The sequence below is a fragment of the Phenylobacterium sp. genome, assembly GCF_041916435.1.
Taxonomy (GTDB): Bacteria; Pseudomonadota; Alphaproteobacteria; order Caulobacterales; family Caulobacteraceae; genus Phenylobacterium.
Window position 1 is genome coordinate 217,523 of record NZ_JAYRZM010000004.1, and the last position, 383,195, is coordinate 600,717.

A 383,195-nucleotide genomic window follows, 5' to 3' on the forward strand; every position below is an offset into this window, starting at 1 on the left:
GGCCCAGGAACTCGATGGTCAGGTCGCCGCGATCCTGGCGCATCTTCGAGCCGGCGTTCTTCAGGGCCGAGGAGGCGGCGCTCGGGCCATGGCCGGCGGCGGTCTCCCGCTCCACCCGCTCGGCGGTCAGGCGGAAGGCGTGAGCGTGCATCATCGCCTCGGTGACGCGGGCGCGCAGGTCGCCGTCGGCCAGCCGGCCGGTCTCGTCGACGCCCACGTACTGCTTGGCGAGCTCCGGCAGCGGCGGGCCGGGGATGAAGTAAGGGCCGGAGAAGCGGCCCTGGTCGGAGATGCCCTGCCGCTCGTGCTGCAACAGGCGCTTGGCGATCGCCCAGCCGCCGTTCAGGGGGCCGACGAGGTCGTCCTTCTCGGCGCGGGCGTCGGTGAAGAAGGTCTCGCAGAAGGGCGACAGGCCGTTGATCAGCCTGATCGGCCGCGCCTCCACGCCGGGCTGGCGCATGTCGATCAGGACGAAGCTGATCCCGTCGTGCTTCCTCGTCCTGTCCGTGCGCACCAGGCAGAAGCACCAGTCGGCGTGCTGCGCCCCGCTGGTCCATACCTTCTGGCCGTTGATCAGCCAGTGGTCGCCCCTGTCCTCGCACCGGGTGGAGAGCGAGGCGAGATCGGAGCCCGAGCCCGGCTCGGAGAAGCCCTGGCACCAGCGCAGCTCGCCACGGCAGATGGGCGGGATGTGGCGCAGCTTCTGGGCGTGCGTGCCGTATTCCAGGAGCGTCGGGCCGAACATGATCACGCCCAGGCCGACGATGGGGTTGTAGGCGCCGATGGCGGCCATCTCCTCGGCGAGGACGTCGGCCTCCTCCGCGCCCAGGCCGCCGCCGCCGTAAGCGGCCGGCCAGGTGGGAACGCCCCAGCCCTTGGCGCCCATGCGCCGCCGCCACAGGTCGCGCTCGCCTTCCCGCGGCTCGGGGTCGTCGCCTGGCGGCTGGGCGCCGGCCAGGCCGGGAGGGAAATTGTCCGCGAGCCAAGCACGCGCTTCGGCCCGGAAGGCGTCGAGCCTCGCCCCGCCGAAGTCCGCCATCGCCGATCTCCCGGTTGCGTCATGAAAAGTAAGTATTTCCGCGCGGGCGAGATGCGCCCATGACTTCGATCAATAGGGGATCGCCTCGACTTCGCCGGCGAACATCGCTTAATTGCCGGCGTTCCTTTCGAGACACGCCAGCTTACGCATGCCCACAGCTCCGGCCGACCGACCAGACGCGGGTGCGCGAGCGATCTGGAACTGCATCCTCGTCCTTCTGATCGTCCCGCTCGCCGTCAAGGCGCCGCTGATACTGGGGCTTCTGAAGGCCGATCCGGCGCTGCTCTACGCCGGCATGAGCGAAGGGCTCGCGTGGGGGCCGCTGGGCCCCGCCCCGACCATCGACCCGAACATCGGCTTCACCAGCCAGGCGCTGGGCCATCGCGCGGCGCTCGACGTGCTGTCCGGCCACATGCCCTACTGGAACCACTTCGAGGGCGTCGGCGCGCCCTTGCTTGGCGAGATGCAGGCCGCGGCGCTGTTCCCCCTGACCTGGCTGCTGGCGCTTCCGGGCGGACAGCTCTGGATGCATCTGATCCTTCAGATGATCGCCGGGGTGTCGGCCTTCGCGCTGCTGCGCAAGCTCGGCTGCACGCCGCTGGCCGCCCTGGCCGCGGCCGTCGCGTTCGAATTCAACGGCTCCTATGCGTGGCTAGCCAACGCGGTGGTCAATCCGATCGCCTTCCTGCCGCTGGCGCTCGTGGGCGTGGAGACGATCCGCGAGCGCGTGGCCGAGGGCCGCGGCGGCGGCGCGCTCTGGGTGGTCGTCGCCATCGCCGCCTCGCTCTACGCCGGCTTTCCGGAGGTGGCCTATCTCGACGGCCTCCTGATCGGCGCCTGGACCCTGGTTCGCGCCGGTTCTCTGCCCGGCGTGGCGCGGCTTTGGTTCCTCATCCGGACCGGCGCGGCCGGCCTCATCGGGATCGCCGTCGCGGCGCCGGTGCTGGTCGCCTTCATCGACTACCTGCCCCAGGCCAGCCTCGGCGGCCACGAGGGGCTGGGCTTTGCGATGACGCACCTGGATCCGCGCTTCCTGCTGGCGCTGTTCACCCCCTACGTCTTCGGCGCGATCTTCCAGTTCCACGCGCCCTTCTGGAGCGCGGTCGGCGGCTACGCCGGCTGCATGCTCGCGGCGCTGGCGGTCTGCGGCCTGTGGGGCCCGCGCCTGCGCGGCCTGCGCGTCCTGCTGGGCGTGTGGGTGGTGGCGACGATCGCCCTGTCCTACGGGGTTCCCGGCTTCAGCCTGGTGACCCGCACCGTGCCGGGCCTGGGCGCGGCGGCCTTCTTCCGCTACCTGCCGCCGTCCTGGGAGTTCAGCCTGTGCGTGCTGGCGGGCCTGGGGCTGAGCGACATGGTCCATGCGCGGGCCTCGCGGCGGCTGTGGGTCTCGGCCGGCCTCCTGGCCGCGGCGGGCGCGGTCACAGCCTGGATCGCGCACGCCGGCGGGGCGACCTTCGGGGGCCCGGCGGCGATCCTTTCGGCGGTGGTCGCCGTGGCGCTGACGGCGGCCCTCGCCGCGCTCGCCTGGTGGTCGCGGGGCGGCGCCTCGCCGACGCCGGCGCTCGCGCTGCTGCTGGCGGGCGAAGCCGCGCTCTACATGGCCGCGCCGGTGCTGGCCCATCCCCGCGCCGGCCGGCTGGACCTGGCGGCGGTGCGTTACCTGCAGGCCAACATCGGGCTTCAGCGCTTCGCCACCCTGGGGCCGCTGGCCCCGAACTACGGCTCGTACTACGGGCTGGCGTCGATCAACCACAACGACCTGCCGATCCCCAAGGCCTGGACCGCCTACGCGGCGCGGCGCCTGGACGGCAACCTCGAGCCGATCCTGTTCACCGGAACGGTGCGGGCCGATCCCTCCGGGTCCTCATCGGCCGACGAGCTGGCCGGTCGGCTCGACGCCTATCGCGACGTGGGCGTGCGCTACGTGCTGGCCTCGCCGGCGTCGATGGACACGCCGCCCTTCGCCGCCTTCAAGCGCGCCGTCGCCGAGGGAAGCAACGCCGGGATCCGGCAGGTGATGGCCTCGCCGACCACCCTGGTGTTCGAGGTCGCCGGGCCGGCGGCCTATTTCAGCGCGCCGGGCTGCTCGCTGGTCCCGCGGTCGCGCGACGAGGTGCTGGCGACCTGCGACGAGCCCTCGGCGCTGAAGCGGCTGGAGCTCCATATGGACGGCTGGAGCGCGCGGATCGACGGGCGTCCGGTCCCGGTCGTCCGGACCGGCGAGATCTTCCAGAGCGTCGCCCTGCCCAAGGGCGCCTCGACCGTGCGCTTCGCCTTCGCCCCGCCGCACATCGGCCTGGCTTGGCTGGCCGCCCTGGCGGGACTGGCCGCCCTGGCCGGCGATCTCGCCTGGGGGCGCAGGTCGATAAGGAGTTGACCCGGGCCACGGCGTCCCGTTAGGCGGGCGTCGAGCGCGATGGAAGGGCCGCAATGACGCAATCCTCGACCGAGGCTCGGAGCCGCGCCCGGCCCGCCGCCGCGCCGGCGCAGGACGCGGCGGCCGGACCGAGCGTCGCGGTCGTGATCCCCTGCTACAACGAGGCGGCGGCCATCGCCCAGGTGGTGGCGGCCTTCCGCGCCAGCCTGCCGCACGCGCAGATCTACGCCTTCGACAACAATTCGGTGGACGACACCGCCGCGATCGCCCGCGCCGCCGGCGCCGAGGTGATCGCCGTGGCGCTGCAGGGCAAGGGCAATGTGGTGCGGCGCATGTTCGCCGACGTGGACGCCGACATCTTCGTCATGGTGGATGGCGACGCCACCTACGACGCGGCCGCCGCGCCGGCCCTGGTGGACCTCTTGATCGAGAACCGCCTGGACATGGTGGTGGGCGCGCGCGTCAGCGACGAGGAGGCGGCCTACCGGCGCGGCCACCGCTTCGGCAACGTGCTGCTCACCCAGTGCGCCGCGGCCATCTTCGGACGCACGTTCAAGGACATGCTGTCCGGCTACCGCGTGTTCTCGCGCCGCTACGCCAAGACCTTCCCGGCTCATTCCAAGGGCTTCGAGATCGAGACCGAGCTGGCCGTGCACGCGCTCAGCCTGCGCATGCCGGTGGCCGAGGTGGATACGGTCTACGGCGCGCGGCCCGACGGCTCGGAGAGCAAGCTCAACACCTTCCGCGACGGCTTCAGGATTCTGATGACCATCCTGGCCCTGTTCAAGGCCGAGAAGCCCTTCGCCTTCTTCTCGGTAGGCTTCGCCGCCTGCGCGGCGGTCTCGCTCGTCTTGGCCGTTCCGATCGTGAACACCTACCTGAGCACGGGCCTGGTGCCGCGCCTGCCCACGGCGGTGCTGAGCAGCGCGATGATGCTGCTGGGGGCGATCCTCCTGATCTGCGGCATCGTGCTCGACACCGTCACGCGCGGGCGCAACGAGCACAAGCGCCTGGCCTACCTGGCCATTCCACCGGCCCGCAGCCGCCGGCACGCGCGGCGCACCGATGCAGGATCGAGCGGCGGCGACGTGGGCTGAGCAGGCCGCGGGCGATCGGCCAGGCTAGTCGGCCGCCGCCGGCGCCGTGCGCCAGTCAGCGCCGGAAGCGGCGATCAGGCGCACCACGTCGGCCAGGCGCTGGCCTTGGGCGCGCACGGCCTTGGCCCGCAGGTCGTGGGCGCGCCGCTGGGCGTCGAGCACGTCCAGCATGGCCACGCCGCCGATGCCGTAGCCCGCCTTGGCCAGACGCACCCGTTCGTCGGCGTGGGCCTGGGCGCGGTCGTGGGCGGCCAGGGATTCATCGTCGGCCGTCAGCGCCTGCAGGGCGTCGGCCACCTCCACGAAGGCCTTGAGCACGGTCTGCTGGTAGCGGGCGTTGGCCGCCTTGGCGGCGTCCACGGCGCCCTGGCGGCGGGCGCGCAGCTCGCCGCCGTGGAACAGGGGCGCGGTCAGGCCGCCGCCGAGGTCCCAGCCGCTGGCGTCGTAAGTGAACAGCTCGCCGGGCTTCAGCGCGCCCTGGGTGATCGAGGCGCTGAGCCTGATGTCCGGATAGAGGTCCGCCGTCGCCACGCCGATGTCGGCGGTGGCCGCGTGCAGGTCGGCCTCGGCGGCCAGGATGTCGGGGCGCCTGCGCACCAGCGAGGAGGGCAGGCTGACCGGCGCCGGCCCGGCCAGCTTGAACCCGTCCAGGGCGAAGTCCGGCGGCGTCCAGTCGGCCGGCGCGCGCCCGACCAGCTCGGCCAGGGCGTGGCGGGCGGCCGCCAGCTCGGCCTTCAGCGGCGGCAGCAGGGTGCGGTCGTCCTCGAGCTGGGCGGCGGCGGCGATCCGGTCGGTGGAGGCCGAACCGCCGAGCTCGGCGGCGCGCCGCACCATCGCCAGCGAATCCTCGTCGGCGGCGATCATCGCCTGGGTCTCGGCGATCTGGGCGTTCAGGGTGGCTATGGTCACCGCCTGCAAGGCGACGTTGGCGGTGAGCGTCAGATAGGCGGCGTCCGCCCGGCGCGCCTGGGCCTCGACCCGGGCGGCCGCGCCCTCGATCCGCCGCCGCTGGCCGCCGAACAGGTCCAGGTCGTAACCCACGCCGCCGCCCACCGAGTAGAGGCTGAAGGTGGGGTTGGAGAGGGTGACGTCGCCGAATCCGGTGAAGCCGAACGCCTGCAGGTTCACCCGCTCGCGCTCGACGCCGGCGTTGGCGTCCGCCTGGGGAAGCGCCGCGCCGCGGGCCTGGGCCAGGGCGGCGCGGGACTGGGCGAGCGTCGCGTCGGCCTCGGCCAGGGTGGGGCTGTCGGCCAGGGCCTGGCGGATCACCGCGTCGAGGGCGGGCGAGCCCAGGGCGTTCCACCACGGGCCGGGCCCCGCGTCGGCCAGCCGGATCTCGGCCGGGGCGGTCTCGCCGGCCATGGCGTAGGTCTGGGCCTTGGGCGCGTCGGGGCGGGCGTAGTCGGGGCCGACGGCGGCGCAGCCCGCGAGGAGGGCGGCCGCGGCCGCGCCGGCGAGCGCGCGGCGGATCAGTTTATTCGACGGCATGGGCGGAACTGTCTTTCTGGGTCGTCTTGGGCGACCTCATGAGCAGGACGAGGGGCGCGCAGGCGAAGCTGAGGAACAGCATCAGGCGGAACGCGTCGACATAGGAGGCCATCTCGGCCTGGCGCGTGATCAGGCCGTTGAAGGCGGCCATGGCGGAGGGGCTCGACAGGGCGCCGGGCGCATAGGCCTGGTAGAGCGGATTGTCCGGCCGGGCGTGCTCGACGAGGGTGGCGTGGTGCACCTCGATGCCGCTGATGTACCGCGCCTGCATGATCGAGATGCCGGCGGCCGAGCCCATGTTGCGGATCAGGGTGTAGAGCCCGGCGCCCTCGGCGCGGTGCTCCGGCTTCACGGTGGCGAAGGCCAGGGTGGAGAGCGGCACGAAGATCAGGCCGGTGCCGATCCCGGACAGGAAGCCGGACTCGATGATCAGGCCGGTGCCCATCTGCAGATTGAAGTGCGACATCTGCCACATGGAATAGGCGCTGATCGCCAGGCCGGTGAGGATGATCAGGCGCGTGTTCACCCGGGTGATGAGCTGGCCCACCGCGAACATGGCGGTGAACGAGCCCAGGCCGCGTGGCGCGGAGACCAGGCCCGCGAAGGCCACGGGATAGCCCAGCACGACCTGCATCATCGGCGGCAGCAGGGCGAGCGTGCTGAACAGCAGCACCCCGACGAAGAAGCCCAGGACGCTGGCGCTGACGAAGTTGCGGTCGGCCAGCAGGGCCCGGTGCACGAAGGGGTGCCTGGCCGTCGCCAACTGCACGGCGAACATCCAAAGGGCGATCATCGCCACGATCGCGTAGACCCAGATCTCGCGCGAGGAGAACCAGTCCTGGCCCGGGCCGCGGTCGAGCATCATCTGGAAGCCGCCGATGGCCAGGGCGAGGCTGGCGTACCCCAGCATGTCGAAGCGCCGCCGCTCGCTGGCCTTGCGCTCCGACAGGAAGAGGAAGACGCCGCTGAAGGCCACCAGCCCGACCGGCAGGTTGATGAAGAACACCCAGCGCCAATCGAGGTTGTCGGTGAGCCAGCCGCCCAGCACCGGGCCCAGGATCGGCCCCAGCACCGCCCCGGCGCCCCAGACGGCCATGGCCTGGCCATGGCGCTCGGGCGGATTCACGTCCAGCAGCACCGCCTGCGACAGCGGGATCAGGGCCGCGCCGAACAGGCCCTGCAGTAGGCGGAACAGCACGATCTCGGCCAGGCTGGTGGCGATGCCGCACAGCATGGAGGCGGCGGTGAAGCCGGCGATCGACACCAGGAAGACCACCTTGCGGCCCAGCTTGTCGGCCAGGAAGCCGGTCAGCGGGGTCATGATCGTGGCCGCCACGATGTAGGAGGTCAGCACCCAGGTGATCTGGTCCGCCGAGGCCGAGACGCTGCCCTGGATGTGCGGCAGGGCGACGTTGGCGATCGTCGTGTCCAGCGAGTTCATGATGGTCGCCAGCATCACCGCGACCGTGATCGGGATGCGGTTGCGGGCGTCCGCGGCGGCGCCTTCGGTCATGGCTTGCGGGCGCTCCTGACGTCGACCGTCACCTTGGCGCTCAGCCCCGCGCCGAGTTGCGGGACCTGGCCGTCCAGGGCGATGCGCACGGGCAGGCGCTGGACCACCTTGACCCAGTTGCCGGTGGCGTTCTCCGGCGGCAGCAGGGCGAAGCTGGACCCGGTGCCGGGCGCGAAGCTCGCCACGCGGCCGTTCAGGTCATGGTCGTAGGCGTCGATCTTGACCTTCGCCGGCTGGCCCACGCGCATGTGGGCGAGCTGGTCCTCCTTGAAGTTGGCTTCGATCCAGGGCCGCCCCGAGACCAGCCAGAAGAGGGTCTGCGAGGCCTCGACCCGCGAGCCGACCTGCAACTGCTCGACCTTGGCCACCACGCCGTCCTCGGGCGCGACCACGTCGGTGTAGCCCAGGTTGAGCTTGGCCTGGTCCAGGGCGGCCTTGGCCTGCATCACCTGCGGGTGCTCGTCGGTCGGCGCGTCGGGACGGCCGCCCAGGTCGGCCAGGGCGGAGGCGGCGGCCTGCTTGGCCACGGCGAGCTGGCGCTCGGCCTGCTGGGCGGCGTGGGCGGCCTCGTCGGCCTTCGCCTGGCTGCTGACGCCGGTCTGGGCCAGGTCGTGCTGGCGCTTGGCCTCGCGCGTGGCGTAGGCCAGCGTCTCCTGGGCGGCCGACACGTCGGCCAGCTTCTGGCGGTAGGCGGCCTTCAGCCCCTCCACGTCGTAGCGGGCGGAGGCCAGGGCGGCCTCGGCGCGGGCCTCGGCCACCGCCAGGTCGGCGGGGTCCAGCTTGAACAGCACCTCACCCTTCTTGACCGCCTGGTTCTCGTGCACCTCGATCTCGATGACCCGGCCGGGCACGCTGGCGCTGATCGCCGTGCGCGCCTGCTGGACATAGGCGTCGTCGGTGCCCTCGAAGCGGCCGGAGGTCAGGACGAAGTAGGCCGCGACCGCCAGGATCGCGACCGGCACGCCGATCATCAGGGGCCAGCGCAGCTTGCTGCCGCCGTTGCGGGGATGGGGCCGGGTGGCCGCTTCAACCTCGGCCTCGGCGAGGGCCTGATAACCTTCGGCGTCGCTCATGGGCGGCTCCACGTCTAAGCGCGCCCGCCCGCGAAGGGGGGCGCAAAGGGCGTCATGAAAGGGATAGGCGGCCGGCTTCTCGCGGTCGAGCCCGTCTGCTGCGCTGCAATAGCCCTGGTTGCATCATGAGCAAAATGATATCTCGTCAACATGCCCATGAACGAACTTCATATGCGCGGCCTCGACCTGAACCTGCTGCGCGTGTTCGACGCGCTGATGGTCGAGGGCGCGGCGACGCGCGCGGGCGAGCGGCTGGGCCTGACGCAATCGGCCGTGAGCCATGCGCTGGGACGCCTGCGCCGGTCGCTCAACGACGAACTGTTCACCCGCGGCCCCTCGGGGCTGCGGCCGACGCAGCGCGCGCTGGAGATCAGCGGCACGGTGCGCGAGGCCATGAAGCTGCTGGAGGGCGCGATCGCCGGCCCGCGCTTCGATCCCGCGCGCAGCGACCGTCGCTTCGAGGTGGTGGCCAGCACCTATCTGTGCGCCGTGCTGACGCCGGCGCTGGCCCCGATGGTTATGGCCGAGGCGCCGAACGTGCGGCTGCGGATGCGCGCGCCGGGCGGGTTGCCGGCCGAGGCCCTGGACCGCGGCGCGGTGGACATGGTGATCGGCAGCTTCGAGCACGTGCCGAGCCGCTTCCGCTACGAGCCGCTGTTCGAGGAGACGGCGGTGTGGGCGATCCGCGCCGACCATCCGCTGGACAGGCCGGGCGTGGACCCCGCCGAGTTCGCGCGCCTGCCGCACCTGCTCGTGTCACCGCCGGACGAGCCGGACGGCCTGCGCCACGATCCCGGGGGCCTTGGCCTGCGCCGCGCGATCGCGTGGAGCGAGGACTATTCCCTGGGCGGGCGCCTGGCGCGCGACATGGACGGGCCGATCTCGGTGCCCGACGCCTATTCGGCGCTGGTGGTGGTGAGCCAGAGCGACATGCCGGCCCTGCTGCCGCGGCGGCTGGCCGAGGTGGCCAGCCAGAAGGGCCGGCTACGGCTGGTCGAGCCGGACTTCACGCCCGAACCCGCGCAGTTCGGCGCCGTCACCCGCGCCGGCGACCACGAAGAGGGGCCGACCGGCTGGCTGCGGGCCATGGTGCGCGAGGCCGCCGCGCGGATATAGCCCGCCGCTCCGGGCCCGGATGACCGGGTCGCTTGTCGCCCGGCCCCATGACGCGCTAACCCTAGTCCCCCGGACGTTCGAGGGGGGCGTCACCATGTTCGCTGCGATCCCGCTCCTGGCCCTGCCAGTGATCATCTACAATGTCGCGGCGCTGACGCTCGTCGGCGGCTTTTCGGCGACCGACGCCACCGCCGCCATGGACGGCAAGCTGTTCTCGATCTCGATGACCTCGGGCTCGGCCTGGCCGGTCGGCCTGGGCGACCTGTTGATCGCCGTCTCGCTGGTGGTGCTGTTCATCGAGCTTCTGAAGTCCACCACCAGCCGGCGCGTGGCGATCATCAACCATTCGCTGTCGATGGTGCTGTTCATCGCCTGCCTGGTGGAGTTCCTGCTGTTCCCGGCCTTCGCCACCTCGACCTTCTTCCTGATCACCCTGATGGTGCTGCTGGACGTGCTGGCCGGATTCATCGTGACCATCGTCGCCTCGCGCCGCGACATCGACTTCGGCGGCGACTGACGGGCGGCGGGCCCCCCGGATCAGGTTAAAGCCGGATCAGGTGAAGATCGTGAAGATCAGGGTCACGACGGCGATGTCGAAGATGCGGGTGGCCAGGACGATCATGCTTAAGTCCGTCGGTTTGGATTCATCGCTGGTTAAGCAAGACCGGCGCCAAGCGGGGCGGGGCTGATGGCCCTGTTCTTCGACGCGGCGTGGTTCGACGCGGCCCTGGCCGAGCGCGGCCTGTCGCGCGCCGTGCTGGCGGCGGCGGCCGGCATGGGCGAGGCCGAACTCGCCCTGGCCTACAAGGACCAGCGGGAGCTGTCGGCGGCCGAGGTGGCCGCGTTCGCCGAGGTTCTGGGGGCCTCGCCCGCCGAGATCGCCCGCCACGCCGGCGTCTCCACGCCCACGCCCGGCCTGGACGCGGGCGCGCGCATCGCCCAGCTCGAGCGGCGGGTGGCGATGCTGGAGGCGGAGGTGGCGCGGCTGCGCGCGGAAAAGGGCTAGGTCAGACCTTGGTCCGGGCGATGGCGCCGTTGGGCAGGCGCCGGTCGGCCGCGCCGGAATATTCGGTCCGCACGTAGGCGGTTTTTGCCGCCTCGAGCACGCCTTGCCCGGCGCGAAGGCCGCGGCGGCGCTCCTGGCCCATGCGGTGGGCGTTGAAGGCGGCCTCGTCGACGGGATCGACCGTCAGCGGCCTGGCCGCCGCCTCGGGCGGGGCGGCGTCCTCGGGCGAGCCGCCGTTCGCGCCCCGCGCCTGCTGGGAGGCGCGGTCGGCCTTGCGGGCGCGGGCGATGCGGCGGACCGGATCGATGGGCGAGGTCATGCGGCGATCCTTGCTCCAGGTTCCTTAAGAAACGGCTCGACGCGTTCGCGCGTTGAACCGGTCTCAGCCTAGCAAGGTCGGCGCCTAACTCTTATTGGCGAGCTTCTCAATTTGGGCCTGCATCTCCTCGAGCCGCTGCTTCAGCTCGGCCAGCCCGTCGTCGCCCGCCGGCGCGGCTTCGGCCGACGGCGCGGCCGCGGCCGGCTTGGCCGCCGAGGTCTCCTGCGGCGTGGCGAAGGTGAACGGCGAGAACATCTTCATGGCCCGGTCGAACAGGGCCATGTTCTGGCGGATGGTCTCGTCATAGACGTTCGCGCCCGGCGTCAGGGCGGCGAACTGGCTGCGCAGCCGCTCCTGCTGTTCGGCGAAGCTGGCCAGCGACAGCTCCAGGTAGCTCGGCAGGAAGCCCTGCATCGAATTGCCGTAGAAGCCGATGAGCTGGCGCAGGAAGCGGATCGGCAACAGGTTTTCGCCGCGGGCCTCCTCCTCGAAGATGATCTGGGTGAGGACGGTTCGGGTGATGTCCTCGTTGGTCTTGGCGTCGTAGACAACGAAGTCGACGCCCTGCTTCACCATCTCGGACAGGTGCTCGAGCGTCACGTAGGAACTGGAGGCCGTGTTGTAGAGCCGCCGGTTCGCATACTTCTTGATGACGACGCGGTCGTCGCCGGGCTTAGCGCCGCTGTCCTGGGTGTCAGCCATCCCAATTCCTTTTGCAGACCCCGTTCCCCCGATTGGCGCAGGCCCTGTTCTGCGCCGCAGTATCGCGGAAGCGCGCCGAATGGCAAATGCGTCACGTGGACGAAGATAAGCGATTGTAGCCTTGCTCAAATTCCTTCCGATCGGGATAGATGAGCCCGACGGCCCCCACGCCTTCCCTTAGGAGCTTCCCATGACCGATGTCGTCATTGTCTCCGCCGCCCGTACGCCGGTCGGCTCGTTCAACGGGGCGTTGTCGTCCCTGCCGGCCCACGAACTGGGCAAGATGGCCATCGAGGCGGCCGTCGCCCGGGCGGGCGTGACCGTCGCCGATGTCGAAGAAGTGATCCTGGGCCAGGTGCTGCAGGCCGCCGCGGGCCAGGGGCCGGCCCGCCAGGCCGCCATCCACGCCGGCATTCCGGTCGAATCGCCGGCCTGGAGCCTGAACCAGCTCTGCGGCTCGGGCCTGCGCGCGGTGGCGCTGGGCGCCCAGCAGATCGCCGACGGCTCGGCCAAGATCGTGGTGGCCGGCGGCCAGGAGAGCATGAGCCAGTCGCCCCACGCGCAGAACCTGCGCAACGGCCACAAGATGGGCGACCTGGCCTTCGTCGACACCATGATCAAGGACGGCCTGTGGGACGCCTTCCACGGCTACCACATGGGCCAGACGGCCGAGAACATCGCCGCCCGCTGGCAGATCACCCGCGAAGACCAGGACAAGTTCGCCGTGGCCTCGCAGAACAAGGCCGAGGCCGCGCAGAAGGGCGGCAAGTTCAAGGACGAGATCGCGCCCGTGGTCATCAAGACGCGCAAGGGCGAGACCGTGGTCGACCAGGACGAGTACATCCGTCATGGCGTGACGCTGGAGAGCATCTCCGGCCTGAAGCCGGCCTTCGCCAAGGACGGCTCGGTCACGGCGGCCAACGCCTCTGGCATCAACGACGGCGCCGCGGCCCTGGTGCTGATGAGCGCCGACGAGGCCAAGGCCCGCGGCCTGACGCCCATGGCGCGGATCGCCTCCTGGGCCCATGCGGGCGTCGACCCGGCGATCATGGGCACCGGCCCGATCCCGGCCAGCCGCAAGGCGCTGGAGAAGGCCGGCTGGAGCGTGGCCGACCTGGACCTGATCGAGTCCAACGAGGCTTTCGCCGCCCAGTCGATCTGCGTGGTGCGCGACCTGGGCCTGGATCCGGACAAGGTGAACGTCAACGGCGGGGCCATCGCCATCGGCCACCCGATCGGCGCGTCCGGCGCGCGGATCCTGACGACCCTGGTGCACGAGATGAAGCGTTCGGGCGCCGCCAAGGGCCTGGCCACCCTGTGCGTGGGCGGCGGCATGGGCGTGGCGCTGTGCGTCGAGAAAATGTGATCCGCGGGGCCTAAGAGCCCAGGGCGGGATCCGGACGAACCGGGTCCCGCTTCAAGCGGGGTTGGTGGAGTTCCTTTTCGGGGAGGAGCGTATGGCGAGAGTGGCGCTTGTCACGGGCGGGACCCGTGGCATCGGACGGGCGATCTGCGAGCGGCTGAAGGCCGACGGCATGCTGGTGGCGGCCGGTTATTCGGGCAACGACGAGGCGGCCGCCGCCTGCGCCCGGGACCTCGGGATCATGGTGGTCAAGGGCAACGTCGGCAACTTCATGGACTGCAAGCACGCGGCCGAGAAGGTCGCCGCGGAGCTCGGGCCTATTGACGTTCTTGTGAACAACGCGGGCATCACCCGCGACGGCGTGTTCCACAAGATGACCAGCGAGCAGTGGAGCGAGGTCATCCGCGTGAACATGGACTCGCTGTTCAACATGACCCGCCAGGTGATCGAAGGCATGCGCGAGCGCGGCTGGGGCCGCATCGTCAACATCTCCTCGATCAACGGCCAGAAGGGCCAGATGGGCCAGACCAACTATTCGGCGGCCAAGGCCGGAATGATCGGATTCACCAAGGCCCTGGCGCTGGAGAACGCCAAGAAGGGCGTGACGGTGAACTGCATCGCCCCCGGCTACATCGACACCGAAATGGTGCAGGCCGTGCCGGAGAAGGTGCTCGAGGGCATCATCGCCCAGATCCCGGTGGGACGACTGGGCCACGGCGAGGAGATCGCCGACATGGTGGCCTTCCTCGCCGGCGAACGCGCCGGCTATGTCACCGGCGCCACCCTCGCCTTGAACGGCGGGCAATACATGGTCGGCTGAAGGGAGCTGACGCGTCCAAAAAGCGCCCCACTCCACCGTCATCACCTGATCGCCATGGCGAGCGGAAGAGCGGCGTTTCTGTCGAAAGGTGTCCTCATGGCGACCCTCGTCGCCATGAGCTGCGCCCTAGCAGGCGGCGCGTCGGCCCAGAGCCTTCGGGAGAGTCTGTTCGGACAGCGGCCGTCCGACGGCCGGCGGATGAACCCGCCGCCTGTGGGCCGGTATGTTTCCGAGGAAGGCGCCCACTTCACCCTGGACCGCAGCGGCGAGCCGCCGCTCCTGAAGTTCGACGACAGCCCCGAGATCTACGCCCTGCAGGCCCAGCCGGCGCCGCGCGGCGACGTGATCTACAAGAACGACCTGGGCGAGCCGATGCTGCGCGCCACGCGCCTGGGCGGGCTGACGGTGTTCACCGTGGACCGGCCCGGCGGGTCCGCCGCGGCGCTGGACGGCGATTCCCCGCCCATCCGCCTGCCGACGCTGGGGCCCCAGGCGCTGGTGGAGCGGATGGCCCAGGCCAGCGCCCGGGCGAGCCGCGCCGCGCGGCGGCTGATTCCCTTCGAGGCCGAGGCGACGCCGACCTCGGCGCCGCTGATCGCCGACGCCGCGACGGTGACCGCCGAAGCGGTGGTGCGCATGTCCCGCCGCGCGGACGGCCGCACCCTGCTGGCGCGGATCGTCAAGGTGCGCCTGGTCGAGGGCAAGAAGCCGGAGGCCGTGCTCAGCAAGGGCGTGATGCGCATCACCATCGTGCCGTCTGACGGCCTCGCCGGCCGGCCCTCGTCGGACCGGATCATCTGGGTCGCCGAGAAGCACTAGGGCGGCGTCCGGTGTCGGCGGTCCTCACCCCTTGAAGTTGTCCTTGGCCGCGCGGACCGCGGCGAAGGCTTCGTAGGCCGGCTTGCCGGCGGCGTTCACCTGGGCGGCCAGCATCGGCGCGCGCAGGAACGGGTTGGTGGCCTTCTCCAGGGCGATGGTGGTCGGCACCGTGGCCTCGCCCCGCTCGCGGGCGGCGAAGATCTCCTCGGCGCGGGCCTTCAGCGCCGGATCGCCGTCCACCGACAGGGCGAACCGGGCGTTGGAGGCGGTGTATTCGTGCGCGCAATAGACGGCGGTGTCGTCGGGCAGCGCCGCCAGCCGTTGCAGGCTGGTCCACATCTGTTCGGCGGTGCCCTCGAAGATCCGCCCGCAGCCGAGGGCGAACAGGGTGTCGCCGACGAAGGCGATGCGGTCGGCGGCGTCATAGTAGGCGATGTGGCCCAGGGTGTGCCCGCCGGCCTCGATCACCTCGAAGCGGGTCTGGCCCAGCTCCACCGCGTCGCCGCCCGCGAGCTCGCGGTCCAGCGGAGCGATGCGGCGCACCTCGGCGGGCCCGACGATCTTGGCCCCGGTGGCCTTCTGGATCTCGGCGTTGCCGCCGGCGTGGTCCGGATGCCAGTGGGTGTTCATGATCAGCGCCAGGTTCCAGCCCAGCGTCTTGAGCTCGGCCAGGATCGCCGCCGCGTCGGGCGTGTCGACGCACGCGGCCAGCCCGGTCGCCTCGTCGCGGATCAGGAATCCGTAGTTGTCGGACAGGCATGGGAACTGGTGGACGGTGAGCGGCATGGCGGCCTCCGGGGCGTGAGGGACGGGACAAGGCCCGCCGGACCGATTTAGGGTGCCCGTCCCCGAAGGTCGAGCACCGCTCCTAGAGTCTCCATGCGCCGCGACGTCCTGCAACTGCGCCAGTTCTACGCCTCCGCTCTCGGCCGGCCGGCGCGGGAGATGATCACGCGCAAGGTGGTGGAGGCCTGGGGCGAGGCGACCGGGCTGGACGTCCTGGGCCTGGGCTACGCCACGCCGTTCCTCGCCCACCTGCACGGGCCGACGCGGCGGGTGGTGGCGGCGATGCCGGCGCAGCAGGGGGTGGAGCTGTGGCCCGGGCGCGCGGGCAACCTGGCGGCGCTGACCGAGGAGGAGACGCTGCCGTTCCCCAACGCCCTGTTCGACCGGATCCTGGCGGTCCACGCCCTGGAGGAGAGCCCCGATCCCCTGGGCCTGCTGCGCGAGGTCTGGCGCGTGCTGGCGCCGTCGGGCCGCGTGATCGTGGCGGTGGCCGCGCGCAACGGCCTTTGGGCCAACGCCGAGGGCACGCCCTTCGGTCACGGCCGGCCCTACACCCGCAGCCAGCTCGCCGAGCTGCTGCGCGAGGCCGAGCTGGAGCCGTCGGGCTACACCCGCGCGCTCTACGTGCCGCCGGTCGCCTGGCTGGCCGGCTGGGCCGAGGGCTTCGAACAGGCCGGCTCGCGCCTGTGGCCGCAGTTCTCCGGCGTGGTGCTGATGGAGGCCGTCAAGCAGACCTTCGCGGTGAAGGCCAGGGCCGTGCGGGTGCGCGCCCGGGCCCCGCGTCCGGCGCTGGCGCCGCAGCCGGCCACCCGCAGCCGCCGCAGGCCGGCAAACGGCTGATTTGTCGGGCGCCTCAATGGCGGGCGCCGGCGGATATGCCCCTCGCACCCCCTTGGAGCGCGGTTCGGATCGCCCTAGCTTTGATCGAAGCGCCGCAATCCTGCGGCCCTATGGGAGACGCGCCATGAAGATGATCGTCGCGGTCATCAAGCCCAGCCGCCTCGACGCCGTGCTCGAGGCCGTCACCGAGGCCGGCGCGTCCGGCCTGACCGTCACCGAGGTGCGCGGCTACGGCCGCCAGCGCGGCAAGACCGAGGTCTATCGCGGCGCCGAGTACGAGGTGAAGCTGCTGCCCAAGGTGAAGCTGGAGATCGCCGTGCCGAACGACATCGCCGACGCGGTGGTCGAGGCGGTGGCGACCACCGCCAACACCGGCAAGATCGGCGACGGCAAGGTCTTCGTCATGGACCTGGAGTCGGCGCTGCGCATCCGCACCGGCGACCGCGACGCCGCCGCCATCGCCGGCTGAGCCGGACCTAGTCGAACAGGTCGGTCTTCGGCGCCGGCGGGGCGGGCGACTGGCGCCGGCTCAAGAGGTAGAGCGCCGATTCCGCGCGCCAGTTCTCGATCGGCCGCGCCGGATCGATCGGCCGCGCCGGCTGGCCCAGGCTGATCGCCGCGCAGGCGTCGATGCGCAGGTCCAGGTCGGCGCAAAGCGCGGTGAAGTCGCGCAGGGTGCACAGGTGGATGTTGGGCGTCGACCACCAGGGGTCGGGCAGGGTGCTGGTCTCGGGCATGCGGCCGTTCACCAGCAGCGCCAGGCGCACCCGCCAGTGGCCGAAGTTCGGCACCGAGACCACCGCGTGGTCAGCGATCCGCAGGAGCTCGTTCAGCACGTGCCGCGGCTCGCGCATCTGCTGCAGGGTCTTGGACAGGATCGCATAGTCGAAGGCCTTGGCCGGGAAATAGTCCAGGTCGCGGTCGCCGTCGCCCTGCACCACCGACAGGCCCTTGGCCAGGCACGCCGAGACGCCCTCGCCGCTGATCTCCAGGCCCTGGCCCTGGACGTCCTTCTCCTGGGTCAGCAGCTCCAGGAGCTCGCCCTCGCCGCAGCCCACGTCGAGCACGCGCGAGCCGGGGCGCACGAGCCGGAGGATCTCGCGGAAGTCCTCGCGCAGGACGCTCACGAAAGACCCCGCGCCTGGGCCGCCGAATTGATGAAGCCGCGCAGCGCCGAATCCAGCAGCGGCTCGTCGAGGAAGAAGGCGTCGTGGCCCTTGTCGGTCTCGATCTCCACGAAGCTGGTGCGGCAGCCGGCGGCGTTCAGCGCCCGCACGATGTCGCGGCTCTCGGCGGTGGGATAGAGCCAGTCCGAGGAGAAGGAGAGCACGCAGAAGCGCACGTGCCGGGCGTTGCGGAACGCCCCGGCCAGCACCCCGCCGTAGCTCGCCGCCAGGTCGAAGTAGTCCAGGGCGCGGGTGATGTAGAGGTAGGAGTTGGCGTCGAAGCGGTCGACGAAGGTCGAGCCCTGGTGGCGCAGATAGCTCTCCACCTGGAAGTCGGCGTCGAACCCCCAGGACAGGCCGTCCCGCTGCAGCTCGCGGCCGAACTTGCGCTGCAGCGCCGGCTCGGAGAGGTAGGTGATGTGCGCGGCCATGCGCGCCACGGCCAGGCCCTTGTCCGGGCGCACCCCGAGCGTCAGGTAGGCGCCGCCCCGCCAGTCGGGATCGGCCATGATCGCCTGGCGGCCCACCTCGTGGAAGGCGATGTTCTGGGCCGAGTGGCGCGGCGCGGCGGCGATGCACACGGCGTTGGCCATCCGCTCCGGATAGTCGGCCGCCCACTGCTGCACGTGCATGCCGCCCATCGAGCCGCCGACCACGGCGAACAGGGTCTCCACGCCCAGCGCCTCCACCAGCATGGCCTGGGCCCGCACCATGTCGGCGATGGTGATCATCGGGAAGGCCAGGCCGTAGGGCTGGTTCGTCTCGGGATTGATCGAGGCCGGCCCGGTCGAGCCCATGCAGCCGCCGATCACGTTGGAGGCGATGATGAAGAACCGGGACGGGTCGAGCGGCAGGCCCGGCCCGATCACCTTGTGCCACCAGCCGGGCTTGCCGGTGGTGGGGTGGGGCGAGGCCGCGTACTGGTCGCCGGTGAGCGCGTGGCACACCAGGATGGCGTTGGACTTGTCGGCGTTGAGTTCGCCGTAGGTCTCGTAGGCGATCTCCAGGGGGGCGAGCACGGCGCCGGAATCCAGGCGCAGCGGCCTGTCCGCCGGGAAGCGCATCACGCCCCCGCCGCTCGCCAGCCCAGCTTCAGCCTCAACCGCAATGGTCATGGCCGCCTTGGACCGTCTAGTCTGCCCCCTGTCAACCGCTTCGCGTAGGCCGCCGGCGCGGCTATGACAGGCCGAAGCGATGGAGAGAGAATGGACCGGCTGATCCTGTTCCGGCACGGCAAGGCCGAGCATCAATCCGCCAGCGGCGAGGATTTTGATCGTGGCCTCACCCCGCGCGGGGAGCGGGAATCGCGCGCCATGGCCGACATCCTGGCGGAGATGGGCTTCACGCCGGACGTGGCGCTGGTCTCGGCGGCGGCGCGCGCCCGCGCCACCTGGCAGGCCGCCGCTCCGGTGTTCCCCGACGCGCAGGTGTCCGTGGAGGAGGAACTCTACCACGCCCCCTCCGGCGTGGTGCGCGAGCTGGCCGAGCGGGCGGGACGCACCGCGCGCACGGTCATGGTGGTGGGCCACAATCCGGGCCTGCAGGAGCTGGCGGTGGAGCTGCTGATCGAGGGCGCCAGCGGCCAGGCCCTGATCTCCCGCGCCGCCAACCAGTTTCCCACCGCCGCGGCGGCGGTCTTCCTGATCGACGCGGCGGGCCGGCCTGCCTACGACGGCCTGTTCTTCCCGCCCAGGGACCGGGGATGAGCCGCATCTACAAGATCCTGTCGCGCGCCGAGTGGGACGCGGCGCGGGCGGCCGGCAGCTTCCAGGGCTCGGCCGTGGACCTGGCCGACGGCTACATCCATTTCTCCACCGCCGCCCAGGCCCAGGCCACGGCGGCCAAGTGGTTCAAGGGCCAGGACGGGCTGGTGGTGCTGGAGGTGGAGGCGGACGACCTGCCCGACCTGAAGTGGGAGCCCGCCCGCGGCGGCGATCTCTTCCCCCATCTCTACCGGCCGCTCGACACCAGCCTGGTGCGCGCCGTGCGCGTCGCGCCGCTGGGCGAGGACGGAGCGCCGCGGGTGGAGGTCGAGGCGTGAGCGGCCTGCACGACCTCGCCGCACGGCTGATGCACGCCTTCGATCCGGAGGACGCCCACGGCCTGACGATCCGTGCACTGAAGATGGGCCTAGGTCCGCGCGGCGGCGGCGACGATCCGATCCTGGCGACCGACCTCGCCGGACTGAAGCTGGCCAATCCGGTGGGCCTGGCCGCCGGGTTCGACAAGAACGCCGAGGTCTTCGCGCCCATGCTGGCGGCGGGCTTCGGCTTCGTGGAATGCGGCACGGTCACGCCGCTGCCGCAGGCGGGCAATCCCAGGCCCCGGCTCTTCCGCCTGACCGAGGACCGGGCGGTGATCAACCGCATGGGCTTCAACAACGGCGGCCTCGAAGCCTTCGCCGCGCGCCTGCGCCAGGCCCGCGCGGCGGGGATCGTCGGGGCCAACATCGGCGCCAACAAGGACGCGGCCGACCGCATCGGCGACTATGTGACCGGGCTGAAGCGCCTGTGGGGCCTGGCGAGCTACTTCACCATCAACATCTCCTCGCCCAACACGCCGGGCCTGCGCGCCCTGCAGACCAAGGCCGCGCTGGAGGAGTTGCTGGGCCGCCTGGCCGAGGCGCGCGACGGCCTGCCGGCCGAGGGCCGCGTTCCGATGTTCCTGAAGGTCGCGCCCGACCTGGAGGATGGCGAGGTCGAGGCCATCGTCGAGACGGTGCTGGCCCACGGCCTGGAGGGGATCATCGTCTCCAACACCACCATCTCGCGCCCGCCGCTGACGTCGCGCTTCGCCGGCGAGACGGGCGGGCTGTCGGGCGCGCCGCTGATGACGCTGTCGACGCAGATGCTGCGGCGGTTCCACACGGCCGCGGCCGGGCGGCTGGTGCTGATCGGCGCGGGCGGAATCGCCTCGGGGGCGGACGCCTACGCCAAGATCCGCGCCGGCGCGCACGCCGTGCAGCTCTATTCGGCGATGGTCTACGAGGGGCCCGGGCTCGTGGGCCGCATCAAGGCCGACCTCGCCGAGCGCCTCCGCGCCGACGGATTCTCATCCGTGGCCGAGGCCGTGGGCGCGGCCTAGGTTCTCAGGAAAACGCGGGGCGATGGGGGTGTGACACCGCCCCCATCGCCGCTCCGCCACGTATCCGAGCCGGTCGACCTTTCTGGCGACGAAAAGGTCTGCGGCGCGGCGACGTTCTTTCGGGCTATTCCGCGGCCTGGCGCGAAATGCCGATCTTGGGGGCCAGCTCGCCGGCGGCGTAGCGCTTGGCCATGGCCGACATCGGGATCGGCTTGATCTTCGAGGCGTTGCCGGCGGTGCCGAATTCCTGGAAGCGCTGCTCGCAGACCGCGCGCATGGCCTGCATGGCGGGCTTCAGATACTTGCGCGGGTCGAACTCTTCCGGGTGCTCGGCGAAGACCTTGCGGATGGCGCCGGTCATGGCCATGCGGTTGTCGGTGTCGATGTTGATCTTGCGCACGCCGTTCTTGATGCCGCGCTGGATCTCTTCGACCGGCACGCCCCAGGTCTGGGGCATCTGGCCGCCGTACTGATTGATGATGTCCTGCAGCTCCTGCGGCACGGACGACGAGCCGTGCATCACCAGGTGGGTGTTGGGCAGGCGGCGGTGGATCTCCTCGATCACGTTCATCGCCAGCACCGCGCCGTCCGGCTTGCGGGTGAACTTGTAGGCGCCGTGGCTGGTGCCCATGGCGATGGCCAGGGCGTCGACCTCGGTGGCCTTCACGAACTCGACGGCCTGCTCCGGGTCGGTCAGGAGCTGGTCATGCTCGAGCTTGCCCTCGAAGCCGTGGCCGTCCTCCTTCTCGCCCATGCCGGTCTCCAGCGAGCCCAGCACGCCCAGCTCGCCCTCGACGCTGGCGCCCACCCAGTGGGCCATGTCCACCACGTTGCGGGTCACGCGGACGTTGTAGTCGTAGTCGGCGGGGGTCTTGCCGTCGGCCTTCAGCGAGCCGTCCATCATCACCGAGGTGAAGCCGTACTGGATGGCCGTGGCGCAGGTGGCTTCGTTGTTGCCGTGGTCCTGGTGCATGCAGATTGGGATCTGCGGATACATCTCCGCCATGGCGTCGATCAGGTGCTTCAGGACGATGTCGTTGGCGTAGGAGCGGGCGCCGCGGCTGGCCTGCATGATCACCGGCGAGTCGGTGGCCTCGGCGGCCTCCATGATCGCCAGGGCCTGCTCCATGTTGTTGATGTTGAACGCCGGCACGCCGTAGCCGTGCTCGGCGGCGTGATCCAGAAGCTGTCTCAGAGTGATCCGGGCCATGTCGCCGCTTCGTCCTTCGTATCTTATTGGGCCAGGGCCGCCACGCCGGGCAGGCTCTTGCCTTCCATCCATTCAAGAAACGCGCCGCCCGCCGTCGAGACGAACGTGAAGTCGCCCGCGCAGCCGGCATGGTTCAACGCCGCCACCGTATCACCGCCGCCAGCCACCGCCACCAGCTTCCCGGCCTTGGCGAGCTCTCCGGCCTTGCGGGCGGCCTCGACCGTGCCCTTGTCGAAGGGCGGGATCTCGAACACGCCCAGCGGGCCGTTCCAGATCAGGGTCTTGGAATTCTCCATCGCCCGGCACAGGCGCTCCACGGTCTCGGGACCGGCGTCGAGGATGCGCTCGTCGTCGTCGACCTCGCCAAGGCCGCGAACCCGCGCCGGGGCGCCGGGGGCCATCTTCTCGGCCACGACGATGTCCAGCGGCAGGAAGAGCTTGCAGTTGTTCTGGCCGGCCAGGCGGATGATCTCACGGGCGGTCTCGGCCATCTCCTTCTCGCAGTAGGAGGCGCCGACATCATGGCCTTGGGCGTAGAGGAAGGTGTTGGCCATGCCGCCGCCGATGGCCAGCTTGTCCAGCTTGGTGACCAGGTTGCGCAGCAGGTCGAGCTTGCTGGAGACCTTCGAGCCGCCGACGATGCCCAGCACCGGGCGCTGAGGATTGCCGAGCGCCTTGTCGAGCGCGGTGAGTTCGCGCCGCATCTGTTCGCCCGCATAGGCCGGCAGCAGGTGCGCCAGGCCCTCGGTCGAGGCGTGCGCCCGGTGGGCCGCGGAGAAGGCGTCGTTGACGTAGAGATCGCCGTTGGCGGCGAGCGCCTTGGCGAACTCGGCGTCGTTCTCTTCCTCGCCGGGGTGGTAGCGGACGTTCTCCAGCAGGAGCACGTCGCCGGCCTTCAGCGCGTCGACCGCGGTCTTGGCGACGTCGCCGACGCAGTCATGGGCGAAGGCGACGGGCGCGCCGAGCACCTTGGCCAGGGCGGGCGCGATGGGCTCCAGGCTCATCGACGGCACGACCTTGCCCTTGGGCCGGTCGAAGTGCGCGAGCAGGATCACCTTGGCCCCTCCGGCGCGCAGCTTCTCGATGGTGGGCACGGCGGCCCGCAGCCGCGTGTCGTCGGTGACCTGGGCGTCGCCGCCCTCTTCCCGGTGCACCGGCACGTTCAGGTCGACGCGCACCAGGGCGCGCTTGCCGGCCAGATCGGCGTCGTCGAGGGTCTTGAAGGTCATTCCGTAGCTCCGCTCATCCCGGCGCAGGCCGGGACCCGGGGTCTGTCCGGGCGCTCGGTGGGTGTGGCCTCAGGTCCGTCCCGCGCCGCGGCGAGCGGCGGGGACGGGACAGGATGCGGCAGGGCTCAGATCAGCTTGGCGATGGCGAGCGCGGTGTCGCTCATGCGCGTGGAGAAGCCCCACTCGTTGTCGTACCAGGACAAGACGCGGCCGAGCTGGCCTTCGATCACCTGGGTCTGGGGCAGGGCCGCCGTGGACGAGGCGTCCACGTGGTTGAAGTCGATCGACACCAGCGGGTCGTTGGTGGTGGCCAGCACGCCCTTCAGCGGGCCGTTGGCGGCGGCCAGCAGGGCCTCGTTGATCTCTTCCTTGGTGACCGAGCGGCCGGGCACGAACTTCAGGTCCACCACCGAGACGTTGGGGGTCGGCACGCGGATCGACGAGCCGTCCAGCTTGCCCTTCAGCTCCGGCAGCACCAGGCCGACGGCCTTGGCCGCGCCGGTGGACGTGGGGATCATGGACATGGCCGCGGCGCGGCCGCGGTAGAGGTCCTTGTGCATGGTGTCCAGGGTCGGCTGGTCGCCGGTGTAGGCGTGGATCGTGGTCATGTAGCCGCGCTCGATGCCGCACAGGTCGTGGACGACCTTGGCGACCGGCGCCAGGCAGTTGGTGGTGCACGAGGCGTTGGAGACGACCAGGTCGTCCTTGGTCAGGGTGTCGTGGTTCACGCCGAACACGATGGTCTTGTCGGCGTTGTCGCAGGGCGCCGAGACCAGCACGCGCTTGGCGCCGGCCTCCAGGTGGGCGCTGGCCTTCTCCTTGGTGGTGAACAGGCCGGTGCATTCCAGGGCGATGTCGACGCCCAGCTCCTTGTGGGGCAGCTCGGCGGGGTTGCGGATCGCCGTGACCTTGATCTTGCCGAAGCCCACGTCGATCGTGTCGCCGTCGACCTTCACCTCGCCGGGGAAGCGGCCATGCACGCTGTCGTAGCGCAGCAGGTGCGCGTTGGTCTCCACCGGGCCCAGGTCGTTGATGGCGACGACCTCGATATCGCGCCGCCCGTGCTCGACGATCGAGCGAAGGACGAGCCGGCCGATGCGGCCGAATCCGTTGATCGCGACGCGAACGGTCATGGTGGAGTTCTCCTCGTAGCGGCCCGAAAGGGGCCTTTTGGCTTAATTTGGGGCGGGTTGTTGAGGCCGACAGGCCCTGAGTCAACCCCCGGGCGGTCCCCTAGCAAGATCAGGTCCAGTCTGGGGTCGAAAGGTGACAGCGCCCCGATCGCCCCGTCGGCTCAACGCGTGAAGCGGTGGATCACCTCGTCGGGACGCTCCAGGACGTCGTGATAGGCGGGCGCCTCGGCGCCGATCGCCTTTTCCCAGAACGCCAGCCCCGGCGCGTTGGCCCGGTGGACCTTCAGCTCCCACACGCCTTCATAGCGCCCGAACAGGGCGCGCGCCGCGGCCAGCCCGACGCCCGCGCGCCTATGTTCCGGCAGGACGCAGAATTCGGCCACGGCCCGGTCGCAGCCCAGGCCCGAGGGCGACACCCGGTTGACCAGCGCGAAGCCCGCCCGCTCGCCGTCGGCCAGGATCCATAGCGGAATGCGCTCCGGCTCGATCCAGTAGGCGTCGAACCAGGGATCGTCGCAGGGAGATCCCTTGGCGCGCGCCGGCTCGGTCAGGTCGGCGTAAGCGATCTGGTAGGCGTCGAACAGCGGCCGCAGCACGCCCTTGTCGGCGAAGGCGACAGGGGCGAGGGCGACTTTCACGGCGAAACTCCGGACGAGGGCGTCGGACAGCTTACGCCCGCCCCGCGAGCCGTCGAGACGCGCCCGAAGGGTCAGTCCCCGCGGACGGGCCGCACCTTGCCGGCGGCTTCCCGCGCGCGGGCGCGGGCGGTGTCGACATCGGTCGCGCGGGCCAGGGCCACGCCCATGCGCCGCCGCTCGAACGCCTCGGGCTTGCCGAACAGGCGCAGGTCCGCGCCGGGGACGCCCAGGGCCTCGTCGACGCCTTCGAAGGCGATCGCCTTGGCGTCCATGCCGCCATAGATCACCGCGCTCGCGCCCGGCTCGCGCAGGCTCACGTCCACCGGCAGGCCGAGGATCGCGCGGGCGTGCAGGGCGAACTCGCTCTGGTGCTGGGTGACCAGCGTCACCAGTCCGGTGTCGTGCGGCCTGGGACTGACCTCCGAGAACCACACCTCGTCGCCCTTCACGAAGAGCTCGACGCCGAAGATGCCGAGCCCGCCCAGGGCCTCGGTGACCTTGCCGGCGATGGCGCGGGCCAGCGCCAGGGCCGGGGCGCTCATCGGCTGGGGCTGCCAGCTTTCCACATAGTCGCCCTTCACCTGGCGGTGGCCGATCGGCGCGCAGAAGCTGGTCTGGATCGAGCCGTCGGCCGCCCGCGAGCGCACGGTGAGCTGGGTGATCTCGAAATCGAAGTCGATGCGGCCCTCGACGATGACGCGCGGCTGCTCCACCCGCCCGCCTTCCATGGCGTAGCGCCAGGCCTGGGCGATCTCGCCGGGCCCCTCGACATAGCTCTGGCCCTTGCCCGAAGACGACATCACCGGCTTCACGAAGCAGGGAAAGCCGGTGACATCGCGCGCCGCGGCGGCCAGTTCGGCCTCCGACGAGGCGAAGGCGTAGGTGGAGGTGGGCAGCCCCAGCTCCTCGGCCGCCAGCCGGCGGATGCCCTCGCGGTTCATGGTGAGCTGCACGGCGCGCGCCGTGGGGATCACGGTCGCCAGGCCCTCGGCCTCGATCGCGGCGAGCTCGTCGGTGGCGATCGCCTCGATCTCCGGCACGATCAGGTTCGGCCGCTCGGCCTCGACCAGGGCGCGCAGGGCCTTGGCGTTGGTCATGGCGATGACGTGCGCGCGGTGGGCCACCTGCTGGGCCGGGGCGTCGGCGTAGCGATCGACGGCGATCACCTCCACGCCCAGGCGCTGCAGCTCGATCACCACCTCCTTGCCGAGCTCGCCGGAGCCCAGCAGCATGACCTTGAAGGCGGAGGCGGAGAGCGGCGTGCCCAGGCGCATGGCGTCAGTCCCCCAGCTTCGCCTTGGCCGCCGCGACGACCGCCTCGGCGGTGATCCCGAACTCCTTGTACAGCCGATCGGCCGGGGCGCTGGCGCCGAAGCCGGTCATGCCCACGAAGGCGCCGTCCTCGCCGATGAAGCGCTCCCAGCCGAAGCCGACGCCGGCCTCGATGGCCACGCGCGCCGGCGCCTTGCCGATCACCTGGGCGCGGTAGCGCGCCGGCTGGGCGGCGAACAGCTCCCAGCAGGGAACCGAGACGACGCGGGTCGGCACGCCGTCGGCCTCCAGCGCCTTGCGGGCGTCGAGCGCGATCGACACCTCGGTGCCGGTGGCGAAGATCGTCACCTTGGCCGGGGCCGAAGCGGCCGCCAGCTCATAGGCGCCCTTGGCCGAGAGGTTCTCCTCGGCCGCCTCGACGCGCACGGCCGGAACCTTCTGGCGCGACAGGGCCATCACCGAGGGCGTCGCCTTATGGGTCAGGGCGACCTTCCAGCACTCGGCGGTCTCCACCGCGTCGGCCGGGCGGAAGACCATCAGGTTCGGCATGGCGCGCAGCGAGGCCACGTGCTCCACCGGCTGGTGAGTGGGCCCGTCCTCGCCGAGGCCGATGGAATCGTGGGTCATGACGTGAACCACGCGCACGCCCATCAGCGCGCCCAGGCGGATCGCCGGGCGGCTGTAGTCGGAGAACACCAGGAAGGTGCCGCCGTAGGGGATCACCCCGCCGTGCAGGGCCATGCCGTTCATCGCCGCGGCCATGCCGTGCTCGCGCACGCCGTAGTTCACATAGCGGCCGGCGTAGTCGGGGGCGTCGAAGGTCTGGGTGTTCTTGACGAAGGTGTTGTTCGAGCCGGTCAGGTCGGCCGAGCCGCCGACCATCTCCGGGATCGCCGGGAACAGGGCGTCCAGCGCCGAGCCGGAGTGCTGGCGGGTGGCCGCCGCGGGCTTGGAGGCCACGGCCTCGGCGATATGGGCGTCCAGCCGCTCGAAGGCGTCGGCGGGCAGCTCGCCCTTCATCGCCCGCTCGAAGACGGCCTTGTGCGGCGAGGCGGCCAGGCGCGCCTCCCAGGCGCGGCGGTGCTTGCGGCCCTTGCGGCCGGCGGCGCGCCAGGGCTTGAGGATCTCGTCGGGCACCACGAAGGGGTCCCAGGTCCAGCCCAGCTTCTGGCGGGTGGCGGCGATCTCGGCCGCGCCCAGGGCCGAGCCGTGGGTCTTGTGGCTGCCTTCCATGGTCGCCGCGCCGCGGCCGATGTGCGTGCGGCAGGCGATCAGGCTTGGCCTGTCCTGCTTGGTCGCCCAGGCGAGCGCGCGGCGGATCTGGCCGGCGTCGTGGCCGTCGATCGCCTTCACGGCCCAGCCGGCGGCCTTGAAGCGGGCCATCTGGTCGCCCGTCTCCGACAGGGTGATCGGCCCGTCGATGGTGATGTTGTTGTCGTCCCAGAGAACGGTGAGCTTGGAAAGCTTCAGCCGGCCGGCCAGGGCGATGGCCTCGTGGCTGACGCCCTCCATCAGGCAGCCGTCGCCGGCCACCACCCAGGTGCGGTGGTCGACCAGGTCGTCGCCGAAGCGTGCGGCCAAGTGACGCTCGGCCATCGCCATGCCGACGGAGGTGGCGATCCCCTGGCCGAGCGGCCCGGTGGTGGTCTCCACGCCCGGCGTGTGGCCGTACTCGGGGTGACCGGGGGTGATCGAGCCCCACTGACGGAAGTTCTTCACCTGATCCATGGTCATGGCCTTGAAGCCGGTCAGGTGCAGCAGCGAGTAGAGCAGCATCGAGCCGTGGCCGGCCGACAGCACGAAACGGTCGCGATCGGCCCAGTCAGGCTTGGCGGCGTCGTACTTCAGGAACCTGGTCCACAAGACCGTGGCCACGTCCGCCATGCCCATCGGCATGCCCGGGTGGCCTGAGGCGGCCTGTTCGACCGCGTCCATCGAAAGAACGCGGATGGCGTCGGCCATGGTTGGTTGCGGTGCGGACATGCGTGTGGGGCCCCAGGTGGTCGATGCGCGGCGAGCGGGGGGTGGCACGCGGCGCGGCGAGGGTCAAGAAAAGCAAGCGCTTTCGATCACGCCCTCACGCGGTCTATAGATTGGGAGCCACACCCTGGGAGTGCGGAATGATCCGTGAGCCGAGCGAAAGCGCCATCGACCAGGCCGCCAAGCGGCTTGAGCGCGCCGTCGCGCGCCTGGAACAGAAGCTGACGACGGGCGAGGGCTTCACGGCCGCCGCGCCGCTGGACGCCGATACGGCGAAGCTCGCCGCCGAGCTCGACAAGGTGCGATCGCGCGAACGCCAGCTCGAGGAGGCCGGCGCGGCGGCCTCCGAAGCGCTCGGCCGGGCCATCGCCGAGATCCGCTCCGTCCTCAGCGCGCCCGCGGCGGCGCCGGCGGGGGAATAGGCCATGGCCCAGCTCACCATCGACGTGAACGGCCGGCCCTACAGCGTCGGCTGCGAGGACGGCCAGGAGGGCCACCTGCTGGACCTGGCGCGGATGTTCGACCGGCTCGTGCGGCAGGTCTCCCAGGACATGGGCCAGCTCGGCGAGACGCGGCTGTTCCTGATGGCGGCCCTGCTCTTGGCCGACGAGATGAGCGACACCCGGGCGCGGATGACCGCGATCCAGGGCGAACTGGCCCGTCTGCAATCGGACAACGCCCGCATCGAGGCCCGCGCGGCCTCGGCCCTGGAGCGCGCCGCGCGGCGCATCGAGGAACTGGCCGGGGACTGACGCTTCGCCCCCGTTGTGGTTTGGCCGGCGAACCCCTACCTTCAGCGGCGGCGGGTCCTGCTGCGGCTCTCGTCGAAGGCAACATATCCCAGCGACCTTAATCATCTCGAAGGGAGCTGTCCCTGTCCGGAGCCGTGGCGCCGGGCACATGGCGCCCACCTGGTCTTCCAGGTCGAGGGGATTTAAACCGCCCTTCACGGCTCACGCGGCGCCGCCACCCTTTTCCCGCAAAGCTTCAGCCGCCTAAGGTCCGCGCGTGACCCTCGACGCCTCTTCCGCCAAGTCCGAGCTGCGCCGCCGCCTGCGCGCCCTGCGCCGCGAGCTGGCGGCCGCGAACCCCGGCGCGGCCGAGGCGGCGGCCGCCCACCTGCCGGCGGGCCTGGCCGGGGAGGCCCGTGTCGTCGCCGCCTACCATCCGGTCGGCGCGGAGATCGATCCGCGTCCGGCGCTGCTCGCCCTGCAGCGGCAGAGCGGGGCGGGCGCCAGCCTGGCCCTGCCGGTGACGGTGGACCGCGACAGTCCCCTGGAGTTTCGCCTGTGGGCGCCGGACGCGGTGCTCGCAAGGGACGCCATGGGCGCCCAGGCGCCCGGACCGGACGCGCCGCTCGTCACGCCCGACCTGGTGATGACGCCCCTCCTGGCCTTCGACCGGTTCGGCGGACGGCTGGGGCAGGGCGGAGGCCACTACGACCGCACGCTGGCGGAGTTGCGCGGCGCCGGATCGGTGTTCGTCCTCGGCCTCGCCTACGCCGGCCAGGAGGTCGATCGGCTGGAGCTGGACGCCCACGACCAGCGGCTGGACGCCATTTTGACCGAAACGGGGTATAGGGAGTTCCGATAGGACGACCTGATGAGATTTGCCTTCTTTGGAGACGTGGTGGGCCGCTCGGGCCGCGATGGCTTGACCGAGCACCTGCCGGGACTGCGCCGGCGCCTGGGCCTGGAGTTCGTGATCGTCAACGCCGAGAACGCCGCGGCGGGTTTCGGGATCACCGAGTCCACCGCCCGTGAGCTGTTCGACGCCGGCGCCGACTGCCTGACCCTGGGCAACCATTCCTGGGACCAGAAGGAGGCGCTGACCTACATCGTGCGCGAGCCGCGCCTGATCCGGCCGCTGAACTATCCGGTGCTGTCCGACGCGCCCGGCCGCGGCGCCCAGCTTTTCGAGACCGAGGCGGGGCGGCGGGTCCTGGTGATCAACCTGCTGGGCCGGGTCTACATGGATCCGCTGGACGATCCCTTCGGCGCGGTGGACCGAGAGCTGGAAGCCTGCCCGCTCGGGGCCGTGGCCGACGCCATCGTCGTGGACATGCACGCCGAGGTCAGTTCCGAGAAGATGGCCATGGGCCATTTCTGCGACGGCCGCGCGAGCCTGGTGGTGGGCACCCATACCCACGTGCCGACCGCCGACGCCCAGATCCTGCCGGGCGGCACCGCCTACCAGACCGACGCGGGCGCCTGCGCCGACTATGACAGCGTGATCGGCAACCAGAAGGAAGAGCCGCTGCGGCGCTTCACCACCCGCATCTCCGGCGGGCGGTTCAAGCCCGCGGAAGGGCCGGCCACCGTCTGCGGCGTCTTCGTCGAGACCGATCCGGCGACGGGCCTGGCGCGCAGGGTCGAGCCGATCCGCGTGGGCGGGCGGCTGTCCGCCCATGTCCCCGAGGTGGAGACGGCGCGCGCGCTCTAGGCCACGCGGGACCGGCGGCCGGCCTCGCGCGTTCCGCCGCCCACGCCCGCGGCGATGGCGGCGATCAGATCGGCCGGTGAAATCGGCTTGGCCTGAACCGCGTCGAAGCCCAGCCGCATGAGCCGCTTGTCCTCGCCGGCCATGGCGTCGGCGGTGAGCGCCACCACCGGCAGGTCGCGGGCCACGCCCGCCTCGCCCTCGCGGATGCGGCGCAGGGTCTCCACGCCGTCCATGCGCGGCATGTGCACGTCCATCAGCACCAGGTCGTAGTCGCGGTCGCGCAGCATCTCGAGGGCGTAGATCCCGTCGTCGGCGGTCTCCACCACCGCGCCGGCCGCCTCCAGCACGGCGCGGGCCACGGCCTGGTTGATCTTGTTGTCCTCGACCACGAGCAGGCGCAGGGCTTCCACGCCGCCCTGCGGCTGGGCGGGCGGCTCGGCCGGGGCGGGCGCGTCGACGGCCGCCAGGGGCAGGGTGACGCGGAACGTGGCGCCCTCGCCCGGAGCGCTCTCCACGAAGATGTCCCCGTCCATCAGGGCGACGAGCTCGCGGCAGATGGCCAGGCCCAGGCCCGTGCCGCCGAAGCGGCGGGCGATGCTGGCGTCGCCCTGGGTGAACGGCTGGAACAGGCGCGCCTGCTGCTCGGCCGACATGCCGATGCCGGTGTCGTCGACGCAGATCTCGACGCCTTCGCCCCGGGCCGGGCGCAGGGTCAGGCGCACGCAGCCCTCGGAGGTGAACTTCAGGGCGTTGGACACCAGGTTCAGCATGATCTGGCGGATGCGCGTGGGATCGCCCATCACCCACTGGGGCGTCGCCGGGTCGACCACGCAGAGCAGGCGCAGATTCTTGGCCGCGGCCGGCTCCAGCCACAGGTCGCAGACCCGCCGCGCCAGGTCCGGCAGGTCGAAGGCCTCTTCCTCCAGGTCGAGCTTGCCGGCCTCCACCTTCGACAGGTCCAGGATGTCGTTGAGGATGGCCATCAGGGTGTCGCCGGAGCGGATCAGCATGTCGGCCTGCTCGGCCTGGCGCGGCTCCAGCGGGCCGTCCTTCAGCGCCCTGGCCATCCCCAGGACGCCGTTCATGGGCGTGCGCAGTTCGTGGCTCATCATCGCCAGGAACGCCGACTTGGCCTGGCTGGCCATCACCGCGTCGGCCTTGGCCGCTTCCAGCTCCTCGGCGGCGCGGCGGTTGATGCCCGCCGCGGCCAGGAAATAACCGATCACCAGCAGCACCCCGGCCGTGACCGTGAGCAGCGGCGCGCCGGAAAAGCCCGACGTGACGATCAGCGTCACGGCGACGATCGCCGGAACGCCGCCGACCAGCAACAGCGCCGCGCGCGAGCGCGCGGTGAACGCCTGGGCGTGCATCAGTTGTCCGGTGAAGTAGCAGAGGGCGGCGATGCGCAGGGCCGGATCGCCCGTGCGCCAGTAGAGCACGCCCGCGCCCGACCAGACGCAGGTCATGAACAGGACGCCGATCAGGTAGTTGAGCCGGCCGAGCCGGGAGGCGTCTTCACCCCTCACCTGGCGGCGGCTCGCCGCGAAGGTCCAGCTTTCGGCCAGGGCCAGCAGGACCACCCAGCCGAGGCTGACCAACCAGCCGAAATTGACCACCATCAGGGCGGCGGCGAGGGCGGCGGTGACCAGGCGGGCGAGCGTGGTGCGCCGCGCGTCGCGCGCCATGTTGTCGAGGCGCTGATCAAGCACGCCTTGGGCGGTCGCCGTGCGCGACCCTGATTTCCCGAACATCGCCACCTTCGGTCCTGCGGCCCAACGCTTCGTCAGCCTCAGGCGAAATGGTGAACCGAGGGTTGCCGCGCCCAGGAGGCGCTATTGAGGCGGGGGCGGGCCGCGATCGCCGCGCTTGCGGCGCTTGCCGTCCTCGGGCGGCCCGGCGTTCGGGGCGTGGGGCAGGGTGTCCAGGGTCAGGCGGCCGTCGCCGTCCTTGTCCAGCAGGGCGAAGCGCCTGGACGCCGCCTTGGCCCATTCGTCGGCGGTGATGCGGAAGTCCAGGTTGAAGTCCGCGCCGCGCACGGGCTGCGGCTCGTTGAGCATGGAAAAGCGCGCCGCGCCCTCGCGGCCGATGCGCTCGCGCTTGGCGCCGCCGCCGCCGCCGCCCTCGCGTCCGCCGCCGGGAGGCCCGCCGCCTCCTCCACGCGGCCCGCCGCCGCCGCCCGGCCCGCCGAGCGACAGGCGGGTGATCTCCGGAGCGATCTTCGTTTCGTAGACCTGGTTCTCCTCGCCGCTGATCACGCCGTCATGGTCGGCGTCGAGCACCTTGAAGAAGCGCATGGCGTCGGCGCGGAACTCGTCCAGGGTCAGGACGCCGTCATGGTTGGCGTCGGCGCGGGCGAACCAGGCCGCGCGTCCGTCCTCCTGGCGGAACGGCTCGCCGTCCGGGGCGATGAACAGCCGCTCCCGATGCGGCCCGCCGGGGCCGCCGGGACCGCCCGGCCCGCCGCGGCCGTCCGGCGGGGGACCGGGCGGCTGGTCGTCGGAGGGCGCGGCGTGGGCCGCCGCGGCCAGGGTCGTCGCGGCGGCGGCGAGGAGCAGGAAATGGCGCATATAGGTCCGGATCTGCGGCTGTCTTCGCCGTGGACCCTGCCCGTCGGCTCGGGCGGAAATGGGCCGCGCCGGTAACGCGCGCGTAACAGCCTTGGCGGCCGGGTTCCCGACGCGAGAAATTCATCTTCGGAGCGAGGAACCCGCCGACGGCTGGCGGATTGTGGGGGCAGGGAGCGCAGGGCCGCGTTCCTCGCAACTCGATCAAGGGAGCTCCCACATGGCCGAGCCTCAGACCACATCCCAGGAAAGCGCCAAGATTCAGGTTCGCGAATCCGGCGACGGCGCGCGCCGCGCCGCGGCCGAGCCGCGCAGCTTCGCCGAGGGCCAGCCCGCCGCGGGCATGACGCCGCCGGCCGCCGTGGAAGCCGGGCGCGCCATGGCCGAAAGCGCCCGTCGCTCGGGCCTGGAGGCGCTCGATTCCTTCTTCGGCCTGCAGATGGACATGAACCGCTGGTTCGACGACATGTGGCGGCAGATGACCGGCTTCGGCGCCTTTCCGGGCCTTCGGGCCGCGCGCCCCTTCGCCGCGTTCAGCCCCGCCCCGCTGATCGGCCTGCCGCCGACCGACGTGCGCGAGACCGACAAGGCCTACACGCTCTCCGTCGAGCTGCCCGGCCTGCGCAAGGAGGACATCGACGTCCACGCCCGCAACGGCCTGATCAGCATCTGCGGCCACAAGGCCGAGCAGGGCGAGGAAGCCACCTCGGCCTACCGGCTGAGCGAGCGCCGTTTCGGCCGCTTCGAGCGCACCTTCCCGATCCCCGGGGACGCCGACGCCAAGGCCGTCGACGCCAGCTTCCGCGACGGACTGCTGACGATCACCCTGCCCAAGCGCGTGGAAGCCGCCGCCCAGGGCGAGCAGATCAAGATCAAGGGCTGACCGATCACCGCCGCGGGGCCGGCCGCCGGTCCCGCGGCGTGGTCAAGCGTTTGGTCAGGCGAAATCGCGGCTGAGCTCGGCGCGCGTGGCCGGGGTCAGACCGGCCAGGTGGCTGTAGCCCTCGTGGTCGCAGCCGATCATGATCGTCGTGCCCGGATCGCGGAACACGGCGATCTGCTCGGGCTTCAGCGCGAAGTGCAGGAAGTGCACCGAGCTGGTCTTGCCGTCCTCGCGAGTGCGTTCGACGTCGCCTTCGGGAACGCCCAGGATCTTGTCGGCGCCGACCTGCAGGAAGAAGTGCTCCTCGACGCCGCCCAGGCGCGCCAGGATCGCGTCGCGGCGCACCGGGTCGTCGATCTCGAACATCACCGTGGCCACCAGCTCCGAGCCCTGCGGCACCAGCGGGTTGTAGGCGGCCAGCTCGTCGGCCAGTTGCTCCTCGCCGCCCTGTTCGATCAGCAGCATCTCCTGGATCTGGAAGAGCATGGTCTCGAAGCACTCGAAATAGACCGTGCACACCGGGCCCAGCTCGACCCGGCGCAGGCGCTTCATGGGCAGCAGCGCCGCGCGCCGCTCCTTGCGCACCTTGGCGAACTCGGCGTCGGGGATGATGTCCTGCGGCGTGATCCGGCGAAGGTCCTGGGGCATGGCTGCGATCCTCCGGGCTAGAGCACGCCGTAGGCGCGTGCGAAGATCTCGATGGGATGGGCCTGCTTGGGCTGCACCGCGTCCGGCGTCTCGGCGCTGAGCAACTGGCCCAGGTGCTTGCAGGCCAGCGGGCAGTCCGAGCAGAGGGTCTCCGAGCCCTTCTGCGCCACCTGGCGGGCGGCGGGCTTGCCCACCTTCACCGCCATCGGCCGGGTCTCCTTCATCACCCCGAAGGTGCCGCCGTGGCCCGAGCAGCGCTCGACCAGCTCGACCTTGGTGTCGGGGATCAGGCGCAGCATCTCGGCCGACTTGGCGCCCATGTTCTGCGCGCGGGCGTGGCAGGCGTGGTGGACGGTGACGCCGCCGGGCACCGGCTGCAGGCCCTCGGCCAGCCCCTCGTTGCGGGCGATGTCGACCACGTACTCGCAGATGTCGCGGGTAGCGGCGGCGAGCTTCTTGACCGCTTCGTTCTCGGGCAGGATCAGCGGCCACTCGAACTTCATCATCAGGCCGCAGCTGGCGGTCAGCGCCACCACCTCGTAGCCGTCGTCGATGTAGGGGGCGAAGGCCCTGGCCACCCGCTCGGCCTTGCCGGCCACGTCGGCGAGGTCGCCGGCCTCGAGCTGGGGCATGCCGCAGCATTCGGGATAGACCAGCCTGGCCTCGACGCCCTGCCTGGCCAGCACCTTGGCGGCCGCCGTGGCGGTGTCGGGGGCGTTGTAGTCGACGAAGCAGGTCGCATAGAGCGCGACCTTGCGCTTGCCGGCGGCCGGACCGGCCGGGTCCGGCGCGATCGGAACCGCCAGGCGGTCCTCGGCGGTCTTGGAATAGTACTTGGGAAGCTCGGCCTCGGCGTCGATGCCGGCGATCGCCTCCATCAGCTTGCGCAGGGGCGTGTTCTCGCGCGCCGTCGCCCAGTTGGCCAGGCCCGCCAGCGGCTTGGCCAGCTTGCCGTTGCGGTCGGTCCTGCCGAGCTGCTCGCGCACGAAGTCGCCGCCCTCGGCGCGCCGCTTGGCGGCCCGGTAGCGCAGGATCAGGTGCGGGAAGTCCAGGTTGAACTCGTGCGGCGGCACGTAGGGGCACTTGGTCAGGAAGCACATGTCGCAGAGCGTGCAGGCCTCTGCGACCTTGGCGTAGTCCTCCTTCGGCACGCCATCCAGCTCGCCCGTCGGGCCCTCGTCGACCATGTCGAACAGCTTGGGGAAGCTGTCGCACAGATTGAAGCAGCGCCGGCACCCGTGACAGATGTCGAAGACGCGCTCCATCTCCTTCTCGATGGCTTCGAGGTCGTAATAGGCTTCGTCGCGCCATTCGATGGGGTGGCGGAAGGGCGCGTCGAGGCTGCCCTCGCGCGGCGGCTTGGTCGGACTGTCGGCCACGGCGGATTCCTTGGGCTGATCGCAGGGTCGGCGGCGGGGCTCGCCCGCCGCCGTTCAGGCGTCGCTGCGGATCAGTCGAGCGTGTCCAGGGCGCGCTGGAAGCGGCCGGCGTGCGACTTCTCGGCCTTGGCCAGGGTCTCGAACCAGTCGGCGATCTCGTCGAAGCCTTCTTCGCGGGCCGTGCGCGCCATGCCCGGGTACATGTCGGTGTACTCGTGGGTTTCGCCGGCGATGGCGGCCTTCAGGTTGTCGCTGGTGGAGCCGATCGGCAGGCCGGTGGCCGGGTCGCCGACGGATTCCATGAACTCCAGGTGGCCGTGGGCGTGGCCGGTTTCACCTTCGGCGGTGGAGCGGAACACCGCGGCCACGTCGTTGTAGCCTTCCACGTCAGCCTTTTGCGCGAAGTACAGGTAGCGGCGGTTGGCCTGGCTTTCGCCGGAGAAGGCGTCCTTCAGGTTCTGCAGGGTCTTGCTGGCGGCTAGGGTCATGTCTCTCTCCCGTGGATCGAATATGTCGGACAGCGTCGCGCCGGCGGAGCAGGCCCAAGCGCACTAACGCCCACTGGCCATTATGCTTGCCGTAGTGAATAGACCCAATCGATTTATTTTATCGTCTAAATAGAGATGCTCGATTTGCGAATTAATATCATTCGCACGAAGTCCAATCCGACATCTTCCTTTTGCGCAATCTGAACGACGACTTGATGACCGCCCATAATGGGCGTCTCCTGGGGCCCGTCGGCGCGCCGCACGCAGAGGCGCGAAGGGAAGTCGCCATGATCATTCCGTTTCCGTCCATCGATCCGAAGCAGCAGAGCCTGGGCCGCCGGCTGCGGGCGATCCGCGAGGCGCGGGGCCTCAGCGTGGAGGAGCTGGCGAGCGCGGCGTGCGTCACCGAGCGCGAGGTGACCCGCGCCGAACTGGGCCGCCAGACGCTGTCCTCCCGGCAGATGCGCGCGGTGATCGGCGCCCTGCGCGTGCCGGCCGGCCTGCTCTTCGCCAAGGGCGTCGACCTCTCGCAGATCCGCCCGTTCTGAGCCCGGCCCGCCGAAATCCTGGGCGCCCGCCCAGGCCCGGCGCCACCCCTGACAAGCTTGTGAGTTTCCCTTGAGGCGACTGACGCACTGCCCGGCTATGGGTCAGTCGGATGAAAAGGGGATCGCATGGCTGACGACACCAAGGCGGGCGCCAGGACGACGGCCCTGGTGCTGCAGGGCGGCGGCGCGCTGGGCGCGTACCAGGCCGGAGCCTTCGAGGCGCTGGCGCAGCACGCGCCCCGGATCGACTGGCTGGCCGGCATCTCCATCGGCGCGATCAATTCGGCGATCATCGCCGGCAATCCGCCGGACAAGCGCGTGGAGCGGCTGCGCGACTTCTGGACCACGGTGTCCGGGCGCGTGGCGTTCAATCCCATGTTCGGCGAGGCGTTCGACGGGATGTTCCTAGGCGCCAGCGCCATGACGACGGTGCTGACCGGCGCGCCCGGCTTCTTCACCCCGCGCGTGCCCTCGCCGCACCTGCACCTGGACGGCTCGCCCGGCGCGCTGAGCTACTACGACACCTCAGAGCTGCGCTCGACCCTGGAGCGGCTCGTGGACTTCGACCGGATCAACCACGGCGAGGTCCGGCTCAGCGTCGGCGCGGTCAATGTGCGCACCGGCAACTTCACCTATTTCGACAGCGCTGAGCGCAAGCTCGGCCCCGAGCACATCCTGGCCAGCGGCGCCCTGCCGCCCGGCTTCCCGCCCGTGGAGATCGACGGCGAGGCCTATTGGGACGGCGGCCTCGTCTCCAACACGCCGCTGCAATACGTGATGGACGTGTCGACGGCGCACGACCTGCTGGTGTTCCAGGTGGACCTGTTCGGCGCGCGCGGGCCGATGCCGGAAAACCTCGCCCAGGTGGCGCGCCGCGCCAAGGAGATCACCTATTCCAGCCGCACGCGCCTGAACACCGACGTGGCGCGCGAACGGCACGCCCTGGCCAGGGCCTTCTCGCGGGTGCTCGAGCGCCTGCCGCCGGAGGCCGCGCACGATCCGGACGTTCAACTCCTGCGCGCCCACGCCAAGACCAGCGGCCTGACCCTGGTGCATCTGATCTACCGCAACGCCCCCGGAGAGGGCTTCTCCAAGGACTACGAGTTCTCGCGCCTGTCGGTGGACCGCCACTGGCGGGCCGGGCTCGACGACGCCGGCGCCGCCCTCGCGCGGCCCGACTGGAGGCTTCCCGGAAACGGCGGCGTGCGCGTATTCGACGCCAACAACCCCGATCCCGCCCGCACGGTCGCGGCGGGTGAAAACCCCAAGGCCCACGCCAAGGCGCACTGACTCAAGGAGAGCCTCATGGAACTGACCGGAAAGACCGCCATCGTCACCGGAGCGGCCAGCGGCATCGGCCGCGCGATCGCCGAGACCTACGCCAAGGCCGGCGCGCGCGTGGCCATCGCGGACCTGAAGCTGGAGGCCGCCCAGGCCGCGGCCAAGGAGATCGGCGGCGGCGCCATCGGCGTGGCGATGGACGTGACGTCCGAGGACGAGGTGAACGCGGGCGTGGCCGAGATCGTCAAGGCGTTCGGCGGGATCGACATCCTGGTGTCCAACGCCGGCATCCAGATCGTCCATCCGATCCAGGAGTTCCCCTTCGCCGAATGGAAGAAGATGCTGGCGGTGCATCTGGACGGCGCGTTCCTGACCACCAAGGCCTGCGTGCCGCACATGTACGCCTCCGGCCGCGGCGGCTCGGTGATCTACATGGGCTCGGTCCACTCCAAGGAGGCTTCGGTCCTGAAGTCGGCCTACGTCACCGCCAAGCACGGGCTGGAGGGGCTGGCCAAGGTGGTCTCCAAGGAGGGCGCGGCCCACGGCGTGCGCGCCAACGTGATCTGCCCCGGCTTCGTGCGCACGCCCCTGGTGGACAAGCAGATCCCCGAGCAGGCCCAGGAGCTGGGCATCTCCGAGGACGACGTGGTCAAGAAGGTGATGCTGAAGGACACCGTGGACGGCGAATTCACCACCGTCGACGACGTGGCGCGCACCGCCCTGTTCTTCGCCTCCTTCCCCACCAACGCGCTCACCGGCCAATCGCTGGTGGTGAGCCACGGCTGGTACATGCAGTAGCCGCCGGCGCCGCGCGCGGTTGCGCCGCGCGGGCGCCCGCGGCATCGTCGCGGTCCTCGCCAACCGGTCCGGGGGCCGCCATGACCCGTTTCATCATACGCGCCGTCTTCGCCGCGCTCGGCCTCTGGCTGGCCGACCAGCTCCTGTCGGGCGTCTCGTTCGTCGACGCCAAGACGCTGATCATCGCCGCGGTGCTGCTGGGGCTCGTCAACGCGGTGATCCGGCCGATCGTGGTGATCCTCACCTTGCCCTTCACCATCATCACCCTGGGCCTGTTCCTGCTGGTGGTGAACGCGGCGATGATCGGCCTTGTGGCCTACCTGCTGAAGGGCTTCGTCGTCGACGGCCTGGGCTCCGGGATCCTGGCGGCGATCATCACCGGGCTAGTGAGCTGGGCGGGCTCGATCGTCGCGGCCGAGCCGAAGCGGGCCTGACGCCAAAGAAAAAGGGCGGAGCCTTGCGGCTCCGCCCTTCTCCAACTCAGTGCTGAGCGCTCGGACTTAGAAGTCCATGTCGCCCATGCCGCCGGGCATGCCGCCCGGCATGCCGCCAGCCGCGCCGCCCTTCTTGGGGGCTTCGACGATGGCCGCTTCGGTGGTGATCAAGAGGCCGGCCACGGAGGCGGCGTCCTGCAGCGCCGTGCGCACGACCTTGGCCGGGTCGATGACGCCGGCCTTCACCAGGTCCACGTACTCTTCGGTCTGGGCGTTGAAGCCGAAGGTGGCGGAGTTGTTCTCCAGCACCTTGCCGACCACGATCGAGCCTTCGACCCCGGCGTTTTCCGAGATCTGACGGATCGGCGCCTGCAGGGCGCGGCGGACGATGGCGATGCCGGCGTCCTGGTCGTCGTTGTCGCCCTTCAGGCCTTCAAGCGCCTTGGACGCCTTCAGCAGAGCCACGCCGCCGCCGGGAACGATGCCTTCTTCCACGGCCGCGCGGGTCGCGTTCAGGGCGTCGTCGACGCGGTCCTTCTTTTCCTTCACTTCGACTTCGGTGGCCCCGCCGACGCGGATCACCGCCACGCCGCCGGCCAGCTTGGCGAGACGCTCTTGCAGCTTCTCACGGTCGTAGTCGGAGGTGGTGTCTTCGATCTGGCGCTTGATCTGGGCGATGCGGGCTTCGATGCCGTCCTTCTCGCCCGAGCCGTCCACGATGGTGGTGTCGTCCTTGGTGATCGACACCTTCTTGGCGCGGCCGAGCATCTCCAGGGTGACGCTCTCGAGCTTGATGCCCAGGTCTTCGCTGATCAGCTGGCCGCCGGTCAGGATGGCGATGTCTTCCAGCATGGCCTTGCGGCGATCGCCGAAGCCCGGCGCCTTGACCGCCGCGACGCGCAGGCCGCCGCGCAGCTTGTTGACCACCAGGGTGGCCAGCGCTTCGCCTTCGACGTCTTCAGCGATGATCAGCAGCGGGCGGCCCGACTGGACCACCGCTTCCAGCACCGGCAGCAGCGGCTGCAGCGAGGAGAGCTTCTTTTCGAAGAGCAGGATCAGCGGCTCTTCGAGTTCGGCCTCCATCTTGTCGGCGTTGGTGATGAAGTAGGGCGACAGGTAGCCGCGGTCGAACTGCATGCCTTCGACGACGTCGAGTTCGGTCTCGGCGGTCTTGGCTTCCTCGACGGTGATCACGCCTTCGTTGCCGACCTTGTCCATGGCCTTGGCGATCATCTCGCCGACCTCGAGGTCGCCGTTGGCGGAGATGGTGCCGACCTGGGCGATTTCGGAGTTGGTGGTCACCTTCTTGGAGGTGCCCTTGATCTCCTCGACGACCTTGGCGACCGCCTTGTCGACGCCGCGCTTCAGGTCCATCGGGTTCATGCCCGCAGCCACGGACTTCAGGCCCTCGACCACGATGGCCTGGGCCAGGACGGTGGCGGTGGTGGTGCCGTCGCCGGCCTTGTCGTTGGTCTTGGAGGCGACTTCGCGGATCAGCTGGGCGCCCAGGTTCTCGAACTTGTCAGCCAGTTCGATTTCCTTGGCGACGGACACGCCGTCCTTCGTCGAGCGCGGGGCGCCGAACGACTTTTCGATGACGACGTTGCGGCCCTTCGGGCCCAGGGTCACCTTGACCGCGTTGGCCAGGGTGTTGACGCCGCGCAGCATGCGGTCGCGCGCGTCGGAAGAGAAATAGACGTCTTTAGCGGCCATTTTCCTGCTCTTTCAGATTGGGGTTTTCGCGGGACCGGGCGCTCACTCGACGACGCCCAGGATGTCGCTCTCCTTCATGATCAGGAGATCCTCGCCGTCGATCTTCACTTCGGTGCCGGACCACTTGCCGAAGAGGATGCGGTCGCCCTTCTTCACGTCGAGGGGCTGCACCTTGCCGTTGTCGTCACGCGCGCCGGGGCCGACGGAGAGGACTTCGCCTTCCTGCGGCTTTTCCTTCGCGGTGTCGGGGATGATGATCCCGCCCTTGGTTTTCTGTTCTTCCTCGACGCGCTTCACGAGGACGCGGTCTCCCAGAGGACGAAACGCCATTTGAGTATCTCTCCGTTCGAGACGGTTGGAATGGGTTGGGCTGCGCCCGAGACCGCAATGTTAGCAGTCGCGGCCCTCGAGTGCTAACGCCGCGCGGGACGTAGGCAAGCAGGCCGGCGGAGTCAAGCAAACGGCCCTGCGAAATTTCTGGGCGATCCGCCCCGCGGGACCCGCAGAGCGGGAACCGGACGGTCACGCTGGCGTTGGCCGAAGGGTGCGGGCGAGCGGGATTTAGCTGAAATGAGCCTTCAAGACCTGTTGAAAAACCATGTGCGGCATGGGGCGCTGAGCGTGCGCCTGCCGGGGGGCGCGAGACTGGAGCTCGGCGACGGGACCGGCCCCAGGATCGCCGCGTCCCTCACCGATCCGTTGTGGTGCGCGCGCGTGGCCGCGCGGCCGGCGCTGGCCGCCGGCGAAGCCTACATGGCCGGGGCCCTGACCGTGGAGGAGGGCGGGCTCTACGCGCTGATGGACCTCATGGCGCGCAGCTTTCCGGTGGCCAAGCCGGCCGGCGGGGCGCTCGGCCGCTGGTGGCTGGACCGGCGCATGCAGGCCAACAGCCGGCGCGCCTCGCGGCGCAACGTGGCCCACCACTACGACCTGTCGACCGACTTCTACCGGCGCTTCCTCGACGAGGACATGCAGTACTCCTGCGCCTATTTCGCCCGCCCGGAGATGACCCTGGAGGAGGCCCAGGCGGCGAAGAAGCGCCACATCGCCGCCAAGCTGCGCCTGGAGCCGGGCCAGAGGGTGCTGGACATCGGCTGCGGCTGGGGCGGACTGGCGCTCAGCCTGGCGAGCTACTGTCCGGTGGACGTCGACGGCGTGACCCTGTCGCAGGAACAGCTCGCCCTGGCCCGGGCGCGGGCCGCGGACGCGCGCATGGAGGAGCACGTCCGCTTCTTCCTGACCGACTATCGCGACGTGAGGGGCCGCTACGACCGGATCGTCTCGGTGGGCATGTTCGAACATGTGGGCCGGCCCAACTACCAGGCCTATTTCGACGCGGTGGCCGCGCACCTCGCCGACGACGGGGTCGCCGTGATCCACTCCATAGGCCGCAGCGACGGGCCGGACGTCACCCAGCCGTGGATCGCCAAATACATCTTCCCCGGCGGCTATATCCCCGCGCTCTCGGAGGTGCTGCCGGCGGTCGAGCGCGCCGGGCTGGTGGTCGCCGACATCGAGATCCTGCGCCTGCACTACGCCGAGACGCTCAAACGCTGGCGCGCCCGCTTCATGGCGCGGCGGGCGGAGATCGCCAGGCTCTACGACGAACGGTTCTGCCGGATGTGGGAGTTCTATCTGGTGGTCAGCGAGCTGGCCTTCCGCGTGCGCGGCCACATGGTCTTCCAGCTCCAGCTCGCCCGGCGGGGCGAGGCCGTGCCGCTGACGCGCGACTACATCGCCGAGGCCGAGCGGGCCCTGGAGGCGCCGCGCCGGATCGCCGCCTGAGCTGTGAGCCGTTTTCCCTTGGAACAGCCGGGGCGGGGCCTTTAGGGTCGCGCGGTCATCGAAAACAGAGGAAACGCCCCATGCGTAGAGCCATCGCCATCGCCGTCTTCGTGAGCCTCGGCGCCGCAGGGGCCGCCTCGGCCGAGAACTGGAAGCCCTTCGCCGGCGATCCGGCCGCCCTGCAGTGGTTCTACGACGCCGACTACGCCTACAAGGACCAGGAGAGCGGCAAGGTGGTGGTGATGCAGGCCGTCTCCAAGCCCTCGGCCAAGGTCGGTCCGTCCGGGCCCGGCAAGCCCGACGGCGTGGGCTCCATCGTCGCCCTGGACTGCGCCAAGAAGACCCTGACGCTGGTGGCGTCCTACAAGCCCGGCGTGGAGCCGGCCGAGGCCGACGGCTGGCGCCAGGACAAGGGCAAGAAGGTCTCCTCGGACGACGACAAGGCGCTGCTGGGCGCGGTGTGCGCCGGCGCCGACGGCCTGCCGACGAAATAGCCGCGCGGCCGGGACGGGCCGAAGCGCCGCTGCTGACAGACTTGAGACAGTCGAGGCCTAGGCTCGCGGGCCGCACAAGGAGGACCTCCATGCTCGACCACGTCGGACTGACCGTTTCGGCCTTCGGCCCCGCCAAGGCCTTCTATGACGCGGCCCTCGCGCCGCTCGGGATCTCGGTGATGATGCAGGTCAGCGCCGAGGAGACCGGCGGGGCGGCCTTCGCCGGCTACGGTTCGGAGGGCAAACCGTATTTCTGGGTCGGCGCGGGCGGCGGGCCGGCGACCGGTTCAGTGCATGTGGCCTTCACCGCTGCGGACCGGGCGGGCGTCGACGCCTTCTACGCCGCGGCCATGGCCGCCGGCGGCCGCGACAACGGCCCGCCGGGCGTTCGCGAGCACTACCATCCCAACTACTACGCCGCTTTCGTGCTCGATCCGGACGGGCACAACATCGAGGCGGTCTGTCACCAGCCGGCCTGACCGGCGCGGCACGAGACTGGAATGCGGCGTTTGCGTTCCTATCTTTCGGTAATGTTGCATTGGTGGAAACTCGCGCCGGCCCTGCTGGCGCTCGCCGTGGCCGTGGCCATCGCCCTGGCGGCCGGATCGCCGCAGCTGTCGACCTGACACGCGGGCCGCTGGCGCCTGCCCGGCCTTTCGGCGCCCGTCGCCCATGGCGGGGCGTGGCGGGGAAAGCGTTTGACCCGACGATCCGGCGGCGTTGCAAAGCGGTCGGACCAGGAGGTGAAGCGTGGCGTTCGTCCCGGCGGAGTTCATCGTACCCGAACGGCTCGAGACGGCGCAGTTCGTGCTGCGGCCGCTGATGATCGGCGACGTGGTCAAGGACTACGACGCGGTGATGACCAGCGTGGAGCGCCTGCGCGGCGTCTTCGGCCCGCGCACCAAATGGCCGGAGGGTCTGTCCTTCGAGGACGACCTGATCGACCTGGGCTGGCACCACAAGGAGTTCCGCCGCAGGACTTCGTTCGCCTACACCATGATGGCGCCCGACGAGAGCCTGTGCCTGGGCTGCGCCTACATCTACCCGTCGGACCTGACCGGCTACGACGCGGTGGCCTACTGCTGGGTGCGCGACAGCCACGCCGCGGCCCTCGACAGGCCCTTGTTCGAGGCGTTCAGGGGCTGGATCGAACGGGACTGGCCGTTCGGAAAGGTCGCCTACCCCGGCCGCAGCCTGAGCTGGGCCGAGGCGGCTGATCTGAAGACGACCTAGCGCGAGCCCACCGGCACGCGTTCGGCGTCGCGCTCGGCGCGGATCTTCTGGGCCAGGTCCCCGTACTTGGCGAACTCCATCCGCGCGATGGTGCGGTTGTGCACCTCGTCCGGCCCGTCGGCCAGGCGCAGGGTGCGCTGGTTGGCGTAGGCGCGGGCCAGGCCCGGATCGGAGGTCACGCCGGCGCCGCCGAACGCCTGGATGGCGTCGTCGATCACCTGCAGCGCCATGGTCGGGGCCTTCACCTTGATCATGGAGATCTCCAGGCGGGCCACCTTGTTGCCGGCCTTGTCCATCATGTCGGCGGCCTTCAGGCACAGCAGGCGCGTCACCTCGATGTCGATGCGGGCGCGGGCGACCCGCTCCTCCCACACCGAGTGCTCGGAGATGTACTTGCCGAAGGCCTTACGGCTCATCAGGCGCTTGCACATCTTCTCCAGCGCCACCTCGGCCGCGCCGATCGTGCGCATGCAGTGGTGGATGCGGCCGGGCCCCAGGCGCGCCTGACTGATCTCGAAACCGCGGCCCTCGCCCAGGAGCAGGCTGTCGGCGATCGGCACGCGCACGTTCTCCAGGAGCACCTCGGCGTGGCCGTGCGGGGCGTCGTCGTAGCCGAACACCGGCAGCATCCGCAGCACCTTCATGCCCGGCGCGTCCATCGGCACCAGCACCTGGCTCTGCTGCTGGTGCTTGGCGGCGTCCAGGTTGGTCTTGCCCATGACGATGGCGACCTTGCAGCGCGGGTCGCCCACGCCCGAGGACCACCACTTGCGCCCGTTGATCACATAGTCGTCGCCGTCACGGTCGATGCGCGTCTCGATGTTGGTGGCGTCCGATGAGGCCACCAGCGGCTCGGTCATCAGGAAGGCCGAGCGGATGTCGCCGTTCATCAGGGGGCGCAGCCAGCGCTCCTTCTGCTCGCGGGTGCCGAAGCGGTTGAGCACCTCCATGTTGCCGGTGTCCGGCGCCGAGCAGTTGAACACCTCCGAGGCGAAGCTCACCCGGCCCATGATCTCGGCGAGGGGGGCGTATTCCAGATTGGTGAGCTGCTCGCCCTCGAAGACGAAGGTGTCGTCCAGGTGCGGATGGCCCGAGGAGGGCGGCATGAACATGTTCCACAGGCCGGCGGCCTTGGCCTTGGCCTTCAGCTCCTCGAGCACCGGGATCACCTTCCAGCGCTCGCCTTCCTCGTGCTGCTGCTCGTAAGTCGGGACCGCCGGGTAGATGTGCTCGTCCATGAAGGCCGAGACGCGGGCGATCAGTTCCTTCTGACGCGGGGAATAGTCGAAATCCATGACGTCGGCCTCCATTCAAACGGTTGTTTGAACTCCTTGTGATCGTGATCGACGAACAGTTGTTTGATTTTCGTCAAATCTGCGCCCATGGTCGCTCCGCCGTCGGCGGCTGTCGATCCGCCGATCAACCGAATCCACCGAGGGCTCGCCGCGCGGGCCCGACAGCAAGCCGCTTCCAAGGGAAGGAAACCGAGATGACCATGACCGCCGACCGGGCCCAATCCAGCTTCGGCTTGAATCCGCAGGACGAGCTCAACGACCTGCGCATGTCGGAAAAGGCTCTGCCGCTTCTCAACAGGGTCAAGGACTTCATCCGCGACGTGGTGGAGCCGATGAGCGAGGAGTTCCATCGCCTGGGCGAGGGCCGTCCCGACATCTGGCAATACGCGCCGGGCCAGCTCGAAGTGCTCGAGGCCGCCAAGGACAAGGCCAAGGCCGCGGGCCTGTGGAACTTCTTCCTGCCCGACGCCCACACCGGCGAGGGCCTGTCGAACCTGGACTACGCCTACATCGCCGTGGAGCTGGGCAAGAACCGGCTGGCCTCGGAGACGATGAACTGCGCCGCGCCGGACACCGGCAACATGGAGGTGCTGGAGCGCGTCGGCACGCCGGAGCAGAAGGCGAAGTGGCTGACGCCGCTGCTGGAAGGCAAGATCCGCTCGGCCTACTGCATGACCGAGCTGAACACCGCCAGCTCGGACGCCAAGAACATCGACACCCGCGCCGTGCGCGTGGGCGACGAGTACATCATCAACGGCGAGAAGCACTACATCTCCGGCGCCGGCGATCCGCGCTGCAAGGTGATGATCACCATGGTCCGCACCGGCGAGGAAAACGCCCCGCCGCACCTGCAGCAGTCGCAGATCCTGGTGCCGCTGCCGACCGAGGGCGTGGAGATCGTCGGCGGCCAGCAGGTGTTCGGCGATCCCGACGCGCCGCACGGCCACATGCACATCCGCTTCACCAACGCCCGCGTGCCGGTGACGAACATGCTGCTGGGCGAAGGCCGCGGCTTCGAGATCAGCCAGCTTCGCCTGGGCCCGGGCCGCATCCACCACTGCATGCGCGCCATCGGCTCGGCTGAGAAGGCGCTGGACCTGATGGTGTCGCGCGGCCTGTCGCGCACCGCGTTCGGCAAGCCGATCATCCAGCTCGGCGGCAACATCGAGATCGCCAGCCGCGCGCGGATCGAGATCGAGGCCATGCGCCTGATGGTGCTCAAGGCCGCCAAGGCGATGGACGTGCTGGGCAACCAGGAAGCCCGCGTGTGGATCCACATGGTCAAGGCCATGGTGCCGGAACGGGTCTGCCAGATCATCGACCAGGCGATCCAGATGCACGGCGCGCTCGGCGTGTCGCAGCACACCCCGCTGGCCCGCATGTACGCCAACACCCGGACCCTGCGCATCGCCGACGGCCCGGACGAGGTGCACCACATGGTGGTCGGCCGCAACGAGCTGCGCCAGCATCGCGATATCCCGCGCGATCCGGGCGAGACCTCGATCTTCCGTCACTGATCGCGACGGTTTCGCCTTTCTAGGCGAGCGTTTCGGGCCGGGGCTGGTCGTGAAGACCGGCCCCGGCCTTTGTTTTGCGCGCCGCCTCGCGCACCTCCTCGCGGAAGCGCTGGACCAGGCTGGCGCGATCGCCGCGCCGGCTCGCCAGCAGGATCGGCGCGACGGGCCCTGCGCCCGCCAGGCGCACGAAGGCCACCGCCTGCATGTTCATCTGCCGCATGGACGCCGGCACGATCGACACGCCCAGCCCCGAGGCGACGAGCCCCAGGGTGGAGGACATGCGCGGCGCCTCCTGGCCCACCTCGGGGCTGAAGCCGGCGGCCAGGCAGGCGGCCATGATCGCGTCATGCAGGCCCGGCCCGGTCGGGCGCCGGTAGAAGACGAAGGTGTCGTCGGCCAGCGCCGAGAGCGGGATCGGTCCGGCGGACGGCGCCAGCCTGTGGTCCGCGGGCAGGGCGGCGACCATCTCCTCCTCCAGCAGGGGCTCGATCGACAGGCCCGAGAGGTCATGCGGCGTCGAGCGCACGAAGGCCACGTCCAGCCGCCCGTCGCGCAGCGCCTGGATCAGCTCGGTGGTGCCGTCCTCGGCGAGCGCGAGCTGCACCCCCGGCCGCGCCTGGCGGAAGGCGCGGATGCGTTCGGCGATGAAGGGATTGAAGGCGCCGGAACTGGTGTAGCCCACGGCCAGGCGTCCCTGCTCGCCGCGCGCGGCCCGGCGCGCCACGTCCTTCAGCCGCCCGGCGCGCTCGATCACGTCGCGGGCGGCCTCCACCACCACGCGCCCGGCCTCGGTGGGCTTCACCCCCCGCGGCAGGCGCTCGAACAGGGTGACGCCCAGCTCGGCCTCCAGCGCGCGGATCTGGCGGGTCAGCGGCGGCTGCTGGATGCCCAGCCGCTCGGCGGCGCGGGTGACGTGCCCCTCCTCGGCGACGGCGACCAGATAGCGAAGATGGCGCAGCTCGATCATATGGATACCTTTAAAGTATCAATTATGGCCGAACTATATATTGGACGACGGGCCGCCGACGGTCCATCTCTTCGCCCATCGCCGTGAAGGGGCCCCGTCCATGAGCCGATCGAACGCCGCGCCGCCGCGCGCGCCGGAGTTGACGGCGTGAGCCTGGCCGTCGCCGCCTTCCTGTGGCTCACCGCCTTCGTCACGGCCACCCTGTCCGGCGTCTTCGGCATGGCCGGCGGACTGGTGCTGATGGGCGCGCTGGCGCTGGTCCTGCCGGTCTCGGTCGCCTTCGTCACCCACGGCCTGCTGCAGGTGGTGGCCAACGGCTGGCGCGCGGTGCTGCACGCGCGCCACGTGCGCTGGTCGATCGTGGGGCTGTATGCGATCGCCTCGCTGGCCGCCGGCGTGGTCGTCGCCCTGATCGCCTACACACCCTCCAAGCCGGTGCTCTACCTGCTGATGGGGCTGGTGCCGGGCCTGTTGTGGCTGCCGCGCGAGACCTTGCGGCTGGACGCGGCCCGGCCGGCCCATGCCCTGGTCTCGGGCTTCCTGGTCACCTCGCTGAACCTCACGGCCGGGGTCGCCGGCCCGCTGCTCGACATCTTCTTCATCCGCACCGAGCTGACGCGCCATACGATCGTCGCCACCAAGGCCGCCACCCAGGTGTTCAGCCACCTGGCCAAGATCGTCGTCTACGGCGCGCCGCTGATCGCCGCGAAAGGCGCCGAGCTGCCGCCGTGGTGGATGTTCGCCCTTGCCGTTCCGCTGTCGATGGCCGGCACGGTGGTCGGCGGGCGGATCCTGGCGCGGATGAGCGACGTGAACTTCAAGCGCTGGACCCGCTGGATCGTCTCCGCGATCGGCCTGATCTATCTGGTGCAGGCCGCCCAGCTCTTCCTGGCCGGCTGAAGGCAAAAAAAGAGCCGCGGCCGGATCGGCGCGGCTCAAGGCCAAATTGGGAGGAAACGCCCACATGGGGCGCACGCACAAATAGGTGGCGCGGGAAGCTGTGCAAGAGGTGTATGCGTCGATTGCAGACGATTTTTCGCACGCCGATGAACCTGACCGCCAAGACCCTGGAAAACGCCTGGCTGCGGCTGGAGCCGCTGGAGGAGCGCCATCGCGAGGGCCTGCGGGCCGCCTGCGCGGCGGACCCGGACATCTGGGCCGAGCTCTATCCGTACTCGATGGTCGGACCGCACTTCGATCTCGTCTGGGACAAGCGCTTCAAGATCGACCGCGCGCGGGGCGCGGCCATCCAGTTCGCCGTGATGGCGGAGGACCGCTGCGTCGGCATCACCACTTTCGGCGCGATCAGCCCGGAGAACGCCTCGGCCAACCTGGGCGGCACCTACTACCACCCCGATTTTCGCGGCGGCGTCGTCAATCCGGCGGCCAAGCGGCTGATGCTCGGCCACGCCTTCGACTGCGGCGCGCGCCGGGTGGAGCTGACCGTGGACGCGCTGAACCAGCGCAGCCGCGCGGCCGTGCTGAAGCTGGGCGCGGTGCAGGAAGGGATCCTGCGCCAGGACCGCGTCGTCTGGACCGGCCGCGTGCGCGACACGGTGGTGTTCTCGGTGCTGAAGGACGAGTGGCCAGCCGTGCGCGATCGCCTCGACGCCCGGCTGGCCGCGTTCGCCGCCTAGGCGCTGGCCGCCGTGCGCTCGGGCGCGGCCGGGAAGAACACCTGGTCGGCGTGCTCGGCGACCTCCTGGGCCGTGTAGGGCCGGCCCGGCGAAAAGCCGTCGGTCTGCATCATCTTGATCTCGCGCACGCCGCGGGCGGAGACGCCCAGCACCTTGCCGGTGTGATCGGCGGCGAGGTCGGAGACCATGTAGAGCACGCCCGGCGCCACGTTCTCGGGCAGGCTCAGCGGATCGGGCTCGCGGCCCTGGCGGCCGGGCAGGTCCGAGGTCATGCGCGTATAGGCCCCCGGCGCCAGGGCCATGACGCGGATTCCGTACTTGCGCCCCTCGATCGAGAGCACGCGCATGAAGCCGTAGATGCCGGCCTTGGCCGCGCCATAGTTCGACTGGCCGAAGTTGCCGTAGAGGCCCGAGGTGGACGAGGTCATCACGATCACGCCGGGCCGGCCGTTGTCCTTCAGCCATTTCCACACCGGCATGGTGCAGCAGTAGGTGCCCTTCAGGTGCACCTTCACCACCAGGTCCCAATCCTGCTCGGAGGTGTTGGCGAAGGTCTTGTCGCGCAGGATGCCGGCGTTGCAGACGAGGATGTCCACCTGGCCGAAATTGTCCAAGGCGGTCTTCAGGATGTTCTCGCCGCCGGCCATGGTCGACACGTCGTCGCCGTTGGCCACGGCCCGGCCGCCGGCCGCGACGATCTCGTCCACCACCTTCTGCGCGGCGGAGGACGAGCCCGAGCCCGATCCGTCGCGCGCCCCGCCCAGGTCGTTGACCACCACGGCCGCGCCTTCCTTGGCGAACAGCCTGGCGTAGGCCTCGCCCAGCCCGCCGCCGGCGCCGGTGATGATGGCGACCTTTCCGTCCAGCAGTCCCATGTCACGTCTCCCTAATGTTCTAATCTATGGGAGCCATTGTTGGGCCGGGGGCGCCGCCAGGGCAAGGTCGTGGCGGCGCTAGCCGCCTAGGTTCCGCTTCCGGACGCGGCCGACGCCTTGCCGCGCCGCGCGCGGAAGAAGCCGCGCAGCAGCTCGCCGCTTTCCTCGGCCAGCACGCCGCCGGTCACCTCCGGCCGCCAGTGGCAGGTGGGCTGCTCGAAGAAGCGCGGGCCGTGGACCACCGCCCCGCCCTTGGGGTCCTCCGCGCCGAACACCAGCCGGCCGATCCGCGCGTGGCTGATGGCGCCGGCGCACATGGCGCAGGGTTCCAGCGTGACCGCCAGGGTCAGGCCCGTCAGGCGGTAGTTGCCCAGCTTCCTGGCCGCCTCGCGCAGGGCGACGATCTCGGCGTGGGCCGTGGGATCGTGTGCGCCGATCGGGCCGTTGGCGCCCACCGCGATCACCTCGCCGGTGGACGGATCGACCACGGCCGCGCCCACGGGCGTCTCGCCGCGCGCGGCGGCGTCTTGCGCCGCTTCGAGGGCGATGCGCATGGTGCGAAGATCATGGTCCACGATCCCCAACGAACCGACACCGACGCATCTGGTCAAGCCGAACGCGTGGCGAAGGCCCTCGCCCGCGCGGGCGTGGCCTCGCGCCGCGAGGTCGAGCGGCTGATCGAGGCCGGCCGCGTGGCGCTGAACGGCCAGGTGCTGACCACGCCCGCGGTCAAGGTCGAGCCCGGCGACATCCTGACCGTGGACGGCGAGGTGGTGAACGAGGCCGAGCCCGCGCGCCTGTTCCGCTTCCACAAGCCGGTGGGCCTGGTGACGACGCACAAGGACCCCCAGGGCCGGCCCACCGTGTTCGACGCCCTGCCCGAGGGCCTGCCCCGGCTGATCTCCATCGGCCGGCTGGACCTGAACACCGAGGGGCTCTTGCTGCTGACCAACGACGGGGGCCTGGCCCGCGCCCTGGAGATGCCCTCCAACGGCGTGATCCGCCGCTACCGCGCCCGCGCGCGAGGGAGAATCACCCAGGATCGCCTGGACCGGCTGAAGGACGGGATCACCGTCGAGGGCGTGCGCTACGGCGCCATCGACGCCAAGCTCGACAAGGCCAAGGAAGGCCCGCAGGGCGCGAACCTGTGGCTCACCCTGACCCTGGCAGAGGGCAAGAACCGCGAGGTGCGCCGGGTGCTGGAGGCGCTGGGGCTGAAGGTGAACCGGCTGATCCGCCTGTCCTACGGCCCCTTCGCCCTGGGAACCCTGGAGAGCGGACAGATCGAGGAGGTGGGCCCGCGGGTGATCCGCGAGCAGCTCGCCCAGCACATCGCCCCGGAGAACCTGCCCAGGGGCGACCGGCCCCAGTTCGTCATGAAGGCGCCGGCGGGCAAGTCGCGCCGCGCCCCCGCCGAGCCGGAGCGCCAGGCCGAAACCCAGGCGCGCGCGCCGCGCGAGGGCGAGGCGCGCAAGAAGGTCTACAAGGCCGGCTGGGCCAAGGCCAAGGCGCCGAACCCGGCCAAGCACGCCAAGACCGGCGCGCGCAAGAAGCCGTCGACCAAGGCGGTGATCGGCCCCGGCGCGGCTACAGGGACTGGATCTCGGCCGGCGTCCGCGCGGCCCGCAGGGCCTCGCGGGCCGAAGCCGTCCGCATCACCTCGAGGAAAGACCGGCGCTCGTCCGCAAGGCCCTCGGCCAGGGGGCGGTCGAGGGCCGCGCGGGTGAGGCGCTTGGCGTAGGCGATCCCCTCGGCCGGCCGCGACGCGAACTCGGCGGCGATCTGAAGCGCCCGCGCCAGCGGATCGGCGGCGGTCTCGTGCACCAGGCCGAGCTCGCCGGCCCGGGCCCCGTTCACCGTCAGTCCACGGAGGATCATCTCCAGCGCCTTGGCCTCGCCGATCACGCGGGCCAGCCGCTGGGTGCCGCCGCCGCCGGGGAAGATGCCGATGCGGGTCTCCGGCAGGCCGATCGCCTCGACGCTTGGGCTGGCGATGCGCAGGTCGCAGGCCAGCGTCAGCTCGAAGCCGCCGCCCATGCAAAGCCCATTGATCGCCGCGATCACCGGCTTGGGCGCAGCGGCGATCAGGTCGGTCAGGTCCAGGAAGCCCGGACCGCGCGCCGACGCCTCGCCGCCGGCCGCCGGGGCGGGCGCGCCCAGCCGGTCGCTCATGGCGGACAGCTCGGTCACGTCGTAGTGGCGGATGAAGATTCCCGGCAGGCCGCCGGTGACGACGATGCAGCGCACGGCCGGGTCCTCGGCCGCCGCCGCCATCGCCGCATGCATCTCGGCGGCGCCCGGCGCGGTCATGGTCCCGAACGGCGGATTGGCGTAGGTCAGGATCGCCGCCCCGCCTTCATGCGCCACGCTCACCAGGCTCATCGGTCGTCCTCCCGTCGTCTCGTTGCGGCGGACCTTGGAACGCCGGCTGCGGCGCGGCAAGGTCGGCGGCGATTCGAGGAGGCCAAGGTTGCGCATCGTTTCCGGCGACTTTCGCGGCAAGACGCTGATCACTCCGCCCGGCGCCGGCACGCGCCCCACCTCCGACCGCGCCCGCCAGGCGATCTTCAACATCCTGGAGCACGCCCCCTGGTCCGAAGGCGTGCGCGACAGGCGGGTGATCGACCTGTTCGCCGGGTCCGGCGCCCTGGGCTTCGAGGCCCTCTCGCGCGGGGCGGCCTTCTGCCTGTTCGTCGAGACCGACGAGGCCGCGCGCGGGGCGATCCGCGAGAACGTCGACGCCATGGGCCTGTTCGGCCGCACGCGAGTGCACCGGCGAGACGCGACCTCGCTGGGCGTGCGGCCAGGCGCGGACGGGCCGGCCTTCGACCTGGCGTTCCTGGATCCGCCCTACGCCAAGGGCCTGGGCGAGACGGCGCTGGAGCGGCTGGCGGCCGGCGGCTGGCTGGCGCCCGGCGCGGTGGTGGTCTTCGAGCGCGGCTCGAGCGAGCCCGAGTTCGAAGTCGCCGGCTATGAGATGCTGGACGCGCGCGACTACGGCGCCGCGCGCGTCCACTTCCTGCGCTTCTCACCAGCCGCGGCTTGAGACGCGGTTGTCGAGCTGGCTGCGCAGGTTGACCAGCCCCTCGCGGGTGATCTGGTAGGGGCCGCCGCCCCGGCTGGCGATCAGTCGCTTCTTCTTCAGGCTCTTGAAGACGGCGAGGTCGCAATCGCTCAGGCGCCAGCCCTCGCGGGTGACGCATTCGGCGGCGATGGCGGCGCCCTTCTCATTGCGTTCGATGACGATATGGCCGCCCTGGGCGAGGGCGTGCAGCGTGCGCTGCTGAGGCTTGGAGATGTTCAAAGGATGGTCCGGCTTCAGGCATGACACGACGCGCCCGCGAAGGCGCGCGGACGGGGCAGGGCCTAAAGCCGTGGGAAGCAGAGACTCCGGTTCGGCGGTTAGGCCCGGGTCTCGCGCGCAATCTCTGACATCGACGCCTCTCTGGTCGGACCTTCCGAACTTATGGCGAAGCTGCGCCGACGGGAAGGGGCGTCCATGTCGCGGCTAAACCTGCGGAATAAATGGCTAAATTCAAACATGACGATTATATGACAGTATATGCAGGTATTGATCGAGCATTTCGGCGCGCATCCGAAGTAAGCTTCACTATCCATTAGGAGCGGCTGGTCTACAGAGCGGGCAGCAGGGGATCCCATGACCGCCACGCTCTTCGATCTCGCCCAGTCGATCGCGCCGATCGCGCCCGACACGTTAGGCCAGACCGTTTACGACCGCTTCCAGGCCGAGCCGGACGCCCTGGCTCTGGCGGTCGTGGACCATGAGGGCCGGCCCCTGGCCCTGGTGGAGCGCAACGGGTTCTTCATCGCCATGGCCGGGCGCTACGGCCGCGCGCTCTACGCCGAGCGGCCCATCTCGCTGCTGATGAGCCGCGATCCGCTGGTGGTGGAGGGCCACTGCACGGTCGCCGAGTTCTGCGGCCAGGCCCTGGCCGAGCGGCCGTCGGAGCTGCTGCGCGGCTTCATCGTCACCGAGGGCGGACGCTACGCCGGCGTGGCCAGCGCGCTCAGCCTGCTGCAGGCGACCAACGAAGCCAACCGCGCCCACGCCGAGGAAATGACGCGCCTGGCCGAGACCCTCGACGCGGCGACGCGCGAGGCGCAGTCGGCGCTGGCGGCCAAGTCGCAGTTCCTGGCCGTGATGAGCCACGAGATCCGCACGCCGCTGAACGGGGTGCTGGCGGTAGCCGACATCCTGGAGCACAAGCTCGCCCAGCCGGAGTTGGCGCCCTACGTCCACACGATCCAGGATTCCGGCCAGACGCTGCTGCGCCTGCTCACCGACGCGCTGGACCTGTCCCGCGCCGAAGCCGGCCGCCTGGAGCTGAGCGAGGAGCCGTTCGGCCTGACGAGCCTGCTGCGCGACGTCGCCGCCCTGTGGGCCGCCCGCGCCGAGCAGAAGAGCCTGGCGCTGAACTTCACCTACGAGGGCGACCCGGACCAGTGGGTGCTGGGCGACGCCGTGCGCATCAAGCAGCTCTTCAACAACCTGATCGGCAACGCCCTGAAGTTCACCCGCGAGGGCGGGATCGAGGTGCGCCTGTCCGCCTGGCGCGAGGACATGCACGTCGCCATCGAGGGCGAAGTGGCCGACAGCGGCGTCGGCGTGCCCGAAGAGCTCCTCTCCACCATCTTCCAGCCGTTCAGCCAGACCGAGGCCGGCCAGCGCCAGGGCGGCGCCGGCCTGGGGCTTTCCATCTGCCGCCAGATCGCCGAGCTGATGGGCGGGACCGTAGCGGCGCGGGCCAATCCCGGCGGCGGGACGGTGTTCAGCTTCGCCTTCACCCTGTTCGACGTGCCCGCGCCCAAGACCGGCCCGCGGGAGATCGAGACCACGTCGCTTGAGGGCGCCGCCCAGGCCGACCTGCGGATCCTCATCGCCGACGACAACGCCACCAACCGGCTGGTGGCCGAAACCCTTTGCGGCATGTTCGGCTGCGCCTGCGAGAGCGTGGAGGACGGCGAGCAGGCCGTGGAGGCGGCGCGCACCGGCCGCTTCGACCTGATCCTGATGGACGTGAAGATGCCCAACCTCGACGGGGTCGAGGCCACCCGGCGCATCCGCGCCCTGCCGGGCGATCCCGCCTCCGTGCCGATCCTGGCGCTCACCGCCAACGCCGATCCCTGGGACGCGGCCAGCTACCTGGCCCAGGGCATGGACGGGGTCGTCGAAAAGCCGATCAAGGCCGAGCGCCTGCTGGAGGCGATGAACGCCGCCCTGGCCACGGGGCGCCGGGCGGCGGTGGCGGCCTAGGCGCTAGGGCTCGAACAGGTCCGGCTCGCCGCCCGTCGCGGGCTTGGGCGGCTCGGCCAGGCCCAGGTGCGCATAGGCCTTGGCGCAGGCGACGCGGCCGCGCGGCGTGCGCTGGATGAAGCCCTGCTGCATCAGATAGGGCTCGATCACGTCCTCCACCGCATCACGCGCCTCGGCGATGGCGTAGGCCAGGGTCTCCACCCCGGCCGGCCCGCCCGCGTAGTTTTCGATCAGGGCGCGCAGGTAGCGGCGGTCCAGGCTGTCCAGGCCCGCCTCGTCCACCTCCAGCCGCGCCAGCGCGCGGGCGGCGGCCTGGCGGTCGATCACGGCCGCCCCGTCGGCGGCGGCGAAGTCGCGCACGCGGCGCAGCAGGCGGCCGGCCACCCGCGGCGTGCCGCGCGAGCGGGCGGCGATCTCGGCCGCGCCCTCGACCGCCAGCTCCACGCCCATGCGCGAGGCGCCGTGCGCCAGCACCCGCTGCAACTCGGCCGGGGTGTAGAACTCCAGGCGGATGGGAATGCCGAAGCGGTCGCGCAGCGGCGTGGCCAGCAGCCCCGCCCGGGTGGTGGCCGCCACCAGGGTGAACGGCGCCAGGTCGATGCGGATGGAGCGGGCCGAAGGGCCCTCGCCGATCACCAGGTCGAGGACGTGGTCCTCCATCGCCGGATAGAGGATCTCCTCCACGTTCGACGCCAGCCGGTGGATCTCGTCGATGAAGAGGACGTCGTTGGGCTCCAGGTTGGTCAGGATCGCCGCCAGGTCGCCGGCCTTGGCCAGCACCGGCCCGGACGTCGCGCGGAAGTTCACGCCCAGCTCGCGGGCGACGATCTGGGCCAGGGTGGTCTTGCCCAGCCCCGGCGGGCCGAACAGCAGCACGTGGTCCAGCGCTTCGCCGCGGTTGCGGGCGGCCTCGATGAAGACGCGCAGATTGGCCTTGGACTGTTCCTGGCCGACGAACTCGGCCAGCGTTTGCGGCCGCATCGCCCGGTCGGAGCCCTCGAAGGGCGCGCTCTCGCCGGACACCAGCCGGGTCATCGGCCGAGCTCCTGCAGGCCGGCCTTGATCAGGGCCTGCACGTCAGCGTCCTCGCCCAGGCGCGTGGCGGCGTGCTCGACCACCCGGCGGGCGTTCACCTCGGCCACGCCCAGGCCCATCAGGGCGGCCACCGCGTCGCCGGAGGCCGAGGGCTTGGCGACTTCGGCGGGGACCGGCGTCGGATGGAAGGCGGTGACGGGCCCGTCGGTGATCGGCTTGCCCTTCAGTTCGGTGACGATGCGCAGGGCCAGCTTGGGCCCCACGCCCTGGGCGCGGGCCACGGCGGCCTTGTCCTCGCGAGCCACGGCGGCGGCGAGGTCGGCCGGGGAGAGCACGTCCAGCACGGCCAGGGCCGCCTTCGGCCCCACCCCCTGGATCGCCTGCAAGAGCACGAAGGCGCTCCGCTCGGCCCGGTCGAGGAAGCCGTAGAGCCTGGGGCCGGACGCCTCGGACCACTGGTGCTCGACATGGACGAGCGTCTCCTCGCCGACGGCCGGCAGGCGCGAGAGCGTGCGCGCGCCGCAGCGCACGACGTAGCCCACGCCCATCACGTCGATGAGGGCCTCCTCCTCGCCGACCTCGGCGACCGCGCCGCGCAGACGGCCGATCACGCCACGCGCCCCATGTGGCGGGCCTTGCGGGCGTGCGCGTGGGCGATGGCCACGGCGAGCGCGTCGGCGGCGTCGGCGGTGGTCTGGCCGGCGGTCGGCAGCAGGCGGCGGATCATGAAGCCCACCTGGTCCTTGTCGGCCCCGCCGGTGCCCACCACGGCCTTCTTGACCACGGTGGCGGCGTATTCGGCCACCGGCAGGCCGGCGCGGGCGGGGGCGATCAGGGCGGCGGCCCGCGCATGGCCCAGCTTCAGCGCCGAGGCGGCGTTGTTGTTCATGAAGGTCTCCTCCACGGCCGCCTCGTCAGGGCCGTGGGCCTCGATCACCTCGCCGATCGCCTCGAACAGCACGAGCAGGCGCTCAGCGAAGGGCGCGGCCGCGTCGGGCGCGATCACCCCGTGGGCCACGTGCGACAGCCGCGCGCCGTCCACGGCGATCACGCCCCAGCCGGTGCGGCGAAGGCCCGGGTCGAGACCGAGGATGCGTAGGGGAGCAGAGGGAATCACTGACCGTTCGTCATCTGTTCCAGGTAGGGGTACAGGAAGGCGGCGACGAGGTTAAGTCTTCGTTGAAGTCCCGCTTAGCCCCAGAAGTGGAAGGCCTGCCATCCGGCCTGCACCGCATGCAGCGGCACGCCCACGGCCTCGGCGATGCTCCCGGCCGCGGCGAAGAGCAGGCCGGCCGCGCCGGGCAGGAAGAAGAGGGCGGCCAGGAAGGCCAGGGCGGCGATCCCCACGAACCGCGCCAGGGCGCCGGCGATCGCCTCCGGCAGGAAGGGGCGGATCACGCCGTAGCCGTCGAGACCGGGGATCGGCATCAGGTTCAGCACCAGGGCGGTGGCCTGGAGAAAGGCCAGGAACGCCAGGGCCGCGTAGAGGTCGAGGCTCGTCGCGGCTGTCGCCGCCATGATCCGCGTGAGGATCAGCAGCGCCACGAAGGTGCCCAGCGGTCCGGCCAGCGACGAGGCCGAGCGCCACAGCCGTCCGCGCATCAGGTCCTCGCGCAGATAGACCGCCCCGCCGGGAAAGCCGAAGCCGCCGAGGGCCAGGGCGATCAGGGGGATGACGATAGAGACGCCCAGGTCGGTGTAGCGGCGCGGATCGAAGGTCAGATAGCCCTTGGCGAGCACCGTGTGGTCGCCGGCCAGATAGCCCACGGCCGCGTGGCCGAATTCATGGAGCGCCACGGCCAGCACCCAGCCGACCATCACGAAGGCGAAGGTCAGCACGCCGCCGAACTGGGGAACGCGCGCCAGGGCGACGCCGAGGGCGAGCCAGAGGATGAGCAGGGCGGGGCCGGCGAGATTGGGCGAAGCGGGCGCGGTCTGGCGTGACGGGTCCAAGAAACCTCTCGTCGTGGAAGCGGCCGGGCGCAGGTTGCGATGGCGCCGGGGCGGGAATTCACCCCCTATGTGCGCAGGCGCAAGCTTGAGAACAAGGATGGCGCAGATGCCCGCCACGACGAACCACACCACTGTCGAGAAACTGAATCACGCCAACCTCGGCAAGTTGCCCGAGCACATCGGCCTGACCATCACCGAGGTGGAGGACGGCCGCGTGGTGGGCCGCTTCCCCGTGCGGCCCGACCTGGTGGCCCACACCGGCTTCCTCTTGGCCGGCTCGGTGCTCTCCATCGCCGACATCCTGTGCGCCTACGGCGTCTCCACCGTCTGGCCGGAAGGCGCGAGCGGCTTCACCACGGCCGAGGTGAAGTGCAACTTCGTGGGCACCCTGCGCGAGGGCCTGGTGGAGGTGGAGGCCAAGCTGCTGCACGGCGGGCGCACGACCCAGGTGTGGGACGCCTGGGCGCGCAACGCCGAGTCCGGCAAGCTGATGGCCGCCTTCCGCTGCACCCAGGTGATCCTCTATCCGCGCTAGATGTTGCGGGGGGCGACGTCGAAGGACAGCACGCGCGGGTCGTCGGCCAGCTTTCGCGCCAGCATCTGGGTCGCGCCGCGAGCCGGGCCGCGCAGGGTCGTGCAGAGCTCGACCTCCTGGCCCCCTTCCAGGAGGCGGAAGCCCATCGCCTCGGGATGCAGGTGCAGGCCGCCGACCAGGGCGCGCACCTCCTCCTCGTCCATGGCCTCGGCCCGGCGGTAGCGGACGACGAGCTCGATGTGAATCTGCTGGGGCAGGAAGGCCGCGCCGATGCGCAGCAGCACCAGGATGACCAGGGCCGCCGCCACGCCGCTGACCGCCAGGCCGTAGAGCCCCACGCCGAACACCACGCCCAGCGCCGCCGTCACCCACAGGGATGCGGCCGTGGTCAGGCCGTGGATGGAGAGGCCCTGGCGGAAGATCACGCCGGCGCAGAGGAAGCCCACGCCGGTCAGGATGCCGTGCGCCATGCGGGTGGGATCGATCCGCATGGTCTCCGGCGCGAAGTGGCCGAGCCATTGCTCCTGGTGGGTGGCGGCCAGCATCAGCAGGGCCGCGCCCAGGCTGACCAGGATGTGAGTGCGGAAACCGGCGGCGTGGCCGCGGTATTCCCGCTCCAGCCCGATCAGCGCGCCGGCGACCACTGCGCCCAGGATCGGCAGGCCGTAGGTGGTCATCCAGTCGTGGAACATCGGCTCCGTCTCCCGCCCAGGGGGAGCCGAGGCTAGCGCGCGCCGCGGCCGCCGTCAGGCGTCGAGTTTCGCCAGGTCTTCGTCGGAGATGTCGTAGTTGCCGTAGACGTTCTGGACGTCGTCGTCGTCTTCCAGGGCGTCGATCAGCTTCATCAGCGTGGGGACATGGTCGCTGTCCACTGGCGTCAGGGTCTTCGGCCGCCAGGCGATGGTGGCCGACTTGGCCTCGCCGAGCGCCGTCTCCAGCGCCTGGGCCACTTCCGACAGGGCCTCGAAGGCGGTGTAGATGGTGTGGGCGTCCTCGTCGGACTCCACGTCCTCGGCGCCGGCCTCGATGGCCGCCTCCATCACCGCATCTTCCGAACCGGCCGAAGCCGGATAGGTGATCTGGCCCACCCGGTCGAACATGAACGAGACCGCGCCGGTCTCGCCCAGGTTGCCGCCGTTCTTGGCGAAGATCGAGCGTACGTTGGACGCCGCGCGGTTGCGGTTGTCGGTCAACACCTCGACGATCACGCCCACGCCGCCGGGGCCGAAGCCCTCGTAGCGGATCTCGTCATAGCTTTCGCCGTCGCCGCCCGCGGCCTTCTTGATGGCGCGGTCGATGTTGTCCTTGGGCATGGACTCGGCCTTGGCGTTGGCAACCGCCAGGCGCAGGCGCGCGTTCATCGCCGGGTCCGGCATGCCCGACTTGGCGGCGACCGTGATCTCGCGGGACAGCTTGGAGAAGAGCTTGGACCGCACGGCGTCGGCGCGGCCCTTGCGGTGCATGATGTTCTTGAATTTTGAGTGTCCAGCCATGTCGCTCGATCGGGCAGGTCTATAGGATTGGGCTGCGCTTCTAGCGTCAGGCCGCCAGAAAGGCCAGATGTGGGGCGCAAGGACAGGCAGAGTGAGCACGCGGCGATGTGGCCCGACCTGAAAGAAACGCCGATCGAGGACTATGAGTACGCCGTGGCCGGCGCCGACGGACCGTCGCGCGCCCCCCGCGTCTTCCATCTATCGCCCGCCGTCCTCGGATCGATGCTGGGGGCGGCCTTCGTGCTGGGCGTGGCGGCCGGCTGGTTCGTCGCGACGCTCGACGAGGATTGAGCTGACCGGCGGCCTCCGCCGGGCTCAGGCCGCGACGTCGACGATCGCGCCCTTCTGGTCCTTTTGGTCGCCCTCGACCTTCTCCTTGATCATCTCCTTGATCTTTTCCTCGACGAGGGCGCGCTTCTTGGGGTCCATGGCCTTCAGGTCGTCCTCGGTGAGGCCGAGGCTGTTCAGCATCGCGGCGCGCATCTTCTCGGCCGGGCTCATCCGGGCGTACTCGAGGAAAGCTTCCTTGGGAGATTTCTTGCCGACGGCCGATTCGACCCCGGCGTTCGCGCCATAGGCCGCGGACGCCCCTGTGCTCGATCCAACGCCGCCGAATGAAAACACCGCTTGCCCCCCTGGCCGATGAACGCCCGTCCCTTGCAGGGACCGTGCGCGCCGTGGCCGGCGGAAAAGCCGATAAATTTCAGACGACGGGCGCCGCCCAGGCGTGTGTCCCGGCAGAATTCGCCCGGCAGGAACTTCGGACCCGGCGCCGGGCGCTCAGGCGTCGATGCGCTCGATCCGGCCGCCGCAGAGGCGGAAGGCGGCGTCCTGCGGCACCGGCAGGGCGAGCGCCTCCTCGCGCGCGAGCCCCGCATAGACCCCGCGCAGCACCCGGCCGGTGACGCCGTGGCTGACGGCGATCACCCGCCGGGAGGACTCCGGCTCCAGGCCCGCCAGCCAGCCGCGCAGGCGGGCGCTCGCCGCCTCGAAGCTCTCGCAATGGGGCGCGGCGAACATGTAGCCGGTGGGGCCGAACGCCTCGGGCGCCAGGTCCTGCACCTCCTGGCGCAGCCGCCCGTCCCATTCGCCGAAGCTCACCTCGATCAGGGCCGGCTCGGTCTCGACGCCGCCGCCGACCGCCTCGGCGATCGCCTGCGCCGTGGCCTGGGCCCGCCCCAGCGGGCTGGCGAGGATGCGCCAGCCGCCGTCGCCGCCGGTCAGGCGCGCCAGCAGCGCGCCCAGCCGCCGGGCCTGGTCGCGACCCAGGTCGGTAAGGTCGGAGTCCACATGGCCCTGCAGACGGCCCTCGCGGTTGAAGACCGTCTGCCCGTGGCGGACCAGGTAGATCACCGCTTGCGCCGCACCACCGGGTGCGAGCTGGAAAGTCCGCCGTCCACCGCGATCGCCTGGCCGTTCACGTAGGAGGAATCGTCGCTGGCCAGGAATAGGCCGGCGTGGGCGATCTCGCTGGGTACGCCGTAGCGGGCCAGCGGATTGAGCTGGCCGATCTTGTCCTCGTTGCCGCGGGCGCGGGCGCCGTCGAAGATCGGCTTGGTCATGCCGGTCTCGATCAGGCCCGGGCAGATGCAGTTCACCCGCACGCCGGTGCCGTAGAACTCGTTGGCCGAGGTCTGGGCCAGGCTGATGACGCCGGCCTTCGACGCCGAATAGGGCGCGCCGCCCGCGCCGGAGCGGATGCCCGCCACCGAGGCGGTGCAGATGATCGAGCCCTTACCCTTGGGGATCATCACGCGCGAGGCGTGCTTCACGGCCAGGAACGCGCCGATCAGGTTCACGCGCAGGATCTCGGCCCAGAAGGCGGCGTCCTGTTCGTCGAAGGCGGTCCAGCCGCCGCTGATCCCGGCGTTGGCCCAGCAGGCGTCGAGCCCGCCGAACTCCGAAACGACCCTTGCGATCAGGCTCTCGACGAAAGCCTCCTCGCCAGCGTCGCCCACCAGCGCCACGGCCTTGCCGCCGGCCGCGCGGACCATGTCGGCGGTCTCGTTCACGCTGTCGGCCTTGTCAGCGATCACCAGGCTCGCGCCTTCCTGCGCGAACAGCAGCGAGCTGGCCCGGCCGATGCCGGAGCCCGCGCCGGTGATGACGGCCGTGCGGCCGGAAAGACGTCCCATATGCAGTTCCTCTCCAGTGGTTCGGGTCAGGCGCGCGCGGCGGCGGCCAGGATGGCGTCGGCGACGAGGTCGTACAGGGCGGGCGGCAGGTCGTGGCCCATGCCCTCGATCACCCGCAGCTCCGCGCCCGGAATGGCGGCGGCCGTGGCCTTGCCGCCGGCGAGCGGCACGAGGGGATCGTCGGCGCCGTGCACGACGACGGCCGGGACCTTCAGCGCGCCGAGGCGTCCGGTGCGGTCGCCGTCGCCGCGGATCGCCGCCATCTGCCGCTGCGAGCCGGTGGGATTGAAGGCGCGCGCGTACTCGGCGGCCGCCCGTTCGCGCAGCACGCCCTGCGGCCAGGGAAAGCCGGGGCTGCCGATCACCATGGCGTTCTTCACCGCCGCGTCGAGGAAGCCCTCGAAGTCGGCTCTCGGATCGGGCGGGACGGCGGTCAGCACCGCCGCGGCCTCCGGCGTGGAATCCAGGGTGCCCGGCGCGCCCGTGGCCGACATGATCGAGGTGACCGACAGGACCCGGCCGGGGTGCTCGATGGCCACGAGCTGGGTGAGCATCCCGCCCATGGAGACGCCCGCCACGTGCGCCTCGTCCACGCCCGCCGCGTCCAGCACGGCGATGGCGTCGGCGGCCATGTCCGACAGGGTGTAGGCCTCGCCCGGCTCGAACCAGGTGGACAGGCCGGTGTCGCGGTTGTCGAAGCGGATCGTCCGATAGCCCTTGTCGGTGAGCTTGGCGCAGAACGCCTCCGGCCATCGGGTCATCTGCGAGCCCAGGCCGTTGATCAGCAGGATGGTCGGCGCGCCGGGCGCGCCGAAGGTCTCGTACTCGATGGCGACCGCGCCGTTGCGGGCTTGGGGCATGGTTCGTCCTCCCTGTATTGTTCTCGTTCGCGCGGACCTAGGGGACCATCACCACCCGGCCGACGGCCGCGCGGCTTTCAATATAGGCGTGGGCCGCGGCGGCCTCCGACAGCGGGAAGACCCTGTCGATCACCACGTCCAGCTCGCCCTTGGCCGCGTCGTCGATCAGGGCCTGGATGTTGTCGTGCACCCGGTCGGTCATGATCTCCGCGCCCAGGAAGACGCCCGACAGCGAGCGGTTGCCGCCCATCATCGAGCCCACGTCCACCACCATCGGCTCGCGGCCGGCCGCGCCGACCATCGACACCCGGCCGCGATAGGCCAGGCTGTTGATCGAGCCCTGCAGGGTCGGCCCGCCCACCGAGTCCACCACCACGTTGACGCCCTTGTTGTCGGTCAGGCGCATGACCTCCTTGGGAACCTCGTGGGTCTTGTAGTTGATCCCCTGGTCCAGCCCGAGGGGCTTCAGCTTCTCCAGACGCTCGTCCGACGAGGCCGTGGCCAGCACCAGGCTCGCGCCGCCGCGCTTGGCGAGCTGGATGGCGGCGACCCCCACGCCGGAGGCCCCGGCCTGCACCAGCACGGTCTCGCCGGCCTTGAGGCGGCCGAACTCGAAGAGGCAGTCGTGCGCCGTGCCGAAGGTGACCGGGATCGCCGCGGCCTTCTTGATGTCGAAGCCGTCAGGCACCGGCCAGCAGTTGCGCGCCGGCACCGAGCGCAGGGCCGCGTGGCTGCCCCAGTTGTTCACCGTGGCGACGCGCTGGCCGACCTTCAGATGCTCGACTTCGGCGCCGACCTCGACGATCACGCCGGCGGCCTGGTAGCCGACCACGTGGGGATTGGTCATCAGCGGGCCGCGCCAGCGGTTCAGGGTGTCGCCGCCCTCGATGGCGATGGCCTGGACCTCGATGATCACGCCCTTGGGATGGAGCTGCGGATCCGGCACGTCCTCGTATTTCAGGACCTCGGGGCCGCCGTTCTCGTAATAGACCGCCGCCTTCATATGCGTCTCCTCCCAATTAAACAAATGTTTGACTTGAACGCCTCTCACGCCTGAGGTGTGGAGGCAACCCAGGAAAACTAAGCATGGGGGGAATGGGATGGAACTGGCCAAGCCGCAGGTGGACATCGGCCTGTCCACCAACGATCTGGAGCCGATGCTGGCCTTCTGGCAGGGCGAGGCGGGCGTTCCCTTCGACCATCTGCTGAAGATCCGCCGCGGCCAGGACCAGCACCGCCACCACCTGATGGGCTCGGTGCTGAAGATCAACCACCACGCCGAGCCGCTGCCCGACGCGCCGCCCAGCGGCTATCGCGAACTGATCATCGCCCGGCCCGGCCTCCAGGCGCCGCGGCCCCTGGCCGATCCCGACGGCAACCGCGTCGTGCTGGCCCCGCCCGGCTGGATGGGCGTGAACCAGATCGGCGTGCGCCTGGCGGTGCGCGACCTGGCCGCCCACCGCGCCTTCTACGCCGACGCCCTGGGGCTCGCCGAGGAGCCCGCCGACGCCGGCCGCGCCGCCTTTCGCGCCGGCGAGAGCCTGCTGATCCTGGAGGAGTCGCCCGATGCGGTCGCCGACGCCGGCTTCCAGGGCAAGGGCTGGCGCTACATCACCTTCCAGGTCTTCAAGGTCGACGCCGAACACGCCCGCATCCTGGAGCGCGGCGGACGCGAAGCCGTGGCGCCGGTGACGCTCGGAAAGACCGCACGCATCTCGATGGTTCGCGACCCGGACGGAAATTGGATTGAGATTTCGCAACGAGCATCGATCGTGGGCGTTCTTGACTGACGCTCTCGAGGGGCGGGGTCGGGGCGCGGGGGCCACGCGCTCGAACCCTTCGGCGGGCTGCGGACGACAATCGACCTGAGGGGGCGGTCGACAATATGAGTGACAAGGCGCGCGCCAACGTCGCGTTGGTGATCGAGACGCTCTACCAGATCGCGGCCGATCCCGAGGGTTGGGAGCAGCTCATCGACGTGCTGGACCTGGCGGAGGGCGAGGAAGTCCCGCCTCCGGGCGTGGCGCCGGACCTGGAGCGCATGGCCGACATCGCCCGCCTGGTGAGCCGCGCGGGCGACGGAAGCCCGCCGCGCGCGGACGTGGCCTGGGCGGTGCTGTCGGGCGCACAGCGGGTGCTGTCGTGCAACCCGGCGGCGCAGACCGTGATGGCCTCGGGGCTCGGCCGGCTCTCGGCGGGCGCCGACATCGCCTTCGACGATCCGGCCAACGCCGAGGTGCTGCAGCGGGCGCTGGACCAGGCGGCGCTCAAGGGCGCCCAGACCATTCTAAAATTCGAGCGCGACGGCGAGGAGGAAGGGCCGTGCTTCGCCTACCTGGTGCCGGCCGCCGCCGTGCCGACGACGGTGGGCAAGGTCGTCGCCGCGCCGGACGGCGGCGCCTTCGCCCTGGTGTTCCCCGCCACGGAGGCCACCAACCGGCTGTGGCACACGCTGCGCGAGAGCTTCGGCCTGACCGCAGCGGAGGCGCGGCTGGCGCGCAAGCTGCGCGACGGCCGCTCGCTGCAGGAGGCCGCCGACGAGCTGAAGGTCAGCGTCAACACCCTGCGCAACCAGCTTCGGGCGATCTTCGAGAAGATGGGGCTGAAGCGGCAGAGCGACCTGGTCCGCGCGCTGACGGAGCTCTCCTCGGTAGCCGGCGCCATCGAGGCCGAGGCGCAGGCGCCGCCCTCCAAGGTGGTCGGCAAGGCGCCGCCGCTGGCGCAGGTGCGCCTGGCGGACGGGCGGCGGCTGGCCTACCGCGACTACGGCGATCCCGCCGGGCGGGTGATGCTGGCGTTCCATGAGGGCATGGGCTCCAGCCTGCTGCCGCCGGGCACCGGCGCGCTGGCCGCGCGCCTCGGGCTGCGGGTCATCTGCGCCGAGCGGCCGGGGTTCGGCCAGTCCGATCCGCATCCGGACTACACCTTCGACAACGTGGCGGCCGACATGGTGGAGCTGTGCGACCAGCTCGGCCTGGACGACATACGCCTGGCCGCCATCCTCTCCGGCGCGCCCAGCGCGGTGCAGACGGCGATCCGCCTGGGCTCGCGGGCCAACCGGCTGATGATCTGCTCGGGCCGGCCGCCGCGCCCGTCGGAGAACGACGGGCGTCCGCGCAACCCGCTGGTGCTGTTCCGCGAGCGGATCCAGAAGACGCCCTGGGTGGTCGAGACCTTCTACGCGATCATCCGCCTGCAGCTTTCGGTGCCGCTGGTCGAGCGCGTGGTGCGGCGCACGGCGGTGTTCTCGCCAGGCGACCGCGCCTTCTTCGAGGATCACCCGGAGATCGCCGAGTTCATCGCCGCCTATGTGGGCGAGTGCCTGGCCCACGGCGGGCGCGGCCCGGCCGACGAACTGCGGGCCTTCCGCCGCGCGCGGAACATGACCGCCGCGGAGCTGCACGCCCCGCTCATCGTCTGGCACGGGGAGGAGGACCTGCTGGCGCCCCTGCCCGACCTCATGGACTACCTGGGCGACAAGGCCGACGAGGTCTGGCTGGCGCCCGGGATCGGCCATTTCCTGGTGCTCAAGCACTGGGAGGCGGTGCTGCGGCGCATGGCGCGGGACTGAGATAAACAGGCCGTGATCACAATTTAGCCGCGCATAGTCCGTTTTGATCATGCGCCCGCGCGGCGATGCGGCGAAAAGTCGCATCCAAGACATGTCGTGATTCGCCGGCGCCTGAGGGCCCGGGGAGCGCGGCCCACAGCTTCGGCGCCCTCTAACCAGAGCCCGAAAACGCCCGGCGGTTCGAACGGTTCGCCCCCTGCTATGAACCCTAGAATCGCCGGGCGCTCCTTACTCCCGCAGCGATCAGGCTCCAGGCCGGCCGGCGGTCAGGCCTTCCAGATCTTTTCGGCGAACACCCCGTTGAGCCGCGCGGTCGCGTTGCGCGTGTCGACGACCAGCGGCGCCGCCTCGGCCAGGGCGGCGTAGTCCACCGCGTCGTGGTCGGTGCAGATCACCGCGCAGTCGTAGGCGGCCAGCGCCTCGGGCGACCAGGCGATGCTGGCCATGCCGGCCACCTCGGGATGCTCGGCCATGTCCGGCGCGACGGGAATGTGCGGGTCGTAGTAGTCCACCGCCGCGCCGCGTTCGCGCAGCATCCGGATCACATGCAGCGAGGGGCTCTCGCGCATGTCGTCCACGTTCTTCTTGTAGGCCAGGCCCACCACCAGGATCCGCGCGCCGTTGATCGCCTTGGCGCGGGCGGTGGAGAGCGCCTCGGCCACGTGCTCGACCACCCGCTTGGGCATGGCGGTCACCACGTCGCCAGCCAGCTCGATGAAGCGGGTCTGCTCGCCGTGGGCGCGGGCCTTCCAGGTCAGATAGAAGGGGTCGATGGCGATGCAGTGCCCGCCCAGGCCCGGTCCCGGATAGAAGGGCATGTAGCCGAACGGCTTGGTCTTGGCCGCGTCGACCACCTCCCAGATGTCGATGCCCATGCTCTCGAAAACGACCTTCAGCTCGTTGACGAGGGCGATGTTCACCAGCCGGAAGATGTTCTCGGTGAGCTTCACCGCCTCGGCCGTCTTCAGGTCGGAGACCGGCACCACCTGGGTCAGCGGGGCGTAGACGGCCGTGGCCATCCGCCGCTCGGCCTCGGTGTCGGCGCCCACCACCTTGGGGATCGAGGTCGCGCCGAACTGAATGTTGCCGGGGTCCTCCCGCTCGGGGCTGTAGGCGATGGCGAAGTCCGCGCCGGCCTTCAGGCCGGAGGCTTGCTCCAGGATCGGCCGGATCAGCTCTTCGCTGGTGCCGGGATAGGTGGTGCTCTCCAGCACCACGAGCTGGCCCGGGCGGAGGCGCACGGAGATGGTGCGCGCGCAGGCCTCGACGAACGACAGGTCCGGCTCGCGATGCACGTTCAGCGGCGTGGGCACGCACATCAGAAGCGCGTCGGCCTCGGCCAGGCGGTCGGCGTCGGTGGTGGCGTCCAGCCGGCCCGAGGCGGCCATCGCCGCCACCCGCTCGTCGGAGATATGGCGGATGTAGGTGCGCCCGGCCCTGATGGCCTCCACCTTGGCCGTGTCCGGATCATAGGCCAGCACGCGGAAGCCCCGGCCGACGAAGCCCTCGGCCAGCGGCAGGCCCACATAGCCCAGGCCGATGACGCCGATGATCAGTTCGCGGTCGACCGCCTTGCGCTCGAAGGCCGCGGCCATGGCCTCCACGGCGGAGGCGCCGGTGTCTGCGCTCATGCGTTCTTGCCGACGTGGGCGCGGATGGCGGCGATGATCTGATCCTGCACGTCGGCCTCCAGATAGGGATGCATGGGCAGGCTCATCACCACCTCGGCCTTGGCGTCGGTCACGGGCAGGCCGCCTGGCCCCTGCGGATAACCAGAATAGACGCCCTGCCGGTGGATTGGGATGGGGTAGTAGACCGCGCTCGGGATCTCCTTGGCCCTCAGGGCGGCGATCAGGCCGTCGCGGTCGTCGGTCTCGATGGTGTACTGCGCCCAGACCGAAACCCCGCCGTCGATCACCTTGGGCGTCTTCACCGCGCCCTTCAGCCCTTCGGCGTAACGGTCGGCCACGCGGTTCCGGGCGGCGATCTCGTCGGCGAAGATGGTCAGCTTCTGCAGCAGCACCGCGGCCTGGATGGTGTCCATGCGGCTGTTCATGCCGATGCGCATGTTCAGGTACTTCGGATCGTGGTCGAAGGTGCGGCCTTCGATGTCCGACTTCACCGCCTGGCCGTGCACGCGCAGCGAGACCAAGAGGTCGTGCAGCCGCTCGTCCTTGCAGAGCACCGCCCCGCCGTCGCCGTAGCAGCCCAGCGGCTTGGCCGGGAAGAAGCTGGTGGTGGCCACATCCGCCCAGTGCAGGGGATGCTCGCCGTTCAGGGTGCAGCCGAAGCCCTGGGCGGAATCGGAGATCAGCTTCAGGCCGTGCTTCTTCGCCACCGCCGAGATCGCCGGATAGTCGGCCGGCTGGCCGAACAGGTCGACGGCGATCACCGCCTTGGGCGTCAGCTCGCCCTTGGCCTTCACCGCCTCGATGGCCGCGTCCAGGTGGGCGGGGTCCATGTTGTAGGTGTCGGGCAGCACGTCGACGAACACCGGCGAGGCGCCCACCAGGGGCATGACCTCGGCCGTCGCCGCGAAGGTGAAGGAGGGGCAGAACACCGCGTCGCCCGGTCCGATCCCCCAGGCCATCAGCGGCAGGATCAGCGCCTCCGTGCCCGAGCCGCAGGACAGCACGAACGGGGCGCGGCCGAATTCGCCGAGCGCCTTTTCGAAGGCGGCGATCTCCGGGCCCATGACGTAGGCGCCCGAGCGCACGACCTTGAGGATCGCGTCTTCCAGCGGCTGGCCCAGGCGGGCGCGCTGAGTCTGAAGGTCGATGAAGGCAATGGCCATGCGGTGCACACACAAAGCGAGTCTTGAGGGCGCGCTAGATGCCATGAGCCGCCCAGCCACGCCAAACACGCTTGTTTTCGCAAGATTGCGGCCGATTCCCGGCGGGCGTCAGATCGGGCGGCGCATCAGGGCGGCCCCGGCCATGGCCGGGTCGGAGATGGAATCCTTGCCTGTCTCCAGCCGGCCGGCGAGGCGGCGCAGATAGCCGGGCTCGCCGTCCAGCGTCACCGCCAGATCGTACCAGCCGCCGGTGGCCGCCAGCTTCCAGGCCTTGGAGGCCGTGCCGCGCGGATCGAGCGCGGCGGTCCAGCCGGCCAGGGCCTCGCCGTAGGCCATCGGCTTGACCGCCAGCTTGCGCGCGCTCGCCCCCGGATTGACGATCGTCAGCGTCAGGATCGAGCGCCGGCGGTCATAGGCGGCGGTCGCCTCCGGCGCGTCGGCCCCGGCCTGTCCCGTGAAGTGGCGGTGGAAGCCGTTGGGGCCCAGCACCCAAAGGTCATAGGCGCCGTCCGCGTGGTCCCAGGCGTCGCTCAGCGCCTTGCGCGGCTCAACCGTGTACCGCCGCGGCGCGGCGTCCAGGCGGTGGCGGTCGTAGACGTGGAACACCGCCGTGGCGGACCCCAGGTTGCGCATCGCCAGGCGCGTCGCGCCCGGCTCGACGGTCGCCGTCACGTCCAGCGCATAGGGCAGGGCGCGCGAGGGCCGCGTCCCGGCGGCCTGGACCGGCGCCGGCGGCGTCTGCGGCGTGGCCGGCGTGGTGCGTCCGGGCAGGGCCGCGGCGCGCTCGGCGGTCTGCGCCGTGGCCGGAAGACCCTCGCGGAAGGCCGCGTCGTTCGGCGTGGCGAAGTCGAAGCAGGTGGCGAGGTCGCCGCACACCGCCCGGCGCCAGGCGGTGATGTTCGGCTCGGCCACGCCGAAGCGCGCCTCAAGGAAGCGGATCACCGAGGTGTGGTCGGCCACCTGCGAATTGACGAAGCCGCCCCGGCTCCAAGGCGAGATCACGTACATCGGCACGCGCGGGCCAAGGCCGTAGGGCCGGCCCATCAGCTCGTCGCGGTCGTAGGGCGCGTCGCCCTCGCTCTTCACCAGGTGATACTCGCCGGTCAGGTCGACGGTGGAGGCCCCGGCCAGGCCGCCGGGGCGCGAGGCGTCGCGGCTGGGCGCTGCCGGCGGCGGCGCGTGGTCGAAGAAGCCGTCGTTCTCGTCGAACATCACGAACAGCACCGTGCGCGCCCACACCTTCGGATCGGCGGTCAGGGCGTCCAGCACCTGGGCGGTGTAGTCCGCGCCCTGGGCGGGGCTGGACGGGCCTGGATGCTCCGAGGCCGCGGCGGGCGCGACGATGTAGGAGACCTGCGGCAGCTTGCCGGCCAGCACGTCCGCCTTCAGCCCGTCGAGCTTGCGGGTGCTGAGGCCCAGCTCCTTCAGCGCCGGATCGGCGCCGGCGGCGCCGTCGAAGGATTCGCGGAAGCTCTTGAAGCCGGCCAGCGGGTTGTCCGTGAAGTTGTCGGCCATGTCCTGATAGACGCGCCAGGTCACGCCGGCCGCCTGCAGCCGCTCGGTATAGGTGGTCCAGGTGTAGGAGTGCGGGTGGCCGCCGAACTGGGGCAGGTTGTCGTGCGAGTTGCCGATGGCCGGGCCTGCATCCTTGCCGGACGGGTCGTTCGTGCCGGTCCACAGCATCAGCCGGTTGGTGTTGGTGCCGGTCTGGATCGAGCAGTGATAGGCGTCGCAGAGGGTGAAGGCGTTGGCCAGGGCGAACTGGAAGGGGATGTCCTCGGCCAGGTAGTAGCCCATGGCGTGGGGCGTCTTCAGCTCGGGCCAGCGGCGGATGCGGCCTTCGTCCCAGGCGCCTTGGGCGTCGGGCCAGCTATGGGGCGTGCCCTCCACCCGCATCAGCTCGAACTGCTGGGTGGTGTTCAGATGGAACGGCGAGAGCAGCGCCGGGCCGCCCTTGGCCTTGCTGTTCTCCTGGGTCCAGGCGGTGCGGCGCTCGATCCCCTCGACGTCGGCCACCGGGATCGGGAAGCGGTCGCCGAAGCCCCGCACCCCGTTCATCGAGCCGAAGTAGTGATCGAAGGAGCGGTTCTCCTGCATGAAGATCACGACGTGCTCGACGTCCTTGATCGTGCCGGCGCGCACGTCGGCGTCGATCTCGCGAGCCCGGGCGATCGCCGGAGGCAGCAGGAAACCCGCCGCCCCGGCCAGGACGCTTCGACGGTCGATACGCGGCATGGAACGCTCCCAAGAACTCGAACCGGGCGCCGCTTAGCCCCCTAACGTCGCAGGCGTGTGACGGCGGCCCGATCCTAGATCTGGCGCTTGCGGCCTTCCCAGTAGGGCGCGCGCACCTTGTTGCGCTGAATCTTGCCTGCCTCGGAACGGGGCAGGGCGGTTACGAAATCCAGGCTGCGCGGCACCTTGAAGCCGGGCAGGCTCTGGCGGCCGAAGTCGAGAATCTGCTGGGCCAGGGCGTCGGACGGCTCATAGCCCTCGCGCAGCAGGATCACCGCCTTGACCTGTTCGCCCCACTCGTCGTGCGGCACGCCCACGGTGGCGGAATCCTCCACGGCCGGGTGCTTGATCAGCTCGTTGTCGACTTCCTGGGGATAGATGTTCACCCCGCCGGAGATGATCGTCTCGGCGTTGCGGCCGGTGAGGAAGAGGTAGCCCTCCTCGTCGAAGTAGCCCACGTCGCCCATGGTGAAGTAGTCGTCGATGCGCGAGGCCTGGGTCTTGGCCGGGTCCTTGTAGTACTGGAAGCCGCCGCCGGGCGGGAGCTGGTGGTAGATCGTGCCCGGCACGCCCACGGGGCACTCCTCGCCGCTCTCGTCGACGACCTTCGAGCCGAGCAGGGCCGGGCGACGGCCGACGCTGCCGGGCTTCCTGATCCATTCTTCCGAGGTGATGAAGAAGCCCGCGCCGCCTTCGGAGCCGGCGTAGTACTCGCTGAGCACCGGGCCGAACCAGTCGATCATCGCCTGCTTCACCTCCGGCGGGCAGGGCGCCGCGCCGTGGATGATGAACTTCACGTGGCTCACGTCGTGGCGAGCCTTCACGTCTTCGGGCAGGGCCAGCAGGCGCTGGAACATGATCGGCACGAGGTGGAAGTGGGTGACCTTCTTCTCGGCGATGGTGCGCAGCACCAGCTCCGAGTCCCACTTGTCGATGAACACCAGCGGCACGCCGGCGATCATGGCGGCGTTGACGTCGAAGGCCAGCGGCGCGGCGTGGTAGGCGGGCCCGGCGCACATCTGCACGTGCTCGCGGTGGTCGTAGTCGCCGCGCACCGGGGTGGTCGTCGCCGGCGGCGGGACGGGGCGATAGACCCCCTTGGGCCGGCCGGTGGTGCCGGAGGTGTACATCATCTGGTTGCCCAGCACCGGATCGTCGATGTCCGACGGATCGAAGGGCGCCAGGGCGTCCTCGTAGGAGATGAAGCCGTCGATCTCGCCGCCGATGGCCACCTTCAGCACCACGTCCGGGCACATGTCCGCCGCGGGCCCGGCCGCGGCGATCCGGGCCTCGGCGAACACCGCCTTGGCCTCGCAATCTTGGATGATGTAGGCGATCTCCTCGGCCGTCAGGTGCCAGTTGACCGGGGTGATGCGGATTCCGGTGCGCTTGGTGGCGGCCAGCACCTCGATGAATTCGGCGCGGTTGGAGCAGACCAGGGCCAGCGAGTCGCCCGCCTTCAGGCCCGCGGCCCGCAGCAGCTTGGCGATGCGGTTGGCGTTGGCGTTGACCTCGCCGAAGGTGCGGGTGCGTCCCGACGGGTCGTGAACGGCCACGCGATCGGGCTGCACCCTGGCCCAGATGGACGGGATCATGCCCACCGGCGCGGCGGCGGCCAGCAGTTCGCCCAGGTCCACGCGCTCTTTCAAATCCTGCATCAGTATCCTCCCAAACGCTGCGTCCGGCCTCCCGCTTGCGGGGTGGTCCGATGGCGCGCACCTAAAATGCCAGGCGGTGGTCTCGCCGGTGAACGCGGACGAAATATGCCCGCGCGGACCCACCGATCCCGCCTCGGCGGGCACAATGACAGGCGATGACGCTGCGGTAAACGCCGCCGAAATCCGAACTTGGTCCGGATCATTGGCGCCGCTCGCGGTTGTCCATCGCCCCAGAGCGTGCGCGCGCGTCCGTCCGTCACATTCGGCGCCTAGCGCCAGACCATGGCGATGGATGGATTCTCAAAACAACGCTGGCGCGACCCGGACAGGCGCCCCAGAATTGCGGGCATACTGAAAGAAAGAACTCGTGATGAGTGATTCCCGCCCCATCCGTCGGGGCGAGGGGACCGGCGACTTCGGCTCGGTCGACGTGTCCCAGATGCCCAGGGTCCTGCGCAGGATCACGGAGCTCGCCTTGCACTACCCGGGCCGGCTGGCGCTGGCTGTCGCCTGCGCCCTGGGCGCCGCCGTCGCGAGCCTGACCCTGCCCCGGTTGTTCGGACACGCGGTGGACCAGGCCCAGCACCTGCTGCAGGCCGGGCCGGCCGAAGCGGGCGCGGCGCGCGGCGCGCTGTGGGTCACCGCCGGCCTCGTGATCTGCGCCACCCTGACCCGCGGCACGCTGACCATGGCCGCCGGCTTCCAGGCCGAATACGTCAGCCAGCGGGTGGGCTACGACCTGCGCCTGAGGTTCTTCCAGCAGCTCCAGCGGCTCTCCTTCGGCTTCCACGACCGCATCCATTCCGGCGACCTGATCACCCGGGGCATGCTCGACCTGGAAGGGGCCCGCGTGTTCATCCAGGGCGGGCTGATGCAGATCCTGAGCCTGACCCTGCTCTTGAGCTTCGCCAGCTACATGATGCTCTCCACAGACCTCGTCCTGGGGCTGGCGGGCCTGTCCTTCGTGCCGATCGCGGGCCTGGCCCTGGCGCGCATGGGCTATCTCCTTCGCGTCACCTGGCTGCGCGTGCAGGAACTGATGGCCGCCCTGACGCTGACCATGGAGGAGAACCTGCAGGGCATCCGCGTGGTGCGCGCCTTCGCCGGCGCGCCCTTCGAGATGGCCAAGTTCGACAAGGCCGCCGGCGAGGCCCTGAGCTTCGCCTTCAAGCGCATCACCCTGCGCTTCCGCGGCGTTTCGGCCATGCAGGTCAGCTACTATTCGGCCATGGGGCTGCTGCTGTGGCTCGGCGGCGGCAAGGTGCTGCGCGGCGAGATGAGCGTGGGCCGGCTCACCGAGTTCCTCACCTACATGAGCCTGCTGCAGGCGCCGATCCGGCAGATCGCCATGATCTTCAACTCGGCGGCGCGAGCCACCTCGTCGGGCGCGCGGCTGTTCGAGATTCTCGACCTGGAGCCCGAGATCGCCGACGCGCCGGACGCCAGGCCGCTGGCGCCGGCCAGGGGCGTCTTGCGCTTCGAGCACGTGGACTTCGCCTACGATCCCGGCCGCAAGAAAGTGCTGAGCGACATCGACTTCGAGGTGCGCCCCGGCCGCACCCTGGGGATCGTCGGACCGCCCGGTTCCGGCAAGTCGACCATCGCCAACCTGATCCCGCGCTTCTACGACGTGACCGCAGGGCGCATCACCATCGACGGCGTCGACATCCGCGACGTGACCCTGGCCTCCCTGCGCGAGTACGTCGGCCTGGTGCAGCAGGAGGCCTTCCTGTTCGACGCATCGGTGGGCCACAACGTCGCCTACGCCGACCCCTGGGCCGAGGACGAGCGCATCGAGGAGGCCGCCCGCACGGCCCAGATCCACGATCACATCTCCGGCCTGCCGCAGGCCTACGACACCCGCGTCGGCGAGCGCGGCGTGGCGCTGTCCGGCGGCCAGCGCCAGCGCATGTCCATCGCCCGCGGCGTGGTGCCCGGCCCCGGCGTGATGATCTTCGACGACTCCACGGCGGCGATCGACGCGGTGACCGAGCGGCGGGTGCGCGACGCCCTGGCCGAGGCCACCGAGACCAAGGCCACCATCATCATCGCCCACCGGCTGAGCTCGCTGATGCACGCCGACGAGATCATCGTGCTCGATGAGGGGCGCATCGTCGAACGCGGCGGCCACCGCGCGTTGATGGCCCTCGGCGGAACCTACGCCGACCTCTACACCCTGCAGACCCGCACCGAACAGGGCGGGGTGATCGACGATGAGCCGGCGGGCCAGACCGCCGCGGAGGCGCGCGCATGAGCCAGGCCGACCTCGCCGACGACGCTGCCCCCCGCCGCGCGCCGCGCGCCTCCCTCGGCTCGCCCGAGGCGGACGACGTCTTCGGCACCTTCGATCCGCGCATCGCGCGCCGCTTCCTGGCCTATCTGAAGCCGCACCGGCGCGCCTACGTCTTCAACATCGCCGCGGTGCTGCTCTCGGCCGCCGGCCAGGTCGCCGTGCCGATGGCCATCGGCCGCACGGTGGATGCGGCGGCGGCCGGCGACGGTCCCGGCCTGCGCCTTTGGCTGACGATCTTCCTGGTCTCCGCGGCGGTCTTCGCCGGCTTCATGTTCGTGGATCAGTGGATCTCCTCGCGCCTGGCGCAGCGGGTGATCTTCGACGTGCGGCGGGCGATGTTCGCCCACTTCCAGGAGATCTCCCTGTCCTTCATGGACAAGACCCACGTGGGCCGGATCATGGCCCGGCTGCAGGGCGACGTCGGCGCGCTGCAGGAGTTCCTGGAAAGCTCCACCGGCGCGGTGGGCGACTTCGTCATGCTGGTGGGGATCACCGTCATGCTGCTGGTCATGGACTGGCGGCTCGGCCTTCTGACCCTCACCGTCCTGCCGGCGCTGATCATCATCCGCGCGATCTGGCTGCCCTATTCCAAGCAGAGCTTCCGCGACGCCCGCGAGGCCTCGTCCACCGCCAACAGCGCCCTGGCCGAGAACATCAACGGCGTGCGCACCGTGCAGGAGACCCGCCGCGAGGCGGTCAACTACGAGCTCTACAAGGCCAAGGCCTTCGACAACTTCAAGGCCCAGGTCCACGCCGCCTGGCTCACCCAGATCATGACCCCCACGGTGGACATCCTGACGGGCCTGGCCATGGCCATCGTCATCGTCGTCGGCGGCGAGGCGGTGATCGGCGGGCGCCTCGAGGTGGGCGTGATGGTGGCCTACATCTTCTATGTGCAGCGCTTCTTCGAGCCGGTGCGCATGCTGTCGATGCAATACACGGTGATGCAGCGGGCCATGGCGGCCGGCCACCGCATCTTCGAGGTGCTGGACGTGCCGATCACGATCAAGGACAAGCCGGGCGCCGCGCCCCTGCCGGACGAGGCGGCGACGGTGGAGTTCAGGAACGTCACCTTCGGCTACGATCCGGCCCGGCCGGTGCTGCACGACGTGTCCTTCACCGTGCGCCCGCGCGAGGTGGTGGCCCTGGTCGGGCCCACAGGCTCGGGCAAGACCAGCATCATCGCGCTCGCCCACCGCTTCTACGAGGTCGACCAGGGCCAGGTGCTGGTGGGCGGCCAGGACGTGCGCGACGTGACGCTGGATTCGCTCGGCCGCACGATCGGCATGGTGCTGCAGGAGCCCTTCCTGTTCACCGGCACTATCGAGGACAACATCCGTTACAACACCGCCTCGGCCACGCGGGACGACGTGATCGCCGCGGCCAAGGCGGTGAGCGCCCACGACTTCATCATGCGCCTGCCGGAAGGCTACGACACCCCGCTCGGCCAGCGCGGGCGCAACCTCTCCGTCGGCCAGCGCCAGCTCATCAGCTTCGCCCGCGCCCTGGTGGCCGATCCGCAGATCCTGATCCTCGACGAGGCCACGGCGAACATCGACAGCTTCACCGAACAGGCGATCCAGAAGGCCCTGAAGGTGCTGTTCGCCGGACGCACCTCGATCGTCATCGCCCACCGCTTGGCGACGATCCGCGACGCCGATAGGATCATCGTGCTGCGCCAGGGCCACATCATCGAACAGGGGCCGCACGCCGAGCTGATGGCCAAGGACGGCCTCTACCGCCGCCTCTACACCTCGGCCCACGCCTCCTTCGATGACGCCCAGGTGGCCGAAACCGGCGATGCCGAGTTTGCTACGCGCACCTAGGCGCGGCGCTCTTCCCACCAAGCCCCCTCCACCGCTTCGCGGTCCCCCTCCCCCGCCGGGCGGGGGAGGGGATCGAGGCGGTGACCACCGCAAATTCTCCTCCCCCTTAGGGGGAGGAGGACCGCGAAGCGGTGGAGGGGGGACACCTTCTCAACGGAAATCCCATGAAACGCTTCATCCTCACCGGCGCCCCCGGCGCCGGAAAGACGACCCTGATCCGCGCCCTGGCCGGCCTCGGCCGCGCCGTGGTCGAGGAGGCGGCGACCGACGTGATCGCCGACATGCAGGCCGAGGGCCTGGCCGAGCCCTGGACGCACGAGACGTTCCTTGTGCGGATCGTAGAGCTCCAGCGTTCGCGCCGCCTGGCGCCATGCGGCGGCGGCGTGCAGCTCCACGACCGCTCGGCGATCTGCACCTACGCCCTGGCCCTGCACCTGGGCCGGCCGGTTCCGCCGGCGCTCAAGGCCGAGCTGGAGGCGATCGCGAGCGAGGGCGTCTTCGAGCGCCGGGTCCTGTTCGTGCGCAACATCGGCTTCGTCGAGCCCACGGCCGCGCGGCGCATCAGCTTCGAAGACTCGCTCGCCTTCGAGGCGCTGCATGAACAGGTTTATCGCGAGCTGGGCTACGAGCTGGTCGAGATCGCCGCCGCGCCGGTGGAGACGCGCGTACGTCAGGTGCTGGTGGCGGCGACCTAGTCCTTCGGCGGATAGGCGTGCACGCCGCCGCGGTAGTCGGCGACCTCGCCGTCCCCCAGATAGGCCGGGCCGATGGGGACCTTGCCGTGGCCGTCCGGGATGTCGAGCACATAGGTCGGCTGGCACAGGCCCGAGACGCGGCCGCGCAGGGCGCGCATCAGCGCCTGACCCTCGGCGACGCTGGGGCGCAGGTGGCCGGTGCCGGGCGCCAGGTCCGGATGGTGCAGGTAGTAGGGCTTGATGCGGGTCTCGACGAAGGCGCGCATCAGGGCGGCGAGCGTTTCCGCATCGTCGTTGACGCCCTTCAGCAGCACGCTCTGGCTGACCATCGGGATTCCGGCGTCGATCAGCCGGGCGCAGGCGGCGCGCGCGGCCGGCGTCAGCTCGCGCGGATGGTTGGCGTGCAGGGCGACGAACACGGCCTTGCCGCCGCGCTTCAGGGCGGCGACCAACTCGTCGTTCACCGCCTCCGGGTCGACCGCCGGCACGCGGGTGTGGAAGCGCACGACCTTCAGGTGCTCGATCCCGGCCAGCCGGTCCATCAGCGCGCCGATGCGGCGGGGCGAGAGCACGAACGGATCGCCGCCGGTGACGATCAGCTCCCAGATCGCCGGGGTCCGGGCGACGTAGGCGAGGGCCTCGTCCAGGACGGCGGGAGAGAGCGGCCGCACGCCCTCGGGGCCCACCATCTCACGGCGGAAGCAGAAGCGGCAGTAGACCGCGCAGGTGTGGGTGATCTTCAGCAGCGCCCGGTCCGGATAGCGGTGGACGATCCCCTCCACGGGGCTGAAGGCGTCGTCGCCGACCGGGTCGTCGCGCTCGCCCGGCCGCTGGACCAGCTCGGCCGCGTCGGGAACAAACTGGCGGGCGATCGGGTCGGCCGGATCGTCCGGGTCGATCAGCTCGGCCATCGCCGGGGTGAGCGCCACCGCATAGCGCGCGGCGACCTGTTCCAGCACCGCCAGCCGCTCGGGCGCCACCACGCTGGCGCAGGCCAGCTCACCGGCGGAACGCAGGGTCCTGGCGCTGGGAGCTGTCTTGGTGTCGGCCATGGCGCCGGCATATGGGCCAAGCGGCCGCCAAGGGCAATGACGCGGCGGGGCCCGCCCAAGGCTCGGCTCCCGGATGCTCCCCTTCTGGGGGAGCTGTCAGCCGTAGGCTGACTGAGGGGGACTTTGAGTGTTCAACGGCTGCGACCGCGCCGAGAGCGGTGTTGGGGCCCGTTGCGTCAACGAATGGGCGTGATGAGTCAGAGTCCCCCTCAGTCCCTTCGGGACAGCTCCCCCAAGGGGGGAGCATCTTGAGGGCCAGTCAGCCGCGACTACTCCGCCACGGGGGTCCAGAGGACGTCTTCGATGCGCTCGGCGCCGACGGCCAGCATGGCGAGGCGGTCGAAGCCGAGGGCCGCGCCGCAGGCCGGCGGCATGTGGGCGAGGGCGGCCAGGAAGTCTTCGTCCAGGGGATAGCGCTCGCCGTAGACCCGTTCCTTCTCGTCCATCTCGGCGATCAGCCGGCGGCGCTGCTCGGCCGGGTCGGTGAGTTCGGCGAAGGCGTTGGCCAGCTCCACCCCGCAGGCGTAGAGCTCGAAGCGCTCGGCGACCTTGGGCGCGTCGGGCTTCACCCGCGCCAGCGCCGCCTCCGGCGTCGGATATTCGCAAAGCACGGTCGCGCGGCCCTGGCCGAGATGCGGCTCGATCTTCTCCACCAGCACGCGGGAGAAGACGTCGGCCCAGACGTCGTCCTCGGCGACGCGGATCCCCGCGGCGCGGGCGGCGGCGGCCAGGGCCTCGCGGTCGGTCGAGCCGTCGTCGCTGACGGTGGAGATGAGGTCGATCCCGGCGAAGCGGTCGAAGGCTTCGGCCAGGGTGAGCCGTTCCGGCTCGGCGAAGGGATCGACGCTTTGGCCGCGGAAGGACAAGCGCCGCGCCCCGGCGGTCTCGGCGGCCAGGGCCATCAGGGCGGCGCAGTCGGCCATCAGCGCCTCGTAGGGCGCGCCCGTGCGATACCACTCCAGCATGGTGAACTCCGGGTGGTGCAGCGGCCCGCGCTCGCGGTTGCGCCACACCTTGCCCAGGCTGAAGATCTTCTGCTCCCCGGCGGCCAGCAGCTTCTTGGCCGCGAATTCCGGCGAGGTGTGCAGGTAGAGGACCGTGCGCTCGCCGCCATGGCCGAGCGCCTCGGTGGCGAAGGCGTGCAGGTGGGCCTCGTTGCCCGGCGAGACCTGCAGGGCCGCCGTCTCCACCTCCACGAAGCCCTCGTCCTCGAACCAGCGGCGCACGGCGCGGGTGATCGCGTTGCGCGCGATCAGGCGGGGGCGGCGGTCGTGGTGGACGTGGGCGCTCCACCAGGGAGAAGCGGTCGGGGTCTGCACGCGCGGGCCTTTCGGGAACCTGGCGCGACATCGCAGGGGCTGGCGATATCGGCCCGGATCGCTATAGGTGCCCGCAAATCCATTCGCCAGCCAACTCGCGCGCGCCCATCGAGCCCGCGCGCACAAGGAAGAAGATACGTGAAGGTCGCCGCCAGTTCGCTCCGCAAAGGTTCCGTCGTCGACATGGACGGCAAGCTCTACGTGGTCCTCAGCGCCCAGAACATCCACCCCGGCAAGGGCACGCCGGTCACCCAGCTCGACATGCGCCGCATCTCCGACGGGGTGAAGGTGTCCGAACGCTACCGCACCACCGAGCAGGTGGAGCGCGCCTTCGTGGACGACCGCGACTACAACTTCCTCTACCAGGACGGCGAGGGCTATCACTTCATGAACCCGGAGAACTACGATCAGGTCGTAGTTCCCGAGGACGTGGTCGGCGACATGGCCGTGTGGCTGCAGGACGGCATGACCGTGCAGCTCTCCACCCACGAAGGCGTGCCGATCGCCATGGAGCTGCCGGCCCGCGTGAGCTTCGAGATCACCGACACCGAGCCGGTGGTGAAGGGCCAGACCGCGTCTTCGTCCTATAAGCCGGCCACGCTGTCCAACGGCCAGCGGATCATGGTGCCGCCCTACATCACCGCCGGCACCAAGGTGGTGATCCTGACCGAGGACGGCTCCTACGTGGAACGCGCCAAGGACTGAGATCCCGCCTTCAGTCGCGCCAGGGCCTCGCGGAACCGGCGCGACACCGGCGCCTCGATCCCGCCCACGAGCACCCTGTAGTCGCCCGAGGCCTCGGGCCGCAGTTCGCTGACGCGGCCAGCGTTCACCAGCCATGAGCGGTGCGTGCGCACGAAGCCGTGCGGCGAAAGCTCGGCCTCCATGCGCGCCAGGGCCGTGCGCATCAGCGGCCGCCGGCCGTCGGCCAGGACGAACTCCACGTAGTTGCCCGCCGAGGTGACGGCGAGGATCTGGTCGATCTCCGCGCGGATCACCCGGCCGCCCTCGCGGATGTCGAAGCTGGCGGGCGAGGCGGCGGGCGCCGAGTGCGGCTGCGAGAGCCGGGTCAGCGTCCAGAAGATGCCGATGGCCACGACGTAGCCGATCAGGTCCTTGCGGAACTCGTAGGGGAAATTCGCGATCGGCCCGAAGCCGTAGCTGCGGCCCATCAGGGCGAAGGCCGCCTGCCGCAGCAGGGTGAAGAGGACCACGTGGAAGCCCGACATCGCCACGGCGCCGACCGCGTGCGTCGCCGCGGTGCGCCACAGGGGGCCGCGGCCGGGCGGCGCGATGCGAAAGGCCAGCCACACCAGCCAGGCGGCCGGCAGGATCGCGATCGCGCTGGTCGCCTGGTAGATCACGATCGCCAGCGGCTCGGCGCCGGGAGCGTCGTGCAGGTCGGAGAAGACGGCGATCGTGTCGTAGAAGACCGACGCCGCGCCGAACAGCGCCAGGCCCCGCCAGAAGACGGATCGATCGCCTTTCGCCAAGTTCCGGATGCGTTCGAGCACCAGCCGTCGTCCCCGCTGTTGCGAGGAGTTCTAGCCGTGTCGCCTTCGCTGCGGGAGGGGGCGGGCCGACTGCCGTCGCGCTAGTTCAGCTTCACGCCGTCCAGGGTGATGCGGTGCATCAGCCGGTAGTGGCCCTGGTAGTCGTTCATGGCGTGGTGCCAGGTGGAGCGGTTGTCCCAGATGGCCATCGAGCCCGGCTTCCACTGGAAGCGGTGCACGAACTGCGGCTTGATCGCGTGTTCGTAGAGGTAGCCGAGCAGCGCCATGCTCTCTTCCCGCGTCCAGCCGACGATGTGCGTCGTGAACGCCGGATTGACGTAGAGCACCTTCTTGCCGCTGTCCGGGTGGACGATGACCACCGGATGCACCGCCTCGGGCGTGTCCTTGTGGCCGGCCAGCACGGCCTGGTCGGTGGCCGCATAGACGCTGCCCTCGCCGAACACGTGGGCCGAGGCGTGATGCGCCTTCAGCGTCTCCAGCGTGGCCTTCAGCCCGTCGGACAGGGCGTCGTAGGCCGCGTACATGTCGGCGAACAGGGTGTCGCCGCCGGACGGCGGGGTCTCCACGGCCAGGAGCACCGAGCCCATGGCCGGCGCCTCGTCATAGGAGTGGTCGGTGTGCCAGCCGCCGCCGATGTTGGTGGTCTGGTCGGCGCGCTTCTCGACCTTGGCGATCTCCGGATAGCGCTCGGTCTTGGGGAAGTAGCGGTTGACCACGATCGGCCCGACCCGCCTGGCGAAGGCGATCTGCTCTTCCGGCGTCATTTTCTGGTCGCGCAGGAAGACGACGCCCCGTTGGGCGAGGGTGTCGCGGATCAGCTCGATATCGGCGTCGGACGCGCGGGCGCCGTCGAGGCCTTCGATCTCGGCGCCGCAGCCGTCCGTCGGACGCGCGGCCAGGGTGGCGAGGCTCATTGGGGGCTTCCTCCCGGAAGATCTGTTTGCCGGCATGGTAGCCGACGGCTGGCCAGAGAGTGTCACGTGCGTTACATTTTTTCATGGCCCGCAGCGACCGCGACCTCGCCGCCCTGGTGCTCGACCGCGCCGCCTGGCTCAAGGGCCAGGGAGAGGGGCTGGCCGAGGCCCTGCTCGCGCACGGCCGCCTGCAGCGGTTCGCCACCGGCGAATGGGCCCAGGCCGAGGGCGACGACGACACCGGCCTGCTCGTCGTGATCGAGGGCGCGATCCACGTCATGTGCCAGGCGCCGGGAGACCGCGAGGTGATGGTGGCCGTGGGCGGCCCCGGCCTGGCGCTGGGCCAGACCACGCGGTTCGGCGGCGGCCCGCGCCTGGCCACCGTGCTCTGCGCCGAACCGAGCCTCCTGCTCGTCCTGTCGGACTCGGCCCTCAGCCGCATCGCCGCCGAGCGGCCGGAGGTCTGGCGCATGGTCGCGGCCCTGGTCTTCATGCAACTGCGCAGCTCGCTCGCCACGGCGGCCGAGATGCTGGCCCTGCCGCCGCGCCAGCGGCTGGCCTCGCGCCTGCTGGTGTTCGCCCGGGCCTTCGACGTCGGCGGCTCGGCGGGCCGGCTGCCGCTGTCGCAACAGACCCTGGGCGAGATGGCCGGCCTCAGCCGCAAGACCGTGAACGGCTATCTCACGGAGTTCCAGCGGCGCGGCCTCGTGCGCCTGGGCTACGGCGAGATCGAGCTCCTGGACCAGGCCGGCCTCAGGCGGATCGCCGAAAGCTGAGGCCCGGCCATGACGGAGGCCGGTCGAGCCGCTAGGCTGGCCGGCTCTTCGTCCGGAGTATGCGCATGCGTCGCCTCGTCCCCCTCGCTCTCGCCGCCGCCCTCGCCGCGCCGGTTCTCGCCCGGGCGCAGGCGGTCGACGCCGGCCCGATCGATCCGGCGCGCCTGTCGCAGATCGTCGAAGTGCTGGCCTCGGACGATTTCGCCGGCCGGGCGCCCGGCGGTCCGGGCGAGCAGAAGACGGTCGACTACCTGACAGCCCGCTTCAAGGCGCTCGGCCTGGAGCCGGCCGGCGAGAACGGCGGCTGGACCCAGCCCACGCCCCTCCTGCGCGTCAGGCTGAAGCCCCCCGGCGCCTTCTCGGTCGACGTGAACGGCCAGACCCGGACGCTGGAGTACGCCAAGGACGTCAACGCCGTGACCCTGCGCCCGGTGGACCACGTCTCCATCAAGGACGCGCCGATGGTCTTCGTCGGATACGGCGTCACCGCCCCCGAGCGCGGCTGGGACGATTTCAAGGGCGTGGACCTGAAGGGCAAGATCGCCGTCTTCCTGGTGAATGATCCGGACTTCGAGGCCGGCCCCGACGAGCCGGTGGCCGGCAAGTTCGGCGGCCAGGCGATGACCTATTACGGGCGCTGGACCTACAAGTACGAGGAGGCCGTGCGCCGCGGCGCCCTGGGCGCGCTGATCGTCCACGAAACGCCAGGCGCCGGGTACGGATGGTCGACGGTGGTCGCTTCCAACGGCGAGAGCTTCGACATCGTCCGCGCCGATCCGGCCAAGGACAAGCTCTTGCTGCAGGGCTGGCTGCAGCGCGACGCCGCCGTCCAGCTCTTCAAGGACGCGGGACTGGACTTCGAGGCGCTGAAGCGCGCCGCCCGCCGCGCCGACTTCCAGCCGGTGATCCTGCCCGGAGCCACCTTCTCGGCCGACTACGACGTCGAGCACAACGAGGTCGTCAGCCGCAACGTGATAGCCAAGCTGCCGGGCGCCAAGCGGCCGGACGAGTCGATCCTCTACGCCGCGCACTGGGACGCCTTCGGCGTGGGCGCGCCGGACGACAAAGGCCAGACGGTGCGCCACGGGGCGGCGGACGACGCCATCGGCGTGGCCGGGGTGCTGGAGATCGCCCGCGCCTTCGCCGAGGGGCCGCGCCCCGACCGGACGGTGATGTTCGCCGCCTGGACCGCCGAGGAGCGGGGGCTGCTGGGCTCGGAGTGGTTCGGCGTGCATCCCACCGCGCCGCTCGACACCATGGTCGCCAACTTCACCATGGACGTGCTGCAGACCGCCGGCCCGTCGCACGACGTGGTGCTGGTCGGCTACGGCCAGAGCCAGCTTGACGACCTGCTCAAGGCCGCGGCCGCCAGGCAGGATCGCACGGTGATCGCCGACGCTCATCCCGAGCGCGGGCTGTTCTTCCGCGCCGACCACTTCTCGCTGGCCAAGCACGGCGTGCCGGTGATGCTGCTGATGGGCCTGGGCGGCGGGCCCGACCTGGTGGACGGCGGCCGGGCCGCCGGCGACAAGTGGGTCGGCGACTACACCGCCCACTGCTATCACCAGCCCTGCGACGCCTGGAGCCCGGACTGGGACCTGCGCGGCGCGGCCCAGGACGTGGACCTGATCTACCAGGCGGGCCTGAAGCTCGCCAATTCGCGGGCCTGGCCGCAATGGAGCGACGGCTCGGAGTTCAAGGCGATCCGCGAGACGTCGGCCGCCGCCCGCCGCTGACGCCGCGCGCGGGTTCGATTACGGCGACTTAATCCGCCGGCCGTTGCGTGCGATCAATGCGCGGGCCACATTTCGCGCGCCCAAGCTTCGACTTGGACCTGCAACCTGGGGAGACCCCACTTGAGCCTTCTTCGCCATCGCTTCACGCGCGCCGCCCTGATCGTGCTAGCGCCCCTGCTGATCGCCGGCTGCGGAATCAACACCATCCCCACCAAGGAGGAGAAGGCCAAGGCCGCCTGGTCCGAGGTGCAGAACCAGTACCAGCGCCGCGCCGACCTGGTGCCCAACCTGGTCGAGACGGTGAAGGGCTATGCGGCCCAGGAACGCGAGGTGCTGACCGCCGTCACCGAGGCCCGCGCCTCGGCGACCCAGGTGAAGGTCGACGCCTCGACGATCACCGATCCGGCCGCCTTCCAGAAATACGCCGCTGCCCAGGACCAGCTGAGCGGCGTGCTCGGCCGGCTGATGGTGATCCAGGAGCGCTATCCGGACCTGAAGTCCAACGAGAACTTCCTGGCCCTGCAAAGCCAGCTCGAGGGCACCGAGAACCGCATCGCCATCGCCCGGCGCGACTACAACGAGGCCGTGCGCGACTACAACACCGAGCTGCGCACCTTCCCGGGCGTGCTGTGGGCCAACTCCGTCTACCGCTCGTCCAAGCCGATGCAGACCTTCCAGGCCACTGCGGCGGCGCAGACCGCGCCCACGGTGAGCTTCCAGCCGCAGGCGAGCGCCCCGGCCCCGGCGGCTCCGGCCGCGCCTGCGCCGGCGCAGTGACGGGGCTGCGATGACCTTCGCCCCACGGATGCCGGCCTTCGGTTTCGCGGGCCGGCGCCGGGCTTGGCTCGTCCCGATCCTGGCGCTCGCCGTCGCGGCGGTGACGGCGGCCGGCGCCCTGGCCGCGCCGAAGTTCCCGCCGCTCACCGGCCGGGTGGTGGACGACGCCAAGATCCTCTCGCCGGCCACCGAGGAGCGGCTGACCGGCGAGCTGAAGGCGCTGGAGGACAAGACCGGCCACCAGATGGTGGTGGTCACCGTCCCGGACCTGCAGGGCTATCCGATCGAGGACTACGGCTACCAGCTCGGCCGCACCTGGGGCATCGGCGACAAGGATCGCGACGACGGCGTCCTCTTCCTGGTGGCGCCTAGCGAACGCAAGGTGCGCATCGAGGTGGGCTACGGCCTGGAGCCGGTGCTCACCGACGCCCTCTCCAGCCTGATCCTGCAGCGCCAGGTGATCCCGGCGTTCAAGGCCGGCGACATGGAGGGCGGCGTGGTGGCCGGGACCGAGGCGGTGATAGCCCAGCTCGGCCTGCCGGAAGACCAGGCCCGCGCCATCGCCGCCCAGGCGGCCGAGCAGCCGGCGACCAGCGACGGCGGCCACTTCCCGGTGATCCTGATCATCATCTTCGTCGTGCTCTTCCTGATGGGCCGCGGCTTCGGATGGTGGTGGCTGCCGTTCATCTTCATGGGCGGCGGCGGTGGCGGCGGCCGCCATCGCGGCGGCGGAGGCTGGGGCGGTGGTGGAGGCGGCGGCGGGTTCTCGGGCGGCGGCGGTTCGTTCGGGGGCGGCGGATCTTCAGGGAGCTGGTGAGGCCATGCTGAACGACGAGGAACGCCGCGCCATCGAGGCGGCCGTGCGCGAGGCGGAGACCCGCACCTCCGGCGAGATCTACTGCGTGGTCGCCGCCGAATCCTCGGACTACCGGGAGATTCCGTTGGCCTGGGGCGCGGCGGTGGCGCTGCTGGGCCCGGCCATCCTGCTCCTGGCCGGGGTGGAGGTGTCGGTGCCCGACGCCCTGGAGGGCGGCTGGAGCGCGGCCCAGGTGGGCGACATGGCCGCCACGGCCGCGCGCGGGGCCCTGGTGGGCGCGGTCATCCTGCAGGGCCTGCTGTTCATCGCCGTGGGCTTCCTGACCGCCTGGGCGCCGGTGAAGCGCCTGGTCACCCCGCGTCCCCTCAAGCGCGCCCGCGTGCGTCAGCGCGCCAGGGAGCTGTTCCTGACGCGCAACCTCAGCGCCACGCGCGCGCGCACGGGCGTGCTGATCTACGTCTCCATGGACGAGCGCATGGCCGAGCTGGTCGCCGACGAGGGCGTCGCCGACCGCGTCGAGGCCAAGGCCTGGGACGGGCCGATGGCCGCCCTTGTCGCCGGCATCAAGCGCGCCCGGCCCGGCGAGGGCTTCACCGAGGCGATCCGGCTCTGCGCCGACATCCTGGCCGAGCACGTGCCGGCCGACGCCGCCGACAACCCCAACGAACTGCCCGATTCGGTGGTCGAGCTGCCGAGGGTCTAGCTTTCCGCGCCGGCCAGGCGAGCCTCGGCCGCCTCCAGGTCCTCGTGGGTTTCGATAACCATGAAGGCTGAGGCGTCGTCGAAGAACACCTCGGCGGCGCCGGCTTCCTTCAGCACCTCGCCGATCGGCGGCGCCGGCTCCCGGCTGAGGGCGGCGAACACCGCGTCCAGCATCGACACCCGCCAGGCCGAGCACAGCGGCTGGATTCCGTCCTTCGTGCTGGCGACGGCGGCTTGGCTGTCCTCGCACGCGGCGATCAGGCGCGGGGTGATGTCGGCCGGTACGAACGGGGTCTCGCAGGGCAGGGCGACGAGCAGGTCCTCGTCCTCCCGCTGGGCCCAGACCAGGCCCGCGGCGATGCCGGCCAGCGGGATGTGCGGGGCGTTCGGCGGGTCGCGCACCAGCGGCGCGCCGAGGCCGATGGCCAACCGCCCCGCCTCGCTGATGCGCGGGGCGTTGACGCCGATGATCCGGCAATAGGCGGCCAGCCGCCGGTGCGCGTGAGCCAGCAGGGGCAGGCCGCCCAGGCGCGCGGCGGCCTTCTCGCCTCCAAACAGCGGTGATCGTCCACCCGCCAGGACCAAACCCAAAACCATGCCGACCCGCGCGTCCCCCTATTCGCATTGACCGTCCGATCGACGACACACCAATCCGGCCGGCGGCTCAATCGACGGAAGATGAAACCTCGCTTTCCAGGGCCGCTTTCCGCCCGTAAGTCGAAGACGGGGGGAATGGCATGCTGACGATCTACGCCTTCGCCATGGTGGCGACCTTCATGGCCCTGGTCATGAGCGGGAAGGTCTCGCCCTTCGCCGCGCTGGTGCTCGCGCCGATCGCCTTCGGCCTCCTGGCGGGCGGCGGCGCCGGCCTGGGGCCGATGATGCTCGAGGGGATCAGGAACCTCGCGCCCACCGGCGTGATGCTGGCCTTCGCCATCCTCTATTTCGGCGTGATGGTCGACGCCGGGCTGTTCGACCCGCTGGTCCGGCTGATCGTGCGGCTGGTGGGCGGCGATCCGGTGCGCATCGTCGTGGGCACGGCGATCCTGGCGCTGATGGTCTCGCTCGATGGCGACGGTTCGACCACCTACATCATCTGCTGCGCGGCCATGGTTCCGCTCTATCGGCGCGTGGGCCTGGACCCGCTGGTGCTGACCTGCCTTCTGATGCTCGCCTGCGGGGTGACCAACATCACGCCCTGGGGCGGGCCGACCGCGCGGGCGGCGAGCGCCCTCGGCCTCGACCCCGCCGAGATATTCGTGCCCCTGATCCCGGCGATGCTGGCCGGCGCGGCCTTCGTCGTGGGCCTCGCCTATTGGCTGGGCCGGCGCGAGCGCAAGCGGCTCGGGCGGCTGGACGGCGTGGTTTCCGAGAAGGCGCTCGAGGCCGAATTGGTCGCCGAGAACGATCCCACGGAACGGCCCGGGCTGATCTGGGTGAACCTCGCGCTCACCGCCGTTCTGCTGGCGAGCCTGGTCGCCGGCCTGCTGCCGCTGCCGGCCCTGTTCATGATCGCCTCGGCGCTGGCCCTGATCATCAACTACCCGCGGCCCGCCGACCAGAAGGCGCGCCTGGCGGCTCACGCGCCCAACATCCTGGCGGTGATCTCGGTGATCTTCGCCGCGGGGATCTTCACCGGCGTGCTCAACGGCATGGGCATGACCGACGCCATGGCCAAGAGCGTGACCGGGCTTATTCCTCCGGCGCTCGGCCCCTACATGGCGCCGATCACGGCCGTGCTCTCCATGCCCTTCACCTTCTTCGTCTCCAACGACGCCTTCTTCTTCGGCATCCTGCCGATCCTGGCCGAGGCCGCGCGGCCCTACGGGATCGAGCCGGCGGAGATGGCGCGAGCGGCCCTGACCAGCCAGGCGGTGCATCTGCTGAGCCCCCTGGTGCCGTCCACCTATCTGCTGGTGGGCCTGGCCGGCGTCGAGCTTGGCCGCCACCAGCGCTTCACCCTGCCCGCGGCGACCGTGCTTTCCCTCGTGATCCTGGCGGCCGGCCTCCTCACCACGGTGATCCCCTTCGCCGGCTAGGGGCGCGGCGAAAGCCTGTGCCGTTTCGGCGGCCGAATGCGCGGCAAGTTCCTCGAATCGCCTCCCGTGGCGCTTGCCGCTGCGGCGCACGCCACTCTAGATTCGCCCGGACAGCGAGCGAGAGGACGACGGATGACGGTGAAACTGAACGTCAACGGCGTGGAGCGGACGGCCGATGTCGACCCCGACACCCCGCTTCTCTGGGTGCTGCGGGACCAACTTGGCGTGCTGGGCCCGAAGTACGGCTGCGGGATCGCTCAGTGCGGCGCCTGCACTGTGTATGTGGACGGTGCGCCGATCCGCGCCTGCGTGACGCCCGTCGAGGTGATCGGCGACAGCGAGGTGGTCACCATCGAGGCGATCGGCGACGGCGAGGTCGGCGCGCGCGTGCAGCAGGCCTGGATGGACCTGGACGTCGCCCAGTGCGGCTACTGCCAGCCGGGGCAGATCATGGCCGCCACCGCGCTCCTGACCTCCAATCCCAAGCCCAGCGACGAGGACATCGACGCGGCGATGAGCGGAAACCTCTGCCGCTGCGCCACCTACATCCGCATCCGCGCGGCCATCAAGCGCGCCTCCGGCCAGCCGCAGGAGGCCTGACCATGACCGTCGAAGCGCTCACCGCCGCCTCGCGGCGCACCTTCCTGAAGACGGGCCTGGCCGCCGGCGGCCTGATGCTGGGCTTCAGCCTTGCCGGGCGCGGCGCCGAGGCGGCCGGTCCCGCCCCGCTCAACGCCTATGTGCGCGTCGCCCCGGACGGCCTGATCACCATCGTCTCGAAGAACCCCGAGATCGGCCAGGGCATCAAGACCATGCTGCCCATGCTCATCGCCGAAGAGCTGGACGTGGAATGGAAGGACGTGCGCATCGAGCAGGCGCTGAACGACCCGGCGGTCTACGGCCGCCAGTTCGCCGGCGGCAGCATGGCCACGCCCCTGCACTACGACCAGCTTCGCCAGGTCGGGGCTGCGGGCCGGGCGATGCTGATCGCCGCGGCGGCCAAGGACTGGGGCGTGCCGGCTTCGGCGTGCTCCACCGAGCCGGGCGTCGTCGTGCACAAGGCGTCGGGCCGCCGCGCGCCCTACGGCTCGCTCGCGGCCAAGGCGGCCGAGCTGCCCGCCCCCGACCTCAAGAGCGTGCCGCTGAAGGATCCCAAGGCCTATCGGATCATCGGCAAGCCCACCCCGCAGTACGACACCAAGGCCATCGTCACCGGCCAGCCGCTGTTCGGCATCGACGTGCGCCGGCCGGGCATGCTGTTCGCCACCTTCGAGAAGGCCCCGGTGTTCGGCGCCAAGGTCGCCTCCGCCGACCTGGCCGCGGCCAAGGCGGTCAAGGGCGTGAAGGACGCCTTCATCGTCGAGGGCGGCGAGGACCTGTCGGGCCTCCTGCCGGGCGTCGCGGTGGTGGCCGACAGCTGGTGGGCAGCGCGCAAGGGCCGCGACAAGCTGAATATTCAGTGGACGGATCACCCGACCTCCCGTCAGTCCAGCGAGAGCATCGCCGCCCGCGCGGCCGAGCTCGCCGCGGGCAAGCCGCAGCGCGCCCTCTACGCCGACGGCGACGTCGAGGCGGCCCTCAAGACCTCCGGCAGGACGGTCGAGGCCCAGTACTTCTACCCGTTCCTCCACCATGCGGGCCTGGAGCCGCAGAACTGCACGGCCGAGGCCAAGGACGGCAAGATCGAGATCTGGGCGCCGACCCAGAACCCGGAGCCGGGCCGCCAGCTCGTGGCCAAGACCCTGGGCGTGCCGGCCGAGGACATCACCGTGCACATGATCCGCTGCGGCGGCGGCTTCGGCCGGCGGCTGTCCAACGACTACATGGTCGAGGCCGCCTGGATCGCGAGGGCGGCTGGCGCGCCGGTGCAATTGCTCTGGACGCGCGAGGACGACACCCGCCACGGCTTCTACCGCCCGGCGGGCTTCCACACCTTGAAGGGCGCGATCGACGACGCCGGCGCGATCACGGCCTGGAACGACCACTTCGTGACCTTCGGCGAGGGCGAGGAGTTCGCGCGCAGCGCCGGCATCGGCCCCACCGAGTTCCCGGCCCGCTTCATCGACAACTACCGCCTGGACGTGTCGACCATGCCGCTGGGCGTGCCGACCGGGCCGCTGCGCGCGCCGGGCAGCAATGCGATCGCCTTCGTCATCCAGTCGTTCATCGACGAACTCGCCCACGCCGCCGGGGCCGATCCGGTCGACGTGCGCCTGAAGCTGCTGGGCGACCGCGGCCAGGTCGGCGAGCCCGGGCGCAGCGGCTACAACGCCTCGCGCATGGCCGGCGTGGTCAGGCGCGTCGCGGAGATGTCGGGCTGGGGCCGAACCAAGCCGCCCGAGCGATCGGGCATGGGCGTGGCCTTCCATTTCAGCCACCTGGGCTATTTCGCCGAGGTGGTGCGCGCGGCGGTGGCCGAGGACGGCGCGGTCAAGGTCGAGAAGGTCTGGGTGGCCGGCGACGTCGGCCGGCAGATCATCAACCCGTTCGGCGCGATGAACCAGGTGCAGGGCGCGGTGCTCGACGGCCTGTCCCAGGCGCTCCGCCAGCAGATCACGATCAAGGACGGCGCGGTGGTCCAGGGCAACTACGACGACTACCCGATCCTGCGCCTCGACGCCGCCCCGCCGGTCGAAGTGGAGTTCCTGACCACCGACTACCCGCCGACCGGCCTGGGCGAGCCGGCCCTGCCGCCGGTCGTGCCGGCCCTGTGCAACGCCATCTTCGCGGCCACCGGCGTGCGCCTGCGCAGCCTGCCGGTCGATCCGGCCGTCCTGCGCCGGGCCTGAGGGACGGGGCGCCTCAAGGCGATGCATGTCGCGACTGTGATCCGCGTTCGGCGCATGCCCTGCTTGCCGTTGCGGCAATCCGCGTCCTAGACTTTCCTCAACAAAATTGGGGAGGCGGCGCGCAAGACGCGGCCGGGATCAGCGTGAAACGGGCGGGCGCGGAGAGCGTGCGCCCGGCCGGACGTTGGCCTCGACGCGCGGCGGGCGCCGGGAAGGGGGCGGAGATAAACAGCGAACCGCGAGCGCCCACGCGCCGTTACGAGCAGCGTCAGGCCGCGATCGTCGCCGCTGCGGTGGATGTGCTGAACCGCAAGGGCGTGCGCGGCATGACCCTTGGCGAGGTCGCCGCGCAGCTCGATCTGGTGCCGACCGGGGTGATCTACTACTTCCGCAACAAGGAGGAGCTGGCCGCGGCCTGCCTCCTGCGCGGCATCGAAACCTTCCAGGGCTTCATCGCCGAGAGCTCCGGCCGGCCGACGGCGCGCCAGCGGCTGGGCGCCTTCATCTACAGCTACTTCGACTTCCAGCGCCGCGCCGCCCTGGGCGAGGGCGAGCCGCTGGCCGTGTTCAACGACGTGCGCGGCCTGCGCCGCGCGGCGGTCGATGCGGCCTATGTGGACATGTTCCGCAGCCTGCGCGCCGTGCTGGTCGATCCCGGCGCCGACGAGCCGTCGCGCCAGGCCCTCAACGCGCGCACGCACCTGGTGCTGGCCGAAATCCTCTGGTCCCGGGCCTGGCTGCTGCGGCGCGAGCCGGAGGACTACGGGCGCGCGGCCGGCCGGCTGTTCAGCGTGCTGGTCGACGGCATCGCCGCGCCGGGCGCGGCCTGGCCGGAGACGACGCTGTCGGCGGCGGCGCTCGACATCCATCCGACGGTGGACGATTCGGCCGAGCAGTTCCTGCGCGCGGCCACCGAGCTGATCAACGAGGAGGGCTATATCGGCGCCTCGGTGGAGAAGATCTCGGCCAAGCTCAACGTCACCAAGGGCGCGTTCTACCATCACAATCAGACCAAGGACGACCTGGTGCTGGCCTGCTTCGAGCGCACCTTCGAGGTCATGCGCCGGGCGATCCGCGCGGCGGAGGAGACCTCGTCCAGCGGGCTGCAGGCGCTGGTCTCGCTGTGCACCGTGCTGGTGGACTACCAGCTCTCCGGCCGCGCGCCGCTGCTGCGCACCTCGGCGCTGACCTCCGCGCCGGAGGCGCTGCAGCCGGAGCTCCTGTCCAAGTTCGACCGCATCTCCGAACGGTTCGCCTCGCTGATCAGCGACGGGATCGCCGACGGCTCGGTGCGCCCGGTGGACGCGAACATCGCCGCCCAGGCGGTGACGGCGATGATCAACGCCGGCTCCGAACTGCCCCACTGGGCGCCCGACGTCACCCGCGCCGAGGCGATCGACCTCTATGTGCGGCCGTTCTTCCTGGGGCTGCTGCCGCCGGAAGAGGGGTGAGCGCCGGCCTCAGTGCGGCAGGTAGGTGCGCAGCACGTCCTCGATGATGCGCTCGAGCTGGGCCAGCGAGTTGCAGGTCTTGGCCACGTGGCAGAACCGCTCGTAGCGGTGCATCACAGAATCGCCCTGGCTCCAGTAGCTCTCCGGCTCCGGGTTGAGCCAGATCACCGCGCGCGAGCGGTCGTGGATGGTCTTCATCAGGTCCAGCCTGGGATCGGCGTAGTTGGACCGGCCGTCGCCCAGGAAGATCACCGTGGTGTGGCGGTCCAGCGAGTCCAGATGGTCCTCGCAGAAGTCCTGCAGCGCGCGCCCGTAGTCGGTCTGCTGGAAGCCGATCTTGGAGAGCACGTTGAAGATCGCGGTCTCCACGCCGTGGTCGTCGAGCACGTCGTTCACCGAGATCAGCCGGCCCGAGAAGGCGAAGGCGTCCAGCCGGTCGACCACCTCGTTCAGCGAGTAGAGGAAGGTCAGCAGGAACTGCGCCGCGGCGGCCACCGACTTGGAGACGTCGCAGATCGCCACCAGCTTGGGCTTGTCGATCTTCTGGGTCTTCCAGGCGATCTCGAAGGGCACGCCGCCGTGGGCCATGCTCATGCGCAGGGTCTTGCGCACGTCCATGTGGCCCTTGAGCGCCCGGTGGCGGCGGCGGCTGTAGCGGTCGGCCAGGCGCTTGGCCATGCGCCGCACCAGGGCCTGCATGACGGCCAGGTCGACCGGGTCGATCCCGCTCTCCGAGTTCAGCGCCTTGCGCGCCAGGAGCTCCTCGCGCAACGCCTTGCCCGAGCCGGCCGCGTAGAGGTCGTGCTGGCGCTCGACGTAGCGCTGGGCCTCGGCCATCAGGGCGCGCCGGCCGGCCTCGAGCCGGTCGGCCAGGCCCTCGCCCTCGGGCAGCTTGCGGGCGTTGGCCAGGATCCGCTCGATCTCGGCCAGGCCCATTTCGTCCAGCAGGCGGCGGGTCATGCGGCTGCGCTGGGTGCTGAGCCGGATCTGCGCCACCCCCGCGCGCTGGGCGGCTTCTTCCATGGCCTGGGTCAGCCCCGCCGCGTCGCCCTCCAGCAGCATCTGCGCGAGGGGCGAGGTCTCCACCTCGGGCGACGAGGCCTCCTCGCCGCCGCCGGGTTCGCCCGCCTCCTCGCCGCCGGCCTCGCCCTGCGGCGGAGGCGGCAGCTCGAACGCCCGGCGCGCGAAGAAGGTGTCGAAGGTCGTCTCGAACCGCGCCACCTCGTCCGCCGACTTGGCCAGCGTCACGCACAGCGCGTCGCGCAGCAGCGTGCGGTCGCCGTAGCCCACGGCGGCCACCGCCTGGTGCGCGTCGATCGCCTCGGCCGGCGAGACGCGCACGTCGGCGGCCCGGAGCGCGCGCAGGAAGTCCTCCATCGTCCGCTGCATGGCGGCGGCCTCAGACCAGGGGCTTGCGCATCAGCTCAAGCACCTGCGGCTCCACCGCGGCGATGTCCTGCTCGAACTTCAGGATCACGTTGAGGGTGTCGCGCACCAGTTCCGGCTGAAGGGAATCGGCGTGCAGCAGGATGAGCGCGCGCGCCCAGTCCACGGTCTCGGAGATCGACGGCGACTTGCGCAGGTCCAGCGTGCGCAGGGTCTGCACGAAGGCCACCAGTTCGCGGGTCAGGCGCTCCTCGATGCCGGGTACGCGGGTGGCGACGATGCGCTCCTCCAGCGAGGCCTCGGGCAGGGGAATGTGCAGGTGCAGGCAGCGGCGCTTCAGCGCGTCGCCCAGGTCGCGCACGTTGTTGGAGGTCAGGAACACCAGCGGCGGGGTCTTGGCCTTCATCACCCCGATCTCGGGGATCGACACCTGGTAGGCCGACAGGACCTCCAGCAGGAAGGCCTCGAACGCCTCGTCGGACTTGTCGATCTCGTCGATCAAGAGGACGCAGCCGTCGTCCTCGCGCAGGGCCCGCATCAGCGGACGCGGCTCCAGGAACGGCTCGGAGAAGAACAGGTCGCCCATGCCGTGCAGGCGCTCCATGGCCTCGTCCATGGTGGCCGCGTCGGCCAGGCTCTCGCCCATCCGGTCCTTCAGGATCTGGGTGTAGAGGAGCTGCTTGCCGTACTTCCACTCGTACAGCGCCTTGGACTCGTCCAGGCCCTCGTAGCACTGCATGCGGATCAGCGGCAGGCCGAGGAGCGTGGCGGTGGAGAGCGCCAGCTCGGTCTTGCCGACGCCGGCCTCGCCTTCCACCAGGATCGGCTTTTGCAGGTTCACCGCCATGTAGAGGGCCGTGGCGATGCGGCGCGAGGCGATGTAGCCGACGCTGGCCAGGCCTCCGATCAGCGCCTCGATGGAGGAGAACGGGTCGGCGGGGGCGGAGCCGCGCGCCGCCGTGGTCGAAATCGTCAAAGTCTCAAACTTTCAATGGCGGGCGGAAAAACGCCCAGGATCGCTTCAAAGCCCGAACAGTGAAGGCCGCGCAAGCCCGGCGCAAGAGCGCGCGGCGCCGCGGCGGCTTGGCGCGGCTGCCGGCGTGGGGCAGGAAAGGGCCATGTGGACGATCCCCGCGCGCCGCGCCGCCCCTTTCGCCGCCGTCCTCGCCGTCGCGCTGGCTCCCGCCCTGGCGCCTGCGCCGGCTCAGGCCTCGCCGGTCGCGGATGACGACCGGCCCGCCCCGTTCCCCGGCGAGGAGATGTTCGCCGCCTTCCATGGGCGCGAGGGGGTGGACCGGATCGTCGATGACCTGGTCGCGCACAGCGCCGGCGATCCGCGCATGGCCCATGTCCTGCGGGGCGTGGACCTGGCGGCGCTGCGCCGGGCGCTGAAGGCCGAGCTCTGCTACGTGCTGGGCGGCGGCTGCCCCTTCGAGGACCGCGACGCGAAGCTGGCGCGCAAGGGCAGGGGCGCCACCTACGACGACTTCGCCGCCCTGGTGGAGCACCTGCAGGCGGCCATGACCCGCGAGGGCGTGGCGCCCCGCGCGCAGAACCGCCTGCTGGCCCGCCTGGCGCCCGTGCAGCAGCGCCTGGCCCGCTAGCCCAGCGCGTAGGGCCGGTAGGGCCCGGCGATGAGCTGTTCGAACACGCCCAAGCCCTTCATCGGCGCCTCGCCCGGCAGGGAGAGCGTCACGTGCGAGAGCGCCTGGATGTGCCAGTTCTCCGGCGAGGCGACGTTGACCTGGGAAAGGTCGATGTCCTGGCGCTCCACCACCAGCACGCCCTTCCAGCCGCCGTGGCGCCAGTTGGGGTCGCCATAGCCGATGCCGCGCATGAAGAAGGTCATGAACGGTTCGAACGTCACCGAGGCCTGGCCCTGCTTGAGCGGGATGTTCAGGGTGGCCGTGCTGGCGTGGCGCGTGCCGGCGATCAGCTTCACCTCGTCCATCGTGGCGGTCTCGGTCTCGTAGAAGCCGCCATGGCCCGCGCCGTCGGGGGCGATCACCGCGCGGGTGTTCCAGGGAACCCCGTCCGGGTCGGCGTTGACGTGGAAGTAGACGCTGCGGTCGGCGAAGTTCAGCGGGCACCACTGCCAGAAGAAGCCGGGCAGGGTTTCGGGCACGGTGGGCTGCGGGTCCGGCGCGCCCACCGGCCGCACGCCCCAGGAGCGGTCGCGCGTGCCCGTCGAGCCCTGGGCCACCTCGCGGCGCACGCCGTCCACCTCGATCCAGCCGGAGACGCGCACGTTCTGGGTCAGGCGCGTGTAGTCCATGAACGCGCGCGGGCCGATCCGGCGCATGAAGCGCGGCTCTTCGATGGGGAAGGTGCGGCCCTCGAACACCAGCTCGGCGGCCATGCCGTCGCTGGGCGCGACCACCACCTTCAGCTTCTGCAGGGGCTCCAGCACCTCGATGGAGATCGGCCCGCAGTTCAGGTCCATGCGCTCCATGTTGAGCAGGCGCGAGGCGTGAAGACAGTGCTGCACCCCGTCGCGCACCACCGAGAAATGGGCGTCGGCGACGTTCAGGTGGGGATAGACGCCGAAGGCGAGCGCGAAGAACTCAGAGCCGTCCGGCGCGTAGCCGTTGAAGAAGTAGCGGTCATAGAAATTCCGGTCCGTGCCGGAATAGGCGATCGGCTCCGGGGTCTGGTGAATTGGAAAATCGTCGGCCTTGGTCAGCATCTGCAGCGTCCTCCCTGATCGCGGCGATCTTATCGAGTATCCGATGTCGGTATTGCGACCGCCGGGCCGGCGGCTGTATGCAAGTGATCAACGATAAGAACTTGAGGGAGAGGGTTCTTCGCTGACGTCGGGTAAGGTCAATCCTTCCGTTGGGTGAGGTTTGACGTCCCGATCCGGTGGACGAAAAACGCCGCATGGTCCATTTCATTTCAATGATGCGGGGCGCCGCGTGAACTCAGAGCTTGAGGCGCGCCTGGCCGCCTATATCGCCGAGCAGATGAGCGAGGCCCAGGACGTGGCCGTCGAGGGGCTGACCCGCATTTCCGGCGGCGCCTCGCGCGAAACCTATCGCTTCCGCCTGACCTGGACCGACCCCGGCGGCGCGGCCAAGATGCGGCGGCTGATCCTGCGGCGCGACCCGCCCGCCAGCCTGATCGACACCGAGCGCCGGATCGAGTTCGAGGCCTATCGCGCCTTCCGCGGCACGGGGGTGCCGGTGCCGGAGATGCTGTGGCTGGAGGAGGAGTCCGAGGCGCTCGACCACCCCTTCTTCATCGCCGAGGAGATCGCCGGTTTCGAGGCCGGGCCCGGCCAACTGTTCACCGAGCCCTACATCGGCACGCTCAAGACCCTGGGCCAGCGCAAGTGGACGATTCTCGGCGAGATCGCCAAGGCCGATCCCCAGGCGTTGGGCCTGACCGAGGTGATGCCGGCGGTGGCGCCGCAGGACTGCTGGCGGCGCGAGCTGGACTATTGGGAAGGGGTGCTCGACAGCGACGAGGCCGCGCCCCTGCCGATCATCCGCGCGGCGATCCGCTGGCTGCGGGCCCATCCGCCGCGCCCGGCGCAGAAGATCTCGGTCGTGCACGGCGACTACCGCACCGGCAATTTCCTCTACGACGACAAGGGCGGTATCCACGGGATCCTGGACTGGGAGATGGCCCATCTGGGCGATCCCCTGGAGGACCTGGGCTGGAGCTTCAATCCGGTGTGGAGCTTCGGCGCCGGCATGGCCGGGGGGCTGTTGCCACGCGAGGAGGCGGTGGCGGTGTGGGAGAAGGCCAGCGGCCTGAAGGCCGATCCTGACGACCTGCACTGGTGGGAGCTCTTCAACTGCGTGAAGGGCCAGGCGATCTGGGTGTCCAGCGCGCGGGCCTTCCTCGACGGCGGCAATCGCGAGCCGATCATGGTCTACGCCTCGTGGGCGCTGGAGAACACCCAGGACCGTGCGGCGCTGCAAGTGATGGGGCGGCTATGAACCCGACAGTCTCAGACGTGCTGGCCGAGCTTTCCGGCCTGATGATGCGCAACGCCGCCCCGGACGTGGCGCCCGCCGACCGCGCCTCGGCGCTCGGCATGTCCTCCATGCTGCTGGCCATCGCCGCCCAGGAATGGGATCGGGCGGCCGCGCGGCTGGTGGAGGAGAACCGCGCCGTGCGCGCTCTCCTGGCCGAGGCGCCGGCCGCCCTGGGCGAGGGCGAGCTGGCCGAGCGGCTGTGGGCGCTGTCCGCCGGCCAGGACGAGGACTTCCGAGTCTCGGCGCTGCAGGCGTCCAATTCGGCCCTGCGCGCGGCGCTGATCGAACTGCAGGTCGCCGTGGAGGCCGCCGAGGGCGAGATCGCCGAGCGGCTGGAGGCCGCCGTCTGGGCCGAGCTCGTGGCCTCCACCGAGCGCCGCCGGCTGGAGGGCGCTCCGGTCTAGGCTCGACAATCGCGCCCATGTCGCTTCTGCTGTGCGCGCGCCGGCGCATTCACGCCGGATCGTGGTTTCGTTTCATTTCATTGAGGATTGCCGATGACGAGAATTCTTCCCGAGCCCACGCCGGAGACCCGGCACTTCTGGGAGGGCTGCAAGGCGGGCGAGCTTCGCCTCCAGCGCTGCACCGCCTGCAAGGAGAGCTACTTCCCGCCGCGGGCCTTCTGCCCCAAGTGCGGCGACCGGGAGGTCGAGGTCTACACCGCCAGCGGCAAGGCCACGCTCTACAGCTACGTGATCAACCATCGCCCGCGCCGGGACATGGGCGAGGCGCCCCACTCCATCGCCGTGGTGGAGCTGGCCGAGGGGCCGCGGATGATGACCAACATCGTCGGTTGCCCGCAGACGCCGGAAGCCCTGCAACTGGACATGGCCCTGGAGGTCACGTTCCAGAAGGAGAGCGACGACATCTCGCTCCCGCTGTTCCAGCCGGCGAAGGGGTGAGGCCATGAAGAAGAATTCCGTCGCCGTCGTCGGCGCCGCCGAGACCACCAAGATGGGCAAGATCCCGGACGTGTCGGTGATCGGCCTGCACGCGGACGCGGCCCTCAACGCCATGAAGGACGCCGGGCTGAAGCCCTCGGACATCGACGGCGTCGCCACCGCCGGGATCAGCCCGGTGGAGCTGGCCCACTACCTGGGGATCACGCCGACCTACGCCGACGGCACCAGCGTCGGCGGCTGCTCGTTCATGCTGCACGTGCGCCACGCGGCCGCGGCGATCAACGAGGGCCTGTGCAAGACCGTGCTGATCACCCACGGCGAATCCGGCCGCTCGCGCGTCGGCGCCGGGGCGTTCGCCCGCGCGCCGTCGAGCCTGATGGGCCAGTTCGAGATGCCGTTCGGCGTCACCTCGCCGCCCACCATGTTCACCATTCCGGTGCTTCGCTACATGAAGACCTACGGGGCGACCGAGGAGGACCTGGCGACGGTCTCGGTGATCCAGCGCGAGTGGGCGGCCCTGAACCCGCGCGCCTCGTTCAAGGACCCGATCACCGTCGACGACGTGCTGAACTCGCCGATGATCGCCTGGCCGTTCCGCATGCTGATGTGCTGCCTGGTCACCGACGGCGGCGGCGCCCTGATCCTGACCAGCGCCGACCGGGCCAAGGACTTCCCGCAGAAGCCGGTCTACATCCTGGGCACGGGCGAAAGCGTGGAGACCCCGATGGTCAGCCAGATGGAGGACTTCACCTCCTCCAAGGCGTTCCGCGTCTCCGGCAAGAAGGCCTTCGAGGAGTCCGGGATCAAGCACTCGGACGTCGATCACCTGATGATCTACGACGCCTTCGCGCACCTGCCGCTCTACGGCCTGGAGGACCTGGGCTTCTGCAAGCCCGGCGAGGCCAAGGATTTCATCCGTGAGCGGAACACTGCGCCGCCGAAGGATGGAAAGCCGGGCGGCAAGCTGCCGCTGAACACCAACGGCGGGGGCCTCAGCTACATGCACTCGGGCATGTACGGCATGTACGCCCTGCAGGAGAGCGTGCGGCAGATGCGCGGGATCGCCCCGGCCCAGGTCGAGGGCGCGAAGATCAGCATCGCGCACGGCGTCGGCGGCATGTTCGCCGCCTCCGGCACGATCGTCTTCACCAACGAAGAAAAGCTCTGAGACCGCGAAGGGCCGGAGGCGTCAGGCTTCCGGCTCTTCCTTCTCCGGCATCTTGATGTGCTCGACCAGGGCCCAGAGGCCCTCGAGCACCGACTTGATCTTGCCGCCCGTGGGGCCGGTCGTCGCCCAGATGCCCTTCATCGCTTCGACGCAGACATTGACCGAGGACCAGTCGACGCGGCCCTGGGTGCGCAGGCGGTCGGCCATTTCGCAAAGGGCGTAGGCCGCTTCCGACAGCGGCCGGTCGTCGTAGAGGCCGGCGACGTCCAGCACCTCGGTGGACAGGTCGTAGACATTGTCCATGGTGCCGGTGCGTTCGCGGCACAGGGTCTCGAGCTTGCCGATGGTCACGCGGACCGCCTGGCGGGCCTTCTCTTCCTCGGCCGACAGCTCGCGCGCGGCGCGCTCGGTGGCCAGGCCCGCGGTCATGCCGCCCTCGCGGGCGATCTGGTCGGTGAGCTTGTAGCGGACCTTGATGAACTGCGCTTCGCTCATAGGTTCACCCGGGTCGGCTTCATAAGCATGTCGATTTCGTCCTGCACCATGTTGGGCTCTTTGGCGATGCCGACCTTTCCGGAAAGGTCGTCCTTGCGCCGCCCCTTCTTGCCGAGCGGCGGGCCCATGTTCTTGAAGCGCCGGTCTGGGCCGACGTAGCTGTCGCAACTGACGATCTGCCGCTCGTCCTTGGCCACCCAGTAGATGCGCTGCAGCAGCACCTCGGGCGTGAAGGGCTTGGCCAGGATGAAGTTGGCGCCGCAGTCGCGGCTGGATTCCACCGTGCCGCGGGCGGCGTGGCCGGTCAGCATGATCACTGGCGTGTAGCGCGCGTCGGCCGGCGCCTCGCGCCGGAGCCAGCGCACGAAGTCGTAGCCGCTCATGCCGGGCATGGCGGTGTCCAGGATGATGAGGTCCAGCTCGCGGGTCTTCACCACGTGCTGGGCGTCGGCCGCCGACATCGACTTGACCTGCCGATGCACCCCGAAGCCGCGGAACATCGCGCTCAGGAGATCGAGCGCCTGGGCGTTGTCGTCCACCAGCAGGACGACCGACCGCTCCAGGTTCATGCGGATGTCAGGAGGGAGGCCGAACGTGCTCATGGTTCAGAACAGATCCAGCTCGCCAGCGACCTCGGCGGCGATCTTCTCGTCGATGGGCGCCTTGTAGACCTCCGTGGCGATCCGATTGGCCAGGGACGCCAGCGGTATTCGCTCCAGCCCGGCGCCGAGGTTGTAGGCGCCTTCGGTCATCAGCCCGTCCTCCAAGAGGCCGCGGATGAAGCTGGCCAGGGCCGACAGGTGCTGGGTGAGCGCGTCGACGGTCTGCGCCTCGCTCATGATCAGCTGCTTGTCGCCGCCGCTCTCGCCGATCAGGCGCGACACCAGCACTTCGAGTTGGGCGCACAGGTCGCCGGCGTTGTCCATTTCCCGCGCCAGCGCGGTCAGCAGGGCGGGTGAATGCACCATGTTCTCCGAAGCGGTGTCGGCGGCGGCGTTTCGCATCAAAACAGCTCCACGGCGCCGTCGTCGACGGCCGCAGGCACCGGCGCGGGCTTGTTGCGCTGGCGAAGGGCGGCGAGATCGGCGTTGTCGGTGACGGTTCTCTGTTGGGCGCGGCCCGTGGTGGGCCAGTACTGCACACGGCGGGCTTCGACGCCGCCCATGCTGGAGCCGACGACGGGGATGCCTTCGTCGCGCAGGAACTTCTCGGCGAAGGCGGCGTTGGACGCGCCCACGTCGGACAGCCCGTCGAACATGCGCGCGCCGCCGAACAGCTTGGCCTGCAGGCGCTCGCGCTTGGCGCCCAGGCGCAGGAGGTCGTTGATCAGGAGTTCCATGAGGTTGACGCCGTAGCGCCGGCCCTCGTCGGCCCCGTCGTTGCGGCCGCCGGGCAGCAGGAAATGGTTCATGCCGCCCACGCCGCGCACCGGGTCGGTCATGCAGACCGCCACGCAACTGCCCAGGATCGTGGTGAACACGGTGTTGGGATCGCCCGACACCTGGTGGTCGCCCTGGACGACGTGGATCCGCTGATGCGGTCGGTTGGAGATGTTGTCCAGCTTCATGTGAGCGGCCCGAAGACCGCTTCGATCTTCTCTTTCAGGGTTTGGGTCGTGAACGGCTTGACTAGGTAGTTGTTGACGCCGAACTGCACCGCCCGCTGCACCAGGTCGCGGTCGGCGCGGCCTGTCAGCATGATCACCGCGGTCTTGGCGATCGGCGGGTGCGCCCGGATCGCGCGCAGCAGGCCCAGGCCGTCGAGCTTTGGCATGTTGAAGTCGGTGATCACCAGCTGCGCCGGCTGCGCCAGCAGGGCGCGCAGGGCGTCCTCCCCGTCGGGCACCTCGCGGGTCTGGGTGATGCCGATGGCGTGCAGGCTGGTGCGGACGAGCGATCGCATGGTCTGCTGGTCGTCCACGATCAAGGTCTTGATGGCGGAAGGCGCGGGCATCAGACGCTCCTTTGCGGCTCTGTCGCCGCGCACAAGTTTAGCATTGCGGCGGCCAGACGAGGCAGGGGCGCCTGCGTCTCGACGGCGCCGATCTCGAGGGCGGCCTTGGGCATGCCGTAGACGACGCAACTGGCCTCGTCCTGGCCGAGCGTCCGCGCGCCGCCCTGGCGCATGGCCAGGAGGCCCTTGGCCCCGTCGCGCCCCATGCCGGTCAGGATCACCCCGACGGCGGGGCGGCCCAGGGCCGCCACGGATTCGAACAGCACGTCCACGGAAGGCCGGTGGCCGTTCACCGTGTCGCTGTGCTTGAGGCGGCACATGGGCGCGGTCTTGGAGGCGACCTCCAGGTGGGTCTCGCCGCCGGGCGCCAGATAGACCCGTCCGGGCGCCAGGCGCGCGCCGTCGCTGGCCTCTTCCACGTGGGCGTCGCTCACCCGGTCCAGGCGGGCGGCGAAGCTCTTGGTGAAGGCCGCCGGCATGTGCTGGGTGATCACCGTGGGCGGGCAGTTCCTGGGGAAGGCCGACAGGATGGTCATCAGCGCCTCGACCCCGCCGGTGGACGAGCCGATCGCCAGGATGCAGTCGTTGGCCTTGTAGTCGGCGTGGCCTTCATGCGGCTTCACCGGGCCGGCGAAGGGGCGCACGTTGGAACGCGCCGCGCTCTTCACCTTCTGCGCCAGGTCGGCGAAGGCCTCGGCGGCGGTGGCCCCGCCGGAGGGCTTGCCCACGCAGTCCACCGCGCCCAGCTCCAGGGCGGCCAGGGTGGTGTCCGCGCCAGCCTGGGTGAGGGTGGAGACCATCACCACCGGCGTCGGCCGCAGGCGCATGATCTTTTCCAGGAACTCCAGGCCGTTCATGCGCGGCATCTCGACGTCGAGGGTGATGACGTCGGGATTGAGCTTCTTGATGGCCTCGCGGGCCTCGAGCGGGTCGTTGGCGAAGCCCAGGACCTCGATCTCGGGGTCCTGCCGCAGGGTGGCGGCGATCAGGCTGCGCATGGTCGCGGAGTCGTCGACGATGAGGACGCGGACGGTCATCAGCGGGCCCTCATGCGATAGGTGGTCAGGCCGGAGGTCTCGAACAGGGCCGCGGCGGGGCCGGCGACGCGTTCGGAGTGGCCGATGTACAGCGTGGCGCCGGGCGTCATCACCGAGGCGAAGCGCTGCCAGACGTGCTCCTGCGTGGGTTCGTCAAAGTAGATCACGACATTCCGACAGAAGATGACGTCGAACCGGCCGCGCATGGGCCAGTCGCCGATCAGGTTGAGTTCGCGGAAGCTGACGAGCTGGCGCAGCGCCGGGGCGACCGACCAGCGGCCGTCGCCGCCCGGCGCCTTCTCCAGCCACCGGCGGCGCAGCTCCATGGGGATCGGCGCGACGGCGTCCTCGCGATAGATCCCGGCCTTGCCCTCGGCGACCATGTTCGGGTCGATGTCGGTGGCCAGGATGCGCACGTCCAGGTCGGCGGCTTCCGGCAGCGCCGACAGGATGGTGATGGCCATGGAGTAGGGCTCCTGGCCGTTGGAGCAGGCGGCCGACCACAGGCGCACCCGCCCGCCGGCCCGCGCGCGGGCGGCCAGCTCGGGCATCACCTTGTCGCGCAGGTGGTCGAAGTGGTGCGGCTCGCGGAAGAAGCGCGTCACGTTGGTGGTCAGCGCGGCCATCATGGCCTGGCGCTCGTCAATGCCCTCGGCGCCCTCGATCAGGGAGCAGTATTCGCGGAAGCTGCGCAGGCCGTTGGCCCGCAGACGCTTGGCCAGGCGCGAATAGACCAGCGCGGCCTTGCCCTCGCTCAGGGAGATGCCCGCATGGCTGTGCAGGATGTGCGCGATCTTCCGGAAGTCCTCTGTGGTTAGCAGGAACTCTCCGTCCACGAGGCCCTTTCCAGAGCCGTTGTGACGAGGATCGGCCGTAGACGTCGTCATGCAGCCTCGGCTTCGAGTTCGGGCAGGACGTTGTCCAGCGAGATCAGGCTGATCATGCGTCCGTCGATGGCGAACAGGCCTTTGACGAACTCACGCACCGTGTCGCAGGCCACGTCCGGCGTCGGCTGAACCGCATCGTCGGTCAGGTTGATGATGTCGCTCACCGCGTCCACCAGCAGGCCCATGGTCCGTTGGCCGACCATCACCACCATGATCACGTGGCGGGCGGTCGGTTCGGAGGTGGTCAGGCCCAGGCGGGCGCCCAGGTCGATGATCGGCAGCACCGCGCCGCGCAGGTTGATCACGCCCTTCACGAAGCTGGGCGTGCGCGGCAGCGGGGTGGCCGGCGTCCAGCCGCGGATTTCGCGCACCGACATGATGTCGACGCAGAATTCCTGGTCTCCGATGCGGAAGGCGATCAGCTCGCGCCGGGTTCCGGCGCCCGGATTGATGGGATCGTTCATGCTGCAGCCATTCGTTTTTCAGGACGGCCCGCCTTGCGGCGGTTGTTGGAGACCAGGGCGTCCACGTCCAGGATCAGGGCCACGCGCCCGTCGCCCAGGATGGTCGCCGCAGCGACGCCGGGCACTTGCTGGTAGTTGGCCTCCAGGCTCTTGATGACGACTTGGCGCTGGCCCTGGATCGCCTCGACCAGCAGGGCCGCCTTGCCGCCGCCTTCGCTCTCCACAAGGATCGCCACGCCCGTGGGCGGATCGATCGCCGCGTCGCGGTAGCCGAGCGAGACGCCGACGTCGATCAGCGGCACGAAGGTGTCGCGGATGCGGATCACCGCGTCCTTGCCGCCGATGTAGTGCACGTCCTCGCTGCGCGGGGTCAGGCTCTCGACGATGTTGCTCAGCGGCGCCACCAGCGTCTGCTCGGAGGCCGACAGCACCATGCCGTCGAGCACCGCCAGCGTCAGCGGCAGCGACATGGTGAACTTCGAGCCCTTGCCCGGCTCGGAACTGATGGAGATGCGTCCGCCCAGCGCCTGGATCGAGCGCTTGACCACGTCCATGCCCACGCCGCGGCCGGAGATGTCGGACACGGTCTCGGCCGTGGAGAAGCCGGGAAGGAAGATCAGGTTGTCGACTTCGTCGTCGGTGAGGATGGCGTCCTCGGCGATCAGCCCCTTGTCGATGGCGATGCCGCGGACGCGCTGGCGGTTGATGCCCTTGCCGTCGTCGCTCACCTCGATGACGATCCGCCCGCCGCGGTGCAGGGCGGCCAGCTTGACCGTGCCTTCGGGCGGCTTGCCGGCGGCTTCGCGCTCCTCGGGCGTCTCCAGCCCGTGGTCGATGGCGTTGCGCAGCATGTGGGTGATCGGGTCGCTCAGGCGCTCGATCACGGTCTTGTCGACCTCGGTGTTCTCGCCCTCCATCACCAGGCGGGCGCGCTTGTTGGTCATGTCGGCGACTTCGCGCACCAGGCGCGGCATGCGCTGGAAGACCGACTTCACCGGCTGGGCGCGGATGGCCATCACGCTGTCCTGGATTTCCCGGGTCAGCAGCTCCAGGTCCTCGAGGCCGAGGGAGATGGCCGAGGAGCGGGCCAGGCCGCTCTCGATGACGCGCTGGGACAGCATCGCCTGCTGGATCACCAGTTCGCCGACGGCGTTGATCAGGCGGTCCACGCGGTCCAGGTCCACGCGGATGGTGGTCTGGGGCGGCGGCGCGGAGGAGGCCCCGGCCGCGGCCGGGGCGGGCGCGGCGGCGGGCTTCTTCGGGGCGGGGGCGGGCGAGGAGGCCTGCGCCGGGGCGGCGGGCGGCGGCGCTTCGACGACCGGGCCGGCCGCCTGGGCGCGCGCGATCAGCGCGGCCACGTCCAGGCCGGCCGCCGCTTCGGCCGCCTCGGCGACCGCTTCGGCGGATTCGGCCTCCGGCTCCTGCGCCGCGTCGGCCGCGGGTTCGTCCGTGTCCTGCTGGGCCTTGGAAAGGATGGCGGCCAGGTCGAGGTCGGCGGCGGCCGGGCCGCCTTCGCGTTCGACGGAAAGGTCGCAGTCGTCCTCGACGAATTCGAAGACCTCGCGGATCGCCGTCTCGTCGGCCGCGGTCTCCAGACGGATCGTCCAGGACAGATAGGCGTGCTCGGCCGACAACTGGTCCAGCCGCGGGAGCTCGGACTGGTCGAGCTCGACCTGCATGGCGCCCAGCCGTCCCAGCTCGCGCAGCACCAGCCCGGCCTCGTTGGCCTTGGCGTACATCTCCGTGCGCGGCTTGAAGACGATCTTCCAGGCGTTGGTGGCGGGCGCTTCCTCCGCCGCCGGCGCGGCCGCCTCGGCCGCGGGCTCGTCCTCGATCGCCAGGGTCACGGGGGTGAAGTCGATCTCGCCGCCGTCGAGCCCGCCGTCGCCGTCGTCCAGCATGCCTTCGTCGCCGATCAGCGACTGGAGCTCGGCCAGGATCGGCGCGGAGCGCGATTCCTCCACCGAGCCGCCCGTGCGGGCGGCCTGGACGTGGTCGGCCAGCACGTCGGACGCGCGCAGCAGGATCTTCGCCACGTCGTCGGTGAACACCATGTTCCCCGAGCGCAGCTCGTCCATCACCGTCTCGAAGACGTGGGCGAAGCGGATCAGGTCTTCCAGGCCGAAGGCGCCGGCGCCGCCCTTCACCGAGTGCACCGCGCGGAACACCGCGTTGATGGTCTCGGAGTCGTAGTCGCCAGCCTCCATCGCGAGCAGGCCCTGCTCGGCGTCGGTCAGGAGCTCATCGCACTCCTGGAAGAAGGTGGCCTTGATACTCTCGAGCGGATCCACGGCGTGCTCCGATTACTTGCGGTCTTCGGACGGTCTTAGGCGGCGACGCGACGGACGGCGTCGATCAGCTTTTCCGGGTTGAACGGCTTGACGATCCAGCCCGTCGCGCCGGCCTTGCGGGCGCGATCCTTCTTGGTCGCGTCGCTTTCGGTGGTCAGCACCAGGATCGGGGTGGCGCGGTGCGTCGGGTCGGCGCGCACGCCTTCGATCACGCCGAAGCCGTCGAGCCGGGGCATGTTGATGTCGGTGATCACGACGTCCGCGCCCTCGGCGGCGAGGACTTCCAGCCCTTCGACGCCGTCGACGGCCTGGATGACGCGATAGCCGGCCTGGGCGAGCGCCAGGTTCAGCATTTCCCGCATCGTGCGGGAATCGTCGATGGTGAGAACGGTCTTGGTCACGGATGCCCCCTTTTAGGCCTGGACGTGAACGTCGGGGTTTCCGAACGCCGCCATCTGTTCAATGAAGGCGTCCGAAGGTTGGTCGATGCGAAGCGAGAGGCCGTCGGCCTCCCACGTCGCGCGTGCGGAAAGAAGCACCTGCAGGCAAAGCCCTCCCAGCCGGGAGACCTGAGATGCGTCGATGTCGAGCGGGCGGCCCCGCAGGGACAGGATCTCCGCGCGCAGCGGATCGGCGGCCTGGAGATCGAGGATGGCCGGCAGGCTGACGGTCGCGGCGGCTTGCACGTCGTCTGTCATCAGAACTCCTCCCATTCCTGGACCTGGGGACGCTTCGCGGCGGACAGGCCGCGGCCGCCCGCCGTCTTCAGGACGGTCGTCGTGCGCCGGCCGGCCGGCGCCGTGGCGGCGACGTTGTTCGACACGCGGAACCTGGCGACCCCCTGGACCAGCATCTCGGCCTCTTGCTCCAGCGAATGACTGGCTGCGGTCGATTGCTCGACCATGGCCGCATTCTGCTGAGTGACCTGATCCATTTCGTTAATGGCGGTGTTGACCTGGCCGAGGCCCTCGGCCTGCTCCTTGGCCGAGTTCGCGATCTCGGAGACGAGCTTGCTGATCTGGCCGACTTTCTCGACCATCCGGCCCAGCGCCTCGCCCGTGCGGCCCACCAGATCCACCCCGGATTCGACCTGCTCGCTGGACGCCGTGATCAGGGTCTTGATCTCCTTGGCGGCTTCGGCCGAGCGCTGCGCCAGCGCGCGGACTTCAGAAGCGACCACGGCGAAACCGCGGCCAGCCTCGCCCGCACGGGCCGCCTCGACGCCGGCGTTCAGCGCCAAGAGGTTGGTTTGGAAGGCGATTTCGTCGATCACGCCGATGATCTGGCTGATCTGGTCGGAGGAGTGCTCGATGGCGCTCATCGCCGCCACGGCGCTGTTGACGATCCTGCCGCTTTCCTCGGCCTCCGATTTGGCCGAGCGGGCCGCTTCGTCGGCCTCCTGGGCGCCGGCGCTGGCGCGTTTGACGGTGGCGGTGATCTGGTCGAGCGCGGCGGCGGTTTCTTCCAGGCTGGCGGCCTGTTGTTCGGTGCGCCGCGACAAATCGTCCGCCGCCGATCCGATCTCGCCGGCGCCGCCGCGGATCGCTTCGACGTTAGCGTAAATGGCGCCCATGAAGTCGTCGAGGTGGGCGACCGCCTCGTTGAAATCCTCGCCCACCTGGGCGTAGGCGTCCGGGATCTGCGACATCCGCACCGTCAGGTCGCCGCCGGCCAGCTGGGACAGGCCCGACTTCAGGCCGTCGACCACGATCGACTGTTCCTGCTGCAGGCGCTCGCGCTCGGCCTGGGCGGCGCGATAGCGGCGGTTCGAGGCCGTCTGGTAGACGGTCAGGACGAGGCTCATGTCGAGCAGGGCGGCCTTCACCAGGGCGCCGACCCCGTCGAGCACCTTGTCGCGCTCGCGGGCGTTGACGCCGAAGCCCTTCGGCCAGGCCTGCTGCAGCACTGAGCGGAGCAGATGCTCCATGATCAGGCCGTAGCCTTCCACGTACCACTGCGGCTCCAGCCCGATGCGGGCGTGGGTCTCGCCGATCAGCGTGGCGTTGCGCGCATAGGTCTCGTCCAGGCGGCCGCTGGCGATGGCCCCCCAATGCTCCACCTGCCGCCGCCCGGCGGCCTTCATGTGGTCCGGGTCCTTGAAGAACGTACGCGTTTCTTCGAACTGGGACAGATGCGCGTAGAACGCGTCGATCGCGGCGGGCAACGCGGCGTCGACTTTCGGCTTCAACTCAGCCAGACGGCTCCTCGCCTGGCCGTCAAGCCGCAGAAAATCCAGATGACGCTCCAGTCGAAGATCATCGACTGGCGCCTCTTGCACACTCATCGCCCGCCCCCAACGCAATCAGGCCCCGAAAACTGCGGCCCAATTGCTCTGCGATTTGGTTTCAAAATTCTTCCCAACCGTCGGCCTCAGGCTCCATTTTTGGCGCCGCCGATCCGGTCGCCGCGGTGGTGCGCAATTGCGGCGTCGGCCGGGGTTGGGACGGAGTCGCCGGACGGGGGCCGGCGCGCGACGCGGCGGGCGGCTCTCCGAGCCGGAAGCGGCCCACGGAATTGGCCAGGCTGTCGGCCTCGCTGTTGAGGCCGTGGGCGGCGGCGGTCGACTCCTCGACCATGGCCGCGTTCTGCTGGGTCACCTGGTCCATCTGGTTGACGGCGGTGTTGACCTGCTGAAGCCCGGTGGCCTGCTCCTGGGCGCTGGCGGCGATCTCGGCAACCAGGGAGTCGATCTCCGCCACCTGGGAGACGATGCGCTCCAGCGCTTCGCCGGTCTTGCCGACCAGGTCCACGCCGGCCTCCACCTGCTCGCTCGACGCCGAGATCAGGGTCTTGATCTCCTTGGCCGCTTCCGCTGAGCGCTGGGCGAGCGCCCGCACTTCGGAGGCGACCACGGCGAAGCCGCGGCCGGCCTCGCCCGCGCGAGCGGCCTCGACCCCCGCGTTCAGGGCCAGGAGGTTGGTCTGGAACGCGATCTCGTCGATCACCCCGATGATCTGGCTGATCTGGCGCGAGGACTGCTCGATGCCGCTCATGGCGTCCACGGCGCTCGACACCACTTCGCCGGAGGCGTGGGCGTCGGTGCGGGTGGCCACCACCACGCCGGAGGCCTGCTTGGCGCCCTCGGCGGTCTTCCTCACCGTGGCGGTGATCTCGTCGAGCGCGGCGGCGGTCTCCTCCAGGCTGGCGGCCTGCTGCTCGGTGCGCCGCGCCAGGTTGTCGGAGGCCTGGGTGATCTCGCCGATGCCCGAACGGATGCCGGCGACGTTGGACGCGACCACGCGCATGGCGTCCTGAAGCTGGTTCATCGCCGCGTTGAAGTCGTTCTTGAGCTTCAGATATTCCTCGGGAATCTCGTCGCCCAGGCGGGTGGTCAGGTCGCCCTGGCTCACGCGCTCCAGGCCGTCGGCCAGGCTGTGCACGACCTTGGCCTGGGCCTCGGCGGCGGCGGCCTTGGCCGCCTCGTTGCGGGCGCGCTCGGCCTCGGCGGCGCGGCGCTGCTCGACCGTCTGGCCTTCCAGCCGCAGCTTGGCGATCGCGGCGTCCTTGAAGACGGTGACGGCGGCGGCCATCTCGCCCACCTCGTCGCTGCGGCCCGCGGCCGGCACTTCCACGTCGTGGTCGCCGTCGGCCAGGCGGCGCATGGCGCGGGTCATCACCGACACCGGCCGGGCGATGGCGCGGGTCAGCATCCAGCCGAAGACGATGGCGATCAGCATCACCACGGCGATGCCGGAGAGCATGACCGTGTAGGCCGTGCGGGCGGTCGCCTTCTGCTCGGCGTTGATCGCCGCCATGTGCTTGGTCTCGATCTCGAGGATCGCCTCCATGGCGTCCTCGGCCGGCGCGATCAGGCCGTCGGCGACGCCGTCGGGGCCGACCAGGTCCACGGCCTGTTGGTGGGTGGCCGGGTCGGTGGCCAGCTTCGCGCCCGCCACCACGATCTGGTCGAACCACTTGTCGGCCGCCGCCTCGGCTTCGACCGCCTTGGCCTCCACCTCGGAATTGTTGTCGGCCAGCTCGCGCAGGCGCTTCATCTGCGCCTTGAAGTTGGCCCGGTGCTTGTCGGCGCGCTCGGTGTAGTAGGGATTGAGGCTGAGCAGAAAGCCGCGGAAGCTGTTCTCCTGACGCGACAGGTAGAACTTGGCGTTGATCAGGGCGATCATGGTGTCGCGGCTGTTGGCCGTGGCCTGCCGCGCCTGATCGAGCGCATGAAGATTGACCAGGGTGACGGCGCCCATGCCGCAGATGGTCAGGATGATCGCGGCGAAACTGATCGCCAGTTTTCGCGAGATCTTCAGATTGTTGAACAGCATTGCTCTGCTCCGTTCGCGGCAGCGCTGCAGCGCGCCGCATTGGATTTCGCACTCGGTCCCAGAACGCCCCGTCGCGCGCGCCCTGCCGCGCCGCCGAATCCCTCCGCCTGGAGGGTGCGCCGACGCGGGTCCAGCCCGTCAGCGACCTTCAGAGAGCTAGGTCCGACGCGTTGAAGAAATGGTTACCTGAACCCTCGTCCCGGGGCGTTCGGGCCGAGTTTTTCGTGTTCTTCTTCAAGGCGTTGTGCGGGCCGTGCGTCGATATGGCGCAGGTTTTGGGCGCCTAGGATCAACCCGGCGGCGACCGCTCAATCAACGGTCGAGCTTGGTCGAAAGCACGATGGAGGAATTCGTGCGCTCCACCCCGCCGATGGCGCCGATTTCGTCGATCAGCGCATCCATCCGCTCCACGGACGGAGCCTCCACCGCGGCGATCAGATCGAACGGGCCGCTCACCGACTGCAGGCGGCGCACGCCGGCGATGCGCCGCATGGCCGCGATCACCGCCGCGGCCTGCTTGGGCTCAACCGTCAGCGTCACATAGGCGTGGATCAGGCCGCGCTCCACGGCCTCGGACAGGCGCACGGCGTAGCCGGCGATCACGCCGGTGCGTTCCAGCCTCGCCAGGCGGCTCTGCACCGTCGTGCGCGACAGGCCGAGCGCGCGGGCGAGTTCGGCCACCGGCGCGCGGGCGTTCTCGCGAAGGCGCGCCAGCAGGTGTTGGTCGATGTCGTCCATCCGGCGTATCGCTGATATGGGCCTACGAAACGACGAAATTGTGCCGGCATATCGCCGAAACGACAATTGAAATCGACATCTCCGGCGCGGAGACTTGGGGCGAACGCTCATCGGCCAGGGAGGATGTCTCGATGCGCAAGGTCGCCGTCGTCGGCGCGGGCAAGATCGGATCGACGATCGTCGATCTGCTGGCCGGGTCCGGCGCCTACGAGGTCACGGTCGTCGATCAGTCGAACGACCAGCTCGCCGCTCTCAATCCGCGCACCCGTGCGCGCAGGCTGGCCCTGGCGATCGACGACGTCGACGCGCTGGCCGCCAAGCTCAAGGGCCACTTCGCCGTGGTCAACGCCGCGCCCTTCCACCTGACCACGCGGGTGGCCCAGGCGGCCAGGGCCGCCGGCGCGCACTACCTGGACCTGACCGAGGACGTGGCCTCCAGCCGCGTGGTCAAGGAGCTGTCGGAGACCTCCGACACCGTCTTCATCCCGCAGTGCGGCCTGGCCCCTGGCTTCATCACCATCGTGGCCGCCGACCTGGCCCGCAAGTTCGACGAGCTGCACGATGTGCGCCTGCGCGTGGGCGCCCTGCCGCGCTATCCGTCCAACGCGCTGAACTACAATCTGACCTGGAGCACGGACGGGGTCATCAACGAGTACTGCGAGCCGTGCGAGGCGATCGTCAACGGCCGCCTGCGCGAGGTTCCGGCGCTGGAGGAATGCGAGGAGTTCGCCCTGGACGGGGTGACCTACGAGGCCTTCAACACCTCCGGCGGCCTGGGCACGCTTTGCCAGACCCTGGAGGGCCGGGTGCGCAACCTCAACTACCGCACCATCCGCTACCCGGGCCACGCGGCGATCATGAAGGCGCTGCTCAACGACCTGAACCTGAGGAACCGCCGCGAGCTCCTGAAGGACATCCTGGAAAACGCCGTGCCGGCCACCATGCAGGACGTGGTCATCGTCTTTGTCACCGTCAGCGGCCTGCGCGAGGGCCGGCTGATGCAGGAGACCTACGTCAACCGCATCTACGGCCAGGTGATCGGCGGGGTGCTGCGCTGCGCGATCCAGGTGACCACGGCCGGCGCCATCTGCGCGGTGCTGGACATGCTGGCCGAGGGCGAACTGCCGGCGCGCGGCTTCGTGCGCCAGGAGGACATCGCCCTCGACAAGTTCCTGAACAACCGCTTCGGGCGATACTATGCGGCGCAGGACGCCGTGCTGCGCTCCGCCTGACCTCGCCTTCGAGCCCGATTTCACATTCGAGACCGCCCATGACGATCCAGACCCCGATCGCTTCCGCCGCGGCGGAAGCCGCCGCCGTTCTCGAGCGCCTCGGCGTCGCCCCCGCCCTGCGCGTGGGCGGCTCGCGGCCCGTGCGCTCGCCGATCACCGGCGAGACGATCGCCGCCGTGCATGATGCGACGCCCGACGGGGCGGCCCGGATCGTCGAGGCCGCCCACGAGGCGTTCCTGGCCTGGCGCAAGGTTCCGGCTCCCCGGCGCGGCGAGCTGGTGCGCCTGCTCGGCGAGGAGCTGCGCGCGGCCAAGGCGGACCTGGCGCGGCTGGTCACCCTGGAGGCGGGCAAGATCGTCTCCGAGGGCCTGGGCGAGGTCCAGGAGATGATCGACATCTGCGACTACGCCGTGGGCCTGTCGCGCCAACTGTTCGGCCTGACCATCGCCACCGAGCGCCCCGAGCACCGCATGATGGAGACTTGGCACCCGCTCGGCGTGGTCGGGGTGATCTCGGCCTTCAACTTTCCGGTGGCGGTCTGGTCGTGGAACGCCGCGCTCGCGCTGGTCTGCGGCGACGCCGTGGTCTGGAAGCCGTCGGAGAAGACCCCGCTGACGGCGCTCGCCGTGCAGGCCGCTTTTGAGCGGGCGGCGGCGAAGTTCGGCCCCGAGGCGCCGGCGCGGCTGTCCAGCGTGATCATCGGCGGCCGCGAGGTCGGCGAGGCGCTGGTCGGCCATCCGAAGGTCCCGTTGGTCTCGGCCACCGGCTCGACGGCCATGGGCCGCGCGGTCGGGCCGCGCCTGGCCCAGCGCTTCGCCCGCGCGCTCCTGGAGCTGGGCGGCAACAACGCGGCCATCATCGCCCCCTCGGCCGACCTGGACCTGACCTTGCGGGCGGTGGCCTTCGCCGCCATGGGAACGGCGGGCCAGCGCTGCACGACGCTGCGCCGCCTGTTCGTCCACGAAGACGTCTATGACGCGTTCCTGCCCAGGCTGAAGGCGGCCTACGCCTCGGTGCGCGTGGGCGATCCCCGCGCCACCGGCGTGCTGGTCGGCCCGCTGATCGACGAGGCCGCGCTCGGCGCGATGATGGGGGCGCTGGACGAGGCCCGCGCGGCGGGCGGCGTGGTGACAGGCGGCGGGCCGATCGCGGACGGGGGCGGGGCCTATGCGCGCCCGGCCCTGGTGGAGATGCCGGGCCAGGCCGACGTCGTCCTGCGCGAAACCTTCGCGCCCATCCTCTACGTCATGAAATACCGCGACCTCGCCCAGGCCGTCGAACTGCAGAACGCCGCGCCGCAGGGCCTGTCCTCGGCGATCTTCACCCTCGACATGCGCGAGGCCGAGCGGTTCGTCTCGGTGGAAGGGTCCGACTGCGGCATCGCCAACGTGAACCTCGGCCCCTCGGGCGCGGAGATCGGCGGCGCGTTCGGCGGCGAGAAGGAGACCGGCGGCGGGCGCGAGGCCGGCTCCGATTCCTGGAAGGCCTACATGCGCCGCGCCACCAACACCGTGAACTATGGAACCAGCTTGCCGCTGGCCCAGGGCGTGGTGTTCGACATCTGAGGGGCGCGCCGGCCAGCCTAGAAGCGGAAGTGCGCGGCCAGCCTGAGGTCGTAGATCGCCAGGTCGTTGCGCATCTCGGCCCCGCCCTCGACGGCGAAGGCCGCGCCGATGTCCTCACCCTTCACCGCGCCGCGGATCACCGCGCCCGAGCCCGTCACCTCGTCGGCCAGCAGCGTGAAGTCGTCGGTGCCGGAGACGAAGCGGCCGATGGTGTCGCCGTTCTTGCCGGTGATGGTGCGCCAGCCCACCTCCATCTGCGGGCCCCACCAGCCGTCCTCGCCGAAGCGGGCGCCGCCGGTCAGGCCGACGAACCCGTCCAGGCGGTGGGAGGTGCGGTCCTCGACGACGAGATCGACCGCATCGCCCCCGCCGCTCTCGGTGTAGCCGCCCTCCCTCAGCCACAGGTAGTCGACGCTGGCGGTCGGGCGCAGGTAGTAGCGGCCGAAGCGGGCCTCGTAGCCGGTGGAGAAGCGTCCCGTGAGCGCCGCGCCCGACCACTTGCCCTTGGTGTTGCGGAACAGGATGCGGTTGTCGTCGTCGTCGTAGACGGCGATGGCGCGCTGGTTGGTCACGCCCACCCAGGAGGCGCCGCCGCGCGCGTTCATCGCCCAGCCGCCGTTCACCTTGCGCCAGTAGCCGCCGGCCTCGAACATGTTGACGATCATGGAGTCGCCGTCCACGTGGTCGCCGTTCTCCACGCGCCCCGAGCTCCCGGCCAGGGTGACGCCGACCACGCCGATGGGGAAGCGGCCGGTCTCGGCCCCGGCCACCAGGCCCAGCGACCAGGCGTCGTAGCCCGGATCGTCGGCCTTGTCGTCGCGCTGCACGGCCTCCGCGGTCTGCTCGATCCAGAAGCCGCCGCCGTCCGGGCCCTGGCGGTCCTCGACGGCGCGGGTCACGGCCTTGTCGCCAGCCGAGACCAGCTCGGTCACCGCGCCCTGGTGGTCGGGCAGCATCTGGTTGTAGACGCTCGTGAAGCCCGAGCGCGTGGTCTGGGCGAGGAAGGCGTCGCGCACCTCGGTGTCCAGGTTCGCCGCCGTGATCATCGGCTCGTAGGCCGCGGAGGTGGCCGCCGGCAGGGCGATCTCCGTCTCGCTCTTCCGCGACAGGGTCAGGTCCACCGTCCCGGCCGTAGTGTCCGTGATCAGGGCCGCGTTGTAGAGATAGGGGATGTCGCCCAGCAGGCTCGAATCCAGCCCCCCCGAGGTCAGCGACTGGGCCTGGATCAGGGTGTAGGTGGCGCTGCCGTTCAGCAGGGAATCGAGCTGCACGCCGAGTTTGGCGCCGTCGGCGATGGTCGCGGCGCCCGCGACGTCGAGGAAGCTGTAGGTCCCGTTGTCCGGGTCGACCGCGAGCATCAGGGTCGAGCCCGACCCCAGGTTCAGGCTGGTCAGGTTCAGTTGGCCGGTGTTGGTGACCGTCAGGCCGCCGGAGCCGATCGACAGGGCCAGGGCGCCGCCCGTCGCGGTGATGGCGCCCTTCACCGACGCGCCGCCGTCGATCTCGAAGATGTTGGAGCCGGCGCCGAAGGCGATGTCGCCGGTCACCGTCCCGTTGAGGATCTGCACCAGGTCGTCGCCGGAGCCCAGGTAGATGTTCCCGACGATCGAAGGCTCGTCGACGTCGTCCACCCCGTCGCCGTCGGTGTCGGTTCCGTCGTCGTTGCTGAGCTGCCCGTACTGCACGAGGTTGACGCCGGTGGTGTTGGCCGACAGGTCCAGGGCGATGGCGCGGCCGGTGACCACCTCGTTGGAGGCGTCGGTGTCGGCGTCGTCGGTGTCGTTCTCGTCGTCGGTGGCGGTGACCGCCGCGGTGATGGAGCCCACGTTGACCACGCGGTTCAGCGTGCCGGACTTGTCCCATACGGCGATGGCGTCGCCGGTCTCGCCGGCCACGCTGGCGGTGATCGCGCCGGCGTTGATCAGCGAGCCCGCGGTCGCGCCGCTTTCGATGACGATCCCGGCGGCGGTGTAGTGGTCCTCGGCGGTGATCGACGAACTGATCGCCCCGTCCACCCGGATTTCCGGAACGATCGCGCCCGAGTTCAGGTGCAGGGCGATTGCGTCGGCGGCGTAGGCGTTCGACAGGATGCTGCCGCTCACCGTGACGCCGCCGCTCATGTCCACCGAGCCGCCGCCGTCCAGGCCGATGCGCACGGCCTCCGCCGGCACGCCGTCATAGACGCCGTAGGCGCCGACGCTGCCCTTGATCACCAGCCCGTAGGCTTCGGTTCCGTCGCCGACGTCGCCGATGGTGATGTCGCGGCTGGCCGAGCCGATCTGGATCGCCGGGGCCGCGCCGTAGGAATAGACGGCGGCGGTGCCTTCGTCGGCGTCGTCGACCCCGTCGTTGTCCTCGTCGTCGTTGCTGCTGTCGGTGTCGGTGGGCGGGATGTCCAGCAGGATTCCGCCTGCGACATTTCCGCTCACGCTCACCGCGGCTCCGCCTTGCAGCAGGTCGTCGGAATCCAGCGCCTCCAGCACCGAGGTGTCGCTGGAGCGGCTCGTCGAGCGGTAGCCGGTGGCGGTCACGCTGCTCTGGATGGTCAGGGCCCCGCCGATGTCGTCCTGCAGGTCGACGGCCTGGGCGTCCGCGCCCTTCGCCGCGATCGCGCCGGTGATCGCCACGTCGCCCGAGACGGTCCCGGTGGTGCGCAGGCCGACCGAGCGGTCGCCGGTCACGGTGATCGCCCCTGAATTGGCGATCGAGCCCACGAGATTGGTCTCCACCAGGAGGCCGGCGGAGTCCTGCCCTTCGATGGTGATCGAGCCGGAGTTGGTGATCGTGCCGGTGAACGGCTGGTCGCCGGTCACCCACACCCCGAAGCGGTTGAAGCCCGTGGCGAACAGGCCGTCGTAGTCGCCGTCGCCGTCGTCGTCGGTGATCGTGGTGGTCTCGTCGACCGTGATCGTGCCGGAGTTGATGAAGCTGCCGCTCAGGCCGCCCAGGATCTTCACCCCCACCGAGTCGTCGGCGTCCTCGATCTCGATCGTGCCGGCGTTGCTGACCGAATTGTTGCTGTCCAGGGTGACGGCTACGCCGCTGTCGAGCTTCACCGATCCGGCCGAGGAGATCACCACGTCGTCGGCCGCGCCGTCGTTGGCGGTGGATGTGGCCACCGCGGTCGTCCGCGCCGAGGTGATGTCCGTCTCGGCGTGGGCCTCCGCGGCGATGAGGAGGGAGGACAGGCCAACGAGGGCGGGTTTCAGGGGCGGACGCCGCATTCAGGGACCTCTTTTCTGCGAGGTTCCTTGGTCGGGGCGGCGTATTGCCCGTGTTTTGCCGGATGGTGGGGGTTCGTGCCCGCGGGCGCTATGTCGCGTTACGTGCTCGCATGTTGCGGCGGCGAAATGTAACAAGAGCTTGCGTCAAGCCTGCAATCTGGAAACTCGGGGGCCAATCCAGGCTGACATGGAGGCGTCCATGGATACACAACGGCAGCCTACCGGCGGCGCGGGCTCGGTGCTTGTCGTCGACGACGATCCCAGCATTCGCGACCTGCTCACCGAATTCCTCAAGACCCACGGCTTCCACGTGCGCACCGCCGTGGATGCGGCGGCGATGGACCGCGTCCTGGCCGAAGAGCCGGGAATCGAAGTGGTGATCCTCGACGTCATGATGCCGGGCGAGGACGGGCTCAGCGTCTGCCGCCGCCTGGCCGACCGCAACGGCCCGGCGATCATCATGCACAGCGCCATGGGCGAGGAGACCGACCGGGTCGTGGGCCTGGAGCTGGGCGCTGACGCCTACCTGGCCAAGCCGTGCAGCCCGCGCGAACTGCTCGCCCAGGTGCGCGCGGTCCTGCGCCGCCAGCGCGAACCGGCCCTGTCGCGCTCGCCCTCCCACGCGCCGTACACCTTCGAGGGCTGGCGTCTGGACCCGATCAGCCGCAGCCTGACTGCGCCGAATCAGGTGGTGATTCCACTGGCCAACCGCGAGTTCATGCTGCTGAAGACCTTCCTCGACCAGCCGCAGGTGGTGCTCTCGCGCGAGCAGCTCGCCGAGGCCATGCAGGGCACCGGCGAGGCCGACGGCCGTTCGATCGACGTGCAGATCAGCCGCGTCAGGCGCAAGCTGGGCGACGGCTCGGAAAGCCTGATCCGCACCTTCCGCAAGGCCGGCTACATGTTCATGCCGAAGGTCGCGCGGGGGTGAAGCTTCGCAACCCCTTTGGGCAGGGCGGCGCGGTAAGCCTCTTTGTCCAGGTGTTGGCGATGCTGCTCGCCCTGGTCTTCGTCGTCCAACTGACGAACGCGATCATGGTGCTGGCGGTGCCTCCGCCGCGGCCCGACGTCTACCGGCTCGAAGATGTCGTCAAGGTGCTCAAGGGCGACCGCTCGGCCAAGGCCCTGGAGGGGCTCAAGGTCAGCGTGCGCAGCCATCCGCCGGGGACGAGCGCAGGCCAGAGCCGGGCCCCCGGCCGCGGGCCCGACCTGGACCGCATGATCGTCGATTCGCTGGCCGATCAGCTCGGCGTGCCGAAGACCCAGATCCAACTGGAGACCACGCGGGGGCTGTTCATCCTGCGCCTGCGCCACGAGTTCTTCGAGCCGCGGATGCGCCAGCCTCCGTCCCAGCGCAACAACGCGGACGGACCGTTCGGCGGCGGCGGACAGTTCGACGCGCGTCCTCCGCCCGACGGCCAGGCCCCCGGCGCGCGCGGCGACCAGGGCGCGGGCCCGGGCGGGCCTGGAGCGCCGGCCGACGACGACGGCCGCTTCGGCCCGGGGCCGCGCTTCGGCGGTGGCGGCCCGCCGGTGATCGCGCCGTTCAAGATCGGCCTGATGCAGGGCGATGGGCGCTGGCTGATCGTGGAGAGCCGCGGAAGCTTTCCCTCGCCCTGGCAGCAGCGGGTGCTCCTGTGGCTGGTGATCACCGCCTCGCTTTGCGTGCCGCTGGCCTGGGCCTACGCCCGCTGGCTGGCCGCGCCGATCCGCCGCTTCGCCGAGGCCGCCGATCGTCTGGGCGGAGATCCCAGCGCTTCTGAGGTCGAGGTTTCCGGCCCGGCCGAGGTGCGCATGGCCGGCGAGGCGTTCAACCGCATGCAGGAACGCCTCCAGCGCTACGTGGAGAACCGCACCACCATCGTCGGCGCCGTCGCCCATGACCTGCGCACGCCCCTGGCGCGCATGCGCTTCCTCTTGGAGACGCCGACCGAGGACATGCGCGTGCGGCTGGCCCGCGAGATCGACGAGATGGACGCCATGGTCGGCGCCACCATGGCCTTCGTCCGCGATTCCACGACCAAGGCCGTCCGCGCCGACATGGACCTGTCCTCGCTCCTGGAAAGCCTGGCCGACGACGCGGCGGAGGAGGGCCACGCCGTCTGCGCCAGCGAGATGCCGCAGGCGGTGGTCCACGCCGATCCGGTGGGCCTGCGCCGGCTGTTCGACAACCTGATCCGCAACGGCGTGAAGTTCGCCAGCGACGTGACCGTCGATCTGCGGATCGAGGGGGGCGACGCCGTCGTCGAGGTCGCCGACAACGGTCCCGGCCTGCCGCCCCACGACCTGGAGCGGGTGTTCGAGCCGTTCTATCGCAGCGAGGCCTCGCGCAACCGCGAAACCGGCGGGATCGGGCTGGGCCTTGCGGTGGTGCGCTCCATCGCCCGCGCCCACGGCGGCGATGCGACCATGCACAACCGGCCGGGCGGAGGCCTGATCTGCCGTGTGCGCCTGCCGTTGAGGCGTCCGAGCGCCGGCCGGCCGGCCTAGAGCGCGGTCGCGAAGATCAGCTTCGCCTTGCGCTCGCCGATCTCGGCCAGGGCGTCGGCGCGGCTGGCCGGCTCCAGCAGGCGCACGCGCCTGAGCGCCGTGGCCATGCTGATCGACCAGATGAAGGCGTCGAGCGCGTCCGCGTCGTTCGCCCCTAGGCCGCGCAGGACCGACAGCGAGGTCGCGCCGCGGGTCGACAGCATCTCGCGCGCCAGCCGCCGCAGGGCCGGGTCGCGCACGGCGGCGCGGTGCAGCGCCTCCATCGCCCGCACCCGCCAGGCCAGGTCGCTGGCTTCGTCGACGAGCTCCGAGGGGCCGAGAGCCCCGTTCCTGTTGCGGGCCATGTGCTCCAGCACGTCGGCGCGCACGCGCCGATGCAGCTCGTCGAACGCGGCGTGCAGCAAATCGCTCTTTGTGCGGAAGAAATAGGTGGTCGCCGCCAGCGACAGCCCGGCCGCGGCGGCCACGTCGCGCTGGGTCATGCGGTCGACGCCCTTCTCGCCCACCACCCGCAGCGCGGCGTCCAGGATGCGCCGGGCGCCCTCCGCCGACGGCGGCTCGGTGATCCGCGCATTGGCGTCGAGTGTCGGCTCCACCGCCGAGCCGATGTCGGCGCGCCTCAGGCGCGCATGCAGCCGCATCACCGCATCGACGATCCACGACAGCCGCCCCGCCGCGCCCGGCTCGGCCAGCAGGCTGTTGGCTAGGCCGATGGCGAGGTCGGCCCAGGCTTCGGCCTCGTCGGCCGAGGCGCCGGTCCGGCGCGCGCCGTCCCGCCAGAAGGCGTACATCCGCTCGAACTCGTCCGCCGCCCCGTCCAGCAGGGCCGGCGCGGCCGCGGCGCCCTCGGCTTCCAGCTCCAACTGAAGGGCGAGGTGCCGGCGCCGGCGCTCCAGCAGGTCCTCGAGGGTGGAGATGGTCCAGGCCGGCGTGCTCAGCCACGCCGGACGCGGCGGCTCGTGCAGGGCCGCGCGCTGCTCGGCGCGCCAGGCTTCGAGTTGGAGGTGGGCCAGCGCCTGTACGTGCCCGACGAGCCCCGCGCGATCGCCGAAGTGATAGGTCATGGCCGAGGCGCTGAAGCCAGAGCGGCCGGCCAGGGTGCGTGCCGAAAGCGCCCCCAGGCCGTCCTCGAGACATATCTCCGTCGCCGCCGCCGCCAGCCGCTCGACGGGCTGCGCGCGAGACTCGTCCGACACCTTCACCATCGCCCCCTTTTCGGCCCGTGAGCCAAATCTGGCAAGGGTGTACAAACGTACTAATTTCAAGGGTGGATTTCGCGGAGTGGAGGGGAGTGTGGGCAATATAATAGGAAAAACAGCATGATAAAAATCCATTCATCGAAGTTTCTTGGAAGCTTCACGCTGTACAATCGTACTAGATGATAGGGACGCCCCACTTTCGCACGAGGGGGTGTGCTCATGTTCCGCAATGTCGTTCCGGCGGCCAAGGCCGTGCTGTTGGCCACCACGGCCTGTCTGTCGCTGGCCGCGCCGGCCGCGGCGCAATCGATCGAGACGGCCGCCGCGGCGAGCGTGCGCGGCCGGGTGGTCGACGCGTCCGGCGCCTATCTCGCGGCCGCGCGGGTGTCCGCGCCCGCCCTGGGCCTGCGCGTCGTCACCGATCGGGAGGGCCTGTTCTCGCTGAACCTGCCGGCCGGGCGCCACGAACTGGTGGTGAGCTATCCGGGCATGCAGGACCAGCGCCTGTCGGTCACCGCGCCGGCGAGCGAGCTGCAGACCATCACCCTGTCGGAAGCCGGCGGCGACAACGTCAGCGAGGTGGTGGTCACCGCCCGGCCGATCGTCGCCTCCCAGGCCGCGGCCATCGCCCAGCAGCGCGCAGCGGACAACATCGTCAGCGTGGTCGCCGCCGACGCCATCGGCCGCTTCCCCGACCAGTCGGCCGCCGCGGCCCTGTCCCGCGTGCCCGGCGTGGCCATCGAGCGCGACCAGGGCCAGGAGCGCTATGTCCAGCTACGCGGCGCGCCCGAGCGCTGGACCGTCGTGGCCGTGGACGGAATGAACGTCCTGGGCGCCGAGGAGCGGATCTTCCGCTTCGACTCCGTCCCGGCGGTGGTGATCCAGACGCTCGAGGTGAACAAGACCCTCACGCCCGAACAGCCGGCCGAGGCGCTGGCTGGACGCATCAACATCGTCACGGCCTCGCCCTTCGACCGCAAGGGCTTCCACGTCTCCGGCGACGCCGGCTACGGCGAGATGGCGCTGGGCGGCGGCCCGCAGCGGCAGTTCTCCGGCCGCGTCTCTTGGTCGGGCGAGCACTTCGGCGTCACCGCCGCCCTCGCGCACTACCGTCGTAATCAGACTACGGACAATCGCGAGGTCACCTGGAACCGCGACGGCGACATGAACACCGCCGACGATTTCAGCTTCCGCTCCTACAGCCTGGAGCGCGAGAACAACGCCGGCCAGTTGCGCGTGGAGTACCGCCCCGACCGCGGCGGCAGGATCTTCTTCGACAGCCTCTATTCGGAGTTCATCGACCGCGAGCAGCGCAACCAGTACGACTTCCAGCTCTCCCGCGCGCTCACCCAGTCGCCGGCCAACCGCGGCCCCGACTCCGGCTACGTCGACGGCGCCGGCTACACGGCCACCTGGGAGTACGGCCGCTACTACGACGACACCTTCACCAACACCCTGGGCGGCGACCATCCCGACGTGATGGGTTTCGACGTCTCCTGGCGGCTCAACTACACCCACACCGACGCGGGCATGAACCTGCCGCTGATCCAGCAGAACTTCCTGTCCGGAAGCGGCCGGCTGTCGCTGGTCTATTCGAACCTGTCCAGCGGCATTCCCAACCTGCAGCTCTACACCTCCGTGCCGAACGCGAGCGGCGTGTTCAGCCGCGGCGTCGCGCTGGACGCCCTGCCGCAGACCGGCTCGGTGGCGGACGTGTTCATCCCGATCGTGACCGAGACCAACACCGACTCCTGGACCGGCCAGGTCGACGTCGCCCGCAACTGGACCTCCTTCGGCGCCGAGGCCGAATTCAAGGCCGGCGTGAAGGTCGACCGGCGCAAGGCCGACGGCAACACCTTCTCGGGCCTGCCGGGCGCGACCCCGATCCTCAACGCGCTGGCGCCGCAACTCGGCCTGACCTGGAGCGTCACCCCGCGGATCACCTCGGGCCAGTGGCGCTCGGACTTCCAGCGCGGCTGGGCCGTCTACGAGGTCGACAACATCGGCCTGGCCGAAGACCTGAACGCCCTGATGAAGGCCGCCCAGGCGGCTGGCCTCTACGACCCGTCCAAGAACGTCCAGCCCCAGGACCTGTTCTCCGTGGATGAGGACATCTACGCCGGCTATGCGCAGAACAAGTGGCGCTCCGGGCGCTGGGAGGTTCTGGCCGGCCTGCGGGTCGAGAGCGTGAAGGTCAAGAGCACCGGCGTGCTGGCGGACGGCGTGAACCTGACGCCCCTGACCGTGGACAAGGACTACACCGACCTCTTCCCCAGCGTTCACGTGAACTACGACGTGACCGACGACATCAAGGCCCGGGTCGCCCTGATCCGCGGCGTGGCGCGCCCCTCGTTCGGCGAGATCCGCACCAGCGTGTCGATCAACGACGTCAGCGAGACCATCTCAGGCGGCAACCCCAACCTGGAGCCGGAACGCGCCTGGGGCCTGGACGCGGCGCTCGAATGGTATCTGCCCGGCGCGGGCCTGGCCTCGATCTCGGCCTTCTACCGCAAGGTCGACGACGTGATCTTCGACGCCACCACCAAGGTGCGCGACGACTCCTATGACGCCAACGGCTACGACCGCACCGGCTACAACTTCACCACCACGCTGAACGGCTCGGACGGCAAGATGGGCGGCGTCGAGATCGCCTATCTGCAGCAGTGGCGCTTCCTGCCGGCGCCGCTCGACGGCTTCGGCTTCCAGGGCAACGTCACCTTCCTGGACGGCGACTTCAAGACGCCCGACGGGACCAAGTCGAAGTACCCGGGCCTGTCGAACACCATCGTCAACGCCTCGATCTTCTACGAGAACTACGGCCTGTCGGCGCGGCTGTCCTACCAGTGGCGCGACGCCTGGCTGGACGAGCCCAGCGTGGACGCCACCGACGAGACCTACTGGGCCGCCAACGAGCAGCTCGACCTGTCCCTGCGCTATCAGGTGCGCGACGGACTGACGCTCTACTTCGACGCCAACAACCTGACCGACGAGCTTGGCCAGCGCTACCAGGGCCGCACGAGCCGCCCGATCGAAACCGAGGGCGTGGGCCGCCGCTACATGGCCGGCGTCCGCTTCAACTTCTAGGAGGAACGCCCGATGCTGCGCCGACTGCTCTTCCTGCTGCCCGCCGCGCTCGTCCTGGGCGCGGCGGGGGCGCCCGCCCCGGCCGTCGAGACCGCGCAGGCGACGCTGCACGACGGCGCCTACGAGGTCACCTGGACGTCGAGCCGGGCCGGCGCGCCGGTGGACGTGTTCGTGGCCGCCCGGCCGGACGCCCCGGCCCGCGAGCTCAAGCGCCTTGCCGACGACGACCGCGACGGCCGCGCCAGCTTCAAGAACCCGCTGGGCGCCGGCCGCCGGCCCTATTTCTTCGTCCGGCCGGACGCCTCCAGGGCCGGACTCTGGACCGCGGTGCGGGTGCTGCCCCTGGAGGGCGCGACCAACTTCCGCGACATCGGCGGCTACGCCACCGCTGACGGCCGTCACGTGCGCTGGGGCCTGCTCTATCGCTCCAACGCGCTCGATGGGCTGACGGCGGCCGACTACAAGATCGTCAGCGGGCTCGGCGTCCGGCTGGTCTGCGACCTGCGCACCGACCAGGAGCGCGAGGAGGCGCCCACCCGCTGGCAGGGCGCGCCGCCCGAGTTCCTGAACTCGCCCAAGGCCGCCCTGGACACCAACATGAGCGCCCTGTTCGCGGGCGGCCCGCCCACGGCGGCGACCGTTCGAGCGAACTTCATCAAGTTCTACGCGGACATGCCCGAGGCCTACGCCGGCGAGTACAAGGCGATGTTCCGCCGGCTGATCGACGGCGAGGCGCCGATGATCATGCACTGCACGGCGGGCAAGGACCGCACCGGCGTGGGCTCGGCCCTGCTGCTGACCGCGCTGGGCGTTCCGCGCGCGACGGTGGTGGAAGACTATTCGAAGAGCGCCGCGCTGCTGGCCCGCCAGCCGCCGAAGCAGTCGTCGCGCTACGACGCCATGTTCGCCAAGCTCCCGCCCGACGTGATCCAGGCGCTGATGGGCTCCGACCCGGCCTATGTCGAAAGCGCGCTGGACGCGGTCGACGCCCGCTACGGCTCGGTCGAGGGCTATCTCGCCAAGGAGCTCGGCGTCACCGCCCAGGATCTGGCCAAGCTGCGCGCCCGCTATCTCGAATAGGCGTCAGCGGCCGTCGTAGACGATCTGTCCGTCCACCACGGTCATCACCGCGTGGCCCTTGGGAATCTCGGCCTCGGGCGCGGTCATCAGGTCGACGGAGAAGACGCTGAAGTCGGCGCGCTTGCCCGGCTCGATGTCGCCCAGGTCGTCCTCCGCGAAGCGGGCGTAGGCCGAGGCCGAGGTGAAGAGCTTCAGCGCCTCGGCCCGGCTGAGCGTCTCCTCCGGATGCCAGTCGGCCGCCGAGAAGCCCTTCAGGTCCTTGCGCGCCACCGCCGCGTAGTACTCGATCAGCGGGTCGCCGCGCTCGACCGGAGAGTCCGAGCCGCCCACCACCACGGCGCCGGAATCGAGCAGGCTCTTCCAGGCGTAGGCGCCCTTCAGCCGGTCTTCGCCCAGGCGCGCAGGCGCGAAGTGGAAGTCGCCGATGGCGTGGCTCGGCTGCATGGAGGCGATCACGCCCATCTGGGCGAAGCGCGGAATGTCGACGGGCCGGACGATCTGCGAGTGTTCGATGCGCCAGCGCGGCTTGGCGATCTTGCGCTCGGACGGCGGGATGGCGTCGAGCGCGGTCTCGTAGAGATCCAGCGTCACGGCGTTGCCGCGGTCGCCGATGGCGTGCGTGCCCACCTGGATGCCAGCCTTCAGCGCCTGGTCCATGATCTTCAGCATCTCGGCCGGGTCGCTGACCAGCGCGCCCTCAGTGCCGTGGGCGTCGGCATAGGGCTCGAACAGGGCCGCGCCGCGCGAGCCGAGCGCCCCGTCGGCGAAGAGCTTGATCATCCGCGTCGTGATCCGGCCGTCGGCCGTGGCGCGGGGGCCGTCCTTCAGGAGCGGGCCGGCCTCGCCGCCGGAGATGGCGTTGTAGACCCGCAGCGGCGCCTCGCCCTTGGCGTCCAGCCCTTCCAGCAGGGCCACGTCGGCCCAGTCGACGGCCATGTTGTGCACGCCGGTCCAGCCGTAGTGCGTCTCCACCTGGAAGGCGGCGTGATAGTCGGCCAGCTTGTCGGCCTCGGTGGGCGCGGTCCTGAGCGAGCGGACCAGGCCCATGGCGTTGTCCACCAGCATGCCGGTGGGCTCGCCGGCGTCGTCCTTCAGGATCGCGCCGCCTTCGGGGGCGACGGTGTCGCGGGTGATCCCGGCGGCCTTCAGCGCGGCGCTGTTGGCGACCAGGGCGTGGCCGTCGGCGCGCACCAGCAGCACCGGCCGGTCGGGCGCCACGGCGTCCAGGTCCTGGCGGATCAGGAAGCGGCCCTCCGGCCAGCCGGTCTCGATCCAGCCGCGACCCACCAGGGTTCCGGTTCCCGGGTGCTGCGCCAGGTGGGCCTTCAGCCGCGCCATCGCTTCGGCCGCCGACTTGGAGCCTTCCAGATTGAGGGTCAGCTCGCGCTCGCCGATCCCGCGCAGGTGGGCGTGGCTGTCGGTGAAGCCGGGGAACATGGCCGCGCCCTTCAGGTCGACCACCTTGGTCTTGCGGCCGACCAGCGCCTTGGCCCCCTTCCGGTCGCCCGCGTAGACGATGCGGCCGGCCGCGACGGCGACCGCCTCCACCTTGGGCTGGTCGTCCCGGGCGGTGTAGATCGGCCCGCCCCAGAAGACGGCGTCGGCGGGCGCGGCCTGGGCGGCTGTGGCGAGGGCGAGGGTGGCCGAAAGGCCGGCGATGATCGGGCGCATGGCGCGAGCTTAGCCGTCGGCGAGCCGGCGTCCAAGCTGGCCGCATGGCCGGGGAATCGGCTCAAACACCTGTTCAAATCCGCCGCGCCGGGCGACAAGAAGCGCCAAGGAAAAGAGCAGGGAAGAGGGAAGACCGGGAATGCCGATCAAGAGCGTGCTGATCGCCAACCGTGGGGAGATCGCGATCCGCATCGCCCGCGCCTGCGCGGACCTGGGCCTGACGAGCGTCGCAGTTCATTCCGAGGACGACGCGGCCTCGCGCCATGTCGCCCTGGCCGATTCCGCGGTCGCGCTGAAGGGCGTCGGCCCGCGCGCCTATCTCGACATCGACCAGCTCGTCGCCGCCGCCCGCCAAGCCGGCTGCGACGCGGTGCATCCCGGCTACGGCTTCCTGGCCGAGAGCGCCGCCTTCGCCCGGACCTGCCAAACGGCCGGGCTCGTCTTCATCGGGCCCGATCCGGAGGCGCTGGACCTGTTCGGCGACAAGAGCCGCGCCCGCGCCCTGGCCGGCGAGCTGGGCGTGCCCCTGCTGACGGGGGTCGAGGGCGGGGCGACGCTCGCCGCCGTGCGCGCCTTCCACGAGAAGCTCGGCCCCGGTGGCGCGGTGATGATTAAGGCCGTGGCCGGCGGCGGCGGGCGCGGCATGCGCCGGGTGGAGCCGGGCGAGGACCTGACCTCAGCCTACGAGGCCTGCGCCCGCGAGGCCGAGGTCGCCTTCGGCGATCCCTCGCTCTACGCCGAGCGGCTGATCCGCAACGCCCGCCACATCGAGGTGCAGGTGATCGGCGACGGGACCGCCGTGATCAGCGCGCACGACCGGGAGTGCTCGATCCAGCGCCGCCACCAGAAGCTGGTGGAGATCGCGCCCGCGCCGAACCTGTCGGCCAAGACCCGCGCGGCCATGGCCGAGGCGGCGCTGAAGATGGCCAGGGCGGCCAAGTACAAGAGCCTGGCGACCGTCGAGTTCCTGCTGGACGCCGACGACGGCGAGACCTTCGCCTTCATCGAGGCCAACGCCCGTCTGCAGGTGGAGCACACGGTCACCGAGGCGGTGACGGGGCTGGACCTGGTGCAGATCCAGCTTCGCATCGCCGGCGGCGAGACCCTGGCCGATCTCGGGCTCGCCGACGGCGCGCCGCCGCCGGTCGGCTACGCGGTGCAGCTTCGCGTGAACCTGGAGACCCTGACCGCCGACGGCCAGGTGGCCAGCGGCGCCGGCGGCGTCATCGCCCGCTACGAGCCGCCGTCCGGTCCCGGCGTGCGCGTGGACGGCTACGGCTACGGCGGCTACCGCACCAGCGCGGCGTTCGATTCCCTGATCGCCAAGGTGATCGCCCGCAGCCCGTCGCCGGACCTGTCGGCGGCCGTGGCCAAGGCGGCCCGCGCGGCGGCGGAGTTCCGCCTCACCGGCGTGGCGACCAACCTGCCGCTGCTGCGCGCGGTGCTGGAGGCGCCGGAGGTGGCCGGCGGCAAGGCGACCACCACCTTCCTGGAGACCCACGCCAAGGCGCTGGTCGCCCGCGCCCAGGAGATCGCCGCCGCCGAGCCGGCGGAGGAGCCCGCTGTCGAGGCGGCCGCGCGCCATATGGCCCAGCCCGCGCCGGAAGGGACGGTGGCGGCCGAGGCGCCGCTGCGCGCCACCATCGTCGGCTTCGAGGTCGCCGAGGGCGAAGAGGTGCGCGTCGGCCAGGCCGTGGCCGTGCTGGAGGCCATGAAGATGCAGCACCTGGTGCTGGCGCCCGTGGCCGGCGCGGTCCGCCGCATCGAGGCCGCTCCTGGCGAAACGGTGGACGCGGGCGTTCCCCTGCTCTTCATCGAGCCCGGCGAGCACGCCCACGCGGCGGTCGAGGCCGAGACCCTGGATTTGGACCGCGTCCGCCCGGACCTCGCCGAGGTGATCGCCCGCCACGCGCTGACGCTCGACGCCAATCGTCCGGACGCGGTGGCGCGCCGGCGCAAGACCGGCCAGCGCACGGCGCGGGAGAACCTGGACGACCTGTTCGATCCCGGCAGCTTCAGCGAGGTGGGGGCCATGGCCGTGGCCGCCCAGCGCCGCCGCCGCTCCCTGGAGGATCTGCAGAAGAACACCCCGGCCGACGGCATCGTCACCGGCGTGGGCGAGGTGAACGGCGCCCTGTTCGGCCCGGACAAGGCCCGCTGCGTGGGCCTGGCCTACGACTTCACCGTGCTGGCCGGCACCCAGGGCCACTTCAATCACAAGAAGACCGACCGCGTGCTGGAGTTCGCCGAGCACTGGAAGGCGCCGGTGATCTGGTACACCGAGGGCGGCGGCGGCCGGCCCGGCGACGTGGACGGCGGCTCCATCGCCGCCTCGTCGCTCGACACCACCAGCTTCACCACCTTCGCGCGGCTGTCGGGCCTGGCGCCGCGCATCGCCATCAACTCCGGCCGCTGCTTCGCCGGCAACGCCGTGTTCTTCGGTTGCGCGGACGTCACCATCGCCACGCGCTATTCCAACATCGGCCTGGGCGGCCCGGCGATGATCGAGGGCGGGGGCCTCGGCGTCTTCACCCCTGACGAGATCGGTCCGTCCGACGTGCAGTGGAAGAACGGGGCGCTGGACCTGCTGGTCGAGGATGAAGCGGCCGCCACGGCGGCGGCCAAGCAGATCCTCGGCATGTTCCAGGGGGCGGTGAAGGAATGGAGCTGCGCCGACCAGCGCCTGCTGCGCCACCTGATCCCTGAGAACCGGGTGCGGGCCTATGACGTGCGCGAGGTGATCCGCACCCTGGCCGACGAAGGAACCTTCCTGGAGCTGCGCGGCGGCTACGGCGTGGGCATGATCACCGCCTTCGCCCGCATCGAGGGCCGGCCGCTAGGCCTGGTCGCCAACGATCCGCGCCGTCTGGGCGGGGCGATCGATTCCGAGGGGGCGGAGAAGGGCGCGCGGTTCATGCAGCTCTGCGACGCCTTCGACGTGCCGGTGCTGAGCCTGTGCGACACGCCCGGCTTCATGGTCGGCCCGCACAGCGAGGAGACCGCCGCGATCCGCCGCGGCTCGCGCCTGTTCGTCACCGCCGCCAGCCTGACCGTGCCGCTGATCGCCCTGGTGCTGCGCAAGGGCTACGGCCTGGGCGCCCAGGCCATGACCGGCGGCGACTTCTCGGCCGCGGCCATGACGCTGGCCTGGCCCACCGCCGAGTTCGGCCCCATGGGGCTGGAGGGCGCCGTGCGCCTGGGCTACCGCAAGGAGCTGGAGGCCGAAGCCGACCCGGCCGCGCGCCAGGCCCTGTTCGAGAAGCTGGTCGGCCGCATGTACGAGAACGGCAAGGCGCTCAACGTCGCCTCGGTGCTGGAGATCGACGCGGTGATCGACCCGGCCGAGACCCGCGCCTGGATCGTGCGTGCGCTGAAGGCCTGTCCCGTCCCGCCGCACGGTGCGGGCAAGAAGCGACCCTTCGTCGACGTCTGGTGAGCCGCGCGGGCGGCGTGTGACGGCCCTGGGTCCGTCTTCGCGGACCACGGGGCCGTCCAGGATCAGGCGGCTTCGGCCACCGTGGACGTAAGCGTCGTGTCCTGCGCCGACTTGTAGGCGTTGGCCGCCATCTGGGCGAAGGACTGCTCGAGCGCGGCCGCCAGTTCGTCCTGACTGAGATAGCCGTCGCCGTTGGTGTCGAGGCTGCTCACGGCCGAGGCCACGTCGCTCGAACTCGACGTCCCGCCCGCCTGCGAGATCGCGCTGGTGATCTCGTCGGCGGTCAGGAGACCGTCGCCGTTGGTGTCCGCCGAACTGATGAGGTTCGAGGCCACGTCGGTGGCGGACGGCGGGCCGTGATGGCCATGGTGCGAGCCGCGCTCGTCGATCCGTTGCTGGATCGCCGAGGTCAGCTCATCGGCGCTCAGCACCCCGTCGCCGCTGGTGTCGAGCTTGGACACGGCGGCCGACAGGGTGTCGGAACTCGCCGTGCCGCCGGCCGAGGAGATCGCCGAAGAGATCTCGTCGGCGCTGAGCGAGCCGTCGCCGTTGGTGTCGAAGTTGCTGATCAGGCTCGAGGCGATGTCCGACGCGGAGGGCGGCGCCTCCTGGCTGGACAGCAGCGAGGCCAGGGTGTCGGCCGAGAACTGATCCGACGCGCCGTCGGCCGGCCGGGGCGGCGGAGGCCCCTGCGGCGAGTCGGAACTATTTGCCCCGAAGGGCCCGCTAGGCAGGTTCTGCCCAGCAGACGTAGAATCGGAATTCGATTGCAGGCCGAGAAGGCGCTGCAGCTCCAATCCTGCGTAACTGGTTGATGTTGAACCGATTTGCATGGGATCTCCAATCGGTGGCGATCAGGGTTCGCCCTGCGCGCCGGTCGACGTAAAGGTCGATCGACAAACAAGGCTCGTGTATCCATGCAAGTATTATGCGGCGGCTGCGCCCATTATTGCCTCAGTTCGCGTGGATATGAATGTAATCGATGAGCCTGTTATTTGTATCGGCATCCTGAATCAATGTAACATGTAATTTACAAACATCCGTGGCGCACTGGGGCGGACTCGGCTCGTCGACGGGCGGATTCGCCCCCTCCGGACGGCCTGCGAACGTTCTAGGCGCCGCCGGGACGAGGCGCCCAAGCGAATGGCGCCTTGGCTGAAGCGGCGCGTTCGGCGTATTACGAATTTCACTCTTCGTAATACGCGAGCCAGGATCGCGCCCATGAGTTCCGACGTTCCACAGCTTGCGCGCCTTAGCGTCAGCCTCCCGGCCGAACTGCTCGCCCAGCTCGACGCCATGGTCGGCGAGCGCGGTCTGCCGAGCCGCTCGCAGATGATCGCCGAGTTGATCCGCCACGAGCTGGCCGAGCATCAGGAGGGCCGCAAGGGCGCGGTGCTGGCTGGCGCGCTCACCTTGATCTACCGCGCCGAAAGCGGCCGCGTGCGCGGCGCCCTGGCCCAGGCCCAGCAGGCGTTCCTGAAGGAGGTGATCTCCTCCCAGCATGTCTTCCTGGAGGATGACCAGTCGCTGGAGGTGCTCCTGGTGCAGGGGCCGTCGGAGCGGCTGCAGGCGCTTTGCGACGAGCTGCGCAAGATCCGCGGCGTCCAGCAGATCAAGCTTGTCACCACCACCGCGCTCCTGCCGCCGCTGCACGCCCACGGCGAGGCCGAGCCCAAGTCTGCGAGGAGCGCCTGATGAGCGGCACCGCCGATCCCTATGGCGCCCAGGCCCACGCCCGCGCCCAGGCCGGAACCAAGGTGGAGTCCATGCCCACCCTGCCGGCCAGCGCCGCCCCGGACGTTCCGGACGGCGTGGCCGCGGCCGACATGCTCTGGGCCGAGACCATCGCTCCGGGCGGCTACGCGGCCAAGCGGCTGAACCGCGGGGCGCGCCTGCGCCTGATCGACAAGGCGGGCGAGGCCTGTCTGTCGATGCTGGTGTTCAACGCCGAGCGCCCGGTGGAGCGGCTGAACGTCGCCGACACGGTGAAGGTGCAGTGGAACGCCTATCTCGGCGCCGGCCGCCTGCTCTTGTCCGACATGGGCAAGGTGCTCTTCAGCATCCTTGAGGACACCGCCGGCACGCACGACGCCTTCTGCGGCGCCTCCAACGCGGCCTCCAACGCCCGCCGCTACGGGACCGGCGACAACTGGGGCCCGCACCCCAACGGCCGTGACCGCTTCAAGCTGGGCGTGGCCAAGTTCGGTCTGGGCGCGCGGGACATCCATCCCTGCATCAACTGGTTCAAGGGCGTGCGCATCGAGCCCGACGGGGCCGCCACCCTGAACTACGGTCCCTTCGAGCCCGGCCGGCAGGTGACGCTGCGCGCCGAGATGGATGTGGTCTTGGTGTTGGCCAACTGCCCCCACGTGCTCGATCCGCGCGCGGACTACACGTCTGCGCCGGCCCGCGTGCTCGCCTGGCGCGGCGCGCCGACGGCCGAGGACGATCCGATCCGCAATGCGACGCCGGAGGGCCTGCGCGCCTTCCTGAACGTCGAAGACGACCTGCGACGCTGAGGGGACCATGACCGACACCGCGCTCAACGGGCTGACCGGGCCCATCGTGCTGGACGAGATCGTGCCGGCGCGCGCGCCCTGGGACCACGTGGTCAGGAAGGGCCAGACGCTGCGCATCGTCGACCTGGAGGGCAACCAGGCCGTCGATTTCCTGATGTACGCCCTGGCCGACGACGCCGAACGCTACAGCGCCCAGGACACCATCGCCGCCCAGGGCAATATCTTCCTGAAGACCGGCTCGGTCCTGATGTCCAACGAGGGCCGGCCGATGGCCACGGTGACCGGCACCTCCGTCGCCTACCACGACACCATCGGCGGGGCCTGCTCGTGCGAGAGCAACACCCTGCGCTACGGCCATCACACCAAGAGCCAACACGCCTGCGTGGAGAACTTCCTGCAGGCCAACGCCCGCCATGGCCGCGGCAAGCGCGACATGGTCTCCAACATCAACTGGTTCATGAACGTGCCGGTGGAGGCCGACGGGGCGCTCGGCATCGTCGACGGCATCTCCGCGCCCGGACTCTTCGTCGACATGCGCGCCGAAATGGACCTGGTGGCGGTGGTCTCCAACTGCCCGCAGATCAACAACCCCTGCAACGGCTTCAATCCGACGCCGGTGCGGATGATCATCACGGGGTGAGCGCGGAGTGTTCTCCAAGGTCCTGATCGCCAATCGGGGCGCCATCGCCTGCCGGATAATCCGTACCCTGAGAAAGATGGGTGTCGGTTCGGTGGCGGTGTTCTCCGACGCAGACGCCGGCTCGCTGCACGTGAGCCAGGCGGACGAGGCCGTGCGCGTGGGGCCGGCCCCGGCGGCCGAGAGCTATCTGAAGGTCGAGGCGATCCTGGCCGCCGCCAAGGCGACGGGCGCCGAGGCCATCCATCCGGGCTATGGGTTCCTGTCGGAGAACACCGCCTTCGCCGAAGCCTGCGAGGCCGAGGGGATCGCCTTCATCGGCCCGACCAGCGACAACATCCGCGCCTTCGGCCTCAAGCACACCGCCCGCGAGCTGGCCAAGGGCCACGGCGTTCCCCTGGCGCCCGGCACCGACCTTCTGACCGACGCGGCCGCGGCCCAGAGCGCGGCGGCCGAGATCGGCTTTCCGGTGATCCTGAAGGCTACCGCCGGCGGCGGCGGCATCGGCATGCGCGTGTGCGAGGACGCCGAGGCGGTGGCCGAGGCCTTCGCCCAGGTCGCGCGCCTGGGCGCCTCCAACTTCGCCGACGCCGGGGTGTTCCTGGAGCGCTATGTGCGCCAGGCGCGCCACATCGAGGTGCAGATCTTCGGCGACGGCCAGGGCCGGGTGATCGCGCTCGGCGAACGCGACTGCTCCCTGCAGCGGCGCAACCAGAAGGTCGTCGAGGAGACGCCGGCCCCGCACCTGCCGCCTGCGACCCGCCGGGCGCTGATGGACGCCGCCGTGCGGCTCGGCGAAGCCGCCCGCTACCGCTCCGCCGGCACCGTGGAGTTCCTCTACGACGCCGACCGCGACGACTTCTTCTTCCTGGAGGTGAACACCCGCCTGCAGGTGGAGCATGGCGTGACTGAGCAGGTCACCGGCGTCGACCTCGTCGATTGGATGATCCGCGGCGCGGCCGGCGACTTCGCCTTCATGGACGCGGGCGCGCCGGCGCCCAGGGGCGCCTCGATCCAGGCCCGCCTCTACGCCGAGGACCCGGGTCAGGACTATCGCCCGAGCTCTGGCCGCCTCACTGAGGCGAGCTTCCCGGCGGACGCGCGCGTCGACACCTGGGTCGCCGACGGCTCTGAAGTGTCGGCCTTCTACGATCCGCTGCTCGCCAAGCTGATCGTCACCGCGCCGGACCGGCCGGCGGCGGTGAAGGCGCTGCAGGACGCCCTGGACGCCACGCGTCTGTCGGGCCTGGAGACCAACCTCGCCTGGCTGCGCCAGGTGGCGCGCAGCGAGGTGTTCGAGACCGGCCACGTCTCCACCCGCGCGCTAGCGACGATCCCCTATGAGCCGAAGACCATCCGCGTTCTGAGCGGCGGGCCCTCGACCACGGTGCAGGACTATCCCGGCCGCCAGGGCTACTGGGACGTGGGCGTGCCGCCGTCCGGGCCGATGGACGCCCTGTCGTTCCGCCTGGGCAACCGGTTGCTCGGCAACGAGGCCGCGGCCGCGGGGCTGGAGATCACAGCGCTCGGCCCGACGCTGCTGTTCAACCACGAGGCCGTCGTCTGCCTGACCGGAGCCGAGCTGGACGCCAGCCTGGACGGCCAACCGGCGGAGCCCTACGCGCCGTTCCAGGTCCACGCCGGCCAGACCCTGAAGCTCGGCCGGGTGAAGGGCGCGGGGCTGCGCGCCTACCTGCTGGTGCAGGGCGGCCTCGACGTGCCGGCCTACCTGGGCAGCCGCGCCAGCTTCACCCTCGGCGGATTCGGCGGCCATGCGGGCCGCACCCTCGCCGCCGGCGACGTGCTGCACCTGGCTCATGGCGACGGGAGTGGCGCCGAGCCGCCGCTCGACGCGCGCGCGCGGCCGCAGCTCTCCAAGGCCTGGACGATCCGCGCCCTCTACGGCCCGCACGGCGCGCCGGACTTCTTCACGCCGGGCGACGTGGAGATGATCCGCGCCGCCGAATGGCGCGTGCACTACAACTCCAACCGCACCGGCGTGCGCCTGATCGGGCCCAAGCCGCACTGGGCGCGGCGCGACGGCGGCGAGGCCGGGCTGCACCCCTCCAACATCCACGACAACGCCTACGCCATCGGCGCCATCGACTTCACCGGCGACATGCCGATCATCCTGGGGCCGGACGGCCCCTCCCTGGGCGGCTTCGTCTGTCCGCTGGTGGTGATCCAGGCCGACCTCTGGAAGGTGGGCCAGCTCGCGCCGGGCGACACGGTGCGCTTCGAGGTGGTGGACGACGCCGCGGCCGTCGCCGCCGAGGTCGAGCAGGACCGCCTCGTGGAGACCTTGTCGGTCCCCCACAGCCCTCCTGGGACGGCGAAGCCGATGGAGGGGGACTTTTCTCCCGTCCTCGGGACCATCGCGGCCCAGGGCCACCGCCCGACAATCACCTACCGCCGCCAGGGCGACCGGCACCTCTTGGTCGAATACGGCCCCATCGTGCTCGACCTGGAGCTTCGCCTGCGCATCCACGCCCTGATGCTGGAGCTTCGGGCGATGGACCTGGCCGGGGTCATCGACATCACGCCGGGCATCCGCTCGCTGCAGGTGCACTACGACAGCCGCATCCTGCCGCAGGGCCGGCTCCTGCAGGCGCTCGCCGACGCCGAGGACCGGCTGGGCGGGCTCGACGACTTCGAGATCCCCTCGCGCGTCGTGCACCTTCCGCTCTCGTGGAAGGACCCGGCGATCTACGAGACGATCAACAAGTACATCGCCTCGGTGCGCGACGACGCGCCCTGGTGCCCGGACAACATCGAGTTCATCCGCCGCATCAACGGGCTTGAGAGCGAGGACGACGTCCACCGCATCGTCTTCGACGCCCGCTATCTCGTCATGGGCCTGGGCGACGTCTATCTCGGCGCGCCGGTGGCCACGCCCGTGGACCCGCGCCACCGGCTGGTGACCACCAAGTACAACCCGGCCCGCACCTGGACCCCGCCCAATGTGGTGGGCATCGGCGGCGCCTACATGTGCATCTACGGCATGGAGGGGCCGGGCGGGTACCAGCTCTTCGGGCGCACGATCCAGGTGTGGAACACCTGGCGCCAGACGGCCGCCTTCACCGACGGCAAGCCGTGGCTCCTGCGCTTCTTCGACCAGGTGAAGTTCTTCCCGGTCAGCCACGACGAGCTCGTCGAGTGGCGGCGCGACTTCCCGCTCGGCCGACGCGAGATCGAGATCGAGTCCGAGACCTTCCGCCTGTCGGACTACCGCCGGTTCCTGGCCGACAACGCCGAGGACATCGCCCGCTTCCAGACCACGCGCCAGGCGGCCTTCGACGCCGAGCGCGCCGACTGGGAGGCCAAGGGCGAGTTCGCCCGGGTCGAGGCGCTCTCCAGCGTCGACGACGGGGCGGCCGACGCCGTGGTCATCGAGGCGCCGGAGGGCTCGGACCTGATCGAGGCGCCGCTCGGCGGCAGCGTCTGGAAGATGCTCGTGCGCCCCGGCGACCGGGTGGAGAAGGGGGCCGTGATCGCCGTGATCGAAGCCATGAAGACCGAGTGCGACGTGCCGAGCCCGGCGGCCGGCGTGGTGCGCGAGGTCTACGCCCAGGAGCGCCAGGCCATCGCGCCCGGCGCGCCGATGATCGCCCTGGAACCGGCCTGAGGGACGCGCGCATGAATAGACCTTCCGCCGTCGCCATCGCCGCCGAGGTCGCTTCCGGCGTCCGCTCGGCCGAGGATGTGGCCCGCGAGGCCCTGGCCCGCATCGCCGCCTACGACGCGGTGCAGCCGCACGCCTGGATCGAGCGGCCGAGCCCCGAGGCCGTGCTGGAGAAGGCCCGCGCCGTCGACGCGCGGGTCGCCGCCGGCGAGACCCTGCCGCTGGCGGGCGTTCCCTATGCGGTGAAGGACAACATCGACGTGGCGGGCCTGCCCACCACGGCCGCCTGTCCCGCCTACGCCTACCGGCCCGAGCGCTCGGCGACCGTGATCGAGCGGCTGGAGGCGGCCGGCGCGGTGCTGATGGGCAAGACCAACCTCGACCAGTTCGCCACGGGCCTGGTGGGATCGCGCAGTCCGTATGGCGCGCCCGGCTGCGTCTTCAACCGCGCCTATGTCAGCGGCGGCTCCAGCTCAGGCTCGGCGGTGGCCGCGGGGGCTAGGCTGGTGGCCTTTTCGCTGGGCACCGACACCGCCGGCTCGGGCCGCGTGCCGGCGGCCTTCAACAACCTGATCGGCTTCAAGCCCAGCAAGGGCCGCTGGAGCACCCGCGGCCTGGTGCCCGCCTGCCGCTCGCTGGACTGCATCACCGCCTTCACCCCCGACGCGGCCGACGCGGCCTTGGTGGATTCAGTGATCGCCGGCTTCGATCCGGAGGATTCCTGGTCGCGGCGCGAGGCGGTCGGCCCAGCGCCCCTGGGCGAGACCTTCCGCTTCGCGGTTCCTCCGGCCCGTCAGCTCCAGTTCTTCGGCGACCTGGAGGCCGAGGCCCTCTACGCCGGCGCGGTCGAGCGGCTGAAGGCCATGGGCGGACAGGCCGTGGAGGTGGACATCGAGCCGCTCCTGGCGGCCGCGCGCCTGCTCTACTCCGGCCCCTGGGTGGCCGAGCGCACCGCCGCGATCGAGGACCTGCTCAGGACCAATCCGGCGGCCGTGCATCCGGTGGTGCGCGCCATCCTGCAGGGCGGCTTCGGCGTCTCGGGGGTGGAGACCTTCAAGGGCCTCTACGAACTGGCCGACCATGCCCGCGCGGCCGAGGCGGTGTGGGGCTGGGCCGACGTGCTGGTGCTGCCGACCGCGCCCACCATCTATCGCATCGCCGAAGTGCTGGCCGAGCCCTTCGCGCTCAACGCCAACCTCGGCTTCTACACCAACTTCGTGAACCTGCTCGACATGAGCGCCATCGCCGTGCCGGCGGGCTTCCGCGCCAACGGCACGGGCTTCGGCGTCACCCTGGTCGGGCCCGCCTTCGCCGACGCCCAGCTCCTGGCGCTGGCCGCCCGCTACGAGGAGATCGCCCCCATGCCGCAAGCCCCCGACCTGGACACGGACGGCAAGCCCCAGACCGTGAAACTCTGCGTCGTCGGCGCCCACCTGGCCGGCATGCCGCTGCACTGGCAGCTCACCTCGCGCGCCGCGCGCCTGGTGGCCCGCACCAAGACCGCGCCGGCCTACAAGCTCTACGCGATGACCGACACGACGCCCTTGAAGCCGGCCCTGATCCACGTGGGCGAGGGCGGGGCCTCCATCGAGGTGGAGGTCTATGAACTGGGCGTCGCCGAATTCGGCAGCTTCGTCGTCGAGGTCCCGCCGCCGCTCGCCATCGGCACCGTGGCCCTGGAGGACGGCTCCCAGGTGAAGGGCTTCGTCGCCGAACCCCGCGCCACCGCCACCGCCGACGACGTCACCAGCTTCGGCGGCTGGCGGGCGTACATCGCCTCGCGCTCCTGATCCCGCTCGTCCCAGCGCAGGCTGGGACCCAAGCCGGGTCGGGGAACGGCCGCATGGATCCCAGCCTGCGCTGGGATGAGCGGTTGCGCCTACTCCACCGCCTCCGGCATCGCCTCCAGCTCGGCCGGGACGGCGCGCTTCTTCTTGTCGTCCAGCGGGAAGTCGTAGACCACCGTCGCGCCATAGCGGTGCGGCGCCTGGGGATCGCGCCGGCGCTTGTCGAAGGCCATGACGCGGGTGCCCAGGACGAAGGCCTCCTTGATGTCGTGCGTGACCATCAGGATGGTCAGGCCGTGCTCGCGCCACAGGCCGGTGATCAGGGCGTGCATGTCCAGCCGCACGCCCGGGTCCAGGGCGCCGAAGGGCTCGTCGAGCAACAGGATGCGCGGGCGCTTGATCAGCGCCTGGGCGATGGCCAGCCGCTGCTGCATGCCGCCGCTCATCTCGCGCGGGAAGATGTCCAGGCTGTCGCCCAGGCCCACGTGGGCCAGCATGGCGGCGGCCTCGTCCCGGGCGGCCTTGCGGCGCGCGCCGAACAGGCGGCCGAGCAGCGGCGCGCGCGCGCACTCCAGGCCGAACACCACGTTGTCCAGGGCGCTCATGTGCGGGAACACCGAGTAGCGCTGGAAGACCACGCCGCGATCGGCGTCCGGTTCGGCGTGCAGCGGCTCGCCGTCCAGCAGCACGCGGCCGCGGCTGGGCGCCTCCTGGCCCAGGACCAGCCGCAGGAAGGTGCTCTTGCCCGCGCCCGACGGGCCGACGATGGAGACGAACGAGCCTTCGGCCACGTCGAGCGTGACCTTCTCGAGCACGATCTTCTCGCCGTACTCGACCCACACGTCGCGGAAGGACAGGACCGGACCGCTCACTTGGCCACCCTGGGATGGGCCCAGCCGAACACGCCGCGGTTCAGGGCGTTCAGGCCCACGTCCATGGCCACCGCCAGCAGCGAGATCCAAAGGACGTAGGGCAGGATCACGTCCATGGCGAGGTAGCGCCTGACCAGGAAAATCCGGTAGCCCAGGCCGACGTCGGCGGCGATGGCCTCGGCGCTGATCAGATAGACCCAGGCCGAACAGAGCGACAGGCGCAGCACCTCGATCAGGCGCGGCATGGCCTGCGGCAGCGCCACGCGCAGCAGCACCTGCCAGGTGGAGGCGCCCAGGGTCTGGGCCTTGATGATCTGTTCTTCCGGAATGGCGGCCACGTGGCCGGCCAGGTCGCGGACCATGATCGGCGTCACGCCGATGAAGACCAGGGCGATCTTCGCCGTCTCGCCCAGGCCGAACACGATGAACAAGATCGGCAGCACCGCCACCGGCGGCACCACGGCGACCGCCGCCACCAGGGGGCCCATGCCGGCGCGCCCCACGGGGATCAGGCCGATGCCGAGCCCGAGGATCAGGGTGGTGACGGTGGCCAGCGTCAGGGCCACGCCCAGTCGGCGCAGGCTGGCGGTGGTGTCGGCGGCCAGCGCCACCTCGCCGGTGCGAGGATCGGGGGTGGCCATGATCTTCACGGCCGCGGCCATCGCGGCCGGAGTAGGCAGGATCTTGTCCCTGGGATTGTCGGCGTGCCGGGCGGCCGAGGCCACGAGATAGATCAGCACCAGCGCCAGGATCGGGACAAGGCCGAGAAAGAGGCGACCACCCCCGCTGGGCCTGACGTTCAACAAGCGTCGCATAGGGTGGTCGCCTTCAAGGGGCGCGGGCGGCTTACAGCGCGCCGTCCGCGGCCAGGGTCACATAGGTCGGATCGAAGCGGAGCTTCACGTTGTCCTTGCTGCCCAGGATCTTGCCGTTCGGGAACTCGATGCCGATGTCGTCCACCGACTTGGCGCCTTGGCCGAACAGGCCGATCTGGAAGCTGAACTGGCGCACCTTGTCGTTGGCCGCCACCAGGTCGGGACTGGTCATGGCGGCCAGGGCGTCCTTGGGCGAATAGTAGAGGTAGGTGGTCTTGAGCTGGTTCTCGTAGCCGGCCAGGTCGGTGCCGGAGAGCTTGGCCATCGCCTCGCGGGCCGCCTTGCCTTCCTCGTCCTGCTTCTGCATCAGCGCCATGGTCTCGTACCAGATGCCGGTCAGCGCCTTGCCGAGGTTCGGATTGGCCTTCAGCTCGTCGGTGTCGACGATCAGCATGTCCAGGATCTCACCGGGGATCTTGGAGGAATCGAACACCTCGGTGGCGCCCGGCTGCTTCTTGATCTCCGAAAGCTGCGGGTTCCACGGCACCACCGCCGTGGTCTCGGGCGCGGCGAAGGCGGCGACGATGTCGGCGTCGGAGGTGTTGACCGTCTTCACGTCGGAGAGCTTCAGGCCGGCGCTCTCCAGCCCGCGGGCGAGCAGGTAGTGGGAGACCGAATTCTCCACCAGGTTCACCGAGCGGCCCTTGATGTCGGCTAGCTTGGAGCCGTTCTTCAGGACGATGCCGTCGTTGCCGTTGGAGTAGTCGCCGACCATGACGACCGTGGAATCCTTACCCGCGGCGGCGGGGATGGTCAGGGCGTCCATGTTGGTGGACAAGACGCCGTCCAGCTTGCCGGCGGTGTACTGGTTCAGGCTCTCGACGTAGTCGTTGACCTGCACGAGCTTGATGTTGACGCCGTACTTGTCGGCCCATTTCTTCACGATCCCGGCCTGCTCGGCGTAGGGCCAGGGCATCCAGCCCGCATAGATCGTCCAGCCGATCTGGTATTCCTTGCCCGCTGGCGCGGCCGCGCCGGACGCGTCCGCCTTCTCGGCGGGCTTCTGCCCGCAGGCCGCCAGGGTCAGGCCGCACACGGCCACCGTCATGGCGACGCGCAGGCCCTTAAGCCATCCCGTCATGTGGATCCCCTTGTGTTCGGCGGGGCTCGTCTGCGATCCGCCTCTCGGTATTACAAACCGGCGTTTTCGTAATAATCCAACCGGGTCGACGACATGGATCGGCCTTGGCGAACCGGGCGCCGAGAAAGCAGGCGCCGGCCTGCCCGATTGCGCGCAGGGAGGTCATCCGTCCCGTCCAGACCTCCGCCGGCCGCCTCGGAGGTATTACGAATGGCGTCATTCGTAATATCGCGCGCGCAGCAGCCCAGGCGCGCCGATGCATCGTGATTTCCAGGCCGTGCCCGTGATCGACATCTCGGGCCTCAGCTCCGCCGACCCGCAGGCGCGCCGCGCCGCCGCCGCGCGCATCGGCCAGGCCGCGCGCGAGGTGGGATTCCTGCAGGTGACCGGCCACGGTCTTCCCGAGGCGCTGTTCGACGGACTGCTGGCGGCGGCCAAGGCCGTCTTCGCCGAGCCGATGGAGCGCAAGATGGCCTGGTACATCGGCCGCTCGGCCAACCACACCGGCTATGTGCCCGAGGGCGAGGAGGTGTTCGCCTCGGGCAAGATCGACCGCAAGGAAGCCTACGACGTCAGCCTGGACCGTCCGGGCGGCGAGGCGTCCGCGCCGATGCTGGGCGCCAACCTGTGGCCCGACCTTCCCGGCTTCAAGCCGGCCGTGCAGGCCTACTACGCGGCGGTGGCGGCCCTGGCGCGGCGGATGTTCGCCGGCTTCGCCCTGGCGCTCGACCTGCCGGAGGATCATTTCGAGCCGCACCTGAGGCATCCGCCCAGCCAGCTTCGGCTGATCCACTACCCCTTCGACCCGGACGCCCAGCCGGACGAGGAAGGCATCGGCGCCCACACCGACTACGAGTTCTTCACGATTCTTCGGCCCACGGCGCCGGGGCTGGAGGTGATGAACGGCGAGGGCCGCTGGATCGACGCCCCGCCGGTCCCCGGCGCCCTGGTGATCAACATCGGCGACATGCTCGAGGCCTGGACCAACGGCGAGTTCGTGGCGACCTCGCACCGGGTGCGCAAGGTCGCCGAGGAGCGCTACAGCTTCCCCTTCTTCGCCACCTGCGACTACGAGACGGTGGTCGCGCCGCATCCCAGGTTCGTCGGCGCCGAACGGCCGGCCCGCTACCCCTCCATCGTCTCGGGCGAGCATCTGTTCGCCCAGACCGCCCGCACCTTCGCCTATCTGAAGGCCCGTCGCGCCCGCGGCGAACTCGTCGTCGCCGACGAGGCGCCGGCGTTCGGCCAGGCCGCTCGCCAGCCCGCCCGGCCTTGACCGGTCCGGCCCAGGGCGCCCGGCCTGTGGCGCCCGCCGCACTGCCTTCGATTTTGCGCCTTTCCCCCGCGACAAAACGCTTGTTCGGCAGGGGATTCCCGCTCATGAGGTTGAGCCTGTCACGTATTAGTGCTGCAAGCGCCGCATCGTCGCGAAACCCACCGAGCCCATGACCGAGCGTCCCCGTCGGCCCATCCTGCATCTCAAGCTGAATCCCGACCGGCCGCTTCCCACGCCGGCCGCGCCCGCGCCTAAGCCGGAGCCCGTCAAGGCCCCGCCGCCCATGCCCGTCGGCGAAGTTTGGAAGTGCAAACCCTGCGGGGCCTCCATCGCGCTGACCGACATGCCGATGGAGGGCGACGTGCGCTGCCCGAGCTGCAATGCGCGCCTGGGCAAGGCCGAGGATTTCCGCGCCGATCCGCCGCGCACCGAGCGGCTCCGGGCCCGCCTCTTCAAGCGCTGAGCCCGGGTTCAGCGCAGCAGCGTCTCCAGGGTGTCCAGGAGGCGCTCCAGCTCGATCGGCTTGGGCGCCAGCGCATCCATGCCCGCGTCCAGATACTCCGCCTCGTGGTGCGACATGGCGTTGGCCGTCAGCGCGACGATCGGCGTGCGCCGCCGGCCGGTCTCGTCCTCGCGCCGCCGGATCAGGCGCGTGGCCGTCGGCCCGTCCATGACCGGCATCTGCACGTCCATTAGGATCGCGCTCCAGTCCTCGGCCTCCCAGGCGTTCACCGCCTGGGCGCCGTCGGCGGCCACGTGAACCCGCGCCCCGACCTGCTCCAGCAGGGTGCGCAGCACCAGCTGGTTCATGGCGTTGTCGTCGACGGCCAGGATCTTCAGCGCGCCGCCGGCCAGGAGCAGGGGCGCGCGCTCGACGGCATCGGCCGCCGGCGCGGCGGCCTCCACGCGCTTCAGCGGCAGGCGGACGGTGAAGGTCGAGCCCTCGCCCTCGACGCTCCGCACGCCGATCGACCCGCCCATCAGGGCCGTGAGCTCGCGGCAGATCGCCAGGCCGAGGCCTGAGCCGCCGTAGCGCCGGGTGGTGGAGGCGTCGGCCTGGACGAACTTGTCGAACAGCGCGTCCTGCCGGTCGGCGGCGATGCCGGGGCCGGTGTCGCGGACCTCCAGGACCAGCTCGCCATCGTGGCGGGCTTCGATCTCCACGGAGCCCTCGGCCGTGAACTTCACCGCGTTGGAGGCCAGGTTGTAGAGGATCTGGCGCAGGCGCGTGGCGTCGCCGCGCCACACGCCCCGGGCCTGCGGAGCCGTGCGCACCGTGAGCGCCACGTCCTTCTCGGTCGCCAGCGTCTCGAACGTCGCGCGCACGCCGTCCATCAGCCGGGCCATGTCGATCAGCCCGTCCTCCAGCTCCAGCCGGCCGGCCTCGATGCGCGACAGGTCCAGGAGGTCGTTGAGCAGCGTCAGCAGCGTCTCGCCGGCATGGCGGATCACCGACAGCCGTTCGCGCTGGGTCGGCGGCAGCTCGTCGCGGGCCATGGCCTGGGCCATGCCGAGCACCCCGTTGAGCGGGGTGCGGATCTCGTGGCTCATGGTCGCCAGGAAGGCGGACTTGGCGGCGTTGGCCGCGTCGGCCTCGTCGCGCGCCTTCTTCAGGGTGGCGTTCAGTTCGCGCAGGCGGCGCTCGGAGCGCTTCAGGTCCTCGATCGACTGGGTGATCACCACGCAGCGCACCGGCCCGTCGCCGTCGAAGCGGGCCGCGCTCATGCGGTACCACTCGCCGCTACGCGCCTGATAGGCGCGGGTGAAGCTCGCCCGCCGTCCGGCCAGCACGTCGCGAACGCCCTTCTTCAGGGCGCGGCCATGCGCGCCGGGCAGCCGGCCCAGCACGCGGAACAGGTCGTCGCCCATCGGATACTCGGCCTGGCCGCGCAGGGCCGCGCCGAGCGCCTTGAACGCCTTGTTGGCGGCGATGATCCGTCCGGACTCGTCGATGACCGCCAGGAGCGCCGCCACCCCGTCCACGACCCCCTGGGCGAAGCGCTGCTGCTCGCGCAACTCCTCGGTCGCCTCGTGATGGGCGCTCACGTCCTGCGCCGCCCCGTGCACAGCCACGCATTGGCCGTCGACGATCTCCGGCTCGCCGATCACGCGCAGCCAGATCCGCTCGCCGTCGCCGGTCAGGGCGGGGGCTTCGAGGTCCATCTTCCCGTGCTTGCGCACCGCGTCGGCCAGATAGGCCCGCACCCGCTCGCGCTCCTCGGGGGGATAGATGTCGAGGGCGTTGGCGATGTCCTCCACCTGGCTGGGCCGGCCCAGGAGCTTTTGCAGCTCCCCGCCCCAGCGCACGGTGCGGGTCTTCAGGTCCACGTCCCAGCCGCCGACACGGGCGAGCCGGGCGGCCGAACGCACCGCCGTGGGCGTGGCCACGGCGCTCTGCTCGATCGCCGAGCCGTGGAAGTTCTCCACCAGCACCCCGAAGAAGCCCTCCGCGGCGCCGGTCTCGTCGAAGGTCGGCCGCACGTCGAGATCGAACCAGAAGCGCCGGCCGTCCTTGCCGCGGTTCAGCACCTCCACCCGAAAGCCCTGGTGCGCGGCCATGCGCGCGTTCATCAGGGCGATCGTCTCGGGATCGGTCTCCTGGTACTGCAGCAGTTCGCCGGCGCGCCGGCCTATGGCGTCCTCGGCGGTGAAGCCGGTGATGGCCGTGAAGCCGTCGTTGATCCACTGGATGGCGCCGTCGGGGCCGCAGAGCAGCACGCCGTGCTGAGTCGCCCGCGCGACCCGCGCCAAGCGGGCCGTGAGCTTCGCCGCCTCGCCGGGAGGCGAATCGCCACGCCAACCCCCGTCCATGGCCCCTCCTGACTCCGCACCATGCTGGATGGAAGTGAAGAAAGGAGAAAGTCGGGAGTCAGCCCAATTCGCGGGCGCCCGGCGTCAGTGCGCCGTGAGCGCCGCGCCGGCGTTCTCCTTGGTTCCGGCGCGCCGCCGGCTGGCCACCACCTGGGCGGTCAGGGGCGAAGCCTTGTTGCCCCACGCCGAGCGGACATAGCTCAGGATGGTGGCGATGTCGGCGTCGGACAGGTCGTTGCGGAACGAGGGCATGCCGCCGCGGCCGTTCAGCACCACGGAGGCCGCGTCGGCCGCCGGGCCGGTGGCCACCTTGCTGCCGGCCAGCGCCGGGAAGGCGCCGGGAATGCCCTTGCCCGTGGGCTGGTGGCAGGCCGAGCAGTTGTCGAGGAACATTTGCTTGCCGTCGGCCGCCTGGGCCGCCGCGCCGGTCAGGGCCATGCCGACGGCGACGAACGCGATCGTTCTCAACCGGATCATTCAGATAACTCCAGGGTGTCTTGCCGCCGCGGCCGTCAGGCGGCGTGGACGCGCTTGTCCAGCTTGGCGATCTGCTCCCAGGCGGACTCGATGCCGCCGGCCTGCCATCCGGTGAGGTAGCTCATGTGCTCGCCGGCCAGGTAGATGCGCCCGTCGGGTTCGCACAGGATGGGATAGGCGTCGCGCCGGCCGGTGTCGTCCCATTGGGCCCAGCCGCCAAGGTTGTGCTCGATGCGGTGCCAGGAGGCGGCGAACGAGGTCTCGAAGCTGTCCTTGTACTGCGGGAACACCTTCTGGCCCGCGGCCAGGGCCAGCGCCGTGCGCCCGGCCACGTCCAGGGCGCTCACCTTCGCCGCGTTGCCGCCGAACTGGTAGTAGCCCAGTAGCACGCCCTTCTGGCTCTGGTAGCCGGTGGAGGGCAGGGAGATCACGCCGATGTCCGGATTGTCCGTGTAGACGTGGCCGCCGTAGATGTGGTGGTCCTCTTCCCAGAAGCGCCGCTTCATCTGCAGGCCGATCTTGCCCACCAGCGAGTAGGAGACCGAGCCGATCGCCTCCTTGAACTTCGGCGAGACGCCCACGTCCATCTGGCGCAGCACCGACAGCGGGATCGCGCAGATGCAGTAGTCGGCCTTGATCACGCCGGCCTGGCCGTCGCCGTCCACGTAGGCGACCGTCACGCCCGAGTCGTCCTGGCGCACCTGCTTGACCAGGCAGGAGTACTTGATGGTCTGGCCGAGCGCGCCGGCGAAGCCCTTGGCGATCTGGTCCATGCCGCCGATCGGCTGGAACATGGTGCGCTGCTGCTCGAAATTGGTGACCGAGGAGAGCACGCCCCAGGCCTGGGAATGCAGCACGTCGGTGAGCGCGTAGGGCGTCGACGCCTTGCCGGGGCCGGGGTCCATCAGCGCGCCGGGATTGACGTCGTAGCCGCGCCCGTCCGTGCCCTTGTAGGCGAGGTCCTCGGTCAGGTAGCCCTCGCGCCGCAGGTAGGCGATGAACATCTCGCGGTCGTCGGCGGTCATCTGCTGGTCGAGCGCGCCTTGCTTGACCTGCTTGGCCAGGATCTCGGCGGCGTAGCCGCGGATGTCGGCGGCGACTTGCGTCTTGCGCACCGGCTTGCCGGCGAGGGGGCCGGAGCCCTTCTCAAAGTAGATGTAGGAGTGGTCGTTGTCGTTGACGACGATCTCCAGCGGAATGTTGAATTCCTTGGTGTAGTGCAGCGTCGACTGGTGGTGGTAGGGGATCCGCCACGGGCCGTGGTTGATGTAGAGCCCGTCGTCGAAGTCGCAGACCTGCTTCTCCCCGCCCAGCTCCTGCAGCACGAAGCCCTTGCGCGCGGTCTGGCAGCGGCCGCCGGCGAAGCTGCGCGCCTCCAGCACCGTCACCTCATAGCCGGCCTTGGACAGCTCGTAGGCCGACGTCATACCCGCCACGCCGGCGCCGAGGATCACCACCTTCTTGCCGGCCCCGCCGGTCAGCTTCGGCGGCTCGGCCAGGGCCGACTCGACGCCGAAGCCCAGGGCGCTCATGCCGGCCAGCAGCAGGGCTGTGCCGCCCACGCCGCTGAGGCGCTCCAGGAACATTCTGCGGGACAGGCCCGCGAAGTCGCCGGCGTCGCTTTGGTTGTTCATCATCGCATTCCAGAAATTGGGCCCAGGCTGCGGCAAGGAGCCGATGTTTTCACGCGCCAGGCAAGTGGTCGCCGATACGGGCCTCCGCCGCGGCGTGAAGCCCCCTCGCAGTGGACGCCTTTCCGCCTTGGCCCATCTCGCCTGCGTACCGGGTTGAGCGCATCCGGACCGAGCGCCTCAAGCCTGGTGAAGCTCCGTGCGGAGTCGGGGGCGAAACCGCCTCATCAAAGGGCAGTCGCTGCTCCAGCTGTGCAAGAATCGGCCTTCGGCGGCCGGGCGCGGCTCTACTGGCCGCCGAGGGCGCCTACCAGGCGGAAGATCGCAGGCAGCAGCAGCACGCCGAGCAGGCAGGGAAAGATGAACAGAATCAGAGGCACGGTCAGCTTGGCCGGCAGGGCCAGGGCCTTTTCCTCGGCCCGCAGCATCCGCTTGGTGCGCATGTCGGCCGAAAAAACCGACAGGGTCTCGCCCAGGCTGGTGCCCATTTCCTCGGCCTGGCGCAGCATGGTGGCGAGCGCGCGGGCGTCGTCGATCCCCAGCCGGTCGGCGAAGCCCAGCCAGGCCTCCTTGCGCGACTTGCCGGCCCGCAGCTCCAGGGTCAGGAAGCGCAGGTGCACCGTCAGGTTCGGGTAGCGGCGGGCCAGCTCGTCGCCCACCCGGCTCACCGCCGCGTCCAGGCTCAGGCCCGCCTCCACCGAGGCGACCAGGAGGTCCAGCAGGTCGGGAAAGCCCTCGGTGTACTCCAGCTCGCGCGCCTGGCGGCGCATGTTGAGGAACTGGTCAGGCCCCAGGATCGCGGCCGCCGAGAGCACGCCGGCCAGGAGCAGGGGCGCCATGCCGCCGCCGTTCATCACCACTGGCAGCAGCAGCACCGTGCCCGCCGTGGCGACCAGCAGCGCCGCCGCCCGCGCGCCGAGATAGACCGCCGTGGATTCGCGGCTGAAGAAGCCCGCGCGCATCAGCTTGGCGCGCACCACCGACAGCTTGGCCGGATCCTTCACCGCCGTCCGCTGGCCCAGGCGCAGGAAGCCGGCGGTCATGCGCCCGCCGAAGGTGTCGTCCGGCCTGAACCCGCCGACGGGGCGGCCGGCCACGGCGGCCGGCGCGTTCAGCCGCGCGCGCCGCTGGGCGCGCATGCGCACCTCGCTGGAGACCACCAGCAGCGCGCCGCCGCCGGCGAAGGCCAGGAGCACGCCCGCGGCCAGGGTGAGAATCTGCTGCAGACCGGCGCCGCCCATCTCAGATCCTCATGTTGACCATCTTGCGGATGACCATGTTGCCGATGATCATCCATACGACGAGCCCGCCCAGTCCCACCTGGATGAAGCGCTCATGGATCACGTCGCCGTAGAAGTGGGGCGAGGTGAGTTGGATGAAGACCGCCGCGAAGATCGGCGCGGCCGTCAGGATGATGGCCGAGACGCGGCCTTCCGACGACGCGGCCTTGATCTTCAGGCGCATCTTGTGCCGCTCGCGCACAGTCTGGGCGTTCAGCTTCAGAAGGCCCGTCAGGTTGCCGCCGGCCCGCTCCTGCAGCCGCACGGTGGCGGCGAACAGGTCGACGTCCGGATGCTGGCAGCGCTCGCTCATGCGCTCGACCGCCTGCTCCAGCGTGGCGCCATAGGCGATCTCGTCGCCCGCCAGGCCGAACTCCGAGCCGATCGGGTCGGGCATCTCGCGGCCCACCAGCGCCACGGCCGTGGGCACCGGGTGGCCGGCCTCCAGGCTGCGCACGATGATGTCCAGCGCCTGCGGCAACTGATGGCCGAGCAGCTTGGCGCGCCGACCGGCCATGAATTTCAGGAAGCCGAAGGGGCCGGCCAGGCCCATCACCAGCGCCCCGATCGGCGCGCCGATGAGCTTGTGCGACAAGAGCAGGCCCGCGACCGCGCCCGCGACCGCCGCCCCCGCCACGGCCACGCCCCACAGGCGCGGATCGTAGGGCACGCCCGAGCGCATGATCAGGTCGGAGAGCCAGCGCCAGCGCGCGCCGCGTTCGCCCGTGGCGGTCAGGCCGCGCTGCTTGCGCAGCTCGATCACCAGTTCGGAGATGCCGCCCACCCGTTCGGCGACGACCAGGCGGCGGTTGACCTTGCGCTTGACGCCGGCCATGCGCACCAGGCCGATCAGCGCCTGGGCCGCGGAGAACACTGCAGCGAAGACGAGGATCAGATAGACGGCGCGCAGGTCCATCGCCGGCCTCAGCCCAGGACCCGCGAGGGGTCGAAGTGGGCCGTGTCGTAGCCGACGCCGCGGCGCAGCATCTCGTCCAGGCAGCGCGGGCGCAGGCCCGAGGCGCGAAATTCGCCGTGCACCGTGCCGTCCGCCGAGGTGTGGGTGCGGTGGAAGGCGAAGATCTCCTGCATCTGCACCACCTGGCCTTCCATGCCGGTGATCTCCGAGACGCTGGTCAGCCGCCGCTTGCCGTCCGACAGGCGCATGACCTGCACGATCATGCCCACGGCCGAGGCGATCTGGCCGCGCACGGCCTCGGGCGGCAGCTTCATGCCCGACATGGCCACCATCTGCTCCAGGCGGGTGATGGCGTCGCGCGGGTTGTTGGCGTGGATGGTGGCCATGGAGCCTTCGTGGCCGGTGTTCATGGCCTGCAGCATGTCGAAGGCTTCCTCGCCGCGGACCTCGCCCAGGATCACCCGGTCCGGGCGCATCCGCAGGGCGTTCTTCACCAGCTCGCGCTGGCGGATCTCGCCCTTGCCCTCGATGTTCGGCGGGCGGGTCTCCATGCGCACCACGTGCGGCTGCTGCAGTTGCAACTCGGCGGCGTCCTCGATGGTGATCAGCCGCTCCTTGTGGCTGATGGCCGAGGACAGGGCGTTGAGCAGGGTGGTCTTGCCCGAGCCGGTGCCGCCGGAGATCACGGTGGAGATCCGCGACTTCACCGCCCCTTGCAGGAACTCGGAGACGCAGGCCGGCATCGCGCCGAACTCCACCAGCTTGTCGAAGGTCAGCGGCTTCTTGGAGAACTTCCGGATCGAGACGCAGGCGCCGTCGATGGTGATGGGGAAGATCGCCGCGTTCACCCGGCTGCCGTCGGCCAGGCGCGCGTCCACCATCGGCGAGGATTCGTCGATCCGCCGGCCCACCCCGGCGACGATGCGGTTGATGATGCGCAGCAGGTGGTCGTTGTCGCGGAAGCGGACCGGCGTGAGCTCCAGCTCGCCGCGGCGCTCGACGTAGACCTGGAACGGGCCGTTGATCAGGATGTCGTTGATGCTCTCATCCTTGAGCAGCGGCTCGATCGGCCCCAGGCCGACCATCTCGTCGAACACCGACGAGCCCAGGTCCTCCAGTTCGGCGGCGTTCAGCACCATGCGCTCGCCGCGGGCGAAGTCGGTCACCAGGCTCATCACCTGGCGGCGCAGCTCGCCGTCGTCCAGCTTCTCCAGCTTCGACAGGTCCAGCTCGTCGATCAGCCGGGCGTGAAGCTTCAGCTTCATCTCCAGCATCTGCTGGCCGGCGGCGGGCTTGGGCGGCGGCGCGGGCGCGGGCTGCGGGACGGGTTCGGTGAGGGCTTCCGGTTCGACGACGTCGACGACCGGGGCGGCCGCCGGCTGCCGGCTGAGGCTGAAGCGGGCCATCAGGCGGCCCTCGGGGCGCCGGCGCCGCGGCGCTCGTCGCCCCCGGCGATCCGGTCCACCAGGGCGTCGATGTCGCGCACGATCTTCGACTTGGGCCGATGCTGGCTGATCGGGCCGCCCAGGTTGACCGAGGCGGCCGCCGCGTCCCAGTCGGAGCTGACGCCGCCGTCGGCCTTGCGCTGCAGCGCGCGCTCGGCCTCGGCCAGGGAGGGGGCCGCGCCGAACAGGCGGCTGGCCAGCCGGTTGAGCACGATGCGCGGCCTGGCCGAGGTCGGCAGGGCCTGCTCGATCTCCTCGGACAGGGAGCGGGCGGCCAGCAGGGCCGGCACGGTGAGCTCGGAGATGATCAGCACCTCGTCGCAGCCGGCCAGCACCTCCAGGCTCCAGGCCCGCCGATGGCGGGGCATGTCGACCACCACGTGATCATAGGCCTCGCAGGCGATCTCCAGGATGCGCAGCACCGCCTCGCGGCTGATCTCGTCGAAGGCCAGGGGATCGCGGGGGCAGGCCAGCAGGTCCAGGCCCTTGCCGATCGGCGTGGCGAAGGCCGCCAGCAGCGCCGCATCCATGCGTTCGGCGGCCGGGCCGAACGAGATCAGGCCCATGGCCGGCGTGGCGCCGAGGTAGGCGGCCATGGCGCCGTCGGCCAGATTCAGGTCGACCAGGCAGACGCTGCGGTCCTTGCGGCTGCGCCGGGCGAGGGCGCAGGCGGTCTCGATGGCCACGGTGGTGGCGCCGGCGCCGCCGACGGCGCCCATGATCGTCCAGCAGCGCGAGCGCGCGCCCTGGTTGGCCGCGGCCTGGGCGCCGGCCGCGTCCAGCAGGGCGTAGACGGCGTTCTGCAGGTCCTCGTCGCTGAAGGGCGCCTCCAGCACGTCCGACACCGGCAGGCGCAGCAGGGCGCGCACCAGGCTGGCGGGCAGGCGCGAGCCGAGCAGCAGGGTGGGCGGCGGCGTCGGCTGGGCGGCGAACGCCGCCAGGCCGCTCGCCAGGGCCTCGGCGTCGACGGCGTCGGCGTCGATGAGCAACAGGTCGGCGGTTTCCGCCGTCACGTCGGCCAGGCGTTCGATCTGGCCCTGCTCCAGGGCCGCGCCGAACAGGGCGCCGCGCGACAGGGCCGTCAGGTCGGCGCCGATGGCCAGCACGCGCCGGCCGAGCAGGCTCCAGTGGGTCATAGGCGCGGCCTCGGATACGCGGAGAAGGAAGCGGACATCAGAGCTTCGGGTCCTCGTCGACGCTCTTCTCCATCAGCCGGTCGAGCGAATGGCCGCCCAGCATCAGGGCCGCGTTGGACGGCTCCTTGCTGTTGGCGAAGGGCTTGGGCGCCAGCTCCGTCGAGTCGGCCGCCGTGGCGAGGACCGGCGTGACGATGATCACCAGCTCGGTCTCCTGGCGCTGCCAGCGCGCCGAGCGGAACAGCAGGCCCAGGATCGGCAGGTTGCCGGCGCCCGGGATCTTGCGCACGGCGTTGTTGTAGTCCTGCTGGAAGAGGCCGGCGATGGCGAAGCTTTCGCCGCTGCGCAGCTCCAGCGTCGTCTCCGCGCGCCGAACGGTCAGGCTCGGCATGTCGTAGCCGTTGACCGTCAGCGTGGTGCGGCTGTCGATCTGGCTGACCTCGGGGCTCACCTGCAGGCGGATCAGGCCGTTGTCCTCGACCACCGGCTGGAAGCCCAGCTTGACGCCGAAGGGACGGAACTCGATGCCGATCTGGTTGTTGCCGGCCGGGATCGGATAGGGGAATTCGCCGCCGGCCAGGAAGCTGGCCTTCTCGCCCGACAGCGCCACCAGGTTCGGCCGCGCCAGGGTGCGCAGCACGCCCTTCTCCTCCAGCGCCTGCAAGGTCACGTCGATGCGCGCGGTGCCGGCGCGCGCGCCGATGGTCACCGCGCCCTGCGGATCGGAGTTGCCGAGCAGCCCCGTTCCCGAGGAGAACTTGAAGGTGGAGTTGTTGGCCGCGTCGATGTTGAAGCCCATGTCCTGCAGGGCCGAGCGGCCGGCCTCCAGGATGCGGACCTCGAGCATAACCTGCTGGGAGGCGCGCACCGTCAGCGCCGAGGTCACCGCGTCCGGCGCCATCTTCTCGGCCAGCGACTTGGCGCGGGCGGCCACCGAGGTGTTGGACACCTCGCCGGTGAGGATCACGCCATTGCCGAGATTGCGCACATGGATGTTCTCGCCGGGCAGGGCCGCGTTCAGATCGGCCGCCATGGCGTCGGTGTCGTAGCCGACCTCGACGTCGATCACCTCCTGCAACTGACCGCTGTCGCCGTAGACCAGGAGGTTGGTCGCGCCCAGCGCCTTGCCGCGCACATAGAAGCTGCGGTCGGTGGTGGCGACGATCTGGGCGGTGTCGGGCTGGGCCACCACGATACGCGAGGCCGGCCCGTCCAGGCGGAAGGACAGCGACTTGTCCTTGGGCACGTAGATCGTGCGGTTGGTCGCCGATTCCGCGGGGAAGGCGTCGCCGGCCGCCGGGCCGGCGCCCGCGCCGAACAGCAGGGTCGCGCCGAGCACGCCCGCGAGCATACGCTTGGACAGGCTCATGCGCCTTCGCCCTCCACGATGGTGATCAGGCGGCGCGGCGGCGCCGGCCGGTCCGCCGCCGCGGCGGAATAGCTGGAGCCGGCTCGGGCCGGGCCGGGAGCGCCGGCCGGGGCGCCGGAGACGACCTGTCCGCTGCGCAGGGGCGCGACCTTGTCGACCTCGGTCGAGCCGGTGCGCCGCAGCGCCAGGGACAGGGTGCCCAGGTCGCTGGCCACCGACAGCTTCTGGGCGTCGGCCATGTCGACTTCCAGGGTCGCAGTGTTGGGCATCACCGCCTTGGTCGAGGTCGGGTCGGCGTTCAGGTCGACCCCCAGCACCCGCACGTTCTGGATCACCACCTGGCTCACCAGGTTGCGATGCTCCTGATCCTTGGACAGGTCGCGGGTGAGGATCACGTCCACGTGGTCGCCGGGCAGGGCGTGGCCGCCGACGCCGGAGACGTCGGTGACGCGGATGGTGTAGGCGCGCATGCCCTCGGCGATCTCGGCGGCCACCGAGGCGCGCGCGCCCGGGCCTGAGAGCTTGGCCGGCAGCAGCGGTTCGCGTTCGGCCATGGGCGTGATCGCCACCGGCGCGCCGCCGCCGTCCTGCTTGAGCACAGCCTCGATGGTGCTGAACGCGCCTTCGGGAACCGCGCCCTGCGGATACTGGGCGACCTTCAGGTGACTCGCCTGCAGGCGCTCGCCATAGGCGATGGCCTTGGCCGCCACCACCACGGGCACGCCGCGCACCGGCTGCTGCGCCACGGCGGACGCCGCCGCGGCCATGGCGGTTTTCGATGGCAGGGTCGCCTTGGCGATGAACAGGGCCGCGAGGCCCAGGACCGCCGAAGCGCCCAAACTTACGATCGTGACTAGCCGCATCGCCCCCACGCTACGGTTCATGACTGAGCGGCGTTCACGATACGATTGGATAAATTTCACAACCGCCAACAAAGGCGGTGAATCGGGATCAACCTTGACGAGAGGTTGACGCCGCCAGCGGGCGGCGCGCCGGCGCCCTATTTCGGGGTCAGCTTCAGCAGGGTCTCGGTGGCGTCTTCCACCGCCTGGCGCGAATAGAGCAGCGGCACGTACTGGCCCGTGGCCCACAGCGGGAAGAGGTCGCGATAGTGGGGGCTTTCCGGATCGCCCGACTGCCCCGGCGTGTTGATCGCCTTGCTGTTGTCCCAGTCGCCCACGTCCAGGACCATGCGGAACGAGGCGCCGACGGTCACGCGGTAGTCGCTCAGCCGCCAGCTCGCCGCCAGCGGCGTGAAGAACGTGCCGGGCATCGGCGTGGGGCCCACGGTCATCTTGGCGCGGGTCGCCGGATCGGCCAGCGGAGCCAGGGCGTGGACGAACTCGGCCTGGTGCAGCTTGCCCCACGACCATTTGGAGGTGTCGGGCCCCAGGTGCTGGCGCACCTCGGCGTAGGCGTCCTTCAGGCTGTCGATCAGGATGGCGTTGCGCGCCGAGGGATTGGCCCCCAGCGCCTCGCCGGGGTCCTCCAGGAAGTCCAGCACCGCCGCCAGGTCGCCCTGGCCGATCAGGGCGCGGGCCGCGGCCGGCTCGGCGCGGGCGACGGTCACCCGGCCCAGGTGCTTGGCGGTCCACACCTCGAACAGGGCCGCCCCGGCGCTGTCGGCGTCCACATGCCGGTCCCAGCCGCGCAGCAGCTCCAGGGCGGCCGCGCCGTCCGGATCGCGGGTCAGCTTGATCCGCGACGTCATCGCCAGCAGGCGCCGGGCGGTGACGTCGACCGTGTCGGTCTGCAGGTCCATCGCGTCCTGCAGCGACAGATTGATCTTGGAGGTCAGCACCTCGCCGATCCGCGTCATCCGCGCGTTGTTCGACCACTCGAAGCCGACCTTGCGCTCGGCGTAGGGATAGTCGTCGGGCAGGTCCATCTGGTTGGCCGTGGCGATCCAGCCCTGGGCCGGATCGTAGAGGCTGGGAAGTTCGTCGGCCTTGAGGAAGCCCTGCCACTCGTAGCGGCCGTCGCCGGGCACGGGCAGCAGGCCGTCCCAGTTCGGCCGCCGCGGGACCATGCCGGCGGCCACCCAGCCGATGTGGCCGGAGGTGTCGGCGTAGACCTGGTTCTCCGAGGGCGTCGCCCAGCGCGAGAGGGCGGACTTGAAGCCCGTCCAGTCCTGGGCGGCCATGTATTCCGACGAGCCGAAATAGGCCGAGGTCCCCGGCTGGGCCCAGACGCTGCGCACGGCGAAGGCCCGATGCTTGGCCGCGTCCTCGTAGACCACCGGGCCGTGGCGCGTGAACTTCAGCTCCACCTGCCGCGGCGCCTCGCCCTTCACCTCGATGGTGTCGTGCACCACCGTCATCGGCTCCCAGCCGTCGCCATAGCGGTAGCGGTCCGGATCGGCGGGGTCGGTGTCGTAGACGTAGAGGTCTTCCTGGTCGGCGGCGAAGATGGTCAGGCCGAAGGCGATCTTGTCGTTGTGGCCGATGGAGACGCCCGGCAGCGCCGGCTCGCCCGCCCCGATCACCGAAAAGCCCGGCGCTTCCATCTGCACGATGTAGCGCAGCGAGGGCGCGCCGTGGGCGCGGTGCGGATCGTTGGCCAGGATCGGCCGGCCGGTGGCGGTGCGCGAGCCGGAGACCGTCCAGTTGTTGGAGCCGATCGCCTCGGTCGGCACCTCGCTCATCAGCTCGGCGGTCTTGCCGGGGCCGGCGTCGAACTTCACGCCGGCCGTGGCCAGCTCATAGACCTTCAGGACGTCGGCCGGCACGTCGCAGGGATCGAGCCCGTCCGGAATCTTGGTCGTCCAGGCCGGCTCGAGCTTCTTGTAGAGCTTGGCCGCGTCCAGGCCGGCGGCGCAGGCGATGCGCGCGCGCTTGACCTCCGATTCGACGTTGCGGGTCAGGCCGTGGCTGCGGATGCGCACCACGTCCTGCGGCGTCCACAGGTCCGGCGTCGTGCCGGCGATGCGGAACTCCTCGGGCAGCGGCCGGCGGCCGTCGCGGATCTCCTGGACGTAGGCGTTGATCCCGGCGGTGAAGGCCTCGGCGTAGGACTTGGCGTCCGGCCCGTAGGCGGCCCATTCCTTGTCCATGTCGCCACGATAGAGGAACAGCCGCGCGGCCTCGTCCTGGGCCACGTAGGCCGGGCCGAAGTCGCGGGCCAGCAGGCCCAGGCCCCGCTTGCGCCACAGGTCCACCTGCCACAGCCGGTCGCGGGCCACGTTGTAGCCCTGCAGGAAGAAGGCGTCGCGCACGCTCTTGGCGTAGATGTGGGGGATGCCCCAGGTGTCGATGCGGATCTCAGCCGGAGCGGCCAGGCCCGCCACCGCCCAGTCCTGTTCGGCCGGGCTCGCGGCCTGCGCGCCGACGGCGCCGGCGGCCAGGGCGCAGCCGATCAGGAGACGTTGAAGGATACGGGCGCTCGGCATGATCTCGGCTCCCCGCGGGTCTGACGCTGATTCGACCCAAGCTGATCAGGCGCGGCCGCCCATGGCAACGTCTGCGAGTGGCGCGAACCGCGCCCGGTCAGGCCGTCAGGCGGCCAATGACGGCGCGCAGCACGTCGCGCACCTCGTCCTGGCTCAGGTGCTGCTCCAGGCGCATGCGCGACCAGGCCTCGAAGCTCAGCAGCAGGTCCAGCGCCTCGAAGATCTTGGGATCGCCTATCTCCTGCGGCGGGGCGATGCCGCTCAGGATCTCCCGCAGCGTGATGGTGAGCCGCGTGGCGCCGCGCCCCAGGAAGCGCGAGCGGTGGCGATTGATGTCCGAGGCGCGCTTGAAGGGGGCGATCCGCTCGAACAGCTCCAGGCGCCGGTCGATCAGCTCGATCAGCTTGCCGCGCCAGTCGGTGGCGGTGAACGGCAGGTCCTTGATGAACAGCACTTCCTCTTCGATGACCTCGGACATCTCGCGGTAGAGGCTGTCCATGTCCTTGAAGTGCCGGAACACCGTGCGCAGGCCCACGTTCGCCCGGCCGGCCACCATTTCGGCGCTGGGCGAGGTCTCTCCTTCGCGGATCAGCGCCAGCATGGCCGCCACGATGCGCGCGCGGCTGTCCTGGGAGCGCAGGCGCCGGCCGTCTCGCTCCTCAGTCGGCGCGCGGCTGATCGTGGATGCGGCTTCGCCGGTCAAAGGCCTCGTCTCCTGGTGGACCTCCGTGCTTAGCGAGACCGCGCCTCCAGGGCCAGGGGTCAGGGCCGCATGGCCGAGCGTTTGGACGTTTCGATCGCATCGCTTCCGGCCGGCAGGCTGAAGAAGTCCCCGTCCTCGCCAAGCCGCAGGGTCCCGCTGAACTTGGAGCGCGCTCCGCCCAGGAACGGACCCTCCAAAGCCTTGACCGGCAAGGCGGGAACGATGTGGCTGAGCACCAGATATTTCACGCCGGCGCGCTGGGCGATCTCGGCCGCCTGCTCGGGACTGGTGTGGTATCCGACGATGTCGTGGAACACGTGCGCGAGATTGTCGCGCCCCGCCGCACGGGCGGTTTCCTCCTGCATCTTCACCAGCGTCGGCGACAGCGCTTCGTGCACCAGCAGGTCCGCGCCCTTGGCCGCGGCCTCGACCGAGGCGGCCGGCGCGGTGTCGCCGCTGATCACCACGCTGCGGCCCTTGTAGACGAACTTGTAGCCGACGGCCGGCCACACCGGCCCGTGATCCACCGGGAAGGCGGTGACCTTCAGGTCCGCATCGTCGATCAGCGTCACCGGCCCGCCGCCCTTGGTCACCTCGAAGGGGCGGGGCTCGCCGCCGAAGCCCTGGGGCGGCACGACCTTGGGCCCGTGGTGGGCGATGCGGTAGCCGCGATCCAGCTCGTAGGCGGTCATGAAGCCGTCCACCACCTGCGTCACGCCCGTGGGGCCGTAGATCGGCAGGGGCGCCTGAGCCGCTCCTCCCGCCCAATGCTGCAGCAGCACCGCGCCCAGCCCGTCGATGTGGTCGGAGTGGTAGTGGGTGATGAAGGCCGCGTTCAGCCGCGCGGGCATGAAGCCCATCAGGCTCATGCTCTTGGCCGCCCCCTCGCCGGTGTCGACCACGAACATGCGCTTGCCGGCAATCACCAGGGTGCAGGGCCCGGCGCGGTGCGGATCGGGCAGGGGCGAGCCCGTGCCGCACAGGCCCACGTGCAGGCCGTCGGGCAGGGCCGCCACCGGATCGCCCGTGAGGTTTCGCGCCAGAACGCGCCGCAGCAGGCCCGTGGCGATCTCGCCTCGCGCGGCCCAGACGCCGCCGCTGGCGATCAGGATCAGGCCCAACACAACCGCCAGGATGATCCCGGTCGCACGCTTGGCCGCCATGGCCGCCTCCCTGGTTGACCGCGCTCGAATAAAATGACACGGATATTGTCAATACATTCGCCGATCACCGGGCGAAGTCAAGCCGAGGGTGGAGACATGGACGTCCTGCGCACGCCGGATGAGCGCTTCGAGGGCCTGGCCGACTGGCCGTTCGCGCCCAACTATCTGGAGATCCGGGACGCCGACGGAACGGCGCTGCGCCTGCACTACGTGGACGAGGGCCCGCGCGAGGCCGCCCCGATCCTGCTGATGCACGGCGAGCCGTCCTGGGCCTATCTCTACCGCAAGATCATCGCCGCCCTGGTCGCCAAGGGCCATCGCGTGATCGCGCCCGACCTGATCGGCTTCGGCCGCTCCGACAAGCCGGCCGCGCGGACCGACTACACCTACGAGCGCCACGTGGCCTGGATGAGCGCCTGGCTCACGGCCCTGGACCTGAAGGACATCACCCTCTTCTGCCAGGACTGGGGCGGGCTGATCGGCCTTCGCCTGGTCGCCGCCTTCCCGGAGCGGTTCAAGGCCGTGGTGGCGGGCAACACCTTCCTGCCTGTGGGCGGCGGCTCCAGCGACGGCTTCACCGCCTGGCTCAACTTCAGCCAGAACGCGCCGGTCCTGCCGATCGGTTTCATCCTGCAGGGCGGGTCGGGCCGCGAACTCACCGAGGCCGAGGTCGCCGCCTACGAGGCGCCGTTCCCGGACGAAAGCTACAAGGCCGGCGCGCGCCAGTTCCCGGCGCTGGTGCCCGTCACGCCCGAGCATCCGTCGGTGGCCGAGAACAAGGCCGCCTGGGAGGTTCTCGAGCGCTTCGACAAGCCCTTCATCACCGCCTTCAGCGACAACGATCCGGTCACCCGCGGCATGGATGCGACGCTGCAGGCCCGCATCCCCGGCGCCAAGGGCCAGCCGCACGTGACGCTCTCGGGGGGCCATTTCCTGCAGGAGGACAGCCCGGCCGAGATCGCCGAGATCCTCGACAAGATCGCCAAGGCTTAAGGGAGGCCGCCGCCATGAACGTCGAAAACGCCGTCATGCCCACGCAGGACCAGATCGCCGCCATCTTCGGCTCGCCCGAGGACGGGCCGTTCGTGATGGTCAACCTGTTGAAGTTCAAGGACGTCGCCACCTATCCCGACGGCGAGCAGGTGTCCGGCCGCGAGGCCTACATGCGCTACGGCGACCGCGTGCGCGTGCTGGCCGAGTCCATGGGCTGCCGCATGCTCTTTTCCGGCGCGGTGAAGGGCCTGATGCTGGGCGAGGTGGAGGAGCTGTGGGACGCGGTGGCGCTGATGGAATATCCCTCGCGCGCCACCTTCCTGGCCATGACCCAGACCCCGGAATTCCACGAGATCGAGGCCCACCGCATGGCGGGCCTCGCCGGCCAGCTCAACATCGAGACCAAGTCGATGGCCGGCTGAACGCGGCCCGCTAGATCTCCACCATGTCGAAGTCGGATTTGGGCGTGCCGCACAGCGGGCAGACCCAGTCGGCGGGGATGTCGGCCCAGCGCGTGCCGGGCGCCAGGCCCTCGCCCGGGTCGCCCGCCTCCTCGTCGTAGAGATAGCCGCAGGTGCGGCACTGCCAGGTCTTGTAGGGCTCGTTCTCGGCCACCGGCGCCCCTCCGCCTCAGTGCATCTTGAAGCGGATGGGCACGGACTTGGGCCCGCAGACGAAGGCGGCCTGCATGTTCCGCGGCTGGCCGTCCAGCTCCACCGACTCCAGCCGCTTGAAGAGCTCTTCCCACAGCACCCGCATCTCCATGCGCGCCAGGTGCTGGCCGAGGCACACGTGGGCGCCGTAGCCGAAGGCCACGTGCTTGTTGGGCGTGCGCTCCACGTCGAACTTGAACGGGTCCTTGAACACCGCCTCGTCGCGGTTGCCGGAGGGATAGGACAGCATCATCCAGTCGCCCTTGGCGATCTTCTGGCCGGCCAGCTCGGCGTCGGCCGTGGCCGTGCGCATGAAGTGCTTCACCGGCGTCACCCAGCGGATGGATTCCTCGATCAGGCCGGGGATCAGCGCCGGGTTCGCCTTGATCTTGGCGAACTGCTCGGGGTTCTCGGCCAGCGCCCAGAGCGCGCCGGCGGTGGTCGAGGAGGTGGTGTCGTGGCCGGCCGTGGCGACGATGATGTAGTAGCCCATAGCCTCGATGTAGCCGAGCGGCTGGCCCTCGATCTGGCCGTTGGCGATCACGCTGGCGATGTCCTGGCGCGGCTTGGCGCGGCGGTCCTCGGTGATGCCGTTGAAGTAGGTCATGAAGTCCATGACCACCGACTGGATGGTGTCGACGCCCGTCCCGACGTCCATTTCGCTGAGGTCCGTGCCGGTGCGGTTCAGGTCCGGGTCGGCGCTGCCGAACAGCTCCTGGGTGAGCTTCAGCATCCGCGGCTCGTCGCTCTCGGGAACCCCCAGCACCTCCATGATCACGTGCAGCGGATAGAGGAAGGCGACGTCGCGGGCGAAGTCGCAGCGGTCGCCGTGCGCGGCCATGCGGTCGATGAAGCCGTTGGCGATCTCGCGGATGCGCGCCTCCAGCGCGCGCAGGTTCTGCGGGATGAACGAGCCCTGGGTCAGGCGCCGGTAGTTCATGTGGTCGGGGTTGTCCATCTGGACCAGGGAGCGGACCAGATGCGGACTGCCGCCCATCAGTTCGCGCACCTTCTGGTCGGCGTTGATGGTCGTCAGCACGGTGGAACGGTCGCCGTTGTGGAACAGCTCGTTCTGCCGCTCGACCTCCAGGATGTCGGCGTGGCGGGTGACCACCCAGAAGGGATCGAACCCTTCCGGCTGGGCCTGGGCGAGCGGCGCCTCGCGGCGCAGCCAGGCGAAGGCCTCGTCCACCGGCTTGCCGGCGCCATAGGCTTTCGGATCGACGATGGTCTCGGCCACGTCCTGGGGAATCATCGCGGTTCGCTCCCTTTGCGATCATGCGGCCGGCTTCTTCGGCGGCCGTCGTCGCTCTGACGATCTCACTAAGTTGCTAGTTGTTCAACAAGTAAGTAGTCTTCCGGCATGACTGCTTCGGCCCAAGCCCTTCGCCCGCGCCGCACCCAGGCCGAGCGCCGCGATCAGTCCGAGCGGCTGCTCTTGGCGGCCGCGGCCGAACTGGTGGGCGAGCGCGGGGTCGGCGCGGCCACCTTCGAGAACATCGGCCAGCGCGCGGGCTACAGCCGGGGCCTCGCCACCCAGAAGTTCGGCTCCAAGCAGGGCCTGATCGAGGCGCTGATCGCCCAGCTCCAGACCCGCCAGGGCGGCCAGCTCGACGACCGCGACGTCGACGAGGCGCCGGCGCTGGAGGCCATCCTGGCCTACGTCGACGTGTTCCTGCGCAGCTTGGCCGAGGACACGGAGCTGCGCGCCTATTTCATCCTGATGGCCGGCGCCATCGCCGATCTGTCGGACCAGCGCGGCCCCTTCGCCGACGCCCACGTCCAGGTCGAGCGGCGCCTGGAGGCGCTGGTCCAGCGCGGGCAGGCCGAGGGGACGATCCGCCCGGAGATCGACGCCGACGCCGCGGCCCTGATGATCGGCTCGCTGCTGCTGGGGCTGTCCATGCAGCTCCTGATCGATCCGAAGATGAACCTGGAGCCGATCCGCGAGATCAGCCTGGCGGCGCTTCGGCAGAGCTTCGCGGCGGCCTGAGCCGGCCGGCTACTGCGGATAGATCTTCACGCTGTCGGCCACCGAGTCGGCCACGTGTTCCTTGCTGATCACGCCGAGCACGTCCTCGGGCCCCGGCACGCCGGTTCCGCGCACCACCACGGCCATGGTGGCGTTCCTGCGCCACATGCGGCGGATCACGTCGAACACCACGTCGTCCTCGCGCACGATGGTGAAGTTGCGGCTGGCGATGTCGCCCAGGGTGACTTCGGTGCGCGACTGCTCCAGGCCCCGGCGCAGGCCGGTGTTCACCCGGATCACGCCCCAGATCCGGCCGTTGCGGGTCACCACCACGTGGCGCAGCCGGCCCTTGTGCTCGGGCTGGCTGACGTAGTCGTCGAAGCTGGTCTCCGCCGGCAGCACCTGGGTGTCGACGTCCATCACGTCGCGCGCCGAATGCACCAGGAACATGTTGGCGTGGCGCGCTTTGGGGATCGCCCGGCCGCGGTTCACCAGCTTGATGGTGTAGATGTTCTCGCGCGACAGGAAGCGGCGCACGCCGATCGCCATGGCCACGGCGACGATCATCGGCATGACGATGCTGTAGTCGAGCGTCATCTCGAAGATCATGGTCACGGCGGTCATCACCGCCCCGGTGGCCCCGCCGACCATGGCCCCCATGCCGACCATGGCGAAGGCCGGCACGCTCAGCGCCGGCAGCACGCCGGCCTGGTTCACCAGGGCCGCGAAGCCGCCGCCCAGGGTCGCGCCCATGAACAGCGAGGGCGAGAAGATGCCGCCCGACGAGCCGGAGCCCAGGCTCAGCGACGTCGCCAGAAGCTTGCAGGCGAACAGGAGCCCGAGCAGCCAGAAGACCGAGGTCTGGCCCAGCAGGATCGCCTGGATCGTCGCATAGCCGACGCCGTCGACGTAGTACTGCCCGAGCGTCCTGAAGAGCGTGTAGAACAGCACGCCCACCGCCAGCATCCCCAGGATGTGGCGCAGGTAGCGCGACTGGATCTTGTCGAAGAGCTCCTCGGCCATGTGCAGGCCGCGCACGAAGCCCGCGCCCGCCGCCCCGGTCAGGGCGCCGAGCACGGCGAAGAGGGCCAGGATGATCAGCGCCTGCGGGTCGGCCGCCAGCGCCTGGATCGGCGGCACCTCGAAGGCCGGCGCGTCGCCGAAGAACCAGCGCCCGACGAAGGTCGCCGCCCCCGTGGCGATGGCCACCGGCAGGAAGGTCTCGACGCTCACCTCCGGCAGCATCAGCTCGATGGCGAACATCACCCCGCCGATCGGGGTGTTGAAGGTCGAGGCGATCCCCGCGCCGGCGCCGGCCGCCACCAGGGCGATCCGCTGGCCCGCCGGCATGCGCACCACCTGGCCCAGGGTCGAGCCCAGGGCCGAGCCGATCTGGATGATCGGGCCCTCGCGGCCCACCGAGGCGCCGCTGCCGATGGCCAGGGCCGAGGCCAGCGACTTGACCACGGCCACCACCGGCCGGATCACCCCGCTCTTGTAGTAGATCGCCTCCATCACCTCGGGCACGCCGTGCCCCTTGGCCTCCGGGGCGAAGTTGGCCACCAGGAAGGTCACGCCGATCCCGCCGATCACCGGCGCCAGGATCACCCAGGGCCCCCAGCGCGAAGGGGCGGTGAACTGGTTGGCGTCGTAGGCCACCACCGCCTGGCCGGCGAACATCAGGTTGTGGATGAAGCCGATCAGGTCGCGGAACACCACCGCGCCGATCCCCGTCACCATGCCCAGCGCCAGGGCCAGGACGGACAACTGCACCAAGGTCAGCCGCCTCATCTCCTCGACCTCCATGGCGTTGGCGGGCTGAGGCGTCGGGGGACGCCGCCCCCGGTCGGGATCGGCGGCTGTGTCGGTCATCAGTTGCTGTCGCCTATGGCTTGTGCGCCGCTTGCGCGGCCTGGAACGCGATCGCCTGGGCGAGCGTGGCATCCAAAGCGGACGGCGGCATTAAATCCCTCGCTCCCGCCCATGGCAAATGCGCGGGGGCGAAGGCGCGGCGGCGTCAGCCGGTGTTGCGCAGGCCGGCGGCCACGCCGTTGATGGTCAGGTGGATGCCCGTGCGCACCAGCGTATCGTCGTCGCCGCCCCGCCGGCGGCGGATCAGCTCCACCTGCAGGTGGTTCAGCGGATCGATGTAGGGCGCGCGGCCGCGGATCGCCGCCTGCAGGGTGGGATTCGATTCGAGCAGCCTCGGCTGGTCGGTGATCTCCAGCAGCAGATCGTGCGTGGCCTGCCAGCGATCGCCGATGCGCCCGAAGATCGACTGGGCCAGCGCCCTGTCCGGCACGAGGTCGGCGTAGTGCTGGGCGATCGCCATGTCCGACTTGGCCAGCACCATCTCCATGTTGGCCAGCGCCGTGGCGAACACCGGCCAAGCCTTGGCCATCTCCTTGAGCTGGCTCATCGGCGCCTTGGTCGCCTCCACCGCCGCGGAGAAGCCGTACCAGCCGGGCAGCATCATCCGCGCCTGGGCCCAGGAGAACACCCAGGGAATCGCGCGCAGGTCCTCGATCCGCGCCGAGGTCGTGCGCGAGGCCGGGCGGCTGCCGATCTTCAGGTCGGCGATCTCCGAGATCGGCGTGGCCGCGCGGAAGAATTCCAGGAATCCCGGCGTCTCGTAGACCAGGTCGCGATAGGCGCGCATGGCCTCGGCGGAAAGCTCGCTCATGATCGGGGCGAAGGCGTCGCGCGGCGGCGGCCCCTTTCGCGGCGCGCGCAGCGAGGCAAGCAGCACCCCGGCGGTCAGGCTCTCCAGGTTCTGCCGGCCGATCTCCGGGTCGGCGTACTTGTTGGCCACCACCTCGCCCTGCTCGGTGACGCGGATGCGGCCGCGCACCGAGCCTTCCGGCTGGGCGAGGATGGCGTCGAAGCTGGAGCCGCCGCCGCGGCCCACCGCTCCGCCGCGGCCGTGGAAGAGCTGCAGCGCCAGCCCGGCCTCGGCCGCCACGGCCACCAGCCTCAGCGAGGCCTGGTGCAGCTCCCAGGTGGAGGTCAGGTAGCTGCCGTCCTTGTTGGAGTCGGAATAGCCGATCATCACTTCCTGCACGCCCTTGGGCTTCAGCATCCCGGCGATCAGCGGCAGGGAGAAATAGGCGCGCATGGTCTCGGGCGCGGCGCGCAGGTCGGCGATGGTCTCGAACAGCGGCGCGGACTGCACCTCGGTCGAGGCCGTCTCGCCCGGATGGAACAGGCCCACCTCCTTCAGGAGGACATAGACCTCCAGGAGGTCGGAGACCGAGTCGGTCTTGGAGATGATGTAGGTGACGATCGCCAGCGGGCCGTAGGCGGCGCGCATGTCCGCGGCGGCCTTCAGCACCTCGTATTCGCTGAGCGTCTCCGGCCGGTAGGCGTTGAACGGCGAATAGAGCAGCCGCCGGCCCTTCAGCTCGCCGATCAGGAGCTCGATGCGCGCCGCCTCGTCCAGGGCCGCGTAGTCGGCGCACACCCCGGCCTGGGCCAGCAGGTCGGCGACCACCCGCTCGTGCACGTCGGAGTTCTGGCGCATGTCCACGGTGGCCAGGTGGAAGCCGAAGGTCTCCACCGCCCGGATCAGCCGCGGCAGGCGGCCCTCGGCGAACACCGCTCCGTGCTCTGCGACCAGCGAATCCTGCATCGTCTTCAGATCGGCGGCCAACTCCTCGGCCGATCCGTAGGGGACCACGCCCTGCGGCGCGCGCGTGGTGGGCGCGTCGCCCGTCAGCAGGTAGCGCGTCGCCGTCAGCCGCCGGTGCATGCCGAACAGCGACCGCCGATAGGGCTCGTCCTCGCGCTGGGGCGAGTCGTCGCCCGATCGGTCCGCCAGCGCCTGCAGCGCCTCCGTCACATGGGTCAGCTTGTCGGAGAACGACAGCTCCCCGCCCAGCGCGTGCAGTTCGTCCAGGTAATAGGTCAGGGCCGCGCGCGACTGCTGGCGGAAGGCCTCGCGCAGGGTCTCGGCGGTGACGTTGGGATTGCCGTCGCGATCGCCGCCCACCCAGGAGCCGACCCGCAGGAAGCTGGCCAGGGGATGGTTCACCCCCAGGAGCTCGGACCACTCGGCGTAGAGCCCCGGCAGCTCGCGCAGGAAGCTGCGGTCCATGTAGGTGACCGCGTTCTCGATCTCGTCCTTCACCCCAAGGCCGGTCGCGCGCAGCAGCCGGGTCTGCCACAGGATGGTGATCTGGCGGGCGAGGTCGCGCTCCACCCGGGCGCGGTGCTCGGGGCCGCGCGCCTGGTCGTGGGCGTCCAGGTCCCGGGCGATGGCGCTGACCCGGTCGATCACCGCGTGGCGGCGCACCTCGGTGGGGTGGGCGGTCATCACCGGCGCGATCAGCGCCTTGTCCAAGAGCTCGGCCACCGCCTCGGGCGAGTAGCCGCGCTGGGCCAGCTCGGCCAGCGCGCCCTTCAGGTTGTCCGGCCCGCCGTCGGTGCGTCCCTGCCGCAGGGCGCGCCGCGCGCCGTGGTCCTCGGCGATGTTGGCGAGCTGCGAGAAGCAGGCGAAGCTCTGCACGAAGCGCACCGTGTCCGGCAGGCTGAGGCTGGCGAGCAGCCGGTCCAGCGCCTCGGCGCCTTGGCTTTCGCCCTCGCCCCAGTGGTGGGCCACTGAGGCCCTGCGGATCTGCTCGATCTGGTCGAACAGGGCCTGGCCGTTCTCCTTGCGGATCACGTCGCCGAGGATGCGGCCCAGCATGCGGATGTCGTCGCGCGATCGCATGGATGGTCTCCAGAGAGCGAAGGGGGAGGAAGGGGCCACCCTAGCCCACGGGGGCGCTGCTTCGTCCAGTGGCCAGGCGCTTGCGCCGATCAGCCCGCCCGAAAGGCGCACATCTTCGGCGTTGACGATCCCGTTCACAGGCGTAATGTTCTTGCGAGTCATTCGCAAATAGGATCGATCCATGAACATCCGCCCCGATCCGGCCGCGCCCGCGGATCTGCGCGAGCTCACCCGCGGCGAGCACCTGGTCGTCTGGGCCCTGAGGGCCTTCGTCGCCGACTGCTTCGACCACGCCATGGTGCGGCGCGGCTTCGAGGACGCTTGCGGCGCGCGGGCGCCGGAGGCCAGCATGGCCTTCCTGGTCTTCGCCCAGGCGCTCGTGCTGCGCGGGCGCCGGCGAATCTGCGTCGGCGCGCCCGGCCGGCTGGCGCTCACCCGCGACGAGCAGCAGATCGCGGCTCTGTTCGCCGACGCCCAGGCCGCCGACCGGGCCGGCTTCGACGCGCGCCTGGCCTTTCTCCTCGGCCGGCCGGCCGAGGCGCCGTTCTTCGCCGCGGCCGAGACGACGGCGCGGGCCCTGGCCGCCTGCGGGCGGCGGCTGCGCGCGTTCGGCGCCGGCCGCGCCGCCGGGCCGGCCGCTCCGCGCCCTTCGCGCGACCTTGGCTTGGCGGTGGTGGCGTGAGCGCGTCCGCCGCTCCCGGCCCGCCCGGGCTCTGGCAGGGCGAGCGCCTGCTGCTGGCCGCCGTGCGCGCCTGGGCGAGCTGCCGCGCCGGCCGCGGCGAGCCCGCCAGGACGATCCGCCGCGCGATCGCCTGCGTCGCCTCCGAGCAGACCGGCGCGCTGTTCGCCGCCTTCATGGAGGCGCTGGAGGGGGTGAGCCGCCGGCCGATGCGCCTGCATTGCGGCGCCTGCCCGGGCTACGCCGAGGACGAGCAGCGGCTGATCCTGGCCTGCGGGCTCAGCGCCGTCGCGCCGGATCTGGCCGCGCGCCTGCTGGAGCCCTTGGCGCGCGATCCCTCGGCGGCGGTCTGCTTCGCCCGGGCGCTGAACGTGGCCCTGGTCGCCGACGGTCTGGCCCTGCCGGCGCGCCTGACGGACGGCGCCGAGCCGGTGACCTGGCACTAGGCGCCTTGAACCCTCAGGGCAGGAGCATCGCCACCAGCGTGTCGATGTGCGCCTCGATGGTCTCCGGCTCGCTCGGGTCGACCCCCCACAGCAGGCGCGCCTGCGGCGCCACGGCGAAGAAGAGCTGGCTCGCGCCGACCAGCACATAGGCCATGTTCGCGGTCGGCAGGTTCGCCGGCGCCAGGCCGTGCGCCTTCAGATAGTCGGTGTAGGTCTGGCCCATGCGCACCCAATGCTGGGCCTGAGTCTCCACCACCCAGCGCAGCCGCTCGCTGTCGCGAAACGATTCCTGCAGCACCACGCGCGTGTGCTCGGGATGGTGGGCCCAGTAGCGCACGTGCCGCCGCAGCAGCTCGCGGGCGTAGGTCTTCGGGTCGGCGAACGCCGGGTCGGCCGGATCGGGCCGGTCCACCAGCTCGGCCTCGCGCTCGAACAGATAGGCCGTCGCCGCGCGCCAGAGCTGGTCCTTGCTCTTGAAGTGATACTTGATCAGGGCGTGGTGCACCCCCGCCCTGGCGGCGATCTCGCGGGTGGACGCGCCGTCGAATCCCTTGCCCGAAAACTCCTCGAGCGCAGCCAGCAAAATGCTGGCTTGCGTCGCTTCCCGCTGCCTGACGCGCGCGTTCACAATTAAGCCGCCCCTGAAATACTCCTATGGTTGCAATTTCACGGTCGGGGCGAGTCCTGGCAATTCGCAATCGGCACGCCAATACCAAGAAAGCGCCGCTGTGTTGCAGGGTTGGCGCGGTTTGGGGGCTTGCGGGGCGTAGTACTAGACCCCGAACAACGTCCTTAAGTAGGGATTGAGCATCCGCTCCTCCGGATCGAGCCGCCGGCGAACCTCCAGGAAGTCGTTCCAGTTGGGGTAGAGCGCGGCCAGGTCAGGCGCCTTCAGATCGTGCAGCTTGCCCCAGTGCGGCCGCCCGCCGTGCTTGCGCAGGATCGGCTCGATCAGGGTGAAGAGGAACTTGTAGTCGTCCTTGTAATAGGCGTGCACGGCCAGCGACCCGCGCGGTCCGCCGTTGAACGGCGACAGCCACGCCTCGTCGGCGGCGATGCGCCGAAGCTCGATGGGGAAGAAGACGTCCGGCCGGTGGGCCTCGATGGCCGCCATCACCTCGCCCAGCGCCGCGAGCTGCTGGTCCGGCGGCAGGTGGAACTCCATCTCGTTGAACCGCACCGGCCGGTCGGTGGAGAGCAGCTTCCAGCCCTCGTCGATCGCCTCCTCGGGCTTGACCGAGCCCAGCAGGGCCTTGGCCGCGGCCTTGCGCAGCGGGGTGGAGAAGCCCAGGAGGTTGCGAAGCTGCTTCAGCGCCTCGAGGAGCTGGGTGTCGGTGTCCGCCTCCGGCCCGCGCGGGATCGCCGGCGCATCGGTTTCGTCGTGGGTGATGTTGGCGCACAGCCCGGTGAAGGGCACGGCGTAGAATTCGAAGTTGCGGTGCTCGGCCCAGCGCTGCTCGGCCTTGGCCAGGGTTTCCTCGAAGGGCTCCACCCAGACCTTGCGGTGCAGGCGGCGGTTGGCCGAGGTGGCCAGCCGCACCTGGGTGATCACGCCGAGCGCGCCCAGCGAGACCTTGGCCGCCTGGAAGACGTCCGGCTCGCGCTCGGCGTCGCATTCGATGATCTCGCCGGAGGGCGTCGCCAGCCGCAACATGCGGATGTCGCTGTGGATCGCGCCCAGATGGATCCCGGTGCCGTGGGTCGCCGTGCCGATGGCGCCGCCCAGGGACTGCTTGTTGATGTCGGGCAGGTTGGCCATCGCCCGGCCCTTCTCGGCCAGGGCGGGCCCCAGCGCGCCCAGCCGCGTGCCGGTCCAGACGATCGCCTCCTCGCCCTCCCAGCCGGCGATCCCGGCCAGGCCGTCGAGCGTCATCAGCGCGCCGGAGGTGGGCACGAGGCCGGTGAAGGAGTGGCCGGCGCCCACCACGCGGACCGGCGCCGTGGCCGTCTTCAGGCTGTCGGCGACCTCGGATTCCGACTTGGGCGCGAGCCGCTCGGCCGGATAGCCGTACTGAACGCCCGACCAGTTGCGCCAAAGAAGGTGTCCCTGGCCGTCCACGCTCGCCGGCGACGGCGGTTCGGGCTTCTCCCGCGTGGCCAGATAGACGCCGCCGCCGGCCGCGGCGACCACGCCGGCGGCCCCGCCCAACAGGATCGCTCGCCTGGAGATCATCGCGTCTTCCCTTCGTGGCCGGCCAGGAACCGGATCAGGCCCTTGAAATCGTCCGGCGTGCATGCGGCGCATTGGCCGAGCGCGGGCATGCCCTTGTAGCCCTGCACCACGTGATCGAGCAGCACGTCCTCGCCCTGCTTCCAGCGCGGCGCCCAGGCGGCCTTGTCCTGCACCAGCGGCGCGCCCGAGCCGGCGGCGGCGTGGCAGGCCTTGCAGGCGCCGTCATAGAGTTCGGCCAGGTGCGCGTCCTTGGGGCTCAGGCTGGCCGGATCGGCGGGCGGGGCGGGGGCGGGCGAGCATGCCGCCAGGGCGAGCCCCGCGGCGGCGAACGGCAATAGGCGCTTCAAACGATCCCCCCTGCGCATCGGCCGCGTGCTCTGGCCGCGGCGTCGCCGGGGACGATAGACCGATCCTGACGCCGCCGTCAGCTTGCTCGTGGCCGCGGCGGCCTAGAGGCCGGCGGCCTGGGGAATCTCGCCCTGCGGCGGCGACAGCACCTGCTCGATGGTGGCGAAGAGCTGGGTCACGTCGATCGGCTTGCCCACGTGGGCGTCCATGCCTGCCGCGCGCAGCTCGGCCACCTGGTGCACCATGGCGTTGGCGGTGAGGGCGATCACCGGCGTGCGCCGCCGGCCGCTCGCCGCCTCCCGCGTCCGGATCTCCCGCAGCGCGGCCAGGCCGTCCATCACCGGCATGTGCACGTCCATCAGGATCACGTCCCAGTCGCCGCTCTCCCAGGCCGCGACCGCCTCGGCGCCGTTGTCCACGGTGACGGGCTCGATGCCGGCCTGCTTCATCAGCGTGCGCAGGACGAGCTGGTTGACGGCGTTGTCCTCGGCCGCCAGCACCCGCAGCTCGTCGCTGGCCAGCGTCGGCGCTTGGGCCGGATCGGCGCGCCTGTCGTCCCGCGCCGCGCCGACGCGGGCGAACGGCAGGCTGGCCGTGAAGGTGGAGCCCTCGCCCGGCGTGCTCTCCACCCGGATCGTCCCGCCCATCAGGGCGCACAGGTCGCGGCAGATCGCCAGGCCCAGGCCGGTTCCGCCATGGCGGCGGGTGGTCGAGGCGTCGAGCTGCACGAACTTGCCGAACAGCTTCTCCAGTTGGTCGGCGGGCACGCCGATGCCGGTGTCGCTCACCGACAGGTCCAGCCAGCCGTCGCGGCGGCGCGCGCGCACCACGATCGCGCCGGTCTCGGTGAACTTCACCGCGTTGGAGATCAGGTTGTGGATCACCTGGCGCAGGCGGGTGGGATCGCCGCGATAGGTCCCGGCCGCGTCCTCGTCGATGTCGAGCGTCAGGCTCAAGCCCTTGCGCGCGGCCACCGCGGCGAAGGCGGCGCGGCTGGCGCCCAGCACGTCGCCGAGCTCGAAGGCGATGGTCTCCAGCAGCAACTGGCCCGCCTCGATCTTGGCCAGGTCGAGCACGTCGTTGAGGATGGCGGTCAGGGTTTCGCCGGACTCGCGGATCACCGCCAGGCGCTCGCGCTGGGCGGGGGTCAGCGCGTCGGCGTTCATGGCCTGGGCCATGCCCAGCACGCCGTTCAGCGGCGTGCGGATCTCGTGGCTCATGGTCGCCAGGAAGGCGCTCTTGGCCTGGTTGGCGAGGGCGGCGGCCGTTTCGGCCTCCTTGGCCGCGGCCATGGCGTCCAGCATCTGCCGGTCGGTCTTTTCCCGCACCAGGCCCGTCTGCACCACGTAGAAGAAGAAGCCGGCCATCGCCGCCACGGCGAAGACCGTGGCCGCCCAGGGCGCGTCGCCCGCGCGCCAGAGCAGCGCGCCGACGCCGTTGAGGAACATGGCGAGCAGGGCCGCGCCGCCGACGAGCCGGGAGATCACGAACTCGCTGACGCTGCTGAGCGCGACCGCGCCGGCCATCGCCATGCCGGCCATGATCGAGGCCTGCGAGCCATGCAGCACCAGCGCCGTCGGCAGGGCGCAGTAGACCAGGGTCATGCCGAAGGTGAACAGCGCCAGCGCCATCTCGCCGCGCCCGTCGGGCCGGGCGCGCTCGGCGATCCAGGCGCAGAACGCCTTGCTCACCGACATGATGACGATGTTGGCGGCGAACCAGCCGATGCAGAAGCGCACGTCCAGCCAGATCGCGCCGGCCAGCGCCGCCATGAGAGTCATGGGCAGAATCACCAGACGATCGCGGCGCCGGAAGGCGGCGATCTGCGTCCAGGATCTAGCCGAATCAGAAGGTTGCACTCGTCCGCCCCTGCGCCGGACATGGTCGTCGATGCGGCTTAACGTGCAATAAACCTCCGAGCTGAGTCGCGGCACGCAAAATCAGCGCGACGCCTGTGAAGCGCGTAGCAGGAAGCCCAGGATTTCGGCCACCGCCACATAGAGCTGACGCGGAATTTCCTCGTCCAGCGGAATGGTCGACAGGGCTTCGGCCAGGGCCGGGTTCTTCTCCAGCGGCACGCCGTGCTGCTCGGCAGCGGCGATGATCTTCTCGCCGATCGGGCCGCGTCCGGTGGCCACCACCTTGGGCGCGTGGGGCGCGTCGTATTTCAGGGCGACCGCCAGGGTGCGCTTGCCGGGCTCGCTCATGCGCTCTGGTCCATGAAGCGGCCGGGCCCCGCGGCGGCCCGCGGCGGCGCTCCGGCGTAGACGTTGACCTCCGCGTCCAGCGCCGCGTCCGAAAGCGCCTGCGCGAGCAGGGGCCGGCCCAGCCGCAGCACCTCTACGCTGGCCGGCCGCTCCGCCCACAGGGTCACGCCCGCGTGCTCGCCGCTCAGGGCGACCTGGGCGTGCATCGGGCCCAGGGGCTCCAGGTCGATGGAGAAGCGCGCGCGGTAGACCGGCTCGCGTTCGCCCTCGCGGCCGACGTGGCCCTCGTCGTCGCGGCTGATCTCGAACTGGGCCACGCTCGCGCCCTGCGGCGTGGTGAAGGGAATCTCGAACATCCAGCGCGTGGTCTGGGCGTCCTCGGCGTGCGGGTCGGCGGGGGGCAGGGAGGCGGCCTGCAAGAGCTCGTGCCGGGCCAGCGCGCCCTCCACGTCCTCGGCCAGGCGATGGCCGGCCTGGGCAGGCGAGGCGTCGGCGGTCAGCGCCGCGCTGGCGGGCGCCTGGGCGGTGGTCGGGCCGCCGCGGTAGGGCGGCGGCGGGGCGGCGGCCGTGCGCGCGGCGGGCGCATGGTCCCCTCCGCCCAGCCAGTTGGAGAGCGCCTGCTTCAGGGTCAGCAGGTCGGCCTTCAGGTCGCGGCCCGCCGGCGAGGCGTTCGGCCGTTCGGCCAGGTTGCGCTCCAGGAACAGGCCCGACTGCAGGAAGGTCCGCGCGATGGTCGCGCCGTCGACGTCGGGACCAAGCGGCGCGGCCTGGGTCATGAGGCGCGTCGCGGCCGCCAGCACCTGGGGCGGCAGGCCGCGCACCTTCAGCGCCTGGCCAAGGTCGGCGAACAGGGGGCCGAGGGCGGTCTGCCTCGGGGCGGCGCTCTGCACGGCCTCGGCCACCGCCTTGGCGTGGATTTCGACGGGCGCCGGCTCGACCGCCTGCTGCGCTTCGGCGGCCTTGGCCTCCACATCGGTGCGCAGGGCCGGCGTCACCGCCCGCACGGGCGTGACCGGAAGGGTGAAGAGCGTCGTCGAGACGCCCTGGATCGGCGCGATCGCCACGGCTCCGCCTCGCCTGGTTGATCGCGCCCAGCCTAGGCGGGCGGTCCTAAGGCTGCGTTAAGGATTCGCCGGCAGGTCGCGCCAGGCCTTGGTCGAGCTGCCCGGCCAGGTCGTCGCCTCGTAGACGCCGCGGGCGATGGCGCGGGCCAGCACGTCGGCGGCGAGCGCGCCGATGCGCGCCACGGTGAAGGCCCGGGGCTCGGCCAGCTCGCGCTTGCCGGTGGACAGGGCGAACACCACGTCGCCGTCGAAGGGCGCGTGGATCGGCCGGATCGCCCGGGCCAGGCCGTCCTGGGCCATGATCGCCACGCGCTTGATCTCGCCGGGCTCCAGCTTCACGTCGGTGGCCACGGAGGCGATGGTGGTGTTCTGGCGCGCCTTCGGATCGGCCTTGGCCGGCCCCCATTCGTCCGGCAGCGCCGTCAACTGGTCCACGCCCAGGCCGCCGAATTCATTGTCGAGCTCGAACGGCGCGGCCCAGAACTGCCGCGTGCCCGGCGCCACCGGCGAGCCGGCGCTGTTCACCGCCACGATGGCGCCCACGGTGATCCCGTCGGCGGTCACCGCCGAGGCCGAGCCCAGCCCGCCCTTCAGCCCGCCCGAACGCGCGCCGTAGCCCGCGCCGGCGGTGCCCAGCTTGAACGTGTCCGAGGCGGCCTCCACCGCGGCGATGCCCAGCCGGCGGTAGGGCGGATCCAGCCCCCAGGCCTTGTCGCCGCCGTTGGGGATGTCGAACAGGATCGCGGCCGGCACGATGGGCGAGGGCGGCGCGCCCGGCGGCAGCGTGCCCATGCCGTAGCCCCGGCCCTGCGCGCCGAGCCAGGCGCACACCCCGTCGGCCGCGCCCAGGCCGTAGACCGAGCCGCCGGACAGGCAGATGGCGTGGGCCACGTGCACCAGGTTCTCCGGGGCCAGGGCGTCGGTCTCCCGCGTGCCCGGCCCGCCGCCGCGCACGTCCACGGCGGCGATGGCCGCCTCGTCCGGCAGGATCACCGTCACCCCGGTGCGCGCCTTGGCGTCGTCGGCCTGGCCCACCTTCAGGCCAGGCACGTCGGTGATCAGGTTGCGCGGCCCGGCCTTGCCCGGGGGCAGGGGAAAGCGCGGCGCCGGCTTGGGCTCGGCGGCGCTCGCCGCGCCGGCGGCCTGCGCGCCGGCGGCGGCTGTCATCAGGGAAGCAAGAAGGGCGCGGCGATTCATGGCGGGCTCCGGCGACGGTCAAATGAATGAAATTAAGGAAGGATCAGATCAGATCAGATCAGGGCTGGGCCGCGCCGCGCTTGTAGTCGCGCAGGGAATCGGGCGCGTCGCACCGGGCGATCACATCGTCGACGATGCGCTTGCGCTGCTCGATCAGGTCGGTGGCGGTCAGCGGCGCCTTGCGCAGCCGGCCGGCCTCGGCGGCGGTGTAGGGCTTGGCGTGGGGCGGCGCGCTCGACCCGCCCACGGTGAAGACGACGTAGTTCAGGATCTCGGCCAGCTCGGCGTCGGACACCTGCGAGAAGGCCACGTTCGGCAGCCGGCCCAGATAGGCGCGGCCGTCCGGCGTGCACATGAAATAGCCCACCTGGTCCTTCAGGTCGGGCACCAGGTTGGACACCGACTTGCCTTCCAGGCCGTGACAGCCGCCGCAGCGTTCCAGGAACTGCGACTTGGGCGATCGCGTCTGGGCGTGCGCCGAGCCCGCCGCCAGCGCGGCCAAGCCCAGGACGGCGGCGACGGCCAGGCCCCTCATTCGACGTTCACCGCCCGCGCCAGGGCGTTGGTCTGGGTGGGGCTCATCCGCCCGGCGGCGCGCACGGCGGCCACCTCGGCGGGGGCGAAGGGCTTGGCCGGCTTGCCGCCGAGAGAGGCCACGTAGCTCAGCACCTCGGCCAGGTCCTGGTCGGACAGCTGCGGGAAGCCCGGCATCACGCCCATCAGCGGCTTGCCGTCCACCTCCAGCCGGCCGGCCATGCCGTTCAGCACGGCGGCGGCCATCATGCGCCGGCCGGCGGGGGCCGCGGCGATCTTCGGCGCGCGGCCGGCCAGGCGCGGATAGACGCCGGCCAGGCCCGCGCCGCCCGCCTGGTGGCAGACCGAGCAGTGCTGGCGATAGAGGTCGCCGCCCTCGGCCCGGGCGTTGGGGACGGCCAGGAACGCGGCTCCGAACACAGCCGCCGCGGCGAACGCCGCCGCACGATACGCGCTCGTCACTAGGCCGGCCCCACGTAGGCGGCGGTCGAGCAGTGGTAGGCCATGGTGGACAGCCCGAAGCACCAGATGATCTCGTTGTCGCCCTGCGGCCGGTAGACCGGCATCTCCCGCTCGGTGCCGTCGCAGAAGGCTTCGGACTTGCAGGGGCTGCGTCCGCAGCAGTCGCGGTAGGCGATCAGGTAGGACTTGCCGTCGTCGGGGTTCATGCAGGTGCCGACCCACGAGGTCGGCGAGGCCTGGGTGCCGGGCGGACAGGTGTGCACGCCGCCGCCGCAGCCGGTGCAGAGCAGCCCGTCGATGGCGCAGTAGCGCCAGTAGTCGCACTTGCTGTCGTCCTTGGTCTGGGCCTGGCGGGCGAAGTCGCTGAGCGGGGCCGCGCCCGCGGGCTGGCTCGGCGCGGCCTCGGCCCGGGCCACCGGCAGCAGCGGAATGGCCGGCGCGCCCACCAGGATCGCGCCCAGCCGGGTGAGCAGGCTGCGGCGCGAGCTCATGCCAGCGATCTTGCGGGTCAGGGCCTCGCCCATGGCGTCGAAGCGGCTTTCGGTCATCGCGGTCTCCTAAGCTCCTTCGCCGGTCATTCCGCCGCCGCGGCGGGCGTGCGGGCGGCCAGATAGTCCTGAATCGAGGAAAAGCCGGTTTCGTGCGCCGTCACCAGGCTTTCCAGGTGTTCGCGGCTGTTCACCAGCCCCTTGGCCGCCACCTTGCCGGCCTGGTCCACCAGCACGGCGTAGGGCAGGCGCTCGACGCGGAAGGTCATGCCCACGTCGGGGCCGTTGACGAAGGGAAAGCCCTCCAGGCCCTGCTTGGCCACGAACTGGCGCTGCTCGGCCGGCTCGGCGTCGCCCACGAAGATCACGTCCACCCGCTCGCTCTTGGCGAAGGCCTTGGCCAGCGGGATCAGCTTCTTGCAGATCGGGCAGGCCGAGGAGACGAACAGCAGGAGCCGAAGGCGCGCCTCCGCGCCCAGCGGCTCGCCGATGTCCAGGGCGCCGCCCTCCAGCAGGCGCCCGGCGATCCTCGGCACGGGGTCGCCCACCTCCGGCCCGCGGCCGGTGGCCAGGGCGCCGACGGGGGCGATGCGCTCGTGCAGCACGCCGATCTGCCGGGCCAGGGCGGCCACCGTCACCGACAGGCCCAGCACCAGCACCCACAGCAGGATCTGCGAGATCATCGAAAGGGTCATGAACGCGCTCCTCCCGGGCGCGGCGTCAGCGCCGACAGATAGCCCAGGCCGTAGTCGATGAAGAACAGGCACGCGCCGGCGACGAGGCCCACCGCCCAGTCGCCGAAGCCGCCGCCGCCCCGGCCCGCCGCGGCGGCCAGCAGCAGGGCGGCGAGGACGAGGTTGCGCCCCACCCGGCCCCAGCCCAGCGGCTGGCGCAAGCCCCGGCGGCCGCAGCCGCAGTCGATCTCGGCGCGGCCCCGCGCGACGTTGATCCCCATGGCGCCGGCGAACACCGCCAGCAGCCCGGCCGCCGCCAGGGCCGGCCAGGGGGCCAGCAGGCCGGCCAGCAGCAGCGCGCCGATCGCGGCCTCCACGGGCGGCAGCAGGCGCGCGACCGGAAGCTCGGCCCAGTCGGGCAGCAGGCGGTAGTTGGCCACCACGCCCTCGAACGCGCGCCAGTCGGCGAACTTGCCGAACGCGCTCTCCAGGAAGAGCAGCGCCGCCGCCGTGCGGATCGCGATTTCCAGGGCCGCCAGGTCGTTCATGCCGCTCCCCTAGGCCGCCGGATCGAAGATCAGGCCGCCCACCAGGTTCGCCGTGCGCAGGCTCTCCCCGGTCTCCGGGTCGAGCACGTGCAGCACCTTGTCCTTGTCGACGCCGTAGAGCACGGGCTTGTCGTCCTGGGTGACCAGGATGTCGTCCAGCGGCGTGTCCAGCTTCATGCGCTTGATCAGCGTGTGCTTGGCCAGGTCCAGCACCCAGATCTCGGTTCCGGCCTCGCCGTGCGTCCAGTGGCCGCCGGCGTGCATCAGCACGAACATCCGCCCGGTCTTGCGGTGCACGGTCAGCGGCTCGTCGCCGCCCGGCCGCCAGGCCAGTTCGCGGTCGCTGGTCCCCGGCGCGTCGAAGCCGCCCGCCACCTGGATCGACCAGGGCTTGGCGATGGTCGGCTTGGCGCCCAGGGCCGTCTCGTACACCAGGCCCGTGTAGCTGACGAACCAGGTCTTGCCGGTCTTGCGGTCGGTCGGGCTGTTCTCGAAGACCGGGTCGGTCTCGGCGTTGAAGAAGGGCTTGGTGCGGGTCAGCGTCGGCCCGTCCGCGCCCAGCGTCACGGTCGCCAGCGAGCCGTCGCCGCACAGCGAGGAGAAGCCGTCGTCGCCGAACGGGAACACCAGGGCGCAGCCGGGCGTCTCGACGGTGCGGTCGGTCTTGCCGCCGGCCAGGTCCACCACGATCACCGACGAGGACGGGTCCATGTTGTAGAGGTAGCCGCGCGCGCCCGACGCGCTCAGCGCGAAGTTCTGCTTGCGCACGCCCATGTACACCCGCCCCGGGATCGCGATCTCCTGGGTCAGGTTCAGGGTGGTCCCGTCATAGACGCTGACCATGTCCTGGCGCGTGCCGCGGTTGCCCTTGGTCCAGATCGATTCGGCCACGTAGATCTTCGACTGGTCCGGCGCGAAGGCGATATTCGACAGGGGGGCGGCCGACACCCCGCCCAGAAGCTTGCCGGTGTCGCCGTCGACGATGCGCGCCTGGTCGCCGCCGAAGGAGTCGAGCAGATAGATGCGGTGGGGCGTGGTCGCCGGCATGGTCGCCACGTCGCTCACGTCGGCGTCGGCCGGCACGCTGGCGGGCCGCTCCTGGGCCGAGGCGCCGAGCGCCAGCGCCGCCAGCCCCGCCGCCGCCAGGACCCGCCCGGCCCAGACCGACTTCGTCACCGCTTGAGCCATGTTCGCCCCTCCTGACCGCCGCCTGAATGCCGGGCGCGCGCCACGGCTTTCAACCCCATGCGTCCCTCGCGGCCGCAGTCCGGCCGCCGCGCCTCGCCCTTGCCCGCGATTCGACCAGCCCATCCCGCAGCTTACGCACGCTTCAAGCATTCGGCGCCGGTATGCCTCTCGCTGCAAGCCTATTATTTGCGATGGCTAAGACGCTGATATCGGAACGATGATGTATGCAGCGCTCATATTTTTGAGCGCCCCGAACAGAGGTGGACATGGAGCAGGAAGTCGGAGCCCGCCTGAGGACGGTGCGCACGCGCCTGGGCATCACCCAGCGCGCCCTGGCGCGCCGCGCCGGCGTGCCCTCCAGCACCGTGTCGCTCATCGAGGGCGGCCGGACCAACCCCTCGATCGGCTCGCTCAAGCGCCTGCTCGACGCCGCCGGGTTGTCCCTGGCCGAGTTCTTCAGCTTCGACTTGCAGACCGAGGCGCAGGTGTTCTTCCGCGCCGACGAGTTGGCGGAAATCTCCAGTGGCGACGTATCTTACCGGCAGGTCGGCGTCGGCAGCGGCCTGTCGACCCTGCAGATTCTTTATGAGACCTACCAGCCCGGATCGGACAGCGGCCGCGTGATGCTGACCCACGAGGGCGAGGAGGGCGGCGTCATCATCCAGGGCCGTCTGGAGGTGACCGTCGGCGAGCAGACCCGCGTGCTCAAGGCCGGCGAGGCCTACCTGTTCAAGAGCACCACGCCCCACCGATTCCGCAATGTGGGCGACGCCGTCTGCATCGTGGTGAGCGCCTGCACCCCGCCGACCTTCTGACCGGACGCGCGCCCCGCGGCTATCGCGATGCTCAGAATATTGAGCGCCCTGAGCGATCATCTCTGAAAAATCAATAAGTTAGCCGGTTGAACAAATAGTCTGTTCGGCCGGCCCCGCTCGCGTGATCATGGTGTGACATAAATAGAACGCAAGGTCGCCGTCGCGTTAAGCGGACTCGGCGCGCGAAGTTGTCTACTACCGTGCGTGAACGTAAGACTGTGATTTCTTGGATACTGATGCCCAACAATTGGGATATTGCGCAAGATTATTGATCTGAAATCCCCGAAAGGGGGCAAACTTGTATTCGGGTGGTTGACCGACGTCGGTTCCCTGCTGCTAGCGTCGCCTACGCTTAGGTGAAAGCAAGTCTTCGTATTTCTTTCACAGAGCCTGTAGAAGGGAGTCGCGTTGCAACCGCCGTCAGAGCGGAAGGGCGCCGTCTTCCTGAGGGGGGCGGATCATTCGGGCGCGCCAAGGCGCGTCGAACAACGGGGATAGTCATGAAGCGTTTCCTTGTGGGCGCGGCGATCGGAATCATGGGCGCGGCCCATGCCGGCGTCTCGGCGGCCCAGACGAAGTCCGACACGCAAGAGGCCAATAAGGTCTCGGAAGTGGTGGTCACCGCCCAGCGGCGGGAGCAGGCGGCCCAGGACGTGGGCATCGCGCTCTCGGTCATCGGCGCCGACGATCTGGCCCAGCGCGGCGTCACCAACGTCAACCAGCTCCAGAACGCCACGCCCAGCCTCGACATCGAGCCGGCGTTCGGCTCGGGCCAGGCCCAGTTCCGCCTGCGCGGCGTGGGCTTCCAGGACTATGCGACCAACAACACGCCCACCGTCGGCGTCTATGTGAACGAAGTCGCCTATCCGGTCCCGATCATGACCCAGGGGCTGATCTTCGACGTCCAGCGCGTCGAGGTGCTGCGCGGTCCGCAGGGCACGCTCTACGGGCGCAACACCACCGGCGGGGCGATCAACTTCGTCACCAACAAGCCCACGGCCACGCCGTCCGGCGGCGCGTCGGTGGAGTTCGGCCGCTACAACGCCCTGAAGGCCGAGGGCTACATCTCCGGGCCGATCGCCGACAACATCCGCGGCCGCCTGGCCGTCGGCACCGAACAGGGCGGCGCCTGGCAGCACAACCGTGAGACCGGCGTGTCCCTGGGCGACGCCGACAAGTTCGCCGCCCGCGCGATGCTGGACATCGACGCCACCGAGAACTTCAACGTCCTGGTCGACGTGCACTCCGGCTACGACCGCTCGGAGAACACCGGCCTCTACCTGACGCAGGACTTCTCGACCCAGTTCGGGGCCGGCCCGACGATCCCGGCCGACAAGGACTATGACGCCACCGGCTGGAGCATCTCGCCCGACCTGGTGCGCGACACCCGGCTGACCTATTCGTCCAAGCCCGGCCGCGACAACCACACCTACGGGGCCTCGGCCAACGCCAACTGGACCCTGGGCGCGGTCAAGCTGACCAACATCGCCGCCTACGACTACCTGCACCGCGAGGAATACGGCGACTACGACGCCTCCTCCTCCATCGCCGCCGACGTCTACTTCGGCTCGAAGGTGAAGGTGTGGTCCGACGAACTGCGCCTGTCGTCGAACACCGACGGCCCGCTGCAGTGGGTGACCGGCGTCTACGTGTCCAAGCAGCAGCTTCGCGAGCGCTACTACTCCGACTTCCTGGACAACTACGGCCTCTCGGCCCGCGTCAGCTATTCGCAGGAAGTCACCTCGGCCAGCGTGTTCGGCCAGGCCGAATACGCCTTCACCGACCAGTGGAAGCTGATCGGCGGTCTCCGCTACGAGAAGGAGACCCGCAAGCTCGAGGACTTCACCTCCGCCTTCGCCGGGGCCACGGCCCTGCCGAAGACCTCGGTGGAGACCGACATGAAGCCGCTCACCGGCAAGCTCGCCCTGGAATACAAGCCGCTCGACCACGTGATGTTCTACGGCTCGATCAGCAAGGGCGTGAAGTCCGGCGGGTTCACCACCTACAACACGGCCAACTCCGCCGCGATCGCCGCCTTCCGGCCCGAAACGCTCTGGGCCTACGAAGTGGGCGTGAAGTCGAACCCGACGCCGAGCCTGCAGGTCAACGGCGCGATGTTCTTCTACGACTACAAGGACCAGCAGGTCCTGTCGGCGCGCCTGACCGCGAACGGCCTGGTCGGCAGCTTCGTCAACGCGCCGAAGTCGCAGATCTGGGGCGGCGAACTGGAGCTGACCTGGGCGCCGATCCGCGGCCTGATGATCAACCAGAGCGCCAGCTACAAGGACGGCGAGTTCAAGGAATACAACGCGCTCGACGTGGCCGCCACGCGTGCGGCGGGCGTCGAGGTCTACACCGACAAGTCTGGCGATCCGATCCCGTTCGGCAACTGGACCTACGGCGGCTCGGTCGTCTACAGCGCCGACGTGGGCGACTTCGTCGTCCGCAGCGAGCTGAACTACAACTGGCGCGACAAGCAGGTTTCCTGGCTCGGCGACTACTACGACATCCCGTCCTACTGGCTGGCCAACGCCAGCGTCGGGGTCTCGCCGGCCAACGGCCCGTGGAGCGCCACGGTCTGGGTGCGTAACCTCTTCGACAAGAAGTACGACCTGACCCGCAACTTCTTCACCGAGGCCGAGGTGGCCCAGCACGGCCTGCCGCGCACCTACGGCATCCGGCTGACCTACAACTACTAGGTCTTTCGGACGGCTTCCCAAGCCGGGCGCGAGGGGGCAGAAGCTCACGCATGCTTCCGCTTCCTCGTCCCGGTCGCCGTAATCTGATCACCGACGTGGCCGGCCTGCGGGTCGGCCACGCCGACGATTCCAACGCCGGCACCGGCGTCACCACCCTTCTTTGCGACGACTTCTTCAACGCCGGCGTCGACGTGCGCGGCGGCGGCCCCGGCGTGCGCGAGACCGAGACCCTGGCCGCGGAGAATCTCGTCGGCCGCGCCCATGCGATCGTGCTCTCCGGCGGCTCGGTGTTCGGCCTGGGCGCGGCCGACGGCGTCGTCGCCGGCCTCTCGGTCCGCGGCGTGGGCCTGCACCTGAAGCCGGGCTCCCCCGCCATCCCTATCGTCCCGGCCGCCGTGCTGCACGACCTGGCCAACCCCGGCGACAAGGACTGGGGCCTTGAGCCGCCCTACCGCCGCCTGGGCCTCGCCAGCCTGGACGCCGCGGAGCAGGACTTCGCCCTGGGTTCGGCCGGAGCGGGCCGGGGCGCCATGGCCGGCCTCATCAAGGGCGGCGTCGGCTCGGCCTCCATCGACCTGGGCGACGGCTTGATCGTGGCCGCCCTGGTGGTCGCCAATCCGGTCGGCTCGGTGCTGATGCCGGACGGCAAGACCTTCTGGGCCTGGCCCTTCGAGATCGACGGCGAGTTCGGCGGCGGCCGGCCCGACCCCTCCGTCAGCGCCATCGCCCCGGTGCCGGACGAGGCGCGGCTGGCCAGCCTCGGGCGCCTGCAGGCCGGCGCGGCCACTACCATCGGCGCGGTGGCGACCACCGCCGACCTGTCGACCGCCGAATGCAAGCGCGTGGCGATGATGGCCCACGACGGCCTGGCCCGCGCCGTGCGCCCGGCGCACATGCCCTTCGACGGGGACACCCTGTTCAGCCTGGCCACCGGCGCCTGCGCCCTGGGCCACGACGATGATCGCCCGACGCGCCTGGCCGCCATCGGCTCAGCCGCCGCCGACTGTGTCGCCCGCGCCATCGCCCGCGGAGTCTATGAGGCGCTCAAGCAGGCCTGAGCGGTTCCAGCACGGCGTCTCGCAGATGCTCCCCCTCTGGGGGAGCTGGCCCAGAGGAGTTGAGGGGGACTTCAACAAGCGGAGCGCGCCGCTCTTTCCTCACGGCGCAAACGCCAAAGCCCCCCCTTCACCGCTTCGCGGTCCCCCTCCCGCAGAGGGGGGAGATCGACGCGGCGGCTCTGCGAATTCTCCTCCCCCGCGAAGTGGTGGAGGGGGCCGCGCCGGAGCTAAGCCCGCGCCGCCAGGGCCCGTTCCAGGTCGGGCGTCGCCGCCATCAGCCGCCGCGTATAGTCGTGCGCCGGGGCGGAGAAGACGGCCTCGGTCGCGCCCTCCTCGACGATCTTGCCCGCCTGCATCACCAGGACCCGGTGGCAGACCGCCCGCACGACGGACAGGTCGTGGGTGACGAACAGGTAGGCGACGCCCAGCTCGCGGGAGAGCTCGGCCAGGAGGTCCAGGATCTGCGCGCGCACGGTCACGTCCAGCGCCGAGACGGCCTCGTCCAGCACTACCAGCTTCGGCTCCGTGATCAGCGCGCGGGCGATGGCGATCCGCTGGCGCTGGCCGCCGGAGAACTGGTGCGGGAAGCGGCTCGCGGCCGAGGCGTCCAGCCCCACGCGCTGCAGCATGGCGCCGATGCGGCGGGCCTTCTCCTCGCCTGTGGGCGGGTTGTCCATCAGGTGGAAGGGCTCGGCGATCAGCTCGGCCACCCGCCAGCGCGGGTCGAAGCTGCCGTAGGGGTCCTGGAACACCGCCTGGATGTCGCGCCGCGCGCCGCGGCTCGCCGCGTGGCCGGCCGGCGGAAAGGCCCGGCCCATCAGGCTCACCTGGCCGCCCTGCAGCGGATCGAGCCCCAGGACCGCGCGCAGCAGGGTCGACTTGCCCGAACCGCTTTCGCCGACCAGGCCCACCGTCTCGCCGGCGCCGACCGTCAGGCTCACCCCGCCGACGGCGGTGAAGGTCTCCGGCTTCTTCCAGGGCGCGCGTCGCGGGCCGGGATAGGTGCGCACCACGTCCTCGGCGCGCAGCACCTCGCCGGCCGCTTCCGGCGCGGCAGGGGCGGTCTTGGCCAGCGCCGCGTCGGCCGCCAGCCGCTTGGCGTAGGGATGGGTCAGGTTGCGGAACAGCGGCACGGTCGGCCCGGCCTCCACCACCTCGCCGGCCTGCAGGATCGCCACCTCGTCGGCGGTCTCGGCGACCACGGCCAGGTCGTGGGTGATCAGGATCAGGCCGGCCCCGTCCTCGCGCGCCAGGGACTTCAAGAGCTCCAGGATCTGCGCCTGAGTGGTCACGTCCAGCGCCGTGGTCGGCTCGTCGGCGATCAGCAGCTTCGGCTTCAGCGCCGTGGCGATGGCGATCGCCACCCGCTGGCGCTGGCCGCCGGAAAGCTCGTGCGGATAACGGGACGGCGGGAACTTCTCCCCCGGCAGGCCCGCCCGCTCCAGCGCCTTGACGGCGGTCGCCATCGCCTCTGCGCGGCCGCCGCCGCGATGCAGCCGCACGGCCTCGGCCACCTGGTCGCCGATGGTCATCAGCGGATTGAGCGCCGTCATCGGCTCCTGGAACACCACGCCGATGTCCGCCCCGCGCAGGGCGCACATCTGGCTCTCGGTCTTGGTCAGCAGCTCCTCGCCGGAAAGCCGGATCGACCCGCTCACCTGCGCGCCCGGCGGCAGCAGGCGCAGGATCGACATCGAGGTCATCGACTTGCCCGAGCCGCTTTCCCCCACCAGGCCCAGGATGCGGCCGGACTCCAGGGTCAGCGAGACGCCCTTCAGGATCTCCGTCCCGCCCAGACTCAGCCGCAGGTTCTCGATCTCGAGCAGGGCCATCTCAGCGCCTCCCCTCGAGCTTGGGATCGAGCACGTCGCGCAGGCCGTCGCCCAGCAGGTTGAGGCCGATCACCGTCAGCACCACCGCCAGGCCGGGGAAGATCGCCAGCCAGGGCGCGAAGCCGATCATGGTCTGCGCCTCGTTCAGCATCCGCCCCCAGCTCGGGATCGGCGGCTGCGCGCCCAGGCCCACGTAGGAGAGCGCCGCCTCGGCCAGGACCCCCATGGAGAACTGGATGGTGCCCTGCACGATCAGGAGGTTGGCGATGTTGGGCAGGATGTGCTGCCATGAGATCGCGCCCGCGCCCTTGCCGGCCACCCGCGCGGCCAGCACGTAGTCGCGCGTCCAAAGCGACAAGGCCGCGCCCCGGGCCACGCGGGCGAAGACCGGAATGTTGAAGATGCCGATGGCGATGATGGCGTTGATCGCGCCCGGCCCGGCCACGGCGGTGATCATGATCGCCAGCAGCAGCGAGGGGAAGGCGAAGATCAGGTCGTTGCCGCGCATCACCAGCTCGTCCAGCCAGCCCCTGCGGGCGGCGGCGATCAGGCCCAGCGGCACGCCGATCAGCATGCCGACGCCGGCCGCCACCAAGGCCACGGCCAGGGAGTTTCGCGCGCCGACCAGGATCATCGAGGCCACGTCGCGGCCGAAGTGGTCGGTGCCCAGCCAGTGGGCCGCCGAGGGCGCCTGCAGCCGGTGCGCCACGTCCAGGACGGCCACGTCATAGGGCGTCCAGACGAACGACAGCAGCGCCCCGCCGATGAAGAGGGCGGTCAGCACGACGCCCAGGATCAGGCCCGGGCTCGTCAGGGCGGGATTGCGGCGGGCGGCGCTCATCGGCGCCTCCGCAGCCTGGGATCGACCGCCGCATAGCCCAGGTCGACCATGAAGTTCACCACCACCACCGCGAACACCAGCAGCACCACCACGCTCTGCACGACGATCAGGTCGCGCTGGGTGATGGCCTGGAAGACCAGGCGTCCGAGCCCCGGCAGGAAGAAGACGTTCTCCACGATCACCGCCCCGGCCAGCAGGAAGGGAAGCTGCAGGCCAAGGATCGTCAGCATCGGGATCATCGCGTTGCGCAGGGCGTGGCGGCGGATCGCTTGGCCCTCGGTCAGGCCCTTGGCGCGGGCCGTGCGGATGTAGTCCTCGCCCAGGGTCTCGATCAGGGCCGAGCGCAGCACCCGGGCCAGGATCGCCGCCTGGGGCAGGGCGAGCGCCACGGCCGGCAGGACCAGCGCGGCCAGCGCCTTGCCGAAGCCGGCGTCCCAGCCGGGGAAGCCGCCGGCCGGCAGCCAGCGCAGGCCGATCGAAAAGACCAGCACCAGCAACATGGCGAACCAGAAGTTGGGCAGGGCCATGCCCACCTGGGTCACGCCCATCACCAGGGAATCGGCCGCCTTGCCCCGCCGGCTCGCGGCGAACAGGCCGATGGGCAGGGCGGTGGCCAGGCTGATCACCAGCGCCATCAGCGCCAGGGGCAGGGAGACCGCCAGCCGCTCGCCGATCAGTTGGCCCACCGGCACGCGGTAGGTGTAGCTGACGCCGAAGTCGCCGTGCGCCAGGCCCCAGAGCCAGGCCAGGTAGCGGTGCAGCGGCGGGGCGTCGAGGCCCATCTGCGCGCGCAGCGCCGCCACCGCCTCGGGGTTGGCGTTCAGCCCCATCATGTAGGCCGCCGGGTCGCCTGGCACGATCTGGATCAGGAGGAACACCACCACCGTCGCGGCCAGGAAGGTGGCGGCCAGCGAGACCATCCGTCCGGCCACATAGGCCGCGCCGAGACGGACGAAGCCGTAGATGGCGAAGGCGCCGCAGGCGGCCAGCACCAGCCATCCCACCAGCGGCCCCGCGCCGCCTGCGGGCTTGGCCGCCACTGGCGCGCCGGCCGAGCCCGGCTCGTCGAACCAGGCCTCGCCCACCTCGTTGGCCTGGACCGGGGCGTCCACCCACATGCCCTTCAGGTGCGCGTCCCAGACGTTGAGCTTGGGGAACTCGAACAGGAAGCCGTTGACCGCGTCCTCGGCGATCTTCTTCTGGATCGCCACCAAGAGCCTGTGCCGCTCGGCCGGATCCACCGCCGCGTCGAGCTGGGCCAGGAGGGCGTTGTAGGCCTCCGAGTGGTAGCCGAAATAGTAGTCGCGGCCGTAGATGTCGTAGTCCATCGGCTCGGTGTGCGAGACGATGGTCATGTCGAAGTCGTGCGCCCCGAACACCCGGTCCAGCCACTGCGACCATTCCAGGTTCTCGATCTTGGCGCGGACGCCCACCTGGGCGAGCTGGGCGGCGACGATCTCTCCGCCCCGGCGCGCATAGCTGGGCGGCGGCAGTTTCAGGGTCACGTCCAGGCCGTTGGGATAGCCGGCCTCGGCCAGCAGCGCGCGGGCCTTGGCCGGATCGTGCGGATACATGCCGGTCAGGTCGACGTAGTCGGGGCTCTGCGGCGGGAAGTGGCTGCCGATCGGCTTGCCGTAGCCGAACATGGCGCCTTCGATGATCGCCTTGCGGTCCAGGGCGTAGCTCACCGCGCGGCGCACGCGGATGTCGTTAAAGGGCGGGCGGGCGTTGTTTAGCGCCAGGATCGTCTCGCCCTCGGTCGAGCCCACCACGACGCGAAAGCGCGGATCGGCCTTCAGCTCGGCCAGGTTCTCAGGGGCCGGGAAGTTGGGAAAGGCGTCCAGGTCGCCGGCCTTCACCGCGGCGAAGGCGGCGGTCGGGTCGGCGATGAACTTGAAGACCACCTTGGCGATGCGCGGCGCCGGGCCCCAGTAGTCCGGATTGCGCTCCAGCGTGATCGAGTCGCCCCGCCGCCAGTCGACGAAGCGGAACGGTCCGGTGCCCACCGGATGGGTGGCGTTGTCCGCCGCCGTCTTCGGCGAGACCATCACCGCGTCGCCCCAGCCCAGCACGTAGAGCAGCCGCGTGTTGGGCGCCTTGAGCACCAGGCGCACGGTCTGCGGATCGACCACCTCGACGTGGTCGATCACCTCGAAGCTGGTCTTCTGGGCGTTGGCCGAATCCGCCGCGCGGGCCCGGTCCAGCGAGAACTTCACGTCCTCGGCGTCGAACGGCTCGCCGTCGGAGAAGCGCACCCCGCGCCGCAGGTGGAAGACGTAGATCCGCCCGTCCGGCGAGATCTCCCAGGATTCCGCCAGCTTCGGCTCCACCTGGCCGTTGCGGCCGATGTGGACCAGCCCCTCGAAGACGTTGCCGTAGACCACCTCGTCGATGGCCGCGGCCGCGCCGGCGGTGGGGTCCAGGTTCGGCGGCTCCAGTTGCAGGCCCACGCGCAGCACCTCCCGCGCCGCCGCCGGGCTCGCCAGCATCAGCAGCGTCAGGATCAGGGCGACGAGGCCGCCCCACCCGCGTCGATGTGAGGAATCGCGGCTCACGCCTGTCCGGTCAGGAGGGCGTAGGCGGACAGGGCCATCACCTTGGCCGAGTTCACCATGTCGTCGATCCCCACGTATTCGTCCGGCTGGTGCGCCAGGTCCAGGATGCCCGGGCCGTAGGCGATGCAATCGCGCAGCTTGCCGATCCGGTCCACGTGCTTCTGGTCGTAGGTGCCCGGCGAGCAGCAGATGTCGGCGCGCTTGCCCAGCACCTGCTCGATCGCCTCGCAGGTCATGCGCACCACCGGCCGCTCCGGCTCGGTCATCGACGGGCGCACCTCGAAGAGGTCGCGCATCTTGTAGCGGAAGTTGGGCCGGGTCTGGGTCAGGCCGTCCAGCAGGGTGCGCATCTGCGCCTTCACCTCGTCCAGGTCCTCCTCGATCAGGAGGCGCCGGTCGAGCACGATCCGGCAGCTATCCGGCACGATGGGCGCGGGCAGGCCCGAGCCGGTCACGTCCGGCTCGCCGCCGTGGATCGAGTTGATGTTCAGCGTGGGCGTGCGCGCGCCCTCGGGCACCACCGGCATCGAGGTCTGGTGGCCGGCGAGCGCGGGGAAGATCTTGCGCTCCATCTCGTCCAGCAGGGCGCCCATGTGACGCACGGCGCTGTCGCCCAGGAAGGGCATGGAGCCGTGGGCGATGTGGCCCAGGGTGGTGATCTCCGACCACCAGACGCCGCGGTGGCCGATGCACACTCGGTCCACGTTCAGCGGCTCGGGGATGATCACGTGGTCCACGCGCGGCTTGGAGAACCAGCCGCGCTCGGCCAGGTAGGCCACGCCGCCGTAGCCGCCGCTCTCCTCGTCGGCCGTGCCGGAAATCTCCAGGGCGCCGGGCAGCTCCACGCCGGAATCGATCAGCGCCTCGACGGCCACGACCGAGGCCGCCAGGCCCCCCTTCATGTCGCAGGCGCCGCGGCCGTAGACCTTGCCATCCTTCACCACGCCGGCGAAGGGATCCACCGTCCAGCCGTCGCCTACGGTGACCACGTCGATGTGGCTGTTGAAGTGCACGCAGGGGCCGGGCCGCGCGCCCTCCCAGCGGGCGATCACATTGGTGCGCGGATAGGCGTCGCTGTCGCCGGGCGAGCCCTCGGCCCGCACGTATTCCACCTGGAAGCCGCGCTTGCGCAGCCGCTCGCCGAGATACTCCGCACAGGGACGATAGGCGTCCCCCGGCGGGTTGATCGTCGGGAAACGGATCAGGTCCTGGGTCAGGGCCGTCACCTCGTCGCGGCGGGACTCGATGTCGGCGAGCAGGGCGTCTTCACGGGGATGGGGCGTCAATACGCATGCCTTTCTAGGGTACGCTTGGCCCGCGTCGCGGCGCGGGCGGCCAGGTCCGGCAGGCCGAGGGCGTCGTACACCCGGGCCAGGACTGAATTTAGGGGCGCGCCGTCCGGATCGAAGCGGCGCCGCAGTTCGAGGATCTGCTGGGCGTCGGCCAGGCGTCCGGCGCGCAGCACGGCCTCCAGGTAGATCTGCTCGAACAGGTCGCGCTGGGCATGGCTTCCGCCCACCTCGATCAGCCGGGGCAGGGCCGCGCCCATCCGCTCGATCGCCACGTCATGGGCGCCGCGTTGCAGGGCCATGATCCCCTGCGCCGCCGGCAGCGCCGCCTCGGCCCAGGCGCGGCGGCTGTGGGCCGGCGCCTCGGCGGCGCGGCGTTCGATCGCGGCCATCAGGACTTCGGCCTCGGGCCGGCCCGCCCGGTTCAGGCCGTGCAGGTACTGCAGCGACAGGAACGGCTGGACCACGTCTTCGGCGCGCGTCGCCAGATAGTCGCCCAGCTCGGTCCAGCGCCCGCCCACGTCGATCCCGGCGAACTCCAGGCGCGCCAGCAGCGAGACCGCGCCGATCTGGTCCTGCGAGTAGGTGCGGTCCTGGGTCCAGCAGCGCCGGTCGTAGATGTCCAGCACCGCCTCGCCGCGCCCCTGGCTCAGATGGAACAGCGCCAGGTGCCACCAGTTGTGGGTGTACATGAATGAATTCAGGCCGTCCCAGCCGCTCGAGCGGTCGGCCATCAGCAGCGCCCCCTCCTCGATCCGGCCCTGGGTCAGCATCACGTGGGCCAGGGCGTGTTGCGCCCACGGCTCTTTCGGCTCCAGGTGCAGCGCCTCCCAGGCGGTCGCCTCCGCATCGGCCAGCAGGTGGCACTGCTCGTAGGCGAAGGCGCGCATGCCGTGCAGTTGCGGCACCGCGCTGCTGGCCGGCAGCGCCTTGTCGGTGATGCGCAGCATGGCCGGGAAGTCGCCCCGGTTCAGGTTCAGGTACTGGCAGAGCTTCACCATCGCCAGGTCGGTCGGGCAGGCCTCCACCACCTCGTCGCCCACGGCCAGGGCCGCCTCGACGTCGTCGGCGATCCAGGCCCGCAGGAAGGCGACGACGCCCTGCTCGCGCGCGTTGGCCCGCGGCGCGGCCTCGGCCCGGGCCAGGTAGCCCGCGGCGCCCGCCGGCGAGCCCATGGTCTCGCCCAGCATGTGCAGGCAGCCGGCGTAGGCGTTGGCCAGCGCGCTGCCGGCGTCGGCGTCGGCCGCCGCCAGCACGTTCAGCGCCCGCGGCTCGTAGGTGATGAAGCCGCCGACGAAATCGTCGATGGCGGCCAGGGTCTGGGGATCGGCCGGGCTGATCGGCGAGCCGAGATAGTCCTTCGGACCGCTCTTCTGATGGACGGCCCGCGTGCTCACGCGATCGCGGCCAGGGTGTCGCGCAAGATCTGCATCATCTCGTCGATCTGGCTCTCCTCGACGATCAGCGACGGCGAAAGCGCGATGATGTCGGCGGTCACGCGGATCATCAGCCCGCGGTCGAAGGCGATGCGGAAGGCTTCCAGCCCGCGCTCGCCCGGCGCGCCGGGGCGCGGCTCCAGCTCGATGCCGGCCATCAGGCCCAGGTTGCGCAGGTCGATCACGTGGCGCGCGTCCCTCAGGCCGTGGACGGCGGCTTCCCACTTGGGCGCGAGTTCGGCGGCGCGCTCGAACAGGTCTTCCTCGGCGTAGGTGTCCAGCGTGGCCAGCCCCGCGGCGCAGGCCAGCGGGTGGCCGGAGTAGGTGTAGCCGTGGAACAGCTCGATCGCGCCGTCGGCGCTGTCGAGCATGGTCTCGTAGATCTCGGGCTTCACCGCCACCGCGCCCATCGGCACCGCGGCGTTGGTGATGCCCTTGGCCATGGTCATGATGTCGGGCGTGACGCCGAAGAACTCGGTGGCGAACGAGGCGCCCAGGCGCCCGAAGCCGGTGATCACCTCGTCGAAGATGAGCAGGATGTCGTGCTTGTCGCAGATCGCGCGCAGGCGCTGCAGATAGCCCTTGGGCGGGATCAGCACGCCGGTGGAGCCGGCCACCGGCTCGACGATCACCGCGGCGATGTTGGAGGCGTCGTGCAGGCCGACGATCCGCTCCAGCTCGTCGGCCAGGTCCGCGCCGTGCTCCGGCTGGCCCTTGCTGAAGGCGTTGCGCGCCAGGTCGTGGGTGTGGGGCAGGTGGTCCACGCCGGTGAGCAGCGAGCCGAAGAACATGCGGTTCTTGACGATGCCGCCCACCGAGATGCCGCCGAAGCCCACCCCGTGGTAGCCGCGCTCGCGGCCGATCAGCCGCGTCTTGGTGCCCTTGCCGCGCGCCCGCTGATAGGCCAGCGCGATCTTCAGGGCCGTGTCCACCGACTCCGATCCGGAGTTGGTGAAGAACACGTGGTCCAGCCCCTCGGGCAGGATCGAGACCAGCCGGTTGGCGAACTCGAAGGCCTTGGGATGGCCCATGTTGAAGGTGGTGGCGTAGCCCAGCTCGGCCGCCTGGCGCTGGATCGCCTCGACGATGCGCGGACGGTTGTGGCCGGCGTTCACGCACCACAGGCCCGAGGTGCCGTCCAGGATCTTGCGCCCCTCGGGGGTGAAGTAGTGCATGCCCTCGGCGCGCTGCAGGAAGCGCGGGTCGGCCTTGAAGCGCCGGTTCGGCGTGAACGGCATCCAGAAGGCTTCAAGGGAGTTGGGGGCGGGAGTGAACGGCTTGGTCATGCCTGATCCGATTGGCGGGGGCTATTGCGCGGCCGGAATGGCCGGGGCGGGAAGGGACTGGAGAAAGGCCGTCACGTCGGCGGCCGACTGGTCGGGAACTTCATACTGCGGCAGGTGGCCGGCGTTGGGATAGGTGATCAGCTTGGCGCCGGGGATCGCCGCGGCGAATTTCCGTCCGGACTCCGGTTCGATGATCACGTCCTGCTCGCCGTGCAGCACCAGGGTCGGGGCGGTGATCTTCGAGAGCACGGCCTCGGTGGCGACCGTGTGGGCGCCCGGATGAATGTTCATCAGGATCGCCCGGTGGCCGGGCGCGCGCTGCACCTCCACCCAGCGGTCGACGAAGGCCGGCGTGATCAGCGCGTCGTCGACCACGTCCATCTTCAGGCCCTCGGCCGTGAGCGGCCGGGTCTCGATGCGTTGCAGCAGGAAGCGGCCGATCTTGCTCTGCAGGATCTTGAAGGCCAGCGGCACGGGCTTGTTCGGGTCCGGCGGCCAGCCGGCGGCGTCCACCAGCACCAGGGCGCGGATGCGCTGCGGATAGCGGCTGGCCACCTGCCAGGCCACGCCCCCGCCCATGGAGTTGCCGACGATGGCGAAGGGCGGCAGGGCGAGCTTCGCGGCCAGGGCGTCCACCTGGTCGGCGAACTTGTCCATGTCCGGATCGTAGTTCGCCGGCGCGCGGGTCAGGCCGTGGCCGGCCAGGTCGATGGTGACCACCCGGAACTTCGGCGACAGCCGCTCGATCCACGGACCCCAGGTCAGGAAGCTGTCGCCGTAGCCGTGCACCAGCATCACCACCGGCGCGTCCTTCGGGCCGTCGTCGCGGTAGTGCATCCGGATTCCGCCGGGCAGGTCGACGAAATGCGAGGTCGGCGTCGCGTACTTCGCCTCGAGCTGCGCATAGGGAATGTCCGGCCGGCGCAGGGCCAGCCAGGCGATCGCCGCCAGCGCGACGACGAGGCCGATGGCGATCAGCAGCCCAAGACCGATTTTCGCCGCCAAGCCTGCCTCCTGCGGTCGCGCTCAAGACCGCCGAAGGTAGCGCCACGCGCGCCGCGGCCCAACCGGGTTAAGTGCTCAAACGATTGAGCACCTAGATCGCGTCTAGAGCATTTTCCGCTGAAGTGGATGCCGGTTCAGCGTAGAAAATGCTCCAAGTTCGAAGAGCCTTGAGCACGATCCGATTCCGTCAAATCGGATCGTGCTCTAGCGCACGCAGCACCGCGTCGGTCATGGCGCTCGTCGACACGTGGGGGCCGCCCGCGGCGATGTCGGCCGTGCGCACGCCGTCGGCCAGCACGCGGCGCACCGCCGCCTCCAGCCGGTCCGCGGCCTCGCCGGCGTCCATCGAGTAGCGCAGGCACATGCCGAAGGAGAGGATCGTCGCCAGCGGATTGGCCAGCCCCTTGCCGGCGATGTCCGGCGCCGAGCCGTGCACCGGCTCGTAGAGCGCCTTGCGCCGCCCGTCGGGGCCGATCGCGCCCAGCGAGGCCGAGGGCAACAGGCCGAGCGAGCCGGTGAGCATGGCGGCCGCGTCCGACAGGATGTCGCCGAACAGGTTGTCAGTGACGATCACGTCGAACTGCTTGGGCCGGCGCATGAGCTGCATGGCGCAGTTGTCGGCGTACATGTGCGTCAGCTCGACGTCGGGATAGTCGGCGCCCACCGCCGTGGCGATGCCGCGCCAGAACGCGCCGGTCTCCATCACGTTGGCCTTGTCCACCGAGCAGACCTTGCGCTGGCGCAGGCGGGCGATGTCGAAGGCCGCGCGCACCACCCGCTCCACCTCCTCGGAGGTGTAGGCCTGGGTGTCGTAGGCCCGGCGCCGGCCGTCGGGCAGCACCTCCACGCCGCGCGGCTCGCCGAAGTAGACGCCGGCCGTCAGCTCGCGAATGATCAATATATCGAGCCCTTCGACCAACTCAGGGCGCAGGGCCGAGGCGGACGCCAACTCGGGGTAGCAGATCGCCGGGCGCAGGTTGGCGAACAGGTCCAGCTCCTTGCGCAGGCGCAGGAGGCCGGCCTCGGGGCGCAGGTGGATGGGCTGGCTGTCCCACTTCTCCCCGCCCACCGCGCCGAACAGCACCGCGTCGGCCGACAGCGCCGTCGCCGTGACCGCGTCGGTCGCCGGCACGCCGTGGGCGTCGATCGAGGCGCCGCCGATGATGTCGCGGCTGATGGCGAAGGGCCGGTTCAGCCAGCCGGCGAACCAGTCGACCACGCGCAGGGTCTCGTCGATCACCTCCGGGCCGATGCCGTCGCCCGGCAGCACCAGCAGGCGGAAGGGCTCAGATGCAGCGGCCACCGTCCACCTCCATCGCCACGCCGGTCACCATCGAGGCGTCGTCCGAACAGAGGAACGCGGCCGCCGCGCCCATGTCGGCCGGGGTCGAGAAGCGGCCCAGCGGGATCGAGGCCAGGAACTTGGCGCGGATCTCCGGGGTGTCGCCGCCCATGAAGGTCTTCAAGAGCGGGGTGTCGCCGGCCACCGGATTGATGGCGTTCACCCGCACGCCGAACGCCGCCAGCTCGATGGCCATGGCCCGGGTGGCGGTGATCATCCAGCCCTTGGAGGCGTTGTACCAGGTCAGGTTCGGCCTGGGGCTCACCCCGCCGGTGGAGGCCACGTTGAGGATCGCCCCGCGTCCGGCGCGCTTCATGGCCGGCACGAGGTGGCGCGCGGTGAGGTAGACCGACTTCACGTTCACCGACCAGATGCGGTCGAAGTCGGCCTCGGAGAGCTCGTCCAGCGGCTGCGGCGTGTGGCCGACACCGGCGTTGTTCACAAGGATCTCCGCCGGGCCCAGGAGCTCGACGGTCTCGGCCGCCAGCCGCGCCACGTCCGCGTCCTTGGAGACGTCCGCCGTCACCGCGATCGCCCCGTCGCCCAGCTCGGCGGCCAGCGCCTCGGCGGCCGCACCGTTGAGATCGACGATCGCCACGCGCGCGCCCTCCTCGACGAAGCGGCGCACGATGCCCTCGCCGAAGCCCGAGGCGCCCCCCGTCACGATCGCCGTCCTGCCCGTCAGTCGCATGATCTTCGTCTCACCCATGATGCGCGGCCACCGTCTTCAGGGTGGTGAAGGCGTAGAGCGCCTCGAACCCCTTCTCCCGCCCGTGGCCCGAGCGGCCGACCCCGCCGAAGGGCAGTTCCACCCCGCCGGCCGCGCCGTAGTTGTTGATGAACACCTGACCCGCCCGCAGGCGCTTGGCGAGCCGCATCTGCCGGCCGCCGTCGGCGGTCCAGACCCCGGCCACCAGGCCGTAGGGCGTGCCGTTGGCGATGGCCACGCCCTGGTCGTCGTCGTCGAACGGGATCACCACCTGCACCGGGCCGAAGATCTCCTCCTGGGCCAGGGCGTGCTCGCCGCGCACGTCGGCGAACAGGGTGGGCGCGATGTAGTGGCCGCCGGCCGGCGCGTCGCCCACGATCCGGCCCTCGCCCGCCACCGCCAGCTCCTTGCGGCCGAGCGCCAGATAGCCTTCCACCATCGCCTTCTGCTTGGCGCTGATCAGCGGGCCGACCTCCAGGTTGGCCATCGCCGGGCCGGCGCGCAGCTCGGCGTAGCGCTTGGCCATGCGCCAGACCACCTCGTCGTAGACGCCCCGCTGCACCAGGATGCGCGAGCCGGCCGAGCAGGTCTGGCCGGCGTTCTGGATGCCGGCGTTGACCAGGAAGGGCAGGGCCTTGTCCAGGTCGGCGTCGTCGAACACGAGCTGGGGCGACTTGCCGCCGAGCTCCAGGGTCACCGGCACGGTGTTCTTCGCCGCCGCTTCCTGGATATGCCGGCCCACCGCCGTCGAGCCGGTGAAGGAGATGTGGTCGATCCCCGGATGGGCGGCCAGCGTCGCGCCGGCCACCGCGCCCAGGCCCGGAACCACGTTCAGCGCGCCGGCCGGCAGGCCCGCGTCGGCGGCGATGCGGGCGAAGGCCAGCGAGGTCAGCGAAGCCTGCTCGGCCGGCTTCAGCACCGCGGCGTTGCCGGTGGCGAGGGCGGCGATCACCGAGCGGCCGATGATCTGCATCGGATAGTTCCAGGGGATGATGTGGCCGGTCACGCCGTGCGGCTCGCGCAGGGTGTAGACCGTGTAGCCGGCCTGGAACGGGATGGTCTGGCCGTGCAGCTTGTCGGCCGCTCCGCCGTAGAACTCCAGATAGCGGGCCAGCGCGATCACGTCGTTGCGCGCCTGGGCCAGCGGCTTGCCCACGTCCATGGCCTCCAGCTCGGCCAGGCGGTCGGTCTCGTCCAGCACCGCGCGGCTGATGTTCGCCAGGATGCGGCCGCGCTCGAAGGCCGGTGTCGCGCCCCATTCGCCGTCGGCCGCCGCGCGGGCGGCGGCCACCGCCTCGTCCACGTCGGCCGCGCTGGCGCAGGAGAGTTCGCCCACCGTCTGGCCGGTCGAGGGATCCTCGATGGCGATCAGCTCGCCGCTTCCCGAGCCGCGCCAGCGTCCGGCTATGAACACGCCGTTGCGCGCGAAATCGAGCGTCATGCGAGGCCTCCATCCATTTCGGGTCCGCATCGCGCGGACCGGGAAGCGCTCCTTGCGCCGGTCGAAGGGCGGGTTTCAACCCCCATTCCGCCGAACATTGTCCACAAGGCGGCCATCGGGGCCTGCCGGGTCTCGCCGCACGCGGGTCCGGGTGCAGCCGCCGGTCGCTGGCGTTGCGCCGGTCTTTGAAGCAGGGTGTCGAACCTTCCGTCATCCCGCAGAAAGGGCGCCTCCTTGGCCAAGCCGCGTCGACCGCTCAGCGAAGTCCACGCCGTGCACGATCAGGTCTATGCGGCGATCCGGGACGCCTTGCTCACGGGACGGATCGAGCCCGGGCGCGGGGTGTCCCTGCGCACCCTCGCCGCCGAACTGGGCGTCAGCCCCATGCCCGTGCGCGACGCGGTGCGCCGGCTTGTGGCCGAGCACGCCCTGGTGATCAACCAGTCCAACAAGCGCCTGTCGGCGCCTTCGCTGACGCCGTCGCGGCTGGAGCAACTGGCCCGGGCGCGCGACTGGATCGAGCCGGAGCTCGCCGCCCGCGCCGCGCCGGCCGCGGACGAGGCGCTGATCGACACCCTGCGGCGTGCGGACGACGCCCTGAACCGGGCGATCGCCTACGGCGACGTGCACGCCTACATGGCCGCCAACCACGCCTTCCATTTCACGCTCTACCAGCGCGCCGACGCCGAGGTGCTGCTGGCCATGGCCAGCGGGCTGTGGCTGCAGATCGGCCCGTTCATGCGCATCGTCTTCAATCGCCTGGGCGCGGTGAACCTGACCCGCGACCACCACGTGGAGGTGATGCAGGCCCTGACGGCGCATGACGCCGAGGCCGCGCGCGCCGCCCTGGCGGCCGACATCGCCGTGGGAATGGACGCTCTTCGGGCAACCGCGCTTGAAGGCGCCGATCTCGGCGGCGCGGCTTGACTCCGCCTGCGCCGTGCGAAACCGTGATCACAGTTTCAAGAAGGCCGATCCGTGCCCGCTCTTTCTTCGGTAGCCGAGCCGAGACCTGACGCCGCCGCGCCCCGCGGCCCGGCGTTGCTGCGCGCGCTGCTGGCCGCCGAGCAGGCGCGCTTCGCGACCGACCATCCCCGATCCCTGGAGCTGGCGTCGCAGGCCCGCGCGGTCTGGCGCGGCGGCGTGCCCCTGCACTGGATGGGCGACTGGGCTTCGCCCAGCCCGATCTTCGCCGACCGGGGCGAGGGCGCGCGCCTGATCGACGCCGACGGGCGCGCCTATGACGACTTCTGCCTGGGCGACACCCCGGCCATGTTCGGCTACGGCGACGAGCGGGTGGCCGAGGCCCTGGGCCGCCAGGCGCGGCGCGGGACCGGCTTCATGCTGCCCACGGCCGACGCGGTCGTCGTCGGCCGCCTGCTCGCCGAGCGTTTCGGCCTGCCGCTCTGGCAGGCGGCGACCACCGCCACCGACGCCAACCGCGCGGCCATCCGCTGGGCCCGCGCCGTCACCGGCCGCGACAAGATCGCGGTGTTCGACGGCTGCTACCACGGGGCGGTGGACGACACCTTCGTCACCCTGGCCTCCGGCGCGCCGGCGATGAAGGCCGGGCTGGTGGGCCAGGTGCACGACGTGGCCGCCTTCGCCAAGGTGGTCCCCTTCAACGACGTCGACGCCCTGGCCGCCGCCCTGGCCGACGGCGACGTGGCCGCCGTGCTGGCCGAGCCGGTGATGACCAACTGCGGCATGATCCTGCCCGAGCCCGGCTTCCACGCGGCCCTGCGGCGGCTGACGCGCGAGGCCGGCGCGCTGCTGATCATCGACGAGACCCACACCCTCTCGGCCGGTCCCGGCGGCTATACGCGCGCCCACGGCCTGGAGCCGGACATGCTGACCCTGGGCAAGGCCGTCGGCGGCGGCGTTCCGGCCGCGGTCTGGGGCGTCACCGCCGACCTCGCCCGGCGCATGGACGAAGCTGAGGCCCGCATCGGCCCCGGCTATTCCGGCATCGGCACCACGCTCTCCGGCAATGCGCTGGCCATGGCCGCCATGCGGGTGATGCTGGAGGAGGTGATGAGCCCGGCCGCCTACGCCCGCATGCTCGACGGCGCCGAGCGCCTGGTGGCCGGCCTGCGCGCCGTGATCGGGCGGCGGGGCCTGGCCTGGTCGGCCGTTCACGCCGGGGCGCGGGTGGAGCTGGTGTTCGCCGCGCCGGCCCCGCGCGACGCTGAACAGATGCGCAAGGCGCTGGATCATGATCTTCTGGCCGCGTTCCACCTGTGGCTGATCAACCGGGGCGTCCTGATCGCGCCCTTCCACAACATGATGCTGATTTCGCCCATGACCGAGGACGCCCAGATCGACCGGCTGATCGCCGCCGTCGACGGCTTCGCCGGGGCGCTTGAGGGAGCCGCCGCATGAGCGCTTCGGCCATGACCGCCGACCCGGACGAATGCCGCCGTTTCCTGGAGGCGCACCCCGACATCGCCTTCTTCGAGGTGTTCTTCACCAGCATGACCGGCGTGCCGCGGGGCAAGCGCCTGCGCCGCCACGAGATCCAGGCGGTGTTCGACTACGGCCGCTTCCTGCCGGGCTCGATCCTGGTGGTCGACACCACCGGCGCCGACTGCGAGGACACCGGGCTCGTCTGGGAGGACGGCGACGCCGACCGCCTGGCCCGCCCCGTGCCGGGCACGCTGAAGCCGGCCCCCTGGCTCGGCCCCGACGTCGCCCAGGTGATGCTCTCGCTCTACGAGCTGGACGGAACGCCCAACGACCTGGACCCGCGCCATCTGCTGAGGCGCGTGCTGGACCGCTTCGCCGCCGACGGCCTCACCCCCGTCGCCGCCTGCGAGCTGGAGTACTACCTCGTCGACGCCGCGCGCGCGCCGGACGAGCCGCCCCAGCCGGCGAAGTCGGCGCTGACCGGCCGCCGGCCGAGCGGCATCCAGGTCTACGGCCTGCCGGAGCTGGAGGCCCACGCCCCCTTCCTGCGCGAGCTGTGGTCCACCGCCGACGTGCTCGGCGTGCCGCTGGAAGGGGCGATCTCAGAGTTCGCGCCGGGCCAGGTGGAGCTGACCCTCAAGCACAAGCCCGACGCGCTGGCCGCCGCCGACGACGCGGTGATCTACAAGCGCGCAGCCAAGGGCGTGGCCCTGCGCCACGGCTGCGAGGCCACCTTCATGGCCAAGCCCTGGGGCGACCGCGCCGGCAGCGGCTTCCACGTCCACGTCAGCTTCAACGACAAGGGCGGCGAGAACCTCTGCGCCAGCGAGGACCCGCAGGGCTCGGCGCTGTTGCGCCACGCCATCGGCGGCATGCGCGAGCTGCTGGGCGAGGCCATGGCGATCCTGGCGCCCAACGCCAATTCCTATCGCCGGTTCAGGGCCAATTCCTACGCCCCGGTGGCGCCCACCTGGGGGGTCAACAACCGCACGGTCTCCCTGCGCGTGCCGGCCGGCCCGGCCCACACCCGCCACGTGGAGCATCGCGTCGCCGGCGCCGACGCCAACCCCTACCTGGTGCTGGCCGTGCTGCTCGCCTCGGCGCACTATGGGATCACGAACAAGATCGATCCGGGCCCGGCGGTGGTCGGCGACGGCTACGCGGCGGCGGCGCAATCGAAGTCGAGCCTGCCGACCAACTGGTTCTCCGCGGTGGATCTGTTCGACCAGTCCGAGGTGCTGCGGGAATACCTGGGCGATCGCTTTGTCGACATGTTCGTCTCAGTCAAGCGTACCGAGCAGGCGCGGTTCTTTGAAGTCATAACGCCGCTCGACTATGACTGGTATTTGAGCAACGCGTGAATTCGGTGCGGGGGAGCGCGCTCCTCTATTGAAGTAGAGCTTTGGTTTAGCCGTCACTTCCGGCGGTTTCTCAAAATCGAGGAGGCTTCGAAGGTCATGATCAAGAACCTGCTGGGAGGCCGGGCGTCCCGCCGGTCGTTGTTGACAGGCCTCGGGGCCGCCGCCGTGGGACTGTCGTTCGGCGGCGCGCTGGAAGGCTGCAGTCCCAAGCCCGCGGCCACGCCCGCCGGCGGCGCGGAGGAGCCCAAGCTCAACTTCTACAACTGGGACACCTACATCGGCGAAACCACCCTGGGCGACTTCAAGAAGGCCTCGGGCATCGACGTGAACATGAGCCTGTTCGCGACGAACGACGAACTCTTCGCCAAGCTGAAGGCCGGCAACCCCGGCTTCGACGTGATCGTGCCGTCCAACGAGTTCGTCACGCGCATGGGCGAGGCCGGCATGCTGATGCCGCTCGACCACGCCAAGATTCCGAACATCAAGAACATCGACCCGGCGTTCCAGGACGCCGCCTACGATCCGGGCCGCAAGTACTCCATGCCCTACACCTGGCTGGTGCTGGGCATCGGCTACCGCAAGTCCAAGGTGAAGGGCGTGCCGGACAGCTGGAAGTACCTGTTCGATTCCGACGAGTACAAGGGCCGCATCGCCCTGCTGTCGGAATCGGCCGACCTGGTCCGCCTGGCCGCCAAGTACCTGGGCCACTCGGTCAACGGCATTCCGCCCGAGCTGGTCGATCAGATCGAGAAGATGCTGATCAAGCAGAAGCCCTACATCAAGGCGTTCCACGAGGACAACGGCCAGGACATGCTGCTGGCCGGCGATGTCGACCTGGTGCTCGAGTACAATGGCGACATCGCCCAGGTGATGAAGGAGGACCCCGACCTCGACTTCGTCGTGCCGAAGGAAGGCAGCCTGCTGAACTCCGACACCCTGTGCATTCCGGCCGGCGCTCCGCGTCCGGACAATGCGCACAAGTTCATCAACTACATCCTCGACGCCAACGCCGGCGCCGAGATCTCCAAGACCATCCTCTACCCCACGCCGAACGCCGCGGCGAAGGCGCTGATGCCGGACGACTACAAGAACAACCCGGTCATCTTCCCGCCGGCCGAGGCCCTGGCCAAGTGCGAGTACGGCGCGTTCGAGGGGGCCGAGAAGGCCCAGCTCTACGAAGAAGTCATGACGCGGATCCGCGCGGCCTGATCGATCGGCGAGGAGGAAGGGGTTCGTCATGGAACAGGGGTGGAAACAGGCCAAGGCGGTCTTCGCCGGCACGCTGGGCCCGCCGCTGTTCTGGCTGATCCTCTTCTTCCTCGTGCCCTTGGGGATCGTCTGGGCCTACAGCTTCGGCAAGAACGTCGGGCTGACCGAGATCTCGATCACCGGCACCTTCGCCAACTACGCCCGGGCGATCGAGCCGCTCTACCTGAAGATCTTCCTGAAGTCGGCGTGGGTGGCGGGCCTGACCACCTTCCTGTGCCTGGTGCTGGGCTTCCCGGTGGCGCTGGCCATCACCTTCGCCCCGCCCAAGGCCAAGGCCTGGCTGCTGCTGCTGATCATGCTGCCGTTCTGGACGAACCTGCTGATCCGCACCTACGCCCTGATCGCGGTGCTGCGCACCGAGGGCTACGTCAACGTCACCTTGGGCTGGCTGTGGGCCAAGGCGAGCTGGCTCATGACGCTCGCGGGCATGCATCCTCTGGGCGCCTTCACGCCCCTCGAGCTCCTGCACAACAATTTCGCGGTGGTCCTGGGCCTGGTCTACGTGCACCTGCCCTTCATGGTGCTGCCGCTCTATTCGGCGCTGGACAGGCTGGACCGCTCGCTGCTGGAGGCCAGCCTCGATCTGGGCGCCGGCCACCTGCGCACCATGGCCCTGATCGTCGTGCCGCTGGCCCTGCCGGGCATCCTGTCGGGCGTGCTGATCACCTTCATCCCGGCGCTCGGCGCCTATCTGACCCCCGACCTGCTGGGCGGTCCCGACAGCCAGATGATCGCCAACGTCATTGAGCGGCAGTTCAAGCGCGCCAACGACTGGCCGTTCGGCGCGGCGATGTCGTTCATGCTGATGTACCTCACCTTCATCGCCATCGCGGCCCAGGGTCTCCTGGCCCGCCGGCGGGGAGCGCGGGCATGAGCGCGCGCGAGAAGCAGGCGCCGCCCGGCCCCCTGGAATACCTGCGCCGCTGGCCGCTGCGGGCCTGGCTGGCGATGGTGGCGGTGTTCCTCTACGCCCCGCTGATCACCCTGATGGCGTTCAGCTTCAACAACTCGCGGCGGAACATCGTCTGGCAGGGCTTCACCCTGAAGTACTATGACAAGGCGCTGCACGACGACAGCCTGATCCAGGCCTTCATCAACTCGCTGACCATCGCGGCGATCTCCACCCTGCTCAGCGTGATCCTGGGCGCCATGGCCGCCTTCGCCCTCTGGCGTTTCCGCTTTCCCGGCAAGCCGGCCGTGGACGGCGCCATGGCCCTGCCGATCGTGGTCCCGGAGATCTGCATGGGCGTGGCCATGCTGGTGTTCTTCGCCAAGGTGCTGCCCTGGCCCCAGGGCCTGCCCTGGCCGCTCGACCTGGGCGCGATCATCATCAGCCACGTCTCCTTCTCCTTCCCCTTCGTGGCCGTGGTCGTGCGCGCACGCATGGCCAGCTTCAACCGCGAGCTGGAGGAGGCCGCCCGCGACCTGGGCGCCAGCGAATGGCGCACGATCATGGACGTGGTGGTGCCGCACATGAGCCCCTCGCTGGTGGCCGGCGCGCTGCTCGCCTTCACCCTCAGCCTGGACGACTTCGTCATCACCTTCTTCACCTCGGGGCCCGACACGGTGACCTTCCCGGTGAAGGTCTACGCCATGGTGCGCTTCTCGGTGACGCCGGAGGTCAACGCCGCCTCCACCCTGCTCATCGTGCTCACCGTGCTCCTCACCTTCGTGGCCCTGCGGCTGCAGGGCGATCCGGCCGCCGCGGCCGGCGGCCACGGCCACGGCGCCGACAAGACGTAAGAGCCCATCCATGTTCGACGCCGAAAACCCGATCATCAGCTTCGAGAACGTCACCAAACGCTTCGGCAAGATGGTGGCCGTCGACAACGTCTCCTTCTCGATCTCCGAGGGGGAGTTCTTCTGCCTCCTGGGCCCGTCCGGCTGCGGCAAGACTACGCTCCTGCGCATGCTCGCCGGTTTCGATACGCCCACGGAGGGCCGTATCCTGATCGACGGCAAGGACATCTCCGCGATCCCGCCGAACAAGCGGCCGGTGAACATGGTGTTCCAGTCCTATGCGGTGTTCCCGCACATGACCGTGGCCGACAACGTCGCCTACGGCCTGAAGATCGATCGGGTGTCGGCGTCCGAGCGCGCCCACCGGGTCGAGGAGGCGCTCGCCCTGGTCCAGCTCGACGGCCTGGGCGCGCGCAAGCCCGACCAGCTCTCCGGCGGCCAGCGCCAGCGCGTCGCCCTCGCCCGCGCCCTGGTCAAGCGGCCCCGCGTGCTGCTGCTCGACGAGCCGCTCTCGGCCCTGGACGCCAAGCTGCGCGACCAGATGCGCACCGAACTGTCCTCCCTGCAGGAGAAGGTCGGCATCACCTTCATCATGGTCACCCACGACCAGGACGAGGCCCTGGCCCTGGCCACGCGCTGCGCGGTGATGAACCGGGGCCTGCTGCAGCAGGTCGCCCCGCCCAACGACCTCTACGAATTCCCCAACTCCCGCTTCGTCGCCGACTTCATCGGCTCGGTGAACCTCTTCGAGGGCGAGCTGGCCGTCGACGAGGCGGACCACGCGGTGATCAAGTCGCCGGAGCTGGACGCCGACATCTTCCTCGATCACGGCGTCACGGGGGCCAAGGGGGCGACGGTCTGGGCGGCGCTGCGTCCGGAGAAGATCGAGCTGCACAAGCGGCCGGCCGGCGCGGCCGCGCCGTCGATCGACGATTCCCCGACCGGCTCCAACGCCGTGCCCGGCGTCATCCGCCAGGAAGTCTATCTGGGCAGCGAAAGCGTCTACGAAGTCGAGATAAGCGGGGGGCGGCGGATCAAGGTGGCCCGCTCCAACCTCACACGTTGGGACCAGGAGGACTTCGCCGTCGGCGAGGACGTCTGGCTCTTCTGGCACGCCTGTTCGCCGGCCGTGCTGTTGTCATAAGTTAGGGAGTTCCATGTCCGCCGCGCGGCCCGTCGCGGGCGTCATCTGCTGCACCCGCATCGTCGGGATCGAGCCGGCCCAGGCGGTGATGAACCGCTATGTCGCCGGGGTGATGGCGCATGCCGACGCCGCGGCGCTGCTGGTCCCCTCCATGCCCGAGCTGATGCGCGCGTCCGAGGTCGCCGGGCGGCTCGACGGCCTGTTCCTCACCGGCAGCCCCTCCAACATGGCGCCGGACCTCTACGGCCAGGCGGTCGACGACGCGCCCGGCCCGTTCGATCCCGGCCGCGACGCCATGACCTCCGACCTGATCAAGGCCATGGCCGACCTGGGCAAGCCCGTCTTCGGCGTCTGTCGCGGCTTCCAGGAGATCAACGTGGCTTTCGGCGGCACGCTGCGCCGCGACCTCGGCGAGGCCTCCCAGCCGCTCGCCCACCACGCCCCGGACGGCGTCGGCTTCAACGAGATGTTCGATCACCTGCATCCGGTCTCGCTCACGCCGGGCGGGGTGCTGGCCAAGGGCCTCGGCGCCGATCGGATCACCGTCAATTCGGTCCACTACCAGGGCGTCGACCGCCTGGGCCAGGGACTGAAGGTCGAGGCGACGGCCGACGACGGCGTGGTCGAGGGCGTCTCGGCCGACCTCTCCGGCGCCCCCCTCCTGGCCGTCCAGTGGCATCCGGAATGGAAGCCCGAGGCCAATCCCCAATCGCGCGCCTTCTTCGCGCTTTTCGGCCGCGCCCTGCGCGGCGATCCCCTGACGGCCTGACAAGGCCGCATTCCAAAGGTGACGACTGTGTCCGCCCCCATCCGCAACTACGACATCGCAGAACTGAAGCGCCTGGACGTGGCGCACCACCTGCCGGCCCAGGCCGATCACAAGGTGATCGCCGAGATGGGCGGCAGCCGCATCATCACCCGGGCCGAGGGCTCGACCATCTATGACGGTGAGGGCAATGCGATCCTCGACGGCATGGCCGGGCTCTGGTGCGTCAACGTCGGCTACGGGCGCACCGAGCTGGCCGAGGCGGCCTACGAGCAGATGCTGGAGCTGCCCTACTACAACACCTTCTTCAAGACCGCGACGCCGCCCACGGTGAAGCTGGCCGCCAAGATCGCCGAGAAGCTGGGCGGCCATCTCACCCACGTCTTCTTCAACTCCTCCGGCTCGGAGGCCAACGACACGGTCTTCCGCCTGGTGCGCCACTACTGGAAGCTCAAGGGCGAGCCGCAGCGCAAGGTCTTCATCAGCCGCTGGAACGCCTATCACGGCTCCACCGTCGCCGGCGTCAGCCTGGGCGGGATGAAGCACATGCATGTCCAGGGCGACCTGCCGGTTCCCGGGGTCGAGCACGTCATGCAGCCCTACTGGTTCGGCGAGGGTTTCGGCGAGGACAAGGCCGCCTTCGCCGCCCGCGCGGCCCAGGCGATCGAGGACAAGATCCTGGAGGTCGGCCCGGAGAACGTGGCCGCCTTCATCGGCGAGCCGGTGCAGGGCGCCGGCGGCGTCGTGATCCCGCCGCCGGGCTACTGGCCCAAGGTCCAGGAGATCTGCCGCAAATACGGGATCCTGCTGGTCTGCGACGAGGTCATCACCGGCTTCGGCCGCCTCGGCCAATGGTTCGGCCATCAGTACTACGGCGTCACCCCGGACCTCGTGCCCATGGCCAAGGGCCTGTCCAGCGGCTACCTGCCGATCTCGGCGGTGGGCGTGGCCGACCACATCGTCCGTGAGCTGAGGGAAAAGGGCGGCGACTTCGTCCACGGCTTCACCTACTCGGGCCACCCCACCTGCGCGGCCGTGGCGCTGAAGAACATCGAGATCATGGAGCGCGAGGGCCTGATCGAGCGCACCCGCGAGGACACCGGCCCCTATCTGGCCGAGGCCTTCGCCGAGCGCCTGGCCGATCATCCGCTGGTGGGCGAGGCCCGCTCCGTGGGCCTGCTCGGCGGGGTCGAGATCGTCGCCGAGAAGGGAAGCAACAAGCGCTTCAAGGGTGAGGAGGGGACCGCCGGGCCGATCGTGCGCGACCTGTGCATCAAGAACGGCCTGATGGTGCGCGGCATCCGCGACACCATCGTCTGCTGCCCGCCCCTGGTGATCACCCACGCCGAGATCGACCGCCTGGTGGACACGATCCGGCGCTCGCTCGACGAAGCCGAGCCGATCCTGAGAGCTCTATAGGGGCGGGAGCCCAGCCATGAAGTACAAGGAAAAGAAGGCCAAGCCCGGTCCCTCCGACAAGCGCGGCGTGGCCGACATCGCCGAGGCCGCCGAATGGTGCCGCCGCCAGGGGATCGAGGAGATCGAGTGCATGATCCCCGACTTGGCCGGCGTGGCCCGGGGCAAGATCATGCCGGTCCGGAAGTTCCTGGCCACGCCCTCGATGAACCTGCCGCTGGCGGTGTTCTACCAGACCATCACCGGCGATTTCCCGGACTTCGAGGGCTTGGTCGGGGCGGTTCAGTCGGACACCGACGTGTTCCTCCACCCGGACTTCGCCACCCTGGCGGTGGTGCCCTGGGCCAGCGATCCGACGGCCCAGGTGATCCACGACGCCTTCCATCCGGACGGCCGGCCGGTGGGCGAAAGCCCGCGCCAGGTGCTGCGCCGGGTGGTCACCGCCTATGAGGCCAAGGGCTGGCGGCCGGTGGTCGCCCCGGAGATGGAGTTCTACCTCGTCGAGAAGAACATCGACCCGGACTATCCCCTGAAGCCGCCGACCGGCCGCTCGGGCCGGCCCGAGACCGGCCGCCAAGGCTATTCGATCTCGGCGGTGAACGAGTTCGATGCGCTCTTCGAGGACATGTACGAATACTCCGAGCGCCAGGGCCTGGAGATCGACACCCTGATCCACGAGAGCGGCGTGGCGCAGATGGAGATCAACCTGCGCCACGGCGACGCCCTGGAGCTGGCCGACCAGGTGTTCATGTTCAAGCGCACCATCCGCGAGGCGGCGATGGAGCACGACATCTACGCCACCTTCATGGCCAAGCCGATGGCCGCCGAGCCCGGCTCGGCCATGCACATCCACCAGTCGATCGTCGACACGGAGACGGGCCGGAACCTGTTCTCCGACCCGGAGACCGGCGCGGCCTCGCCGATGTTCTTCTCCTTCATCGCCGGCCTGCAGAAGTACCTGCCGGTGATCATGGCGATCCTGGCGCCCTACGTGAATTCCTACCGCCGCATCGCCCGAGATTCCGGCGCGCCGGTGAACACCCAGTGGGGACACGACAACCGCACCTGCGGCCTGCGCGTGCCGCCGTCCGGGCCGGAGAACCGGCGGGTGGAGAACCGCATTCCGTCCTCGGACGCCAATCCCTACCTGGCCATCGCCGCCTCGCTGGCGGCGGGCTACCTGGGGATCGCCGAGTCGCTCACGCCCACCGAGCCCTATGACCACGACGCCAACCAGACCGGCATCTCCCTGCCGCGCAGCCTCCTGGAATCGGTGGTGATGTTCGAGGACTGCGAGCCGCTGGCCGAGCTCCTGGGCTCCAACTTCGTGGCCGCCTTCGGCCGCGTGAAGCAGACCGAGTACGAGACCTTCATGCGCACCATCAGCCCCTGGGAGCGCGAGTTCCTGCTGCTGAACGTGTAGGGCGCGGGCCGTGCGCAACACCGGCCATCCGGCGGGGTCGTGGTACGTCGACACGGCCCGGCCGTTCCCCGCCCTGCCGCCGCTCGAGGGCGAGGCCGACGCCGACGTCTGCGTGGTGGGCGCCGGCTACACCGGCCTGGGCGCGGCCCTGGCGCTCGCCGAGCGTGGCGCGCGGGTCATCGTGCTGGAGGCCGCCCAGGTCGGCTCCGGCGCCTCCGGGCGCAACGGCGGCCAGATCCACGTGGGCCAACGCCAGGACCAGCCCTGGCTGGAGAAGGCGGTGGGGCAGGAGGCCGCCCAGGCCCTCTGGCGCCTGGCCGAGAACGCGCGCCTGCATCTGCTGAAGACGATCGCCGAGCGGGCCATCGACTGCGACCTGACGATGGGCCTGATCCATGCGGATCATCGCCCGGGGATGGAGGCGGAAAACCTCGCCCACATCGCCCATCTGCGCGACCGCTACGGCTACGAGCACCTGGAGCCGATCGGCCGCGAGGCGCTCACGGCCGAACTGGGGACCGACGTCTATTTCGGCGGGGTGGTCGACCGGGGCGGCGGCCACGTCCACCCGCTGAACCTGGCGTTCGGCCTGGCCCGCGCCGCCATCGCCGAGGGCGCGGCGATCTGCGAAGGCTCGCCGGTGCTTTCCTGGCGGCGCGTCTCCGGCCGGGTCGTCGTCGAAACGGCGCAGGGCCGGGTGACCTGCGACCAGCTCATCCTGGCGGCCAACGGCTATGGCGACGGCCTGTCCCACCGCCTGGAGGCGCGGGTCATGCCGATCAACAACTTCATCCTGACCACCGAGCCCCTGGGCGCCGACGCCGACCTGATCATCCGCTCCAACGCCGCCGTCGCCGACACCCGCTTCGTGGTGAACTACTTCAGGAAGACGCCGGACGGCCGGCTCCTGTTCGGCGGCGGCGAGAACTACAGCCCCTGGTTCCCCAGGAACTTGGCCGACTTCGTCCGCAAGCGGATGCTTCGGGTCTATCCGCGCCTGCACGACGCCCGTATCACCCACGCCTGGGGCGGCACCCTGGGCATCACCATGAACCGCATGCCCTTCGCCGCCGAGCTGGCGCCCGGCGTGCGCGCCATCAGCGGCTTCTCGGGTCAGGGCGTGGTCATGGCGCCCTGGTGCGGCCGGCTCTTGGGGCTGGCCGCGCTCGGCCAGACCGAGGGCTTCGACCTGATGCGGCGCGTCGCCATCCCGCCGTTCCCGGGCGGGCGGCTTCTGCGCTGGCCGTCGCTGGTGGCGGGCATGAGCTGGTACGCCCTGCGCGATCGCCTGCCATAGGCGTTGCGCGAGTCGTCCCTGTCAGGCCACCTTGGGACTTGGCGCAGAGCGGAGCGTGAACATGGACCGGGGACGGGTCGAGGCTTTCAGCGATGGCGTCATCGCCATCATCATCACCATCATGGTGCTGGAGCTGCGGCCGCCGCACATGGCCGACCTCGCCGAGCTGCGTTCGGTCCTTCCGGCCTTCCTCGCCTACGTGCTCAGCTTCATCTACCTGGGCATATACTGGTCCAATCACCACCACATGCTGCACGTGGTCAACACGGTCACCGGGCCGATTCTCTGGGCCAACCTGCACCTGCTCTTCTGGCTGTCGCTGATCCCGTTCGCCACCGCCTGGATGGGCGAACATCCGCTCTCCACCGCGCCGGTGGCCCTGTACGGCGCGGTGCTGTTCCTCAGCGCCATGGCCTGGTCGATCCTGTCCTCGCTCCTGGTGCGCCACGAAGGCCCGGACTCGGCGCTGGCCAAGGCGTTCGGCAGCGACATCAAGGGCAAGGCGTCCCTGATCGCCTACGCGCTGGGCATCGCGGCGGCCTTCTTTCTTCCGCTGCTGTCCCTGGCGCTCTACATCGCCGTGGCGACGGTCTGGCTGGTCCCGGACCGGCGCATCGAGCGTGTGCTGAACATCTCCTGAGCCCGGCTCAGGCCAGCATCGCCTTGTAGGCTTCGCGGGTGGTCTTGAACCGCTCGAAGGGGAACTTGATCGGCACGCCTTCGAGCGCGGCGGCCAGCATCTCCAGGTGCGCCTCCCAGCCGGCGCAGCTTCGCGCGGCGTCCTCGCCCTCGGGAACGCGCAGGGTCAGCGTCAGGCGCGAGCCGTCGCCCTCCGGCTCCACCTCCCAGCGCAGCGGCCGCAGCGGCTCGCCCGGCCCGCTCCAGGAATATTCCAGAAGCCGCGGCGTCTCGTAGGCGGTGACCTGGCTGTCGATGACGATGCCGCTGTCGACGAAGTTCAGCTTGGCCGGCCCGCCCACGCGATCGGCGATCTCGCCGGGCGCCAGCCATTCGACGATCCGGGCCGGATCGGTCAGCGCGGTCCAGACCTTGGCCGGCGAATGGTCGAACACGCGGGTCAGCCGCCCCTCGGTGAAGCCGTCGCCCTTGGTCAGCACGCCCAGGTCCAGCTCTTCGCCCGTCTCGTCCATTTTCGCCTCCCGTCATGTACATGCGTTCGGCGCAAGTCAGTCACCGCAAGGCGCCGCCGGGCGTTGATCGAAGTCAATCCACGCCCCACGCCCGGGACGCAAGCTCGCCCGGCGCATTGACAGCGGGCGCCGGCGCGGGTTGCTGGCTCCAAACGAGAAGGGAGACCCGTCATGGACCGCTTGAAGGGCAAGGTGGCGATCATCACCGGCGCGGCGCTGGGCATCGGCCGGGCGACGGCGGTCCGCATGGCCGAGGAGGGCGCTTCGGTGGCCGTGCTCGACATGCTCGTGGCCGAGGGCGAGGCCCTGGCCGCCGATCTGACAGGGCGCGGGCTCAGCGCCCGCTTTTGGCGCTGCGACGTGACCTCCGAGGTCGAGGTCGAGCGCGTGATCGGCGAGGTCGCCGCCGCCTTCGGCCGCCTCGACGTCCTGGTGAACAACGCCGGCGTATCCGGCGCCAGCAAGCCGACCCACGAGGTGACCGAGGCCGAGTGGGATTTCGTCCAGGCGGTGAACGTCAAGGGCGTCTTCTTCTGCACCAAGCACGCGATCCCCCACCTGCGCGCGGCGGGCGGAGGCAGCATCATCCATCTGTCCTCGATCTACGGCCTGGTCGGCGCGGCGGACGCGCCGCCCTATCACGCCTCCAAGGGCGCGGTGCGGCTGATGGCCAAGACCGACGCCATGATCTACGCGCCCGACCGGATCCGCGTGAATTCGATCCATCCCGGCTTCATCCAGACGCCCATGGTGCTGAACGCCCTGAGCGCGCAGGAGGACGGCGGCGCCGAGGCCCGCGAGGGGCTCGTCGCCTTGCACCCCCTCGGCCACCTGGGCGATCCGGACGACATCGCCTGGGGCGCGGTCTACCTGGCGTCGGACGAGGCCCGCTTCGTCACCGGCGCGGAGCTGGTCATCGACGGCGGTTACACCGCCCGATAGCGCGCCGCCTCAGGACTTGGGCTTGTAGAGCCCGCCCTTGAAGATCTGGGCGTTGGCCTGGCGGGTCTTTCGGCCCTGGCCGTGCGCGACCTCGATCTTGCCTGGACGGCGCGTGTGGTCGCGGCCCTGCTGCAGGCCCGAATCGCCCAGGGCCTCGCCCTCGTCGGCGTAGTCGCCGAGTTCGCCGGCCGCCGGGCCGGTCACCGTGGCGTCGCCCACGTCCGGCGCGGCGTAGCTGCGCGGATCCGGACGGATGCTGCGGTGCTGCTCGCGCGCCTGGTCGTTGGGGACCGTCGGCTCGGTGGCGGCGTTCTGCGCGGTCGCCTTGCTGGACTGCGGGTTCTGGTGCGGCATGGAAGCTCTCCCTCGCGGCTCGACTCCCACAACACTCAAGCCTGCGACCCTGTTCCACCGGATCTTCACGCCGCCGCCAGGCGCCCGCCTCAGGGCGCCCGGAGCTCAAGCCGTGAGCGATCGCCCAAATCAGATTTCGTTCGGCGATAGCGTATTCAGTGTATTTGATCTCAAGATGGTCGTAGTCGTCGCGCTGATGTGGAAGAAGATGGGTTGTCGTTATTTATTCGATGATTAAAATTCACGCGACCGTTACATGTATTCTCAAAAATATTGTGAATGTGTATCACCAATGTTTGACATGCATTGATCGATCCGTTATGTCATCCGCGACCTTGCGGGGGACAACCCGGGGAGATCCCGAAATCAGCTAGCGGCCACAGCGTCGCTTACACCACAGCGGAGGCCAACCGTGCTCAAAGACGGAACAGCCACGCGGTCTTGTAACGACGTAGGACCGACGGCGTTCGAAACCCTCGCCATCATTGGCGCAGGCGCGTGGGGAACCGCGTTCGCTCTCACCGCCCATCGCGCGGGCCGGCGCGCGCGCATGCCCGTCGCCGAGGCCATGTCCAGCCTCATGACGTCCGACCTGCGCGCCGCGCCCCCTGGCCTCGAAGACGGCGCGCGCATTCCCAACCCAGCCCGGCCCCAGCCGGAAAAGGAGCGCATCTCCGCATGACGACCCCCAACCTCGTCCTCGCCACCGACCTCGACGGCACCTTCCTGGGCGGAACCGACGACCATCGCCGGACGCTCTACGGCCATCTGTCGGCGCGGGACGACGTGACGCTGATCTTCGTGACGGGGCGCGACATCGATTTCATCGCCGAGCTGATCAAGACGCCGGGCATGCCGCGCCCGCGCTACATCGTCGGCGACATCGGCACCTCGGTGTTCGACGGCGAGACGCTGCAGCCCGTGGCCGAGCTCGAGGCGCCGATCCGCATGGCCTGGAACGACGCCGGCGAGCGGGTGAAGGCCCTGCTGGCCGGCGAGCCGGGCCTGAAGCTGCAGGACACCCCGTTCCGCCATCGGCTCAGCTACGACTACGACCCGGCCCAGCTATCGCCCTGGAGCGTCGCCAAGGTGGAGGCCGCCGGCTTCGACTGCCTGCTCTCGGCCGACCGCTTCTTCGACGTGCTGCCCCGCGGCGTCTCCAAGGGCCCGACCCTGTCGCGCCTGGTGGAGTCCCTGGGCGTGGACCGCGACACCGTGCTGGTGGCCGGCGACACCATGAACGACCTGTCGCTGTTCCAGACCGGCTTCAAGGGCGTGGCCGTGGGCAACGCCGAGCCCCGGCTCGCGCGCTCCGTCGAGCGCATGCGCAACGTCTATTCGAGCCGCCTGCCGGGCGCGGCCGGCATCGCCGACGCCATCCGCCACTTCAAGTTCAAGGGAGGCCCGATCCATGAGCAAGTCGTCTCTGGTCATCGTCTATCATCGGCAGCCCAGTGAAGAGGTTCTGGAAGGCGGCAAGATCGTCTACCGCACCCACAAGAGCCCCAACGGAATCGTCCCGACGCTGAAGAGCTTCTTCAACCGGCTCGATCCCGGCGCCGGCGCCTGGGTGGCCTGGAAGATCTACGATCCGGAAAAGGGCGTGGACTTCGAGCGCGTCGTCCACGTCGAGGATCCGCGCGGCGGCTACACCGTCTCGCGCCTGCCGCTGACCAAGGAGGAGGTGGAGAGCTTCTACCACATCACCTCCAAGGAGGCGCTGTGGCCGATCCTGCACTCCTTCCCCCGGCTCTATCAGTACGAGAACGTCGACTGGGAGACCTTCCGGGAGGTGAACCGCAAGTTCGCCGAGGCCGCCGCCGAGCAGGTGGAGGACGACGGCCTGGTCTGGGTGCACGACTACAACCTTTGGCTCGTGCCGGCCTATCTGCGCGCGCTGAAGCCCGGCGTGCGCATCGCCTTCTTCCACCACACCCCGTTCCCGGCGGCCGACGTGTTCAACGTGCTGCCCTGGCGGCGCGAGATCATCGAGAGCCTGCTGAAGTGCGATCTCGTGGGCTTCCACATCCCGCGCTACGCCAAGAACTTCGCCGACGTGGCCCGATCGCTCTGCGGGGCGTCGATCGAAAGCACGGCGCCGGCCGAGGGGGGCTTCTCGACCTCGGGCATGGCGCTGTCGGAGCCGGACTTCCCCGACGTGCTGCGCGCGGAGGGCCGCGCCGTGCGCCTGGGCGTCGCGCCGGTGGGCGCCAATCCGGAGCTGATCGATTCCATTCTGGCCACGGACGAAAGTCACGAGCAGCAGCAACAGCTTCTGGCCGAGCTCGGCGGTCGCACCCTGCTGATGACCGTCGGGCGCACCGACTACACCAAGGGCATGATCGAGTGCCTGCTGGCCTTCGAGCGCCTGCTCGAGCGCCGGCCCGACCTGATCGACAAGGTCAAGATGCTGGTCACCTCGGTGCGCGCCGCTTCGGCCATGACCATCTACGAAGACACCCAGCGCGAGATCGAGGCCACGGTCGGGCGCATCAACGGCCGCTTCTCCAAGCTCGACTGGACGCCTGTGGTGCTGTTCGGCGCGGCGATCCCGTTCGAGCGGCTGGTGGCGCATTACCGCATCGCAGACGTCTGCCTGACCACGCCGCTGCGCGACGGGCTGAACCTGGTGGCCAAGGAGTTCGTCGCCGCCAAGCAGGGCCATGCGGGCGTCCTGGTGCTGTCGGAGTTCGCCGGCTGCGCGGTGGAGCTGGGCGATGCGGTGCTCACCAATCCCTACTCCAACCGTTCCATGGACGCGGCGATCGACGAGGCGCTGAAAATGCCGGCGGAGGAATCCGTCCGCAGGATGCAGGCCATGGACAAGGTGGTGCGCCATTTCGACCTGGGCCACTGGGCCGACGAAGTCGCCGAGCAGTTCGGCGACATCGCCTTCGCGCCCCGCCGCCACGCGGCCCCGGACGCGGCCTGATGCGCGGCTGGTTCGCCGCGGTCCTGGCCGTCGTCGCCCTTGCCGGGGGGGCGGCCGGCGCCCAGCCGGCCAGGGCGCCGGTGGAGATCTCCATCTCCTGCGGGGCGCTGGGCGTCGAGCTCCAGCTCTGCACCGACGCCGTCCACCGCTGGGAGAAGAAGACCGGAAACCGCGTCCGCATCGTCTCCACGCCCAACTCGTCCACCGACCGGCTGGCGCTCTACCTGCAGATGCTGGCCTCGCGCACCGACGAGTTCGACGTGCTGCAGATCGACGTGGTCTGGGCCGGCATCCTGGCCGACCACCTGATCGACCTTCGACCCTATCTCGGCGACGCGCCCAAGGCCCATTTCGCCTCGCTGATCCGCAACGACACGGTGAACGGCCGGCTGGTGGCCATGCCCTGGTGGACCGACGTGGGCGTGCTCTACTACCGCAAGGACCTGCTGGCCGAATACGGCTTCGCGCCGCCGCAGACCTGGCAGGAGATGACCAGGATCGCCCGCGCCATCCAGGCCGCCGAGCGGGCCAAGGGCCACACGCGCATGTGGGGCTACGTCTTCCAGGGTCGGGCCTACGAGGGCCTGACCTGCAACGCGCTGGAGTGGATCGACAGCTTCAACGGCGGCGCCATCGTCGACGCCAAGGGCGACATCACCGTCGACAATCCCCGGGCGATCGAGGCGCTGTCCCTGGCCGGCTCCTGGGTCGGAACCATTTCCCCGCGCGGCGTGCTGAACTACGACGAGGAGGCCGCCCGCGGCGTCTTCCAGACCGGCGATGCGGTGTTCATGCGCAACTGGCCCTACGCCTGGGCGCTCGCGCAGGGGCAGGACAGTCCCGTGCGCGGCAAGGTCGGCGTCGTGCCCCTGCCCAAGGGCGGGCCGGGCGGCAAGCACGCCGGAACCCTCGGCGGCTGGCACCTGGCGGTCTCGCGCTATTCGAAGCATCCGGCGGAGGCCGCCTCGCTGGTCGCCTTCCTCACCAGCGCGCCGGAGCAGAAGATCCGCGCGGTGAAGGCGGCCTACAACCCGACCATCCCGGCGCTCTACGGCGATCCGGACGTGCTGGCCGCCAATCCCTTCTTCGGCGCGCTCCTGCCTTCGCTGGAGAGCGCCACGGCGCGCCCCTCCCGCGTCGCCGGGCCCCACTACAATCGCCTGTCCAGCGACTTCTGGCGCGCCGTCCACGACGTGCTCACGGGCGATCCGGCCGGGCCGCGCGTCGCCGAGCTCAATTCCGACCTCGACCGACTGAAATACAGGGCGCGCTGGTGATGGCCGAAGAGACGAGCGAAGCCTCGCGCGAGCGCGTGCGCGCGGCCTGGACCTTCCTGGCGCCCATGCTGGTCGTCCTCGCCCTGGTGGCCGCCTGGCCGCTCGGGCGCACCATCTACTACTCGCTGACCAACGCCACCCTGGTGGACATGAGCCGCTACAGCTTCGTGGGGCTCTCCAACTACCTGGCCTACGACCATGGCCGCTGGTACGGCGTGCTCAGCGATCCGGAGTGGCTGGCGGCCCTGCGCAACACCATGGTGTTCGCGGCCATCTCGGTCACGCTGGAGACCATTCTCGGCCTGGCCATCGCCGTCCTGCTGAACCACAGCTTCCCCGGCCGCGGCCTGATGCGCGCGGCCATGCTGGTGCCCTGGGCGATCCCCACCGTGGTCTCGGCCAAGATGTGGAGCTGGATGCTCAACGACCAGTTCGGGGTGGTGAATGACGCCCTGATGAAGCTGGGGCTGATCTCAACGCCCGTGGCCTGGCTCGCCGAGCCGTCGCTCTCCATGGCCTCGGTGATCATGGTCGACGTCTGGAAGACCACGCCCTTCGTCGCCCTGCTGGCGCTGGCCGCCCTGCAGATGGTGCCCAAGGACTGCTACGAGGCCGCCAAGGTCGACGGCGTCAACCCGGTGAAGGTGTTCTTCCAGGTCACCCTGCCGCTGATCCGGCCAGCCCTGGCGGTGGCGGTGATCTTCCGCCTGCTGGACGCCATGCGCATGTTCGACCTGGTCTACATCATGACCGGGACCACCGACGCGACGATCACCCTGTCGGTCTTCGCCCGGCGCGAGCTGGTCGACTTCCAGGACGTGGGCTACGGCTCGGCCGCCTCGACCATGCTGTTCTTCGTCATCGCCCTGATGACGGTGATCTACATGATGGCCATGCGGCCCGGCGCGCAGGAGGCCCGCCGATGAGACGCTTCGCCTCCGCCGCGGGGCTGGCGCTCGCCTGCGTCGTCCTGCTGATCTTCCTCTTGTTCCCCTTCTATTACGCGATCCTGACCTCGCTGAAGTCGGGCTCGGACATCTTCCGCGTGGACTACTGGCCGGCTGATTTCGACCCGGTGAACTATGTCCGCATCTGGAAGGAGCAGCCCTTCGCGCGGAACATCCTGAACTCCGTGGTCGTGGCGATCTCGGTGGTGGCGATCTCGCTGCTCCTGGGCGTCACCGCCGCCTTCGCCCTGGGGCGCGTGCGCTTCGCCGGGCGCGGCCCCTTGCTCTACACGATCCTCGGCGTGTCGATGTTCCCGCAGGTGGCGGTGCTCTCGGGCCTCTTCGAGGTGATCCGCCTCTTCCGCCTCTACGACAACCTGGGCGGGCTGATCCTGTCGTACATGATCTTCACCCTGCCGTTCACGGTCTGGGTGCTGACGACCTTCATGCGCGACCTGCCGGTGGAGATCGAGGAGGCGGCGATCATGGACGGGGCCGGGCCCTGGACGCTGGTCACCCGCATCTTCCTGCCGCTGCTTGGCCCCGCCCTCGCGGCCACGGGCCTTCTGGCCTTCATCGCCGCGTGGAACGAGTTCCTCTTCGCGCTCACCTTCACGCTTTCCAACACCCAGCGCACCGTGCCGGTCGCCATCGCCCTGATCACAGGGGCCAGCGAGCACGAGCTGCCCTGGGGAAACATCATGGCGGCCTCGGTGATCGTCACCGTGCCGCTGATCGCCCTGGTGCTGGTCTTCCAGCGCCGCCTGGTGGCCGGGCTCACCGCCGGCGCAGTCAAGGGATAGTCATGGCCGCTCTCAGCCTCGAAAACCTCGTCAAGCGCTTCGGCGAGACGGAGGTGATCCGCGGGATCGACCTGCAAATCGAGGACGGCGAATTCGTCGTCTTCGTCGGGCCGTCCGGGTGCGGCAAGTCCACGCTCCTGCGCCTGATCGCGGGCCTGGAGGACGCCAGCTCCGGGACCATCCGCATCGGCGAGGCCGACGTCACCCGCCTGGCGCCGGCCAAGCGGGGCGTGTCCATGGTGTTCCAGTCCTACGCGCTCTATCCGCACATGGACGTCTACCGGAACATCGCCTTCGGCCTGACCCTGGCCAAGACCGCCAAGGAGACGGTGGACGAGCGCGTGCGCCGCGCCGCCGACATGCTGCAGATCGGCCAGCTCCTGAAGCGCCGCCCACGCGAGCTCTCCGGCGGCCAGCGCCAGCGGGTGGCCATCGCCCGGGCCATCGTGCGCGATCCCAAGGTGTTCCTGTTCGACGAGCCGCTGTCCAACCTCGACGCGGCCCTGCGCGCCCAGACCCGTCTGGAGATCGCCCGCATGCACGAGGATCTGGCCGCGACCATGATCTACGTGACCCACGACCAGCTCGAGGCCATGACCCTGGCCGACCGCATCGTTCTCCTGAACGCCGGGCGCATCGAGCAGGTCGGCGCGCCCACCGAGCTCTACCACCGCCCGGCCACCCGCTTCGCCGCCGAGTTCATGGGCTCGCCGACGATGAACATCATGCCGGTCACGGTGAAGGACGGCGCGGCGGAACTGGCCGGCGGCGAGCGCGTGGCGCTGCCGGGCGTCGCCTACGCGGGCCAGGCCGACCTGGGCGTGCGCCCCGAGAACCTGGCGCTGGCCGACGAGGGCCTTTCGGCCAAGGTCGTGCTGGTCGAGGAGCTGGGCGAGGCCCGCATCGTCCACGCCGCCCTGGCCGATGGAACCATGCTCTCGGTGCGCCACCCGGCCGACGGTCCCGAGCCGGCCCGCCACGCGGCCGTCAAGCTGCGCGTCGACCCCGAGCGGCTCCACCTCTTCGGCCCGGACGGCAAGCGGATCGGCTAGGCCGCGGTCGGCTCCGGCGGCCGCCCGCCCAGGCGGTCGGCCAGCATGAAGGTCAGCGGATTGAGCGTGATCGAGATCAGAGCCGCGGCCAGGATCAGGTCGTGCGTCTGGCGGCTCATCACGCCCAGCGACAGACACAGCCCGGCCAGGATGAACGAGAACTCGCCCACCTGGGCCAGGCTCGCCGCCACGGTCAGGCTGGCGGCGCGCTCCAGCTTGAAGATCGCCGTGATCGCCAGGGCCGCCAGCGACTTGCCGACGATCACGATCGCCAGCACCAGGGCCACGGTCAGCGGCTGCTCGATCAGCACGCGCGGGTCGAACAGCATCCCCACCGAGACGAAGAACAGCACCGCGAAGGCGTCCCGCAGCGGCAGCGACCGCTCAGCGGCGCTGTGGCCCAGCGGCGAGCCGTTGACGACCAGCCCGGCCACGAACGCGCCCAGGGCGAACGAGGCGCCGAACACCTTGTAGGCCACCCAGGCGATGCCCAGCGCGATCGCCAGCACCCCGAGCGTGAACAGCTCGCGCGAGCGGGTGTGGGCGATGCGGGTCAAGAGCCACGGCAGCACGCGTCCGCCCACCACCAGCATCGCGGCGACGAAGACCCCGATCTTCAGGAGGGTCAGGCCGATCCCGGCGGCGACCTCTTGCGGCGTGGCGCCGGTGCGGCCGAGCAGCAGCGGCAGCAGCACCAGGGCCACCACGATCACCAGGTCCTCGACGATCAGCCAGCCGACCGCGATGCGCCCGACGTCCGAGGCCAGCTGGCGCCGTTCCTCCAGCGCGCGGATCAGCACCACGGTCGAGGCGATCGACAGCGAAAAGCCCATCAGCCAGGCCTCGAGGTCGCCCAGGCCCACCAGCCGGCCCACGCCCCAGCCGAGCAGCGTGGCCAGGACGATCTGGGCCAGGGCGCCGGGCAGGGCCACGTGGCGCACCTTCATCAGGTCCTTCGGCGAGAAGTGCAGGCCGACGCCGAACATCAGCAGGATCACGCCGATCTCGGCGAGCTGGGGCGCCAGCTCGGTGTCGGCGACATAGCCGGGGGTGAAGGGGCCCACCGTCACCCCGGCCAGCAGGTAGCCCACCAGGGGCGACAGCTTGAACCGGTTGGCGATCATGCCGAAGACGAAGGCGAGGACGAGGCCGCTGACGAGCATAAGGATCAGGCTGTCGGCGTGCGGCATCAGGGCTCCGGCGTCGGGAAGGGGGCTTTCGCTACTTGGGGGCCGGTCCCGGTGCTGGCAAGGCCGCCAAGCCCCCGCGCGAGGCGCCCGCGGCCGATCTGCGCCCGTGTGTCGCCCAGCGGTCACGCTCGCCTTTGCGGCCGTCATCGTGGTAGGCGCTAGATCGCCTCGAGTTTAGTGTCCGCGCGCCGCCAGACCGGCCGCGCGGCTTGCATGTTGGAGCCTTCGCAGGGGCCGGATGCGTATACTGATCTTCACAGACCCGCGCGTCGGCCGCCGCATCCGCGAAGCCGCGTCCGCCGAGCCGGGCGTGACCTGCGCGTTCGCCGCGACCGGCGAGGAGGCGCGATCGCTGTTCGACGGCGACAAGCCGCAATTGCTGGTTCTCGACGCCGAGATCGACTTCCAGACCTCAGCGGAATTGGCGCGCGCGGCCGCTCAGAGCGCGGCGGTGATCTTCGTGCGCCCGGGCGACGCCATCGTGGCCGAGGCGCTGGGCGAGCTGCGTCCGTTCGGCTTCATCGATCGCGGCTTCGACGAGACCGAGCTTCTGCACCTGATCAGCAAGGCGAGGCGGGCCATGCCCGAACCCCCTGCCAAGAAGCCCTGGCGGTTCGCCGGCCGGCCGTTGACCGACGTCGTCGGCGTGGGCTGCGCCCTGGCCGCGGCGGCCGTCGGCTTCCGGGCCCCGGCGCTGTTCGCCGCCCTCGGCCGGCTTCCGGGCGAGTATCTCGCCGCCGGCGCGCTCAGCCTGCTTTCGCTCAGCCTGTTGCTGCGCACGCAGCGCACCATGGCCTTCGCCCAGCTCTGCGCCGTCACGGTGATCACCATCGCGCCGACCTGGCGCTAGCCGCCGCCCTCTGTCAGGCCTCTCCGGCCATGCTCAGGATCACCGCCCATTCCTCGGCCGTCACCGGCACGACCGACAGGCGGAACTGGCGGAACATCTTCATGCCGGCGAGCTTCGGTTCGGCCTTCATCTGGGCGAGCGTCACCGGCGCCTTCAGCGGCCGCACCGGTTCCACCTCCACCGCCACGAACCGGCCGGCCGGGTCGGTGGGATCGATGAAGGCCTCCTTGGACACGCGCATCAGCCCCACCGCCGCCAGGTCCTTCTGCGAGTGGTAGAACAGCGCCTGGTCGCCGACCTTCATGGCCTTCAGGTAGAGCGCGGCCTGGTTGTTGCGCACGCCGTCCCAGTTGGTGCGCCCGTCGCGCTGCAGGTCGGCGAACGCGTACTTTTCCGGCTCCGACTTCATCAGCCAGAACCCCGATGTCGTTTCCATGTGCTCCCCCCCTTCGTGCGATCTAGATAGCGGTCTCGAACAGCGGACGCCATGGCGGCGAGGAGGGCCGGGATGAAGCGCGCGACAGGCTTTGCAGCGGTCCTGGCGGCGGTCGCGATCGGCGGGGCGGCCCGGGCGGACGAGCTTCCCGCCTCGCCGCCGCCGGCCATCGCCGCGCTGGTCGGCGAGTTCGGCCCGGACGACGGTCTCCTCACCGTCTACGAGGACCACGGCGGCCTCTACCTGAACGGCCGCGGCTTCAAGCGCGCGCCGCTGCAGCCGCTGGGGCCGGGCCGCTACGCCCCGCCGGACGCGCCGCCCCGCGCGATCGTCCTGTCGCCCGACGCGGTGGAGGCGGGCGGCGAGCGCCTGCCTCGCCGCGACATCGGCGCCGAGACGGTGGCGACCATCCAGGCCGGCGTGAAAGCCGATCCCGACGCCCTGCGCGCCGAGGCCATGGCCGCCAAGCCGCCGCCGGAGCCCGAGCCGAAGCGGGCCTTCGACCTCGTCGACCTGACCACCGTCGATCCGCTGATCAAGCTCGACATCCGCTACGCCACCACCAACAACTTCATGGGTTTTCCGCTCTACGCCCATCCGGCCGCGTTCATGCAGCGGCCCGCCGCCGAGGCGCTCGGGCGCGCGGCCAAGGCGCTGGAGGCCGAGGGCTACGGCCTGCTGATCCACGACGCCTATCGGCCCTGGTTCGTCACCAAGATGTTCTGGGACGCCACCCCGCCGGCCAGCCGCGTGTTCGTCGCCGACCCGGCCAAGGGTTCGCGCCACAACCGCGGCTGCGCGGTGGACCTCACCCTCTACGACCTGAAGACCGGCAAGCCGGTGATCATGACCGGCCGCTACGACGAGATGTCCAACAGGTCGTATGCGGACTATCCCGGCGGCACCAGCCGCCAGCGCTGGCTGCGCGGCCTGCTCCGCCGCGAGATGGAGGCGCAGGGCTTCTCGGTCTACCCCGAGGAATGGTGGCACTTCGACTACAAGGACTGGGCCGACTACGGGATCGGCGACGTCTCGTTCGAGGCGCTCGAGGCCCGCTGAGGCCGGCCGCCTAGAAGCGGCTGCGTCCGGCCCGCACCCGCTCCGCCGGCGCCTGGAACACCGCCGTCAGCGTGGTCAGCTTGGCCCTGGCCACCACCAGCACCCCGTCGCCCGGCTCGAAGCGCACGTCGGCCGCCGGCCGGGTGAGCGCCTCGCCGCTCCTGCGGTCGATCTGCACCACGAAGAAGGCGCCCTTTCCGCGTTCCTCCACCTCGGCCACCGTGTGGCCCACCGCCGCGGCGTCCTGCGGCACGGTGATCATGTCCAGGTGCAGGCCCAGGTCGCGCAGGGTCTTGTCGAAGTCGCGCATCTGCTCGGACTCGCGCACGAACCGCGCGGTCTCCGGGTGCAGGATCATCTCGGCGATCCGTTCGGCGCCGATGTGGGTGGGCAGCACCACCTTGTCGGCCCCGGCGTAGATCAGCTTGCTCTCAGTCGAGGGCTGTTCGCCGCGGGCGATGATCGTCAGCTTGGGATTGAGGCTGCGGGCGCTGAGCGTGATGAACACGTTGGCCGCGTCGTCCGGCAGCACGGTGGCCAGCACGCGGGCGCGCTCCACGCCGCCGGCCTTCAGTCCCGCCTCGTCGGCCGCGTCCACCTGCAGCGCCAGGAAGCCCATGGCCTGGGCCTCGGCCACGCGGGCCTCGCTGCGGTCCAGCACGAGCAGGTCCGTCCCGCCGTCCTTCAGGTCCTTGGCCAGCATCACGCCGATGCGGCCGAAGCCGCAGATGATCACGTGGCCCTTCAGTTTTTCGATCTCCGAGTTCACCCGCGTCAGCCCCAAGAGTTCGGTGATCTGGCCGATGGTGAACACCTGCACCAGCGCCCCGGTCAAGACGATCATGCCCGTGCAGCCAAGGGCGATGGTGGCCACGGTCACCGCGTGCAGCGCCGCGGTGTTCACCGGATGGACCTCCTCGTAGCCTACCGAGAAGATCGTCAGGATCACCATGTAGGCGGCGTCGCCGAAGCCCCAGCCGGCGGCCATGTAGCCCACCGTCGAGGCCGCCATCACCAGCGCCACGAAGCCCACCGCCACCGCCAGGTTGCGCAGCGGCGAGGCCAGAAGCCCCCGTACCCTGTCGTTCATCGGCGCGACCGCCCCCGCCTGGCCCCTAGTTCGCGGCCTGGATCATGTTGCGGACAAGCGGATAGATTTGGCTAGACCATTTGCGCCCGCTGAAGACGCCATAATGCCCGACGCCCGGCTGCAGGTGGTGGCGCTTGCGGTTGCGGTAGATGCCGCGGCACAGGTCGTGCGCCGCCACCGTCTGGCCCACCGAGCAGATGTCGTCGCGCTCGCCCTCCACGGTGAACAGGGCCGTCTTGCGGATCGCCGCCGGGTCGACCTTGCGGTTGCGCCAGGTCAGCTCGCCCTTGGGCAGGAGGTGCTCCTGGAACACGCGGTTGACGGTCTCCAGGTAGAACTCGGCCGTCAGGTCCAGCACGGCGAAGTACTCGTCGTAGAAGGTCTTGGCGGTGGTCGCCTCGGGGGTCCGCCCCGCCGCCAGATGGCTGAACATGTCCACGTGGGCGTCCACGTGGCGGCCGAGGTTCATCATCATGAAGGCGGTGAGCTGCACGAAGCCGGGATAGACCTTGCGGCCCGCGCCGGGGTAGCGCGCCGGCACGGTGGCGATCAGCTCCTTCTCGAACCACTCGATCGAATTGTTCGTGGCCAGCTCATTGACCTTGGTGGGGTTGATGCGCGTGTCCACCGGCCCGGCCATCAGGGTCATGGTCAGCGGCGCCGCCGGGTGGTCGTCCTCGGCCATGATCGACACCGCCGCCAGGGCGTGGGCGCAGGGCTGGCACACGGCCATCAGGTGCGATCCCGGGCCCAGGGTGTCGAGGAAGTCGATCACGTGGGCGACGTACTCGTCGAAGCCGAAGGCCCCGGCGCTCAGCGGCGCCTCGCGGGCGTTGCGCCAGTCGGTGATGTAGACGTCGTTGTCCGGCAGCAGCACGTCCACCGTGCCGCGCAGCAGGGTGGCGAAGTGGCCCGAGAGCGGCGCCACCAGCAGCACGCGCGGCTGGTCCGGATCGCCTTCCTTGCGGAACCGCACCAGGTCGCAGAACGGGGTCGACTTGACGATCTGCTCTGTGACCGGCGTCTCCTCGCCGGCGACCTTCACGCTTCTGAAGCCGTAGTCGGGCCGGTGGTGGGTCAGCCCCGCGCGGCTCAGCATCTCCCAGCCGGCGCCCAGGTGGCCCAGCGGCGGCGCCTGCCGCAGCCAGGGCGGCCCCAGCGACAGCGCGCCGTTGGCCAGCCCGGCGGCCAGCCGCATGGGCGCTAACAGATCGGCCTGGGCCTGGAAGGCTCGATACTTCATGGACCCCGCATCCTGCCGGTCGGGCCGGCGTCCCGATCCATGGCGCAAAACCCCGGGTCGATGTCGCCGCCTGTCCGGCTTTGTCCTATGCAAGGACGGGGCGAGGGGCCGATGACCGCTTTTCGTGGCGCTCGCACCCGCCAGGCGCCCAAAAATTCGGCATTCGCCGGGCGGCGGCGCGACCCGGCGCGCGGGGTTGGACGCCGCTTCCTGATCGGCCCTAGGGCTTTGTGGACGGTCGTCTGGAGGAACGGATCGCGGCGATGGATCGGCCCCTGCTCACCATAAGCAGCCGAAATTACTCGTCTTGGTCCCTGCGCGGCTGGCTCCTGTGCCGTTTCGCGGGCCTGGCGTTTGACACCGAGATGGCGCCGGTGGACGACGCCTCGACGCGCGCCGAGCTTCTGCTGCTCTCGCCCTCGTTCCTCACGCCCTGCCTGACCTACGAGGGGATCCAGGTGTGGGACACCCTGGCGATCGGCGAATTCCTGCATGAGATTTTTCCGGAGGCGGGGCTGCTGCCGGCCGACCGCGCCGAGCGGGCGCGCTGCCGCTCGATCTGCGGGGAGATGCACTCCGGCTTCGCCAACCTGCGCGCGGCCCTGCCGATGAACCTGAAGGCGCGCCATCCGGGCTTCAAGGTCTGGGCCGGCGCCCAGTCCGACATCGACCGGATCACCGAGATCTGGCGCGAGGCGCTGGGCGCGTCGGCCGGCCCCTTCCTGTTCGGCGAGCTGACCATGGCCGACGCCATGTACGCGCCGGTCTGCACGCGCTTTTCCACCTACGACGTGGCGCTCGATCCGGTCTGCGCGGAATATCGCGACCGCATCCTGGCCTTGCCCTACATGCGCGAGTGGACCGAGGCCGCCCTCAAGGAGCCTGACGAGGTCGAGGAGCTGGACGTCGAATTCTGAGCCGCCTGCGCTCTTGTGAGCGGCCGCCGCGGCGCTAGGACTCTGCATCGCAACCCCATCGCTTCAGGAGCCCGCCCTGTCGGTCGTCGCCGCCCTCCACCATGTCACCCGCTACCGCTACGACCGGCTGGTCGAGCTGGGGCCTCAGGTCGTGCGCCTGCGGCCGGCGCCGCACTGCCGCACGCGCATCCCCAGCTATTCGCTGAAGATCACGCCCGAGAACCACTTCATCAACTGGCAGCAGGACCCGCACGGCAACTGGCTGGCCAGGCTCGTCTTCCCCGAGCGGACCACCGAGTTCAGCGTCACCGTCGACCTCACCGCCGAGATGGTGGTGGTCAATCCGTTCGACTTCTTCGTCGAGCCCTATGCGGAGTTCATGCCCTTCGCCTACGCCGACGACCTGAAGGCTGACCTGGCGGCCTACATGACCGTCGAGGACGAGGGCCCGCTGCTGGACGCGGCGGTCGCCGAGCTCAAGGCCGAGGGCGAGCGCACGACCGACTTCCTGGTCGGGCTGAACGCGGAGCTGCAGCGCAGGATCAAGTATCTGGTGCGCATGGAGGTCGGCGTGCAGGCGCCGGACGAGACCCTTCAGCTCGCCTCCGGCTCGTGCCGCGACAGCGCCTGGCTCCTGGTGCAGATGCTGCGCAAGCTGGGTCTGGCCGCCCGCTTCGTCTCCGGCTACCTGATCCAGCTCAAGGCGGACATCGATCCGGTCGACGGGCCGAAGGGAACCCAGCAGGACTTCACCGACCTGCACGCCTGGGCCGAGGTCTACCTCCCCGGCGCCGGCTGGATCGGGCTGGACGCCACCTCGGGCCTGCTCTGCGGCGAGGGCCATCTGCCGCTGGCCGCCACGCCGCACTACCGCTCGGCCGCGCCGATCGCCGGCTTCGCCTCCATCGCCAAGACCGACTTCGACTTCGAGATGACCCTCTCGCGCCTGGTGGAGCCGGTGCGCATCACCCGGCCCTTCGAGGATTCGGAGTGGGGCGCGCTGGAGGCCCTGGGCGACAAGGTGGAGCACGACCTGAAGGCCCAGGACGTGCGCCTGACCATGGGCGGCGAGCCCACCTTCGTCTCGATCGACGACTTCCAGTCCGAGGAGTGGAACACCGCCGCGTCCGGCCCCGCCAAGCCGGTGATCGCCGAGCAGTTGATCCATCGGCTCAGGGCGCGCTTCGGCGCCGGCGGCATGCTGCACCACGGCCAGGGCAAGTGGTATCCGGGCGAGCCGCTGCCGCGCTGGGCGCTCGGGCTCTACTGGCGGCGTGACGGCCTGCCCGTCTGGCGCGCCGCCGATCCCTCCGAGCGGCCGGGCCGCCGCGAGCCGGCGACCAGCGCCGACGCGCTGGGCCTCATCCAGCGGCTGGCGCGGCGCCTGGAGCTGGACGCCGCCTGCGTCCTGCCGGCCAGGGAGGACCCGCTGCACTGGATCAAGGCCGAGGGCGACCTGCCGCCCGACGTGGTCATCGACGACGAGGAGATCGACGATCCGCAGGCGCGCCACACCCTGCGCCGGGTGATGGCGGGCGGGCTCTCCAAACCCGTCGGCTTCGTCCTGCCGATCCGCAAGCCCCTGACCAAGGCCGAGGGGGAGGGCTGGCTCACCGAGCCCTGGCGCTTCGAGCGCGGCCAGCTCTACCTGCTGGCCGGGGACTCGCCGATCGGCCTGCGCCTGCCGCTCGGCGGCCTGCCGGCGGTCAAGCCCGAGGACTATCCCTACATCACGCCGGTCGACCCCTATGAGCCGCGCGGGCCTTTGCCGGACTTCGACGAGGCGTTCCGCGCGCCCACCCCGCCGCCGTCGCGCGCCTCCGGCCCCCGCGGCAGGGCGCCGATCGTGCGCACAGCCCTTTGCGTGGAGCCGCGCGGCGAGCACCTTTACGTCTTCATGCCGCCCGTGGCGCGGGTGGAGGACTATCTGGAGCTGGTCGCCCACATCGAGGCCGCCGCCGAAGGCGCCAGCGTGCGCATCGAGGGCTACACCCCGCCCGACGACGCTCGCGTGGCGGTGCTCAAGGTCACCCCCGACCCCGGCGTCATCGAGGTCAACGTCCAGCCCGCCGCCGACTGGCGCGAGGCGGTGGCCATCACCACCGGCCTCTACGAGGAGGCCCGCGTCTGCCGTCTGGGCGCGGACAAGTTCATGATCGACGGGCGCCACACCGGCACCGGCGGCGGCGCCCACGTGGTGGTCGGCGGCGCCAGCCCCGACGATTCCCCGTTCCTGCGCCGGCCGGACGTGCTGAAGAGCCTCTTGCTCTACTGGCAGCGCCACCCCTCGCTGAGCTACCTGTTCTCCGGCCTGTTCGTCGGGCCCACCAGCCAGGCGCCGCGGGTGGACGAGGCGCGCCACGACGTCCTCTACGAGCTGGACATCGCCCTTTCCATGGTGCCGCCGCCGGGGGAGGGCGAGCCGCCGGCGCCGTGGCTGGTGGACCGCCTGCTGCGCAACCTGCTCACCGACGTGGCGGGCAACACCCACCGCACCGAGATCTGCATCGACAAGCTCTATTCGCCGGACGGGCCGACAGGCCGCCTGGGCCTCCTGGAATTCCGCGGCTTCGAAATGCCGCCGGACGCCCGGATGAACCTCGCCCAGCAGCTTTTGATCCGTTCACTGATCGCCTGGTTCTGGCGCGCGCCGCAGACCGGCAAGCTGGTGCGCTGGGGCACGGCCCTGCACGACCGCTTCATGCTGCCCCACTTCGTTTGGAGCGACTTCCTCGGCGTGCTGGCCGACCTGGGGGCGGCGGGCTATCCGTTCAAGCCCTTGTGGTTCGAGGCCCAGCGCGAGTTCCGCTTCCCGCTGCACGGCAAGGTGCAGTACGCCGGCGTCGAGCTGGAGCTGCGCCACGCCCTGGAGCCCTGGCACGTGATGGGGGAGGAGGGCTTCGGCGGCGGCACGGTGCGCTTCGTCGATTCCTCGATGGAACGGCTGCAGGTGCTGGCCCGCGGCTTCAATCCCGAGCGTCACGTGATCACCTGCAACGGCCGTCCGCTGCCGATGACGTCCACGGGCGTGTCCATGGAGGCGGTCGCCGGCGTCCGCTACAAGGCCTGGAAACTGCCCAGCGGCCTGCATCCCACCCTGCCGGTGGATTCGCCGCTCACCTTCGACATCGTCGACCGCTGGAACAACCGCTCGCTGGGCGGCTGCGTCTACCATGTCGCGCATCCGGGCGGGCGCAACTATGATACGTTCCCGGTCAATTCCTACGAGGCGCAGGCCCGCAGAAAGGCGCGCTTCGAGGAGATCGGTCACAGCCCGGGGATCGTCACGCCGCCGCCTCCGGAACCGATGGGGGAATTTCCGATGACGCTCGATCTGAGAACACGCCTTGGCGCATGAGACGGTCAGCGCGCTCCACAAGAGCGAGGCCCTCGGCGTGGCCGCGGCCGCGCGCCTGTCCGGCTGGCTGCGCGGCTACAAGCCGTTCGTCGGCATTCCGGACGAGCTGCTCGACCGCACGGGCCGGCCGCGGCACTCCTGGCTGAGCTTCCTGGGCGAGATCGCCGAGTACCCCGACGACGAGTTCCAGAACCGCTTCAGCCTGGCCACCCGGCACATCCGCGACACCGGCGTCTCCTACCGCGTCTACGGCGAGGAGAACGAGCGTAGCTGGCCGCTCAATCCGCTGCCGCTGATCCTGGACGAGGCCGAGTGGGCCCAGATCGCCGAGGGCGTCGAACAGCGCGCGCGGCTCATGGAAGCCGTGCTGCAGGACATCTACGGCGACGGGACCCTGTTGTCCTGCGGCGCCCTGCCGGCCGCCGCCATCACTGGCAGCGCCGATTTCATCCGCCCGATCCAGGGGGTCCGCCCGCCGGGCGGACGCTACCTGCAGCTCTACGCCGCCGACCTGGGCCGTGGGCCCGACGGCCGCTGGTGGGTGCTGGACGACCGTTCCCAGGCGCCCTCGGGCGCGGGCTACGCCCTCGAGAACCGGCTGGTGCTCTCCAGGGCCTTCCCCAGCCTCTACAACGCCATGAACGTGCAGCGCCTGGCCGGCTTCTTCGACGGCCTGCGCAAGGGCCTGGCCGCCGCCGCCGACCGCAGCGACCCGCGCATCTGCCTGCTCACCCCGGGGCCGTTCAGCGAGACCTATTTCGAACAGGCGCACCTCGCCCGCTACCTGGGCTTCCTCCTGGTCGAGGGCGACGACCTCCTGGTGCGCGACGGGCGGGCCTATGTGCGCACCATCGCCGGGCTCAAGCGCGCCGACGTGATCTGGCGGCGCGTCGACGCCGACTTCATCGATCCCTTGGAGCTGAACAGCGCCTCGCGGCTGGGCACGCCCGGCCTGCTGGAGGCGATCCGCCAGGGCGGGGTGGCGGTGCTCAACATGCCGGGCTCCGGCGTCCTGCAGTCCAAGGCGCTCGAGGGCTTCCTGCCCCGGCTCAGCCGCCGGCTGCTGGGCGAGGAGCTGAAGATGCCCAACATCGCCACCTGGTGGTGCGGCCAGCCGGCCGAGCAGGCGATGGTGGAGTCCAACCTGGAGCACCTGGCCATCGCCCCGGCCTTCGGCGGTCCCGGCCCCGACGGCGTGACCGGCCAGGCGAGGCTGATGGCCGACCTGACGCCCGAGCAGCGCGAGGCCTTCCTCAAGCGCTTCAGGGACCGGCCCGGCGACTTCGTCGGCCAGGAGGTGGTCAAGCTCTCCACCACCCCGGTGCTGCGCGACGGGCGGCTGGAGCCGGCGCCGTTCGTCCTGCGGGTGTTCGTAGCGGCCACGCCAGACGGCCTGAAGATCATGCCCGGCGGCTTCTGCCGCACTTCCGAGCAGGCCGACGTGCGGGCCATCTCCATGGGCGACGAGGCCCGCACGGCCGACGTGTGGGTCATCGGCGACAAGCCGGTGGAGCGGATCACCCTGCTGGCCTCGCGCGACGAGGTGAAGATCCACCGCATCCTCGGCCACCTGCCGAGCCGGGCGGCCGACAACCTGTTCTGGCTGGGCCGCTACCTGGAGCGGGCCGAGGCCACCCTGCGCCTGGTGCGCAGCCTGTGCACCAGCCTGATGGACTCCGAGGCCGCCCTGCACACCTCCGGCGAGACGCTCAGCCGCCTGCAGCAGTTGCTCATCAACTGGGGCGCCCTGGGCGAGGACGCCCTGGGCCGGCCCGCGCTCGAGGTCGCCCGCGACACCCTGCACGACCGCGCCGCCTACGGCTCGGTGATCAACCTGGTGCGCAACGCCCGCCGCACCGCCGCCAGCATGCGCGAGCGCCTGTCGCCCGACTTCTGGACCCTGCTGATGAACCTGGAGACACGCCTGTTGGAGCACGCCCAGGAGGTCTGGTCCGAGGCCGCGGCCCTGGAGCAGGTGGAGACGGCGCTGCAGGCCCTGGCCGCGCTCTCCGGCCTCGCCCAGGAGAACATGAACCGTGTGGCCGGCTGGCGCTTCATGGACATGGGCCGGCGCATCGAGCGCGGGATCAACACCTGCCGCTATGTGCGCACCCTCGCCGACGACGCGGCCACCATCGACGACCTCGACCTGCTGCTCGACCTGGCCGACAGCCAGATCAGCTATCGCGCCCGCTATCTGGTCGGCCTGGCGCTCACGCCGGTGCGCGACATGATCGTGCTCGACCCCTTCAACACCCGTTCGCTGGCCTTCCAGATCTTCAAGCTGAAGGAGCATCTGGCCACCCTGCCGACCCTGCAGGAGGACGGCATGCTGGAAGAGCCGAGCAAGATCCTCCTGCCGCTCGCCACGGAGGTGCAGACCGCCGACGCGGCCTGTCTCGACATGGAATCGGTGCTGGCCTACGAGCAGAGCCTGCTCAGCCTGTCGATGGCTGTCGCCGACCGCTTCTTCCTCCAGGGGGCGCATGCCGCGCCCACCCCCAGAGCCAACGCCCTCGCGTGATCTACAGCGTCTTCCACCGCACGACCTACGCCTACGAAGACGCCGTGACCTTCGCCCGTTGCGTGCTGCGCCTGACGCCGCGCACCACCGCCTCGCAGACCGTGCTGCAAAGCGCCATCACCGTGATCCCCCGGCCGAGCCAGACCCTCGAGCGCGCCGGCCCCTTCGGCGAGCGCATGCTCACCGTCACGATCGAGGAGCCGCACACCACCCTGGTCATCGAGGCGATCGCGCGGGTGGACGTGCACGCCGCGCCGGTGACCGACCTGGCCGACAGCCCGCCCTGGGAAGCCGTGCGCACGGCGAGCTTCGCCACCATCGACATCAGTCCGGAAAGCCCGGCAGCCTATCTCTATTCCTCCACGCGCGCGCCGGTCGTGCCGGCCATCACCGACTATGCGCGACAGAGCTTCCCGCCCGGCCGGCCGATCCTTGAGGCGGCCTTCGAGCTGACCCGCCGGCTGACCGCCGATTTCATCTACGACGCCGAGGCGACCGACGTCGGCACCCCCGTCGACGCGGCGTTCGCAGCGCGCCGGGGCGTCTGCCAGGACTTCACCCACATCATGATCTCGGCCCTGCGCGGCCTTGGCCTGCCGGCGTCCTACGTCAGCGGCTACCTGCGCACCATTCCCCCGCCGGGCAAGCCGCGCCTCGAGGGCGCCGACGCCACCCACGCCTGGGTCGACCTGTGGTGCGGCGACGTGCGCGGCTGGATCGGCTTCGATCCGACCAACGCCCTGATCGTGCAGAACGACCACATCGTCCTGGCGATCGGCCGCGACTACGCCGATGTCGCGCCGATCGACGGGGTGCTGCTGGCTTCCGGCGACCAGGCGATCAAGGTGGAGGTGGACGTCGTTCCCGAGCCCGACGCGTTGGCGGCGACGCCGGCCTTCGAGGCGCGCGCCTCCCGCTCGGCCTGACGGGGAGGGGCGGCCTTGGCCTACCGCCGCGCGCTGGGCGACACGACCTGGACCTTCGCCGGCCTGGCCGAGGTGATGGCCAAGGCCTCGCCCCCGCGCTCGGGCGACATGCTGGCGGGCCTGGCCGCCGAAAGCGCCGAGGAGAACGTCGCCGCCAAGCTGGTGCTGGCCGACACGCCGCTGAAGGCCTTCCTGGGCGAGCCGCTGGTGCCCTACGAGGCCGACGAGGTCACTCGCCTGATCCTGGACACGCACGACCGGGCCGCCTTCGCCCCGGTGGCGTCCATGACGGTGGGCGCCTTCCGCGACTGGCTGCTTTCGCCCGCCGCTTCGTCGCAGGCGCTTGCGGCGCTCGCCCCCGGCCTGACGCCGGAGATGGCCGCCGCGGTCAGCAAGATCATGCGCAACCAGGACCTGATCCTGGCCGCCTCGAAATGCCGGGTCGTCACGCGCTTTCGCGACACCATCGGCCTGCCCGGAACCATGGCCGTGCGCCTGCAGCCCAACCATCCCACCGACGATGCGGCCGGGATCACCGCCTCGATCCTCGACGGCCTCCTCTACGGCTGCGGCGACGCGGTGATCGGGATCAATCCGGCCAGCGACAGCCTGGCGGTGCTGGGCGACCTTGTGCGGCTGATGGACGATCTCATTCAGCGCTTCGCCATCCCCACCCAGTCGTGCGTGCTCACCCACGTGACCAGCGCCGTCGAGCTGATCGAGCGCGGCGCGCCGGTGGACCTGGTCTTCCAGTCGATTGCGGGGACCGAGGCGGCCAACAAGAGCTTCGGCGTCACCCTGTCCTTGCTGGCCGAGGGCATGGACGCGGCCCGCTCGCTGAAGCGCGGCACGCTCGGCGACAACGTCATGTACTTCGAGACCGGCCAGGGCTCGGCCCTGTCGGCCGGCGCGCACCACGGGATCGACCAGCAGACCCTGGAGGCCAGGGCCTACGGCGTCGCCCGCGCCTTCCAGCCGCTCCTGGTGAACACCGTCGTCGGCTTCATCGGCCCGGAATACCTCTATGACGGCAAGCAGATCATTCGCGCGGGGCTGGAGGACCACTTCTGCGGCAAGCTGCTCGGCGCGCCGCTGGGCTGCGACGTCTGCTACACCAACCACGCCGAGGCCGATCAGGACGACATGGACAGCCTGCTCACCCTGCTGGCCGCCGCCGGGGTGACCTTCATCATGGGCGTGCCGGGCGCCGACGACGTGATGCTGAACTACCAGTCCACCTCGTTCCACGACGCGCTCTATGTCCGCGAGCTCCTCGGCCTGAAACGCGCGCCGGAGTTCGAGGCCTGGCTGGAAGCCATGAAGATCACCGACGCCCGGGGCCGGCTCGCCCCGCCGCAGGGCGGCCACCCGCTGCTGGCGGCGGCCGGGTGAGCCTGCCGCCCGATCCCTGGAGCCGCCTGCGCGCGCTGACCCCGGCGCGCATCGCCCTCGGCCGCGCGGGCGCCAGCCTGCCCACCACCGCCGTGCTCGACTTCGCCTTCTCGCACGCGCGGGCGCGAGACGCCGTGCACGCGCCCTTCGACGCCGAGGCCGTGGCCCGGCAGGTCGAGGCGCTGGGTCTTTCGACCCTGATCGTCGACAGCGCCGCCCCGGACCGCGCCGTCTACCTGCGCCGGCCGGATCTCGGCCGACGCCTGTCGGACGAGAGCGCCCGCCGCCTGGCGGGGCGGGGCAAGGGGGCGTTCGACATCGCCATCGTCGTCGCCGACGGGCTCTCCAGCACAGCGGTTCACGCCCACGCCGCGCCGCTGATCGCCGCCCTGAAGCCCGCCGCCGAGGCCGAGGGCCGGCGCCTCGCCCCGGTGGTTGTCGCCCGCCAGGCGCGCGTGGCCCTGGGCGACGAGGTCGGCGCGGCGCTCGGCGCGCGTCTGGTGCTGCTGTTGGTGGGCGAGCGGCCGGGCCTCTCCTCCCCCGACAGCCTGGGCGCCTATGTCACCTTCGCCCCGCGCGCGGGCCGCACAGACGCCGAGCGCAACTGCGTCTCCAACATCCGCGCCGAGGGGCTCTCCTACGAAGCCGCCGCGTTCAAGATCGCCTGGCTCGCCCGCCAGGCCCTGCGCCTGGGTCTCACTGGCGTCTCCCTGAAGGACGAGAGCGACCTGGAGGCCCTGGCCGCGCCGGGCTCGCGCGCGTTGGAGTGATCAGCGCGCGGTGAGGTGGAAGATGGCCGCCTCGCCGCCCAGCGCCCCGCCCACCAGGATGTCCCCGGGATCGCCCGCCTCGGCGCTGAAGACGAAGAGATCGCCGCCCGAATCCAGCATCTTCTCGGCCTTCACCCGTCCCGTCGCGTCCAGCGTCAGCAACATGCCGCTGTAGGTCGTGGAGGGCGCCGCGCCCTGCGCCTCGGCCTTGGCGCGCGCCTCCAGCGGCGCGTAGTCGAGGACGTTGGCCTTGCGCGCGGCGACGAAGGTGGAGCCGTCGCCCAGCGCGGCGAGCGCGCGGACCTCCGAGGTTCCCGGGCTCGCGTCCGTCCAGACCGGCGCCGGCGCAAGGTCCGCGTCCAGCCGCGCCACGGCGGCCTTCAGCTCGGCCGTGCAGCTTGGCTGCACGCCGCCGCCCAGCAGGATCGCGCCATCCTGAAGCGCCACGGACGCCGCCATCCAGCCATCTAGGCGCCGGGAGGCGATCAGCGTCCCGCTCGCCGCTTCGCGCAGCTCCACCCAGGTGATCGGCGGACGCCGGCACAGCGGCTGGTCGAAGTCGTCCTCTCCAAGGAGAACCGGCTGGTCCGGCGGCGGATAGCGCTCGGTGTAGGTGAGGATGAGGTTCGGCCCGACCGGCGTGATCGTCGCCTCGTCCAGGAAGGCGGCCGGCGGCGTCACGTCGAACATCGGCTGCGGCTTCAGCTTCGCGTCGAGGCTCATCACATGCAGGGCGACGTGGCCCGCCGGCGCCTCGACCGTGACGACGACGGCGTGGTCGGCGTCGAGGTTGGCTCCCGCCGCCATGAAGATGTTCCGGTCCGCCCGGCCCTCGCCGCGCCAGGCGCCGGCGGGCCGGCCGCTCTTCCCGTCGAACGCCAGCAACGCCGGGACCGCGCGCCCCTCCGGCCCGGCGGCCTGCGCGCCGATCACCACCTTGCCGCCGAGCTCCAGCAGCACGCGTCCGGCGCGCGCCTCGCCGTCCTGCCGCCGCCAGATTTCGCGTCCGTCGGCGCCCGCCATGCGCACCGCCGCGCCCTGGCGGCCCTTGGCGTCGGCGGGGCCGATGAAGCCGGCCAGCACCCGGCCGCCGTCGCGCCGCAGGGTCAGGACCTCGCTGTCGCCGCCGGCGTTCGTCAGCAGGTCGGCGGTCACGACCGGCTCTGCGGGATCCGGCGCCCGCGGGGCGATTCCGCCGTCGCCCAGCACGATGAACGGCGTCCAGAAGCGCGGGTGCAGATAGGCCCGTCCGGGCGGCGCGGCCAGGAACGCCCGCTGCGCCCGCGCCAGGGCGTCGGCCGGGCTGGAGCCTTGCCGCAGGTTGGCGAACAGCCCGGAGACCACCGCTTCGCCGGTGGTGGAATCCACCGCCCACAGCGTGCCCAGGGTCGCCGGCACGCCGGCCACCGCGAAGGCCGAGGCCAGCGCCGGCAGGTCCCGGCTCATCTGCGACAGGTCGAAGTTGGCGGTGTTGCAGGCCGACAGCGCCACGAAGCGGGCGGTCAGGTTCAGGTCGGCGATTTCCGAGGCGGTGAAGAGGCCGTCGTTGGTCGGATCGGCGGAGGAGACCGGCGTCAGGGCGAGCGCCGGTTCGGCGAGGCCCTGCAGGTCGTCGCGCAGCAGGCCATGGGTGGCGAAGGAGAGGTAGCGGTAGGCGCCGACGAGCTGTCCGCGCACGTCGTGTTCGGTGGCCGCCTGGCCCGTCAGGATCTTGGCCGCCGCGAAGCCCTTGGCCGACGCCTCCAGCTCAAGCCTGGTCTCCGGCAACGGCGCCAGCGCGGCCAGGGACGCGCCGCCGCGCACCCCGCGCCGCACGATCTTCGCCCGGTCCTCGCCGCCTTCAGTGGTTCCGCTCAGCACCGGATCGCCCACGCCGAGGAAGTCGAAGTCGGCCGGCGCGCGCGCCGCCGCCGAGCGCGCCGCGACGATCGCGCTGGCCGAGCCGGCGTAGCTGATCGAATGGTCGGCCACGAGCCAGGCCGCGCCCGCCAGGTCATAGCCCTGGCCGAGCTTGGGCGGTGCATGCTCCAGAAGGGCGGCCAGCGGCACGCCGGTGATCGAGGCGTTCGGCAGCCAAAGGATATGGTCGCCGGGCTTCAGGCAGCCGTCGAAAGGCCGGATCAGCACGTCATAGAGCCGCGTCGCCGCCGCGACGGGAAACTGGCTGTCCAGGGCCTCGTTCGGCGCGTAGTCGGCGGTGAGCGCCGATTGCAGCAGGCGGATGTCGAGGCCGGTCTGGCGCAGGTCGGCCGGCGCCGCCTTCCGCAGGATCCCGTCCCGGCGCACGCACATGTAGGCGAGGCCGCCGGCGACCGGCGCCGCCGTCAGCGCGGCCTCGTTCGGCCCGAGCACGGCCTGCAGCGCCTTCAGCGGCGTGATGTTCGCGCCGGAGGTGGAGACGTCCGCCCGGACCAGATCGGCGTCCGCCGCGGAGATCCGCGAGGCGAAGTCGCGGAAGGCGCCGCGCGTGGTCACGTCGTAGCGCAGGGCCCGGCCCGTGGGCGCGGTGTTCGCCGCCATCGCCACGACCTTCGTCAGCTCGTCGCGCTCCAGCTCGTCGCGCCGGGCGCGCAGGCGCAGCGCCTGGTGGATGGAGCGGCGCTGCATGGCGTCTCGCGCCTGGCCGAGCGCCGTCAGCGCATCGGCGTCCAAGGTGGCGCCTTGCCGTCCGGCGAGTTGCATGAGCGCGAAGATCGTCTCGTCGGCGTCCGAGCCGCCGGCTCCCGCCTGGGTGAGCACCAGGCCGATCAGCACCTGATCGAGCGCGCCGGGCCGATACCATCCGCCGAAGCCGGCCGTCGGAAAGCCCTTCACGGCGGCCTCAATCCGCTGGCCGGCTGCGAGCAGGCCGCGCGCCCGCGCCTCGCCTGGCGGCTGGGCCAGCGCCGCGCCCATGACGCGGTAGACTTCGAGCGCGCTGTTCGTCGTGTCGTTGAACTTCACGTCCAGCGGCTGGGCCAGGGCCGCGGCGGCCCCCGGATCGTCGCCCTGGCTGAAGGCGTTCACCAGCGCGCGGACGGCCAGATAGGTCGTCTCGCCATAGGTCGCCGGTCGCCGGCCGGATTTGGAGAAGCGGTCGGCCAGGGGGTGCTGGTCCAGCGCGGCGTGGGCGCAGTCCAGGTCCAGGCGGCCGGCGCAGACCGCCGCCTTCATGGTCAGGGCGTCGGAGAGCACGTCCTGCCGAACGTCGTCGTCCAGTTCGATCACGCGGGCGACGGCGGCGGCCAGGTCGATGGATCTGCCCGCGCCCTGGAAATCGCCTCGCTCTTCGAGCAGGCGCGCCTCGGTCAGCCGGAAGCGCGCGGCCTCGAGCGTCAGCGGCGGCAGCGTCTTGAAGATGAAGTCCCCGGCGGCCTTGTAGACGCCGAAGGCGCGCTCGCCTTGGCCGGCGTCGTCCAGCGCGGCCACCGCCTTGGCGAGGGCCTCGGCGACGGCGAGGCGGCTGTCCTGCGGGTTCTGCAGGGCGGCGACCAAGGAGAGCGTCTTGTCGACGGCCCGGCCCGCGCCGTCGTAGTCGTCGAGGGTGATGTCGGCGTCGGCGAGCAGGGCTTGCCGTTTCAGATAGAGCGCGCCGTTATAGGCGTTCTCGTGCTTCCAGAGCTCGTCATCGGCCACGAGGCGGGTCGCCTCGAGCGACCGCAAAGCCATGCGCGCCTGGTTCAGATAGTAGTCGTAGAGCCGCAAGCGCTCGCGGTCCTGCAACGAGGCGGCCTTCGCGGGCGGGTTCTCGGTCTCGACGTAGTCCTTGGCGTATTGCAGCACGCACGCGTCCGCCTCGCCCTCGACGCACATGTCCAGCAGCGCCCTCAACACCGCCAGCCGCGGCGCCGGATCCTTCGTCTCGGGACGGTCGAGCGCGGCGGCGAGCCGGCTGCGCGCGGTCAGCGCCTTGCCTTGGAAGTAGAGCCCCCAGGCCGAGGCGATCTCATCGCCGGGCGTTGGCGCCGCTATTGCAGGTTGCGTGCAGGCCAGAAGCACACTTGCGGCGCCCAACGCCGCCGCTAGGCTTGGCCATGAGACAACAGGTCGGGGAAGGCGTGCCATGAGGCGGTTCCGGATCGCGGCGGCTCTGCTGCTGCTAGCTTCACCATCATACGCGTGGTCTGCGCCGAAGGAGCAACCTCTGGGCGAGGCGATGCCCTCGTTCGCGTCGTCGAGCGCGCCGACGGCCCTGCCGCCGGGGTTGCCGTCCGGCGCCGGCGCCGCCCGGACCGCCCGCTTCGGCAAGGTCGTGGCCCAGCTTCAGTCCGGCGCCGGCGCGACCCGCGGCGCGAAGGAGGCGGAGGTCTACAAGGACGCCTCGCCGGCCGTGGTGCTGGTGATGACCGACACCGCGCTCGGCTCCGGCGCCCTGATCGACGCCGAGGGCCACATCCTGACCAACCTGCACGTGGTCGGCGACAGCGACACGGTGGGTGTGGTCTTCAAGCCGAAGGCGGAGGGCGCCGAGATCGGCAAGGCCGACGTGCGCCTCGCCGAGGTCGTGCGCCGCGACGAGGTGGCCGACCTGGCCCTGCTGAGGGTCGCCGAGCCGCCGGAGCGCATCACGCCGCTCAAGCTTGGCGACATGGCCGACGTCCAGGTGGGCGCCGACGTGCACGCCATCGGCCATCCCACCGGCGAGGCCTGGACCTACACGCGCGGCATCGTCAGCCAGGTCCGCAAGGACTACGAGTGGGCCGCCGAGGATCGGCTGCCGCACAAGGCCACGGTGATCCAGACCCAGACCCCGATCAATCCCGGCAATTCCGGCGGGCCGCTGCTCGACGACAAGACCGAACTCGTCGGCGTCAACAGCTTCAAGGGCGACGGCGAGGGGCTGAACTTCGCCGTCTCGATCGACGACGTGAAGGCGTTCCTGACCCGCACGGGCGACCGCATGATCGACCCCGAGGTGAAGGCCAAGGCCACCTGCGAGGAAAAGGTCGTCGGCCAGCGCCGGTCCCGCAAGCCTCGGGGCGTCGAGTACGACATCGACTCCGACTGCGACGGCCAGGGCGACTACGTCACGGTCGTGCCGGACGACAAGAAGCTGGGCATCATGTCGGTGTTCGACACCAATAGTGACGGGCTCATCGACATGATGCTGTTCGACGACGATCGCGACGGCCAGACCGATGCGGCCTACCTCGACACCGACGGCGACGGGAAGCCCGACCTGCGCGGCGATTTCCGGCCCGGCGAGTCCGAGCCCTATCGATATGAGAAGATCAGCCAGTAGACGCCATGGCCCGCGCCCGTCTAGGCAGGATTGAGCAGCCTGGAGCGCGCGAGTCGTCCATGAGCGTCTTTCTCGAGTACGCCCGTCGGGGGCGGAACGCCTGGTGGCGCTACCTGCTAACCCTGGTGCTGGCCTTCACCCTGGCGATCGCGGCGGGGCTGGCGGTGATCGCCCTCCTGGACGTGCTCAATCTCCTGCCGGCCGACTTCGCCGACCAGGTGCAGAACCCCGGCCGGCCGGTGGCCTTCTTCACCGCCAACGGCGTGATCTTCGCGGTGATCATCGCCGGCCTGGCGATCGCCGCCCGCCTCGTCCAGGCCAAGCGCTTCGCCGACCTTCTGGGCGCCTGGTCCTGGCGCGGCTTCGCCCGGGGCGCGGCGATCTGGACGGCGGTGCTGTGCCTGGCCGCGCTCATCGACTTCGCCATCGCGCCGCAGGGCTTTCGCCTGTCGGCCGACGCGCGCACGCCGTCGCTGATCGCCATCGCCCTGCCGATGCTGGCGGTGCAGACCTTCGCCGAGGAGTTCCTGTTCCGCGGCTACGTCACCCAGGGCCTTCTCCTCGCCACCAAGCGGGTCTGGGCGGCGGCGCTGATCAGCGGGCTCCTGTTCGGCGCCCTGCACATTCCCAACGGCGGGCCGCAGGCGGCCAGCGCCGCGGCTTTCGGCGTGGTCATGGCCTTCGTCGCCATCCGCACCGGCGGGATCGCCTTCACCTGGGGCCTGCATCTGGCCAACAACCTGTTCGGCGCGGTGGTGGTGGTGTCCGGCGGCGACGTCTTCCACAACACCCCCGGCCTGATCACCCAGACCACGCCGCACCTGATGTGGTGGGACGCCGGCGTCGGCGTCGCCGCCCTGGCCGCCGTCGCGGTGCTGGTGGCCCGCGGGATCGCCGCGCCGCGGGCCTGATCGACGCGAGACGCCGTCAAGCCCGTTGACGGGCCGGCCCAGAGACCAAATGTTTGCATCCGGCGACGCGACGAAGATCGCGCGCACTTTGACAATGGGAGGACGCATGGCCACGCGCTGGAATTTCGGAGACATCCTGGACGGCATCTCGGCGGTGCTGCCGCCCGACGCGCCGGCGTTCATCCACGGAGAGCGGCGGATCGACTGGGGCGAGGCCACGCGGACCTCCAACAACCTGGCCCGGGCGCTGATCGCCCGCGGCTCCCAGCCCGGCGACAAGGTGGCGATCTACATGCGCAACCGGCCGGAGTACATGCTGACGCTCGCCGCCTGCTTCAAGGCGCGGCTGACCCATGTGAACGTCAACTACCGCTACACGCCGGACGAGGTCTGGTACATCTTCGACAATTCCGACGCCCAGACGGTGGTCTACGCCTCTGAGTTCCGTGACGCGGTGGCCCAGATCCGGCCGCGCCTGCCCAAGGTGAAGACCTGGGTGGAGGTCAGCCCCGACGGTCAGGTCGCCCCCTTCGCCGAACGGTTCGAGGACCTGGCGGCCGAGGGCAACGGCGGGCCGCTCGACATCGAGCGCTCGGGCGACGATCAGCTCTTCATCTACACCGGCGGCACCACCGGCATGCCCAAGGGCGTGATGTGGGCCCATCACGACATGCGCGAGATCACCCTGCAGGCGGCGCGCAAGCTGGGGCCCGTGCCCGAGACCCTGGAGGCGCTGGTCGCGGCCACCAGGATGATCGGTCCCGGCCCGAGGGTGCTGCCGGCGCCGCCCCTGATGCACGGCACGGGCCTGCTCACCGCCATGGGCGCGATGCTGGCCGGCGGCTGCGTGATCACCCTGGAGGGCGCGGCCTTCGATCCCCTCGAGGCGCTGGTCGCCATCGACCGCCACAAGCCGCAGACCCTGGTGGTGGTGGGCGACAGCTTCGGCCGGCCGATCCTCAACGCCCTGAACGAGCACCGCGGCGAGTTCGACGTCTCCTCGATCGTCACCATCATCTCCTCGGGGGTGATGTGGAGCCTGGAGGTCAAGCGCGGCCTTCTCGAGCACATGCCCCAGGCCATGCTCAACGACGGTTTCTCCTCGTCCGAGGCCCTGGGCATGGGCGCCTCGGTGATGACCAAGGACGGCGAGGTGCAGACCGCCAAGTTCATGCTGGGCGAGCGCTGCCGGGTGTTCGACGAATACGACCAGCCGGTCGAGCCCGGCTCGGGCAAGCGCGGCATCGTCGCCCTCGGCCCGCCCAATCCGGTCGGCTACTACAAGGACCCGGAGAAGACCGCCCGCACCTTCCGCGTGATCGACGGGGTGCGCTACTCCATTCCCGGCGACTGGTGCCTGGTGGACGCTGACGGCACGCTCACCCTGCTGGGGCGCGGCAACGCCTGCATCAACACCGCCGGCGAGAAGGTCTTCCCCGAGGAGGTCGAGGAGGCGCTGAAGACCCATCCGAGCATCGAGGACGCCCTGGTCGTCGGCGTGGCCGATCCGAAGTGGGGCCAGGCGGTGACCGGCGTGGTCGAGCTGAAGCGCGGATTCGACCTCGACGAGGACGACCTGCGCGCCCACGTGCGCCGCACGCTGGCCGGCTACAAGACGCCCAAGCGGATCGTCATCACCGACCGTCCCTTGAGGGCCAGCAACGGCAAGGCCGACTATCCGGCCGCGCGCGCCGCGGCGGACGCCGTCTTGACGACGCTGCAGACCTGACGTCGCAGACTTCTAACGGTCGATCTCGCCTGTCTGGTGAATCGACCGATGTTCTTTCAAGGATAGTTTCAGGCGCCGCCTTGCGCGTTTCGCGTGTGAGGCGAGGTTAATATTTATGGTTAATGATGCCTAAATTTTGAAATCATGGTTAACGAAGTCTGAATTCAGTAGACGGAGCGCCAAGCCTGGGGTCATGGTGCGGGCCTCGGCGAGGAGCCCCGAATGAACCGTGTGAAGCGCCTGGCGCCCTACTTCGTGGTCGGCCCCATCAGCGGGCCGTTGCTGGCGGGCGTCGTGATCAACTTCAAGGAAGGCCGCCCGGTGCTGGCGACCCTCTACGCGGTGGCCCTGGCGCAATACGCCTTCCTCCTGCCGCTGGTCGTCGCCAAGGTTGGCCTGGGCGGCTAGGCCGCGTTGCGCGGCGTCCGCCGGGCGATTATAGGATCTTGCGGGGCGGCCTTTCGGGGCCGCTTTTTTGTTCCCCCACAACGCCTTGCGCGCGCGCCGGCCGGCGGCCGCAGGCGGCGTGCGGACCTTGGAAGCTGGAGATGGACGAGACGAGCCTGAGCCCGGATTGCGCCCGCTGCGCGGCCCTGTGCTGCGTGTCGCTGGCCTTCGACCGGTCCGCGTCCTTCGCCATCGACAAGCCCAACGGCGTGGTCTGCCCCAACCTGGCCGACGACAACCTCTGCCGCATCCACGCCGACCGCGAACGCCTGGGCTTTTCCGGCTGCATCAGCTTCGACTGCCTGGGCGCGGGCCAGCGGGTGATCCAGGAGGTGTTCGGCGGCCGGTCCTGGCGCGACGATCCGGCCCTGCTGCCCGACATCACCCGGGCGTTCACCATCATGCGCCAGGTGCACGAGGCGCTGCTGCTGCTGAGGGAGGCGGCCAAGCTCGCCCTGCCCGAGGCCGAGCGCGGGGCGCTGGAGCGGCTGCTGACCGACCTCGCGCCCTCAGGCGGCTGGACGCTCGAGGCGCTGGCCGCCGTCGAGCAGGACCAGACGCCCAAGCGCGTGCGCGCCTTCCTGGCCTCGCTGAAGACCTACGTCGCTGCTCAAAGGTAGGAACCGGGGTCAGGCCCGTCGGCCTGGTTGGGGTGGCGGTGAGAGAGGGATTCGAACCCTCGATAGGCTTTCACCTATACACGCGTTCCAGGCGTGCGCCTTCAACCACTCGGCCACCTCACCATCCGGGCCCGGAGGGCGGGCCCCCCGGCGGAAGGCGCGCAATATAGCGATGCGCCCTTGCGGGGCAAGCGCCTTGGATCGGCCTTCGCGCCCCGTGCAATCGGGCGTGCGAACGCCTATCTTTCGCGCCAAGCCACCTCGCCGGAGACCCGTCATGTTCTTCGCCAAGAAGTCCCTGGAAATGCCCACCGCCGACACCGCCCTGCCGGGGCGCGCCCAGGCGATCCCCACCGCCGCCACCCACTTCGTCAACGGCCGCCCGCTGAAGGGCCCCTATCCCGAGGGGCTCGAGACGGCGGTGTTCGCCATGGGCTGCTTCTGGGGCGTGGAGCGCAAGTTCTGGCAGGTCCCGGGGGTCTATGTGACCGCCGTCGGCTATGTGAACGGCCTCACGCCCAATCCCACCTACGAGGAGGTCTGCAGCGGCCGCACCGGCCACACCGAGGCGGTGCTGGTGGTGTTCGACCCCAAGGTCGTCACCTACGACCAGCTCCTGAAGGTGTTCTGGGAAGGCCACGATCCCACCCAGGGCATGCGCCAGGGCAATGACATCGGCACCCAGTACCGCTCGGGGATCTACGCCGCCGACGCGGCCCAGGCCGCCGCGGCGGAGGCGTCCAAGGCCGCCTACCAGGCCGAGCTGACCAAGCAGGGCTATGGCGCCGTCACCACCGAGATCGTCCCCGCCGGGCCGTTCTACTTCGCCGAGGACTACCACCAGCAGTATCTGGCCAAGAACCCGGCCGGCTATTGCGGCGTCGGCGGCACCGGCGTGACCTGCCCGATCGGAGTGGGCGTCAGCGCTTGACGCCCCAGGCCCTGCACGACCAGGCCATGGCGCTTCCCGCCGCCACGCACGTGGTGCAGTGGGGCGGCAGCGACGTCTACAAGGTGGGCGGGCGGATCTTCGCCATCCGCGGCCTGGGCGGCGGCGTCTCGTTCAAGGCCAGCGACATCGCCTATCAGGTGATGATCGAGAACGGCCTGGCCAGGCCCGCCCCCTATCTGGCCCGCGCCAAGTGGGTGGCCATGGACGACCTGGCCGCCGTCGACGAGGCGGACATGGCCGGCTGGCTGGCCAACGCCCACGCCCTGGTGGCGGCCAGGCTGACCCGCGCCCAGCGCAAGGCCCTGGGGCTCGCCTAGAAGTCGGGCTTGTCCCCGCCAGGGGCGTGCGGCTCGGGCGGCGGGGCCGATTCCAGAAGCTCGCGCAGGTCGGACACCGCATGGGCCGCCCCCGACCAGCGCTGGCGCCAGACCAGGAGGCTGACGGCCCCGGCCGTCGCCGCCAGGAACGCCCAGGCGCCGAACATCCACGCCGCCGCCGCCAGCGCGAAGTAGTAGCCGCGCACGCCGGCGTTGAATGACGAGAGCGCCGGATTGAGCAGCCGCGCGACGATCGCGGCGTAGGTCTTGGTGCGGGCCGGATCGTTCAGGTCGGGCGCCGCGCCGATCGCGGCCAGGCAGTAGTTCATCTGGCGGATCGCCCACATGAAGTCCAAGAGGCCCCGCGCCAGCGCCACCAGCACCAGGGCGAGCTGGGCCTCGAACAGCAGGCGCGAGGAGGTCTTCAGCACCAGGAGGCTAGAGGCGCTGCGGAAGGTGTTCTCGCCGCCGAACAGCGCGCCGGTGGTGGCCGCGATCAGGATCAGGTTGGACGAGGCGAAGAACGAGGCCGAGTTCAGCGCGTGGCCCAGGAGCTGGCCGTCCATGAACCGGCTCTCGTGGCCGGCCATGTTGCGCATCCACGCCGTGCGGATCACCAGCATGTTGGTGTTGATCACCCCGCGGCCGTGCGCGGCGGCCTTCAGCAGCGGCTCATAGCCGAACCAGACGACGACGAAGAGGCCGAGCGCCGCCACGTCCAGCGGCGAAAGGGCGGCGGCCAGGCGCGCCAGGGTCATGGGGTCAATCCTCGAGGATGCGGCTTTCCCGGCGCGAGTCGGGCAGGGCCAGCGAGATCGCCAGGGCGACCGCCATGATCGCCGAGACATAGATGTAGAAGCCGCTTTCATGGCCGACCTGCTTGAACTTCAGCGCCACGAACTCGGCCGTGCCGCCGAACACCGCGTTGGCCGCCGCGTAGGGCAGGGCCACGCCCAGCGCCCGCACGTGGGCCGGGAAGAGCTCGGCCTTGGTCGCCGCGCTGACCGCGCTGTAGCCGGTCAGGATGATCAGGAGCGAGACCACCAGCAGGAAGGCGACCATGGCGTCGCGCGTGCCGGCGATGGCCGAGAAGATCGGGAAGGTCGCGAGCGCGCCGACGCCGAAGGTGAAGGCCAGGGTCGCCTTGCGCCCCAGCCGGTCGGAGGCCCAGCCGAACAGGGGCAGGGCGCACATGTAGACCACCAGGGCGCCGGCGCTGATCGCGGCCGACACGTCCTTGCTGAACCCGGCGGTGTTGACCAGGAACTTCTGCATGTAGGTCGTGTAGGCGTAGAAGGCGAGCGAGCCCCCGGCCGTCAGGCCGAAGATCATCGCCGTCTCCTTGGGGTGGTCCAGGAACAGCATCATGGTCCTGGCGCGCTTGTCGCCGGCCGCCTTCGCCGCGGTGAACGAGGCGGTCTCCTCCAGCCCCGTGCGGATCCAGAAGACGACGATGGCCAGGACCCCGCCGATGGCGAAGGGAATGCGCCAGCCCCAGGCCTCCAGGTCGGCCTTGCTCATCAGGCTCTGCAGGCTGATCAGCACCACCAGGGCCAGGAGCTGGCCGAGGATCAGCGTCACGAACTGGAAGCTCGACCAGAAGCCGCGCGACTTTCGGCTGGCCATCTCGGTCATGTAGGTGGCGCTGGCGCCGTACTCGCCGCCGACGGACAGGCCCTGCACCAGGCGCGCGATCAGCAGGCCCGCCGGCGCCCAGGCGCCGATCATCGAATAGTCGGGCAGCACCGCGATGGCGAAGGCGCCCAGGCACATCATGGCCACCGCCGTGGTCAGGGCCGTGCGCCGGCCGGCCCGGTCGGCGTAGAGCCCCATCAGCCACGCGCCCACGGGCCGGGCGAGAAAGCCGATGGCGAACACGGCCGACGCCTTCAGGAGCTGGGCCGTGCGGTCGCCTTCAGGGAAGAAGTGCCTGGCGAAATAGAGGGCGAACGAGGAGTAGGCGAACCAGTCGTACCACTCCACCAGATTGCCGGCCGATCCGCCCAGGATCGCCTTCAGCCGCGCCAGCGGCGTCAGGCCGGGCGTGACCACCGCTTCGGGAACCTGGGCGTCCGCGCCTGTCTCTGTCGCCGTCATCCGCCGTCCCCCCGCGCTGAAAACCCGCCCCCGATGCTAGGGGCGTTGTCCGGCGGGTGAAAGGGGCGCGGGATCAGTCGGCCACGTCGGCCGTGTGCAGAGCCGCGTCGGAGTCCTTCACGCCCAGCGCGTACATCACCCCGATGAAGCCGCCCTTCACCCTGGGCAGCAGCGCCAGCGTCAGGCCCGCCAGGGGGATCAGCGTCGCCGGCAGCACCACCAGCGGCGAGGCCTGCCAGATGATCGGGAAGAGCAGCAGCGGCGCGATGATCAGGTGGCCCACGATCAGGATCGTGAAATAGGCCGGGCCGTCGTCGGCCGGATAGCGCGCCAGGTCGTGGTCGCACGCCGGGCAGTGCGGCGAGACCTTCAGATAGCGCCAGAACAGCGAACCGCGGCCGCAGGCCGGGCAGCGGCCACGAAGTCCGCGAGACAACGCGGGAAAAAACGGACGAGCAGACATGGCCGCCATATGCCTCCGAAAGTCGTCGTTACGGAAGAGGCCGCAACGTCGCAAGCCCGCGCCGCAGTCGCGGCGCGTCGTCCATGCCCGGGTTTAGTGCTTGGCGTCCTGGGCCGTGCCCGTCACCGCGCGGCCGGCGGCCTGCATGTCGCGGCCCACGCCCTCGACGGTGTTGCAGGCGGCGACGAGAAGGGCCGCGCCCGCGGCGGCCAGGATCAGGATTTTGCGCATGTTCGTCTCCGAAGCGTTCGGCCCGCATCTGCGGCCAAGCTGGTGGCGATATCTAGGCGAGCGGACCGGGGGCGTTCAATCGCTCTAACACGGCCAGCCGCTCGGCGATCCGCCGGGTGTGGCTTCCCGGCCAGTAGACCCGCCCGCAGGCCGGACACGCGCGGAACGGGCCCGGCCGGCCGCGCGCGCTCGGCGGCGCCTGCGCGGTCTCCCCGGCCGTGGCCTCGCGCAGCGCGGCGTTGTCCATCACGCAGCGGGTGAAGGGGGCGAGGCTCCAGTCCACCGGCGCGGCGCGCGCCAGGGCCTGCGCCTCCTCCAGCACGCCCCGGCCGCCCACGAGCACGCCGTGCGCGCCCGCGCGGGCGGCCAGCTCGCGGTCGCGGGTGACCAGGAGACGGTCCTCGTCGCGGGCGCGGGCCAGGAGCGCGGCGTCCGCCTCGCCCGCCCGCGCCAGGGCCGTGTCATGGCCGGCCGCCCTCAGCAGCCGCGCCAGGCGCGCCAGCATCTCGTCGCACAGGAAGCGGGTGGGGCCGCGCCGCATCGGCCGCAAGGATAGGTCACGCCGGCGGCCATGCGAACTCCAGGATCTGGCGCATCTCCGCGCGGGGGACGAACGGCGAGGTCGCCTTCCGACATCGCCCGCAACCGCCGCGGCGATCGGCGCTAGACTGTCGCCCGCGCCGCATCGGGCGCGTTCAGTCGCCGCGGGTGAGGCATGACCTACGAGCTGCACTACTGGCCGGGCATCCAGGGGCGGGGCGAGTTCGTCCGCCTGGCCCTGGAGGACGCCGGCGCCGCCTATGTGGACGTGGCCCGCCTTTCCGAGGCCGAGGGCGGCGGGGAAGCGGCGCTGATGGCGCGGATGCGCGCGTCCAGCGCCACGCCGCCCTTCGCCCCGCCGTTCCTGGCGGACGGCGACCTGGTGATCGCCCAGACCGCCAACATCCTGCTGCACCTTGGGCCCCGTCTGGGGCTCGCGCCCGTCGACGAGGCCGGCCGGCTATGGGTCAACCAGATGCAGCTCACCATCGCCGACCTGGTGGACGAGGCGCACGACACCCACCATCCCATCGACGTGGGCGCCTGGTATCACGAGCAGAAGGACGCCGCCCTGGCCCGCGCCGCGGCGTTCCGCCGCCATCGCATGGGCAAGTATCTGCGCTGGTTCGAGACCATCCTGCAGGGCCACGGCGGCCCCTGGCTGGTTCCGCAGGCGGCGAGCTACGCGGACCTGTCGCTGTTCCAGGTCGTCGAGGGCCTGCGCTACGCCTTTCCCCGCGCCATGGCGCGGACCGAGGAGAAGCTGCCGCGGGTGGCCGCGCTCGCCGCCCGCGTGGCCGAGCGCCCGCGCCTTGCGGCCTATCTCGCCTCGCCGCGACGGCTCGCCTTCAACGAGGACGGGATCTTCCGCCGCTATCCGGAACTGGACGGCTAGCTCCTGCGCAGGCCGCAGGTGTTGATCCCGATGATCGAATAGAGCGGGCAGAAGCCGATCGCCCCGGTGACCAGCGGGATCAGGCCCAGATAGGCCCACGGCGTCTTCGGGCCGATGAACGCCAGCGACAAGACGCCCAGACCCACGATCACCCGCAGAATGCGGTCGATGGTTCCCTCGTTGACCTTCATGGCGGTCCTCCTAGCAGGGCGCCGGCCTTCCAGGCCGGACGACCCGCGCATTTTCCATGGGAAGAACGCCTGGGAATTGATCTGGATGAATTTTCGCCCGCGCGGCGGAGGGGCCTAGTCGGCGTCCATCTTCAGGGCGGCGATGAAGGCTTCCTGCGGGATCTCCACCTTGCCGAACTGGCGCATGCGCTTCTTGCCCTCCTTCTGCTTGTCGAGGAGCTTGCGCTTGCGGGTGGCGTCGCCGCCGTAGCACTTGGCCGTCACGTCCTTGCGCAGGGCGCGCACGGTCTCGCGGGCGATGATCCGCCCGCCGATCGCCGCCTGGATCGGGATCTGGAACATGTGCGGCGGGATCAGGTCCTTCATCCGCTCCACCATCGCCCGGCCGCGCATCTCCGCGCGGGAGCGGTGGACCAGCATGGACAGCGCGTCCACCGGCTCGGCGTTCACCAGGATCGACATCTTCACCAGGTCGCCGATGCGGTAGTCCTCGATCTGGTAGTCGAACGAGGCGTAGCCCTTGGAGACGCTCTTCAGCCGGTCGTAGAAGTCGAACACCACCTCGTTCAGCGGCAGGTCGTAGACCACCATCGCCCGGCTGCCGACGTAGGACAGCTCGCGCTGCTCGCCGCGGCGATCCTGGCACAGCTTGATGATCGCGCCCAGGTACTCGTCCGGCGTGAAGATGGTGGCCTTGATCCAGGGCTCGGCGATGCTCTCGATCCGCACCGGATCGGGCATGTCGGCCGGATTGTGCAGGTCCAGCTCCTCGCCGTTGGTCATCCTGATCTTGTAGACCACGCTCGGCGCGGTCGTGATCAGGTCCAGGTCGAACTCGCGCGACAGCCGCTCCTGGATGATCTCCAGGTGCAACAGGCCCAGGAACCCGCAGCGGAAGCCGAAGCCGAGCGCGGCGCTCGTCTCCATCTCATAGGTGAAGGAGGCGTCGTTCAGGCGCAGCCGGCTGATCGCCGCGCGCAGGTCCTCGAAGTCGGCCGCGTCCACCGGGAAGAGGCCGCAGAACACCACCGGCTGCACCTCGCGGAAGCCCGGCAGGGGGGCGGGGGTCTGGCGCTTCTCGTCAGTGATGGTGTCGCCGACGGCGGCGTGGGCCACCTCCTTGATCGAGGCGGTGATGAAGCCCACCTCGCCGGGGCCGAGCTCGGCCACCTCGGTCTGCTTGGGGCGGAACACGCCCAGCCGGTCGATCTGGTAGGTGGCGCCGGTCTGCATCATGCGCACCCGCTGGCCGACCTTCAGCACCCCGTCGAACACGCGCACCAGCACCACCACGCCCAGGTACTGGTCGTACCAGGCGTCGACCAGGAGCGCCTTGAGCGGGGCCTCGCGGTCGCCCTTGGGCGGGGGCAGGCGCTTGACGACGGCCTCGAGCACGTCGTGGATGCCCAGTCCGGTCTTGGCCGAGCACTCCACCGCGTCGGAGGCGTCCAGGCCGATCACGTCCTCGATCTGCGCCCGCACCCGGTCCGGCTCGGCGGCCGGCAGGTCGATCTTGTTCAGGACCGGAACGATCTCGTGGTTGTTGTCGATCGCCTGGTAGACGTTGGCCAGGGTCTGGGCCTCCACGCCCTGGCTGGCGTCCACCACCAGGATCGAGCCCTCGCAGGCGGCGAGGCTGCGGCTGACCTCATAGGCGAAGTCCACGTGCCCGGGCGTGTCCATCAGGTTCAGGACATAGGTCTCGCCGTCGTCGGCCTTGTAGTGCAGCCGCACGGTCTGGGCCTTGATGGTGATCCCGCGCTCGCGCTCGATGTCCATGTTGTCGAGCACCTGCTCGGTCATCTCGCGCTGGGTCAGCGCGCCGGTCTCCTGGATCAGGCGGTCGGACAGGGTCGACTTGCCGTGGTCGATGTGGGCCACGATCGAGAAGTTGCGGATGTGCGAGAGCGGCGTCTGCGTCATGGGCGAGCCTCTATCACATTCGCCGGTTTGCGCGAGAGCGCCTGAGCGTCGCGGCGGGCCCGGCGCATCCACATGCTTAACCGTGCGTTAAAGCGTCTCGCCGCAATCAGGGCGCCAAGGGATGGGAGGCTGTTACAACCTCTCAAGGATCGGAAACGGAATGGATCGCCGCTCGCTCATCATTACGGGTCTCGCCACATTCGGCAGCGCCGCCTGCGCCTCGGCCGAGCCCAAGCTTCAGGGTCCCAATCCGCCCAGCCAGCAGCCGGACTATCCGGCCAACACCCAGGCCGAGACCTACAGCCGCGACGAGATCGTCAACAGCGTGTCCGACTTCCTGGGCGTGACCGCCGAGGCCGCCGGGGGCGTCGTCGAGAAGGTCTTCAAGGACAACGGCCGGCCCACCGCCTACATCGCCGGCGAGGAGGCCGCGGGCGCGATCACCGTCGGCCTGCGCTACGGCCGCGGCCTGCTCTACATGAAGGGCCGTCAGCCCATGGAGGTGTTCTGGCAGGGCCCGAGCATCGGCTGGGACCTGGGCGGCAACGCCAGCCGGGTCTTCACCCTCTGCTACAATCTTCAGTACCCGGACGTGATCTTCCAGCGCTTCCCGGGAGTCGAGGGCTCGGCCTACCTGATCGGCGGCCTGGGCGTGAACTACCAGCGCGCCAGCGACATCACGCTCGCCCCGATCCGCGCCGGCGTCGGCCTGCGCCTCGGCGCCAACGTCGGCTACCTGGCCTACAGCCGCAAACGCAACATCCTCCCGTTCTAGGGGGCCGCCGGCCCAAACCCTCCGCTCGTCCCGGCGAAGGCCGGTTGGGCGACGCCGCATGATCCTCCCCCTCTGGGGGAGGTGGCGGCGCAGCCGACGGAGGGGGACTTTGAGTCATGGTCCCCCTCAGGCCCTGCGGGCCAGCTCCCCCAGAGGGGGAGCATCTTCTGGGCGCCGCAACTCTGAATCCCATGGCGATGGGAGATCAGGGAACGCCGTCAATCCAGCGAGCCGTAGACCTTGCCTTCCCTGGTGTCGAACACGCCGCGGCCGGGCACGTGGTTGATCTCCAGGCGCACGCCGTCGGGGTCCTCGAACAGGATCGAGTAGTAGCCCGGCGCATAGGCGTCGTCCTGCGGGCCGTGGACGATCTTGGCGCCGATGGACACCAGGAAGGCGTACGCCTCGTCGATGTCGCCGCGCTCGCGGGCGCGGAAGCAGATGTGGTGCAGGCCCACCCGGTTCTGCACGAACCGCTGGCCGGCGTGCTCGGGCCCGGGCCTGCGGACGCCCACGCCCGTGCGTCCGCCCACGCAGTAGTAGGTGTCCGGCGAGCGGGCGACCTCTCTCAACCCGAGGAACGGCAGCACCTTCTCGTAGAAGGCCACCGCCCGCTCGAAGTCGCCCGCGGTGATGAAGGTGTGCGCGACGCCGTTGATTTCCATCGACCGGCCTTTCTCGTTGAACAGCCCTTTGTCCGATCGGGCCGGGGCCGCGCCAGGGAAGTCAAGCCGCCTAGTGCTTGTCGGTCAGGCCCGACAGCCAGTCCATCAGCGCCAGGAACACCCCCGAGACGACGAAGGTGACGTGGATGATCACCAGCCACATCAGGGTGCGGTCCGAGATGTCCGCCCCTTCGGCCAGCTTCATGAACGCCTTCAGGAGCGCGATGGCCGAGATCGCCACGATCGAGGCGATCAGCTTCATCTTCAGGCCGGAGAAGTCGACCGTGCCCATCCAGCCGGGGCGGTCCTCGTCGTCGCCGGTGTCGATCTTGGAGACGAAGTTCTCATAGCCGGAGAAGATCACGATCAAGAGCAGGTTGCCGGCCAGCGACAGGTCGATCAGCGACAGCACCATCAGGATCGCCTCTTCCGGCGACATCGAGGTCAGGTGGACGAACTCGTGCCAGGCCTCGTTGGCGAACACCACGACCAGCCCCGCCAGGGCGATCACCAGGCCGACGTAGAACGGCGCCATCAGCCAGCGCGAGCGGAACAGGCCGTCCTCCAGCCACCGCTCCAGGGCGGGCTTGGGCGGCGCGGGCTTGCGGGCGGCGGGGTCGGACATGGAGCCTCCTGACGGGACGATCCTGCCTAGGTAGCGGCGCCGGCGGCCGGCGCAAGTGCGCGGCGCCTGTCGTCCTCACCCGCCGGTGGCCGCGATCACCTCGCCGACCAGCCGGTCGACCGCGCCCATGTCCTCGCGCGGCGTGTAGGCCTCGCCCATGCGCACGACGACCAGCCGCCTGGATGGAACGATCACCACATATTGCCCGCGCGAGCCGCGGGCCATGAAGGCGTCGGCCGGCAGGTGCGGGCGAAAGGTGTGGGCGCGCGGCGCGCCGCGTTCGGTCCAGAAGCCCGCGCCGTAGCCATAGGCCTCGCTGCCGGGCGTCAGCCTGGCCGAATAGTCCACCCAGCCCTCGGGCAGGATGCGCTCGCCGTTCACCACCCCGTCGTTCGCGAACAGCAGGCCCAGCCTCGCCCAGTCGCGGGCGCTCGCCCACACGTGGGTCGAGCCGAACGGCGCGCCCGTGGCGTCGGTCTCCAGCACGACCGGGCCCATCCCCAGCTTGTCGAACAGCTCGCGCCGCGCGAACGCCTGGACGGCGGCCGGGCCGCCGGCCTTGTCGGTGACGATGCGGGCCAGGATCGCGGTGCTCCCGTCGGCGTAGCGCCATCGGGTTCCGGGCGCCGCCTGCAGCCGCGCCGCCTCGGCGCGGGCCGCCTGGTCCGGCGTGGCGAACAGCGACTGGGCGGCCTCGTCGAAGGCGCTCGTCCAGCTCGCCGTCAGGGACTGGCCGAGCGCCAGGCCGCTCCTCATGCGCAGGAGGTCGTCGGGCGTGATCTTCCCGCGTGGGTCGCCCGGCGCCGACCAGGCGGCGACCGGGGCGGGGGCGTCCATCTCGAGCCTGCCCTCGCGCACCAGGATCCCCAGCAGGGCGTTGGTCGCCGACTTGGTCATCGACCAGCCGTGCAGCCGGGTCATCACTCCGTAGCCGGGGGCGTAGCGCTCGGCGATCACGCGGCCGTCCTTGACCACCACCACGGCGTGGGTGTTGCGGCGCGGCCCCTTCGGCGGCTCGGCGAAGGCCTGGTCCAGGGCGGCCTTCAGCGCCGGGTCGGCGGGCTCGGCGACGGCCGCGCCGGCTTCCAGCAGCGGCGGGCCCGCCGGCGGCTCGGGGGCGAGCGCGGGAACCGGCGGCGGCGTAACGCCCTGGTCGACGATGCAGCCCAGGCCGTCGTGGTAGATCGCCCGGCTCTCCGCGCGCCCGGCCAGGCTGGCGCTCGCCGTCCTGGCGTCATAGTCGACGTGGTGGCGCAGCAGGGCCGCGATGGGCGCCACCTGCGGGGCCAGCTCCTCGTCGTAGAAGCGCTCCGGGTCGACCTCGGAGATGAAGGCGGTGGAGCACAGCTCGTGGCTGATCAGGTTCACCGGCACGTGGACGGCGCGGCCGAGGCCGGCGCATCCGGCGAGCGGCGCGAGCATCAGGAGGAACAGCGGCGACGGGCGCCGGATCGGCGGCGGCATGGGGACTCTCTTGCATGGCCTGCGGGCTGATCCCGCCGGGCCTGGCTAGTCCGCCGCCGGCGCCGCCTTCGCGCCGATTTCGAAATTCGGCGAGCCGTGTCCGCGCCGATAGGCGCTCGGCGTCGTCCCGGTCTCGGCCTTGAAGGCGCGGTTGAACGGCCCCAGCGAGTTGAAGCCGGCGTCGAGGGCGATGGTCAGGATCGGCACGTCGTCCTGCGCCGGATCGGCCAGGGCGGCCTTGGCCTCGGCGATGCGATAGCCGTTCAGGAAGGCGTTGAAGTTGCGATAGCCCAGGCCCTGGTTGATCACCCGCCGCAGCCGATGTTCGGGAACGCCGAGGTCGTGGGCCAGGGCGCCGATGGAGAGAGCCTCGCGGCGATAGGCGCGGTCCTCGCGCATGGCCCGCTCCAACGCGGCGGCGAGCGGGCGGTCGGCCAGCTCCAGCCCCGTCGCCGGCGCCTGGCGATCCGCCTCGGCCGGGCCGAACAGCGCCTCGCCGCCGCCCACGCGCAGCAGCGACCAGGCGACCGCCGCCCCGATCGCCAGCATGCCGGCCGCATCCGCGATCCCCGCGCCGGGGGCGTCCTCCACCGTGCCGCGCGCCAGGGCGGCCAGAACGCTGACCGCCATGTGCAGCCCCGAGGCCGCCACGATGAACACCCTCAGACGCCGGCGCGGCTCGACGAGGTCGGCGCGCCACGAGGCCATGGTCTGCACGGCGGCCAGGCCGGCGAACGCCAGCGCCTGGGCCGATCCGAAGCGCCCGATCACGCCGGCCAGCGGGCTGTGGGCGGGCTCCAGGGCGAAGTGGTTGAAGCCGACCGTCCCGACGACCAGCGCCCACAGCGCCAGGTGCCAGGGCCGCAGACGGAATCCGTCGTCGAACAGCCGCCGCGCGAACAGCCAGAAGACCAGGCTGTCGCCCGCCGAAAGCGCGATCAGCGGCGCCCCCCAGGGGCCGAGGCGGTCGTGCATGCCCGGCAGCGAGACCACCGCATAGGCCGCCGCGCTCACCGCGAACAACGCGCCCAGCCGCGCGGCCGTGAAGCGGTGGAAGTCCCGCAGCAGCAGCGCCGCCACGCCCACCAGCACGGCGCACACCCCGCCGCGCAGGAACAGATCGATCGAGACGAGGGCGTCCGCGCTCATGGCGCGGGCGAAGGTGTCACAGCCGCGTCTCCGAGCCTAGGCGCGCATGGAACATGTCGAGCGCCGCGCCGCCCCCTCCACCGCTACGCGGTCCCCCTCCCCCGCGGGGCGGGGGAGGAGAATTTGCCGCAGCGCCGCCTCGATCTCCTCCCCCTCTGGGGGAGGGGAACCCCGAAGGGGTGGAGGGGGCTTCGAGCCCCTCCGCCACCGCCGACCCTGTCAGGTCCCGCGGCGCCGGATCAACTCCTGAGCTTGCCGCCGGTCGCCTTCTCCACCGCCGCCACCACGCGGCCGCTCAGGGCCTCGATCTCGGCGTCGGTGAGGGTCTTCTCGCGGGGCTGGACCTCGACCTCGACGGCCACGGACTTCATGCCCTCGGCCACGCCCTTGCCCTGGTAGACGTCGAACACCCGCACGTCGGTGATCAGCGCCTTGTCGGCGCCGCCCGCCGCGCGCGCCAGCTCGCCCGCCGCCACGGTCTCGGCCACCACGAAGGCGAAGTCGCGCGAGAGCGGCATCAGGGTTGAGGCGCTCAGCGCCGGCCGGCCCTTGGTGGCCTTCTTCTTCGGCTCGGGCACGGCGTCCAGGGTGATCTCGAAGGCCAGCACCGGCCCGTCCACGTCCAGCGCCTTCAGGATGCGCGGATGCAGTTCGCCGAACTCGGCGACGACGTTCTTCGGGCCGAGCTGCAGGCGCGCGGAACGCCCCGGGTGCCACCAGGGCGACGATTGGCCCTGGGCCACCTGCAGCGGCGGCGCGCCGATGTCGTCGAGCAGGCCCAGCAGGTCGCCCTTCAGCGCGAACAGCGGATCGTCCCCGCCCTTGTCCCAACGGCGCGGCGGGTGCGGCGCCAGCACCGCGGCCACGGCGGTCTTCTGGTCGCCCGGCTCGTCGCCCAGGTAGACCGGACCCACCTCGAACAGCGCCACGTCCGGGAAGCCGCGCCGGGCGTTGCGCCCCACCGCCTCGATCAGGCCCGGCAGGATCGACGGGCGCATGGTCGAAAGGTCCGCCGCGATCGGGTTGGTCAGCACCAGGTTGGCCGCCCCGCCGCCGAACAGCTCGGCGAAATCCTGGCGGATGAAGCTCCAGGTGATCGCCTCGGAAAAGCCCCGCGCGGCCATGGACCGGCGGGCGGTGCGCATGCGCATCTGGCGGGTGGTCAGCACGCCGCCGGCCGGCCGGGCGATCGGCGGCAGCTCCTCGGCCGGCAGGGCGCCGTAGCCTTCGATCCGCGCCACTTCCTCGACGAGGTCGGCCTTGCCTTCCACGTCCCGCCGCCAGGTGGGCGGGGTCACGGTCGCGCCGTCGATGGAAAAGCCCAGGTCGGTCAGGATCTGGTCGATCCGCTCGGCCGGAATGGTCAGGCCCGAGAGCTTCTTCACATAGCCGCGGTCGAAGGCGACCGGCGCGGGCGGCGCCGGAAGCTCGCCGGCGAGAGTCACCTCGGAAGGCTCGCCGCCGCACAGCTCGAGGATCAGCCTGGTCGCCAGCTCCAGCCCCGGAACCACGAAGCCAGGATCGACGCCTCGGGCGAAGCGGTACTGGGCGTCGGAGACGATGCCGGTGGTCCGGCCGGTCTGGGCCGTGCGGATCGGGTCGAACCAGGCGCTTTCGACGAAGACGTCGACGGTCTCCTCCGAGCAGCCGGTGGACTCCCCGCCCATCACCCCGCCCAGGCCGATCGCGCCGGAGGCGTCGGCGATCACGCAGATCTCCGGGGTGATCTCGTAGGTCTTGCCGTCCAGGGCCTCCAGGCTCTCGCCCTCGCGGCCCAGCCGCGCCTCGACGAAGCCGCCGGAGAGCTTCTTGGCGTCATAGACGTGCAGCGGCCGGGCGCGGTCGTAGGAAAGCAGGTTGGTCACGTCGACCAGGGCGTTGATCGGCCGAAGCCCGATGGAGACGAGCTTGCGCTGCAGCCAGGCCGGCGAGGGCCCGTTCTTCACCCCCCGGATCAGCCGGCCGGCGAACGCCGGGCAGGCGTCCGAGCCGTCCAGCCGAATCTCGACGGGGCAGGGGAAGCTCCCCTTCACCGGCGCGACCGACAGATCCTCCAGCTTGCCGACGCCAGCGGCGGCCAGGTCGCGGGCGATGCCCGCCACCCCCAGCCAGTCGGGCCGGTTGGGCGTGACCTCGAAGTCGATCACCGCCTCCAGGCCGAGCGCCTGCACGGCGGGCGCGCCGACGGCCAGGGCCTCGTCCAGCTCCATGATGCCGTCGGACTCCTCGGCCACCTCCAGCTCGGCGGCCGAGCAGAGCATGCCGTTGGAGACCACGCCGCGCACCGGCCGCGCCTCCAGGGTGACGCCGGAGCCGGGCACATAGGCGCCGATCGGGGCGTAGACGGTGGTCAGGCCCGCGCGGGCGTTGGGCGCGCCGCAGACGATCTCTTTGCGCCCGTCCTTGGTGTCGACCTGGCAGACCCGCAGCTTGTCGGCGTTGGGGTGCTTCACCGCCTCGACGATCTTGGCGACGGAGAAGGCGGCCAGCTTGGACGCCGGGTCCTCCACGTGCTCGACCTCCAGGCCGGCCATGGTCATGGCCTCGACGATCTCGGCCGCCGAGGCTTGCGTGTCCAGGTGCTCGCGCAGCCAGGAAAGCGTGAACTTCATGGCGCGCTCCTCAGCTCAGGCCCGTGGCGGCGTTGGGAATGGCGAACGGGCCGAAGCCGTAGTGCTCCAGCCAGCGCACGTCCGAGGCGAACATGTCGCGCAGGTCCGGCATGCCGTACTTCAGCGTGCCCAGCCGGTCGATGCCGAAGCCGAAGGCGAAGCCCTGCCACTCGTCCGGGTCCAGGCCGCAGGTGCGCAGGATGTTGGGATGCACCATCCCGCAGCCGACCACCTCCATCCAGTCCTCGCCCTGGCCGATCTTCACCTCGTTTCCCGAGCGGTCGCAGCGCACGTCCAGCTCGGCCGACGGCTCGGTGAAGGGGAAGTGGTGCGGGCGGAAGCGCGTCTCCACCGCCGGGGTCTCGAAGAACCGGGCGATGAAGGTGTCCACGGTCCACTTCAGGTGGCCCATGTGGATGTTCCGGTCGATCACCAGACCTTCCATCTGGTGGAACATCGGGGTGTGAGTGGCGTCCGAGTCCGAGCGATAGGTGCGGCCCGGCACGATCACCCGGATCGGCGGCTCCTGGCCGTTGGCGATCCAGCCCGGCAGCTTCTCGTTGCTCTTCTGCATCACCCGCACCTGCACGGGGCTGGTGTGGGTGCGCAGGAGCTTGCGCTCGCCGCGTTCGTTCTCCGGCAGCCAGAAGGTGTCGTGCATCTCCCGCGCCGGATGCTTGGGCGGGAAGTTCAGCGCTGTGAAGTTGTGGAAGTCGTCCTCGATGTCCGGACCTTCGGCGAGGGAGAAGCCCATCTCGGCGAAGATGGCGATCATCTCGTCGAGCACCTGCATGGTCGGGTGCACCCCGCCCTTGCGCCGCGGCGGCGCGGGCAGGGTCAGGTCGACCCGCTCGGCGGCGAGCCGCGCGTCGAGCTCGGCGGCCTCCAGCGCGGTCTTCTTCTCGGCGAGCCTGGCGCCGATGCGGTCGCGCAGGCCGTTGATCAGCGGGCCCTGCTCGCGGCGCTCGTCGGGGCTCATGGAGCCCAGCGACTTCAGAAGCCCGGAGATGGAGCCGGACTTGCCGAGCGCGGCCACCCGCAGCGCCTCAAGCGCCTGGGCGTCGGCCGCCGCATCGATCTGGGCGGCCAGATCGGCTTCGAGTGTGGAAAGGTCGGTCATGGCGTCGTTCGTTTAGTGCGGAAACCGGGCTTCGCAAACACCTCGTCTTGGTCCCCCTCAGTCGCTTGCGCGACAGCTCCCCCAGAGGGGGAGCATCTTGGCTCGGCGCTTCCAGATCCTCCCCCTCTGGGGGAGGTGGCCCGGAGGGCCGGAGGGGGACTTTGGAGTGTTCGTCGGCCTGGCCTTGCGAATGCCAATGGGAGCGGCGGGAAGAGGGCAGCAAAAAGCCCTCCGGCGGGTGCGCCGAAGGGCTTTGAATGCTTCCGGGATCTAGACGATCCAGGCCTCAAGCCAGCGCGGCGCGAACCTTGTCGGCGATGGCCTTGAAAGCGGTCGGATCGTTGCCCGCGATGTCGGACAGGACCTTGCGGTCCATTTCGATCCCGGCCTTCTCAAGGCCGAAGATAAATCGGGAATAGGTGAAGCCTTCCAGCCGGGCCGCGGCGTTGATCCGCTGGATCCACAGCGAACGGAAGTTGCGCTTGCGCACCTTGCGGTCGCGATAGGCGTACTGTCCGGCGCGGTCCACCGCGGCCTTGGCGGCGCGGATGGTGTTCTTGCGGCGGCCGTAGAAGCCCTTGGCCTGTTCCAGGACCTTCTTGTGCTTGGCGTGGGCGACGACGCCCCGTTTCACGCGAGCCATGTCTCAGCGCTCCTTAAGATCAAAGGCCGTACGGCAGGTAGGTGCGGATGATCTTGGCGTCAGCCTCACCCATCACCTTGGTGCCGCGGTTCTGGCGGATGTACTTGGCGTTGTGGCTGATCAGCCGGTGCCGCTTGCCCGCCACGCCGGCCTTCAGCTTGCCGGTCGCGGTGATCTTGAAGCGCTTCTTGGCGCCGCTCTTGGTCTTCAGTTTCGGCATTTCACTGCGGAGCCGAAGCCCCGTCCTCTGGCGTATTGATGAGCCGTCCTGGCATGCCAATGGCCAGACGGCTCCGAAGAGCGGGGCTGATACGCGAAAGAGGCCGCAAAGGCAAGGGCCCGGGCCGCAGAGGGCGCGGGTCTAGATCGCCGTCTTCACCCGCGCGCCCACCTGCCGGGCCAGCCACAGGGCCGGGATGATCAGGATGGCGGTGAGCGCGAACGGCGCGCCCGGCGAGATCAGCGAGAAGATCTGGCCGGCGTAGATCGGCCCGCCGATCCGCGCCAGGGCGTTGGAGCTCATGTTCAGCCCCAGCATCTCGCCCTGCCGGTGCGGCGGCGCCGACCGGGACATCAGCGCCGTCAGGTTCGGGAAGCACACCGACTGGCCGAAGCTGACGAAGGCGAAGCCCGCCATGGCCATCGGCCAGTTGAGCGAGACGCATTGGACGACCATGCCGACGAACATGAACACCATGCCGAGGGTCAGCACCTGCACCTCGCCGAAGCGGCGCACGAGCTGGCCGTTGAACACCCCCTGGCAGAGCGCGCCGAAGGCGCCGATGAACATGAAGGCCAGGCCGATCTGCCGCGGGCCCCAGCCGAAGCGGTGCTCGGTCCACAGGCCGTAGGTGGCCTCGATCCCCGCGAAGCCGGACACCACCACGAAGCCGATGATCAGGATGCGGCTGATCACCGGGTGGGCGGCCGCCTCGCGCAGGGCTTCCAGGCGCGAGGCCTGCGGGGCGTGGCGGTCGGGCTCGCGCGCCTCGCGCACGAAGATCAGCACGGCGACGGCCGCGGCCAGGCCGAAGCCGGCCGCCGCGAACAGGGGCAGGTGGAAGCCGGCCGGACCCAGGGCCGGCCGGGCCAGGAGGCCGCCCAGCGCCGGGCCGGTCATGAAGCCCAGGCTGAAGGCCGCGCCCATCAGGCCCATCTTGGCCGCCCGCTCGCGGGGCGGGGTCATGTCGGCCAGCGCCCCCTGCAGGGTGGAGATGTTGCCCGACAGGAACCCGCCGACGAACCGCGCGGCCCAGGCCAGCACGATGTTCGGGCAGAAGGCCAGGGCCACATAGGAAAGCGCCGCCCCGCAGATGGTCATGGCCAGCACCGGCCGCCGGCCGATCCGGTCCGACAGCCGGCCCCAGAACGGCTCGCCCAGGAACTGGCCCATGGAGAAGGCCGAGAACAGGAGGGTGATCTGCCAGGCCTCGGCCCCGAACGCGTGGCCGAAGAACGGCAACAGCGGGATCACCACGCCGAAGCCGGCGATGCTGAGGAAGATGACCGCGAGCAGGGTGACCAGCGCGCGGATGTCGGTCTTGTCCGCGCCTTCGGCCATGTCAGGTGGCTCGCAGTCGCAGGAAGGCGCGGGCTCGTCGGCTGGCGGCTACGGCGATCAGGATCGCCGGAGCCGTCACCGCGGCGGCCAGGAAGAATGGCCCGTCGATTGAGACGTGCGAGAAGGCCAGCCCCGCGCAGAACGGGCCGACCACGCGGGCGAGCGCGCCGGTGGCGTTGTTGAGGCCCAGGATCTGGCCCTGCCGATGGGCTTCGGCGGTCTGCGAGATCAGCGCGCCCACGTTGGGGAAGGCCACCGACTGGCCCACCGCCGTCGCGCACATCAGCGCGATGGTCATCGCCGCCCCGGTCGAGAAGGGCTGGGTCGCCGCGCAGATCATGGTGATGGTCATGCCCAGCGCCAGCATCGGCCCCTCGCCGAACCGCTCCGACAGCCGGCCGGTGACGAACATCTGGGTGATCGCCGCGCAGACCCCGACGAAGGCGAAGCAGACGCCCACGTCGCGCGGGCCCCAGCCGAACTTGGCCTGCGACCACAGGCCGAAGATCGACTCGATGCCGGTGAAGGCGAAGCCCACCAGGAAGGTTAGCATCATCAGGGGGCCGATCACCGGGTGGCGCACGGCTTCGCCCGTGGCGGCCCAGCGGCTTGGCCGGTGGGTGATGCCCTTGTCGCGCACCCGGCTCTCCTTGATGAACAGGAAGATGCAGGTGGCCGAGGCCAGCGCCAGGGCCGAGGCGATGAACAGCGGAATGCGGAAGCCCACCGGCCCGGCGTTGGGGTGGGCGAACACCCCGCCCAGCGAGGGGCCCACGATCAGGCCGATGTTCCAGGCCGCCCCCTGATAGGCCATGCGCCGGGCGCGCTTGTCCGGCGGGGTCACGTCGGCGATGTAGCCCTGCACCACCGCGCCGTTGCCGCTGGCCAGGCCGCCGGCCAGGCGGATCAGGAACGCCACATAGACGTTCGGCGCGAACGCCAGGGCCAGGTAGCACAGGCAGTTGCCGCAGATCGTCGAGATCAGCAGCGGCTTGCGCCCGTACTTGTCCGACAGCCGCCCCCAGAACGGCTCGCCGAAGAAGGCGCCGATCGAATAGGCCGAGAAGATCAGGGCGATCTGCCAGGCCGGCGCGTTGAACGACTTGGCGTAGAACGGCAGCAACGGCACCACGATGCCGAAGCCGAGCATATTGATGAAGATGACGGCGATGAGCGACGCGGCCGCCAGTGGGGACGCCGTCGTCGCGGCCTCCCGGGCGGACTCAGACATGCGCCCGCCAGTAATCTAGCCCGCGGTATGGGGCAAGCGGTGGAAACGCGAAGATGCGGTGACGTCTAGCCGGTCCACGGGCCCAAGATGCTCCCCCTCTGGGGGAGCTGTCGGCGAAGCCGGCTGAGGGGGACTTTGAAACCTCTGTGGCTCTGTGACCAAGACCAGCGGGCTTGAGCCGTCTCGTACGCATCGGCTCGCACCTAGAGGGAGGGAGCAGTCAAAGTCCCCCTCAGGCCCTCCGGGCCAGCTCCCCCAAAGGGGGAGCATCTGGACGGCTAAGTCGGCCTCGAACGGAAACGGCCGCCCGGAGGCGGCCGTTGAACAGGTCGTCGGATCGGATCCTCAGCGCGGGGCCAGGATCATGATCATCTGGCGGCCTTCCATGCGCGGCTCGTACTCCACCTTGGCCACCGGCTCGAAGTCCGCCTTGACCTGCTGGAGCAGCTTCATGCCGAGCTCGGGGTGGGCCAGCTCACGGCCGCGGAAGCGCAGGGTGACCTTCACCTTGTCGCCTTCCTCGAAGAAGCGGTGCATCGACTTGGCTTTGACCTCGTAGTCGTGCTTGTCGATGTTCGGGCGGAGCTTGATCTCCTTGATCTCCACCACCTTCTGCCGCTTGCGCGCCTCGTTCTTCTTCTTCTGCTCCTGGAACTTGAACTTGCCGTAGTCCAGGATCTTGCAAACGGGCGGATCCGCGTTGGGGACGATCTCCACCAGGTCCAGTCCCGCTTCCTCGGCGGCTTCCAGGGCGGCGGAGGTGGGCATCACGCCCTGCTTCTCACCGTTCTGGTCGATGAGCAGAACGCGGGGGACGCGGATGTCTTCGTTGATGCGCGGCCCATCCTTGACGGGCGGCGCCTGCATGGGGCGGCGAATAGGCTATGCTCCGTGAGCGGCTGAAACGACAAACGCCCGGGGCGCTAGGCGCGCTCCGGTCGCATGTACACTATATGACCGCCCCGGGCGCCCCGATCAAGCATCGACGGGCGAGGGAGCCAACGCGCGGGCCGCTTGCAGCACTTGCGCCACAGGCATGTCCGCCAGATCGGGCGAGCGCAGCACGGCCACGTGCCCGCGCGGCGCGGCCAGCGCCGGATCGGAGGCGTTGGAGAACAGCACGATGGTCGGCGCCCCCGCCGCGGCGGCCAGGTGCAGCGGTCCGGTGTCGTTGCCGACCACCAGCGCCGCGCGCGCGCCGAGCGCGGCGATGCGGGCGAAATCGGTGTGGCCGGTCAAGTCGCGGGCCTGGGGCGTGCGGCGCTGGATCACCCGGGCCAGCGGCGTCTCCTGCGGCCCGCCGATGATCAGGATGTCGAAGCCGCGGCCGTGCAGCGCCTGGGCCAACTCGGCGTAGAGCTCGGCCGGCCAGCGCTTCTCCGGACGGTGCGCCGAGCCGCCGGGGATCAGCATCACATAGGGCTTGGGGCTGGTCGCCGTGTCCGGTTTGGCCTTGTCCAGCACCCAGGAGACGTCCGGCGGCGGCGCCATGCCCGGCTCAATGGGCGCGTCCGGCCAGATCCCCGCCGCCTTGAGCTGGTCGGCCTGGCGCTCCAGGGTGTGCATGTGGTCCCGCTCGGGGTTCCTGTGCGGGTGCGAGCAGCCCATGGCGATGCCCGACCACTGCGGCGGGAACGGCCAGAAGCCCAGGTACATCAGGCTCGAGCGCGACGAGGTCTGCAGGTCGTAGACCCGGTCGTAGCGGCCGCGGCGCAGCCGGCCGATCAGCGCCATCCACTCCCTGAACCCCTCGGGGCGGCCGTCGGCCTCCACCTCGTCCACATAGGGGCACAGCCGCGCCAGGGCCTCGAAGGGCGGGGTGGTCAGGAGCGTGATGCGCGCGTCCGGATGGGCCTCGCGGATCTTGCGCATGGCCGCCAGCGCCAGCACGAAGTCGCCCAGCGCCGACAGCTTGATCACCAGGATGCGCTTGATCTTGCGGGCCATCTCAGGCGTGCGCGTCCAGCACGCGTTCATAGGCCGCGAGCGTCGCCTGGCACATGGCCTCGGCCGAGTAGAGCTGGCGCGACCGGTTGGCGGCCAGGGCGCCCATGCTGGCCAGTTCGCCCGGCCCGGCGTCGATCGCCCGCGCCAGCGCCCGCGCCCAGGCGTCCACGTCGCCCGGCGGGACCAGCCAGCCGGTCTTGCCGTCCAGGATGGTCTCGGTGGTGCCCCCATGGGCCGAGGCGATCACCGGCCGGCCCATCACCTGCGGCTCCACCGCCGCGCGGCCGAAGCTCTCCGGCACGGTGGTGGGCAGGATCGCCAGGTCGCACACCACGCAGGCGGCGGGAATGTCGTCGCAATGGCCGACCAGCTTGATCTGGCCGGACAGGCCCGCCTCGGCGATCGCCTGCTCGACCTCCTCGCGGTAGCCCGTGCGGCCCTGGTCGTCACCGGCGAAGATGATCAGGAAGTCCTCGCGCCCCTCGGCCTTCAGCTTCGCGGCGGCCGCCACGATGGTCAGGTGGCCCTTGATGCGGGTCAGCCGTCCGGCCAGGAGAATCTTGACGCGCCGGTCGTCCGGGGCGATCCCCCAGGCCTCGCGCAGGGCGGCCAGGCGGCTGGGCGTGACCCAGTTGGGGTTGAACCGATCCAGGTCCACCCCGCGCGGAATGGTCACCACCTTGTTCGGATCGATCTTGTGCTCGGCCAGCACGTGATCGCGCGTGTAGTCGGAATTGGCGATCACCAGGTCGCCGCGGGTCATGATCGCGTTGTACCAGCGTTTCAACCGGCTCTTGGCGCCGTAGACTCCGTGGTAGGTGGCGATGAAGGGGGTGTGCGTGGCCTTGGCGGCCCACAGCGCCGAGAACGCCGGGGCGCGGGAGCGCGCGTGCACGATGCTCACCTTCTCGCGGCGGATCAGGTCGACCAGGCGCGCGGCGTTGCCCAGCATCACCAGCGGGTTCTTGGTCTGCACTGGCATCTGCGCCAGCCGGCCCCCGTCGGATTCCAGCCGAGCGGCCATGCGCCCGCCTCGCGTGGCCACCAGCGCCTTGCCGCCGGCGGCGACCACGGCTTGGGCCACGTCGATGGTGCTCTGCTCGGCGCCGCCGGTGTCGAGTTCGGGCACCACCTGCAGCAGGGTGAAGTCTTCGGGCAGGCTCACGGGCCTCTCCATAGCGTACGCGCGGTTTTGGTAAACCCTGCGCGACGCTGACGTAACGCCGCGCCCAGGCTAAACACCGGCCATGGACGATGCGATCCGATATCTGACCCGGCCGGACGGCGCCCGCCTGGCCTGGCGCGCGATCAAGGGGGCCGGGCCCACGGTGGTGTGGCTGGGCGGCTTCCGCTCGGAGATGGCGGCGACCAAGGCCGACGCCCTGGCCGCCTGGGCCAAGGCGGCGGGCCACGGCTTCCTGCGCTTCGACTACTTCGGCCACGGCGTCTCCGACGGCGACTTCCGGGCCGGCACGATCAGCCGCTGGCGCGACGACGCCCTGGCCTTGCTGGACGAGCTGGTGGAAGGGCCGGCGGTGCTCTGCGGCTCGTCCATGGGCGGCTGGCTGGCCTGCCTGGCCGCCATCGCCCGGCCGGAGCGGGTCAAGGCGATGGTGCTGATCGCCCCGGCCGCCGACTTCACCGAGAAGCTGATGGGCCCGGAGCTCTCCGACGAGGCCCGCGCGGCGCTCGCGGCCGACGGAGTCTGGATGCGCCCTTCGGCCTACGGCGATCCCTATCCGATCACCCAGGCCCTGTTCGACGACGGCGCCCGCTGGTCGATCCTGCCCGGCCCCGTACCCATCGAGGTCCCCGTGCGCGTCCTGCAGGGCGGCGCCGACCCGGATGTGCCCTGGACCCACGCCTTGGAGCTGGCCAACGAGCTGAAGTCGCCCGACGTGGTCTTCACCCTGATCAAGGACGGCGATCACCGCCTCTCACGGCCGCAGGACATCGCCCGGCTGATCGCCGCGGTCGAGGAACTGGTCGCCTAGCCGCAGATCGCATCGCCCAAGATGCTCCCCCAAGAGGGGAGCATCTGAGCGGTCAGCCGCCTGCCGCCAGGATCGCGCGCAGCCCCTCGCGATAGCTGGGAAAGGCCGGCCGCCAGCCGAGTTCGGCCTTGGCCCGGGCGTTGGAGACGCGCTTGCTCTCGGCGTAGAAGCGCATCGCCGCGACCGGCAGCTTCGCCTCGGCCAGGGCGACTTCCGGCGGCGGCTCCATGCCCAGGAGCCCCGCGGCGTAGGCGATCACCTTGCTGTTGGGCGCCGGCTCGTCGTCGCACAGGTTGTAGATCCCGCCGGGCCGCGGCCGGGCGATGGAGGCCTCCAGCCCGGCGGCCAGGTCATCGACATGGATGCGCGAGAACACCTGCCCGGGAGCGATGATCCGACGCGCGCGCCCCTCGCGCAGCCGGTCGAAGGCCGACCGCCCCGGCCCGTAGATGCCCGGCAGGCGGAACACCGCCACGCTCAGGCCCATGCCGCGGCCCACGTCCAGCCAGTCGCGTTCGGCCGCGACCCGCCGCGCGCCTTCCATCGACTGCGCCGCCAGCCGGCTCTCCTCGAACACCCAGCCGCCGCCGCGGTCGCCGTAGACCCCCGTCGTCGAAAGGTATCCCAGCCAGTTGGGGAAGGCCCGGGCGCGGGCGAGCGCCGGGGCGAGGACCGGCAGGGCGGGGCAGCCCTGCGGCCCCGGCGGGGCGGTCACCAGAATGGCGTCGGCCGAGGCGATCAGCTCGCCGGCCGGTTCAGGAGCGTCCAGCGGGGCGGGCTCGACGCCCTCGGCCGCCAGCGCCTCGGCCTCGCCGGGCCGGCGGCAGCTCGCCGCGACGCTCCAGCCCTTGCCCCTGAGCCGCCGGGCCAGCGCCCGGCCGGCGAAGCCGTAGCCGAAGACGAACAGGCGCAAGGCGGCCGGCTACTCCGCGGCCACCGCCGCCTTGCCGGTCGGATCGGTCGATTGGGCTGCGGCGGCCCGCTCGGCGTTCCAATGCGACACGCAGGGGATCTTGGCCAGATCGGCCCGCTCGGCGTAGCGGCGGGCGATCTCGGTGGCCTCGATCAGCAGGCCGTCGGCCAGGGTGATCGGCTCCAGGCCGTAGCCCAGCAGGCGCCGGTTCTCCACCAGGAGCTCGTTCTCGTCGGCTTCCTGGCGCGGGTTGGGCAGGTGGGCGATCTCCGCGCCGGTCAGGCGCGAGACCAGTCCGGCCAGGTCGCGCACCCGGTGGCATTCGGTCATCTGGTTCATCACCTTGACCCGGTCGCCGCGCTTGGGCGGGTGCTTCAGCGCCAGCTCGATGCAGCGCACCGTGTCCTGGATGTTGATGAAGGCGCGCGTCTGGCCGCCGGTGCCGTGCACGGTCAGCGGATAGCCGACGGCGGCCTGGATCAGGAAGCGGTTCAGCACCGTGCCGTAGTCGCCGTCGTAGTCGAAGCGGTTGATCAGCCGCTCGTCCAGGCGGGTCTCGGCGGTCTGGCAGCCCCAGACGATGCCCTGGTGCAGGTCGGTGATCCGCAGCTTGTCGTTCTTGGCGTAGAACTGAAACAGCAGCGCGTCCTGCGTCTTGGTCATGTGGTAGATCGAGCCGGGGTTGGCCGGATACAGGATCTCCCGCTCCACCCAGCCCTCGGGCGTCTCCACCTTCACCGTCAGATAGCCTTCCGGGATCGCAGCCCCGGCGGTGCCGTAGCCGTAGACGCCCATGGTGCCCAGGTGCGCCAGGTGGATGTCCAGGCCGGAATCGACGATCGCCGCCAGGACGTCGTTGGTGGCGTTCAGGTTGTTGTCGACGGTGTAGCGCTTGTGCTGCGCCGACTTCATCGAATAGGGCGCGGCCCGCTGTTCGGCGAAGTGCACCATCGCCTCGGGCCGCCAGCTCGTCAGGATCTCCAGCAGGCCGTCGTAGTCCTTGCCCACCGTCAGCGGATGGAACTCGATGGTCCGGCCGGTCGCCTCGGTCCAGGCCGCCAGGCGGGTCTCGATGTCGCTGATGGGCGTGAGCGACTGAACGCCCAGCTCTTCGTCGATCCGACGCCGCGAGAGATTGTCGACGATCGCCACGTCATGGCCTTGCGCCGAAAGGTGCAGCGCCGTAGGCCATCCGCAGAAGCCATCACCGCCGAGAACCAGTATCCGCATCGTTCCTCCGATCGGTTCTAGGTCGCGTCTCGCAACAGGGCTAACGCAGCCAAGCCAGTTTCGGAAGCCGTCGCGTCGACGGAATGTGGCGTTGGCCCTAAGAAATGTGTCGGTACGAACTAAACGGAGCGCGCGACAGATCAATGACTGTGATCGTCACCGGAGCGGCCGGATTCATCGGCATGCACGTGGCTGAACGCCTTCTGTCGCGGGGAGAATCCGTCGTCGGCGTCGACGTCTTCAACGACTATTACGACCCGGCGTTGAAGGATGCGCGCGCTTCGCGGCTGGCGGATCGCGACGGCTTCCGCATGGTCCGCATGGACATCGCCGACGCCGAGGCGATGCGCGCCCTCGTCGCCGAATCAGGCGCGCGGCGGATGGTCCACCTCGCCGCTCAGGCCGGCGTGCGCTACTCCATCGACAATCCCTTCGCCTATGAGCGCTCGAACCTGGCCGGCCATCTGTCGGTGCTGGAGGCGTGCCGCCACGCGCCGGGCTTCGAGCACCTGGTCTACGCCTCCTCCAGCTCGGTCTACGGCGACCGGCCGGGCGAGGGGGCCGGCTTCAAGGAAAGCGACGCGGCGGCCGAGCCGGTCTCGCTCTATGCGGCCACCAAGCGCGCGGGCGAGCTGATGAGCTTCGCCTACGCCAGGCTCTACGGCTTTCCGCAGACGGGCCTGCGCTTCTTCACCGTCTACGGGCCCTGGGGCCGGCCGGACATGGCCTATTTTTCGTTCACCCGGAAGATCCTGGCCGGCGAGCCCATCGAGGTGTTCGGCCAGGGCAAGATGGCCCGCGACTTCACCTACATCGACGACATCGTCGACGGCATCCTGGGCGCGCTCGATCGCCCGCCCGAGCATGGCGCCAACCGCATCCTCAACATCGGCGACAGCCGGCCCGTCGGCCTGATGGACATGATCGGCGTGCTCGAGCGCGCGCTCGGCCGCGAGGCGGAGAAGATCTTCAAGCCCATGCAGCCGGGCGACGTCACCGAGACCTACGCCGACGTCTCCAGGCTCCACGCCCTCACCGGTTATCAGCCCAAGGTGAAGCTGGAGGAGGGCCTGCCCCGGTTCGTCGACTGGTACCGGGGCTACAACGGCCTTCGCTAGAGCAGCGCCTTGATCGCCGCGCGGGCGGCGTCGGCCAGGTCCGGACGGGCCAGGGCGAAGGCCACGTTGGCGCGCAGAAGGCCGATCTTGTCGCCGCAGTCGTAGGTGGTCCCCTCGTACTCCAGGGCGTGGAAGGTCTGGCTCTTCATCAGCTCGACCATGGAATCGGTGAGCTGAATCTCGCCGCCGGCGCCTTTGCCCTGCCGCTCCAGCAGCTCGAAGATCTGCGGCTGCAGCACGTAGCGGCCGGAGATGAACAGGTTCGAGGGCTCGGTCCCCGGCGCGGGCTTCTCGACCATGCCGGTCATGCGGTTCAGCCGGCCGTCCTGCCCGTCCAGGGCGACGATGCCGTACTTGTGGGCCTCGCCCTCCGGCGCAGGCTCCACGGCGATGATGTTGCCGCCCACCTGCTCGTAGGCCGCCACGCACTGGACCAGCGCCGGCGTCTTCGCCGCCATCAGCATGTCGGGCAGCATCACCGCGAAGGGCTCGTCGCCGATGATGTCGCGGGCGCACCACACCGCGTGGCCCAGGCCCAGCGGCGCCATCTGGCGCACGAAACTCATCTGGCCGGGCTTGGGCAGGTCGCGGCGCACCTCGGCCAGGATGTCGGCCTTGCCCTTGGCCTCCAGCGCGTTCTCGATCTCGGGGTTGGCGTCGAAATAGTCCTCGATGGCGCCCTGGCCGCGGCCGACGATGAAGACGAAGTGCTCGATGCCCGCCGCGCGGGCTTCCTCCACCACGTAGGACAGGATCGGCCGGTCCACGACGTTCAGCAGGTTCTTCGGCGTGGTCTTGGCGCCCGGCAGCACACGGGTTCCCAGCCCCGCCACCGGCAACACGGCCTTGCGCACACGCTTCGACATCCAAACCTCCCGTATGGCCGCGCAACGCCACGCCGCAACCCTGGCGGCGCCCTCGCTTCCGGCGGCGATCAAATCAGATTTCAGTCCCGCGCCGAACCGGCCCCCACGGCGGCGATGCACGATCTAGCCGAGAGTCCGTTTCAAAACCATGACTTGCCGCAAAGACGCGCCGGCGCGGGGCGGGCCTACTCCACGGTGACCGACTTGGCCAGGTTGCGCGGCTGGTCCACGTCCGCGCCTTTCTGCACGGCCACGTAGTAGGCCAGGAGCTGGATCGGCGCCGACATCACCAGGCTGGAGACCAGCGGGTCGGAGGTGGGCGCGGTCACCACCACCTTGGCGCCGGCCGGCGCGTGGCGGGCGCCCTCGGTGTCGGTGATGAACACCACCTGTCCGCCGCGGGCCATCACCTCGCTCATGTTCGAGGCCGACTTCTCGAACCAGGCGTCGTAGGGCGCCAGGATGATGATCGGCGTCTGGTCGTCCACCAGGGCGATCGGGCCGTGCTTCAGCTCGCCGGCGGCGTAGCCCTCGGCGTGGATGTAGCTGATCTCCTTCAGCTTCAGCGCCCCTTCCAGGGCCAGCGCCGACATCGGGCCGCGCCCCAGGTAGAGCACGTCCCGCGCCTTGGCGATCTCGGCGGCGATGTCCTTGATCGCCTCCTCCAGGCCGATGGCCTCGGCGATCAGCCGCGGCGCGCCCAGCAGCACCTTCACCAGCCGCTCTTCCTCGGCCTCGTCGATGCGCCCGCGGGCCTTGGCGGCGGCCACGGCCAGGGCGATCAGCACGCTCACCTGGGCGGTGAAGGCCTTGGTCGAGGCCACGCCGATCTCCGGCCCGCAGTGGATCGGCCAGACCACCTCCACCTCGCGCGCGATGGTCGATTGGGTGGCGTTGACGATCGCCGCGCTCCGCATGCCCCGCTCCTGGCAGTAGCGCAGGGCCGCCAGGGTGTCGGCGGTCTCGCCCGACTGCGACATGGCGATCACCAGCGAGCCCGGCCGCAGGGCCGGCTGGCGGTAGCGGAACTCCGAGGCGATCTCCACGTCCACCGGCAGGTCGGCGAGCTGCTCGATCAGGTAGCGGCCGATCACGCCGGCGATGTAGGAGGTGCCGCAGGCTACGATCTGCACGCGCTCCAGGCCGGCGAAGTCGATGTCGCCGGGCACGGCCGTTCGGTCGGTCAGGGTGTCCACATAGGCCGCGATGGTGCGCTGGCAGCCCTCCGGCTGGTCGTGGATCTCCTTCTCCATGAAGTGGCGGTAGTTGCCCTTCTCCATCAGCGCGGCGGAGGCGGGCATCAGCTTGATCTCGCGGTGCGCCGGCGCGCCCGTCGCGTCGAAGATCTGCGCGCCCTTGTGGTCCACCAGGGCGTAGTCGCCATCCTCCAGATAGGCCACCCGGTCGGTGAAGGGGCCGAGCGCCAGGCCGTCGGAGCCCACGAACATCTCGCCCCGGCCATAGCCGATGGCCAGCGGCGGGCCGTTGCGCGCGGCCAGGATCACCTCGTCCTCGCCGCCGATCAGCACGCATAGCGCAAACGCGCCCTTCAGCCGGTCCAGCGTCGCCTTGAACGCCTCCAGCGGCGTCAGGCCCTTGGCGAGCTCGGAGTCCAGCAGGTGGGCCACCACCTCGGTGTCGGTGTCGCTCTGGAAGGTGCGGCCCGCGGCGATCAGCTCGGCCTTCAGCTCGGCGAAGTTCTCGATGATGCCGTTGTGCACCACGGCCACGCGGCCGACGATGTGCGGGTGGGCGTTGCGCTCGGTGGGCGCGCCGTGGGTGGCCCAGCGGGTGTGGCCGATGCCGGTGGTGGCGTTCAGCGGATGGGCCGCGAGCACGGCCTCCAGCTCGCGCAGCTTGCCCGGCGCGCGCCGCCGCTCGAGCTTGCCGTCCACCTGGGCGGCGATGCCGGCCGAATCATAGCCGCGGTACTCCAGGCGCTTCAGGCTCTCCACGAGCCGGTCCTGGACCGGGCCGACGCCGACGATGCCGATGATGCCGCACATGGATGACCACCCTTTTGCCGCAAGTCGCCGGCAGGACTAATGTTGCGTTCGACGCGCCTTTAGCATTCGCAAACGCGCCGTCGACTAAATCTGGGTTTCGGAACGTTTCGCGAGCCTCCATGACCGCCAAAAAACGCGCCTATTTCGGGACCGACGGGATCCGGGGCCAGGCGAACAGACATCCCATGACCGCCGAGGTCGCCCTGCGCGTCGGCATGGCGGCGGGCAAGCTCTTCATGTCGCACGCCGCGCGTCGCCACCTGGTGGTGATCGGCAAGGACACGCGCCTGTCGGGCTACATGATCGAGCCCGCCCTGGTGGCCGGCTTCACCAGCGTCGGCATGGACGTGCGCCTGTTCGGCCCCTTGCCGACGCCGGGCGTGGCGATGATGACGCGCTCGCTGCGCGCCGACCTCGGCGTGATGATCAGCGCCTCGCACAACGGCTTCGCCGACAACGGCATCAAGCTGTTCGGCCCCGACGGCTACAAGCTCTCCGACGAGCGCGAGCTGGAGATCGAGGCCCTGATGGACCAGGGCCTGGAGGAGGGGCTGGCCAGCCCCACCGGCCTTGGCCGCGTGCAGCGGATCGACGATTCCCAGGCCCGCTACGTGGAGATCGCCAAGGCCACCTTCCCCCGCGGGCTCAGCCTGGCCGGCCTGCGCGTGGTGGTCGATTGCGCCCACGGCGCGGCCTACAAGGTCGCTCCCGCCGCCCTCTACGAGCTGGGCGCGGAGGTCTTCCCCCTGGGCGTCGAGCCCAACGGCCTCAACATCAACGAGGAATGCGGCTCCACCCATCCGGAGGCGATGGCCCGCATGGTGCGCGAGTACCGCGCCGACATCGGCATCTCGCTCGACGGCGACGCGGACCGGGTGGTGATCTGCGACGAGCACGGCCAGATCGTCGACGGCGACCAGATCATGGCCCTGATCGCCGACCACTGGGCCGCCCGCGAGCAACTCACCGGCGGCGGCGTGGTGGCCACGGTGATGTCCAACCTGGGCTTGGAGCGGTTCCTCGCGGCCCGCGGCCTGAAGCTGGAGCGCACCCAGGTCGGCGACCGCTACGTCATGGCCCGTATGCGCGAAGGCGGCTTCAACCTGGGCGGCGAACAGTCCGGCCACGTGATCCTGTCGGACTTCTCCACCACCGGCGACGGGCTGATGGCCGCCCTGCAGGTGCTGGCCGTGCTGAAGACCACGGAAAAGCCGATGAGCGCGCTCGCCCGCCAGTTCGAGCCCGCGCCCCAGGTGCTGGAGAACGTGCGCTTCGGCGCCGGCAAGCCGCTGGAGAGCGATGCGGTCAAGTCGGCGATCGCCAAGGCCGAGGCCCGGCTCAACGGCGCCGGGCGCATCGTCGTGCGCGCCTCCGGCACCGAGCCGCTCATCCGCATCATGGCCGAGGGCGACGACGAGCGGCTGGTCAACCAGGTGGTGCGCGACATCGCCGGCGCGGTGAAGACCGCCACGCCCTGAGCCCTCTCGCCGTCGCTCTGCAATTGCGCAGATCGGGCCTGCGACACCGCTGATTGGCGCCCGTCCGCGCCGGGACTACTTCGCCGCTCCTCGCGATCGGGCGAAGGGAGACCTGGCGGTGAAGACTTTCCTGAAGTGGACGGCGCGGGCGGCGTTGACGCTCGTCGGCGTCGCGGCGCTCACGGTGCTGGGCGCGGTCGGCGCGTCGGAGGCGATGATCCGCCGCTCCTGGTCCGCGCCTGCTCCGAGCCTCGTGGCGGCGCACGACGCCGGCGCGGCCGCCCGCGGCCGGCGCCTGGCCGCCCGCTACGGCTGCATGGACTGCCACGGCGCGGCCCTGACCGGCCGGTTGTTCTTCGATCAGATGCCGGTGGGGCGCATCTGGGCGCCGAACCTGACCCTGGCCGCCGCCCGCCAGAGCGACGCGGAGCTGGCGCGGGCGATCCGCGCGGGCGTCGCCGCCGACGGCCGCGCCCTGTGGATCATGCCTTCGGAGGCGTTCTCGCGGCTGAGCGATTCGGAGACCGCCGACCTGATCGCCTTCGTCCGGTCCGAGCCCGAGGCCGGCGCGCCCCAGCCGGCCAGCCAGTTCGGGCCCCTCGGCCGGATCGGCGTGCTCGCCGGCAAGTTCAGGTCGGCCCCGCGGCAGATCGCCGAGCAGCGCGCCCTGGCGCCGGCCGACATGGGCCCCGCCCACGCCCGGGGCCGCGCCCTCGCGCGGGCCTGCATGGAGTGCCACGGCGTCGACCTGAAGGGCGGCTCGGCCACCGGCGCGCCGGACCTGTCGATCGCGGCGGCCTACGACTTCGGCGACTTCGATCGGCTGATGCGCACCGGCGTCGCGGCCGGCGGGCGGCGGCTGGGCCTGATGAGCGACGTCGCCCCGCTGAGGTTCGCCAGTCTCGCCCCGGACGAGATGCGCGCCCTGCACGATTACCTGAAAGCCAGGGCCGGCTTGGGGAACTGATCGTCGCAGGGACTGTTCAACACTCAAAAACCATGTCAGCTTCGTAATGTTCGGGCCGCTCGACCGGTCCGATCCAAGAACGAGATGACGACAGGGAGTGAAATGGCATGCTGAGGCGTCCCGCCGTGATCGGGGCCCCGGCGCGTCCCGCGAGCAAGGCCCTCAACTCGGTGGCTTGCTTCGCGTTCGTGGCCCTTCTGGCCGCGGCCTTCTGGGCAGGCGCGTTGTGGATCGTCCAAACCCTCTTCCAGCTTTTCGCGGCCGCCTGAAATGGGACGTCCGTTGGATCGCGACCTAGCTGCGCCCGACGCTGGTGTAGTTGAAACCCTGCGCGCGCAGGTCCTTGGGCTTGTAGATGTTGCGCAGGTCCACGAGGATCGGATCGCGCATCGAGGCCTTGATGCGGTCCAGGTCCAGCGCGCGGAACTGGTCCCACTCGGTGATGATGACCAGGGCGTCGGCGCCTTCGGCCGCATCGTACGGCGACTGCTTGAACGTTACGCCGGGCAGCAGGTGTTCGGCCTCTGCGGCGCCTTCGGGGTCGAACGCCTGGACCTTTGCGCCCATGGCCTGCAGCGCCGGGACGATGTCCAGCGAGGGGGCGTCGCGCATGTCGTCGGTGTTCGGCTTGAAGGTCAGACCCAGCACGCCCACCGTCTTCCCTGACACCTCGCCGCCCATGGCCTTGGACACCTTGCGCGCCATGGCCTTCTTGCGCTGGTCGTTGACCCGCACGGTGGTCTCGATCAGCTCGACCGGAGCGTTATAGCTCACCGCCGTGCGCACCAGCGCCAGGGTGTCCTTCGGGAAGCACGAGCCGCCGTAGCCGGGCCCGGCGTTCAGGAACTTGCCGCCGATCCGCTTGTCCAGGCCGATGCCGCGGGCCACCTGCTGCACGTCCGCGCCCACCGCCTCGCACAGGTCGGCCATCTCGTTGATGAAGGTGATCTTCATCGCCAGGAAGGCGTTGGCCGCGTACTTCGTCAGCTCCGAGGTGCGCCGGCCGGTGAACAGGATCGGCGTCTCGTTGAGGTACAGCGGCCGGTAGAGCTCGCTCATCACCGCCTTGGCCCGCTCGTCCTCGCAGCCCACCACCACCCGGTCGGGGCGCTTGAAGTCCTCGATGGCCGCGCCCTCGCGCAGGAACTCGGGGTTGGAGACCACGGCGAAGTCGCCGTCGGGGCGCACCCGGCGCACGATCTTCTCGATCTCGTCGCCGGTGCCCACCGGCACGGTGGATTTGGTGACGATCACGGTGAAGCCGTCCATCAGCGCGGCGATCTCCTCGGCCGCGGCGTAGACGTAGGTCAGGTCCGCGTGGCCGTCGCCGCGCCGCGAGGGCGTGCCCACGGCGATGAACACCGCGTCGGCCTTCCTCACCGCCTCGGCCGCGTCGGTGTCGAACGTCAGCCGCCCGGCCTTGACGTTGGTGGCCACCAGCACGTCCAGCCCCGGCTCATAGATCGGGATCTCGCCCTGGTTCAGGCGCTCGATCTTGCCGGCGTCCTTGTCGATGCAGGTCACCATGTGGCCGAAGTCGGCGAAACAGGCCCCGCTCACCAGGCCCACATAGCCCGTGCCGATCATCGCAACTTGCATGGATCAATCTCTGCGTCTGAAGGTCTGGGAAGGTCCGCGGCGCACGTCCGTCAGACTTCCTGGTTGTAGGCGCCGACCTGGGGATGGCGGGCGAGCCTGGGCTTCACTTCCTCGCGGAAGAGGGCCCGCATGTCGTCCTCGGACCGGGCGCTTTCAACCACGGCCACGAGTTCGGGCTTGTTGGACGACGCGCGCACCAGCACCCAGGAGCCGTCGTCCAGGGCCACGCGCACGCCGTTCACGGTGATCAGCTCGACGATGGCGCGTCCCAGCACCTTGCCGCCGGCCTGGTGCAGGGCGACGTACTCGGCCGTCACCTTGTCCACCACCGCGTACTTCTCCTCGTCCGGGCAGTGCGGCGACATGGTCAGCGAGGTGTAGGCCGCCGGCAGCGCCCGCTTGAGCTCCGAAAGCTTCCGGTCCGGGTTGCGGTCCAGCATCGACAGGATCGCCCCCGCCGCCACCAGCCCGTCGTCGTAGCCGCGGCCGATGGGGGCGTTGAAGAAGAAGTGGCCGCTCTTCTCGAAGCCGGCCAGGGCGCCCAGCTCGGCGGTCTTGCGCTTGATGTAGCTGTGGCCGGTCTTCCAGTAGACCGTGTCCGCCCCGTTGGCCTTCAGCACCTCGTCGGTGGCGTAGAGCCCGGTGGACTTCACGTCGACCACGAAGGTCGCGCCCTTGTGCAGCGCCGACAGGTCGCGGGCCAGCATCAGGCCGATCTTGTCGGCGAAGATCTCCTCGCCCTCGTCGTCCACCACCCCGCAGCGGTCGCCGTCCCCGTCGAAACCCAGGGCCAGGTCCGCCCCGTGGTCGCGCACCGCCTGGGCCATGGCGTGCAGCATCGCCTGGTCCTCGGGGTTGGGATTGTACTTGGGGAAGGTCCAGTCGAGGTCGCAGTCCATCTCGACCACCTCGGCCACGCCCATCCGCCGCAGGGCCTGCGGCGCGAAGGCGCCGGCCGTGCCGTTGCCGCAGGCGCAGACCACCTTCAGCGGCCGGCTCAGGGCCACGTTCTCGGAGACCTCGGCGATATAGCGCTCGGCGAAGCCGTCGATCCGCTCCAGCCGCCCGCCCGGCCGCTCGACGAAGGCGCCGCCGAGCACGATCTCCTTCAGCCGGCCCATCTCCTCGGGCCCGAAGGTCAGCGGCCGCTGGGCGCCCATCTTCACGCCGGTCCAGCCGTTCTCGTTGTGGCTGGCGGTGACCATGGCCACGCAGGGCGCGTCCAGGGCGAACTGGGCGAAGTAGGCCATCGGCGAGACCGCCAGGCCGATGTCGACCACCTCGCAGCCGGCGCCGATCAGGCCCAGGGTCAGGGCCTGCTTGATCGACAGCGAATAGGAGCGGAAGTCGTGGCCGACGACGATCCGCTTCAGGCCAAGCTCCTGGATGAAGGTTCCAAGGCCCAGGCCGAGCGCCTGCACGCCCAGCAGGTTGATCTCCGAGCCGAACAGCCAGCGCGCGTCGTATTCGCGAAAGCCCGTCGCCTTCACCAGCGGCGCGGTCTCGAACGCCATGGTGTTGGGCTGCAGGTCGGCGCGGGGCGCGGGAAGCATCAACGCTCCTTCAGGTTGCTGGCGCTCGTCTTATTCGGCTCTTGCCCGCGACGCCAAGCTAAGGCGTCTAAATGACGAATCTTCACAGGCGGTTGTCACATCACGCCGGCGCGCAGCAGGTCGTGGATATGCAGTATCCCCACCGGCCGGCCGTCCTCCACGACGAACAGCACGGTCACGGGCGGCGCCGGATCGCTCATCAGCGCCAGGGCTTCCGAGGCCAGCATGGTCGGCGGGGCGGTCTTCTTCGGGCCCGGCGTCATCACCTCGCCCGCCGTGCGGTCCAACAGGCCGTCCAGGTGGCGGCGCAGGTCGCCGTCGGTCACCACCCCGGCCAGCCGGCCGTCCGCGCCGGTCACGCCGACGATGCCGAAACGCTTCTCGGTCATCTCCAGCAGCGCCTGGGGCATGGGCGTGGCCTGGTCCACCAGCGGCAGCTCGGGCGCGCCGTGCATCAGGTCGCCCACCGTGCGCAGCATCGCCCCCAGCTTGCCGCCGGGATGCAGGGTCTTGAAGTCGTGGGCCGTGAAGCCGCGCCGCTCCAGCAGCGCCACGGCCAGGGCGTCGCCCAGCGCGATCTGCAGGGTGGTGGAGGTGGTCGGCGCCTTGACCTCGGCCGTCACCTCCTCGGCGTCGGCCAGGGTCAGCACCACGTCGGCGGCCCGCCCGAGCGCGCTGTCGGCCGAAGCGGTGACGGCGATCAGCGGGATGTGGAAGCGGCGCGTGTAGGCGATCACGTCGGCCAGCTCCTGGTTCTGGCCGGATTTCGACAGGGCCAGCACCACGTCGGCATCGCCGATCATGCCCAGGTCGCCGTGGCTGGCCTCGTTGGCGTGCACGAAGAAGGCCGGCGCGCCGGTGGAGGCGAAGGTTGCGGCGATCTTGCGCGCCACGTGGCCCGACTTGCCGATGCCGGTGCAGATCACCCGCCCCTTGGCGGCGTAGAGCAGGTCCACGGCCCTGGCGAAGGCCTCGTCCAGCGCGGCCGCCTGAAGGTTCAGGGCCGCGGCCTCCGTGGTCAGCACCCGGCGGCCGGCGGCGATGGCGTCGAAGTCGCTCATTGGCCGGGCGCGACCGCCTGGGTCTGCAGGTCGGAAACGGTCGCCCGCGCCTGGCGCAGGCGCTTCTCGGAATCCTCGGTCTCGCGCTTCATCGCCGCCTGCATCTCCGGAGTGCGCTGCACCGGCTCGTGGCCGAACGGGCCCGGCGAGCGGTCCCCCAGGCCCTGCGGCCACACCATGGCCAGGGCGATCAGCAGAAGCGCCGCGAGGATCAGGGCGGGCATGAAGAGCCGGTCGAGCATCGCGTGCATATAGCCGCTCGCGCCCGCCCGGGCCAAGGCTTGCGACGCGCAGGGTTGACGATGGCGCCCGCGGGCCCTAGCCCCACGCCGCACCCTGAAGGAGACGAAGCTTGCCCACCCTGATCCTGCTGCGTCACGGCCAGAGCCGCTGGAATCTCGAGAATCGCTTCACCGGCTGGGTGGACGTCGACCTGACGCCCCAGGGCGAGGCCGAGGCGGCCAAGGGCGGCGAGCTGATCAAGGCCGCCGGCGTCCAGATCGACCGCGCCTACACCTCGGTGCTCACCCGCGCCATCCGCACGCTCTGGCTGGCGCTGGGCGCGTCGGGCCAGACCTTCGTGCCGGAGGTCAAGGACTGGCGGCTGAACGAGCGCCACTACGGCGGCCTCACCGGGCTCAACAAGGCCGACACCGCCGAGAAGTACGGCGACGAGCAGGTGAAGATCTGGCGGCGCTCCTACGACACCCCGCCGCCGCCGCTGGCCCACGGCGGCGAGTTCGACTTCTCCAAGGACCGCCGCTACGCCGGCGCCGTCCTGCCGGACACTGAAAGCCTGAAGACCACGCTCGACCGCGTGCGGCCCTATTGGGAGGGCGAGATCGCCCCGCACCTGAAGGCCGGCGAAACCCTGCTGGTCGCCGCCCACGGCAATTCGCTGCGGGCCATCGTCAAGCTGCTGTTCGACGTGGCCGACGACGCCATCGTCGGTGTCGAGATCCCCACCGGCAATCCGCTGCTCATCGAGCTGACCGATCAGTTGAAGCCGGTCTCGGCCCGCTATCTCGACGAGAGCCGCGCCCAGCCCCTGCCGACGGCGGCGTGAGCGCGCCGGGCCCGCAGGAGCTGATGCGGCGGGCCATCGCGCTCGCCGCGGCCCGGGTGGGCCTGACCGCCGACAATCCGGCCGTCGGCTGCGTCATCGTCCGCGACGGCGAGGTGGTGGGCGAGGCCGCCACAGCCCCCGGCGGGCGGCCCCACGCCGAGGAGCAGGCCCTGGACCAGGCCGGCGGGCGCGCCAGGGGCGCCACGGCCTATGTCACGCTGGAGCCCTGCGGCGCGCGCTCCAGCGGCGCGGCCTCGTGTTCGGAGCGCCTGGCCGCCGCCGGCGTCGCCCGCGTGGTGATCGCCTGCGAGGATCCGTCAACCTTTGCGGCCGGGCAGGGCGCCGACCGTCTGGCCGCGGCCGGGGTCGCGGTGGAGGCCGGATTTCTCGCGCAGGAGGCGGCGTTTCTTTACGATAGCTACCATCCTGCGACGCAGGGTTGCGCTCGCGGCTAAGTGACGGAAGCACCCCGTTAATCTCAGCGCATTACCCTTACCGGCGACAAACCGCCGCAGCCCGCGCAATCATGCCTGTAAACCCTGTTCCAATGCCGAAAGCGCAGCGCCTCACCCAGGCCGAGCTCGACGTCGTCTGCGCGCGCCACGACCGGCTTTGGACGTCCAAGCCCGGCGGCGCGCGCGCCGTCCTGGCGTGGAAGGACCTGTCCGGCCTCAACCTTGAGGGCCGCAACCTCTGCGACGCCGACTGCACGGGAACCATCTTCGCCGGCTGCAAGATGCGCGGCGTGCGCTTCGACCACGCCAACCTGTTCGGCGCCGACTTGCAGAACGCCGACCTGGCCGAGGCTTCGATGCGCCGCGCCGACCTGCGCGGGGTCTGCCTGCGCGGCGCCGACCTGACCGGGGCCGACATGTTCGAGGCCGACCTGCGCGAGGGCGCCATCGCCGCGGCGGACAAGCAGATGGGCCTGCGGATCCTGGAGCACCTGAACCGCGCGGGCGAGGTGGACGGCGCGATCCTGGCCGGCGCCAACCTGGAGCGTTCGCGCCTGTCCGGCGTCATGGCCGTGAAGGCCGACTTCACCGACGCCACCCTGAAGGACGCCAAGCTCATCCGCGCCAATTTCAAGCAGGCGAACATGACCGGCGTGAACCTCGCCGGGGCCGACCTCTCCGGCGCCGACCTCTCCGGCGCGGACCTGCAGGACGCCATCCTGGTGGGCGCCAAGACCCTGTCCTGGAACGTCACCTCGGCGAACATGGAAGGCGTGCTCACCGACAAGCCCGCCGGCACCGCGGTCTCGGACCTGCCCTATCAGGAGATGATCCGCGACCACGCCCGCTGGTGCGAGACCGGCGGCGCGGCCGGCAAGCCCAGCTCGTTCGACGGCGCCGATCTGCGCGCCCTGGAATCGATCCGCGGCTTCGACCTGACCGCCCTGTCGGCCAAGGGCGCGGTGTTCTACGGGCTGGACATGGAAGGCGTGCAGCTCCAGGGCGCGCACCTGGAGAACGCCGACCTGCGCAGTTGCAACCTGCGCCGGGCCGACCTGCGCGGCGCGCAGCTCGTGGGCGCCAAGCTCGCCGGCGCCGACCTGCGCGAGGCCCAGATGGGGCCGCTGCTGCTGGGCGCGGACCGGGTGATGCCCTGCAATCTGGCCGGGGCGAACCTGAAGGGCGTGGATTTCAGCGGCGCGGACCTGCGCCAGGCCGTCATGAGCGACGCCGACCTGTCGCGCTCCAACTTCACCGGCGCCCAGCTGCGCCAGGTGAACCTGACCCGTGCCCGCCGCGCCGGCGCCCGTGGTCTTGAAGGTTTGATATAACGGCGTTCTTAACCGTTTGGTCGCGCCTGCGACATAACATCGCAGTCTGATTTGGAAAGGAGGCTTGCTCGTGACCGCTCCCGCCGTCGCCCTTACCGGCCGCCGCCACCTGTCGGCCGGCGAGATCGAGATGGTCGTCTCGGCGCATGAGCGCTTCCTGAGCGGCAAGCCCGGCGGCCGGCGCGCGAACCTGCGCTTCATCGACCTGACGGGTGTGGACCTGTCCGGCCGCGACCTGTCCGACGCTGATCTGTCCTCGTCGATCCTGGACGGGGCCAAGCTGGCCGGCTGCAAGCTGGAGCGGGCCAATCTGTTCGGCAGCGACCTGCGCAAGGCCGACCTGCGCCGCGCCAACCTCCGGCGCGCCGACCTGCGCGGCTGCTGCCTGCGCGGGGCCGACCTGACCGAGGCCGACCTCACCCAGGCCGACTTCCGCATCGGCCAGATCGCCGTGCCCCATCCCAGCAAGGGCCTGAGCTCGCTGGTGCACCACGCGCGCCCCGGCCAGCTCGACCACGCCGTGTTCACCGGCGCCAGCCTGGACGGCTCGCAGTTCAACGAAGCCTCGATGTTCGCGGTCGACCTGACCGATTGCTCCCTGCGCGGCGCCAAGCTGTCGCGGGCCAATCTGAAGGAAGCCTGCCTGGAGGGCGCCATCCTCGACGGCGCGGACGTCGGCGGCGCCAATCTCGAGAACGCCAACCTGACCGACGCGATCCTCACCGGCGTCGACCTGGGCACGGCGCGGATCAGCGGGGCCAATCTCAGCGGCTCCATGGCCGCGCCGTCCGCCGCCGCGATCGCCCGCGCCGAGGACGTCTTCTCCATGGCCGAGGCCAATCAGGCCTGGTGCCGCGGCCAGCCGGGCCGGCCGGCCAAGCTCGACGGCGAGGATCTTCGCCCCCTGGACCAGCGGCTGCGCGGCTTTCGCCTGTCGGCCATGAGCGCTCGGGGCGCGTGCTTCGTGGGCATGGACCTGTCCGGCGTGCATCTTCAGGGCGCCAATCTGGAAGGCGCCGACCTGCGCGGCGTCGTCCTGGCCGGCGCCGACCTGCGCGGCGCCAAGCTGGCGGGCGCGAACCTCACCAAGGCCGACCTGCGCGAGGCGGTGCTGGGGCCCCTGCCGCTGGGCGCGGACCGTTCCGCGCCGGGCAGCCTGGAGCACGCGCGGCTGCGCTACGCCCTGGCGACGGGCGCGGACCTGTCCGGCGCCGTGCTCGACGGCGCGGACCTGCGCGGCTGCGACTTCACCGGCGCCAATATGAGGGGCGTGAGCCTGCGCGACACCGACCCCACCGTGGCGATCGGCCTGCCGGGCTAGCCGGCCTTCGCGCACGAAAAAGGGCGGCGCGTTTCCGCACCGCCCTGGTCGCAGCCTGCCTGGAGGGGATCAGGCGGCCGCTTCACCTTCGATCAGGGGCTTGGTTTCGCCCGTGGCGATGTCGATGCGCCGCGGCTTCAGCGATTCCGGCAGCTCGCGCTTGAGCGAGATGGAAAGCAGGCCGTCGGCGAGCTTGGCCTCGGTCACCACCACGTAGTCGGCCAGCTGGAACCGGCGCTCGAAGTTGCGCTCGGCCAGGCCGCGATGCAGGTAGCGGCGCTGGTCGTCGTTGGCGGCCTTGCGGCCTTGCACGGTCAGGAGGTTCTCCTTGACCTCGATGTTCAGTTCTTCCGGCCGGAAACCGGCGACCGCGATCTCCACGCGGTACGCGTTCTCGGCGGTGCGCTCGATGTTGTAGGGCGGATAGCCCGAGGCCGCGTCGGCGGCGGCGGACTCCAAGAGGCCGGCCAGGCGGTCGAAGCCCACGACAGAGCGATAGAGGGGGGAAAAGTCGAGAGTACGCATTCCAGTCACATCCTTCTTGGCTCAAGCAAGGTTGTCTTGTGCGAACCGTCCGCGACCCATCAGGCTTCGCGGGGCGTTCGGAAGGCCCGGCTGTCCAGCGCCTTCAGTGATCAGATGGGACCGGGAGAAGCTGATTCAAGGGTCCGGCCGCCCGGGCGGCCTTCGCGTTTTGACCCTCGCGGCGGCTCGGGGTAGTCCGGGCGGGCCTTGGGGGCCGATCGAGAGACGCATGACCAGCAGACCCTTCGCCTCGCCCGCCGTCCTGCCGCGCCGCGCGGTCCTGGCCGGCGCCGCCGCGCTCCTGCCGGGGCTCGCCGCCTGCGGACCCAAGCCTGACGGCGCGCCGAAGAAGAAGCCCGGCGGCAAGCCGACGACCCTGGAGGGCGCGGTCGCCGGCGACTGGCGCGCCCCGGCCGACGTCGCCCGCGACCGCTGGCGCCATCCGGCCCGGAGCCTGGCCTTCTGGGGCGTCAAGCCCGGCTCGACGGTGGTGGAGTTCTGGCCCGGCGCGGGCTGGTACAGCGACATCCTGGCCCCGTTCCTGGCGGCCACCGGCGGCAAGCTCTACGCCGCCACCCTGCAGACCGGCGCGCCGAACGATCCGGCCGCCGACCAGGTGGTCGAGGCCTATCGCAAGCGGCTCACCTCGCGCCCCCGGCTCTACGGGCGGGTGGAGATCACCGCCTTCGGCCCCACCAGCGGCCCGGTGGCGCCGGCCGGCTCGGCCGACGTGGTGCTGTTCCTGCGCAACGTGCACAACTGGATGGCCGCCGGCATCGCCGAGAAGGCGTTCCGCGACGCCTACGCCGCGCTCAAGCCGGGCGGCTACCTGGGCGTGGAGGAGCATCGCGCGGCCCCCGGCGGCGTGCAGGACGCCATGGCCGCGAACGGCTACGTCCAGCAGGCCTATGTGATCGAGCTGGCCAAGGAGGCCGGCTTCGTCCTGGACGAGGCCAGCGAGCTCAACGCCAACCCCAAGGACACCCGCGACCATCCCTTCGGCGTCTGGACCCTGCCGCCCACGCGCCGCTCCTCGCCGCGCGGCCAGCCGGACGATCCGAACTTCGACCATTCCAAGTACGACGCCATCGGCGAGAGCGATCGGATGACCCTGCGCTTCGTCAAGCCGAAGTTGGCCGCGCCGCCGCCTCAGGGCTGAGTCCGGCGGCTCTCGATCAGCGCCTCGTCGCCGACGGGCGCGCCGGCCGCGGCGTTTACTTCATGCGCGCCAGACGCCAATGTGCCGGCGCACGGCTTAGGGGGCGGCTGCATGGCGACTTTGGAAGAACTCACCGAACGCATCCGTGCGGCGGTGGCCGCGGGCGAGGGCCTGGACAAGACGATCAAGCTCGACCTCAAGGGCGAGGGATTCATCCACGTGGACGGCGCGAACGTGGTCAACGAGGACCGCCCCGCCGACCTGACCGTCTCCATCAGCCGTAAGGATCTGGTGGCCATGGGCAAGCGCGAGCTCGATCCCATGAAGGCCATCATGACCGGCCGCCTGAAGATGTCGAACATGGGTCTGGCGCTTTCGCTCCAGCCGAAGATCCAGGCCCTGTTCTCGAAGATGGCCTGAGGCGGCGATGACCGAACAGGCTCCCCTCGTCGCCGTGGCCTCCGCGCCCGTCCCGCCGGGCGGCGGCGCGGAGTGGTTCTTCGGCGCCGACGGCGCGCGCCTGCGCGCGGCGCTGTTCACGCCGGCGGGCCCGGTCCGCGGCTCGGTGGTGCTCAGCCCCGGCCGGACCGAGGTGATCGAGAAGTATTTCGAGGTGGTGGGCGAGTTGAACGCCCGGGGCTTCGCCGTGCTGGTCCACGACTGGCGCGGGCAGGGGCTCTCGCACCACGAGCTGGACGACCGGCTCAAGGGCCATGCGCGGGGCTATGGCCCGTTCCTGTCCGACTATGCGGCCCTGCTCGCCGCCTTCGAGGCGCGGCTGCCCGGGCCCTGGATCGCGGTCGGCCATTCCATGGGCGGATGCCTGACCCTGCTGGCCCTGGCCAAGGGCCAGGCGCCGCGGTTCGCCGCGGCCGTGCTCTCCGCGCCGATGTTCGCCCTGCAGTTCGGCAAGGCGCCCAAGGGCGTGGCGCGGGTCCTGACGGCGTTCAACCTGCTGATCGGCCGGTCGGGCGGCTATGTGCTGGGCGATCCGGGCAAGCCGTTCGACCGCACCTTCGAGGGCAATGTCCTGACCCACGATGCGGCCCGCTTCGCGCGCCAGCACGACCAGATCGACGCCGAGCCGGATCTCGCCCTGGGTGCGCCCACCTGGGGCTGGCTCGACTTCGCCTTCAAGGCCACGGGCGAGCTGGCCCGGCCCGGCGCGCTGGCGGCGGTGACCTTGCCGGTCACCGTCTGCTCGGCCAGCGAGGACGCCCTGGTCGACAACGTGGGACAGCAGGCGGTCGCCGAGGCCCTGCCCGACGGCCGCTTCGTCGTGGTGCGCGGCTCGGCCCATGAGATCCTCATGGAGACCGACGACCTGCGCGCGGCGTTCTGGGTCGAGTTCGACGCCCTGGCCGACAGGGTCGCCCCGCCGCAGCGGGGCTGAGCCCGTCGTTCGAAACGCCGGTCAGGACTGGGCGGCGAGCTTGTCCTGGGTCTTCAGCTCGAAGTCGCTGGCGTCGTGCCGTTCCAGGAGCTGGCTGGACGGCTCGCCCCAGCCGCGGTTGACCATCCGGCCGCGCTTCACCGCCGGCCGCTCGGAGATCGCGTCGGTCCAGCGGATCACGTTCTTGTACTCCTGCACTTGCAGGAACTCGCCCGCCTCGTAGAGCAGCCCCTTGGCCAGGCCGCCGTACCAGGGCCACACGGCGATGTCGGCGATGGTGTACTCGTCGCCGGCCAGGTACTCGCTCTCGCCCAGGCGCTTGTCCAGCACGTCGAGCTGGCGCTTCACCTCCATGGCGAACCGGTCGATCGCGTATTCGATCTTGGTGGGCGCATAGGCGTAGAAGTGGCCGAAGCCGCCGCCGAGGTAGGGCGCGCTGCCCATCTGCCAGAACAGCCACGACAGGCACTCCGCGCGCGCCGGCTGCCGGGTCGGCAGGAACGCGCCGAACTTCTCGGCCAGGTGCACCAGGATCGCGCCGGATTCGAACACCCGGATCGGCTCGGGCCCGCTGCGGTCCATCAGCGCCGGGATCTTGGAGTTGGGATTCACCGCCACGAAGCCGCTGGAGAACTGGTCGCCCTGATTGATCTGGATGAGCCAGGCGTCGTACTCGGCGCCGCTGTGGCCCAGCTCCAGGAGCTCCTCCAGCATCACCGTGGCCTTAACGCCGTTCGGCGTGGCCAGGGAGTAGAGCTGCATGGGATGGCGCCCGACGGGCAGGTCCTTCTCGTGCGTCGGGCCGGAGATCGGCCGGTTGATGTTCGCGAACCTGCCGCCGTTCTCCTTGTTCCAGGTCCAGATCTTGGGCGGCGTGTAGGCGGATGAGTCGGCCATTCCGTTTTCCTCCGGGCTTCTCGGCGCACTCTGGGTGGGCGCCCTCGCCATGTGGGTTGCTCGCGGCGCTGTCGCCAGAGGCCAGGCGCCGATCAGCGGAATGTTGGCATGTGGCGCGCCATAAGGCCATCGCGCCGGCGCCGGCCCTAGCTGGGCGGCATCGCCCCGGCGGCCAGGATCTCCACCGCCTCGTCCAGCAGGGCCTGGTCGCCGGCCATGACGATCTGGCCGCCGTCGAGGCCGATCTCGTGGCCTTTCCAGTCGCTCACCGCCCCGCCGGCGCCGGCGATCAGCGGCACCGCCACCTCGATGTCCCAGCACTTGCAGACGCGGCTCTCGGCGACGAGGTCGACGGTGCCGGCGGCCACCATGGCGTAGCCGTAGGCGTCGCAGCCCAGGCGCGAGAGCTTGGCCCGCGCGTTCAGCTCGCGCCAGACGGCCCGCTCGGGCGGCTCGAAATAGCTCGACGGGTCGGTGGAATGGATGATGGCGTCGGACAGGGGAACGCCCGTGCGCGTCTTCAGCGCCCGTTCGCCCGCGCGGCTCACCAGGCGCGATCCGCCCGCGTGGCCGATGAACACTTCGCCGATGTAGGGTTGGCCGATCGAGCCCAGAACCGGCCGGCCCTCGTGGCGCAGGCTGATCAGGGTGGTCCAGACCGGCAGGCCGGCGATGAAGGCGCGCGTGCCGTCGACCGGATCGAGCACCCAGACGAACTCGGCGTCGTCGCGCTCGCGGCCGTATTCCTCGCCCACCACCCCGTGCTCGGGATAGCGCTCGGCGATCAGTTTGCGGATGGCCGCCTCCGCGCCGCGATCGGCGGCGGTGACGGGATCGAATCCCTTGGCCCCGCCCTTGTCCTCCAGGCCGTGGTCGGCCCGGAACAGCGGTAGGATCACCTCGGCCGACGCGCGGTTGAGGTCGAGGACGAAGGATTCCAGGTCGGCGAGGCGGCGGGCGTCGAGCATGGATGCTGCTCTAGCCCGCCGTGGGCCGTTACGAAATCCCCCAAGATCGCGCCGGGCGGGCGCTTTCGCCCTTTTGGCGCGTCCGGGCCGTCTTGCGAGGCTCAGCCTTGGTCGACGTCGCCGTTCAGGGACTTGGCCAGGTCCAGCAGGCGGCGGCGCGGACGCTCGCCGAGCTGGTAGTAGGCGCGGATCAGGTCCAGCGTCTCCTTGCGGGCGAACATTTCGCCGCCCGCCTCGCCGGCTTCGCCTGCGGCGTGCTCGCGCTTGGCCGTGTCGGTCAGGCCGTCATAGAAATAGCCGACCGGCACTTCGAGCGCTTCTGACAGTTGCCACAGACGCGCGGCCGAGATGCGGTTGGCGCCGCACTCGTACTTCTGGATCTGCTGGAAGCGAACGCCGCAGGCGCCGGCCAGTTGCTGCTGGGTCAGGCCCAGCAGGCGGCGGCGGCGGCGCAGGCGCTTGCCGAGATGAACGTCGATGTCGTTGCCCATGGGCCTCATAGCCCCCTCACAAGGTTAAGTCGCCACGCCGTCCCGATGCGGGACGGGTCGGGCCACGCCGGGCAAGTCGCGCGCCAAGCGAGCACGGCTCGCGCGAGACTCATTGCGCGGGGGGCGCGCTGCGCCGTACTAGGGGCCATGGCGGATCGACGGCCCTCCCTGGCCCAGGACCTTCTTTGGCGGCTCGAGGGCTTCGCCTACGACCTTTTCACGACATTTGTCAGAACCTTGCCGCTCGACACCGCGTCCGACATCGGATCGTGGCTGCTGCGCCGGCTCGGGCCGCTCACCAGCTCGCACCGCATCGCGCGGATCAACCTGAAGATCGCCTTTCCCGACGCGCCCGAGGACGAGATCGAGCGCCTGCTCGACGACCAGTGGGGCCAGCTCGGCCGCTGGCTGATGGAGTTTCCGGTGCTCGACCGGATCATCGCCGATCCTGAGCGGGTGGAGGTGGTGGGCGCCGAGCGCCTGGCGCAGATCGCCCGCGATCGCGAGCCGGTGGTGTTCGTCTCCGGCCATTTCTCCAGCTTCGAGATCATGCCGGCGGCGATCCTGCACGCGGGCGTGACCTGCCAGATCACCTACCGGGCCACCAACAACCCCTACGTCGACGAACGCATCAAGGCCGCGCGGCGGCGCTACGGCGTCACCCTGTTCGCGCCCAAGGGCGGCGATGGCGCGCGCGAACTCCTGGAGGCCCTGGGCCGCGGCGAGTCGGTGGCGCTGATGAACGACCAGAAGTTCAACGGCGGCGTGGCCGCGCCCCTGTTCGGCGTCATGTGCCACACAGCGCCCGGGCCCACGCGCCTGGCGCTCCGGTTCAACGCCGTGCTGCAGCCCATGAGCGTCCAGCGCAAGGACAAGGCGCGCTTCCGGGTGGTCGCCCACGAGCCGATCCACCTGGCGCGCACCGGCGACCGCACGGCCGACATCGAGGCTGGCGTGCGCCAGGTGAACGCCTTCATCGAGGAACGCGTGCGCGAGCGTCCCGCCGAGTGGTGGTGGGTGCACAAGCGCTGGCCCGCCGAGGTCTACAAGAAGGCCGGCTAGGGCGCGCGCTGTACGAGAACCGTCCCGATCGCGCTCGTTAAGGCTTTATTCTGGTTCACGCCCCAGGCTGGTCGTCGAGTGGGGGCTCAACAGTAATGCGTTTAGTTGACCGCGTATTTGATGACGGCTTTGACGGCGTCGCGGTCTACTCCCGATCCCTACAACCTTGGCGTTTAGTCACCGTTCTGGTTGTGGCGCCCCTTATTGTCGCCCTGCTGGGCGCGCGCCTGGGTCTTGCTTGGGCGGTCGCGCTGGTCCTCAGCGAGGCGGCGGTGCGGGCGGCCTCCCGTCCGTTCGTGCTGGGACGGCCGATCGACCTGAGCCGGCGGCTCGCGTTTCTGACGGCCACCCTGTCGGTCAATTTCTGCTGGATCGCGCTGTCGCTGCTGTTCTGGTTCGATCCGTCACCGGGCTCGCCGTTCATCGCCCTGATCGCCTGGGCCTGCGTGCTCCTCGGCGGGATCAGCTTCGCCTTCCGCTCGCGCCTGGCCACCATGGCCCTGGCCGCGCCGGTGACCGTGGTGATGCTCGCCGCCCCGGTGCTCGCCCCGCGCTTCGGCGGGGCCCAGCAGGCGCTGGTGATCGTGGGCCTCATCGCCTGCGCCGCCTACGCCTGGATCTCGGCGCGCCGCAATCTGGACGGCGCGCACGCCGTGGCCCGGGCGAGCGCCGAGCTGGCCGCCCAGAAGCACGCCGCCGAAGCCGCCAACCGCGCCAAGTCCGCCTTCCTGGCGATGATGAGCCACGAGCTGCGCACGCCCATGAACGGCGTGCTGGGCATGGCCCACGCCCTGGAGACCACCGCCCTCGACCGCCGGCAGCGGGAGTATCTGCATACGCTCATCCGCTCGGGCGACGGGCTGATGGCCATCCTGGACGACGTGCTGGACCTGGCCCGCATCGAGGCGGGGCGGATGGAGGTCGCCGACGAGGCGTTCGACCTGCACGACGTGGTGGTCCGGGCCCAGGGGCTGTGGCGCCAGGCGGCCGACGACAAGGGCCTGTCGATGGCCTGCGAGATCGCCGAGGCCGCGCCCGCGTGGGTGCGCGGCGATGGCGTGCGCGTGCGCCAGATCCTGCTCAATCTGATCTCCAACGCCGTGAAGTTCACCGAGGCGGGCGAGGTGCGCGTGGCCCTGCGGCCGGCGCGTGGCGGCGGCGTGGAGCTGGCCGTCTCCGACACCGGCATGGGCATCGACGAAGCCACCCGCGCGGGCCTCTTCCAGAGCTTCACCCAGGCCGAGGCCGGCGGCGCGCGCCGCCATGGCGGCGTCGGCCTGGGCCTGGCCATCTCCCAGGACCTGGCCCGGCTCATGGGCGGGATGATCGAGGTGGACACCGAGCCGGGGCGCGGCTCGACCTTCTACGTGCGCCTGCCGCTTGCGGCGGTGGAGCCGCCGGCCCCCGCCGCGCCCGCGCCGCCCGCCGAACCGGGCTGTCTGGCCGTGCTGGTGGTGGACGACAACGCCGCCAACCGCGCCGTAGCCGTGGCCCTGCTGGAGGCGCTCGGCGCTCTGCCGCGCACGGCCGCCGACGGCGCCGCGGCGCTGGCGGCCCTGAACGAGGCGTCCTGCGACCTGGTGCTGATGGACATCCACATGCCGGGCATGGACGGGGTCGAGGTGGCCCGCCGCATCCGCGCCGGCGAGACCGGCGATCCGGAGGTGCCGATCATGGCGCTCACCGCCGACGCCATGGCCGGCGCGCGCGAACGGCTGCTGGCGCAGGGCTTCGACGACTATCTGACCAAGCCGATCAGTCCGGCCCGCCTGGCCCAGGCGCTGGCCCGCGTGGAGCCTCGGGCCTAGCCCTGGGTCTCGCGCCAGCGCGCCAGGGCCTCGGCCGGTCCGGCGTAGGCTTCCTGCAGCGGCGCGCTCCAGTAGCGCAGGGCTTCCAGCGGGATCAGCTTGCCGGACACCGCGCAGCGCACGAAGCGGCCGGGCTTGAGCACGACGAAGTCGCCGTCGCCGTAGTGCAGCACGGCCAGGTCGCCGGCTTGGCCGGCCAGATCGCGATCATGGGCGTTCATGCGGCCTATGTAGCGCGCCGCGCCGGTTCAGAACAGATCGCCTTGTGTCGCGCCTGGATCGGACGGCCCGCCGGGTTCCGCGCGCCGGGCGGCCTTGGGCTTGGCCGCCGGCGGTTTGGCCTCGCCGTCGATCACCGCGCCGCGCGGCCCGTCGGCGAACACCAGGCTCACCGCCTCGCCCGCGGCCAGCGAGGCGGCCGCCCGCACCAGGCTCCCGTCCTCCCGGTGCACGCGGGCGAAGCCGCGGCTGAGCGGGGCGTCGGGGTTCACCGCCGCGTGCAGCTTGGAAAGGCCCGCCAGCCGCTCGCTCAGCCGGTCGAGCTGGCGGCGCACGCTGGGCTCCAGCCGCGCCGCCACGGCGCCCAGCCGGTCGGCCTGCACCTGCTGCGGCCGCTGCAGCAAGAGCGGCGACAGGCGCGAGGCGACCCTGACCATGTCGCGCTCGTGGGCCGAGACGTTCTTCTCCAGCGCCGCGCCCAGCCGCCCAGCGGCGATGTCCAGCCGCTGGCCGGCCATCTCGACCAGGTCCGGCACGCGGGCCAGCGCGCGCTCGGCCGCCTGCACCCGCCCGCGCCGGTCCTCCACCAGCCGCCCGCCGGCCCGGTGCATCCGCGCGCCGAGGTCGGCGGTCAGGGCCTTCAGCTCGGCCAGCACGGGCGTCGCCATCTCCGCCGCCGCGGTGGGCGTCGGCGCGCGCCGGTCCGAGACGTAGTCGATCAGCGTGGTGTCGGTCTCGTGGCCCACCGCCGAGATCAGCGGGATCGCCGATGCCGCCACCGTCCGCGCCAGCCCCTCGTCGTTGAACGGCCACAGGTCCTCCACCGAGCCGCCGCCGCGGGCCACGATGATCACGTCCGGCCGCGGGACAGGCCCGTCGGCGGGCAGGGCGTTGAAGCCAGCCACCGCCGCGCTCACCTGGGCGGCGGCCTGGTCGCCTTGCACCACCACCGGCCAGACCACCACCCGGCAGGGCCAGCGGTCGCGGATGCGGTGCAGGATGTCGCGGATCACCGCCCCGGTCGGGCTGGTCACCACGCCCACCACCGAAGGCGACTCCGGGATCGGCAGCTTGCGCGAGGTCTCGAACAGACCCTCCGTGGCGAGCTTGGCCTTCAGCCGCTCGAGCTGGGCCAGCAGCGCGCCGATGCCGGCGGCCTCCATGGTCTCGATGACGATCTGGTAGCGCGAGCCGGCCGGATAGGTGGTGATCTTGCCGGTGACGATCACCTCCAGCCCCTGTTCGGGCCGCACCTTCAGCCCGCGCACCGAGCCCTTCCAGACCACGCCGTCCAGCGCCGCGCGCTCGTCCTTCAGCGTCAGGTAGACGTGGCCGTTGGAATGGAAGGTCACCTTCGACAGCTCGCCGCGCAGGCGCACGAAGCCGTAGGCGTCCTCGATCGTCCGCTTCAGCGCGAAGGCGAGCTCGGAGACGGAGTAGGGCTTGGCGTTGGACTCGGCTTCGGCGGCGTCGGTCATGGGGTCAGCCTAGCGGCGCGGGCCGCCCGCCTAAAGCCCCGTGGCGAACAGGTCGACCTTGCCGATCGGAACGCCCTTGGCCCGCAGGATCGCGTAGGCCATCGACAGGTGGAAATAGAGGTTGGTGTTGGCGAACACCGTCAGCCACTGGGCGGCCGGCAGGGTGGGCGCCATCCCGGGGGCGATCTCGTAGGTCAGCGGAACCTCGTCCCGGCCGGCGAACTGCTTGGCTGTCAGTCCCGCCAGATAGGTTCGCGCCTCGGTCAGCGCGGCCCTGAAGCCGGCCACGTCCATGTCGGCGGTCACCTCGGCGGGCTCGGGCAGGCCCGCCGCCCGCGCCGGCCACCGCCGCGAGAAGTTGGCCACCACCATCAGCTGGAAGCTCAGCGGGTTCATGTCGTCGATCAGCCGCCAGTTCAGCAGCTCGGCCTCGCCGACGCCGTTGAGCGCGGCGAACTCGACGCCCTTGTCGAGCAGGTGGATCGCCGTCCCCGCCTGCCGCGAGAACAGATCGATGAACGTGTAGAGACTGACGGCCATTGGTTCCTCCCCGACGTTTGGCGCCGCACTTAGGTAGACGGTCGCCGCAAACGAACATCCCCGCCCAGGGGCGGGGATGTCGGATTCCTGGGGATAAGCGCCGGCCGGCCGGCGCTTTCGCCTAGATGTAGCGGCGCAGCGAGCGGGCCAGCTCGTTGGCGCCCGACTTCTTCTTGGTCTGCGCCGGCTGGTAGGCCACCCGCGCGTGTTCCACGCAGTAGGGCCCTTCGGAGGCGCGGCGGCCGCAGAAGGTGAACTCGTCGGAGGCCGGATCGCCGATCGGCCACTTGCACATGTGCGCGCCGAGCGTCAGCACCGTGGCCGAGCCGGGCGTCTCGTCCACGTAGCGCACCGGCGAGGGGGTCGGCGTCGCCGTGGCCACCGGCTGGGCCGTGCGCGGCTCGGCGATGCGGCGCGGCGCCGAGGGCGCGGCCGCGGCCGGACGATGCGGACGCGGCGCCTTGAATGCGGGACGAGCGGGCTTCGAGGGCGCGGCCCGGCCCGACAGGCCCAGGCGATGCACCTTGCCGATCACGGCGTTGCGGGTCACCCCGCCGAGTTGTTTGGCGATCTGGCTCGCCGACAGGCCATCTTGCCAGAGCTTCTTCAGCGTTTCGACGCGTTCGTCCGTCCAACCCATGTCCAGCCTCCCACCGCTGCAAGTCGGTCCCGGCGCCCCACCGGGATCAACATCTTGTGGCGACAAGCAACGCTTGCCTCCACGAACCACTAGATATCGTAAACGCTTCCTTAATGACCACAATAGGCGCCCTTGCCTTCGTCCACAGGAACTAGATGTTGGGTCGTTGAGTCGCACCCTTGCGGCAGGCCGTGCTTAGGCGCACATCACGACGCATGAACGATCTCGCCGCCGCGCCGAACGCGCCCTCGACCGTCGATCTGACCTTGAATCCGCCGTCCGAGGCGGTGGTTCCGCCGATGCCCCGTGACTACCAGGGCTTCAACTGGGCGGGGTTCACCACCCTCTACCTGCGCGAGGTCAGGCGCTTCTGGAAGGTGGGCATGCAGACGCTGGCCGCCCCGGTGGTCACGGCGCTGCTCTACATGATGGTGTTCGTCGTGGCCGTGCGCGGCGCGGCCCCGCCGGTGCACGGCACGGCCTTCTCCACCTTCGTGGCGCCGGGCCTGATCATGATGTCGATCCTCAACAACGCCTTCGCCAACTCCTCTTCCAGCCTGCTGCAGGCCAAGTTCAACGGCCTGATCGGCGACTTCCTGACCCCGCCGCTCACGCCCCTCGAACACGTGGGCGCCTTCTCCCTCGGCGGGGCGACGCGGGGCGTCCTGGTGGGGGCGGTGACCTGGGCCGCGGTGCTGCCGTTCGCCCACCTGCCCATCGCTCATATCTGGGCGGTGCTCTACTTCGGCATAGGGGCGGCGCTCATTCTGAGCATGCTGGGGATCATGGCCGGGCTGTGGGCGGAGAAGTTCGACCACATGGCCGCGGTGACCAACTTCGTGATCATGCCCATGACCTTCCTGTCGGGCACCTTCTATCTGGTCGACCGCCTGCCCGAGCCGTTCCGTTCGGCCAGCCGCTTCAACCCGTTCTTCTATCTGATCGACGGCTTCCGCTACGGCTTCATCGGCCATGCCGAGAGCAACATCCTGGCCGGCGTCGGCATGACCGCGGGCATCGCCGTGGCCTTCGCCTTCATCTGCCTTTGGATGTTCGAGACCGGCTACAAGCTGAAGACCTGATCCCTTCGCGCCGGCCCGTCCGGGCCCGCGCGCCGGCCGCTCCACCCACCCGATCCGCGCTCCGGCCTCCCGCCGGAAGCCGCCTTCGCGCGCCGATCTCCAAGGTCGGCGCGCAATTCATGTTGCGCGATCCAAATTTATGTAATACACAACTACATCATGTCAGAGACCCGTACATACAATTCCCGTCTGCGCCAGGAACAGGCCGAGGCCACCCGCGAGCGGATCGTGGAGGCCATGGCGGCCATACTGGCCGAGGACGGCCGGATCGAGGCGGCCACCAACCGCGCCGTGGCCCAGCGCGCCGGCGTCACCGACGTGACGGTCTATCGCCACTTCCCCAGCCGCGAGCTGTTGCTGCGCGCGTTGTGGGAGCACCTGAACCGGCGCAACGGCGCCAATGTCGGCATGCCGGAGGGCGAGGCCGAGCTGGTGGGCAACATCGCCCCGCTGTTCGCCACCTTCGACGCGGCGCCGGCCCACATCACCGCCGCCGTCACCAGCGAGCACGGCCGCGAGATGCGCGGCAGCCTCGACCCCGTGCGGCGCGAGGCGTTCCTCGACGCGATCGCCCAGGCCGCGGCCGGGCTGTCGCCCGCCGAGCAGGCCAAGGCCGCCGGCGTCATCCAGCTGCTGCACTCGGCCTACGCCTGGCTCTCCCTGCGCGAGCAGTGGAACGTCACCGGCCAGGACGCGGCGGACGCCGCCGGCTGGGCCATCGAAACCCTTCTCGCCGATCTCCGCGCCCGCGGCTCGGCCCCGCTCAAGCCCCGGGACCAAGGGCCATCCCCTGCTACGGACCAATCGAAATGATCGCTCACTTCTCAATCCCCGCGCGTGATCCCCAGCGCGCCGCCGAGGTCTTCGGCCGGCTCATCGACGGCGCCGTCATGCCGTTCCCCGTGGTGCCCGGCGCTTGGGTGGCCATCGCCCACGACGGCTCCGGCGTCGGCGTCGAGGTCGTGCCCGCCGCCACCGCCCACCACATGGGCCAGGGCGAGGCCGGCGTCGCCCACGGCGGCCCCGTGGTCATGCCCTGGGAGACCCAGATCCGCCAGGACGGCGATCCCGAGGCGGCCAACGGCATGCACGTGGCCATCACCAGCCCGCTGTCGGTCGAGGAGATCATCGAACTGGGCGAGGCCGAGGGCTGGCGCGCCGTCCACTGCGATCGCGGCGGCGTGTTCGACCTCGTCGAGCTGTGGGTCGACAACCGCACCCTGGTCGAGGTGCTCGCCCCCGAGGGCACGCGCCGCTACCTGGCCTTCTACAACCCGGCGGTGGCCGCCGGCATGTTCATGGGCGCGCCCGCCTAGGGCGCGCCGGACCCCTGCGGTCCATTGACATTACGGCGTTCAAACCCGAAAACGTCGAGCCTTCCAGTCCCCGTCGCCCAGCGGCGGGGACGCTTCTCTTTTGGAGGGCTCCTCCCGTGACTGAAAAGACCGCGACGCAAGCCGCGCCCGTTCCCAGCGACCATCTGATGGGCGTGTACAGCCGCACCCCGCTGGCGTTCGAGCGAGGCCAAGGCGCGCGCCTTTTCACCACCGACGGCGAGGTCTACCTCGACTGCCTGGCCGGCATCGCGGTGAACGCGCTGGGCCACGCCAATCCCAAGCTCGTCCAGGCCCTGAAGGACCAGGCCGACAAGCTCTGGCACGTGTCCAACATCTTCACGATCCCGGGCCAGGAAAAGCTCGCCAAGGCGCTCACCGACGTCACCTTCGCCGACGAGGTGTTCTTCACCAACTCCGGCGCCGAGGCCATCGAGTGCGCCATCAAGACCGCGCGCAAGTACCACTGGGTGAAGGGCGCGCCCGAGCGCATCGACATCATCGGCTTCGAGGGCTCGTTCCACGGCCGCACGCTCGCCGCCGTCAACGCCTCGGGCAACGCCAGCTACCTGGAGGGCTTCGGCCCGCCGATGCCGGGCTTCGTGCACCTGCCGTTCGACGACATGGAGGTCCTGAAGGCGGCGGTCGGCCCGACCACGGCGGCGGTCATCGTCGAGCCCGTGCAGGGCGAGGGCGGCGCGCGCGCCCTCTCCGAGGCCAGCCTGAAGGCCATGCGCCAGATCTGCGACGAAGCCGGCGCCCTGCTGATCTTCGACGAGATCCAGTGCGGCCTCGGCCGCACCGGCAAGCTCTTCGCCCATGAATGGGCCGGCGTGACGCCCGACATCATGGCCGTCGCCAAGGCGCTCGGCGGCGGCTTCCCCGTCGGCGCGTGCCTGGCCACCGCCGAGGCCGGCCGCGGCATGACCTTCGGCTCCCACGGCTCGACCTACGGCGGCAACCCGCTGGCCATGGCCGTGGGCCTGGCCGCCCTCGAGGAGCTGGTGAAGCCGGAACTGCACGCCCACGTCCTGGAGATCGCCGGCTACTTCACCCAGCAGTTCGCCGGGCTGAAGGAGCGCTTCCCCGACGTGATCGTCGACATCCGCGGCAAGGGCCTGCTGATCGGCCTGAAGCTCGCCACGCCGAACCGCGAGTTCATGCAGCACGCCCGCGATCAGCGCCTGCTGGTCGGCGGCGGCGGCGACAACTGCGTGCGCCTCCTGCCGCCGCTCAACCTCACCCTGGAGGAGGCCCGCGAGGCCGTGGAGAAGATCGAGCGCGCCTGCGAGGCCGCCCGCGCCAAGGCCAGGACCGCCGCATAGGACACCCTATTCCGCTCACCCCCGCGAAAGCGGGGGGCCAGATCAAGCGCTCCGCGATCCCTGCAACACCGGCCACGTCCGGGTGATCGCGGAGTCATTGGGGACCCGCCCATGACCAACTCACCCAAGACCGCTCCCCGGCACTTCCTCGACCTGTGGCGGCTTGAGCCGCACGAGCTGCGGCTCATCCTGGACGACGCCAAGGCCCGCAAGGCCGCCCGCAAGGGCTGGCCGCAGGGCAAGGTCGACGCCGACGCGCCAGCCAGGGACCGCGTGCTGGCGATGATCTTCCAGAAGAACTCCACCCGCACGCGCTTCTCCTTCGACGCGGCGATCCGCCAGCTCGGCGGCTCGGGCATCATCTCCACCAGCGCCGACATGCAGCTCGGCCGCGGCGAGACCATCGAGGACACCGCCAAGGTGCTCTCGCGCATGGTCGACGCGGTGATGATCCGCGCCAATCGCCACGAGGACGTCGAGGCCTTCGCCGAGGTCGCCACGATCCCGGTGATCAACGGCCTCACCGACAAGAGCCATCCCTGCCAGATCCTGGCGGACCTGCAGACCTTCGAAGAGCATCGCGGCTCGCTGGAGGGGCGCACGATCGCCTGGGTGGGCGACGGCAACAACGTCTGCTCCAGCTTCATCCACGCCGCCCCGGTGTTCGGCTTCAAGCTGAACATCGCCGCGCCGAAGAAGTACTACCCCGACCTGTCGGACCTGGCCCGCGCCCGCGAGGCCCAGGGCCGCATCGAGGTGACCGAGGATCCGCGCGAGGCCGTGCGCGGCGCAGACTGCGTGGTGGCCGACACCTGGGTCTCCATGGGCGACGCCGACAAGGACGAGCGCATGGCCGCGCTCGAGCCCTATCAGGTCGACGACAAGCTGATGGACCTGGCCGCCGCCGACGGGGTGTTCCTGCACTGCCTGCCCGCCCACCGCGGCGAGGAGGTGACCGAGTCCGTCATCGACGGCCCGCGCAGCCTGATCTGGGACGAGGCGGAAAACCGCATCCACGCCCAGAAGTCGATCCTGGCCTGGTGCCTCGGCGCCATCGGCTAGAGCCGACGGGCCGCGAAAGCCCCCCTATCCCCTGGGGGGGCGGCCGAACTTCGCCGCCGCGTCCATGCGCCGGCTCGCAAAACCGTCGCTCGCGCCCTATATGGCCCGACCATGTCCCATAGCCTGACCTCCGCCGCCGACGATCTCGTCGGCGTGTTCCAGATCGAGGGCGAGCCCGTGCGCGGCCGGCTGGCCCGGCTCGGCCCCGCGATCAACGAGATCCTCAGCGGCCACGCCTATCCCGAGGCCGTCGCCAACCTGCTTGGCGAGACCTGCGCGCTCGCCGCCCTGGTCGGCTCCAACCTGAAGTTCGAGGGCCGGCTGATCGTCCAGGCCCAGGGCTCCGGCCCGGTGCGCTATGTGGTCGCCGACTACGACACCTCCGGCGCCCTGCGCGGCTACTGCCGCTACGACGAGGCCGCGGTGGCCGAGGCCGCCAGCGGCTTTTCCCGCCCCGGCGCGCGCACCCTCCTGGGCGACGGCGTCTTCATCATGACCGTGGACCAGGGCCCGGACATGGACCGCTACCAGGGCGTCACCGCCATCGAGGGCGAGACCCTGGCCCTGTGCGCCGAGCAGTACTTCGCCCAGTCCGAGCAGACCCCCACCCGCGTGCGCCTGGCGGTCGGCCAGGCCGACCAGGGCCAGGGGCCCAAGTGGCGGGCCGGCGGCGTCCTGATCCAGAACATCGCCGAGGACGAGGCCCGCGGCTCCACCGAGGAGGCCTGGACCCGCACCCAGGCCCTGTTCGAGACCCTCGGCGAGGACGAGCTGATCGATCCCCAGCTCTCGGCCGAGACCCTGCTTTTCCGCCTGTTCCACGAGGACGGCGTGCGCGTGTTCGAGCCCAAGCCGCTGCGCGCCTTCTGCCGCTGCTCGCACGAGCGCATCAAGACGGTGCTGGCCTCGTTCGACCCGGCCGAGCGCGCCGACATGGTCGAGCCCGACGGCAAGATCCACGTCACCTGCGAATACTGCAGCCGCGTCTACGCCGTCGAGCCGGCCGAGTTGGAACACGTCTGAGGCCGTCCCGGCTCACCGCCCGGTCCGAGATGCTCCCCCTCTGGGGGAGCTGTCGCGGAGCGACTGAGGGGGACTTTGACTCCTCCGCGCCCCGCTAGCCGCAGTCCCCCTCAGGCCCTACGGGCCAGCTCCCCCAGAGGGGGAGCATCTGATTGGCCGGGTCCGTGGCTCACCCCTCCCGCGCAGCTTCCAGAGCGGCGATGTCGAGCTTGACCATCTTCAGCATGGCCTGGACGGCGCGCTTGGACTTCTCCGGATCGGGACCGCCCAGCAGGGCCGGCAGGGCGCTGGGCACGATCTGCCAGGACAGGCCGTAGCGGTCCTTCAGCCAGCCGCACTGGCTGGGCGCGCCGCCGTCCACCAGCTTGTCCCAGTAATAGTCCACCTCCGCCTGGTCCTTGCAGTCGACCACGAAGGAGACAGCCTCGTTGAAGCTGAAGTGCGGCCCGCCGTTCAGCGCGGTGAAGCCCTGGCCGTCCAGCTCGAACTGGATGGTCATCACCTGGCCGGCCGGCCCCGCGCCGCCCTCGCCATAGCGGCTGACCCCCGTGATCTTCGAATTGGGAAAGACCGAGACGTAGAAGTTCGCCGCCGCCTCGGCCTGGTCGTCGAACCACAGGAACGGATGGGGCTTGGGCATGGTCTTCCTCCAGACGGCGATGCGGTGTCCGCCCCCAGGACGAACGGGCCCGGCCCGTTCCGACAGGCCGCCCGCTATTCGCTCATGAACCTGGCGAACGCCTCGGCGTAGTCCGGGTGCCAGCGCGACAGGGCCGGGCGGTTCTCGATGATGTCCTGGGCGGCCCACAGCATGCGCTTTTCGTCCGTCGCCCGCGTCACGTCGTTGTCCGGGCACAGGATGTAGAAGTCGCCGCGCGCCAGGCTCTGCAGCATGAAGTCGGCCACCTGCTCGCCGGTCCACGCGCCGGGCGGCTTTTCCTTGGCGCGGGTGATGCCGGTGAAGGTGAAGCCGGGGATCAACAGGTGCGCGCTGATCCGGCAGCCCTCGGTGTTGCGCAATTCGTGCTGCAGCGCCTCGGTATAGGCCTTCAGCCCGGCCTTGGAGACGTTGTAGGCCGCGTTGCCCGGCGGGGTGGTGATGCCCTGCTTGGAGCCGGTGTTGATGATGAAGGCCGGCCGGCCCGCCTCGATCATCGCCGGGGCGAAGGCCTGCACCCCGTTGATCGCGCCCCACAGGTTCACCTCCATCAGCGTGCGCCACTGGTCCGGGTTCTTCCAGCAGCCGCCGGGATTGAGGCCGATCCCGGCGTTGTTCATCAGGACGGCCACGTGCTCGTAGCGCTTCAGCGTCTCGTCGCGCAGGTGGTCCAGGGCGTCCGGGTCGGCCACGTCCGTCGCCACCGCCAGCACGCGCCCGGCGCCGAACGCCTCGGCCAGCTCGTGCGCCGCCGTGTCCAGCGCCGGCCCCGGCAGGTCGGCCAGCACCACCGACAGCCCCATCTGGGCGAAGCGCCGCGCGCAGGCCAGGCCGATGCCGCTCGCCCCGCCGGTGATCACCGCCGCGCCGCCGGCGGACAGTTGGGGCAGGGTGGATGGATCGCTCATGGCCGGGCCTCCAGGCTTGGAAAGTCGAGAGACTTAGCGCGCCTGCGCGACCCGCGCGAGACGGGCGCGCATGCGGGAGGCGCCAGATGCTCCCCCTCTGGGGGAGCTGTCGCGAAGCGACTGAGGGGGACTTAAGACTCTAACGTCCCCCTCCGTCTCGGCGCGCAGCGCCGATCCACCTCCCCCACAAGGGGAGGATCCCTGGCTCAGGCCGCGTCCAGCGCCCGGCTGACGTCGCGCACCAGGTCGCCGGCGCCTTCCAGGCCCACGCTCATGCGCACCCAGCCCTCGGTCAGGCCGATCTCCAGCCGCTCGGCCTCGGGCATGGAGCGGTGGGTGGTGGTGCACGGGTGCGTCGCCATCGACTTGGCGTCGCCCAGGTTGTTGGAGATGTCGACGATGGCCAGGGCGTTCAGGAAGCGGAACGCCGCCTCGCGGCTCCCCAGGTCGAAGGCCACCACGTTGCCGCCGCCGGTCATCTGGTTGGCGATGATCGCCGCCTGCGGATGGTCCGGCCGGCCCGGATAGAGCGTCTTCTTCACCTTGGAGCTGGCGGCGATCGCCCCGGCCACCTTGCCGGCGTTCTCCGCCTGGCGGCGCACGCGCAGCTCCAGCGTCTCCAGGCCCTTCAACAGCACCCAGGCGTTGAACGGCGACAGCGCCGGGCCGGTGTGGCGCAGGATGTCCTTGTAGGCTTCGGTCATCAGCTCGGTGGAGCCCAGGATCGCCCCGCCCAGCACCCGGCCCTGGCCGTCGATGTGCTTGGTGGCCGAATAGACGACGATGTCCGCGCCCAACGCCAGCGGCTTCTGGAACACCGGCGTGGCGAACACGTTGTCCACCACCAGCTTGGCGCCGGCCGCGTGGGCGATCTCGGCCACCGCGCCGATGGCGGTCACTTCCAGCAGCGGATTGGCCGGGCTCTCCACCAGGAAGGCCTTGGTGTTGGGCCGCACCGCGTTCTTCCAGGCGTCCAGGTCGGTGGCGTCCACATAGGTCGCCTCCACGCCGAACCGGGGCAGCCACTCGGAGATGATCCAGCGGCACGAGCCGAACAGGGCCCGGCCCGCCACCAGGTGGTCGCCGGCGCGCAACAGGCCCGACAGCGCCACGTGGATCGCCGCCATGCCCGAGGCCGTGGCCCGGCAGGTCTCCGCGCCCTCCAGCAGCGCCATGCGGTCCTCGAACATCTGCGTCGTCGGGTTGCCGAAGCGCTGGTAGATGAAGCCTGGCCCGCCGCCGAACCGCTCGTCGGCCGCCTCGGCGGTGTCGTAGGCGAAGCTCTGGGTGAGGTAGAGGGCCTCGGAGATCTCGCCATAGGGGCTGCGCATCATGCCGCCGCGCACCAGCTTGGTCTCGAGTTCCCAGTCGTTCGGGTTTTCGGCCATGGCCATCTCCTTGCCGGCGTGGCGCCGCGCGCGCTTGAAGGGGGGCATGAACCGCGCTCGGAACGCCCGGTCAAGCCAGGAAACCTGCCCTGCGGCGCCAGAATCCTTGCCAGACTCGCGCCGGGCGGCGAGTGTCCGCCGACCATGACCGAGCCTTCCGCGGCGGGCATCCTGCCCTGCCAGTCCATCGACGCCCTCATCGACCAGCGCGCGATCACCTCGGCCTCGCCCTTCGACGCCGACCAGGTGCAGCCGGCCAGCCTGGACCTGCGGCTGGGCGCCAGGGCCTGGCGCGTGCGCGCCTCCTTCCTGCCGCGCCATGGCGTGAAGGTGGCCGACCGCATCGCCGACGTGGCCATGCACGAGCTCGACCTGACCAAGGGCGCGGTGCTGGAGCGCGGCTGCGTCTACATCGCCGAGCTGCAGGAGCGCCTGGCCCTGCCCCGGGGCGTCTCGGCCCGCGCCAATCCGAAGAGCTCCACCGGCCGGGTCGACGTCTTCGTGCGCCTGCTCTCCGACGACCAGCCGGCCTTCGACGACGTGGCGGAGGGCTACTCGGGGCCCATCTACATGGAGATCGCGCCCCAGACCTTCTCGATCCTGGCGCGCACCGGCACGCGGCTGAACCAGCTTCGGCTCAAGGCCGGCGAGCCGCCCAAGCTGGAGATGCGCAGCGTCGGCGTCGACCTGTCGGTCACGCTCGCCGGCTTCCGCGCCCGCCGCCACGCCGGCGTCATCGACATGGACCACATCGACGGCCACGACCCGCGCGACTTCTGGGAGCCGCTCACGCCCCGCCGCGGCGAGCTGCTGCTCGATCCGGGCGAGTTCTACATCCTGGCCTCAAAGGACCCGATCGAGATTCCGGTGCTGCAGGCCGCCGAGATGACGCCGATCGACCCGGCGGTGGGCGAGTTCCGCGTGCACTACGCCGGCTTCTTCGATCCCGGCTTCGGCACGGAGGAGGCCGGCGCCGTGGGCTCCAAGGCCGTGCTCGAGGTGCGCAGCCACGAGACGCCGTTCCTCTTGGAGGACGGCCAGACCGTGGCCCGCCTGGTCTACGAGCCGCTCACCGCCCGCCCGACCCGCCTCTACGGCGAGGGCGGCAGCCACTACCAGCGCCAGGGTCTGAAGCTCTCAAAGCACTTCCGCCCCTGGGGGAACTGACGGCGCGTCCTACTCGGCGACCGCCGTCCCCGGCCGTAGGTAGATCGACCGCTTGGGCCGGGCCAGCACCCGCCGCACCATCGGCTCGAACGCCTCCAGCGGCATGGATTCATAGTCCGGATCGAAGCTGTTCTGGTCGTACAGGTGGCAGAACTGGGCGGTGTACTCGAACCACTCGTGCCCGCGGTACTGCTCGCGCATGTCGCGGTCCAGGCCCAGGTGGTGGAAGAAGTAGTAGCCCTGGAAGATCCCGTGCTTGTCCAGCATCCACCAGTTCTGCCCGGACACGTAGGGCTTCATGATCGTGGCGCCGAGTTCGGCGTGGTTGGCCGGGGCCAGCATGTCGCCGATGTCGTGCATCAGGGCGCAGACCACGTATTCCTCGTCGCGGCCGTCCTTGAAGGCGCGGGTGGCGGTCTGCAGCGAGTGCTCCAGCCGGTCCACCGGATAGCCGCCGCAGTCGCCCTTCAGCATCATCAGGTGCGCCAGCATGCGGTCGGGCAGCTCGCGGTTGAACGGCCCAGCCGCGCGCATGATCGCGCCCCAGTCCTCCTGGGTGCCCTCGGTCATGGCGGTGAACTTCGCCTGGTCCAGAATCTCTCCGTCCGCCACCTCGGCCTCCCGGTTGATCAGAGTTTAGGCCATGGTGCGGTCGCCGGGCCGTCCGGTCAACGCGGCGCTACCGGCGCCGGCCCCGGGCCGATAGACATCGCCGCCTTCAGCCAAGGCCAAGGACCGCGTTCGTGACCGTCAGCGTCTTCGATCTCTTCAAGCTGGGCGTCGGCCCTTCCAGCTCCCACACCATGGGGCCGATGACCGCCGCCGGCCGCTTCCTCGACCGCCTGGCGCAGGCCGGCCGCCTGTCCGAGGCCGCCCGCGTGGAGACCCGCCTGTTCGGCTCCCTGGCGCTCACCGGCGCCGGCCACGCCACCGACCGGGCCGTCATCCTCGGCCTGGCCGGCTTCTCCCCGGCCACCATCGACCCGGACCTCGCCGACGCCGCCCTGGAGGAGATCCGCGCGCAGGGGCGCATGGCCCTCGGCCGCGGCGGTCCGTCCATCGCCTTCGAAGAGGGGCGCGACATCGCCTGGGAGAAGCGCAAGCGCTTGCCGCAGCATCCCAACGCCCTCAGCTTCCACGCCTTCGACGCGGCGGGCGGTCTGATCGGCGAGCGCGCCTACTTCTCCATCGGCGGCGGCTTCGTGCAGGACGAGGACGAGTTCGGCGCGCCGGTCGCCGCCGAGCGCGCGCCGGCGCCCTATCCCTTCGCCTCGGGCGAGGAGTTGCTGGCCCTGGCCGAGCGCGAGGGCCTGACCATCGCCGCCCTGATGCGCGCCAACGAGCTGGTCCTGCGCTCGCCCGAGGCGCTGGACTCCGGGCTCGACGCCATCGCCGCGGCCATGGAGGCCTGCATCGATCGCGGCGTGCGCCAGGAAGGCGTGCTTCCCGGTTCCCTGAAGGTGCGCCGCCGCGCCCGCCAGGTGCTCAACGAGCTGACCACGCGCATGGAGCGCAACGTGGCCGATCCCCTGGCCGCCCTCGACTGGGTCAATCTCTGGGCGCTGGCCGTGAACGAGGAGAACGCCGCCGGCGGGCGCGTGGTCACCGCCCCCACCAACGGCGCGGCGGGCCTCCTGCCCGCGGTGCTGCGCTACTACACCCGCTTCCATCGCGGGCACGCCGACGACGTGCGCACCTTCCTGCTCACCGCCGGCGCCATCGGCGCGCTCTACAAGCTGAACGCCTCGATCTCGGGCGCCGAGGTGGGCTGCCAGGGCGAGGTCGGGGTCGCCTGCTCCATGGCCGCCGCGGGCCTCTGCGCCGTGCTCGGCGGAAACAACGCCCAGGTCGAGAACGCCGCCGAGATCGCCATGGAGCACAATCTCGGCCTGACCTGCGATCCCATCGGCGGGCTGGTGCAGATCCCCTGCATCGAGCGCAACGCCATGGGCGCGGTGAAGGCCATCGACGCCGCGCGCCTGGCCCTCTTGGGCGATGGGCGCCACACGGTCAGCCTGGACAAGGTCATCGCCACCATGAAGCGCACCGGCGAGGACATGAGCGAGATCTACAAGGAGACCTCCCTGGGCGGCCTCGCCGTCAACGTGGTGGAGTGCTGAGGCTCTAGCCGAAGCCGGGCGGCCGGCGGGCGGGGGCTGTTTCCCCGCCGGCCGCCGCGGCCGTCGCGCGAGGCAGGTGTGCGGAACCTCGCGCATGGTCCCGCTCCGGGGAGGATGGAGCGGGACCTTTCTTCAGGGCCTCAGCCCCAGAGCTTCTTGGCCGTCTGGGCGATCTTGCGGCCCTGGTAGCGGGCGCCGGTCAGCTCGTTCTCGGACGGCTGGCGCGAGCCGTCGCCGCCGGTGATGGTGGTCGCGCCGTAGGGGCTGCCGCCGGTGACTTCGTCCAGCGTCATCTGGCCGGCGTGGCCGTAGTCCATGCCCACGATCACCATGCCGAAGTGCAGCAGGTTGGTGATCACGGTGAAGAGGGTGGTCTCCTGGCCGCCGTGCTGGGTGGCGGTGGAGGTGAAGGCGCCGCCGACCTTGCCGTGCAGAGCGCCCTTGGCCCACAGACCGCCGGCCTGGTCCAGGAAGTTGGCCATCTGTGAGGCCATGCGGCCGAAGCGGGTGCCGACGCCGATGACGATGGCGTCGTAGTCCGCCAATTCGGCGATCGTGGCGATCGGCGCTTCCTGGTCGAGCTTGTAGTGGGCGGCCTTGGCCACCTCGTCGGGCACCAGTTCGGGCACGCGCTTGATGTCGACCTGCGCGCCGGCTTCGCGGGCGCCTTCGGCCACGGCCTTGGCCATGGTTTCGATGTGGCCGTAGGTGGAGTGATAGAGCACGAGAACCTTGGGCATCGTCAGTCTCCTGTTGGAAAGGTTCGGGGAGGAAGGAAGGGAAGGGCGGTCATCGGTCCCCCTCCGGATCCTCCCCCTCGGTGGAGGGTGTCCGGAGGACCGGAGGGGGACTTTGACTTCTTTCGGCTAGGCCGCGTCCACCAGCACCAGCTCGGCGTCGTCCAGGGCCGTGACCGTCAGTTCGGCCTCGCCCAGGATCGCCGCGCCGTCGCGGGCGTCGAGCCGGACGCCGTTGACCTCGACCGAGCCGGTGGCGCTCACCAGATAGCCGTGGCGGTCGGCGCCCAGCGGATAGGTGGCCGTCTCGCCGGCCTTGAGCGTCGCGCCCAGCACGCGGGCGTCGGTGCGGATCGGCAGGGCCTCGTCGTCGTCGTCGAAGCCGCTGGCCAGGGTCACGAACTTTCCGGAGCGGTCGCCCTTGGGGAAGGGCTTGGCGCCCCAGCTCGGCGCGCCGCCGGTCTTGGTGGGCTCGATCCAGATCTGGAAGATGCGGGTGGTCTCGGGCTCCAGGTTGTACTCGGCGTGGCGGATGCCCGTGCCGGCGCTCATCACCTGCACGTCGCCCGCCGCGGTGCGGCCCTGGTTGCCCAGGCTGTCCTGGTGGGTGATCGCCCCCTGGCGGACGTAGGTGATGATCTCCATGTCGGCGTGCGGATGCGGCGGGAAGCCCGAGTTCGGAGCGATCTCGTCGTCGTTCCACACCCGCAGCCCGCCCCAGCTCATGCGCTTGGGGTCGTAGTAGCCGGCGAAGGAGAAGTGGTGGCGGGCCTTGAGCCAGCCGTGGTCGGCGCCGCCGAGGGCCGAGAAGGGTCGTTTGTCGATCATCGTCCTGGTCCTTCGCGCCGATCCCGGCGCGGTCGGGACGAAGCGGTCATCGCTTGTCGAAAGCGAAGATAGCGGTCAGGATCGGATCATAAATAGAAACAACTGAAACTCATCGTTTCCAAAATGGCTCGTCTTCCCGATCTCGAGGCTCTGGCCGTCTTCGCCAAGGTGGTGGAATTGCGCGGCTTCTCCGCCGCCGCCACGGAGCTCGGCATGTCCAAGGCCACGGTGTCCAAGGCCGTCTCCCGGCTGGAGACCCGGCTGGGCGCGCGCCTGGTCAACCGCACCTCGCGGCGTCTGGCGCTCACAGACGCGGGCCAGCGCCTGGCCGAGCGGGCCGCGCGCATCCTGGCCGAGGGCGAGGCCGCCGAGGACGAGGCGCTCTCCCAGTCCCAGGTTCCCCGCGGCGTCGTGCGCCTGGCCGTTCCCATGAGCTTCGGCCTGGCCGAGGTCGCGCCCATCCTGCCCGACTTCCTGAAGGCCTATCCCGAGGTGCGCGTGGAGCTGCACCTGTCCGACGCGCGGGTCGATCTGGTGGGCGAGGGGTTCGACATGGCCCTGCGCATCGGCGCCTTGCCGGATTCGTCCCTGGTCGCGCGCCGCCTGCGCCCGGTGGCGGCGCGCACGGTCGGCGCGCCGGCCTATTTCCAGGCTCATGGCCGGCCGACCCATCCGGCGCGCCTGGCCGACCACGCCTGTCTCGGCTACGCCTATCTTCCCAATCCCGAGACTTGGCGCTTCTCCAACCGGGCCGGCGAGGAGGTCTCCGTGCGCGCCGCCGGTCCGCTCTGCGCCAACAACGGCGACGCCTTGGTCGCCGCCGCCCTGGCCGGGGTGGGCGTCGCGGTCCTGCCCGATTTTGTCGTCGACGACCTGATCGCCGAGGGCCGGCTGGAGGCGATCCTGTCCGACTGGACCCCGCCGGTGGGCGGCCTGCACCTGGTCCAGCCACCCGGCGGCCCCAGGCCCGCGCGGGTGGAGGCGCTGGCGGCCTTCCTCGTCCGGGCCCTGTCACGGCGCGCTTGAGGCGCACCTCGCGAAACGCTAAGGAAGCCGCTCGCCCGGCGCGCCCGGGCCGCGCGGGTGTAGTTCAGAGGTAGAACGTCAGCTTCCCAAGCTGAATGTCAGGGGTTCGATTCCCCTCACCCGCTCCAAGTTTCCGACAAATGCGATCGCCGGAAGGGCTCCGGGCGTCAGGGGCGCACCAGGGTGCCGGCGCGTCCGGCGATGACGGCTTCGGCGTCCGTCAGCGCGCCGATCGAGGCGGTCTTGCCGGTGCGTTCGACGAAGAGGCGGGCCGCCGCCGCCTTGGGCCCCATCGATCCGGCCGCGAACGCATGGCCGCGAAGCTCTGCGGCGGTGATCTCGCCGAGCCGGCGCGCATCGTCCGTCCCCCAGTCCAGGTAGACGCCGTCCACGTCGGTCAGGATCACCAGCCGCTCGGCGCCCAGGCGGGCGGCCAGCAGGGCCGCGGTCAGGTCCTTGTCGATCACCGCCTCCAGCCCCTCCAGGCGGTCGCCGGCCAGGCGGCGCACGGGCACGCCGCCGCCGCCGGCGCACACCACCACCGCGCCGGCCGCCAGGAGGCTCTCGATCGCGGCGAGCTCGACGATGTCGATCGGCGCGGGGGAGGGGACGGTGCGGCGCACCCCGTCCCCATCAGGCGCTAGGCTCCAGCCCCGCGCGCGCAGGCTTTCGGCTTCCGCCGCCGGATAGACCGGGCCGATCGGCTTCGACGGGCGCTGGAAGGCCGGATCGTCGGGATCGACCACCGTCTGGGTCAGCAGGGCGACGACCTCGCGCCCCGGGTCGGCGTTGCGCAGCTCCTGGGCGATGACATAGCCGATCATCCCCTGGGACTCGGCGCCCAGCACGTCCAGCGGCGCCGGCGGGGCCGCCTTGTAGGCGTGGGCCTCCAGCGCCAGCAGGCCCACCTGCGGGCCGTTGCCGTGGACGATCGTCGTCTGGAAGGCCGCGCAGGCCCGCGCGAGCGGGCCGGCCGCCGCCTGCATGTTGCGCTTCTGCACCTCGGCGGCGAGCGGCTCGCCCCGTTTGAGCAGGGCGTTGCCGCCGAGCGCCACGACCAGCCGCATGGTCTAGGCCGCGCCGGCGACCTGGAGCGGCGGCCGTCCCAGCGGCTCCTGCTGGGTGATGCAGTGGATGCCGCCCCCGCCCAGCAGGATCTCCCGTCCCGGAACGGTGAGGATCTTGCGGCCCGGGAAAAGCCGCCCCAGCGTTTCCTGCGCCGGGCCATCCTGCGGGTCGTCGAACCGCGGCGCCACCACCACGCCGTTGCCGATGTAGAAGTTGACGTAGGACGCCGCCATCCGGTCGCCGGCCTCGCGCGGCAGCGTCCCGTGCACCTTGTCGACGCCGGCCGCCTCCTCGGCGGTGATCAGCACCGGCCTGGCCGGCTGGTGCAGCTTGTGCACCGTCAGCGGCCGTCCTCGGCCGTCCCTGAAGCCCTGCAGCCGGCGCAGGGCGTCCGCCGAAATCTCGTACTGCGGATCGGAGGTGTCGTCGGTCCAGGTCAGCACCACCTCGCCCGGCGCGACGAACCGGCACAGATTGTCCACGTGGCCGTCCGTCTCGTCGAGATAGACCCCCTTGCCCAGCCACAGCACCGCCTCGACCCCGAGGTAGGCGCGCAGCATGGCCTCGATCTCCTCGCGGCTCATGCCGGCGTTGCGGTTCGGGTTGAGCAGGCATTCCTCGGTGGCCATCACCGCGCCTTGCCCGTCGACGTCGATCGAGCCGCCTTCCAGGATGAAGTCGGGGGCGTAGCGGTCGTCCCGCTCGAACTCCAGCACCTTCTCGCCGACCAGGTCGTCCTGGTCCCAAGGGAAATAGAGGCCGCCGATCAGGCCGCCCCAGGCGTTGAACTTCCAGTCGACGCCGCGCACGACGCCCTTGTCGTTGACCAGGAAGGTCGGGCCGCAGTCGCGGATCCAGCTGTCGTTGTTGGTCATCTCGACGACGCGGATCGACGGGTCCAGCATCTCGCGGGCGACCTCGTATTCGCCGGGCGAGGCGCACACGGTAACCGGCTCGCCCTGGGCGATGGCCGCGGCGACGGCGGCGAACGCGTGCTGCGCGGGCTTGGCGCCGTTTCGCCAGTTGTCCGAGCGCTCCGGCCAGAGCATCCAGCAGCCGACGTGCGGCTCCCATTCGGCCGGCATGCGGAAGCCGTCCTGCTTGGGCGTCGTGGAGAGAATCTTAGACATCGGCCGCCGCCTTCTTTGAAACGGTCCTGCGGACCAGGATTTCGCCGACGATCACCGTGGCGACCACGCCGCCGACGACCGCGAGCGCATAGGTCTGGTCGAACTCGCCGGGCTTGTAGATGAAGAACACGATCGCCTGCAGGATGAAGGCCATGCAGACCAGGCTCATGGCCACGGCGCCCGCGCGCCCGCCGGGCGCCTGGTAGGGGCGCGGCAGGTTCGCATCCATCCGCCGCAGCTTCAGGAAGGCCATGAAGAGCAGGAAGTAGGGCAGCAGGAAGACCACCGAGGAGAAGGCGAAGGTGGTCCAGAAGAAGTCCTCCGCGCTCTTGGCCAGCAGGCCGTAGAGCACCAGCACGCCGGTGGCGATCACGCCGCACAGGACGGCCGAGTTGGCCGGCGTCTGATACTTCGGATGCAGCTTGGCGAAGATGCTGGGCAGGTCGCCGCGGCGGGCGGCCTCGGCGGCCGAGCGGTTCGCCCCGATCGTCCACGTCACCATGTTGGCCACGAACGTGTAGAGCGCCATGGCGCCGAGGATCGCGACGGTCGCCTCGCCCACAGAGCCGGTGCCGAACAGGCGGCGGAAGGTGTCGGTCAGGCCTTCGATCAGGCCGATGTCCTTGACCGGCAGCGCCAGGAGGATGCCGACCGTGGCGAAGATGTAGAAGAAGGCGATCAGCGCGCCGGCCCGGGTGATCGCCCAGGGCACGTCATGCGCCGGGTTCTCCATCTCCTCGCCGGCGCCGGACATCAGCTCGAAGCCGAGGAAGTTGTAGAGAATGACCGGCAGGAACGCGAGGCTGGCGCCCCATTGCGGCCGCAGGGTCTCCAGCGTGAAGGCGTTCGCCACGCCGTGCTTCATCGCATAGGCGACGCCGCCGACGCCGATCGCCAGCATGATCACCGCCTTGAACGCCGCCCCGATGTTCGGCACCCATTTGCCGACGTCCAGGGCGATGATGTTGATCCCCACCGTCAGCCAGGTCAGCACGAGCGTGATGAGGATCTGCGTCCACAGGCTCATCCCCGGCGCCACGAGCTCGGCCAGCACGCCGGCGAAGAGGATGTAGACCGAGGGCATCCAGAGGGCGACGTTCACCCACCAGAGCCAGGCCGTGCGGCCCGCCCAGACCGGCCCGAACGCGCGCCGCACCCAGGCGTAGATGCCGCCCTCCTGCGGATAGGTGCTGCCGAGCTCGGCCGTGATCAGGCCGTAGGGGATGAAGAACAGGACCAGCGTCAGCAGCCACCAGAAGATCGACTGCACGCCGATCGAGGCCGACGCCGCGAGCTGGTCGACGACGAGGATCGCGCACACCGTGAACAAGGTCATGTCCAGGCTGTGCAGGACCTTGCGGAAGCGTGGCTTGGGAGACGCGGGGGGAGACGCTGCGGTGACCATCTTGGGCTCCTGCGGTCAGCGGCTGAGGAAGTCTTCGATCCGCCCGCGGTGGTAGGCGGCCAGTTCCGGCGACGCCGTCTTCAGGCGCGGCTGGACGAAGTAGACGAGGAGCGCCTTTTCCGTGTGCAGGCGGTTCTCGGACTGGTCGTAGATGATCGACCTGGGGCCATCCATGACGGCGTCGGTGACCTCGACCCCGCGCGAGGCGGGCAGGCAGTGCATGAACTTGGCGTGGGCAGGGGCCTTGGCGAGCAGCGCCTCGTTGACCTGGTAGGTCGGCATGAAGGCCGCGCGGCGGTCGGGGATCTCGGCCTCCTGGCCGATCCACCACCAAAGATCGGTGTAGATGAAGTCGGCGTCGCGCACCGCCGCGTCCACGTCGTCGGTGACGGTCAGCGACCCGCCGGAGGCCGCGGCGTTGGCCTGCGCGATCTGGCGCCAGGCCTGCGGCGCCTGGTAGCGCTCCGGCGCGGCGTGGGTGAAGTGCATGCCCATCTGCGTGCAGATCATCATCAGCGAGGAGCAGACGTTCGTGGCGTCGCCGATGAACGTCACCTTCAGCTCGCCCATCGGCTTGCCCGCCTGCCGGTGCTCCAGCATCGTGAACACGTCGCAGACCACCTGGGTCGGGTGGTTGTAGTCGGTCAGGCCGTTGATCACCGGCACGGTCGCGTTCGCCGCCAGGTCCAGCACCGTCTTGTGCTTGAGCGTGCGCGCCTCGATCACGTCGACCATCCGGCTGATCACCTCGGCCGTGTCGCGGATGCTTTCGCGCTGGCCCAGGTGGATCTCGCCGGGCTTGAGGTAGAGGGCGTGGCCGCCGAGCTTGGTCATGGCCACCTCGAAGGACACCCGCGTGCGCGTCGAGGGCTCCTCGAAGATCATGCCGAGCGAGGCGCCGGCGAGCAGCTTCGGGCAGGCGCCGTCCTTGTCCGCCTCCTTGAGCAGCCCGATCAGCTCCAGGATCCGCAGCAGCTCCTCGCGGGAGAAGTCCTGGGTGTCGATGAAGTGCCGTGGGGGCGAAGACATTGGCTGAGGTCCGGCGGTGGCGGTCGGCCAGACCTCTCAAGTCTGGCGGACCCGCGCCTTGACCGACATCAACCGCAGGTCGATCGCTTCGCGCCTACACCGGCAGGGTCGTCGTCGACTTGATCTCCTCCAGCACCGCGTAGGTGCGCGTCTCGCGCACGCCGGGCATCTGCACCAGGGTGTCGCCCAGGAAGGCGCGATAGGCGGTCATGTCCTTCACCCGCGCCTTGATCAGATAGTCGAAGCCGCCGGCCACCATGTAGCACTCCAGCACGTCCGGCGTGCGCTTGGCCGCCTCGGCGAAGGCCTCGAAGATGTCGCTGGTGGTGCGGTCGAGCATCACCTCCACGAAGATCAGCAGCGCCCGGTCGACCTTGCCGGGGTCCAGCACGGCGGAGAAGCGCCGGATCACCCCGTCCTCCCTCAGCCGCCGCACGCGGTCCGAGCAGGCCGAGGGCGACAGGTTGCATTGCTGCGCCAGCTCCGCGTTGCTGATCCGCCCGTTGTTCTGCAGACTCCGCAGCAGTCTCCTGTCGGTGTCGTCCAGCCGCGGATCGTTCGGCATTCCCGTCTCCTGGCGATGATCGTTCGAAAGATGTCGTATAATGGCGGAGGATATTCGGCGAAATGTCGGATATTCCGCCGATCGAAGCAACTGCGCGAGGCGTGAGATGTTCGATCACCTGGATGGGGCCAAATTCGTCGACGAGCGTCAGGCCCTGGCCGGCCTGCTCGCCTCGCCGCACCTGAAATCCCTCGACCGGCCGGCCGTGAACCAGGAGGCCGAGGCCCTGGTCCGCGCCGCCCGCAAGACCGCCCGCCGCCAGGGCGTGGTCGAGGGCTTCCTGCAGGAGTTCAGCCTGTCCACGCCGGAGGGCCTGGTGCTGATGTGCCTGGCGGAGGCGCTGCTGCGCACCCCCGACGAGGCCGCCCGCGACCGCCTGATCGCCGAGAAGATCGCCTCCGCCGACTGGGCCAGCCACGCCGGCCGCTCCGACTCGGTGCTGGTCAACGCCTCCACCTGGAGCCTGATGCTCACCGGCCGGCTGATCGACCCCGACGAGGCGGCCCGCCGCGACCTGCCCGGCTTCATCCGCCGCCTGGCCCAGCGCCTGGGCGAGCCGGTGATCCGCCAGGCCGTCGCTGCGGCGGTGCGCATCATGGGCGAGCAGTTCGTGCTGGGGTCCACCATCGAGCGGGCGATCAAGCGCGCGGGGGCCGAGGGCTTCGTCTGCTCCTTCGACATGCTGGGCGAGGGCGCGCGCACCAACGCCGACGCCGACCGCTACGAGGCCGCCTACGCCCGGGCCATCGCCGTGGTCGGCCGCCAGGCCGGCGGCCTCGGCCCCGAGCGCGGCCACGGGATCTCGGTCAAGCTCTCCGCGCTCAGCCCGCGCTACGAGGCCCGCCAGGAGGCGCGGGTCTTCGCCGAGCTCTATCCGCGCCTTTCGCGGCTCGCCGCCGCCGCCGCCGCGGCCGACATCAACCTCACCCTCGACGCCGAGGAGGCCGACCGCCTGGTGCTGTCGCTGAAGCTGCTCGACAAGCTGGCGCGCGAGCCCGGCCTCGGCGACTGGCGCGGCCTCGGCCTCGCCGTCCAGGCCTATCAGAAGCGCGGGCCGCAGGTGATCGCCGCCGTGGCCGATATCGCCCGCGCCGCCGGCCGTCGGCTGATGGTCCGGCTGGTCAAGGGCGCCTATTGGGACTCCGAGATCAAGCGCGCCCAGGTCGCCGGCCTGCCCGGCTATCCGGTCTACACCACCAAGGCCGCCACCGACGTCTCCTACCTGGTCTGCGCCCAGGCGATCCTCGGCGCCGCGCCGCACCTCTACGGCCAGTTCGCCACCCACAACGCCCACACCCTGGCGGCGGTGCGCCAGATGGCCAGCCGCGCCGACCTGCCGGTGGAGTTCCAGCGCCTGCACGGCATGGGCGAGGCGCTCTACGACGCCGCGGCGAGCCGCTACGGCGGCTTTCCCCTGCGGGTCTACGCGCCGGTCGGCAGCCACGAAGACCTTCTGCCCTACCTCGTGCGCCGCCTCCTGGAGAACGGGGCCAACACCTCCTTCGTCCACGCCCTGCTGGACGAGAAGACGCCGGTCGCCAAGGTGGTCTCCGACCCGGTCGCCGCGGTCGAGGCGGCCGGCGCCGGGCCCCATCCGCGCATCCCCCTGCCGCGCGACCTCTACGGCCCGGGCCGCCGCAACTCGCCGGGGGTGGACCTCTCCGTCGAGGCGGCGCGCGAGCGGCTGCAGGCGGCCGTGCGGACGCTGGACGCCGAGCCCCTCGTTGCCGGCCCGATCGTCGGCGGAAAGCTGCTCGCGTCCGACGCCTCGCCGGCGGCCTCGCCGTCGGACGCCTCGCGGATCGTCGGCCGCATCTCCCAGGCGACGCCGGCGCACATCGACGCCGCGTTCGAGGCCGCCCGCCGCGCCCAGCCCGCCTGGGACGAGCTCGGCGGCCTCGGCCGCGCCCAGGTCCTGCGCGCCATGGCCGAGCGCCTGGAGGCCGACATGGACCGGCTGACCGCCCTCTGCGCGCGCGAGGCCGGCAAGACCTTCGCCGACGGCGTCGCCGAGGTGCGCGAGGCAGCCGACTTCTGCCGTTACTACGCCCAGCAGGCCGAGCGCCTGTTCGCCGCGCCCGAGGTCCTGAAGGGCCCCGTCGGCGAGACCAACGAGCTGTCGCTGCACGGCCGGGGCGTGTTCGTCTGCATCAGTCCCTGGAACTTCCCCCTGGCGATCTTCACCGGCCAGGTCGCCGCGGCCCTGGCGGCGGGGAACACGGTGCTGGCCAAGCCCGCCGAACAGACCCCGATCATCGCCGCCGAGGCGGTTCGGCTGTTCCACGCCGCCGGCGTGCCGGCCGACGTGCTGCACCTCCTGCCGGGGCAGGGCGCCAGCGTCGGCGCCGCGCTGGTCGCCCATCCGTCCTGCCAGGGCGTGGCCTTCACCGGGGGAACTGACACGGCCTGGGCGATCAACCGCGCCCTCGCCGCCCGCCAGGGCCCTATCACCCCGTTCATCGCCGAGACCGGCGGGCTGAACGCCATGTTCGTCGACACCACGGCCCTGCGCGAACAGGTGATCGACGACGTGATCGTCTCGGCCTTCGGCTCGGCCGGCCAGCGCTGCTCGGCCCTGCGGATGCTGTTCGTCCCGCACCAGACGGCCGACATGCTGATCGAGGGGCTTTCGGGCGCCATGCAGGCCCTGGCGGTCGGCGATCCCGCCGATCCGGCCACGGACATCGGCCCGGTGATCGACGCCGAGGCCCTCGCGGCGTTGGAGGCCCACGTCGCCCACCTGGAGCGCACAGCGCGGATCGTCCGCCGCCTGCCGGCCCCGGAAGGCGGCGCGTTCTTCGGCCCGGTGCTGGCCGAGATCGCCGACGCCTCCGCCCTGCAGAAGGAGGTGTTCGGCCCGGTGCTGCACGTGGTCCGCTACGATCCGGCCAGGCTGGCCGAGGCCGCCGCCCCGCTGGTGCGCGCCGGCTACGGCCTGACCCTCGGCGTGCACAGCCGCATCGCCGCCTTCGCCGACGAGGTCCGCCGCCTGGTCCCCGCCGGCAACGCCTACGTCAACCGCTCGATGATCGGCGCGGTGGTCGGCGTCCAGCCCTTCGGCGGCGAGGGCCTGTCCGGCACCGGCCCCAAGGCGGGCGGGCCCAACGCCCTCCTGCGCTACGCCGTCGAGCGCGCGCTCAGCGTCAACATCACCGCCCAGGGCGGCGACCCGGCCCTGCTCAACCTCGACGCCTGACGCGGGCGCTCAGCGGGTCGCCGCGGCGAAGCAGCGCTCCAGCGCCTCGGCCACGGGGTCGATGTCGGCCATCGACAGGCACAGCGGCGGCACCATGCGCAGCACGCTGCGGTTCGGGCCGGACTTGCTGACCACCAGCCCCTTGCGGCGCGTCTCCTCGAACACCTTCGCGGTGGTCTCCGGATCGGGCTCTTTGGTGGTGCGGTCCTTCACCAGCTCGACCGCCATCATCAGCCCGCGCCCGCGCACGTCGCCGATCACCTCGTAGCGCTGCTGCAGGTCCTCCAGCCGCGCCTTCAGCGCCGCGCCGACCAGCCGCGCGTTCTCCTGCAGGCCCTCCTTGCGGATCACCCGCAGCACCGCCCGCCCGGCGGCGCAGGCCACCGGATTGGCCCCGTAGGTGTGGAACAGGAACTTGTCGGCCATGCTCTCGGCGATGTGGCGCTTGGCCACCACCGCGCCCAGCGGAATGCCGTTGCCGATCCCCTTGGCCATCACCACGATGTCGGGAACCACCCCGTCGGCCTCGAACGCCCAGTAATGGTCGCCGGTGCGGCCGAAGCCCGACTGCACCTCGTCGACGATCGCCAGCCCGCCGGCCGCGCGCACCCGCTCGAAGGCGCCGGCCATGTAGCCGTCCGGCATGATCACGATGCCGCCATAGCCCTGCACCGGCTCGATGATCATCCCCGCCAGCGCCCCGCAGGTGGCCGTCTGGATCGTGCGGTCCACCTCGTCCAGGTAGGGCTGCACGCCCTCGCCGAATATGCCGCGGTACTGGTTGGGCTCGGGCACGAAGGCCACGCCGGTCATCTGCGCCATGCGGTGGCGGAAGCCGGCGATCCCGGTCAGCGCCTGCGCGCCGCAGGTGGCGCCATGGTAGCTGGTGCGCAGCGCCAGCATGTCGGTGTTGCCGGTGTGCTCGCGGGCCATCACCAGCGCCAGGTCGATCGCCTCGGCGCCGCTGTTGGTGAAATGCACCACCCAGTCGTGCCCGGCCGGCATGGTCGCCGCCAGCTCCTCGGCCAGATGCGCCGGCGTCGGGTGGTAGAACATGGTGGTGCAGTGGGTCAGCTCGGCCACCTGGGCCTGCACCGCCGCTACCACCTCCGGGTGGGCGTGGCCCACCGAGATGCACAGGTTCATGCCCAGCAGGTCGGTGTACTTGCGGCCGGTCTCGTCCCACAGGTACTGGCCGCTGCCGGTCTTGAAGATCTGCGGCGTCTCATAGGGCACGAACTTGCGCTGCGAGGCGGCGAAATAGGTGTCGCGCCGGGCCACGATCCCGGCCGTGGACCAATCGACATCGCCGTCGGCGAAAGCACTCTGACGCTCGTCGCTCATCTCGGAAGTCCCCTTGTGAACCTGCGCGGGCGGCGTGTTCGCCCGGGTCCAGCTAAGCCCCGCCCGGGCCGGCGCGCCACGCCGTGGGCAATGCAATCGGCGGTGCTGGCCCCATCGGACGCCGCCGCGGCGCTCGCGGCCGTGCGCACGGCGCCGACACGGCGCCCAGGGCGCGCGCAATCTTTCGCCAAAGCTCCCCGACGATCCGTTCGCGGATGCAAGACGCACGGCGCGACAGTATTGTGTTGTCGAGTGATAAGTCTGTTCGAGAGCGCGTATATTGGACCAGTCGATGGGACTTACCCGCGAATTCTTGGCCTCTCGCGGGACCAACCTTCAATCGGGCTTGAGACGTACTCTTGTCGAGGCGATCGCCGCCCAGCGGCTAAAGCCCAACCAACAGCTCCCAGCCTCGCGCATCCTCGCCCAGCAGCTTGGCATCGCCCGCAACACGGTCACCGCCGTCTATGAGGACCTGGCCACGCGCGGGCTCCTGGTGCCGGTCAAGCGCCGCGGCTACTTCGTCAGCGGCGCCGCGCCCAGCCTGCCGAATGCGGTGGAGGACGCGCCGCGGCCCCCGCCGCCCGCCGACGGCGTGGACTGGTCGCGCAAGCTGGTCACCGAGGTCGCCGCCTGGCGCAACATCACCAAGGAAGCCGACTGGCAGAGCTACCCCTATCCGTTCCTCTACGGCCAGGTCGATCCGGCGCTGTTCCCGCTCGCCGCCTGGCGCACCGCCTCGCGCGACACCCTGGGCCGCGCGGCGCTCAACTGGTGGGCCGCAGACAGCGCCACCGGCGACGACGAGCTGCTGGTCGACCAGATCTGCCGCAACATCCTGCCCCGGCGCGGGGTCTTCGCCCGGCCCGAGGAGGTGCTGGTCACCCTCGGCGCCCAGGAGGGCCTCTATCTGTTGTCACGCATCCTCGTGCGCCAGGGCGACATCATCGGCATCGAGAACCCCGGCTACACCGACACGCGCAACATCTTCCGCCTCAGCGCCGGGGCCGTGCGCGACCTTCCGGTGGATGACCAGGGCGTGCGCGTGGGCGCGGGCTTCGACGGGGTCAAGCTCGCCGTCGTCACCCCCACTTGCCAGTGCCCGACGGGCTTTTCCCTGTCGGCCGAGCGCCGCGCCTGGCTCCTGGACTGGGCCTCGCGCACCGACGGCCTCTTGATCGAGGACGATTTCGAGGGCGAGATCGTCGCCGACACCGGCGCCACCGCCATGAAGAGCAGCGACGCGGCCGGCCGCGTCATCTACCTGGGCACCTTCTCCAAGGTGATCGCCCCGGGCATGCGGCTCGGCTACATGGTCGGCCCGCCCGCCCTGATCGCCGAGGCCCGCGCGCTTCGCCGGCTGATGCACCGCAGCGCGCCGCTGAACAACCAGCGGCTCACCGCCCTCTTCATGGTCGAGGGCTACTACCACGGCCTCGCCCGCCAGCTCCGCAGCGAGATCCAGCGCCGGCGCGAGCACGCCGTCTCGCTGCTCTCGTCCGGCCTGCCCGAGCTCGAAGTCGTCGGCGGCCTCAGCGGCTCGGCGCTCTGGCTGCGCTGCCCCGAGGGGCTGGACATCCGCCGCTTCGAGGCGGCGTCCCGCGCGCACGGCGTCTTGTTCGACGACGGCGATCCGTTCTTCGCCGCCCCGTCCGAGCGCGCCCACATCCGCCTGGGCCTGTCCACCATCGCCTACGACCGCATCGCTCCGGGGCTCGACGCGCTGGCCGCGGCCCTGGCTGAATCGAGCTAGTCTCTGGCTCCAGGCGTCGCACGCGGCTGGCTCTACCGGCGGGGCGCGTCGGCGGCGATGGAGGCCGGATGCCGCCTCAGGTCGATGTCGCGCACCTTGCGCCCTTGCTCGGAAGCGTGTTCGCCGCGGCCTTCCTGCAGGGCTTCAGCGGATTCGGCTTCGCCATCATCGCCGTGCCGCTGCTCAGCCTGTTCATGCCGCCGGCCGAGACCCTGCCCTATGTGATGGCCATGCAGGTGGTGAACGCCCTGGTCGGCCTGCGCGGCGCGGTGGCGACCTGCCAGTGGCGGCTGCTGGGCTGGGTGGCGCTGGGCGCGATCGCCGGCACGCCGGTCGGGCTCTGGGCCATCACCACCCTTTCGCCGGCGCTCGGGCGCATGGCGGTCAGCCTGGCGGTGATCGCCGCCCTGGCGCTGATCCTGCGCGGCGGGCGCTTCCGGGGGCGGCCGACCACTCCGGTCTCCCTCGCCGCCGGCCTCGCCAGCGGGGTGATGAACGGGCTGGCCGGCATGTCCGGGCCGCCGGTGGTCGCCCTGCTGGTGGCCGCCGATCTGCAGCCGGCCCAGGTGCGCTCGACCCTTTTGGTGTTCGTGCTCGGCGCGGGGCTCGCCGTGCTGATCCCGCTGGGCTTCGCCGGGCGGATCACCGGCGGCATGGTTCAGCCGCTGCTCCTGGCCATGCCCGCGCTGCTGGCGGGGGGCTGGATCGGGTCCAGGCTCTTCCTGCGCGCCAGCGCCCGCCAGCACCGCGCCGTGGCGCTGACCGCGCTGGCGGTCCTGGCGGTCACCACCTTCGTGCGGGCGGCCCTCGAACTGGCCGCCTAGGGCGCGATCCGCGAAGGCGGACGCCGGTCTTGCGGCCGGATCGCGCCCAAGACCGTTGAACTAGCCGCGCACCACGGCCAGCGGGCCGGCCGCCTGGCAGGTCGGCATCACTTCCAGGGTGTTGATGTTCACGTGCGCCGGCAGGGTGGAGACCCAGTGCACGGCCTCGGCGATGTCCTCGGCCGTCAGCGGCTGCACGTTCTTGTAGACGGCGGCGGCCTTCTCGTCGTCGCCGTGGAAGCGCACGTTGGAGAACTCGGTGCCGCCGCAAAGGCCCGGCTCGATGTCGGTCACCCGCACGCCCCGGCCCACCAGGTCGGCCCGCAGGTTCAGCGAGAACTGGCGCACGAACGCCTTGGTGCCGCCGTACACGTTGCCGCCCGGATAGGGATAGGTGCCGGCGATCGAGCCCAGGTTCACCACGTGGCCGCGGCCGCGCGCCACCATGCCCGGCAGCAGCGCGCGGGTCATGTAGACCAGGCCCTTCACGTTGGTGTCGATCATGGTGTCCCAGTCGTCCAGCACGGCGCGGTCGGCCGGCTCCATGCCCAGCGCCAGGCCGGCGTTGTTCACCAGCAGGTCGACGGCCGCGAAGGCCTCGGGCAGGCCGTCGACCGCCGCCTGCACGGCGTCGCGGTCGCGCACGTCCAGCTCGAGCGGCAGCAGGTTGGGGCCCAGGGCCGCCGCCAGCTCGGCCAGCCGGTCGGCCCGGCGGCCGGAGGCGATCACCTTGGCGCCCTCGGCGATGAAGCGTTCGGCGATGGCGCGGCCGAAGCCGGCAGTCGCGCCCGTGACGAATACGATCAATGAACTGCTCCTGGAGAACGCGGGACCTAGGCGGCCTGACTGGCCGTCATCCGCTCATAGGCCGTATCGAGGCCGATACGGAAGCGCCGGAACAGCTCCACGATCTCCTTGTCGGAGATGATCAGCGGCGGGGTGAAGGCGATCCGGTCGCCGATCGCGCGCACGATCAGCCCGTTCTCCAGGCAGGCCTTCTCCACCATCGGCCCGGCCTTGCGCTCGGGCGGGAAGGGGGTCTTCGACGCCTTGTCGGCCATCAGCTCGGCCCCGGCGATCAGGCCCACGCCGCGCACGTCGCCCACCAGCGGATGGTCGCGGCACGCCTCCAGCTCGGCCAGGAAGGTCGGCGAGACCTCCCGCACGTGGTCGACGATGTCGCGCTCCTCGTAGATCTTCAGCGTCTCCAGCGCCACGGCGCAGGCCACCGGATGGCCGCCGTAGGTGTAGCCGTGGCCGAAGCTGCCGTTGCGCCGGCTGCCCTCGACCAGCATGTCGAAGATCTCCTCGCTGATCATCAGCGCCGAGATCGGCTGGTAGGAGGCCGAAAGCTGCTTGGCGCAGGCCAGCATGTCCGGCTTGATTCCGTAGGTCTGCGAGCCCCAGTAGTTGCCCGTCCGGCCGAAGCCGCAAATCACCTCGTCCGCGACCAGCAGGATGTCATGGCGCTTCAGCACCGGCTGGATCGCCTCGAAATAGCCGGCCGGCGGCGTGATCGCCCCGCCGCCGCCCTGCACCGGCTCGACGAACATGGCCGCGATCGTCTCCGGCCCCTCGGCCAGGATCAGCGCTTCCAGGTTGGCGGCCATCCGCTTGGAGAAGGCCTCCTCGCTCTCGCCGGCCTCGGCGAAGCGGTAGTAGTTCGGATTGTCCGCGTGCAGGAAGCCCGGCAGCGGCAGGTTGAAGCCGGCGTACATGTGCGGCTGGCCTGACAGGCTGACCGAGGCCACGGTGTTGCCGTGGTAGCCGCGCACGCGGCCGATGATCTTGCGCTTCTCCGGCTTGCCGCGGATCACGTTGTAGTACCAGGCCAGCTTGATCGCCGTGTCGTTGGCTTCCGAGCCCGAGCACTGGAACAGCACCCGGCCCATGGGAACCGGCGCCACCGCCAGCAGCTTGTCGGCCAGCTCCACCGCCGGGCCGTGCCCCTTGCCGAAGAAGGTGTGGTAGAACGGCAGCTTCATCATCTGGTCGTAGGCGGCCTGCGCCAGGCGTGGCTCGCTGAAGCCCAGGCTCGCCGACCACAGGCCGGCCATGGCCTCGATGTACTCGCGGCCCTCCACGTCCCAGACGCGCACGCCTTCGCCGCGGTCGATCAGCACCGCGCCGTTGCGCTGGTGGTCGTCCAGGTCGGTCTGCTGATGCACAAGGGCGCGAGCGTCCATTTCGTGAAGCGGGGAACGGTTCACGCAGCTTCCTCCTAATTCGGGGGGCGCGCCGGGCCGCAGCCACGGCGCGCCGCCTTGGTCTGAGACTAGTAGTTGACCTTCAGGGTGAGACCGTAGGTCCTCGGGGCGTCGTAGAGAACGGCCTTGGTGGTGAGCAGGGCCGTCCGGTTGGCGAACTTTATGTGATGGTCGTCGGCCAGGTTCTTGCCCCACAGCGACAGCTCCCAGCGGCCGTTCGTCGCCGTCAGCCCGAGGCGGGCGTCATAGCTCTCGTAGCCGGGGATGTAGTAGCCGTCGCCGTAGGTCGGGTTGATCACCTTCGGGTCGAAGTTCTCGCTCGACTGGACGGCGTAGCCCAGGTGCACGAAGCCGTCGGCCGCGGAGATCACCGGGCGGGTGTAGTCCACCGACAGGTAGGCCTTGTTCTTCGGCGCATAGGGCGTCTGCACGCCGTCCGCGTCGATGATCGCCCCCGCGGCCGTGCCGCCGCCGCCCGGGTACTTGTCGTACTTGCTGTCGTTGTAGGTGTAGGTCGCCGACAGGGTCAGGCCGTCCAGCGGGATGACCGTGCCCTCGAATTCCAGCCCCTTGGACGTCACTTCGCCGGCGTTGGTCAGGCTGGTCACCTGCACCGTCTGGCTGCCCACCTGCACGGACTTGAAGGTGAACACCTGGAAGTCCTTGAACTTGGAGGTGAACACCGTCGCGTTCACGCGCGCCCGGCCGTTCCAGAAGTCGGATTTGACGCCGGCTTCGTAGCTGGTGACGGTTTCGGGAGCCACCTTGATGCCCGCCGCCAGGGCCGACGCGGTGCTGGAGTCCAGGTTCCAGCCGCCGCTCTTGAAGCCGCGCGAGACCGTGGCGAACAGCAGCACGTTATCGGTCACGTGGTAGTTCACGCCGAGCTTCGGCGTCATCTTGTAGGTCGCCTGGTCGTCGCTCTTGCCGGTGAAGTTGCCCACCACCAGGCCGTAGGGATCGAGCGCGTAGAAGCCGCGGACTTCCTTCTTCTCGGCGGTGTAACGCAGGCCGCCGGCGATCTCGAGCTGCGGGGTCACGCGGAAGTTGCCGTTCACGAAGGCCGCGTACGACTTGGTCTCCACGTGCGACCCGGACGGCACCGTCAAGCCGGCGTAGAGCGGGAACGGCGTCGGCAGATAGGTCATCGCCGGGCCGAACTCCATCTTGGTGTTCTGGGCGTTGACCTGGTCGAAGAAGTAGAGGCCGGCCACCCAGTCGTAGCGCTCGGTCTTCGGCGAGGCGATGCGCAGCTCCTCGGAGTACTGGTGCGTGACCTCGTGGAAGACGGCCGTCAGGAAGTCCAGCGAGCCGGTCTCGTTGTTGAAGTCCAGGTACTGCGCCCCGCCGCGCCAGGCGGTGATCGAGGTCAGCTGGTAGCCGCTGTCCAGGCTGTAGTCGACGGTGACCGCCGCGCCGTAGCTGTCGCGCTTGGCGAAGTCGTCATAGTAGGAATTGAACGTGTACGGATCGGTCCCGACCGTCGGCCGATAAGTGTAGTGCAGCGTCGAGTTGCGGTCGTGCAGGTCGTCGAGGCTGAAGTTCACCTCCAGCTTGTCGGTGGGCCGCCAGCGCAACTGCGCCCGCGCCGCCACCCCGTCGGTGCCCATGTTGTCCTTGTCGAGCTGGGCGTTGTGGTAGTAGCCGTCGCTGCCCGTCTTGGTCACGGCGAACTGGGCGTCCAGGGTGTCGGTGATCGGCCCGCCGACGATGCCCGCGGCGCGATAGGTTCCGAAGTTGCCGACGTCGCCCTCGGCGCTGGCCTGGAACGAGCTGGGCGCCTTGCGGGTGGTGATGCTGATCACCCCGGCGTCGGTGTTCTTGCCGAACAGCGTGCCCTGAGGGCCGCGCAGCACGTCGATCTGCTGCACGCCCAGCAGCGTCTGGTTGTTCAGGTAGGACCGGCCCAGGTAGACGCCGTCGATGTAGACGCCCACGCGGCTGTCGTAGCCGGCGTTGCGCGAGTAGTCGACGATGCCGCGGATGCCGTAGCGGCCCTGTTCGCTGCCGTCGCCGAAGCTCACCGACGGGGCGGCGAACTCGATGTCCTGCAGCTTGGCCACGCCGAGCTTCTCGAGCGTCGAGGAGCTCATCGTCTGGATCGAGATGCCCACGTCCTGCGCGTTCTCGACCCGCTTCTGCGCGGTGACCACGATCTCCTCGATCGTCGAGGCGGTGGTCTGGGCCTGGGCCGCGCCGGCCACTAGAAGCGACGCCGCCGCGCCGCTCATGAATAGCGCCGGCCTGAAGCGGAGCCGGCGTTCGGTCGTGCTCGAAGCTCTCATGGTCAATCCCCTCGCCGGCGCTTGTCGGCGCCGGAATTGATCTGAGCCCTTGCTGCGTTTCCTCATCGGCCCCCCTCGACGCTCTCGCTCGCGCCCACGGATTGCGGCCTGCACGGACGAAGTGAGGACGGCGCGCGTCCGCCGTCTTGGTCCAGTCGCCTCCAAACGAAGGGGCCAAGCGCCTCAGGCGCTCGGCGCGGCCGCCGGTTCCAGCGCGGGCGCGGCCGCGGCTTCGGCCTCGGGATCGTCGAAGCGCGGATAGGGGCCGAGCAGCAGCAGCAGCAGCGCGGCGACGAAGGCCACGGCCCCCACGCCCAGGATCGGGATCGTCGCCCCGCCCGTCACGTGCAGGCCCAGGCCGAACAGCGGCGGGCCCACCGCCGCGCCCACCAGGAAGGCCACGTTGTGCCAGCTATAGATCTGCGACAGCGCCCGCTTGCCGAAGTAGCGGCCCACCAGCAGCGAGAGCAGGTCCGTCTCCGCGCCGGTCGAGGCGCCGACCATCACCGCCCAGGCGAACGCCAGCGGCCCGAAGCTGTCCAGCCGCAGCAACAGCACCGCCGCGCCCGTGGTCATCAGCACGCCCGCCGCGCCGACCAGCGGGGCGTGCACCCGGTCCATCAGATAGCCGAACGCCACCCGGCCCAGCAGCAGCGACATGCCCGAGATCGACTGCAGCATCGCCGCCTCGCGCAGGCTGAGCGAGCGCACCTCGGTCAGCAGGTAGACCCCGTGTCCCAGCAGCGCGTAGCTGGCCACGCCGAACAGCCCCAGCACCAAGAGGATCAGCCAGAAGCTCCGCTGCCCCAGCGCCTCCTGCAGCGTCAGGCCGGGCAGGGGGCCGGCCGGGACCGGCGCGTCCGGGTCGGGCGCGATCCCGTCGGCCGTCTCGCCCACCTCGGCCGGGTCGTCCTTGATGCAGAGCGCCACCACCGGGCCGATCACCACCACCATCGCCCCGGCCAGGATCAAGAGGCAGACGCGCCAGTCGAACACCTCCATCAGCCGCTCCACCAGGGTCGGCAGGATCGCCCCGCCGATCCCCTGTCCGGCCACCGCCAGCCCCAGCGCCAGGCCCCGGCGCTTGTCGAACCACAGCGAAAGGGCCCGCAGGTAGACCACCGGGTTGGTGAAGGCGCCGGTGATCCCGATCGCCGCGTAGAACAGGTAGAGGCTGGCCACCGATCCGCCGATCGCCACCCCGGCCGCCATCACCGCGGCCATGGCCGCGATGCCGGCCATCGCCACCCGCCGCGAGCCGAAGCGGTCCACCACGCGCCCGACCACCGGCACCGCCAGCGTCGCCGAGATCAGGAAGATCGACAGGCCGAGCGCCATCTCGTCCTGGCCCCAGTGGAACACCTTGCCCCACCGGGCCGTCAGCACGCCGAAGGTGCCCGCCGCGAAGGTCGTGCCCGAGATCACCAGGGCGAAGGCCGTGGCCGCGACCACCGTCCAGCCGCGAAACAGTTTTGGCATGTTGAGTTCCCGGTCCAGCTCGCCGAAAACCCTACACATCGCGGGCGGGCCGTCGTCGTCCGCGGCGTCCTGGTTCCTTCGTTTTCGCCGGCCTGGACCAAGCCCGCCCAGGCCCGCGCTCCTCAAATGACCGCATTGGCGTCATCGTTGGGTGGAACATGGTTGGCACGGTCATTTTCGAAGCGCGGAACATCGTCACGCTGGATCCGCGGGCGCCGACGGCGACGCACGTGGCCGTGCGCGACGGCCGGATTCTCGGCGTCGGCGCGCTCGACGATCTCACTGGCTGGGGCGACCACGTGCTGGACCGCACCTTCGCCGACAAGGTGCTGGCGCCCGGCTTCGTCGAGGGCCACGCCCACATGATGACCGGCGGGCTGTGGCGCTACATCTACGTGGGCCACATCGACCGGGTGGACCCGGACGGCAAGCCCTGGCCGGCGCTGCGCGACCTGGACGGGGTGGTCGAGCGGATGAAGGCGGTCGCCCCGCAGGTGCCCGCCGACATGCCGGTCATGGGCTGGGGCTTCGATCCCCTGTTCGTCGACGGCCCGCGGCTCACCCGCCAGGACCTGGACCGGGTGTCCACGGATCGCCCCGTACTGGTGTTCCACTCCAGCCTGCACCTGGTCACCGCCAACTCCGCGGCGCTGGCGGCGGTGGGCTATGATCGCACCACCAACGCCGAGGGCGTGATCAAGGGGGCGGACGGCGAGCCCAACGGCGAGCTGCAGGAGTTCGGCGCCATCGTGCCGATGTTCCGCCGCCTGGGCATCGACATCGAAGGCGTGGCCAAGGGCGCCGAGGCCATGCGCGGCTTCGCCGAAAGCGCGCGGCGCGCCGGCGTGACCACCATCACCGATCTCGGCCGCTCGCTGGTCGACGCCGACGTCGCCGAGCTGCTCGCCTTCACCAGGCGCGAGGATTGCCCGATCCGCATCGCCGCGCTGCTGCTTTCGCAGTTCAAGCCGATCGACGCCCTGGTCGCCGATTCCCGCGCCTACGCCGCCAAGAGCACCGACAAGCTGCGCCTGGGCGTGGTGAAGATCGTCGTCGACGGCTCGATCCAGGGCTACACCGCCCAGATTCGCTGGCCGGGCTACTACAAGGGCGTGGCGCACGGCTTCTGGAACATCGCGCCGGAGCAGCTTGACGACATGGTCGAGCGCCTCAACGCCGCCGGCGTCCAGATGCACATCCACACCAACGGCGACGAGGCGACCGAGGTCGCCCTCGACGCGCTGGAAAAGGCCCTGGCGAAGAACCCCTATCCGGACCACCGCCACACCCTGCAGCACTGCCAGATGGCGAGCCTTGGGCAATATCGGCGGATCAAGGCGCTGGGCCTGTGCGTCAATCTCTTCGCCAATCACATCTACCACTTCGGCGACAAGCACTATGAGACCACGCTTGGCCCGGACCGCGCCCACCGCATGAACGCCTGCGGCACGGCCACGGAGATGGGCGTGCCCCTGGCCATCCACTCCGACACGCCGGTCACGCCGCTCGCGCCCCTGTTCACCGCCTGGTGCGCGGTGAACCGGATCACCGAGAGCGGCCGCATCCTCGGCCCCACCGAGCGGCTCGACGTGACCACCGCGCTCAAGGCCATCAGCCTGGGTCCGGCCTACACCCTGCACATGGACGACGAGATCGGCTCCATCGAGGTGGGCAAGCGCGCCGACTTCGCCGTGCTCGAGGACGACCCCCTGGCCCTGCCGCCCGAGGCCCTGAAGGACATCGGCGTCGTCGGCACGGTGCTGGGCGGCCGGCCGATGCTGGAGCCCACCCCCTGAGCTTCCTGAAGGATCCGCGCCCGCCCCTGCCCACCACCGTGCTGGGCGGGTTCCTCGGCGCGGGCAAGACGACGCTGGTGAACCATCTGCTGCGCCACGCCGACGGCCGGCGGATCATGGTGATGGTCAACGACTTCGGCGAGCTGGCCATCGACGCCGACCTGATCCAGTCCAGGGACGGCGAGACCATGGCGCTCGCCAACGGCTGCGCCTGCTGCTCCACCGGCGGCGACCTGCTCCGCGCCTTGATCGCCGTCCTCGACGGCCCGGTCCGGCCCGACCATCTCCTGATCGAGGCGTCCGGCGTCGCCGATCCCGACCGCCTGGCCGACGTCGCCCGCGCCGATCCGGACCTGCGGCTCAGCGGCGTCGTCGTCATGGTCGACAGCGGCCGCATCGAGACCCTGCTCGCCGATCCGCGCATCGGCGGCCAGGTGGCCCAGCAGCTCGCCTCCGCCGACCTTCTGGTGCTCAACAAGCAGGACCTGGCGGCCGATCCGGACCTCGCCGGCCGGCTCCAGCCCCGCGCGCCCGGCGCGGCCGTCGTCGCCGCGCGCCATGGGGCGCTGCCGGCGGACCTGGTGCTGGGCGAGCTCGCGCCGCGCGGCGCCTGGCGCGCGAAGGCCGTCGAGGCGGGCCACGAGGAGTTGTTCGCCCGCTGGACCTTGCTGGGCGGCGCGCCGCTCGCCGAGGCGGCCCTGCGCGACGCCCTGGCGCACATCCCGCACGGCGTCCTGCGGCTGAAGGGCTTCGTCGTCCTCGACGACGGCCGCATCGCCCAGGTGCAGGCCGCCGGCGGCCCCGGCCAGATCGAGGGCTTCGTGCCGGCCGAGCCGTCCGCCGTCACCCGGCTCGTGGCCATCGGCCCGCGCGGAGAGCTCGACCGCGAACGCCTCGACCGGCTGTTCAGCCCCGGCCAGGCGGCCCGGCCGGACCGGTGAACAAAGCGGCGCGCGCCGGTCGATCCCTGGTCGGCGGCGCCGACGGGCTTGCGGCGCGCGCGGCCTTGCCCGAAGCGTTCCGGCGCCGGCCGAGTCGCCGGCCCTTGGCCCGTGGGTGAGTGCGTATGAAGCTGGTTGATGTCCTGATTGTCGGCGGCGGGATCGCCGGCGTGTCGTTGGCCGCGCGCCTGGCCGGGCGCCTGCGGGTGCTCTTGCTGGAGCGCGAAGCCATCCTGGCCATGCACACGACCGGCCGCTCGGCGGCGCTGTTCAGCGAGGCCTATGGTTGTCCGCCGGTGCGCCAGTGGACGCGCGAGAGCCGCGCCTTCTTCGACCGTCCGCCCGAGGGCTTCGCCGACACGCCGCTCCTGACCCCGCGCCCGTTCCTGTCCGTCGCCCGGCCGGAAGAGGTCGATCAACTGCGCGCGCACATCGCTGACAATCCGGGGATCGTGCGCGCCGTCTCGCCGGCCGAGGCGCTGCGCGCCGCCCCTTTCCTGCGGCCCGACCAGTTCGTCGAGTTCGCCGAGGAGCCGGCTTCGGCGGACATCGACGTCGGCGCCCTGTTCGACGGCTTCCGCCGCATGGCCCTGGCCGGCGGCGTCGAGATCGCCACCGCACAGCCGGTCACGGGCCTGGACCGGCGCGAGGGCGGTTGGCGGGTTTCCACGCCCGACGAGGAGATTGAGGCGCGGGTAGTGGTCAACGCGGCCGGCGCCTGGGCCGGAGAGTTCGGCCGGATGGCGGGGCTGGGCGACCTCGGCCTTGTTCCCAAGCGGCGCACGGCGATCGTCTTCGAGCCGCCCGCGGACGTCGACATCTCGGCCTGGCCCTTCACCGGCGACATCTCCGAGCAGTTCTATCTGAAGCCCGAGGCCGGCCTGATCCTGGCCTCGCCGGCCGACGAGACGCCCAGCCCGCCCTGCGACGCCCAGCCCGAGGAGCTGGACGTGGCGACCATCGCCTACCGCATCGAGGAAGCCACCACCTTGCCTGTGAAGCGCATCCGCCGACGCTGGGCCGGGCTTCGCACCTTCACCCCGAACCGCACCCCGTTCTTCGGCTTCGACGAGGCGGCCGAGGGCTTCTTCTGGCTGGCGGGGCAGGGCGGCTACGGCATCCAGACCGCGCCGTCGATCTCCGAGCGCGCCGCCGCAATGATCCGTGATCGGATCTGAAGCCGCCCCCTTCCGGGGGTGAAGCGCCCGGTCGCCGGGCGCCCGCCGCGCGCCGCGCCGGCAGGCCGGGCCGATCCGGCGCCATGCCCGGTTCGCTGCGATGCAACTGTCACGAAGTTGCGCAAGAAGGGGCCTCGCTCGACCCCTGGAGGTTCCGTGTTGCGCGCACGTCTCGTTTCTCGTCTGGCCGCGGCCGCCATCGTCCTGGGCTTGGCCGCGCCAGTTCCGGCGGCCGCGCGCAACCTGGTGATCTTCGTCGCCGACGGCCTGCGCTCGCACATCGTCACCGACGAGACCGCGCCCGACCTGGCCAAGGCCCGCGCCGAGGGCGTCGACTTCGCCGACAGCCATTCGGTCTATCCCACCGTGACCACGGTGAACGCCTCGGCCATCGCCACCGGCCACTATCCGGGCGACACCGGCGACTTCGGCAATGTGCTCTACGTGGGCAAGCCGTTCGCCGCGCCCTACGCCTCCCAGGTCCAGGCCCTGGAGGACGACGACGTCCTCGGCCTGATGAACGAGCGCTTCGACGGGAACTACCTGGGCGAGACCAGCCTGCTGCAGGCCGCCCGCGCCCAGGGCTATTCCACCGCCGTGATCGGCAAGCTCGGCCCGGTCGGCGTGCAGGACGTCACCGCCCGCGACGGGAACGGGACCATCGTCATCGACGACGCCACCGGCTGGAAGGAGTTCGGCGGCCTGCCGCTGGCGCCGGACGTCGCCGCCGCCATCAAGGCCGCCGGCCTGCCGGCCCAGGCGGCCGACCGCGGGCTCAACCAATGGCCCGGCGCCTACAACATGCCTGGCGTGAGGGTGTCCAACGCTGAGCAGCAGGCCTGGTTCCTGGCCGTCGCCACCAAGGTGCTGCTGCCGCGCTTCAAGGCGGCGGGAAAGCCCTTCGTGCTGATCTACTGGTCGCGCGATCCCGACGGCACCCAGCACAACACCGGCGACAGCCTCAACAAGCTGACCCCCGGCATCAACGGCCCCGTCGCCCTCTCCGGCGTGCGCGACGCCTCCGACAACCTGGGCGCCCTGCGCAAGGCCCTGGCCGACCTGGGGCTGGCCGGCGACACCGACGTGATCATGACCGCCGACCACGGCTTCGCCACCATCTCGCGCGAGAGCAAGACCAGCGCGGCGGCCAAGCTCAGCTATCCGGACGTGGTGCCGGGCTTCCTGCCTCCGGGCTTCCTCGGCGTCGACATGGCCAAGGACCTGGACATGCCGCTCTACGACGGCGCGGGCCTGCCGGTGAACACGGCCGAGGGCTTCTATCCGAAGGGCGCGGCGATCCTGGGCAAGGACCCGGCCGCTCCCGAGGTGGTCATCGCCCCCAACGGCGGCTCCGACCTGATCTACCTGCCCGGCGCCGACGCCAAGACGCTGGCCGCGCGCGTGGTCGATTTCCTCACCCGCCAGGACTACACCGGCGCGATCTTCGTGCGCGACGACCTGGGCCCCATCCCGGGCGCCCTGCCGACCAGCAAGGTCGGCCTGGCGGGCGACGCGCGCACGCCGTCGCCGGCCGTCGTCGTCTCCTTCCGCAGCTTCGACACCGGCTGCGCCGATCCGGAGATCTGCGCCGTCGAGGTGGCCGACACCAGCCTGCAGGAGGGCCAGGGCATCCATGGCTCGCTGGCCCGCCACAACACGCACAACTTCATGGCCGCCGTCGGCCCGGACTTCCGCAAGGCGTTCGTCGATCCCACGCCGGTCAGCAACGCCGACCTGTCGGTCACCGCCGCCCACCTGCTCGGCCTGAAGATCGAGCCGCGCGGCCAGGCGGTCGGCCGCGTCGCCGCCGAGGCCCTGGCCGCCGACGGCGCGCCGGTGGCTCACGAGGCCTTCACCCTGCGCTCCGAACCGGCCGCCAACGGCTTCGTCACCATCCTCAACGGCCAGACCGCCGAGGGCCGTTCCTACTTCGACGCCGCCGGCGCGCCGGGCCGCGCGGTGGGTCTGAAGCCCTAGGTTTCAGCGCGGTCACATTCCCGTATCTCTTGCAATTGGCGCCCTAACCGCCGAATCCGCGTTAACTAGGGTCACGGGCAAGTAAGAGCGGGCGCATGATCACGACCGAGGCTCCCGGCGTGTCGGAGACGCGCCACCGGATGGCCAACCACCAGCAGCTGCTGGCGGCGCTCGCGCGGCTGCGCAGCCAGCGCGCCGGCGATCCCGAGGTCGCCCGCCAGCTCCTGTGGATGGCCGAGGCCATCAGCCTGATCGGCGTGCTCGAACGAAAGCGCGTGGGCGACGCCGGCGTCGACCTGGCCGCCTGGCTGGCCGAGATGATTCCGATCTGGCGCCGCCGCCACGGTCCGGGCGCGCCGGAGGTGGAGCTTCAGAGCGAGGTCGTCGTCGCGCCGGACAGCGCCGCCTCCACCCTGGCCCTGATCGCTCAGGAGCTGGTGCTCAACGCCCTGACCCACGGCTGCGGCCCGGGCGGCGGCGACCATGTGACGGTGCGTCTGGCCCGCGAGGGCGACAATTGCGTGCTCAGCGTCTCCGACAACGGTCCGGGCTTCGCCGGCGGCGCGCCGTCCGAGCGGTTCGGCCTGTGGCTGGTGCGCAGCCTCTCCAGCCAGGTGCGCGGCCGCCTCAAGCTGGCCGGCGACGACGGCGTCGCCGCCACCCTGACCTTCCCGTTCTAGAGCCTCCCGCGCCGCCTCAGTGGAACCGCAGGTGGGTGTGGTCGCTCAGGTCCGGCGCCTGGCGGCGCGCGTTCGCCACGGCGATCTCCCAGGCGAAGCGCATCGGTCCGGCCTCGGTCACCCAGACCTCGGCGTCGGCCGCGCGCAGGCGCAGCATGGTCAGGCGCGGATCGCCCCGGCCCTCGGGGTGCCAGGCCGCGATCACCGCGTTCCAGTACTTCTCCATCCGCGCCTCGTCGTGGCGGATCGCCAGCTCCCCGCCGATGCAGGCGTGCACCTCGCGGGTCTGGAAGACGAAGACCGCCGCGCGCGCCTCGCCGACGCGCCGCACCAGGTTCGTGTCGCTGCGGCTGAAGAACCAGAGCTCGTCGTTGTCCGGCTCGGCGAAGGCGCTCATCGGCTGAAAGCAGCGCGCGCCCTCGCCGACCAGGCCCAGCATGCCGGTCTGGTGGCGTTGCAGCTCGTTCCAAAGGCGCCGTTCGACGGCGGCGCGGTCGAGGGGCTGAAGGGTCATGGACGGCTCCGCGGGTTGACGGATGGGCTCACCCCTCAACCCGCAAGTCGCCGCCCTGTTCCGGCGGCGATCAGCCGCGCGGCGTGATGTACGCCGAGGACACCCAGCCGCGGTTGCCGTTCTCGTCGTCCACTTCCCACCACACGCCGTTCTTCTGGCCGGTGGGATAGACCAGGTCGCCCGGCGCGAAGGTGCGCACCGAGGGCGCGCTGGTGGAGGGCGACTTGCGCAGGATCACGTTCTGGGTGGCGGTGTAGGCCTGGATGCCGGCGTTGGCCGAGGCCTCGGCGCCGGTGGGCACCTGGCCGGCCTGCATGTAGTGCACCAGGTCGACGAAGGCGTTGAAGTAGGCCGCCGAGATCACCTTGCCGATGTCGGTGTCGGCGTAGCCGCCGCCGGCCGCGCCGAGGAAGCCGCTGCCGCCCCAGCCGCCGCCGCCAGCGCCGAAGCTGACGTCGGTCTTCTGGGCCACGCCCTCGGCGACATAGAGCTGCTCGGTCGTGCGCGCGTCCACCAGGGTGATCAGCGCCTGGGCCTGGGCCTTCTTGGTGCGCAGGCTGCCGGCCAGGGCGCCGAAGCCGCCGGGCAAGAGCGAGCCGGCCACCGCGCCGATCGCCGAGCCGCCGGAGTTGGAGTCCGAGTTGGCGATGTCGGGGATGATGAAGTAGTCGGCCGCGGCCACCTGGCCCTTGCCGACGTTGGAGCCGCGCCGCAGGTCGCCCGAGGCGCCCAGGGCCGCTTCCTGGCTGCGCATGGCCAGGCCGCCGTTGCGGTCGACGATCCGCAGGCAGTTCGACCGCGAGGCGAACAGCTTCAGCAGGGCCTCGGGGTTGGACAGGCCCAGCTCCGTCCACCACTTGTTCTCGGGCTCCTGCACCGCGGCGGTGCCCAGCGGACGGTCGCAGCGCGGCAGCTCCGGCGTGGCCGCGTTCTTGGGCTGTTTCTTGTCCATCCCGTACTGCGCGCTGGCGGGCGTGGCGGCGATCAAGGTGGCCATGAGCCCCAGGGCCGTGGCTGTAACGGAAAAGACGCGCATTTCGCTCCCCAGTGAGATTCTCGACCGCGGCAAAATAGTCTTGCGCGTCAATGCGATCAATCCGCGCAGGCGCTGGGCGCCCACAAGAATTTCCAAAGTTTCTCTCAAGGAGCGGTGTTTTTGGACAAGGCCGCGGCCCCGTCGTTGCGATAGGCTCGCAGCCATGCCGCAGAACCTCCCGGACGCTCGCCGCGAGCAGATCTTCCCCACCCTGTCGCCGCAGGAGCTCGAGCGCGTGCGCCCGTTCGGCGAGCCGCGCCGCTTCGCCGTCGGCGAAGCCCTGGCGCGGGCGGGCCAGGCGGGCCTTGGCATGTTCATCATCCTGTCCGGCCGGGTGTCGGTCACCCGCCGCGACGCCGAGGGCCGGCCGACGCCGATCACCGAGGAGGGCCCGGGCCAGTTCCTGGCCGAACTCGCCCAGCTCACCGGCCAGCCGGCGCTGGTCGACGCCCACGCCCTGACCGAGGTCGAGGCCCTGGAGGTCTCGCCCGAGCGCCTGCGCGCCCTCTTGATCGCCGAGGCCGAGCTCGGCGAGCGGATCATGCGCGCGCTGATCCTGCGCCGGGTCAACCTGATCGAGGCCGGCGCCGGCCCGGTGATCCTGGGGCCGCAGGATCACCCCGACGTGGTCCGCCTGAAGGGCTTCCTCACGCGCAACGGCCACCCCCACTTCGGCCTGGATCCGCGCCGCGATCCGCCGGCCCAGGCGCTGGTCGAGCGCTTCCATCTCAGCGAGGCCGAGCTGCCGATCGTCGTCTGTCCGGGCGGCGATCTGCTGCGCAATCCGACCGAGGGCGAGCTGGCCCGTTGCCTGGGCATGGTCGGCCGGGTCGATCCGGACAAGCTCTACGACGTGGCCGTCGTGGGGGCGGGGCCGGCGGGCCTGGGGGCGGCGGTCTACGCGGCCTCCGAGGGGCTGTCGGTGCTGGTGCTCGACACCCGCGCCTTCGGTGGCCAGGCCGGCGCCTCGGCGCGGATCGAGAACTACCTGGGCTTTCCCACCGGCATCTCCGGCATGGCCCTGATGGCCCGCGCCTTCAACCAGGCCCGCAAGTTCGGGGCCGAGACGGCCATCCCCGACACCGTCGCCTGCCTGGACTGCGATGAGGCGGACGACGGCTTCACCCTCAACCTCGGCTGCGGCGCGAAGGCCAGGGCGCGCACCGTGGTGATCGCCTCGGGCGCCCGCTACCGGCGCCTGGCGGTGGACAACCTCGACATCTTCGAGGGCGGCGGCGTCCACTACTGGGCCACGCCCCTGGAGCGCGCCCTCTGCGAGAACGAGGAGGTGGCGCTGGTCGGAGGCGGCAACTCCGCCGGCCAGGCGGTGGTCTATCTGGCCGAGCGCGCCGCCAAGGTCTGGCATCTGGTCCGCGCCGCCGACCTGGAGACGGGCATGTCCCAGTACCTGGTCGACCGCATCCGCGGCCTGTCCAACGTGGAGGTCCTCACCGAGACCGAGGTCGTGGGCCTGGAGGGAAGCGAGCAGGGGCTGGCGGCGGTGCGCTGGCGCAACCGCCGCACCGGCGAGGAGGCCCGCCGCGAGCTTCGCCGGCTGTTCCTGTTCATCGGCGCCGAGCCCAACGCCTCCTGGCTGGAAGGCTGCCGGATCGAGCTCGACGGCAAGGGTTTCGTGCGCACCGGCCCCGAGCTGGGGGCCGACCGCCACGCCCTGGAGACCAGCCGCCGCGGCGTCTTCGCCATCGGCGACGTGCGTTCCGGCTCCATCAAGCGCGTGGCCGCCTCGGTGGGCGAGGGCGCCCAGGTGGTCGCCGCCATCCACGCCCATCTGGCCGGCCGCCGCGCCGCCGCCGTTCACCGCCCCGAGCCTGCGAGAGTCTGATGAGCTGTTCCCATGTCGGCCTGATCCGCAAGGTCACGCCCAGCGCCCGCGGCTGCGAGGAGTGCCTGAAGACGGGCTCGATCTGGCTGCACCTGCGCCTGTGCCGCATCTGCGGCCACGTCGGCTGCTGCGACAGCTCGCCGAACCGCCACGCCACCGCCCATTTCCACGCCACCGGCCACCCGATCATCGAGGGCTACGACCCGCCCGAGGGCTGGGGCTGGTGCTATGTGGACGACGTCATGCTCGACCTCACCGACGACATGACGCCCCAACTCGGCCCCATCCCGCATTACGACGGCCGGCCCTAGCGTCGGGGCCGCCCGGCCCCCATCTTGCGGCCTTACCGTGAAGCTGGGTTGGGGACCGCGTGCAGCCGATCATTTCCGTCAAGGACCTGTCCAAGACCTACGCCGGCGGCTTCACCGCCCTGCAGGGCGTGGACCTGGAAATCCGCGAGGGCGAGATATTCGCCCTTCTGGGGCCGAACGGGGCGGGCAAGACCACCCTGATCAGCATCCTCTGCGGCATCGTCAATCCCACGGGCGGGCTCGCCGCCGCCGGCGGCCACGACGTGGTGAAGGACTACCGCGCCGCCCGTTCCCTGATCGGCCTGGTGCCGCAGGAGCTGTCCACCGACGCCTTCGAAAGCGTCTGGGCGACCGTCGCCTTCAGCCGCGGCCTGTTCGGCAAGCCGGCCAACCCGGCCTATCTGGAGCGGCTGCTGCGCGAGCTGTCCCTGTGGGACAAGAAGGACGAGCGGATCATGGCGCTCTCCGGCGGCATGAAGCGCCGGGTGCTGATCGCCAAGGCGCTCAGCCACGAGCCGCGCATCCTGTTCCTCGACGAGCCCACCGCCGGCGTTGATGTCGAACTACGCCGCGACATGTGGGACATGGTCCGCCGCCTGCGCGAGACGGGCGTGACCATCATCCTGACCACCCACTACATCGAAGAGGCCGAGGAGATGGCCGACCGCATCGGCGTCATCTCCAAGGGGCGGATCGTCCTGGTCGAGGACAAGGACGTCTTGATGCGCAAGCTCGGCAAGCGCCAGCTCACCTTGCATCTGCAGCATCCGCTCCAGGCGGTTCCCGAGGGCCTGAGCGACTTCCAGCTCGAACTCGCGGGCGAGGGCGACAAGCTCGTCTACACCTTCGACGCCCAGGCCGAGGGCACCGGCATCGCCGACCTGCTGCGCCGGCTCGCCGCCCAGGGCGTCGACTTCAAGGATCTGCAGACCAAGGAGAGCTCGCTCGAGGAGATCTTCGTCAGCCTGGTGAGGTCGCGTCCATGAACCTCTACGCCGTCCGCGCCATCTACCGCTTCGAGATGGAACGCACCTGGCGCACCCTGGTGCAGTCGATCGCTTCGCCGGTGATCTCCACCTCGCTCTATTTCATCGTCTTCGGCGCGGCCATCGGCTCGCGCATGACCCAGGTCGACGGGGTCAGCTACGGCGCCTTCATCGTGCCCGGCCTGATCATGCTGTCGATCCTGACCGAGAGCATCTCCAACGCCTCGTTCGGCATCTACATGCCCAGGTTCTCGGGCACGATCTACGAGGTGCTCTCCGCGCCGATTTCCGCCTTCGAGATCATCACCGGCTATGTCGGCGCGGCGGCCTCCAAGTCGATCATCCTTGGGCTGATCATCATGGCCACGGCCCGGCTGTTCGTGCCCTACCACATTGCCCATCCCTTCGTGATGGCCGCCTTCCTGGTGCTGACGGCGCTCACCTTCAGCCTGTTCGGCTTCATCCTGGGGCTGTGGGCCGACGGCTGGGAGAAGCTGCAGATCGTGCCGATGATGGTGGTCACCCCGCTCGCCTTCCTGGGCGGCAGCTTCTACTCCATCAGCATGCTCCCGCCGTTCTGGCAGAAGGTCACCCTGTTCAACCCGGTGGTCTATCTGGTCTCCGGCTTCCGCTGGAGCTTCTACGGCTCCTCCGACGTGGCGGTGGGCCTCAGCCTCGGCGCCACCCTGGGCTTCATGGCCCTGTGCCTGGCCGTCATCTGGTGGATCTTCAAGACCGGCTGGCGCCTGAAGGCCTGACGGCTGGCCTGACAGCCGCCGTCCCCGGATGCTCCCCCTCTGGGGGAGCTGTCCCGCAGGGACTAAGGGGGACTTTGACTCCGTCGCCGTCGCCCCGATCGCGCGCGGCCGACCGCACGAAAATCCCCTCCGTCTCGGCGCTGACGCGCCGATCCACCTCCCCCAGAAGGGGAGGATCTGAACGCCCGCCGCGCGCGAGGCGGGCCGGCCGCCGCCAGATGCTCCCCCTCTGGGGGAGCTGTCCCGGGACTGAGGGGGACTTCGACTCCAGCCGGCGTCCGGTGCGTCCTGCGCCGGCTTACGGCCCCGGCCGGCGGTCCAGATAGGCCCGGGCGAGCTCGATCAGCCGCTCGCGGCCGAAGCTCGGGTCGTGGCCGGCGTGGACCACCTGCACCGGCAGCTCCATCAGCCGCTCCATCGTCCGCCGGTAGGCGGAAATGTCCGCGCCCTCGATCTCGTCCAGCAGCGGCCCGTCATAGATCGCGTCGCCGGAGAACAGCACGCCCGTCGACGCCTCCCAAAGGCCGATGGAGCCCGGCGAGTGGCCGGGCAGGTGCAGCACCTCGAAGGCCCGGTTTCCCAGGTCGACCACGTCGCCCTCGGCCAGCACCCGCGTGGGCTCGGCGCCCTTCAGCGCATAGGCCGCCGGCGAAAAGCCGGAACGGGGCGCGGCGGTCAGCAGGCAGCCGCCGACGTCGTAGCCCCAGTCCTTCATCTGCGCCTGGAAGGCCGGCGGATAGTCGGCCAGGTCCAGCGAGAAGGAGCGGCGGCCCGTCGCCATCGCTTCGGCCTCGCAGGCGTGGATCAGCCGGTGGTCGAATTCGTGCATGCCGCCCATGTGGTCGGAATGGGCGTGGGTCGCCACGGCGGCCAGCGGCTTGTCGAACAGGTCCCGCGCCGCCTCGCGCAGGCTGGCCACCCCAAGGCCGGTGTCCACCAGCATGTCCACGTCTCGCCCGCGCAGGTGCCAGATGTTGCAGCGGAGCAGGGGATCCACGTGGGGCTCCCAGAGCAGCGTCAGGTCCGCATCGATCGTGCGGCGCTCGAACCAGCGGTCGGCGATGGGCAGGGCGGTCATGGGTCAAGCCTTCCGTCTCCGCTCGCGCGCCGGCAAGCCCCATCGCGCCGGCTGCCCCGGAAACCTCGGCCGCGCCTTGTCCCAGATCAAAGCCCCGGCCGGCCCGCCGCGGAATGATACGCGGTCCCAAGCAGCAGAAGGCCCGCCATGTCCGACGTCGACGCCGAGGCCACGCCCTTCCACCGGATCGGCGAGCAGCCGGCGATCCGCCGCCTGGTGGACCGCTTCTACGACCTGATGGAGACCGACCCGGCCTACGCCGAGCTGCGCGCCATGCACGCGCCGGATCTGGCGCCCATGCGCGGCTCGCTGGCGGGCTTCCTCACCGGCTGGCTCGGCGGTCCGCGCGACTGGTTCGAGGCCAACCGCGGCGTCTGCATGATGAGCCTGCACGCCCGCGTCGGCGTCAGCGCCGCCACCGCCCGCCAATGGCGCGAGGCCATGGCCCGCGCCCTGGCCGACACCGGCGTCGACCGCGGCCTCGCCGCCCAGATCAACGCCGCCTTCGCCCGCATGAGCCAGAACATGCAGCGCGACTAGGGCTCAGCCTGGCAGCCTCGGGAACTTCGCGACGCCCTCGGCCACCAGGTGGTAGGGCCGCGCATCGTCCATCCAGATCGCGATCTGCGGGCCTTCGAAGGCGTCCTGGTCGTCCAGGGTTCCCACCTTCAGGATCACGATGTCCGGGTTGGAGGGAATGCGCGACAGGATCGGCGCGCCGCAGGTTCCGCAGAACTCCCGCGTGACCGGCTGGTCCAGGTCCGCGCGGGTGAACCGCTTGGGCTCGCCCTTGGTGTAGTGAAAGCTCTTGGCCGGCAGGCCCATGAAGTAGTTGGCCCCGCCGCCGGAGATGTGCTGGCACTCACGGCAGTGGCAGGCGCCCTTGAACACCGCCGGGCCCTCGGCCTCGTAGCGCAGTTCGCCGCAATAGCATCCGCCCGTCAGTTTCATCGCCGTCCTCCCGTCGGTCGTGGTTGGACCGATCAAGCCAAGCGGCCGTCGGGGCGGTCAAGCGCTATTCGGCCACGGCGCGGGCGGCGGCCTCCACCCGGGCTCGGGGCATCAGGCGGATCGTCGTGGTGGCCTTGGCCAGCACCTCGCCGTTGGGGCCGAGCAGGCGTCCCTCGGCGAAGCTGGTGGACTTGCCCGACCGTTCGATCCAGCCCTCGGCCACCACCTTGCCGGGGCGGGCGGGGGCGAAGAAGCTGACCTTCAGCTCCAGCGACATGGGCGTCATGTCCGGCCCGGTCTGGCTCATCGAGGCGTGCGCCATGGCCGCGTCGATCCAGCCGCAGACGAAGCCGCCCTGCACCACCCCGCCGGAGTGGCACATGTGCATCCCCGCCTCGTACTCGATCACGGCGCGCCCGTCGGCCATCTCCAGCACCCGCACCTGGCCCAGGGTCTTGTGCAGGTCCATCGGGGGCGATGCGGCGGCGGTGTCGGTCATGGGCGGGCTCCGGTGGCGAAGGGCCGCCAGCATCGGCGAGCCGGCCGGCCGGCGCAATGGTCAAGCCGCGCGTCGTCGTCGCGTCCGATACATTAGAAAATGCGTATGTTCGAATGCGTCTTGACCAATCTCAACGCCGCCCGCGCGCGCATTGGATAGGTCGGTCGCCGGGACGGAACGGAAAGGATGCCGATATGAAAAATCTTACGTTTTCGATCGCTGCGGTCGCCGCCACGCTGGCCTTGGCGCCGCTGTCGGCTCTGGCCCAGGCCGGTCCTGGAGGCGGCATGGGCGCTGGCGCGGGCCAGGGCACGGGAACCGGCATGGGCCCGGGGATGGGTCAAGGCATGGGGCAAGGCATGGGCCAGGGCATGGGCGCCGGCCAGGGCATGCAGGCGCGCGCCGCCGACCGGCTGGCCCAGCGCGACACCAACCATGACGGCGTGCTGAGCGCGGCCGAGCACGACGCCTGGGCCGCCGACGTCTTCGCGGCCATGGACGCCGACGGGAACGGCAAGCTCACGCGCGAGGAGTACATGGCCGTGCGCATGGGTCCCGGCCCCATGGCCGGCGTCTCGGCCCAGCGGATGCAGCAGATGCAGGCCCGCGCCCAGGCCCGCAAGACCCTGCGCTTCGAGATGATGGATCCCAACGGCGACGGGCAGGTCACGCGCGAGCAGTTCATGCGCCAGAGCCGCCTGGACTTCGCCGACGCCGACGCGAACGACGACGGCAAGGTCACGCTGCAGGAGTTCCGCGCCTTCCATCGCGGCATGTAGGCGGGACGGGCGCGGAGGCGGCCTCCGCGCCCGCCGCATTTTCGCCGCGGATCGAGCGCGCACTCCGCGCCGACGGGTGATGCCCGCCGTTAAAGCGCATGGGTACGAAAATGCGTGAGCGCCACCTGCTCGGGGGGGCTCATCGGCGGGGGCCGGAGGCGGCGCGCCCCTTGTCCTTGGATGAACGCCCGCGGTCCTGGGCCGCGACGGTGGGGCTTGGCGGATGCGTCGGCGCCCTGCGTGAAAGCCTGGGCGCGGCCGACCGCGTCGAAAGGCCGTTCCGTCACTGGCTGCTGCGCGGCCTCCTGCCTTGGAACATCCTCCTGGCGCTGGCGGCCCTGCCGTTCGGCGCGCCCGAGGCCGCGTCGGGCGAGGGCACGCGCGAATCCCGCAACGAAAGCCGCCGCTATCTCGACGCCGACGCGGTCGCCGCCTTCGCCGCCTGCCGGGCCGTGGCCCGCGCCTTCCAGGCGCCGAGCACGGTCGCGGCGGTCGAGCGGCTGGCGGGCGTGGCGCTGGACGGCGCGTGGCTGCGCATCGAGCTGGCCCAGGACCGGGACGGCTTCTGGCTGAAGCCGCACACCGACCTGGGGGTGAAGCGCTTCACCCTGCTCTGCTACCTCGACGCCGAGGGCCAGCCGGAGATGGGCACCGATCTCTACGACGGCTCAGGCGGCTGGGCGGGCCGCGCGCCCTTCGCGCCGGGCGCGGGCCTGGCCTTCACGCCGGCCGGCGACACTTGGCACGGGTTCGAGCCGCGCCCGATCGCCGGCGTGCGCAAGAGCCTGATCGTCAACTATGTCAGCGGCGCCTGGCGCGCGCGCGAGCAACTGGCCTTTCCGTGCGCGCCGGTGCATGGCCCCGCGCCGCGGCGGCCGCGGCCCTTCGGGGGTCAGTGAAGCCGGCCCTCGACCGGCAGGGGCTGCGCCTGTTGCAGGAGGGCCAGGAGCTCCTGCTCGCTGACATGGTTCTGCAGCTTGGCGATCCGTTCGACGATGCGCATCAGCGCCGTTTCGCTCTCGCCTTCCTTCAGGATCGCCAGCAACGCCTCGATCTCGTGCGGCGGCAGCCCGGCCGGGACCACCTGCGGGTCGAGGTCCAGGCAGAGCGGACCCTGCAGGCCCTGCGTCTCCTCCATCTCGGTCACCGCCTCGGGGCAGACTTCCACCTCGATGGCCTGGGCCACGCCCTCGGGGTAGGGCGCGGGCAGGCCCAGCACCCGGGCGCGCCAGCCGCTGGAGTTCAGCATGGGCGGCAGCATCTCCAGGTCGATCATGCCCACCAGGCGGCTGGCCCCGCGGGCCATGGCCACCTCCAGCGAGGCCAGCCGGATCTCCGCCCGCCGCTGGGCGCCGCCGCGCCCCCGGACCGCGCCGGTGGCGAAGTAGCGGCTGATCTCCCACACGTCCGGCCGGTTGATCGGCGGCTCGTCGTCGGCGACCAGGTGCGGGAAGACGTCGCCCAGCACCGAGCCATCCTCGGCCGGGCGCATGCGCATCGAGCAGCTGATCTCCCCGTCCGGCTCGATGGCCAGCAGGTAGACCATCTTGTCGTCGTCGTACTCGTCGTATTCGCCGCCGTCGCGGACGGTCATGGCGTTCCATCCGCGCTCCTCGACGAAGTGGACGCGGCGCAGCTCGTGCATGCGGGCCAGGGCCTCGGCGTAGAGGCTGCGGTTGGCTTGGGTGACGACGTGGATCATGGGAACCCCCAGGTTCGAGGGCTCCATCTTCCGCCGCCGGGCCGGCGCCGGTAGTCGGCCGATCGGCCGACTTGTCCGTCCTAGTGGTCGAAATCCTCCGGGTCGATCAGCCAGCCGCGGCGGGCGGCCTCCAGGATCGCCGGCACGGTCGACAGATAGCCGAGCTTGGCCTTGGCCCGCTCCAGGTGGGTCTTGGCCGTGCCGATCGACACCCCCAGGATCTGGCAGATCTCCGGGATGGACTTGCCGCGCGAGAGCCAGACCAGCACCTGGGTCTCGCGCCGGGTGAGGCCGGTGGGCGTGGCCCGGTCGCCCTCCAGCTCCAGCAGTTGCAGGCCCGCCGTGGCGAACATGGCCCCGCACGCCTGCAGCACCGCGCGCGCCTGCTCGGAGATGTCGACGCCGCGTCCCACCAGGGTCAAGGCCGAGACCTCGCCCAGGGCGCCGTGGATCGGCACGATCAGCCCCTCGGAGCCGTCGCGCCGGGCGGTGGCGAACAGGTCCTTGGCCTCCTCGCCGACGACCATCGGCTCGATGTCGGTCCAGGTGAAGGCGCGGGTGTGGGTGAAGACGGCGCGGAACACCGGATCGTAGCGGTAGCGTCCGCGGGAGAGGTAGTCCTGCCGCCGGCTGGCGTCGCCCAGGCCGAACAGCACCTTCGGCTGAATGGGCCGGCCGGGCTCGGCCATGATCACGAAGCTGGTCCGCTCGAAGCCGAAGCGCGACACCAGGCCCGCGAAGTGACCTTCGAGCGCCACCACGTCGCCGATGCTGCGGCTCTCGCGCAGGAACTTCAGGGCCTCGGCGTAGCGCTCGGTCACGTCAGTCGTCCGGCGCCAGGTTGCGCGCCAGGTCCAGGATCGCCCGGCGGACCTTGGGCGACCTGATGGTCGAGAACACCTTCAGCAGGGCGAAGGCGTCGGGCTCGGCCAGCAGCGAGGCTTCCGAGGCCGTGGCCGGCGTCCCGTCGGCGCGGTCCAGGTCGCCCACCAGGTCGGCGAGCCGGCAGTCCAGCGCCTGGGCGATGCGCACCAGCGTGGAGAAGCTGACCCGGTTGGCCCCGCGCTCGTACTTCTGCACCTGCTGGAACGACAGGGCGAGCGCGTCGGCCAGGGCCGATTGGGACATCTTGGCGTTCAGGCGCCGGTAGCGGATCACCTGGCCCAGGGCCACGTCCAGCGGGTCGCCGTGGCCCGCACCGGGTTCAGTCATGTTCAATGCGACGTTCCTCCACGACTGGGCTCGCCGCGGCTCTTGGGGCCGCCGATCCGCCAGCCGTCGCGCCCAGCTTGCCTCAACCTCGCCGTCTCGCCCAGCCCCATGAGCGCCCAGGCCGGGGATTGGCCTTGGGCCGCGCCAGGGCCTAGGCTGGCCGCCCGGTTCGCCCCCCGCCCATGAGGATCGACCCCATGAGAGCCATCGCCTCCGCCCTCGCCGCCGCCGTCCTGGCGCTGGTCCCGCTCGCCGCCTGCCAGGCCGCCGGCCCGCCGCCGCCCCAGCCCCAGGCCACCGCCTTCAAGGTGGGGAGCCTGGAGCTCTACGCCCTGCGCGACGCCCAATTCATGCGGCCCAACGACGGCACGCTGTTCCCGGGCCACGCCGCCGAGGCCGTGGCCGAGCTCCTGAAGGCCGCGGGCGACGCGCCGGACGCCATCCCGCTCAGCGTCGACGCCCTGCTGGTGAAGACGCCCGACCGGCTGGTGCTGATCGACACCGGCGTCGGCGGGGTGCTGCAGGCGAGCCTGGCCAAGGCCGGCTTCAGCCCGGACCAGGTGACCGACATCCTGATCACCCACACCCACGGCGACCACGTGGGCGGGCTGGTCAAGGACGGGGCCCTGGCCTTCCCCAAGGCGACCATCCGCATGTCGGCGCCGGAATGGGCCTGGATGCAGACCAAGACCGCGCAGGCGGACCTGGTGAAGGCCATCGCCCCGCGGGTGAAGACCTTCGAGCCGGGCGCGGCGGTGCTGCCGGCGGTCACCGCCGTGCCGATCGCCGGCCACACGCCGGGCCACACCGGCTATGAGATCGTCTCGGACGGCCAGCGCCTCCTGGACATCGGCGACACCGCCCACAGCTCGATCGTCTCGCTCGCCCACCCGGACTGGCCCATCGAGTTCGACACCGACAAGGCCGTGGGCGCCAAGAGCCGCATGGCCGAGCTGAAGACCCTCTCCGAGAGCCACGAGACCCTCTTCGCCCCGCACTTCCCCTATCCGGGGGTGGGCCAGATCGAGGCGGCGGGCGGCGGCTACGCCTTCAAGCCGACGGTGAAGGCGGCGCAATAGGGCTCAGCCCCGCGCCGCCAGCCGCTGGGCGATGAAGCGGTCGACGGCGTCGGTGTAGGCGCCGGGCAGGCCGAGGTTCTCGTTCACCTCGCGGTGGGTCAGATCCTGCGGCGAGACGGGCGTGGGCCGGCCGGCGCGCTCGGCCTTGGCGGCGAAAGCCCTGGCCTGGCCGCAGGAATCGTCGGGGCGCTTCAGGGCGCAGACCAGCAGCATCGGCTCGGCCGCCGCCGTCCAGCGGTCGATCGGCGAGGTCCTGGCCCAATAGGCCGGGTCGGCGCCGAACGCCTCGTCGTAGAAGCGCGCGTGGCGCTTGCCCATCACCGCCGGCACGTCCATGGCCGCCGAATCCAGCACCACCGTCCCGGCCCAGCGGCGGCCGACCATGGACGGGTCGGCCGAGATCAGCGCCACCAGGTGGGCGCCGGCCGAATGGCCCATCAGGACGAGCCTGGCCGGATCGGCGCCCCAGCCGGCGGCGTGCGCCTGGACGAAGCGGACGGCGGCGGCCACGTCGCTCGCCTGCTCCAGGGCCATGGCCTCGGGCAACATGCGGTAGTCGACGCTGACGAAGACGTAGCCCATCGGCAGCCAGTGGCGGAGCTTGTTCTCCAACAGGCCATGGTTGGCCTTGTCGCCGATCTTCCAGGCGCCGCCGTGGACCATGACGATCACCGGGGCGTGGCGCGCGTTCGGCGGGACGTAGACGTCGATCGCCTGCAGCGGGGCCGGGCCGTAGGACGCGGTGAGCTTGCGGGCGCCGGGGGCGATCGCAGCCAGGTCGACCGGCCGGCTCTCCTCGGCCGCGCGCTGCTGCATGCGCTCCTCCATCTTCGCGCGCCAGCGCTCGCGAAGGGGACTGGTCTGCGCCCCGGCGCCCGCAACGAGGGCGAGGGAAATGGCCGCGCCGGCCGCGATCACGACGGCGGCCTCGAGGATCGGCTTCATGGCGTCGTCCTTGTCCTTGCATCCCTCCGCGCCGTCCTAGCGCGCGGGGCGCGGCGGGGAATGACGCGGCGGTGTCGGTCGGTGACGAAGTGTTGCACGGGGCGGCGGCGCGTTCTCGCTCCCGATGCGCGGCGGCGCTTCTTCTCCTCCCCTTTTGGGGGAGGGGGACCGCGAAGCGGTGGAGGGGGACTGCAAGTCTGCGGGGGTGAGTCAAAGTCCCCCTCAGGCCCTCCGGGGCCAGCTCCCCCAGAGGGGGAGCATCCGGGCGCGGCACATCATCCCTCTCCCCTTGCGGGAGAGGGTGGCCCCGCGGAGCGGGGTCGGGTGAGGGGTCTTGCTGGCCTATCCGCTTCGGAAGCTGGACGGCTGGGCGGAGGCGGAGGGGTCTGAGAGACCCCTCATCCGTCGTCCATGCGGACGACACCTTCTCCCGCAGGGGGAGAAGGACGCCCGCGGCTAGCCGGAGCCGTGGACGGCGGGGCCCGGCGGCTCGGCGGCGCTGGCGTCCTCATCGCCGCCCGTATCGTCCTGGAGATCCTCGAGATCGTTGGCGGCGAGGCCGAGGTCCTGGAGGAGCTGGCGGAGGATGTCTTCGACGGGAGGATCGAGGAAGGCGTCCTCGAAGAAGGCCTCCTCGTCGAGCCAGCGCTTGAGGGTGACCAGCAGGGTTCCGACGTCGTCGCGCTCGGCCTCGGTCCAGATCAGGCGGGAGGCGACATCGCCGACATAGGCCTTGCGGGCCCGCACCTGTTCCTTGCGCACGTCGGCCAGCCAGCGCTCGGCGCGCAAGGCGTCGCGCTCGAAGCGGGCCTCCAGGGCCAGGGTCTGGCGCACGGATCGGGAGAGGCGGTGGAACGAGAGCGCCAGGCGCTCGGTATCTTCCGGGGTCTCGGCCTCGACCGCCAAGCCGTGCAAGCGGCGGGTCAGGTCCATGCCGAGATCGGCGAGTTCCTCGAGCATCCGGCCTCGGGCTTGTTTCCTGTCCTCGGCGGGGCTCGACATGAACAAAAAGAGAACATAGGTCGAGGCTGGAGTCAAGGATTTTGGGGTCTGCGAGGGAGTCGAAGTCCCCCTCAGGCCCTCCGGGCCAGCTCCCCCAGAGGGGGAGCATCTGGGCTCGGCCACGCCTCACCTCCCGCGTCTTCCCCGCCCTTGTGGCGGGGATCCCTGGGGCGGCCGGGCTGTGGGCGCCTCGGAGAGGTCCGGGAGGCCGAGAGAGGGATCCTAGGCACGGGGCCTAGGAAGGCGATGGGGAGGGAAGACAGGGCGTGGGACGTGCTGTGAGGGCACCTAAGGCAGGGCATCCCTAGCGCGCAGGAAGTCGGCTCCACAGCGCGAGCATCGCAGTTCCGGGTAGCCGGGATTCATGCTGAGCGGGAGTGACTTGGTATCGAAGACGGACTTTCCGCAGACGTCGCATCGCGTCCGCCAGAACAGCCAATAGCGAAGGGCGAGGCTGCCGAACACAAGCACGATGAAGAGGTAGTTGCGCTGGTTGAGCCCCACGATGAACAGCGCGAGCGTTGCGACATTCGTCGCGATCGAGGTCAGGAGCGCGCGTCGGAAGGTCATCCACCCAGAGTCCCGGCAGGCGCCGCTTCGCCGCGGACATATTCGCAACGGCGCTGACGCACGACTATCTCGCCTCAGGGTAGACTACTCGCCGCTTGCTCGCCAATGTTTGGGCTGTGGGCAAGCTGGGGCGCGAGCATGTGGTCGGCGGGGACGAGGCTGGAGGGGGCTAAGGCCCTCAACGCGGTGGAGATGCACGACGCTCAGCTCGTCAGCCAGACGGTCGACTACGAGGCGGGCACGGCTGTGCTGATGCTGCGGGTCTATGAGGGTGGGGCCGCGCCGAAGCGCCGTCTGTGCCGGCTGGAGTTCAGCGGGGTCGAGGCGATCAACCAGATCGCCGACCTTGCGCTGCTGAAGCGCAACGCCTCGGCGGGAAACATCAACGCCTGGCGCGTGCATGAGCGCCCGCGCAAGACCTACATCGACCTGACCGAGGGCTGTATCGAGGTTGCAGCCCGATCGGTCAGGCTGACCGTGGTCGAGGTGGGGTGATGGGAGGCTTCGACATGACGATGCCGCGCCGCTTCGCCAAGCTCCGGAATACGACGCTCGCCGACGTCGAGACGCCGGACTACGTGGAGATCACCTATGCGGCCTGCGCCGTCGAAGAGGCGGCCTGCGGGTGGGGCGGCTGGATGATCGAGGGCGCCTGCCGGCATGTGCAGGGCCAGCGTTTTCCCACGGCGTCCGGGGACGAGCCGTTGCCGGCCGCTTGCCAGCAGATGTGCCCGAACTGCGGTGGGACGACGTTCCGCGCGAGCGCCTCGTTGAGAGTGGGGCCGGCTCCCATGCCGGATGCGTAGCGTGAGGTTGGCCAGCCGTCACATCGGCGACTGGGATGTGGTGCCTGCTTGGCGGGATCGGGGATTGAGTAACCTGACACTGTAATTACCCTCCGCTCGTCTTCCCCGCCCTTGTGGCGGGGATCCCTGGGGCGGACGGGCTGTGGGCGCCTCGGAGAGGTCCGGGAGGCCGAGGGAGGGATCCTAGGCACGAGGCCTAGGATGACGGGGAGATGGCGCGGGCGCCAACACAAAACCCCTCCGGCGGACCGGGCCGTGAGGGGCCGCGGCGCCTAGTAGCCCTGGATGCGGGCGTAGCGGTCGCGGTGGTGGCCCTGGGAGCCGAAGGCGGCTTCGCAGGCGCGGGCGCGCTTGAGGTAGAAGCCGGCGTCGTGGGCGTCGGCGCTGCGCGCGGAGCGCACGCGCTACCGACCGGGCGACGTCGTTTGATATCGGCCTAGAGCGTCCGTCATTCTGCGGGCGAACTCGCTCTGATCCTGGCCTTCCTCTGCACCCCCTGGAAGCGACGTCCACTGACCGTGAAGTGCGCCAGCGATTTCGCTGTAGCGATTGGGATCACGCAAGTCCGACGCCAAGTCGCGGCCGCCGGTGGCGTGGCCATAGGTGTCGGAGGCCAGGTACCAGGCGCCCATGTCCTGGTTGGCCGGCGAAAAGTCCGTGAGGTCCGGGTGCGCCCGCGTCAGGCCCTCCCAAGTCGGGGCGATGATCTGGTAGCGCCCCGCCGCGCTGGACAGGCGACCAAGGTCGCGGCTGTAGAACGGCAGGTGGTCGATGGGCGCGGGCGGCATGAAGTCTGCTCGTCGGGGCGGTGCGTGCATGAAGTATCACCCCACGGGAGGCTTGGCCGACAGCTCCCACAAAGGAGAGCCGGCTTCTCGGCGCTCCGCCTTGCCCCTTGTCACCGTCATCCTCGCCCTTGTGGCGGGGATCCATGGGACGGCTGGGCGTCGTACCGTTGGGACAGATCGGGGTGGTGGAGGCATGGATCCTAGGCACAAGGCCTAGGATGACGGGTGTGAGTAGTGCTACCGACCACGTCCCCTGGCGTTCCGAGCGGCGCTTCAGCTTGGGTCCCCCGGATCGGCCTGTGGCCGACCGGAGGACGACGGGGGAGCAGGGCGGCGCGGCTCCCAAGGCACTGTTTGCCGAAGGCCGCGCTACGGCTTCCAGCCGGCCGGCAGTTTGGCGAGTTCGGCCGGGGTCGCCCAGGCCAGGTGGTAGATGTCGCCGGGCTGCGGCTCGTAGACGGTGACGATGCGCAGCACCCGCTTGTCCGGGGCGAGCCAGTAGGCCTCGCAGAACCCGGCCCCCGTGCCGGCGCAGGACTTGATCTCCGGGAGTGGCAGATCGGCGGCGCAGGCGCCCGAACCGTCCGGCGCCGGCGCCGTGGAGCAGGTCGAGAACACCTCGCTCGACGCATGCGTCGGCTTGAAGCCGAGCCGGATGAGGGCTTGGCGCGCGGCGAGGTAGGTCTTCGGCAATCTCGGGATGTCCGCCGCCGGCGCCGGCGGGATCGCCAGGAGCCCCTCGGCGGTGAAGGGCGGTCTGGCCGCCGTCACCACGGGGGCCGGGCCGGCGGTGGTCTCCACCACGAGGTACCGGCGCCAGCCGTCCGTGTCCTTGTGCAGGAAGAGGGCCCGGCAAGGCGCCGGCTCCCCGGACGGACAGCTCAGCTCCGGGAACGACGGGTGCGGGGACTCCACCTGGTCGAGGGCCGGCGTCATGCCCTGGCTCAAGAGGGCCCGACGGGCCTCGGCGTAGGGCGCGCCGACGGCCGGCGAAGCGGCGGCCCTGGCCGGTTCGGCCGCGGCGACGGGCCTGGACGGCCCGCAGGCGGCGAGCGGGGCGCCCAGCGCCGCCGAAAGCGCCAGCGCGACCGCGCCCGTCGCGATCGATACCGGCCGTCTCGTCACGGGCGCTGCTTCAACCTCGGTTGGTCGGGACAACTGGAAATTGATCGTGCGGCGGCCGTTCGGTCAATCCCCGCGGCGCGGGCGAGGGGCGCGTTCGAAGGATGAAGCGCATAGCAAAAGCCCCTCCGGCGTTTCCGCCGGAGGGGTTCTGAAGTCCTAGCCCTGCATCGCGCCCCCGGCGGACCGGGGGCGGGCCGCGGCGCCTAGTAGCCCTGGATGCGGGCGTAGCGGTCGCGGTGGTAGCCCTGGGAGCCGAAGGCGGCTTCGCAGGCGCGGGCGCGCTTGAGGTAGAAGCCGGCGTCGTGGGCGTCGGTCATGCCGATCCCGCCGTGCATCTGCACCATCTCGTTGGAGACGAGGTGGAAGGTGTCGCCCATCTTGGCCTTGGCCAGGGAGACGAGCTCGGGCACGTCCGGGCTGCCGGCGTCGATGGCCTGCAGGGCGGCCTCGACGGCCGAGCGGGCCAGCTCCAGGTCGGTGAACATCTTGGCCGCGCGGTGCTGCAGGGCCTGGAAGGAGCCGATCACCTGGCCGAACTGCACGCGGGTCTTCAGGTAGTCCAGCGTGGTCTCGAAGGCCTGGACGGCGGCGCCGAGCATTTCGGCGGAAACGCCGGCGCGGGCGCGGTCGAGGGTGGCCTCAAGCACCGGCCAGCCCTTGCCTTCCTCGCCGAGGAGTTCGGCTTCGGCGCCGTTGAACTCGATGTTCGCCACGCCGCGGCTGTCGGCCAGCTTCAGGGCCTGCTTGGTGACGCCGGCCGCGTCGCCCTTCACCAGGAAGAGGCTGACGCCGTCGGTGTCGCCCGGCTTGCCCGAGGTGCGGGCGGAGACGACCAGCAGGCCGGCGGCCGGGCCCTCGATGACGAAGGTCTTCTTGCCGGTCAGCTTGTAGCCCGAGCCGGCCTTCTCGGCCTTCAGGGCGACCTTTTCCGGGGCGTGGTGCGGACCTTCGTCCACGGCCAGGGCGCCGACCACCGAGCCGTCGGCGATCTTCGGCAGCCATTCGGACTTCTGCGCCTCGGACCCGCCGAGGATCAGGGCCGAGGCGGCGGCCAGGCCCGAGGCCAGCAGCGGCGAGGCGGTGAGCGTGCGGCCCATCTCCTCCAGGATCAGGCCCATGGAGAGGTAGCCGAAGTTCGATCCGCCGAACTCCTCGGGGATGATCACCCCGGCCCAGCCCATTTCAGCCTGCTCGTTCCAGGCGTCGGCGTCGTAGCCCAGCGGGGCGCCGCTATCGCGCATCTTGCGGAAGGCGGTCACCGGGCTCTTTTCCTGCACCCAGCTCTTCGCCGCGTCGCGCAGCATGCTCTGTTCTTCGGTCAGAACGGCCATGTGTCTTGGTTCCCTTTGAATATCTCGAATGGTGTCGTTGGCCGGGTCCGCGCCCGCCGTCGCGGCGAGCGGGCCCCTAGTGTCACTTGCTTTGCGTCAGGTCAGGCAAGCCCAGGATGCGCTTGGAGATGATGTTGTTCTGCACTTCCTGGGAGCCGCCGTAGATCGTGAAGGCCTTGCCGCCCAGCCAGCCGCGGACGGCCGCCAGCTCGGCGCCGGTGAAGGCCTCGCCCTCCCAGCCCAGGCCCTGATGGCCCATGATCTCCAGGGTCAGCTCGGCCTTGTCCTGCATCCAGCGGGTGCCGGCGTTCTTCATGATCGAGGTGGCGGTGGAGGGGCCGGAATTGCCCTTGGCCTCCTGCATGGCGCGCACGGCGGTCTGCTGGAAGGCGCGGCCCTCGATCTCGTTCATGATGATGCGGGTGCGCAGGTCGATGTCGGCGATGCGGCCGGCCTCGTCCACGCCCACGTACTCCTTGGCCAGATCGACCAGGCCGCGGGCTCCGCCGCCGCCGCCGCCCGCGCCGGACAGGCCGGAGCGTTCATGCTGCAGGAGGCGCTTGGCGATGGTCCAGCCGCCGTTCAGCGGGCCGACCAGGTCCTTCTTCTCGGCGCGGGCGTCGGTGAAGAAGGTTTCGCAGAAGGGCGAGTTGCCGGCGATCAGCTTGATCGGACGGGTCTCGACGCCCGGCTGGTGCATGGTGAAGAGGACGAAGGAGATGCCTTCGTGCTTCTTGGAGGTGTCGGTGCGCACCAGGCAGAAGCACCAGTCGGCGTATTGCGCGCCGGAGGTCCAGATCTTCTGGCCGTTGATGATGTAGTGGTCGCCCTTGTCCTCGCACTTGGTCGAGAGGCTGGCCAGGTCCGAGCCGGCGCCCGGCTCGGAGAAGCCCTGGCACCACTGGATGTCGCCGCGGCAGATCGGCGGGATGTGCTCGGCCTTCTGGGCGTCGGTGCCGTACTCGAGCAGGGTGGGCCCGAACATCATCACGCCCATGCCGCCGATCGGGTTGTAGGCGCCGGCGCGGGCGAACTCCTGCATGACCACGCGGCCCTGGGCGGGGGCGAGGCCGCCGCCGCCGTACTGGGCCGGCCAGGTGGGGGTGCCCCAACCCTTCTCGCCCACGGCCTTGCGCCAGGCGGCCTGGTCCGGCGTTTCCGGATTGCCGCGCTCCTCGCGCATCATGGGATTGGGCTTGCCCTTCAGGGCGGGGGGGAAGTTGGCTTCCACCCAGCTTCGCACCTCGGTGCGGAAGGCGTCGATGTCGCCGCCGAAATCAGCCATTTGAAAAGGTCTCCTTGAAAATCGAAGTCGTCGTCCCTGTCGGCATAGGCGACAAGGCGGCCCGGGAAAACAGGCCGTGAGAGTCACGGTCCCCCTCAGTCGCTCCGCGACAGCTCCCCCAGAGGGGGAGCATCCTGCGCCGGCGCTTCCAGATCCTCCCCCTCTGGGGGAGGTGGCCCGGAGGGCCGGAGGGGGACCTTGAACCTGCCATCCGCGCCGGCCCTCAGTGCGCCTGGGTCAGGTCTGGCAGGCCCAGGATGCGCTTGGCGATGATGTTGTTCTGCACCTCGTTGGAGCCGCCGTAGATCGAGCCGGCCTTGCCGCCCAGCCAGGTCCGCACGGCGGAAAGCTCGTCGGCGTCGAAGCCCTCGCCCTCCCAGCCCAGGCCCTGGGCGCCCATGACCTCCAGGGTCAGTTCGGCGCGGTCCTGCATGATCTTCATGTTGGCGTTCTTCATGATCGAGGTGGCGGCCGAGGGACCGGAGTTGGTCTTGGCCTCCTGGGCGGCGCGGCGGACCGTCTGCTGCAGGGCGCGCGCGTCGATCTCGTTCATGATGATGCGTGTGCGCAGGTCCAGGTCGGCCAGGCGGCCCTGGTCGTCCTCGCCCACATAGGCCTTGGCCGTGATCCCCAGGCTGTCGGCCCGGCCGCGGGCGCCGGCGCGTCCGCCCATGCCCGAACGCTCGTGCTGCAACAGGCGCTTGGCCACGGTCCAGCCGCCGTTCAGCGGGCCGACGAGGTTTTCCTTGGGCACCTTCACGTCGGTGATGAAGGTCTCGCAGAAGGGCGAGTTGCCGGCGATCAGGCGGATCGGACGGACCTCCACGCCGGGCTGATGCATGGAGAAGACGACGAAGGAGATGCCCTCGTGCTTCTTGGTGGTGTCGGTGCGCACCAGGCAGAAGATCATGTCGGCCCACTGCGCGCCGGAGGTCCAGATCTTGGAACCGTTGACCAGGAAGTGGTCGCCCTTGTCCTCGGCGCGGGTCTGCAGGCTGGCGAGGTCCGAGCCGGCGCCCGGCTCGGAGAAGCCCTGGCACCAGCGCACCTTGCCGGTGACGATGTCGGGGATGTAGCGCCGCTTCTGCTCTTCGGTTCCGTATTCCAGCAGGGTGGGGCCGAACATGTTCACGCCCATGCCGACGATGGGATTGACCGCGCCGATGGCGGCCATCTCCTCGGCCAGCACGCGGGCCTCGGCGGGGGTGAGGCCGCCGCCGCCGTAGGCCTTCGGCCAGGTGGGCACGCCCCAGCCCTTGGCGCCCATGCGCTCCTTCCACGCCGCCAGGTCGCCCGTCGGCTTGTCCGGACTGAGGATCGCGGCCTCCAGGGCGGGCCGATCACCGGCCAGCGACTTGGGAAAATTGGCGCCGAGCCACTCGCGGGCTTCGGCGCGGAAGGCGTCCAGATCGGCGCCGCCGAAATCGGCCATCAGAAAATCTCCCTAAAAATCAAAATATTATATCTCTTTATAGCATAAAGTATGGTCCTGGTGGAGTCCGCCCTACTTCGGATCGGGCAGACCCAGCACGCGCTTGGAGACGACGTTGAGGTTGATCTCCGAGGTGCCGCCCTCGATGGAGTTGGCCTTGGCCCGCAGCCAGGCCCGGACGGCGCCCAATTCCTGGCCCTCGAAGCCCTCGCCGTCCCAGCCCAGGCCCTGGTGGCCCATCAGCTCGATCATCAGCTCGGTGCGCTCCTGGGCGATCTTGGCGCCGGCGTACTTCATGATCGAGGTGGCGGCCGAGGGGCCCTGGTTGGACTTGGCCTCGTCGGCGGCGCGCCGCACGGTGAGCTGGAAGGCGCGGTTCTCCATCAGGTGCTCGGTGATGCGCCGGCGAAGGTCGGAATCGGCGAGCCGGCCGGTCTCGTCCAGGCCGACATAGTCCTTGGCCGCCTCGTCCACCCGCTTGGCCGCCTGGGCGGTGGCCAGGTTGCCCGAGCCGAGGGCCGCGGAGATGTTGTCGCGCTCGAACTGGAGCAGGCGCTTGGCCACCGTCCAGCCGCCGTTCAGCGGGCCGAAGAGCTGGTCCTTGGGGACCGTCACGTCGGTGAAGAAGGTCTCGCAGAAGGGCGAAGTGCCGTTGATCAAGAGGATCGGCCGGACCTCGACGCCCGGGGTCTTCATGTCGATCAGGAGGAAGCTGATGCCCTCGTGCTTCTTGGAGGTGTCGGTGCGCACCAGGCAGAAGCACCAGTCGGCGAGGTTGGCGCCGGAGGTCCAGATCTTGGAGCCGTTGACCAGGTAGTGGTCGCCCTTGTCCTCGGCGCGGGTCTGCAGGGAGGCCAGGTCCGAGCCGGAGCCGGGCTCGGAATAGCCCTGGCACCAGCGCACCTCGCCCTTGATGATGCCGGGCAGGTGCTGGGCCTTCAGCTCGGGCGTGCCGTACTCGATCAGGGTGGGGCCGAACATCATCACGCCCATGCCGCCGATCGGGTTGCGCGCGCCGATCTTGGCCATCTCCTCGGAAAGCACGCGGGCTTCCTGGCGCGACAGGCCGCCGCCGCCGTATTCGGCCGGCCAGGTGGGCGTGCCCCAGCCCTTGGACCCCATGGCTTCGCGCCAGGCCTTGGCGTCGGCGCTCTCCGTGGCCCCCATGGCCGAAGCCTGCTGGGCCGCCGGATCGGCCCGCAGGGCCTTGGGGAAGTTCGCCTCGAGCCACTCGCGCGCCTCGGCGCGGAAGGTCTCCAGGTCGCCGCCGAAATCAGCCATCGCAATCGCCTCCCAATATTCTTAAATGAAATCGCTTACTTAGGATCGGGCAGGCCGAGCACGCGCTTGGCCACCACATTGAGGTTCACCTCGGAGGTGCCGCCCTCGATGGAGTTGCCCTTCGAGCGCAGCCAGCCGTGCACGGCGGTGAGCTCGGCCGGGGTGAAGCCCTCGCCCTCCCAGCCCAGGCCCTGGGAGCCCATCAGCTCGACCATCAGCTCCGAGCGTTCCTTGGCGGATTCGGCCGCGGCGTACTTGATGATCGAGGTGGTCGCGCTCGGCCCGTTGCCCGCCTTGGACTCGGCCGCCGAGCGGGCGATGGTCTGGTAGAGGCAGGCGAAGTCCATCTTGTTCTTGGTGACGCGCATGCGCAGGTCGTGATCGGCCGTGCGGCCCTGCTCGTCCTCGCCGAGGTAGGTCTTGGCGAGCTGGCCAAGGTCGCCCGCCGCGCCGCCGGCGCCGCCGCCCGAGCCGAAGCCGCCGGAGATGTTCTGGCGCTCGTACTGGAGCAGGCGCTTGGCGATCTCCCAGCCGCCGTTCAGCCGGCCGACCATGTTCCCCTTGGGCACCTTCACGTCGGTGAAGAAGGTCTCGCAGAACGGGCTTTCGCCGCTGATCAGCTTGATCGGCCGGGTCTCGACGCCGGGCGAGGCCATGTCGATCAGCACGAAGGAGATGCCCTCGTGCTTCTTGGAGGTGTCGGTGCGCACCAGGCAGAAGCACCAGTCGGCCTTGTCGGCGTAGGAGGTCCAGATCTTCTGGCCGTTGATCAGCCAGTGGTCGCCCTTGTCCTCGCACTTGGTCTGCAGGCCGGCGAGGTCGGAGCCCGCGCCGGGCTCCGAATAGCCCTGGCACCAGCGGATCTCGCCCTTGATGATCTTGGGCAGGTGCTCGCGCTTCTGCTCCTCGTTGGCGTATTCCAAAAGGACCGGACCCAGCATCCAGACGCCGAACGAGGCGAGCGGGGTGGCGTAGCGGCCGGCCGACAGCTCCTTGTCCAGGGCGCGGGCCTCGGCGGCCGAGAGCCCGCCGCCGCCGTACTCCTTGGGCCAGGTCGGGGCGGTCCAGCCCTTCTCGGCCATGCGGCGCATCCAGACGATCTGCGGATCGCCGCTGCCGGCGAACTTGCGCCCGCCCCACATCGCCTCGGGATCGCTCGCGGCGTTCGGGCCGCGCAGCTCCGCCGGGTAGTTGGCCTCCAGCCAGGCGCGCGCCTCGGCGCGGAAGGCGTCCAGGTCTCCGCCGCCAAAGTCGGCCATGGCGTGCTCCCTCCAGGAAAACGGGGTCGAAAGGTCGCGCCACCTTAGCGTCGGCGCCCGCCAGGGCAAGCGTGATCGAACAACTGTTTGAGCGCTCAGGGCTCGCGCTCTCACGGCAAAATCAAGTTATAGCTGCGTCGGTTCCGCCCCGCTGGGCTCAGAGACGGTCCCCGATGCAGATCGCGCGCGAACTGAAGCCGGCCGCGCTGGCCGCCGCCCCGATCACCGCCGCCACCCTGACGCTGCTCGTCGGCGTGATGCTGGTGGCCTCGGCCGCCACGCCCTCGGTGCCGGTGCGCCTGATGTGGCTGATGAGCGTGGCGCCGGTGGAGCTGATCGAGGTCAGCCACTTCGTGTCCAGCGTGCTCGGCCTGGCGCTGGTGCTGCTGGCCTTCGGCCTGCGCGCGCGGCTGGGGGCGGCCTGGGTGGCGACGCTGGCGGTGCTGCTGGCCGCCGCGCCGCTGACCCTCTTGAAGGGCGTCAACTGGGAGGAGACCGCGGCCCTGCTGGTGGTGGCCGCCGTGATCGCGCCAATGCACGAGGCCTTTCCCCGGCGCGCGCAACTGACCCAGATGCAGATCACCCCCGGCTGGTTGCTCTCGGCCTCGGCGGTGGTGATCGGCGCGGGGCTCCTGGGCCTATGGTCGTTCGAGCACGCCGACTACGCCGACCAGCCCTGGTGGCGGGTGATGGTGGACGCCGACGCCGCCCGCGCCGTGCGCGACTGGGCCGGCGCGGCCCTGGCGCTGTTCGCCTTCGGCGTCTGGCGGATGCTGGCCTCCACCGCCACGCCCAAGGTGGCCGGCGAGGAGGACCCCGACTTCGAGCGGGTGCGGGCGATCCTGGCCAAGGCCGAGACCGCCGATCCGGGCTCGAACCTGGCGCTTCTGGGCGACAAGCGCTTCCTGTTCTCGAACAGCGGCGAGAGCTTCCTGATGTTCGGCGTGCGCGGCCGCTCCTGGGTGGCGCTGGGCGCGCCGGTGGGGCGCAGGGGCGAGCGGCTGGAGCTCTTGTGGCGGTTCCGCGAGCTGGCCGACGCCCACGCCGCGCGGCCGGGGATCTATGCGCTGGGCGCCGAAGACCTGCCCGACGTGGTGGAGCTGGGCTTCTCCATCCAGAAGGTGGGCGAGTCGGCCGCCGTGCCGCTGGAGAGCTTCACCCTGGAAGGGCGCAAGCGCGGCAACCTGCGCCGGGCCTGGCGCAAGGCCGGCGAGGAAGGGGCGAGCTTCGACGTGCTGGCGCCGGGCGAGGCGGGCGCGGCGATGGGCGAGCTGCAGGCCGTGTCGGACGCCTGGCTGGCCCACCACGCCGGCGGCGAGAAGGGCTTTTCCATGGGCGGGTTCCACGCCCGCTACGTGGCCGAGTTCCCGGTGGCGGTGGTGCGCTCCGAAGGCAGGATCGTGGCCTTCGCCACCCTGTGGACCACGGCGGCGAAGACCTCGTTCTCCATGGACCTGATGCGCTACGCCGACGACGCGCCGAAGAACATCATGGACTTCCTGTTCGTCGAGCTGATCGCCTGGGGCCGCGAGCAGGGCTACCAGGCCTTCGACTTCGGCATGGCGCCGCTGGCCGGCCTGGACGACCGGCCGCTGGCGCCGATCATGTCGCGGGTGGGGCGCCTGGCCTTCGAGCGCGGCGAGGAAATCTACAATTTCCAGGGCGTCTATCGCTACAAGGACAAGTACGACCCGGTCTGGCAGCCCCGCTACATCGCCGCGGCCCACAAATGGGCGATCCCGATCCTCCTGGCCGACGTGGGCCTGATGAGCTCCGGCGGGGTGGCCGGTTTGACCAAGCGGCCGAAGCGGGAGGAGGGGGAGTAGGGGGTGGTCCGCGCGAGTTGACGGAACTCGACATCGTCGCGCCGGCGGATTGGAAATGAGACGCGCGCATTGCGAATGCCTTCAGCGGGATCGTGGATGCTCGCTGATGGACTAGAAAAGGCAAAGCAGGCCGGATGAACAGCGCCGCTTCCGCGCTCCTAGCGCTATGCGCGGGCATCGCTATGAGCACCCTCGCCGGCAGCGCGCACTCCAGCCCGCCCGCCGCAAGCGGCAGGCGCCAACTAACATCGAGTGAGTTGCATCGGCTCTTTGAGCACGGCGCACGACTCAGGATCACGCCTCCGGGTCGCTTTCATGGTCCCTTTTCGGATGAATATTTCTCTGCCGATGGACGATACATCGGCTGCATGGGCGCTCCAATAGTTCATGGTAATTACTACTATTTAGGCCGAAAAATCTGCTCCGTCGCCCACGGAAGCAATATTTGTCGACTATTTTCGCTTGATGAAGACGGTCAATACTATGAAACTCCCATATTTCACAAGGAGAGCTGGAGAACGGGCCCAATTCCCGTCACGATCACGTTTGAGGTTATGAATTCAGCTTGCGAACCGGAGCGCCATTGACGAGCAAGGAAACTGTTCTCGCTGCGCTGGAATTCGGCGTCGTTGATGACAACGCAAGGACGCTGGCCGACTGCAATGGACATTCTGCTGTCGCTTGCCGGGTTGGTCGCCATCACGGTGGCCGCGATCGACCATTCACCGGTCTGGATCGTGATCGCCTTAGGCATGTGGGTGGTCGGGGTAGCCCTGGTCAGGCTGGCCGCTGGCGCCGATCATGTCGCGGGTGGGGCGCTTGGCCTTCGAGCGCGGCGAGGAAATCTACAATTTCCAGGGCGTCTATCGCTACAAGGACAAGTACGACCCGGTCTGGCAGCCCCGCTACATCGCCGCGGCCCACAAATGGGCGATCCCGATCCTGCTGGCCGACGTGGGCCTGATGAGCTCCGGCGGGGTGGCCGGTTTGACCAAGCGGCCGAAGCGGGAGGAGGGGGAGTAGGGGGTGGTCCGCGCGAGTTGACGGAACTCGACATCGTCGCGCCGGCGGATTGGAAATGAGACGCGCGCATTGCGAATGCCTTCAGCGGGATCGTGGATGCTCGCTGATGCGCTTGCCGCAAGCTGACCTTTGGGCGGACTGCAATGGGCTCATGGCGGACCTTCGGAACGTCCGCTCAGGGTGCCATCGACCGCACTTGGGCAGTCGACGAAACCGCCCGATAGGAGGTCAGACGACCGGCTTAAATTTTAGGCCGCGGAGGCAGGGCCGCGCTCATTCTCGACGTAGTTGAATGGCGCGTTCCCGAGGTCCGCAGATGCGGCGCATGTGAGGCTTGGTGAAGGGTGGCGCGCACGGGACGACCAGCTTGGTTGACGGCAAGCGCAATTCGGCTAGGCCCATAGGCTTGCCGGGGCAGATCGAGGGGGCGACCGTGATGCTTATTCGTTTTGGCTCCAGACACCGCCGAACAGCCGACCGAGAAACGTGCAAGCGAGCCGGGCATGTCTTTCCGATCGAACGCCGTGGCGTGCTCGCGGGCCTGTCGACCATGGCGGGCGCGATGCTGCCAGGGGTGCGATCTGCGAGGGCCGCCACCCGCGGCCGGGTCCGCCCAGGCATGGCGGGGTGGCCGACCGAGGGAGAGTGGGCAGGCCTGCGCCGCGATCTCGTGAACAGGCTCGAACCTGTCAGATTGCCCGCCGCCAGTCCCTCGGACCTCCCAAGATTGCTGAGAAATCCGTACTTTATCGGCGATCAGCCGGGGCTGACTCAGTCGTCGGGGTGGGTGGACGCCTGGACGTCGGCCCCGAGCGCCTATGTGGTGAAGGCCAGGGACGCCGCCGACGTGGCGAAGGCCATAGGCTTCGCCTCGGCCCATCGCCTGCGCCTGGTGGTCAAGGGCGGAGGCCACAGCTACCTCGGCGGCTCCAGCGCGCCGGACTCGCTGCTGGTCTGGACGCGCGACATGGACGCCATTCAGTTGCATGACCGTTTCGTTCCGTCGGGTTGCTCGACGGCGCCGACGCCTGCGGTCTCGGTGGGGGCTGGCTGCCTGTGGGGACATGTCTACGACGCGGTGACGACGCGGGCGGGACGCTACGTCCAGGGGGGCGGGTGCGCGACGGTCGGGGTCGCAGGTCTCGTCCAGGGCGGCGGCTTCGGCAATTTCTCGAAGGCCTACGGGCTGGCGGCGGCGGGGCTCCTGGAAGCTGAAGTCGTCACGGCCGACGGCCAAGTCCGAGTCGTCAACGCTTCTCGCGACCCGGACCTGTTCTGGGCCCTCAAGGGCGGCGGCGGCGGCACGTTCGGCGTCGTCACGCGGCTCACGCTTCAGACGCACGACCTGCCGCCGACTTTCGGCGCCTTCAGGTGGACCCTGGCGGCCAAGTCCGACGACGCGTTCCGCCGGCTCCTCGCCCGGTTTCTCGAGGAATATTCGACTAACCTCTTCAATCCCCACTGGGGCGAGCAGGTCCGTGCGACCGGGGACAACCGCCTCATCGTGGAGATGGTGTTCCAGGGGCTCGATCGGGAAGCGGCGGTTTCCGCATGGCAGGGGCTGGCCGAATTCGTCGCGGCAAGTCCTCAGGACTTCGAAGAAGTCTCGCCGCGCCTCGCCGTCGTCCTGCCGGCGCGAAACTTCTGGGACGCGGCCTACCTGAAAGCCAACTTGCCCGGCGCGATCACCAGCGACGATCGGCCCGGGGCGGACCCCGGGAACTGGTGGTGGACTGGTGACGGCGCGCAGGCGTGGAGGTGTTGGCATGGCTTCTCCTCGGCGTGGCTCCCGACGACTCTGCTGCGCGGCGACGGACCGGCGCGGCTGGCGCGGTCGTGGTTCGCCGCCAGCCGCCACTGGTCCACGGCGCTGCATTTCAACAAGGGCCTCGCCGGCGCTTCCAAGGCGACCCTCGCCGCCTCCCGGGACACGGCCATCAACCCCGAAGTGCTGGACGCCTTCGCCCTGGCGATCATTGCGGGCGACGGCCCTTCGGGCGGAGCGGGGTTGCCGGAGCCGGACCTCGTCAAGGCGCGGAAGGACGCCGTGAGCATCCGCACGGCCATGACCGAGCTCAGGACGGCCGCGCCGGATGCCGGCTGCTACCTCTCCGAGATGGACTACTTCAATCCGGACTGGCGGCGCGCGTGCTGGGGCGCGAATTGGGATCGGCTCAGCCGCATCAAGCGGCGCTACGACCCGGACGGGCTCTTCATCGTGCACCACGGCGTCGGCAGCGAGGCCTGGAGCGAGGATGGATTCGCTCGCGCGCGGACAGGCTGAGGCCGCCACCCCGAGCGAGTGGTCATCTCATCATCCGTCATCTCCCGGTCGGGCGCAGGCCGATCCAGGGGGCGGGCCGGACGGCAGGGAGAGCCCGGCGGGTTCCCTGGAGGGGATAACGCCGTTAGCCTGGGGGCTTCCAACCCTCAGGAGACCGGAGCCCTCAAGGACGATGACCGACCTCGACCCGACGACGCCGACCCGCCGGATCGCCTCGCCCCTCGCCGCCCTCATGGGGCTGCTCATCGCCTGGTTCGCCTGGCCGGCCTGCGCCTCGGCCGAGGCGATCCTGATCCGCGACGTGCGGATGCTGGACTTCAGCGGGCCCACGACCGAGGTCACGCCGCACGCCTCGGTGCTGGTCGACGGCGACCGGATCGTGGCGGTCGGGCCCGTCGAGGCGGTGGAGGCGCCGGCCGGCGCGCGGATCGTCGAGGGCGCCGGGCGCACCCTGACGCCGGGCCTGACCGACATGCACGTGCACATCTGGGACGAGGGCGTGCTGGGGGCCTACCTGTCGTACGGGGTGACCACGGTGCGCAACGCCTCGGGCATGGCGTTCAACCTGGCGATGCGCGACGCGGTCGCCGCGGGCGAGCTGGAGGGGCCGCGGATCATCACCACCGGGCCGATCCTGAACGGCCACGGGCCGAACGCGCAGATTCACCACATGCTGGTGGACACGCCCGATCAGGCGCGCGCGGCGGTGCGCTGGCAGCACGCGGCCGGCTTTCGGCGGCTGAAGCTCTATTCGAACCTGTCGCGGCCGGCCTACGAGGCGATCCGCCAGGAGGCCGAGGCGCTGGACATGACCATCATGGGCCACCCGGTGGAGGGGGTGCGCGAGCCGGGCATGCCGCACGACAAGCCCTTCAACATCGCCTTCGAGGAGCTGCTGGACGACGGCTTCGTCACCATCGAGCACATGGAATCGATCGTCTGGCACGGGCTGCGCGACGAGCTGGACGAGGGCAAGGCCCGCGCGCTGGCGCGCAAGATCGCCGCGTCCGGCACGCCGGTCGATCCGACGCTGCTGGCCTATTACAGCCTGTTGCGCACGGCGCAGACGAAGGGGGCCTATCTGGAGCGGCCGGGCACGGAGATGCTGAACCCGTTCGTCCATGCGCAGGAAGGCGCAGAGCGGGAGCGCTGGTCGGGCGAGGACGCGCAGGCGGCGGCCCGCTACTTCGCCTTCTACCAGCGGGCGACGAAGATCTTCGCCGAGGAGGGCGTGACCCTGGTGGCGGGCACCGACGCCGGCATCTTCGTCAACATCCCCGGCAAGTCGCTGGAGACCGAGCTTGGGCTGCTCACGGGGGCGGGGCTGAGCCCGCACCAGGCGCTGCAGGCGGCGACCTGGAACCCGGCCGTGGTGCTGGACGAGGCCGACCGGACCGGGCGCATCGCGCCGGGCTATCGCGCCGACCTGCTGCTGCTGGCCGAGGACCCGCTGGCGGACGCGACCGCCGCCGCCCGGCCGGACGCGGTGGTGGCCGGCGGCCGGTTCTATTCGGCGCAGGCGCTGGCGGCCCTGCGCCAGGGCGCGCGGCCGTCGCTGGAGCGGACGCAGAAGAACCTGATGGCCGGGCTGGCGGCGCAGGCGGCGGCGTTCTGACTTAGAGCGCCTTGGGGCCCTGGGCGCGCAGGGTGACGCCGACGACGGCGAGGCTGGCGCCGATGAGGACGAGGTTCACGGCGGCGAACAGGCCGAGCAGCCACAGGGCGCCGGACCAGAGGCCGGCGAAGATCGCCGCGTCGAGGATCAGGTCGGCGACCCCGGTGATCACCAGCCAGGCCATGCGCCCGGAGTGGCGCCCGACGGTGGCGGCCATCAGGAACGAGGTGATGGCGTCGGCGAAGAAGAAGGCGCCGATGACGACGGTCAGGGAGAACAGGCCGAGGAGCGGCTTGGCCAGCAAGAGGAAGCCCGCGGCCAGGGCCAGGGCGCCGATCAGCAGCGACCAGACGAAGCCGGGGCCGCGGTGGGTGAGGCTGGAGACCAGCCGCACCCCGCCGGCGAACATGTAGACCCAGCCGACGATCGCGGTGACCGCGAGGGCGGAGATGAGCGGGGCGAGGGCGGCGATCAGGCCCAGCGCCATCAGCACCAGCCCCTCCATCAGGAGCACCCACCACGGCGCCTTGCCGAACAGGATCGCCGCTCGCGGCGGCTGGGCGGCGGTCTGGTCGGTGGTCATGGCCGGCTCCTGGTTGTCGCGTGCGTCGGGGCGAGCCCTACCGCTTGGCCCTTGACGACAGGGCGGCGACCTCGGCTGGCGTGAGCTTGCGGATCGAGGTGACCGGATAGCGCTGCGGGCCGATCGGGCTCGGCACGATGACCGTAGCGTCAAGGCCCGAGCAAATCCAGGAACTGCCGTGCGACTTCAGCGCGATGCGCTCGGTCCACTTGATGTCGGGGCTCGGGGAGAAGAGCTTCATCTGATAGACGTCGTTCGCGCCGACGTGGATGTTCACCGTCTCGTCGTCGACGGGGCTGAAGCCGTTGATGCTGCGCGCCCAGAAGCATTCCTTGTTCTTGGCCGGCTCGGTCTTCGCGGCGTCGGGCTTGGCCGCCGGCTCGGCGGCCGCGGTGGTGGCCAGGGCGCCGGCCAGGGCGGCGGCGGCGAGGGCGGCGAGCGGGGTGCGGGGTTTCATCGCAGACCTCCTGCAAGGGGCGACGGCGCCATCGCCGTCGGCCTCATCAACGCGCCGCGGCTCGGCAAGTGGCTGTCGCCGATCTCACAAGTTTTCCAGACACGGCTTCTTACGGCCCGCGCCCGCAACGGGTCCGGCCGCCGGCCCGTTAGGCAGGGGCGGGCGTTGGGCGCGGGCTTCGGACGGAAGGCGCCGAACATGTCTGAGGGTGCGATCGCTGCGGCCGCCGGGGCCGAGCCGACCAAACGCGACTTCATCCACATCATGGCCGGGGCGATGGCCGTGGGCCTTGTGGGCGGGATCGCCTGGCCGTTCATCGACGAGATGAACCCCTCGGCGGACACCCTGGCCCTGGCCTCCATCGAGGTGGACTACGGCAAGACGCCGCTGGGCCAGCAGATCGTGGTGAAGTGGCGGGGCAAGCCGGTGTTCATCCGCCACCGCACGCCGCAGGAGATCGCCGAGGCGGTGGCGGGCGATTCCGCCGACCTGAGGGACCCGGCGCGCGACGAGGACCGGCACAAGCCGGGCATGGCCGAGTGGCTGATCGTCATCGGCGTGTGCACCCACCTGGGCTGCGTGCCGACCTTCGGCGGGGGCAAGTACCATGGCTGGTTCTGCCCCTGCCACGGCTCGGTCTACGACACCTCCGGCCGGATCCGCTCGGGCCCGGCGCCGAAGAACCTCTACCTGCCGGACTACAGCTTCCTGTCGAAGAGCAAGGTGAAGATCGGCTGAGGCGGGCGGGCCGGCTAGATCTTGCCGGCCACGCGGTCCCAGAACTCGGCGCGGTCGTTGGTGCGCGGGAACGGCGTGTCCGGCGCCGGCGCGCCGAGGAAGCCGCAGAGCGGGCCCCAGCCTTCCTTGACCTGGTAGACCAGGAGCCGGTCGGCGGGGATCGCGGCCTTGACCGCTTCATTGTGGGCGTCGAACGCCTTGGCCAGGCCCGCGGCGTCGAGGCCGGTCGGGAAGCCCGACTTGGCGATGACGGCGCTCGCCATGTCGAACCAGGGCCGCATCTGCGGCGGGACCTGATCCGGCGCCGAGAGGAGCCGGTAGATCGTCGCCGAGAAGCTGTCGACCCAGCTCTCGGCGCTGCGGACCGTCAGGACGAACCTGGCGTCGGGGTAGGCCGTGCTCAGTTCACGGAAGAAGCCGGCGGTCGGCCAGTCGACCGCGCCGCCGTAGCCGGCGAAGATCGCCTCCCAGTCCGCGCGCCCCTGGACGGCGGCGGCCCACAGCGGAACCTGCGCGGGCTGGTCGTGGAGGACCTCCTCCATGTGGTGGCAAGGCCCCAGCCCCAGCTCGTTGATCGCCAACTTCAGGGAATAGGTGCCTGTGCGGCCGACACCCGCGCCGATGACGCTCAGTCCCATGGTCTCCACCCCGCCGCTTTTTAGTTTTCTCGACCATGACTCGTCTAAGTGGCTTTTGCGACAGGCAAATTCGGGCCGGGCCGCGCGAAGCCGGCGGGCGATCGCGCGAGGGGGCGCGAGCCCCTCTCGACATTTCCGGCCGCCGCCCCGAGCATCCGGCCATGGAGCCGCTCTTCCGATTGCCGAGCGCGGTCCGGCGCGATCCGGCCGTGGACGCCTGGTTCGACCGGGGCGAGGCCCTGCGGGGCGTGGTCCGGCCGTGGTTCGAGGCGATGCGCGATTGCGGGCCCGACGTGCGCGAACTGGTCCACGACGGCCACCCGACGGCGTGCGTGGGGGACGCGGCCTTCGCCTATGTGGGCGCCTTCACCGCCCATGCGAGCGTCGGCTTCTTCTTCGGCGCGTCCCTGGACGATCCGGCCGGGCTGCTCGAGGGCGCGGGCAAGCGCATGCGCCACGTCAAGCTGCGCTGGGGGCGGCCGGTCGACGAAGCCGCGCTGAGGGCGCTCATTGCGGCGGCCTATCGGGACCTCCGGCAGCGCCTCGCCGAGGAGGCGTAGGGGTGGCGAGCCGCCGCTCCTCTAGGCTCGAGCCATGACGGATTCGCCGAGGACCGTGAGGATCGCGGCCGCCCAGACGCCGGTGTTCTGGGAGGACGTCCCGGGCGCGCTCGCCTGGCTGGCGGAGACCGCCGGCCAGGCCCGGGCGGCGGGCGCGCGGCTGCTGTGCTTTCCCGAGGGCTTCCTGCAGGGCTACCTGACCGACGGCGAGGCCGCCCGGCGCCAGGCGCTCGACCTGTCGTCGGCCCGCTTCGCCGACCTGATGGGCCAGCTTCCCGAAGACGCGCCGACGATGGTGGTGGGCCTGATCGAGCAGGCGGGCGCGGACCTCTACAACACCGCCGCGGTGATCAGGGACCGGGCCGTGATCGGGCGCTACCGCAAGCGGCGTCTGTTGAGGAGCGAGGCGTGCTTTCGGCCGGGGGATGAGGCGCCGGTCTTCGAGGTCGAGGGCCTGCGGTTCGGGATCAACATCTGCTTCGACAGCAACTTCCCCGAGGCGGCCGCCAGCGTGGCCGCGCAGGGCGCCTCGCTGCTGGTCTGCCCGGCCAACAACATGCTGCCCAGGCCCGCCGCCCTGGAATGGAAGGACCGGCACAACGCGGTCCGCGGCGAGCGGTGCCGCGAGACCGGCCTGTGGGCGGTGTCGGCCGACGTGACCGGCGCGCGGGAGGACCGGATCGCCTGGGGGCCGACGGCGGTGCTGACCCCCGACGGCGAGGTGGCGGCGCACCTGCCGCTGGATGCGCCGGGCCTGTTGGTGTTCGACGCGCCGGTGGGCGATGGGCCGCGCCGACCCGCCGCGCCCTAATGGCCGGTGGTCACGCCCAGCAGGTTCACGGCGTGGACCAGCATCATCAGGAGCACCGCCGCCGAGGTGACCATGATCAGCCGCCAGGGCACGAGCCGGGGGCCCCTGTGCGGATCGGGCGGACGCGCGCCGCGCCAGCCGCTGACAAGGGCGACGACGAGCATGGCCGCGCCCACGGCGAGGGTGACGAAAAGGTCCATCGCGCCCGCCTAGAGCAAAGGCCGGCGCCGCGCCAGCGGCCATCGGCCGCAGGGGATTAATCCGCCGTTAACCATAACGCGCTTTGGCTGCGCTATAGGCCTCGGCGACGTTCGGCTCATCCACAGGTGATCGGCCTGGACCCAAGATATTGTGTTAACGGCGCGTTTACACCCCAGGAATCGGTGGGTAGCGTCGACGAGGGTGGTTGGAGAGATTCGGTATGACGTCGGGGGCGCCCTGGAGCGTCAAGGGTATCGACCCTAAGGCCCGGGAGGTCGCCAAGGACCTCGCCAGGCGCTCCGGTATGACGCTTGGGGAATGGCTCAACCAGGTCATTCTGCAAGACGACGGGCCGGACGAGGCCACGTCCGAAACCTTTTTCACTGATCGGCCGGCGCGCCAGCCGCCGCAGGCGCAGGCGCAAGCGACGGCCCCGCGCTATGAGGCGCCCGAGCATCCGGCGGACTACGTCGAGCGCATGGCGGGCCTGCTGGAACGGCTGACGACCCGCATCGAGGCCGCCGAAACCCGCGCCGGCCAGGCCGTGTCGGGCGTCGAGCAGTCGGTGCGCGCGGCCCTGGAGCGGATCGAGGCGGCGGAGAAGGCCCAGGTCGGCGTGAACGGGCTGGTCGAGGGGATCGCCGAGGAGGCCAAGGCCGTTCAGGCGAGCCTGTCCGACCGGCTGGCCAGGATGGAGGCCGAGGCGGCCGGGCCGCGCTCCAGCGAGGCGCTGCGCGCCCTGGAGGGGGCGATCAGCAAGATCGCCGGCCAGGTCTACGACCGCGACGCCCACACCAAGGAACTGATCGCCAGCGTCGAGGAACGGCTGGGCAAGATCGAGACCGAGGGCGGCGTCGACGCGGCGCTGATCGACGAGGTGGTCAACCGCGTCGGCGAGCGCCTGGCCGAGGCCGAGGGCCGCACCGCCGACGCCCTGGAGGCGCTCCGCCGTTCGCTGGCGGCGCTGGACGGGCGGCTCAACTCGGTGGAGCAGGGCGGCGCGCCCGCGGTCGAGCAGAAGCTGGAGTCCCTGGCCGAGCGGCTGACCGGCAGCCTGGAGGCGGCCCGCTCGGAGATCGCCGAGAAGCTCAAGGCCGACGTCGAGGAACGGTTCGACCGGATCGAGCGCACCTTCGACCAGATGAGCGAGCACGTCCGCGACGCCGAGCAGCGCTCGGCGCGGGCGATCGAGCAGATGGGCCGCGAAGTGCTGAACGTGGCCGAGGCGCTGAACCGCCGCGTGCAGGCCGCCGAGACCCGCAGCGCCGAGGCCGTCGAGAAGGTGAGCGGCGAAGTCGCCCGCGTGGCCCAGACGATGGACGCGCGCCTGGGCAAGAGCGAGTCGGTGCACGTGGAGGCGCTGGAGAAGCTGAGCGCCGAGATTTCGCGCATCACCGAGAAGCTCAGCGAACGCATCGCCAGCGGCGAGCGCCGCTCGGCCCAGGCGATCGACGACATCGGCGAGCAGGTCGCCAAGGTGACCGAGCGCATCAACAACCGGGCCGACCAGACCTCCGACGACCTGTCCGAGCGGATCCGCCAGAGCGAGGAGCGCACGGCGCGCCTGCTGGAGGACGCCCGCGAGCGGATCGACCAGCGGCTGGCCGAGGCCCGCCCCGCCGCCGAGGCCGAGGCCGCCGCTCCGCCGGTCGCCGAGTACGAAGCCTCCAGCTTCCCGGCGCGCGAGGAGCCCAAGGCGTTCGACGACGACCCCTTCGCCGGTTTCCCGACCGTGGGCGAGGAGGAAGAGCCGCGCGGGGCCGCCGCCGGCTTCCTGGAGCGGGCCTTCCCGTCCGCCGCCGCGGCCGCGCCCAGGCTGGAGGCGCCCGAAGCGCCGGCCGAGCCCGAGGCGGTGGAGATCGACGTCTTCGAGCGTCCGTCCGAGGTCAGGGCCGAGACGGTCGAGGCCGCGCCCGCCGAGGAGGCCGAGCCGCCCGCGTTCGAGGCGCCGGGCTTCGAGGCGCCGGGCTTCGAGGCCGGCGACCTGAAGGCGGACGCGGAAGCCGTGGACGGCCCGTTCGCCGCCGAGCCGTTCCCCGAGAACGGCCGCGGGACGTTCGATCCCTTCAGCGAGGTCGAGGAGACGCCGCAGGAGGCCCGGGCGGACGACGGCTTTTCGGCCGATAGCTTCGCCAGCGAGGACGACTTCTCGAGCGACGACGACCTGTTCGGCGCCTCCGAGGCGGAGGGCGCGGCGGACGACATGCTGGCCGACGGCCAGACGGGCCGGGGGCTGACCACCCGCGAGGTGGTCGAGCAGGCGCGGGCCGCCGCGCGGGCGGCCGCGCAGAACGGCGACAGCAACAAGGCGCACAAGGCCAAGGGCGGCGGCAAGTCGCTGTTCTCCGGCTTCGGCCTGTCGCGGCCCAAGCGCCGGGCGGGCGGCACCTTGCAGACCTTCCTGCTGGTTTCCGGCGGGGCGGCGTTCCTGGGGCTGGCGGCGGGCGGCATCGCCCTGATGAACGCCAAGCCTTCCGGCCAGGCGCCGGCGCGGATCGCCGAGTCGCGGGCGATCGTCGACGAGACGGCGACGGGCGAAATCCCCGCCGATCCGCGCGCCTCGGTGGCGCTGGCGCCGCAGTCGACGGCCGGCATGGACGACGTGGGCGCCTCGCCGGTCCAGGCGGGGGCGTCGGGGCCGGACCTGGAAGCGCTCTACGGCGAGGCCGTGCAGGGCCTGGAAGGCGGCCAGGCCGGCGGGCTGGACGAGCTGAAGAAGGCGGCCAATCTGGGCTACGCCCCGGCCCAGCTCTATCTGGGCAAGGTCTACGAGGGCGGCCGCTTCGGCGTGAAGAAGGACATGGCCGAGGCGCGCGCCTGGACCGAGCGCGCCGCCGAGGGCGGCGACCGGCGGGCGATGCACAACCTGGCCCTCTACTACTTCAACGGCGAGGGCGGGCCGAAGAACTCCACCACGGCCGCCCAGTGGTTCCGCCGGGCCGCCGAACTGGGGCTGGTGGACAGCCAGTACAACCTGGCCCGGCTCTACGAAGAGGGGCTGGGCGTCAGCCAGAACGCGGCCGAAGCCTACAAGTGGTTCCTGATCGCCGCCCGGTCGGGCGACGAGGAATCCAGCACCAGCGCCGAGCGGGTGAAGGCCGGGCTGTCGGCCGAGGCGCGGGTGGTGGCCGAGCGGGCCGCCGCGGGCTTTCGTCCCGCCGCGGCCGACGCAAACGCCATGACCGCCTCCAGCGGCTCGGTGACGACCGCCCAGAAGGCGCTGTCGAAGCTGGGCTACTACCAGGGCCCGGCCGACGGCGAATCGACCCCGGCGCTGCGCCTTGCGGTGGCGGCCTACCAGCGCGACCAGGGCATGGCTGCGACAGGAACCCTCGATAACACCACCGTCTCGCGGCTGGCCGTCTTCACGCGTTGACTCGCACGGCGGGCTGCGCGAACTGCGGGAGGCTCGCGCCGAGGGCGGGCGGCCTGACCGGCCCCGGCGCCGGCTGATCGATCAGAGGCGCTAGAGGCATTGGATTTCTACCTTCCCATCGCGGAAGTGTCCGTCAACGGGCCGATCCTGGTGGCCCTGGGCGCGGCGGTGGGGTTCGTCTCGGGGCTGTTCGGCATCGGCGGCGGCTTCCTGATGACGCCGGTGCTGGTGTTCCTCGGCATTCCGCCGGTGGTGGCGGTGGCCAGCGAGGCCAACCACGTGGCGGCCTCCTCCATGTCCAGCGTGATCGCCTACGGCCGCCGCCGCGCGGTGGACTTCCGCATGGGCGCGGTGCTGGCGAGCGGCGGGGCGATGGGCTCGGCGATCGGCGTGGAGATCTTCCGCTGGCTGCGCCTGCTGGGCCAGGCCGACCTGGTGGTCTCGCTGTCCTACCTGATCTTCCTGGGGGTGATCGGCGGGCTGATGCTGACCGAGTCGCTGGGGGCGATCCTGCGCCGCCGGCGCGGCGAGACGGCCCCGCCGCATCGCGACCGCCGGCCGGTGTGGCTCTACGGCCTGCCGTTCAAGCTGCGCTTCCCGCGCTCGCGGCTGTACATCAGCGTGATCCCGCCGATCGCGCTGGGGCTGGGGGTGGGGATCCTGTCGGCGATCATGGGGGTGGGCGGCGGCTTCATCCTGGTGCCGGCGATGATCTACATCCTGCGCATGCCCGCCGGCGTGGTGGTGGGCACGAGCCTGTTCCAGATCATCATCACCACCTCGCTGACCAGCGTGCTGCAGGCCGGGCGCAACCAGACGGTGGACGTGGTGCTGGCGACGCTGCTGCTGATCGGCGGGGTGCTGGGCGCCCAGCTCGGCGCCAAGATCAGCGCCCGCTTCCGCGCCGAGGAGCTGCGCGCGCTGCTGGGCCTGATCGTGCTCCTGATGGGCCTGAACATGGGCCTTGGCCTGTTCGTGAAGCCGGGCGAGCCCTTCATCATGATGTCGGGGGCGGGCTGATGGCCATCGACCTGCCGCCCACGGACCTGCCCCCGGATCTGGCGACGACGGCGGACGCGGCCCAGGCGCCGGTGATCTCGGCGGCGCTGACCGACACGCGGGTGCGGGTGACCTCCAGCTTCAACGGCGCGCGGATCGTGCTCTACGGGGCGGTGCTGGACCCGTCGGACACGCCCAGCGACGTGGTGGTGATCGTGCGCGGGCCGGACCAGCCGGTGCGCCTGGCGCGCAAGACGCAGGTGGCCGGCATCTGGATCAACAGCCGCCCGGTCGTGTTCCAGGGCGCGCCGGGCTTCTACATGGCCGCCTCGACCCGGCCGCTGGACCAGATCGCCGACTTCGGCGTGCTGCGCCGGCTGGGCGCCGGGATCGATCACCTGGCGATCAACGCGCCGACCGAACAGCGGGTGGAGACCCGCTACGGCGTGCGCGACGTGGTGGTGAGCAAGCTGGGCGCGGACTATCTGGACTGGCGGCGCGCGGTGGTGCGGCTGAAGGAGAAGGCCGGCCTCTACGACGCGGATTCCAACGGCGTGCGCTTCGTCGACCGCGACCTGTTCCGCGCCGAGATCGACCTGCCCACCGAGTCGCCGATCGGCGTCTACACGACCGAGATCATCCTGTTCCAGCACGGCGAGGCGGTCTATCGGCGCACCCGCAGCCTGGTGGTGGAGAAGGTGGGCCTGGAACGGGCGCTTTACCTTTTCGCCCATCGCAGGCCATGGTTGTACGGCTTAGCTTCGGTCGTGATCGCGCTGAGCGCAGGCTGGGCCGCCTCGGCCGCCTTCCGGAGGTCGTGATCCCATGCAGTCAGCCGGCCGGGCGCCGCCGCCGCTCTGGATTATCGCGCTCCTGGCGCTGAGCCCGTTCCCCGTCGCCGCCCTGACCTACGCCTACGGGCCGGCCGCCCGCGCGCCCCTCGCCCTGATGGTGATCCTGACCTGGTCGGCGGTGGTGCTGGCGTTCCTGGGCGGGGTGCGCTGGGGGCTGGAGACCGGGCGCGAGGCGCCGCGCTGGCGAAGGCTGGTGGTCTCGGTGATCTCGCCGGTCACTGCCTGGATCCTGTTCCTCGGGCGCGAGGCCATTCCCGATTCCTGGGAGCTGATCGGCTATCTGGCCGCCTTCCTGCTGCAATGGCTGTTCGACCATTCGGCGCCGGACGTGCCGGCCCGCTGGCCGCGGCTGATGACCACGCTCACCCTGGGCGCCTGCGTGTCGCTGGCCATGGTGCTGGAGAAGGTGCTGCGGATGTAGCGACCCGGCCTAGTCCGGGCCGAGGGAGCGCCAGCCGACGGCGTGCACCCGGTCCGCGCCGAGGGCGCCGACGATCGGCGGGCGGACGAAGAGGCCGGCGAAGGCCGCGTCGCGCACGTTCAGCCCGCCCGTATAGGCGCCGAACGCCGGCAGGATCAGGCGGCTTCCGTCGGTGACGAAGCAGCGGCGGCGCACGCTGCCGCGGCTGGCGCGCACGCGGGCGCAAGGGTGCAGGTGGCCGCTGACCTCGCCGCCCTGCGGACCCGGCTGGGGCTCGTGGCGCAGGACGAGCGGGCCGACGCTGAGCTCGGCGGCGATCTCGCCCGGCAGGCCGCGGGGGCCGTCGGCGTCGTGGTTGCCCACCACCCAGATCAGGGTGCGGCCGGACGCCAGGGCGGCCAGGCGAGCCGCGTCGTCCGCGTCCAGACGATCCTCGGCCCGGCGGTCGTGGAAGGTGTCGCCCAGGAAGACCAGGGTGCGCGGCGAGACGCGGCGGACCTCGGCCTCCAGCCGCCCGAGGGTCTCGCGGGTGTCGTAGGGCGGCAGCATCTGGCCGCGCGCGGCGTAGGCGCTGCCCTTCTCCAGGTGCAGGTCGGCGACCACCAGCATGGCCGCCTCCTGAAGCCACAGGGCGCCGGAGGGACGCAGCACCGCGGTTGCGCCGGCCACCTCGACGGTAAGGATCCCGTCGGGCCGGGGCGCGGGCGCAGGCGCGGGCAGGTGGGCCAGGCTCATGCGCTGGCCTCGGCGATCAGGTCGGCCTCGGCCTCGGACAGGATCATCTCGGCGGCCGAGCCGGGCGTGCGCTCCTTGCCGATCTCCAGCATCATCGGCACCGAGAAGGGCGAGAGGTGATCTAGCGCCGCGTGGCGGATGCGGCCCTTGATGCGCGCCAGCATCTGGCCGAGGCGCGCCACGTCCACCAGGCCCGAGGCGGCGTCGGCGCGGGCGCAGCGGAGCAGGAGGTGGTCGGGCTGGTGGCGGCGAAGCACGTCGTAGATCAGGTCCGTCGAAAAGGTGATCTGGCGGCCGCTCTTCTGCGGCTGGCCGGGGAATCGGCGCTCGATGAGCCCGGCGATGATCGCACAGCCCTTGAAGGCGCGCTTCATCATCGAGCTCTCGGCGAGCCAGTCCTCCAGGTCGTCGCCGAGCATGTCCTCGGCGAAGAGATCGGCGAAGTCGAGGCCGTCGAGCGGCTTCAGCGCCCAGATGGTCAGGGCGTAGTCGTTGCAGACGAAACCGAGGGGCGCCGCGCCCGCCCGCTCCAGCCGGCGAGTGAGCAGCATGGCGAGCGTGGTGTGCGCCAGCCGCCCCTCGAACGGGTAGCAGACCATGAAGAAGCGCTTGCCGCGCGGAAAGGTCTCCAGGAGCATCTCGTCGGCGGCGGGGATCAGCGAGCGGTCGCGCTGCAGCTCCAGCCATTCGCGCACGTCGGCGGGCAGCACCTTCCAGTGGTCCTGGTCGGACATCATCTTGCGCACGCGGCTGGCCAGGAAGGTGGAGAGCGCGAACTTGGAGCCGCCCCAGGAGGGCATCTTCGGGTCCTTGTCGGCGGCCGGGCTGACCAGCACGTCGAGGCCGGTGATGCCCACGAGCTTCCAGACCTGGCCGGCGAAGACGAAGGTGTCGCCGGGCTCCAGCATCTCCAGATAGCCCTCCTCGACCTCGCCGATCTTGCGGCCTGGGCGGGCCGAGCGGCCGATCGCGATGCATACGTTCATGGTCGCGGGCGAGACGATGGCGCCGACGTTCATGCGGTGGCGCTGGGCGGTGGCCGCGTCGCGCACCTTCCAGGGGCCCTCGCGGGTCTTCACGATCCGGCGGAAGCGGTCGTAGGTCTTCAGCGCGTAGCCGCCGGTGGAGACGAAATCGACGACCTGCTCGAAGTCTTCCCAGGAGAGGTCGCGGTAGGGGCCGGCGCAGGTGATCTCCTCATAGAGGTCGAGCGCGTCGAACGGCTCGGAGCAGGCGCAGCCCATGACGTGCTGGGCGAGTACGTCCAAGGCGCCGGCGCGCGGCGGGTCGCCGTCCAGGGTGTTTTCGGCGATGGCTTCGCGGGCGGCCTGGCACTCCAGCATCTCGAAGCGGTTGGCCGGCACGAAGAGGGCGCGGCTGGGCTCGTCCAGCCGGTGATTGGCCCGGCCGATGCGCTGGACCATGCGCGAGGCGCCCTTGGGCGAGGCGAGCTGGATGACGAGGTCGACGTCGCCCCAGTCGATGCCGAGGTCGAGGGTGGAGGTGCAGACCACCGCGCGCAGGGCGCCCCTGGCCATGGCCGCCTCGACCTTGCGCCGCTGCTCGGCGGCCAGCGAGCCGTGGTGCAGGGCGATGGGCAGATTGTCCTCGTTCAGCCGCCAGAGCTCCTGGAACGCGAACTCGGCCTGGAAGCGGGTGTTGACGAAGACCAGCGCCGTGCGGGCGGCCTTGATGGCCTCATAGACCTCGGCCATGGCGTGCTGGGCGGTGTGGCCGGCCCAGGGCACCTGGCCCTCGGAGAGCAGCATGTCGACGATCGGCGCCGCGCCGCCGGGACCGCGCACGAGGTCGATGGAGGTTTCGGGCTTTGGAGCGAGGCGCCGGGCAAGATGCTCCCCCTCTGGGGGAGCTGTCGCGGAGCGACTGAGGGGGACTGAGATGTCGACGCCATCTGCGTGGGCCGCGCCGGCCCCCTCCACCGCTTCGCGGTCCCCCTCCCCCAAGGGGGGAGGAGAACGCCGAGTTCGGTCACCAAGCGGG

359 protein-coding genes, 2 tRNA genes, 1 other RNA gene and 2 pseudogenes (1 of these 364 cut by a window edge) are annotated in these 383,195 nt (G+C 70.6%); 167 read left to right on the forward strand and 197 right to left on the reverse strand.

Annotation, left to right across the window (positions count from 1 at the left end; genetic code table 11):
• Positions 1 to 1,039, reverse strand: the 5' portion of a protein-coding gene (locus ACE3TA_RS12495; protein ID WP_374574115.1) for an acyl-CoA dehydrogenase family protein. Its footprint begins 173 nt before the window's first position; 1,039 of the gene's 1,212 nt are visible here — the first part of the coding sequence; the start codon lies at positions 1,037 to 1,039; its stop codon lies beyond the left edge, outside the window.
• Positions 1,040 to 1,187: 148 nt separating this feature from the next.
• Here ACE3TA_RS12495 and ACE3TA_RS12500 point away from each other — a divergent pair, with 148 nt between their 5' ends.
• Positions 1,188 to 3,416 carry a hypothetical protein gene (locus ACE3TA_RS12500; protein ID WP_374574117.1) on the forward strand — a complete coding sequence of 743 codons (2,229 nt, stop codon included), beginning with the start codon at positions 1,188 to 1,190 and terminating at the stop codon, positions 3,414 to 3,416.
• 53 nt (positions 3,417 to 3,469) lie between these two features.
• A complete protein-coding gene (locus ACE3TA_RS12505; protein ID WP_374574119.1) occupies positions 3,470 to 4,513 on the forward strand; it encodes a glycosyltransferase in 1,044 nt (347 codons plus the stop codon).
• Between the two features lie 24 nt (positions 4,514 to 4,537).
• Here the strand turns inward: ACE3TA_RS12505 and ACE3TA_RS12510 are convergent, their stop codons facing one another.
• The 3 genes from ACE3TA_RS12510 to ACE3TA_RS12520 are packed head-to-tail and all read right to left on the reverse strand — an operon-like array spanning position 4,538 to position 8,587.
• Complete coding sequence (locus tag ACE3TA_RS12510) at positions 4,538 to 6,001, reverse strand: efflux transporter outer membrane subunit (RefSeq protein ID WP_374574121.1); 1,464 nt, start codon at positions 5,999 to 6,001, stop codon at positions 4,538 to 4,540.
• Entirely contained in the window at positions 5,988 to 7,514 is a 1,527-nt protein-coding gene (locus tag ACE3TA_RS12515) for a DHA2 family efflux MFS transporter permease subunit (RefSeq protein WP_374574123.1), read from the reverse strand. The genes ACE3TA_RS12510 and ACE3TA_RS12515 overlap by 14 nt, the downstream gene beginning before the upstream one ends.
• Entirely contained in the window at positions 7,511 to 8,587 is a 1,077-nt protein-coding gene (locus tag ACE3TA_RS12520) for an HlyD family efflux transporter periplasmic adaptor subunit (protein ID WP_374574125.1), read from the reverse strand. The genes ACE3TA_RS12515 and ACE3TA_RS12520 overlap by 4 nt, the downstream gene beginning before the upstream one ends.
• 156 nt (positions 8,588 to 8,743) lie before the next feature.
• Between ACE3TA_RS12520 and ACE3TA_RS12525 the strand changes: the two genes are divergently transcribed.
• The 3 genes from ACE3TA_RS12525 to ACE3TA_RS12535 all read left to right on the forward strand — a co-directional run bounded on the left by ACE3TA_RS12525 (position 8,744) and on the right by ACE3TA_RS12535 (position 10,709).
• A complete protein-coding gene (locus ACE3TA_RS12525) occupies positions 8,744 to 9,703 on the forward strand; it encodes a LysR family transcriptional regulator (protein WP_374574127.1) in 960 nt (319 codons plus the stop codon).
• Positions 9,704 to 9,797: 94 nt separating this feature from the next.
• Complete coding sequence (locus ACE3TA_RS12530) at positions 9,798 to 10,220, forward strand: hypothetical protein (protein WP_374574129.1); 423 nt, start codon at positions 9,798 to 9,800, stop codon at positions 10,218 to 10,220.
• A 171-nt stretch (positions 10,221 to 10,391) separates the two neighbouring features.
• Complete coding sequence (locus ACE3TA_RS12535) at positions 10,392 to 10,709, forward strand: helix-turn-helix domain-containing protein (RefSeq protein ID WP_374574131.1); 318 nt, start codon at positions 10,392 to 10,394, stop codon at positions 10,707 to 10,709.
• A gap of 1 nt (position 10,710) precedes the next feature.
• Here ACE3TA_RS12535 and ACE3TA_RS12540 read toward each other — a convergent pair whose 3' ends face one another.
• Positions 10,711 to 11,028: a hypothetical protein gene (locus ACE3TA_RS12540; protein ID WP_374574132.1), complete on the reverse strand. Its 318-nt coding sequence runs from the start codon at positions 11,026 to 11,028 to the stop codon at positions 10,711 to 10,713.
• Between the two features lie 84 nt (positions 11,029 to 11,112).
• Positions 11,113 to 11,730 carry a polyhydroxyalkanoate synthesis repressor PhaR gene (gene phaR, locus ACE3TA_RS12545; protein WP_374574134.1) on the reverse strand — a complete coding sequence of 206 codons (618 nt, stop codon included), beginning with the start codon at positions 11,728 to 11,730 and terminating at the stop codon, positions 11,113 to 11,115.
• 190 nt (positions 11,731 to 11,920) lie between these two features.
• Here phaR and ACE3TA_RS12550 point away from each other — a divergent pair, with 190 nt between their 5' ends.
• The 3 genes from ACE3TA_RS12550 to ACE3TA_RS12560 all read left to right on the forward strand — a co-directional run bounded on the left by ACE3TA_RS12550 (position 11,921) and on the right by ACE3TA_RS12560 (position 14,732).
• Positions 11,921 to 13,096 (forward strand): acetyl-CoA C-acetyltransferase, encoded by a 1,176-nt coding sequence (locus tag ACE3TA_RS12550; protein WP_374574136.1) that lies wholly within the window; start codon positions 11,921 to 11,923, stop codon positions 13,094 to 13,096.
• Positions 13,097 to 13,187: 91 nt separating this feature from the next.
• The gene (locus tag ACE3TA_RS12555) at positions 13,188 to 13,913 is read left to right on the forward strand and encodes a beta-ketoacyl-ACP reductase (RefSeq protein WP_374574138.1); all 726 of its coding nucleotides are present in this window, start codon (positions 13,188 to 13,190) and stop codon (positions 13,911 to 13,913) included.
• 96 nt (positions 13,914 to 14,009) lie between these two features.
• Entirely contained in the window at positions 14,010 to 14,732 is a 723-nt protein-coding gene (locus ACE3TA_RS12560) for a DUF4908 domain-containing protein (protein WP_374574140.1), read from the forward strand.
• Positions 14,733 to 14,756: 24 nt separating this feature from the next.
• On the opposite strand, the gene gloB is transcribed toward ACE3TA_RS12560, so the two are convergent.
• A complete protein-coding gene (gene gloB, locus ACE3TA_RS12565; RefSeq protein WP_374574142.1) occupies positions 14,757 to 15,518 on the reverse strand; it encodes a hydroxyacylglutathione hydrolase in 762 nt (253 codons plus the stop codon).
• Positions 15,519 to 15,611: 93 nt separating this feature from the next.
• Between gloB and ACE3TA_RS12570 the strand changes: the two genes are divergently transcribed.
• Positions 15,612 to 16,358 carry a class I SAM-dependent methyltransferase gene (locus tag ACE3TA_RS12570; protein ID WP_374574144.1) on the forward strand — a complete coding sequence of 249 codons (747 nt, stop codon included), beginning with the start codon at positions 15,612 to 15,614 and terminating at the stop codon, positions 16,356 to 16,358.
• 124 nt (positions 16,359 to 16,482) lie between these two features.
• A complete protein-coding gene (locus ACE3TA_RS12575) occupies positions 16,483 to 16,827 on the forward strand; it encodes a P-II family nitrogen regulator (RefSeq protein WP_374574146.1) in 345 nt (114 codons plus the stop codon).
• A 7-nt stretch (positions 16,828 to 16,834) separates the two neighbouring features.
• Here ACE3TA_RS12575 and metW read toward each other — a convergent pair whose 3' ends face one another.
• Both metW and ACE3TA_RS12585 read right to left on the reverse strand, forming a co-directional pair.
• Positions 16,835 to 17,485: a methionine biosynthesis protein MetW gene (gene metW / locus ACE3TA_RS12580; protein ID WP_374574148.1), complete on the reverse strand. Its 651-nt coding sequence runs from the start codon at positions 17,483 to 17,485 to the stop codon at positions 16,835 to 16,837.
• On the reverse strand, positions 17,482 to 18,639 hold the full coding sequence (locus ACE3TA_RS12585; RefSeq protein WP_374574150.1) for a homoserine O-acetyltransferase: 1,158 nt from the start codon (positions 18,637 to 18,639) through the stop codon (positions 17,482 to 17,484). The genes metW and ACE3TA_RS12585 overlap by 4 nt, the downstream gene beginning before the upstream one ends.
• Positions 18,640 to 18,729: 90 nt before the next feature.
• Between ACE3TA_RS12585 and ACE3TA_RS12590 the strand changes: the two genes are divergently transcribed.
• From ACE3TA_RS12590 to ACE3TA_RS12600, 3 genes are read left to right on the forward strand one after another with little or no spacing between them, the layout of a single operon-like run.
• Complete coding sequence (locus tag ACE3TA_RS12590; protein ID WP_374574152.1) at positions 18,730 to 19,230, forward strand: histidine phosphatase family protein; 501 nt, start codon at positions 18,730 to 18,732, stop codon at positions 19,228 to 19,230.
• On the forward strand, positions 19,227 to 19,565 hold the full coding sequence (locus ACE3TA_RS12595) for a DUF952 domain-containing protein (RefSeq protein ID WP_374574154.1): 339 nt from the start codon (positions 19,227 to 19,229) through the stop codon (positions 19,563 to 19,565). The genes ACE3TA_RS12590 and ACE3TA_RS12595 overlap by 4 nt, the downstream gene beginning before the upstream one ends.
• Before the next feature lie 5 nt (positions 19,566 to 19,570).
• Positions 19,571 to 20,608: a quinone-dependent dihydroorotate dehydrogenase gene (locus ACE3TA_RS12600; protein WP_374574812.1), complete on the forward strand. Its 1,038-nt coding sequence runs from the start codon at positions 19,571 to 19,573 to the stop codon at positions 20,606 to 20,608.
• A gap of 124 nt (positions 20,609 to 20,732) precedes the next feature.
• Here ACE3TA_RS12600 and fba read toward each other — a convergent pair whose 3' ends face one another.
• The 6 genes from fba to tkt all read right to left on the reverse strand — a co-directional run bounded on the left by fba (position 20,733) and on the right by tkt (position 28,073).
• The gene (gene fba / locus ACE3TA_RS12605; RefSeq protein WP_374574156.1) at positions 20,733 to 21,818 is read right to left on the reverse strand and encodes a class II fructose-bisphosphate aldolase; all 1,086 of its coding nucleotides are present in this window, start codon (positions 21,816 to 21,818) and stop codon (positions 20,733 to 20,735) included.
• Positions 21,819 to 21,841: 23 nt separating this feature from the next.
• Complete coding sequence (pgk, locus tag ACE3TA_RS12610; RefSeq protein WP_374574158.1) at positions 21,842 to 23,047, reverse strand: phosphoglycerate kinase; 1,206 nt, start codon at positions 23,045 to 23,047, stop codon at positions 21,842 to 21,844.
• Positions 23,048 to 23,172: 125 nt separating this feature from the next.
• On the reverse strand, positions 23,173 to 24,180 hold the full coding sequence (gap, locus tag ACE3TA_RS12615; RefSeq protein ID WP_374574160.1) for a type I glyceraldehyde-3-phosphate dehydrogenase: 1,008 nt from the start codon (positions 24,178 to 24,180) through the stop codon (positions 23,173 to 23,175).
• Positions 24,181 to 24,341: 161 nt separating this feature from the next.
• Positions 24,342 to 24,818 (reverse strand): GNAT family N-acetyltransferase, encoded by a 477-nt coding sequence (locus ACE3TA_RS12620; RefSeq protein WP_374574162.1) that lies wholly within the window; start codon positions 24,816 to 24,818, stop codon positions 24,342 to 24,344.
• Positions 24,819 to 24,889: 71 nt separating this feature from the next.
• Entirely contained in the window at positions 24,890 to 26,092 is a 1,203-nt protein-coding gene (gene purT / locus ACE3TA_RS12625; RefSeq protein WP_374574164.1) for a formate-dependent phosphoribosylglycinamide formyltransferase, read from the reverse strand.
• A 4-nt stretch (positions 26,093 to 26,096) separates the two neighbouring features.
• Positions 26,097 to 28,073 carry a transketolase gene (tkt, locus tag ACE3TA_RS12630; RefSeq protein WP_374574166.1) on the reverse strand — a complete coding sequence of 659 codons (1,977 nt, stop codon included), beginning with the start codon at positions 28,071 to 28,073 and terminating at the stop codon, positions 26,097 to 26,099.
• Between the two features lie 137 nt (positions 28,074 to 28,210).
• On the opposite strand from tkt, the gene ACE3TA_RS12635 reads away from it, so the two are divergent.
• The 5 genes from ACE3TA_RS12635 to ACE3TA_RS12655 all read left to right on the forward strand — a co-directional run bounded on the left by ACE3TA_RS12635 (position 28,211) and on the right by ACE3TA_RS12655 (position 30,512).
• Positions 28,211 to 28,492, forward strand: coding sequence for a DUF4164 family protein (locus ACE3TA_RS12635; protein WP_374574168.1), 282 nt, complete (start codon positions 28,211 to 28,213; stop codon positions 28,490 to 28,492).
• Positions 28,493 to 28,495: 3 nt separating this feature from the next.
• Entirely contained in the window at positions 28,496 to 28,822 is a 327-nt protein-coding gene (locus tag ACE3TA_RS12640) for a cell division protein ZapA (RefSeq protein ID WP_374574170.1), read from the forward strand.
• A 54-nt stretch (positions 28,823 to 28,876) separates the two neighbouring features.
• Positions 28,877 to 29,038: non-coding RNA, 6S RNA (gene ssrS / locus ACE3TA_RS12645), on the forward strand.
• A gap of 40 nt (positions 29,039 to 29,078) precedes the next feature.
• Positions 29,079 to 29,663 carry a 5-formyltetrahydrofolate cyclo-ligase gene (locus ACE3TA_RS12650; protein ID WP_374574172.1) on the forward strand — a complete coding sequence of 195 codons (585 nt, stop codon included), beginning with the start codon at positions 29,079 to 29,081 and terminating at the stop codon, positions 29,661 to 29,663.
• 9 nt (positions 29,664 to 29,672) lie between these two features.
• Positions 29,673 to 30,512: a YmdB family metallophosphoesterase gene (locus ACE3TA_RS12655; RefSeq protein WP_374574174.1), complete on the forward strand. Its 840-nt coding sequence runs from the start codon at positions 29,673 to 29,675 to the stop codon at positions 30,510 to 30,512.
• Here ACE3TA_RS12655 and ACE3TA_RS12660 read toward each other — a convergent pair.
• Together ACE3TA_RS12660 and ACE3TA_RS12665 are read right to left on the reverse strand one after the other, a co-directional pair.
• Entirely contained in the window at positions 30,509 to 32,221 is a 1,713-nt protein-coding gene (locus ACE3TA_RS12660) for an ATP-binding protein (RefSeq protein ID WP_374574176.1), read from the reverse strand. The two genes, ACE3TA_RS12655 and ACE3TA_RS12660, sit on opposite strands and share 4 nt — an antisense overlap.
• Before the next feature lie 123 nt (positions 32,222 to 32,344).
• The gene (locus tag ACE3TA_RS12665; protein ID WP_374574178.1) at positions 32,345 to 33,079 is read right to left on the reverse strand and encodes a hypothetical protein; all 735 of its coding nucleotides are present in this window, start codon (positions 33,077 to 33,079) and stop codon (positions 32,345 to 32,347) included.
• Between the two features lie 217 nt (positions 33,080 to 33,296).
• Between ACE3TA_RS12665 and ACE3TA_RS12670 the strand changes: the two genes are divergently transcribed.
• Positions 33,297 to 33,959 (forward strand): Hsp20/alpha crystallin family protein, encoded by a 663-nt coding sequence (locus ACE3TA_RS12670; RefSeq protein WP_374574180.1) that lies wholly within the window; start codon positions 33,297 to 33,299, stop codon positions 33,957 to 33,959.
• Between the two features lie 54 nt (positions 33,960 to 34,013).
• Here ACE3TA_RS12670 and ACE3TA_RS12675 read toward each other — a convergent pair whose 3' ends face one another.
• The 3 genes from ACE3TA_RS12675 to ACE3TA_RS12685 form a co-directional block, all read right to left on the reverse strand.
• The gene (locus ACE3TA_RS12675) at positions 34,014 to 34,607 is read right to left on the reverse strand and encodes a DUF3501 family protein (RefSeq protein ID WP_374574182.1); all 594 of its coding nucleotides are present in this window, start codon (positions 34,605 to 34,607) and stop codon (positions 34,014 to 34,016) included.
• A 17-nt stretch (positions 34,608 to 34,624) separates the two neighbouring features.
• A complete protein-coding gene (locus ACE3TA_RS12680) occupies positions 34,625 to 35,986 on the reverse strand; it encodes a (Fe-S)-binding protein (RefSeq protein ID WP_374574184.1) in 1,362 nt (453 codons plus the stop codon).
• Positions 35,987 to 36,057: 71 nt separating this feature from the next.
• Positions 36,058 to 36,474: a rubrerythrin family protein gene (locus ACE3TA_RS12685; protein ID WP_374574186.1), complete on the reverse strand. Its 417-nt coding sequence runs from the start codon at positions 36,472 to 36,474 to the stop codon at positions 36,058 to 36,060.
• 287 nt (positions 36,475 to 36,761) lie between these two features.
• On the opposite strand from ACE3TA_RS12685, the gene ACE3TA_RS12690 reads away from it, so the two are divergent.
• The 4 genes from ACE3TA_RS12690 to ACE3TA_RS12705 all read left to right on the forward strand — a co-directional run bounded on the left by ACE3TA_RS12690 (position 36,762) and on the right by ACE3TA_RS12705 (position 39,535).
• On the forward strand, positions 36,762 to 37,022 hold the full coding sequence (locus tag ACE3TA_RS12690; RefSeq protein ID WP_374574188.1) for a helix-turn-helix domain-containing protein: 261 nt from the start codon (positions 36,762 to 36,764) through the stop codon (positions 37,020 to 37,022).
• A 126-nt stretch (positions 37,023 to 37,148) separates the two neighbouring features.
• Positions 37,149 to 38,312 (forward strand): patatin-like phospholipase family protein, encoded by a 1,164-nt coding sequence (locus ACE3TA_RS12695; protein ID WP_374574190.1) that lies wholly within the window; start codon positions 37,149 to 37,151, stop codon positions 38,310 to 38,312.
• Positions 38,313 to 38,327: 15 nt separating this feature from the next.
• Positions 38,328 to 39,101 carry a 3-hydroxybutyrate dehydrogenase gene (locus ACE3TA_RS12700; RefSeq protein ID WP_374574192.1) on the forward strand — a complete coding sequence of 258 codons (774 nt, stop codon included), beginning with the start codon at positions 38,328 to 38,330 and terminating at the stop codon, positions 39,099 to 39,101.
• An 80-nt stretch (positions 39,102 to 39,181) separates the two neighbouring features.
• A complete protein-coding gene (locus tag ACE3TA_RS12705; protein ID WP_374574194.1) occupies positions 39,182 to 39,535 on the forward strand; it encodes a phage holin family protein in 354 nt (117 codons plus the stop codon).
• Positions 39,536 to 39,601: 66 nt separating this feature from the next.
• On the opposite strand, the gene groL is transcribed toward ACE3TA_RS12705, so the two are convergent.
• Positions 39,602 to 41,248, reverse strand: a complete 1,647-nt coding sequence (groL, locus tag ACE3TA_RS12710; protein WP_374574196.1) for a chaperonin GroEL — start codon at positions 41,246 to 41,248, stop codon at positions 39,602 to 39,604.
• A gap of 42 nt (positions 41,249 to 41,290) precedes the next feature.
• Positions 41,291 to 41,578: a co-chaperone GroES gene (gene groES, locus ACE3TA_RS12715; protein WP_374574198.1), complete on the reverse strand. Its 288-nt coding sequence runs from the start codon at positions 41,576 to 41,578 to the stop codon at positions 41,291 to 41,293.
• A 240-nt stretch (positions 41,579 to 41,818) separates the two neighbouring features.
• Here groES and ACE3TA_RS12720 point away from each other — a divergent pair, with 240 nt between their 5' ends.
• The 5 genes from ACE3TA_RS12720 (at position 41,819) to ACE3TA_RS12740 (ending at position 44,760) form a co-directional block, all read left to right on the forward strand.
• Positions 41,819 to 43,033, forward strand: coding sequence for a class I SAM-dependent methyltransferase (locus tag ACE3TA_RS12720; RefSeq protein WP_374574200.1), 1,215 nt, complete (start codon positions 41,819 to 41,821; stop codon positions 43,031 to 43,033).
• A gap of 80 nt (positions 43,034 to 43,113) precedes the next feature.
• A complete protein-coding gene (locus tag ACE3TA_RS12725) occupies positions 43,114 to 43,527 on the forward strand; it encodes a hypothetical protein (RefSeq protein ID WP_374574202.1) in 414 nt (137 codons plus the stop codon).
• Between the two features lie 89 nt (positions 43,528 to 43,616).
• A complete protein-coding gene (locus ACE3TA_RS12730; protein ID WP_374574204.1) occupies positions 43,617 to 44,006 on the forward strand; it encodes a VOC family protein in 390 nt (129 codons plus the stop codon).
• Positions 44,007 to 44,027: 21 nt separating this feature from the next.
• Positions 44,028 to 44,153 (forward strand): hypothetical protein, encoded by a 126-nt coding sequence (locus ACE3TA_RS12735; protein ID WP_374574206.1) that lies wholly within the window; start codon positions 44,028 to 44,030, stop codon positions 44,151 to 44,153.
• Positions 44,154 to 44,277: 124 nt separating this feature from the next.
• On the forward strand, positions 44,278 to 44,760 hold the full coding sequence (locus ACE3TA_RS12740) for a hypothetical protein (RefSeq protein WP_374574208.1): 483 nt from the start codon (positions 44,278 to 44,280) through the stop codon (positions 44,758 to 44,760).
• Here ACE3TA_RS12740 and ACE3TA_RS12745 read toward each other — a convergent pair.
• Positions 44,757 to 46,055, reverse strand: a complete 1,299-nt coding sequence (locus tag ACE3TA_RS12745) for an acyl-CoA dehydrogenase family protein (protein ID WP_374574210.1) — start codon at positions 46,053 to 46,055, stop codon at positions 44,757 to 44,759. The two genes, ACE3TA_RS12740 and ACE3TA_RS12745, sit on opposite strands and share 4 nt — an antisense overlap.
• 200 nt (positions 46,056 to 46,255) lie before the next feature.
• Here ACE3TA_RS12745 and ACE3TA_RS12750 point away from each other — a divergent pair, with 200 nt between their 5' ends.
• Entirely contained in the window at positions 46,256 to 47,572 is a 1,317-nt protein-coding gene (locus ACE3TA_RS12750) for an acyl-CoA dehydrogenase family protein (RefSeq protein WP_374574814.1), read from the forward strand.
• Positions 47,573 to 47,591: 19 nt separating this feature from the next.
• On the opposite strand, the gene ACE3TA_RS12755 is transcribed toward ACE3TA_RS12750, so the two are convergent.
• A complete protein-coding gene (locus tag ACE3TA_RS12755) occupies positions 47,592 to 48,539 on the reverse strand; it encodes a LysR family transcriptional regulator (protein WP_374574212.1) in 948 nt (315 codons plus the stop codon).
• 147 nt (positions 48,540 to 48,686) lie between these two features.
• On the opposite strand from ACE3TA_RS12755, the gene ACE3TA_RS12760 reads away from it, so the two are divergent.
• Both ACE3TA_RS12760 and ACE3TA_RS12765 read left to right on the forward strand, forming a co-directional pair.
• The gene (locus ACE3TA_RS12760; protein WP_374574214.1) at positions 48,687 to 49,439 is read left to right on the forward strand and encodes a TSUP family transporter; all 753 of its coding nucleotides are present in this window, start codon (positions 48,687 to 48,689) and stop codon (positions 49,437 to 49,439) included.
• A 122-nt stretch (positions 49,440 to 49,561) separates the two neighbouring features.
• Entirely contained in the window at positions 49,562 to 50,176 is a 615-nt protein-coding gene (locus ACE3TA_RS12765) for a GNAT family N-acetyltransferase (RefSeq protein WP_374574216.1), read from the forward strand.
• On the opposite strand, the gene ACE3TA_RS12770 is transcribed toward ACE3TA_RS12765, so the two are convergent.
• Positions 50,173 to 51,051: an SDR family NAD(P)-dependent oxidoreductase gene (locus tag ACE3TA_RS12770; protein ID WP_374574218.1), complete on the reverse strand. Its 879-nt coding sequence runs from the start codon at positions 51,049 to 51,051 to the stop codon at positions 50,173 to 50,175. The genes ACE3TA_RS12765 and ACE3TA_RS12770 overlap by 4 nt on opposite strands.
• 86 nt (positions 51,052 to 51,137) lie before the next feature.
• A complete protein-coding gene (gene tadA / locus ACE3TA_RS12775; protein ID WP_374574816.1) occupies positions 51,138 to 51,605 on the reverse strand; it encodes a tRNA adenosine(34) deaminase TadA in 468 nt (155 codons plus the stop codon).
• Positions 51,606 to 51,671: 66 nt separating this feature from the next.
• On the opposite strand from tadA, the gene ACE3TA_RS12780 reads away from it, so the two are divergent.
• Positions 51,672 to 52,778, forward strand: a complete 1,107-nt coding sequence (locus tag ACE3TA_RS12780; protein ID WP_374574220.1) for a pseudouridine synthase — start codon at positions 51,672 to 51,674, stop codon at positions 52,776 to 52,778.
• On the opposite strand, the pseudogene ACE3TA_RS12785 reads toward ACE3TA_RS12780, so the two are convergent.
• A pseudogene (locus tag ACE3TA_RS12785) lies at positions 52,735 to 53,625 on the reverse strand (enoyl-CoA hydratase/isomerase family protein); the annotation flags it as partial. The gene ACE3TA_RS12780 and the pseudogene ACE3TA_RS12785 overlap by 44 nt on opposite strands.
• On the opposite strand from ACE3TA_RS12785, the gene rsmD reads away from it, so the two are divergent.
• Positions 53,522 to 54,097, forward strand: a complete 576-nt coding sequence (gene rsmD / locus ACE3TA_RS12790) for a 16S rRNA (guanine(966)-N(2))-methyltransferase RsmD (RefSeq protein WP_374574222.1) — start codon at positions 53,522 to 53,524, stop codon at positions 54,095 to 54,097. The pseudogene ACE3TA_RS12785 and the gene rsmD overlap by 104 nt on opposite strands.
• On the opposite strand, the gene ACE3TA_RS12795 is transcribed toward rsmD, so the two are convergent.
• A complete protein-coding gene (locus ACE3TA_RS12795; protein WP_374574224.1) occupies positions 54,080 to 54,355 on the reverse strand; it encodes a YjhX family toxin in 276 nt (91 codons plus the stop codon). The genes rsmD and ACE3TA_RS12795 overlap by 18 nt on opposite strands.
• Before the next feature lie 354 nt (positions 54,356 to 54,709).
• On the opposite strand from ACE3TA_RS12795, the gene ACE3TA_RS12800 reads away from it, so the two are divergent.
• On the forward strand, positions 54,710 to 56,326 hold the full coding sequence (locus ACE3TA_RS12800; protein WP_374574226.1) for an ATP-binding protein: 1,617 nt from the start codon (positions 54,710 to 54,712) through the stop codon (positions 56,324 to 56,326).
• Between the two features lie 3 nt (positions 56,327 to 56,329).
• On the opposite strand, the gene ruvB is transcribed toward ACE3TA_RS12800, so the two are convergent.
• The 4 genes from ruvB to ACE3TA_RS12820 form a co-directional block, all read right to left on the reverse strand.
• Positions 56,330 to 57,361, reverse strand: coding sequence for a Holliday junction branch migration DNA helicase RuvB (gene ruvB, locus ACE3TA_RS12805; RefSeq protein ID WP_374574228.1), 1,032 nt, complete (start codon positions 57,359 to 57,361; stop codon positions 56,330 to 56,332).
• A complete protein-coding gene (ruvA, locus tag ACE3TA_RS12810) occupies positions 57,358 to 57,972 on the reverse strand; it encodes a Holliday junction branch migration protein RuvA (protein ID WP_374574230.1) in 615 nt (204 codons plus the stop codon). The genes ruvB and ruvA overlap by 4 nt, the downstream gene beginning before the upstream one ends.
• A complete protein-coding gene (gene ruvC / locus ACE3TA_RS12815) occupies positions 57,969 to 58,478 on the reverse strand; it encodes a crossover junction endodeoxyribonuclease RuvC (protein WP_374574232.1) in 510 nt (169 codons plus the stop codon). The genes ruvA and ruvC overlap by 4 nt, the downstream gene beginning before the upstream one ends.
• Before the next feature lie 74 nt (positions 58,479 to 58,552).
• Positions 58,553 to 59,314 (reverse strand): site-2 protease family protein, encoded by a 762-nt coding sequence (locus tag ACE3TA_RS12820; RefSeq protein WP_374574234.1) that lies wholly within the window; start codon positions 59,312 to 59,314, stop codon positions 58,553 to 58,555.
• A gap of 106 nt (positions 59,315 to 59,420) precedes the next feature.
• Here ACE3TA_RS12820 and ACE3TA_RS12825 point away from each other — a divergent pair, with 106 nt between their 5' ends.
• The gene (locus ACE3TA_RS12825) at positions 59,421 to 59,849 is read left to right on the forward strand and encodes a PaaI family thioesterase (RefSeq protein ID WP_374574236.1); all 429 of its coding nucleotides are present in this window, start codon (positions 59,421 to 59,423) and stop codon (positions 59,847 to 59,849) included.
• On the opposite strand, the gene ACE3TA_RS12830 is transcribed toward ACE3TA_RS12825, so the two are convergent.
• Together ACE3TA_RS12830 and ACE3TA_RS12835 are read right to left on the reverse strand one after the other, a co-directional pair.
• Positions 59,846 to 60,541 (reverse strand): MgtC/SapB family protein, encoded by a 696-nt coding sequence (locus ACE3TA_RS12830; RefSeq protein WP_374574238.1) that lies wholly within the window; start codon positions 60,539 to 60,541, stop codon positions 59,846 to 59,848. The two genes, ACE3TA_RS12825 and ACE3TA_RS12830, sit on opposite strands and share 4 nt — an antisense overlap.
• A gap of 54 nt (positions 60,542 to 60,595) precedes the next feature.
• A complete protein-coding gene (locus ACE3TA_RS12835) occupies positions 60,596 to 61,342 on the reverse strand; it encodes a YebC/PmpR family DNA-binding transcriptional regulator (RefSeq protein WP_374574240.1) in 747 nt (248 codons plus the stop codon).
• Positions 61,343 to 61,447: 105 nt separating this feature from the next.
• On the opposite strand from ACE3TA_RS12835, the gene ACE3TA_RS12840 reads away from it, so the two are divergent.
• Positions 61,448 to 61,633 (forward strand): hypothetical protein, encoded by a 186-nt coding sequence (locus ACE3TA_RS12840; RefSeq protein WP_374574242.1) that lies wholly within the window; start codon positions 61,448 to 61,450, stop codon positions 61,631 to 61,633.
• Positions 61,634 to 61,657: 24 nt separating this feature from the next.
• Here the strand turns inward: ACE3TA_RS12840 and ACE3TA_RS12845 are convergent, their stop codons facing one another.
• From ACE3TA_RS12845 to ACE3TA_RS12865, 5 genes are all read right to left on the reverse strand, one after another.
• On the reverse strand, positions 61,658 to 61,966 hold the full coding sequence (locus tag ACE3TA_RS12845; protein ID WP_374574244.1) for a hypothetical protein: 309 nt from the start codon (positions 61,964 to 61,966) through the stop codon (positions 61,658 to 61,660).
• 156 nt (positions 61,967 to 62,122) lie between these two features.
• The gene (locus ACE3TA_RS12850) at positions 62,123 to 62,695 is read right to left on the reverse strand and encodes a histidine phosphatase family protein (RefSeq protein WP_374574246.1); all 573 of its coding nucleotides are present in this window, start codon (positions 62,693 to 62,695) and stop codon (positions 62,123 to 62,125) included.
• Positions 62,692 to 63,477, reverse strand: a complete 786-nt coding sequence (locus ACE3TA_RS12855) for an SDR family NAD(P)-dependent oxidoreductase (RefSeq protein ID WP_374574248.1) — start codon at positions 63,475 to 63,477, stop codon at positions 62,692 to 62,694. Before ACE3TA_RS12855 ends, ACE3TA_RS12850 begins: the two co-directional genes overlap by 4 nt.
• A 26-nt stretch (positions 63,478 to 63,503) precedes the next feature.
• Positions 63,504 to 64,337 carry an alpha/beta fold hydrolase gene (locus ACE3TA_RS12860; protein WP_374574250.1) on the reverse strand — a complete coding sequence of 278 codons (834 nt, stop codon included), beginning with the start codon at positions 64,335 to 64,337 and terminating at the stop codon, positions 63,504 to 63,506.
• 37 nt (positions 64,338 to 64,374) lie between these two features.
• Positions 64,375 to 65,340, reverse strand: coding sequence for a zinc-binding alcohol dehydrogenase family protein (locus ACE3TA_RS12865; RefSeq protein ID WP_374574252.1), 966 nt, complete (start codon positions 65,338 to 65,340; stop codon positions 64,375 to 64,377).
• Positions 65,341 to 65,437: 97 nt separating this feature from the next.
• Here ACE3TA_RS12865 and ACE3TA_RS12870 point away from each other — a divergent pair, with 97 nt between their 5' ends.
• The gene (locus ACE3TA_RS12870; RefSeq protein WP_374574254.1) at positions 65,438 to 66,127 is read left to right on the forward strand and encodes a VOC family protein; all 690 of its coding nucleotides are present in this window, start codon (positions 65,438 to 65,440) and stop codon (positions 66,125 to 66,127) included.
• A 95-nt stretch (positions 66,128 to 66,222) separates the two neighbouring features.
• Positions 66,223 to 67,908, forward strand: coding sequence for an alpha/beta fold hydrolase (locus ACE3TA_RS12875; protein ID WP_374574256.1), 1,686 nt, complete (start codon positions 66,223 to 66,225; stop codon positions 67,906 to 67,908).
• 266 nt (positions 67,909 to 68,174) lie between these two features.
• Here the strand turns inward: ACE3TA_RS12875 and ACE3TA_RS12880 are convergent, their stop codons facing one another.
• The 4 genes from ACE3TA_RS12880 to ACE3TA_RS12895 all read right to left on the reverse strand — a co-directional run bounded on the left by ACE3TA_RS12880 (position 68,175) and on the right by ACE3TA_RS12895 (position 74,595).
• Positions 68,175 to 69,539 (reverse strand): nucleotide sugar dehydrogenase, encoded by a 1,365-nt coding sequence (locus tag ACE3TA_RS12880; RefSeq protein WP_374574258.1) that lies wholly within the window; start codon positions 69,537 to 69,539, stop codon positions 68,175 to 68,177.
• Positions 69,536 to 70,702 (reverse strand): DegT/DnrJ/EryC1/StrS family aminotransferase, encoded by a 1,167-nt coding sequence (locus ACE3TA_RS12885; RefSeq protein WP_374574260.1) that lies wholly within the window; start codon positions 70,700 to 70,702, stop codon positions 69,536 to 69,538. The genes ACE3TA_RS12880 and ACE3TA_RS12885 overlap by 4 nt, the downstream gene beginning before the upstream one ends.
• Positions 70,703 to 70,810: 108 nt before the next feature.
• Positions 70,811 to 72,937 carry a phosphocholine-specific phospholipase C gene (locus ACE3TA_RS12890; RefSeq protein ID WP_374574262.1) on the reverse strand — a complete coding sequence of 709 codons (2,127 nt, stop codon included), beginning with the start codon at positions 72,935 to 72,937 and terminating at the stop codon, positions 70,811 to 70,813.
• Between the two features lie 74 nt (positions 72,938 to 73,011).
• On the reverse strand, positions 73,012 to 74,595 hold the full coding sequence (locus ACE3TA_RS12895; RefSeq protein ID WP_374574264.1) for an AMP-binding protein: 1,584 nt from the start codon (positions 74,593 to 74,595) through the stop codon (positions 73,012 to 73,014).
• Between the two features lie 370 nt (positions 74,596 to 74,965).
• Between ACE3TA_RS12895 and ACE3TA_RS12900 the strand changes: the two genes are divergently transcribed.
• From ACE3TA_RS12900 to ACE3TA_RS12910, 3 genes are all read left to right on the forward strand, one after another.
• On the forward strand, positions 74,966 to 76,849 hold the full coding sequence (locus ACE3TA_RS12900; protein WP_374574266.1) for an ABC transporter ATP-binding protein: 1,884 nt from the start codon (positions 74,966 to 74,968) through the stop codon (positions 76,847 to 76,849).
• Complete coding sequence (locus tag ACE3TA_RS12905) at positions 76,846 to 78,714, forward strand: ABC transporter ATP-binding protein (RefSeq protein WP_374574268.1); 1,869 nt, start codon at positions 76,846 to 76,848, stop codon at positions 78,712 to 78,714. The genes ACE3TA_RS12900 and ACE3TA_RS12905 overlap by 4 nt, the downstream gene beginning before the upstream one ends.
• A 164-nt stretch (positions 78,715 to 78,878) precedes the next feature.
• Entirely contained in the window at positions 78,879 to 79,409 is a 531-nt protein-coding gene (locus ACE3TA_RS12910) for an AAA family ATPase (protein ID WP_374574270.1), read from the forward strand.
• Here the strand turns inward: ACE3TA_RS12910 and ACE3TA_RS12915 are convergent.
• A complete protein-coding gene (locus ACE3TA_RS12915) occupies positions 79,406 to 80,461 on the reverse strand; it encodes a lysine-2,3-aminomutase-like protein (RefSeq protein WP_374574272.1) in 1,056 nt (351 codons plus the stop codon). The two genes, ACE3TA_RS12910 and ACE3TA_RS12915, sit on opposite strands and share 4 nt — an antisense overlap.
• Positions 80,462 to 80,730: 269 nt before the next feature.
• Positions 80,731 to 81,780, reverse strand: coding sequence for an EF-P lysine aminoacylase EpmA (gene epmA, locus ACE3TA_RS12920; protein WP_374574274.1), 1,050 nt, complete (start codon positions 81,778 to 81,780; stop codon positions 80,731 to 80,733).
• Between the two features lie 138 nt (positions 81,781 to 81,918).
• Here epmA and efp point away from each other — a divergent pair, with 138 nt between their 5' ends.
• Positions 81,919 to 82,485 (forward strand): elongation factor P, encoded by a 567-nt coding sequence (efp, locus tag ACE3TA_RS12925; RefSeq protein ID WP_374574276.1) that lies wholly within the window; start codon positions 81,919 to 81,921, stop codon positions 82,483 to 82,485.
• Here the strand turns inward: efp and ACE3TA_RS12930 are convergent.
• Positions 82,461 to 83,294: a LytTR family DNA-binding domain-containing protein gene (locus tag ACE3TA_RS12930; RefSeq protein WP_374574278.1), complete on the reverse strand. Its 834-nt coding sequence runs from the start codon at positions 83,292 to 83,294 to the stop codon at positions 82,461 to 82,463. The two genes, efp and ACE3TA_RS12930, sit on opposite strands and share 25 nt — an antisense overlap.
• A gap of 80 nt (positions 83,295 to 83,374) precedes the next feature.
• Positions 83,375 to 84,208, reverse strand: a complete 834-nt coding sequence (locus ACE3TA_RS12935) for a TauD/TfdA dioxygenase family protein (RefSeq protein ID WP_374574280.1) — start codon at positions 84,206 to 84,208, stop codon at positions 83,375 to 83,377.
• An 83-nt stretch (positions 84,209 to 84,291) separates the two neighbouring features.
• On the opposite strand from ACE3TA_RS12935, the gene ACE3TA_RS12940 reads away from it, so the two are divergent.
• The 5 genes from ACE3TA_RS12940 to ACE3TA_RS12960 all read left to right on the forward strand — a co-directional run bounded on the left by ACE3TA_RS12940 (position 84,292) and on the right by ACE3TA_RS12960 (position 89,017).
• Entirely contained in the window at positions 84,292 to 84,984 is a 693-nt protein-coding gene (locus ACE3TA_RS12940; RefSeq protein ID WP_374574282.1) for a Crp/Fnr family transcriptional regulator, read from the forward strand.
• A 65-nt stretch (positions 84,985 to 85,049) separates the two neighbouring features.
• Positions 85,050 to 86,720: a M28 family metallopeptidase gene (locus ACE3TA_RS12945; protein WP_374574284.1), complete on the forward strand. Its 1,671-nt coding sequence runs from the start codon at positions 85,050 to 85,052 to the stop codon at positions 86,718 to 86,720.
• A 120-nt stretch (positions 86,721 to 86,840) separates the two neighbouring features.
• On the forward strand, positions 86,841 to 87,497 hold the full coding sequence (locus ACE3TA_RS12950; protein ID WP_374574286.1) for a LemA family protein: 657 nt from the start codon (positions 86,841 to 86,843) through the stop codon (positions 87,495 to 87,497).
• 10 nt (positions 87,498 to 87,507) lie between these two features.
• A complete protein-coding gene (locus tag ACE3TA_RS12955; RefSeq protein ID WP_374574288.1) occupies positions 87,508 to 88,314 on the forward strand; it encodes a YgcG family protein in 807 nt (268 codons plus the stop codon).
• A 4-nt stretch (positions 88,315 to 88,318) separates the two neighbouring features.
• Entirely contained in the window at positions 88,319 to 89,017 is a 699-nt protein-coding gene (locus tag ACE3TA_RS12960) for a TPM domain-containing protein (RefSeq protein WP_374574290.1), read from the forward strand.
• On the opposite strand, the gene ACE3TA_RS12965 is transcribed toward ACE3TA_RS12960, so the two are convergent.
• Entirely contained in the window at positions 89,014 to 89,613 is a 600-nt protein-coding gene (locus ACE3TA_RS12965) for a molybdenum cofactor guanylyltransferase (RefSeq protein ID WP_374574292.1), read from the reverse strand. The genes ACE3TA_RS12960 and ACE3TA_RS12965 overlap by 4 nt on opposite strands.
• Before the next feature lie 140 nt (positions 89,614 to 89,753).
• Here ACE3TA_RS12965 and ACE3TA_RS12970 point away from each other — a divergent pair, with 140 nt between their 5' ends.
• From ACE3TA_RS12970 to ACE3TA_RS12985, 4 genes are all read left to right on the forward strand, one after another.
• Positions 89,754 to 91,055, forward strand: coding sequence for a CitMHS family transporter (locus tag ACE3TA_RS12970; RefSeq protein WP_374574294.1), 1,302 nt, complete (start codon positions 89,754 to 89,756; stop codon positions 91,053 to 91,055).
• Between the two features lie 132 nt (positions 91,056 to 91,187).
• Positions 91,188 to 91,655 (forward strand): (2Fe-2S)-binding protein, encoded by a 468-nt coding sequence (locus tag ACE3TA_RS12975; protein ID WP_374574296.1) that lies wholly within the window; start codon positions 91,188 to 91,190, stop codon positions 91,653 to 91,655.
• A 2-nt stretch (positions 91,656 to 91,657) separates the two neighbouring features.
• On the forward strand, positions 91,658 to 93,844 hold the full coding sequence (locus ACE3TA_RS12980) for a molybdopterin cofactor-binding domain-containing protein (RefSeq protein ID WP_374574298.1): 2,187 nt from the start codon (positions 91,658 to 91,660) through the stop codon (positions 93,842 to 93,844).
• A 167-nt stretch (positions 93,845 to 94,011) separates the two neighbouring features.
• Complete coding sequence (locus ACE3TA_RS12985) at positions 94,012 to 95,295, forward strand: TetR/AcrR family transcriptional regulator (protein WP_374574818.1); 1,284 nt, start codon at positions 94,012 to 94,014, stop codon at positions 95,293 to 95,295.
• A gap of 9 nt (positions 95,296 to 95,304) precedes the next feature.
• On the opposite strand, the gene ACE3TA_RS12990 is transcribed toward ACE3TA_RS12985, so the two are convergent.
• Both ACE3TA_RS12990 and ACE3TA_RS12995 read right to left on the reverse strand, forming a co-directional pair.
• Complete coding sequence (locus ACE3TA_RS12990; protein ID WP_374574300.1) at positions 95,305 to 96,684, reverse strand: VWA domain-containing protein; 1,380 nt, start codon at positions 96,682 to 96,684, stop codon at positions 95,305 to 95,307.
• Between the two features lie 10 nt (positions 96,685 to 96,694).
• Positions 96,695 to 97,657 (reverse strand): AAA family ATPase, encoded by a 963-nt coding sequence (locus ACE3TA_RS12995; protein WP_374574302.1) that lies wholly within the window; start codon positions 97,655 to 97,657, stop codon positions 96,695 to 96,697.
• A 142-nt stretch (positions 97,658 to 97,799) separates the two neighbouring features.
• Between ACE3TA_RS12995 and ACE3TA_RS13000 the strand changes: the two genes are divergently transcribed.
• Entirely contained in the window at positions 97,800 to 98,285 is a 486-nt protein-coding gene (locus ACE3TA_RS13000; protein ID WP_374574305.1) for a group 1 truncated hemoglobin, read from the forward strand.
• On the opposite strand, the gene ACE3TA_RS13005 is transcribed toward ACE3TA_RS13000, so the two are convergent.
• Positions 98,282 to 99,367, reverse strand: a complete 1,086-nt coding sequence (locus ACE3TA_RS13005) for a hypothetical protein (RefSeq protein WP_374574306.1) — start codon at positions 99,365 to 99,367, stop codon at positions 98,282 to 98,284. The two genes, ACE3TA_RS13000 and ACE3TA_RS13005, sit on opposite strands and share 4 nt — an antisense overlap.
• Positions 99,368 to 99,596: 229 nt before the next feature.
• On the opposite strand from ACE3TA_RS13005, the gene ACE3TA_RS13010 reads away from it, so the two are divergent.
• The 4 genes from ACE3TA_RS13010 (at position 99,597) to ACE3TA_RS13025 (ending at position 102,734) form a co-directional block, all read left to right on the forward strand.
• Positions 99,597 to 100,625 carry a phosphotransferase family protein gene (locus ACE3TA_RS13010; RefSeq protein ID WP_374574308.1) on the forward strand — a complete coding sequence of 343 codons (1,029 nt, stop codon included), beginning with the start codon at positions 99,597 to 99,599 and terminating at the stop codon, positions 100,623 to 100,625.
• Positions 100,622 to 101,068 (forward strand): hypothetical protein, encoded by a 447-nt coding sequence (locus tag ACE3TA_RS13015; protein WP_374574310.1) that lies wholly within the window; start codon positions 100,622 to 100,624, stop codon positions 101,066 to 101,068. The genes ACE3TA_RS13010 and ACE3TA_RS13015 overlap by 4 nt, the downstream gene beginning before the upstream one ends.
• Before the next feature lie 93 nt (positions 101,069 to 101,161).
• A complete protein-coding gene (locus ACE3TA_RS13020) occupies positions 101,162 to 101,566 on the forward strand; it encodes a Zn-ribbon domain-containing OB-fold protein (protein ID WP_374574311.1) in 405 nt (134 codons plus the stop codon).
• Between the two features lie 4 nt (positions 101,567 to 101,570).
• Positions 101,571 to 102,734: a hypothetical protein gene (locus ACE3TA_RS13025; protein ID WP_374574313.1), complete on the forward strand. Its 1,164-nt coding sequence runs from the start codon at positions 101,571 to 101,573 to the stop codon at positions 102,732 to 102,734.
• A 21-nt stretch (positions 102,735 to 102,755) separates the two neighbouring features.
• Here the strand turns inward: ACE3TA_RS13025 and ACE3TA_RS13030 are convergent, their stop codons facing one another.
• The 14 genes from ACE3TA_RS13030 to ACE3TA_RS13095 form a co-directional block, all read right to left on the reverse strand.
• Complete coding sequence (locus ACE3TA_RS13030; RefSeq protein WP_374574315.1) at positions 102,756 to 103,229, reverse strand: hypothetical protein; 474 nt, start codon at positions 103,227 to 103,229, stop codon at positions 102,756 to 102,758.
• Entirely contained in the window at positions 103,226 to 103,831 is a 606-nt protein-coding gene (locus ACE3TA_RS13035) for a response regulator (RefSeq protein WP_374574317.1), read from the reverse strand. The genes ACE3TA_RS13030 and ACE3TA_RS13035 overlap by 4 nt, the downstream gene beginning before the upstream one ends.
• A gap of 3 nt (positions 103,832 to 103,834) precedes the next feature.
• Complete coding sequence (locus tag ACE3TA_RS13040; RefSeq protein WP_374574319.1) at positions 103,835 to 104,233, reverse strand: hypothetical protein; 399 nt, start codon at positions 104,231 to 104,233, stop codon at positions 103,835 to 103,837.
• Positions 104,233 to 104,796, reverse strand: a complete 564-nt coding sequence (locus ACE3TA_RS13045) for a chemotaxis protein CheD (protein WP_374574321.1) — start codon at positions 104,794 to 104,796, stop codon at positions 104,233 to 104,235. The genes ACE3TA_RS13040 and ACE3TA_RS13045 overlap by 1 nt, the downstream gene beginning before the upstream one ends.
• A complete protein-coding gene (locus tag ACE3TA_RS13050; RefSeq protein WP_374574323.1) occupies positions 104,793 to 105,182 on the reverse strand; it encodes a response regulator in 390 nt (129 codons plus the stop codon). The genes ACE3TA_RS13045 and ACE3TA_RS13050 overlap by 4 nt, the downstream gene beginning before the upstream one ends.
• Entirely contained in the window at positions 105,182 to 106,222 is a 1,041-nt protein-coding gene (locus ACE3TA_RS13055; protein ID WP_374574820.1) for a chemotaxis response regulator protein-glutamate methylesterase, read from the reverse strand. Before ACE3TA_RS13055 ends, ACE3TA_RS13050 begins: the two co-directional genes overlap by 1 nt.
• On the reverse strand, positions 106,219 to 107,106 hold the full coding sequence (locus tag ACE3TA_RS13060) for a protein-glutamate O-methyltransferase CheR (protein WP_374574325.1): 888 nt from the start codon (positions 107,104 to 107,106) through the stop codon (positions 106,219 to 106,221). The genes ACE3TA_RS13055 and ACE3TA_RS13060 overlap by 4 nt, the downstream gene beginning before the upstream one ends.
• Positions 107,103 to 107,570, reverse strand: a complete 468-nt coding sequence (locus ACE3TA_RS13065; RefSeq protein WP_374574327.1) for a chemotaxis protein CheW — start codon at positions 107,568 to 107,570, stop codon at positions 107,103 to 107,105. Before ACE3TA_RS13065 ends, ACE3TA_RS13060 begins: the two co-directional genes overlap by 4 nt.
• A complete protein-coding gene (locus ACE3TA_RS13070) occupies positions 107,567 to 109,861 on the reverse strand; it encodes a chemotaxis protein CheA (RefSeq protein ID WP_374574329.1) in 2,295 nt (764 codons plus the stop codon). Before ACE3TA_RS13070 ends, ACE3TA_RS13065 begins: the two co-directional genes overlap by 4 nt.
• A gap of 35 nt (positions 109,862 to 109,896) precedes the next feature.
• Complete coding sequence (locus ACE3TA_RS13075) at positions 109,897 to 110,262, reverse strand: response regulator (RefSeq protein WP_374574331.1); 366 nt, start codon at positions 110,260 to 110,262, stop codon at positions 109,897 to 109,899.
• A gap of 12 nt (positions 110,263 to 110,274) precedes the next feature.
• Positions 110,275 to 110,559 (reverse strand): STAS domain-containing protein, encoded by a 285-nt coding sequence (locus ACE3TA_RS13080; RefSeq protein WP_374574333.1) that lies wholly within the window; start codon positions 110,557 to 110,559, stop codon positions 110,275 to 110,277.
• Positions 110,559 to 112,145 carry a methyl-accepting chemotaxis protein gene (locus tag ACE3TA_RS13085; protein ID WP_374574335.1) on the reverse strand — a complete coding sequence of 529 codons (1,587 nt, stop codon included), beginning with the start codon at positions 112,143 to 112,145 and terminating at the stop codon, positions 110,559 to 110,561. The genes ACE3TA_RS13080 and ACE3TA_RS13085 overlap by 1 nt, the downstream gene beginning before the upstream one ends.
• Positions 112,146 to 112,206: 61 nt before the next feature.
• The gene (locus ACE3TA_RS13090) at positions 112,207 to 114,135 is read right to left on the reverse strand and encodes a methyl-accepting chemotaxis protein (protein WP_374574337.1); all 1,929 of its coding nucleotides are present in this window, start codon (positions 114,133 to 114,135) and stop codon (positions 112,207 to 112,209) included.
• 312 nt (positions 114,136 to 114,447) lie between these two features.
• Positions 114,448 to 114,873: an Lrp/AsnC family transcriptional regulator gene (locus ACE3TA_RS13095; protein ID WP_374574339.1), complete on the reverse strand. Its 426-nt coding sequence runs from the start codon at positions 114,871 to 114,873 to the stop codon at positions 114,448 to 114,450.
• Between the two features lie 131 nt (positions 114,874 to 115,004).
• Between ACE3TA_RS13095 and ACE3TA_RS13100 the strand changes: the two genes are divergently transcribed.
• Positions 115,005 to 116,105: a saccharopine dehydrogenase NADP-binding domain-containing protein gene (locus ACE3TA_RS13100; protein ID WP_374574341.1), complete on the forward strand. Its 1,101-nt coding sequence runs from the start codon at positions 115,005 to 115,007 to the stop codon at positions 116,103 to 116,105.
• A 38-nt stretch (positions 116,106 to 116,143) separates the two neighbouring features.
• On the forward strand, positions 116,144 to 117,670 hold the full coding sequence (locus ACE3TA_RS13105; RefSeq protein WP_374574343.1) for an aldehyde dehydrogenase family protein: 1,527 nt from the start codon (positions 116,144 to 116,146) through the stop codon (positions 117,668 to 117,670).
• Positions 117,671 to 117,687: 17 nt separating this feature from the next.
• On the opposite strand, the gene ACE3TA_RS13110 is transcribed toward ACE3TA_RS13105, so the two are convergent.
• Complete coding sequence (locus tag ACE3TA_RS13110) at positions 117,688 to 120,894, reverse strand: autotransporter domain-containing protein (RefSeq protein ID WP_374574345.1); 3,207 nt, start codon at positions 120,892 to 120,894, stop codon at positions 117,688 to 117,690.
• Between the two features lie 199 nt (positions 120,895 to 121,093).
• Here ACE3TA_RS13110 and ACE3TA_RS13115 point away from each other — a divergent pair, with 199 nt between their 5' ends.
• Both ACE3TA_RS13115 and ACE3TA_RS13120 read left to right on the forward strand, forming a co-directional pair.
• Positions 121,094 to 121,825: a response regulator gene (locus ACE3TA_RS13115; protein WP_374574347.1), complete on the forward strand. Its 732-nt coding sequence runs from the start codon at positions 121,094 to 121,096 to the stop codon at positions 121,823 to 121,825.
• A gap of 59 nt (positions 121,826 to 121,884) precedes the next feature.
• Complete coding sequence (locus ACE3TA_RS13120) at positions 121,885 to 123,384, forward strand: ATP-binding protein (protein ID WP_374574349.1); 1,500 nt, start codon at positions 121,885 to 121,887, stop codon at positions 123,382 to 123,384.
• Here ACE3TA_RS13120 and ACE3TA_RS13125 read toward each other — a convergent pair.
• Entirely contained in the window at positions 123,381 to 124,589 is a 1,209-nt protein-coding gene (locus tag ACE3TA_RS13125) for a TetR/AcrR family transcriptional regulator (protein WP_374574351.1), read from the reverse strand. The two genes, ACE3TA_RS13120 and ACE3TA_RS13125, sit on opposite strands and share 4 nt — an antisense overlap.
• A 213-nt stretch (positions 124,590 to 124,802) precedes the next feature.
• On the opposite strand from ACE3TA_RS13125, the gene ACE3TA_RS13130 reads away from it, so the two are divergent.
• Positions 124,803 to 127,667: a TonB-dependent receptor gene (locus tag ACE3TA_RS13130; protein ID WP_374574353.1), complete on the forward strand. Its 2,865-nt coding sequence runs from the start codon at positions 124,803 to 124,805 to the stop codon at positions 127,665 to 127,667.
• A 12-nt stretch (positions 127,668 to 127,679) separates the two neighbouring features.
• A complete protein-coding gene (locus tag ACE3TA_RS13135) occupies positions 127,680 to 128,747 on the forward strand; it encodes a tyrosine-protein phosphatase (protein WP_374574355.1) in 1,068 nt (355 codons plus the stop codon).
• A gap of 3 nt (positions 128,748 to 128,750) precedes the next feature.
• On the opposite strand, the gene ACE3TA_RS13140 is transcribed toward ACE3TA_RS13135, so the two are convergent.
• Positions 128,751 to 130,418: an amidohydrolase gene (locus tag ACE3TA_RS13140; RefSeq protein WP_374574357.1), complete on the reverse strand. Its 1,668-nt coding sequence runs from the start codon at positions 130,416 to 130,418 to the stop codon at positions 128,751 to 128,753.
• Between the two features lie 139 nt (positions 130,419 to 130,557).
• On the opposite strand from ACE3TA_RS13140, the gene ACE3TA_RS13145 reads away from it, so the two are divergent.
• A complete protein-coding gene (locus ACE3TA_RS13145) occupies positions 130,558 to 133,854 on the forward strand; it encodes a carboxyl transferase domain-containing protein (RefSeq protein WP_374574359.1) in 3,297 nt (1,098 codons plus the stop codon).
• 62 nt (positions 133,855 to 133,916) lie between these two features.
• Here the strand turns inward: ACE3TA_RS13145 and ACE3TA_RS13150 are convergent, their stop codons facing one another.
• Positions 133,917 to 134,687, reverse strand: a complete 771-nt coding sequence (locus ACE3TA_RS13150; protein WP_374574361.1) for an EF-hand domain-containing protein — start codon at positions 134,685 to 134,687, stop codon at positions 133,917 to 133,919.
• A gap of 388 nt (positions 134,688 to 135,075) precedes the next feature.
• Here ACE3TA_RS13150 and ACE3TA_RS13155 point away from each other — a divergent pair, with 388 nt between their 5' ends.
• From ACE3TA_RS13155 to atzF, 5 genes are read left to right on the forward strand one after another with little or no spacing between them, the layout of a single operon-like run.
• Positions 135,076 to 135,549, forward strand: coding sequence for a CopG family ribbon-helix-helix protein (locus tag ACE3TA_RS13155; RefSeq protein WP_374574363.1), 474 nt, complete (start codon positions 135,076 to 135,078; stop codon positions 135,547 to 135,549).
• Positions 135,549 to 136,373 (forward strand): urea amidolyase associated protein UAAP1, encoded by an 825-nt coding sequence (locus tag ACE3TA_RS13160; RefSeq protein ID WP_374574365.1) that lies wholly within the window; start codon positions 135,549 to 135,551, stop codon positions 136,371 to 136,373. The genes ACE3TA_RS13155 and ACE3TA_RS13160 overlap by 1 nt, the downstream gene beginning before the upstream one ends.
• Positions 136,374 to 136,380: 7 nt before the next feature.
• A complete protein-coding gene (locus ACE3TA_RS13165) occupies positions 136,381 to 137,013 on the forward strand; it encodes an urea amidolyase associated protein UAAP2 (RefSeq protein WP_374574367.1) in 633 nt (210 codons plus the stop codon).
• A 7-nt stretch (positions 137,014 to 137,020) separates the two neighbouring features.
• A complete protein-coding gene (uca, locus tag ACE3TA_RS13170) occupies positions 137,021 to 140,635 on the forward strand; it encodes an urea carboxylase (RefSeq protein WP_374574370.1) in 3,615 nt (1,204 codons plus the stop codon).
• 11 nt (positions 140,636 to 140,646) lie between these two features.
• Positions 140,647 to 142,422 carry an allophanate hydrolase gene (gene atzF, locus ACE3TA_RS13175; protein WP_374574372.1) on the forward strand — a complete coding sequence of 592 codons (1,776 nt, stop codon included), beginning with the start codon at positions 140,647 to 140,649 and terminating at the stop codon, positions 142,420 to 142,422.
• A gap of 89 nt (positions 142,423 to 142,511) precedes the next feature.
• On the opposite strand, the gene ACE3TA_RS13180 is transcribed toward atzF, so the two are convergent.
• The 3 genes from ACE3TA_RS13180 to ACE3TA_RS13190 are packed head-to-tail and all read right to left on the reverse strand — an operon-like array spanning position 142,512 to position 145,247.
• Positions 142,512 to 143,291, reverse strand: a complete 780-nt coding sequence (locus ACE3TA_RS13180) for an ABC transporter ATP-binding protein (RefSeq protein WP_374574374.1) — start codon at positions 143,289 to 143,291, stop codon at positions 142,512 to 142,514.
• Entirely contained in the window at positions 143,288 to 144,106 is an 819-nt protein-coding gene (locus tag ACE3TA_RS13185) for an ABC transporter permease (RefSeq protein ID WP_374574377.1), read from the reverse strand. Before ACE3TA_RS13185 ends, ACE3TA_RS13180 begins: the two co-directional genes overlap by 4 nt.
• A gap of 31 nt (positions 144,107 to 144,137) precedes the next feature.
• The gene (locus ACE3TA_RS13190; RefSeq protein WP_374574379.1) at positions 144,138 to 145,247 is read right to left on the reverse strand and encodes a putative urea ABC transporter substrate-binding protein; all 1,110 of its coding nucleotides are present in this window, start codon (positions 145,245 to 145,247) and stop codon (positions 144,138 to 144,140) included.
• A 256-nt stretch (positions 145,248 to 145,503) separates the two neighbouring features.
• Here ACE3TA_RS13190 and ACE3TA_RS13195 point away from each other — a divergent pair, with 256 nt between their 5' ends.
• Both ACE3TA_RS13195 and ACE3TA_RS13200 read left to right on the forward strand, forming a co-directional pair.
• Complete coding sequence (locus ACE3TA_RS13195; RefSeq protein ID WP_374574381.1) at positions 145,504 to 146,523, forward strand: isopenicillin N synthase family dioxygenase; 1,020 nt, start codon at positions 145,504 to 145,506, stop codon at positions 146,521 to 146,523.
• 169 nt (positions 146,524 to 146,692) lie between these two features.
• A complete protein-coding gene (locus ACE3TA_RS13200; RefSeq protein ID WP_374574383.1) occupies positions 146,693 to 146,986 on the forward strand; it encodes a hypothetical protein in 294 nt (97 codons plus the stop codon).
• 8 nt (positions 146,987 to 146,994) lie between these two features.
• Here the strand turns inward: ACE3TA_RS13200 and ACE3TA_RS13205 are convergent, their stop codons facing one another.
• The 12 genes from ACE3TA_RS13205 to ACE3TA_RS13260 all read right to left on the reverse strand — a co-directional run bounded on the left by ACE3TA_RS13205 (position 146,995) and on the right by ACE3TA_RS13260 (position 162,842).
• Complete coding sequence (locus ACE3TA_RS13205; RefSeq protein WP_374574385.1) at positions 146,995 to 149,334, reverse strand: ATP-binding protein; 2,340 nt, start codon at positions 149,332 to 149,334, stop codon at positions 146,995 to 146,997.
• A gap of 84 nt (positions 149,335 to 149,418) precedes the next feature.
• Positions 149,419 to 149,811: a cytochrome c gene (locus ACE3TA_RS13210; protein ID WP_374574387.1), complete on the reverse strand. Its 393-nt coding sequence runs from the start codon at positions 149,809 to 149,811 to the stop codon at positions 149,419 to 149,421.
• A gap of 35 nt (positions 149,812 to 149,846) precedes the next feature.
• Complete coding sequence (locus ACE3TA_RS13215) at positions 149,847 to 151,445, reverse strand: NAD(P)/FAD-dependent oxidoreductase (RefSeq protein WP_374574389.1); 1,599 nt, start codon at positions 151,443 to 151,445, stop codon at positions 149,847 to 149,849.
• A gap of 284 nt (positions 151,446 to 151,729) precedes the next feature.
• Positions 151,730 to 152,683 (reverse strand): type II secretion system F family protein, encoded by a 954-nt coding sequence (locus ACE3TA_RS13220; protein WP_374574391.1) that lies wholly within the window; start codon positions 152,681 to 152,683, stop codon positions 151,730 to 151,732.
• A 1-nt stretch (position 152,684) separates the two neighbouring features.
• Complete coding sequence (locus tag ACE3TA_RS13225) at positions 152,685 to 153,638, reverse strand: type II secretion system F family protein (protein WP_374574393.1); 954 nt, start codon at positions 153,636 to 153,638, stop codon at positions 152,685 to 152,687.
• 8 nt (positions 153,639 to 153,646) lie between these two features.
• A complete protein-coding gene (locus ACE3TA_RS13230) occupies positions 153,647 to 155,044 on the reverse strand; it encodes a CpaF family protein (RefSeq protein ID WP_374574395.1) in 1,398 nt (465 codons plus the stop codon).
• Positions 155,044 to 156,219, reverse strand: coding sequence for a CpaE family protein (locus tag ACE3TA_RS13235; RefSeq protein WP_374574396.1), 1,176 nt, complete (start codon positions 156,217 to 156,219; stop codon positions 155,044 to 155,046). The genes ACE3TA_RS13230 and ACE3TA_RS13235 overlap by 1 nt, the downstream gene beginning before the upstream one ends.
• A 37-nt stretch (positions 156,220 to 156,256) precedes the next feature.
• Positions 156,257 to 157,588 (reverse strand): type II and III secretion system protein family protein, encoded by a 1,332-nt coding sequence (locus ACE3TA_RS13240; protein WP_374574398.1) that lies wholly within the window; start codon positions 157,586 to 157,588, stop codon positions 156,257 to 156,259.
• The gene (gene cpaB / locus ACE3TA_RS13245; protein ID WP_374574400.1) at positions 157,585 to 158,472 is read right to left on the reverse strand and encodes a Flp pilus assembly protein CpaB; all 888 of its coding nucleotides are present in this window, start codon (positions 158,470 to 158,472) and stop codon (positions 157,585 to 157,587) included. Before cpaB ends, ACE3TA_RS13240 begins: the two co-directional genes overlap by 4 nt.
• Positions 158,473 to 158,588: 116 nt before the next feature.
• Positions 158,589 to 160,976 carry a penicillin acylase family protein gene (locus ACE3TA_RS13250; protein WP_374574402.1) on the reverse strand — a complete coding sequence of 796 codons (2,388 nt, stop codon included), beginning with the start codon at positions 160,974 to 160,976 and terminating at the stop codon, positions 158,589 to 158,591.
• Positions 160,977 to 161,073: 97 nt separating this feature from the next.
• On the reverse strand, positions 161,074 to 161,679 hold the full coding sequence (locus ACE3TA_RS13255; protein ID WP_374574404.1) for a TetR/AcrR family transcriptional regulator: 606 nt from the start codon (positions 161,677 to 161,679) through the stop codon (positions 161,074 to 161,076).
• A gap of 59 nt (positions 161,680 to 161,738) precedes the next feature.
• A complete protein-coding gene (locus ACE3TA_RS13260) occupies positions 161,739 to 162,842 on the reverse strand; it encodes an MBL fold metallo-hydrolase (protein ID WP_374574406.1) in 1,104 nt (367 codons plus the stop codon).
• A 96-nt stretch (positions 162,843 to 162,938) separates the two neighbouring features.
• Between ACE3TA_RS13260 and ACE3TA_RS13265 the strand changes: the two genes are divergently transcribed.
• Both ACE3TA_RS13265 and ACE3TA_RS13270 read left to right on the forward strand, forming a co-directional pair.
• Positions 162,939 to 163,835: a haloalkane dehalogenase gene (locus ACE3TA_RS13265; protein ID WP_374574408.1), complete on the forward strand. Its 897-nt coding sequence runs from the start codon at positions 162,939 to 162,941 to the stop codon at positions 163,833 to 163,835.
• A 14-nt stretch (positions 163,836 to 163,849) separates the two neighbouring features.
• Positions 163,850 to 164,257 (forward strand): DUF1330 domain-containing protein, encoded by a 408-nt coding sequence (locus tag ACE3TA_RS13270; protein WP_374574410.1) that lies wholly within the window; start codon positions 163,850 to 163,852, stop codon positions 164,255 to 164,257.
• A 10-nt stretch (positions 164,258 to 164,267) separates the two neighbouring features.
• Here ACE3TA_RS13270 and ACE3TA_RS13275 read toward each other — a convergent pair whose 3' ends face one another.
• Together ACE3TA_RS13275 and ACE3TA_RS13280 are read right to left on the reverse strand one after the other, a co-directional pair.
• Positions 164,268 to 164,450 (reverse strand): rubredoxin, encoded by a 183-nt coding sequence (locus tag ACE3TA_RS13275; protein ID WP_374574412.1) that lies wholly within the window; start codon positions 164,448 to 164,450, stop codon positions 164,268 to 164,270.
• Between the two features lie 15 nt (positions 164,451 to 164,465).
• Entirely contained in the window at positions 164,466 to 165,743 is a 1,278-nt protein-coding gene (locus ACE3TA_RS13280; RefSeq protein ID WP_374574414.1) for a cytochrome P450, read from the reverse strand.
• A 108-nt stretch (positions 165,744 to 165,851) separates the two neighbouring features.
• On the opposite strand from ACE3TA_RS13280, the gene ACE3TA_RS13285 reads away from it, so the two are divergent.
• A complete protein-coding gene (locus ACE3TA_RS13285; RefSeq protein ID WP_374574416.1) occupies positions 165,852 to 166,481 on the forward strand; it encodes a TetR/AcrR family transcriptional regulator in 630 nt (209 codons plus the stop codon).
• 9 nt (positions 166,482 to 166,490) lie between these two features.
• Here the strand turns inward: ACE3TA_RS13285 and ACE3TA_RS13290 are convergent, their stop codons facing one another.
• The gene (locus tag ACE3TA_RS13290) at positions 166,491 to 168,332 is read right to left on the reverse strand and encodes a chloride channel protein (protein ID WP_374574418.1); all 1,842 of its coding nucleotides are present in this window, start codon (positions 168,330 to 168,332) and stop codon (positions 166,491 to 166,493) included.
• 145 nt (positions 168,333 to 168,477) lie between these two features.
• On the reverse strand, positions 168,478 to 171,168 hold the full coding sequence (gene ppc / locus ACE3TA_RS13295) for a phosphoenolpyruvate carboxylase (RefSeq protein WP_374574420.1): 2,691 nt from the start codon (positions 171,166 to 171,168) through the stop codon (positions 168,478 to 168,480).
• A gap of 181 nt (positions 171,169 to 171,349) precedes the next feature.
• Between ppc and ACE3TA_RS13300 the strand changes: the two genes are divergently transcribed.
• Together ACE3TA_RS13300 and ACE3TA_RS13305 are read left to right on the forward strand one after the other, a co-directional pair.
• The gene (locus ACE3TA_RS13300; protein ID WP_374574422.1) at positions 171,350 to 171,850 is read left to right on the forward strand and encodes a hypothetical protein; all 501 of its coding nucleotides are present in this window, start codon (positions 171,350 to 171,352) and stop codon (positions 171,848 to 171,850) included.
• Positions 171,847 to 172,293 carry a hypothetical protein gene (locus ACE3TA_RS13305; protein ID WP_374574424.1) on the forward strand — a complete coding sequence of 149 codons (447 nt, stop codon included), beginning with the start codon at positions 171,847 to 171,849 and terminating at the stop codon, positions 172,291 to 172,293. The genes ACE3TA_RS13300 and ACE3TA_RS13305 overlap by 4 nt, the downstream gene beginning before the upstream one ends.
• Before the next feature lie 13 nt (positions 172,294 to 172,306).
• Here ACE3TA_RS13305 and ACE3TA_RS13310 read toward each other — a convergent pair whose 3' ends face one another.
• The 13 genes from ACE3TA_RS13310 to ACE3TA_RS13370 form a co-directional block, all read right to left on the reverse strand.
• A complete protein-coding gene (locus ACE3TA_RS13310) occupies positions 172,307 to 172,876 on the reverse strand; it encodes a TetR/AcrR family transcriptional regulator (RefSeq protein WP_374574426.1) in 570 nt (189 codons plus the stop codon).
• A 189-nt stretch (positions 172,877 to 173,065) separates the two neighbouring features.
• The gene (locus ACE3TA_RS13315; protein WP_374574428.1) at positions 173,066 to 174,466 is read right to left on the reverse strand and encodes a D-arabinono-1,4-lactone oxidase; all 1,401 of its coding nucleotides are present in this window, start codon (positions 174,464 to 174,466) and stop codon (positions 173,066 to 173,068) included.
• Positions 174,463 to 174,801 carry a cytochrome c5 family protein gene (locus ACE3TA_RS13320; RefSeq protein WP_374574430.1) on the reverse strand — a complete coding sequence of 113 codons (339 nt, stop codon included), beginning with the start codon at positions 174,799 to 174,801 and terminating at the stop codon, positions 174,463 to 174,465. The genes ACE3TA_RS13315 and ACE3TA_RS13320 overlap by 4 nt, the downstream gene beginning before the upstream one ends.
• A 114-nt stretch (positions 174,802 to 174,915) precedes the next feature.
• On the reverse strand, positions 174,916 to 176,595 hold the full coding sequence (locus ACE3TA_RS13325) for an ATP-binding protein (RefSeq protein ID WP_374574431.1): 1,680 nt from the start codon (positions 176,593 to 176,595) through the stop codon (positions 174,916 to 174,918).
• A gap of 159 nt (positions 176,596 to 176,754) precedes the next feature.
• A complete protein-coding gene (locus tag ACE3TA_RS13330; RefSeq protein WP_374574433.1) occupies positions 176,755 to 177,021 on the reverse strand; it encodes an EscU/YscU/HrcU family type III secretion system export apparatus switch protein in 267 nt (88 codons plus the stop codon).
• Entirely contained in the window at positions 177,018 to 178,085 is a 1,068-nt protein-coding gene (locus tag ACE3TA_RS13335; protein ID WP_374574435.1) for a flagellar hook-length control protein FliK, read from the reverse strand. Before ACE3TA_RS13335 ends, ACE3TA_RS13330 begins: the two co-directional genes overlap by 4 nt.
• Positions 178,086 to 178,142: 57 nt before the next feature.
• Positions 178,143 to 179,252 carry a P1 family peptidase gene (locus ACE3TA_RS13340; RefSeq protein WP_374574437.1) on the reverse strand — a complete coding sequence of 370 codons (1,110 nt, stop codon included), beginning with the start codon at positions 179,250 to 179,252 and terminating at the stop codon, positions 178,143 to 178,145.
• Between the two features lie 88 nt (positions 179,253 to 179,340).
• A complete protein-coding gene (locus ACE3TA_RS13345; RefSeq protein WP_374574438.1) occupies positions 179,341 to 179,817 on the reverse strand; it encodes a cytochrome c in 477 nt (158 codons plus the stop codon).
• On the reverse strand, positions 179,814 to 180,278 hold the full coding sequence (locus tag ACE3TA_RS13350) for a cytochrome c (RefSeq protein WP_374574440.1): 465 nt from the start codon (positions 180,276 to 180,278) through the stop codon (positions 179,814 to 179,816). The genes ACE3TA_RS13345 and ACE3TA_RS13350 overlap by 4 nt, the downstream gene beginning before the upstream one ends.
• Positions 180,278 to 180,826, reverse strand: a complete 549-nt coding sequence (locus tag ACE3TA_RS13355; protein ID WP_374574443.1) for a methylamine dehydrogenase light chain — start codon at positions 180,824 to 180,826, stop codon at positions 180,278 to 180,280. The genes ACE3TA_RS13350 and ACE3TA_RS13355 overlap by 1 nt, the downstream gene beginning before the upstream one ends.
• A 26-nt stretch (positions 180,827 to 180,852) precedes the next feature.
• Complete coding sequence (mauD, locus tag ACE3TA_RS13360) at positions 180,853 to 181,461, reverse strand: methylamine dehydrogenase accessory protein MauD (RefSeq protein ID WP_374574445.1); 609 nt, start codon at positions 181,459 to 181,461, stop codon at positions 180,853 to 180,855.
• Positions 181,458 to 181,988 (reverse strand): MauE/DoxX family redox-associated membrane protein, encoded by a 531-nt coding sequence (locus ACE3TA_RS13365; RefSeq protein ID WP_374574447.1) that lies wholly within the window; start codon positions 181,986 to 181,988, stop codon positions 181,458 to 181,460. Before ACE3TA_RS13365 ends, mauD begins: the two co-directional genes overlap by 4 nt.
• Before the next feature lie 9 nt (positions 181,989 to 181,997).
• Positions 181,998 to 183,176 carry an amine dehydrogenase large subunit gene (locus ACE3TA_RS13370; protein ID WP_374574449.1) on the reverse strand — a complete coding sequence of 393 codons (1,179 nt, stop codon included), beginning with the start codon at positions 183,174 to 183,176 and terminating at the stop codon, positions 181,998 to 182,000.
• Between the two features lie 266 nt (positions 183,177 to 183,442).
• On the opposite strand from ACE3TA_RS13370, the gene ACE3TA_RS13375 reads away from it, so the two are divergent.
• The 3 genes from ACE3TA_RS13375 (at position 183,443) to ACE3TA_RS13385 (ending at position 187,748) form a co-directional block, all read left to right on the forward strand.
• A complete protein-coding gene (locus ACE3TA_RS13375; RefSeq protein WP_374574451.1) occupies positions 183,443 to 183,991 on the forward strand; it encodes a cupin domain-containing protein in 549 nt (182 codons plus the stop codon).
• Between the two features lie 500 nt (positions 183,992 to 184,491).
• Positions 184,492 to 186,690: a TonB-dependent receptor gene (locus ACE3TA_RS13380; RefSeq protein WP_374574453.1), complete on the forward strand. Its 2,199-nt coding sequence runs from the start codon at positions 184,492 to 184,494 to the stop codon at positions 186,688 to 186,690.
• A gap of 50 nt (positions 186,691 to 186,740) precedes the next feature.
• Positions 186,741 to 187,748, forward strand: a complete 1,008-nt coding sequence (locus tag ACE3TA_RS13385) for a P1 family peptidase (RefSeq protein WP_374574455.1) — start codon at positions 186,741 to 186,743, stop codon at positions 187,746 to 187,748.
• Positions 187,749 to 187,975: 227 nt separating this feature from the next.
• Here ACE3TA_RS13385 and ACE3TA_RS13390 read toward each other — a convergent pair whose 3' ends face one another.
• The 10 genes from ACE3TA_RS13390 to ACE3TA_RS13435 form a co-directional block, all read right to left on the reverse strand.
• Positions 187,976 to 189,580 carry an ABC transporter ATP-binding protein gene (locus ACE3TA_RS13390; protein WP_374574457.1) on the reverse strand — a complete coding sequence of 535 codons (1,605 nt, stop codon included), beginning with the start codon at positions 189,578 to 189,580 and terminating at the stop codon, positions 187,976 to 187,978.
• A 1-nt stretch (position 189,581) separates the two neighbouring features.
• Positions 189,582 to 190,421, reverse strand: coding sequence for an ABC transporter permease (locus ACE3TA_RS13395; RefSeq protein WP_374574459.1), 840 nt, complete (start codon positions 190,419 to 190,421; stop codon positions 189,582 to 189,584).
• Entirely contained in the window at positions 190,418 to 192,976 is a 2,559-nt protein-coding gene (locus ACE3TA_RS13400; protein WP_374574461.1) for an ABC transporter substrate-binding protein, read from the reverse strand. The genes ACE3TA_RS13395 and ACE3TA_RS13400 overlap by 4 nt, the downstream gene beginning before the upstream one ends.
• Positions 192,973 to 194,262 (reverse strand): acetylornithine deacetylase/succinyl-diaminopimelate desuccinylase family protein, encoded by a 1,290-nt coding sequence (locus tag ACE3TA_RS13405; RefSeq protein ID WP_374574463.1) that lies wholly within the window; start codon positions 194,260 to 194,262, stop codon positions 192,973 to 192,975. The genes ACE3TA_RS13400 and ACE3TA_RS13405 overlap by 4 nt, the downstream gene beginning before the upstream one ends.
• Positions 194,259 to 195,662 carry a tetratricopeptide repeat protein gene (locus tag ACE3TA_RS13410; protein WP_374574465.1) on the reverse strand — a complete coding sequence of 468 codons (1,404 nt, stop codon included), beginning with the start codon at positions 195,660 to 195,662 and terminating at the stop codon, positions 194,259 to 194,261. The genes ACE3TA_RS13405 and ACE3TA_RS13410 overlap by 4 nt, the downstream gene beginning before the upstream one ends.
• The gene (locus ACE3TA_RS13415) at positions 195,659 to 196,987 is read right to left on the reverse strand and encodes an aspartate aminotransferase family protein (RefSeq protein WP_374574467.1); all 1,329 of its coding nucleotides are present in this window, start codon (positions 196,985 to 196,987) and stop codon (positions 195,659 to 195,661) included. The genes ACE3TA_RS13410 and ACE3TA_RS13415 overlap by 4 nt, the downstream gene beginning before the upstream one ends.
• A gap of 21 nt (positions 196,988 to 197,008) precedes the next feature.
• Positions 197,009 to 197,992: an alpha/beta fold hydrolase gene (locus ACE3TA_RS13420; protein ID WP_374574469.1), complete on the reverse strand. Its 984-nt coding sequence runs from the start codon at positions 197,990 to 197,992 to the stop codon at positions 197,009 to 197,011.
• Positions 197,993 to 198,179: 187 nt separating this feature from the next.
• Complete coding sequence (gene leuB / locus ACE3TA_RS13425) at positions 198,180 to 199,295, reverse strand: 3-isopropylmalate dehydrogenase (protein ID WP_374574471.1); 1,116 nt, start codon at positions 199,293 to 199,295, stop codon at positions 198,180 to 198,182.
• Positions 199,279 to 200,043, reverse strand: coding sequence for a glucose 1-dehydrogenase (locus tag ACE3TA_RS13430; RefSeq protein ID WP_374574473.1), 765 nt, complete (start codon positions 200,041 to 200,043; stop codon positions 199,279 to 199,281). The genes leuB and ACE3TA_RS13430 overlap by 17 nt, the downstream gene beginning before the upstream one ends.
• Positions 200,036 to 201,484 (reverse strand): aldehyde dehydrogenase family protein, encoded by a 1,449-nt coding sequence (locus ACE3TA_RS13435; protein WP_374574475.1) that lies wholly within the window; start codon positions 201,482 to 201,484, stop codon positions 200,036 to 200,038. Before ACE3TA_RS13435 ends, ACE3TA_RS13430 begins: the two co-directional genes overlap by 8 nt.
• Before the next feature lie 234 nt (positions 201,485 to 201,718).
• Between ACE3TA_RS13435 and ACE3TA_RS13440 the strand changes: the two genes are divergently transcribed.
• From ACE3TA_RS13440 to ACE3TA_RS13495, 12 genes are all read left to right on the forward strand, one after another.
• A complete protein-coding gene (locus ACE3TA_RS13440) occupies positions 201,719 to 202,411 on the forward strand; it encodes a GntR family transcriptional regulator (RefSeq protein WP_374574477.1) in 693 nt (230 codons plus the stop codon).
• A 114-nt stretch (positions 202,412 to 202,525) separates the two neighbouring features.
• Positions 202,526 to 203,866 carry an aspartate aminotransferase family protein gene (locus ACE3TA_RS13445; protein WP_374574822.1) on the forward strand — a complete coding sequence of 447 codons (1,341 nt, stop codon included), beginning with the start codon at positions 202,526 to 202,528 and terminating at the stop codon, positions 203,864 to 203,866.
• A gap of 11 nt (positions 203,867 to 203,877) precedes the next feature.
• Positions 203,878 to 205,251: a glutamine synthetase family protein gene (locus ACE3TA_RS13450; protein WP_374574824.1), complete on the forward strand. Its 1,374-nt coding sequence runs from the start codon at positions 203,878 to 203,880 to the stop codon at positions 205,249 to 205,251.
• Between the two features lie 96 nt (positions 205,252 to 205,347).
• Positions 205,348 to 206,460: a PotD/PotF family extracellular solute-binding protein gene (locus ACE3TA_RS13455; RefSeq protein ID WP_374574479.1), complete on the forward strand. Its 1,113-nt coding sequence runs from the start codon at positions 205,348 to 205,350 to the stop codon at positions 206,458 to 206,460.
• Between the two features lie 28 nt (positions 206,461 to 206,488).
• Positions 206,489 to 207,394: an ABC transporter permease gene (locus ACE3TA_RS13460; RefSeq protein WP_374574481.1), complete on the forward strand. Its 906-nt coding sequence runs from the start codon at positions 206,489 to 206,491 to the stop codon at positions 207,392 to 207,394.
• Positions 207,391 to 208,263, forward strand: coding sequence for an ABC transporter permease (locus ACE3TA_RS13465; RefSeq protein WP_374574483.1), 873 nt, complete (start codon positions 207,391 to 207,393; stop codon positions 208,261 to 208,263). Before ACE3TA_RS13460 ends, ACE3TA_RS13465 begins: the two co-directional genes overlap by 4 nt.
• Before the next feature lie 10 nt (positions 208,264 to 208,273).
• Positions 208,274 to 209,404: an ABC transporter ATP-binding protein gene (locus ACE3TA_RS13470; protein ID WP_374574485.1), complete on the forward strand. Its 1,131-nt coding sequence runs from the start codon at positions 208,274 to 208,276 to the stop codon at positions 209,402 to 209,404.
• A gap of 13 nt (positions 209,405 to 209,417) precedes the next feature.
• Positions 209,418 to 210,173, forward strand: coding sequence for a gamma-glutamyl-gamma-aminobutyrate hydrolase family protein (locus ACE3TA_RS13475; protein WP_374574487.1), 756 nt, complete (start codon positions 209,418 to 209,420; stop codon positions 210,171 to 210,173).
• Positions 210,174 to 210,200: 27 nt separating this feature from the next.
• A complete protein-coding gene (locus ACE3TA_RS13480; RefSeq protein ID WP_374574489.1) occupies positions 210,201 to 211,589 on the forward strand; it encodes an aspartate aminotransferase family protein in 1,389 nt (462 codons plus the stop codon).
• A 16-nt stretch (positions 211,590 to 211,605) separates the two neighbouring features.
• Positions 211,606 to 213,009, forward strand: coding sequence for a glutamine synthetase family protein (locus tag ACE3TA_RS13485; protein ID WP_374574491.1), 1,404 nt, complete (start codon positions 211,606 to 211,608; stop codon positions 213,007 to 213,009).
• A 10-nt stretch (positions 213,010 to 213,019) separates the two neighbouring features.
• Complete coding sequence (locus ACE3TA_RS13490) at positions 213,020 to 214,306, forward strand: NAD(P)/FAD-dependent oxidoreductase (RefSeq protein ID WP_374574493.1); 1,287 nt, start codon at positions 213,020 to 213,022, stop codon at positions 214,304 to 214,306.
• A 61-nt stretch (positions 214,307 to 214,367) separates the two neighbouring features.
• Positions 214,368 to 214,946 (forward strand): TMEM175 family protein, encoded by a 579-nt coding sequence (locus ACE3TA_RS13495; protein WP_374574495.1) that lies wholly within the window; start codon positions 214,368 to 214,370, stop codon positions 214,944 to 214,946.
• A gap of 7 nt (positions 214,947 to 214,953) precedes the next feature.
• On the opposite strand, the gene ACE3TA_RS13500 is transcribed toward ACE3TA_RS13495, so the two are convergent.
• Entirely contained in the window at positions 214,954 to 215,457 is a 504-nt protein-coding gene (locus ACE3TA_RS13500; protein WP_374574497.1) for an SRPBCC family protein, read from the reverse strand.
• Positions 215,458 to 215,628: 171 nt separating this feature from the next.
• Here ACE3TA_RS13500 and ACE3TA_RS13505 point away from each other — a divergent pair, with 171 nt between their 5' ends.
• The gene (locus ACE3TA_RS13505) at positions 215,629 to 216,399 is read left to right on the forward strand and encodes an SDR family NAD(P)-dependent oxidoreductase (protein ID WP_374574499.1); all 771 of its coding nucleotides are present in this window, start codon (positions 215,629 to 215,631) and stop codon (positions 216,397 to 216,399) included.
• Between the two features lie 9 nt (positions 216,400 to 216,408).
• Here ACE3TA_RS13505 and ACE3TA_RS13510 read toward each other — a convergent pair whose 3' ends face one another.
• Positions 216,409 to 216,753, reverse strand: coding sequence for a hypothetical protein (locus ACE3TA_RS13510; protein ID WP_374574501.1), 345 nt, complete (start codon positions 216,751 to 216,753; stop codon positions 216,409 to 216,411).
• A 412-nt stretch (positions 216,754 to 217,165) separates the two neighbouring features.
• Between ACE3TA_RS13510 and ACE3TA_RS13515 the strand changes: the two genes are divergently transcribed.
• Genes ACE3TA_RS13515 through ACE3TA_RS13545 form a run of 7 tightly spaced genes read left to right on the forward strand, consistent with a single transcriptional unit; the run spans position 217,166 to position 223,764 of the window.
• On the forward strand, positions 217,166 to 217,435 hold the full coding sequence (locus ACE3TA_RS13515) for a hypothetical protein (protein ID WP_374574503.1): 270 nt from the start codon (positions 217,166 to 217,168) through the stop codon (positions 217,433 to 217,435).
• Positions 217,432 to 218,211 (forward strand): HAD family hydrolase, encoded by a 780-nt coding sequence (locus ACE3TA_RS13520; RefSeq protein ID WP_374574505.1) that lies wholly within the window; start codon positions 217,432 to 217,434, stop codon positions 218,209 to 218,211. Before ACE3TA_RS13515 ends, ACE3TA_RS13520 begins: the two co-directional genes overlap by 4 nt.
• Complete coding sequence (gene ggpS / locus ACE3TA_RS13525) at positions 218,165 to 219,685, forward strand: glucosylglycerol-phosphate synthase (protein ID WP_374574507.1); 1,521 nt, start codon at positions 218,165 to 218,167, stop codon at positions 219,683 to 219,685. The genes ACE3TA_RS13520 and ggpS overlap by 47 nt, the downstream gene beginning before the upstream one ends.
• Positions 219,685 to 220,962, forward strand: a complete 1,278-nt coding sequence (locus tag ACE3TA_RS13530) for an ABC transporter substrate-binding protein (RefSeq protein ID WP_374574509.1) — start codon at positions 219,685 to 219,687, stop codon at positions 220,960 to 220,962. The genes ggpS and ACE3TA_RS13530 overlap by 1 nt, the downstream gene beginning before the upstream one ends.
• On the forward strand, positions 220,962 to 221,888 hold the full coding sequence (locus tag ACE3TA_RS13535; RefSeq protein ID WP_374574511.1) for a carbohydrate ABC transporter permease: 927 nt from the start codon (positions 220,962 to 220,964) through the stop codon (positions 221,886 to 221,888). The genes ACE3TA_RS13530 and ACE3TA_RS13535 overlap by 1 nt, the downstream gene beginning before the upstream one ends.
• Positions 221,885 to 222,712: a carbohydrate ABC transporter permease gene (locus tag ACE3TA_RS13540; RefSeq protein ID WP_374574513.1), complete on the forward strand. Its 828-nt coding sequence runs from the start codon at positions 221,885 to 221,887 to the stop codon at positions 222,710 to 222,712. Before ACE3TA_RS13535 ends, ACE3TA_RS13540 begins: the two co-directional genes overlap by 4 nt.
• A 2-nt stretch (positions 222,713 to 222,714) precedes the next feature.
• A complete protein-coding gene (locus tag ACE3TA_RS13545) occupies positions 222,715 to 223,764 on the forward strand; it encodes an ABC transporter ATP-binding protein (RefSeq protein ID WP_374574515.1) in 1,050 nt (349 codons plus the stop codon).
• Here the strand turns inward: ACE3TA_RS13545 and ACE3TA_RS13550 are convergent.
• Positions 223,761 to 224,954: a cation:proton antiporter gene (locus ACE3TA_RS13550; RefSeq protein WP_374574517.1), complete on the reverse strand. Its 1,194-nt coding sequence runs from the start codon at positions 224,952 to 224,954 to the stop codon at positions 223,761 to 223,763. The genes ACE3TA_RS13545 and ACE3TA_RS13550 overlap by 4 nt on opposite strands.
• A gap of 238 nt (positions 224,955 to 225,192) precedes the next feature.
• On the opposite strand from ACE3TA_RS13550, the gene ACE3TA_RS13555 reads away from it, so the two are divergent.
• Positions 225,193 to 225,804: a hypothetical protein gene (locus ACE3TA_RS13555; RefSeq protein WP_374574519.1), complete on the forward strand. Its 612-nt coding sequence runs from the start codon at positions 225,193 to 225,195 to the stop codon at positions 225,802 to 225,804.
• A 13-nt stretch (positions 225,805 to 225,817) separates the two neighbouring features.
• Here the strand turns inward: ACE3TA_RS13555 and ACE3TA_RS13560 are convergent, their stop codons facing one another.
• A complete protein-coding gene (locus tag ACE3TA_RS13560; RefSeq protein WP_374574521.1) occupies positions 225,818 to 226,240 on the reverse strand; it encodes an EVE domain-containing protein in 423 nt (140 codons plus the stop codon).
• Positions 226,241 to 226,312: 72 nt separating this feature from the next.
• Between ACE3TA_RS13560 and ACE3TA_RS13565 the strand changes: the two genes are divergently transcribed.
• Positions 226,313 to 227,299 carry a M15 family metallopeptidase gene (locus tag ACE3TA_RS13565; protein ID WP_374574523.1) on the forward strand — a complete coding sequence of 329 codons (987 nt, stop codon included), beginning with the start codon at positions 226,313 to 226,315 and terminating at the stop codon, positions 227,297 to 227,299.
• A gap of 10 nt (positions 227,300 to 227,309) precedes the next feature.
• On the opposite strand, the gene ACE3TA_RS13570 is transcribed toward ACE3TA_RS13565, so the two are convergent.
• Both ACE3TA_RS13570 and ACE3TA_RS13575 read right to left on the reverse strand, forming a co-directional pair.
• Positions 227,310 to 228,389: a TrkA family potassium uptake protein gene (locus ACE3TA_RS13570; RefSeq protein WP_374574525.1), complete on the reverse strand. Its 1,080-nt coding sequence runs from the start codon at positions 228,387 to 228,389 to the stop codon at positions 227,310 to 227,312.
• 25 nt (positions 228,390 to 228,414) lie between these two features.
• Positions 228,415 to 229,632, reverse strand: a complete 1,218-nt coding sequence (locus ACE3TA_RS13575; RefSeq protein WP_374574527.1) for a polyhydroxyalkanoate depolymerase — start codon at positions 229,630 to 229,632, stop codon at positions 228,415 to 228,417.
• A 263-nt stretch (positions 229,633 to 229,895) separates the two neighbouring features.
• Here ACE3TA_RS13575 and ACE3TA_RS13580 point away from each other — a divergent pair, with 263 nt between their 5' ends.
• The 6 genes from ACE3TA_RS13580 to eutC all read left to right on the forward strand — a co-directional run bounded on the left by ACE3TA_RS13580 (position 229,896) and on the right by eutC (position 239,519).
• Positions 229,896 to 230,549 carry a glutathione S-transferase family protein gene (locus ACE3TA_RS13580; protein WP_374574529.1) on the forward strand — a complete coding sequence of 218 codons (654 nt, stop codon included), beginning with the start codon at positions 229,896 to 229,898 and terminating at the stop codon, positions 230,547 to 230,549.
• Between the two features lie 76 nt (positions 230,550 to 230,625).
• Positions 230,626 to 233,907 carry a DUF2126 domain-containing protein gene (locus ACE3TA_RS13585; RefSeq protein WP_374574826.1) on the forward strand — a complete coding sequence of 1,094 codons (3,282 nt, stop codon included), beginning with the start codon at positions 230,626 to 230,628 and terminating at the stop codon, positions 233,905 to 233,907.
• Positions 233,897 to 236,431 (forward strand): circularly permuted type 2 ATP-grasp protein, encoded by a 2,535-nt coding sequence (locus ACE3TA_RS13590; protein ID WP_374574531.1) that lies wholly within the window; start codon positions 233,897 to 233,899, stop codon positions 236,429 to 236,431. Before ACE3TA_RS13585 ends, ACE3TA_RS13590 begins: the two co-directional genes overlap by 11 nt.
• Complete coding sequence (locus tag ACE3TA_RS13595; protein WP_374574533.1) at positions 236,428 to 237,357, forward strand: transglutaminase N-terminal domain-containing protein; 930 nt, start codon at positions 236,428 to 236,430, stop codon at positions 237,355 to 237,357. The genes ACE3TA_RS13590 and ACE3TA_RS13595 overlap by 4 nt, the downstream gene beginning before the upstream one ends.
• A gap of 15 nt (positions 237,358 to 237,372) precedes the next feature.
• Positions 237,373 to 238,749: an ethanolamine ammonia-lyase subunit EutB gene (locus ACE3TA_RS13600; RefSeq protein ID WP_374574535.1), complete on the forward strand. Its 1,377-nt coding sequence runs from the start codon at positions 237,373 to 237,375 to the stop codon at positions 238,747 to 238,749.
• Positions 238,746 to 239,519, forward strand: a complete 774-nt coding sequence (gene eutC, locus ACE3TA_RS13605) for an ethanolamine ammonia-lyase subunit EutC (RefSeq protein WP_374574537.1) — start codon at positions 238,746 to 238,748, stop codon at positions 239,517 to 239,519. Before ACE3TA_RS13600 ends, eutC begins: the two co-directional genes overlap by 4 nt.
• Here eutC and ACE3TA_RS13610 read toward each other — a convergent pair whose 3' ends face one another.
• Entirely contained in the window at positions 239,520 to 243,497 is a 3,978-nt protein-coding gene (locus tag ACE3TA_RS13610; protein ID WP_374574539.1) for a CHAT domain-containing protein, read from the reverse strand.
• 157 nt (positions 243,498 to 243,654) lie between these two features.
• Between ACE3TA_RS13610 and ACE3TA_RS13615 the strand changes: the two genes are divergently transcribed.
• The 5 genes from ACE3TA_RS13615 (at position 243,655) to ACE3TA_RS13635 (ending at position 248,447) form a co-directional block, all read left to right on the forward strand.
• Complete coding sequence (locus tag ACE3TA_RS13615) at positions 243,655 to 244,740, forward strand: trypsin-like peptidase domain-containing protein (protein ID WP_374574541.1); 1,086 nt, start codon at positions 243,655 to 243,657, stop codon at positions 244,738 to 244,740.
• Positions 244,741 to 244,799: 59 nt separating this feature from the next.
• A complete protein-coding gene (locus tag ACE3TA_RS13620) occupies positions 244,800 to 245,651 on the forward strand; it encodes a lysostaphin resistance A-like protein (RefSeq protein WP_374574543.1) in 852 nt (283 codons plus the stop codon).
• A gap of 106 nt (positions 245,652 to 245,757) precedes the next feature.
• On the forward strand, positions 245,758 to 247,380 hold the full coding sequence (locus ACE3TA_RS13625) for an acyl-CoA synthetase (protein ID WP_374574545.1): 1,623 nt from the start codon (positions 245,758 to 245,760) through the stop codon (positions 247,378 to 247,380).
• A 222-nt stretch (positions 247,381 to 247,602) separates the two neighbouring features.
• A complete protein-coding gene (locus tag ACE3TA_RS13630; protein ID WP_374574547.1) occupies positions 247,603 to 247,788 on the forward strand; it encodes a hypothetical protein in 186 nt (61 codons plus the stop codon).
• A gap of 140 nt (positions 247,789 to 247,928) precedes the next feature.
• A complete protein-coding gene (locus tag ACE3TA_RS13635; protein WP_374574549.1) occupies positions 247,929 to 248,447 on the forward strand; it encodes a hypothetical protein in 519 nt (172 codons plus the stop codon).
• 33 nt (positions 248,448 to 248,480) lie between these two features.
• Here the strand turns inward: ACE3TA_RS13635 and ACE3TA_RS13640 are convergent.
• Positions 248,481 to 248,570: transfer RNA gene (locus ACE3TA_RS13640), tRNA-Ser, on the reverse strand.
• Positions 248,571 to 248,724: 154 nt separating this feature from the next.
• Here ACE3TA_RS13640 and msrA point away from each other — a divergent pair.
• Both msrA and ACE3TA_RS13650 read left to right on the forward strand, forming a co-directional pair.
• On the forward strand, positions 248,725 to 249,378 hold the full coding sequence (msrA, locus tag ACE3TA_RS13645; RefSeq protein ID WP_374574551.1) for a peptide-methionine (S)-S-oxide reductase MsrA: 654 nt from the start codon (positions 248,725 to 248,727) through the stop codon (positions 249,376 to 249,378).
• On the forward strand, positions 249,375 to 249,716 hold the full coding sequence (locus ACE3TA_RS13650; RefSeq protein WP_374574553.1) for an MmcQ/YjbR family DNA-binding protein: 342 nt from the start codon (positions 249,375 to 249,377) through the stop codon (positions 249,714 to 249,716). The genes msrA and ACE3TA_RS13650 overlap by 4 nt, the downstream gene beginning before the upstream one ends.
• Here the strand turns inward: ACE3TA_RS13650 and ACE3TA_RS13655 are convergent.
• From ACE3TA_RS13655 to ACE3TA_RS13675, 5 genes are all read right to left on the reverse strand, one after another.
• The gene (locus tag ACE3TA_RS13655) at positions 249,713 to 250,474 is read right to left on the reverse strand and encodes a DUF599 domain-containing protein (RefSeq protein WP_374574555.1); all 762 of its coding nucleotides are present in this window, start codon (positions 250,472 to 250,474) and stop codon (positions 249,713 to 249,715) included. The two genes, ACE3TA_RS13650 and ACE3TA_RS13655, sit on opposite strands and share 4 nt — an antisense overlap.
• A 4-nt stretch (positions 250,475 to 250,478) precedes the next feature.
• Positions 250,479 to 251,813 (reverse strand): MFS transporter, encoded by a 1,335-nt coding sequence (locus tag ACE3TA_RS13660; RefSeq protein WP_374574557.1) that lies wholly within the window; start codon positions 251,811 to 251,813, stop codon positions 250,479 to 250,481.
• Positions 251,814 to 251,886: 73 nt separating this feature from the next.
• On the reverse strand, positions 251,887 to 252,285 hold the full coding sequence (locus ACE3TA_RS13665) for a DUF983 domain-containing protein (protein ID WP_374574558.1): 399 nt from the start codon (positions 252,283 to 252,285) through the stop codon (positions 251,887 to 251,889).
• An 84-nt stretch (positions 252,286 to 252,369) separates the two neighbouring features.
• On the reverse strand, positions 252,370 to 252,507 hold the full coding sequence (locus ACE3TA_RS13670; RefSeq protein WP_374574560.1) for an entericidin A/B family lipoprotein: 138 nt from the start codon (positions 252,505 to 252,507) through the stop codon (positions 252,370 to 252,372).
• A 52-nt stretch (positions 252,508 to 252,559) separates the two neighbouring features.
• Positions 252,560 to 253,048 (reverse strand): DUF5615 family PIN-like protein, encoded by a 489-nt coding sequence (locus ACE3TA_RS13675; RefSeq protein ID WP_374574830.1) that lies wholly within the window; start codon positions 253,046 to 253,048, stop codon positions 252,560 to 252,562.
• 174 nt (positions 253,049 to 253,222) lie between these two features.
• Here ACE3TA_RS13675 and ACE3TA_RS13680 point away from each other — a divergent pair, with 174 nt between their 5' ends.
• The gene (locus ACE3TA_RS13680) at positions 253,223 to 253,942 is read left to right on the forward strand and encodes a glutathione S-transferase (RefSeq protein WP_374574562.1); all 720 of its coding nucleotides are present in this window, start codon (positions 253,223 to 253,225) and stop codon (positions 253,940 to 253,942) included.
• Here the strand turns inward: ACE3TA_RS13680 and ACE3TA_RS13685 are convergent.
• Together ACE3TA_RS13685 and lepA are read right to left on the reverse strand one after the other, a co-directional pair.
• A complete protein-coding gene (locus ACE3TA_RS13685) occupies positions 253,939 to 254,133 on the reverse strand; it encodes a DUF2892 domain-containing protein (protein ID WP_374574564.1) in 195 nt (64 codons plus the stop codon). The two genes, ACE3TA_RS13680 and ACE3TA_RS13685, sit on opposite strands and share 4 nt — an antisense overlap.
• Before the next feature lie 114 nt (positions 254,134 to 254,247).
• Entirely contained in the window at positions 254,248 to 256,056 is a 1,809-nt protein-coding gene (gene lepA, locus ACE3TA_RS13690; protein WP_374574566.1) for a translation elongation factor 4, read from the reverse strand.
• 160 nt (positions 256,057 to 256,216) lie between these two features.
• Here lepA and ACE3TA_RS13695 point away from each other — a divergent pair, with 160 nt between their 5' ends.
• Positions 256,217 to 256,831 (forward strand): DUF1134 domain-containing protein, encoded by a 615-nt coding sequence (locus ACE3TA_RS13695; RefSeq protein WP_374574568.1) that lies wholly within the window; start codon positions 256,217 to 256,219, stop codon positions 256,829 to 256,831.
• 218 nt (positions 256,832 to 257,049) lie between these two features.
• On the opposite strand, the gene ACE3TA_RS13700 is transcribed toward ACE3TA_RS13695, so the two are convergent.
• The 13 genes from ACE3TA_RS13700 to ACE3TA_RS13760 all read right to left on the reverse strand — a co-directional run bounded on the left by ACE3TA_RS13700 (position 257,050) and on the right by ACE3TA_RS13760 (position 271,013).
• A complete protein-coding gene (locus ACE3TA_RS13700) occupies positions 257,050 to 257,496 on the reverse strand; it encodes a VOC family protein (protein ID WP_374574570.1) in 447 nt (148 codons plus the stop codon).
• 70 nt (positions 257,497 to 257,566) lie between these two features.
• On the reverse strand, positions 257,567 to 258,121 hold the full coding sequence (locus ACE3TA_RS13705; RefSeq protein ID WP_374574572.1) for a TIGR00645 family protein: 555 nt from the start codon (positions 258,119 to 258,121) through the stop codon (positions 257,567 to 257,569).
• A 75-nt stretch (positions 258,122 to 258,196) separates the two neighbouring features.
• Positions 258,197 to 259,585, reverse strand: a complete 1,389-nt coding sequence (locus ACE3TA_RS13710) for a serine hydrolase (RefSeq protein ID WP_374574574.1) — start codon at positions 259,583 to 259,585, stop codon at positions 258,197 to 258,199.
• Positions 259,586 to 259,630: 45 nt separating this feature from the next.
• Positions 259,631 to 260,734, reverse strand: a complete 1,104-nt coding sequence (locus ACE3TA_RS13715; RefSeq protein WP_374574576.1) for a helix-turn-helix domain-containing protein — start codon at positions 260,732 to 260,734, stop codon at positions 259,631 to 259,633.
• A 239-nt stretch (positions 260,735 to 260,973) separates the two neighbouring features.
• Entirely contained in the window at positions 260,974 to 263,346 is a 2,373-nt protein-coding gene (gene pheT, locus ACE3TA_RS13720; protein ID WP_374574578.1) for a phenylalanine--tRNA ligase subunit beta, read from the reverse strand.
• Between the two features lie 10 nt (positions 263,347 to 263,356).
• On the reverse strand, positions 263,357 to 264,466 hold the full coding sequence (pheS, locus tag ACE3TA_RS13725; protein WP_374574580.1) for a phenylalanine--tRNA ligase subunit alpha: 1,110 nt from the start codon (positions 264,464 to 264,466) through the stop codon (positions 263,357 to 263,359).
• Positions 264,467 to 264,752: 286 nt separating this feature from the next.
• Positions 264,753 to 265,109 carry a 50S ribosomal protein L20 gene (gene rplT / locus ACE3TA_RS13730; protein WP_374574582.1) on the reverse strand — a complete coding sequence of 119 codons (357 nt, stop codon included), beginning with the start codon at positions 265,107 to 265,109 and terminating at the stop codon, positions 264,753 to 264,755.
• 19 nt (positions 265,110 to 265,128) lie between these two features.
• Entirely contained in the window at positions 265,129 to 265,329 is a 201-nt protein-coding gene (gene rpmI, locus ACE3TA_RS13735; RefSeq protein WP_374574583.1) for a 50S ribosomal protein L35, read from the reverse strand.
• Positions 265,330 to 265,470: 141 nt separating this feature from the next.
• The gene (locus tag ACE3TA_RS13740; RefSeq protein WP_374574585.1) at positions 265,471 to 266,670 is read right to left on the reverse strand and encodes an MFS transporter; all 1,200 of its coding nucleotides are present in this window, start codon (positions 266,668 to 266,670) and stop codon (positions 265,471 to 265,473) included.
• Position 266,671: 1 nt separating this feature from the next.
• Positions 266,672 to 267,901 carry an MFS transporter gene (locus ACE3TA_RS13745; protein ID WP_374574587.1) on the reverse strand — a complete coding sequence of 410 codons (1,230 nt, stop codon included), beginning with the start codon at positions 267,899 to 267,901 and terminating at the stop codon, positions 266,672 to 266,674.
• Positions 267,902 to 268,246: 345 nt separating this feature from the next.
• Entirely contained in the window at positions 268,247 to 268,768 is a 522-nt protein-coding gene (infC, locus tag ACE3TA_RS13750; RefSeq protein ID WP_374574589.1) for a translation initiation factor IF-3, read from the reverse strand.
• 108 nt (positions 268,769 to 268,876) lie between these two features.
• On the reverse strand, positions 268,877 to 269,848 hold the full coding sequence (locus tag ACE3TA_RS13755) for a glycosyltransferase family 9 protein (RefSeq protein ID WP_374574591.1): 972 nt from the start codon (positions 269,846 to 269,848) through the stop codon (positions 268,877 to 268,879).
• Position 269,849: 1 nt separating this feature from the next.
• The gene (locus ACE3TA_RS13760) at positions 269,850 to 271,013 is read right to left on the reverse strand and encodes a glycosyltransferase family 4 protein (RefSeq protein ID WP_374574593.1); all 1,164 of its coding nucleotides are present in this window, start codon (positions 271,011 to 271,013) and stop codon (positions 269,850 to 269,852) included.
• 82 nt (positions 271,014 to 271,095) lie between these two features.
• Here ACE3TA_RS13760 and ACE3TA_RS13765 point away from each other — a divergent pair, with 82 nt between their 5' ends.
• Positions 271,096 to 271,842 (forward strand): alpha/beta fold hydrolase, encoded by a 747-nt coding sequence (locus tag ACE3TA_RS13765; RefSeq protein WP_374574595.1) that lies wholly within the window; start codon positions 271,096 to 271,098, stop codon positions 271,840 to 271,842.
• 52 nt (positions 271,843 to 271,894) lie between these two features.
• Here ACE3TA_RS13765 and ACE3TA_RS13770 read toward each other — a convergent pair whose 3' ends face one another.
• Both ACE3TA_RS13770 and ACE3TA_RS13775 read right to left on the reverse strand, forming a co-directional pair.
• Positions 271,895 to 272,755 carry an SDR family oxidoreductase gene (locus tag ACE3TA_RS13770; protein WP_374574597.1) on the reverse strand — a complete coding sequence of 287 codons (861 nt, stop codon included), beginning with the start codon at positions 272,753 to 272,755 and terminating at the stop codon, positions 271,895 to 271,897.
• Between the two features lie 9 nt (positions 272,756 to 272,764).
• A complete protein-coding gene (locus ACE3TA_RS13775) occupies positions 272,765 to 273,985 on the reverse strand; it encodes an NAD-dependent epimerase/dehydratase family protein (protein ID WP_374574599.1) in 1,221 nt (406 codons plus the stop codon).
• A gap of 143 nt (positions 273,986 to 274,128) precedes the next feature.
• On the opposite strand from ACE3TA_RS13775, the gene ACE3TA_RS13780 reads away from it, so the two are divergent.
• Entirely contained in the window at positions 274,129 to 275,103 is a 975-nt protein-coding gene (locus ACE3TA_RS13780; RefSeq protein WP_374574601.1) for an SDR family NAD(P)-dependent oxidoreductase, read from the forward strand.
• Here the strand turns inward: ACE3TA_RS13780 and ACE3TA_RS13785 are convergent.
• Both ACE3TA_RS13785 and glmS read right to left on the reverse strand, forming a co-directional pair.
• Entirely contained in the window at positions 275,100 to 275,969 is an 870-nt protein-coding gene (locus ACE3TA_RS13785) for a UTP--glucose-1-phosphate uridylyltransferase (protein WP_374574603.1), read from the reverse strand. The genes ACE3TA_RS13780 and ACE3TA_RS13785 overlap by 4 nt on opposite strands.
• 185 nt (positions 275,970 to 276,154) lie before the next feature.
• A complete protein-coding gene (gene glmS / locus ACE3TA_RS13790; RefSeq protein WP_374574605.1) occupies positions 276,155 to 277,975 on the reverse strand; it encodes a glutamine--fructose-6-phosphate transaminase (isomerizing) in 1,821 nt (606 codons plus the stop codon).
• 119 nt (positions 277,976 to 278,094) lie between these two features.
• Between glmS and glmM the strand changes: the two genes are divergently transcribed.
• Positions 278,095 to 279,453 carry a phosphoglucosamine mutase gene (gene glmM, locus ACE3TA_RS13795; protein ID WP_374574607.1) on the forward strand — a complete coding sequence of 453 codons (1,359 nt, stop codon included), beginning with the start codon at positions 278,095 to 278,097 and terminating at the stop codon, positions 279,451 to 279,453.
• Positions 279,454 to 279,571: 118 nt separating this feature from the next.
• Positions 279,572 to 280,420 (forward strand): c-type cytochrome, encoded by an 849-nt coding sequence (locus ACE3TA_RS13800; RefSeq protein ID WP_374574609.1) that lies wholly within the window; start codon positions 279,572 to 279,574, stop codon positions 280,418 to 280,420.
• Positions 280,421 to 280,714: 294 nt separating this feature from the next.
• Here ACE3TA_RS13800 and ACE3TA_RS13805 read toward each other — a convergent pair whose 3' ends face one another.
• From ACE3TA_RS13805 to ACE3TA_RS13820, 4 genes are all read right to left on the reverse strand, one after another.
• Complete coding sequence (locus tag ACE3TA_RS13805; protein WP_374574611.1) at positions 280,715 to 282,019, reverse strand: UDP-glucose/GDP-mannose dehydrogenase family protein; 1,305 nt, start codon at positions 282,017 to 282,019, stop codon at positions 280,715 to 280,717.
• 50 nt (positions 282,020 to 282,069) lie between these two features.
• Complete coding sequence (locus tag ACE3TA_RS13810; protein ID WP_374574613.1) at positions 282,070 to 283,572, reverse strand: phosphomannomutase/phosphoglucomutase; 1,503 nt, start codon at positions 283,570 to 283,572, stop codon at positions 282,070 to 282,072.
• Between the two features lie 95 nt (positions 283,573 to 283,667).
• A complete protein-coding gene (locus ACE3TA_RS13815; RefSeq protein ID WP_374574615.1) occupies positions 283,668 to 284,633 on the reverse strand; it encodes an SIS domain-containing protein in 966 nt (321 codons plus the stop codon).
• The gene (locus tag ACE3TA_RS13820) at positions 284,630 to 284,884 is read right to left on the reverse strand and encodes a hypothetical protein (RefSeq protein WP_374574617.1); all 255 of its coding nucleotides are present in this window, start codon (positions 284,882 to 284,884) and stop codon (positions 284,630 to 284,632) included. The genes ACE3TA_RS13815 and ACE3TA_RS13820 overlap by 4 nt, the downstream gene beginning before the upstream one ends.
• Before the next feature lie 101 nt (positions 284,885 to 284,985).
• On the opposite strand from ACE3TA_RS13820, the gene gpmA reads away from it, so the two are divergent.
• The 4 genes from gpmA to ACE3TA_RS13840 all read left to right on the forward strand — a co-directional run bounded on the left by gpmA (position 284,986) and on the right by ACE3TA_RS13840 (position 288,806).
• The gene (gene gpmA / locus ACE3TA_RS13825; protein WP_374574619.1) at positions 284,986 to 285,699 is read left to right on the forward strand and encodes a 2,3-diphosphoglycerate-dependent phosphoglycerate mutase; all 714 of its coding nucleotides are present in this window, start codon (positions 284,986 to 284,988) and stop codon (positions 285,697 to 285,699) included.
• 23 nt (positions 285,700 to 285,722) lie between these two features.
• A complete protein-coding gene (locus ACE3TA_RS13830; RefSeq protein WP_374574621.1) occupies positions 285,723 to 286,154 on the forward strand; it encodes a deaminase in 432 nt (143 codons plus the stop codon).
• A gap of 92 nt (positions 286,155 to 286,246) precedes the next feature.
• The gene (locus ACE3TA_RS13835) at positions 286,247 to 287,485 is read left to right on the forward strand and encodes a pentapeptide repeat-containing protein (protein ID WP_374574623.1); all 1,239 of its coding nucleotides are present in this window, start codon (positions 286,247 to 286,249) and stop codon (positions 287,483 to 287,485) included.
• 70 nt (positions 287,486 to 287,555) lie between these two features.
• Positions 287,556 to 288,806 carry a pentapeptide repeat-containing protein gene (locus tag ACE3TA_RS13840; RefSeq protein ID WP_374574625.1) on the forward strand — a complete coding sequence of 417 codons (1,251 nt, stop codon included), beginning with the start codon at positions 287,556 to 287,558 and terminating at the stop codon, positions 288,804 to 288,806.
• A gap of 69 nt (positions 288,807 to 288,875) precedes the next feature.
• Here the strand turns inward: ACE3TA_RS13840 and ACE3TA_RS13845 are convergent, their stop codons facing one another.
• Positions 288,876 to 289,331, reverse strand: coding sequence for an Hsp20 family protein (locus ACE3TA_RS13845; RefSeq protein WP_374574627.1), 456 nt, complete (start codon positions 289,329 to 289,331; stop codon positions 288,876 to 288,878).
• 229 nt (positions 289,332 to 289,560) lie between these two features.
• Here ACE3TA_RS13845 and ACE3TA_RS13850 point away from each other — a divergent pair, with 229 nt between their 5' ends.
• The 3 genes from ACE3TA_RS13850 to ACE3TA_RS13860 all read left to right on the forward strand — a co-directional run bounded on the left by ACE3TA_RS13850 (position 289,561) and on the right by ACE3TA_RS13860 (position 291,883).
• Positions 289,561 to 290,490, forward strand: a complete 930-nt coding sequence (locus ACE3TA_RS13850; protein ID WP_374574629.1) for a class I SAM-dependent methyltransferase — start codon at positions 289,561 to 289,563, stop codon at positions 290,488 to 290,490.
• Between the two features lie 111 nt (positions 290,491 to 290,601).
• Positions 290,602 to 290,910 carry an SCP2 sterol-binding domain-containing protein gene (locus ACE3TA_RS13855; RefSeq protein WP_374574631.1) on the forward strand — a complete coding sequence of 103 codons (309 nt, stop codon included), beginning with the start codon at positions 290,602 to 290,604 and terminating at the stop codon, positions 290,908 to 290,910.
• Positions 290,911 to 290,917: 7 nt separating this feature from the next.
• Positions 290,918 to 291,883: an alpha/beta fold hydrolase gene (locus ACE3TA_RS13860; RefSeq protein WP_374574633.1), complete on the forward strand. Its 966-nt coding sequence runs from the start codon at positions 290,918 to 290,920 to the stop codon at positions 291,881 to 291,883.
• A gap of 21 nt (positions 291,884 to 291,904) precedes the next feature.
• Here ACE3TA_RS13860 and yghU read toward each other — a convergent pair whose 3' ends face one another.
• The 3 genes from yghU to ACE3TA_RS13875 all read right to left on the reverse strand — a co-directional run bounded on the left by yghU (position 291,905) and on the right by ACE3TA_RS13875 (position 294,248).
• The gene (yghU, locus tag ACE3TA_RS13865) at positions 291,905 to 292,780 is read right to left on the reverse strand and encodes a glutathione-dependent disulfide-bond oxidoreductase (RefSeq protein WP_374574635.1); all 876 of its coding nucleotides are present in this window, start codon (positions 292,778 to 292,780) and stop codon (positions 291,905 to 291,907) included.
• Positions 292,781 to 292,926: 146 nt separating this feature from the next.
• Positions 292,927 to 293,748 (reverse strand): histidinol-phosphatase, encoded by an 822-nt coding sequence (hisN, locus tag ACE3TA_RS13870; RefSeq protein ID WP_374574637.1) that lies wholly within the window; start codon positions 293,746 to 293,748, stop codon positions 292,927 to 292,929.
• A 101-nt stretch (positions 293,749 to 293,849) separates the two neighbouring features.
• Positions 293,850 to 294,248: a helix-turn-helix domain-containing protein gene (locus ACE3TA_RS13875; protein ID WP_374574639.1), complete on the reverse strand. Its 399-nt coding sequence runs from the start codon at positions 294,246 to 294,248 to the stop codon at positions 293,850 to 293,852.
• A gap of 138 nt (positions 294,249 to 294,386) precedes the next feature.
• On the opposite strand from ACE3TA_RS13875, the gene ACE3TA_RS13880 reads away from it, so the two are divergent.
• Both ACE3TA_RS13880 and ACE3TA_RS13885 read left to right on the forward strand, forming a co-directional pair.
• A complete protein-coding gene (locus ACE3TA_RS13880; RefSeq protein WP_374574641.1) occupies positions 294,387 to 295,301 on the forward strand; it encodes a lysophospholipid acyltransferase family protein in 915 nt (304 codons plus the stop codon).
• Between the two features lie 191 nt (positions 295,302 to 295,492).
• The gene (locus ACE3TA_RS13885) at positions 295,493 to 297,109 is read left to right on the forward strand and encodes an ATP-binding protein (protein ID WP_374574643.1); all 1,617 of its coding nucleotides are present in this window, start codon (positions 295,493 to 295,495) and stop codon (positions 297,107 to 297,109) included.
• Here ACE3TA_RS13885 and ACE3TA_RS13890 read toward each other — a convergent pair.
• The 4 genes from ACE3TA_RS13890 to ACE3TA_RS13905 all read right to left on the reverse strand — a co-directional run bounded on the left by ACE3TA_RS13890 (position 297,106) and on the right by ACE3TA_RS13905 (position 299,986).
• Positions 297,106 to 297,330 carry a DUF2093 domain-containing protein gene (locus tag ACE3TA_RS13890; protein WP_374574644.1) on the reverse strand — a complete coding sequence of 75 codons (225 nt, stop codon included), beginning with the start codon at positions 297,328 to 297,330 and terminating at the stop codon, positions 297,106 to 297,108. The genes ACE3TA_RS13885 and ACE3TA_RS13890 overlap by 4 nt on opposite strands.
• Positions 297,331 to 297,357: 27 nt before the next feature.
• Positions 297,358 to 298,806 (reverse strand): exodeoxyribonuclease VII large subunit, encoded by a 1,449-nt coding sequence (gene xseA / locus ACE3TA_RS13895; protein WP_374574646.1) that lies wholly within the window; start codon positions 298,804 to 298,806, stop codon positions 297,358 to 297,360.
• Between the two features lie 30 nt (positions 298,807 to 298,836).
• Positions 298,837 to 299,346 (reverse strand): DUF1993 family protein, encoded by a 510-nt coding sequence (locus tag ACE3TA_RS13900; protein WP_374574648.1) that lies wholly within the window; start codon positions 299,344 to 299,346, stop codon positions 298,837 to 298,839.
• Positions 299,347 to 299,467: 121 nt separating this feature from the next.
• A complete protein-coding gene (locus tag ACE3TA_RS13905; RefSeq protein ID WP_374574650.1) occupies positions 299,468 to 299,986 on the reverse strand; it encodes a GcrA family cell cycle regulator in 519 nt (172 codons plus the stop codon).
• A 266-nt stretch (positions 299,987 to 300,252) separates the two neighbouring features.
• Here ACE3TA_RS13905 and ACE3TA_RS13910 point away from each other — a divergent pair, with 266 nt between their 5' ends.
• The 6 genes from ACE3TA_RS13910 to ACE3TA_RS13935 all read left to right on the forward strand — a co-directional run bounded on the left by ACE3TA_RS13910 (position 300,253) and on the right by ACE3TA_RS13935 (position 305,812).
• Complete coding sequence (locus ACE3TA_RS13910) at positions 300,253 to 301,068, forward strand: ABC transporter permease (RefSeq protein WP_374574832.1); 816 nt, start codon at positions 300,253 to 300,255, stop codon at positions 301,066 to 301,068.
• A gap of 159 nt (positions 301,069 to 301,227) precedes the next feature.
• Positions 301,228 to 301,881 (forward strand): TetR/AcrR family transcriptional regulator, encoded by a 654-nt coding sequence (locus tag ACE3TA_RS13915; protein WP_374574652.1) that lies wholly within the window; start codon positions 301,228 to 301,230, stop codon positions 301,879 to 301,881.
• Positions 301,878 to 302,384 carry a hypothetical protein gene (locus ACE3TA_RS13920; protein WP_374574654.1) on the forward strand — a complete coding sequence of 169 codons (507 nt, stop codon included), beginning with the start codon at positions 301,878 to 301,880 and terminating at the stop codon, positions 302,382 to 302,384. The genes ACE3TA_RS13915 and ACE3TA_RS13920 overlap by 4 nt, the downstream gene beginning before the upstream one ends.
• Positions 302,385 to 302,551: 167 nt before the next feature.
• Entirely contained in the window at positions 302,552 to 303,727 is a 1,176-nt protein-coding gene (locus ACE3TA_RS13925) for an aspartate aminotransferase family protein (RefSeq protein ID WP_374574834.1), read from the forward strand.
• Positions 303,728 to 303,838: 111 nt separating this feature from the next.
• Positions 303,839 to 304,789 carry an ornithine carbamoyltransferase gene (gene argF, locus ACE3TA_RS13930; RefSeq protein ID WP_374574656.1) on the forward strand — a complete coding sequence of 317 codons (951 nt, stop codon included), beginning with the start codon at positions 303,839 to 303,841 and terminating at the stop codon, positions 304,787 to 304,789.
• A 111-nt stretch (positions 304,790 to 304,900) separates the two neighbouring features.
• Entirely contained in the window at positions 304,901 to 305,812 is a 912-nt protein-coding gene (locus ACE3TA_RS13935; RefSeq protein ID WP_374574658.1) for an Hsp33 family molecular chaperone, read from the forward strand.
• Positions 305,813 to 305,981: 169 nt separating this feature from the next.
• Here the strand turns inward: ACE3TA_RS13935 and ACE3TA_RS13940 are convergent, their stop codons facing one another.
• The 3 genes from ACE3TA_RS13940 to metZ form a co-directional block, all read right to left on the reverse strand.
• On the reverse strand, positions 305,982 to 306,452 hold the full coding sequence (locus ACE3TA_RS13940) for a VOC family protein (protein ID WP_374574660.1): 471 nt from the start codon (positions 306,450 to 306,452) through the stop codon (positions 305,982 to 305,984).
• Between the two features lie 74 nt (positions 306,453 to 306,526).
• Entirely contained in the window at positions 306,527 to 307,378 is an 852-nt protein-coding gene (locus ACE3TA_RS13945; RefSeq protein ID WP_374574662.1) for an SDR family NAD(P)-dependent oxidoreductase, read from the reverse strand.
• 206 nt (positions 307,379 to 307,584) lie between these two features.
• Complete coding sequence (gene metZ / locus ACE3TA_RS13950; RefSeq protein ID WP_374574836.1) at positions 307,585 to 308,766, reverse strand: O-succinylhomoserine sulfhydrylase; 1,182 nt, start codon at positions 308,764 to 308,766, stop codon at positions 307,585 to 307,587.
• Positions 308,767 to 308,910: 144 nt separating this feature from the next.
• Between metZ and ACE3TA_RS13955 the strand changes: the two genes are divergently transcribed.
• Positions 308,911 to 309,933 (forward strand): 2'-deoxycytidine 5'-triphosphate deaminase, encoded by a 1,023-nt coding sequence (locus ACE3TA_RS13955; protein ID WP_374574664.1) that lies wholly within the window; start codon positions 308,911 to 308,913, stop codon positions 309,931 to 309,933.
• 9 nt (positions 309,934 to 309,942) lie between these two features.
• Here the strand turns inward: ACE3TA_RS13955 and ACE3TA_RS13960 are convergent, their stop codons facing one another.
• Entirely contained in the window at positions 309,943 to 310,545 is a 603-nt protein-coding gene (locus ACE3TA_RS13960) for an HD domain-containing protein (protein WP_374574666.1), read from the reverse strand.
• 131 nt (positions 310,546 to 310,676) lie between these two features.
• Here ACE3TA_RS13960 and ACE3TA_RS13965 point away from each other — a divergent pair, with 131 nt between their 5' ends.
• Positions 310,677 to 312,053 (forward strand): L-serine ammonia-lyase, encoded by a 1,377-nt coding sequence (locus ACE3TA_RS13965; protein ID WP_374574668.1) that lies wholly within the window; start codon positions 310,677 to 310,679, stop codon positions 312,051 to 312,053.
• A 140-nt stretch (positions 312,054 to 312,193) separates the two neighbouring features.
• Here ACE3TA_RS13965 and wrbA read toward each other — a convergent pair whose 3' ends face one another.
• Both wrbA and ACE3TA_RS13975 read right to left on the reverse strand, forming a co-directional pair.
• On the reverse strand, positions 312,194 to 312,793 hold the full coding sequence (gene wrbA, locus ACE3TA_RS13970; protein WP_374574670.1) for an NAD(P)H:quinone oxidoreductase: 600 nt from the start codon (positions 312,791 to 312,793) through the stop codon (positions 312,194 to 312,196).
• 126 nt (positions 312,794 to 312,919) lie between these two features.
• Complete coding sequence (locus tag ACE3TA_RS13975) at positions 312,920 to 313,618, reverse strand: pirin family protein (protein WP_374574672.1); 699 nt, start codon at positions 313,616 to 313,618, stop codon at positions 312,920 to 312,922.
• Positions 313,619 to 313,741: 123 nt separating this feature from the next.
• Here ACE3TA_RS13975 and ACE3TA_RS13980 point away from each other — a divergent pair, with 123 nt between their 5' ends.
• The gene (locus ACE3TA_RS13980; RefSeq protein ID WP_374574674.1) at positions 313,742 to 314,644 is read left to right on the forward strand and encodes a LysR family transcriptional regulator; all 903 of its coding nucleotides are present in this window, start codon (positions 313,742 to 313,744) and stop codon (positions 314,642 to 314,644) included.
• 53 nt (positions 314,645 to 314,697) lie between these two features.
• A tRNA-Gly gene (locus ACE3TA_RS13985) sits at positions 314,698 to 314,772 on the forward strand.
• Positions 314,773 to 314,811: 39 nt separating this feature from the next.
• Here ACE3TA_RS13985 and ACE3TA_RS13990 read toward each other — a convergent pair.
• The 5 genes from ACE3TA_RS13990 to ACE3TA_RS14010 all read right to left on the reverse strand — a co-directional run bounded on the left by ACE3TA_RS13990 (position 314,812) and on the right by ACE3TA_RS14010 (position 319,841).
• Positions 314,812 to 315,711 (reverse strand): carbamate kinase, encoded by a 900-nt coding sequence (locus ACE3TA_RS13990; protein ID WP_374574676.1) that lies wholly within the window; start codon positions 315,709 to 315,711, stop codon positions 314,812 to 314,814.
• A 3-nt stretch (positions 315,712 to 315,714) separates the two neighbouring features.
• Complete coding sequence (aguA, locus tag ACE3TA_RS13995) at positions 315,715 to 316,842, reverse strand: agmatine deiminase (protein ID WP_374574678.1); 1,128 nt, start codon at positions 316,840 to 316,842, stop codon at positions 315,715 to 315,717.
• Positions 316,835 to 318,247 carry an APC family permease gene (locus tag ACE3TA_RS14000; RefSeq protein WP_374574681.1) on the reverse strand — a complete coding sequence of 471 codons (1,413 nt, stop codon included), beginning with the start codon at positions 318,245 to 318,247 and terminating at the stop codon, positions 316,835 to 316,837. The genes aguA and ACE3TA_RS14000 overlap by 8 nt, the downstream gene beginning before the upstream one ends.
• Positions 318,248 to 318,262: 15 nt before the next feature.
• Positions 318,263 to 319,276, reverse strand: a complete 1,014-nt coding sequence (gene ptcA, locus ACE3TA_RS14005; RefSeq protein WP_374574683.1) for a putrescine carbamoyltransferase — start codon at positions 319,274 to 319,276, stop codon at positions 318,263 to 318,265.
• A gap of 94 nt (positions 319,277 to 319,370) precedes the next feature.
• Positions 319,371 to 319,841, reverse strand: a complete 471-nt coding sequence (locus tag ACE3TA_RS14010; RefSeq protein ID WP_374574685.1) for an Lrp/AsnC ligand binding domain-containing protein — start codon at positions 319,839 to 319,841, stop codon at positions 319,371 to 319,373.
• 106 nt (positions 319,842 to 319,947) lie between these two features.
• On the opposite strand from ACE3TA_RS14010, the gene putA reads away from it, so the two are divergent.
• Positions 319,948 to 323,037: a bifunctional proline dehydrogenase/L-glutamate gamma-semialdehyde dehydrogenase PutA gene (gene putA, locus ACE3TA_RS14015; RefSeq protein WP_374574687.1), complete on the forward strand. Its 3,090-nt coding sequence runs from the start codon at positions 319,948 to 319,950 to the stop codon at positions 323,035 to 323,037.
• Between the two features lie 9 nt (positions 323,038 to 323,046).
• Here putA and ACE3TA_RS14020 read toward each other — a convergent pair whose 3' ends face one another.
• Entirely contained in the window at positions 323,047 to 324,381 is a 1,335-nt protein-coding gene (locus ACE3TA_RS14020) for an aspartate aminotransferase family protein (protein WP_374574689.1), read from the reverse strand.
• Between the two features lie 346 nt (positions 324,382 to 324,727).
• Between ACE3TA_RS14020 and ACE3TA_RS14025 the strand changes: the two genes are divergently transcribed.
• Together ACE3TA_RS14025 and ACE3TA_RS14030 are read left to right on the forward strand one after the other, a co-directional pair.
• A complete protein-coding gene (locus ACE3TA_RS14025) occupies positions 324,728 to 326,134 on the forward strand; it encodes a PLP-dependent aminotransferase family protein (RefSeq protein WP_374574691.1) in 1,407 nt (468 codons plus the stop codon).
• A gap of 68 nt (positions 326,135 to 326,202) precedes the next feature.
• A complete protein-coding gene (locus ACE3TA_RS14030) occupies positions 326,203 to 326,958 on the forward strand; it encodes a sulfite exporter TauE/SafE family protein (RefSeq protein ID WP_374574693.1) in 756 nt (251 codons plus the stop codon).
• Positions 326,959 to 327,018: 60 nt separating this feature from the next.
• On the opposite strand, the gene ACE3TA_RS14035 is transcribed toward ACE3TA_RS14030, so the two are convergent.
• The 4 genes from ACE3TA_RS14035 to ACE3TA_RS14050 form a co-directional block, all read right to left on the reverse strand.
• Positions 327,019 to 327,765, reverse strand: a complete 747-nt coding sequence (locus tag ACE3TA_RS14035; RefSeq protein ID WP_374574695.1) for an SDR family NAD(P)-dependent oxidoreductase — start codon at positions 327,763 to 327,765, stop codon at positions 327,019 to 327,021.
• Positions 327,766 to 327,791: 26 nt separating this feature from the next.
• A complete protein-coding gene (locus tag ACE3TA_RS14040) occupies positions 327,792 to 329,168 on the reverse strand; it encodes an aminotransferase (protein WP_374574697.1) in 1,377 nt (458 codons plus the stop codon).
• A gap of 65 nt (positions 329,169 to 329,233) precedes the next feature.
• Positions 329,234 to 331,396, reverse strand: a complete 2,163-nt coding sequence (locus ACE3TA_RS14045) for a TonB-dependent receptor (protein WP_374574699.1) — start codon at positions 331,394 to 331,396, stop codon at positions 329,234 to 329,236.
• A 237-nt stretch (positions 331,397 to 331,633) separates the two neighbouring features.
• Positions 331,634 to 332,929, reverse strand: a complete 1,296-nt coding sequence (locus ACE3TA_RS14050; RefSeq protein WP_374574701.1) for an MFS transporter — start codon at positions 332,927 to 332,929, stop codon at positions 331,634 to 331,636.
• A 158-nt stretch (positions 332,930 to 333,087) separates the two neighbouring features.
• On the opposite strand from ACE3TA_RS14050, the gene ACE3TA_RS14055 reads away from it, so the two are divergent.
• From ACE3TA_RS14055 to ACE3TA_RS14075, 5 genes are all read left to right on the forward strand, one after another.
• Positions 333,088 to 334,725, forward strand: a complete 1,638-nt coding sequence (locus tag ACE3TA_RS14055) for an amidohydrolase (RefSeq protein ID WP_374574703.1) — start codon at positions 333,088 to 333,090, stop codon at positions 334,723 to 334,725.
• Positions 334,726 to 334,763: 38 nt separating this feature from the next.
• On the forward strand, positions 334,764 to 335,666 hold the full coding sequence (locus ACE3TA_RS14060) for a GTP-binding protein (protein ID WP_374574705.1): 903 nt from the start codon (positions 334,764 to 334,766) through the stop codon (positions 335,664 to 335,666).
• Positions 335,667 to 335,791: 125 nt separating this feature from the next.
• Positions 335,792 to 336,844 (forward strand): NAD(P)/FAD-dependent oxidoreductase, encoded by a 1,053-nt coding sequence (locus ACE3TA_RS14065; protein ID WP_374574707.1) that lies wholly within the window; start codon positions 335,792 to 335,794, stop codon positions 336,842 to 336,844.
• A 156-nt stretch (positions 336,845 to 337,000) separates the two neighbouring features.
• Positions 337,001 to 338,821, forward strand: a complete 1,821-nt coding sequence (locus ACE3TA_RS14070; RefSeq protein WP_374574709.1) for an alkaline phosphatase family protein — start codon at positions 337,001 to 337,003, stop codon at positions 338,819 to 338,821.
• A gap of 95 nt (positions 338,822 to 338,916) precedes the next feature.
• A complete protein-coding gene (locus ACE3TA_RS14075; protein WP_374574711.1) occupies positions 338,917 to 339,501 on the forward strand; it encodes a sensor histidine kinase in 585 nt (194 codons plus the stop codon).
• Positions 339,502 to 339,517: 16 nt separating this feature from the next.
• Here ACE3TA_RS14075 and ACE3TA_RS14080 read toward each other — a convergent pair whose 3' ends face one another.
• On the reverse strand, positions 339,518 to 340,015 hold the full coding sequence (locus ACE3TA_RS14080; RefSeq protein WP_374574713.1) for a pyridoxamine 5'-phosphate oxidase family protein: 498 nt from the start codon (positions 340,013 to 340,015) through the stop codon (positions 339,518 to 339,520).
• 70 nt (positions 340,016 to 340,085) lie between these two features.
• On the reverse strand, positions 340,086 to 341,051 hold the full coding sequence (locus ACE3TA_RS14085; RefSeq protein WP_374574715.1) for a CsgG/HfaB family protein: 966 nt from the start codon (positions 341,049 to 341,051) through the stop codon (positions 340,086 to 340,088).
• Between the two features lie 163 nt (positions 341,052 to 341,214).
• On the opposite strand from ACE3TA_RS14085, the gene ACE3TA_RS14090 reads away from it, so the two are divergent.
• Genes ACE3TA_RS14090 through ACE3TA_RS14105 form a run of 4 tightly spaced genes read left to right on the forward strand, consistent with a single transcriptional unit; the run spans position 341,215 to position 344,949 of the window.
• Entirely contained in the window at positions 341,215 to 342,894 is a 1,680-nt protein-coding gene (locus tag ACE3TA_RS14090; protein ID WP_374574717.1) for an FAD-dependent oxidoreductase, read from the forward strand.
• Positions 342,894 to 343,205: a UBP-type zinc finger domain-containing protein gene (locus ACE3TA_RS14095; RefSeq protein WP_374574719.1), complete on the forward strand. Its 312-nt coding sequence runs from the start codon at positions 342,894 to 342,896 to the stop codon at positions 343,203 to 343,205. Before ACE3TA_RS14090 ends, ACE3TA_RS14095 begins: the two co-directional genes overlap by 1 nt.
• Before the next feature lie 59 nt (positions 343,206 to 343,264).
• Positions 343,265 to 344,191 carry an ABC transporter ATP-binding protein gene (locus tag ACE3TA_RS14100; RefSeq protein WP_374574721.1) on the forward strand — a complete coding sequence of 309 codons (927 nt, stop codon included), beginning with the start codon at positions 343,265 to 343,267 and terminating at the stop codon, positions 344,189 to 344,191.
• Positions 344,188 to 344,949, forward strand: a complete 762-nt coding sequence (locus tag ACE3TA_RS14105; RefSeq protein ID WP_374574723.1) for an ABC transporter permease — start codon at positions 344,188 to 344,190, stop codon at positions 344,947 to 344,949. Before ACE3TA_RS14100 ends, ACE3TA_RS14105 begins: the two co-directional genes overlap by 4 nt.
• 298 nt (positions 344,950 to 345,247) lie before the next feature.
• Here the strand turns inward: ACE3TA_RS14105 and ACE3TA_RS14110 are convergent, their stop codons facing one another.
• The gene (locus ACE3TA_RS14110) at positions 345,248 to 346,027 is read right to left on the reverse strand and encodes an MBL fold metallo-hydrolase (RefSeq protein WP_374574725.1); all 780 of its coding nucleotides are present in this window, start codon (positions 346,025 to 346,027) and stop codon (positions 345,248 to 345,250) included.
• Positions 346,028 to 346,174: 147 nt separating this feature from the next.
• Between ACE3TA_RS14110 and ACE3TA_RS14115 the strand changes: the two genes are divergently transcribed.
• Entirely contained in the window at positions 346,175 to 346,567 is a 393-nt protein-coding gene (locus ACE3TA_RS14115; RefSeq protein ID WP_374574727.1) for a group II truncated hemoglobin, read from the forward strand.
• A gap of 3 nt (positions 346,568 to 346,570) precedes the next feature.
• Here the strand turns inward: ACE3TA_RS14115 and ACE3TA_RS14120 are convergent, their stop codons facing one another.
• Positions 346,571 to 346,978 carry a GFA family protein gene (locus tag ACE3TA_RS14120; RefSeq protein ID WP_374574729.1) on the reverse strand — a complete coding sequence of 136 codons (408 nt, stop codon included), beginning with the start codon at positions 346,976 to 346,978 and terminating at the stop codon, positions 346,571 to 346,573.
• A gap of 64 nt (positions 346,979 to 347,042) precedes the next feature.
• Positions 347,043 to 347,477: a PaaI family thioesterase gene (locus ACE3TA_RS14125; RefSeq protein ID WP_374574731.1), complete on the reverse strand. Its 435-nt coding sequence runs from the start codon at positions 347,475 to 347,477 to the stop codon at positions 347,043 to 347,045.
• 194 nt (positions 347,478 to 347,671) lie between these two features.
• On the opposite strand from ACE3TA_RS14125, the gene ACE3TA_RS14130 reads away from it, so the two are divergent.
• Together ACE3TA_RS14130 and ACE3TA_RS14135 are read left to right on the forward strand one after the other, a co-directional pair.
• Positions 347,672 to 348,256: an EF-hand domain-containing protein gene (locus ACE3TA_RS14130; protein WP_374574733.1), complete on the forward strand. Its 585-nt coding sequence runs from the start codon at positions 347,672 to 347,674 to the stop codon at positions 348,254 to 348,256.
• 170 nt (positions 348,257 to 348,426) lie between these two features.
• Positions 348,427 to 349,155 carry a hypothetical protein gene (locus ACE3TA_RS14135; protein ID WP_374574735.1) on the forward strand — a complete coding sequence of 243 codons (729 nt, stop codon included), beginning with the start codon at positions 348,427 to 348,429 and terminating at the stop codon, positions 349,153 to 349,155.
• On the opposite strand, the gene ACE3TA_RS14140 is transcribed toward ACE3TA_RS14135, so the two are convergent.
• The 3 genes from ACE3TA_RS14140 to ACE3TA_RS14150 all read right to left on the reverse strand — a co-directional run bounded on the left by ACE3TA_RS14140 (position 349,149) and on the right by ACE3TA_RS14150 (position 351,170).
• On the reverse strand, positions 349,149 to 349,958 hold the full coding sequence (locus ACE3TA_RS14140) for an acyl-homoserine-lactone synthase (protein WP_374574737.1): 810 nt from the start codon (positions 349,956 to 349,958) through the stop codon (positions 349,149 to 349,151). The two genes, ACE3TA_RS14135 and ACE3TA_RS14140, sit on opposite strands and share 7 nt — an antisense overlap.
• A gap of 80 nt (positions 349,959 to 350,038) precedes the next feature.
• Positions 350,039 to 350,779, reverse strand: a complete 741-nt coding sequence (locus ACE3TA_RS14145; protein ID WP_374574739.1) for an autoinducer binding domain-containing protein — start codon at positions 350,777 to 350,779, stop codon at positions 350,039 to 350,041.
• Position 350,780: 1 nt separating this feature from the next.
• Positions 350,781 to 351,170 carry a helix-turn-helix domain-containing protein gene (locus tag ACE3TA_RS14150; protein ID WP_374574741.1) on the reverse strand — a complete coding sequence of 130 codons (390 nt, stop codon included), beginning with the start codon at positions 351,168 to 351,170 and terminating at the stop codon, positions 350,781 to 350,783.
• 197 nt (positions 351,171 to 351,367) lie between these two features.
• Between ACE3TA_RS14150 and ACE3TA_RS14155 the strand changes: the two genes are divergently transcribed.
• Positions 351,368 to 352,249 carry an MBL fold metallo-hydrolase gene (locus ACE3TA_RS14155; protein ID WP_374574743.1) on the forward strand — a complete coding sequence of 294 codons (882 nt, stop codon included), beginning with the start codon at positions 351,368 to 351,370 and terminating at the stop codon, positions 352,247 to 352,249.
• A 3-nt stretch (positions 352,250 to 352,252) separates the two neighbouring features.
• Here the strand turns inward: ACE3TA_RS14155 and ACE3TA_RS14160 are convergent, their stop codons facing one another.
• The 3 genes from ACE3TA_RS14160 to ACE3TA_RS14170 form a co-directional block, all read right to left on the reverse strand.
• Positions 352,253 to 353,194 (reverse strand): alpha/beta hydrolase, encoded by a 942-nt coding sequence (locus ACE3TA_RS14160; RefSeq protein ID WP_374574745.1) that lies wholly within the window; start codon positions 353,192 to 353,194, stop codon positions 352,253 to 352,255.
• Between the two features lie 456 nt (positions 353,195 to 353,650).
• Positions 353,651 to 354,154 carry a hypothetical protein gene (locus ACE3TA_RS14165; protein ID WP_374574747.1) on the reverse strand — a complete coding sequence of 168 codons (504 nt, stop codon included), beginning with the start codon at positions 354,152 to 354,154 and terminating at the stop codon, positions 353,651 to 353,653.
• A gap of 330 nt (positions 354,155 to 354,484) precedes the next feature.
• Positions 354,485 to 354,766, reverse strand: a complete 282-nt coding sequence (locus ACE3TA_RS14170) for a hypothetical protein (protein ID WP_374574749.1) — start codon at positions 354,764 to 354,766, stop codon at positions 354,485 to 354,487.
• A gap of 138 nt (positions 354,767 to 354,904) precedes the next feature.
• On the opposite strand from ACE3TA_RS14170, the gene ACE3TA_RS14175 reads away from it, so the two are divergent.
• On the forward strand, positions 354,905 to 355,261 hold the full coding sequence (locus ACE3TA_RS14175) for a hypothetical protein (protein WP_374574751.1): 357 nt from the start codon (positions 354,905 to 354,907) through the stop codon (positions 355,259 to 355,261).
• 14 nt (positions 355,262 to 355,275) lie between these two features.
• Positions 355,276 to 355,572: a hypothetical protein gene (locus ACE3TA_RS14180; protein WP_374574753.1), complete on the forward strand. Its 297-nt coding sequence runs from the start codon at positions 355,276 to 355,278 to the stop codon at positions 355,570 to 355,572.
• Between the two features lie 272 nt (positions 355,573 to 355,844).
• Here ACE3TA_RS14180 and ACE3TA_RS14185 read toward each other — a convergent pair whose 3' ends face one another.
• The 8 genes from ACE3TA_RS14185 to ACE3TA_RS14220 form a co-directional block, all read right to left on the reverse strand.
• Complete coding sequence (locus tag ACE3TA_RS14185; RefSeq protein WP_374574755.1) at positions 355,845 to 355,973, reverse strand: hypothetical protein; 129 nt, start codon at positions 355,971 to 355,973, stop codon at positions 355,845 to 355,847.
• 3 nt (positions 355,974 to 355,976) lie between these two features.
• Positions 355,977 to 356,360 (reverse strand): hypothetical protein, encoded by a 384-nt coding sequence (locus ACE3TA_RS14190; RefSeq protein ID WP_374574757.1) that lies wholly within the window; start codon positions 356,358 to 356,360, stop codon positions 355,977 to 355,979.
• A 369-nt stretch (positions 356,361 to 356,729) separates the two neighbouring features.
• On the reverse strand, positions 356,730 to 357,485 hold the full coding sequence (locus tag ACE3TA_RS14195; protein WP_374574758.1) for a hypothetical protein: 756 nt from the start codon (positions 357,483 to 357,485) through the stop codon (positions 356,730 to 356,732).
• Positions 357,486 to 357,688: 203 nt separating this feature from the next.
• Positions 357,689 to 358,816 (reverse strand): acyl-CoA dehydrogenase family protein, encoded by a 1,128-nt coding sequence (locus ACE3TA_RS14200; protein WP_374574760.1) that lies wholly within the window; start codon positions 358,814 to 358,816, stop codon positions 357,689 to 357,691.
• 82 nt (positions 358,817 to 358,898) lie between these two features.
• A complete protein-coding gene (locus ACE3TA_RS14205; protein WP_374574762.1) occupies positions 358,899 to 360,101 on the reverse strand; it encodes an acyl-CoA dehydrogenase family protein in 1,203 nt (400 codons plus the stop codon).
• 223 nt (positions 360,102 to 360,324) lie between these two features.
• Positions 360,325 to 361,533, reverse strand: a complete 1,209-nt coding sequence (locus ACE3TA_RS14210) for an acyl-CoA dehydrogenase family protein (RefSeq protein WP_374574764.1) — start codon at positions 361,531 to 361,533, stop codon at positions 360,325 to 360,327.
• A 72-nt stretch (positions 361,534 to 361,605) separates the two neighbouring features.
• Complete coding sequence (locus ACE3TA_RS14215) at positions 361,606 to 362,814, reverse strand: acyl-CoA dehydrogenase family protein (protein ID WP_374574766.1); 1,209 nt, start codon at positions 362,812 to 362,814, stop codon at positions 361,606 to 361,608.
• A 35-nt stretch (positions 362,815 to 362,849) separates the two neighbouring features.
• Positions 362,850 to 364,073 (reverse strand): acyl-CoA dehydrogenase family protein, encoded by a 1,224-nt coding sequence (locus tag ACE3TA_RS14220; RefSeq protein ID WP_374574768.1) that lies wholly within the window; start codon positions 364,071 to 364,073, stop codon positions 362,850 to 362,852.
• Between the two features lie 173 nt (positions 364,074 to 364,246).
• Between ACE3TA_RS14220 and ACE3TA_RS14225 the strand changes: the two genes are divergently transcribed.
• Entirely contained in the window at positions 364,247 to 365,899 is a 1,653-nt protein-coding gene (locus ACE3TA_RS14225; RefSeq protein WP_374574770.1) for a GNAT family N-acetyltransferase, read from the forward strand.
• A 499-nt stretch (positions 365,900 to 366,398) separates the two neighbouring features.
• Here ACE3TA_RS14225 and ACE3TA_RS14230 read toward each other — a convergent pair whose 3' ends face one another.
• A complete protein-coding gene (locus ACE3TA_RS14230; protein ID WP_374574772.1) occupies positions 366,399 to 366,653 on the reverse strand; it encodes a hypothetical protein in 255 nt (84 codons plus the stop codon).
• Between the two features lie 32 nt (positions 366,654 to 366,685).
• Here ACE3TA_RS14230 and ACE3TA_RS14235 point away from each other — a divergent pair.
• The 3 genes and pseudogenes from ACE3TA_RS14235 to ACE3TA_RS14245 all read left to right on the forward strand — a co-directional run.
• Positions 366,686 to 366,922, forward strand: a pseudogene (locus ACE3TA_RS14235) (phosphatidylglycerol lysyltransferase domain-containing protein); the annotation flags it as partial.
• 727 nt (positions 366,923 to 367,649) lie between these two features.
• Complete coding sequence (locus ACE3TA_RS14240; protein WP_374574774.1) at positions 367,650 to 369,206, forward strand: FAD-binding protein; 1,557 nt, start codon at positions 367,650 to 367,652, stop codon at positions 369,204 to 369,206.
• A 172-nt stretch (positions 369,207 to 369,378) separates the two neighbouring features.
• On the forward strand, positions 369,379 to 370,821 hold the full coding sequence (locus ACE3TA_RS14245; protein ID WP_374574776.1) for an amidohydrolase family protein: 1,443 nt from the start codon (positions 369,379 to 369,381) through the stop codon (positions 370,819 to 370,821).
• A 1-nt stretch (position 370,822) separates the two neighbouring features.
• Here the strand turns inward: ACE3TA_RS14245 and ACE3TA_RS14250 are convergent, their stop codons facing one another.
• Both ACE3TA_RS14250 and ACE3TA_RS14255 read right to left on the reverse strand, forming a co-directional pair.
• Positions 370,823 to 371,404 (reverse strand): HdeD family acid-resistance protein, encoded by a 582-nt coding sequence (locus ACE3TA_RS14250; RefSeq protein WP_374574778.1) that lies wholly within the window; start codon positions 371,402 to 371,404, stop codon positions 370,823 to 370,825.
• Positions 371,405 to 371,441: 37 nt separating this feature from the next.
• Positions 371,442 to 371,861 carry a DUF6491 family protein gene (locus tag ACE3TA_RS14255; RefSeq protein ID WP_374574780.1) on the reverse strand — a complete coding sequence of 140 codons (420 nt, stop codon included), beginning with the start codon at positions 371,859 to 371,861 and terminating at the stop codon, positions 371,442 to 371,444.
• A 198-nt stretch (positions 371,862 to 372,059) separates the two neighbouring features.
• Here ACE3TA_RS14255 and petA point away from each other — a divergent pair, with 198 nt between their 5' ends.
• Positions 372,060 to 372,599: a ubiquinol-cytochrome c reductase iron-sulfur subunit gene (gene petA, locus ACE3TA_RS14260; protein WP_374574782.1), complete on the forward strand. Its 540-nt coding sequence runs from the start codon at positions 372,060 to 372,062 to the stop codon at positions 372,597 to 372,599.
• Between the two features lie 14 nt (positions 372,600 to 372,613).
• Here the strand turns inward: petA and ACE3TA_RS14265 are convergent, their stop codons facing one another.
• Positions 372,614 to 373,237 (reverse strand): sulfotransferase family protein, encoded by a 624-nt coding sequence (locus tag ACE3TA_RS14265; protein ID WP_374574784.1) that lies wholly within the window; start codon positions 373,235 to 373,237, stop codon positions 372,614 to 372,616.
• A gap of 179 nt (positions 373,238 to 373,416) precedes the next feature.
• Between ACE3TA_RS14265 and ACE3TA_RS14270 the strand changes: the two genes are divergently transcribed.
• Positions 373,417 to 373,797, forward strand: coding sequence for a DUF1801 domain-containing protein (locus tag ACE3TA_RS14270; RefSeq protein WP_374574786.1), 381 nt, complete (start codon positions 373,417 to 373,419; stop codon positions 373,795 to 373,797).
• A 34-nt stretch (positions 373,798 to 373,831) separates the two neighbouring features.
• Complete coding sequence (locus ACE3TA_RS14275) at positions 373,832 to 374,608, forward strand: carbon-nitrogen hydrolase family protein (RefSeq protein ID WP_374574788.1); 777 nt, start codon at positions 373,832 to 373,834, stop codon at positions 374,606 to 374,608.
• Here the strand turns inward: ACE3TA_RS14275 and ACE3TA_RS14280 are convergent.
• The gene (locus ACE3TA_RS14280) at positions 374,605 to 374,808 is read right to left on the reverse strand and encodes a hypothetical protein (RefSeq protein WP_374574790.1); all 204 of its coding nucleotides are present in this window, start codon (positions 374,806 to 374,808) and stop codon (positions 374,605 to 374,607) included. The two genes, ACE3TA_RS14275 and ACE3TA_RS14280, sit on opposite strands and share 4 nt — an antisense overlap.
• A 305-nt stretch (positions 374,809 to 375,113) precedes the next feature.
• Here ACE3TA_RS14280 and ACE3TA_RS14285 point away from each other — a divergent pair, with 305 nt between their 5' ends.
• The 4 genes from ACE3TA_RS14285 (at position 375,114) to ACE3TA_RS14300 (ending at position 380,459) form a co-directional block, all read left to right on the forward strand.
• Positions 375,114 to 378,185, forward strand: a complete 3,072-nt coding sequence (locus ACE3TA_RS14285) for a peptidoglycan-binding protein (RefSeq protein WP_374574792.1) — start codon at positions 375,114 to 375,116, stop codon at positions 378,183 to 378,185.
• Between the two features lie 99 nt (positions 378,186 to 378,284).
• The gene (locus tag ACE3TA_RS14290; RefSeq protein WP_374574794.1) at positions 378,285 to 379,205 is read left to right on the forward strand and encodes a sulfite exporter TauE/SafE family protein; all 921 of its coding nucleotides are present in this window, start codon (positions 378,285 to 378,287) and stop codon (positions 379,203 to 379,205) included.
• A complete protein-coding gene (locus tag ACE3TA_RS14295; protein ID WP_374574796.1) occupies positions 379,205 to 380,005 on the forward strand; it encodes a TIGR02186 family protein in 801 nt (266 codons plus the stop codon). The genes ACE3TA_RS14290 and ACE3TA_RS14295 overlap by 1 nt, the downstream gene beginning before the upstream one ends.
• 4 nt (positions 380,006 to 380,009) lie before the next feature.
• Positions 380,010 to 380,459, forward strand: coding sequence for a DUF3429 domain-containing protein (locus ACE3TA_RS14300; RefSeq protein ID WP_374574798.1), 450 nt, complete (start codon positions 380,010 to 380,012; stop codon positions 380,457 to 380,459).
• Between the two features lie 9 nt (positions 380,460 to 380,468).
• Here the strand turns inward: ACE3TA_RS14300 and pdeM are convergent, their stop codons facing one another.
• Positions 380,469 to 381,194 carry a ligase-associated DNA damage response endonuclease PdeM gene (pdeM, locus tag ACE3TA_RS14305; RefSeq protein WP_374574800.1) on the reverse strand — a complete coding sequence of 242 codons (726 nt, stop codon included), beginning with the start codon at positions 381,192 to 381,194 and terminating at the stop codon, positions 380,469 to 380,471.
• A partial coding sequence (locus ACE3TA_RS14310; RefSeq protein WP_374574802.1) for a helicase-related protein occupies positions 381,191 to 383,195 on the reverse strand: 2,005 nt, incomplete at its 5' end. The genes ACE3TA_RS14310 and pdeM, both read right to left, overlap by 4 nt.

Bases quoted from the DNA above. Each gene is read 5' to 3' on its own strand.
- ACE3TA_RS12500 (WP_374574117.1), top strand. From the start codon at position 1,188: ATGCCCACAGCTCCGGCCGACCGACCAGACGCGGGTGCGCGAGCGATC.
- ACE3TA_RS12505 (WP_374574119.1), top strand. From the start codon at position 3,470: ATGACGCAATCCTCGACCGAGGCTCGGAGCCGCGCCCGGCCCGCCGCC.
- ACE3TA_RS12510 (WP_374574121.1), bottom strand. From the start codon at position 6,001: ATGCCGTCGAATAAACTGATCCGCCGCGCGCTCGCCGGCGCGGCCGCG.
- ACE3TA_RS12515 (WP_374574123.1), bottom strand. From the start codon at position 7,514: ATGACCGAAGGCGCCGCCGCGGACGCCCGCAACCGCATCCCGATCACG.
- ACE3TA_RS12520 (WP_374574125.1), bottom strand. From the start codon at position 8,587: ATGAGCGACGCCGAAGGTTATCAGGCCCTCGCCGAGGCCGAGGTTGAA.
- ACE3TA_RS12525 (WP_374574127.1), top strand. From the start codon at position 8,744: ATGAACGAACTTCATATGCGCGGCCTCGACCTGAACCTGCTGCGCGTG.
- ACE3TA_RS12530 (WP_374574129.1), top strand. From the start codon at position 9,798: ATGTTCGCTGCGATCCCGCTCCTGGCCCTGCCAGTGATCATCTACAAT.
- ACE3TA_RS12535 (WP_374574131.1), top strand. From the start codon at position 10,392: ATGGCCCTGTTCTTCGACGCGGCGTGGTTCGACGCGGCCCTGGCCGAG.
- ACE3TA_RS12540 (WP_374574132.1), bottom strand. From the start codon at position 11,028: ATGACCTCGCCCATCGATCCGGTCCGCCGCATCGCCCGCGCCCGCAAG.
- phaR (WP_374574134.1), bottom strand. From the start codon at position 11,730: ATGGCTGACACCCAGGACAGCGGCGCTAAGCCCGGCGACGACCGCGTC.
- ACE3TA_RS12550 (WP_374574136.1), top strand. From the start codon at position 11,921: ATGACCGATGTCGTCATTGTCTCCGCCGCCCGTACGCCGGTCGGCTCG.
- ACE3TA_RS12555 (WP_374574138.1), top strand. From the start codon at position 13,188: ATGGCGAGAGTGGCGCTTGTCACGGGCGGGACCCGTGGCATCGGACGG.
- ACE3TA_RS12560 (WP_374574140.1), top strand. From the start codon at position 14,010: ATGGCGACCCTCGTCGCCATGAGCTGCGCCCTAGCAGGCGGCGCGTCG.
- gloB (WP_374574142.1), bottom strand. From the start codon at position 15,518: ATGCCGCTCACCGTCCACCAGTTCCCATGCCTGTCCGACAACTACGGA.
- ACE3TA_RS12570 (WP_374574144.1), top strand. From the start codon at position 15,612: ATGCGCCGCGACGTCCTGCAACTGCGCCAGTTCTACGCCTCCGCTCTC.
- ACE3TA_RS12575 (WP_374574146.1), top strand. From the start codon at position 16,483: ATGAAGATGATCGTCGCGGTCATCAAGCCCAGCCGCCTCGACGCCGTG.
- ACE3TA_RS12585 (WP_374574150.1), bottom strand. From the start codon at position 18,639: ATGACCATTGCGGTTGAGGCTGAAGCTGGGCTGGCGAGCGGCGGGGGC.
- ACE3TA_RS12590 (WP_374574152.1), top strand. From the start codon at position 18,730: ATGGACCGGCTGATCCTGTTCCGGCACGGCAAGGCCGAGCATCAATCC.
- ACE3TA_RS12595 (WP_374574154.1), top strand. From the start codon at position 19,227: ATGAGCCGCATCTACAAGATCCTGTCGCGCGCCGAGTGGGACGCGGCG.
- fba (WP_374574156.1), bottom strand. From the start codon at position 21,818: ATGGCCCGGATCACTCTGAGACAGCTTCTGGATCACGCCGCCGAGCAC.
- pgk (WP_374574158.1), bottom strand. From the start codon at position 23,047: ATGACCTTCAAGACCCTCGACGACGCCGATCTGGCCGGCAAGCGCGCC.
- gap (WP_374574160.1), bottom strand. From the start codon at position 24,180: ATGACCGTTCGCGTCGCGATCAACGGATTCGGCCGCATCGGCCGGCTC.
- purT (WP_374574164.1), bottom strand. From the start codon at position 26,092: ATGCGCCTGGGCACGCCGCTCTCCGCCTCCGCCTTCAAGGTCATGCTG.
- tkt (WP_374574166.1), bottom strand. From the start codon at position 28,073: ATGTCCGCACCGCAACCAACCATGGCCGACGCCATCCGCGTTCTTTCG.
- ACE3TA_RS12635 (WP_374574168.1), top strand. From the start codon at position 28,211: ATGATCCGTGAGCCGAGCGAAAGCGCCATCGACCAGGCCGCCAAGCGG.
- ACE3TA_RS12640 (WP_374574170.1), top strand. From the start codon at position 28,496: ATGGCCCAGCTCACCATCGACGTGAACGGCCGGCCCTACAGCGTCGGC.
- ACE3TA_RS12655 (WP_374574174.1), top strand. From the start codon at position 29,673: ATGAGATTTGCCTTCTTTGGAGACGTGGTGGGCCGCTCGGGCCGCGAT.
- ACE3TA_RS12665 (WP_374574178.1), bottom strand. From the start codon at position 33,079: ATGCGCCATTTCCTGCTCCTCGCCGCCGCCGCGACGACCCTGGCCGCG.
- ACE3TA_RS12670 (WP_374574180.1), top strand. From the start codon at position 33,297: ATGGCCGAGCCTCAGACCACATCCCAGGAAAGCGCCAAGATTCAGGTT.
- ACE3TA_RS12675 (WP_374574182.1), bottom strand. From the start codon at position 34,607: ATGCCCCAGGACCTTCGCCGGATCACGCCGCAGGACATCATCCCCGAC.
- ACE3TA_RS12685 (WP_374574186.1), bottom strand. From the start codon at position 36,474: ATGACCCTAGCCGCCAGCAAGACCCTGCAGAACCTGAAGGACGCCTTC.
- ACE3TA_RS12690 (WP_374574188.1), top strand. From the start codon at position 36,762: ATGATCATTCCGTTTCCGTCCATCGATCCGAAGCAGCAGAGCCTGGGC.
- ACE3TA_RS12695 (WP_374574190.1), top strand. From the start codon at position 37,149: ATGGCTGACGACACCAAGGCGGGCGCCAGGACGACGGCCCTGGTGCTG.
- ACE3TA_RS12700 (WP_374574192.1), top strand. From the start codon at position 38,328: ATGGAACTGACCGGAAAGACCGCCATCGTCACCGGAGCGGCCAGCGGC.
- ACE3TA_RS12705 (WP_374574194.1), top strand. From the start codon at position 39,182: ATGACCCGTTTCATCATACGCGCCGTCTTCGCCGCGCTCGGCCTCTGG.
- groL (WP_374574196.1), bottom strand. From the start codon at position 41,248: ATGGCCGCTAAAGACGTCTATTTCTCTTCCGACGCGCGCGACCGCATG.
- groES (WP_374574198.1), bottom strand. From the start codon at position 41,578: ATGGCGTTTCGTCCTCTGGGAGACCGCGTCCTCGTGAAGCGCGTCGAG.
- ACE3TA_RS12720 (WP_374574200.1), top strand. From the start codon at position 41,819: ATGAGCCTTCAAGACCTGTTGAAAAACCATGTGCGGCATGGGGCGCTG.
- ACE3TA_RS12725 (WP_374574202.1), top strand. From the start codon at position 43,114: ATGCGTAGAGCCATCGCCATCGCCGTCTTCGTGAGCCTCGGCGCCGCA.
- ACE3TA_RS12730 (WP_374574204.1), top strand. From the start codon at position 43,617: ATGCTCGACCACGTCGGACTGACCGTTTCGGCCTTCGGCCCCGCCAAG.
- ACE3TA_RS12735 (WP_374574206.1), top strand. From the start codon at position 44,028: ATGCGGCGTTTGCGTTCCTATCTTTCGGTAATGTTGCATTGGTGGAAA.
- ACE3TA_RS12745 (WP_374574210.1), bottom strand. From the start codon at position 46,055: ATGGATTTCGACTATTCCCCGCGTCAGAAGGAACTGATCGCCCGCGTC.
- ACE3TA_RS12750 (WP_374574814.1), top strand. From the start codon at position 46,256: ATGACCGCCGACCGGGCCCAATCCAGCTTCGGCTTGAATCCGCAGGAC.
- ACE3TA_RS12755 (WP_374574212.1), bottom strand. From the start codon at position 48,539: ATGATCGAGCTGCGCCATCTTCGCTATCTGGTCGCCGTCGCCGAGGAG.
- ACE3TA_RS12770 (WP_374574218.1), bottom strand. From the start codon at position 51,051: ATGGGACTGCTGGACGGAAAGGTCGCCATCATCACCGGCGCCGGCGGC.
- tadA (WP_374574816.1), bottom strand. From the start codon at position 51,605: ATGCGCATCGCCCTCGAAGCGGCGCAAGACGCCGCCGCGCGCGGCGAG.
- ACE3TA_RS12800 (WP_374574226.1), top strand. From the start codon at position 54,710: ATGACCGCCACGCTCTTCGATCTCGCCCAGTCGATCGCGCCGATCGCG.
- ruvB (WP_374574228.1), bottom strand. From the start codon at position 57,361: ATGACCCGGCTGGTGTCCGGCGAGAGCGCGCCCTTCGAGGGCTCCGAC.
- ACE3TA_RS12825 (WP_374574236.1), top strand. From the start codon at position 59,421: ATGCCCGCCACGACGAACCACACCACTGTCGAGAAACTGAATCACGCC.
- ACE3TA_RS12830 (WP_374574238.1), bottom strand. From the start codon at position 60,541: ATGTTCCACGACTGGATGACCACCTACGGCCTGCCGATCCTGGGCGCA.
- ACE3TA_RS12835 (WP_374574240.1), bottom strand. From the start codon at position 61,342: ATGGCTGGACACTCAAAATTCAAGAACATCATGCACCGCAAGGGCCGC.
- ACE3TA_RS12840 (WP_374574242.1), top strand. From the start codon at position 61,448: ATGTGGCCCGACCTGAAAGAAACGCCGATCGAGGACTATGAGTACGCC.
- ACE3TA_RS12855 (WP_374574248.1), bottom strand. From the start codon at position 63,477: ATGGGACGTCTTTCCGGCCGCACGGCCGTCATCACCGGCGCGGGCTCC.
- ACE3TA_RS12860 (WP_374574250.1), bottom strand. From the start codon at position 64,337: ATGCCCCAAGCCCGCAACGGCGCGGTCGCCATCGAGTACGAGACCTTC.
- ACE3TA_RS12865 (WP_374574252.1), bottom strand. From the start codon at position 65,340: ATGAAGGCGGCGGTCTATTACGAGAACGGCGGCCCCGAGGTCCTGAAA.
- ACE3TA_RS12870 (WP_374574254.1), top strand. From the start codon at position 65,438: ATGGAACTGGCCAAGCCGCAGGTGGACATCGGCCTGTCCACCAACGAT.
- ACE3TA_RS12875 (WP_374574256.1), top strand. From the start codon at position 66,223: ATGAGTGACAAGGCGCGCGCCAACGTCGCGTTGGTGATCGAGACGCTC.
- ACE3TA_RS12880 (WP_374574258.1), bottom strand. From the start codon at position 69,539: ATGAGCGCAGACACCGGCGCCTCCGCCGTGGAGGCCATGGCCGCGGCC.
- ACE3TA_RS12885 (WP_374574260.1), bottom strand. From the start codon at position 70,702: ATGGCCATTGCCTTCATCGACCTTCAGACTCAGCGCGCCCGCCTGGGC.
- ACE3TA_RS12890 (WP_374574262.1), bottom strand. From the start codon at position 72,937: ATGCCGCGTATCGACCGTCGAAGCGTCCTGGCCGGGGCGGCGGGTTTC.
- ACE3TA_RS12895 (WP_374574264.1), bottom strand. From the start codon at position 74,595: ATGCAGGATTTGAAAGAGCGCGTGGACCTGGGCGAACTGCTGGCCGCC.
- ACE3TA_RS12900 (WP_374574266.1), top strand. From the start codon at position 74,966: ATGAGTGATTCCCGCCCCATCCGTCGGGGCGAGGGGACCGGCGACTTC.
- ACE3TA_RS12905 (WP_374574268.1), top strand. From the start codon at position 76,846: ATGAGCCAGGCCGACCTCGCCGACGACGCTGCCCCCCGCCGCGCGCCG.
- ACE3TA_RS12910 (WP_374574270.1), top strand. From the start codon at position 78,879: ATGAAACGCTTCATCCTCACCGGCGCCCCCGGCGCCGGAAAGACGACC.
- ACE3TA_RS12915 (WP_374574272.1), bottom strand. From the start codon at position 80,461: ATGGCCGACACCAAGACAGCTCCCAGCGCCAGGACCCTGCGTTCCGCC.
- ACE3TA_RS12935 (WP_374574280.1), bottom strand. From the start codon at position 84,208: ATGAGCCTCGCCACCCTGGCCGCGCGTCCGACGGACGGCTGCGGCGCC.
- ACE3TA_RS12940 (WP_374574282.1), top strand. From the start codon at position 84,292: ATGGCCCGCAGCGACCGCGACCTCGCCGCCCTGGTGCTCGACCGCGCC.
- ACE3TA_RS12945 (WP_374574284.1), top strand. From the start codon at position 85,050: ATGCGTCGCCTCGTCCCCCTCGCTCTCGCCGCCGCCCTCGCCGCGCCG.
- ACE3TA_RS12955 (WP_374574288.1), top strand. From the start codon at position 87,508: ATGACCTTCGCCCCACGGATGCCGGCCTTCGGTTTCGCGGGCCGGCGC.
- ACE3TA_RS12960 (WP_374574290.1), top strand. From the start codon at position 88,319: ATGCTGAACGACGAGGAACGCCGCGCCATCGAGGCGGCCGTGCGCGAG.
- ACE3TA_RS12965 (WP_374574292.1), bottom strand. From the start codon at position 89,613: ATGGTTTTGGGTTTGGTCCTGGCGGGTGGACGATCACCGCTGTTTGGA.
- ACE3TA_RS12970 (WP_374574294.1), top strand. From the start codon at position 89,754: ATGCTGACGATCTACGCCTTCGCCATGGTGGCGACCTTCATGGCCCTG.
- ACE3TA_RS12975 (WP_374574296.1), top strand. From the start codon at position 91,188: ATGACGGTGAAACTGAACGTCAACGGCGTGGAGCGGACGGCCGATGTC.
- ACE3TA_RS12980 (WP_374574298.1), top strand. From the start codon at position 91,658: ATGACCGTCGAAGCGCTCACCGCCGCCTCGCGGCGCACCTTCCTGAAG.
- ACE3TA_RS12990 (WP_374574300.1), bottom strand. From the start codon at position 96,684: ATGCAGCGGACGATGGAGGACTTCCTGCGCGCGCTCCGGGCCGCCGAC.
- ACE3TA_RS13000 (WP_374574305.1), top strand. From the start codon at position 97,800: ATGTGGACGATCCCCGCGCGCCGCGCCGCCCCTTTCGCCGCCGTCCTC.
- ACE3TA_RS13005 (WP_374574306.1), bottom strand. From the start codon at position 99,367: ATGCTGACCAAGGCCGACGATTTTCCAATTCACCAGACCCCGGAGCCG.
- ACE3TA_RS13015 (WP_374574310.1), top strand. From the start codon at position 100,622: ATGAACCCGACAGTCTCAGACGTGCTGGCCGAGCTTTCCGGCCTGATG.
- ACE3TA_RS13020 (WP_374574311.1), top strand. From the start codon at position 101,162: ATGACGAGAATTCTTCCCGAGCCCACGCCGGAGACCCGGCACTTCTGG.
- ACE3TA_RS13025 (WP_374574313.1), top strand. From the start codon at position 101,571: ATGAAGAAGAATTCCGTCGCCGTCGTCGGCGCCGCCGAGACCACCAAG.
- ACE3TA_RS13030 (WP_374574315.1), bottom strand. From the start codon at position 103,229: ATGAGCGAAGCGCAGTTCATCAAGGTCCGCTACAAGCTCACCGACCAG.
- ACE3TA_RS13035 (WP_374574317.1), bottom strand. From the start codon at position 103,831: ATGAGCACGTTCGGCCTCCCTCCTGACATCCGCATGAACCTGGAGCGG.
- ACE3TA_RS13040 (WP_374574319.1), bottom strand. From the start codon at position 104,233: ATGCGAAACGCCGCCGCCGACACCGCTTCGGAGAACATGGTGCATTCA.
- ACE3TA_RS13045 (WP_374574321.1), bottom strand. From the start codon at position 104,796: ATGAAGCTGGACAACATCTCCAACCGACCGCATCAGCGGATCCACGTC.
- ACE3TA_RS13050 (WP_374574323.1), bottom strand. From the start codon at position 105,182: ATGCCCGCGCCTTCCGCCATCAAGACCTTGATCGTGGACGACCAGCAG.
- ACE3TA_RS13060 (WP_374574325.1), bottom strand. From the start codon at position 107,106: ATGACGACGTCTACGGCCGATCCTCGTCACAACGGCTCTGGAAAGGGC.
- ACE3TA_RS13065 (WP_374574327.1), bottom strand. From the start codon at position 107,570: ATGAACGATCCCATCAATCCGGGCGCCGGAACCCGGCGCGAGCTGATC.
- ACE3TA_RS13080 (WP_374574333.1), bottom strand. From the start codon at position 110,559: ATGACAGACGACGTGCAAGCCGCCGCGACCGTCAGCCTGCCGGCCATC.
- ACE3TA_RS13085 (WP_374574335.1), bottom strand. From the start codon at position 112,145: ATGAGTGTGCAAGAGGCGCCAGTCGATGATCTTCGACTGGAGCGTCAT.
- ACE3TA_RS13090 (WP_374574337.1), bottom strand. From the start codon at position 114,135: ATGCTGTTCAACAATCTGAAGATCTCGCGAAAACTGGCGATCAGTTTC.
- ACE3TA_RS13095 (WP_374574339.1), bottom strand. From the start codon at position 114,873: ATGGACGACATCGACCAACACCTGCTGGCGCGCCTTCGCGAGAACGCC.
- ACE3TA_RS13100 (WP_374574341.1), top strand. From the start codon at position 115,005: ATGCGCAAGGTCGCCGTCGTCGGCGCGGGCAAGATCGGATCGACGATC.
- ACE3TA_RS13105 (WP_374574343.1), top strand. From the start codon at position 116,144: ATGACGATCCAGACCCCGATCGCTTCCGCCGCGGCGGAAGCCGCCGCC.
- ACE3TA_RS13110 (WP_374574345.1), bottom strand. From the start codon at position 120,894: ATGCGGCGTCCGCCCCTGAAACCCGCCCTCGTTGGCCTGTCCTCCCTC.
- ACE3TA_RS13115 (WP_374574347.1), top strand. From the start codon at position 121,094: ATGGATACACAACGGCAGCCTACCGGCGGCGCGGGCTCGGTGCTTGTC.
- ACE3TA_RS13120 (WP_374574349.1), top strand. From the start codon at position 121,885: ATGCTGCTCGCCCTGGTCTTCGTCGTCCAACTGACGAACGCGATCATG.
- ACE3TA_RS13125 (WP_374574351.1), bottom strand. From the start codon at position 124,589: ATGGTGAAGGTGTCGGACGAGTCTCGCGCGCAGCCCGTCGAGCGGCTG.
- ACE3TA_RS13130 (WP_374574353.1), top strand. From the start codon at position 124,803: ATGTTCCGCAATGTCGTTCCGGCGGCCAAGGCCGTGCTGTTGGCCACC.
- ACE3TA_RS13135 (WP_374574355.1), top strand. From the start codon at position 127,680: ATGCTGCGCCGACTGCTCTTCCTGCTGCCCGCCGCGCTCGTCCTGGGC.
- ACE3TA_RS13140 (WP_374574357.1), bottom strand. From the start codon at position 130,418: ATGCGCCCGATCATCGCCGGCCTTTCGGCCACCCTCGCCCTCGCCACA.
- ACE3TA_RS13145 (WP_374574359.1), top strand. From the start codon at position 130,558: ATGCCGATCAAGAGCGTGCTGATCGCCAACCGTGGGGAGATCGCGATC.
- ACE3TA_RS13150 (WP_374574361.1), bottom strand. From the start codon at position 134,687: ATGCAAATCGGTTCAACATCAACCAGTTACGCAGGATTGGAGCTGCAG.
- ACE3TA_RS13155 (WP_374574363.1), top strand. From the start codon at position 135,076: ATGAGTTCCGACGTTCCACAGCTTGCGCGCCTTAGCGTCAGCCTCCCG.
- ACE3TA_RS13160 (WP_374574365.1), top strand. From the start codon at position 135,549: ATGAGCGGCACCGCCGATCCCTATGGCGCCCAGGCCCACGCCCGCGCC.
- ACE3TA_RS13165 (WP_374574367.1), top strand. From the start codon at position 136,381: ATGACCGACACCGCGCTCAACGGGCTGACCGGGCCCATCGTGCTGGAC.
- atzF (WP_374574372.1), top strand. From the start codon at position 140,647: ATGAATAGACCTTCCGCCGTCGCCATCGCCGCCGAGGTCGCTTCCGGC.
- ACE3TA_RS13185 (WP_374574377.1), bottom strand. From the start codon at position 144,106: ATGCGACGCTTGTTGAACGTCAGGCCCAGCGGGGGTGGTCGCCTCTTT.
- ACE3TA_RS13190 (WP_374574379.1), bottom strand. From the start codon at position 145,247: ATGACGGGATGGCTTAAGGGCCTGCGCGTCGCCATGACGGTGGCCGTG.
- ACE3TA_RS13195 (WP_374574381.1), top strand. From the start codon at position 145,504: ATGCATCGTGATTTCCAGGCCGTGCCCGTGATCGACATCTCGGGCCTC.
- ACE3TA_RS13200 (WP_374574383.1), top strand. From the start codon at position 146,693: ATGACCGAGCGTCCCCGTCGGCCCATCCTGCATCTCAAGCTGAATCCC.
- ACE3TA_RS13205 (WP_374574385.1), bottom strand. From the start codon at position 149,334: ATGGACGGGGGTTGGCGTGGCGATTCGCCTCCCGGCGAGGCGGCGAAG.
- ACE3TA_RS13210 (WP_374574387.1), bottom strand. From the start codon at position 149,811: ATGATCCGGTTGAGAACGATCGCGTTCGTCGCCGTCGGCATGGCCCTG.
- ACE3TA_RS13215 (WP_374574389.1), bottom strand. From the start codon at position 151,445: ATGAACAACCAAAGCGACGCCGGCGACTTCGCGGGCCTGTCCCGCAGA.
- ACE3TA_RS13220 (WP_374574391.1), bottom strand. From the start codon at position 152,683: ATGGGCGGCGCCGGTCTGCAGCAGATTCTCACCCTGGCCGCGGGCGTG.
- ACE3TA_RS13225 (WP_374574393.1), bottom strand. From the start codon at position 153,638: ATGGACCTGCGCGCCGTCTATCTGATCCTCGTCTTCGCTGCAGTGTTC.
- ACE3TA_RS13230 (WP_374574395.1), bottom strand. From the start codon at position 155,044: ATGGCCCGCTTCAGCCTCAGCCGGCAGCCGGCGGCCGCCCCGGTCGTC.
- ACE3TA_RS13235 (WP_374574396.1), bottom strand. From the start codon at position 156,219: ATGACCCACTGGAGCCTGCTCGGCCGGCGCGTGCTGGCCATCGGCGCC.
- ACE3TA_RS13240 (WP_374574398.1), bottom strand. From the start codon at position 157,588: ATGAGCCTGTCCAAGCGTATGCTCGCGGGCGTGCTCGGCGCGACCCTG.
- cpaB (WP_374574400.1), bottom strand. From the start codon at position 158,472: ATGAACCGTAGCGTGGGGGCGATGCGGCTAGTCACGATCGTAAGTTTG.
- ACE3TA_RS13250 (WP_374574402.1), bottom strand. From the start codon at position 160,976: ATGCCGAGCGCCCGTATCCTTCAACGTCTCCTGATCGGCTGCGCCCTG.
- ACE3TA_RS13260 (WP_374574406.1), bottom strand. From the start codon at position 162,842: ATGGCGGCCAAGCGTGCGACCGGGATCATCCTGGCGGTTGTGTTGGGC.
- ACE3TA_RS13265 (WP_374574408.1), top strand. From the start codon at position 162,939: ATGGACGTCCTGCGCACGCCGGATGAGCGCTTCGAGGGCCTGGCCGAC.
- ACE3TA_RS13270 (WP_374574410.1), top strand. From the start codon at position 163,850: ATGAACGTCGAAAACGCCGTCATGCCCACGCAGGACCAGATCGCCGCC.
- ACE3TA_RS13280 (WP_374574414.1), bottom strand. From the start codon at position 165,743: ATGATTCCCCAGGACGTGGCCGAGACCATCGTCGATCCGAAAGCCTAT.
- ACE3TA_RS13285 (WP_374574416.1), top strand. From the start codon at position 165,852: ATGACTGCTTCGGCCCAAGCCCTTCGCCCGCGCCGCACCCAGGCCGAG.
- ACE3TA_RS13290 (WP_374574418.1), bottom strand. From the start codon at position 168,332: ATGACCGACACAGCCGCCGATCCCGACCGGGGGCGGCGTCCCCCGACG.
- ppc (WP_374574420.1), bottom strand. From the start codon at position 171,168: ATGCGATCGCGCGACGACATCCGCATGCTGGGCCGCATCCTCGGCGAC.
- ACE3TA_RS13300 (WP_374574422.1), top strand. From the start codon at position 171,350: ATGAACATCCGCCCCGATCCGGCCGCGCCCGCGGATCTGCGCGAGCTC.
- ACE3TA_RS13315 (WP_374574428.1), bottom strand. From the start codon at position 174,466: ATGATCTCCAGGCGAGCGATCCTGTTGGGCGGGGCCGCCGGCGTGGTC.
- ACE3TA_RS13325 (WP_374574431.1), bottom strand. From the start codon at position 176,595: ATGACTCTCATGGCGGCGCTGGCCGGCGCGATCTGGCTGGACGTGCGC.
- ACE3TA_RS13330 (WP_374574433.1), bottom strand. From the start codon at position 177,021: ATGAGCGAGCCCGGCAAGCGCACCCTGGCGGTCGCCCTGAAATACGAC.
- ACE3TA_RS13340 (WP_374574437.1), bottom strand. From the start codon at position 179,252: ATGACAGCCGCCGCCGGCGCGCAGGCCGCCGGCGCGGCGAGCGCCGCC.
- ACE3TA_RS13345 (WP_374574438.1), bottom strand. From the start codon at position 179,817: ATGAGGGGCCTGGCCGTCGCCGCCGTCCTGGGCTTGGCCGCGCTGGCG.
- ACE3TA_RS13355 (WP_374574443.1), bottom strand. From the start codon at position 180,826: ATGACCGAAAGCCGCTTCGACGCCATGGGCGAGGCCCTGACCCGCAAG.
- mauD (WP_374574445.1), bottom strand. From the start codon at position 181,461: ATGACCCTTTCGATGATCTCGCAGATCCTGCTGTGGGTGCTGGTGCTG.
- ACE3TA_RS13365 (WP_374574447.1), bottom strand. From the start codon at position 181,988: ATGAACGACCTGGCGGCCCTGGAAATCGCGATCCGCACGGCGGCGGCG.
- ACE3TA_RS13370 (WP_374574449.1), bottom strand. From the start codon at position 183,176: ATGGCTCAAGCGGTGACGAAGTCGGTCTGGGCCGGGCGGGTCCTGGCG.
- ACE3TA_RS13375 (WP_374574451.1), top strand. From the start codon at position 183,443: ATGGAGCAGGAAGTCGGAGCCCGCCTGAGGACGGTGCGCACGCGCCTG.
- ACE3TA_RS13380 (WP_374574453.1), top strand. From the start codon at position 184,492: ATGAAGCGTTTCCTTGTGGGCGCGGCGATCGGAATCATGGGCGCGGCC.
- ACE3TA_RS13385 (WP_374574455.1), top strand. From the start codon at position 186,741: ATGCTTCCGCTTCCTCGTCCCGGTCGCCGTAATCTGATCACCGACGTG.
- ACE3TA_RS13390 (WP_374574457.1), bottom strand. From the start codon at position 189,580: ATGGCCCTGCTCGAGATCGAGAACCTGCGGCTGAGTCTGGGCGGGACG.
- ACE3TA_RS13395 (WP_374574459.1), bottom strand. From the start codon at position 190,421: ATGAGCGCCGCCCGCCGCAATCCCGCCCTGACGAGCCCGGGCCTGATC.
- ACE3TA_RS13415 (WP_374574467.1), bottom strand. From the start codon at position 196,987: ATGACCAAGCCGTTCACTCCCGCCCCCAACTCCCTTGAAGCCTTCTGG.
- ACE3TA_RS13430 (WP_374574473.1), bottom strand. From the start codon at position 200,043: ATGGGTGAGACGAAGATCATGCGACTGACGGGCAGGACGGCGATCGTG.
- ACE3TA_RS13435 (WP_374574475.1), bottom strand. From the start codon at position 201,484: ATGACGCTCGATTTCGCGCGCAACGGCGTGTTCATAGCCGGACGCTGG.
- ACE3TA_RS13450 (WP_374574824.1), top strand. From the start codon at position 203,878: ATGACCGCCGACCCGGACGAATGCCGCCGTTTCCTGGAGGCGCACCCC.
- ACE3TA_RS13455 (WP_374574479.1), top strand. From the start codon at position 205,348: ATGATCAAGAACCTGCTGGGAGGCCGGGCGTCCCGCCGGTCGTTGTTG.
- ACE3TA_RS13460 (WP_374574481.1), top strand. From the start codon at position 206,489: ATGGAACAGGGGTGGAAACAGGCCAAGGCGGTCTTCGCCGGCACGCTG.
- ACE3TA_RS13465 (WP_374574483.1), top strand. From the start codon at position 207,391: ATGAGCGCGCGCGAGAAGCAGGCGCCGCCCGGCCCCCTGGAATACCTG.
- ACE3TA_RS13470 (WP_374574485.1), top strand. From the start codon at position 208,274: ATGTTCGACGCCGAAAACCCGATCATCAGCTTCGAGAACGTCACCAAA.
- ACE3TA_RS13475 (WP_374574487.1), top strand. From the start codon at position 209,418: ATGTCCGCCGCGCGGCCCGTCGCGGGCGTCATCTGCTGCACCCGCATC.
- ACE3TA_RS13485 (WP_374574491.1), top strand. From the start codon at position 211,606: ATGAAGTACAAGGAAAAGAAGGCCAAGCCCGGTCCCTCCGACAAGCGC.
- ACE3TA_RS13495 (WP_374574495.1), top strand. From the start codon at position 214,368: ATGGACCGGGGACGGGTCGAGGCTTTCAGCGATGGCGTCATCGCCATC.
- ACE3TA_RS13500 (WP_374574497.1), bottom strand. From the start codon at position 215,457: ATGGACGAGACGGGCGAAGAGCTGGACCTGGGCGTGCTGACCAAGGGC.
- ACE3TA_RS13505 (WP_374574499.1), top strand. From the start codon at position 215,629: ATGGACCGCTTGAAGGGCAAGGTGGCGATCATCACCGGCGCGGCGCTG.
- ACE3TA_RS13510 (WP_374574501.1), bottom strand. From the start codon at position 216,753: ATGCCGCACCAGAACCCGCAGTCCAGCAAGGCGACCGCGCAGAACGCC.
- ACE3TA_RS13520 (WP_374574505.1), top strand. From the start codon at position 217,432: ATGACGACCCCCAACCTCGTCCTCGCCACCGACCTCGACGGCACCTTC.
- ggpS (WP_374574507.1), top strand. From the start codon at position 218,165: ATGAGCAAGTCGTCTCTGGTCATCGTCTATCATCGGCAGCCCAGTGAA.
- ACE3TA_RS13530 (WP_374574509.1), top strand. From the start codon at position 219,685: ATGCGCGGCTGGTTCGCCGCGGTCCTGGCCGTCGTCGCCCTTGCCGGG.
- ACE3TA_RS13535 (WP_374574511.1), top strand. From the start codon at position 220,962: ATGGCCGAAGAGACGAGCGAAGCCTCGCGCGAGCGCGTGCGCGCGGCC.
- ACE3TA_RS13540 (WP_374574513.1), top strand. From the start codon at position 221,885: ATGAGACGCTTCGCCTCCGCCGCGGGGCTGGCGCTCGCCTGCGTCGTC.
- ACE3TA_RS13545 (WP_374574515.1), top strand. From the start codon at position 222,715: ATGGCCGCTCTCAGCCTCGAAAACCTCGTCAAGCGCTTCGGCGAGACG.
- ACE3TA_RS13550 (WP_374574517.1), bottom strand. From the start codon at position 224,954: ATGCCGCACGCCGACAGCCTGATCCTTATGCTCGTCAGCGGCCTCGTC.
- ACE3TA_RS13555 (WP_374574519.1), top strand. From the start codon at position 225,193: ATGCGTATACTGATCTTCACAGACCCGCGCGTCGGCCGCCGCATCCGC.
- ACE3TA_RS13560 (WP_374574521.1), bottom strand. From the start codon at position 226,240: ATGGAAACGACATCGGGGTTCTGGCTGATGAAGTCGGAGCCGGAAAAG.
- ACE3TA_RS13565 (WP_374574523.1), top strand. From the start codon at position 226,313: ATGAAGCGCGCGACAGGCTTTGCAGCGGTCCTGGCGGCGGTCGCGATC.
- ACE3TA_RS13570 (WP_374574525.1), bottom strand. From the start codon at position 228,389: ATGAACGACAGGGTACGGGGGCTTCTGGCCTCGCCGCTGCGCAACCTG.
- ACE3TA_RS13575 (WP_374574527.1), bottom strand. From the start codon at position 229,632: ATGAAGTATCGAGCCTTCCAGGCCCAGGCCGATCTGTTAGCGCCCATG.
- ACE3TA_RS13580 (WP_374574529.1), top strand. From the start codon at position 229,896: ATGGATCGGCCCCTGCTCACCATAAGCAGCCGAAATTACTCGTCTTGG.
- ACE3TA_RS13615 (WP_374574541.1), top strand. From the start codon at position 243,655: ATGCCCTCGTTCGCGTCGTCGAGCGCGCCGACGGCCCTGCCGCCGGGG.
- ACE3TA_RS13620 (WP_374574543.1), top strand. From the start codon at position 244,800: ATGAGCGTCTTTCTCGAGTACGCCCGTCGGGGGCGGAACGCCTGGTGG.
- ACE3TA_RS13625 (WP_374574545.1), top strand. From the start codon at position 245,758: ATGGCCACGCGCTGGAATTTCGGAGACATCCTGGACGGCATCTCGGCG.
- ACE3TA_RS13630 (WP_374574547.1), top strand. From the start codon at position 247,603: ATGAACCGTGTGAAGCGCCTGGCGCCCTACTTCGTGGTCGGCCCCATC.
- ACE3TA_RS13635 (WP_374574549.1), top strand. From the start codon at position 247,929: ATGGACGAGACGAGCCTGAGCCCGGATTGCGCCCGCTGCGCGGCCCTG.
- msrA (WP_374574551.1), top strand. From the start codon at position 248,725: ATGTTCTTCGCCAAGAAGTCCCTGGAAATGCCCACCGCCGACACCGCC.
- ACE3TA_RS13655 (WP_374574555.1), bottom strand. From the start codon at position 250,474: ATGACCCTGGCGCGCCTGGCCGCCGCCCTTTCGCCGCTGGACGTGGCG.
- ACE3TA_RS13660 (WP_374574557.1), bottom strand. From the start codon at position 251,813: ATGACGGCGACAGAGACAGGCGCGGACGCCCAGGTTCCCGAAGCGGTG.
- ACE3TA_RS13665 (WP_374574558.1), bottom strand. From the start codon at position 252,285: ATGGCGGCCATGTCTGCTCGTCCGTTTTTTCCCGCGTTGTCTCGCGGA.
- ACE3TA_RS13670 (WP_374574560.1), bottom strand. From the start codon at position 252,507: ATGCGCAAAATCCTGATCCTGGCCGCCGCGGGCGCGGCCCTTCTCGTC.
- ACE3TA_RS13675 (WP_374574830.1), bottom strand. From the start codon at position 253,048: ATGCGGCGCGGCCCCACCCGCTTCCTGTGCGACGAGATGCTGGCGCGC.
- ACE3TA_RS13680 (WP_374574562.1), top strand. From the start codon at position 253,223: ATGACCTACGAGCTGCACTACTGGCCGGGCATCCAGGGGCGGGGCGAG.
- ACE3TA_RS13685 (WP_374574564.1), bottom strand. From the start codon at position 254,133: ATGAAGGTCAACGAGGGAACCATCGACCGCATTCTGCGGGTGATCGTG.
- lepA (WP_374574566.1), bottom strand. From the start codon at position 256,056: ATGACGCAGACGCCGCTCTCGCACATCCGCAACTTCTCGATCGTGGCC.
- ACE3TA_RS13695 (WP_374574568.1), top strand. From the start codon at position 256,217: ATGGATCGCCGCTCGCTCATCATTACGGGTCTCGCCACATTCGGCAGC.
- ACE3TA_RS13700 (WP_374574570.1), bottom strand. From the start codon at position 257,496: ATGGAAATCAACGGCGTCGCGCACACCTTCATCACCGCGGGCGACTTC.
- ACE3TA_RS13705 (WP_374574572.1), bottom strand. From the start codon at position 258,121: ATGTCCGACCCCGCCGCCCGCAAGCCCGCGCCGCCCAAGCCCGCCCTG.
- ACE3TA_RS13710 (WP_374574574.1), bottom strand. From the start codon at position 259,585: ATGCCGCCGCCGATCCGGCGCCCGTCGCCGCTGTTCCTCCTGATGCTC.
- ACE3TA_RS13715 (WP_374574576.1), bottom strand. From the start codon at position 260,734: ATGAGCGCGGACGCCCTCGTCTCGATCGATCTGTTCCTGCGCGGCGGG.
- pheT (WP_374574578.1), bottom strand. From the start codon at position 263,346: ATGAAGTTCACGCTTTCCTGGCTGCGCGAGCACCTGGACACGCAAGCC.
- pheS (WP_374574580.1), bottom strand. From the start codon at position 264,466: ATGACCGACCTTTCCACACTCGAAGCCGATCTGGCCGCCCAGATCGAT.
- rplT (WP_374574582.1), bottom strand. From the start codon at position 265,109: ATGGCTCGCGTGAAACGGGGCGTCGTCGCCCACGCCAAGCACAAGAAG.
- rpmI (WP_374574583.1), bottom strand. From the start codon at position 265,329: ATGCCGAAACTGAAGACCAAGAGCGGCGCCAAGAAGCGCTTCAAGATC.
- ACE3TA_RS13740 (WP_374574585.1), bottom strand. From the start codon at position 266,670: ATGGCCGAAGGCGCGGACAAGACCGACATCCGCGCGCTGGTCACCCTG.
- ACE3TA_RS13745 (WP_374574587.1), bottom strand. From the start codon at position 267,901: ATGTCTGAGTCCGCCCGGGAGGCCGCGACGACGGCGTCCCCACTGGCG.
- infC (WP_374574589.1), bottom strand. From the start codon at position 268,768: ATGCAGGCGCCGCCCGTCAAGGATGGGCCGCGCATCAACGAAGACATC.
- ACE3TA_RS13755 (WP_374574591.1), bottom strand. From the start codon at position 269,848: ATGGCCCGCAAGATCAAGCGCATCCTGGTGATCAAGCTGTCGGCGCTG.
- ACE3TA_RS13765 (WP_374574595.1), top strand. From the start codon at position 271,096: ATGGACGATGCGATCCGATATCTGACCCGGCCGGACGGCGCCCGCCTG.
- ACE3TA_RS13775 (WP_374574599.1), bottom strand. From the start codon at position 273,985: ATGCGGATACTGGTTCTCGGCGGTGATGGCTTCTGCGGATGGCCTACG.
- ACE3TA_RS13780 (WP_374574601.1), top strand. From the start codon at position 274,129: ATGACTGTGATCGTCACCGGAGCGGCCGGATTCATCGGCATGCACGTG.
- ACE3TA_RS13785 (WP_374574603.1), bottom strand. From the start codon at position 275,969: ATGTCGAAGCGTGTGCGCAAGGCCGTGTTGCCGGTGGCGGGGCTGGGA.
- glmS (WP_374574605.1), bottom strand. From the start codon at position 277,975: ATGTGCGGCATCATCGGCATCGTCGGCGTCGGCCCGGTCCAGGACCGG.
- glmM (WP_374574607.1), top strand. From the start codon at position 278,095: ATGACCGCCAAAAAACGCGCCTATTTCGGGACCGACGGGATCCGGGGC.
- ACE3TA_RS13805 (WP_374574611.1), bottom strand. From the start codon at position 282,019: ATGCAAGTTGCGATGATCGGCACGGGCTATGTGGGCCTGGTGAGCGGG.
- ACE3TA_RS13810 (WP_374574613.1), bottom strand. From the start codon at position 283,572: ATGCTTCCCGCGCCCCGCGCCGACCTGCAGCCCAACACCATGGCGTTC.
- ACE3TA_RS13815 (WP_374574615.1), bottom strand. From the start codon at position 284,633: ATGAGCGACTTCGACGCCATCGCCGCCGGCCGCCGGGTGCTGACCACG.
- ACE3TA_RS13820 (WP_374574617.1), bottom strand. From the start codon at position 284,884: ATGCACGCGATGCTCGACCGGCTCTTCATGCCCGCCCTGATCCTCGCG.
- ACE3TA_RS13830 (WP_374574621.1), top strand. From the start codon at position 285,723: ATGCGGCGGGCCATCGCGCTCGCCGCGGCCCGGGTGGGCCTGACCGCC.
- ACE3TA_RS13835 (WP_374574623.1), top strand. From the start codon at position 286,247: ATGCCGAAAGCGCAGCGCCTCACCCAGGCCGAGCTCGACGTCGTCTGC.
- ACE3TA_RS13845 (WP_374574627.1), bottom strand. From the start codon at position 289,331: ATGCGTACTCTCGACTTTTCCCCCCTCTATCGCTCTGTCGTGGGCTTC.
- ACE3TA_RS13850 (WP_374574629.1), top strand. From the start codon at position 289,561: ATGACCAGCAGACCCTTCGCCTCGCCCGCCGTCCTGCCGCGCCGCGCG.
- ACE3TA_RS13855 (WP_374574631.1), top strand. From the start codon at position 290,602: ATGGCGACTTTGGAAGAACTCACCGAACGCATCCGTGCGGCGGTGGCC.
- ACE3TA_RS13860 (WP_374574633.1), top strand. From the start codon at position 290,918: ATGACCGAACAGGCTCCCCTCGTCGCCGTGGCCTCCGCGCCCGTCCCG.
- yghU (WP_374574635.1), bottom strand. From the start codon at position 292,780: ATGGCCGACTCATCCGCCTACACGCCGCCCAAGATCTGGACCTGGAAC.
- hisN (WP_374574637.1), bottom strand. From the start codon at position 293,748: ATGCTCGACGCCCGCCGCCTCGCCGACCTGGAATCCTTCGTCCTCGAC.
- ACE3TA_RS13875 (WP_374574639.1), bottom strand. From the start codon at position 294,248: ATGAGGCCCATGGGCAACGACATCGACGTTCATCTCGGCAAGCGCCTG.
- ACE3TA_RS13880 (WP_374574641.1), top strand. From the start codon at position 294,387: ATGGCGGATCGACGGCCCTCCCTGGCCCAGGACCTTCTTTGGCGGCTC.
- ACE3TA_RS13890 (WP_374574644.1), bottom strand. From the start codon at position 297,330: ATGAACGCCCATGATCGCGATCTGGCCGGCCAAGCCGGCGACCTGGCC.
- xseA (WP_374574646.1), bottom strand. From the start codon at position 298,806: ATGACCGACGCCGCCGAAGCCGAGTCCAACGCCAAGCCCTACTCCGTC.
- ACE3TA_RS13900 (WP_374574648.1), bottom strand. From the start codon at position 299,346: ATGGCCGTCAGTCTCTACACGTTCATCGATCTGTTCTCGCGGCAGGCG.
- ACE3TA_RS13905 (WP_374574650.1), bottom strand. From the start codon at position 299,986: ATGGGTTGGACGGACGAACGCGTCGAAACGCTGAAGAAGCTCTGGCAA.
- ACE3TA_RS13915 (WP_374574652.1), top strand. From the start codon at position 301,228: ATGTCAGAGACCCGTACATACAATTCCCGTCTGCGCCAGGAACAGGCC.
- ACE3TA_RS13920 (WP_374574654.1), top strand. From the start codon at position 301,878: ATGATCGCTCACTTCTCAATCCCCGCGCGTGATCCCCAGCGCGCCGCC.
- ACE3TA_RS13925 (WP_374574834.1), top strand. From the start codon at position 302,552: ATGGGCGTGTACAGCCGCACCCCGCTGGCGTTCGAGCGAGGCCAAGGC.
- argF (WP_374574656.1), top strand. From the start codon at position 303,839: ATGACCAACTCACCCAAGACCGCTCCCCGGCACTTCCTCGACCTGTGG.
- ACE3TA_RS13935 (WP_374574658.1), top strand. From the start codon at position 304,901: ATGTCCCATAGCCTGACCTCCGCCGCCGACGATCTCGTCGGCGTGTTC.
- ACE3TA_RS13940 (WP_374574660.1), bottom strand. From the start codon at position 306,452: ATGCCCAAGCCCCATCCGTTCCTGTGGTTCGACGACCAGGCCGAGGCG.
- ACE3TA_RS13945 (WP_374574662.1), bottom strand. From the start codon at position 307,378: ATGAGCGATCCATCCACCCTGCCCCAACTGTCCGCCGGCGGCGCGGCG.
- metZ (WP_374574836.1), bottom strand. From the start codon at position 308,766: ATGGCCGAAAACCCGAACGACTGGGAACTCGAGACCAAGCTGGTGCGC.
- ACE3TA_RS13955 (WP_374574664.1), top strand. From the start codon at position 308,911: ATGACCGAGCCTTCCGCGGCGGGCATCCTGCCCTGCCAGTCCATCGAC.
- wrbA (WP_374574670.1), bottom strand. From the start codon at position 312,793: ATGCCCAAGGTTCTCGTGCTCTATCACTCCACCTACGGCCACATCGAA.
- ACE3TA_RS13975 (WP_374574672.1), bottom strand. From the start codon at position 313,618: ATGATCGACAAACGACCCTTCTCGGCCCTCGGCGGCGCCGACCACGGC.
- ACE3TA_RS13980 (WP_374574674.1), top strand. From the start codon at position 313,742: ATGGCTCGTCTTCCCGATCTCGAGGCTCTGGCCGTCTTCGCCAAGGTG.
- ACE3TA_RS13990 (WP_374574676.1), bottom strand. From the start codon at position 315,711: ATGCGGCTGGTCGTGGCGCTCGGCGGCAACGCCCTGCTCAAACGGGGC.
- aguA (WP_374574678.1), bottom strand. From the start codon at position 316,842: ATGTCTAAGATTCTCTCCACGACGCCCAAGCAGGACGGCTTCCGCATG.
- ACE3TA_RS14000 (WP_374574681.1), bottom strand. From the start codon at position 318,247: ATGGTCACCGCAGCGTCTCCCCCCGCGTCTCCCAAGCCACGCTTCCGC.
- ptcA (WP_374574683.1), bottom strand. From the start codon at position 319,276: ATGTCTTCGCCCCCACGGCACTTCATCGACACCCAGGACTTCTCCCGC.
- ACE3TA_RS14010 (WP_374574685.1), bottom strand. From the start codon at position 319,841: ATGCCGAACGATCCGCGGCTGGACGACACCGACAGGAGACTGCTGCGG.
- putA (WP_374574687.1), top strand. From the start codon at position 319,948: ATGTTCGATCACCTGGATGGGGCCAAATTCGTCGACGAGCGTCAGGCC.
- ACE3TA_RS14020 (WP_374574689.1), bottom strand. From the start codon at position 324,381: ATGAGCGACGAGCGTCAGAGTGCTTTCGCCGACGGCGATGTCGATTGG.
- ACE3TA_RS14030 (WP_374574693.1), top strand. From the start codon at position 326,203: ATGCCGCCTCAGGTCGATGTCGCGCACCTTGCGCCCTTGCTCGGAAGC.
- ACE3TA_RS14045 (WP_374574699.1), bottom strand. From the start codon at position 331,396: ATGAGCGGCGCGGCGGCGTCGCTTCTAGTGGCCGGCGCGGCCCAGGCC.
- ACE3TA_RS14050 (WP_374574701.1), bottom strand. From the start codon at position 332,929: ATGCCAAAACTGTTTCGCGGCTGGACGGTGGTCGCGGCCACGGCCTTC.
- ACE3TA_RS14055 (WP_374574703.1), top strand. From the start codon at position 333,088: ATGGTTGGCACGGTCATTTTCGAAGCGCGGAACATCGTCACGCTGGAT.
- ACE3TA_RS14065 (WP_374574707.1), top strand. From the start codon at position 335,792: ATGAAGCTGGTTGATGTCCTGATTGTCGGCGGCGGGATCGCCGGCGTG.
- ACE3TA_RS14075 (WP_374574711.1), top strand. From the start codon at position 338,917: ATGATCACGACCGAGGCTCCCGGCGTGTCGGAGACGCGCCACCGGATG.
- ACE3TA_RS14080 (WP_374574713.1), bottom strand. From the start codon at position 340,015: ATGACCCTTCAGCCCCTCGACCGCGCCGCCGTCGAACGGCGCCTTTGG.
- ACE3TA_RS14085 (WP_374574715.1), bottom strand. From the start codon at position 341,051: ATGCGCGTCTTTTCCGTTACAGCCACGGCCCTGGGGCTCATGGCCACC.
- ACE3TA_RS14090 (WP_374574717.1), top strand. From the start codon at position 341,215: ATGCCGCAGAACCTCCCGGACGCTCGCCGCGAGCAGATCTTCCCCACC.
- ACE3TA_RS14095 (WP_374574719.1), top strand. From the start codon at position 342,894: ATGAGCTGTTCCCATGTCGGCCTGATCCGCAAGGTCACGCCCAGCGCC.
- ACE3TA_RS14105 (WP_374574723.1), top strand. From the start codon at position 344,188: ATGAACCTCTACGCCGTCCGCGCCATCTACCGCTTCGAGATGGAACGC.
- ACE3TA_RS14110 (WP_374574725.1), bottom strand. From the start codon at position 346,027: ATGACCGCCCTGCCCATCGCCGACCGCTGGTTCGAGCGCCGCACGATC.
- ACE3TA_RS14115 (WP_374574727.1), top strand. From the start codon at position 346,175: ATGTCCGACGTCGACGCCGAGGCCACGCCCTTCCACCGGATCGGCGAG.
- ACE3TA_RS14120 (WP_374574729.1), bottom strand. From the start codon at position 346,978: ATGAAACTGACGGGCGGATGCTATTGCGGCGAACTGCGCTACGAGGCC.
- ACE3TA_RS14125 (WP_374574731.1), bottom strand. From the start codon at position 347,477: ATGACCGACACCGCCGCCGCATCGCCCCCGATGGACCTGCACAAGACC.
- ACE3TA_RS14130 (WP_374574733.1), top strand. From the start codon at position 347,672: ATGAAAAATCTTACGTTTTCGATCGCTGCGGTCGCCGCCACGCTGGCC.
- ACE3TA_RS14140 (WP_374574737.1), bottom strand. From the start codon at position 349,958: ATGATCCACGTCGTCACCCAAGCCAACCGCAGCCTCTACGCCGAGGCC.
- ACE3TA_RS14150 (WP_374574741.1), bottom strand. From the start codon at position 351,170: ATGACTGAACCCGGTGCGGGCCACGGCGACCCGCTGGACGTGGCCCTG.
- ACE3TA_RS14155 (WP_374574743.1), top strand. From the start codon at position 351,368: ATGAGAGCCATCGCCTCCGCCCTCGCCGCCGCCGTCCTGGCGCTGGTC.
- ACE3TA_RS14160 (WP_374574745.1), bottom strand. From the start codon at position 353,194: ATGAAGCCGATCCTCGAGGCCGCCGTCGTGATCGCGGCCGGCGCGGCC.
- ACE3TA_RS14165 (WP_374574747.1), bottom strand. From the start codon at position 354,154: ATGCTCGAGGAACTCGCCGATCTCGGCATGGACCTGACCCGCCGCTTG.
- ACE3TA_RS14170 (WP_374574749.1), bottom strand. From the start codon at position 354,766: ATGACCTTCCGACGCGCGCTCCTGACCTCGATCGCGACGAATGTCGCA.
- ACE3TA_RS14175 (WP_374574751.1), top strand. From the start codon at position 354,905: ATGTGGTCGGCGGGGACGAGGCTGGAGGGGGCTAAGGCCCTCAACGCG.
- ACE3TA_RS14180 (WP_374574753.1), top strand. From the start codon at position 355,276: ATGACGATGCCGCGCCGCTTCGCCAAGCTCCGGAATACGACGCTCGCC.
- ACE3TA_RS14190 (WP_374574757.1), bottom strand. From the start codon at position 356,360: ATGCCGCCCGCGCCCATCGACCACCTGCCGTTCTACAGCCGCGACCTT.
- ACE3TA_RS14200 (WP_374574760.1), bottom strand. From the start codon at position 358,816: ATGGCCGTTCTGACCGAAGAACAGAGCATGCTGCGCGACGCGGCGAAG.
- ACE3TA_RS14205 (WP_374574762.1), bottom strand. From the start codon at position 360,101: ATGGCTGATTTCGGCGGCGACATCGACGCCTTCCGCACCGAGGTGCGA.
- ACE3TA_RS14210 (WP_374574764.1), bottom strand. From the start codon at position 361,533: ATGGCCGATTTCGGCGGCGCCGATCTGGACGCCTTCCGCGCCGAAGCC.
- ACE3TA_RS14215 (WP_374574766.1), bottom strand. From the start codon at position 362,814: ATGGCTGATTTCGGCGGCGACCTGGAGACCTTCCGCGCCGAGGCGCGC.
- ACE3TA_RS14220 (WP_374574768.1), bottom strand. From the start codon at position 364,073: ATGGCCGACTTTGGCGGCGGAGACCTGGACGCCTTCCGCGCCGAGGCG.
- ACE3TA_RS14225 (WP_374574770.1), top strand. From the start codon at position 364,247: ATGCAGATCGCGCGCGAACTGAAGCCGGCCGCGCTGGCCGCCGCCCCG.
- ACE3TA_RS14230 (WP_374574772.1), bottom strand. From the start codon at position 366,653: ATGCCTAAGGCGATCACGATCCAGACCGGTGAATGGTCGATCGCGGCC.
- ACE3TA_RS14245 (WP_374574776.1), top strand. From the start codon at position 369,379: ATGACCGACCTCGACCCGACGACGCCGACCCGCCGGATCGCCTCGCCC.
- ACE3TA_RS14250 (WP_374574778.1), bottom strand. From the start codon at position 371,404: ATGACCACCGACCAGACCGCCGCCCAGCCGCCGCGAGCGGCGATCCTG.
- ACE3TA_RS14255 (WP_374574780.1), bottom strand. From the start codon at position 371,861: ATGAAACCCCGCACCCCGCTCGCCGCCCTCGCCGCCGCCGCCCTGGCC.
- petA (WP_374574782.1), top strand. From the start codon at position 372,060: ATGTCTGAGGGTGCGATCGCTGCGGCCGCCGGGGCCGAGCCGACCAAA.
- ACE3TA_RS14265 (WP_374574784.1), bottom strand. From the start codon at position 373,237: ATGGGACTGAGCGTCATCGGCGCGGGTGTCGGCCGCACAGGCACCTAT.
- ACE3TA_RS14275 (WP_374574788.1), top strand. From the start codon at position 373,832: ATGACGGATTCGCCGAGGACCGTGAGGATCGCGGCCGCCCAGACGCCG.
- ACE3TA_RS14280 (WP_374574790.1), bottom strand. From the start codon at position 374,808: ATGGACCTTTTCGTCACCCTCGCCGTGGGCGCGGCCATGCTCGTCGTC.
- ACE3TA_RS14285 (WP_374574792.1), top strand. From the start codon at position 375,114: ATGACGCTTGGGGAATGGCTCAACCAGGTCATTCTGCAAGACGACGGG.
- ACE3TA_RS14295 (WP_374574796.1), top strand. From the start codon at position 379,205: ATGGCCATCGACCTGCCGCCCACGGACCTGCCCCCGGATCTGGCGACG.
- ACE3TA_RS14300 (WP_374574798.1), top strand. From the start codon at position 380,010: ATGCAGTCAGCCGGCCGGGCGCCGCCGCCGCTCTGGATTATCGCGCTC.
- pdeM (WP_374574800.1), bottom strand. From the start codon at position 381,194: ATGAGCCTGGCCCACCTGCCCGCGCCTGCGCCCGCGCCCCGGCCCGAC.